The sequence below is a fragment of the Nonomuraea sp. NPDC050227 genome, assembly GCF_044459705.1.
Taxonomy (GTDB): domain Bacteria; phylum Actinomycetota; class Actinomycetes; order Streptosporangiales; family Streptosporangiaceae; genus Nonomuraea.
The window spans coordinates 151,502-539,682 of record NZ_JBITJF010000003.1 but is presented as its reverse complement, the minus strand read 5'-3'; the positions used below and the strand labels follow the sequence as shown (position 1 = coordinate 539,682).

At 73.3% G+C, this 388,181-nt stretch carries 332 protein-coding genes, 1 pseudogene and 2 riboswitches; of the genes and pseudogenes, 170 read left to right on the top strand and 163 right to left on the bottom strand.

The genetic code is table 11. The annotated features are described in order from the left end of the window. Positions 1–293 precede the first annotated feature (293 nt). From ACIBK9_RS14820 to ACIBK9_RS14790, 7 genes are all read left to right on the top strand, one after another. Entirely contained in the window at positions 294–1,508 is a 1,215-nt protein-coding gene (locus tag ACIBK9_RS14820; RefSeq protein ID WP_397158369.1) for a sensor histidine kinase, read from the top strand. Next, positions 1,505–2,623, top strand: a complete 1,119-nt coding sequence (locus tag ACIBK9_RS14815; RefSeq protein WP_397158367.1) for a hypothetical protein — start codon at positions 1,505–1,507, stop codon at positions 2,621–2,623. Before ACIBK9_RS14820 ends, ACIBK9_RS14815 begins: the two co-directional genes overlap by 4 nt. Beyond that, positions 2,593–3,285, top strand: coding sequence for a DNA-binding response regulator (locus tag ACIBK9_RS14810; RefSeq protein WP_397158366.1), 693 nt, complete (start codon positions 2,593–2,595; stop codon positions 3,283–3,285). Before ACIBK9_RS14815 ends, ACIBK9_RS14810 begins: the two co-directional genes overlap by 31 nt. 60 nt (positions 3,286–3,345) lie before the next feature. Next, a complete protein-coding gene (locus ACIBK9_RS14805) occupies positions 3,346–3,732 on the top strand; it encodes a pyridoxamine 5'-phosphate oxidase family protein (protein ID WP_397158364.1) in 387 nt (128 codons plus the stop codon). A 111-nt stretch (positions 3,733–3,843) separates the two neighbouring features. Further along, positions 3,844–5,154, top strand: coding sequence for a hemolysin family protein (locus ACIBK9_RS14800; protein ID WP_397158362.1), 1,311 nt, complete (start codon positions 3,844–3,846; stop codon positions 5,152–5,154). Continuing rightward, positions 5,151–6,152, top strand: coding sequence for a hemolysin family protein (locus ACIBK9_RS14795; protein ID WP_397158361.1), 1,002 nt, complete (start codon positions 5,151–5,153; stop codon positions 6,150–6,152). Before ACIBK9_RS14800 ends, ACIBK9_RS14795 begins: the two co-directional genes overlap by 4 nt. A gap of 81 nt (positions 6,153–6,233) precedes the next feature. After that, complete coding sequence (locus ACIBK9_RS14790; protein ID WP_397158359.1) at positions 6,234–7,205, top strand: glycosyltransferase family 2 protein; 972 nt, start codon at positions 6,234–6,236, stop codon at positions 7,203–7,205. 4 nt (positions 7,206–7,209) lie between these two features. Here the strand turns inward: ACIBK9_RS14790 and ACIBK9_RS14785 are convergent, their stop codons facing one another. From ACIBK9_RS14785 to ACIBK9_RS14750, 8 genes are all read right to left on the bottom strand, one after another. Beyond that, positions 7,210–8,448, bottom strand: coding sequence for a glycosyltransferase family 4 protein (locus ACIBK9_RS14785; protein WP_397158357.1), 1,239 nt, complete (start codon positions 8,446–8,448; stop codon positions 7,210–7,212). After that, positions 8,445–9,698 carry a lipopolysaccharide biosynthesis protein gene (locus ACIBK9_RS14780; protein ID WP_397158355.1) on the bottom strand — a complete coding sequence of 418 codons (1,254 nt, stop codon included), beginning with the start codon at positions 9,696–9,698 and terminating at the stop codon, positions 8,445–8,447. Before ACIBK9_RS14780 ends, ACIBK9_RS14785 begins: the two co-directional genes overlap by 4 nt. After that, entirely contained in the window at positions 9,686–10,432 is a 747-nt protein-coding gene (locus ACIBK9_RS14775) for an NTP transferase domain-containing protein (protein ID WP_397158353.1), read from the bottom strand. Before ACIBK9_RS14775 ends, ACIBK9_RS14780 begins: the two co-directional genes overlap by 13 nt. Positions 10,433–10,440: 8 nt before the next feature. After that, positions 10,441–11,064 carry an HAD family hydrolase gene (locus ACIBK9_RS14770; RefSeq protein ID WP_397158351.1) on the bottom strand — a complete coding sequence of 208 codons (624 nt, stop codon included), beginning with the start codon at positions 11,062–11,064 and terminating at the stop codon, positions 10,441–10,443. Positions 11,065–11,069: 5 nt separating this feature from the next. Further along, a complete protein-coding gene (locus ACIBK9_RS14765; protein WP_397158349.1) occupies positions 11,070–12,305 on the bottom strand; it encodes a 2-phospho-L-lactate transferase CofD family protein in 1,236 nt (411 codons plus the stop codon). Further along, a complete protein-coding gene (locus ACIBK9_RS14760; protein WP_397158347.1) occupies positions 12,302–13,090 on the bottom strand; it encodes a glycosyltransferase family 2 protein in 789 nt (262 codons plus the stop codon). Before ACIBK9_RS14760 ends, ACIBK9_RS14765 begins: the two co-directional genes overlap by 4 nt. A gap of 4 nt (positions 13,091–13,094) precedes the next feature. Next, on the bottom strand, positions 13,095–13,778 hold the full coding sequence (locus tag ACIBK9_RS14755) for a hypothetical protein (RefSeq protein WP_397158345.1): 684 nt from the start codon (positions 13,776–13,778) through the stop codon (positions 13,095–13,097). 399 nt (positions 13,779–14,177) lie between these two features. Continuing rightward, positions 14,178–15,383, bottom strand: a complete 1,206-nt coding sequence (locus ACIBK9_RS14750) for a CoA transferase (RefSeq protein WP_397158343.1) — start codon at positions 15,381–15,383, stop codon at positions 14,178–14,180. A 210-nt stretch (positions 15,384–15,593) separates the two neighbouring features. On the opposite strand from ACIBK9_RS14750, the gene ACIBK9_RS14745 reads away from it, so the two are divergent. From ACIBK9_RS14745 to ACIBK9_RS14735, 3 genes are all read left to right on the top strand, one after another. After that, a complete protein-coding gene (locus ACIBK9_RS14745) occupies positions 15,594–16,427 on the top strand; it encodes an SAM-dependent methyltransferase (RefSeq protein WP_397158341.1) in 834 nt (277 codons plus the stop codon). Between the two features lie 254 nt (positions 16,428–16,681). Continuing rightward, positions 16,682–16,858 (top strand): hypothetical protein, encoded by a 177-nt coding sequence (locus ACIBK9_RS14740; RefSeq protein ID WP_397158339.1) that lies wholly within the window; start codon positions 16,682–16,684, stop codon positions 16,856–16,858. A 7-nt stretch (positions 16,859–16,865) separates the two neighbouring features. Then, entirely contained in the window at positions 16,866–17,321 is a 456-nt protein-coding gene (locus ACIBK9_RS14735) for a MarR family winged helix-turn-helix transcriptional regulator (protein ID WP_397158337.1), read from the top strand. Positions 17,322–17,348: 27 nt separating this feature from the next. Here ACIBK9_RS14735 and ACIBK9_RS14730 read toward each other — a convergent pair whose 3' ends face one another. Next, positions 17,349–18,398, bottom strand: a complete 1,050-nt coding sequence (locus tag ACIBK9_RS14730) for a hypothetical protein (protein ID WP_397158335.1) — start codon at positions 18,396–18,398, stop codon at positions 17,349–17,351. Between the two features lie 306 nt (positions 18,399–18,704). Between ACIBK9_RS14730 and ACIBK9_RS14725 the strand changes: the two genes are divergently transcribed. The 3 genes from ACIBK9_RS14725 (at position 18,705) to ACIBK9_RS14715 (ending at position 20,816) form a co-directional block, all read left to right on the top strand. After that, a complete protein-coding gene (locus ACIBK9_RS14725) occupies positions 18,705–19,901 on the top strand; it encodes a methyltransferase (RefSeq protein ID WP_397158333.1) in 1,197 nt (398 codons plus the stop codon). A 142-nt stretch (positions 19,902–20,043) separates the two neighbouring features. After that, positions 20,044–20,247: a hypothetical protein gene (locus ACIBK9_RS14720; RefSeq protein ID WP_397158331.1), complete on the top strand. Its 204-nt coding sequence runs from the start codon at positions 20,044–20,046 to the stop codon at positions 20,245–20,247. Continuing rightward, positions 20,214–20,816: a methyltransferase domain-containing protein gene (locus tag ACIBK9_RS14715; protein WP_397158329.1), complete on the top strand. Its 603-nt coding sequence runs from the start codon at positions 20,214–20,216 to the stop codon at positions 20,814–20,816. The genes ACIBK9_RS14720 and ACIBK9_RS14715 overlap by 34 nt, the downstream gene beginning before the upstream one ends. Before the next feature lie 35 nt (positions 20,817–20,851). On the opposite strand, the gene ACIBK9_RS14710 is transcribed toward ACIBK9_RS14715, so the two are convergent. The 8 genes from ACIBK9_RS14710 to ACIBK9_RS14675 form a co-directional block, all read right to left on the bottom strand. Continuing rightward, positions 20,852–22,123 carry a cytochrome P450 gene (locus tag ACIBK9_RS14710; protein WP_397158327.1) on the bottom strand — a complete coding sequence of 424 codons (1,272 nt, stop codon included), beginning with the start codon at positions 22,121–22,123 and terminating at the stop codon, positions 20,852–20,854. Between the two features lies 1 nt (position 22,124). Then, positions 22,125–22,325, bottom strand: coding sequence for a ferredoxin (locus ACIBK9_RS14705; protein WP_387649181.1), 201 nt, complete (start codon positions 22,323–22,325; stop codon positions 22,125–22,127). After that, positions 22,322–22,930 carry a helix-turn-helix domain-containing protein gene (locus ACIBK9_RS14700; RefSeq protein ID WP_358302609.1) on the bottom strand — a complete coding sequence of 203 codons (609 nt, stop codon included), beginning with the start codon at positions 22,928–22,930 and terminating at the stop codon, positions 22,322–22,324. Before ACIBK9_RS14700 ends, ACIBK9_RS14705 begins: the two co-directional genes overlap by 4 nt. A gap of 45 nt (positions 22,931–22,975) precedes the next feature. Continuing rightward, positions 22,976–23,362 (bottom strand): FixH family protein, encoded by a 387-nt coding sequence (locus ACIBK9_RS14695; RefSeq protein WP_397158324.1) that lies wholly within the window; start codon positions 23,360–23,362, stop codon positions 22,976–22,978. Continuing rightward, positions 23,359–24,636, bottom strand: coding sequence for a hypothetical protein (locus ACIBK9_RS14690; RefSeq protein WP_397158322.1), 1,278 nt, complete (start codon positions 24,634–24,636; stop codon positions 23,359–23,361). Before ACIBK9_RS14690 ends, ACIBK9_RS14695 begins: the two co-directional genes overlap by 4 nt. Then, positions 24,633–25,715 (bottom strand): hypothetical protein, encoded by a 1,083-nt coding sequence (locus ACIBK9_RS14685; protein ID WP_358302617.1) that lies wholly within the window; start codon positions 25,713–25,715, stop codon positions 24,633–24,635. Before ACIBK9_RS14685 ends, ACIBK9_RS14690 begins: the two co-directional genes overlap by 4 nt. A 148-nt stretch (positions 25,716–25,863) precedes the next feature. Further along, the gene (locus ACIBK9_RS14680) at positions 25,864–26,904 is read right to left on the bottom strand and encodes a methyltransferase (RefSeq protein ID WP_397158320.1); all 1,041 of its coding nucleotides are present in this window, start codon (positions 26,902–26,904) and stop codon (positions 25,864–25,866) included. Next, the gene (locus ACIBK9_RS14675; RefSeq protein ID WP_397158318.1) at positions 26,901–27,914 is read right to left on the bottom strand and encodes an ABC transporter substrate-binding protein; all 1,014 of its coding nucleotides are present in this window, start codon (positions 27,912–27,914) and stop codon (positions 26,901–26,903) included. The genes ACIBK9_RS14680 and ACIBK9_RS14675 overlap by 4 nt, the downstream gene beginning before the upstream one ends. A gap of 371 nt (positions 27,915–28,285) precedes the next feature. Here ACIBK9_RS14675 and ACIBK9_RS14670 point away from each other — a divergent pair, with 371 nt between their 5' ends. After that, positions 28,286–28,828, top strand: coding sequence for a GtrA family protein (locus ACIBK9_RS14670; RefSeq protein ID WP_358302626.1), 543 nt, complete (start codon positions 28,286–28,288; stop codon positions 28,826–28,828). Between the two features lie 22 nt (positions 28,829–28,850). Here ACIBK9_RS14670 and ACIBK9_RS14665 read toward each other — a convergent pair whose 3' ends face one another. Continuing rightward, entirely contained in the window at positions 28,851–30,713 is a 1,863-nt protein-coding gene (locus ACIBK9_RS14665; protein ID WP_397158315.1) for an ABC transporter ATP-binding protein, read from the bottom strand. 205 nt (positions 30,714–30,918) lie between these two features. Between ACIBK9_RS14665 and ACIBK9_RS14660 the strand changes: the two genes are divergently transcribed. The 4 genes from ACIBK9_RS14660 (at position 30,919) to secD (ending at position 36,586) form a co-directional block, all read left to right on the top strand. Next, a complete protein-coding gene (locus tag ACIBK9_RS14660) occupies positions 30,919–32,046 on the top strand; it encodes an esterase-like activity of phytase family protein (RefSeq protein ID WP_397158313.1) in 1,128 nt (375 codons plus the stop codon). 184 nt (positions 32,047–32,230) lie between these two features. After that, on the top strand, positions 32,231–33,841 hold the full coding sequence (locus ACIBK9_RS14655; RefSeq protein WP_397158311.1) for an amidase: 1,611 nt from the start codon (positions 32,231–32,233) through the stop codon (positions 33,839–33,841). 55 nt (positions 33,842–33,896) lie between these two features. Beyond that, entirely contained in the window at positions 33,897–34,310 is a 414-nt protein-coding gene (locus ACIBK9_RS14650) for a hypothetical protein (protein ID WP_397158309.1), read from the top strand. Between the two features lie 38 nt (positions 34,311–34,348). Next, positions 34,349–36,586 carry a protein translocase subunit SecD gene (gene secD / locus ACIBK9_RS14645; RefSeq protein ID WP_397158307.1) on the top strand — a complete coding sequence of 746 codons (2,238 nt, stop codon included), beginning with the start codon at positions 34,349–34,351 and terminating at the stop codon, positions 36,584–36,586. A 48-nt stretch (positions 36,587–36,634) separates the two neighbouring features. Here secD and ACIBK9_RS14640 read toward each other — a convergent pair whose 3' ends face one another. From ACIBK9_RS14640 to ACIBK9_RS14605, 8 genes are all read right to left on the bottom strand, one after another. Beyond that, the gene (locus tag ACIBK9_RS14640) at positions 36,635–37,618 is read right to left on the bottom strand and encodes an alpha/beta fold hydrolase (RefSeq protein WP_397158305.1); all 984 of its coding nucleotides are present in this window, start codon (positions 37,616–37,618) and stop codon (positions 36,635–36,637) included. Positions 37,619–37,715: 97 nt separating this feature from the next. Further along, positions 37,716–39,323, bottom strand: coding sequence for a GMC oxidoreductase (locus ACIBK9_RS14635; protein WP_397158303.1), 1,608 nt, complete (start codon positions 39,321–39,323; stop codon positions 37,716–37,718). Position 39,324: 1 nt separating this feature from the next. After that, positions 39,325–39,861: a carboxymuconolactone decarboxylase family protein gene (locus ACIBK9_RS14630; protein ID WP_352325308.1), complete on the bottom strand. Its 537-nt coding sequence runs from the start codon at positions 39,859–39,861 to the stop codon at positions 39,325–39,327. Continuing rightward, positions 39,858–40,940, bottom strand: a complete 1,083-nt coding sequence (locus tag ACIBK9_RS14625) for a dihydrodipicolinate reductase (protein ID WP_364338591.1) — start codon at positions 40,938–40,940, stop codon at positions 39,858–39,860. The genes ACIBK9_RS14630 and ACIBK9_RS14625 overlap by 4 nt, the downstream gene beginning before the upstream one ends. A gap of 90 nt (positions 40,941–41,030) precedes the next feature. Next, positions 41,031–42,413 carry a hypothetical protein gene (locus ACIBK9_RS14620; RefSeq protein ID WP_397158301.1) on the bottom strand — a complete coding sequence of 461 codons (1,383 nt, stop codon included), beginning with the start codon at positions 42,411–42,413 and terminating at the stop codon, positions 41,031–41,033. A 185-nt stretch (positions 42,414–42,598) separates the two neighbouring features. Further along, positions 42,599–43,075, bottom strand: coding sequence for a TIGR03618 family F420-dependent PPOX class oxidoreductase (locus ACIBK9_RS14615; RefSeq protein ID WP_397158299.1), 477 nt, complete (start codon positions 43,073–43,075; stop codon positions 42,599–42,601). Positions 43,076–43,112: 37 nt separating this feature from the next. After that, entirely contained in the window at positions 43,113–44,552 is a 1,440-nt protein-coding gene (locus ACIBK9_RS14610; protein ID WP_397158297.1) for an MFS transporter, read from the bottom strand. A gap of 80 nt (positions 44,553–44,632) precedes the next feature. Further along, the gene (locus ACIBK9_RS14605; RefSeq protein WP_397158295.1) at positions 44,633–45,118 is read right to left on the bottom strand and encodes a MarR family winged helix-turn-helix transcriptional regulator; all 486 of its coding nucleotides are present in this window, start codon (positions 45,116–45,118) and stop codon (positions 44,633–44,635) included. Between the two features lie 125 nt (positions 45,119–45,243). Between ACIBK9_RS14605 and ACIBK9_RS14600 the strand changes: the two genes are divergently transcribed. The 3 genes from ACIBK9_RS14600 to ACIBK9_RS14590 all read left to right on the top strand — a co-directional run bounded on the left by ACIBK9_RS14600 (position 45,244) and on the right by ACIBK9_RS14590 (position 47,051). Next, positions 45,244–45,678, top strand: a complete 435-nt coding sequence (locus tag ACIBK9_RS14600) for a peptidase inhibitor family I36 protein (RefSeq protein ID WP_352325303.1) — start codon at positions 45,244–45,246, stop codon at positions 45,676–45,678. 105 nt (positions 45,679–45,783) lie between these two features. Further along, positions 45,784–46,053, top strand: a complete 270-nt coding sequence (locus ACIBK9_RS14595) for a hypothetical protein (RefSeq protein ID WP_397158292.1) — start codon at positions 45,784–45,786, stop codon at positions 46,051–46,053. Then, positions 46,050–47,051, top strand: coding sequence for a hypothetical protein (locus ACIBK9_RS14590; RefSeq protein ID WP_397158290.1), 1,002 nt, complete (start codon positions 46,050–46,052; stop codon positions 47,049–47,051). Before ACIBK9_RS14595 ends, ACIBK9_RS14590 begins: the two co-directional genes overlap by 4 nt. A 5-nt stretch (positions 47,052–47,056) precedes the next feature. Here the strand turns inward: ACIBK9_RS14590 and ACIBK9_RS14585 are convergent, their stop codons facing one another. Continuing rightward, positions 47,057–48,007: an SDR family NAD(P)-dependent oxidoreductase gene (locus tag ACIBK9_RS14585; RefSeq protein WP_397158288.1), complete on the bottom strand. Its 951-nt coding sequence runs from the start codon at positions 48,005–48,007 to the stop codon at positions 47,057–47,059. Positions 48,008–48,061: 54 nt separating this feature from the next. On the opposite strand from ACIBK9_RS14585, the gene ACIBK9_RS14580 reads away from it, so the two are divergent. Both ACIBK9_RS14580 and ACIBK9_RS14575 read left to right on the top strand, forming a co-directional pair. Then, on the top strand, positions 48,062–48,481 hold the full coding sequence (locus tag ACIBK9_RS14580; RefSeq protein WP_397158286.1) for a MerR family transcriptional regulator: 420 nt from the start codon (positions 48,062–48,064) through the stop codon (positions 48,479–48,481). 30 nt (positions 48,482–48,511) lie between these two features. Then, positions 48,512–49,072, top strand: coding sequence for a GNAT family N-acetyltransferase (locus ACIBK9_RS14575; RefSeq protein ID WP_397158284.1), 561 nt, complete (start codon positions 48,512–48,514; stop codon positions 49,070–49,072). Positions 49,073–49,074: 2 nt separating this feature from the next. Here the strand turns inward: ACIBK9_RS14575 and ACIBK9_RS14570 are convergent, their stop codons facing one another. The 5 genes from ACIBK9_RS14570 to ACIBK9_RS14550 all read right to left on the bottom strand — a co-directional run bounded on the left by ACIBK9_RS14570 (position 49,075) and on the right by ACIBK9_RS14550 (position 60,556). Then, positions 49,075–49,548: a MarR family winged helix-turn-helix transcriptional regulator gene (locus ACIBK9_RS14570; RefSeq protein ID WP_397158282.1), complete on the bottom strand. Its 474-nt coding sequence runs from the start codon at positions 49,546–49,548 to the stop codon at positions 49,075–49,077. Continuing rightward, the gene (locus ACIBK9_RS14565) at positions 49,545–51,020 is read right to left on the bottom strand and encodes an MFS transporter (protein ID WP_397158280.1); all 1,476 of its coding nucleotides are present in this window, start codon (positions 51,018–51,020) and stop codon (positions 49,545–49,547) included. Before ACIBK9_RS14565 ends, ACIBK9_RS14570 begins: the two co-directional genes overlap by 4 nt. A gap of 100 nt (positions 51,021–51,120) precedes the next feature. Next, entirely contained in the window at positions 51,121–51,279 is a 159-nt protein-coding gene (locus tag ACIBK9_RS14560) for a hypothetical protein (protein ID WP_397158278.1), read from the bottom strand. Beyond that, the gene (locus ACIBK9_RS14555) at positions 51,276–57,356 is read right to left on the bottom strand and encodes an RHS repeat-associated core domain-containing protein (RefSeq protein ID WP_397158276.1); all 6,081 of its coding nucleotides are present in this window, start codon (positions 57,354–57,356) and stop codon (positions 51,276–51,278) included. The genes ACIBK9_RS14560 and ACIBK9_RS14555 overlap by 4 nt, the downstream gene beginning before the upstream one ends. A 14-nt stretch (positions 57,357–57,370) precedes the next feature. Next, the gene (locus ACIBK9_RS14550) at positions 57,371–60,556 is read right to left on the bottom strand and encodes a DNRLRE domain-containing protein (protein ID WP_397158274.1); all 3,186 of its coding nucleotides are present in this window, start codon (positions 60,554–60,556) and stop codon (positions 57,371–57,373) included. A gap of 281 nt (positions 60,557–60,837) precedes the next feature. On the opposite strand from ACIBK9_RS14550, the gene ACIBK9_RS14545 reads away from it, so the two are divergent. Next, entirely contained in the window at positions 60,838–63,645 is a 2,808-nt protein-coding gene (locus ACIBK9_RS14545; protein ID WP_397158272.1) for a BTAD domain-containing putative transcriptional regulator, read from the top strand. 104 nt (positions 63,646–63,749) lie between these two features. Here the strand turns inward: ACIBK9_RS14545 and ACIBK9_RS14540 are convergent, their stop codons facing one another. Beyond that, complete coding sequence (locus ACIBK9_RS14540) at positions 63,750–64,118, bottom strand: hypothetical protein (RefSeq protein ID WP_397158270.1); 369 nt, start codon at positions 64,116–64,118, stop codon at positions 63,750–63,752. Positions 64,119–64,344: 226 nt separating this feature from the next. On the opposite strand from ACIBK9_RS14540, the gene ACIBK9_RS14535 reads away from it, so the two are divergent. From ACIBK9_RS14535 to ACIBK9_RS14525, 3 genes and pseudogenes are all read left to right on the top strand, one after another. Continuing rightward, entirely contained in the window at positions 64,345–65,136 is a 792-nt protein-coding gene (locus ACIBK9_RS14535; RefSeq protein WP_397158985.1) for a helix-turn-helix transcriptional regulator, read from the top strand. Between the two features lie 69 nt (positions 65,137–65,205). Beyond that, positions 65,206–65,586 (top strand): annotated as a pseudogene (locus ACIBK9_RS14530) (SDR family NAD(P)-dependent oxidoreductase); the annotation flags it as partial. Between the two features lie 98 nt (positions 65,587–65,684). Next, the gene (locus ACIBK9_RS14525; RefSeq protein WP_397158268.1) at positions 65,685–65,990 is read left to right on the top strand and encodes an SDR family NAD(P)-dependent oxidoreductase; all 306 of its coding nucleotides are present in this window, start codon (positions 65,685–65,687) and stop codon (positions 65,988–65,990) included. A 191-nt stretch (positions 65,991–66,181) separates the two neighbouring features. On the opposite strand, the gene ACIBK9_RS14520 is transcribed toward ACIBK9_RS14525, so the two are convergent. The 3 genes from ACIBK9_RS14520 to ACIBK9_RS14510 form a co-directional block, all read right to left on the bottom strand. Beyond that, complete coding sequence (locus ACIBK9_RS14520) at positions 66,182–66,877, bottom strand: class I SAM-dependent methyltransferase (protein WP_397158266.1); 696 nt, start codon at positions 66,875–66,877, stop codon at positions 66,182–66,184. Positions 66,878–67,358: 481 nt separating this feature from the next. Continuing rightward, entirely contained in the window at positions 67,359–67,928 is a 570-nt protein-coding gene (locus ACIBK9_RS14515; protein ID WP_397158264.1) for an ArsR/SmtB family transcription factor, read from the bottom strand. Between the two features lie 174 nt (positions 67,929–68,102). Next, entirely contained in the window at positions 68,103–69,347 is a 1,245-nt protein-coding gene (locus tag ACIBK9_RS14510; RefSeq protein WP_397158262.1) for an FAD-dependent monooxygenase, read from the bottom strand. A gap of 169 nt (positions 69,348–69,516) precedes the next feature. On the opposite strand from ACIBK9_RS14510, the gene ACIBK9_RS14505 reads away from it, so the two are divergent. Beyond that, positions 69,517–70,473, top strand: coding sequence for a TetR/AcrR family transcriptional regulator C-terminal domain-containing protein (locus ACIBK9_RS14505; RefSeq protein WP_397158260.1), 957 nt, complete (start codon positions 69,517–69,519; stop codon positions 70,471–70,473). Positions 70,474–70,791: 318 nt separating this feature from the next. Here ACIBK9_RS14505 and ACIBK9_RS14500 read toward each other — a convergent pair whose 3' ends face one another. Together ACIBK9_RS14500 and ACIBK9_RS14495 are read right to left on the bottom strand one after the other, a co-directional pair. Next, positions 70,792–71,097: a hypothetical protein gene (locus ACIBK9_RS14500; RefSeq protein WP_397158258.1), complete on the bottom strand. Its 306-nt coding sequence runs from the start codon at positions 71,095–71,097 to the stop codon at positions 70,792–70,794. Between the two features lie 38 nt (positions 71,098–71,135). After that, the gene (locus ACIBK9_RS14495; RefSeq protein ID WP_397158257.1) at positions 71,136–71,789 is read right to left on the bottom strand and encodes a hypothetical protein; all 654 of its coding nucleotides are present in this window, start codon (positions 71,787–71,789) and stop codon (positions 71,136–71,138) included. A gap of 432 nt (positions 71,790–72,221) precedes the next feature. Here ACIBK9_RS14495 and ACIBK9_RS14490 point away from each other — a divergent pair, with 432 nt between their 5' ends. Next, a complete protein-coding gene (locus tag ACIBK9_RS14490; RefSeq protein ID WP_397158256.1) occupies positions 72,222–73,493 on the top strand; it encodes a cytochrome P450 in 1,272 nt (423 codons plus the stop codon). A 79-nt stretch (positions 73,494–73,572) separates the two neighbouring features. After that, positions 73,573–74,382 (top strand): NAD(P)H-binding protein, encoded by an 810-nt coding sequence (locus tag ACIBK9_RS14485; protein ID WP_397158255.1) that lies wholly within the window; start codon positions 73,573–73,575, stop codon positions 74,380–74,382. Between the two features lie 29 nt (positions 74,383–74,411). Here the strand turns inward: ACIBK9_RS14485 and ACIBK9_RS14480 are convergent, their stop codons facing one another. Continuing rightward, on the bottom strand, positions 74,412–75,188 hold the full coding sequence (locus ACIBK9_RS14480) for a MerR family transcriptional regulator (protein WP_397158253.1): 777 nt from the start codon (positions 75,186–75,188) through the stop codon (positions 74,412–74,414). Between the two features lie 243 nt (positions 75,189–75,431). Here ACIBK9_RS14480 and ACIBK9_RS14475 point away from each other — a divergent pair, with 243 nt between their 5' ends. Further along, a complete protein-coding gene (locus ACIBK9_RS14475; protein WP_397158251.1) occupies positions 75,432–76,664 on the top strand; it encodes a serine hydrolase domain-containing protein in 1,233 nt (410 codons plus the stop codon). Between the two features lie 64 nt (positions 76,665–76,728). Further along, complete coding sequence (locus ACIBK9_RS14470) at positions 76,729–77,322, top strand: TetR/AcrR family transcriptional regulator (protein WP_397158249.1); 594 nt, start codon at positions 76,729–76,731, stop codon at positions 77,320–77,322. 30 nt (positions 77,323–77,352) lie between these two features. Here ACIBK9_RS14470 and ACIBK9_RS14465 read toward each other — a convergent pair whose 3' ends face one another. Next, entirely contained in the window at positions 77,353–78,129 is a 777-nt protein-coding gene (locus tag ACIBK9_RS14465; protein WP_397158247.1) for an alpha/beta hydrolase family protein, read from the bottom strand. A gap of 157 nt (positions 78,130–78,286) precedes the next feature. Here ACIBK9_RS14465 and ACIBK9_RS14460 point away from each other — a divergent pair, with 157 nt between their 5' ends. The 3 genes from ACIBK9_RS14460 (at position 78,287) to ACIBK9_RS14450 (ending at position 79,926) form a co-directional block, all read left to right on the top strand. Further along, the gene (locus tag ACIBK9_RS14460) at positions 78,287–79,243 is read left to right on the top strand and encodes a prephenate dehydrogenase/arogenate dehydrogenase family protein (protein ID WP_397158245.1); all 957 of its coding nucleotides are present in this window, start codon (positions 78,287–78,289) and stop codon (positions 79,241–79,243) included. Positions 79,244–79,366: 123 nt separating this feature from the next. Continuing rightward, the gene (locus tag ACIBK9_RS14455; RefSeq protein WP_397158243.1) at positions 79,367–79,609 is read left to right on the top strand and encodes a phosphopantetheine-binding protein; all 243 of its coding nucleotides are present in this window, start codon (positions 79,367–79,369) and stop codon (positions 79,607–79,609) included. A 53-nt stretch (positions 79,610–79,662) separates the two neighbouring features. Continuing rightward, positions 79,663–79,926 (top strand): phosphopantetheine-binding protein, encoded by a 264-nt coding sequence (locus ACIBK9_RS14450; protein ID WP_352354843.1) that lies wholly within the window; start codon positions 79,663–79,665, stop codon positions 79,924–79,926. A gap of 61 nt (positions 79,927–79,987) precedes the next feature. Here the strand turns inward: ACIBK9_RS14450 and ACIBK9_RS14445 are convergent, their stop codons facing one another. Then, on the bottom strand, positions 79,988–80,815 hold the full coding sequence (locus ACIBK9_RS14445) for an S-methyl-5'-thioadenosine phosphorylase (protein WP_397158240.1): 828 nt from the start codon (positions 80,813–80,815) through the stop codon (positions 79,988–79,990). A 405-nt stretch (positions 80,816–81,220) separates the two neighbouring features. Here ACIBK9_RS14445 and metK point away from each other — a divergent pair, with 405 nt between their 5' ends. The 4 genes from metK to ACIBK9_RS14425 all read left to right on the top strand — a co-directional run bounded on the left by metK (position 81,221) and on the right by ACIBK9_RS14425 (position 84,451). After that, positions 81,221–82,408, top strand: coding sequence for a methionine adenosyltransferase (gene metK / locus ACIBK9_RS14440; protein WP_387673818.1), 1,188 nt, complete (start codon positions 81,221–81,223; stop codon positions 82,406–82,408). Positions 82,409–82,560: 152 nt separating this feature from the next. Beyond that, positions 82,561–83,208 (top strand): isochorismatase family protein, encoded by a 648-nt coding sequence (locus ACIBK9_RS14435; RefSeq protein WP_397158238.1) that lies wholly within the window; start codon positions 82,561–82,563, stop codon positions 83,206–83,208. A gap of 146 nt (positions 83,209–83,354) precedes the next feature. Beyond that, entirely contained in the window at positions 83,355–83,912 is a 558-nt protein-coding gene (locus tag ACIBK9_RS14430; protein WP_397158236.1) for a hypothetical protein, read from the top strand. After that, positions 83,912–84,451 carry a hypothetical protein gene (locus ACIBK9_RS14425; RefSeq protein WP_397158234.1) on the top strand — a complete coding sequence of 180 codons (540 nt, stop codon included), beginning with the start codon at positions 83,912–83,914 and terminating at the stop codon, positions 84,449–84,451. The genes ACIBK9_RS14430 and ACIBK9_RS14425 overlap by 1 nt, the downstream gene beginning before the upstream one ends. Here ACIBK9_RS14425 and ACIBK9_RS14420 read toward each other — a convergent pair. The 3 genes from ACIBK9_RS14420 to ACIBK9_RS14410 are packed head-to-tail and all read right to left on the bottom strand — an operon-like array spanning position 84,395 to position 86,240. Continuing rightward, positions 84,395–85,120 carry an alpha/beta hydrolase gene (locus tag ACIBK9_RS14420; protein WP_358295100.1) on the bottom strand — a complete coding sequence of 242 codons (726 nt, stop codon included), beginning with the start codon at positions 85,118–85,120 and terminating at the stop codon, positions 84,395–84,397. The two genes, ACIBK9_RS14425 and ACIBK9_RS14420, sit on opposite strands and share 57 nt — an antisense overlap. Before the next feature lie 17 nt (positions 85,121–85,137). Then, positions 85,138–85,908, bottom strand: coding sequence for a 4'-phosphopantetheinyl transferase superfamily protein (locus ACIBK9_RS14415; RefSeq protein ID WP_352354829.1), 771 nt, complete (start codon positions 85,906–85,908; stop codon positions 85,138–85,140). Continuing rightward, complete coding sequence (locus ACIBK9_RS14410; protein WP_357982071.1) at positions 85,905–86,240, bottom strand: hypothetical protein; 336 nt, start codon at positions 86,238–86,240, stop codon at positions 85,905–85,907. The genes ACIBK9_RS14415 and ACIBK9_RS14410 overlap by 4 nt, the downstream gene beginning before the upstream one ends. Before the next feature lie 381 nt (positions 86,241–86,621). On the opposite strand from ACIBK9_RS14410, the gene ACIBK9_RS14405 reads away from it, so the two are divergent. Next, positions 86,622–88,064 (top strand): MFS transporter, encoded by a 1,443-nt coding sequence (locus tag ACIBK9_RS14405; RefSeq protein WP_397158231.1) that lies wholly within the window; start codon positions 86,622–86,624, stop codon positions 88,062–88,064. 9 nt (positions 88,065–88,073) lie between these two features. Here the strand turns inward: ACIBK9_RS14405 and ACIBK9_RS14400 are convergent, their stop codons facing one another. Further along, entirely contained in the window at positions 88,074–89,660 is a 1,587-nt protein-coding gene (locus ACIBK9_RS14400; protein ID WP_387673805.1) for an acyl-CoA carboxylase subunit beta, read from the bottom strand. 274 nt (positions 89,661–89,934) lie between these two features. Here ACIBK9_RS14400 and ACIBK9_RS14395 point away from each other — a divergent pair, with 274 nt between their 5' ends. Then, positions 89,935–90,105, top strand: a complete 171-nt coding sequence (locus ACIBK9_RS14395) for a hypothetical protein (protein ID WP_397158228.1) — start codon at positions 89,935–89,937, stop codon at positions 90,103–90,105. A 144-nt stretch (positions 90,106–90,249) separates the two neighbouring features. Here the strand turns inward: ACIBK9_RS14395 and ACIBK9_RS14390 are convergent, their stop codons facing one another. Both ACIBK9_RS14390 and ACIBK9_RS14385 read right to left on the bottom strand, forming a co-directional pair. Continuing rightward, on the bottom strand, positions 90,250–91,236 hold the full coding sequence (locus ACIBK9_RS14390) for a helix-turn-helix transcriptional regulator (protein ID WP_357982062.1): 987 nt from the start codon (positions 91,234–91,236) through the stop codon (positions 90,250–90,252). Between the two features lie 96 nt (positions 91,237–91,332). After that, a complete protein-coding gene (locus ACIBK9_RS14385; RefSeq protein WP_397158226.1) occupies positions 91,333–92,445 on the bottom strand; it encodes a hypothetical protein in 1,113 nt (370 codons plus the stop codon). A gap of 231 nt (positions 92,446–92,676) precedes the next feature. Here ACIBK9_RS14385 and ACIBK9_RS14380 point away from each other — a divergent pair, with 231 nt between their 5' ends. After that, the gene (locus ACIBK9_RS14380) at positions 92,677–94,179 is read left to right on the top strand and encodes a benzoate-CoA ligase family protein (protein WP_397158224.1); all 1,503 of its coding nucleotides are present in this window, start codon (positions 92,677–92,679) and stop codon (positions 94,177–94,179) included. A 134-nt stretch (positions 94,180–94,313) separates the two neighbouring features. On the opposite strand, the gene ACIBK9_RS14375 is transcribed toward ACIBK9_RS14380, so the two are convergent. Genes ACIBK9_RS14375 through ACIBK9_RS14355 form a run of 5 tightly spaced genes read right to left on the bottom strand, consistent with a single transcriptional unit; the run spans position 94,314 to position 98,957 of the window. After that, on the bottom strand, positions 94,314–95,117 hold the full coding sequence (locus ACIBK9_RS14375) for a TIGR03084 family metal-binding protein (RefSeq protein ID WP_397158222.1): 804 nt from the start codon (positions 95,115–95,117) through the stop codon (positions 94,314–94,316). Between the two features lie 13 nt (positions 95,118–95,130). Beyond that, on the bottom strand, positions 95,131–96,195 hold the full coding sequence (locus tag ACIBK9_RS14370; protein WP_397158220.1) for a carboxymuconolactone decarboxylase family protein: 1,065 nt from the start codon (positions 96,193–96,195) through the stop codon (positions 95,131–95,133). 10 nt (positions 96,196–96,205) lie between these two features. Beyond that, a complete protein-coding gene (locus ACIBK9_RS14365; RefSeq protein ID WP_397158218.1) occupies positions 96,206–97,858 on the bottom strand; it encodes a GMC family oxidoreductase N-terminal domain-containing protein in 1,653 nt (550 codons plus the stop codon). Further along, positions 97,855–98,415, bottom strand: a complete 561-nt coding sequence (locus tag ACIBK9_RS14360) for a DUF5987 family protein (protein ID WP_352330936.1) — start codon at positions 98,413–98,415, stop codon at positions 97,855–97,857. Before ACIBK9_RS14360 ends, ACIBK9_RS14365 begins: the two co-directional genes overlap by 4 nt. Positions 98,416–98,429: 14 nt before the next feature. Continuing rightward, positions 98,430–98,957 (bottom strand): sigma-70 family RNA polymerase sigma factor, encoded by a 528-nt coding sequence (locus ACIBK9_RS14355; RefSeq protein ID WP_357982041.1) that lies wholly within the window; start codon positions 98,955–98,957, stop codon positions 98,430–98,432. A 209-nt stretch (positions 98,958–99,166) separates the two neighbouring features. On the opposite strand from ACIBK9_RS14355, the gene ACIBK9_RS14350 reads away from it, so the two are divergent. After that, a complete protein-coding gene (locus ACIBK9_RS14350) occupies positions 99,167–100,018 on the top strand; it encodes a metallophosphoesterase family protein (RefSeq protein WP_397158215.1) in 852 nt (283 codons plus the stop codon). Between the two features lie 219 nt (positions 100,019–100,237). Continuing rightward, positions 100,238–100,993, top strand: a complete 756-nt coding sequence (locus ACIBK9_RS14345; protein WP_358295129.1) for an AraC family transcriptional regulator — start codon at positions 100,238–100,240, stop codon at positions 100,991–100,993. A gap of 68 nt (positions 100,994–101,061) precedes the next feature. Here ACIBK9_RS14345 and ACIBK9_RS14340 read toward each other — a convergent pair whose 3' ends face one another. The 12 genes from ACIBK9_RS14340 to ACIBK9_RS14285 form a co-directional block, all read right to left on the bottom strand. Further along, positions 101,062–102,432, bottom strand: coding sequence for a cytochrome P450 (locus ACIBK9_RS14340; protein WP_397158213.1), 1,371 nt, complete (start codon positions 102,430–102,432; stop codon positions 101,062–101,064). Then, the gene (locus tag ACIBK9_RS14335; protein ID WP_352329447.1) at positions 102,429–102,968 is read right to left on the bottom strand and encodes a flavin reductase family protein; all 540 of its coding nucleotides are present in this window, start codon (positions 102,966–102,968) and stop codon (positions 102,429–102,431) included. The genes ACIBK9_RS14340 and ACIBK9_RS14335 overlap by 4 nt, the downstream gene beginning before the upstream one ends. Positions 102,969–102,990: 22 nt before the next feature. Then, on the bottom strand, positions 102,991–103,419 hold the full coding sequence (locus tag ACIBK9_RS14330; protein ID WP_352329445.1) for an acyl-CoA thioesterase: 429 nt from the start codon (positions 103,417–103,419) through the stop codon (positions 102,991–102,993). A gap of 3 nt (positions 103,420–103,422) precedes the next feature. Further along, positions 103,423–109,125: a type I polyketide synthase gene (locus tag ACIBK9_RS14325; RefSeq protein ID WP_397158211.1), complete on the bottom strand. Its 5,703-nt coding sequence runs from the start codon at positions 109,123–109,125 to the stop codon at positions 103,423–103,425. Then, entirely contained in the window at positions 109,122–110,093 is a 972-nt protein-coding gene (locus tag ACIBK9_RS14320; RefSeq protein ID WP_357696685.1) for an enediyne biosynthesis protein, read from the bottom strand. Before ACIBK9_RS14320 ends, ACIBK9_RS14325 begins: the two co-directional genes overlap by 4 nt. A gap of 4 nt (positions 110,094–110,097) precedes the next feature. Beyond that, on the bottom strand, positions 110,098–112,044 hold the full coding sequence (locus tag ACIBK9_RS14315; RefSeq protein ID WP_397158209.1) for a CRTAC1 family protein: 1,947 nt from the start codon (positions 112,042–112,044) through the stop codon (positions 110,098–110,100). Continuing rightward, positions 112,041–113,006 (bottom strand): DUF1702 family protein, encoded by a 966-nt coding sequence (locus ACIBK9_RS14310; RefSeq protein WP_387674355.1) that lies wholly within the window; start codon positions 113,004–113,006, stop codon positions 112,041–112,043. The genes ACIBK9_RS14315 and ACIBK9_RS14310 overlap by 4 nt, the downstream gene beginning before the upstream one ends. 155 nt (positions 113,007–113,161) lie before the next feature. Further along, positions 113,162–114,154 (bottom strand): DUF1702 family protein, encoded by a 993-nt coding sequence (locus tag ACIBK9_RS14305; RefSeq protein WP_397158207.1) that lies wholly within the window; start codon positions 114,152–114,154, stop codon positions 113,162–113,164. 35 nt (positions 114,155–114,189) lie between these two features. Next, positions 114,190–114,378 (bottom strand): acyl-CoA carboxylase epsilon subunit, encoded by a 189-nt coding sequence (locus ACIBK9_RS14300; protein ID WP_352366329.1) that lies wholly within the window; start codon positions 114,376–114,378, stop codon positions 114,190–114,192. 144 nt (positions 114,379–114,522) lie between these two features. Beyond that, positions 114,523–117,294: an AAA family ATPase gene (locus ACIBK9_RS14295; protein ID WP_387673770.1), complete on the bottom strand. Its 2,772-nt coding sequence runs from the start codon at positions 117,292–117,294 to the stop codon at positions 114,523–114,525. Positions 117,295–117,351: 57 nt separating this feature from the next. Continuing rightward, positions 117,352–119,103, bottom strand: a complete 1,752-nt coding sequence (locus ACIBK9_RS14290) for a 2-isopropylmalate synthase (RefSeq protein WP_397158205.1) — start codon at positions 119,101–119,103, stop codon at positions 117,352–117,354. 18 nt (positions 119,104–119,121) lie between these two features. Beyond that, on the bottom strand, positions 119,122–119,448 hold the full coding sequence (locus ACIBK9_RS14285; protein ID WP_357982008.1) for a hydroxyisourate hydrolase: 327 nt from the start codon (positions 119,446–119,448) through the stop codon (positions 119,122–119,124). 367 nt (positions 119,449–119,815) lie between these two features. On the opposite strand from ACIBK9_RS14285, the gene ACIBK9_RS14280 reads away from it, so the two are divergent. The 4 genes from ACIBK9_RS14280 (at position 119,816) to ACIBK9_RS14265 (ending at position 125,995) form a co-directional block, all read left to right on the top strand. Further along, positions 119,816–120,010: a hypothetical protein gene (locus ACIBK9_RS14280; protein ID WP_397158202.1), complete on the top strand. Its 195-nt coding sequence runs from the start codon at positions 119,816–119,818 to the stop codon at positions 120,008–120,010. Positions 120,011–120,226: 216 nt separating this feature from the next. Next, positions 120,227–123,292, top strand: coding sequence for a BTAD domain-containing putative transcriptional regulator (locus ACIBK9_RS14275; protein ID WP_397158200.1), 3,066 nt, complete (start codon positions 120,227–120,229; stop codon positions 123,290–123,292). A 72-nt stretch (positions 123,293–123,364) separates the two neighbouring features. Further along, on the top strand, positions 123,365–124,423 hold the full coding sequence (locus tag ACIBK9_RS14270; RefSeq protein ID WP_397158198.1) for a glucose-1-phosphate thymidylyltransferase: 1,059 nt from the start codon (positions 123,365–123,367) through the stop codon (positions 124,421–124,423). A 96-nt stretch (positions 124,424–124,519) separates the two neighbouring features. Beyond that, on the top strand, positions 124,520–125,995 hold the full coding sequence (locus ACIBK9_RS14265; RefSeq protein ID WP_397158982.1) for an MFS transporter: 1,476 nt from the start codon (positions 124,520–124,522) through the stop codon (positions 125,993–125,995). Between the two features lie 87 nt (positions 125,996–126,082). Here the strand turns inward: ACIBK9_RS14265 and ACIBK9_RS14260 are convergent, their stop codons facing one another. Next, positions 126,083–127,291, bottom strand: coding sequence for an acyl-CoA dehydrogenase family protein (locus ACIBK9_RS14260; RefSeq protein ID WP_397158196.1), 1,209 nt, complete (start codon positions 127,289–127,291; stop codon positions 126,083–126,085). A 174-nt stretch (positions 127,292–127,465) separates the two neighbouring features. Here ACIBK9_RS14260 and ACIBK9_RS14255 point away from each other — a divergent pair, with 174 nt between their 5' ends. From ACIBK9_RS14255 to ACIBK9_RS14245, 3 genes are read left to right on the top strand one after another with little or no spacing between them, the layout of a single operon-like run. After that, positions 127,466–128,641: an acyl-CoA dehydrogenase family protein gene (locus ACIBK9_RS14255; RefSeq protein WP_358295171.1), complete on the top strand. Its 1,176-nt coding sequence runs from the start codon at positions 127,466–127,468 to the stop codon at positions 128,639–128,641. An 11-nt stretch (positions 128,642–128,652) separates the two neighbouring features. Then, positions 128,653–129,054: an SgcJ/EcaC family oxidoreductase gene (locus ACIBK9_RS14250; RefSeq protein ID WP_358295174.1), complete on the top strand. Its 402-nt coding sequence runs from the start codon at positions 128,653–128,655 to the stop codon at positions 129,052–129,054. A gap of 1 nt (position 129,055) precedes the next feature. After that, a complete protein-coding gene (locus tag ACIBK9_RS14245) occupies positions 129,056–130,435 on the top strand; it encodes an FAD-dependent oxidoreductase (protein WP_358295642.1) in 1,380 nt (459 codons plus the stop codon). 61 nt (positions 130,436–130,496) lie between these two features. On the opposite strand, the gene ACIBK9_RS14240 is transcribed toward ACIBK9_RS14245, so the two are convergent. Continuing rightward, on the bottom strand, positions 130,497–131,651 hold the full coding sequence (locus ACIBK9_RS14240; RefSeq protein ID WP_352359654.1) for an epoxide hydrolase family protein: 1,155 nt from the start codon (positions 131,649–131,651) through the stop codon (positions 130,497–130,499). A 42-nt stretch (positions 131,652–131,693) separates the two neighbouring features. After that, a complete protein-coding gene (locus tag ACIBK9_RS14235; protein WP_397158193.1) occupies positions 131,694–133,235 on the bottom strand; it encodes a 4-hydroxyphenylacetate 3-hydroxylase family protein in 1,542 nt (513 codons plus the stop codon). Positions 133,236–133,389: 154 nt separating this feature from the next. On the opposite strand from ACIBK9_RS14235, the gene ACIBK9_RS14230 reads away from it, so the two are divergent. Together ACIBK9_RS14230 and ACIBK9_RS14225 are read left to right on the top strand one after the other, a co-directional pair. Next, on the top strand, positions 133,390–134,382 hold the full coding sequence (locus ACIBK9_RS14230) for a methyltransferase (RefSeq protein ID WP_397158191.1): 993 nt from the start codon (positions 133,390–133,392) through the stop codon (positions 134,380–134,382). After that, positions 134,379–135,590, top strand: a complete 1,212-nt coding sequence (locus ACIBK9_RS14225; RefSeq protein WP_397158189.1) for a cytochrome P450 — start codon at positions 134,379–134,381, stop codon at positions 135,588–135,590. The genes ACIBK9_RS14230 and ACIBK9_RS14225 overlap by 4 nt, the downstream gene beginning before the upstream one ends. 8 nt (positions 135,591–135,598) lie before the next feature. Here the strand turns inward: ACIBK9_RS14225 and ACIBK9_RS14220 are convergent, their stop codons facing one another. Further along, positions 135,599–136,495, bottom strand: coding sequence for a hypothetical protein (locus ACIBK9_RS14220; protein WP_397158187.1), 897 nt, complete (start codon positions 136,493–136,495; stop codon positions 135,599–135,601). A 300-nt stretch (positions 136,496–136,795) separates the two neighbouring features. On the opposite strand from ACIBK9_RS14220, the gene ACIBK9_RS14215 reads away from it, so the two are divergent. After that, positions 136,796–139,873: a S8 family serine peptidase gene (locus tag ACIBK9_RS14215; protein ID WP_397158185.1), complete on the top strand. Its 3,078-nt coding sequence runs from the start codon at positions 136,796–136,798 to the stop codon at positions 139,871–139,873. 176 nt (positions 139,874–140,049) lie between these two features. Here ACIBK9_RS14215 and ACIBK9_RS14210 read toward each other — a convergent pair whose 3' ends face one another. Then, positions 140,050–143,961: a S8 family peptidase gene (locus tag ACIBK9_RS14210; RefSeq protein ID WP_397158183.1), complete on the bottom strand. Its 3,912-nt coding sequence runs from the start codon at positions 143,959–143,961 to the stop codon at positions 140,050–140,052. 119 nt (positions 143,962–144,080) lie between these two features. On the opposite strand from ACIBK9_RS14210, the gene ACIBK9_RS14205 reads away from it, so the two are divergent. Continuing rightward, complete coding sequence (locus tag ACIBK9_RS14205; protein WP_397158181.1) at positions 144,081–145,040, top strand: transcriptional regulator; 960 nt, start codon at positions 144,081–144,083, stop codon at positions 145,038–145,040. Beyond that, the gene (locus tag ACIBK9_RS14200; protein ID WP_397158179.1) at positions 145,037–146,008 is read left to right on the top strand and encodes a transcriptional regulator; all 972 of its coding nucleotides are present in this window, start codon (positions 145,037–145,039) and stop codon (positions 146,006–146,008) included. The genes ACIBK9_RS14205 and ACIBK9_RS14200 overlap by 4 nt, the downstream gene beginning before the upstream one ends. A 12-nt stretch (positions 146,009–146,020) precedes the next feature. Here ACIBK9_RS14200 and ACIBK9_RS14195 read toward each other — a convergent pair whose 3' ends face one another. The 5 genes from ACIBK9_RS14195 to ACIBK9_RS14175 form a co-directional block, all read right to left on the bottom strand. Next, positions 146,021–146,755, bottom strand: coding sequence for a nitrilase-related carbon-nitrogen hydrolase (locus tag ACIBK9_RS14195; RefSeq protein ID WP_397158980.1), 735 nt, complete (start codon positions 146,753–146,755; stop codon positions 146,021–146,023). Positions 146,756–146,963: 208 nt separating this feature from the next. Further along, positions 146,964–147,905, bottom strand: coding sequence for a hypothetical protein (locus tag ACIBK9_RS14190; protein ID WP_397158177.1), 942 nt, complete (start codon positions 147,903–147,905; stop codon positions 146,964–146,966). Further along, positions 147,902–148,225: a PadR family transcriptional regulator gene (locus tag ACIBK9_RS14185; RefSeq protein ID WP_397158978.1), complete on the bottom strand. Its 324-nt coding sequence runs from the start codon at positions 148,223–148,225 to the stop codon at positions 147,902–147,904. The genes ACIBK9_RS14190 and ACIBK9_RS14185 overlap by 4 nt, the downstream gene beginning before the upstream one ends. 134 nt (positions 148,226–148,359) lie before the next feature. Next, positions 148,360–149,139 carry a hypothetical protein gene (locus ACIBK9_RS14180; RefSeq protein ID WP_397158175.1) on the bottom strand — a complete coding sequence of 260 codons (780 nt, stop codon included), beginning with the start codon at positions 149,137–149,139 and terminating at the stop codon, positions 148,360–148,362. Positions 149,140–149,271: 132 nt separating this feature from the next. Beyond that, on the bottom strand, positions 149,272–152,568 hold the full coding sequence (locus ACIBK9_RS14175; RefSeq protein ID WP_397158173.1) for a WD40 repeat domain-containing serine/threonine protein kinase: 3,297 nt from the start codon (positions 152,566–152,568) through the stop codon (positions 149,272–149,274). A gap of 96 nt (positions 152,569–152,664) precedes the next feature. Between ACIBK9_RS14175 and ACIBK9_RS14170 the strand changes: the two genes are divergently transcribed. Beyond that, positions 152,665–153,237: a hypothetical protein gene (locus tag ACIBK9_RS14170; protein WP_397158171.1), complete on the top strand. Its 573-nt coding sequence runs from the start codon at positions 152,665–152,667 to the stop codon at positions 153,235–153,237. Between the two features lie 71 nt (positions 153,238–153,308). Further along, positions 153,309–153,893 carry a dihydrofolate reductase family protein gene (locus ACIBK9_RS14165; RefSeq protein WP_397158169.1) on the top strand — a complete coding sequence of 195 codons (585 nt, stop codon included), beginning with the start codon at positions 153,309–153,311 and terminating at the stop codon, positions 153,891–153,893. Positions 153,894–153,947: 54 nt separating this feature from the next. On the opposite strand, the gene ACIBK9_RS14160 is transcribed toward ACIBK9_RS14165, so the two are convergent. From ACIBK9_RS14160 to ACIBK9_RS14150, 3 genes are all read right to left on the bottom strand, one after another. Next, the gene (locus ACIBK9_RS14160) at positions 153,948–154,955 is read right to left on the bottom strand and encodes an RNA polymerase subunit sigma-70 (protein ID WP_397158167.1); all 1,008 of its coding nucleotides are present in this window, start codon (positions 154,953–154,955) and stop codon (positions 153,948–153,950) included. A gap of 91 nt (positions 154,956–155,046) precedes the next feature. Further along, complete coding sequence (locus ACIBK9_RS14155) at positions 155,047–155,751, bottom strand: hypothetical protein (RefSeq protein WP_397158165.1); 705 nt, start codon at positions 155,749–155,751, stop codon at positions 155,047–155,049. 90 nt (positions 155,752–155,841) lie between these two features. Further along, a complete protein-coding gene (locus ACIBK9_RS14150) occupies positions 155,842–156,162 on the bottom strand; it encodes a hypothetical protein (RefSeq protein ID WP_397158163.1) in 321 nt (106 codons plus the stop codon). On the opposite strand from ACIBK9_RS14150, the gene ACIBK9_RS14145 reads away from it, so the two are divergent. Beyond that, positions 156,149–157,918: a right-handed parallel beta-helix repeat-containing protein gene (locus ACIBK9_RS14145; protein ID WP_397158161.1), complete on the top strand. Its 1,770-nt coding sequence runs from the start codon at positions 156,149–156,151 to the stop codon at positions 157,916–157,918. The genes ACIBK9_RS14150 and ACIBK9_RS14145 overlap by 14 nt on opposite strands. A gap of 91 nt (positions 157,919–158,009) precedes the next feature. Next, complete coding sequence (gene murJ / locus ACIBK9_RS14140) at positions 158,010–159,608, top strand: murein biosynthesis integral membrane protein MurJ (RefSeq protein WP_397158159.1); 1,599 nt, start codon at positions 158,010–158,012, stop codon at positions 159,606–159,608. Here murJ and ACIBK9_RS14135 read toward each other — a convergent pair. From ACIBK9_RS14135 to ACIBK9_RS14120, 4 genes are all read right to left on the bottom strand, one after another. Further along, positions 159,598–160,443 (bottom strand): SAM-dependent methyltransferase, encoded by an 846-nt coding sequence (locus ACIBK9_RS14135; RefSeq protein ID WP_397158157.1) that lies wholly within the window; start codon positions 160,441–160,443, stop codon positions 159,598–159,600. The two genes, murJ and ACIBK9_RS14135, sit on opposite strands and share 11 nt — an antisense overlap. A gap of 70 nt (positions 160,444–160,513) precedes the next feature. Continuing rightward, positions 160,514–161,242 carry a GntR family transcriptional regulator gene (locus ACIBK9_RS14130; RefSeq protein ID WP_397158155.1) on the bottom strand — a complete coding sequence of 243 codons (729 nt, stop codon included), beginning with the start codon at positions 161,240–161,242 and terminating at the stop codon, positions 160,514–160,516. Positions 161,243–161,298: 56 nt separating this feature from the next. Further along, on the bottom strand, positions 161,299–162,294 hold the full coding sequence (locus ACIBK9_RS14125; RefSeq protein WP_397158153.1) for an acetylxylan esterase: 996 nt from the start codon (positions 162,292–162,294) through the stop codon (positions 161,299–161,301). A 25-nt stretch (positions 162,295–162,319) separates the two neighbouring features. Next, positions 162,320–163,177, bottom strand: a complete 858-nt coding sequence (locus ACIBK9_RS14120; protein WP_397158151.1) for an amidohydrolase family protein — start codon at positions 163,175–163,177, stop codon at positions 162,320–162,322. 147 nt (positions 163,178–163,324) lie between these two features. Between ACIBK9_RS14120 and ACIBK9_RS14115 the strand changes: the two genes are divergently transcribed. Continuing rightward, positions 163,325–165,226, top strand: coding sequence for a hypothetical protein (locus ACIBK9_RS14115; RefSeq protein ID WP_397158149.1), 1,902 nt, complete (start codon positions 163,325–163,327; stop codon positions 165,224–165,226). Continuing rightward, positions 165,223–166,131 carry an aldo/keto reductase gene (locus ACIBK9_RS14110; protein ID WP_397158147.1) on the top strand — a complete coding sequence of 303 codons (909 nt, stop codon included), beginning with the start codon at positions 165,223–165,225 and terminating at the stop codon, positions 166,129–166,131. Before ACIBK9_RS14115 ends, ACIBK9_RS14110 begins: the two co-directional genes overlap by 4 nt. 45 nt (positions 166,132–166,176) lie before the next feature. Here the strand turns inward: ACIBK9_RS14110 and ACIBK9_RS14105 are convergent, their stop codons facing one another. Next, positions 166,177–166,977: a hypothetical protein gene (locus tag ACIBK9_RS14105; RefSeq protein ID WP_397158145.1), complete on the bottom strand. Its 801-nt coding sequence runs from the start codon at positions 166,975–166,977 to the stop codon at positions 166,177–166,179. A gap of 95 nt (positions 166,978–167,072) precedes the next feature. Here ACIBK9_RS14105 and ACIBK9_RS14100 point away from each other — a divergent pair, with 95 nt between their 5' ends. The 6 genes from ACIBK9_RS14100 (at position 167,073) to ACIBK9_RS14075 (ending at position 175,447) form a co-directional block, all read left to right on the top strand. Continuing rightward, on the top strand, positions 167,073–168,335 hold the full coding sequence (locus ACIBK9_RS14100) for an alpha-L-fucosidase (protein ID WP_397158143.1): 1,263 nt from the start codon (positions 167,073–167,075) through the stop codon (positions 168,333–168,335). Continuing rightward, positions 168,325–170,157, top strand: a complete 1,833-nt coding sequence (locus ACIBK9_RS14095) for a heparinase II/III family protein (RefSeq protein WP_397158141.1) — start codon at positions 168,325–168,327, stop codon at positions 170,155–170,157. The genes ACIBK9_RS14100 and ACIBK9_RS14095 overlap by 11 nt, the downstream gene beginning before the upstream one ends. Before the next feature lie 226 nt (positions 170,158–170,383). Beyond that, positions 170,384–171,631, top strand: coding sequence for an extracellular solute-binding protein (locus ACIBK9_RS14090; RefSeq protein ID WP_364335368.1), 1,248 nt, complete (start codon positions 170,384–170,386; stop codon positions 171,629–171,631). Continuing rightward, complete coding sequence (locus ACIBK9_RS14085) at positions 171,613–172,563, top strand: carbohydrate ABC transporter permease (protein ID WP_387673660.1); 951 nt, start codon at positions 171,613–171,615, stop codon at positions 172,561–172,563. The genes ACIBK9_RS14090 and ACIBK9_RS14085 overlap by 19 nt, the downstream gene beginning before the upstream one ends. 9 nt (positions 172,564–172,572) lie before the next feature. After that, complete coding sequence (locus tag ACIBK9_RS14080; RefSeq protein WP_397158138.1) at positions 172,573–173,430, top strand: carbohydrate ABC transporter permease; 858 nt, start codon at positions 172,573–172,575, stop codon at positions 173,428–173,430. A 25-nt stretch (positions 173,431–173,455) separates the two neighbouring features. Beyond that, complete coding sequence (locus ACIBK9_RS14075; RefSeq protein WP_397158136.1) at positions 173,456–175,447, top strand: right-handed parallel beta-helix repeat-containing protein; 1,992 nt, start codon at positions 173,456–173,458, stop codon at positions 175,445–175,447. A gap of 75 nt (positions 175,448–175,522) precedes the next feature. Here the strand turns inward: ACIBK9_RS14075 and ACIBK9_RS14070 are convergent, their stop codons facing one another. Further along, on the bottom strand, positions 175,523–176,011 hold the full coding sequence (locus tag ACIBK9_RS14070) for a GNAT family N-acetyltransferase (protein WP_397158134.1): 489 nt from the start codon (positions 176,009–176,011) through the stop codon (positions 175,523–175,525). A 95-nt stretch (positions 176,012–176,106) separates the two neighbouring features. Between ACIBK9_RS14070 and ACIBK9_RS14065 the strand changes: the two genes are divergently transcribed. Further along, a complete protein-coding gene (locus ACIBK9_RS14065) occupies positions 176,107–176,301 on the top strand; it encodes a hypothetical protein (RefSeq protein ID WP_397158132.1) in 195 nt (64 codons plus the stop codon). Here ACIBK9_RS14065 and ACIBK9_RS14060 read toward each other — a convergent pair. Beyond that, entirely contained in the window at positions 176,288–177,106 is an 819-nt protein-coding gene (locus ACIBK9_RS14060) for an alpha/beta fold hydrolase (RefSeq protein WP_397158130.1), read from the bottom strand. The two genes, ACIBK9_RS14065 and ACIBK9_RS14060, sit on opposite strands and share 14 nt — an antisense overlap. A gap of 176 nt (positions 177,107–177,282) precedes the next feature. Between ACIBK9_RS14060 and ACIBK9_RS14055 the strand changes: the two genes are divergently transcribed. Next, entirely contained in the window at positions 177,283–178,536 is a 1,254-nt protein-coding gene (locus ACIBK9_RS14055; RefSeq protein ID WP_397158128.1) for a hypothetical protein, read from the top strand. Positions 178,537–178,584: 48 nt separating this feature from the next. On the opposite strand, the gene ACIBK9_RS14050 is transcribed toward ACIBK9_RS14055, so the two are convergent. Beyond that, a complete protein-coding gene (locus tag ACIBK9_RS14050) occupies positions 178,585–179,481 on the bottom strand; it encodes a LysR substrate-binding domain-containing protein (protein ID WP_397158126.1) in 897 nt (298 codons plus the stop codon). A 96-nt stretch (positions 179,482–179,577) separates the two neighbouring features. On the opposite strand from ACIBK9_RS14050, the gene ACIBK9_RS14045 reads away from it, so the two are divergent. From ACIBK9_RS14045 to mgtA, 12 genes are all read left to right on the top strand, one after another. Then, on the top strand, positions 179,578–180,633 hold the full coding sequence (locus ACIBK9_RS14045) for a nitrilase family protein (RefSeq protein WP_397158124.1): 1,056 nt from the start codon (positions 179,578–179,580) through the stop codon (positions 180,631–180,633). 169 nt (positions 180,634–180,802) lie between these two features. Next, positions 180,803–181,957 carry a right-handed parallel beta-helix repeat-containing protein gene (locus tag ACIBK9_RS14040; RefSeq protein WP_397158122.1) on the top strand — a complete coding sequence of 385 codons (1,155 nt, stop codon included), beginning with the start codon at positions 180,803–180,805 and terminating at the stop codon, positions 181,955–181,957. A gap of 187 nt (positions 181,958–182,144) precedes the next feature. Then, positions 182,145–185,660, top strand: a complete 3,516-nt coding sequence (locus tag ACIBK9_RS14035) for a WGR and DUF4132 domain-containing protein (RefSeq protein ID WP_397158120.1) — start codon at positions 182,145–182,147, stop codon at positions 185,658–185,660. Then, positions 185,657–186,733 (top strand): AAA family ATPase, encoded by a 1,077-nt coding sequence (locus tag ACIBK9_RS14030; protein ID WP_397158118.1) that lies wholly within the window; start codon positions 185,657–185,659, stop codon positions 186,731–186,733. The genes ACIBK9_RS14035 and ACIBK9_RS14030 overlap by 4 nt, the downstream gene beginning before the upstream one ends. Positions 186,734–186,757: 24 nt before the next feature. Beyond that, the gene (locus ACIBK9_RS14025) at positions 186,758–188,983 is read left to right on the top strand and encodes a DUF5682 family protein (RefSeq protein ID WP_397158116.1); all 2,226 of its coding nucleotides are present in this window, start codon (positions 186,758–186,760) and stop codon (positions 188,981–188,983) included. Continuing rightward, positions 188,980–190,101 (top strand): VWA domain-containing protein, encoded by a 1,122-nt coding sequence (locus ACIBK9_RS14020; RefSeq protein ID WP_397158114.1) that lies wholly within the window; start codon positions 188,980–188,982, stop codon positions 190,099–190,101. Before ACIBK9_RS14025 ends, ACIBK9_RS14020 begins: the two co-directional genes overlap by 4 nt. Beyond that, positions 190,098–192,071: a hypothetical protein gene (locus tag ACIBK9_RS14015; RefSeq protein WP_397158112.1), complete on the top strand. Its 1,974-nt coding sequence runs from the start codon at positions 190,098–190,100 to the stop codon at positions 192,069–192,071. Before ACIBK9_RS14020 ends, ACIBK9_RS14015 begins: the two co-directional genes overlap by 4 nt. 156 nt (positions 192,072–192,227) lie before the next feature. After that, positions 192,228–193,652: an FAD-dependent oxidoreductase gene (locus tag ACIBK9_RS14010; RefSeq protein WP_397158110.1), complete on the top strand. Its 1,425-nt coding sequence runs from the start codon at positions 192,228–192,230 to the stop codon at positions 193,650–193,652. Positions 193,653–193,756: 104 nt separating this feature from the next. Further along, a complete protein-coding gene (locus tag ACIBK9_RS14005; protein WP_397158108.1) occupies positions 193,757–194,143 on the top strand; it encodes an ArsR/SmtB family transcription factor in 387 nt (128 codons plus the stop codon). Between the two features lie 123 nt (positions 194,144–194,266). Further along, complete coding sequence (locus ACIBK9_RS14000; protein WP_364335331.1) at positions 194,267–194,497, top strand: twin-arginine translocase TatA/TatE family subunit; 231 nt, start codon at positions 194,267–194,269, stop codon at positions 194,495–194,497. A gap of 68 nt (positions 194,498–194,565) precedes the next feature. After that, positions 194,566–194,913: a metalloregulator ArsR/SmtB family transcription factor gene (locus ACIBK9_RS13995; protein ID WP_352359749.1), complete on the top strand. Its 348-nt coding sequence runs from the start codon at positions 194,566–194,568 to the stop codon at positions 194,911–194,913. Continuing rightward, on the top strand, positions 194,897–197,365 hold the full coding sequence (mgtA, locus tag ACIBK9_RS13990; RefSeq protein ID WP_397158106.1) for a magnesium-translocating P-type ATPase: 2,469 nt from the start codon (positions 194,897–194,899) through the stop codon (positions 197,363–197,365). The genes ACIBK9_RS13995 and mgtA overlap by 17 nt, the downstream gene beginning before the upstream one ends. 198 nt (positions 197,366–197,563) lie before the next feature. Here the strand turns inward: mgtA and ACIBK9_RS13985 are convergent, their stop codons facing one another. After that, complete coding sequence (locus ACIBK9_RS13985; protein ID WP_397158104.1) at positions 197,564–198,382, bottom strand: ion transporter; 819 nt, start codon at positions 198,380–198,382, stop codon at positions 197,564–197,566. 319 nt (positions 198,383–198,701) lie between these two features. On the opposite strand from ACIBK9_RS13985, the gene ACIBK9_RS13980 reads away from it, so the two are divergent. From ACIBK9_RS13980 to ACIBK9_RS13965, 4 genes are all read left to right on the top strand, one after another. Continuing rightward, positions 198,702–200,048, top strand: coding sequence for a hemolysin family protein (locus tag ACIBK9_RS13980; protein ID WP_397158102.1), 1,347 nt, complete (start codon positions 198,702–198,704; stop codon positions 200,046–200,048). After that, positions 200,045–201,058 carry a hemolysin family protein gene (locus ACIBK9_RS13975; protein WP_397158100.1) on the top strand — a complete coding sequence of 338 codons (1,014 nt, stop codon included), beginning with the start codon at positions 200,045–200,047 and terminating at the stop codon, positions 201,056–201,058. The genes ACIBK9_RS13980 and ACIBK9_RS13975 overlap by 4 nt, the downstream gene beginning before the upstream one ends. Positions 201,059–201,480: 422 nt before the next feature. Continuing rightward, entirely contained in the window at positions 201,481–202,071 is a 591-nt protein-coding gene (locus ACIBK9_RS13970) for a hypothetical protein (RefSeq protein ID WP_397158099.1), read from the top strand. Between the two features lie 322 nt (positions 202,072–202,393). Next, positions 202,394–203,632 carry a cytochrome P450 gene (locus ACIBK9_RS13965; RefSeq protein ID WP_397158097.1) on the top strand — a complete coding sequence of 413 codons (1,239 nt, stop codon included), beginning with the start codon at positions 202,394–202,396 and terminating at the stop codon, positions 203,630–203,632. 54 nt (positions 203,633–203,686) lie between these two features. Here the strand turns inward: ACIBK9_RS13965 and ACIBK9_RS13960 are convergent, their stop codons facing one another. Continuing rightward, positions 203,687–204,952, bottom strand: a complete 1,266-nt coding sequence (locus ACIBK9_RS13960) for an MFS transporter (protein ID WP_397158095.1) — start codon at positions 204,950–204,952, stop codon at positions 203,687–203,689. Positions 204,953–205,312: 360 nt separating this feature from the next. On the opposite strand from ACIBK9_RS13960, the gene ACIBK9_RS13955 reads away from it, so the two are divergent. Next, entirely contained in the window at positions 205,313–205,861 is a 549-nt protein-coding gene (locus tag ACIBK9_RS13955) for an NUDIX hydrolase (protein ID WP_397158093.1), read from the top strand. A 22-nt stretch (positions 205,862–205,883) separates the two neighbouring features. Here the strand turns inward: ACIBK9_RS13955 and ACIBK9_RS13950 are convergent, their stop codons facing one another. Beyond that, complete coding sequence (locus ACIBK9_RS13950) at positions 205,884–206,525, bottom strand: DsbA family protein (protein WP_364335309.1); 642 nt, start codon at positions 206,523–206,525, stop codon at positions 205,884–205,886. Positions 206,526–206,975: 450 nt separating this feature from the next. On the opposite strand from ACIBK9_RS13950, the gene ACIBK9_RS13945 reads away from it, so the two are divergent. From ACIBK9_RS13945 to ACIBK9_RS13935, 3 genes are read left to right on the top strand one after another with little or no spacing between them, the layout of a single operon-like run. After that, positions 206,976–208,190, top strand: a complete 1,215-nt coding sequence (locus ACIBK9_RS13945; RefSeq protein ID WP_397158091.1) for a cytochrome P450 — start codon at positions 206,976–206,978, stop codon at positions 208,188–208,190. Between the two features lie 21 nt (positions 208,191–208,211). Continuing rightward, entirely contained in the window at positions 208,212–208,409 is a 198-nt protein-coding gene (locus ACIBK9_RS13940) for a ferredoxin (RefSeq protein WP_358295363.1), read from the top strand. Beyond that, a complete protein-coding gene (locus ACIBK9_RS13935; RefSeq protein WP_397158089.1) occupies positions 208,406–209,590 on the top strand; it encodes an NAD(P)/FAD-dependent oxidoreductase in 1,185 nt (394 codons plus the stop codon). Before ACIBK9_RS13940 ends, ACIBK9_RS13935 begins: the two co-directional genes overlap by 4 nt. A gap of 71 nt (positions 209,591–209,661) precedes the next feature. On the opposite strand, the gene ACIBK9_RS13930 is transcribed toward ACIBK9_RS13935, so the two are convergent. From ACIBK9_RS13930 to ACIBK9_RS13915, 4 genes are all read right to left on the bottom strand, one after another. Next, positions 209,662–210,474 carry a class I SAM-dependent methyltransferase gene (locus ACIBK9_RS13930; RefSeq protein WP_397158087.1) on the bottom strand — a complete coding sequence of 271 codons (813 nt, stop codon included), beginning with the start codon at positions 210,472–210,474 and terminating at the stop codon, positions 209,662–209,664. 9 nt (positions 210,475–210,483) lie between these two features. Further along, positions 210,484–210,939, bottom strand: coding sequence for a GbsR/MarR family transcriptional regulator (locus tag ACIBK9_RS13925; protein ID WP_387673585.1), 456 nt, complete (start codon positions 210,937–210,939; stop codon positions 210,484–210,486). Between the two features lie 33 nt (positions 210,940–210,972). Beyond that, a complete protein-coding gene (locus ACIBK9_RS13920) occupies positions 210,973–211,902 on the bottom strand; it encodes an alpha/beta hydrolase (RefSeq protein ID WP_397158085.1) in 930 nt (309 codons plus the stop codon). 619 nt (positions 211,903–212,521) lie between these two features. Continuing rightward, positions 212,522–213,163, bottom strand: coding sequence for an FMN-dependent NADH-azoreductase (locus ACIBK9_RS13915; protein ID WP_397158083.1), 642 nt, complete (start codon positions 213,161–213,163; stop codon positions 212,522–212,524). A gap of 94 nt (positions 213,164–213,257) precedes the next feature. Here ACIBK9_RS13915 and ACIBK9_RS13910 point away from each other — a divergent pair, with 94 nt between their 5' ends. After that, positions 213,258–213,785, top strand: coding sequence for a MarR family winged helix-turn-helix transcriptional regulator (locus tag ACIBK9_RS13910; protein ID WP_397158081.1), 528 nt, complete (start codon positions 213,258–213,260; stop codon positions 213,783–213,785). A 307-nt stretch (positions 213,786–214,092) separates the two neighbouring features. Here ACIBK9_RS13910 and ACIBK9_RS13905 read toward each other — a convergent pair whose 3' ends face one another. The 4 genes from ACIBK9_RS13905 to ACIBK9_RS13890 form a co-directional block, all read right to left on the bottom strand. Next, on the bottom strand, positions 214,093–214,644 hold the full coding sequence (locus tag ACIBK9_RS13905; RefSeq protein WP_397158080.1) for an EF-hand domain-containing protein: 552 nt from the start codon (positions 214,642–214,644) through the stop codon (positions 214,093–214,095). Positions 214,645–214,701: 57 nt separating this feature from the next. Next, positions 214,702–217,014, bottom strand: a complete 2,313-nt coding sequence (locus ACIBK9_RS13900) for a molybdopterin-dependent oxidoreductase (RefSeq protein WP_397158078.1) — start codon at positions 217,012–217,014, stop codon at positions 214,702–214,704. A gap of 268 nt (positions 217,015–217,282) precedes the next feature. Beyond that, entirely contained in the window at positions 217,283–218,440 is a 1,158-nt protein-coding gene (locus ACIBK9_RS13895; protein WP_397158076.1) for a sensor histidine kinase, read from the bottom strand. Beyond that, positions 218,437–219,099 (bottom strand): response regulator transcription factor, encoded by a 663-nt coding sequence (locus tag ACIBK9_RS13890; protein WP_397158074.1) that lies wholly within the window; start codon positions 219,097–219,099, stop codon positions 218,437–218,439. Before ACIBK9_RS13890 ends, ACIBK9_RS13895 begins: the two co-directional genes overlap by 4 nt. Before the next feature lie 172 nt (positions 219,100–219,271). Here ACIBK9_RS13890 and ACIBK9_RS13885 point away from each other — a divergent pair, with 172 nt between their 5' ends. From ACIBK9_RS13885 to ACIBK9_RS13870, 4 genes are all read left to right on the top strand, one after another. Then, the gene (locus ACIBK9_RS13885; RefSeq protein WP_397158073.1) at positions 219,272–220,807 is read left to right on the top strand and encodes a hypothetical protein; all 1,536 of its coding nucleotides are present in this window, start codon (positions 219,272–219,274) and stop codon (positions 220,805–220,807) included. Positions 220,808–220,996: 189 nt separating this feature from the next. Further along, positions 220,997–221,548, top strand: coding sequence for an MFS transporter (locus ACIBK9_RS13880; protein ID WP_397158071.1), 552 nt, complete (start codon positions 220,997–220,999; stop codon positions 221,546–221,548). A gap of 206 nt (positions 221,549–221,754) precedes the next feature. Beyond that, positions 221,755–222,261 carry a copper chaperone PCu(A)C gene (locus ACIBK9_RS13875; RefSeq protein ID WP_397158069.1) on the top strand — a complete coding sequence of 169 codons (507 nt, stop codon included), beginning with the start codon at positions 221,755–221,757 and terminating at the stop codon, positions 222,259–222,261. Continuing rightward, positions 222,261–223,466 carry a Dyp-type peroxidase gene (locus ACIBK9_RS13870; protein WP_397158067.1) on the top strand — a complete coding sequence of 402 codons (1,206 nt, stop codon included), beginning with the start codon at positions 222,261–222,263 and terminating at the stop codon, positions 223,464–223,466. Before ACIBK9_RS13875 ends, ACIBK9_RS13870 begins: the two co-directional genes overlap by 1 nt. A gap of 44 nt (positions 223,467–223,510) precedes the next feature. On the opposite strand, the gene cobF is transcribed toward ACIBK9_RS13870, so the two are convergent. Next, positions 223,511–224,269, bottom strand: a complete 759-nt coding sequence (cobF, locus tag ACIBK9_RS13865) for a precorrin-6A synthase (deacetylating) (RefSeq protein WP_397158065.1) — start codon at positions 224,267–224,269, stop codon at positions 223,511–223,513. 150 nt (positions 224,270–224,419) lie between these two features. Between cobF and cbiE the strand changes: the two genes are divergently transcribed. From cbiE to ACIBK9_RS13850, 3 genes are read left to right on the top strand one after another with little or no spacing between them, the layout of a single operon-like run. Continuing rightward, positions 224,420–225,628 (top strand): precorrin-6y C5,15-methyltransferase (decarboxylating) subunit CbiE, encoded by a 1,209-nt coding sequence (gene cbiE / locus ACIBK9_RS13860; protein ID WP_397158063.1) that lies wholly within the window; start codon positions 224,420–224,422, stop codon positions 225,626–225,628. Continuing rightward, on the top strand, positions 225,625–226,380 hold the full coding sequence (gene cobM / locus ACIBK9_RS13855) for a precorrin-4 C(11)-methyltransferase (RefSeq protein ID WP_397158061.1): 756 nt from the start codon (positions 225,625–225,627) through the stop codon (positions 226,378–226,380). The genes cbiE and cobM overlap by 4 nt, the downstream gene beginning before the upstream one ends. Further along, a complete protein-coding gene (locus tag ACIBK9_RS13850; RefSeq protein ID WP_397158059.1) occupies positions 226,365–227,120 on the top strand; it encodes a cobalt-precorrin-6A reductase in 756 nt (251 codons plus the stop codon). Before cobM ends, ACIBK9_RS13850 begins: the two co-directional genes overlap by 16 nt. Here the strand turns inward: ACIBK9_RS13850 and ACIBK9_RS13845 are convergent. Genes ACIBK9_RS13845 through cobG form a run of 3 tightly spaced genes read right to left on the bottom strand, consistent with a single transcriptional unit; the run spans position 227,111 to position 230,477 of the window. Continuing rightward, positions 227,111–228,589 (bottom strand): precorrin-2 C(20)-methyltransferase, encoded by a 1,479-nt coding sequence (locus ACIBK9_RS13845; RefSeq protein WP_397158057.1) that lies wholly within the window; start codon positions 228,587–228,589, stop codon positions 227,111–227,113. The genes ACIBK9_RS13850 and ACIBK9_RS13845 overlap by 10 nt on opposite strands. 5 nt (positions 228,590–228,594) lie before the next feature. Beyond that, a complete protein-coding gene (locus tag ACIBK9_RS13840; protein WP_397158055.1) occupies positions 228,595–229,215 on the bottom strand; it encodes a precorrin-8X methylmutase in 621 nt (206 codons plus the stop codon). After that, positions 229,212–230,477 carry a precorrin-3B synthase gene (cobG, locus tag ACIBK9_RS13835; RefSeq protein ID WP_397158053.1) on the bottom strand — a complete coding sequence of 422 codons (1,266 nt, stop codon included), beginning with the start codon at positions 230,475–230,477 and terminating at the stop codon, positions 229,212–229,214. The genes ACIBK9_RS13840 and cobG overlap by 4 nt, the downstream gene beginning before the upstream one ends. Positions 230,478–230,487: 10 nt before the next feature. Next, positions 230,488–230,698, top strand: a riboswitch (cobalamin riboswitch). A gap of 30 nt (positions 230,699–230,728) precedes the next feature. Here cobG and cobN point away from each other — a divergent pair. Next, on the top strand, positions 230,729–234,355 hold the full coding sequence (cobN, locus tag ACIBK9_RS13830; RefSeq protein ID WP_397158051.1) for a cobaltochelatase subunit CobN: 3,627 nt from the start codon (positions 230,729–230,731) through the stop codon (positions 234,353–234,355). On the opposite strand, the gene ACIBK9_RS13825 is transcribed toward cobN, so the two are convergent. From ACIBK9_RS13825 to ACIBK9_RS13800, 6 genes are read right to left on the bottom strand one after another with little or no spacing between them, the layout of a single operon-like run. Further along, on the bottom strand, positions 234,310–235,683 hold the full coding sequence (locus tag ACIBK9_RS13825) for a cobyrinate a,c-diamide synthase (protein WP_397158976.1): 1,374 nt from the start codon (positions 235,681–235,683) through the stop codon (positions 234,310–234,312). The genes cobN and ACIBK9_RS13825 overlap by 46 nt on opposite strands. Before the next feature lie 8 nt (positions 235,684–235,691). Beyond that, positions 235,692–236,294 (bottom strand): cob(I)yrinic acid a,c-diamide adenosyltransferase, encoded by a 603-nt coding sequence (gene cobO / locus ACIBK9_RS13820; protein WP_397158049.1) that lies wholly within the window; start codon positions 236,292–236,294, stop codon positions 235,692–235,694. Positions 236,295–236,296: 2 nt separating this feature from the next. Continuing rightward, positions 236,297–238,426, bottom strand: coding sequence for a VWA domain-containing protein (locus tag ACIBK9_RS13815; protein WP_397158047.1), 2,130 nt, complete (start codon positions 238,424–238,426; stop codon positions 236,297–236,299). Next, positions 238,423–238,974 carry a histidine phosphatase family protein gene (locus ACIBK9_RS13810; RefSeq protein WP_397158045.1) on the bottom strand — a complete coding sequence of 184 codons (552 nt, stop codon included), beginning with the start codon at positions 238,972–238,974 and terminating at the stop codon, positions 238,423–238,425. The genes ACIBK9_RS13815 and ACIBK9_RS13810 overlap by 4 nt, the downstream gene beginning before the upstream one ends. A gap of 5 nt (positions 238,975–238,979) precedes the next feature. After that, entirely contained in the window at positions 238,980–239,765 is a 786-nt protein-coding gene (locus ACIBK9_RS13805; protein ID WP_397158043.1) for a CbtA family protein, read from the bottom strand. Between the two features lie 9 nt (positions 239,766–239,774). Beyond that, positions 239,775–239,966, bottom strand: coding sequence for a CbtB domain-containing protein (locus ACIBK9_RS13800; RefSeq protein WP_352320001.1), 192 nt, complete (start codon positions 239,964–239,966; stop codon positions 239,775–239,777). Positions 239,967–240,000: 34 nt separating this feature from the next. Beyond that, positions 240,001–240,130, bottom strand: a riboswitch (cobalamin riboswitch). Between the two features lie 176 nt (positions 240,131–240,306). Between ACIBK9_RS13800 and ACIBK9_RS13795 the strand changes: the two genes are divergently transcribed. Both ACIBK9_RS13795 and ACIBK9_RS13790 read left to right on the top strand, forming a co-directional pair. After that, complete coding sequence (locus tag ACIBK9_RS13795; protein WP_397158041.1) at positions 240,307–240,738, top strand: nuclear transport factor 2 family protein; 432 nt, start codon at positions 240,307–240,309, stop codon at positions 240,736–240,738. Positions 240,739–240,849: 111 nt separating this feature from the next. Further along, the gene (locus tag ACIBK9_RS13790) at positions 240,850–242,286 is read left to right on the top strand and encodes an MFS transporter (protein WP_397158039.1); all 1,437 of its coding nucleotides are present in this window, start codon (positions 240,850–240,852) and stop codon (positions 242,284–242,286) included. A gap of 15 nt (positions 242,287–242,301) precedes the next feature. On the opposite strand, the gene ACIBK9_RS13785 is transcribed toward ACIBK9_RS13790, so the two are convergent. From ACIBK9_RS13785 to ACIBK9_RS13775, 3 genes are all read right to left on the bottom strand, one after another. Beyond that, positions 242,302–243,147: a helix-turn-helix transcriptional regulator gene (locus ACIBK9_RS13785; protein WP_397158037.1), complete on the bottom strand. Its 846-nt coding sequence runs from the start codon at positions 243,145–243,147 to the stop codon at positions 242,302–242,304. 108 nt (positions 243,148–243,255) lie between these two features. After that, positions 243,256–243,687: an AAA family ATPase gene (locus ACIBK9_RS13780; protein ID WP_397158035.1), complete on the bottom strand. Its 432-nt coding sequence runs from the start codon at positions 243,685–243,687 to the stop codon at positions 243,256–243,258. A gap of 42 nt (positions 243,688–243,729) precedes the next feature. Continuing rightward, positions 243,730–244,920: an MFS transporter gene (locus tag ACIBK9_RS13775; RefSeq protein ID WP_397158033.1), complete on the bottom strand. Its 1,191-nt coding sequence runs from the start codon at positions 244,918–244,920 to the stop codon at positions 243,730–243,732. A 57-nt stretch (positions 244,921–244,977) separates the two neighbouring features. On the opposite strand from ACIBK9_RS13775, the gene ACIBK9_RS13770 reads away from it, so the two are divergent. From ACIBK9_RS13770 to ACIBK9_RS13750, 5 genes are all read left to right on the top strand, one after another. Beyond that, positions 244,978–245,367 (top strand): MerR family transcriptional regulator, encoded by a 390-nt coding sequence (locus tag ACIBK9_RS13770; protein WP_397158031.1) that lies wholly within the window; start codon positions 244,978–244,980, stop codon positions 245,365–245,367. A 161-nt stretch (positions 245,368–245,528) separates the two neighbouring features. Next, positions 245,529–246,095, top strand: coding sequence for an RNA polymerase sigma factor (locus tag ACIBK9_RS13765; RefSeq protein ID WP_397158029.1), 567 nt, complete (start codon positions 245,529–245,531; stop codon positions 246,093–246,095). After that, the gene (locus ACIBK9_RS13760) at positions 246,092–247,081 is read left to right on the top strand and encodes a CU044_5270 family protein (protein WP_397158027.1); all 990 of its coding nucleotides are present in this window, start codon (positions 246,092–246,094) and stop codon (positions 247,079–247,081) included. Before ACIBK9_RS13765 ends, ACIBK9_RS13760 begins: the two co-directional genes overlap by 4 nt. Then, the gene (locus ACIBK9_RS13755) at positions 247,078–247,485 is read left to right on the top strand and encodes a hypothetical protein (RefSeq protein WP_397158025.1); all 408 of its coding nucleotides are present in this window, start codon (positions 247,078–247,080) and stop codon (positions 247,483–247,485) included. Before ACIBK9_RS13760 ends, ACIBK9_RS13755 begins: the two co-directional genes overlap by 4 nt. A gap of 76 nt (positions 247,486–247,561) precedes the next feature. Beyond that, the gene (locus ACIBK9_RS13750) at positions 247,562–248,428 is read left to right on the top strand and encodes a methyltransferase domain-containing protein (protein ID WP_397158023.1); all 867 of its coding nucleotides are present in this window, start codon (positions 247,562–247,564) and stop codon (positions 248,426–248,428) included. Between the two features lie 31 nt (positions 248,429–248,459). Here ACIBK9_RS13750 and ACIBK9_RS13745 read toward each other — a convergent pair whose 3' ends face one another. After that, on the bottom strand, positions 248,460–249,767 hold the full coding sequence (locus ACIBK9_RS13745) for an FAD-binding oxidoreductase (RefSeq protein ID WP_397158021.1): 1,308 nt from the start codon (positions 249,765–249,767) through the stop codon (positions 248,460–248,462). A 93-nt stretch (positions 249,768–249,860) separates the two neighbouring features. Here ACIBK9_RS13745 and ACIBK9_RS13740 point away from each other — a divergent pair, with 93 nt between their 5' ends. Beyond that, entirely contained in the window at positions 249,861–253,046 is a 3,186-nt protein-coding gene (locus tag ACIBK9_RS13740) for a BTAD domain-containing putative transcriptional regulator (protein ID WP_397158019.1), read from the top strand. Between the two features lie 126 nt (positions 253,047–253,172). Here the strand turns inward: ACIBK9_RS13740 and ACIBK9_RS13735 are convergent, their stop codons facing one another. Continuing rightward, positions 253,173–255,866 carry a BTAD domain-containing putative transcriptional regulator gene (locus ACIBK9_RS13735; RefSeq protein ID WP_397158017.1) on the bottom strand — a complete coding sequence of 898 codons (2,694 nt, stop codon included), beginning with the start codon at positions 255,864–255,866 and terminating at the stop codon, positions 253,173–253,175. 125 nt (positions 255,867–255,991) lie between these two features. Between ACIBK9_RS13735 and ACIBK9_RS13730 the strand changes: the two genes are divergently transcribed. After that, the gene (locus ACIBK9_RS13730) at positions 255,992–256,477 is read left to right on the top strand and encodes a hypothetical protein (protein ID WP_397158015.1); all 486 of its coding nucleotides are present in this window, start codon (positions 255,992–255,994) and stop codon (positions 256,475–256,477) included. Between the two features lie 223 nt (positions 256,478–256,700). After that, positions 256,701–257,069 (top strand): hypothetical protein, encoded by a 369-nt coding sequence (locus ACIBK9_RS13725; protein ID WP_397158013.1) that lies wholly within the window; start codon positions 256,701–256,703, stop codon positions 257,067–257,069. A gap of 285 nt (positions 257,070–257,354) precedes the next feature. Here ACIBK9_RS13725 and ACIBK9_RS13720 read toward each other — a convergent pair whose 3' ends face one another. Further along, entirely contained in the window at positions 257,355–257,765 is a 411-nt protein-coding gene (locus ACIBK9_RS13720; protein WP_397158011.1) for a VOC family protein, read from the bottom strand. A 96-nt stretch (positions 257,766–257,861) separates the two neighbouring features. On the opposite strand from ACIBK9_RS13720, the gene ACIBK9_RS13715 reads away from it, so the two are divergent. Continuing rightward, positions 257,862–258,014: a hypothetical protein gene (locus tag ACIBK9_RS13715; protein ID WP_397158009.1), complete on the top strand. Its 153-nt coding sequence runs from the start codon at positions 257,862–257,864 to the stop codon at positions 258,012–258,014. Positions 258,015–258,061: 47 nt separating this feature from the next. On the opposite strand, the gene ACIBK9_RS13710 is transcribed toward ACIBK9_RS13715, so the two are convergent. The 3 genes from ACIBK9_RS13710 to ACIBK9_RS13700 form a co-directional block, all read right to left on the bottom strand. Next, positions 258,062–258,439, bottom strand: a complete 378-nt coding sequence (locus ACIBK9_RS13710) for a GntR family transcriptional regulator (protein ID WP_397158008.1) — start codon at positions 258,437–258,439, stop codon at positions 258,062–258,064. Further along, the gene (locus ACIBK9_RS13705; protein WP_397158006.1) at positions 258,436–259,257 is read right to left on the bottom strand and encodes a hypothetical protein; all 822 of its coding nucleotides are present in this window, start codon (positions 259,255–259,257) and stop codon (positions 258,436–258,438) included. Before ACIBK9_RS13705 ends, ACIBK9_RS13710 begins: the two co-directional genes overlap by 4 nt. A 139-nt stretch (positions 259,258–259,396) precedes the next feature. After that, entirely contained in the window at positions 259,397–259,789 is a 393-nt protein-coding gene (locus tag ACIBK9_RS13700; protein ID WP_397158004.1) for a hypothetical protein, read from the bottom strand. A gap of 655 nt (positions 259,790–260,444) precedes the next feature. Here ACIBK9_RS13700 and ACIBK9_RS13695 point away from each other — a divergent pair. Then, positions 260,445–261,884 carry a hypothetical protein gene (locus tag ACIBK9_RS13695; RefSeq protein ID WP_397158002.1) on the top strand — a complete coding sequence of 480 codons (1,440 nt, stop codon included), beginning with the start codon at positions 260,445–260,447 and terminating at the stop codon, positions 261,882–261,884. A gap of 239 nt (positions 261,885–262,123) precedes the next feature. Here the strand turns inward: ACIBK9_RS13695 and ACIBK9_RS13690 are convergent, their stop codons facing one another. Together ACIBK9_RS13690 and ACIBK9_RS13685 are read right to left on the bottom strand one after the other, a co-directional pair. Continuing rightward, positions 262,124–262,813, bottom strand: a complete 690-nt coding sequence (locus ACIBK9_RS13690; protein ID WP_397158000.1) for a DUF4097 family beta strand repeat-containing protein — start codon at positions 262,811–262,813, stop codon at positions 262,124–262,126. A gap of 375 nt (positions 262,814–263,188) precedes the next feature. Continuing rightward, on the bottom strand, positions 263,189–267,157 hold the full coding sequence (locus ACIBK9_RS13685; RefSeq protein ID WP_397157998.1) for a S8 family serine peptidase: 3,969 nt from the start codon (positions 267,155–267,157) through the stop codon (positions 263,189–263,191). A gap of 177 nt (positions 267,158–267,334) precedes the next feature. Here ACIBK9_RS13685 and ACIBK9_RS13680 point away from each other — a divergent pair, with 177 nt between their 5' ends. After that, entirely contained in the window at positions 267,335–268,327 is a 993-nt protein-coding gene (locus ACIBK9_RS13680; protein WP_397157996.1) for a helix-turn-helix domain-containing protein, read from the top strand. Here ACIBK9_RS13680 and ACIBK9_RS13675 read toward each other — a convergent pair. Continuing rightward, entirely contained in the window at positions 268,324–268,518 is a 195-nt protein-coding gene (locus ACIBK9_RS13675; RefSeq protein WP_397157994.1) for a hypothetical protein, read from the bottom strand. The two genes, ACIBK9_RS13680 and ACIBK9_RS13675, sit on opposite strands and share 4 nt — an antisense overlap. Before the next feature lie 33 nt (positions 268,519–268,551). Between ACIBK9_RS13675 and ACIBK9_RS13670 the strand changes: the two genes are divergently transcribed. Next, positions 268,552–268,977: a hypothetical protein gene (locus ACIBK9_RS13670; RefSeq protein ID WP_397157992.1), complete on the top strand. Its 426-nt coding sequence runs from the start codon at positions 268,552–268,554 to the stop codon at positions 268,975–268,977. A 47-nt stretch (positions 268,978–269,024) separates the two neighbouring features. On the opposite strand, the gene ACIBK9_RS13665 is transcribed toward ACIBK9_RS13670, so the two are convergent. The 4 genes from ACIBK9_RS13665 to ACIBK9_RS13650 form a co-directional block, all read right to left on the bottom strand. Continuing rightward, the gene (locus ACIBK9_RS13665; RefSeq protein ID WP_397157990.1) at positions 269,025–269,906 is read right to left on the bottom strand and encodes a PaaX family transcriptional regulator C-terminal domain-containing protein; all 882 of its coding nucleotides are present in this window, start codon (positions 269,904–269,906) and stop codon (positions 269,025–269,027) included. A 467-nt stretch (positions 269,907–270,373) separates the two neighbouring features. After that, complete coding sequence (locus tag ACIBK9_RS13660; protein ID WP_397157988.1) at positions 270,374–271,621, bottom strand: MFS transporter; 1,248 nt, start codon at positions 271,619–271,621, stop codon at positions 270,374–270,376. Then, on the bottom strand, positions 271,618–272,490 hold the full coding sequence (blaOXA, locus tag ACIBK9_RS13655) for a class D beta-lactamase (protein WP_397157986.1): 873 nt from the start codon (positions 272,488–272,490) through the stop codon (positions 271,618–271,620). The genes ACIBK9_RS13660 and blaOXA overlap by 4 nt, the downstream gene beginning before the upstream one ends. A 126-nt stretch (positions 272,491–272,616) precedes the next feature. Beyond that, the gene (locus ACIBK9_RS13650; RefSeq protein ID WP_397157984.1) at positions 272,617–272,766 is read right to left on the bottom strand and encodes a hypothetical protein; all 150 of its coding nucleotides are present in this window, start codon (positions 272,764–272,766) and stop codon (positions 272,617–272,619) included. Positions 272,767–272,846: 80 nt separating this feature from the next. On the opposite strand from ACIBK9_RS13650, the gene ACIBK9_RS13645 reads away from it, so the two are divergent. From ACIBK9_RS13645 to ACIBK9_RS13610, 8 genes are all read left to right on the top strand, one after another. Then, positions 272,847–273,413, top strand: a complete 567-nt coding sequence (locus ACIBK9_RS13645; RefSeq protein WP_397158974.1) for an alanine--tRNA ligase-related protein — start codon at positions 272,847–272,849, stop codon at positions 273,411–273,413. Between the two features lie 62 nt (positions 273,414–273,475). Continuing rightward, positions 273,476–273,988 (top strand): hypothetical protein, encoded by a 513-nt coding sequence (locus ACIBK9_RS13640; RefSeq protein ID WP_397157982.1) that lies wholly within the window; start codon positions 273,476–273,478, stop codon positions 273,986–273,988. Positions 273,989–274,333: 345 nt separating this feature from the next. Further along, positions 274,334–274,672: an LLM class flavin-dependent oxidoreductase gene (locus tag ACIBK9_RS13635; protein WP_397157980.1), complete on the top strand. Its 339-nt coding sequence runs from the start codon at positions 274,334–274,336 to the stop codon at positions 274,670–274,672. Then, positions 274,626–275,114 (top strand): GNAT family N-acetyltransferase, encoded by a 489-nt coding sequence (locus tag ACIBK9_RS13630; protein ID WP_397157978.1) that lies wholly within the window; start codon positions 274,626–274,628, stop codon positions 275,112–275,114. Before ACIBK9_RS13635 ends, ACIBK9_RS13630 begins: the two co-directional genes overlap by 47 nt. Positions 275,115–275,259: 145 nt before the next feature. Further along, a complete protein-coding gene (locus ACIBK9_RS13625; RefSeq protein WP_397157976.1) occupies positions 275,260–275,730 on the top strand; it encodes a hypothetical protein in 471 nt (156 codons plus the stop codon). Between the two features lie 505 nt (positions 275,731–276,235). After that, the gene (locus ACIBK9_RS13620; RefSeq protein WP_397157974.1) at positions 276,236–276,724 is read left to right on the top strand and encodes a DUF427 domain-containing protein; all 489 of its coding nucleotides are present in this window, start codon (positions 276,236–276,238) and stop codon (positions 276,722–276,724) included. After that, positions 276,721–278,304 (top strand): FAD-dependent oxidoreductase, encoded by a 1,584-nt coding sequence (locus ACIBK9_RS13615; RefSeq protein WP_397157972.1) that lies wholly within the window; start codon positions 276,721–276,723, stop codon positions 278,302–278,304. The genes ACIBK9_RS13620 and ACIBK9_RS13615 overlap by 4 nt, the downstream gene beginning before the upstream one ends. Then, positions 278,301–278,645: a ferredoxin family protein gene (locus ACIBK9_RS13610; RefSeq protein ID WP_358295486.1), complete on the top strand. Its 345-nt coding sequence runs from the start codon at positions 278,301–278,303 to the stop codon at positions 278,643–278,645. Before ACIBK9_RS13615 ends, ACIBK9_RS13610 begins: the two co-directional genes overlap by 4 nt. Before the next feature lie 235 nt (positions 278,646–278,880). Here ACIBK9_RS13610 and ACIBK9_RS13605 read toward each other — a convergent pair whose 3' ends face one another. Continuing rightward, the gene (locus ACIBK9_RS13605; RefSeq protein ID WP_397157970.1) at positions 278,881–279,447 is read right to left on the bottom strand and encodes a TetR/AcrR family transcriptional regulator; all 567 of its coding nucleotides are present in this window, start codon (positions 279,445–279,447) and stop codon (positions 278,881–278,883) included. A 95-nt stretch (positions 279,448–279,542) separates the two neighbouring features. Between ACIBK9_RS13605 and ACIBK9_RS13600 the strand changes: the two genes are divergently transcribed. Next, positions 279,543–280,466, top strand: coding sequence for an NmrA family NAD(P)-binding protein (locus ACIBK9_RS13600; RefSeq protein ID WP_397157968.1), 924 nt, complete (start codon positions 279,543–279,545; stop codon positions 280,464–280,466). A 299-nt stretch (positions 280,467–280,765) separates the two neighbouring features. Here ACIBK9_RS13600 and ACIBK9_RS13595 read toward each other — a convergent pair whose 3' ends face one another. From ACIBK9_RS13595 to ACIBK9_RS13570, 6 genes are all read right to left on the bottom strand, one after another. Next, a complete protein-coding gene (locus tag ACIBK9_RS13595) occupies positions 280,766–281,950 on the bottom strand; it encodes a saccharopine dehydrogenase family protein (protein WP_397157966.1) in 1,185 nt (394 codons plus the stop codon). Next, a complete protein-coding gene (locus ACIBK9_RS13590) occupies positions 281,943–283,394 on the bottom strand; it encodes a flavin-containing monooxygenase (RefSeq protein ID WP_397157964.1) in 1,452 nt (483 codons plus the stop codon). Before ACIBK9_RS13590 ends, ACIBK9_RS13595 begins: the two co-directional genes overlap by 8 nt. A 142-nt stretch (positions 283,395–283,536) precedes the next feature. Continuing rightward, on the bottom strand, positions 283,537–284,205 hold the full coding sequence (gene catA / locus ACIBK9_RS13585; protein WP_397157962.1) for a type A chloramphenicol O-acetyltransferase: 669 nt from the start codon (positions 284,203–284,205) through the stop codon (positions 283,537–283,539). A 78-nt stretch (positions 284,206–284,283) separates the two neighbouring features. Continuing rightward, entirely contained in the window at positions 284,284–286,329 is a 2,046-nt protein-coding gene (locus ACIBK9_RS13580; protein WP_397157960.1) for a M48 family metalloprotease, read from the bottom strand. Further along, entirely contained in the window at positions 286,326–286,769 is a 444-nt protein-coding gene (locus tag ACIBK9_RS13575) for a hypothetical protein (protein WP_358295504.1), read from the bottom strand. The genes ACIBK9_RS13580 and ACIBK9_RS13575 overlap by 4 nt, the downstream gene beginning before the upstream one ends. A 132-nt stretch (positions 286,770–286,901) precedes the next feature. Beyond that, on the bottom strand, positions 286,902–288,134 hold the full coding sequence (locus ACIBK9_RS13570) for a hypothetical protein (protein ID WP_397157958.1): 1,233 nt from the start codon (positions 288,132–288,134) through the stop codon (positions 286,902–286,904). Between the two features lie 132 nt (positions 288,135–288,266). On the opposite strand from ACIBK9_RS13570, the gene hemC reads away from it, so the two are divergent. Beyond that, complete coding sequence (gene hemC, locus ACIBK9_RS13565; protein WP_397157956.1) at positions 288,267–289,202, top strand: hydroxymethylbilane synthase; 936 nt, start codon at positions 288,267–288,269, stop codon at positions 289,200–289,202. A gap of 11 nt (positions 289,203–289,213) precedes the next feature. On the opposite strand, the gene ACIBK9_RS13560 is transcribed toward hemC, so the two are convergent. Beyond that, positions 289,214–290,089 (bottom strand): alpha/beta fold hydrolase, encoded by an 876-nt coding sequence (locus ACIBK9_RS13560; RefSeq protein WP_397157954.1) that lies wholly within the window; start codon positions 290,087–290,089, stop codon positions 289,214–289,216. Between the two features lie 204 nt (positions 290,090–290,293). On the opposite strand from ACIBK9_RS13560, the gene ACIBK9_RS13555 reads away from it, so the two are divergent. Together ACIBK9_RS13555 and ACIBK9_RS13550 are read left to right on the top strand one after the other, a co-directional pair. Further along, entirely contained in the window at positions 290,294–291,703 is a 1,410-nt protein-coding gene (locus ACIBK9_RS13555; RefSeq protein WP_397157952.1) for a serine hydrolase domain-containing protein, read from the top strand. A 14-nt stretch (positions 291,704–291,717) separates the two neighbouring features. Next, entirely contained in the window at positions 291,718–292,383 is a 666-nt protein-coding gene (locus tag ACIBK9_RS13550) for a nitroreductase (RefSeq protein ID WP_397157950.1), read from the top strand. Positions 292,384–292,393: 10 nt separating this feature from the next. On the opposite strand, the gene ACIBK9_RS13545 is transcribed toward ACIBK9_RS13550, so the two are convergent. Then, positions 292,394–293,443: a helix-turn-helix transcriptional regulator gene (locus ACIBK9_RS13545; protein ID WP_397157948.1), complete on the bottom strand. Its 1,050-nt coding sequence runs from the start codon at positions 293,441–293,443 to the stop codon at positions 292,394–292,396. A 95-nt stretch (positions 293,444–293,538) separates the two neighbouring features. Between ACIBK9_RS13545 and ACIBK9_RS13540 the strand changes: the two genes are divergently transcribed. Further along, a complete protein-coding gene (locus ACIBK9_RS13540) occupies positions 293,539–293,937 on the top strand; it encodes a VOC family protein (protein WP_397157946.1) in 399 nt (132 codons plus the stop codon). A 21-nt stretch (positions 293,938–293,958) separates the two neighbouring features. Here the strand turns inward: ACIBK9_RS13540 and ACIBK9_RS13535 are convergent, their stop codons facing one another. Next, complete coding sequence (locus ACIBK9_RS13535) at positions 293,959–294,828, bottom strand: arylamine N-acetyltransferase (RefSeq protein WP_364335167.1); 870 nt, start codon at positions 294,826–294,828, stop codon at positions 293,959–293,961. 250 nt (positions 294,829–295,078) lie between these two features. On the opposite strand from ACIBK9_RS13535, the gene ACIBK9_RS13530 reads away from it, so the two are divergent. The 3 genes from ACIBK9_RS13530 to ACIBK9_RS13520 are packed head-to-tail and all read left to right on the top strand — an operon-like array spanning position 295,079 to position 298,172. Beyond that, positions 295,079–295,756, top strand: a complete 678-nt coding sequence (locus ACIBK9_RS13530; RefSeq protein ID WP_364335165.1) for an FkbM family methyltransferase — start codon at positions 295,079–295,081, stop codon at positions 295,754–295,756. Beyond that, the gene (locus tag ACIBK9_RS13525; protein WP_397157944.1) at positions 295,756–296,520 is read left to right on the top strand and encodes an enoyl-CoA hydratase/isomerase family protein; all 765 of its coding nucleotides are present in this window, start codon (positions 295,756–295,758) and stop codon (positions 296,518–296,520) included. The genes ACIBK9_RS13530 and ACIBK9_RS13525 overlap by 1 nt, the downstream gene beginning before the upstream one ends. Then, positions 296,517–298,172: a CoA-transferase gene (locus tag ACIBK9_RS13520; RefSeq protein WP_397157942.1), complete on the top strand. Its 1,656-nt coding sequence runs from the start codon at positions 296,517–296,519 to the stop codon at positions 298,170–298,172. The genes ACIBK9_RS13525 and ACIBK9_RS13520 overlap by 4 nt, the downstream gene beginning before the upstream one ends. 65 nt (positions 298,173–298,237) lie before the next feature. Here the strand turns inward: ACIBK9_RS13520 and ACIBK9_RS13515 are convergent, their stop codons facing one another. Then, on the bottom strand, positions 298,238–299,473 hold the full coding sequence (locus ACIBK9_RS13515) for a kynureninase (RefSeq protein WP_397157940.1): 1,236 nt from the start codon (positions 299,471–299,473) through the stop codon (positions 298,238–298,240). Beyond that, positions 299,470–300,255 (bottom strand): tryptophan 2,3-dioxygenase family protein, encoded by a 786-nt coding sequence (locus ACIBK9_RS13510; protein WP_364335157.1) that lies wholly within the window; start codon positions 300,253–300,255, stop codon positions 299,470–299,472. Before ACIBK9_RS13510 ends, ACIBK9_RS13515 begins: the two co-directional genes overlap by 4 nt. Positions 300,256–300,494: 239 nt before the next feature. Between ACIBK9_RS13510 and ACIBK9_RS13505 the strand changes: the two genes are divergently transcribed. Next, the gene (locus ACIBK9_RS13505; RefSeq protein ID WP_397157938.1) at positions 300,495–301,778 is read left to right on the top strand and encodes an acyltransferase family protein; all 1,284 of its coding nucleotides are present in this window, start codon (positions 300,495–300,497) and stop codon (positions 301,776–301,778) included. A gap of 6 nt (positions 301,779–301,784) precedes the next feature. Here ACIBK9_RS13505 and ACIBK9_RS13500 read toward each other — a convergent pair whose 3' ends face one another. Next, complete coding sequence (locus ACIBK9_RS13500) at positions 301,785–302,156, bottom strand: DoxX family protein (protein ID WP_397157936.1); 372 nt, start codon at positions 302,154–302,156, stop codon at positions 301,785–301,787. Between the two features lie 99 nt (positions 302,157–302,255). Then, positions 302,256–303,194 carry an NADP-dependent oxidoreductase gene (locus ACIBK9_RS13495; protein ID WP_397157934.1) on the bottom strand — a complete coding sequence of 313 codons (939 nt, stop codon included), beginning with the start codon at positions 303,192–303,194 and terminating at the stop codon, positions 302,256–302,258. A 100-nt stretch (positions 303,195–303,294) separates the two neighbouring features. Here ACIBK9_RS13495 and ACIBK9_RS13490 point away from each other — a divergent pair, with 100 nt between their 5' ends. Beyond that, entirely contained in the window at positions 303,295–304,002 is a 708-nt protein-coding gene (locus ACIBK9_RS13490; RefSeq protein ID WP_397157932.1) for a TetR/AcrR family transcriptional regulator, read from the top strand. An 81-nt stretch (positions 304,003–304,083) separates the two neighbouring features. Here ACIBK9_RS13490 and ACIBK9_RS13485 read toward each other — a convergent pair whose 3' ends face one another. The 4 genes from ACIBK9_RS13485 to ACIBK9_RS13470 all read right to left on the bottom strand — a co-directional run bounded on the left by ACIBK9_RS13485 (position 304,084) and on the right by ACIBK9_RS13470 (position 307,945). Continuing rightward, the gene (locus ACIBK9_RS13485; protein WP_352359900.1) at positions 304,084–304,536 is read right to left on the bottom strand and encodes a DUF1579 family protein; all 453 of its coding nucleotides are present in this window, start codon (positions 304,534–304,536) and stop codon (positions 304,084–304,086) included. A 61-nt stretch (positions 304,537–304,597) separates the two neighbouring features. Then, positions 304,598–305,005: a DoxX family protein gene (locus ACIBK9_RS13480; protein WP_358295576.1), complete on the bottom strand. Its 408-nt coding sequence runs from the start codon at positions 305,003–305,005 to the stop codon at positions 304,598–304,600. Between the two features lie 18 nt (positions 305,006–305,023). After that, positions 305,024–306,490, bottom strand: coding sequence for a multicopper oxidase family protein (locus ACIBK9_RS13475; protein WP_397157929.1), 1,467 nt, complete (start codon positions 306,488–306,490; stop codon positions 305,024–305,026). 141 nt (positions 306,491–306,631) lie between these two features. Then, positions 306,632–307,945: an extracellular solute-binding protein gene (locus ACIBK9_RS13470; RefSeq protein ID WP_397157927.1), complete on the bottom strand. Its 1,314-nt coding sequence runs from the start codon at positions 307,943–307,945 to the stop codon at positions 306,632–306,634. A gap of 148 nt (positions 307,946–308,093) precedes the next feature. Between ACIBK9_RS13470 and ACIBK9_RS13465 the strand changes: the two genes are divergently transcribed. The 11 genes from ACIBK9_RS13465 (at position 308,094) to ACIBK9_RS13415 (ending at position 320,141) form a co-directional block, all read left to right on the top strand. Beyond that, positions 308,094–309,311 carry an NAD(P)/FAD-dependent oxidoreductase gene (locus tag ACIBK9_RS13465; RefSeq protein ID WP_397157925.1) on the top strand — a complete coding sequence of 406 codons (1,218 nt, stop codon included), beginning with the start codon at positions 308,094–308,096 and terminating at the stop codon, positions 309,309–309,311. 11 nt (positions 309,312–309,322) lie between these two features. Next, positions 309,323–311,077, top strand: coding sequence for an amino acid adenylation domain-containing protein (locus ACIBK9_RS13460; RefSeq protein ID WP_397157923.1), 1,755 nt, complete (start codon positions 309,323–309,325; stop codon positions 311,075–311,077). Positions 311,078–311,087: 10 nt separating this feature from the next. Further along, the gene (locus ACIBK9_RS13455) at positions 311,088–311,300 is read left to right on the top strand and encodes an MbtH family protein (protein ID WP_352359912.1); all 213 of its coding nucleotides are present in this window, start codon (positions 311,088–311,090) and stop codon (positions 311,298–311,300) included. A 3-nt stretch (positions 311,301–311,303) separates the two neighbouring features. Further along, positions 311,304–312,392, top strand: coding sequence for a 4-hydroxyphenylpyruvate dioxygenase (hppD, locus tag ACIBK9_RS13450; protein WP_397157921.1), 1,089 nt, complete (start codon positions 311,304–311,306; stop codon positions 312,390–312,392). After that, positions 312,389–313,741 carry a condensation domain-containing protein gene (locus tag ACIBK9_RS13445; protein ID WP_358295596.1) on the top strand — a complete coding sequence of 451 codons (1,353 nt, stop codon included), beginning with the start codon at positions 312,389–312,391 and terminating at the stop codon, positions 313,739–313,741. Before hppD ends, ACIBK9_RS13445 begins: the two co-directional genes overlap by 4 nt. A 5-nt stretch (positions 313,742–313,746) precedes the next feature. Continuing rightward, complete coding sequence (locus ACIBK9_RS13440) at positions 313,747–315,102, top strand: nucleotide disphospho-sugar-binding domain-containing protein (protein WP_387673392.1); 1,356 nt, start codon at positions 313,747–313,749, stop codon at positions 315,100–315,102. Positions 315,103–315,132: 30 nt separating this feature from the next. Beyond that, entirely contained in the window at positions 315,133–316,116 is a 984-nt protein-coding gene (gene rfbB / locus ACIBK9_RS13435; protein WP_352327799.1) for a dTDP-glucose 4,6-dehydratase, read from the top strand. Between the two features lie 18 nt (positions 316,117–316,134). Further along, a complete protein-coding gene (locus ACIBK9_RS13430; protein WP_358295601.1) occupies positions 316,135–317,406 on the top strand; it encodes a class I SAM-dependent methyltransferase in 1,272 nt (423 codons plus the stop codon). 11 nt (positions 317,407–317,417) lie between these two features. After that, complete coding sequence (locus tag ACIBK9_RS13425; RefSeq protein WP_397157918.1) at positions 317,418–318,170, top strand: class I SAM-dependent methyltransferase; 753 nt, start codon at positions 317,418–317,420, stop codon at positions 318,168–318,170. After that, complete coding sequence (locus ACIBK9_RS13420) at positions 318,157–319,311, top strand: aminotransferase class I/II-fold pyridoxal phosphate-dependent enzyme (RefSeq protein ID WP_397157916.1); 1,155 nt, start codon at positions 318,157–318,159, stop codon at positions 319,309–319,311. Before ACIBK9_RS13425 ends, ACIBK9_RS13420 begins: the two co-directional genes overlap by 14 nt. A 308-nt stretch (positions 319,312–319,619) precedes the next feature. Further along, positions 319,620–320,141, top strand: a complete 522-nt coding sequence (locus ACIBK9_RS13415; RefSeq protein WP_397157915.1) for a hypothetical protein — start codon at positions 319,620–319,622, stop codon at positions 320,139–320,141. 51 nt (positions 320,142–320,192) lie between these two features. Here the strand turns inward: ACIBK9_RS13415 and ACIBK9_RS13410 are convergent, their stop codons facing one another. Beyond that, positions 320,193–321,512, bottom strand: coding sequence for an MFS transporter (locus tag ACIBK9_RS13410; protein WP_397157914.1), 1,320 nt, complete (start codon positions 321,510–321,512; stop codon positions 320,193–320,195). A 47-nt stretch (positions 321,513–321,559) separates the two neighbouring features. Here ACIBK9_RS13410 and ACIBK9_RS13405 point away from each other — a divergent pair, with 47 nt between their 5' ends. Continuing rightward, positions 321,560–322,345, top strand: coding sequence for an SAM-dependent methyltransferase (locus ACIBK9_RS13405; protein WP_397157913.1), 786 nt, complete (start codon positions 321,560–321,562; stop codon positions 322,343–322,345). 196 nt (positions 322,346–322,541) lie between these two features. Continuing rightward, positions 322,542–323,579, top strand: a complete 1,038-nt coding sequence (locus tag ACIBK9_RS13400) for a trypsin-like serine peptidase (protein ID WP_397157911.1) — start codon at positions 322,542–322,544, stop codon at positions 323,577–323,579. 20 nt (positions 323,580–323,599) lie between these two features. On the opposite strand, the gene ACIBK9_RS13395 is transcribed toward ACIBK9_RS13400, so the two are convergent. Further along, on the bottom strand, positions 323,600–325,036 hold the full coding sequence (locus tag ACIBK9_RS13395) for a carboxylesterase/lipase family protein (protein WP_397158972.1): 1,437 nt from the start codon (positions 325,034–325,036) through the stop codon (positions 323,600–323,602). Positions 325,037–325,211: 175 nt separating this feature from the next. On the opposite strand from ACIBK9_RS13395, the gene ACIBK9_RS13390 reads away from it, so the two are divergent. Continuing rightward, positions 325,212–325,748 carry an RDD family protein gene (locus tag ACIBK9_RS13390; RefSeq protein WP_397157909.1) on the top strand — a complete coding sequence of 179 codons (537 nt, stop codon included), beginning with the start codon at positions 325,212–325,214 and terminating at the stop codon, positions 325,746–325,748. A gap of 16 nt (positions 325,749–325,764) precedes the next feature. Here ACIBK9_RS13390 and ACIBK9_RS13385 read toward each other — a convergent pair whose 3' ends face one another. The 8 genes from ACIBK9_RS13385 to ACIBK9_RS13350 all read right to left on the bottom strand — a co-directional run bounded on the left by ACIBK9_RS13385 (position 325,765) and on the right by ACIBK9_RS13350 (position 337,162). Continuing rightward, entirely contained in the window at positions 325,765–326,313 is a 549-nt protein-coding gene (locus ACIBK9_RS13385) for a GNAT family N-acetyltransferase (RefSeq protein WP_397157907.1), read from the bottom strand. A 40-nt stretch (positions 326,314–326,353) separates the two neighbouring features. Next, positions 326,354–327,667: a cation:proton antiporter gene (locus tag ACIBK9_RS13380; protein WP_387673364.1), complete on the bottom strand. Its 1,314-nt coding sequence runs from the start codon at positions 327,665–327,667 to the stop codon at positions 326,354–326,356. Positions 327,668–327,816: 149 nt separating this feature from the next. Next, a complete protein-coding gene (locus ACIBK9_RS13375) occupies positions 327,817–329,034 on the bottom strand; it encodes a cytochrome P450 (protein WP_397157904.1) in 1,218 nt (405 codons plus the stop codon). Positions 329,035–329,066: 32 nt separating this feature from the next. Then, entirely contained in the window at positions 329,067–330,203 is a 1,137-nt protein-coding gene (locus ACIBK9_RS13370) for a hypothetical protein (RefSeq protein WP_358295627.1), read from the bottom strand. A gap of 116 nt (positions 330,204–330,319) precedes the next feature. Next, positions 330,320–331,429, bottom strand: coding sequence for an NAD(P)/FAD-dependent oxidoreductase (locus tag ACIBK9_RS13365; protein ID WP_397157902.1), 1,110 nt, complete (start codon positions 331,427–331,429; stop codon positions 330,320–330,322). Beyond that, positions 331,426–332,436: a hypothetical protein gene (locus ACIBK9_RS13360; protein WP_364335108.1), complete on the bottom strand. Its 1,011-nt coding sequence runs from the start codon at positions 332,434–332,436 to the stop codon at positions 331,426–331,428. The genes ACIBK9_RS13365 and ACIBK9_RS13360 overlap by 4 nt, the downstream gene beginning before the upstream one ends. Before the next feature lie 264 nt (positions 332,437–332,700). Further along, a complete protein-coding gene (locus ACIBK9_RS13355) occupies positions 332,701–333,810 on the bottom strand; it encodes a S1 family peptidase (protein ID WP_397157899.1) in 1,110 nt (369 codons plus the stop codon). 187 nt (positions 333,811–333,997) lie between these two features. Further along, a complete protein-coding gene (locus tag ACIBK9_RS13350) occupies positions 333,998–337,162 on the bottom strand; it encodes a BTAD domain-containing putative transcriptional regulator (RefSeq protein WP_397157897.1) in 3,165 nt (1,054 codons plus the stop codon). 125 nt (positions 337,163–337,287) lie between these two features. Here ACIBK9_RS13350 and ACIBK9_RS13345 point away from each other — a divergent pair, with 125 nt between their 5' ends. From ACIBK9_RS13345 to ACIBK9_RS13305, 9 genes are all read left to right on the top strand, one after another. After that, positions 337,288–338,388: an alkene reductase gene (locus tag ACIBK9_RS13345; RefSeq protein WP_397157895.1), complete on the top strand. Its 1,101-nt coding sequence runs from the start codon at positions 337,288–337,290 to the stop codon at positions 338,386–338,388. A 218-nt stretch (positions 338,389–338,606) separates the two neighbouring features. Continuing rightward, on the top strand, positions 338,607–339,362 hold the full coding sequence (locus tag ACIBK9_RS13340) for a 2,3-dihydro-2,3-dihydroxybenzoate dehydrogenase (protein ID WP_397157894.1): 756 nt from the start codon (positions 338,607–338,609) through the stop codon (positions 339,360–339,362). 138 nt (positions 339,363–339,500) lie between these two features. Beyond that, positions 339,501–340,595 carry an isochorismate synthase gene (locus ACIBK9_RS13335; RefSeq protein ID WP_397157892.1) on the top strand — a complete coding sequence of 365 codons (1,095 nt, stop codon included), beginning with the start codon at positions 339,501–339,503 and terminating at the stop codon, positions 340,593–340,595. Continuing rightward, positions 340,582–342,108, top strand: a complete 1,527-nt coding sequence (locus ACIBK9_RS13330; RefSeq protein ID WP_397157890.1) for a (2,3-dihydroxybenzoyl)adenylate synthase — start codon at positions 340,582–340,584, stop codon at positions 342,106–342,108. The genes ACIBK9_RS13335 and ACIBK9_RS13330 overlap by 14 nt, the downstream gene beginning before the upstream one ends. A 1-nt stretch (position 342,109) precedes the next feature. Next, positions 342,110–342,757 (top strand): isochorismatase family protein, encoded by a 648-nt coding sequence (locus ACIBK9_RS13325; RefSeq protein WP_397157888.1) that lies wholly within the window; start codon positions 342,110–342,112, stop codon positions 342,755–342,757. Next, on the top strand, positions 342,750–342,968 hold the full coding sequence (locus ACIBK9_RS13320; protein WP_387673335.1) for a phosphopantetheine-binding protein: 219 nt from the start codon (positions 342,750–342,752) through the stop codon (positions 342,966–342,968). The genes ACIBK9_RS13325 and ACIBK9_RS13320 overlap by 8 nt, the downstream gene beginning before the upstream one ends. A gap of 43 nt (positions 342,969–343,011) precedes the next feature. Next, positions 343,012–350,100 carry an amino acid adenylation domain-containing protein gene (locus tag ACIBK9_RS13315; protein ID WP_397157886.1) on the top strand — a complete coding sequence of 2,363 codons (7,089 nt, stop codon included), beginning with the start codon at positions 343,012–343,014 and terminating at the stop codon, positions 350,098–350,100. After that, positions 350,097–350,291: an MbtH family protein gene (locus ACIBK9_RS13310; protein WP_358297748.1), complete on the top strand. Its 195-nt coding sequence runs from the start codon at positions 350,097–350,099 to the stop codon at positions 350,289–350,291. The genes ACIBK9_RS13315 and ACIBK9_RS13310 overlap by 4 nt, the downstream gene beginning before the upstream one ends. After that, complete coding sequence (locus ACIBK9_RS13305; RefSeq protein WP_397157884.1) at positions 350,288–351,634, top strand: MFS transporter; 1,347 nt, start codon at positions 350,288–350,290, stop codon at positions 351,632–351,634. Before ACIBK9_RS13310 ends, ACIBK9_RS13305 begins: the two co-directional genes overlap by 4 nt. A 70-nt stretch (positions 351,635–351,704) precedes the next feature. Here ACIBK9_RS13305 and ACIBK9_RS13300 read toward each other — a convergent pair whose 3' ends face one another. Genes ACIBK9_RS13300 through ACIBK9_RS13290 form a run of 3 tightly spaced genes read right to left on the bottom strand, consistent with a single transcriptional unit; the run spans position 351,705 to position 355,994 of the window. Continuing rightward, positions 351,705–352,820 (bottom strand): amidohydrolase, encoded by a 1,116-nt coding sequence (locus ACIBK9_RS13300; RefSeq protein ID WP_397157882.1) that lies wholly within the window; start codon positions 352,818–352,820, stop codon positions 351,705–351,707. Further along, positions 352,817–353,908, bottom strand: a complete 1,092-nt coding sequence (gene fes / locus ACIBK9_RS13295; RefSeq protein WP_397157880.1) for an enterochelin esterase — start codon at positions 353,906–353,908, stop codon at positions 352,817–352,819. Before fes ends, ACIBK9_RS13300 begins: the two co-directional genes overlap by 4 nt. 1 nt (position 353,909) lies before the next feature. Then, entirely contained in the window at positions 353,910–355,994 is a 2,085-nt protein-coding gene (locus tag ACIBK9_RS13290) for an iron chelate uptake ABC transporter family permease subunit (RefSeq protein ID WP_397157878.1), read from the bottom strand. Positions 355,995–356,053: 59 nt separating this feature from the next. Here ACIBK9_RS13290 and ACIBK9_RS13285 point away from each other — a divergent pair, with 59 nt between their 5' ends. Next, a complete protein-coding gene (locus tag ACIBK9_RS13285) occupies positions 356,054–357,019 on the top strand; it encodes an ABC transporter substrate-binding protein (RefSeq protein WP_397157876.1) in 966 nt (321 codons plus the stop codon). A gap of 77 nt (positions 357,020–357,096) precedes the next feature. Then, positions 357,097–357,552, top strand: a complete 456-nt coding sequence (locus tag ACIBK9_RS13280) for a VOC family protein (RefSeq protein ID WP_358297736.1) — start codon at positions 357,097–357,099, stop codon at positions 357,550–357,552. Positions 357,553–357,604: 52 nt separating this feature from the next. Here the strand turns inward: ACIBK9_RS13280 and ACIBK9_RS13275 are convergent, their stop codons facing one another. Then, entirely contained in the window at positions 357,605–358,195 is a 591-nt protein-coding gene (locus ACIBK9_RS13275; RefSeq protein WP_397157873.1) for a helix-turn-helix domain-containing protein, read from the bottom strand. A gap of 91 nt (positions 358,196–358,286) precedes the next feature. On the opposite strand from ACIBK9_RS13275, the gene ACIBK9_RS13270 reads away from it, so the two are divergent. Next, on the top strand, positions 358,287–359,855 hold the full coding sequence (locus ACIBK9_RS13270) for an FAD-dependent oxidoreductase (RefSeq protein WP_397157871.1): 1,569 nt from the start codon (positions 358,287–358,289) through the stop codon (positions 359,853–359,855). 9 nt (positions 359,856–359,864) lie between these two features. Here the strand turns inward: ACIBK9_RS13270 and ACIBK9_RS13265 are convergent, their stop codons facing one another. From ACIBK9_RS13265 to ACIBK9_RS13255, 3 genes are read right to left on the bottom strand one after another with little or no spacing between them, the layout of a single operon-like run. Next, positions 359,865–360,203, bottom strand: a complete 339-nt coding sequence (locus ACIBK9_RS13265) for a hypothetical protein (protein WP_397157869.1) — start codon at positions 360,201–360,203, stop codon at positions 359,865–359,867. Beyond that, entirely contained in the window at positions 360,200–360,934 is a 735-nt protein-coding gene (locus tag ACIBK9_RS13260; RefSeq protein ID WP_397157867.1) for an HAD family hydrolase, read from the bottom strand. The genes ACIBK9_RS13265 and ACIBK9_RS13260 overlap by 4 nt, the downstream gene beginning before the upstream one ends. A gap of 38 nt (positions 360,935–360,972) precedes the next feature. Continuing rightward, positions 360,973–361,890 carry a LysR family transcriptional regulator gene (locus tag ACIBK9_RS13255; RefSeq protein WP_352359953.1) on the bottom strand — a complete coding sequence of 306 codons (918 nt, stop codon included), beginning with the start codon at positions 361,888–361,890 and terminating at the stop codon, positions 360,973–360,975. Between the two features lie 121 nt (positions 361,891–362,011). Between ACIBK9_RS13255 and ACIBK9_RS13250 the strand changes: the two genes are divergently transcribed. Continuing rightward, on the top strand, positions 362,012–362,881 hold the full coding sequence (locus tag ACIBK9_RS13250; RefSeq protein WP_397157865.1) for an SDR family NAD(P)-dependent oxidoreductase: 870 nt from the start codon (positions 362,012–362,014) through the stop codon (positions 362,879–362,881). Here ACIBK9_RS13250 and ACIBK9_RS13245 read toward each other — a convergent pair. After that, complete coding sequence (locus ACIBK9_RS13245) at positions 362,874–365,828, bottom strand: S8 family serine peptidase (RefSeq protein WP_397157863.1); 2,955 nt, start codon at positions 365,826–365,828, stop codon at positions 362,874–362,876. The two genes, ACIBK9_RS13250 and ACIBK9_RS13245, sit on opposite strands and share 8 nt — an antisense overlap. Positions 365,829–365,980: 152 nt before the next feature. Here ACIBK9_RS13245 and ACIBK9_RS13240 point away from each other — a divergent pair, with 152 nt between their 5' ends. The 5 genes from ACIBK9_RS13240 to ACIBK9_RS13220 all read left to right on the top strand — a co-directional run bounded on the left by ACIBK9_RS13240 (position 365,981) and on the right by ACIBK9_RS13220 (position 371,583). Further along, positions 365,981–366,979 (top strand): hypothetical protein, encoded by a 999-nt coding sequence (locus tag ACIBK9_RS13240; protein ID WP_358297721.1) that lies wholly within the window; start codon positions 365,981–365,983, stop codon positions 366,977–366,979. A 149-nt stretch (positions 366,980–367,128) separates the two neighbouring features. Continuing rightward, positions 367,129–368,583: a serine/threonine-protein kinase gene (locus ACIBK9_RS13235; RefSeq protein ID WP_397157860.1), complete on the top strand. Its 1,455-nt coding sequence runs from the start codon at positions 367,129–367,131 to the stop codon at positions 368,581–368,583. Between the two features lie 149 nt (positions 368,584–368,732). Further along, positions 368,733–370,142 carry an aldehyde dehydrogenase family protein gene (locus ACIBK9_RS13230; RefSeq protein ID WP_397157858.1) on the top strand — a complete coding sequence of 470 codons (1,410 nt, stop codon included), beginning with the start codon at positions 368,733–368,735 and terminating at the stop codon, positions 370,140–370,142. 3 nt (positions 370,143–370,145) lie between these two features. Beyond that, positions 370,146–370,589: a hypothetical protein gene (locus ACIBK9_RS13225; RefSeq protein WP_397157856.1), complete on the top strand. Its 444-nt coding sequence runs from the start codon at positions 370,146–370,148 to the stop codon at positions 370,587–370,589. Position 370,590: 1 nt separating this feature from the next. Further along, positions 370,591–371,583 (top strand): nitrilase-related carbon-nitrogen hydrolase, encoded by a 993-nt coding sequence (locus tag ACIBK9_RS13220; RefSeq protein ID WP_397157854.1) that lies wholly within the window; start codon positions 370,591–370,593, stop codon positions 371,581–371,583. Between the two features lie 3 nt (positions 371,584–371,586). Here the strand turns inward: ACIBK9_RS13220 and ACIBK9_RS13215 are convergent, their stop codons facing one another. The 3 genes from ACIBK9_RS13215 to ACIBK9_RS13205 are packed head-to-tail and all read right to left on the bottom strand — an operon-like array spanning position 371,587 to position 374,140. Continuing rightward, positions 371,587–372,393 (bottom strand): ABC transporter permease, encoded by an 807-nt coding sequence (locus tag ACIBK9_RS13215; RefSeq protein ID WP_397157852.1) that lies wholly within the window; start codon positions 372,391–372,393, stop codon positions 371,587–371,589. Further along, positions 372,390–373,166, bottom strand: coding sequence for an ABC transporter permease (locus ACIBK9_RS13210; RefSeq protein ID WP_352359971.1), 777 nt, complete (start codon positions 373,164–373,166; stop codon positions 372,390–372,392). The genes ACIBK9_RS13215 and ACIBK9_RS13210 overlap by 4 nt, the downstream gene beginning before the upstream one ends. Next, positions 373,163–374,140 carry an ABC transporter substrate-binding protein gene (locus tag ACIBK9_RS13205; RefSeq protein ID WP_397157850.1) on the bottom strand — a complete coding sequence of 326 codons (978 nt, stop codon included), beginning with the start codon at positions 374,138–374,140 and terminating at the stop codon, positions 373,163–373,165. Before ACIBK9_RS13205 ends, ACIBK9_RS13210 begins: the two co-directional genes overlap by 4 nt. A gap of 346 nt (positions 374,141–374,486) precedes the next feature. Between ACIBK9_RS13205 and ACIBK9_RS13200 the strand changes: the two genes are divergently transcribed. Both ACIBK9_RS13200 and ACIBK9_RS13195 read left to right on the top strand, forming a co-directional pair. Next, entirely contained in the window at positions 374,487–375,899 is a 1,413-nt protein-coding gene (locus ACIBK9_RS13200; RefSeq protein ID WP_397157848.1) for a sensor histidine kinase, read from the top strand. A gap of 63 nt (positions 375,900–375,962) precedes the next feature. Next, complete coding sequence (locus ACIBK9_RS13195; protein ID WP_397157846.1) at positions 375,963–376,379, top strand: CBS domain-containing protein; 417 nt, start codon at positions 375,963–375,965, stop codon at positions 376,377–376,379. Between the two features lie 168 nt (positions 376,380–376,547). On the opposite strand, the gene ACIBK9_RS13190 is transcribed toward ACIBK9_RS13195, so the two are convergent. Next, positions 376,548–377,390 (bottom strand): glycerophosphodiester phosphodiesterase, encoded by an 843-nt coding sequence (locus ACIBK9_RS13190; protein WP_397157844.1) that lies wholly within the window; start codon positions 377,388–377,390, stop codon positions 376,548–376,550. A 347-nt stretch (positions 377,391–377,737) separates the two neighbouring features. On the opposite strand from ACIBK9_RS13190, the gene ACIBK9_RS13185 reads away from it, so the two are divergent. After that, positions 377,738–383,236, top strand: a complete 5,499-nt coding sequence (locus ACIBK9_RS13185; protein ID WP_397157842.1) for a carboxyl transferase domain-containing protein — start codon at positions 377,738–377,740, stop codon at positions 383,234–383,236. Between the two features lie 50 nt (positions 383,237–383,286). Here the strand turns inward: ACIBK9_RS13185 and ACIBK9_RS13180 are convergent, their stop codons facing one another. Continuing rightward, positions 383,287–383,679 carry a PASTA domain-containing protein gene (locus tag ACIBK9_RS13180; RefSeq protein ID WP_397157840.1) on the bottom strand — a complete coding sequence of 131 codons (393 nt, stop codon included), beginning with the start codon at positions 383,677–383,679 and terminating at the stop codon, positions 383,287–383,289. A gap of 116 nt (positions 383,680–383,795) precedes the next feature. Here ACIBK9_RS13180 and ACIBK9_RS13175 point away from each other — a divergent pair, with 116 nt between their 5' ends. The 4 genes from ACIBK9_RS13175 (at position 383,796) to ACIBK9_RS13160 (ending at position 388,047) form a co-directional block, all read left to right on the top strand. Further along, complete coding sequence (locus tag ACIBK9_RS13175; protein WP_397157838.1) at positions 383,796–384,254, top strand: hypothetical protein; 459 nt, start codon at positions 383,796–383,798, stop codon at positions 384,252–384,254. Positions 384,255–384,403: 149 nt separating this feature from the next. Beyond that, a complete protein-coding gene (locus ACIBK9_RS13170) occupies positions 384,404–384,796 on the top strand; it encodes a hypothetical protein (protein ID WP_397157836.1) in 393 nt (130 codons plus the stop codon). An 85-nt stretch (positions 384,797–384,881) separates the two neighbouring features. Continuing rightward, positions 384,882–385,487 (top strand): DUF305 domain-containing protein, encoded by a 606-nt coding sequence (locus ACIBK9_RS13165; protein ID WP_397157834.1) that lies wholly within the window; start codon positions 384,882–384,884, stop codon positions 385,485–385,487. Positions 385,488–386,082: 595 nt separating this feature from the next. Next, complete coding sequence (locus tag ACIBK9_RS13160) at positions 386,083–388,047, top strand: glycosyl hydrolase family 8 (RefSeq protein WP_397157832.1); 1,965 nt, start codon at positions 386,083–386,085, stop codon at positions 388,045–388,047. The last annotated feature ends 134 nt before the right edge of the window (positions 388,048–388,181 follow it).

The window sequence follows — 388,181 nt, the reverse complement described above, 5'->3', positions numbered from 1 at the left end:
GTATTTTTGGGTCCGCCCGGGGGGGCGCGCCGACCCCGCCCATGTACACCCCTTGGGGGGGGTTGGCCCGGGGGGCCCGATCTGCGGGGGGGGGGGCCGGCGGGCTGATCGGCCGTCATGCCGCCCCGGGCCCGCGCGACCCACAGTGAGGCAGGGCGGCGCACGCGCACCGGAGCGCCGCCGGCCCCCCGAGGAAGAGCCATGGAAACAGCCGACCGTCATGACAGGAACAAGCCTGTTCAAAGTCGATATTGTGAGACCCGTCCTGTGCTCTCTTCGCGGGCGGATCGCACATGGCTCACCCCGGCTCCACGCGTCTCGGCAAGAGGCTCGACCCCAGACACGACACGCGGCACGACACGCGGCACGACACGAGGTACGACTCGGCGACCCGGCAGCTCGACAAGGCCGTCGCGCGTACCGCCGCGGGCGCGCGCGGGGCCGTCGGCCTGGTGTCGGTGGTCGCGGCCGGCCTCGGCGCGGTCCCGCCGGTCTCGGCCGCGTGGCTGGCGCCCGCGCTGGCGGCCGGCCTGGTGTGGACCGGGCTGTACCTGCGCCGGCTGCGCGCCGAGGAGCCGCTGCCGCACCGGCTGGTGGCCGGTGACGCGGCGACCACCGTGGCGGCCTGCCTGGCCCAGCGCCACCTGGTGCCCGTCCGGGCGTTCGACGCCGGGTCGAGCTGGATCGCGGGGCTGGTCACCATGACGATCGTCGTCATCGGGGTGACCTGGCGGCCCCGGATCGCCGTGCCGGCCGGGCTGGCCGTGGCGGGGGCGTACCTGGCGGGGGTGCGGCTCGCCGCGCCGTCCCAGGACGTCGCCGGCACGCTGGGCATCCACCTCGTCCAGCTCCTGGCGATCGTGATGCTGATGACGCTGCTGCGCCGCTCGGCCGCCTCCGCCGACGCCTTCCTGCGCGAGAGCGCGCGGGCCGAGATCGCCCTCATGGTCGAACGCCTGCGCCGCGAGGACGAGCTGCGCCAGGTCGCCAGCATCCACGAGACCGCCCTGCACACCCTGACCATGGTCGGCCTCGGCACCTACGACGAGCCGTCGCCCACCCTGCGCTCCCAGGTGGGCACCGACCTGGCCGCGCTGGAGAAGCTGCGCGACCGGCCACGTCCCGAGACCGCCCTCATCGCCCTCGACGCCCTGCTCGACGAGGTGGCCGGCCGCGTGCCCGGCCTGGACGTGCGCCGCCGCCTGATCCCGCAGACCGTCCCCGGCGACGTCGCCGAGCATTTCGCCCGCGCCGTCACCGAGGCCCTGGCCAACGTCGCGCTGCACGCCGGCGTGGCCGAGGCCGTGCTGGTCTCCAGCGGGCACGACGGCGAGATCCGGGTGGAGGTCGCCGACGCGGGCCACGGCTTCGACCAGGACCGCCTGCCGCCCGACCGGTTCGGCGTGCGCGGCTCGATCCTCGACACGATGAACGCGCTGCGCGGCGGCGGCGCCCGGATCTCCTCCGGCGACACCGGCACGCGGGTGAGCATGTGGTGGCGGCCGTGACCGACGACATCGAGCAGGTCGCCCAGCGCTACGCCCGCTACACCGCGCTCGGCGCGGCCGTCATCACCGGGTTCTGGCACACCGGCTACGACCTCACCGTCACCGTCACCGGCTGGGGCTCCTTCCGCTGGCCGCTGCTCGCCGCGGCCGCCTGGGTCGTCTACACGGTGGTCGGCGTGATCGCGGGCCTGGCGCTCGCGCGCACCTCGCGCGGCCCGGACCGCGTCCTCGGCCTGGCGGTCGCGGCGCTGGCCGCCGACGTCGCGGTGATCGTGGCCTGCCGCCCGCAGGACCTGCTCGGCATCAGCGACTGGGGATGGGGGTCGGTCGGCTGGCTGGGCGTCATGCTGGCCTGGAACCGGCCGCGCTGGCGGGCGGAGCTGGGCGCGTTCCTGGCCGTCAACGCCGCCGTCATGCTGGCCGCGATGGCCGTGGCCGGGGCGTTCGACCGGGTGTCGGTCGCCAAGTACCTGGTGGTCATCGTCGGCGGCGTCACCATGCAGCTCGGCTACACGGCCGGCTGCGCCCTGCTGCGCGCCCGCGCCGAGGACGCCGTGCTGCTGGCCCGCCGGCTCGCCGCCGACGACGCCTGGCGGGAGTCGGCCAGGAGCATCCACGCCGACCGCATCCGCAGGTACGCCGCCATCAGGGACGTGGCCGAGTCGCTGCTCCAGCAGCTCGCCGACGGCGCCGACCCCGGCGACCCGCGCGTGCGCGAGGACTGCACGGCCGGCGCCATGCGGCTGCGCCGCCTGATCACCGAGCGCGAGGACGTCCCGGACGCGCTGGTGGCCGCGCTGCGCGAGCGCATCGACGCGGCCGAGCGGCGTCAGGTGCTGGTGACCGCGCCGCCGTTCGGCGAGAACCTGCCCGCGCTGCCCGAGGGCGTGCGGGAGGATCTGCTCAGGGCGCCCGTGCTGGCGCTGGACGGCGCCCGCTCGCGGGCCAGGGTCACCGTGTCGGCGATGTCGGCCATGGTGAGCGTGGCCGTCGTCGCCGACAACGACGACCTGCCGGTCAGCCCCACGCCGGTGCGCGAGCCCAGCGGGGTCGTGGTCACCTACCAGCGCCAGGGAGGGGAGGTATGGGTCAACAGCATCTGGCAGCGCCCGTGACGGTCGCCCTGGTCGAGGACCACCAGGTGGTGGTGGACGGCGTGCGCTCCTGGTTCGGGCCGGGCAGCGGCGTCGAGCTGGTCGCCCAGGGGCCCACGATCGAGTCGGTCCGCGGCGTGGCCGCCGACGTGCTGCTGCTCGACCTCAACCTCAACGGCACGATGGTCGCCGACCGGGTGGGCGGCCTGTGCGCGGACGGCCAGCGGGTGATCGTCTTCTCCGAGCACGAGGAGCCCGAGATCGTCCGGGCGGTGCTCGACGCGGGCGCTTCGGCGTTCATCGGCAAGGGACGCGCCACCCGGGAGTCCTGCCTGGAGACGATCATGGAGGTGGCCGCCGACCGGCCGTCCGTGACGCTGCCCATGGCCCAGGCCATCGCCACGGACGAGGGCCCCCACCGCCCCCAGCTGTCGGACAAGGAGCGGGCGGCGCTGCTGTTCTGGTTCCAGTCGATGTCGAAGGCGTCGGTCGCGGCCCGCATGGGCATCAAGGAACGCACCGTGCGCCAGTACATCGACCGGGCCAGGGTCAAGTACGCGGCGGCCGGCCGGCCCGCGCCGACCAAGGAGAAGCTGCTCATCTGCGCCATCCAGGACGGCCTGATCCGCCCCGACGAGGTCGGCATCTACACCTCGCACGCCCGCCAGGGCCCGCCCACCTGACACGCGGGCTCCCTGCCCGGGCGCTGTACGATGTCGCTCCCCGCAACCCTGAGGAGGATCGTGGACCTGGCCGAGCTGGGCGAGGAGTTCGCCGCGTTCTGGCGGGAGCGGCACCTGTGCACGCTCGCCACCGCCCGCGACGGCGGCCCGCCGCACGTCGTGCCCGTCGGCGCGACCCTCGACCTGGACACCGCGACCGCCCGCGTGATCACCTCGGGCTCCTCCCGCAAGGCCCAGCTGATCGGCGCGGACGGCGCGGCGGTGTCGCTGTGCCAGGTCGACGGCCGCCGCTGGTCCACCCTGGAGGGACGGGCCGTGGTGCGCACCGAGCCCGAGCAGGTCGCCGACGCCGAACGCCGGTACACCGCCCGCTACAAGCCGCCCCGGCCCAACCCGTCCAGGGTGGTGCTGGAGATCCAGGTGACGCGCGTGATGGGCAACGTCTGATCACTGGCGGTTCGTCATGACTTCCGCACGCCCGAGCCGGATGCTAGCTTTCGCCCGTGGAGTCTGAGCACGACCGGCCGCCCGCGGCGTTACCCGAGGGCCCGGGCTGACGTGCTCCTCGACGCCGTCCACCTGCTCGCGGCCCTGGCCCTGATCCTGGCCAACGGCATCTTCGTCGCGGCCGAGTTCTCCCTCGTCACCGTCGAACGCGGCCAGGTCCGCCAGCTCGCCGAGGACGGCGACCGGGGCGCCCAGGGCGTCGAGGCCGCGGTGCAACGGCTGTCGTTCCACCTGTCGGGCGCCCAGCTCGGCATCACCGTCACCTCGCTGCTGCTCGGCGTCGTGGCCGAGCCCGCCATCGCCGACCTGCTCGACCCGCTGCTGGGCGGCGTCCCGGTGCTGCCGGTCGTGCTGGCGATCGCGCTGTCCACCGTGGCGCAGATGGTGCTGGGTGAGCTGGTGCCCAAGAACGCCGCCCTGTCCAGGCCGCTCGCGGTGGCCCGGCTGGCGACGCCGCCGCAGCGGGCGTTCTCGGCGGCGTGCGGGCCGCTGATCCGGCTGTGCAACGCGGTGGCCGACGCGATCGTCCGACGGCTCGGCGCCGAGCCGCAGGAGGAGCTGGCCTCCGCCCGCTCGCCCGAGGAGCTGGGCCTCCTGGTACGCCTGTCGGCCGAGGCCGGGGTGCTCCAGCCCGGCACCGCCGCCATGCTCCAGCGGGCCCTGCGCTTCGGCGGCAAGACCGCGGCCGAGGCCATGACCCCGCGTACGGACTGCGTGACCGTCCCCGGCACGACCAGCGTCGCCGACTTCCTCAAGCTGGCCAGGAGCCGCCGCCACCTGCGCATCCCGGTCTGCGGCGCGGAACGCGACGACATCCTCGGCATCGCCAGCGTCCCCGGCGCCTGCGCGGTGCCGCCGTCCGAACGCGACACTACCCCGGTGGCCGCGATCGCCCGGCCCGCCCTCCAGGTGCCCGAGACGCTGCGGCTGGAGGTCGTGCAGGAGCGCCTGGCCTCCGCCCGCGCCGAGATGGCCGTCGTGATCGACGAGTACGGCGGCCTGGCCGGCGTCGTCACCGTCGAGGACCTGGTGGAGGAGCTGATCGGCGACATCGCCGACGAGTACGACCTGCCCGAGGAGCAGTCCGACGAGCTCTCGCCCGTGCTGCTCGCGCCGGGCGCCTCCGTGAGCCTGCCGGCCCTGCTGCGCGCCGACGAGGTCGAGGAGCGCACCGGCTTCCGCATGCCGCAGGGCCCCTACGAGACGCTCGCCGGGCTGGTGCTGGCCGCGCTCGGCCGCATCCCGGACCCGGGCGACGAGGTCGCGGTGCGCGAGTGGGTCCTGCGGGTGGAGACCATGCGGGGACGCCGGATCGAGCAGGTCACGCTGACCGCGCCGGGCCGGGCGGGGGAGCGCCGGTGAGCCTCGCCCAAGGGCTGGTCATCGTGCTGCTGCTGGCCGTCAACGGCTTCTTCGTGGGCGCGGAGTTCGCGCTCATCTCCGCCCGCCGCACCCTGATCGAGCCGCGGGCGCGCGAGGGGTCGCGGCGGGCGCAGGCCGTGCTCGCCGCCATGAACGCCGTCCCGACCATGCTGGCGGCGGCGCAGCTCGGCGTGACGCTGGCCTCGCTGGTGCTCGGCGCGGCCGGGGAGCCGGTGGTGGCCGGGGCGGTCGGGCCGCTGCTGGCCGCCGTGGGGCTGCCCGGGCGGCTGGTCCATCCGGTCGCCTTCGCGCTGGCCCTGCTGCTGGTGGTGGCCGCGCACGTCATCATCGGCGAGATGGTGCCGAAGAACCTGGCGCTGTCGGCGCCCGACGTGGCCGCGCTGTGGCTGGTGCCGCCGCTGTTCGTGCTGGCCAGGGCGACCCGGCCGGTGCTGACGCTGGTCAAGGCCATGGCGGGGGTGGTGCTGCGGCTGCTGCGCGTCCCGTCCGCCGAGGAGGTCCGTACGGTCTACACCTCCGGGGAGCTGCCGGTGCTCATCGAGGAGTCGCGCCGCCACCGCCTGCTCCGCCAGGACGAACGCGACCGCCTGATCGCCACCCTCGCCCTGCACGCCCGCCCGGTCGGCTCGGTGATGGTGCCGATGAGCGAGGTCGTCAGCGTGCCCGAGACCATCGACAGCGCCGGCCTGCAACGGTACGCCGGCCGCCACGGCCACTCCCGCTTCCCCGTGCACGGCGCCGACCCCGCCGAACTGCGCGGCTACCTGCACGTCCTGGACGCGCTGAACGGTCACGGCGCCGCCGAGCCGCTGCCCGTGCGCGCCCTGCCGCAGGTGCCCGCCACCGCCACCCTGGCCCAGGTGCTGGCCGTCATGCGCGCCCGCCGCGCCCAGCTCGCCGCGGTCGCCGACGAGTCCGGACGGGTGCTCGGCGTCGTCACCCTGGACGACGTGCTCGGCGGGATCCTGACTGGCTGAGGCGGGGGTCCGTGCGAGATCATGGAGCAGGGCCGCGGGCCGTGGTGACCGCGACCGGGAACTCGCCGGAGGGCAACGCTCGTGACGTCGGTTTCGCTGATCGTGCCGTGCTACAACGCGGCCAGGACCCTGCGCCTGTGCCTGGAGTCGGTGCTGGCCCAGACTCGCCTGCCGGACGAGATCGTGGTCGTCGACGACGCCGGCTCCGACGGCTCGGCGGCCATCGCCGAGGAGCTGGGCTGCCGGGTCGTGCGCCTGCCCGCCAACCGCGGCGTGTCGGCGGCCAGGAACGCCGGCGTCGAGCACACGACCGGCGAGCTGATCTTCTTCCTGGACAGCGACGTGGCGCTGCGGCCCGACGCGGTCGCCAATGCCGTCGCGATCCTGGAGGCCGATCCGGGCGTCGGCTGCGTGCACGGCGTCTACGACACCGAGCCGCTGATCGACGACGGCCCGGTCGAGTGGTACCGGCTGCTGCACCAGGTCCACTGGCGGCGCCGGCACCTGGGCGAGGTCAACAGCGTCGTGTTCGCCCTGGCCGCCATCCGCCGCGAGGCGCTGACCCGGGCCGGCCGGCTAGACGAGAGCCTGCGCGACTGCGAGGACGTCGAGTACAGCAGCCGCCTGGCCGTCCACACCCGGATCGTGCTGACCGACGCCGTGGCCGGCCGGCACGACGAGGGCCACCGGTTCCTGCCCGTGCTGTCGGAGCAGTGGCGGCGGGCGCTGCCGCTGATCCCGCTCGCGCTGGCCACGGCCAGGCGGGGCGCGGCCAAGCCGGAGAACGCCAACAGCCGGGCCGGGATCCTCGCCTGCGCGCTGGCGCTGGCCTGCCTGCCGCTCGGCCTGTTCGCGCCGGCGCTGTTCGCGGCGCCCGTCGTGCTGGTCGGGTGGTTCGTGGTGGCCGATCCGGAGCTGCTGCGGTTCGTCCACCGGGAGCGCGGCCCGGCCTTCACCGCCTACTTCATGGCCGTGCACCTGGCCGTGCACGTGGTGCTGGTCACCGGGCTGGCCGTCGGCTCCCTGCGCCTCCTGCGGAGCGGCCCGGCCTGACCCCTCAGGAGGCGGGCGGCTTGAGCGCCGCCCGGTAGACCGCGGTCGTCGCCGCCGCCGCGCGCTCCCAGCTCAGGCTTTCGCGGACGAACCGCTCGCCGCGCTCGCCCAGCGACCGCCGCAGCGCCTCGTCCGACATGACGTCGATGATCCCGCGCGCGATGTCGGCCGGCTCGGCGGCCCGGACGAACCGTGCCGCGGGCCGCGCCGGGTCGTCCCCGAGGAAGATCCGGGAGAAGCCGTCGCCGAGGACCGTCGCCCGTCCCAGTGCCATCGCCTCGGTCGCGACCAGCCCGAACGGCTCGAACAGCGAGGGGAACACGCAGGCGTCGGCCAGCTCGTAGTACTCCAGCAGCTCCCGGCCGGTGACGAACCGGCCCGAGGTGAGCACCCGCCCGCGCAGCCCGGTCGCGCCCACGATGCGCCGGACGCCCACCTCGTCCCCCTCGCCGACGATCAGCAGCCGCAGCCCCGGCACGGCGGCCGACGCCGTACGCATCGCCTCCAGCAGCTGGTAGACGCCCTTCTGGCGTTCGATCCTGCCGACGAACAGCAGCACCTTGTCCCGCTCCGACAACCCCAGCCGCCGCCGCAGCGCCGCCGCGCCCCCCCGCAGCGCGTCCCGGTCGAAGGCCGGATCGGCGACGACCCGCTCGTACGTGCCGCCGAGCGGCACCACGTCGATGGGCGTACGCCGCCACCCCGCGGCGAGAAGCTGCTCGCGCACCTCGGGCGTGGCCACCACCACCCGTCGCGAGATCCGGGCCAGGTGGCGTTCCAGCGCCGCGAACAGGTTCAGCGGGTCGCGGATGCTGCGCTGCGCCGCCACCCCGTACTCGGTGGTGTGCACGTGCAGGACCACCGGCAGCCGCAGCAGGTGGTGGCAGAGCAGGGCGGCCAGGAAGTTCGTCGAGTCGTGCACGGCGACCAGGTCCGGCCGCCCGCCGCGGCGCAGCCGCCGCACGTACCGCCAGTCGCTGACCACGACCTGCGCGGCCAGCAGCAGGAACTCGGCGCGGCGGGTGCGGTTGAGCCGCCGCCCGCGCGCGCCGGGCAGCCGGACGCGCGGCCGGTGCACGGTGACGCCGTCCACGCGCTCGTCCACGGGCAGGCCGCCGACGTTGAGCGTGTGGACGGTGAGCTCGTGGTCGCGGGCGAGCCAGGGGGTGATCAGCTCGACGTAGCGGCCGAGCCCCGCCGTGACGTTGGGCGGGAACTGGTTGACGACGCAGGCGATTCTCATGACGGGTCCTTGAGGTAGACGCGCGCGGCCGTCACGGCCACGACGGCCAGCAGGAGGAGGTTGACCAGCGCGAACCCGGCCAGGCCCCCGGCCACCCCGTGCCACCGGACGCACCAGGCCGGCACGGCCAGCGCGACCGGCGAGCTCGCCAGCAGGCAGCCGATCAGCACCCGGGCGCCGCGCACCCCGTCCATGGACAGCGCCACCGCGTACAGGTTGAACGCCGTGTGCGCCCCGATGCCCAGCGACGACAGCGTCATCAGCCCGGTCGCGTACGGGTACTCGCCGCCCATCAGCAGGAAGAACACCGTGCTCGCGGCGAAGGAGAAGACCGCCGTCACCCCCGCCACGGCCGGGACCAGCCGGGCGATCCGCCGCATCAGCACCGGTTTGTCGGCGGTCGCCATCCTGGGCAGCAGCACCAGCAGCACGCCGTCGGTGAACACCACGCCGAGCAGCCGCTTGGGGAAGCCGTTGTAGACCGCGTACACGCCGACGTCGGCCGGGGCCGCCCAGTGGTTGAGGTAGAGCACGTCCACGCCGAACAGCAGGCCGGTCAGCGCGGCGACGGCCGTCACGTACGCGCCGTGCCGGTAGAGCGAGCGGGCCAGCCGCGCCGAGAACGCCCGCGGCCGCACCCCGGCCGTCGCCGTCGCCGCCACCGCGAACGCCGCGTTCGTCGCGATCAGCGCGACCAGGTACGGCCCGGCGTCCCTGATCCCCAGCACCAGCAGGCAGAAGCAGGCGGCGCCCAGGTAGGCGACCGCGACCGCCAGCTTGAGCCGGGCCACCAGCGCGAACCGGCCGAGCCCGCGCAGGAACCCGTCCGCGAGCTGGTTGACCGTCATCGACACCGCCAGCGCCAGCCCGTAGGCCAGCGCCGGGACGTCCACGTTCAGCGCGGGCGTGAGCAGCGGGGCGGCCAGCAGGCCCAGCGCGGCCAGCCCGGCGCTCATCGCCAGCGTCGCCGCCAGCGCCGTCGTGACCAGCGCCGGACGCTCGCCCGGCGCGGCCCGCGGCAGCTCCTGGAGCACGACGTAGTGCAGGCTCGTCAGCATGACCACGGTGACGATCAGCGCGATCGACAACACCACCGTGAACCGGCCGAACGCGCTCGCCCCCGCGCCGCGCGCGACGACCAGCGTGGTGGCCGCCGCGATGCCGCTGGCCGCCGTGCTCACCAGCGTCGGGCCCGCCGCCCACCGGTGCCCCCGGACCAGGCCCGCCGCGCGGCCCCTCAGCCCGTGCACCGCGCGTACGCCCGCCGGGCGAACTCCAGGTCGTCGGCCGTGTTGACGCCGCGCGCCTCGGCCGGGTCGGTCACCGGCACGACCGTCACCGGCCATCCCTCGGTCCGCGACAGATGCGCCAGGAACGGCAGGAAGTTCACCTCGCCGGTGGCCGCGCCGCGCGCCGCGCCCGCCGCGTACCGCTCCCACGCCTCCCGCAGGCCCGCGGTGGCCAGGCAGAACACCCCGATGTCGCTGAGCCCGCCCGGCCGGCACGCCTCGCCCTCGCGCGACTGCCGCACCCGGACGAGCTCGCCCCCGGCCAGCTCGTACTCCACGTACGGGTCCTCCATCGGCACCAGCGGCAGCGTCAGCCCCTCGCCCGGATGGGCGGCGACGACCCGGCGCACGGTCCGCGCCGACAGGTTCGCCTGGTCGCCCCAGACCACCAGGATCGTCTCGTAGCCGGCCCAGTGCCCGGCCGCGCCGAAGATCGCCGCACCCATCCCGGTCGGCCGCTCCTGAACGCTCACCGACACCCCGGGCGTCCCCGCCACCAGCTCGCCGAACGGGCCCGCGCCCGCCGGGGACACCACGACGTGCACGTGCCCGGTGACCGGGCGCAGCCGCCGGTGCAGCACGTCCCACACGGTGACGCCGTCGGCGAGGCCGATCATGATCTTCGGGAGGTCGTGGCCGAGCCGCGTCCCGCGTCCGGCGGCCGGGATCACCGCGCACACCCGCCGTTCACCCATGTCGCCGATCACCTCTCCAGCAGGGACACGATGTGGTCCAGGTCGGGGGCCGCGACCGCGCCGGGCGCGGGCTCGGCGGTGTGCACGTGCAGCGTCGCCAGCCCGGCGCCGACGGCCGAGGCCACGCCGTGCGCGCAGTCCTCCAGCGCGACGGCCGCGGCCGGCCGCACGCCCCAGCGGCGGCAGGCCGCGGCGTAGAACCCCGGGTCGGGCTTGCTCACCGGCACGTCGTCGGCGGTCAGCACGTCGCGCACCGGCAGCGGGCACGCGGCCAGCACCCGCTCCACCGAGGCCCGGCTGCCGCCCGTGACCAGGTAGGCGGCCCGGCCCGCCGCGTTCAGCGCGGCCAGCAGGCGGCGCGCGCCGGGGAACGGCCGCACCAGGCCCGCCTCGACGTAGCCGCGGTAGAGCCGCTGCTTGTGCCGCGCCAGCCGGTCGGCCGCCGCCGGGTCGCCGGTCAGTCGGGCGGCCACCGCGGCGGTGCTCGCGCCCGCGTGGTCGGCGTAGCGGAAGGTCTCCAGCGCGCCGGGCGCGTGCTCGGCCAGGGCGTGGCGGAAGGCGGCCTCGTGCGCCGGGGCCGAGTCCACCAGCGTGCCGTCGAGGTCGCACAGCCAGACCGTCCAGGGCAGCATCCGGCTCACCCGGCCCGCGCCAGCGGCGCCTCGCCGAGCACCGCGAGCAGCGCCTCGGCCGTACGCGGGCCGCGGTGGGCGCCCGGTCTGGCCGGGTCCTCCAGGTCGGCGCTGATCCAGCGCGCCCCCGCCCACGAACCCCGGTCCAGCACGCGGGCCGGCACGGCGGGAGCGCCCGCGCCCCGGCCGCTGAGCACGTGCGTGATCGTGGCCCGCTCGTTGCCCGGGTCGCCCAGGTAGGCCAGCGTGCGGTCCACCAGGTCGGTGGCCGTCAGCCCCTGGACGTCGTGGTCGCCGCCGACGTTCACGACGAACACCCTGGCCGCGGCCCCGCTCCCGGCCCCGCTCCTGGCCCCGCTCCCGGCCCCGCTCCCGGACAGGGCCTCGGCCAGGCCCGGGGTCAGGTAGCTGGGCAGCAGCGAGGAGTGGGGGGTGCCGGGGCCGTACACGATCAGGTCGGCCTCGGCCAGGGCCCGCAGCGCCTCGGGGTTCGGCGTGACCGTGGCGGACCGGCGGGTCAGCAGCTCGCGCACCCGCTCGGCCGGGCGGCCCGCCAGCGCGGCGCGGTCGGCCGCCGACAGCGGCTCGCGCAGCAGGAACAGGCCGGTGATGGCCACGCCGTCCTGCGGCGCGACGATGTCGGCCTCGTCGGCCAGCACCCGGCCGTCCTGCTTGAGCGCGATGAGGAACGCGTTCTCGCCGCCGGTCACGTTCAGCAGCCGCACCGGCGAGCCGAACGTGCGCGCGCACGCCCGTACGGCCGCGTTGAAGTCCTCGCCCAGCCGCAGGTAGGCCCCGGCGAACACCAGGTTGCCCAGCGCGCAGTCGGCCAGGTCGAGCCCGCCGGGCCGGGCGGCCAGACGGTCCGCGACGACCCGCAGCTCCCGCGCCGCCGCCGCCGGGCCGGTCGCGGCGACGTCGCCGATCAGCGCGTCCAGGTCGGCCGGGGTGGCGCCGGGCGGGAGCCGGCGTTCCAGCAGCGTGTGGCGCGGATCGCCGGGGTCCAGGTGCAGCAGCAGGTTCTTGCGGAAGTCGGACGGGCCCAGCATGCCCGGCAGCCAGCGGCGCAGCGCGCCCGTGGACAGCCCGTTGTCGTACCCGTTGACCAGCAGCGACAGGCTCGTCCCCGGGGTGCGCAGCAGCGCGCGGGCGATGCCGGCGCCACCGCGCCCGCCGCCGAACAGGGCCACCGACACCGGGCTCGACACGGTGCTCGACACGGTGCTCGTCATGGTGCTCATCGCACCTCCTCCAGCGGGGAGCGGCCCAGCGGGAACGGCGCGAGCGGCGCCCGCAGCACGCCCCGGCGCAGCAACCAGCGGCGCAGCCCGAGGTAGCCGACGAACAGCGCCCGGTCGCGCGCCCCGCGCCAGAACCGCCAGCCCCGGCTGCCGCCGCCCCGCTCGCGGTGCTCGATCGGCAGCTCCTCCCACACGTGCCCCAGCTCGGCCACGCGGGCGGTGATCTCGGTGGAGCAGTTCATCCCCGCCGACTCCAGCGGCAGCGCCCTGAACAGCGGGCCGCGCACCACCTTGAAGATCGAGTTGAAGTCGCGGTAGCGGGTGCGGTGCAGCAGGTTGCTGACCGCGCCGCTGGCCGCCGACCCCCACCGGTACGGCAGGCTGTCGGCCTTCCTGACCCGCGCCCCCGAGAAGGCGGGCCCGCCGCCGTCCCGGATGCGCTCCAGGAACGCGTCGAGGTTGGCGATCGGGAACTGGCCGTCGGAGTCGAGCAGCACCACCCAGTCCAGCCGGGTGCGCGCGACGGCCGCGGCGATGGCGGCCCCCGCGCCCCGGTTGCGCGCGAAGGTGACGACGACGAGCTGCGGGCAGTCCTCCCGCAGCTCGCGCAGGATCCGCCCGGTCGCGTCGGAGCTGCCGTCGTCGCACACGACGATCTCCCACCTGGCCACCCCCGGGTGGCGCTCCAGGTAGTCCCGCCATTCCGTCACCGCCGCCGCGATGTTGTCCGCCTCGTTGTACGCGGGTGCCGCCACGGAGACGTCGACGGCCGGCCTGTTCGGCAAGGGGTCACCTCCTCCGGGTGGCGTCCGGGTCGGCGCCGGCCCCGGTCAGGCGCCCGATCCAGCGGTCCAGGGGCAGCAGGTTGATCCCGGCGAGGACCGGGACGTGCGCCAGCGTGAACACGACCGCCCCCCAGAACGGGATCGGCCCGCCGGTGAACAGGTTGATGTGCGGGGCGTCGATCCGGTCGGGGATCTCGACCGGGTTGACCACCTGCCACATCACGTCGAGAAAGCCCGAGAACACGATCAGCACCCCGCTCGCCATGATCTTCAGGCAGCGGCCCGGCGAGCCGCCCCCGATCCGGTACGCGGCCGCGACCGTCAGCACGATCCCCGGGTAGAGCAGCAGGTACAGGTGCGTGTAGAAGTCGTCGCCCTGGGCCCGCGCGCCGTCGCCGTAGTAGAACCAGCTGATCCTCGGGATGAGGTAGCCGGTCAGGAACACGAACGGCGCGTACAGCAGCCAGTGCAGGCGCGGCGACACCCAGGGGAAGAACGCGATCGCGCAGCACAGGCAGGCGAAGGCGAGCAACTTGGCGGCGAGCTGCCAGGCGGCGTCGATCTCGCGGGCGTGCGGGGTGGCCAGCCAGACGAAGGCGAAGCCGGTCGCGCCGACGGCCAGGGCGATCCACCAGATGTGGGCGGCCCAGGGGCGCGGGGCGTCGAGCAGGGGGTCGGGATGGTTCACTACCGGTCCTCGTGGGCGTCATCGAAGGGTCACGGGAGCGCTCCCAACGCAGTATGTCACCTGTCCCGGCGGCGGCCACCGCAATATCGGATAACGGACCCACCGGAACTTGCGGGCATGCTGACTAACAGTAGTGTCCGCCTGAAAGTCCAGCTCAGAGCTCATGGCGCGGCTGGTGGAACGATGCAGGAGAAGAGTGACCGCAAATGGCCTGCCTGCGATGTCAAGACCCGGCGTGGAGTCGGGAAGTAAGACGTTCCGTCTGTCGCTTTTCGTGTGAAAGTTTGACCATCTTCACATAAGGCCAGCTCGGCAGGCGTTTCGGTTTCTTGGGAGCGCTCCCGCGACTTCTCATCTTTCAGGCCCGTAAGCCCTGTTTCGGGCGGGCCCAAACCGCCGTCAGCCGACCACGCCCTCCGCGCGCAGGCCGGCCACCTGCGCCGGGGACATGGACAGAAGCTCGCCCAGCACCTCGTCGGTGTGCTCGCCCAGCTCCGGCGCGGGCGACGGCGGGGCCTGGCGGCCGTCCAGGAGCAGGGGGCCGCCCGGGGCCAGGTGCGGGCCGACGCCCGGCTGGTCGAGCGGGGCCATCAGCGGCTCGGCGCGCAGCGCCGCCGCCCCGCCGGCGGCCAGCTCCTCCAGCGTCCGGTACCGCGACCAGAGCACCGACGTGCCCCTCAGCCCCTCCTCGGCCTCGGCCGCCGTACGCGCGGCGAACCACGGCGCGAGCAGCCCGCCCAGCGCCTCCCGGTGGGCGTAGCGGTCGGACTCGGAGCGGAAGTCGGCGGGCAGCGCCTCCTCCAGCGCCGACACCACGCGCGACAGCCCGGTGGCGGCGACCAGGTCGCGCCAGTGGCGTTCGGTGAGCACCAGGACCATGAGCCGCCGCCCGTCGGCGGTGGCGAAGTCGCGGCCGAAGTCGCCGTAGAGGTCGTTGCCGATGCGCGGCCGGCCGGCGCCGCGGAGCTGGGCCTCGGCCAGGAAGCCCAGGTTGCCCATGGTCGCCAGGGCGACGTCGTGCAGGGCCACGTCGAGGCGGCGTCCCCGGCCGGTCGCGGCCCGGTGGCGGTCGGCCGCGAGCAGGCCCACGGCCAGGTACAGGCCGCAGGCGACGTCCCAGGCCGGCAGCACGTGGTTCACCGGGCCGTCGTGGCCTGCGGGGCCGGTCGCGTACGGCAGGCCGAGCCCGGCGTTGACCGTGTAGTCCACGGCGGGACGGCCGTCGCGGTGACCGAGCAGCCGCGCGTACACCAGATCGGGACGGCGCCCGGCCAGCTCCTCGTACGACAGCCCGGCCCGGGGCGGCGCGTTGGTGAGCACCGTGCCCGCCGCGACGGCCAGGTCGGCCACCAGCGCGCGCCCCCGGGCCGAACGCAGGTCGACGGTGACCGAGCGCTTGCCCTTGTTCAGCCCAGCCCAGTAGAGGCTGCGGCCGGAGGGCGCGAGCGGCCAGCGCCGCGCGTCGGGCCCGCCGCCGACCGGATCGACCCGGACGACCTCCGCCCCGAGCTGGGCCAGCGTCATCCCGCCGAGCGGCGCGGCGACGAAGCTGGACAGCTCCACGATCCGCATCCCGGCCAGCGGTGCGACAGGCTCCTCCGCCACGGCCACCTCCATGTCGATCCGCCGATCCTACGCGCGGACGGCGGCCTGATGATCTAGTCCGGAAGTTCTGGTAACAAACATTTCCCGAAATAACCGGTCTGCCCCATTGTCATTAACTGGAATTGTTGGAACATATGGTCTGAGTCACGAGTGAAGTCCAAAGATCGCCTACCGCAAGAGGGTGGCGGCGAGGGGAAAGGGGCAACGCTCATGCGCCAGCGTGCTGTCCGTAACTTGGCCAGGCTTGGCACGGCGCACGCCAGGATCACGCGGATACTTGACGCCGCCGCCGGTGGGAAGAACAACTTCCTCGCCGACAGAGACCTGGTGCGCCATTTCGATCAAGTAACTCCCGTCGCCACCACCGCGGCCCGTGCCGTTCTTGAATACCTGTCGCGGGTGATCCGTCATTTGGCCGCTGTCGAAGGCGTGGACCAATTCATGATCGTGGGGAGCGGGGTGCCGAACGGCCCTTCGGGCGGCAGCCGCCTGCACGAGGTGGCCCGCCTGACCTCACCCGGCCCGGACGTCCGCGTCGTGTACGTCGAGAGCGACCCGATGGCCCTGACGCTGGCCCAGGCCACCATCGAGCCCTTCTGCGACCTGGTGCGCGTGGTCGACGGCGACGTGCGGGAGATGGACGAGATGCTCGGCGACCCGGTGGTGCAGACGTTCCTCGACTGGGACCGGCCGATCGCCGTGCTGCTGCTGTCGGCCCACAGCCTTGACGACGAGTGCGCCCGTACCGTCGTCAAGCGGCTGCGGCACGCCGTCCCCGAGGGCAGCTTCCTCGGGCTGCTGCACATCACCTTCGACGGCGTGCCGGGGGAGCTGGCCCCGGCCGTGCGGGGCATGCTGGCCATGACGTTGCCCGGCCTGAACGTGCGCACCCGCGCCGAGGTCGCGGACCTGCTGGACGGTCTCGACCTGCTGGAACCGGGGCTGGTGTGGGTGCCCGAGTGGCGTCCCGCCGACGGCGACCTGGCCTGCGCGGACGCCCCCGCCTCGTCCGGCAACTACGGAGCCGTGGCCCGCATCCCCTGACCTTCCACCGCACGGCCCCGCGGCCTCCTGGCCACCCGCCGCGAACGATGACGCGGCCCTGCGGACGACGGCGCCGCGCTGTTCTACCGCCACCTCCGGCGGATCCACCTCAACGTCCCCGCGCCGGCTCGGCCCGCAGGCCGCCGACGACATCGTGGCGGAGACGTTCCCGGCCGCCTTCCGCCGCCGCGGCTCCTGCGATCCCGCCGCCCGCCTGCAGCTCGCATCCGCCCGGCGGCGCAAACACGCTGATCGTGGCGCTGGGCTTCCAGCGCACGCCGCTGAACCTGGCCGTGCTGCTGACCGCCGTGGTGCTCACGACCCTCGTCCTGCTCGCGCTGGGACGCCTGCGCGTCTCCCGCGTGGTAACTTCGCAGAAGAAGTTACTTCTTGGAGGATTTATCTTCCCCAAGAAGGAGGACAGGAAGTGAGGACCGCGTGCCGAACACCCCCGACCCGTCGGACGCCGGCCGGCGCTACCGCCGCTACCTGAGCGCGGTCATGCTGCACGGCCACGCCGGCGCCAAAGCCTGCGGCCTGGGCGCCACCGACCTGTACGCCCTGAACATCCTCGAACTGGCCGGCCCGATGACCCCCGGCGAGCTCGGCGTCCGCACCGGCCTGACCACCGGCCCGACCACCCGGCTGATCGACCGGCTGGAGCAGGCCGGATACGTCCGCCGCGTGCCAGCCCCCGACGACCGCCGCAAGGTGATCGTCGAGCCGGTCGGCAAGCCCGCCGAGCTCGACGCGGTCATGGCCCCCGTCCGGCAGAAGATCGGCGACATCCTCGCGGGCTACCCGGCCGACCACCTCGACGTGCTCTACGACTACTTCGACCGGGCCGCCCGCGCCTACCAGGAGGCCGCCGAGGACCTGCGCTCCGGCTCCTGACGCGGCGGTCAGCGGAAGACGCGGCGGTCAGCGGAAGTCGGAGATGCGCAGCACCGCCAGCATGTCCGTCGCCCGCGAACCGGTCGAGAACGACGCCTCCACTCCGACCCAGCCGCGGAAGGCCCCCGTGTCGTCGATGATCTGCATCAGCGGCTTGACGTGCGAGTTGCCCGTGTAGCAGAACTCGCCCCGCTCCATCGCCAGGCACGTGCACCAGTGCCACAGCGTGTCACGCCGGTCGGACTTGGAGATCGTCGTCAGGTAGTACTGGATGGAGCTGACGTTGGCCTTCGTGCCGCCGCCGTACTTGGGGCAGCCGCCCGACTTCTGGCACGCGCCCTGCGAGGACGGCTGCAGGTAGGTCAGGCACGAGGTGGTCGACTTGCAGGCGCGGAAGGAGGAGTGGCCGAACGGCTGGTTCGCCGAGTTGACCAGCGTGCCGCTCGCCCAGCTCGTCAGGTCCTGCCTGAGCGAGCCGGGGAAGGCCCGCACCGAGCTCATCGCGCGCCGGGTGCCGATCGCGGCGTTGCTGCCGTAGCCGTAGCCGTGCGTGGCCAGGCTGCTGCCCTTGAGGTCGAGGCGGGCCAGCTTGCCGTCGGGGGAGGTGCGCACGTACCACTGCTCGGTCCAGGTCTGGGCGATCTTCCACCGGATCGTGAGCACGTTGCCCGCCAGCGTGTACGTCCCCGTACGGGTCTCGCTCGGGCCGCCCGTGTAGCCGCCCGCGGTGAGCACCTCGCAGCCGCGCGGCCGCGACGAGACGCCGCCGGCCTTGGTGGTGCAGCTCGGGTCGGGCACGGTGCCGGTGCGCTGCCTGGCCTTGGGGAAGCGCTGCCACCACAGGTACAGGGCGGCGCTCACCGTGCCGTTCGCGGCGAAGCGGTACGTGCCCAGGCGCACCCAGTTCTGCCGGGAGGCGGCCTGGAGATGGCCCTGCGAGACGACGAAGGTGGACTTGCCGCCCGGCAGCGGCGAGGCGGTGGTGGTGGCGGTGGCCGTCACAGTGGCCGTCACCGGCTGGACGGGGAGAAGGGCGAGGGCGAGCACGAAGGAGAGGACTGCCGCTGCGGTACGCATGGAGGGACTCCGTAGGGCTTGCGGGCGTTGGCCGATGGTCAACGGCCCACCGTATTCCGGCTCGACCGGATCTGTCCTCGAAACGCGGTCAGGAGGAAGCTGACAGTGCTCGACGTCCGCCGGTGAAGCTAGGATGAGGGGGTTCCCAGCATCGCGAGGAGGTTGATCATGTCGTTCCCACCGCCCGGCATGGTTCTCGGCGACGCCCCGGCGCGCACTTCCTCGCGGGAGGCCGCCACAGGCTGACCCTCTCCGCGTCGAAGTGCTTCTCATGGCCATCACTGGTTCGATCATGAGGAGCCCTGAGTGCTCGAGATCCGCTGGACCGAAGACGGCGAGGCCCGGTCGGCCCGCTGGCGTTCCGAGAACGGCTCGCCGCCGCCCGCGCGCGTGGTGATCGCCGACGAGCGCCTGGCCGCGGCCACGGCGTACCGGCTGGCCTGCGAGGGCACGGCGCTGCTGTGGCGCGGCGACTTCCACGCCGCCCGCCGTCTGCTGCGCGCCCTGACCCGCCGCGCCGACCACCACGCACCTCCACCCCGCCCTTCCCGCTCCCCGTCCCCCTCGCCCCCGCCCGCCCCCGCCTCCTCGCCCGCCCTCGCGTCCGCTCACCTGGCCGTGCCTGCGTCTTCGCTCGTGCAGGCCTTCCATCAGCATCGGCAGGCTCGCTCCCAGCGGGCCGTCACGCTGGGCCGGTTGCTGGTGCCGCTCGATCCGGACCACAGCGTCCCCCTGCGGCGCGCCCCCGACGTGCGGAGCGCCTGCGCGCAGGTCTACGGGCCCGCGACGGAGGCTTCGGTGATCTCGCTGCGTGAGCTGCTGGGCATCGTCGGGGCCTACGAATGGCGCAGGCGAGGCGTCGAGGTGCCCGCCCTGAACGACCGCATCCACCCCCACTACGGCGTCTTCTCACCGGTGCGCGGCGAGTACGTCGACCTGGTGGCCGCGGCCCCGCTGGTCTCGCGCGCGGGGGCGTTCGACATCGGCACCGGGACGGGCGTGCTCGCCGCGGTCCTCGCCCGCAGAGGCGTCGAGCGCGTCGTGGCCACCGATCGCGATCCGCGCGCCGTGGCCTGCGCCCGCGACAACGTGCGACGGCTGGGGTTGTCCGGCCGGGTCGACGTCCTGGAGGCCGACCTCTTCCCGCCGGGACGCGCGCCGCTCGTCGTCTGCAACCCGCCCTGGCTCCCGGCCAAGCCCGCCTCGCCCCTCGACCACGCCGTCTACGACCCCGGGAGCCGGATGCTCCGCGGCTTCCTCGACGGGCTCGGCGAGCACCTGACTTCGGAGGGAGAAGGCTGGCTGATCCTGTCGGACCTGGCCGAACGGCTGGGGTTACGGACCCGTGCCGAACTGCTGTCCGCCTTCGCGAGCGCGGGCCTACGGGTCGTCGACCAGCTCCGCACCCGGCCACGCCACCCACGCGCCTCCGACCGGGCCGACCCCCTGCACGCCGCCCGCACCACCGAAACCACCTCCTTGTGGCGCCTCCGCCGCACTTGACCCCCCTCCACCCGCGCCCGGCCGGGCCCCTTCACCGATGCCCGGCCGGGCCCCTCCTTCCGCGCGCGGCCGGGGGCCCGGGTGCACGGAACCTTCACCTGGTGTCCCTGGGATCTGCGAACCCGTCTGGTTGGCTGGGTTCATGATCGACATTGATCCCGCCTCCCGTCCCGACCCCATCGCCTACCTCGACCACGTCGCCTCGACCGACGTCGGCAGGGGCTACAAGCGGCAGATCCTCGACCTGCTGGACCTGCGGCCCGGACAGACCGTGCTCGACCTCGGCTGTGGCCCGGGACCGACCTCGCCGCCATGGCCGACGCCGTCACTCCTGCCGGACGGGTGATCGGCCTCGACCGCGCCCCGGCGATGGTCGCCGAGGCGGCCGCCCGTCTGGCCGGACGTCCGCAGGTCGAGGTGCGTTCCGCAGACGTGCACGAGCTGCCGTTCGAGGACGGGAGCGTCGACCGGGCCCGTACCGACCGGGTGCTGCAGCACGTGGACGACCCGGCGCGGGTGCTGGCGGAGTTCCGCCGGGTGGCGCGCCCAGGGGCGCGGATCGTCATGGCCGAACCCGACTGGGAGGGCATGCTCGTCGACTCCCCGCGCCCGGACGTCGGCCGGACGCTGGCCCGGTTCATCTCCACCGAGATGATCCGGCACGGCACGCTCGGCCGCAGCCTGCCCCGGCTGTGCGAGGGCGCGGGCCTCACGGTGCGGTCGGTGGCGACGGTCGCGCCGGTCTTCCGCGACCTGGCCACCGCCGACCAGGTCCTCGGCCTGCGCCGCAACCTGGCCAGGGCCGTCGGCGCCGGATATCTCGAACCCGGCGCCGAGGAGTGGTTCGACGACCTGCGCTGCCGCCCCTTCCTGGCCTCGGCCCTGCTGTTCCTGGTGACGGCCGAAGCCGCGTGATCGGCGCCCTGGCGGGGGCCAGGGGCGGGCGAGGGTCAGGTGATGCGGAGCGGAAGGGTGCGGGGGCCGCGCACCTGGCCCGTCGCCCAGGTGACGGCGTCGGGGTCGGCGAGGGTGAAGGCGGGGATGCGCTGGAGCCAGACGTCGAGGGCGGTGCGGAGTTCCATGCGGGCCAGGTGGGAGCCGACGCAGCGGTGGATGCCGAGTCCGAAGGCGGCGTGGCGGTTGACTTCGCGGTCGATGCGGATGTCGGCGGGGTGGTCGAAGTGGGCGGGGTCGCGGTTGGCGGCGGGGAAGGAGAGCAGGACCCAGTCGTCGGCTTTCATGTCGACGCCGTTCCAGTGCATGTCGTCTTTGACGAGGCGGGCCATGGTGACGGGGGCGTAGGCGCGCAGGAACTCCTCCATGGCGGTGGGCAGGAGGGCGGGTTCGGCGACCAGGCGTTCGCGGTCCGCGGGGGTCTTGGCCAGGTGCCACAGGGACGCCCCGATCGCGCTCCAGGTGGTGTCGATACCCGCGATCAGCAGCAGGGCGATCGTGCCCGCTACGTGCCCGGCCTCCAGCTTGTGGCCGTACAGCTCGGCCTCGACGAGGTACGTCGTGAGATCGTCGCGCGGGTGCTGCACGTGGTCGCGGATCTGGTCCAGCAGGTAGTCGAAGAGCCGTCCCATGTTGGCGGTCCGCTGCTCGGGCGGCAGGTTGACGCCTTCCAGGGCGTTCTCGATGAACTCGCGGAAGCGCGGGCCGTCCTCGGGCGGGAAGCCCAGCATGTCGGCGATCACCCGCATCGGGATGTGCTGGGCGTAGTCGCGGGCGGCGTCCACGACGTCCTGGCCCTCCAGGCCGTCGATCAGCTCGTGGCACAGCGCCCGCGTCGACTCCTCCCGCCTGGCCACCGCCGTCTTGGTGAACGCGGGCAGCAGCAGCTTGCGCGCGTCGTGGTGGAAGGGCGGGTCGGACGAGATCGGCGGCGTGCCGCCCACCGGCGCGCTCTCCCGCGGCGGCCGGAAGTTGCTCATGATGATCGAGCGCGAGGAGAACCGCTCGGTGTCGTAGGCGACGGCCGCGACGTCCTCGTAGCGGGTGGGCAGCCAGCCGCCGCCGAACCGGTCGGTGTGCGCGATCGGGCAGCGCCGCCGCAGGTCGTCCTGGATCGGGTACGGGTCGGCGGCCCATTCCGGCTCCAGGTGGGAGAAGTCCGTGGCCCAGTCCGAGACCGGGCCGGTGACGATCTCGCTGCGGGTGCCGAGCTCCTCGCCGTCGCCCGGCTCGCCGAAGTTCTTGACGAAGCGCTCGTCCACGCTCATGTCACGCCTCCCCGAGCAGGTCGATCGCCCGCTCCGGGCAGTTGGAGACGGCCAGCCGCGCCGTGCGCTCCTGGCCGGGCGGCACCTGGCCGTCGCCGAGGACCGTTCCGTAACCTTCGTCGTCCTCGCCGAACAGGTCGGGGGCGAGGTCGTAGCAGCGGCCATGTCCCTGGCAGCGCTCGGGGTCGATCTGTACTCTCACGGCGTTCCTTCGTGCGGTGGGGCGGGGGAGAGGGCGGCGACGACGCGGATGAGCAGCCTGGCCCACTCCTCCTCGTCCACCTGGTGGGGGTCCGGGGCGATGAGCGCGCTGCCCATCGCGAGCAGGAGGCAGAAATGGGCGATCGCCTCCGGTGACAGGGCGTGGTCCAGCTCGCCGCCGTCCTGGCCGGCGCGGACCAGGCCGGCCAGCCGGTGGGCGCGCTCGCCGACGTAGTCCCGCATGGGCAGGGCCACGTCCTCGTCGCGGCGGGCGGCGGCCAGCGCCTCGACGACGAGGTCGCCGCCGGCGTCCAGGGGGCGGGGGAGCCGGCGGCCGGCGGCGACGAGCAGGTCGGCGACCGGCCGGTCGGGGTCGTCGGCGAACAGGCCGTCCATCAGCCGCCGCCCGTGCGCGCCCAGCGCGGCCACGAGCAGGCCGGCCTTGGAGCCGAAGTGGGCGTACAGGGCGCCGTTGCTCACCCCGGCGGCGGCGGCGATGTCGGCGACGCGGGTGCCGTCGTAGCCGCGCCTGGCGAAGACGTCCGCGGCGGCGCGCAGCAGGCGTTCCCGCGTCTCGGCGGCGGTGACGCCGGCGATACGTCCCATGGACGAATTAAAAGATCGTTCATTTCATACGTCAAGAGCGGCCCCCTATCCCGTGATCGGCGCCTTCACCACCAGCACCTCCTCTCCCGCCGCGCCGCTCAGCCGGATCGACAGCTCCCACACCCCGGCCATCGGGAACAACTCGCCCTCGGCCACGTAACGGCCCGGCTGCCGCGGATCGGCGACGATCTCCGGGGTGGCGTGGCCCATGCCGGGCATCACCGTGGACAGCGCCACCGTGTGCGGGTCGCCGGAGGTCACCCGCACCTCGGCCGTGACGCGGCCCGTCGTCGGCCTCGGGACCAGGACGGTGACGGCGTACCGTTCGCCGGTGCTGGTGAGGGTGAGCGGGCCGGGCGCCGAGCCGCGCACGTACAGGAACACCGCCAGGGCCGCGGCCAGCAGGGCGGCGACGGCCAGGATCCGCCTCATCGGAGAGCCTCCGCGACCTCGACGGTGAAGGGCACGGTCACGATCCGGTCGGCGGCCGCGTACTGGGCCCAGGCCAGGTAGCGGCCCGGTGCCGGGAAGCTGAACGTGAAGCGCAGCCGGGGCGCGGGGGCGCCCATCTCGTGCACGTGGCCGAGGAACGCGCCGTCCTGGCTGCGCACGATCAGGTGCCCCGACATGCCCAGCCACTGCCGCGGCGTGACCCCGAGCCCCACCTCGATCGCCGCCGGACGCCCCGCGACCGGCACGGACGGCCGCACCACCGGCGTGCCCCCCGTCCCGGGCGCTACCGGCGGCGGAGCGGCCACCGCGGGCCCGGCGACCCGGAACTCGCCGTCGAGCAGCTGGCCGCCGGAGTCCTCGCGTTCCAGCTCCGCGTAGGCCAGGAACCGGCCCGGCCGGTCGGCGCGCAGCCGGACCTCCAGCCGTCCGGGCGCGGTGCGCAGCGGGTGCAGATGCCGGAAGTAGGCGCCGTCCTCGCTGGTGACCACCAGGTGGGCGAGCGCCTCGTGGTGCAGGACGAGGTCGTCCACCGGATGCCCGGTCGAGCCGTCGGTGAGGTCCAGGCGCAGCGTGAACTCCTCGCCGGTCGCCGGACGCGCCGGGACGGTCGTCACCCGTCCCCGCGCGAAGGGCCGTCCGAGGGCCGTCGTGTTCACCGCCGGGGCGGCGCCGTCCGGCGGCGGGGGCGGCAGCGAGGGCTCGAACACGACGACCATCGCGGCCACCGTCACCGCGGCCGCCGCGCCGCCGGCCAGCAGCATCGCCGGGGCCCTGCGCGACAGCGCCCCGGTGAGCAGGCCGCCCACCAGCAGCAGCCCGGCCACCAGCAGGCCGCCGTAGATCAGGAACTCGCCGGCGGAGCCGCGGTCCACCAGGACGCGGAACGGCAGCACGGCGACCTCGCCCCCCGCCGTCAGCCTGAGCTCGTGCGGCCCGGTGCGCTCGACCGTGATCCTGACGTACCGAGGGCTGGCGGACGGCTGCGCGGTGGCCGTCGCCTTGTGGCCGTCCTCGACCGAGCGCACCTCCAGGCCGATCGGCGGCCCGGTCGCCGGCTCGTAGGCGATCACGCCGATCTGCAGCGGCCCGGGCACCCGCGACGTGCCCTTGATCACGACCGTGAGCTCGGCGCCGGCGATGGTCTGGGCGAATCGCAGGTCCGCCCCGGCCGTGACGTTGTGGGCCGCGGCCGGGGCGGCGCCCGCGAGCAGGAGTACGGCGACGAGACACAGGACCCGGAGCGGCCGGATCATGCCCGTCCGGCGTCGGCCGCGTCCGCGGGGAGCGCGTTCGGCAGGAACAGCGCCCCGAGCGCCAGGCCGATCAGCCCGGCCACCACCGGCGCGCCGGTCCACAGCTCGGGCACCGCGGGCAGTCCGCCCCCGGCCGCCGAGGCGATCCCGATGTAGAGCGACCAGGTGACGAAGGCCGACAGCCCGGCGAAGGCCCAGTAGGCCCCCCGCCGCGCGCCGGACGGGCGCAGCAGGCGGATCAGCACGTCGCTCGCCAGGCCCGCGGCGACGAACGTGAGCAGGGTCGGCGCGTTCTCGAACGCCGTCTGCGCGCCGGGCATCAGGACGGCGATCGTGTACATGACGGTCACCGCGCCGAACGGCAGGTTCCAGCGCCGGGCCACCAGCAGCACCGGGGCCAGCAGGACCACGTTGCTGATGACCATGGAGGTGGCCAGATGTTCGGCGCCCGGCCCGTCCACGCTGGAGAACGCCTCGACGACGCGCGCGGACCGGTACTGCAGGGCGTCGCCGTACGACAGGAACAGCGACACCAGCGTGGCCGCGAACGCGAGCCCGGCCAGCGCCGGGAACAGCCGCCCGAGCGAGGGCCGGACGCCGACGTCGGGGGCGTTCCAGGCCGAGCGCAGCGGCGTGGTGATGATGAGCAGCATGGTCACGATCAGCCCCAGGTGCGACGGGCTGAACAGGATGTCGACGCTCGTCTCGATGCCGAGCACGGTGTGCCAGGTCATGTCGGCCAGCCCGAACAGCGCGAACGCCGGGATGGCGACCAGCCCGGCCAGATAACCCTGGGGAACGGCCGCGACCCCCTGCCGGCCGAGCCGCACGTTGCGGAACACCTGCCAGATGATCCAGCCGGACACCGCCGCGAACCCGGAGTAGAACGCCGCGTGCCACGGCGTGAAGAACGTCTCCAGGTCGCTGCGATTGGTGTGCGCCCAGGCGTCGATCATCAGGCCGACGCCGAACCAGACCCCCAGCAGCGCCGTGACGAGATCCGCCCGGAGCGGCACCCATCCGCGCGGCTCCCCAGAGTCCGCAAGTAATCGCCGTACGCCCGCGTTGGCCTCTGCCACTTCGCGTCTCCCTTCTTCCATGATCGAATACTTTCAGAAGCCGCGAAGTGGCGGGAAGCCCAAGATCACCATCGCCGAGCGGCCCGGGCCGACGCCCGTGGCCGCCAGTCTCGCCGACGGCCGCCGCGGGTGCGCGGCGGCCGGGGCCTCACGCCGGAGCCGGGCGCTGCCTGGCCACCACCAGGTGCAGCCCGTGGGGCAGCGGCTCGGTGCGGGCGACGTGCAGCCCCGCGGCCCCCAGCAGGCTCTCGACCTGGGTCAGCGTGCGTTCCTGGCCGCCGCTGAACAGCGTGAGCATCTTCATGTCCAGCGCGACCGCCGACGTCGGCGAGCGGTGCGGGTCGTCGTCGAGGACGGCGTCCACGATCCACAGCTCGGCGCGGCCGTCCATCAGGGACGCGAGCCGCGCCAGCAGCTTGGCGGCCTGCTCGTCGGGGTAGTTGTGCAGGATGTTGCCCAGCAGGTACAGAGCCGCCCGGGGCAGCGGGTCGGTGAACATGTCGCCCTCGGCCACCGTGATGCCCGCCCGCCCGTCCAGGTGACGGCGGGCCTGGGCGGCCACCTCGGGCAGCTCGAACAACACGCCGCGCAGCCGCGGATGGGCCGCCAGGATCGTGGCCAGGACGATGCCGGTGCCGCCGCCGATGTCGGCGACCACGTCCACGCCGGTCACGTCCTGCTCGGCGAGCGCGCGGGCCACGGTGACGCTGCGGGTGGCCATGAACTCGTTGAACAGCGCGCCGGCCGCGGGCCGGGCCCCCAGCCAGGCGTAGGGGGAGTCCACCTGGTGCAGCTCCAGCGCGGCGGGCGCGCCCCTGGTGATCGTCCGGTGCAGCAGGTCGGCCGAGTCGCGCCACAGCTCCTCGCCCCACATCAGCGCGGCGGGGGCCAGCGAGTCGTCCCGGCCGCTGGTGAGCAGGTCGCCCTCGCCGGTGAGCAGGTAGCGGCCGCGGGCGTCCCGCTCGACCAGCCGCAGGTGCTCCAGCGCCCGCAGCAGGCGGCCGAGCAGCATCTCGTCGGGACGGCCGGCGCCGCCCGCGGAGATCTCGTCGGCCAGCTCGTGCACGGCGCACGGCCCGGCGGCCAGCAGGTCGAACACCGACAGCCGCAGCGCGGCCCGGACGGCGGCGTACAGGATGAAGTCGTCGATCAGGCGCAGCACCCGCGCCCGCTCCGGCGTCTCGCTCATGGGTTCCCCTTCCCCGACTCCCAGGCCGGCCGGACGATCATCTCTTCGGCCCGCAGCGGCGCGGGCAGGTAACCGAACCTCACCATGGTGTCCACCACCGACTGCAGCTCTGCGGGTTCCAGCGCGGCGGGGAACGTGCCGAGCGTGATGGTCGGCAGCACCTCGCGCGGGATCTTCGTGTACGTGCCCAGCACCCCGGTGACCAGGTTCCGGTCCCGGGCGTCGAGCTGGGCGTGGGCCATGGCCCGCTGGAACCCGGCGACCGCCCGGGGATGCGCGGCCGCGTACGAGGCGGTCGTGGCCCACCCCGCGATCGGCCACCCGGCGGGGACGTTCGCCATGGCGTCGCCCAGCGACCGGCCGCCCTGCCGGCGGTAGGCGGTGATGAACGGCTCGGTCATCCACGCCACGTCCACCGCGTGCGCGGCCAGCGCGGCCGGCATGTCGGGCAGGGGGATCTCCTTGAACGCGACGTCGTCGGCGGAGACCCCGGCCGCGGCGAGCACGGTCTCGGCGCTCAGCGTGCCGACCGAGCGCAGCGTCGCCACCGCGACGCTCTTCTTCGCGCCGCCGGTGCGCCGCAGGTCGCGCGGGCTTCTGATCGGGCTGCCGGGGGCCACGAAGAGCTGGAACGCGCCCGGCGCGGCGTGGTAGGCGTCGGCGACCAGCTTCAGCCGCCCCGGCTCGCGCCGCTGCTGCAGGAACGCCGTCACGTAGTTGACCAGCCCGAACTCCAGGGCGCCGCCCTTCATCCGGTCGATCGCCGGGCCGCCGCCCTGCACGGTCACCGGCTCGGCCGACAACCCCTCGGCCGCGAAGTAGCCGCGGTCGCGGGCGAGGTAGACCAGCGCGCTGTCGGGGATCGGGATGACGCCGATCCGGATCTTCTCCAGCGGCGCTCCGGAACCGGTCGGCCGCGGACCGCCGGGCGCGGCCCCGCCGCAGGCCGCGAGCAGGACGGCGAGCAGGGCGGCGAGCAGGAACAGCAGTAGGGGACGTGATCGTCGCACGGTTCTCCCTTCGAGGTCCGCCGCCGGCCCTCGCTCCCGCTGGCGGCCCGGACACAGGTCGGAACCAACGCCCTTGAGTGCACCATCGGGAGGCCCGCCTTGCAACGCCCGGTCAGAACGGGATGGCCGCCGTGTCAGATGCGCGCCCGGCTGTTGCCCTCCTGGTGCACGGCGCCATCCTCACCCCCCTTCGGGGGCAACGCGGGGGTACAAGGCGCTGGCCGAGGCCGTGCCGGCCGGGCTGCTGCGCCGGACGGGGGCCGCGACGGGGTGAGCGTCGTCCTTCGCGGTCCGGACGGATGAGAAGATCGAGAGTGCTCCGAATCGCAGAAGCAGTACTCGCGAGGTTACCGGCGCCGCTGCAGGCGCTCGTGCTGAGGCACCGTGAACTGCTGAAGTTCGCGGTGGTCGGCGGAGCGACGTTCGTGGTGGACAACGCGGTGTTCTACGGGCTGAAGCTGACCGTCCTGCAACCGAAGCCGGTGACCGCGAAGATCATCGCGGTGCTCGTGGCGACGATCGTGTCCTACGTGCTCAACCGCGAGTGGTCCTTCCGGCTCAGGGGCGGTCGCGAGCGCCGCCACGAGGCGGGGCTGTTCTTCCTGGTCAGCGGCATCGGCCTGGTGCTCAGCTCGGCGCCGCTGTGGGTCTCCCGTTACGTGTTCCGCCTGGAGGCCCCCGACGTGGGCCTGGCGGCCCAGGAGATCGCCGACTTCGTGAGCGCGCAGCTCGTCGGCACGGTGATCGCCATGGTCTTCCGCTTCTGGGCGCTGCGGAAGTGGGTCTTCCCCGACGAGAAGACCCACCCCGTCGGCGTGCGGCCGGCTGCCCTGCCCCGGTACCACGGACGGCGCACCCTGCCGGTGGCCAAGCGCAAGCCCCGCAGGTCCGGCGTCCGGCAGGGTCAGCGGTAGACAGGGGCAGCGGTAGCCAGGGTCAGCGGTAGGCGGCGGCCTGGAGGGTGTAGAGGTCGGCGTAGAGGCCGTTGAGCGCCATCAGCGTCTGATGGTCGCCCTGCTCGGTGACCTTGCCGTGGTCGAGGACGTAGATCCGGTCGGCGTAGCGCACGCTGGCCAGGCGGTGGGTGATGAGCAGCACCGTGCGGCCCTCGGAGTGGTCGCGGATGCGCTCGAACAGGGCGTGCTCGGCGCGGGCGTCGAGGGCCGCCGTGGGCTCGTCGCAGATGAGCAGGTCGGCGTCGCGGTAGAACCCCCGGGCCACCGCGATGCGCTGCCACTGGCCGCCGGACAGCTCGCAGCCGTCCTTGAAGCGGCGGTCGAGCAGCGTGCGGTAGCCGAGGGGCAGGCCCGCGACCACCTCGTCGGCCCCCGCGACCGAGGCCGCCGCGACCAGGGCGGGCTCGCCCTTGTCGGCGCCCATGGTGATGTTGTAGCGGGCGGTGAGCGGCCAGCGGGTGTGGTCCTGGGCGATGACGGCCGTGCGCAGGCGCAGGTCGTCGGGGGGCACGTCGGCCAGGTCGACGTCGTCCCAGGAGACGGTGCCGGTGTCGGGCTCGTACAGGCCGGAAAGGATCTTGGCCAGGGTGGTCTTGCCGGAGCCGTTCTCGCCCACGAACGCGATGACCTCGCCGCGCTTGATCTCGACCGTCACCCCGCGCAGCGCCGGCTGGTCGGCGCCCGGGTAGGTGAACGTCACGTCGTCGGCCACGATGCGCTCGAACCCCTCGGGCACGGCCGCCGAACGGGCCGTGGGCACGCGGCGCTCGGCGTCGGCGCAGAACTGGAGGAAGTCGGTGAAGTAGAGGCCGTCCTCGTAGAGGCGGTTGGTGGCGTACAGGAGGTTGGCCAGCGAGGACTGGCCGGTCCTGATGGCCAGCACCGCGGTGCCCGCGACCGCGAGCGGGATCGCCGCCACGGCCAGCAGCACGCCCAGCGCGACGTAGACCAGGGCGGTGCCGAGGCCGCCCAGGGCCTCGCCGACCAGGCCGGCCAGGGTCTGGCGTCTGGCCAGGGTGAGCAGCACGTCCTGCTCGGCCCTGGCGACGGCGTCGTACATGCGCAGCAGGAAGCCGCGCATGGTGAACGAACGCACCTCGGCGGCGGGCTCGCGGTCGGCCAGCAGCTCGGCGATGATCCACTTGCGGCGGCGGGCGGGGATGAGGGAGTACATCGTCGAGTAGCGCATACGGGCGCCGCGCACGGTGGCCCACGCGTCGGGCAGCACGGCCAGCAGCAGCAGCGGCAGCAGCACCGGATGGAGCACGCCCAGCACGCCGGCCGCCGCCGCGATGCCGACGGCCGCGGTGACGACGTTGATGGCCGAGCTGACCACCGCGCCGGCCACGCTGACGCCGCGCATGTTGGCGCGTTCGAGGCTGTCGTGGAACTCCGGGTCGTCGTAGGCGACCAGCTCCACCTGGCTGGTCAGGCCGTAGAGGCGTTCCTCGGTGTGGCGGGAGATCTGCGGGGTCAGGCGTGACTGCGCCCAGCCCGCGCCGGCCTGCACCACCGTGCGCAGCACGGCGGCCACGCCCACCAGGACGAGGCTGGGCAGGGCGGCCAGCACGCGGCCGGGGGTCGGGCCCTCGCTGAACAGGGCGCTCAGCACGCCGGTGGTGGCCAGCAGGCCGAAGGCGGTGAAGACGCCGCCGAGGAGGTTGAGCGCGATGGTGGCCACGGTGTCGCGGGGGCCGGCCCGCCAGGACATGCTCATCGCCTGCGTCACGAGCGAGGGCAGGCGCCTGGCGATGGTCAGGAAGCCGACCTCGGCCATCTTGTCGTTGTGGGCGTACCAGTCGGAGACGGTGATCTCACCGAGTTCCAGAGGCTCATCGGGCATGCGCTGAGTGTGCGGGCGGGCACCGACGGTTTCCGCCGCCTCGCGCTCCGGAGTGACAGGACGATGGCCCGTGCGCCACCGGCCTGTCCACGGCCCGCCAGGCAAAGACGCGCGGGCGGCGGCGTGTCCCGGTCGCCCCGCGGGCGCGGGCACGATTTCATGTCCCCCGGTCACTCCACGTAACCAGAACGACACAGGGGACGGAATGCGAAGAATCACGGGGTTCGCGGTCGCGTGCGCGGTCGCCATGAGCGTCACCCAGCCCGCCTGGGCGGCCCCGCGGGAGGAGGTCCGCATCACCCGGTATCTCGGGGAGCAGCGGCTGCCGTACCTGATGCAGTTCGACGGCACCACCGTCGGCGGGGTGTCGGGCATCGACCGCGACCCGCGCACCGGCGCCTGGTACCTGATCTCCGACGACCGCTGGCGCTACGGTCCGGCCCGCTTCTACACCGCCCGCCTGGACATCGACCGGGACTCGGGCGCGTTCACCGGCATCAGCCTGACCGGGGTCACCACGCTGACCAGGCAGGACGGCACCCCCTACCCCGGCTACGGCAAGCCCGGCTCGGCCGACCCCGAGTCCATCAGGTACGACCGCTGGTCCGGTCGCCTGCTGTGGGGCGACGAGGGCGACCGCCCCGACGCCGGCCACCCCGACCTGCCGCTGGCCGCCTCCGGCGTGCGCGCCGCCGACCTCCAGGGCCGGCACCAGGGGGACCTGCGCCTGCCGGGTAACCTGCGCCTGACCACCACCGAGCACGGCCCGCGGCGCAACGCCGGTTTCGAGGGCCTGGCGGTCACCGCCCGCCGGATCACGGCGATGACCGAGGGGCCGCGGTACGAGGACGGCGAGCCGTCCACGGTGCAGCACGGCGCGCCCGCCCGGCTCACCGTGTGGGACCGGCGGGGCGTCCCGCGCGGCCAGTTCGTCTACCCGCTCGACGCGCTCCCGGCCGCGCCGGTGCCGCCCACCGGGGAGTCCGACAGCGGGGTCTCGGAGATCCTGCCCATCGACGACCACCGCTACCTGGCCCTGGAACGCTCCTGGATCGAGGGCGTCGACTACAAGGTCAAGCTGTACGAGATCGACCTGACGGGCGCGACCAACGTGCTGAGCCAGGACGACCTGAGCGCGGGGTACCGGCCGGTGAGCAAGCGGCTGGTCTACGACCTGGGCGACTTCCGGCCGCCGGTGCAGAACCTGGAGGCCATGTCGTGGGGGCCGCGGCTGGCCAGCGGGGAGTGCACGCTGGTGATCGGCTCGGACGACAACTTCAGCAGGAACGAGGTCAGCCAGTTCACGGCCTTCGCCGCCACGGGCTGCCCCTGACGCCCCGCCACCGGCCCGGGACCGCGTGGGAAGGCCCGCCCGGCCGCCGGACCGACACCGCGTGGGCGGCCCCGCCTCGCCGCCGGCCCGCCCCCCGCGCGGGGGCCGGGCCGGACCGAGGGTGGCGGATATATACGAATTGGAATATTTTCCCGGGAAAGCATCATGGCTACGCTCGACAGCCATGACTCTCCTGAAGCCCGCACGCCGGGCGGCCGCCGCTCTGGCGCTCGCGCTCGCCGCCGGGTTAACCGCGGCCGTCCCCGCGCACGCGCGCGAGGCGGCCCCGCCGTCCGCCGGCACCGTCCTGCGCGGGCTGGACCTCGACCGCGCCACCGTGCTCGACCTGCAACGCGCCATGGACCACGGCCGCTTCGACGCGGTGACGCTGACCCGCTTCTACCTCGACCGCATCCGCGCGGTGGACCCGCTGCTGCACGCGGTCGTCCAGACCAACCCCGGCGCGCTGGGCGAGGCCGAGCGCAGCGACCGGCGTCGCCGCCGGGGCGCGCACGGGCCGCTGGAAGGCGTCCCGGTCCTGCTCAAGGACAACATCGACACCGCAGCGCCGCTGCGCACCACCGCCGGCTCGCAGGCGCTGCTCGGCGCCCGGCCGGCCGCGGAGGCGTTCCTCGTCCAGCGGCTGCGGGCGGCCGGCGCGGTGATCCTGGGCAAGGCCAACCTGTCGGAATGGGCGAACTTCCGCTCCAGCCCGTCCTCCAGCGGGTGGAGCGCGATCGGCGGGCAGACCAACAACCCCTACGTCCTCGACCGCAACCCCTGCGGGTCGAGCAGCGGCTCGGCGGTCGCCGCCGCCGCCACCCTGGCCGCCGTCACCATCGGCACCGAGACCGACGGCTCGATCGTCTGCCCGGCCGGGATCAACGGCGTGGTGGGCATCAAGCCCACGATCGGGCTGGTCAGCCGGGCCGGCGTGGTGCCGATCTCGGCCCGGCAGGACACCGCGGGGCCGATCACCAGGAACCTCACCGACGCCGCCGCCGTGCTCTCGGCCATCCAGGGGCCGGACCCGCGCGACCCCGCGACCGTCCCGGGCGGCGACCGCGACTACCTCAAGGCCCTGCGTCCCGGCGCGCTGAACGGCGCCCGCGTCGGCGTGTGGCGCTCGGTCGCGGGCGACAACCAGGAGGTGCGCGCCGCCCTGGACGCCACCGTCGCCACGCTCAAGGCCCGCGGCGCGACCGTGGTGGACGTCGAGCTGGAGGGCATGGACCAGGCCGGCGAGGCCGAGTTCCCGGCGCTGCTGACCGAGTTCAAGCACGACCTGAACGCCTACCTGGCCGCCACCTCCGGCCGGCACCCCGCCGACCTGGCCGGGCTGATCGACTTCAACCGGCGGCACGCCGGGACCGAGCTGCGGTACTTCGGCCAGGAGGTCTTCGAGCAGGCGCAGGCCACCACCGGCGACCTGGACGACCCCGCCTACCGCGCCCTCCGCGACCAGGCCACCACGCTGGCCCGCCGCGTGATCGACTCGGCGCTGGCCGCCGGCCGCCTGGACGCGCTGCTCGCCCCCACCAACCACGCGGCCTGGCTGACAGACCTGACCAAGGGCGACGACTTCACCGGCTTCGTCTCCTCCTCCGCGCCCTCGGCGATCTCCGGCTACCCGGCGGTCACCGTCCCGGCCGGGTACGCCAGGGACGTCCTGCCGCTCGGCGTCACGTTCTTCGGCGGGCGGTTCTCCGAGCCGTCCCTGATCGCTCTCGGATACGCCTTCGAGCAGGCGACTCAGGTCCGCAAACCGCCGACGTACCTGCGCACCCTGCCCTGAGCGGCCCGGCGGCGGGCTACGGTAGGGGCGACGGTCACGACGAGAAGGAGGCGAGATGCGCAGCAGACTGCCCGCCGCGCTGCTTCTCGTCCTGTCGTGGCTGCTCCCCGCGACGGGCCATGCCGAGGTCGCCGCCCAGGTCGCCGCCCAGGTCGCCGCCCAGGTCGCCGCCCAGGTCGCCGCCCCGGCCGTCACGCAGGCCGTCACGCAGGTCACGGCGATCCAGGCGGCGGCCGACCCGCCCGCCGTCGCCCAGCTCGGCTCGACCCCGCCGCCGCCTCCGCTCGCGCAGGTCAGGCAGGCGGGGCACGACCAGGCCGGGCCCGGCGGACAGGCGCTGCCCGCCGCGGCCCCGGCCCGGTCGCTGCACGTCTGGTCGGCCGTCGTCCGGCGGCCCGCCGTCCGTGCCGCCGCCGACCGGCCCGGGGGCGCGGCGGCGGCCCGCGCGCCTCCCTCCACGGTGCTCTGAAGATCCCTCTTCCGCACACCTGAGCCTGTGGAGGCCTCATGTCACGTGCGCCCATGTGGCGCGCGCTGGCGGCGTTCGCCGTCATCGCGACCTCGATCATCCTGTCCCTCACCGCCACGCCACGCCTCGGCCTCGACCTGCGCGGCGGCACCCAGCTCGTCTTCGAGGCCAGAGACTCCCCGACGGTCACGGCCGACTCCTCGGCCACCGACCGCGCCCTCGACGTGCTCCGCCGCCGGGCGGACGCGCTGGGGGTCGTCGATCCCACCCTGGCCCGCTCCGGCGAGAAGCGGATCATCGTCGAGCTGCCCGGCGTGCTCGACCCGAGCAAGGCGGCCGAGGTCATCGGCCGCACCGCCCAGCTCGCCTTCCACCCGGTCACCGGCCCCGGCAAGGCCGGGGACGCCACCGCGCTGCCCGACGAGAGCGGCAGCCCGCTCGCGCTCGGCCCGGCGGCGATCAGCGGCGACGGCGTCAGCGACGCCACCGAGCGCAGCGACCCGCAGCGCGGGCCCGGCTGGTCGGTCACGGTCGACTTCCGCGACGCCGACGCCTGGCAGCGGATGACCGGCGAGGCCGCCTGCCAGCCGGCGGGCGACCCGAAGCGGCGCGTCGCCATCGTGCTCGACAAGAAGATCATCTCGTCGCCGCAGCTTGACCCGTCCGTGCCGTGCGGCACCGGCATCCCGGGCGGCAACACCGAGATCACCGGATCCTTCACCCACGAGGAGGCCCGCGACCTGGCCGTGCTGATCAAGGGCGGCGCGCTGCCCGTGCCGCTCGACCTGGTCGAGCAGCGGACCGTCGGCCCCACGCTGGGCGCCGACGCCATCGAGGCCAGCGTGAAGGCCGCGATCGCCGGGCTGGTGCTGACCGCCCTGTTCATCATCGTGATCTACCGCCTGTCCGGCCTGCTCGCCGCCATCGCGCTCACCTGCTACGGCCTGATCTCCTACGCCGCGCTGGTCGCGATGGGCGCGACGTTCACGCTGCCCGGCCTGGCCGGGTTCGTGCTGGCCGTCGGCATGGCGGTCGACGCCAACGTGCTCGTCTTCGAACGCGCCAGGGAGGAGTACGGCCTGGCCCCGGCCCGCGGGCTCGCCCCGGCACTGAACCGGGGGTTCAAGAACGCCTGGAGCGCCATCGCCGACTCCAACGTCACCACGCTCATCGCCGCCGCGCTGCTGTTCGGGCTGGCCTCCGGGCCGGTCAAGGGGTTCGGCGTGACGCTGGCGATCGGCGTGCTGGCCTCGCTGGTGTCGGCCATGCTGATCACCCGCGTGCTCACCCATGCGGTCATCGGCCGGATCGGGCCGCGCCTGTCGGGCCTGGCCTCACCGGGCGCCGTCCGGACGTGGCTGGCCCGCCGGAACCCCCAGCTCATGAAGGCCAGGAAGCTGTGGCTCGCGGTCGCGGGCGGCCTGGTCGTCGCGGCGCTGGCCGGGCTGTTCACCCGCGGCCTGGACTTCGGGGTCGAGTTCACCGGCGGCCGGCTCGTGGAGTTCGGCACGTCCAGGCCGGTCGACGCCGACACGGCCCGGCGGCTCGTGAGCGAGGCCGGCTATCCGGGCGCGGTCGTGCAGGCCGCCGCCGACGGCGTGACCGTGCGCGCGGGGCAGCTCGACCCGGCCAAGGTCCAGGCCGCGCTGGAGGGGCGGGGCGGCGAGGTGAGCAAGGTGCGCGACGAGTTCATCGGCCCCACGCTGGGCGAGGAACTGCGCCGCAACGCCGTCATCGCGCTCGGCGTGGCCGTGGCGGCGCAGCTGCTCTACCTGGCGGTGCGCTTCCGCTGGACGTTCGGCACGGCGACCGTGCTGGCGCTGCTGGTGGACCTGGCCGTGGTGATCGGGCTGTTCGCCTGGCTCGGCAAGCCGGTGGACGGCGTGTTCCTCGCCGCGATGCTGACCGTGGTCGGCTACTCGGTCAACGACAAGGTGGTGGTGTTCGACCGGGTGCGCGAGCTGTGGGCCGCCCGCCGCACCGCGCCGCTGGCCGAGGCGGTGAACACGGCGATCCTGCAGACCGTGCCGCGGACCGTCAACACCGGGCTCGGCGCGCTGTTCGTGCTGGTCGCGCTGGCCGTCTTCGGCGGCGACTCGCTGCGTGACTTCGCGATCGCGCTGGTCACCGGCATCGTCGTGGGCACGCTGACGTCGTCGTTCGTGGCCGGCCCCGCGGCCATCGGCCTGGCCCGGTACGACCGCCGTCCGGCCCCCCAGCCGCCCGCGCCCAAGGCCGCCCGGCGGCCGCGCGAGGGCTCGGGAGCCGTGTTGTGACCGGCGCCGCGGGCCCGCCTCGCGCGGGCGGGCCCGCGGCGTCGCGGGTCAGAGCCGGGCGAGCCAGTCCAGGAGGATGGCGTTGACCTCGTCCGGGCGTTCCTGCTGGATCCAGTGGCCGCAGTCGTCCAGGAGCCGGGAGGAGACCAGGCCGGGCAGGGTGGTGGGGAAGGCGTCGATCGCGGCGGAGAGCCACCGGGTCGTGTCGTCCTCGGCGCCGCCGACGAACAGCGAGGGCTGGACGATCGGCGCGCCGTCGTGGGGCGCGAGGTCTTCCCAGTCGCGGTCCATGTTGCGGTAGCGGTTCAGCGCGCCGGTCAGGCCGGTGCGCTCGAACTCGGCGGCGTAGAAGTCGAGGTCGGCCTCGCTCAGCCAGCCGGGCAGCGTGCCGCCGGCCGGGAACCGGTCGCGCAGCCTGCCGCCCGGGGCCACGAACAGCGGGTGGGGCGCGTCCGGGCCCGGCATGGTCCCGGCGGACAGGGCCGCGTACACGCCCGCCAGCCAGCCCCGGACGTCCGGCTCGATCTCGGCCTCGGCCCGGCCGGGCGTCTGGAAGTAGCTGACGTAGAACTCGTCCGTCCCGCCCATGGCGGCGAACGCCTCGGTGGGACGCGGCCCGCCGCGCGGCGTGTACGGCACGCTGAGCATGGCGACCGCGCGGAAGACGTCCGGCCGCAGCAGGGCGCTGTGGGCGGCGATCGAGGAGCCCCAGTCGTGGCCGACGATCACCGCGGTCCGCTCGCCCAGCGCCCGCACCACCGCCACGGCGTCCTCGACCAGCTCGGTCATCCGGTACGCGGCCACGTCCGCCGGCTTGGACGAGCGGCCGTAGCCGCGCACGTCCACCGCCACCGCCCGGTACCCGGCGGCGGCCAGCGCCGGGAGCTGGTGCCGCCAGGAGTACCAGGACTCGGGGAATCCGTGCACCAGCAGCACCAGCGGCCCCTGCCCCGCCTCCACGAGATGGACCCGGCCGGCGGGGGAGGGCACCAGGCGGTGGACGCCCTCGGCGACCGGGGTGAGCTGCGACATCGTTCCTCCACGCATGTGAGTCCTGGCCTGTCACCAGGATCATGCGCGGCCCGTGCCGCGGCGCGCGAACTCCGTTGCCGTTTCGGCAAACCCTGCGCTAAAGGTCGGTGGCGATGATCTTCTCGATGTTCCGCTCGGCCAGCGCCGTTATGGTGACGAACGGGTTCACCGTGGTGTTGCCGGGGATCAGCGAGCCGTCGATGACGTACAGGCCGGGGTAGCCGGTCAGGCGGCCGTAGTTGTCGGTGGCCCGGTTCAGCACCGCGCCGCCGAGCGGGTGGTAGGTGAGGTGGTCGCCCCAGATCTTGTACACGCCGAACAGGTCGGTGCGGTAGATCGTCCCCTCCTTGGCGTTGATCTTGTCGAAGATCGTTTTCGCCATGTCGATGGACGTCTGCTTCCAGGCGGTCTGCCAGCTCAGGTCCACCTTGCCGGTCGCGGCGTTCCAGGAGAACTCCGCGCGGCGCGGGGTGTTGGTGATCGACAGGTAGAACGAGGCGTACGTCTCGATCCCGGTCGGCAGCGGCGCCACCTCGGCGAACGCGCCGCCGGCCGTCCAGTTGTCGATGCCCGCGCACGGGATGGCCGACTGCAGCTTGCCGGTCGGGTCCCACAGGTGGTTGGCCCGGCCGCACATGACGTTGCCGTTGTCTCCCCAGCCCTTGCCGACCTCGTCGTCCAGCCCGGGCAGCGCGCCGGTGGCCTTCAGCCTGACCAGCAGCTTGCTCGTGCCGACGCTGCCCGCGGCGAAGAACACCCGGGCGGCCGTGACGGTCTTGGCGGCGGTGACCGAGCCGTCGGTGGCGAGCTGGTCGATCCGGACGGTGTAGCCGCCGCCCGCCGCCGGGGCGACCGAGGTGACCTGGTGCAGCGGCGAGATCGTCACCCTGCCGGTGGCGCGGGCCCGCGCCAGATAGGTCTTCTGCAGGGACTTCTTGCCGTGGTTGTTGCCGTAGAGGATCTCGCCGGCCAGCGCCGACTGGGTGGCCGTGCCGGCCGCCTCCTGCTTCATGTAGTCCCAGTCGTACACGTCGGGGACGAACGTGAACGGGAAGCCGGAGCGCTGGGCGTGCTTGCGGCCCACGCGGGCGTACTGGTAGCACGCGGTGGTGTCGAACCAGGCCGGGTCCACCAGGCCGACGCCGAGGCCGGAGTTGGCGCGCGGGTAGTAGACGCCGTACATCTCGTCGGCGTCGACCGACGGGAGCACGGCGGCGAAGTTCTCCCGCTTGGGCGTGACGGCCATGCCGCCGTTGACCAGCGAGCCGCCGCCGACCCCGCGGCCCTGGTAGACCGTGATGCCGGCGAACTCCTCGGCGTCCAGGATGCCGGTGTAGCGGGGGATGTCCCGGTCGATGGGGAAGCCGAGGAAGTAGTTGAGCGGCGCCTTGGTCCTGGTGCGCAGCCAGTACGAGCGATAGTCGGGCTCGCGGGTGTTGCAGAAGATCTTGCCGTCCGAGCCGGGCGTGTCCCAGGCCATGCCCATCTCGATCATGTGCACCTCGACGCCCGCCTGGGCCAGGCGCAGGGCGGCCACCGAGCCGCCGTACCCGGTGCCGATCACCAGGACGGGCACGCGGGCGCCGTCGGCGATCGGCCCGTCGGCGGCAGCGGTGGCGACGGCGGCGGCGGCGCGGCCGGGCAGTGCGGCGGCGCCCAGAAGGGAGGCGGTTCCGGCGATGAAGGTGCGGCGGCTGGTGTTCATGTCACGTGCCCTCGCTCGGTCGGTCTGACGCGGACTCGGTCGGTCTGACGGAGGGTGCCGGGCCGCCGGTCAGCATGCAGGCCGTGTCCAGGCCCAGCACGTGGTTGAGCCGGCCGAAGGCCCACCAGGAACCGATGCTCATGCTCAGTTCCACGATCTCGTTCTGGCTGTAGTGCTCGGTCATCCGGGACCAGAACTCCTCGTCGAGCCCGTGGTGGTCCAGGGCGTAGCGCTCGGCGTACTCGGCGGCGAGCCGGGTGCGCGCGTCGAAGGCGTCCGTGGCGCGCCAGTCCGCGACCGCGTCGGCGAAGCCGTCCTCGACCTTGACGCCGTCGCGCTCGGTGCGCCAGTCGAGGCAGAAGACGCAGCCGTTGATCTGCGCGATCCGCAGCCGGGCCGCCTCGAACTCGCGCAGGCCCAGCGTGGTGTGGGCGTAGACGGCCATGGAGAACTTCGAGGCGGCGGTCCCGATGCCGGGGACCAGCTCGCCCCAGACGTACGCGATCGGGTCCTTGCCGCCGGGAACGTCGACGATCACGGGTTCTTCCTTCCGAGCCGGCCGGATGCGGGGCGCAGCGGGACGTCGAGCGCGTCGTACAGGCCGGGCGGGGCGGCGGCGAGCCAGTCGATGGCGTTCACCAGCCGGCCCGCCGCGGTGGCGTTCCCGCCCGCCGAACGGCTGCCGCCCTCGTCGGTGGCCTCGATCGTGACCTCGATGCGCGGGCGGCCCTCGACGATCACCCGGTGGGCGCCGTCGCCGCCGTCCGGTGGGAGCGGCCAGTCGGGGGCGCAGGCGGGGTGGATGCGGGTGACGTGCTCGATCACGATGCGCGGCTCGCCCTCGACGACGCCCTGGACCTCGAACCGCACCGCGCCCTGGGTGCCGGCCTCGAAGTCGCCCATGCCGGCGGTGGTGACCGTGCGGTCGAGCGCACGCCGCTCCACGACCTCGCGGATCTCCTCCAGCGTGACGCCGAGGGCCCGCGCCATCAGCCGTACCTGCCCGCCCCACACCATGGACGGGACCGTCGGCGCGATCATCGGCGGCTCGTAGTCCATGGGCTGGCCCATGCCGACCATGTACCGGACCGCGTCCGGACGGTCGTAGCCCGAGTAGTCGAAGATCTCCTGGCAGCGGATGGCGTCCACGACCGAGCCGAGGCCGCTGAGCAGCAGGGGCAGCAGGTCGTTGCCCCAGCCGGGATCGATGCCGGAGGCGAACAGCGAGCCGCCGCCCTCGGCGACGGCGGCCAGCACCTGGTCCCGCAGCTCGGGCGGCGCGCCGCGGTGGTCGTAGAGGGCGTACAGGGAGGGCGTGACGACGACGGCGCCGGCGCGGACGGCCCGCAGGACGTCGGCCAGGGCGTCGTCGGGACGCAGGTCGCCGGAGGCGGCGTACACGACGGCCCTCGGGCGGGCGGCCAGGACGGCGGCGGCGTCGTCCGTGGCGGTGACGCCGAGGTCGCGGCCGAGTCCGGCGAGCTCTCCGGCGTCGCGGCCGGCCTTGTCGGGGGAGTGCACGACGACGGCGGCGAGACTGAGGTCGGGATGGGCCTCCACGGCCCTGATGGCGGCGCGGCCGACGTTGCCGGTACCCCACACCACGGTGGACGTCATGGGCGGAGCGTAGCAAGCGCTTGGTTTGGTGTACAGGGCCCAACGACCGGCCCTCCTCAGCCCTCGACGGCCTCTGGCGACGGACGTCTCTCAGCCTTCGACGGCCTTGATGAAGAGGTCTCCGGTGGCGGTCTTGACGAGGTCGGCCTTTCCGGTGGCCGGGTCGACGAGGGCCACGTCGGCGGCCCCCTGCATCGTGACCACGATCCGGCCCCCGCCGAACGCGATCCCCCGGTGCGCCGTGTCGGCGAGGTAGTCGCCCGTGAGCCGGCGGTCCCGCGTCCCGTCCTTCGGGGACAGCAGCAGCAACGCCGGGTCGCCGTGGTCGCCGCCCAGGGCCGCCACCCGGCCGTCGGCGGAGGCGGCCAGCTCGGCGTCCCAGGGCGCCCGCAGGGCCGTCACGGTGCGGATGACCTTGAGGTCGAGGTCGTAGAAGCGCAGCCGGCCGCATGGCGGCGAGAACACGGCCGGCCCGGTGCCGGGGACGTACACCAGGCTGTCGCCGAAGCCGGCGCAGGGCCTGCCGTCGTCGTCGCGCGGCGGCCGCAGCCGTACCGCGCTCAGTCTGCGCGCCGTGACGTCGCGGACGACGGTGACCGCGCCGAGGGGCGAGTCGTCCCGGCCGCCGACGTCCTGGCGGCCGGGGCCGTCCGCGTACTCCTCGGGGGCGCCGATGGCGAGGCCCACGCCGCCGCCGGCGAGCGGGCCGAGGGCGAGCCGGTCGCCGAACCGGTCGGAGACCTCGGAGCTGCCGGGCACGCCGGGCGTCTCCTGGGTGATCCGCCGGACGAACGCGCCCTTCCTGAACAGGTAGACCGCGCCTCCCGGCCGCTCCCGCGGCGCGCCGATCGCGACGAGGTCGCCGTAGGCGGCGACGGACTCGCCGAAGGCCGCGTCCTCCTGCGGCCGCGGCGAGACGAGCCGGCGCGGCGGCGCGGCGGCCCCGCCGTGCAGGACGTAGACCCCGCCCGCCCCCTTCAGGCCGGCCACGGTCAGGGTGCGGGTGCCGACGACGAGGTCCGCGCAGCGGTCGTCGTTGACGTGGGCCATGGTCACCGACCAGCCGAAGCCCTTCATCCGGTTGCCCGGCGGGGTGGGGAGGTGGATGACCTTGCCCGCCGACAGGACGTGCACCCGGCCGGTGGCACCGAGATAGCCGAGGGCGACGTCGTCGCGGCCGTCGCCGTCGAAGTCGCGGGCGCTCGCCCCGTCGCAGCCGCTGCGCGCCGGCCGCACGACCGGCGGCCGGGTCGCGGCCTGCACGGTCGGGACGTGGGTCGGCACGGGCGGGGTGTGGGGCGGCACGGTCGGGGTGTGGGGCGGCAGAGGCGAGGCGTGGGTCGGCGAGGCCGTCGGGCCCGGGCTCGTGTCCGGCGCGGGGACGGGACCGGGAGCGGTGGCGGGCCCCGCCGCGGAACACGCGGCCAGCGCCCCCACCAGCAACACCACGAGCGGACGGCCCGGGACCCGCATACGACGACCTTCCCTTGACGATCGCGCCATCCTCGCCCGCACCTCCGGCTCCCGGCAACCGGGGCCCGGGCCGGTGCCCACCCGTCCGACACCCGACAACCGGGGTCCGGGGGCCGCCCGTCCGGCTCGCGGCAACCGGGGTCCGGCGCCCGCCCGTGCGGTCGCCGCCTGACCGGGGGCGCCGGTCAGGCGGCGTCGAGGGCGATGCCGTACAGGTGGTCCACCCGGATCCTGATGACCAGGCGGCGTCCCCTGGCCATCTCCGCCAGGAAGGCGGCCTCGTCCGCCGGGTCGGGGAAGCCGCCGGCCATCTCCAGCAGCTCGCGTCCGGTGGCGTCGCCCGGGGTGAGCGACGGCTCGGAGACCTCCGCCCGTCCTTCGGCGACGGCGTACGACAGGACGTCGTCGCCCTGCAGGTGCACCGTCGCCCGCGGGTCGGCGAGCAGGTGGCGCACCTTGATGCGGCCCTCGGCGGAGGAGATGCGCAGGACGCGTCCGGCGGCGTCCCAGCGCAGGGCCATCGAGGCCAGGTGCGGGCGGCCGTCGCGCTTGAGCGTCGCCAGCACGCCGAAGGGCTGGCGGGCGAGGATCCGCAGGAGTTCGTCCTCGGTGAGGGGGCGGGCGCCGGGGCCCTGTCCGGGGCCGTAAGAGGGCTCGGTCATGATGATCGGCTCCGTTTCGCGGTGAGAAGAAGGGGATTCAGAGGGCGGCGGGCTGGTCGATCCGCGACGCGTCGGCGGTCGCGGCGGCCCGGGGGCGGCGCAGGACGGCCAGGGCGACCACGACGGCCGCCGCCAGCAGCCCGGCCGAGGTGGCGAAGGCCAGGTGGTAGCCGCCGGTCAGCGCCGCCGCCTCGGCCGCCCCGCCGGCGCGCAGCTCCTGCGTACGGGAGGCCGCCAGCGTGGTCAGGACGGCCACGCCCAGCGCCATGCCGATCTGCTGGGTGGTGTTGAACACCCCCGAGGCGAGGCCGGCGTCGTCAGCGCGGGCGGCCGACATGCCGAGCGTGGTCAGCGCCGGCAGCGCCAGCCCGCCACCTGCGATCAGCACCATGACCGGCAGCAGGTCGGTGACGTAGTCGGCGTCCACCGGCACCCGCGTGAGCCAGGCCATCGCGGCCAGCAGCAGCACCAGCCCGGCCAGCAGCACGGCCGGCGCGCCGAAGCGGGCGCTCAGCCGCGCCGACACGAACAGCGACACGCCGCCGATCGCCACGGCCGCCGGGAGCATCGCCAGCCCGGTGGCGAGGGCGCCGTACCCCAGGACCTTCTGCATGTAGAGCGCGACGATGATCTGGAAGGCGAACATCGCCGACAGCGCCAGCATCTGCACGACGTTCGCCCCGGCCACGTTGCGGGAACGCAGCACCCGCAGCGGCATCAGCGGCGTGCGCGCGGTGGCCTGGCGCAGGAAGAAGCCGGCGAGCAGGGCCAGCGACACCGCGCCGAACGCCAGGGTGTGCACGGCGAGCCAGCCGTGCTCCTCGACCTTGACCACGGTGTAGATGCCCAGCATCAGGCCCGAGGTGACCAGCAGCGCGCCGGTCACGTCGGCGCCCCGCGCGAGGCCGAGGCCCCGGTCGGCGGGCAGCGCGGGCAGCGCCAGCACGATCGTCGCCAGCCCGATCGGCAGGTTGATGAAGAAGATCCAGTGCCAGCTCAGCGCGTCGGTGAGCACGCCGCCGAGCACCTGCCCGATCGACGCGCCGGCCGCGCCGGTGAAGCTGAAGACCGCGATCGCCCGCCCCCGCTCGCGCGGCTCGGTGAACAAGGTCACCAGGATGCCGAGCACGACGGCCGAGGCCATCGCGCTGCCGACGCCCTGCAGGAACCTGGCGGCGATGAGCAGGCCCTCGCTGTTGGCCAGGCCGGCCAGCAGGGACGCGCCGGTGAACACCGCGTTCCCGGCCAGGAACATCGTCCGGCGGCCCACGAGGTCGCCGAGCCGTCCGGCCAGCAGCAGCAGCCCGCCGAACGCGAGCAGGTACGCGTTGACCACCCAGCTCAGCCCGGCGGGGGAGAACCCCAGATCGCGCTGGACGGCGGGCATGGCCACGGTGACGATGCTGCCGTCGAGGATGGTCATCAAGGCGGACGTCGACAACACGGCCAGGGCGGTGCGCCGGGAGGTGAGGGACATGGTCGTCTCCTGTTTCAAGGGGTGCAACAGGAGAGACCGTAGCAGATAGTTCCGTTACAGACGATATGTCACGGAACTACTTAGCCGCGTTCCCTGGCCCGCCGGACCGGCTGGGGTGCCTCGGCCGGGGTCTCCAGGTGGCCGGTGGCCAGCCGGTTCAGGGCGCGTACCAGCACCTCCCGCTCGTCGTCCGGGATCGAGCCGAGGGCCGCGGCGTGCACGCCGTCCACGATCTCCTGGCTGCGCCGCGCCACCTGGGCGCCCTTCTCGGTCACGGCGATGATCCGGGCCCGCCGGTCGGTGCTCGACGGCCGCCGCTCGGCCAGTCCGGCCTTCTCCAGGGCGTCGACGGTGACCACCATCGTGGTCTTGTCCATGTCGCCGATCTCGGCGAGCTGGATCTGCGTGCGCTCCTCCTCCAGTGCGTGCACGAGCACGCAGTGCATGCGCGCGGTCAGCCCCAGCTCGGCCAGGGCCGCCGCCATCCGGGTGCGCAGCACGTGACTGGTGTGGTCGAGCAGGAACGACAGGTCGTGCTCGGTGCGGGAGGGCGCCATCGAAGTCATGTCATCGAGGCTACCAACTCATCCCGTAGCGGATTATCCGCTGAAGAACGTCCACCCTGACGGTCTAGCGCAAGTTGATCTCACTATGTATGTTCGGACCGAAGGAAAGTTTCGTCCATGGAGGCATGGTGGGCAAGAAGTTTCACGTTCTGGCGTTACCGATCGCCGTGGCCGCGCTGGCCGCAGTGGCGTCCCCCGCCCAGGCGGCGACGGGATACGACCGCTGCCAGGAGGGCAACTACTGCCTGTTCTCCGGTCTCGACGGCACCGGCGACATCGTCCAGCTCCAGGCGAGCACGGCCAACCTGGCGGCCCTGGGCATGGGCGACCGCGCCAAGTCCGACTGGAACCGCACCGACACGCTCATCCATCTCTACTCCGAGGCCGACTACGGCGGCTGCTCGGCCGTCACCGGCCCGCGCGGCAAGGGCAACTTCTACATCACCTTCCGCGACTTCTTCGACTCCGTCCGCTTCGGCGGCCCGAACGGCCCCTCCTGCTCCATCGGCGGCGACGAGCTGAGCATCAAGCGCGCCGCGACCACCGACTCCCACGGCTGACCTTCGAACCCTCCGGCCGGCCCCGCGCACCCCGCGGCGGCCGGCCGTCGCCGTTCCCGGCCCGCGAGGGTGTCGCGTTGATCGTTCCGCTCGTACGCTCCCTCCATGCCGGACGTCGTCTCCCTGATCTTCTTCCTGGTGCTGATAGGCGGGCTCGTGATGCCGGCCTGCGGCGCGACTATCGTCGCCGCCGAGACCGCCCCGCGCGGGCGGCACGGCCGGATGCACTCCGGCCATCTGGTCGCCGGCGCGTGGGTGGCGGCGGCCGGGCTCACCATGATGGCGGCGCCCGGCTTCCGGCGGCTCTGCGGCTCTCGGCCCGGCACCTGGCCGACCGGCGCGCGCGGACGGCCCCCGCGGTGGCCGCGACCATGATCGCCACGGCTTTCGCCGTCGCGGTGGCGATCATGGCGACGGCCGGGACCGCGCAGTCCAGGGCGCAGTACCTCCCGCAGGCGCGGCCGGAGGCGCTCATCGTGCGGCTCGATCCCGGACGACCGGCGCCCGGGATCGCCGCCGTCCGGCAGGAGCTGCCCGGAACGGACGTCGCCCAGGGCCTGACGCCGGTCCACCCGTTCGACCTCACCGTGTCGACGGCCGACTCCGCGACGTCCTCCTCCCGCGCCTACATCGGCGACCAGGCGCTGCTGCGCTACCTCACGGGGGACCCGTCGTTCCCGTACGACGAGGGCAGGGCCGTGGCGGTCACGTCCGAGCAGGGCCGGCACGACACCGTCACGATCGAGTACAGCGCCCCCGAGGACCCGCCGGGCGAACCGAGAATCTCCAGGACGATTCCCGCGACCGTCGTCGCCCCGCCCGCCCGCGGCGTCGAGGCGGTCTTCCTGCCCGCGAAGCTGCTGCTTGGCATGGGCGTCAAGCTGGAACTGGAGGCGCTGATCGTCGATCCCTCCCTGCACCCGGTCACGGCGGCCGACCGGGGCCGCGTCCAGGAGCGGCTGGGCGAGAGCGGGCAGGCGTACCTGGAGGAGGGCTTCCGGCCTTCGTACGGCTGGCTGCTCTTCCTGGGGGCGGCCGTGCCGGCCGCTCTCGCCGGGGCGCTCGCGGCCACGATCAGGTCGCGCCGTCCGGACCGCCTCCTGCTCCGGGCCGGCGGCTCTCCCGCCGCCGCGCGCGGCCTCACCGCCTGCCGGGCGGCCCTGGCGGCGGCCTGCGGCGCGGTTCCGGGCGCCGTCGCCGGATGTGTCGCCGGGCTGCTGCTGGCCTGGCCCTTCACGACCTCGGTGGACTGGGACCCGGTGCCGCGGGTGCCGTTCGAGACGCCGTGGAGCTCGATCGTCCTGGCGACCGTCGCGCTCCCCGTGCTCGCGGCGGCGGTCGCGCTGCTGCTCAGGCCCGGCCGCCGCCCGTAGGGCGGTCAGGAGAAGGCGGATTCACCGGTCAGGTCGGCGGAGAGTCTCCACAGGCGGGCGGCGGACTCCGGATCGAGGGCCCAGGGTTTGACGCCGCCGATCAGCATGTCGTCGCCCGTCGCCGGCTCGGCCAGGTCGCAGTCCTGGCAGTAGGCGCCGCCGTGCGCGTCCAGCAGGGGTGACGTGGCCGCCCACACCGCGGTCGCCGCGCCCTGTTCCGGGGTCTTGAAGCCGTCGGCCCGGCGTCCGTCGGCCGTGATCCAGCCCTGGGCGACCTGTTCCTCGTGCGGGATGCGGCGCTGCAGCGGGGTGAGGATGCTGCCCGGGTGCACGGCGAAGGCCCGCAGGCCGTCGGCCGCACCGAGGGCGTCGAGATGGACGGCGAACAGGGCGTTGGCCGTCTTGGACTGCCCGTAGGCCGCCCAGTGGTCGTGGCCGTGGCGGAAGTGCGGGTCGTCCCAGCGGATGTCGGACAGGAAGTGCCCAGAGGAGGAGACCGACACCACCCGGGCCCCGGCGAGCGCCGGGCGCAGCCGGTTGACCAGGGCGAAGTGGCCGAGGTGGTTGATGGCGAGATGCGCCTCCCAGCCGGGGCCGACCGGCCGGTTGGGATAGGCCATGACGCCCGCGTTGCCGATGACGATGTCAAGGGTGCGGCCGGTCGCCAGGAACAGGTCGCCGAAGGCGCGGACGCTGCCGAGGTCGGCCAGGTCCAGCTCGGCCACCTCCGTGCGGGGGAGGTCGCGCAGCGCGTCCCTCGCCACGCCGGGACGGCGGGCGGGCACGACGACGTGCGCCCCCGCCCGTACCAGCGCGCGGGTGGCCGCCAGGCCGAGGCCCGAGTAGCCGCCGGTGATCAGGACGTTCCGGCCGGACAGGTCGATGCCGGCCAGGACGTCGTCGGCCGTGCTGTGCGCGCCGAAACCCGAGCCGATCTTTTGTTGAGTACGTGCCATGCCCTCGACCGTAGAATCTAGAGTGCAATCTAGGTCAAACTATGGCGAGGTGCCATGAGCAGGGACGCGGACCGCCTGTCCATCGGGGACGTCGCGCGGGCCACCGGGCTCGGCGTCCACGCGCTGCGCTTCTTCGAGCGCGAGGAGCTGTTCCTGCGCCCGATCCCGCGTACGGCGGGCGGGCAGCGGGCCTACGACCGGGCCGACGTGGAGTGGCTGCTGCTGTGCAACCGGCTGCGGGAGTCCGGCATGCCGATCGCCACCCTGCGCAGGTTCGCCTGCCTCGTACGCTCGGGGCCGGGCAACGAGCCGGAGCGGCTCGCGCTGCTGGAGGAGCACGAGCGGGCCGTCCGCGACCGGATCGCCGACCTGACGGCGAGCCTGGACATCATCCACGGCAAGGTCGTCGCCTACCGCCGGCACGTCCGGGACGGGACCGCGGCCGGGGTCTGGTCGCCGACGCCTCCGCCTTGAGTGGCGGGGCTGCCCTAGGATCAAGGACCCATGAGCCCGTCGCCCACGCTGTCCGCCACGGAGATCCGCGCCGAACGCCTGCTGCTGCGCAAGGCCCACGACGGTGACCGGGACGGTCTCGTCGAGCTGATGACCGACCCCGAGGTGCGCGAGCACCTGGGCGGCCCGCGCCCGCGGGACGACGTAGAGCGTTTCCTCGACGCCGCCGGAACCGCCGCCGCCACGGCCGCGCCGGGCGGCTACGTCATCGCCGACCTCGTCACCGACCGGCTGCTCGGGACGCTCGCGCTCGACCGCCGCGCGGCCGACCGGCCCGGGCACGTCACCGGCGACGGCGAGGAGCTGGAGCTGTCCTACGTGCTGCGCCGCCCGGCGTGGGGCAGCGGGTTCGCCCACGAGGCGGCGACGGCCGCGCTGCGCGCCGCGGCGGCCGAGCTGCCCGACCAGCCGGTGGTGATCGTCACCCGCACGGCGCACGGACGATCGCTGAGACTGGCCGCCCGCCTGGGCTTCCGGCCGGTCGCCGCCTTCGAGGAGTTCGGCGCCGAGCAGACCCTCTGCGCCGCCCGGCTGTCCTGGTTCAAGGGCTGACCTCACCGCCCGCGGGCCGGCTCCTCCGGGGTGAGCAGGAGGGCCATGATGCGGTCGAGCGCGGCCAGGTCGCCCGGGTCCAGGGCCAGCAGGGAACGCGGCGGACGGGCCAGGATGCGCTCGGCCTCCTCGGCTGCAGCCGTCCCCGCCGGGGTGAGTGTGACGATCTTGCTGCGGCGGTCGTCGGGGGAGACGCTGCGGGTCACGTAACCGCGCCGCTCCAGGTCGTCGACCATCAGGGTGGTGTACGGCTTGTCGGTGGACAGCTCGGCGGTCAGCTCCCGCATGCTCATCGGCCCGGCCAGCAGGCGGCGCAGCGCCTTGACCCGGAAGAAGCTCATGCCGAGCGTCTCGGCCACCTCCTTGCGGCGGTCCTCCTGCCGCAGGACGAGGTCGTACATCGCCGCCCAGACGCGGGCCACGGCGTCGTGCCCGGAACTGCCGGAGCTGCCGGAGTTGCCGGAGGTGTCGGTCATGAGGCGTCCGCCGTTCTGTCGGGTGCGTGGGCGAGCCGTTCGGCGGTACGGGTGGCGCTGCGGCGGGCCCAGCCGGTCGTGGTCAGGATACCGAGCAGCAGGATGGCCAGCCCGCACCCGGCGACGATCCACCAGCCGATGTGGCTGGCCTGCGGGAACCCGGCGGCGAACGGGCCGGCCACCGCCGAGGTGACCAGCGAGCCGATGACCGCGACGCCGAGTGACTGGCCGATCTGGCGGCTGGTGGAGGCCACCGCCGCGGCCACGCCGGCCTGGGCGCGCGGCATGCCGGACACGGCGGTGTTGGTGATGGGCGCGTTCAGCATGCCGAACCCCACCCCGAACAGCACGTACGCGGCCATGAGCCGCCAGGTCGGCGTCTCCGCCGCCAGCCCGGTCATGATCAGGCCGCTGGCCGCCATGGTGACCCCGGCCACCACCAGCGGGACGCGCGGCCCGGCGGTCCCGACGATCCGGCCCGACAGCGGCGCGCAGACCACGGTGAGCCCGGCCATGGGCAGCGTGTAGAGGCCGGCGTGCAGGGCGGACAGCCCCAGCACGTCCTGGAGGTAGAGGGTGTTGACGAACAGGAACCCGGCCAGCGCGGAGAAGCCGCACACCGCGATGACCGTGGCCCCGCTGAACGGCGCGCTGCGGAAGAAGCGCAGGTCGATCAGCGGGTCGGTGCGGCGCAGCTCGTACGGCGCGAGGACGGCCAGCGCCAGCGCCGCGACCGCGAAGCAGCCCAGCGTGCGCGGGGACGCCCAGCCGGCCGCCGGCGCCTCGATGAAGCCGTACGTCAGGGTGGCCAGCAGCACGATGACCAGCGCCTGCCCGACCGGGTCCACCCGGCGCGGGCGCGGCGCGCGCGACTCGGGCACGAACAGCGCGCACAGGGCGAACGCGGCCAGGCCCACCGGGATGTTGATCCAGAAGATCGCCTGCCAGCCGACCGAGTCCACCAGCGTGCCGCCGACCAGCGGGCCGAGCGCCATGCTGATGCCGATCACGCCGCCCCACACGCCGATCGCGCGGGCCCGCTCGCGCGGCTCGGTGAAGGTGTTCGTGATGATCGACATGGCGACCGGGTTGAGCATGGACCCGCCGACGGCCTGCAGCGCCCGCGCCGCGATCAGCCAGCCGAGGCCGGGCGCGAGCGAGCACATGAGCGAGCCGAGCGTGAACAGCGCCAGCCCCGTCTGGAACGTGCGCCGGCGGCCGACCCGGTCGCCGGTCGAGCCGGCCAGCATGAGCAGGCTCGCCAGCACCACCGTGTAGGCGTCGATGATCCACTGGAGGCCGGACATGGAGGCGTCGAGGTCGCGGCGGATGGCCGGCAGCGCGATGTTCACGATCGTGTTGTCCAGCCCGACGATGAACAGGCTCATGCAGCAGATGGCCAGCACGAGCATCCGCCGGCGGGGGCTGAGCGCGGGGGCGGGGGAGAGGGGCGCGCTACTCGTTATAGGCATATAACGATTATATTCGCACAACTAAACACATGTCCGCCCCGCCCCCCTGAAACGCCGTAAGGCCCCCGGCAGCCGGACGGGCTACCAGGGGCCTTACGACTCAGTCGAGGAAGGCCGCGGCGGCCACCGTGAGCGCGGTCACCGCGTACACCGACACCTCCTCGGGCAGCAGGAGGACCGCCAGCACGTCCACCACGGCCAGCATTCCGACGACCGCCCACGTACGCGGTCTGCGCAGGATCTCCGTCAGCCGGCTCATGGCTTGTGGAACTTGAACCAGTTGGTGAACGACCAGGTCGCCTTGGGTTGTGTGGTCATGTTCTTCGCACCTCTCAGCACTTCGGTGCCCATCGGCAGTTTCACTCCCGCCTGGGCCTTGGCCAGTTCCTGGCCCGCCTTCAGATAGCGGCCGGCGCCGCCCAGCGCCGCCCCGGTGAGTCCGGCGAAGGCCAGGCCGGTCACGCTGAACCGGTCGGAGCCCGCGTTCTGCACCGAGTAGCTCGCCATGCCGACCGCGGCCCCCAGCGCCACGCCGCACACCACGGTCACGCCGCACGCGGCCACCGCGACCGCGCCGACGACGCCGACGGCCACCGCCGCCACTGTCCGGCCCCACCGGTCCCACCAGCCGCGCTTCTTCTTCTGCTTCTCCTTCTGCAGCGCCTCCTGCGCCTGCCTGAGCTTGGCCTGCTCCTCGGCCAGCGCGTCGCTGATGCGCTTGTTCTCGGCCATCAGCTCCGCGATGCGCTGGGCCGCGGCCGGATCGGTGTACCGCAACATGCACGACTGGCTCGTGCACGCCCCGGGGTTGCTGGTGCCGCCGCTGCTGCGCCCGGTGCCGCCGCCCCTGGAAGGAGCGGGGGACGGCGCGGCGCCGACGGAGGCCAGCTGCACCTGTGCCGGCGCGGGCGGGGGCGGCGGCTGGATGGGCCGGCCGTCGGGACGGATGCCGGCGTCCTTGCACTCCTGGCCGTCGCAGACCCGCAGGCCGGTCGGGTCGGACCAGGCGACCGGGTTGTTGCTCGCGTAGGCGTAGCCGTTGATCTGCTGCGGGTCCGTCAGGTCCATGACCGGGTCGGCCGAGACGAACCGGCCGGTGGCCACGTCGTACTCGCGCGCGCCCAGGTGGGTCAGGCCCGTCGAGTCGTCCACGGTGCCGCCGACGAACCCCTTCTGGCTCGGCCAGGACGCCGGCGCGCCGCCCCGGGACCCGCCGTAGGGGGTGGTGGACCTGCGGCCGTAGGCCAGCGTGGTGGCGTTGACCACCAGCTCCTCGGTGTCGTGCCGGTCGCCGAGCAGGTAGTTGACCTTCCCGTCGCCGGTGCGCACCACCGTGGCCTGCGGGCCCTCGTAGTAGCGGGTGCCGCTCACCTTGCCCCCGGCCAGCGTCAGCTCCTGGCCGTCGAGGTAGAGGGTGACCGAGCCGGGGTCGCGGCGGATGATCCGGTTGCCGTCGGCGTCGTGGACGAAGGTGCTCGTCCTGCCCGCGACGGTGGAGGCGCTCAGGTCGCCCTCGGCGTTCCAGGTCAGGGTCTGGTCGCCGAGCGCGGTGACGCGCCGCCTGGTGTTGCCGGTGGCGTCGTACTCGTAGGTGTCGGTACGCGCGCCGGGCCCGGTCGTCTCCACCTTCTGCAACGTGTGCGGCTGCGGCCGGCCGGCGGCGGGGTAGGTGTAGACCCGGGTGACGTCGCCCGCCCCGCCGTGCTGGACCTCCTTGGTCCGGTTGCCCACCACGTCGAAGGCGAACGACTGCCAGTAGGGGGCCGGCCCGCCGACCGTCGAGGCCGACGGTGCCGCCGCGCAGTCGTCCGTGGCGGTCCACGCCTCGGTCAGCCGGCGCCGGTGGTCGTAGGCGTAGCACTGGGTGTCGGTCGCGGACCTGTCGTCCCGGTCGTCCCGGACGCTGGTGACGTCGCCCGCCGGGTTGTAGCTGAACACCGCGTCGTCCATGGTCTGCGGCCCGCTCTTCTCCCGGTCGTCGACCGACCGGGCCAGGCGGCGGGTGGCGTCCTGGTACTCCAGGGTGCGCACGACCCGGGCGCCCACGTCGCCGAGCACCGTCTGCAGGACCTCGCCGTAGGGCGAGTACTGCGTGCCGCCGACGTACACGCGGGAGCCGTTGTCGAGGGAGGCGAGCGCGCCCAGACGGGTGTAGCCGGGCCGGACGGTCTCGGCGGGCAGCCCGCCGGCCGCCTGGTAGGACGTCGCGGCCGGCAGCCCGCTGACCGGCCGGTACGTCGTGCCGACGGTGTACGTCCCGGCCAGCAGCCCCTCCGACGGCGGGATCGTCACCGTCGTGCCGGTCTGGCGGCCCGCGGCGTCGTAGCCCTTGACCGCGGTGACGTACGCGCCGCCCTCGTCGTACCGGGTGGAGGAGGCGGGCAGGCCCTTGCCGCCGGGCAGGGTGTCGTAGGCCCACTCGGCGAGCCTGGCGGCCCCCTGCGCGACCGACGTCTTGCGGCCGAGCTCGTCGTAGGCGTACGTGAGCGTGACGCCGCGGGCGTCGGTGGTGCCGGTGCGGCGGCCGGCCGCGTCGTAGGTCCAGCGGGTCAGGCCGACGTCCGGGTCGGACAGCGACGTCCTGCGCCCGCGCAGGTCGTAGCTGTAGGCCCAGGTGTTGCCTGCCGGGTCGACCACCTTGGTCACCCGTCCCGCCTGGTCGTAGTCGTAGGTCGTGACGTCGGCCCGGGAGTCGGCGAAGTCGGCGACGCGGCCGGGGTACTGCCGCAGTTCGGTCGTCCGGCCCCGGACGTCGGTCACCGCCAGGGTGGCGGCGGCGCCCTCCGGCGGGACGGTCGCGGTGTAGTTGCCGCCGTAGGAGGTGCTGCCGCGCCACTTCTCCACGTTCAGCGACTTGAAGATCTCGGCCGTCTGGCGGCTCTGGCCGTCGTACTCGGTGACGGTCTGCGCGGGCACCACGTTGTCCGGGGCGCCGAACAGCGACGTGTCCGGCGCGGAGGCGTTCCAGTAGGTGGCGTTCGTCTTCCACGGCCGGCCGTGGGAGTCCAGGAACGTGTCGGTGACCAGGCGGCCGCCGCCGTGGGCGTCCTGCTGGGTCTGCCGCTCGCGCAGCAGGCCGTCGTACAGGGTGGTCGTCGCCTTGTAGGAGCCGTCGTCGAGCAGCTCCTTCTTCGTCACCGCCGTCGGCGCGGCGCCGGAGATGGCGTAGCCGTAGACGATGTCGGCGGCGGCGCTCCGGTCGTGGCCCGGCAGCCACACCCTGACCAGCCGGCCCAGCGCGTCGTGGTCGGTGAAGGTGGTGCGGCCGTTGGCGTCGGCCGAGGACAAGGTCAGCCCGCGCACGCCGTCCAGGGTCGTGGTGGTGGTGAAGCCCTTGGGGTCGGTGACGGTCGTCCCCGTCGGCAGGCCGGTGGCCGGGGTGTAGGCGGTGGTGGTCAGGCGGCCCAGCTCGTCGGTCGTGCCGGTGGTCCGGCCGTAGGCGTCGTAGGTCGCGGTGGTGGCCACGTGCACGGGGGTGGCGCCGTCGAGGTGGTCGAGCGTCTCGGTCCGGGTGGCGTGCGCCTGGCCCGGCTTCGGCGCGGCCCCGAGAGCCTGGCCGTCGTAGAAGGTGCGGGTCTCGGAGAGCACCGCGCCGGGCGCGGCGCAGGTGCCGCCCGTGGTCCTGACCACCGACGGGTACGACACCAGCCAGGCGGCGGTGTCCCGGGCGGTGTAGGCGGTGGTGACGCACTCCTCGTCACCGGTGACCGCCGTGTCGCCCTGGTCCGCGGACGACAGCACCTGGCCCAGGTCGTCATGGGTGTAGTCGGCGCGGGTGCGCCGCCAGGCGGTGCCCGTCGCCGTGCTGATCAACGTGCGGCTGCGCTTCACGGACGTCCCGGTCCGCCGCGCGGTGAGCGCCGCCCGGCCCTTCACCGCCCTGGACGCGGTGACCGGCGACGACCACGGCTCGGAGACGGCCGCCGAGGCGAGCGCGCCGCCCTCACCGGTGTAGGTGAGGGTCTCCAGCGTGGTCCCGGCCAGCGCCGGGTCGTCGCTCACCTGGTTGCCCTCGGAGTCGGTCACCGTCCCGCCCAGGCCGCGCAGGTAGACGGTGTCGCTCTGGCTGCGCGCGGACGCCCCGACCTTCGTGCGGACGGTCCGGTAGCCGCGGTACTGGTTGTACGTGCGGTGCTTGTCCAGGGTGAACTCGCTCTCGTCCCGCACCCAGGCCGCGCCGTCCAGGTAGTCGTAGGACGTGACCACGGACTCCGAGCCGGAGCCGGCGACCTTGTCGTCCTCGACCACCTGGGTCACCACGTACTTGTGGAACCAGTCCTGGACCGGCTCGGCGTAGCCCTCGGGCGTCCACCACGACGGGTAGCAGCGCCGGGTGTTGGCCGCCGGGTCCGGCGTGGCGCCGGCGGCGCAGTCCTTGGCCGAGTAGGCGACCAGGGTGTCGGCCCCGGTGTCGGTGCCGATCCGGGTGATCCGGTACTTGTACAGCGGCGGGCGTCCCTCGTCGGAGTCCACCCTGTTCTCCATGAGCGTCCCGGCGAACGTGGTCGCGGGCAGGGTGATCGGTTCCCCGCCGCCCGACCCGGTACGGACGATCTTCGCCAGCCACAACCCCGCCGCGGTGTTGTCGCCCGTGCCGGGGAAGTCCTGCGTCAGCGCCCAGGAGTCGACGACCCGGCCGCCCGCCTGCGTGCTGATGGACGTCAGCCGCTTGCGCGTCCAGAACGTCGGCCCGGCCGTCGCGCATTTGGCGCCGCGCGCGCAGTCCTGGTCGACCGGCGTGTCCGGCCAGTTGGCGGCGTGCGCGGCGTCGAAGGCGTCGCAGCCGGACAGGCAGCGCTCGGCCACGCCGAAGCTCACCTTCGCCGCGGGGGTCGCGTAGACGTCCGAGGCGCGCAGGCCGTACTCGATGCGGTTGAGGTGACCGGCGCGGACGTAGTCGGCGTTGGCGGTGGGGGAGCCGGCCCTGGCGTAGGAGTTGGTCTGCCGGTCGTAGTAGTAGGCCATGGCGTTGCCGTGCGGGTCCACCACGTAGTCGAGCTGCCAGCGCCAGCCCTGCGCGCAGGAGGAGTCGGCGAAGGCGGCCGCGTGGCAGGGCTCCCCGGCGTGGTTGCCGAAGACCGGCACGGTGTAGGCCGACCCGGTCTCCGGCTTTCCGGCGCTCCAGCCGGGCAGCCGGTTCCTGCCGAACCAGTACTGCGTGCCGTCGGGCCTGGTGATCCGCCAGTACTCGTTGTCGTCGTCGCCGTTGGCGGTGTCGGCGGCGGTGCCGTTGAGGTGCTCGACCCTGGAGCCGTCGTCGCGGGCCGGTCGCCAGACGCCCGAGGCGTCGTCGCGGACGAGCGCGGTGGTGGTGCCGTTCAGCGACAGGGTGGCGTTGCCGGACTTCCAGCACAGGTCGCCCGTCCTGGTGCTGTTGTTGGCGCCGTCGCCCTGGTCGTCGGCGCACCCCTGGTAGCCGCGCTCGATGAAGCCCGGCTCGTACTCCCAGCCCTCGCCCAGCCAGGACGGCTGGTTGTTGGTCGAGGCGACCCGGCCGTCCACGGCGGAGGAGGAGTAGGACAGCTCGACGGGCGGGACGAGCCCGCCGGGCACCTGCGGCACCTCGATGCCGTAGGTGTAGCCGAACCCGCCGGAGCTGCCGCCGTCCGACCACGTGCCGGACGGCGCGAGCGAGGTGGCGGCGTAGCTGCCGCTGGCGCCCTTCGGCGCGGCGACCGCCGCGAGCACCGCCCCGCCGGGGTCCGGGACGTCGGCGGTGAGCGTGCCCGCCCCGGTGTCGTTGACCGCCGCGACCGGCGTCCTGGTACGGCACTGCGGCAGGTCGGGCGTCGTCAGCGCGCACCCGGGCAGCGTGACCAGCGACAGGCGCGCGGCCCAGTCACCGCCGAAGGCGCCCCGGACGGCCGCGTACCCCACCTTGACCGACAGCGCGCCCGGCGTGTCGGGCCGGACGGCCAGCAGCAGGCCCGCCACCCCCGCCCTGGCCGCGTCCTCGCGGGAGGACAGCTCCACCTCGGCGGCGGCCGGCCCGTCGGCGGCGGAGGCGGCCACCGTCACCGGCAGGCCGCCGGCCCGGACGCCCTTCCAGCCCGGCGAGTCCGCGCCCGCCCGCGCGACCTGCCGCCCGGCGGCGCGCAAATCCACCCGCGCCCTGCCCGCCGCGGGCCAGGCCACGGCGGCAGGGGTCCGCCACGCGCGGGTCTGGGAGTCGGACGGCGGCGCCGGGACGTCCCCGCGCACCTTGCCGCCGGTGACGGAGTGCTCCCGCTGCACCGGACGGATCTTGAAGGCCGGCCGGGCGGCCGGCGCCGGCGACGGGTGTAACATCCCCGCCGCCAGCGCGGCCACGACGGCCAGGACTGTCGTTCGCATCATCGTCAGGCCCCGTTTCAGGAGATTCCGGTGATCCAGCCGGTCCAGCCAGGACCGCCGACGTTGACGGCCGGCTCCCGGCCCGCGGGCGAGCCGGCATAGAGGTACAGGCCGTCGGAGAGCGCCGCCGTCTGCGCGGCCACCCAGAAGTCGGGGCCCTCCTTGCCGGCGGCCGGCTGGAAGGTCCTGACCCCCTCGACGTCGACGACCTGGCCCTGGAGGTCGCCGGGCGCGGCGATCCACGGGTGGCTGCCGGCCGGCCAGGGCTCGGCGCCGTAGGGGCGCGGCGCGCCGAGCACGTACGTGCCGGCGTCGTCGAACGAGCCCGGGTAGAGGGTCACCGCGCCGCTGTCACGCCGGCGCAGCACCAGGTCGGCGGCGTTGCCCGGGTCGGGGACGCCGTCGCCGTCGGCGTCGGGGACCACGTCGCCGGGCACGAAGGCGTCGTAGCCGTCCAGGCCGAGCGGCGCCGACCCGGCCGCCCCGGACGGGACGTCGAGGACGCGCGGCGCGGCCAGCTCCCCGTTGCCCGCCAGGGCGAGCATCCCGGCCGCGGTGCCGGTGTAGAGGTCGAGCCGGCCGCCCTCGACCACGATCAGGTCGGCGCCCGGCCGCCCGTCGAGGTTGCCCGGCGCGATGATCCGGGTGGCCGCCGACCAGTCGCCGCCGCCGGGGTGCCGCAGCTCCCGCCTGCCCTCGAAGTTCGGCCAGCCGGTGCCCTCGTTGGGGTACAGCGACAACTTGCCCGAGGCCGAGCGGACGAAGATGTCCTCGTAGCCGTCCTTGCCCATGCCGTCCTCGGGGCCGACGAAGTCGCCGCGGTGGGCCAGCAGCGCGCCGCCGAAGCCGGAGGCGCCCACGTCGGTGCCGCCGTCGGTGGTGCCGTCGCCACGGCCGGCGTACAGGCGCAGCGTGCCGCTGTTGTTGGTGGCCAGGATGTCGGGCCGGCCGTCGCCGGTCAGGTCGCCGTCGCGGTCGCCGGACACCGTCCCGTCGGGCTCGGCCACGAACACCGGCGGCGCGGTGACGATCAGCGTCGTGTTGGTCGCCGCCTGCGAGGGCGACCCGTCGTACGGCGAGACGTTGCCGGCCACGTCGATGGCCGCCACGTGCAGCCGGTTGCCGGGCCAGCGGTGCGGATAGATCTCGACGGTCGCCGAGCCGTCGGCACCGGCCTTGACCCAGGTGCCGGCCGCGCACCTGCCCCCGCCGACCGACAGCGGGCGGTTGAGCCGGTAGCAGAAGCCGTCCAGGTTGGCGTCGCTGGAGGTCAGCCTGACCTTGCGGGTGTAGCGGGCGGGCACCTCGCCCACGTCGATGCGGCGGCCGTCGGCGGAGGTGACGACCGGCTTGGTAGGAGCCGTCTTGTCCACCTTGAACGGGCAGGAGTTGGTGGACCAGTCGCCGTCCACGCCGTCGGAGACGCTGGCGTGCCACCAGTAGTGGCCGCCGTCCTGGAGCTGGTCGGCGGGCACGGTCACGGTCGCGGTCGACCCGCTCGCCACCGTGCGGGTGTCCGACCGCACGGCCGGGCCGTCGTGGAACCACAGGCCGAAGCCCACGTCGAGGTTGCCGCCGTCGGGGTCGCTGCCCGTCGCGGTCAGCGTGACGTCGGTGTTGCCGACCACCTCCCAGGCGGGGTTCGTGGCGCTGCACGGGATCGGCCGGTCGGAGGAGTTGTTGTTCCACGGCCCCTGGAAGGCGGTCTTGGAGACCAGGCGCGGAGCGCGGTTGTAGGTGACCTGGAGCACCGGGTTGGTGCCGTCCACCTTGAACTTCTTCCACCCGTAGGTGTCGCTCTCGTCGGCGGCGCGCAGCCCGAAGGTGATGTTGCTCTGGCCGTTGCTGGCCGCCTCCTGCACCGCGCCGGCCACCGCCCCGTCGGCGAAGTCCTCGCCGGCCGACCCGCACGAGCCCCAGCCGTGGGCGAAGGACTTGGTCTGCAGGGTGCGGATCCAGCCGGGCTGGTTGTTCCAGGTCACCCAGTTGCCGATGCCGCCGGTCCAGCCCAGGTCCACCGGGCGGGCCGAGCAGCTCCAGGAGGAGACGTTGAAGACGTTGAGGGTGGCCCCGAGGATCCGGGCCCCCTGCAGGCCGTTGATGTTCATCTCGAAGTAGGCGCGGGCGGTCAGGCCGGTGTCGTTCTCGTGGCCGACCCGGGCCACCGGCGGGTTCTCGCTGCCCACCTTGTTGCCGCCGTCGTAGTAGACGGTGTTGGCGACGCCGGAGTTGCTCGCCTTCTTCACCGCGTTGGCCCAGTGGTTGCGGTAGCCGCCGCTGAAGATCGGGTCGATGACCACCGGGTAGACGGTGGCCGGGTCGTCCAGCAGCGCCTGGTCGGGCACGATCCGCAGCGTGCCGCCGCCCGCGCCGGGCTCCACGGTGGCCTTCATCGGCGCGTTGCGGACGGGGCCGTCCTCGTGCGGCTCGGCCGCGGCCAGGCCCTTGGCGGCGGCGGTGTGGGAGGAGTCCCACATGCGCGGCACCGGTGCGGTGAAGACCGGCCTGCCGCCGTCGGCGGCGGTGATCCCGCCCTCGGCGGTCGCGGTCACGTCCAGGCCCTCGCCGCGCACGCCCAGCTTCAACGTACGCACCCGGGGGTCGGCCGCGGCGGCCCGGTCCTTGACGATCAGGTGGTGCACGAAGTCGTCGGGCTCGGCGATCACCTTGAGGTCCACGCCGGGCAGCACGTCGGCGTACGTGGCGGTGTCGCCGTCCAGGACGGGGGCGGGCAGCCGGGACGGCCAGCTCAGCTCCAGCCTCCTGCCGTCCTTGACCAGGGTGGCCAGCGGGCCGGCGCCGCCGCCGGAGAACGTCATCGCGAAAGTCGTGGCCCGGGGGGAGACGGTGCCGTCGGGGTTGCGGCGCAGGGTGTCGTCCACCGGGCGCCAGGAGCCGCCGATCCTGGCACGCACCGGGCGCAGGTGTTCGCGCCGGGTCAGGGTGCCGTCCGGGTTCGCCAGCAGCTCGCCGGTCTCGGTGCGCGCGGCGTCCACCTCGACCGGTTCGCCGGACCTGTCGGCCTTGGCCAGCGCCGCCGCCTCGGGGGAAGGGGTGGGGGTGGGCGTGGTGTCGGCCAGCGCCGCGGGGGCCGGCGTCATGAGCGGCGCCAGCAGCAGCGCCGCAGCCAGGACGAGCCTCCCGGTCCGTCGCCCGGACGGGGGTCCGCCCGTCCGCGCGACGGCCCTCAGCTTGTCGATCACTTGTGGTTTCCTTTCACCGCGGGGACACGCGCCCTTCCAGGGCACGGCCGTACCGTCGCGGGGAGGTCGTCGGGAGTGGGGTCGTCACACGGCTCGGCCGCGCCGGACGGGTTCGGGTCCGGCGCGGCCGTCGTCAGTTGGCCGCAGGTTCACGGCGTGGTCACGCGCATCACGCTAGGACGGCCGATCCTTGATCCACCCTCGTCGCATCCTCGCCGCGTCCTCGCCGTCGGACGGCGGCGATCCGCAAGCCGGCGGGGCCGGGGACAAGGGGGAACGCGATGGCCACAGCCTGGTTCGGCATGCTCGGACCGATGGACGTCAGGGTGGCCGGACGCCCCCTCGCGCTGCACGGGCCACGGCAGGAGCGGACGCTCGCCGCGCTGCTGCTCGACGCCGACCGGGTCGTCACCGTCGACCAGCTCGTGGACGTCGTCTGGGAGGAGCCGCCCGCCTCCGCCCGGCGGCAGATCCAGGACCTCGTCACCCGGCTGCGGCGCACCCTGGCCGACGCCGGCGCCGCCCCCGGCCTGATCACCACCCAGCGCGCCGGCTACCTGTTACGCCCCGGCGAGAGCGGCCTGGACGCCCGTGCCTTCGAGAGCCTGACCGCGGCGGCGCGGCAGACCGCCCGCGCCGACCCGGCGGGGGCCGTCGCCGGGTACCGCGAGGCGCTGTCGTTGTGGCGCGGGCCCTTCCTGGCCGGCGTCCGCGGCCGGGCCTTCGAGGGCGCGGCCCGAATCTGGCAGGAACGCCGGCTCGCCGCCGTGGAGGAGTGCCTGGCGCTGGAGCTGTCGCTGGGCCGCCACCACGAGGTCACCGCCGAGGCGCTGGCGCTGGTGGAGCAGCACCCCTACCGGGAGTCCCTGGTCGAGCTGCTGATGCGGGCGCTGCACGGCGCGGGCAGGCTGGCCGACGCCCTCGACGCCTACCGGGCGCTGCGGCGGCGGCTGGCCGACGAACTGGGGCTCGACCCAGGCGCCGGGCTGCGGCGCCTGCACGACACGCTGCTGCGGTCCCAGACCGTCCCGGCCGCGCCCGCGTCCGGGCACGTCGCGGCGATGCTGCCGCCCGGCGTGTACGGCTTCGCCGGCCGCGCCGCCGAGCTCGCCCGCCTGGACGCCCTGCTCGCCGCGGCGGGTGAGCAGCCGGCCGCCGTGGTCGTCGCCGCCGTGACGGGCACCGCGGGCGTGGGCAAGACGGCGCTCGCCGTCCACTGGGCCCACCGCGTCCGCGACCGGTTCCCCGACGGTCAGCTCTACGTGAACCTGCGCGGGTTCGACCAGAGCGGGCGGCCGATGACGCCGGTCGAGGCGATGCGCGTCTTCGGCGACGCGCTGGGCGCGCCGGCCAACCGCGTGCCGGCCACCCCGGAGGCGTGGACCGGGCTCTACCGCAGCCTGCTGGCCGGGCGCAGGATGCTGATCGTGCTGGACAACGCGCGCGACGCCGAGCAGGTACGGCCGCTGCTGCCCGGCGCGCCCGGCTGCCTGGTGCTGGTGACCAGCCGCGACCAGCTCCCGGGCCTGGTGGCCGCCGAGGGCGCGCACCCGCTCCGGCTGGACCCGCTGTCCGTGCCCGAGGCGCGGGAGCTGCTGGCCCGGCGGCTGGGCGGCGAACGGGTGGCCGCCGAGCCCGACGCGACGGCCGAGATCATCGACCGGTGCGCGCGGCTGCCGCTGGCGCTGGCCGTCATCGCGGCCCGCGCGGCCACCCACCCGGGCTTCCCGCTGGCGGCCATCGCCGGGGAGCTGCCCGCCGTTCACCCCGGCCAGGGCGGGGACCTGGTCGCCAACCTGGACGCCTTCGACGCCGACGGCCCCGGCACGCAGGTCCGTCTCGTCTTCTCCTGGTCCCATCAGGGGCTCAGCGGCGGGGCCGGGCGCCTGTTCCGGCTGCTCGGGCTGCATCCGGGGCCCGACCTCAGCCTGCCGGCCGCGGCCGGGCTGGCGGGCCTGCCGGTGGCGCGGGCGCGGCCGTTGCTGGGCGAGCTGTGCCGCGCCCATCTGCTCAGCCAGCACGTCCCCGGCCGCTACAGCTTCCACGACCTGCTGCGGGTTCACGCCGTGGAGCTCGTCCAGGAGCTCACCCCCGAGGCCGAACGCCGTGCCGCGACGCGCCGTCTCCTCGACCACTACCTGCACACCGCCCGCACCGCCGCCACCCTCCTCAACCCCCACCGCGACCCGCCCCCCGCCACCCCGTACGAGGAGCCGCCCCCTGACGCCGGGACCGCCTTCGAGGAGTCAGCGGGCGGGGCGCTGGACTGGTTCACCGCCGAGTGCGCCGTGCTCGTCGCCGCGGTCGCGCGGGCCGCCGCCCTGGGCTTCGACACCCACGCCTGGCAGCTCGCCTGGACCCTGGCCGACTTCCTCGACCGGCGCGGCATGCGGCACGAGCACCTGGCCGTCCAGACCACCGCCCTGGCCGCCGCGCGGCGCGGCGGCGACCGGCTCGGGCAGGCGTGCGTCCACGGCAACCTCGGCTGGGCCAACACCGCGATCGACCGCTTCGACGACGCCCGCACCCACTTCCGGCTCGCCCTCGACCTGTACGGCGAGCTGCGCGACCCGACCGGCCAGGCCCGCGTCCACGGCAACCTGTCCACGATGTACAGCCGTCAGGGCCGCCACCAGGACGGCCTGGACCACGCCACCCAGGCCCTCACCCTGTACCGCGCGGCCGGCCACCTGACCGGCCAGGCCCGCGCGCTGAACGCGGCCGGCTGGTTCCACGCCCAGCTCGGCGACCAGGAACAGGCGCTCGACCATTGCCGCCAGGCGCTCGACCTGCACCGGCGGCTCGGCGACGTCCTCGGCCAGGCCAACGCCTGCGACAGCCTCGGCTACGCCTGCCACCGTCTGGCCCGCCACGAGGAGGCCGCCTCCTGGTACGGACGCGCGGTCGAGCTGTTCCGCGAGGCCGGCGACCGCTACCACCAGGCCGACACGCTGATGCGCCTCGGCGACACCCTGCACGCGGCCGCCCTCCCGGACGCCGCCGCCGACACCTGGCGCCAGGCCCTCACCCTCCTGGAAGACCTCGCCCACCCCTCCGCAGCCCAGGTCAGAACCCGCCTGGCCGGGTGAAGTGCGGAACCGAAGCTCAACTGGCCTTGCGCGTGGTCATGGAATCCTGTGGCGCCCGGATCGGCTGTTCCGGGCGTCGCCCCCTCGCCGCGGGCGGTCGCGTGTCAGCGCCTTCCCTGCCAGGAGTAGAAGGCGCCCTCCAGGTGTTCGAAACGATGATCGACGTGGTCCTCCGACCACTCCACGTCCGCAAGGATCGGAGCCGGATCGCCCTGCGGGCTCCAGGCGTAGCCATAGGGGCTCTGCAGGGCCTCGCCTTGCTGGAGGACGACCACGCCGTGCTCGCGGCGGACCTCCTCGAACTCCATCCCGCCGATGGTGCGGGGGCCGAGCCGGTCCCCCTCCCTCACCGTGCGTGCGAACGCCTCCACCTCAGCCGCCGAGCGGATGAGCCGCTGGTCGTCAGTGCCACGGAAGGCCACGACGGCCGCAATCACGACGACCGCAGCCGTGAGGACGCCGAAGAACGCCAAGACTCTCCAACGCGAACCGCCCACCGACACACGGCCTCCCTCTGATCGTCGCGAACAACAGCTACCGATGATCGCAAACCGACAGAACCCTGAACATGTGCGACGTTCGGCTCGCCCCTGTCCCGCCGACGGTCTGGGCGCCACTCGCGTCTGACGCCTCTCCTACGATGGGTGAGTGGATATTTCCTGACTTCCGGTAGAGGCTCGGCAACGGCGCAGTGCAGAGATCCGCGAGTTCCTGAGGTCGCGCAGGGCCAGGCTGACTCCGTACGACGTCGGCATGCCCGCCGGCTCCGGCCGTCGTGCCAAGGGGTTGCGGCGCGAGGAGGTGGCGGTGCTCGCGGGGGTGGGGGTGTCCTGGTACACCTGGCTGGAGCAGGGGCGGGAGATCCACGTCTCGGCCGGGGTCCTGGACGCTGTCGCGCGGGTGCTGCGTTTCGACACGGCGGAGCGCGAACATCTGTACCTGCTCGCCGGGCTCAACCCGCCCCAGGCCGAGCCGTCGGACCGGCCGGTCTCCGCGGAGTTGCGGCGGCTGATCGACGGCTGGCTCCCGTCCCCGGCCTACATCCTCGACCGGCACTGGAACCTGGTCGCGGTCAACCGCGCCGCGCACCTGGTGTTCGGCTACTCGGACCGCGACCACAACTGCCTGGTGAGCTTCTTCACCAACGCCCGCTTCCGCTCCTCGCTGCCCCACTGGGAGGACGCGGCCCGGGTGATCGTCGGCCAGTTCCGCGCCGACGCGGCCCGCTACCCGGAAGACCTGGAGTTCGGCAGGCTGGCCGCCGACATGTGCGCCGCGAGTCCTTCCTTCGCCGAGATCTGGGCCGAGCATCCGGTCGGCAACGCGACCGAGGGCGTCAAGGTCGTCCACACCTCCGAGACCGGTGAGCTGATCTTCGAGTACAGGTCGCTGCCGTTGCCCGACCGGCCAGGACACCGGCTGATGCTGCACACGCCGCAGCCGGGCACCGCCACCGGGGCGCGGCTGTCCGAGCTGATGGCGAGCGCCTGAAGGTGGTGGTGCCAGACCTAGGTTCGGCCGGAACTGCCGGAAACGGACGATCCGCTTGAGGATTGCCGCATGAACCGATTCCTGAACAAGACCGTTCTGATCACCGGCGGCGCCGGCGGCATGGGCTTCGCCACGGCGCAGAGGCTCCTGGGCGAAGGCGCGTACGTCGTCATCACCGGACGCGACCAGGTCCGTCTCGACACCGCGGCCGCCCGCCTGACGGGCGCCCTGCCGGAATCCGGCTCGGGCCGGGTGCTCGCGGTTCGCGCCGACGTCGCCTCCCCCGCGGACCTCGACCTGCTGATGCGGCGGATCGAAACCTGGCGCGGGAGCCTGGACGCGGTCTTCGCGAACGCCGGCGTGGGCGTGTTCAAGCCGAGCGCCGAGATCACCGAGGCGGAGTTCGACCACACCGTCGGCGTCAACTTCAAGGGCGTCTTCTTCACCGTCCAGAAGGCGCTGCCGCTGATGCGGGACGGCAGCGCGATCGTCATCAACGCGTCATCAACGCGTCCTGGACGCTGTATCGCGGGCTGTCCGTCGCCTCCGTGTACTCCGCCAGCAAGGCAGCCGTCCATAATCTCGCCCGGACGCTGGGCGCCGATCTCGCGCCGCGCGGCATCAGGGTCAACTCGGTCAGCCCGGGCTACATCGACACCGAGATGTACCGCGACGCCAACCCCGACCCGGAGAGCGAGGCGCGCAATTCGGCCGAGGTGCCGCTCGGCGCCCTCGGTCACGCTGACAACGTCGCGGCGGCGGTGGCGTTCCTGGCCTCTGACGAGGCCGCCTACATCACCGGGCAGGACCTGGTCGTGGACGGCGGGCTCGTCGCCAGCGTCCCCGCCGCCTGAGCCGGCGGACGCGGCCGGCGGACCGGCCTTTTCAGTGCCGACCCCGCCGGCCGCAGAGGGACCCGTACGGCCCGCAGCGCCCGCTCCGATCGCCGGCTCTCGCCGTACCGGCCCGGTGTCAGGACCAGCGACGGCGCCCGGCACGACGATGCGGTCACGATCAGTCAGCAGATCCGGGAAACAGAACCTGGCTAGCTGGCTTCGAGAACGAAGAACAAGAAGCACAGGAACCTCGTGCGAGTGGGCTCGAACTCGCGGAGCTCCTCGGCGAACAGTTCGCGGGCTTCCGGCGCGAACGGCGGTTCGCTGATGACGCTGATACGAAAGCCCGCCGCAGTGAAGGCTTCGGTCATCGCGTGCAGGGGCCGGTCCCAGAAACGCATCTGAACGGTCTGCCCGCCCATGGTCCATTCGTCGGTCCGGCTGCGGGTCTCGAAGTACTTGGGCTTCTCCCCGGCCATGTGCTGAAAGAGGGTGACGCTGAAAGGATGGTCGACCGAGACGAGGAGCCGGCCGCCATGCTTCAGCACGCGTCTCAGCTCGGCCAGTGTCGGGCCCCAGTCTTCCAGGTAGTGCAGCACCAGGGACGCGATGACGTCGTCGAACGCCTCGTCGGGGAAGGGCAGCGGGCCCGCAAGGTCGGCGACCCGCAGATCGGCGTCGGCGCCCAGCCGCCGTCGGGCCTGCTCCAGCATTCCGGCGCTCGCGTCGACGCCGGTCACGACGGCACCTCGATCGCGCAGCTCGGAGAACAAGGGACCCGCGCCGCAGCCGGCGTCGAGGATGCGCCTTCCGGCCACGTTCCCGGCAAGCTCCAGCATCGCGGGCCGCTCGTAGTACGCGTTGAGAAGACTGGCTTCGTTCTCGGCCGCGTACCCCTCAGCCATCCTGTCGTAGTCGTTGAGTGAGGAGGGGGGGCGCGGTCTCAACGTGATCTTCGGGCATGGCAGACATGCGGGCTATTGTGGCCCAGCAATCTCGGCGGCACAGACATACGGCAGATCTTGGTCAAGCACGCAAACGGCATGACATCCTGCCCACCGGTCAGATGCAGCAGCTCGACCCGGGCCGAAGGAGACTCTCCTCGCTGCTCGTGTGCGCGGATCGCGCCTCAAGCGCCCATCCACCAACTGAAGCGCTCAGTCAGCCCTGCCTGGCGGACACACGGGGCGGCGACCTCGGGACTCCAGGGCCGGTTCGAGGTGATCAGCGAGGCGGCGGAGAGTGACCGCGAACTGCCCGCGGAGGCGTAGAAGAACACGCCGGCGCGAGCGCGGCGGAATCATCCGCAGGTGTGCGGCCTCGGCTCGCCGCTCAGCCAAGTCCGCGCGGACGAGCTCTTCCTGCAAGTGATGCACGAAAGGCTCCTCAGGGTTCTTCGGGAAATGCGTGGTAGAAAATGAAGATCGGCCGGGTGTCCGGCGGAATGTCGCTCGATTCGACGCGCGCCCGGGTCAGTTCGCGCCACGGCTTCAACACGGCATTGAGCTGGTCGGCGAGTTGTGTGAGCTCATCCTTGGTGAGCCGTAGGTGGCGGCTGCTTCCGAAGGACGCGTGGCGCCAGTCCTCGGGAAGCGTCATATGAGTGCGTTCGAAGTCACGCAGCCGCTCGAACTGGTCGATCACCCACTGTGAAGTCCACGCCTGCAGCGCGGCTCTGGCCTCCGGGGCTTCGGAGTCCCGCACCAAGGCCCATCCGCTCAAAGCCGCCCTTACCCAGCGTTCCCGGCTGTCCCGGGCGAGCTCCGGCACGTCCTCGATCAACCCATGGGGCTGCATTTGCCGCAGGTGATAGCTCACCTGGCCAGGGTCGGCGTCCATCCGCCTGGCGAGCTCGCTCACGGTGACCGGGCCGATCCGGAACAGGAGGCTGAAGAGCTTCATCCGGAACCGGCTGGTCATGACCTTGAGCACGTCCATGTCGTCGATCTGGCGCATGGCCACGACGGTAAGACCAGCAGGTGACGATGCTCAAGACACCTACTGGATCTTGAAACTGCGTGTCGGTGGCGATGATCCCGGAATCGGCGAACAGTGCAGTGTAGGAGGTGGCCGCGGCTTCGGCTTGGCCGTCGAACCACAGGAAGGTGCTGACGCGCTTGGTGCTCTCCTTCAGTGCTTCAGGGACCGGTGGGGTGCCGGATCGGCGTAGTCGTCGAGCGCGACGGTGTCGGCCACCGACTCCAGACCTCGGCTGACCAGGCGTTTGGGCAAGTAGCGCACGAGTCGTACGGACTGGTTCCGCAGCCACATCTGTGCCCGCGTGTCCGGCATCAGGCCACCGTCGCCGGCGGTCCGGGCGAAGTGCTGGGCCCGGTCGACGAACTCGCGCATGCCCCTCTCGTACGCGGCATAGGCCACCCGCTGGTCGCCCCCGGCCTTGAACAGTTCACCGGCGAGCATGTAGGCGCCGACCAGGGCGAGGCTGGTGCCGATCCCGGACATGGGAGAGGCGCAGAAGGCGGAGTCCCCCACCAGCACGATCCGGCGGGTCGCCCAGGTGCCGACCTGCACCTGCTCGACCCGGTCGAAGTAGAAGTCGGACGCGTCCCAGATCTGCGGCAGGAAAGCGGGGACCTCCCATCCCACGTGCTCGAAGGTGCGCGCGACGACTTGCTTCTGCGCGGCGACGTCTCGCCGGTCGAACTCGAGCCCGGGGGCACGGAAGAAGAACCCCGCGAGGGCCCTGCCCGGCTCGGTCAGCGGACGCAGGCCCGCTGTTCTGCCGGCACGGCCGTCACCACCGGGCATGGTGTACATGAGTTGCCAGCCGTCCAGATCCACCTCGGACGTGACGGAGAAGAGCGCGATGAAGGAGCCGAGGTCGCGGATGTAACGGTCCTCGGGGCCGAACGTCAGCCGGCGTACGCTGGAATGGACGCCGTCCGCGCCGACGAGCAGATCGAACCGCCTGGAGACCCCCTTCTCGAATGCCACTGTGATGCCGTCCTCGTCCTGCAGCACGTCGGTGATCGCGTCGTCGAAGACGTACTCGACGTCGTCGCGGATCGCGTCGTGGAGGATCCGGGCCAGGTCGGTGCGCAGGAGCGCCCACTCGGCGACCGGCCCGCCGGACGGCCCGAACACGTCGGTGCCCAGGCTCGCCACCCGCTTGCCGCTTTCGTCGATGAAGGCCATGCCGCGGGCTCCGATGCGAGCGTGGCGGACCTGCGGAACGAGGCCCATGCGTTCGATCACCTGCCGCGCGGTGCCCCGGATGTCGACGGCGTGACCGCCCGTGCGAGGCGCCGGCGCACGCTCCACCACCGTCGGCCGGAATCCGTACCGGCGTAACCAGTACGCCAGAGCCGCCCCGGCGATGCCGCCCCCTGACACGAGGATGTCCCTGTTCTTCATTCGCCCTTCCCCCACATTCGTGACTACGGCGTATCTTCGCCTTGTGCGTACACCGTATGGGCACGGTTAGGGCGTGGAAGCACGTTTGCGAGCGAAAGTGAACTAGTGCAAGCGACAAAGTGAACTAGTACGCTATATCTGTCATGTCCCCGTCGGACCGGAGGATCACGTGCCATCGACGCAGCGCCCGGAGCCGCCCTACCGGGCGATCGTCGCGGAGATCCGCTCCTGGATCGACGGCGGCGATCTCCGCCCCGGCGACCGAGTGCCGTCCATCCGGGCCATCGCGCAGCGGTGGGGCGTCGCGATCGCGACCGCGACCAAGGTGACGGCCGCTCTGCGCGAGGAGGGCCTCGTCGAGACGAAGGGCGGTTCGGGCACAGTGGTCAGCCCTCAGGCCGGCCGTCGGCCCGCTCGCCCGCAGCACCGCGACACCACGGCCGCGCGACAGGCCGAATCGGCCGACCAGGAGATGCTCCGGACGCGCATCCTCCGCGCCGCCGTCGACCTCGCCGACACCGAGGGGCTGCACGCGCTGTCGATGCGCCGGCTCGCGGCCAAGCTGGAGCTCGGGCCGATGTCCCTGTACCGGCATGTCAGCGGGAAGGAGGAACTGCTGGTCCAGATGGCCGACATCGTGTTCGGCGACCTCGATCTGCCCGAGCGCGGACCGCAGGGGTGGCGCGCCAAGCTCGAACTGGTCGCCCGTCAGCAATGGCGGCTCTGCCGGCGGCACGTGTGGCTGCCCCATGTCGTCTCGTTCACCCGGCCCGTTCTGGCCCCCAACATGATGGCCCACACCGAGTGGACCCTGCGGGCGCTCGAGGAGCTCCATCTCCCCATGGACGTCCGGTTCCAGGAGGCGCTCACCCTGCACGCGCTCGTCGTCACCGTCGGACTGTCCAGGGCCGCCGAGGCCGAGGCCGAGCGGAACACGGGCATGACCTTGCAGCGCTGGTCGGAAGCCGAGCGCTCGCGCCGGCAGGAGCTCCTCGCCGACGGAAGATTCCCCCTCCTGGCGACGATCTCGGGCGATGCGGCGCCCGATCTGGACGTCTTGTTCGAGTACGGCCTGGCCCGCCATCTGGACGGATTCGCGGCCCTGGTCGGCGACCAGGGCTCCTAGGCACGAGCCCATTGGTGAACGTGTTCAGCCGCCGAGGCGATCGCGGCCGCCGTACGGCCTCCTCGGGTCTGGTTGCAGATGAGCACCGCCACCGTCTACGCCCACCGCTTCGACGCGCCCAACGGCGCGGCGACCAGCTCATAACCCCAGCCCGCCACCGTGCGGCAGGCCGCAACCCGCTCAGCGGTCAGCCGCACCTTCGCGTCGTTCAACCGGCCGGGGTTCTCACTTCGATGGGTCGAGGGTTGGCAGTACCTGGTCGAAGATCGCCTCGCCCTTGAGCGAAGGTCATGACTCCGAAGATCGTGGTGTTCTGGCTCAGGGTTGCCCGCGGAGGGTTTCAGGGAGTCGGACGCCGTGCGCTTGAAGCCAGATCAGCTCTCGGAGTTCGCGTTCTTGGGCAGCGGCTTCGTGATGCCCGCTGCGATCGGCGGCTGCGGCCCAGCGTTCGAGGACGTCGATCGTGAGAAGCCATTGCTTGATCGTGAGTTTGGGTTTCACGATCTCGCCCGGTGGCGGCCAGGGGCCTGACTCGGGAACGCCGGACGGCCAGTGGGCGATCTGATCCCAACCGGCCCCTTGGATCGTGCGCGCAAGGCGGACCCGCCGACGATCGGCGTCCATCGATTAGTCCCCACACGGCCCCGCTCAGCCTCGCGCGCCTATTCGTCCATGGCCGGATAGTTCGACTTGCGCGCCAGCCACCACCAGCCGTCACCCAGCCGGCTGCACCACCAGTAATCGTCTAACGTGGTCGCGGTGAGATCACAGGGACTTACCCGCGCGGCGTCAGGCCGGTCATAGATGTAGAGGAACATGTTCTCCGACACTTCCTCGTTCGACAGGCCCATCGTGAGAACACGTCCGGGGTAAAGCTCGATCGGCACATCCTGCGTACTGCGATGATCAAACTGCAGGACATCGAACTCATCAGGCAGATGCACCCAGCCACCCGAAGGTATGTCCACCGCCAGCTTCCTGTCCTTGGCCAGCTGGGCCAGCGCGGCGAACTTGCCGTGATGGACCGCGAACCACGTACGTCCGAAGATCCCGTTCCAGGGCAACGCCACAACGGCGGCGCACAGGACGACCGCCGCACCGGCCGCGACGAAACTGCGGATGTCACCACGCCGGCGTACGAGTCTCTGCGCCCACCACGACGTGGAAAGCACGGCCACGACGAACGCGATCCCAAGGATCAGCTGCTCGATGATCCGATCGTAGTACTCCAGCCACAGCAGATACCGTCCAGTCACGACCACGAGCCAGCTCGCCGCCATGGTCGCGGTCAACGCATGCGATCGTTTCTCGATCACGCCTCCAGACCCGGTCGGCGAGCACTGCTCCACGTGAGGACGGCCTCCCGCCAACCTGTGAATCCAACCCGCCTCATCAAACGGGACACCGCACGACCCGCGGCCCTCCGTGACGTAGCGGACCTCGAACGCGCTGTCGGTGAGGTGCAACGGACGTCAAGCCCCAGCAGTCACTCAACCTTCGGTGGGACACCGTAGTGGTCATCAACCTTCGATGACAATGCGCAGCTTCGCTGCGACAGGACACTCACTATCAGGTCAACTGCCAGGAACCGTGCCGAACTCTCAGGTTGACGGACGCCAGACAGCAGGGACTTCGGTCGTGGGGGTGTCTTGACGTATCAAATGAATGCTTTTTTAATTCGGGTGAGGGTGCGATTCACCTCAGATCGACTCCGACCGGTTCATCGACGTCAGGGATGGAGCTGCGAGATGACCGTGGACGACCGCTTCGGCCCGGAGCTGGAAGAGACGCGCAGGAACCGGCTGCGCGGCACCGTCAGCGAGATCGTCACCGATCCGGTCTCCGACTGGGCCACCGACTTCTCCCACGTCGACCCCCAGTGGGCCGCGGACCCGTACCCCATTCAGGACGACCTGCGGCAGCGTTGCCCGATCGCGCACACCGACCGGTTCGGCGGGGTGTGGCTGCCGACCCGGTACGAGGACGTCGCCGCCATCGCCTACGACACCGAGCGGTTCTCCTCCCGGGCCGTCGTCGTCGGCAACGTCAAGCCGCCCCGCGAGCTCGCGCCGGTGGGCGGGGTCCCGCCGATCTCGTCCGACCCGCCCTTCCACCACGACGCCCGCAAGTTACTGCTGCCGGCCTTCACCAAGACGGCGGTCGCCAAGCGGGAGGCGAGCACCAGGGCGTTGTGCCACGAGCTGATCGACGGCCTGGAAGGGCGAGAGGTCGTGGACGCGGCCCGCGAGTACGCCCAGGACATCCCGATGCGGGTGATCGCCGACATGCTGGGCTTCCCGCCCGAGGACGCCGACCGGTTCCGGCAGTTCGTGGAGAACGCCCTGGAAAGCGTGAACGAGCCCACCGAGAAACGGCTGGAGCGCTTCGCCGAGCTGTCGTCCTACCTGGTCGAGCAGATCCACGACCACCTGGCCCACCCGCGGGACGACCTCACGACGTACCTGCTCGGCGCCGAGCTCAACGGCGCGAAGCTGGACCCCGTCCACGTCGTCGGGACGATGACGCTGCTGCTGATCGCGGGTATCGACACGACGTGGAGTGCGATCGGGGCGTCCCTGTGGCACCTGGCCAAGACCCCCGCGGACCGCGAACGCCTGGTCGCCGAACCCGCCCTCCTGCCCACCGCCATGGAGGAGTTCCTGCGCGCCTACGCCCCCGTCACCATGGCCCGCCTCGTCAAAGACGACATGCACTGGAACGGCGTCGACATGAAAGCCGACGACTGGGTCCTGCTCTCCTTCCCCGCCGCCAACCGCGACCCCGCCCACTTCGACCACCCCGCCGACATCCGCATCGACCGCGAAGTCAACCGCCACGCCGCCTTCGGACTCGGCATCCACCGCTGCGTCGGCTCCCACCTGGCCCGCATGGAACTCCGCACCGCCCTCGACGTCTGGCTCCAGCGCATCCCCGTCTTCACCCTCGCCGACCCCGACGCCGTCACCTGGGCCGCCAGTCAGGTCCGTGGCCCCCGCACTCTCCCGCTCCGCATCGGCTGACCGTCCCCACTCTAAGTGGACGAACAGCTTCCGCTTGGTGTAGAACGGGAAGCCGGCATGCCGTTCTGGGGGTTGCGTGATGATCGTGGTGACGGGCGCGACAGGCACGATCGGGCGTGCGCTGATCGAGGAACTGGGCGGCGCGGTGCGGGCCGTGGTGCGGCGCGCGGAACAGGGTGAGGAACTGAGGGCGGAGCTGGGCTGCGACTACGTGGTCGGCGACCTGGAGCGGCCGGCGAGCATCCCGGTCGAGCCGGAGGACAGGCTCTTTCTCAACAGCGCGTTGTGGCCGGGCTTCGCGCGCGCCCACCAGGCGGTCATCGACCACGCGGCTGCCGTGGGGGTCGCCCAGGTGGTGACCGTGTCCGTACGCGGGGTCACGCCGGGCAGCCTGCTGGGGTTCGGCCTGCACGGGCAGGTGGACGAGCACCTCAAGGCTTCCGGAGTGCCGTGGTCGATCCTGGCGCCCGTCGGTTTCATGCAGAATCTCGCGGGCGACGTCGACGAGGAGGGGCGGATCGTCGGCTCGTACGGCAGGGGCAAGGTGGGGTACATCGACGCTCGTGACATCGGGGCGGTCGCTGCCGTGCTGCTGAGGCGTCCTGTCGGGGCCGACGCGGTCTACGAGCTGACCGGCCCGGTGGCGCCCACCCATGACGAGATCGCCGCCGAGCTGACCCGGGCGCTCGGCCGGGACGTGCGTTACGTGGACCTGCCCGTCGAGGAGGCCGCCGTGCACCTGGCGGAACGCGGCATGCCCGCTGCCGCGGCCCACGACCTGGCCACCCTCATGTCGCAGCTCGGGGACGGGCGCTGGGCGACCACGACCACGACGGTGACCGACCTCCTGGGCCGCCGGCCGCGCTCGCTGCGGGAGTTCCTGGGGTAGCGAAGAGACACCGGCCCCCTCCGGGGCCGTCACCGGCGGGGGAGGTCGATGCCGGACGCTCGCAGCCTCGCCTCGACCAGGGCGTTCAGCCGGGCGATGGACGGTTCCCGGTCCTCGCCGTGGTGGTTGACCACCCCGTAGCGGGCGGCGGTGTCGGACCGGTTCCAGAACCCGGCCGGCATCGCCCGCGGCCCCGGGCCGGCCAGCAGCTTGGCGGCCAGGGCGGCGGCCAGCTCCTCGATGCGCGGGTCGTCCGGGTCCCAGGCCCTCGCCTCCAGGGCGCGTTTGACCAGCTCGACGTGCTCGGGGTCGTCCAGTGAGTGTTCGAGCCGGGTCAGGAGGCTGTCGAAGATCGCCGGCATCAGCGCCCTGGTCAGGACCATGGCTTCCCGCTGGGTGGACACGTAGCCGGGGTCGAAGCCGAGGGCGGCCAGCCGGTCCAGGACGGCGCAGGCCCGGTCGGGCAGCAGGACCCGGTCGCCGTGGGCCAGGCGGTGCAGCGTGTCGCGGCGCGCGGTCAGGTCCTCGATCCGTTCGGTCAGCCGGCGGCGGACGTCGTCCAGGGCGGCGGCGAACGGCTCGGGATCGGCGTCGAGCAGGTCGCCGATCTCGGCCAGCGGCACGCCGGCCGCGGCGAGGGTCCGGACCTGGACCAGCCGGACCAGGTCGGCCGACCGGTAACGCCGGTAGCCGGAACCGTCGCGTTCGGGCTCGGCGACCAGGCCGAGCCGATGGTAGTGCCGCACGGTCTTGACGGTGACGCCGGTGAAGGCCGCCGTCTGACCGATCGTGAGCCCGTCCGTCATCGGCTCGGCGCGGCGGCGGACGGCAGGCGGACGCGCGCCGGTCGCCGGTCGGCGAGCGGCGCGCCCGGATACGGGTCGCGGGCATTCACAGGGCCGAGAGTAGCGCGCACGGCCGTGGCGGGGTTGACCTTGACCTTGGGTCAGGGTCCAGGCTCGTCGCACGGCCACCTCGAAGGCGCCGGTGGCCCGTCCATCACCGCCTTCGAGCCTTGGCGGACGACGACCACCACCGAAAGAGGGATCATGACGGTCGAGAACGACAACGGCTTCTCCGGAGCGGGGCTGCGCCGGCTGCGCGAGGTGCTGACCCGGCACGTGGAGTCCGAGCGGATCCCCGGGCTGGTCGCCCTGGTCAGCCGGGGCGAGGAGACGCACGTCGAGGCGATCGGGACGATGCGCCACGACGGCGGCGCGCCGATGAGCCGGGACACGATCTTCCGGATGGCGTCCACGTCCAAGCCGGTCACGATGGCGGCGGCGATGGTCCTGCTGGACGAGTGCCGGCTGCGGCTGGACGACCCGGTCGATCCGTGGCTGCCCGAACTGGCCGACCGGCGGGTGCTGCGGCGTCCCGAAGGCCCGCTGGAGGACACCGTGCCGGCATTCCGGCCGATCACCGTACGGGACCTGCTGACCTCCACGTTCGGCCTCGGCATGGACTTCACGCTGCTGGACTCCCCGATCAGGGCCGCCACCTTCGAGCGGACCGACTACAGCGTGGCGTCCGGGCCGGCGCCGGCCCCGGACGAATGGATGCGCCGCCTCGGCGAGCTGCCCCTGTCGTACCAGCCGGGGGAGCGGTGGCAGTACGACCTCAGCAACGAGGTGGTCGGCGTGCTCGTCGCCAGGGTCGCCGGCCGGTCCCTGGAGGCGTTCCTGCGCGAACGCGTCCTGGACCCGCTGGGGATGAAGGACACCGCCTTCCACGTGCCCGCCGCGAAGATCGACCGGCTGCCGCCCCTGTACGGGCCCGACCCGGCGACCGGGGAGTTCCTGGTGTGGGACGAGGCGGAGGGCGGCAGAACCGCCCGGCCCCCGGCGTTCCAGGGCGCCGGCGGCGGGCTGGTCTCCACCGTGGACGACTACCACGCCTACTTCCGGATGCTGCTGAACCACGGCGTGCACGACGGCGAACGCATCCTGTCCAGGCCCGCGGTCGAGCTGATGACCACCAACCGCCTCACCCCGGCGCAACAGGCCGCCCGGGACGCCATGTACGGGAACATCGTCCATGTGTCCGCCGGCCAGGGGCTCCAGGGCGGCTGGGGCTTCGGGATGGCGGTGCGCACCCGCCGCGGCGACTACGCCTCCGTCGGCCAGTTCGGCTGGGACGGCGGGACCGGCACCACCGCCTACGCCGACCCGGCCAGACGGGTCACCGGGATCCTGCTCACCCAGGTCGGGATGTCCACCCCGGACTCGATGCGGCTCATCAACGACTTCTGGACCACGCTTTACCAGGCCCTCGACGACTGACCGGCGCGGGCGGGGGATCCGGTCGATGGTCACGTCCCGGGTGGGCGGGCTGTTTAATGCTGCCATGGGCCGAATCGCCGGCGTCACCGCCGCCGAGACTCGTGAACGGTTGTTGCGCGCCGCCGCGGAGGCGTTCGCCGAACGCGGCTACGACGGCACCCGCGTCGCCGACATCGCCGCCGCCGCCGGGGTGAGCAACGGCGCGCTGTACGCGCACTTCGGCTCCAAGGCCGAGCTGCTGGTGGCTGCGCTGCGCGCGCACGGGCGGCGGGGGCTGGCCGACCTGTTCGCCGCCGACCCCGACCGGCCCGTCCCCGACCTGCTGCTGGAGATCGGACGCTGGCTGCCGCAGCGGCGCGACGCCCGCGGCTACCTCATCGTCGAGGCGCTCGTCGCGGCCCGCCGGGACGAGGACGTCGCCCGGCCCATGCGCGACTACGTGGGCGAGCGCGCCGGGGCGATGGCCGCGCTGGCCCGCCTCGCCCAGGACCGGGGCGAGCTGGACCCGGCGCTGTCGCCCGCCGCGCTGGCCCACTTCTGCCTGCTGCTGTCCATGGGCAGCGCCCTGGTCACGCCCGACCTGCACGCCGTCGGCGACGAGGAATGGGCCGCCCTGCTCGCCCGGGTGGTCGGCGCGCTCACGCCCGAACCGTCCTGACCGTGCTGCTCGCCCGGGTGGTCGGCGGGCTCACGCCCGAATCGCGGTGTGCCCCGCCGCGGCCTCTATGGCGGCGGTGATCAGAGGCCAGGTGCTCGACAGGGGGTCGATCAGGCTGAAGTGGCCGGCGTCCGACGGCTCGATCAGCACCGCCGACGGCTCGGCCGCCGCCGTCCGGCGGCTCATCGACACCGGCAGCACGCGGTCCCTGACCCCGTGCACGAGCACCAGCGGGCCCCGGTCGTAGGGCAGCAGACGCACCGGGTCCACCTGGTCCAGCAGGTCGGCGCGGTCGTGGAGCAGGGCGCGGGCCGCCCCGCCGCCGAGCCCCGCCGTGAACGCCTCGCCCAGGTCGCCGACGGCGGCCAGCCCCACCACGCCGCGGACCGCCGGTTCGGCGTGCCAGCGGGAGCCGGGCGGCAGCCGGTGCCGCAGCGCCGACCAGAGCGCGAGGTGACCGCCCGCCGAATGGCCCACCAGCAGCACCCCGGACGGGCAGTGCGCTCCTACGAGGTCGAGCGCGGCGGCCACGTCGTCGAACGTGCCCGGGTGGCCGCCGCCATCCTGGCCCACCCTGCGGTACTCGGGCAGCCAGACCGTATGGCCGAGCGCGGCCAGGGCGACTGCCATGGGGCGGGCGTGCCGCCGGTCGTACTCGGCCATCCAGTAGCCGCCGTGCAGCAGGACGAGGGGCGGGCGGCCGGCGCCGTCGTAGACGTCGATCACCTGGTCGGGGTGGCGGTCGCCGTAGCGGAGCACGCGGTCGGGCGGGCGCACCGGTCGGGACAGCAGGTCTTGGTAGGACATGTCGTGATCGTAGGAGCGCGTCCAGGGGGTTGACCTGGGGTTGCGCTGGCAGGAACGTGCCGCGGGGCGGCAGCAAGAAGACGGTCCGCGTACCGCCGCCGGGCGCCTCGCGCCGCGACCATGGGGGAGTGACGTCCGAGGGAAGTGAGGTTCGGCCATGTCCCCATTCCGCCGTGTCGTGGTGATCGGCTGTGGGTTGATCGGCACGTCCGTGGCGTGCGCGCTGCGGCGGGCGGGCGTCCGGGTCGAGCTGGCCGACCACGATCCGTGGGCGCTGGCGCAGGCCGCGCGGATGGGCGCGGGCACCGCGCTGCGGGCCGGGGCCGGTCCGGCCGACGTCGTCGTGATCGCCACGCCGCCCTCGTCGGTGGCCGCCGTCCTGCGGGAGGCGCAGGACCGCGGGCTGGGGAGGGTCTACACGGACGTGGCCAGCGCCAAGACGCGGATCCTCGCCGAGGTCGAGCGCGGCGGTTGCGACCTGTCCTGCTACGTGCCCGGGCATCCGATGGCCGGGCGCGAGGTGTCGGGGCCCGGGGCCGCGCGGGCGGGCCTGTTCGAGGGCAGGACGTGGGCGTTGTGCCCCCATCCGGCGCTGTCGCCGCGCGCGCTGCGCACGGTGGCGGCGCTGGCGACCGCGTGCGGGGCCGAGGTGCGGCTGCTCGCGCCGGACGTCCACGACCGGGCCGCCGCGGCCGTGTCGCACCTGCCGCTGGTCCTGTCGGCCGCGCTCGCCGCCCGGTTCGCGACCGGCGCCCAGGACGGGCCCGCCGAACCGCCCCCGGGCACGAAGACGGACTACGAGGTGGACGGGGAGACGGGCTGGGAGGTGGACCGGGATGCGGGCGGGTTGTCGCTGGCCGCCGGGGCGTTGCGGGACGTGACGCGGGTGGCCGGCAGCCCCGCCGGCATGTGGCGGGACATCCTGGCGCACAACGCGACCCCGGTGGCCGACCTGCTGGACGAGCTGACCCGCGACCTGAGCCGCGTCGCCGCCGCCCTGCGCGCCGCCGACGACGGCCCGGTGGCCGAGGTGCTGGCCAGGGGGAACGAGGGGCACGCGCGCATCGTCCGGGCGCTGTCGCGCACGCGGGAGGCGGAACGGGCGGCGTCCTGACCCCGCCGCGCGACCGACGGGCCCGCACGGACGAACGGCCCCGAGTGCGCACGTGAGGACAAACACCCGCCGCCCCCGCGGCTTATGGTCCCCCCAAGGGAGCCTCACGGGAGGACGCGCGACGTGGACCCGGCGGACGTCGACAGGCACGTCACCGACATCTGGAACACCGTGCTCGGCGTCGGCCCGGACGAGGCCGGCGCCACCTTCGGCGAGCTCGGCGGCACGGCGCTCGCCGCGCTGCGGATGGCCGCCCGGATCGAGGACCGGCTCGGGGTGGCCGTCGAACCGGCCGTCCTGCTGTGCGAGGGGACGCTCGACGCGCTGCTCGGCCAGGTCAGGGCCAGGGCATCCTCGGAGATGTAGCCGCCGCGGCGCCGTTGCGACAATCACCAGCAGACCTTGAGGAGGGACGGCCCATGACCGGCGGACTCAGCCTCGCCGAGCTTCGCGAGAAGGTCGGCGACATCTGGAACGAGGTGCTCGACGTGCCCGAGGGGCTGGAGGCGGCGACGTTCTCCGACCTGGAGGGGGAGTTCGCGGCCGCGGCGCGGCTGGTCGGGCGGATCAAGGAGGAGCTGGGCATCGCCATCGACGTCGGCGACGTCTTCGACGCGGACCCGAACCTGGAGGCGCTGGTCGAACGCGTCGCCCTGGACGCGCACGTGCCGATGGCGGTGTAGCCTCCGCGATCTCACCCGGGTTCCCTCGGGGGCCCGGGTTTCCGCGTGCTCCAAGAAGGGTTCAGGCGGGGAGCGGGCCGAGGTGGTCGGCGTCGGCGGGGAGGGCGGCGTCCTCCAGGGCGCGCGCGCAGCCGCACGTACGGGTGCGCGGCAGCCGGGACACGGTCGCCAGCACCAGCGCCCGCAGCCGGTCCAGCCCCTCGTGGAAGATCGTGAACAGCTCGTCGCGCCGCGCGCCGGAGCCCACGCCGAGCCCGGCGTCCAGGTCCGTCACCAGCGCGACCGGCACGTAGCACAGGGCCAGCTCGCGGGCGAGCGCCGCCTCCGGGCAGGCCGTCATGTCGAGCAGCGACCACCCCTGCGCGGCGTACCACTGCGCCTCGGCCCGGCTGGCCAGGCGCGGGCCCTCGACCACCACCGTCGTCCCGCCGTCCACGCAGTCCTGGCCGGTCGCCGCCGCGGCGTCGAGCACCGTCTCGCGGCCCACCGGGCAGTACGGGTCGGCGAACGGCACGTGCACCGCCGCGTCGTCGAAGTACGTCCGGACGCGTCCGCAGGTCCGGTCCACGAGCTGGTCGGGCACCACCATCACGCCCGGCCCCAGCTCGGGCCGGAGCGAGCCGACCGCGCACGGCGCGATGATCTGGCGCACGCCCACCGAGTGCAGCGCCCACAGGTTGGCCCGGTAGTTGATCCGGTGCGGCGGCCGGCGGTGGTCGCGCCCGTGCCGGGGCAGGAAGGCGACCGTGCGGCCGCGCACCCGGGCCAGCGAGAGCGGCGCCGACGGCTCGCCGTACGGGGTGGTGAGCGCGACCTCCCGGGCTCCGTCGGCGACCGAGGAGAACCCGCTCCCGCCGATGATCCCGATCTCCGCGCCGATTCCGTTCATGATCAGCCTTTCGTCGCCGGTGCGGCCGGGACCCGGCGTAGGTGATCCGCCCGGCGGGAAGAGCCGTCCGGGCATCAGGAGCATCGTGGCCTCCCGGCGCGTCCGGGGCATCTCCTGGATTGCCCGACCGGTCCCGACGCCGCACAGCGAAAGAACCCGCCACGCCCGGCCGTGGTTATTCTCGGAAGCGAACCTCCGTCGCGCAGGTCATCGGAGAAGAATGCTCGACGCGAAATCTTGGATGATCTGTGTCCGGGAAATTCGAGTTTTCCCGCCGCCGAGATGTGGAGCAATTCCATGCCCAAAGTGATTCGCGTGCCGAGGCCGAAGAAACCGCGTACCCCCGTGACCGCACTCGACCTGCGCACCCCCGCCGGGCGCCGCCTGCCCTACTAGGAGGCCCCGGTGTCACGTCGTTTGTTCACCTCAGAATCGGTCACCGAAGGCCACCCCGACAAGATCGCCGACCGGATCAGCGACGGCATCCTGGACGCCCTGCTGGCCAAGGACCCGGGCAGCCGGGTCGCGGTCGAGACGCTGATCACCACGGGCATGGTGCACGTCGCGGGCGAGGTCACCACGCAGACGTACGTGGACATCCCCGGCCTGGTCAGGGAGACGATCCTGCAGATCGGCTACGACGCCTCCCAGAAGGGCTTCGACGGCGCCTCCTGCGGCGTGTCGGTGTCGATCGGCACCCAGTCGCCCGACATCGCCCGCGGCGTGGACGACGCCTACGAGCACCGCGGCGCGGCCGCCGCCGACGAGCTGGACCGGCAGGGCGCCGGCGACCAGGGCCTGATGTTCGGCTACGCGTGCGAGGAGACGCCCGAGCTGATGCCGTTGCCGATCATGCTGGCCCACCGGCTGGCCCGGCGGCTGGCGGAGGTTCGCAGGTCCGGGACGGTGCCGTACCTGCGGCCGGACGGCAAGACGCAGGTCACCGTCGAGTACGAGGGCGACCGGCCGGTCCGCCTGGACACCGTCGTGCTGTCCACCCAGCACGCCGCGCACGTCGACCTGGCCGACATGCTGACCCCCGACGTCACGCGCGAGGTCGTCGAGCCGGTGCTGGCCGAGGCGGGGATCGACACCACGGGCCACCGGCTGCTGGTCAACCCGACGGGCCGGTTCGAGGTCGGCGGCCCGATGGGCGACGCGGGCCTGACCGGACGCAAGATCATCATCGACACGTACGGCGGCATGGCCCGGCACGGCGGCGGCGCGTTCTCCGGCAAGGACCCCTCCAAGGTGGACCGGTCGGGCGCCTACGCCATGCGCTGGGTGGCCAAGAACGTGGTGGCCGCGGGGCTGGCCGGGCGCTGCGAGGTGCAGGTGGCGTACGCGATCGGCAAAGCGCGGCCGGTGGGCCTGTTCGTGGAGTGCTTCGGCACCGAACGGGTGCCCAGGGAGCGCGTCCACGACGCCGTGCGCGAGGTGTTCGACCTGCGCCCGGCCGCGATCATCCGGGACCTGGACCTGCTGCGTCCCATCTACGCGGGCACCTCCGCCTACGGGCATTTCGGCCGCGACGAGTTCACCTGGGAGCGGGTGAACCGGACGGAGGAACTGCGGGCGGCGGCCGGACTCTGACCATGGGCCCGGTATACACTCCGGAAAAAAGAAAATGGCTGGAAACGGCGGCGGGAAGTCAGCTTCCTGCCGCCGTTCCGCATTTCGAGGGACGCCGTGGCGGCACATCATGGAAACAGCCTCAAAAAGCTGCGAGAAATTCGGAGGTCGCCGTGCCGGTCGTTTCAGAGATCGAGCCCTACCCGATGCCGGACGCCGCCGAGCTGCCGCCCGCCGCGGTCGCCTGGACGCCCGACCCGCGCCGGGCCGTCCTGCTGCTGGTCGACCTGCAGCACGCCTGCCTCGACCTCTTCCCGCCCGGCGAGGCGCCGCTCACCGACCTGGTGCGCAACGTGACGGCGCTGCGCGAGCTGTGCGCGCGCCTCGGCGTGCCCGTCGCCTACGCGGCCCAGCCGGGCCTGCTGACCGGCGAGCAGCAGGGGCTGGCCAAGGACTTCTGGCGGCGCAGCGACCGGCTGGAGCCCGCCCGGCGCGGCTTCCCCGAGCCGATGGCGCCGGGACCGGGCGACTGGGTCTTCACCCGGCGGCGCTACAGCGCCTTCCACGAGACCACCCTGCTGTGGTGGCTGCGCGAGTCGGGACGCGACCAGCTCCTCATCGCCGGCGTCTACGCCCACATCGGCGTCCTGACCACCGCGCTCGACGCCTTCACCCACGACATCCAGCCGTACGTGGTGGCCGACGCCGTCGCCGACCTCACCGCAGCCGACCACCGGCAGGCGCTCGGCTACGTCGCCGGCCGCTGCGGCGTCACCCTGACGACCAAGCAACTGCTCGCCGGACTGCCGCGCAATTTGTGAGTTGTCAGGCGCGGGATCGCAGCGGACACTGAACTCGCGATCTCCCGGAGCAGGCGCAACCGAAGGGGACCGAAGACCGTTCGCCGGCGACCTCGCCGTGCCGGGACGACGCGTGACCGACGATCCCGGAAGCCGAGGTTCCCCGCATGGCCACCCACACGGTGTCGACGTCCGGCGGCCTGTTGAGCGCGCTCAACACCCGCTACCACAAGCCCGCCCTCACCCTCTACCTCGTCGTCGTGCTCGCCCACTGGGCCGAGCACGTCGCCCAGGCCATCCAGGTCTACGTGCTGGGCTGGCCGCTGAAGGAGGCGCGCGGCGTCCTCGGCCTGCCCTTCCCCTGGCTGGTCAGCTCCGAGTGGATGCACTACGGCTACGCGCTGCTGATGCTCATCGGCCTGCTGATGCTGCGCTCCGGCTTCACCGGCAGGTCCCGTACGTGGTGGAACATCTCCCTGGGCATCCAGGTCTGGCACCACCTGGAGCACCTGCTGCTGCTCCTGCAGGCGCTCACCGGGAACAACCTGGCGGGCCGTCCGGTGCCGACGAGCATCATCCAGCTCCTCGTCCCGCGCATGGAGCTGCACCTGTTCTACAACGGGCTGGTCTTCGTGCCCATGGTGGTGGCCATGCTCCTGCACCGCAGCCCCCGTCCGGCCGAGCGGGCCGACATGCGCTGCGCCTGCGCGGTGTCGCCCGCGTGATGGCGCGCTCCGGGCGCCGCGGGGTCTCCCCGGCCTTCTCCTTCGCGCTCAGCCTGGTGGCGGGCTTCCTGCTGTTCCTGACCGTGCCGAACCTCGGCACGGTCGTCCGCGCCGCCCGCGCCGACGGCGTGCCCGGGGTTTTCGTGCCGCGAACGCTGGCGTGCATCACGCATCCGGGGCACGAGTCCTGCGTCTGGACGGGCGACTTCCGCTCCGACGACGGGACCACCGGCCGGACGGGCGTCGAGATGTACGGCAGCGACCGCTACACCCACCGGGCCGGGCAGCCGGTCCGCGCGGTGGACATCGGCTCCGGCGGCCGCGTCTACGGGCCGGGCGGGTCGAACGAGTGGGTCTTCAGCGCCCTGCTCCTGGCCGTGGCGCTGGGCCTGCTGTGGTTCCTGCACGCCGGTTCGCTGCGGCGGCTGCTTCCCGCGTCCACGCGGCCCGGGCCGGCACCGGGCCCGGAGGCCGCCGGCCGCTCAATGGCGGCCGGCGACGGCGTCGGACAGCAGAGCGCTGAGCGGGCCGGGCGCTGAGACCATCGGCCAGCAGCCGGTGTCCAGGGTGTGGAAGTCCCAGGACGGCGCCGCGCGCAGCGCGGACACGTCGGGCGACAGGCTGCCCTGGAAGTGGTCCAGGTCGCACACCACGTAGCTGGCCCGCTGCCGCTCCAGCGGCGTGCTGAGCACGGCGGCCTCGGCCACGGCCCGGCCGGGGTGGCCGACGAACCGGGCGGCCAGCCAGCGCGCCTGCGCCGCCGTGAGGCCCTGTCCCTCGGCCACCAGGGTGTGGTCGGGGGCGGGCCAGCGGCCCCCGCCCGACTCGATCAGGCGCAGCTCCTGCTCCCGCTGCCGGTCGGGGAAGGCGTGCAGCATCGAACGGCCGTCGTGCGGCAGGAACGCCTCGACGTAGACGGTGTGGGCGACGCGGCCCGGCGCCCGGTCGGCGACCTGACCGGCCACCAGCCCCGAGTAGCTGTGCCCGACGAGCACGACGTCGCGCAGCCCCTCGTTCTTCAGCAGGGTCAGCACCTCGTCCACGTGCGTCTGGAGGCCGACGCCGGCGACGTCGTCGCGCGGCCCGGACAGGCCGCGCAGGGTGACGGCGCGGGCGTCGTGCCCGAGCAGGCGCAGCCGCCGGACGACGGGCTCCCAGATCCACGCGCCCGACCAGGAGCCCGGCAGGAGGAGGAAGGTCCTTCGCATCTGGATCGTCCTCCTCCTCACGCGACGCCGGCCAGCGGCCCCGGCAGGGGGCCCCGTGCGAAGTCTGCCCGCGCGGCGGGCAGGTGGAACTCCACCGCCTCGACCGGGCGGCCGGTGATCACCGCGACCGCGGCGACGTAGCCGCGGCCCGGCGACAGGACGCGGAACCGCAGGCTCTCCGGCGGGATGTCCAGCGGCCAGCTCAGCAGGGCCGGGTCGTCGGCCGGCCCGCTGACCGCCACCTCCGTCGGAGGCACCCGCAGGCCGTGCCCGGTGGCCTTGAGCGCCGCCTCCTTGCGCACCCAGACCTTCGCGAACGCCTCGTACCTGTCCTCCTGGGGGAACGCCTCCAGGACGGCCAGCTCGGCCTCGGTGAGCGCGCAGCGGGCCAGGTCGTCCACCGGGTCGGCGGGCACGGCCTCCACGTCCACCCCGAGCGGCCCCTCGGTCGTCACGGCCACCGCGACCCGGTCCTCGGAGTGCGAGACCGACACGTGCAGCGGGAAGCCGGGCGCCCGGACCTGCGGCTTGCCGTGGTACCGGGTGCAGTCGGGGCACGACCGGTCCACCACGACGTCCTCGGGACGGACGCCGAGCTGCACGGCGCTCGCGGTGCGCAGCAGCCACGAGCCGGTCAGGAAGCGCCTGCGGTCGGGCTCGCGGCGGAACCGCGCGGCCCGTTCGAGCTCGGGCTCGCTGAGCACCGACAGCAGGGTCCCCTCCGGATGGTCGCGCGGGCCGGCCCACCAGACCTGGCACTCTCCTGGCGCCACCACAGATGCGATCACTGGTCTTCCTCCCTTGCGGCTGTGCTGCTGTGGGACAGGACGCGGCAGGCCACCAGCTCCCACCGGTCCACCTCGGGGTTGGCGAGGGTCTGCGTCACCTCGGCGCGCACCTGCGCGCTGGTCAGGGGCTCGTCCACGCGCATCCGGATGACGATGTCCCCGCCGGCCTGGGTGAGGTCCTTGTGCCAGTGGCCCGGCAGGAGCGCCATGATGCGGATCCCGTCGATCGGGGAGCCGAGGATCGGCATCCCGCGCACCTGGCGCATCGTCACCTGGATCAGCATGGCTTCCTCGTCGCCGTGCGGCGTGAAGGGGCGAACATGGGGTCTCATCTCCATCTCGTCTGCCGGAGGTCTGTCTCTCGTACCTCCACTGTGGGATCCGGGAAGGGCGCGATCCAGGGATGGGGACGTCAGGAAGCTGCAGGCCGCCGCCGCATGCTGTCACCGGGCCCGCCCGGCCCTGGTCCCTGGTCCTAGGCCCAAGGTCCCGGGCCACGCTGACCGGACGGCCGATCCCGCGGGCCGCGGCGGACGGCATAGTCGTCCCGGAGACGACGCGGAACACCTGGGGAGGGGCGATGACCGGACCGGACGGCCCGAGCCCGGGCGCCGCCCACCCCAGTGCCCTCAGGGGGTGTGCCAACAAATGTCCGCCGGTTCCGGTGCAGCCATGACAGGCCACCGGACCCCGTACGGACGAAAGGCACATCCATGTCCATCACCCGCTCCCCGGACCGCATCCGGCGGCCGGGATGGAGCCTCGCGCTGCTCGCGCTGGGGCATCTGATCATCAGTCTCGACTTCACCATCATCTACGTGGCCCTGCCGGACATCGCGTCCGACGTCGGCTTCACCGCGCACACCCTGCAATGGGTGGTCACCGCGTACGCCGTCCTGTACGGAGGCTTCCTGCTGTTCGGCGGACGCCTGTCCGACCTGGCCGGGCGCCGGCGGATGTTCGTGCTCGGCATGGCGCTGTACGGCGTGGCCTCCGTGCTGGGCGGCCTGGCCACGGCGCCGGGGGTGCTGCTCGCCGCGCGCGCCGTCCAGGGCCTGGCCGGCGCGGTGCTGTTCCCCGCGGTGCTGGCCCTGGTCAACACCGCCTTCGCCGAGGGCAGGGAGCGCAACCGCGCGCTGACCGTCTGGGCCATGGCGGGCGCCGGCGGGCTCACGGCGGGCGCGCTGGCCGGCGGGGTGCTCACCCAGGCCCTGGGCTGGCAGGCCGTGTTCTACGTCAACGTGCCGCTGACCGCCGTGGGCGTCGCCGCCGCCTTCGCCCTGCTGCCCCCCGACGGCCGCGCCACCCGGGGCAGCGTGGACGTGCCCGGGACGCTGACCGGCACCGCCGGCATCACGCTGCTGATCTTCGCGGTCGCGCACGGTTCGGAGGCGGGCTGGGCGCGGGCCGAGGTGGTCGCGGCGGCCGTGCTCGCGGTGGTGCTGGTGGCGGTGTTCCTGCGCCTCCAGGCCCGCGGCCGGACGCCGCTGATGCCGCTGCGGCTGTTCGGCAACCGCGCCCTCAGCGGCGCGGTCGTGGTCATCCTCCTCTTCGGCCTGACGATGCAGGCCGTGCCGTACTTCCTGACCCTGTACCTCCAGGACGTCCTCGGCTTCGACGCCCTGGAGACCGGCCTGGCGTTCCTCGCCCCGACCCTGTCGATCACGGCCGGCAACTTCCTCAGCGAGCGGCTGGTCCACCGGCTCGGCACCCGCGGCACGCTGATCGCCGGCATCCTGGTCAACGCCGCAGGCGCCGTGCTCCTGGCCCCCGGCTTGCAGGGGGACGGGGCCCTCCTCACCGTCCTGCCCGGGGTCGTCGTCATCGGCCTGGGCATGGGCATCACGTACGAGGCCATGTGGATCGCGGCCGGCACCGGCGTCCCGGCGGACGAACAGGGCCTGGCCTCCGGGGTGGCCTCCACCGCGCTGCAGGTGGGCACCGCGGCGGGCCTGGCGGTCCTGGTGGCGGTCGCCAACCAGGGCATCGAAGGGCTGGCCGGGCAGGCCCTGCGCGACGCCTCCGCCCAGGGGATGCGCGCGGCGGTCCTCGTCCTGGGCGCCGTCATGCTGACGGGCGTCCTGGCCGCGCTCAGGCTCCCCGGGCAGCGCGCCCGGACGGCCGCGGCCGTCCCCTGCGCCGAGCAGGGGAACTGACGGGAAGCCCTACAGGGGAAGGTTGCCGTGTTTGCGCGGCGCCACGTGCTTGCGCTTGTCGCGCAGCATGGCCAGCCCGCGCGCCACCGCCGACCTCGTCTCCACCGGGTCTATGACGGCGTCGACCAGGCCGCGCTCGGCCGTGTACGCCGGATGGACCAGCTCGCGGGTGTACTGCTCCAGCAGCTCCGCCCGCCGGGCGGCGGGGTCGGCCGCGGCGGCCAGCTCCTTGCGGTGGATGATGTTGACCGCCCCCTCGGCGCCCATCACCGCGATCTCGTTGGTCGGCCAGGCCAGTGACAGGTCGGTGCCGATCGACCGGGAGTCCATCACGATGTACGCCCCGCCATAGGCCTTCCTGACGATGACCTGGACGCGCGGCACGGTCGCCTCGCAGTAGGCGTACAGCAGCTTGGCGCCGTGCCGGATGACGCCCGCGTGCTCCTGCTCCTTGCCGGGCAGGAAGCCGGGCACGTCCACGAGCGTGACCAGGGGGATGGAGAAGGCGTCGCAGAACCTGACGAACCTGGCGGCCTTCTCCGCGGCCGACACGTCCAGCACGCCGGCCAGCACGGTCGGCTGGTTGCCCACCACGCCGACCACCTGGCCGTCGATCCGGGCCAGCGCGCAGATCACGTTGGGCGCCCAGCTCTGGTGCAGTTCGAGGAAGTCGCCGTCGTCCACCACCTCGGCGATGACCAGCCGCATGTCGTACGGCTTGTTCGGCTCCACCGGCACGATCTCGGCCAGCCGGGGCCGGGCGTCGCCGGCCGCGGCCCGCGCGGGCAGCGCCGGCGGGCGGCTCATGTTGTTGCTCGGCAACATCGAGACCAGGTCGCGCACGGCGGCCAGGCAGCTCTCCTCGTCGTCGTGCACGAACGTGGCCAGCCCGGACCGGCTGGCGTGCACCTGCGCGCCGCCCAGCTCGGCGTGCGTGATGCGCTCGCCGGTGACCGCCTCGACCACGTCCGGGCCGGTCAGGTAGAGCTGGGCGGTGTCGCGCACCATGAACGTGAAGTCGGCCAGCGCCGTCGAGTACGCCGCCCCGCCCGCGCACGGGCCGAGCACGACGGCGATCTGCGGGATCACCCCCGACGCCTGCACGTTGCGCTGGAAGATGCCGCCGTAGCCGTTGAGCGACAGCACGCCCTCCTGGATCCGGGCCCCGCCGCTGTCGTTGAGCCCGATGAACGGCGACCCGCTGGACAGCGCCAGGTCCATCACCTTGTGGATCTTCTGGGCGTGCGCCTCGCCGAGCGAGCCGCCGAAGACGGTGAAGTCCTGCGCGTAGACGAAGACGCGGCGGCCGTCGATGGTTCCCGATCCGGCCACGACCCCGTCGGTGTGCGGCCGCTGGGCCTCCATGCCGAGCCCCTGGGCCCGGTGCCGCCGGAACATCTCGATCTCCAGGAACGAGCCCTCGTCCAGCAGCAGGTCGAGCCGTTCGCGCGCGGTGCGCTTGCCCAGCGCGTGCTGCCGCTCCACGGCCTGCGGGCGGCCGCGCGCGATGTCCTCGCGCGCGCCGGCGAGCTCCTCGCGCAGGCGGTCCATGGCCGACGGCGGGGCTTCCTGGAGGACCTCGGGGGAGATGGTCATCGTTTCCTCCTCGGACTCTTCCGGTACGTCCAGTTAAGGAGCGATGGCCGTTTCCTGTCACCTCCTGCAGTGCTTGACCGCGCCGGACGTGGCAGGAAGCGGAAACGCCCTGCAGCTTGCTGCCTCGCCGAAGCCTGGTTCGCGCCCCCGCCGCGGCGCAAAGTTGGAAGTGCAAGGGAACAGCGACACGAACCGCCGAGAAAGAGGCAGTGAAATGACGAACAGCATTGTTGCCAAGAGGATTTCCCAGTGGATTATCGCGATTGTCTCCGGAATGCTCCTCTGGGCCGTCGGCGCCACCGCCGCGCAGGCCGCCGCCGCTGCCGCCGACACGGTGGTGCCGCAGGCGGACGGCAACACCTGGCCCGCGCCGGCCGGCACTGACGGCAACACCTGGCCGCTGCCCACCCCGCTGCCCTCCCCGCAGGGCAACACCTGGCCGTAAAAAGCCCCGACACCGGAAAGGAATTGACCGTGAATTTCCCCGAGGAGGTCTGCCCATAGACAAAGGCCGAACACGAGAGAACCCCCGCGACCGGGTCGCGGGGGTTCGTCATGCCGTCCGGCGAGAAACGACGGAAGAAACGCGTCAGATCCAGTTCTCCTCCTTGGCGCGCAGCGCGGCCTGGAAACGGTTGACCGCGCCGAGCCTGGCCATCAGGTCGGCGACGTAACGGCGGTAGGTGCGCACCGAGATGTCCAGCTCCCTGGCGGCGATCTCGTCCTTGTCGGCCGTGGCCATGACCGCCAGCACCCGCTGCTCCATCTTCGACAGCGTCGGCTCCTCGCCGGGCGGGTCGAGGTGGTCGGCCAGCGGCACGGCCGCCTTCCACAGGCCCTCGAAGTAGATGACGAGCTGCGAGATCAGGCCCGGCTCGCGGACCAGCAGCGCGCCCGTGGAGTGCGCCTTGGGATCGATCGGGACGACGGCCACGCTGCGGTCGTACATGAGCATGCGGTCCATCGGCTGGTCGGTGACGCGGATCTCGGCGCCCAGGTGCGCCAGCTCGCGCAGGTACGACACCATGCGCTGGTCCTCCAGCGCCTTGGGGTGGAAGATCTCGCGCAGGGCCAGGCCGCGCCGCAGCGAGCGCGTGTCGAGCGGCAGCGCCGACTCGATCATCACCTCGTTGAACGGCCCGCCCGGGTGCAGGCAGAGCGTCTCTTTGTAGGAGAAGAAGGCCAGGTCGTCCAGGCGCTGGCGGACCCGCGCGCCGCTCTCCACCCGCTCGATGTCCAGCACCGCGTTGGAGCGGTCGCCCTCCCGCTTGTCCTCCAGGAAGCTGGAGATGGCGTCGCGGGCGCCGAACACCCGGCGGATCTCCGCGTTCAGCTCCTCCAGGCGCTGCTCGACCAGACGCTCGATGGCGATCCGCGGCTCGGTCGCGGTGACCCGGTGGCGGTCGTTCAGGTCGAGCATGGCGAGCCGGTCGAGCGTCTCCACCGCCGACTCCACCGTCTCGGGATCGAGGTCCAGGGCCTCGGGCACCGAGCCGACGCTCTCGCCCCGATGGCGCAGGAAATAGCGGTAGACCGCCTCCGCTTCGGGGGTGACTCCAATGACGGACAGATCCACGCCCCACCTCCCGGGGGTTCGGCGGCCGGAGCTTGCACTTCCATTATCGGAATCCGGACGGCCGGCGCTCCTCGCAGGTTGCGGTGTCCGCGGAGGTCAGGGCACGGGACAGGGCAGCACGGTGGCCCCGGACGCGGCCCGGTAGCACGCGGCCCCCGGGCACAACACCTTGACGACCTCGCCGCCGGCCCGCACGGCGACCGGCTCGTGCCCGAACCGGCGCGCGGCGATCTCCGGCCAGCCGGACGGACGCAGCCCGCTCACCTCGTCCACCAGCCGCGGATCGGCGTCGACGGCCAGGCGCTCCAGATGGGCGGCGTAGTCGCCCTCCCGCTGCCACACCGCGAACCGGCGCAGGCAGTCGGGCAGCTCCAGCGTGCTCCACGGCTGCGCCCTGGCCGCCATCGCGCGCAGGAACGCCTCGCACACGGCCGACTTCACGGTACGGCCGGCCGCCGCGGCCAGCGTCGCGCCCTCGCCGCCGACGGTCACCAGGGCGACCCGGAGATCGGGCACCGACAACACGAACGCCGACATCCGCAGCCCCAGCCCCGAGGCCGCGGCCGTCACGCCGGGCGGCAGCAGACGGTCCAGCGAGCCGGAGACCCGCAGCAGCGGCTCGCGCGGCTCGGCCCACCAGCGCGCCACCACGTCGTGGGCGACCACCTCGGCGATCGCCTCCGGCACGCCGCTGTCCACCACGCCGCTCGTGGCCGGCTCGATCAGGCATTCGTGCCCGCCCGTCCACACCACCTCGACGGGCAGCCGGTAGCGCCGCCCGCTGAGCAGGCCGGTGCCGGGCACGTGCCGCCGCAGGCTCGCGGGCGGGTCGGCGACGAAGTCCGACAGGCGCAGCTCCGTACCCGTCCACGCGGGCCGGGGGCCGTCGCCGGGCAGGCGGCGCAGGCGGCGCAGGCGGCGCAGGGCGGCGAGCCGGGCCAGGGCCCGCGCCCGGCTCTGGGCCTCGTAGCCGGCGAACCCGGCGACGATGACGGCGAGCTCGTCCTGCGGGGATTCGGCGCAGGCCAGATGGACGGCGCCGCCGAGGCAGTCGGCCATCGGCGCGGCCATCGGCGCGGCCATCGGCGCGGCCGCCGTCTCACCGGCCGTCTCACCGGTCATGTCACCGGTCATGTCACCGGTCGTGTCACCGGGCGCCTCACCGGTCGTCTCCGTCACCGGCCACGAGCCCGCGGGCGTGGATGCCATCGCTTCTCCTCCGCAGCGCGACGGCCGTCGCGGCCGCCGCATCCCCAGTACACGCGCGGCCCGGCGGGCCCGTCAACGCCGCGGCGGCCATCCCGCAATCCGGGAGAAACCCGTCAGCAAGCTGCCACGACCGCCAGCTTGCTGACGCCTCCCGACCCCCTGCGGACGGCCCGCGCCCGGCACCGTGGAAGGCGGAACCAGCCCGCGAGCAGAGCAGCGAGAAGGCATGTCATGGACTCTTTCAACATCGCCGCCCGATTCCTCGACCGCGCCGACGGCGCCAGGACCGCGCTCGTCACCCGCCAGGGCCGCGTCGACTACGCGACGCTGCGTGCCCTGGCCGACCGCGCCGGCAATGCGCTGCGCGAGCTCGGCGTCCGCCGCGGCGACCGGGTGCTCATCGCCGCCGACGACAGCGTGGAGTCGGTCGCCACCTGGTACGGCGCCCAGAAGATCGGCGCGGTCACCGCCGAGGTCTACACGTTCCTGCGGCCCAAGGACTACCGCTACTTCGCCGGCTACGCCCGTCCGCGCCTGGTGGTGGCGGGGCCGTCGGCGCTGGAGAGCCTGCGCGCGGCGGGGCTGACCGGTCTGCTCGTCACCGGCGTGCCGCGCCACCTGCTGCGCCCCGGCGAGCACCACTTCGACACCCTGGTCGGCGCGCAGGAGGCGCGCCTGGACCCGGTGCCGGTCGCCGCCGGGGACGTGGCGCTGTGGAAGTTCACCACCGGCAGCACCGGCGCGCCGCGCGCCTGCGTGCTACCCGCCAGGAGCCCGCACGTCAGCTTCGACTCCTACGCCCGCGGCGTGCTGGACCTGCGCCCGGACGACGTGGTCCTGCCCGTGCCCAAACTGTTCTTCGGCTACGCCCGCGACCTGACCGCCCTGTTCCCCTTCGGCGTCGGCGCGGCCGGCGTGATCTTCCCCGAGCGCAGCCGGGTCGAGACGATCTTCGAGCTGATCGCCGAGCACCGGCCCACGGTCCTGGTGAACGTGCCCACGATGATGAGCGCCATGCTCGCCCACCCCGACGCCGGCCGGCAGGACCTGAGCTGCCTGCGGCTGTGCACGTCGGCGGGCGAGGCGCTGCCCCCGGAGCTGCACCGCCGCTGGAGCGACACCTTCGGCGTGGAGGTGGTGGACGGGCTCGGCTCCTCCGAGGCGTACCACATCTTCCTGTCCAACCGCCCGGGACGGGTCCGGCCCGGCACGCTCGGCCAGGTCGTCCCCGGCTACCGCGCCCGCGTCGTGGACCCCGAGGGGCAGGAGGTCCCCGACGGCGAGACCGGACGGCTGGAGATCACCGGCGACGCCGTCGCGCTGGAGTACTGGCAGGACCCGGAGCGGACCGCGAGCACGTTCGTGGGCGGGCGGACCGTGCGCTCGGGCGACCTGGTCACCAGGGACGCCGACGGCTACTTCCGCTACCGGGGACGGGCCGACGACCTGCTGAAGGTGGGCGGGTCCTGGGTCGCGCCGGCCGAGATCGAGAACTGCCTGCGCGAGCACCCGGCCGTGGTCGAGTGCGCGGTGGTCGGGTATCAGCTGCGCGGCCTCACCCGGCCGCACGCGTACGTGGTGACCTCGGCGGCGGTCGAGGCGGCCGAGCTGAAGGCGTTCGTCCGGGCCCGGCTGGCGGCCCAGAAGTTCCCCCGGCGGATCACGTTCGTGGAGCGCCTGCCGCAGACGGCCTCGGGCAAGGTGGACCGCCGCGCGCTGGAGGTCGGGACGTGAGAAGCGGGCGCGCCCGGGACTGGGGGAGTTCCGGACGGGCGCGCCCGCGGTTCGGGAAGGCTTCTCAGGCACCGCTTCTCAGAGGCGGCCTGTCAGACGCCGCTTCTCGGACGCCGCCTGTCGGACGCCGGTTCTCAGACGCCGGCGCGGGCGAACTGGCCGGGACGCCGGCCGGCGCCCGCCGGTCCGCGGTAGGCCTGCGCGATGTCCAGCCAGCGGTCGGCCTCGGCGCCGGTCGCCGTGACCGCCACGTCGGCGCGGTGCCGCCGCCTGGTCACCAGCAGACAGAAGTCCTCGGCCGGTCCGCTGATCCGCTGGGCGGCGTCCTCGGGGCCGTAGGCCCACACCTCGCCGGAGGGGCCGGTGATCTCGAAGCGGAACTCCTCGGCCGGCGGGGTCAGCCCGCGCGACAGGTAGCCGAAGTCCCGGGTGAGCACCGCGAAGACGACCAGGTGCCGCAGCCGGTCCGTGCGCTCCAGCCGCACGCCCAGCGCGTCGGCGACGTCCTGCCCGTGGGCGAAGGTCTCCATGATGCCCGCGCACGCCAGCACGATCGGCGGCAGCGGGTTGACCAGCCACGGCACGACCTCGCCCGCGGGCACGGCGGCCAGACCGGCGTGCACCTCCGACCGTCCGGCCCGCCACTTGGCCAGCAGCGTGTCCGGCGAGTCGTTCTCGAACGCCTTGAGCGCGGCGTTCACCGCGCCGTCGAAGTTCTTCTCCGCGCCGGCCGTCATGGCCGCGAACGCCTCCGCGTCGGTGGCGGCGGCGGTGGCCAGGCGGAAGATGAAGGCCAGGTGGGCGATCTGGTCGGCGATCGTCCAGCCCGGCGCGGGGGTGGGCAGCTTCCACTGCTGGGCGTCCAGGCCCGACACCAGCGCGTCGAGCTGGTCGCCGTCGGCCGCCAGGTCGTCGAGCACTACCTCTAGCTCGGTCACGTCCTCGTTCCTTTCAGTCGGCTGTCGATGCGGTCGGAAGCGGGGTGGCGGGCAGCCCGGACCAGACGCCGGTCCGGCGGGCGGCGGTCATGGCCGCCCAGGAGGCCGCCTCGACGAGCGCGGCGTCGGCGTCGGCGAGCGCGGCCGGGCCCGGCGTCGCGGCCCGGAACTCGCCGACCGTGCGCGCGTCCACCTGGTGGGAGGCCAGCGCGGTCAGCAGCGCCAGCCGGGCGGCCGGACGCTGCGCGGGCGGCAGCGCGGCGGCGGCCTGACCGGCCCAGCCGCTGCCGGGGCCGGGCGGGACGCCGTCCCAGCCGGACACCCGCTCGGCGACCAGCTCGCGGACCGGGACGGGCAGCCGCCGCGCGCCGCCCTCCTCGATCGCCGCCGCGGCCCTGGCGAACGCCTCCCCGAGCCGCGGGACGCCGCCCGCCCAGGCCAGGTCGTCCGGCAGCGGCGCGCCGGGCAGCAGGCCCAGCGAGCCGCCGGGGGCCGCGGGCCGCCGCGCGGCGGGCCGCATGAGCGCGCCGAACACCCGCAGCGCGGGCCCGCGCGCCGCGCCCGGCAGCTCCGGCGGCAGCGGCGAGTCGCCGAGGAACACGTTGACCATGCGGTTGAGGTACTGGAAGGTCACCGCGACCGCCACGAGCTCCACGGCCGCCGCCCCCGTCACCGGCGGCCCGCCGGCCCCGGGGGCGGCGCTCGCCCTGGCCCAGGCGGCCAGCGGCCGCAGCCCGGGATCGGCGGGGGTCAGCGCGCGCAGGGTCGCGCCGTGCACGTCCACGCAGTACGGGCAGGCGTTGCCGGCCGAGACCTCCCGCGCCACCAGCTCCCCGGCCACCCGCCCGGCCGCCCCTGCGGCCAGCAGCGACTCGCGCAGGACCAGCCAGCACGCGGCCAGGGCGCGCGGCGCGGGGGAGTGCAGGGCCACCGGCGGCGCGAGCATGCCGAAGTCCCGCTCGACCTGCTCGTACACCCGGGCCACCAGGCCGCGGGCGGCGCCCGGCCGCACCGGGCGGACGTGCCGCACCTGGGCGAGCGCGCCGGGCGCCGTCATCCGGCTGAGCAGCCGTCCCATCGCCGGCGCCCTAACCGCGCAGCGCGGCGGCGGCCAGCGACGCGGTGGCCCGGCGGCCGGCGGTGGAGCCGTCCGGGGCGGGCGCGCCGTAGGAGACCTGCACGCCCCGCTCCCGCGCGGCCCTGACGATGCCCGGCACGGCCCGCTCGGCCAGCGCGGAGATGGTCATCGCCGGGTTGACGGTCAGCGCGCCCGGCACGGCCGAGCCGTCCGTGACGAAGATCCCCGGGTGCCCGCGCAGCTCGTGCCCGTCGTCCAGCGCCGAGGTGTACGGGTCGTCGCCGATCCGGCACGAGGCCAGCGGATGCACCGTGTACGCGCCGACCAGGTCGTTCGTCCACGGCGTCACCGTGGCCAGCCCGTCGTGCTCCAGGATCTCCTTGCACTCGGCGTCGGCCATCGCCCAGGCGGCCGAGGTGTTCGCGGTCGGCTTGTACGACAGCCGGCCGACGCCCAGCATCTGCTGGGACACCCGGTCGGCGTTGCCGCGCACGGGCGGCGGCCCGAAGACGCCCTCGTTGTCGTCCTCGATCATCTGGAAGATGATCAGCCAGGACCGCCAGCGTTCCAGCATCTCCTTCTTGCGCAGCCCGAACCACGCCGGGTCGGGGCCGCCGGCCAGCGCGAGGATGGTGCCCAGGCCGGGCGGGAAGTAGAGCTGCTCCAGCGAGTAGCGGGTGTACTCGGGCAGCGAGCCGTCCAGCCGGTCCCAGTTGGCCACCGTCGGGCCCTTGCCGATCTGGTTGGCCGCGTACGCCAGGCCGTCGCCGCGCTCCAGGCCCAGCACCTCGCGCACGCGCTCCTCGTTCAGCACGGCGGTGTTGAGCCGCTCGCCGTTGCCGGAGAAGTAGCGGCCCACGGCGTGCGGCATCGCGCCGAGCGCGGCCTCGCTGCGCTGCAGGATGACCGGCGTGGCGGCGGCGCCGGCGGCGAGGACCACCACCTTGGCCTCGATTGTGCCCTCGCCCTCGGTCAGGCGGTAGTCCTCGCCATGGACGATCTTGTAGTGCACCCGGTAGGAGCCGTCGTGCGTGCGCTCGATGCTCTGCACCTCGTGCAGCGGCCGGATCCGGGCGCCGTGGGCGAGCGCCGCCGGCAGGTAGTTGACCAGCAGCGACTGCTTGGCGTCGAACCGGCAGCCGGCCATCATCCAGTTGCAGTTGACGCAGGATCCGGTGTCCACGGCCGCGGGCACGGGGTTGGCGGTGCGGCCCGCGTGCCGGCAGGCCGCCGCCCACAGGCCGCCGGAGTAGGAGACGTCCTCCCAGCCCTGCTGGGTGATGGAGATCGACTCGGCGACCCGGTCGTACCAGGGGTCGAGGGTGTCGCGGCTGATCGCGGCCGGCCACATGCGGCGCTTGATGCTGCCGCGGCGCTCGAAGACGAAGCGCGGCGCGCGCGGCATGGCCGCGAAGTAGACCACGCTGCCGCCGCCCACGCAGTTGCCGCCCAGCACGCTCATGCCGTCGCCGACGGTGAAGTCGAAGATGCGGGTGTAGGACGAGCCCAGCTTGAAGTCGTGCTCGTAGTCGGCCGACTCCAGCCACGGGCCGCGCTCCAGCATGACCACGTCGGCGCCGCCGGCGGCCAGGTGGTAGGCGGGGATCGCGCCGCCGAAGCCGCTGCCGATCACCAGCACGTCGGTGCGTTCGACGCCGTTCATGCGGGGCTCCCTGAAGCTGTCGTGTCCGGGTGGAGGTCGGCGAGGGGACGGCCGTAGGAGTAGGCGGGGAAGCGCCAGAGCCCGTCCGCGTCCGGCGGGGCGATGCCCATGGCGGTCAGGCCGGGATGCCCGGCCCTGATGGCGTCGGCGGTGTGCAGGTGGGCGGCGGAGTCGTAGGCCATGTAGCAGAACAGCACCAGCAGCACCCACAGCGCCTTCTCCGGGTGGCCGGGCGCGGTCAGCGTGCGCACCAGCGCGCCGCGCTCCTCGAACGGCAGGGCCACGAACGCCGGCACGCCCTCCTCCAGCACGATGCCGTGCTGGTCGGCGTGGGCGCGGGCGTGCTCGTTCAGCGAGCGGGCGTAGTCGTCCAGGCCCTCGGTGACGCCGGTGGCGTCCCATTCCAGCAGCTCGACGGCGCCGGCCGCGACCGCGCCGCCCGTCGGGCTCATGCCCGCCACCGCCCGGTCGTCCGGACCGCGCTTGGGGCCGGGCACGATGGTGTCCGCGAGCGCCTCCAGCGTCTCCACCCTCGTCTCGTAGAGCAGTGGACCCATGGGTACTCCCTCGTTCAGGTCGGCTTTCGGTCGGTACGGTCGGCGGGGTCGGTGCGCGCCAGCGCGGCCCGCAGGGTGCTCAGCGCCCTGACGGTCTGGCTGCGGACCGTGGAGGACTCGTTGCCCATGACCCGGGCGGTGTCCTCGGCGCTGCGCCCCTCCCAGAACCGGAAGAAGATCGTCGCCCGCTGCCGCGGCCCGAGCCTGGCCAGCGCGCCCATCAGCACGATGCGCTCGCCCACCAGGTCGTAGGGGTCCAGCGCCGCGGCCGCGTCGGGCGGCGCGCCGCTGAGCACCTCCCGCGACCAGCGCAGCGACCTGCGGTCGCTGATGAGCAGCCGCCGCATGATCTGCCGCGCGTACGCCTCGGCGCGGTCGCGCCGGTCGAGGCCGTCCCAGTGCCGGTGCAGCGCCAGCAGAGTGCGCTGGACGAGGTCGTCGGCCTCGTGCCAGTCGTCGGAGAGCCGGAAGGCCACCCGGCGCAGCATGGGCCTGGCCTCCCGCGCGAAATCAGCGAATTCCTGCCCCCGTACATCGGCCATCACCCTCACCCCCGGAACACGGCCGTGCAATTTCCGCTTTCTTCGGCATGCTCAGAATTGAATGCGCGGTGCGCCGCAACAACCCCTAACGGACGCCCCCGCGCCCTTATCCACAAAGGCTCCGCCGCCACCCCCTATTCGCCCCTACGGGACCCCTGTTTTTCTCGCCGTACGCTTCCCGGTCGTTCTCGCGCGCATACGCTCGCGGCGTGAGCGCCTCCGGTGCGGCATTACTGGCGATCAGCGACCTCCATGTCGGATTTCCCGAGAACTGGGCGGCCGTCGAGGAGCTGCGCCCGCGCACCGCGGACGACTGGCTGCTGGTGGCGGGGGACGTCGCCGAGCGGCTGGACGCCTTCGAGCGCACGCTCGGCCTGCTCGCCGAGCGCTTCGCCAAGGTGGTGTGGGCCCCGGGCAACCACGAGCTGTGGACCACGCCCGGCGACCCCGGCCTGCGCGGCGAGGAGCGCTACCGGCGCCTGGTGCAGATCTGCCGGCGTCTCGGCGTGCTCACGCCCGAGGACCCGTACGCGGTCTGGACGGGGGAGGGCGGCCCGGTGGCCGTCGTCCCGCTGTTCCTGCTGTACGACTACAGCTTCCGCCCGCCCGGCACCACCCGGGAGCAGGCGCTCGGCCTGGCCCGCGAACAGGGGGTGGTGTGCAGGGACGAGTTCCTGCTGCATCCCGAGCCCTATCCCAGCAGGCAGGCGTGGTGCCGGGCCCGGGTGCGCGAGAGCGAGCTGCGGCTGGACGCGCTCGACCCGGCCCTGCCCACGGTCCTGGTCAACCACTTCCCGCTGCTGCGCGCCCCCACCCGCGTGCTGCGGCACCAGGCGCTGGCGCAGTGGTGCGGCACCGAGCAGACGGCCGACTGGCACCTGCGCTTCCGCGCCGCCGCGGTCGTCTACGGCCACCTGCACATCCCGGGCACGAGCTGGCACGACGGGGTGCGCTTCGAGGAGGTCTCGCTCGGCTACCCGCACGAGCGGCGTCCGCACCACCGCGACGGCCGGGCGCTCAGGCAACTGCTGCCGGCCCCCCGCCGCGAATGGGCCCGATAAAAATCGCATTCTCAGAGAAATTGCCGAGATTTCCGAAGATTTCCCAAAAAAGGGCGATTTGTCATGCAGCGTACTGCGCGCCCGAGAGCGTGTACCAGGTGGCAACCGAAAGGCAATGCATCCGGAGCGCCGAGGAATCGTCGCGCCCCCCGGGAATTCTCCGGCCGGAGAATCGACGGGGGACGCGCGCCCGAGGGCTTCCGGGTTCCGGGAGACCATATGGACGACGTCATCGAACGAGCGGTCCTGCGGGTCATCGAGAGCATGCAGGAGAACCACGGCGAGCAGCTCACCATTGACGACATGGCGCGGACCGCGATGTTCAGCAAGTTCCACTTCTCGCGCGTCTTCCAGCGCGTGACCGGGCTGTCCCCTGGACGGTTCCTGTCCGCGGTGCGGCTGCGCGAGGCCAAACGCCTGCTCGTGTCCACCTCGCTCAGCATCACGCACATCAGCCACCAGGTCGGCTACTCCAGCGTGGGCACCTTCAGCTCGCGCTTCACCCACAGCGTGGGCCTGTCGCCGAGCAGGTACCGGCAGTTCCTGAGCGTCACGGCGGCGGACCTGGCCGGCGGCGAGCGCGCGTTCGGCGGCCCGGCGGCGACCCTGCACGGCGTCGTGACCTCGCCGCTGGCCGACCGGCCGGTGTTCGCCGGCGTGTTCCCCGGCCAGATCCTGGAGGGCAGACCGGCGAGCTTCACCCTGATCGACCGGCCCGGCCCGTACGTGCTGGAGAACGTGCCCAAGGGCAGCTGGTACCTGATCGCCCAGTCCGTGGCCGAGTTCCGCGAGGACGCCGTGCACCACCCGCCCCAGGGGGACGCCGCGACGTGCATCGCGCGGATCGGGCCGATCGAGGTGGGCGGCGGCGGCAGCGAGCGCGCCGACCTGCGGCTGCGTCCCATGAACGCGCTCGACCCGCCCGTCCTGCTCGCCCTGCGCGACCTGCTGGCCTGGACCGACACCCACACCTGACAGGAGGGGCGGCACGTGCGGAAGGGCCCGCGGACGACGTCCGCGGGCCCTTGCGTGACCTCCGGTCTCTAGGCCGGGCTCACCGTCATCGGCAGGCCGCCGCGCACCCGCAGCGACAACATGGCCTCCGGGACCGCCCGCCGGCCGGGCAGCCCGGTCAGCCGCAGCTCCCGGGTGACCATCGCCAGCACGAACGTGGCCTCCATCATCCCCAGGTGGTTGCCCACGCAGAAGCGCGGGCCCGCGCCGAAGGGGATGTAGGCGTACCGCGGCCGGTCGGCGGGCGCGCCCGGCTCGAACCGCTCGGGACGGAACGCGTCCGGCTCCCGCCAGTACGCCGGATGCCGGTGCAGCGTGTACGGGCTGATGAGCACGTCCGCGCCCGCCGGGACCCGGTACCCGCCCACCTCGTCGTCCTCCCGCGCCACCCGGGTCAGCGCCCACACCGGCGGGTACAGCCGCATGACCTCCTCCAGCACCGCCGCCGTGTAGGTCAGCCTGCGCAGGTCCTCGTACACCGGCGGCCGGTCGCCCAGCACCGAGACGGCCTCCGCCCGCACCCGCTCGCGCACCTCCGGATGCCGGTCCAGCAGGTGGAAGGCCCACGACAGGGTGCTGGCCGTGGTCTCGTGCCCGGCCAGCAGCACCGTGACCAGCTCCTCGCGCAGGCGCTGCCGGGCGGCCCGCGGGTCCTTCCGCAGCCCGGTGGACTCGATCAGCAGCGACAGCAGGTCGCCGCCGCCGGTCGGGTTCGCCAGCCGCTCGGCCACCAGCAGGTCCACGACCCGGTACAACTCCCGCCGGGACCGGCGGAACCGCAGGTGCAGTGGCAGCGGCAGCCACAACGGCACCATGGCCAGCGTCACCATCTCGAACATGGCCTGGTCCTGGACGCCCTCGAAGGCGTGCCCGATCGAGCCGTGCGCGCCGAGGTCGGCGTCGAGCAGGGTGCGGCCGAGCACCCCGAGCGCCAGGCCGGTCATCTCCCCGGCCACGTCCACGGGCCCGCCGCCCACCCGGGCCCGCAGCCGCTCGACCAGGCGGCCGGCCTCCTCGGCCAGCACGGTGTCCTGCTGGGCCAGCCGCTTGTTCTGGAACAGCGGCTGGATGGTCCTGCGCTGCTGCCGCCACCGCTCGCCGTCGCTGGTCAGCAGCCCGTCGCCGATCACCCGCCGGGCCTCGGCCAGGCCGATGCCCTTGCGGTAGTTGCCGCTGTTGTCGGCCAGGACGTGCTTGGCGTGGTCGGGATGGTTGAACAGGTAGATGCTCTTCGGGCCGATCGTCATGCGCACCGCGTCGCCGTACCGGGCGGTCGCCTTCGACAGCAGCGCGAGCCGGTCGCCGACCAGCCGCCGGTACAGGACGGGCGCCGCCCAGGGCGGCGGGCCGGGCGGCACGCGGCCGCCCAGCGCCACCGGGCGGGTGCCCAGTGTGGTCACGCCGACACCCCCTGCAGAGCGGGGGAGGTCTCGCCGAAACGGCCCCGGTAGACCAGCAGGCCGTCGCAGTCGTCCCGCCGGCTCAGGGACAGCACCTCGCCGACGAAGATCGTGTGATCGCCGCCGTCGTAGGCGCGCCAGACCCGGCACTCGAAGCGGGCCGCCGCGCCCGCGATGAGCGGCACCCCGGTGACCTCGCCCGGCGTCACCTCGACGTCGGCGAACTGGGCCAGGCCGAGCGGCCGGTAGCGGTCGGCGAAGTGCCGCGCCTCGGCCTCCTGGTGCCCGGCCAGCACCGACACCCCGAACGACGTGGCCGCGGTGATGCACTGGTGCATCACGGCGCCCTTGCCGACGCACACCAGCAGCAGCGGCGGGTCGAGCGAGACCGAGGTGAAGGAGTTGGCCGTCATGGCGTGCGGGACCTCGCCGCCGGTGGTGATCACGGTGACGCCGGTGGCGAACGCCCCGAACGCGTCGCGCAGCGCCTTGGCGTCCGCGACCTGCGGCGCCGGGGCCGATGAGTGGAGTTGCACGGTGACCTCCTGGGTCCGGGTTCTAGGCCAGGTACGGTTCGAGCGCCCTGACCAGGGGCTCGGGGACCCTCGCCGGCGCGGTCTTGGTGTTCGGCCCCCGCATGCAGGCCACTCGCTGCCTGCCGCGGGCGACGAGGACCTCGGGCGCGCCCGGGGTGACCCGGACGTAGTCGAAGCCGAACTCGATCTGCGTCTGCGCCAGCTCGATCAGGCGCATCCGGATGGACAGCTGGTCGAAGGCCGTGATCTCCGCGAAGAACTCGCAGTCGACCTTGAGGGTGAACAGCTTGAGGTCGTCCTGCAGGTCGGCGAGCACGTCGCGGGCCCGTTCCATGAGGAACATCTCCCGGCAGCGTCCCTGCCAGCGCAGGTAGTTGACGTAGTAGACGTTGCCGACGAGGTTGGTCTCCTCGAAGCCGACCGTGTGCAGGTACTCGTAGTAGGTGCCCATGGGCTAGGACCGCCCTTCGGTGCGGATCGCGACGACGACGGGGGCGGGCAGGCCGTGCACCCGGGTGGCGAGCGTGGCCACGGCCGCGCCGCCGCCGGTCAGGACCACCCATCCGTCGGCCGCGGGCCGGGTGACCGCGAGCGGCGCGTCCGTGCCCGCCGCCGTGCCCGCTGCCGTTCCGGCGGTGCGCAGGCAGGCGAGTGCGGCGCGGGCGCGGGCGCGGGCGGTGTCCGCGTCCTCCCCGGAGGCCGCGGCGATCTCGCCGGCGAGCGCGTGCCGCCCGTCGTCCCGGTCGCCCGGGTCGCCGGGCCCGGCGGGGGTGACGGGCTCGACGGCGCAGGACAGCGGCTCTGGGGCGGCCACGCACACCGTCAGTCCCGGCACGTGCGCCGACACCGTCCGCACGCCTTCTGCCGTGCCGAGCCGGGCCACGGCCAGGTCGCCGGTGCCCTCGCCCGGCTCCACGACGACCGCGACCCGCGCGCCCGTCAGGTCCTCCAGCGTGCGCTCCAGGTACGGGCCGAGCAGCGGCGCCGCCCACGGACCGGCCCCGCCCTTCTTCCGCACGGCCTGCAACCGCAGCCCCTCCCAGCGTTCGACGACCTCGCCGTCCTTCGTCCGGACCGCGACGTCGTAGACGTAGGCGTCGCCGTCCCTGGACCGCTCGGAGGCGCAGTAGCGCACCTCGTCCGCGCCGGACAGCGCGGCCCCGGCCGGGTGCACGCGTTCGATGCCAGTCGGCAGCAGGGTGGCGTCGGGCACGCACACCTGGTTGCCGTGCATCAGCGCGTCCCGCATGCCGGGGTCGCCCAGGAGCAGGTCCGGCGGGAGGAACCCGGCGAACCAGTCGCACTCCTGCGCCACCTGCAGGTCGGCGTCCACCTCGCGGGCCGCGGCCCGGTGGTAGCGGCGCAGCCGCTGGAAACGCCTGCCCTGGAAGAGCACCTCGCCGTAGAGCTGGGTGTCGGGGTCCAGCGCGACCGGCGGCAGCTCGTCGCCGGACTGCTCGGGCGGACCGGCGGGCGGGGCGCCGGCGTCCAGGCGCAGCACGGCCGTGAAGTGGTCGACGTCGAAGCCGGTCTCCTGGCTGCGGATGGCGACCGCGACCGTGTCGTGCCCGGTGACCGTCGCCGCCACCCGGAGCGTGGTGCTCCCGTCGGGCGGCACGATGATCGGCCGGACGAACTCCGCCTGCTCCACGACGGGCGCTCCGGGACGGCCGGTGGCCGCGTAAGCCACCTGAGCCATGGCCTCCAGCCCGAACACCGCCGGGAACAGCAGGTTGCCGTCCAGCAGGTGATCGGCCAGGTACAGGTCGGTCCCGGCGTTCACCTCGACCTCGCTGACCAGCTCCACGCCGTGGTAGCGGACCAGCGGCGCGCCGACGAAGCGCAGCAGCGGCAGCTCCGGCTCCTCCCGGCGCACGGTGTGGATGCCCTCGGTGCGCCCGCTGATCACCACGACGCCGGGCGCGTCGGGGTCGCTCACCAGGCGGCGCATGATCTCCACGCCCCGGTCCACCGGGATCGGCGTGATGCCCTGCTCGACCAGCCGGTCCACGACCGACAGCCGCTCGCCCATGCCGACCTCGGACCAGACCGACCACTCCATGCAGATCGCCCGGCAGCCGGGGTGCCGCTCGCCCGCCTCGCGGGTCAGGTCGGCCAGCCACTCGTTGGCGGTCGCGTAGTGGCCCTCGCCGTGCAGGCCCGCCCGGCCGATGATGCTGCCGAACGTCACCAGCAGCCGCAGCCGTCCGGGCTCGACCGCCTCCAGCACGTTGCGCAGGCCGTCCACCTTGGGGGCGAACGTGCGGCGGAAGGCGTCCATGTCCAGCCCGGCGATGCCCTCGGGCTCGTTGCGCCCGGCGCCGTGCAGGACGGCGGTCACCGGCCCGAGCGCCTGCTCGGCCGCGGCCACGGCCGCCCGCACCTGGGCGGCGTCGGTGACGTCGGCCCTGGCGTAGTGGACGGTGAGCCCGGTCGCGGCCATGCGCCGCAGGTTCGCGGCCAGCTCCTCGTCCTGGGCGGGGTCGGAGCGGCCGAGCACGGCCACCTTCGCCCCACCCGCCATGGCCATGGCGCACTCGGCCGTGATGCCCTTGCCGCCGCCGGTCACCAGGAGCACGTCGGAGCCGGTCAGCGGCTCCTCCGCCCGCTCCTGCCGGTACGGCAGCGCCCGCAGCGTCGGCACCCGCCGCCCGCCGGCGGCGTCGTAGTGCACCTCGCAGAAGGCCGTGGTGGCCGCCGCCTCCGCCGCTACCCAGGCGGCGGCCTGCGGCGCGTCCTGCGGCAGGTGCACGACCGTGGTGGGCAGGCCGCTCTCCAGGTGGAACGTCTTGGCCAGGCCCGCCGCGCCCCGGCCGTGCTGGACCAGGACGAGCCGGGTGCCCGGCCCGCCGGCCAGCGCCGCCTTGGCGCCGAGCAGCGCCTGCTCCAGGTCGTCGGCCGCGCACCGCGCGGGTAGGCACACCAGGACACCGGAACCGATCTTCTCCCCTTCGAGTGCCTCGCGCAGCGGCCCCGCCAGGGGCGCACCGGCGGGCGCGAACACCTGCCACGACCCCGCGCGCTCCTCGGCCGTCCGCCGGGGCCGCGGCTGCTCGTCCAGGTCCACGGCGAACGGGCGCACCCACGGCGCCGCGCCCGCCACGCCCCGGGCCGACTGCGCGCGCGGCTGCGCGGCCAGCCGGTCCAGGGCCTCGCCCAGCTCCTGGAGCGTCGCGGTGGCGACGTTGGCCGGCGCCATGCCCGCCGGCACGCCCAGATGCTGGGTGGCCTGGTCGATGATGTGCATGACGGTGACCGAGCTGAGGTGCAGCTCGTCCAGCGGTTTGCTGTCCTCGGTCACCATCTCCAGCGGCAGCTCGGCGCGTTCGGCGGCCAGCCGCCGCAGCAGCTCGACCGTGGACTCGCCGGGCTTCGCCGCCGTCCCGCCGCGCGCTCCGCCGTCCGGCTCGGCCGCCCGCTCCGCCGGCTGCGGGGCGGCGGCCTTGACGCGCACCTGCGGCGCCTGCTCGGCCGGGCTGGCGAAGAACGAGAACGCCGCGCCGATCTCCAGCGGCTTGACCAGCCGCCCGTGGAACAGCTCCTCGCAGGCGACGGGCACGCCCGCCACGTGCGCGGCGCCGGCCACGCCGAGCAGCCCGGCCAGCGACTCGCTGTCGGTGTCCAGCGCGACGGCCGGCACGTCGGTCAGCTCGGCCGCCAGCCTGCTGAGCACCCGGCCGGGGCCCACCTCGACCAGCAGGTCCGCGTCCGCGGCCACGGCGGCCAGCGCCTGGGCGAACCGCACGGGCGCGGTGATCTGCCGGTGCAGCAGCGCCGGGACGTCGGTCCCGGCGGCCAGGTCGTCCCCGGTGACGGTGGAGACGACCCGCCGGGCGACCGGCCCGAACCGCTCCTCCGCCAGGTAGCCGGCCAGCGCCTCGGCCGCCGGGGCGACCAGCGGCGAGTGGAAGGCGTGCGAGACGTTCAGCCTGGTCCAGGTGAGCCCGGCGCGCTCGGCCCGGCGGCCGGCCTCCTCCACCGCCGCCACCGGCCCGGCGACGACGGTCTGGAGCGGCCCGTTGTACCCGGCGATCACCACCGGCAGGTCGCCCACCAGCGCCGGCACGGTCTCCGGCGCGGCCCGCACGCCGGCCATCGTGCCCGGCTCGCTGCGCTCCCGCATCGCCCGGCCGCGCTTGGTCGCCACGCGCAGCAGCGCGTCCTCGTCCATCGCGCCCGCCCAGTGCAGGGCCGACAGCTCGCCCAGGCTGTGCCCGACGGCCGCGTCCGCCTCGATGCCGAGCAGCGACAGCGCGCGCAGGCCCGCCATCGAGCCGGTGACGATGCGCGGCTGGGCGACCTCGGTGGCCGCCATGTCGCCGTCGGTGGGCAGGGCCGCCGTGGTGTACACCTCGGCGACGTCGGCGAAGCGCCTGGCAAGCGCGCCGCCGTCGGTCCCGCGGCCCGAGCCCTGCCCGGGGAAGAGGAAGCCGATCCGCGGCCGTGCCGAGGCTCGGCCGAGGAACGCCTTGCCGTCGGGGGTGGACAGCGCGTTCTCGCCGGACTCCAGCGCCGTCAGCACGCGGGTGAGCTGCCGTACGGCGTCGTCGGGCGAGGAGACCACGACGGCCGCCCGGAACGGCAGGCCGCGTAGCCGCCCGCGCAGCGTGGCGGCCAGGTCGGCGAGCTGGCCGTAGGACACCTTGGGCACGAAGTCGAGCAGCTCCGACACCAGGCCGCGCAGCTCGTCCCAGGTGCCGCCGTCCAGCAGGAACAGCTCCGCGTCCTGGGACGCGGCGGCCAGCGCCTTGACCCGGCTGGACGCCCGCCGCCGCGGGCCGGTGTTCTCCAGCACCACGTGCGTGTTGATGCCGCCGAAGCCCATGGCGGTCACCGCCGCGCGCAGCGGCGCGCCCTGCGGCCACGGCTCGGCCGTGCGCAGCACCCGCAGCGTGGCGCCCTCGTCGGTGAGCACCTGGTGCGGGTCGACGCATCCGATGGTCGGCGGCAGCACCTGCTCGTGCACGGCCATGGCCGCCTTGATCAGGCCCGCCACGCCCGCCGCCGCCTTGGCGTGGCCGATCATGCCCTTGATCGAGCCGACCGCGGCCGGCCGCGCGGCCGTGGCCCTGGCCCGCGACAGGGCCGTGAGCTCGGTCGCGTCGCCGAGCGCCGTGCCCGTCCCGTGGCCCTCGAACAGCTCGACGGTCTCGGGGCCGAACCCGGCCTTGTCGTACGCGCGGCGCATCGCGAGCAGGTAGCCGCTCACCTCCGGACGGGTGATCCCGCCCTTGCCGTCGGAGGAGACGCCCCAGCCGGCGATCGTGGCGTAGATCCGCCGCCCGGCGGCCAGCGCGTCCTCCTCGCGCATCAGCACGACGATGCCGCAGCCCTCGCCGGGCCAGAAGCCGTTGGAGTGCCGGTCGTAGAGGCGGAAGTCGCTCTTGGCCAGCGCGCCGGTCTTGGCGAACCCGATCACCTCGAACGGGTCGATGGACAGGTCCACGCCGCCCGCGACGGCCACGTCCACGTCGTGGTCGGCCAGCGCCTTGCCGGCCGTCACCACCGACAGCAGGGACGAGGAGCAGGCGCCGTCCACGGTGTAGCCGCCGCCGTTGAGGTCGAAGTGGTTGCAGATGCGCCCGGCGATCGTGTTGGACAGCCCGCCGGCCAGCGTGTCCTCGTCCACCGGCGGGAAGGGGCTCTTGTAGGCCACCTCGTAGTCGGCCAGGAACGCGGCCAGGCGCTCGTCGTCCCAGCCCTGGTCCTTCAGGGCCGCGGCCAGGGTGCGCCGCACGTACGGCCAGCGCAGCCGCAGCACGTTCGCGCGGGTGAACTCGCCGGTGAGCGTGTTGCCCACGACGACCCCGGTGCGCTCGCGCGGCAGCCCCTCGCCGCCGGCGAACCCGGCGTCGGCCAGGGCCCGGCCGGCCATGTCCAGGGCCAGCCAGTGGGCCAGGTCGGTCGACCGGTACGTGCTGCCGGCGATCTTGTGTGCCACCCGGTCGAAGGCGTAGCCCTCGATGACCGCGGCGGTCTTGGCGTAGAAGCGGTCCGGCGCTGCGGGATCGGGGTCCCAGTAGTCCTCCAGCCGCATGCGCTCGTCCGGGAGCCGGCGGAAGGCCCGGCGGCCGGCCACCGCGTTCTCCCACAGCTCCCGGGGAGAGGCGGCGTCCGGGTACCGGCAGGCCATGCCGACGATCGCGATCCTCGTCATGCCTTCGCGACCTCTTCCCGCGCGTGCTGCAGCGCCTGGGCGGCCGCTGCGCTGACCCTGGCGGCGTCGAGCTCGCGCGCCTTGTTCACGATGTGCAGCGCCCACAGGAAGCCGCCGCGGATCAGGCAGACCGCCGCCGTGGCGAAGAAGATCCCGTACGGGATGTTCATCCCCATGAGCAGGCCGTACACCACGGCCACGCCGCCGCCGAAGGCGACCTGGGACAGCGGTCTGGACGGGCTCGTGCCCGGGTCGGTGATCATGTAGTTGGTGAACAGGATGAACGCCACCCCGGTCATCATCGACAGCCCGCCGAGGATGGAGATGTCGTCGATGATCAGCCCGCGCACCACGGCCTGGAGGGCGAAGACGCCCACCCATCCGCCGATCAGCCACATGCGGCCGGTCAGCTTACCGTTGATCATGGTCCCGCCGATGATGATGATCCCCGGGATGATCCAGTCGATCGGGTTGTCGACCTTCTCCGTGAAGTGGTACGGCGGCGCGATGCTGGCCCACGGCAGCAGCAGCAGGATGATCGCGATGCCGAAGTTGGACGGGTTCATGAAGTGCCGCATCCGCCCGCGCACCGGCGCCTTGAGCACCCACTTGGCGCCCACCGCGACGGTCACGCCGAACATCATGACCAGCACCTGGTCGTTGACGTAGATCAGCATGTTGAGCGCGATGGAGGTGATGTGCGCGGGATAGAGGAACTCCATCAGCCCGCGCGGCCCGTTGCCGAGGAAGCGCGGCGCGCGGCCCTCCTGGCGGGCGCCGATCACCTCAAGGATGATCTCCACGGTGTAGCCGGTGGCCAGCGCCACGAACGGCCACGACCACGGCTGCTCGAAGCCCAGCACGGTGTAGCCGAGGATGTTGAAGATGGTGATCGAGATCGCGAACCGGCGCAGCGCCGTGATCACTTTGGGATCGTGACGTGGCGGGGTGATCGTCTTGTCGGCCATGCCGTCACTTCTCCTTCGCTTGCGAGCCGAGCTGGAGGGTGTGCCAGCCGGGGGTGAGCGTGAGCTCCTGCTGGTGCCGCTGTCCGGCGCGGTCGCGCCAGCTCAGCTTGACCCGCACGGGGCCGGTGACGTTCGCGCCGAGGCCGATGTGCACCGCGTGCGCGCGCTTGCCGGAGTGGCCGCTGCCGCCGTCCACGCGGCCCATGAAGGAGCGGCCGTCGGGCGTGGTGGCGGTCACCGTCGCGCCGATCACCGGCGATCCGGCGGCGGGCAGCGGGCCGGCCGCGGAGGGGGTGTCGTGCAGCAGGCGCAGCCCGAGGAACGAGCCGGCCGACCGGCTGGTGTTGAGGTAGAAGGCGGGGGCCTCCCACTGGCGGGCCACCGCGAAGTCGATCAGGCCGTCGCCGTTGACGTCCCCGGTCGCGATGCCGCGCGTGGGCACGGGCACGGCCAGGCCGAGCTGCTCCGACAGGTTGGCGTAGCGGCCGTCGGGGCCCTTGGCGAAGAAGGCCAGCGTCTGCGCGCCGGCGATGTCGCCGCCCTCGGTGACGTTCGGCCACGACTTGGGGTTGCTGGTCACGCCGTCGTTGGCGGCGGCCAGCTCCTGCAGCGGCGGCCAGCGGTTGACGTCGCCCTTGACGAACCCGGTCGCCTGGACGATCTCGTTCTCGCCGTCGTTGTCGAAGTCCTCGATCTTCGGGTCCCAGCCCCAGCCGGACCAGGCGGTGCGCAGCTCGGCGCTGAGGTCCTTCCACGGCGCCTGGCCCTGCCGCAGCTTCTCGCGCAGCTCGGCCTGGGTCTTGACGGTGGACAGGAACGTGAAGTTGCTCTCCTGGATGCCGTACGGGGTGGTGATGTTGCTGACGAAGAAGTCCAGGACGCCGTCGTGGTTGAGGTCGCCGGCGTCCGAGCCCATGCCCTTGAAGGAGTCCTCGCCGAGCACCTTCGACTTCGGCACGCCGATCTCGTGCGTCCCGACGGTGGGGGAGAACTTGATCGTGCCGGGGGAGGAGGTGTTGTAGAGCAGGTGGTCGGGCCCGAAGTCGTTGTTCAGCAGCAGCTCGGGCAGGCCGTCGCCGTCCAGGTCGGCGCTGGTCGCGCCGAGCTCCCAGCCGGTGGAGACGTCCGGCGGCAGCACGCCGTCCAGGCGGGTGAAGCCGCCGTTGCCGGTGCCGCGGAAGAAGTAGTCCCGGCCGCCGTTGAGTGCCCTGGACAGCGAGTGGTTCATCTGCACGCCGCCGTCCACGCGGCTGTCGAGGACCGGGCTGCCGTCGGGGAAGTAGTTGCCGACGAAGATGTCCTGCCTGCCGTCACCGTCGAAGTCGGCGACGGTCGCGACGTTGCTGTTCCACACCTCGCCGGTGTACTTCGCGCCGCCCGCGTTGGGCACCAGCTCGGCCGCGTCGAAGGCGGCGGCCTCGAACCGGGCCGCGGTCGGCCGCTGCAGGTGCAGCGTGGGCGTGCGGCCCCACCAGTAGACCAGCAGGTCCGTGCGGCCGTCGTCGTTGTAGTCGGCGGGCACCGCGCCCATGGGCGCCATCGCGTCGGTGACCGGCAGCGAGCCGAGCGACAGCGCGAACGGCCGGTACCGCTCGCCGCCGCCCTCGACCGGCGCCGGGGTGACGACCACCTGGTCGGTACGCGGGTCCACGATCACCAGGTCGTCGTCCCTGCCGTTGCCGTCGAGGTCGTTGAGCGCGATCGCGGCCCCCACCGAGGAGATCCAGGCGTCGATGTGCTTGTAGGCCTGGTTCACCTTGCGGACGGTCTTGGCCGGGCCGCCGCCCGGCATCGCGATCGCCAGGGACTTGAAGCCGTACGCGCCGGCCATCTCGGCCTTGGTCGCGTCGGAGGCGAAGGTCGGGTGGCCGATCGCGAAGACGGCGATCATCAGCGCGAGTGCGGCGACTCCGGCCGCCTGCTTGCGCAACCACGCGGCTACCGAGCTCACGAGGGAACACCTCCATGGAAGACGAACGTCTCGGCGATACGCCGGCGCCACGCCTCATAGGCGGGCGGCGAGTCCTGTGCTGTCGCGGTGGGGCGGGTCACGCGGCTCACCTCGGCCGCCTGCTCCGCCGTGGTGCCGCAGAGAACGCCCACGGCCGACTCGGTGTGCGGGAAGAGCAGCCCGGCGCGGATCCTGGCCTCGGCGGCGAACACGCTGCCCTGGGCCAGCGGCCCCCGGTGCGCTCCGGCGCGCTCGCGCAGCCACCGCAGCTCGGCGTCGTCGGCGCCGCCCGCGTAGGTGGCGGCCAGGCCGAGGCCGGCGTAGAGATCGGCGTGGCGGGACTCGGGGAACCGTTCGAGCAGCGTGACCGCCCGCTCGGCGCTGGTGCCGGCGACGAACCACAGGGCGCGGCCGATGCCCTGGTCGAGGGCGTGGGCCGCGTAGTCCTCCTGGCCGGCCGGCCAGGAGAAGCGGGGTTCGCGCACCTGCTGGTGCACGTACCGGTCGGTGTGGAAGTAGGCCTGGTGGAAGCCGTACCCGTCGTGGACCAGCCACAGCAGCAGCGGGTCCAGCAGCCGGGGCTTGGGCCACAGGAAGCGGGGGAGCCGGGCCATGGCCCAGCCGATCCCCACGTAGATCATGTAGTTGTGGTGGTGCCCGCGTCCCTGGAGGCAGGCGTTGACCCGGCGCAGGTCGCCGAAGGTCATGCAGTCCAGGATGGCGAAGCCCATGCCCGCGCCCTCGTAGGCGAAGCCGCGGAAGCGGGCGGGCACCTCTTCGAGCCGGTCCTCGGCCTCGGCGACGGTGCGTGACTCCACGGCGTGGGCGTAACCGGCGAGAAAGTATTCGCCGACCGTCTCCAGTAATTCGGTGGACGCCGCGTTCTTCACCCAGAAGCCGCGCGTTTCGACTTTCGTCTCGCCGACGTCCGGCACCAGAATTCTGCGTCTCAGTGACCGCAATGCGCTTGCCAATTGAGCCTCCGCCGCTTATAGCCCGAACAATCCAATTTCATTGACACATGCCGCCCGGTGGCCGGGCAACTTCGGGTTTGCTCAGCTCGGAGGCTCATTTTTGGGCGTGCGAAAGCGAATGACGTGCTTATTCAGGGAAACGCTCAGCGGGCCGGGAGCTCGGCCTCGGCCGCGAAATGCGCGCGCACCCTGCCGCGCCACAGCTCGTAATCCGGGACGCGTTCCGAGGTGCCCGCGGCGACTTCGCCGTCGTCGGCCAGCGCGACCGCGCCGGCCACGTCGAGCCCGGTCAGCACCGCGCCGGTGGCCGCCGAATGCTCCGGGACGAACCCCGAGTAGTGCCGGGCCTTGGTCGCGAACACCGAGCCCTGGGCCAGCTCGCCCCGGTGCTCCCCGGCCTCCTCGCGCAGCACCGCGGCCGCGCCCGCCGCGCACCCGGCGAACGTGGCCGCCAGCCCGACCCCGCTCCACAGGTCCGCCTGCCGCCCCGCGGCGAACGCGCGCACCGCCGTGGCCACGTCGCCCGGCCTGCCGCCGTGGATGAACCACAACGCCCGGCCGACGCCCTGGTCCACGGCGCGCGGGAAGTAGGCCGCGTTGCCCTGCCAGGGGTAGGGGGCCGGCACCTGCTGCCCGTCCACGTACCGGCGGGTGTGGAAGTAGGCCAGGTCGAAGCCGTACCCGTCCACGGCCAGCCAGCTCATCACCGGGTGGTACGGGGTGCCGTCCAGGTCGGGCAGCACCTTCTTCCACAACACCCGCGGCAGCCGGGCCATGGCGAAGCCGATGCCGATGTAGGCCAGGAAGATGTGCGGCTGCCCTGGGCCCATGAGCAGGTCCCGGGTACGCCGCCCGCGCCCGCCGCCCATGGCGTCCAGCACGGTGAAGGCCATCGTCGCGCCCTCGTAGGCGAAGCCGCGCTGCTCGACGTCCACCAGGGACAGCCGGCGCTCGATCTCCCACTGGTCGCGGACGTCGATGCCCCACTCGAAGCCGCACACGACGGCCTGCGGGATCGCCTCCAGACGGCCGGTGAGGGCCGAGGGGACGACGGGGAAGCCGCGTGCGCCGAAGGTCACGTCGGCCAGGGATGGCGCCAGCACGAGCCGGCGCAGCGAACCGAGCAGAGACGACATGGTGTGCTCCTCCTCCAGTACCGTGAAGACCCGGGTCAGCTCGCCCAGGCCGCCAGCCGCCAGTCGCCGCCCCCGCCGGGCAGTGGGCTGCGCACCAACACGGACGGGTCCGACCACGCCGACGCCTCGCGCTCGGCCGCCTCGGCCAGGCGGCGGAAGACCGCCGCGACGACCGCTTCGAGTTCCTCGGGGGTCGCCTGCCCCCGCACCACGGTGAGTTCCATGCCTTCGACGCTCGCCCGCGGGCCCGCGCGGCCGCAACTTCCTGCATGCCCGGTGCCCACCGGGAGCACAGGTGAGCACGGGTGAACCCGGTCCGGCGGCGGAAGGCTCGCCGGACCGGGTCGGCCCGGGTCAGGATCGGGCGGTCAGGATTGGGCGGTGTCGTCGAACTCCACCACGAGCGGGAGGTCGGCCCGGCGGCGGATGTTCAGCTTGCGGTAGGTGCGGGTCAGGTGCTGCTCGACGGTGCTGATCGTGATGTAGAGCTTGGCCGCGATCTCACGGTTGCTGTAACCGGCCGCCGCCAGCGCGGCGACCCGGCGCTCGCCGACGCTCAGCACGCCGATCAGGTCGCCCGGCAGGGGGGATGGCGCGCCGTCCGCGTCCGCCGCCCGGCTGAGCGCGCCGATCATCGGCTCGGCCCCGCACTCCAGGGCCGCCGCCTGCGCGCGTCCGGCCACCGTCCGGGCCCGCCGGAACTCGCCCAGCGCCTCGTACGCCTCCACCAGGTCGAACAGGGCCCTGGCCAGCTCGTACCGGTCGCCGGCGAGCTGGAGGTACTCCACCGCCTGGCGCAGCAGCGCCGGACGGCGGGCCGGCTCGGAGACGGCCGCCTTGAGCCGCATCCCGATGCCGCGTCCCCGGTAGGCGCCGGGGCCGCAGCCGTCCAGGTGGGCCTTGATCAGTTCCCTGGCCTCCTCGGTCTGGCCCATCCGCAGGCACGCCTCGGCCGCGTCGGCCTGCCAGGGGATCAGCGCCGGGTTGTTCAGGCCCCAGGCCGTCACCAGCTCGCCGCAGCGCAGGAAGTCGTGCAGGGCGGCCACGAACGACTCGCCGGCCAGGTTGTAGCGGCCGCGGGCGTACAGGTAGTGCAGGCCGTAGCGGGTCTGGAACATGGCCTCGGCGACCGGCCGGTCCAGCGGGTCACGCACGGCCTCGTGCCGGCCCATCGCGGTCAGCGCGATGACCAGGCTGGCCAGCGGGCCGCCGATGGCCACGCCCCAGCTGCTCATCGGGATCGTGTCCAGCGCGATGCGGGCGTGCCGCTCGGCGGCGGGCATGTCGCCCTGGCGGATCGCGATCTCGGCCCGGATGGCCGCCAGCCGGGCCCGGCGGCTCGGCGCCTGCCTTGCCGCCGCCTCGTCGCCGAACAGGTCGCACAGCGGCGCCGCGCGCTCGCAGCGCCCGGCGTAGGTGAGGGCGAGCAGCGAGTTCTCCACGACGTCCAGGGACATCTCGTCCAGCCGCTCGCCCTCTAAAATTCGTTCGACGGCGTCGAGGTTGTGCTCGCGCGGGCCGTGGGTGAGCACCTCGGCCAGCGCGAGCGTGGACTCCAGCCGCCGGTTGACGGCGACCGACACCATCCCGGCCAGGATGTGCTCGCGCGGCGGGTTGGCCACGTACGCGGCCAGCGGCGGGCAGGTCACCCGCAGCCAGAGCTGCGCCACGACCAGCTCGGCCAGCGTCGCGTGGTCGGACGCCGACGCCTCCTGGTTGAGCTGCTCCAGCACGTCGCGGGCGTCCTCGAAGCGGCCGTGCCACAGCAGCGCGCGGGCCAGCACGACGGCGTCGCTGCCGTGCAGGCTGCCCTTCTGCAGCGCCTCGGTGAGCTGGTCCAGGTGCCCGGCGGGGGTGGCCGGGTTGATCCGCCACTCCGCGCGGACCAGCATGGTCATCAGCTTGGAGCGCTGGAGCTCGTCGGTGCACTCGCGCCAGGCCAGCTTCAGGTAGGCCACCGCCGACTCCACCTCGCCCTTGCGCAGCGCGGCCAGCGCGGCCTCCTCCAGCGTCGGCACCACCCACGGCGCCTCGACCCTGGCGGCCTGCAGCAGGCGGTCGGCGACCACGCCGGGCCGCACGCCGCGCGTGTAGGCCAGCTCGGCGGCGCGGCGGTACAGCTCCTTGCGCTCGGACAGGTCCATGCCGGCCAGCACCGCCGAGCGCACCGCCTCGTGCCGGTAGCCGCCGCCGCGCAGCAGGCCGGTCGCGCCGATCGTGAGCAGCTCCCTGCTGACGTCCACGGCGGGCAGTTCGAGCATCTCGGCCAGCCCGTCGGCCTCGCCGAGGATGGCCAGGCCCTGCGCCACCCGGACGGTACGCGGGTGGCTGCGCCGCAGGCACGTCTCGACCGCCCGGACGAACCGGTCGCCGACGACCAGCTCGCGCGGCGGCTCCTCCACGGCCCGCAGGTGCTGGCGGTAGTCGGCGGCCAGCTCGCCGGCCAGCAGCGGGTTGCCGCCGCTGATCGTGTGCCACTCGTCGGCGAACCGCTCGGTCGCGCTGAGCCCCACCTGGCCCGCCACCAGCGCGGCCACGCCCCTGCGGGAGAGCGGGGCGAGCTGCAGGCGCAGGCAGTGCGGCAGCCGCAGCAGGTCGGTCTCCAGCGGACCGTCCGTGCCCTGCCGGTCGTTGAGCGCGAACACCGCCACGATCCGCGCGTTGCGCACCCGCCGCGCCAGGTAGGCCAGGCAGAGCAGGGACGTGCGGTCGGCGTGGTGCACGTCGTCCACGACGACCACCAGCGGGCAGCGTTCGGACAGGTCGAGCAGCACCGTGACGAGGGCGTGCACGACCTGCGGGTCGAGCAGCCGCTCGGCGTCGGCGTGCGCCGCGGTCGCGGTCCGCACGCCCTCCGCCAGCAGTTTCTCCGAGCGCTCGCGCTCCTCCTCGACCAAGGGGGCGTCCTGGATGAGCTGGCGGAGCAGGCCCAGTTGCAGGTCCTGCTCCATGCGCGATCCTGTCGCCGTCACCGCGAGCGCGCCCAGCTCTATGGCCTGTTCGGACAACGCGCGCAGCAGCGCGCTCTTGCCCGTCCCGGCGGGCCCGCTGACCAGCGCGACCCGTCCACGGCCGAGGATGGCGTTGGCGACGAGCGACTCCAGGCAGGACATCTCCTCCTGCCGTTCGATGAGAGTCATGGCCGTCTCCCCACATGTCGTGTTGCGCTCACGCTAGGCCGGGGTGGTATTCGATCTCTATCGTCCCGCCATCAGCCGCCGGTTCCTGGCCGCGCGCCGGCGTCCGGGCTCGGGAAGGGCCAGGTCGGGGGCAGGGTCGGGGGCGGGTGCGGCGGTCGGCGGGTGCGCGCGGCGGGCGCGGGCCACGGCCGTGCCCACGGCGGCCAGGGCCGCGGCTACCGCGTCGGGCGCGGCGCCGGCGCCCCACGCCGTGCCGCCGTCCAGGCCGCACCGGGCGTAGACGGTCACCTCGCCGCCGGCGGCGCCGGCCGCGCCGTCGAGGTGGTGCACGGCCCGGACCCGGACGCCGGCGGCCTCCAGCGCCGCGCGCAGCGCCGCCGCCGTGTCGGATCGGGCCTGCCCGTACGCGCCGCCGTCGACGTGCAGCGTGGCCACCGTCCCGGCGAGATCGCCGGGCAGGCCGCCGGGGTCGCCGGGGGTCAGGTACTCCTGCTCGAACAGCCGCCTGATCCGCTCCGGCTCGACCTCGCCCTGCCCGGCCTCCGCCATCGCCTGGACGGCCCGGCCCAGCTCGATCTGCAGCCCGCGCGGCAGCGTGATCCCGTACCGGGCGTTCAGCAGGTACGCCGGTCCCGCCTTGCCCGACTGACTGGTGACCCGGACCACCGCCTCGTACGTGCGCCCCAGGTCCCGCGGGTCCACCGGCAGGTACGGCACCTCCCACGGCAGCTCCGCCGGGTCGTTCCCGGTACGGGCCGCCTCCCGGTCCATGGCGTCGAACGCCTTCTTGATCGCGTCCTGGTGCCCGCCGGAGAAGGCGGTGAACACCAGGTCGCCCCCGTACGGGTGGCGCGGCGGCACCGCGAGCCCGGTGCACTCCTCGACGACGCGCCGCACCCGGTCGAGCTCGGAGAAGTCGACGCCGGGGTCGACGCCCTGGGTGGCCAGGTTCAGGCCCAGCGTGACCAGGCAGACGTTGCCCGCCCGCTCGCCGTTGCCGAACAGGCAGCCCTCGACGCGCTGGGCGCCGGCCAGCATCGCCAGCTCGGCCGCCGCGACCCCGGTGCCGCGGTCGTTGTGCGTGTGCACCGACAGGCAGACGTGCTCGCGGTGCGGCAGGTTGCGGTGCAGCCACTCGATCTGGTCGGCGAACACGTTGGGCGTCGAGCGCTCGACCGTCGTCGGGAAGTTCAGGATGATCGGCCGGTCGGGGCCCGGCTGCCAGACGTCCATGACGGCCGCGCAGACCTCCAGCGCGAAGTCCGGCTCGGTGTCGTGGAAATGCTCAGGCGAGTACTGAAACCGAACATCACCCTCTTCGAGTAATTTATCGGCATATTTCATGACCAATCGGGTTCCCTGGACCGCCAGGTCCTTGCACTCGTCCCGGTTCATCCCGAACACCAGCCGCCGCGCCAGCGGCGAGGTCGCGTTGTAGAGGTGGATCGTCGCCCCGGGCGCCCCGCTCACGCTCTCCACCGTGCGCTCGATCAGCTCGTCGCGCGCCTGGGTCAGCACGGTCACGCACACGTCGTCCGGGATGCGGTCGCGCTCGACCAGGAGCCGGACGAAGTCGTAGTCGTCCTGGCTCGCCGCCGGGAAGCCGACCTCGATCTCCTTGTAGCCCATGCCCACCAGCAGGTCGAACAGCACCAGCTTGCGGCCGGGGTCCATGGGCCTGGGCAGCGCCTGGTTGCCGTCCCGCAGGTCGGTGGACAACCAGCGCGGCGGCGCGGTGAGCACGGCGTCCGGCCAGGCGCGGTCGCCGAGCGGCATCCGGGGGAAGGGTCGATAGCGGCTGATCTTCATGTCCGGCCTCACTGTCCCTCAGCTGAGCGATCCGAAATAGACGGTCGAGAAATGCGGCGAGATCAGCACGACGATGTGGTTCACGGCGGTCTCGTCCACCATGCGGAAGGTGACGACGATCTCCGGATACGCCGGCCGCAGCCCGAGCCCGACGAAGTACGGGTCGGTGGCGAACACGATGCGGTACAGGCCGCGGTCGAGCGGGCGGTCGGCCCACTCGCTGACCGATCCGTCCTGGTCCGTACGGGTCTCGGCTTCGAGCACCCATTGCCCGTCGGCGTCATGGTCCAGGCGTACGTGCAGGTCGGCCGCACCCCGGCCGTAGACCGCGTCCTGGGCTTGCACCGCTATTCCCATCGAACCTCTCCGAGTGGTCCGCGCGGGCCGTCCGCGCACATGGCCACCCGGACGACGACAGGTCGCGCCGCCCGGGCTCGCGCCCAAGGCTCGCGCCGCCGCCTATCCGCCGGACCTCCGGCCGCTATCGCCGCGCTATCGCCGTCCGATCGCCGCCGATCGCGAAAAGAGGCGGCCGCCTTATTTCGCGCTATCGCCGCTATCGCCGGCGGGTGCGGGGACGGGTGCGCACAGCGTCCAACGTGCGCTGATGCCCGGGGAAAAGAAGATGGATAAAGCGCGAATTGCGCACCGTGTGAGCGTCATTTCCGAAGCCGCGGCGAAGACCGCGGTAATCACCCGGAGGTAGATCGAAATGACCGCGACCACCACCCTCACCGCCCGCGTCCGCCTCACCCTCGCGCTGCTGCTCGCCGCGCTGGCCGGCTTCGCCGCCATCGCCGCCGCGCCGGCCCCCGCGCACGCCGTTCCGTCCGCCGGCCAGCACGACACCGTCACCGGCACGATGGACTGGCCGTGGGGCCTGATCGAGGGCGCCTTTCAGCGCTGACGGTGACAGGCAACACGGATCGCCCTGAAACGCTCCAAAACTGGCCACATACCCAAGGGCGTTGTACCATCCACCCAAACCATGGCAGAAACTTTTGAGGGGTAAGCACCAGTTACGCCGCTCATCATGGCAATCACGCCCGGATTCCGGTCGCTTCGGGAAAGATCTTTGACCGAGGGCGATGATTTGTTTGAGGGGATGCGGGTGGAGTTTCGCGTGTTGGGTGCGCTCGAGGTAACTGCGAGCGACAGACAGCTCGATCTTGGCGGGGCGCGGCAGCAGATCGTCCTCGCCGTCCTGATCCTGAACGCCAATCACTCGGTCACACTGGACCGCCTCGTCGAGGCGATCTACGACGAGGACCCCCCGGCCACGTCGCGCGCACAGGTGCAGATCTGCATCTCCGCGCTCAGGCGCCTGTTCAGCGCCCACGGCCACCCCGAGATGATCGTCACCACCCGGCAGGGCTACATGTTGCGCGCCCCCGCCGACGCGATCGACGCACGCCGTTTCGAGAGCCTTGTGAGCCGGGCCCGCAAGGCTCGCGACGGACGTTCCTTCCCCGAGGCCATCCAGCACTACCGCGAGGCGCTGGGGTTGTGGCGCGGCCCGGCTTTCGACGGCATCGACAGCAGGGCCGTGCAGGCGCTGGCCAGCGGGGTCGCCGAGCAGCGCGTCACCGCCAACGAGGACTGCGTGCAGCTCGAACTGGACCTCGGCCGCCACCACGAGCTCGTCGGCGAGCTGGCCGCGCTGGTCCAGGAACACCCGCTCAGGGAGGGACTGGCCGCCCAGCTCATGGTCGCCCTCTACCGCTCAGGACGGCAGGCCGAGGCGCTCCAGGTCTACCGCGACGCCCGGCGGGTCATCGTCGAGGAGCTGGGCATCGAGCCCAACGAACGGCTCCAGCAGCTCGAATCGGCCATCCTCACCTCCGACGAGAGCCTGGAGGCGCAGCCGCCGCCCGCGGCGGCCCCGGCCGAGCCGCCCGCCCGTCCGCCCGCGGTGCCCGGCATGCTCCCTTCCGACATCGCCGACTTCATCGGGCGGCAGGCCCAGCTCGACGTCATCAGGCAGCGGGTGACCGTCCCCCTGGCCGGGGACGGCCGCTTCGCCGTGCCCGTCATCGCGGTCGCCGGGCGGGCCGGGATCGGCAAGACCACGATCGCCGTGCACGCCGCGCACAGCGTCGCCGCGCACTTCCCCGACGGCCAGCTCTTCGCCGACCTGCACGGCGGCGTCTCCCGCCCGGTCCACCCGATGCAGGTGCTCGACCGGTTCCTGCGGGCCTGCGGCGTGCAGGGGACGGCGCTGCCCGACACCCTCGGCGAGCGGGCCGAGCTGTACCGCATGCTGCTGGCCGACCGCAGGATGCTGATCGTGCTCGACGACGCCGCCGCCGAGAGCCAGGTGCTGCCGCTGTTACCCGGCAGCCCGACCTCGGCCGTCATCACCACCAGCCGGACCCGGCTCGGCGGGCTGGCCGGCGCCACCCACGTGGACGTCGACCTCTTCGACGCCGCCCAGTCCGTCGAGCTGCTGTCCCGCATCGCCGGGGCCGAGCGCGTACGGGCCGAGCCGGAGTCGGCCGCCGCCCTGGCCGAGCTGTGCTGCTTCCTGCCCCTCGCGCTGCGCATCGCCGGCGCTCGCCTGGCCTCGCGCCCCCACTGGGCCGTGGAACAGCTCGTGGACCGGCTCGGCGACGAGGCCCGCCGGCTCGACGAGCTCAAGCACGGCGACATGGGCATCAGGGCCAGCCTGTCGCTCACCTACGACGCGCTCACCGAGCACGCCCGCCGCCTGTTCCGCCGGCTGGCGATCCTGCACTCGCACATCTTCTCCGCCTGGACCGGCGCCGCCCTGCTCGACCGGCCGCTGGCCGACGCCCAGGACCTCTTCGACGACCTGGTCGACGCCCAGCTCATCGAGGTCGCCGGGGTCGGCAGGAACGTCAACGTCCAGTACCGCTTCCACGACCTCATCCGCGTCTACGCCCACGAACGCCTGGCCGCCGAGGAGCCGCCCGCCGAGCGCAGCGCGGCGCTGGCCCGCGTGCTCGACGCGCTGCACCGCCTCACCGAGACCGCCAGGACCCGCGAGTACGGCCCGCCCGCAGGCCCCCACCTGCGGCCCGGCCCCGACTCGCCGCTCCCGGCCGAGCTGGTCGAGCGGCTGGTCGCCGACCCGATCGGCTGGTTCGAACGCGAGCGCCACGTGCTGCTGGCCGGCATCCGCCAGGCCGCCCAGGCCGGCTTCGTGGAGCTGTGCTGGCGCACCGCGATGAACGCCGAGCCCTTCTTCGAGCTGCACGTCTACCTCGACGACTGGCGCGAGATCCAGGAGATCGCCTTGGAGGCCGCCCGCCGGGCGGGGGACGAGCGCGGCCAGGCCGAGATGTTGTGCGTGCGCGGCACGCTGGCCCAGACCGAGCAGCACTTCGGCGAGGCCAGACGCGACTTCGAGGCGGCCCTGACGCTGTTCGAGAAGACCGGCAACGTCGTGCAGATCGCCCGGTCCCGGCGGAACCTGGCGTTCCTGGAGCGCATGAACGGCCAGCTGGACGCCGCCGCGACGCACCTGGAGCAGGCGCTGGCCATCTTCACCGACATCGGCGACCAGATCTCGGCCGCGCACACGCTGGACAACCTGGCCGCCATCCGGTCGGAGTGCGGCGACATCGACGACGCCAAGATCATGCTGGCCGAGGCGCTGGTCCGCGGGAAGAGCGGCGGCAGCCGGCGCATCATCTCCCAGATCCTGCACCGGATGGGCCGGGTGCACCTGCAGGCCGAGGAGTTCGCGCTGGCGGCCGGCGCGTTCGAGGAGGCGCTCACGCTGGTGGAGGAGATCGGCGACACCGTCGGCGAGTCCTTCGCCCTGCACGGCCTCGGCATCGCCCACCTGCGCAGGGGACGCCTGCGCGAGGCCGGCGACCTGCTGCGCCGGGCGCTGGCCGTGGCCGAGACCGCCCGCCACCGCCTGGCCGAGGCGCACGCCCTGGCCGGGCTGGGCGAGCTGGCCGTCACCGCGAACGAGCCCGGCGACGCGATCGGCCGCCTGCGCAAGGCGGTCACGCTGTTCCGCCAGATGCGCGCGCCGCTGTTCGAGGCGCAGACGCTCACGATGCTGAGCGAGGTGCTGGTCGCCCTCGGCGACGCCAGCGCGGCCGAACGGGCGCTGTCGCGGGTGCACGAACTGGCCGACACGGTCGACGAACGGGCCGGTCAGCGGCTGCGCGACAACCTGTCCTCGGCCGCCGGGCTGGTGGAGGGCATCGGCTGACAGCCCTTCTTCGCCGTCATCCCGCACTGTCAGAGATGCCCGCGGGGGCCCGTCGCTGGGATTCTGGCGAGCATGAAGGCTCTGGTGCTGTCCGGCGGGTCGGGCACCCGCATGCGTCCCTTGAGCCACTCCATGCCGAAGCAGCTCATCCCGATCGCCAACAAACCGGTCCTGGAGCACGTGCTGGAGAGCCTGCGCGCGCTCGGCGTGACCGAGATCGGCCTCGTGGTCGGCGACAGGGAGGCGCAGATCGCCGAGGTCGTCGGCGACGGCTCGCGGTTCGGGACGCGCGTCACCTACATCCGCCAGCTCCGCCCGCTGGGGCTGGCCCACTGCGTCAAACTGGCGCGACCCTTCCTCGGCGGCGACGACTTCGTCATGTACCTCGGCGACTGCGTCCTGGCCGACGGCATCGGCCCGATCGCCGAGGAGTTCCACGCGTTGCGCCCGGCCGCCCAGATCGTGGTGCACCGGGTGGCCGACCCGCGGCCGTTCGGCGTCGTCGAGACCGACGAGACCGGCGCGGTGCTGCGGGTGGTGGAGAAGCCGGAGCAGCCGCGCAGCGACCTGGTCATGACCGGCGTCTACTTCTTCACCCCGGCCGTCCACGAGGCGGTGGACCGCATCGTCCCCGGACGCCGGGGCGAGCTGGAGATCACCGACGCCGTCCAGTGGCTGCTGACGTCCGGCCAGGAGGTCAGGGCGAGCCTCTACCGCGGCTACTGGAGCGACGCCGGCCGCGTCGAGGACGTCCTGGAGTGCAACCGGCGGCTGCTGGCCCGGCTCTCCCGCGACATCGCCGGCCACGTGGACGCCACCAGCCTGGTACGCGGCGACGTCGTGCTCGGCCCCGGCGCGCGGGTGGTCGCCTCCGTCGTCGAGGGACCGGCGATCATCGGCCCGGACACCCTGATCGTGGACAGCCACATCGGGCCCGGCACCTCCATCGGACGCGACTGCGTGGTGCGCTCCACCCGCCTGTCCGACTCCATCGTGCTCGACGGCGCCTCCATCGTGGCCGCCAGCGGCCTGCGCGGCTCGCTCATCGGGCGCTACACCACCGTCGCTCCCGGCCGCAGCGACCACCGTCTCGTGGTCGGCGACCACACGCGGATCGAGCTGACCACATGAACCCAGGGAACAAGGAGTGAGGACGTGACCGACGACGGCGCCCCGCGCGCGGGGCGGAAAGAGTGGCTCGGGCTGGTGGCGCTGTTCCTGCCCACGATGCTCGTGGCCCTGGACATCAGCGTGCTGTTCCTGGCGTTGCCGCACCTCAGCGCCGACCTGGGCGCGGACGCCACCCAGCAACTGTGGATCACCGACATCTACGGCTTCATGACCGCCGGGTTCCTGGTCACCATGGGCTCGCTCGGCGACCGGATCGGCCGCCGGCGGCTGCTGCTGGCCGGGGGCGCGGCCTTCGGCCTGCTGTCGCTCCTGGCCGCCTTCTCCACCAGCCCCGAGATGCTGATCGCGGCCCGCGCGCTGCTCGGCGTCGCCGGGGCCACGCTGCTGCCCTCGACGCTGTCGCTGATCGGCGTCATGTTCCGCGACCCCCGCCAGTTCGGCCTGGCCATGGCCGCCTGGGGCACGGCCTTCATGCTGGGCATCGCGCTCGGCCCGGTGGTCGGCGGCGCGCTGCTGGAGCGCTTCTGGTGGGGGTCGGTCTTCCTGATGGGCGTGCCGGTCATGCTCCTGCTGCTGGCCGCGGCCCCGCTGCTGCCGGAGTTCCGCGATCCCGCCGGCGGCCGGATCGACCTGGTCAGCGTCGTGCTGTCGCTGGCGGCGATCCTGCCGCTGATCTACGGGCTCAAGGCGGTCGCCCGCGACGGCTGGGGCGCCGGTCCGGCCGTCGCGGTCGCCGCCGGGCTGCTCGTGGGGGCGGTGTTCGTGCACCGGCAGCGCGCGCTGGCCCACCCGCTGCTGGACGTGCGGCTGTTCCGCCACCGCGCGTTCACCGCCGCGGTGCTGATCGGGCTGCTGTGCGGGGCGCTGCAGACCGGGACCGGCATGGAGGTCGCGCTGTTCCTGCAGACGGTCGAGGGCATGTCGCCGCTGGAGGCGGGGCTGTGGCTGCTCGGCCCGGCCGTCGCGCTCATCGTCTCGATCAACCTCACCCCGCGGCTGGCCAGCCGGGTGCGGCCGGCGTACCTGCTGGGCGGCGGCATGGTGATCGCGGTCGTCGGGCAGCTCCTGCTCACCCAGGTCGTCGTGGGCGCGGTGACCGCGCTGATCGTCTTCCTGGGCGTGTGCTACTTCGGCGTCGGGCCGGTCGGCGGCATGATCAACCAGGTGGCGATGAGCACCAGCCCGCCGGAGCAGGCCGGTTCGGCCGCCTCGCTGGTGGCCACCGGCGGCGAGTTCGGCGTCGCGCTCGGCGTCGCGACCCTGGGCAGCCTCGGCACCGCCGTCTACCGGGGCACGTTCGCCCCGCCCGCCGGCACCCCGGCGCTCGCCCAGGACGGCATCACCGGCGCGGTCACCGTGGCCGGGCAGCTGCCCGCCGACCAGGGCGCGGCGCTGCTCGGCGCGGCCCGCGAGGCGTTCACCGCCGGGCTGCACGCGGTCGCCTGGGCGAGCGCGGCCCTGTGCGCCGTGCTGGCCGTGCTCGCGCTGGTCCGGCTGCGCGGCGTGGCGCCCTTCGCCGGGGTTCACGACGGCCACCACCAGCCGGACCAGGAGCCCGTCCTGGTGGACTGAGCCGAGCGCACGAGACCGAGCGCACGAGACCGAGCACACGAGAAAGGCGGGCCCGGTTCACCGGGCCCGCCTTCGCCGTCCGGAGGGTCAGTCCAGGCCGAACCGGGCGCGGGACAGCTCCCGGTTGGCCAGGGCCGCCAGGTAGATCGCGAATCCGGCGTGGCTGTGCGTGGTGGACATGTCCCGCCAGATCCGCTCCATGCGCTGGCCGTCCCTGACCGCGCTGGAACCGGCCGTCGGGAACAGGCAGCCCTCCACGGCCCGCCAGGCCAGCCGGGCGACCTCGCGGCTGACGGTGGCCAGGCGCACGTCCCGCTCCCTGGTGAACGCCTCCGGGCCCGCCGCGCAGGTCCGGCTCCACTGCTGGACGGCGTTGGTCATGGCCGCCTCGGCGGCGGCGAGCATGCCGGCGGCCTCGCCGTACCAGAACTGGTAGTCGGGGTCCTCGGCGCGGGTGGTGAACGGCGGGAAGATGGTCGTCCTGGTCCGCATCAGCTCCTCGTAGGCGTCCAGGGCGCCCTGGGCCATGCCGAGCACGACGGCCGCGCTGCCGAGCAGCATGACGCTGAGCGGGCCGCCGCCGTACTCGGGGTTGCCGTGCAGGTCCCGGCCCGGGGTGCCGCCGGTGACGACGGCCTGGCTGAGGTGGATCGGCAGCGTGAGGTGGCCGGGGACGCGGCCGCCCTCCATGGCGATGCTGTGCGAGCCGCTGCCCTTCAGGCCGAGCTGGCCGCCCCAGTCGTCCAGCCGGCGCCACTGGTCGCGCGGCGCGACGAACAACATCGGCTGCCCGTCCACGACGACGTGGCCCATGAAGTGGGTGGCGTACGGGGCTCCCGAGCAGTAGCTCCAGGTGCCGTCGAGGAGCCACCCGCCCTCGCCGTCCGGACGGGCCGAGCCGCCGGGCGCGACCGTGGCCGGGCAGACGAAGTCCCCGCAGGCGAACAGCTCGCTCTGGGCCCGCTCGCCGAACAGCGTGGCCACCGCCAGCGTGTGCGCCGAGCCGAAGGAGTACATCCAGCCGGTGGACGGGCAACCCCGCGCGAGCGTCATCGACACCCGCATGAAGGTCTCCACGCCGAACTCGTAGCCGCCGAAGCGGCGGGGGACCAGGATGCGGTAGAAGCCCGCCCTGGCGAACGCCTCGTGGGTGTCGGGGGCGTAGTAGGTGCGCCGCTCCGTCTCGGCCTGGCGCTCGACCAGGGCGGGCACCATGGCCTCGGCCCTGGCGACGATCTCGTCGGGGGTGAGCCCGGGCTCGGGCGGAGCCATGGGGGCGTGGGTGACGGCTGTCATGCTGCGCGAACCCTTCGTCTCGGGTTTTCCCTCAAGGCTCGCCCGGCGCCGGTGACCTTCGCATCTCCGTGCGTGCCCGGCAATCCCGCACGCCGGAAGATGCGCCCGTCAACCGGCGAATGGGACGTTCAGGGAGCAGTGTCTCGACTGACGTCCCGGGAGGACATGGTGTTGATGACAGGTGCTCCGGCGCGGGAAGACCTCGTCCGCCGCGCGACGGAGGCAGGCCCTGTCCTGCGCAGGAACGCGGCCTGGGCGGAGGAGAACCGCAGGCTGCACGAGGAGACGATCGAGGCGCTGGCCGAGGCCGGCGTCTTCAGGCTGCGGACGCCGCGCCGCTACGGCGGTTTCGAGGCGGACACGCGCACCCTGGTCGAGGTCGCCGCCGAGCTGGGCCGCGCCGACGGCGCCGCGGCGTGGACGGCCTCGGTCTACTGGATCCCGACCTGGATGGCCGCCCACTTCCCCGAGGCCGTCCAAGACGAGGTGTTCGCCACCCCCGACGTGCGCATCTGCGGCACGCTCAGCCCCACGGCGATGGCCGTGCGCGCCGAGGGCGGCATCGTGGTCAACGGCAAGTGGGGCTTCGTCAGCGGCGCCCACCACAGCCACTGGCAGGAGATCGTGGCCGTCGTCGTCGGCCCGGACAGCGAGCCCGAGCCGGTCATGGCGCTGGTGCCGATGAGCGACCTGACCGTCATCGACGACTGGCACACCTCCGGCCTGCGCGGCACCGGCAGCGTCAGCACCGTGGCCCAGGACCTGTTCGTCCCGGCCGCGCGGGTCATGCCGCTGGGCGCGATCCTCCAGGGACAGCACGCCGACGGCGCCAACGCCGGCTCCCCGATCTACCGCTCGCCGCTGCTGCCGGTGGCCGCCGCCTCCTCGGTCGGGACCGTGCTCGGCCTGGCCAAGGCCGCCCGCGAGGTCTTCTTCGAGCGGCTGCCCGACCGCAAGATCACCTACACCGGGTACGCCAGCCAGAGCGCCGCCCCGCTGACCCACCTCCAGGTCGCCGAGGCCACCTTCAAGATCGACCAGGCCGAGTTCCACGCCCACCGCCTGTCCGCCACCGTGGACGCCAAGGACGCCGACTCCGCCCAGTGGACGATCGAGGAGCGCGTCCGCGCCCGCGCCGACATGGGCGCCGTCTGCCGCCTGGCCAAGGAGGCCGTCGACATCCTGGCCACCGCCAGCGGCGGCTCCTCCATCTACAGCGACGTGCCCATCCAGCGCATCGCCCGCGACGTGCACGCCGTCAACCAGCACGCCCTCATGCACCCCAACACCAACGCCGAGCTGTACGGGCGGATTCTGTGCGGCCTCGAACCCGACACCCTCTACATCTGAAGGAGATCGCCATGACCACCGTGTCCGCCCCCGACCAGACCCTCGCCGTCGCCGCCCTGCCGCAGCAGATCATCGCCGCCTGGGCCGCCCACGACGCCGAGGCGTTCGCCGCCGTCTTCACCGAGGACGGCTCGATGATCCTGCCCGGCGTGTACCGCAAGGGCCAGGCCGAGATCCGCGCCTTCATGACCCACGCCTTCGCCGGGCCGTACCAGGGCACCCAGGTCACCGGGCAGCCCATCGACCTGCGTTTCCTGGCGGAGGACGTCTGCCTGCTGACCACCGAGGGCGGCGTGCTGGCGGCCGGGGAGAGCGAGGTCGCCCCCGAGCGCGCGGTCCGCGCCTCCTGGCTGGCCGTCCGCCGCGACGGGCAGTGGAAGCTGGCCGCCTACCAGAACAGCCCGCGTGACTGAGATGGCCGCTCACGTCGCACAGCGCGCGGTGGTGCTCGGCGGAGGCATGGCGGGGCTGCTGGCCGCGCGCGTGCTCGCCGAGCACTGCGCCGAGGTCCTGCTGGTGGACCGGGACACGCTGACCGGCGCGGCGGGCCCGCGCCGGGGCGTGCCGCACGGCTGCCACGCCCACGCCCTGCTGGCCCGCGGCCAGCAGATCCTGGACGAGCTGTTCCCTGGCCTCACCCAGCAGATGATCGACGACGGGGTGCCCGCCGGAGACCTGGCCACCAGCCTGCGCTGGTACTTCAACGGCCGCCGGCTGCGCCCGGCCCCCACCGGCCTGATCAGCGTCTCGGCCACCAGGCCCGTCCTGGAGGAGCAGGTCAGGAACCGCGTCTCGGCCCTGCCCAACGTGCGCTTCCTGGAGCGCACCGACATCCTCGGGCCGACCGCGACCCCGGCCCGCGACCGGGTCACCGGCGTCCGCGTCCGCGGGACGGACGGCGTCGAGGAGCACCTGGCCTGCGACCTGCTGGTGGACGCGACGGGCCGCGGCTCGCGCACCCCCGCCTGGCTCCAGGAGCTCGGCTTCCCCCGGCCGGACGAGGACCGCGTCAAGATCGGCCTGGCCTACACCACCCGCCACTTCCGCCTGCGCCGCGACCCGTACGGCGAGGACCTGTCGATCAACCCCGTCGCCTCGCCGGCGAACCCGCGCGGCGCGTTCTTCCCCAAGCTGCCCGGCGACATGAGCATGCTCTCCCTCACCGGCATCCTGGGCGACCACCCGCCGGCCGACCTGGAGGGCTTCCTCGCCTTCGCCAAGTCCCTGCCCGTGCCCGACGTCTACGACGCCGTCCGCGACGCCGAGCCGCTCGACGAGGGCGTCACCTTCACCTTCCCGGCCAGCGTGCGGCGCCGCTACGAGCGTCTGCCCGCCTTCCCCGACGGCCTGCTGGTGCTGGGCGACGGCGTGTGCAGCTTCAACCCCGTCTACGGGCAGGGCATGACCGTCGCCGCCATGGAGGCGATGATCCTGCGCGAGCACCTCCAGGCGGGCGCGGTGCCGCCCTGGCGGGCCTTCTTCCGGGACATCTCGCGGGTCATCGACGTCCCGTGGGACATCTCCGCCGGCGCCGACCTCGCCTTCCCCGGGGTGGAGGGGCGGCGTACCGCCAAGGTGCGCATCGGCAACGCCTACATGGCGCGCCTGCACGCAGCGGCGGCCCGCGACGGCGCGGTCACGGCCGCGTTCATGCGGGTGGCCGGGCTGGTGGACCCGCCGCAGACGCTCATGCGGCCCGCGCTCATGCTGCGGGTCCTGTGCCAGAGCGGCGGCGGCCCGGCGCCGGCCGCCGCCCCCGAGCAGCGCCCGCAGGTGCCGCTGCTCAAGTCCTGACCCCGTCCGAACGACGAAAGGACGCCGGCGGATCCCCGCCGGCGTCCTTTCGTCGGTACGGCTACCTCAGCGAGCGGGCGAACGCGCGCACGTCGCCCACCAGCAGCTCCGGCTGCTCCATGGCGGCGAAGTGGCCGCCCCGCTCGAACTCGGTCCAGTGGCTGATCGTCGGGATGTCCCGGTCGGCCAGCCGGCGCACCGGCACGAAGATGTCCCTGGGGAAGACCGCCACGCCCACGGGCACGGTGATGGGCGGCGGCCGGTGCCCCTCGGCGGCCATCTTCAGGCCCGCCGCGCCCTCGTAGTAGAAGCGCGCCGACGACCCGGCCGTCGCGGTCAGCCAGTAGATCGACACGTTGGCCAGCATCCGGTCCCGGTCCACGGCGTCCTCGGGCGACTTGTCGGAGTCCGTCCAGTCGTGGAACTTCTCCACGATCCAGGCCAGCTGCCCCACGGGCGAGTCGGTGAGCGCGTACGCCAGCGTCTGCGGACGGGTGGACTGCAGCTTCATGTAGCCCGACAGCTCCTCGTCGAACCGCGCCAGCCCGGCCAGCCGCCCCTGCTCGGCGGGCGTCAGGCCGGCCAGCTCGGCCGGATCGCCCGAGGGGAAGGCCATCAGCATGTTGACGTGCGCGCCGATCACGTGCTCGGGGGCCAGCCTGGCCAGCTCCAGCGAGATCACCGCGCCCGCGTCGCCGCCCTGCGCCAGGTAGCGGTCGTAGCCCAGCCGGCGCATCAGCTCGGCCCACGCCAGCGCCACCCGGTACGGATGCCAGCCCGCCTCCCTGGTGTGCCCCGAGAACCCGAACCCCGGGATCGACGGGATGACCAGGTGGAAGGCGTCGGCCGGGTCGCCGCCGTGCGCGCGCGGGTCGGTGAGTGGCCCGATCACGTCCAGGAACTCGGCGACCGAGCCCGGCCAGCCGTGCGTCAGCAGCAGCGGCACGGCCTGCGGCTCGGGCGAGCGCACGTGCAGGAAGTGCACGTCGGCGCCGTCGATCTCGGTCACGAACTGCGGGTGCCGGTTCAGCTCGGCCTCGGCCGCCCGCCAGTCGAAGCCGTGCCGCCAGTGGTCGGCCAGCTCCTTGAGGTAGCCCAGCGGCACGCCGCGCTCCCAGCCGGTGCCGGGCAGCTCGTCCGGCCAGCGGGTGGCGTCTATCCTGCGGTGCAGGTCGGCCAGGTCGGCCTCGGGGATGTCGATGCGGAATGGACGCATGGGTGGGTTCGCCCTTCTCTTGTCAGGGGTGGGTCGAGCGGGTCAGCCGGTGCCGGTGCGCCGCAGCTCCTCGAAGGAGGACAGGTCGGGCACCGTCCAGCCGTCGAGGTCGTACTCGCCGAGGCAGCGGTCGACGAAGGCCGCGTACTCGTCCAGCTGGCCGCCGGCCATCTGCGAGAACAGCAGCTCGACCCGGGTGTTCTCGTGGTTGCCGCCGTAGTTGCGCTCGTAGAGCTCGTGGCGGCCGCCGAACTCCGAGCCGATCGCGTCCCACAGCAGCTTCATCACCTTGACGCGGCCCTCGGCGTCGGTGCCGTCCGAGCCGCGCAGGTATTTGTCCAGGTACGGGCGGATGTCGGGGTTCTTGAAGTCGGCCGCGCCGGAGTTGACGTAGATGAGCCCGCTGGCCACGTCCTGAAGGACGATCTCCTTGATCCGCGGGTAGCCGATCTGCATGAACCAGCGGTAGGCCAGGCCGTACTGCGGGTTGGGCAGCAGCGCGCCGTTGCGCCACTCCACCGGGTTGCGGGCGGCGGCGTCCGACAGCGCCCAGAACAGGTTGCGCCAGGCCAGCACCTCGCCGATCCGGGTCTGCACGCCGCGGAAGTCCTTGGTGCCGGTGATCTCCAGCGCCCTGACCAGCAGCCCGGCGATGAACTCCAGCTTCACCGCCAGCCGGGTGCAGCCATGGAAGGTGAACCGCTCGGTGAAGCCCGACTGGCCGGTGAACAGCTGCGCCTTGCCGAGGTCGCCGTAGATGAACACGTTCTCCCAGGGGATGAGCACCTTGTCCAGGACGAGGATGCTGTCGTTCTCGTCCAGCCGGGAGGAGAGCGGGTAGTCGAACGGGCCGCCGGTCAGCGCCGCGTTCATGCCGTAGGACGGGCGGCAGATCAGCTTCAGGCCCTGCGCGTCCATCGGCACGGTGGCCACCAGCGCGAACTCGCGCTTCTTGACCGGCAGGCCGTAGTGCGCGATGAAGTTGTAGTGCGTCAGCGCCGAGCCGGTCGCCACCACCTTCGCGCCGCTCACCACGAGCCCCGCGTCGGTCTCCCGCTCGACGTGCACGTAGACGTCGTTGACCTCGTCCGGCGGCCGGTTGCGGTCGACCGGCGGGTGCACGATCGCGTGGTTCCAGAACAGCACCTTCTCCTGCGACTCGCGGTACCAGCGGCGGGCGTTGCCGTCGAAGGGCGCGTAGAAGCCGGCGTTGGCGCCCAGCGTGCCGAGGAAGGAGGCCTTGTAGTCGGGGCTGCGGCCCATCCAGCCGTAGCTCATCCTGGCCCACGTCGCGATGGCCCGCTGGTCGGCGACCAGGTCCTCGACCGTGCGCGGGGTGGTGAAGAAGCGGTGCGTGTACCCCTCGCCGCCGCTGTCGGTGGGGCAGGTCAGCAGCTCACGGGTGCCGTCGGCGTGGAGGGCGTCGTAGAGCCTGGCGGTCATCCGCACCGGGTTGTGGAACGCCGGATGCTCGGTGACGTCCTTGACGCGGTCACCGTAGAGGTAGATCTCACGATCGTCACGCAGGCTCTCGACGTACTCGCTGCCCGTGAGCGGGCGGGTCTTCGGCGCGGAATCGGGCATCGGACATCTCCCTGGGCAGGCAGCACGGGTGCATCCTCAGCGTGGCACCCGCGCCCGCGGCGGCCATCTCGCGATGTGCGCTGTTCCGCCGGCGCGGGCGCGGGCGGCATTCTGGAAGGTGCCCGTGCGCGCGCCCCGATGTGACGATGACCGCGTGACGGAGCATCGCCTGTGGGCGCTGGCCCACCTCGGAACCCCGATGGCGATCCGGGTGGCCGCGACGCTGAGGATCGCCGACCGGCTCGCCAAGGCGCCGGCCACCGGCGCCGAACTCGCCCCCGCCGTGGGCGCCGACCCCGGCGTGCTGGAGCGCCTCATGCGCTACCTGGCCGCCAGGGGCGTGCTCGGCCGCGACGACGACGGCAGGTACACGCTGACCGCCATCGGCGAGGAGCTGCGCGACGACCATCCGGCCGGGATGCGCGCCATGCTGGACATCGAGAGCTGGGAAGGCCGGGCCGAGCTGGCCTTCGCCCACCTGCTGCACAGCGTGCGCACCGGCGAGGCCGCCTTCCCCCGCCAGTTCGGCAGCTCGTTCTGGGCGGACCTGGCCGCCGACCCGGCCCGCGCCGCCGCGTTCGACGCGCGCATGGCCGCCGAGGTCCCCGGCCGGGCCCCCGCCATCGTGGCCGGCTACGACTGGGGGACTCTCGGCCGGATCGTCGACGTCGGCGGCGGCGACGGATCCCTGCTCATCGCGCTGCTCACCGCCTACCCCGGGCTGCGGGGCACGGTCGTCGACCAGCCCGCCACCGCGCGGGCCGCCGCCGCGGCGCTGGCGGCCGCCGGGTTGTCCGGCCGCGGCGAGGCCGTGGCGGGCAGCTTCTTCGACCCGCTGCCGCCGGGCGCCGACGGCTACCTGCTGTCGTGGATCCTGCACGACTGGAGCGACGACGACGCCGCCGTCATCCTGGGCCGCTGCGCCGAGGCGGCCGGGCCGGGCGGCTCGGTCTTCGTGGTGGAGGACTTCGGGCCCGACGGCGAGTCGCCGCGTACCGGGATGGACCTGCGCATGCTCGTCTACTACGGCGGCCGCGAGCGCGCCGTCGCCGACCTGCGGGCCCTGGCCGCGCGGTGCGGCCTGGAGGTCGCCTCGGTGCATCCGGCGGGCGCGCTGCGGATCGTCCGGCTGGTGGCACGCCCGTGACCCCCGCCGAGATCGTCGCCGCCCTGGTCGCCCCCGAGGGCCGCCGCGACCCCTACCCGCTGTACGAGCTGCTGCGCGCCCACGGCCCCGTCGTCCCGGTACGCCCCGGTCTCACCGTCGCCGTCGGGTACGCCGAGATCAACCGCGCGCTGCGCGACAACCGCCTCCGCGTCCAGGACGCCGCCGGGTACGACCACATCTATCCCGCCTGGCGCTCGCACTCCTCATTGCGCGGCTACACCGACTCCATGCTGTACCGCAACCCGCCCGGCCACACCCAGACCCGGCGCCTGGTCAGCAGCGGCTTCACGCCCGCCCGGGTGGCCGGGATGCAGGAGTCGGTCGAGCGGATGGTCCACCGGCTGCTGGACCGGCTGGCCGACCTGGGCGCCGGCGGCACGCCCGTCGACTACGTCGCCGAGTTCGCCTCCCGGCTGCCGATCGCCGTCATCAGCGCGCTCATCGGCGTGGCCGAGGAGGACCAGAAGTGGTTCCGCCAGGTCGCCTCGGACCTGACGATCGCCCTGGAGGGCATCACCAACGTCGCCAGGCTGTCCATCGCCGACAAGGCCATGGACGAGCTGGCCGGCTACTTCGGCGAGCTGATCGACGACCGCCGCCGCCACCCCGCCGACGACATGCTGACCGCGCTCGTCCGCGCCCACGACGACGGCACCCGGCTCAGCCACGACGAGCTGGTCGGCAACCTCATGCTGCTGCTGACCGCCGGGTTCGAGACGACGAGCTTCCTGCTCGGGCACGGGCTGCGGCTGGCGTTCGAGCATCCGGGCCAGGCCGCGCGGCTGCGGTCGGAGCCGGGGTTCGCCACCGCGTACGTGGAGGAGGTCCTGCGGTTCGAGGCGCCCGTCCAGGCGACCAGCCGGTGGGCCGAGACGGCGACCGACGTCTCCGGCGTCCCGGTGCCGGGCGGGACGAAGGTCGTCCTCATGCTCGCCGCCGGCAACCGGGACCCGCGCCGCTTCCCCGACCCGGCCCGCTTCGACCCGGACCGTCCGGACGTCCAGCCGCTCAGCTTCGGCGCCGGGCCGCACTTCTGCCTGGGGGCGCCGCTGTCGCGCATGGAGGCCCGCATCGCGCTGCCGCTGCTCCTGCGGCGTTTCCCGGCGCTGTCGGCGGCCGAGCCGCCGGACCATCGCGACCGCTGGGTGGGCCGCGGCCTCCACCGCTTCCTCGTCACCACCTCCTGACCTCCAGGTCACGCCCTGACGCGCATCCGCCGGGCCGCCGCCAAGGAGGTCACCACGAGAACGGTGAGCACGCTCCAGTACAGGAAACCGCTCACCCGGGTCACCAGCAGGTTCTCGGCCAGGTGGACCAGGCCGGGAACCAGGTAGACGGCGGCGGCCAGCGCCCAGCGGCCGTCCCGGGCGGCCAGCGTGGCGGCCAGCACCAGCAGCAGGGCCACCACCTCGACGCCGGCCCGTACGACACCCCAGACCGTCTCGTCCGCCGGCACCTGCGCGAGCTGCAACGCCCAGCAGACCGGCGGGACGACCAGCCACCACGGCGACCGGACCGGCATCGTCACGCCCCACCACCGGGCCTGCCCCGACGCGCGGCCCGCTCCGGTCCGCCGGACGGCGAGCGCCGCCGACGCGGCCGCGACCACCCAGTAGGGCGCGACCGGCCCGAGGTCGCCGTACAGCGGGCCGACGTCGACCACCGGGCCGTGCAACCATCCCAGAACGATGGGCCAGCTCGTCAGGAGCGCGGCGATCGCCGCGAGAGGAGCCGCGACCCGCGTCCATCCCCGCACCAGCGCCACCACCAGGACGACCCCGACCCCGGTCCACACCTTGAAGACGAGGTAGGGCAGGACGGGCAGCTGCGCGACGGTGACGACCGCCACGGCCAGCGCGCCGAGATGCAGACCGTCGGCCCACCCCGGCACGCCGGCCGCCCGGCTGGCCCGGACGCGCACGGTGAACCCGCCGGCCAGCAGAGACAGCGTCTCGCGCGGCGACGGCCGCAGGGCCCCGGGCCGGGCGGCCGCCAGCAGCGCGCCGATCAGCTCCTCGCCGTGCTCGGCGCGGTGGCCCTCGGGATAGGCGCGCAGAAGACGGCGGTACCGCTTTTCGAGAACGTGGCCCATACGCCCCTCACCCCGTCCGGCCGCAGGACGAATGCGGCGGCGCGCCGCAACCGGACCATCGCCGCCCCCGCGCTGCTCACTGAGAGCCTGCCGCAAATGTCGCACAGGGAGATCGATCCCTCAATGCCGGCCGGTTGGCGACGTGGCTCATAACGCTTCACGACGGTTCGTCCAAGTAGGGGTGTGGCATTCACAACTTTGCGAACAGGATTGGTGGCCGCCGTACTGGCCGGTTCCTTGGGGGCCGTCACGGCTCAGGAACCCTCCCTTGCCGCGGCCCCGGCAGGAACCGGCCCGGTCGTGACCGGGAGCGTGACGCTCCTGACCGGGGACAAGGTGACGGTCAGCGGCCGGGGCCACCGGGTGGAGAGCGCCCCCGGACGGCGGGTCCGCTTCTCGACGCAATTTCGCGACGGACACCTCTACGTGATCCCCTCGGATGCGTTCCCGCTGGTCAGCGAGGGCCTGCTCGACGATCGGCTCTTCGACGTGACCCGGCTTCTGGCGTGGAAGTACGGCGACGCCGACACGGACGAGATCCCGCTGATCAGCCAGACCCTGGGGGAGCAGTCGGCCCCGGCGCTGAGCGGCACCCGCCTGACCCGCAAGCTCGACGACCTCGGCGTGGCGGCGGTGCGGCTGCCGAAGAGCACCGCCGCGCGGACGTGGCGGGACCTGGTGAGCGGGGCTCGCACGCTGGCCGCGGGGAAGGGCAAGATCTGGCTCGACGGACGCCGGTCCTTCTCGCTGGACCGCAGCACCGCGCAGATCGGCGCGCCCGAGGCGTGGCAGCAGGGGTTCACCGGCCAGGGCGTCACGGTGGCCGTGCTCGACAGCGGCTACGACGCCGGTCATCCCGATCTCAAGGGCGTCGTCACCCAGGAGCGCAACTTCTCCGACGAGCCGGACATGACCGACCGCGTCGGCCACGGCACGCATGTCTCCTCGATCGTCGCCGGGGCCGGGACGAAGTACCGGGGCGTCGCGCCGGGGGCCCGCATCGCCGTGGGGAAGGTGGGCGGCGTGGACGGCATCGCCGACTCGGCGTTGCTGGCGGGCATGGAGTGGGCCGCCACCGAGGTCCGCGCCAAGGTCGTTAACATGAGCCTCGGCACGGTGGACGAGCCCGGCGACAATCCCGTCGAGCAGGCCGTGAACACCCTGTCGGAACGGACGGGCACGCTCTTCGTGGTGGCGGCCGGCAACGGCGGCGGCGAAGGGACCGTGTCCAGCCCGTCCACCGCGGACGCCGCGCTCTCCGTGGGCGCCGTCGACCGGTCGGATCAGGTGTCCAGGTTCTCCAACCAGGGCCCCAGAACGGGCGATCACGCGATCAAGCCCGAGATCACCGCCCCTGGCGTGGACATCGTCGCCGCCGCGGCCGAGGGCACCGCCGACGGGCCGTACGTGGCGCACAGCGGGACCTCCATGGCGGCGCCGCACGTGAGCGGCGCGGCGGCGATCCTCGCCCAGCGACACCCCGGCTGGACCGGGCAGCAGCTCAAGGCCGCGCTGGTCGACAGCGCCAAGCCCACCAGCGGGACCGGCCTCTACGAGCAGGGCGCCGGGCGGGTGGACGTGCCCCGCGCGCTGGCGCAGCAGGTGATCGCCTCTCCCGCCACCGTCTGGGCCGCATTTCCGTGGCAGCACACCGGCGGCGACCAGGCCACCCGGACGATCACCTACACCAACGACGGGGACGCCCCCGTCACCCTGAACCTCACGACCGACACCGACGTGCTGAAGCTGCCGCAGGACAAGCTGGAGGTCCCGGCGCGCGGGCAGGCGTCCCTCACCCTCACTCTCGACGTCACCGGCAAGCCCGCGGGCGACTACCCGGGCGTGCTCACCGCCACCTCCGGCGACACGATCCTGCGTACGCCGGCGGGCGCGTACGTGGAGCCGGAGTCCCACGACGTCACCGTCACCACTGTCGCCAGGTCGGGCGCTGCGCCCGGCGTGGCGTTCGGAATGGTCTACGACCAGGCGAGCGGCGCCCAGCGGATGCTCACCTTCCGCGACGGCGTGGCGAAGACGCGGCTCCCGAAGGGCGCCTGGAACCTCTACACCGAGATCTACGACTTCGACCCCGTCGCCCTGACGGTCGGTCACCGTCCGCTCGCGGTCGGTGCCGACGACCTGCGCGTCACGATCGACGCACGCGAGGGCAGGCAGGTCCGGTTCGCCGTGGACGACCCCACCGCCGCGGCCGACCGGCAGTTCGGCCTCTACCTCGCCAACGGTCCATGGCAGTACGGCTGGTACGCCTCCGGCCAGGACCCCCATGAGGGCTACTACGTCATTCCGGTCCGGCAACCCGGGCTCACCTACGAGTCCTGGACCGTCTGGCACAAGAAGGACGCCGCGCCCAGCCCCTACCGTTACGACCTCGTCGACCGCCGCACCGGCGGCCTCCCGGACGACCCCACCTATTCCGCGCGGACCAGGGACCTGGTCAAGGCGTCCGAGACGTTCCGCTCCACGGGCGCGGCCGGCACCGGCACCATGTGGACGGGACCGCTGGACCCGGCCGGCACCGGGGCACTCACCCTGCCCACCAAGGACATCCCGCTGCCCTCCGCCATGACGCACTACCGGAGTCCCGGGCTCGCCTGGTCCTCGGAGTTCCAGACAGGCGGTTCCCGGCAGATCGGCACGAGCCCGGTGCGCGAGCGCGCCTTCTCCGAGGTCTGGAACGCGGCGGTCGCGGGCCCGTCGTTCGCCACGCCCGGCGGCAGCCGTACCGGAGACACGCTCCAGTTCTTCGCGGGCCGGCTCCACACCGACGGCGTCGCGGGGCTGACCGGCATGGACGCCACCGCCACCGGCACCCTGACCCTCTCCCGCGACGGCAGGCCGCTCGCCACGAGCGACATCGCCGACTGCGCGCCGGGCGACAGCGACCAGTGCGCGCTGTCCGCGACGCTGCCGCAGGACGCCGGCACCTACACCCTCGCCGCGTCCTCGCGCCGGGACACGTCCGTGAACACCCTGTCCACGGGCGTCGACGCCGTCTGGACGTTCCGTTCGGCCCGTACCACGCAGGCCACGCCCCTGCCGCTGATGGCGGTCAGGTACGCGCCCAAGGGCCTCGACACCGCGAACCGGGCCAGACCCGGGTCGCGAACCCCGCTGTCCATCTGGATCGAGCGCAACCCCGGCGCCCGCGACGCCGCGGTGCGCACGGTCGAGCTGGAGTTCTCCACCGACGACGGCGCCACCTGGCAGCCCGTCAGGACCCGGGCGGCCGACTCCGGCTGGACGGCGACCGTCGCCAACCCGGGCTCCCCGGGGTTCGTCTCCCTGCGCGCGACGGCCAAGGACACCGCCGGTGACGGCGTCACCCAGACGGTGACCCGCGCCTACGCGGTCGGCTGACCGTGCCCGGGCCGCGGGACGGGCGACGTCCCGCGGCCCGGTCCTCGCCCGGGGACGTCCCGCCCCGGCGCGCTCTCAGCCGGTCACGGTGAGGACGAGCTTCAGAAGTGGCTGGCCCAGCGGCGGCCGGCGCACGCGCGGCTGCTGCTGAACGCACCGGATCCGACGACGGCTCGTCAGGGTTGCTTCAGTCCGTAGGCCTTGTGGATCGTCTGGTCCACGGTGTTGCCCTCCTGGTCGGTGGCCTGGGCGCGGAGGCCGACGGCGCCGTCGGTCCGGGACAGGGGCGGGTGGGTGATGGTGCCGGTGAAGGCGTGGTCGCCGGAGGCCGACATGGGGACGGGCACCCAGTGGGCTCCGCCGTCGAAGGTGGCCGAGAGCCGGAGCGTGGTCAGCTTGGCGTCGGGCTGCCAGAAGGAGCCGTTGTAGCCGGTGACGGTGATGCGGCGGGCGGCCCCGGCCGTGGCCTGGTTGTCCAGGTCGAGGTCCAGGTCGTAGCTGAGGTTGAGCCGGCGTACCGGCGCGCAGGGAGCCAGGATCTGGGTGACGAGCCAGCCCGCGCACAGGCCGTCGGTGAGGTCCTTCATCCCGGATTCGGGGCGCTTGGAGCGGAACGTCCAGGCCGTTTCGACGTCGGTCGCGAACCGCTGTCCCGGCTGCGGGGTGTGGAAGGTGTCGGTGAGCCGGTATTCGGCCTCATCGGGCGGAAGGGTGAAGGTCGGCAACTTGATCGCGACGGGACCGAGCGCGCCGATCTTCTCCTCCAGGGGCACCTCCCGGCCGTCGCGGTAGAGGTGCAGCTCGTCCTTGCCGCCGGCCCACGCCTGGAAATTGGCGCTCCAGGTGAAGGGCTCCTGGTGGTGGGGTTCGGGGCCCATGACGGGCACCGCCGACGTGAACAGGTCGCCGGTACGGCACGCGAAACAGGTGACCGTGCCCGAGTCGATCACGCGGTCGCCGTCGCGCGGGCCGCCGGGAACCCTGGGCTGCATGCCCCACCGCTCGGTCCGGCGTCCCGCCTTGGTGAAGACGTCGAGCGCGACCGTGTTGTAGCCGGTCCTGGACAGGTCGCCCTCGTCGTACCGCATCCTGACCTCGCGCTGCCAGGTCACGTCGGGCGAGACCGGCCCGACGTACTCGGTCACGGTGGTCCGCGCCTGCCAGGCCCCGCCGAGACCCCACGCGGCGAACGGTTCGGAGCCGTTGATCAGCACCGGGGTCCAGCTCATGCGCACGGTGCCGGGGCGGTCGGAGTGGAAGCGGTCGTCGATCTCCTGGAGGTTCTTCCCGGTCACCCGGTAGTCGAGGCGGGCGGGGATGCGGCCGCGCTCGGGGAAGAACAGCGAGTACATGTACGGCGTGGCCGGGCTGCCCTCGACCTTGACGTCCACCGGCTTGCGGGCCAGCGCCCTGCCCTGGTCGGCGGGCAGGCTCATGGTCGGGATCGGGTAGAAGGCCCAGCTTCCGGTCGGGTCGAGGAAAGCCCGTCCCGACGCGCCGTAGCCGAGCACGCCCACCGCGCCGGCGGCCGCCAGGGCCTGCACGCGGTCGAGCCCGTCGCCGGAGCAGGTCGTGTCCGGGCAGAGGTCGCCGAGGTCGAGCAGGGCGAGCTTGCCCCGTACGTCCAGGCCGGACAGGTCGGCGCCGTGGCCCACGTCCACCAGCGGGAGGGTCTGCTTGCCGGTCAGCTTGGGGAGGTCGGGGGTGACGCCCGCGTAGCGGGGGGCGAGCGTGCGTCCGCCGGCCTTCATCGTGACGAGCGGCGCGCCTTGCCAGAACTGGCCGGTGAGGTCGAGGGCGCCCTGCTTGACCGGTTCGGTGGGCAGCATCCAGTAATGGTGCAGCCCGTACGCCGGGTAGGAGGAGAGGAAGTCGGCCACGACGCCGTTCGCGGTGGTGCGCCGCAGGGCGTAGTGGGACAGGTAGGTCTCGGTCGTGCGGGGGGTGTCCAGGCGGACCTCGCGGGCCTTGCGCAGGTCGAGGGTGACCGTGGTGTCCCGGTCCACCTTGACCTCGGGGGCGGTCGGCAGCGACTGCTGCCACTCGCCGTCCTCACCCCGCCAGGCGGCGATGGTGTTGACGCTGAAGGTGCCCGGGTAGACGCTCGCCTCGCCCTCGGCCGTCTGGTAGAAGGAGTCCAGGTCGTCGCGGTCGTCGGTACGCAGGAACAGCCACGGGACGGAGACCGCGTCGGCCGCGCCGTCCGGCATGATCAGTTCTGTCCTGAGCTTGACCCTGCGCGGCTCGACGAACGCGCCCACGGCCGTGCGCACGACCACGTCGCCGCCGGTGGCCGCCACCGCACCCGCGTACCAGGTGGCCGGTCCTGACGGGTCGAAGGCGACGGCCACGTCCGCGGCGCCGTGGGCGGGGACGGTCACCGTGTCGCGGTCCAGCTTGAGCGTCTGCTCGGGGGCGGTGCCGCGGTGGGCCGCGATGCTCGCGCGCAGGGTCAGCGTCACCGGCTGGTCGCCGTCGTTGGTGTAGGTGATCTTCCTGGTGATCGGGCCGCTCTGCGGGGAGCTCAGGAAGCCGAAGTCGAGGTTGCCCGAGCCGCGTACCTGCTGGGTGACCGCCCTGGCCACGTCGATGCGCCCGGCGCCCTGCTGGTAGGCGGTCAGGCCGTCGTCCTTGGCGGTGCCGATGAGCGCCGCCTTGAGCTGCGGGCCCGTCCAGTCGGGGTGTTGCCCGGCGAGGATGGCCGCCGCGCCCGACACGTGCGGGGTCGCCATCGAGGTGCCGGAGGCGGCGGTGTGGAGCTCGTCCACGGGCGAGCCCATCGACGTCCCCCGCGCGCGGGCCGCGACGATGCCGACGCCGGGCGCGACCACGTCGGGCTTGAGCCCGTAGTCGAACGGGGCCGGGCCTCTGCTGGAGAAGGGGGCCAGTCTCTCCTCACGGTCGACCGCGCCGACCGTCAGCGCCGCCGCCGCGGATCCCGGCGCGTTGACGGTACGGCTGCCGCCGTCGTTGCCGGCGGCCACGACGAACAGCGCGCCCGTCTCGGCGCTGAGCGTGTTCACCGCCTGGTTGACGGGGCCGTTCTGGTCCTCGTACTCGCCGCCGATGCTGATCGAGACCACCTTGGCCTGCGCGGCGGCCCACTGCATGCCCGCGATGACCTGCGACGAGGTGCCCGTGCCCGACGAGCTGAGCACCTTGCCCACCAGGAGCGTCGCCTCGGGCGCCACGCCCGTGTACCGGCCGGAGCCGGCGATCGTGGAGGCGACGTGGGTGCCGTGGCCGTGGCCGTCGCGGGCGTCGGGATCGTCGGTGAAGTTGGCCGTCGCCCCGATCCGGCCGGCCAGGTCGGGGTGGTCGGGATCGACGCCGGTGTCGAGCACGGCGACCTTGACGCCCTTGCCCTTGTAGCCGGCGGCCCAGGCCAGCGGCGCGCCGATCTGCGGCACGCTCTTGTCGAGCACGGCCTTCATCTTGCGATCGAGCCAGATCGCCGTCGGCGCGGTCGCGCGCGCGGATGGGGACACGGCGGGGGACGGGGTGGGTGATGCAGTGGGGGACGCGGTGGGGGACACGGCGGCCGCGGCCCAGAACTCCCGCGCCGCCTTCTTGTCCACCTTGACGGCGGCGCCTCCGACGCTGGCCAGGGCGACGGGCGAGGCGGTGGCCGGGAGCGCGTCGGCCCGTGCCGACAGCGTCGCGGCGGCCTGCTCGGCGGCGCCGTACTGGACGATGACCGGCAGGGTCGGGCGTTCGGCGTCGGTGTAGCCGTTGGCGGCCAGGTACGCCACGTCGAACAGGCCCTTGTCCACCTGGCCCGAGGCCACCGGGGCCAGCGCGTCGGAGGGGAAGACGTAGAAGGAGTCGCCCTTGCGCAGGGTCATGAAGGACACCGGCGCTCCTCCGGCGCGCCTGGCCGGTTTCACGTCGGCGCGCGGGGTGCCGTCGGCGGCCTTGCCGTACGTCACCACGTCGCCGGTGATCAGGGTGAGCTGGGTGGCGGCGGGTAAGGCGCCCGGGGCGGGGGCCGGGGTGTCGGCGGACTCGGGTGAAGGGGAGGGCGTGGCCATCCCCATGGACAGGACCAACCCCAACGCGGTCAGCCCGGCGAGCGGGCGGCGAGCCATGGTTCTCCTCGGAGTAGTTCATGATCGAGCACACAAAAACCTCTCATTCCGCGCCATATCCGGAAAGATGACCTTTCGTCCTCTTCGCGCCGTTGGCGGGAAGAGGACACGATGGGCGCATGCTCGAATCCCTGGGCCTGTCGACGGCCGAAGAGGCGCTGTACCAGACACTGATCGAGGTCTCGCCGATCACCGCCGCCGACCTTGAGCGGCTGGCCGGCCCGCAGGCCGCGCTCTGCGCGAGGCTCCAGGAACTCGGCCTGGTCACCCGGCTGCCGGAGGACCCGCCCAGGTACGCCGCGGTCGCCCCGAGCATGGGCCTCGACGCGCTGATCAGCGCCAGGGCCAGGGCGCTGACCGCCGCCCGGGGCCGCATCGCCGGGCTCAGCGCCGCCTTCCACCGGGCGGGCACCGAGCGCGACGCCGCCGGGCTGGTCGAGGTGGTGATCGGCAGGCAGGCGGTGAACGACCGCTTCGAGCAGCTCCAGCGGGAGACGCGCCGCTCGATCCGGGTGTTCGACGCGCCGCCGTACGTGGGGGTGGTCGGGGCGAACGCGCGCGAGTTCGACCTGTTGGCAAGGGGCGTGAACTACCGCGTCCTGTACGACAGGAAGGCGATGGAGCTGCCCGGGGCGCTGACGGTGGTCACCGACTACATCACCGCCGGCGAGCAGGCCCGGGTCGGCGAGGTGCCGATGAAGCTCGTCCTGAACGACCGGCCGACGGCGATCGTGCCGCTGCGGCACGACCGGCACCTGGTCGAATCCGCGCTGGTGGTGCACGACCCGACGCTGCTGGAGGCGCTCGGCGCGCTGTTCGAGATGAACTGGCAGCGCGCCGTCCCGCTGGGCGTGCGGCAGGGGCAGGCCCGGCTGCCCGAGGAGCGCAGCCCCGCCGACGCGCACGAGGACCTGCTGCCGCTGCTCATCTCCGGGCTGACCGACGCGGCCATCGGGGCGCAGCTCGGCTGGAGCGTGCGCACGGTGCGCAGGCGGGTGCAGGCGATGATGGTCCAGCTCGACGCGCAGACCCGATTCCAGGCCGGCTACCAGGCCGTCCTGCGCGGCTGGCTGCGGTGACGCTCGAAGCGCTCGGGCTGGGCCCGGCCGAGGAGGAGCTCTACGAGCTGCTCGTCGAGTGCTCGCCGGCCACCCTCGACCGGCTCGCCGCGGGCTTCGCCGGCTCCGGCCTGCCCGCGCTGCTGGCCGGGCTGGAGAGCAAGGGCCTGGTCGACCGGCTGCCGGACGAACCGGCGCGGTACGTCGCCGTCGCCCCCGACGTCGCGCTCGACGCGTTGCTCACCGTCGCCGAAGAGGGGCTCGCGCGAGCCAGGGAGCGCGCCGCCGACCTGGACGACGCCTTCCAGCAGCGCGCCTCCGGGCAGCAGCCGCCGCTGGTCGTGGAGGTGATCACCGGCGCCGCCGCGGTGCGGCAACGCCTCCTCCAGCTCCAGCGCGCGGCCCGCCACCAGGTACGGACCTTCTCCCAGCCGCCGTACTTCGACCGGCACGCCAGCGTGGCCGCCCACCGCGAGCTGCTGGAACGCGGCATCACCAGCCGGGTCATCTACGAGCGCGACTTCATCGACCGGCCGGGCGCGCTGCGGCTGATCGAGGGGATGATCGGCGCGGGCCAGCTGGCGCGGGTGCTGCCCAGCCTGCCGATGAAGCTCTACCTGGTCGACGACCGGTTCGCGCTGCTGGTGCTGCGCTACGAGTCGCCCGACTCCGCGGCGCTCCTGGTGCACCCCTCGGGGCTGCTGGAGGCGCTGAGCAGGCTGTTCGAGGGGATCTGGGCGCGGGCGCTGCCGATGCGGCTGACCGGTTCGCGCGAGGCGCCGCAGGACGACGAACGGCTGATCGCCCTCCTGCTGACCGGCCTGACCGACGAGGCCATCGCCCGCCAGCTCGGCATCGGCTACCGCACCGCCCAGCGGCGCATCGCCGAGCTCATGGCCAGGCTCGGCGCCCACACCCGCTTCCAGGCCGGCGTGCAGGCCGCCCGCTCCCAGGCCCGGAGCACCCCGCAGGACCCGCCCGGCCCGTAGGGGCGGCCGGGCTCATGAGCCTTCCGGGCCGGTCGGCGGTGGGGTGACGGTCGGCCGCCTGGTGCGCATGGCCACGGCCCCGAGTACGGCCATCGCCGCGAGACAGAGCCAGGCGAACACGTCGCCGATACGCGCATATATCGTCGGATCACTGGCGACAGGCACATACGCCGCCATCGTCTGCTGCCTGGTGGTGAAGTAGTCGGCCGAGGTGAGCGTCCGGCCCTGCGGGTCGAAGACCGCGGCCAGGCCGTTGCCGGCCTGCCGGATCAGCGAGTAGCCGTTCTCCACCGCCCGGACGGCCGCCTTCTCGGTGTGCGTGGCGCCGAAGCCGTACCAGTCGTTGGACGGCACCAGCATCAGGTCCACGTCGGCGGCCTGCCTCATCAGGGCGGGGAAGTCGGCGTCGAAGCAGATGACGTTGGCCAGACGGCCGAACGGGGTGTCGGCGGTGGGCACCCTGCCGTCCCCGGGGGCGAACGGGTCCATGCCCGGCACCGGGCGGGCCTTCTCGTACGTCCACCGGGCCCGTCCGTTCGGATCGACGAGCACCGTCTCGTTGCGCATGTACGGCGGCGCGCCGGTGATCACGATCAATCCGGCGTCCACATAGCTGCCGGTCCGGACGGCGACCGCGGCGATCGCGTCGATCAGCCGCTGCCTGTCGGCCTCGCGTGCCGCGCCGCCCGCCTCCGGCCAGACCACGATCCTGGCTCCGGCGCTCGCCTCCCGTTCGGTGGCGGTCAGCAGGGAGTCGTTGACCGGGGCGAACGCCCGCCGAACCGTGTCGGGATCGGCCCCGGCGAGCTGTTCCGGCGAGGGGAAGCCGTTCAGGGCCTTGTCGGACGCCTCCAGAACCGAACGTGCGGGACTGACTCCCGGACGGCGGCTGCCACGCCTGCGCGACGCTCGTCCACCTCGACCGCAGGCGCGAGCCTGGGCGGCGGGTTCTTGCTCAAGAAGCCGGGGCTCGTCCCAGGCTTCTCCGCCGCAGGGTCAGGGCGGCCGCGGCGGTGAAGGCCAGGGCCGCGCACCCGAGCTGGGCAAGGGCCGTGAAGGTCGGCACCCACGGCAGGTCCCCGAGGTCGCCGAGGGCCGCCGCGGGCACGAACAGCAACAGCGCCGCCCGCCGCCCCACGGCCGACCGGCACGCGTACCCGGCCGCCAGCCCGACCACGACGAGCCACGGCACGGGTTTCCAGCTCACGATGTCCTGGTGGGTGATCACGTCCACCCAGCGCACGATGGCCTTGCTGGCGGTCAGCCCGACCACGGCGAGCGGCCCCCACAGCAGGAACGCGCGCCGCGGAACGGCCGTGATCGCGCGATGCGCCGCGGGCGCGAAGGCGATGGCGACGGACGCGAGCTGGGCCAGCAGGACCGGGCCGTGGTTGGGGAACAACAGTGTGTCCAGATCCAGGAGACCGGGAAATGGATCGCCTGCCTGATACAGCGCGAACGCGACCACGCCGAGCACGGCGATCCACCGCCGACCGAGCAGCACGGCCAGCACCGGCAGGGCCGCGATGACGATCGGCTCGGCCAGGTACAGGATCCAGGTCGGCCGCGCCACGGCGACCCCCGGGTTCCCCGCGGATTCGGCACCCCGGAGCAGTCCGGTCGCCAGCTCACCTGCCAGCATCAGGAACGGCCACAACGCCACGGCGAGCGCCAGCCCGGCGCGCCAGGCCGGCGAGGACACCGGGCCGAAGGCTCGCCGCCCGTGGACGCGCAGCGCGCCCCACAGTAAGTCCGCCGCGTCGGCCGGGTGAGGACGGGTCTGGCCGGGCCGCGCTCCGGCGAGGAGCACGCCGATCATCTCTTCCTCATGCCGCGCCCGGTGGTCTCGCGGGTAGGTGGCCAGGAGGCGGCGGTAGCGGGCTTCGAGCAGGCTCATGCCGTTCCTCCCGCACCGATCGCGCGCAGGCGTGCGGTGGCCGCCTTGGCGTGCCTGCGCATCCGTTCGGCCTCCGCCGCCAGTCTCGCGGCGCCGTCGCCGGTCAGCCGGTAGTAGCGGCGCACCCGGCCGTCGACGATCTCCTCCCGGTCCTCGGTGATCAGGCCCTCTTCCTGGAGTCGGTCGAAAGCGGCGTACAGGGTGCCGGCGCGCAGGCGGACCTGGCCGTCCGAGATGCGCTCCACGTCGGTGATGATGCCGTATCCGTGTTGTGGACCGGCAGCCAGCGCGGTCAGGATCAGGAAGGTCGGCTCTTGCATCTGTCTCACGCGATCAATATATACCGGCCATCTACCTATCGATGAGACGGCCGTCACAACCGATCGGAGGACGAGGTGCGCCGGCACGACCGGGTTCGGCGTGGTGGCGGTCGACGTCCCACCCCGGCCGGGCTCTAGCGGCGGCGGCCGGTGGATTTCCTGGTGCAGGTGGTGCAGCGGCGGTTCCATGACGGTGTCGAACCGCCGTCGTCGTCCGCGCAGGAGCCGCCGATCGTCATCGAGCAGGTTCCGCTGTAGGTACGCGTACGGGTGCCGTCGTCGGCGGTGACGTCCGGGGGCTCCTGCTCGACGATCACCTTGCTGCCCTTGCCGCCGCTCGGGCGCGCTCTGAACGATGCGGAGCTCTCGTTCGAGAAGAAGGAGCCCTTCGCGGCCTTCTTGCCGACCGCGGGGATCTGGCCGGACAGCAGGAGGTAGTACCAGCCGAAACCGGATTCGTCGTTCTCGCAGTGCTTGTCGGCGGCGCGGACCCGGGTCTCCTCGCGGACACAGATCTCGATGCGGTCATCCTCGTCCAGGAGCATGTTGGTCACGCCCTTGCCGCCCTTCCTGGGAGCTCGGTACGTCAGGCCGGTGTACTCGCCGGTCACTCCCTTGCCGACCTTCTTGCCGATGGCGGGGATCCTTGCGGTGCCGGTCAGGAGGCGGCGGGCGTAGCCCTTCACCTTGTCGTCGCAGAGCTGGTAGTCGACCCTGACCGACGTGGCCTTCCTGACGCAGACCTCGACGCGATCGTCATCCGCGTCCTCCGTGCTGCCTGCCGCGGAGTCGCCGCTCCAGGCCTGCGGGGGCTGGACGGCCTGCTCGGGGGCGGGGGGTGCGGCGGAGCAGCCCGCGGCGAGGAGGAGTGCCGCCAGAGAGAGGCAGGCGAGGCGTAAGACGGTCGGCGACAAGGGACCCACTTTCCGGATATGCCGGCATATCGCAGTCGTGACGATCAACGGCTCGCCTCGGAAGCGGGGTTCCCCCATTCAGGTAGGGCGGACTTCCCCTTCGAGCCGGCCGCGCCTGCTCCCGGCCGCCGGCTAGGGACACGCCTTTCTGTACGGCAGCGCGTGCACGATCACCCGCCACTGGGCCGCGCTCAGCCCGCCCGCCTTCGCGCACACCGCCGCCGCCATCGCTTCCCCGCCCACGGCGTGCCGCCTGACGAGGCCGTTGCCGTCCACGGTCAGCACCGCCGACCCGTCGGGAGTGAACGCCACGTCGAGCGGCTGCCCGATCTCCGGGTCCTGACCGCCGCCCTCGTCGAGCAGCGTGCCCAGGTCCGTGCCCGACATCACGTCGACGAGCCGCACCCTGCCGCCCACCTGGAGGCTGGCCAGCAGGTCCTCGCGCGGCGAGTAGGCGGCGGGGACGTCGAACCCGCGCGCGGTGGCCAGCCTGCGGCGCGTGGCCACGTCCCAGACCGTCATCCGTCGCCGCGCGTCGAGCACCACGACCGCCTTGCCGGAGCGGGTGAAATACGCGCGCACCCCCTCGGCGTTCCTGCCGCCGCCGCCGAACGCCGGCCCCACGGCCTTACCGCCGGCCGTCTCCAGCAGGTGCACCCGGTCGCCCGCCACCACCAGCGTCCGGCCGTCGGCGGAGAAGGCCGCGTACGTCGCCGCGCCCGCCTTGGCCGTCCACCCCCGCCGCCTGGTCCGCCGGTCCCACAGCTCGACCCCGCCCTGCTCGGTGACCACGGCCAGCCTGGCGCCGTCGGGGGAGAAGGCCGCCTGCGCGGCGGACGTGCGCAGCGTGCCCTGGACGGCGGCCGAGGCGGTGTCCACGATCCGCACCTCGGGCCCGTACGTGGCGACGAAACGGGCGTCCGGGCTGAACACCGCGTTCTCCGCCTCCGGCAACGCGCCGATCTTCCGCCCGCCGACGGCGGACAGCTCGCCGTCGCGGACCGCGAGCCGCCCGTCGCCGCTCAGCGCCGCCATGCCCACAAGGTGATCGTCGTTCTCGACGGCCAGGTCGGCCACGTCCACCGAGAAGACCTGGTCGCCGAGCAGGTAGCGGAAGGTGCTTCCGTCGAAGGCCCCCTGCACCGCCCCCTCGCCCCCACGTACCTGGACCGAGGTGAGCAGATGCGTGTCCGACCTGCGCCAGAACTGGATGGACCGCGGTCCCACCGTCGCGATGAGGCCAGGGCCGAACACGGCCGCGCCGCCGTTCCAGGTGCCCTGGGTGCCGGCGCCGTCCTTGTCGCCGATGACGTCCTTCGCCCCGGTCCTCAGGTTGGTCAGCTCCAGCAGGCGACCGCGCCGTGCGGCCTGCCAGACCCCGTCCCGGCTGAACGTGCCCGCGGGGGCGGGCCCGAGCGCCTTGGCGGCGCCGGTTCGCAGGTCCCAGCGGGTACGCCGGTCAGCCTCCAGGAGCAGGACGGAGTCGTCCCGCTCGAACGTCACGTCGACCCACTCGCTCGTGAAGTCCTTGGCGGTGGGGAAGGCGTAGTCGCTGATCGGCCTGCCACTGGCGAGGTCCACCGCGGTGGCGCGACTGGCCGTCACGGTCACCAGCACCTTGCCCGACGGGCTCAGCGTCACGCTGTCCAGCGGCTCGGCCGCCCGGGTGGCGAGCGTCCGCAGCAGGCGGCCGTTCCGCACGTCCCAGACGCGGGTCGTGGTGGAGTCGGCGCTGATCAGCGTGCGGCCGTCGGCGCCGAGCGTCCGTACCGTGTCGCCCGCGGTGGACGGGTCGCCGAACATCGCCGTCTCGCGTTGCGCCAGCGAGGCCACCAGGGCCGCTCGGGTGGCCGGCGTGTGGTCCAGCCGCCAGGCCGCGAGGCTCGCCAGCATCGCCTGGTGCGGGTCGCTCCGGCGGGTCGTGGTCGCCGCCGCCGCCAGCCTGGCCGCCTCCGACCTGGTCAGCTGCCCGGCGATCTGCTCGGCCCGGTCGTCGGCCACCGCGCTCTGCTGCACGGCCAGCCCGCCGGCCACCAGCGCGATCACCAGCAGCCCGCCCAGGCTCAGCGAGGTCAGCCGGGCCCGCCTGGCCCTGTGCCTGGCCAGGGTGGCCGCCGCGGCCAGGAAGTCGCGTTCGGTGGGCGACAGGGTGATGTCGCGGCGGGCGGTGGCCGCCCACTGCATCGCGTTCTCCAGGCTGCTGCCCTGGAACAGGTCGCCGTCCCGGCGTCCCGCCGCCTCCCAGCGCCGCGCCGCGGTGAGGATCTGCCGGTGTACGGCCAGGCCGTCGAGGTTGGACTCGATCCACCGGCGGTACCGCGGCCAGGCATGGGGCAGGGCCGGCCTGGCCAGCCGTACGCCGCCGTCCTGGTCGGCCAGGAGGTAGCCGAACACGGCCAGGATCCGCCGCACGGCGGCCGCCTCGCGCGGCGCCCGCCCCTCCACGAGCTCGGCCAGCTCGGCGTGCCGGGCCGACAGCTCGCCCGCCTCGTCCACCGTCACCAGCCGCAGGAACACCTCGGGCACCAGCTCGCGCTCGGCCGGGTCGAGCATCGTGTACGCCTGCTCGGCCAGCGTGCCGAGCGCGGGATCGTGCCCCTGCGCGCCGATCCCGGCGGCCCGCTGGCCGCCCTGGGCCAGCAGGCGGGCCGTGTCGAGGGCGCCGTCGCCGCTGACCAGCGCCAGCAGCAGCTCGCGGGCGGTCGGCCGCTGGGCCGGCTCCTTGGACAGCGCCGAGGCGACCAGCCGGCGCAGCGTCCTGGGCAGCGCGGACAGGTCGGGGGTGGCCGACAACACCTGGTGCATGATGCTTCCCAGATTCTCGGCGTGGAACGGATCACGGCCGGTGGCGGCGAAGACGATGACGCCTCCCCAGGCGAACACGTCCGCCGAGGCGTCCGCCCGCTGGCCGATGAACACCTCAGGCGCCATGTAGGTGGGCGTGCCGCTCACCACGCCGGTCGCGGTGAGCGACATCTCGGCGGTCCTGGCGATGCCGAAGTCGATCACGCGCGGACCGTCCGGGCCCAGCAGCACGTTGTCGGGCTTGAGGTCGCGGTGGATCACCCCGGCGTCGTGGATGGCGGTCAGCGCCGTCGCGATGGCGGTGGCCAGGCGGTGCAGGTCGTCGCCCGCGAAGATCCGGCCCGCCGTGCGCAGGCTCGGGCCCTCCACGTACTCGCTGACGATATAGGGGCGCGGGCCCTCCAGCCTGGCCTCGATGATCGGCGCGGTGCAGAACGAGGCCACCCGCTGGGCGGCCGCCGCCTCCCGGCCGAGCTGGGCCGCCTGATCGCCGTGCAGCACCTTGATCGCCACGCGGCGTCCGTCCTCGGCGTAGGCCTCGTACACCACGCCCTGGCCGCCGGCGCCGAGCCGCCCCGCCAGCCAGTAGCGGCCGAGCCGCTGAGGGTCTCCTTCGATCAACACGCTGGGTTTGATGCGCTCATCACGGATGAAGTTCCGCCCAAAATGCCGCGAAAAGAGTGCCGAACCCTTCTTGATCCGGACGCATCCAACCCTGACATGAACAAGATTCAGAACCTTGCCGCCCTGGCCGTGCTCCCCGTTGCCGCAGCTCTCGTGGCCCTCCCCGCGCAGGCGGCGGAGCGTCCCGGCTGTCCCGCCCCCTCCAAGGCGGACGTGCGGCGCTCGTCGGCCGCGAAGGTGGACAAGCCCGCGAGAGGCGCGGCGGCGATGAAGGGGGTCCGCGTCAACCACATCCCGAAGGGCTTCACCTACGGGCAGGTCCTCGTCAACAAGCACGACGGCATGGTCGAGTACAGCTACCAGTGGTCGGACGACCGCGACGACATGAGCCGCCGGCACCGGTCGCTGTGGGTCAGGGTGGTGTGCTGGCCGAAGGCGACCTCGGTGGCGCAGCTCAAGAACGCGCCGTTCCGCATCGGGACTTTCTCCGGTGACACGACCACCACGAAGATCGGCGATCGCGAGGTGCTTCGCCAGGGGGGTGACGGCGCGCTCGGGGCCGGTGTGTACTCGGGCTGGGTCGAGCGCCCCGGAGTCGTCGTCACCGTGATGGCGACCCCGCCTCTCGTGCCGGGGCTGACGAAGATCATCAAGGGCATCCAGCTCTGATCCTGCCGATTAGGTTTCCGCGCCGCGCCCGTCTGTACACACGTGACATCGACTCACGGAAGGCCGGCACGATGCGGAAACTGATCTTCGGCATGAACGTGACCCTGGACGGCTACATCGCCGCGCCCGGCGACGACATCGGCTGGAGTGCGGGGGAGGGGCCGGACTCGTCGCCGAGCGCCGAGCTGTTCCAGTGGTGGTACGACCAGATGCGGGCGAGCGAGCTGACGCTGTACGGCCGCAAGCTGTGGGAGGCGATGAGCCCCCACTGGCCGACCGCCGACCAGCGGCCCGGCGCCACTCCGGCGGAGATCGCGTTCGCGCGCCTCTGGCGGGACATGCCGAAGGTGGTGTTCTCGTCGACGATCGACAAGGTCGACTGGAACACCCGCCTGGTCACCGGCGACGCGGTCACCGAGATCACCAGGCTCAAGGCCGAGGACGGCGGCCCGATGGACATCGCCGGCGCGACGCTCGCCGCGGCGGCCATGCGGGCCGGGCTGATCGACGAGTACGCGATCGTCACCCATCCGGTCCTGGTGGGCGGCGGCACGCCGTTCTTCACCGCGCTGGACGGCTGGGTGAAGCTGAACCTGGTCGAGACGCGCACCTTTCCCGGCGGCGTGGTGCTGACCCGGTACGAGACGCGGCGATGAGCACAGGGCCGACGCGCCGAAGACGAGGACGACGGTGACGCCGGCCCTGTCCGATCACAGCGTCGCGGGCAGGCCCAGCCATGGTTTGTCGGCGGCGTCGAACCCGGTCAGCTCGGCGAGCCTCCCGTCGGCGATGCGCAGGACCGCGATGGTGAACAGGCGGTGTTCCGGGCCGTCGGCGGTGCGGAGGTACAGCGCGGCGGCGGGCATGAGGTTGACCGTCGTGGCGATGCAGCGCCAGTCGTCGTAGCCGCGCTGGAAGAGCCCATGGGAGACCCAGCCGTCCACCGCGTCCTTCGCCGTGACGACCAGGGTGCCGGGGTCGGGCAGCATCGTGAAGCGCAGGTCGTCGCGGAGCAGGGCCGTCAGCCCGTCGAGGTCGTTGCGTTCATGGGCGTCCATGTACGACTTCACCACGCCGCGCTCGTCACGCGACAGCTCGTGCGTGGCGGGGCTCCGCCAGTCGAGGCGGCGGCCGGGCAGCTGCTCGCGCACCGTCACGCGGGCCCGCTGCAGCGCGCTGGTCACCGATGCGACGGTCAGCTCCAGGGCGCCGGCGGCCTTCGACGCCGGCCAGCCGAGGACGTCGCGCAGGATGAACACCGCTCGCTGCCGCGGCGGCAGGTGCTGGACGGCGACGATGAACGCCAGCTCGATCGTCTCCCGCGCCACCACCGATTCCTGCGGATCCTCAGGGAGCATCCGGTCCGGGTAGGGCTGCAGGTGGCGCACTTCCGAGCCGGCGCCCGGCAGCTCGGCCGGCACGGGTGTGCGGTCGTTGCGCTTGTCCAGGAAGTCGAGGCAGGCGTTCGTCGCGATCCGGTACAGCCAGGTCCGCAGCGCGGCGTGGCCCTTGAACGACTCCCGCTTGTGCCACGCCCGCAGGAACGTCTCCTGCGTCATGTCCTGGGCGTCGTCGTAGTTCGCGAGCATCCGGTAGCAGTGCACCTGGAGCTCACGCCGGTAGGGCTCCGTGATGAGCGCGAACCGGGCCGCGTCGTGCGAGCGGGCCACCGCGATGAACGTGGCTTCGTCGTCGCCTGCCAGTCTGGCGTCGGTCATGGTCGTCAATCCTTCCGCGGGTGGCGAGGGGCTGCCAGTACTGACGACGTGGCGGAGGATTTCTGAGCGGTGCACCGCCAGGGCCTCGGTGTCAGTCCGGAAGGCGCCAATGGCAGTTGCCCTCGATGCACAGTTCGGTGGTCGTCTCGCGGGGGTCCGGCGCCGTGATCGATGCCTTGTCGCCCCACCGGCTGTAGCGGGTGTCGACGTGGAGGGTCCTGCCCACCAGTTCGTCGAGGCCGGCGGCGAACGTGAACGTGCTCTGCACCCTGCTGACCAGGCCCGCGGAGGTCAGCGTGACGGTGTAGGCGAGCCTCCCGTTCGGACTCCACCCTGCGTGGGTCGAGTGCCCCGCCCAGCGGGAAACCGGTGAAAGCTTCTTGAAGGTGATCGTGCCGGTGACGGTGTCCCCGCTCCGCCGTCCGTTCTTCAGCAGGGCGGCCAGGGTCGCGGGCTCGGCCGGGTTGACGAGTTGCTCGTCGTAGCCGAGCAACTCGGTGTGCCAGAGGTGCAGCCGGTGATTGTCCTTCCACCAGCTCTTGCCCTTCTTCAGCCACTTCCCTATGAAGCCGCCGGACTGATAGCTGGTGCCGCCGATGTCGTGGTTGAAGCCGATGACACGCCGTGCCCGGCCCCCAGAACGGCCTTCAGCGCCCGCACGGGATCCTTGCTCACTGCCTGCGCGGGAGCGGCGCCCGCCAGCAGGGCGGCACAGGCCGCCAAAGTCGTGATCATCCGCCTCATGATGGTGATCCTGCCGCGATCGGATCACGTCCGGAACACGGACCAGATGCAACCACGTGCATGAGAAGCGGGCGGGTGGGGGCTCGCTTGGGCAGTAATTTGTCCAATTTGTCCAAGCTTCGATCTTGTGAGCGGACGCGGGCTACAGTGACGACGGCCAGCAGTCAATGGCAGTAAAGGCTGGCCGAAACCCGAGGAGAAGATGAATGAGAAGAACGTGGCCAATGGCGTTGGTGGCGCTCGCCGCTGTCGTCATGGGCGGCGCGACGCCGGCGAGTGGCGACGCCGGCGATCCGGCGACCAAGGCGACGAGGGCGACGACGGCGACGACGGCAACCAGAACAGCCATCGCGACGGCGAAGGCCGCGGTCTGCGGAAGCGCGTCGCTGAACGGTCCGACCACACCGCCCGCCGGCGCGGAGGTGGTGCCCGCGGGCGACAACAGCGGCGTGAACTTACGCAAGGCGAACACCACGTACTACTTCGAGACCGGCACGCACACCCTGGAACAAGCCCAATACGCCCAGATCCTGCCCGGTGAGAACGCGACGTTCATCGGCGCGCCCGGCGCGGTGCTGGACGGGAAGGGCGTGAACCAGTACGCCTTCGGTGACACGGCGACCGGCGTCACCATCCGGTACCTGACCGTCACCGGGTTCGTCGCGCCGCAGGAGGAGGCCGTGGTCAACCACAGCGCCGCCGACGACTGGGTCGTGGAGCACAACACGTTCCGCGACAACTCCGGCGCGGCGCTGATGGCCGGGGCCAGGAACCAGATCCGCGGCAACTGCATCAAGGACAACGGCCAGCTCGGCCTGAACGCGTCCCAGCACGGCGACCACATCACCGGCCTGGTGGTGGCGGACAACGAGGTCACCGGCAACAACACCGACGACTGGGAGCACCAGGGCCAAGGGTGCGGCTGCACCGGCGGCCTGAAGTTCTGGGCGGTGAACGGCGCCGACGTGACCGGCAACTGGGTGCACCACAACCACGGCCCGGGGATCTGGGCGGACACCAACAACAACGACTTCCTCCTCGAGAACAACCTCATCGAGGACAACGAGTCGATCGGGATCTTCTACGAGATCAGCTACAACGCGGTGATCCGGAACAACACCCTCCGCCGTAACACCTGGAAGGCGGGTGCCGAGCGGGCGGCGAAGGGCGACGCGTTCCCCGATGGGGCGATCTACCTGTCCGAGGCGGACGGCGAGCCGCGCATCCCGGCGCGGACCGGCAAGATCGAGGTCACCGGCAACCTGCTGGAGAACAACTGGGGCGGCATCACCGCGTGGGCGAACGCCGACCGGTTCTGCGGCAGCGCCGCCTCGACCACCAGCGACTGCACGCTGATCGTCGGGCCGGCCAACACCTCGAAGTGCTCGCCGCCGGCCATCAAGGACGAGCCGCTCTACACCGACTGCCGCTGGTGGACGAAGAACCTCGACATCCACCACAACACCTTCTCCTTCGACCCCGGCGCCGTCGGCGGCGGCTGCTCGACGCAGTACTGCGGGCAGATGAGCCTGCTGTCCAACTGGGGCACGGCGCACCCGGAGTGGTCCCCGTACCTGGGAGAGAAGATCGAGAAGTCGATCGTCTTCCAGTCGAACAACTCCTGGCACGACAACACCTACACGGGACCGTGGCAGTTCAGGATCTACGACATGGGCAGACGCGTCACGGCCGCGGAGTGGGTCGGCCCCCAGTACGGCCAGGACGCCGGCAGCACGTTCGACGGCAAGGCGCCCGAGGTGCCGCCGATCACCGAGCAGACCTTCGAGGACGTCTCGACGGCGCCCTACTCCGCGTGGTACGGATCCAGCCTGGCGCACCGGACCGGCGACGCGCACGGCGGCACGGGCTCGCTCCAGCTGACCAGCACCGAGGGGTCGGGCAGCGCGGTGGCGCTCGACAAGTACCCCGGATACAGCGGGGTGATCGCCGGCAAGAGCTACCGCGTGTCGCTGTGGTACCGGGAGGCCGCGGCCACGATGCCCACCGTCACCTGGAACGTGCGCTGGCGCGACGAGGACGGCGCGGTGCTGCGTACCGACCCCGTCCCCCTGCCTCAGAAGACGGCCTGGACCGAGGCGGCCGGCACGTTCACCGCGCCGGCGGGCGCGACCCGCGTCGACTGGACCTTCGTCTGGAGCGCCCCCACCGGGTCAGCGTTCCGGATCGACGACGTGGCGATGCGGGCCGCGCAAACGTAGTAGGCATGAAGAACACCGAGGCCCCTCCGACGGGGGGCCTCGTCCCGACGCCGCCGTTCCGGCACCGAAACGCAGACGGAGGAGATCACCCATGCCTGATCAACCCAGGCTCATGCGGACGGGACGGGCGATGGCGATCGCCACCTTCGTCTCAAGGGCCACCGGCTTCGTCCGCACGCTGGCGCTGGTCGCCGCGCTCGGGCTGGGAACCAAGCTGCTGGACGCCTACACCGCGGCGAACGTCACCCCCAACACCGTCTACGAGCTCGTCTTCGGCGGCGCGCTGGCCGGCGTGCTCGTCCCGCTGCTGGTCCGCACGGCCGCCGACCGCGACATCGACGACGACCTGTTCGCCCAGCGGCTGCTGTCGCTGGTGGTCTACGGCCTCGGAGCCGTGGTGATCGTGACGATCGTCGCCGCGCCGTTCGTCGTCGACCTCTACGTTCCGGGGTTCAGCCCTGACCAGCGGCATCTGGCGGTCGTGTTCACCCGGTACTTCATGCCCCAGATCCTGTTCTACGGGGTGAGCGCGACCCTGGCCGCGATCCTCAACGCGCGCAGCCGCTTCGTCTCGCCGATGTGGGCGCCGGTGGCCAACAACCTCGTCGTCATCGCCACCGCCTCGGTCTTCCTGCTGATCGGCGGCACCGGGAAGCTGGAGTCGCTGACCGGCGTCCAGGTGCTTCTCCTGTCGATCGGCACCAGCGCGGGGGTCGCCGCCCAGATGACGGTCCTCGTCGTGGTCAGCCGGCGAACCGGGTTCCGGCTGCGACTGCGCGCCGATCCGCGGGGCATCGGCGTCCGGCGCATCGTCGCCCTGGCCGGATGGACCATCGCGTCCGTGGCCGCGGCCCAGGCCGTCTTCCTCGTGATCACCCGGATCGCCTCGCAGGCCGGGCCCGGCGCCGTCGCCGTCCACTCCAACGCCTACACCCTGTTCCAGCTGCCCTACGCGGTCATCGCGGTCACCGTCATCACCGCGGTCCTGCCCAGGATGAGCCGGGCGGCGGCCGATCGTGACCTCGCCCGGGTGACCGCCGACCTGTCCCGGAGTCTGCGGCTCACCGGCGTGGTCCTGGTTCCCGTCGCCGCGGCTCTGATCGTGCTCGGGCCGCAGCTGACCACCGTGCTGTTCGCCCACGGCAACGCCTCGCCCGCCGCCGCCCGCCTCACCGGCTCGGTGCTCGCCGTCCACGGCCTCGCCCTCGTCCCGTTCGCCGGCTACCAGATCATGGTGCGGGTCTTCTACGCGCTCGGCGACACCCGCACCCCGGCTCTGCTGAGCGCCGGGGTCTCCGCCGTCACCGTCGCCGCCGGCCTGACCGCCGCGCGACTCGCTCCCGGACCGAACGTGGTCATCGCCCTCGCCGCCTGCTCCGCCGTCGCCTACACCGCGGGGATGCTCCTCACGGCCCAGATGCTGCGCCGCCGGATCGGCAGAGTCGACGGACACCGCCTTCTCGGCACCCACACCCGGATGCTCGCCGCGGCGATCGTCGCGGGTCTGGCCGCGGCCGTCGTCAACCGCGTCCTCGGCGCCAGGCTCGGGACGGACTGGACCGGCTCGCTCGTCACCCTCTGCACCGCGGCCGCGATCGGCGCCGCCCTCTACGGCCTGGCCGCGCGGGCCTTGCGCATCACCGAGTTCAGAGCCCTCACCGCCGCCCTCCGGTGGCCGGTCAGGCCTTGACGGCGAGGCCGCCGTACATCGAGACCATGGAGTCCTCCACGAGCAGCGCCCGTTCGTCGGGCCGCCACCGGTGCACCGGCACCACACCCGGCTCGATGAGCTCGAACCCGGTGAAGAACTCCTCGATCTGCGCCCTGGTACGGGCCTTGGACATGATGCCGCGCCGGTTGTACTGGGCGACGGCCTCGCTCACCAGCCGGCTCGGCGCGCTGTCCAGCGTGATGGTGGACAGGGCCAGGAAGCTGCCCGGCGGCAGCGGCTTCATCAGGTGCTCGATGATCGAGCGCACGTCGGAGTCGTCGGGGATGAAGTGCACCACGGCGATCAGGCACAGCGCGACGGGACGGGTGAAGTCGAAGGTGTCGCGGACCTCGGCCGAGCCGATGATGGCGTCGGGGTCGTTCAGGTCGGCCTGGATGTAGCGGGTTCTGCCCTCCGGGCTGCTGGTGAGCAGGGCGCGGGCGTGGACGAGGACGAGCGGGTCGTTGTCCACGTAGACGACCCGGGCGGCGGGGTCGGCCTGCTGGGCCACCTCGTGCAGGTTGGGCGAGGTGGGCAGCCCGGTGCCGATGTCGATGAACTGGTCGACGCCGCGCTCGGCCGCCAGGTGGCGGGTCACCCTGACCATGAAGTCGCGGTTGGCGCGTACGGACGTCGGCATGTAGGGGGCGATCTTGATGACCTCCTCGGCCGCCGTGCGGTCGGCCGCGAAGTTGTCCTTGCCCCCCAGGAGGTAGTCGTAGACCCGCGCCGAGTGCGGCACGTTCGTCCTGAGATCGACCCCCGCCCGCCTGTCGCCGGCCACCCCCGCACCTCCGTGTTGATCAACTGCCATGTGCCCCACGTTAGCGGGATTCAGGGGGTGGAATCCGGCGAATCCCACCTGGAACAACAACATCCTGGACTCAGCCAGTAGAGGGCTTGCTCTTCCTGCGGGCGCGGCGGTCGGGGACGGGGGAGCGGCCCGCGGAATGGTCGGCGAACGCCTCGGCCGCCTTGGCGGGGTCGCCGTCGCGCAGCAGCGAGACCAGGCGGCCGTGCTCGTCGGCCATCGCGTGCCAGTCGCCGTCGAAGAGCGGGTCGGCGATGGCGCGCAGCGCGCGCAGGCTCGGTTCGAGGACCTCCCACATCCGGGTCAGGAACGGGTTCCCCGCGATCTGGCTGACCCTGGTGTGGAAGGCGATGTCGATGTCGCGGAACTTGCCGACGTCGTTCATCGCCACGGCCTGGTGCATCTGCTCGACCAGCTCCTCCAGCTCGCGGAGCTGGTCGTCGGTGACGTGCCCGGCGGCGAGCTGGGCGGCGAGGCGTTCGAGCGGCTCGCGCACCTGGCGGGCGTACTCGGCGTGCTCGGTGGAGATCTCGACGACGAAGTTGCCGCGGCGTGGCACGTGCACGAGCAGCCCCTCGCGGGCCAGCTGCTTGACGGCCTCGCGAACCGGCGCTTGACTCACGCCCAGACGGCGTGCGATCTCCGACTCCACCACGCGCTCGTTCGGCGCGAGGTCGCCCTCGACGATGGCCTGGCGGAGCAGCTCGTACACCCGATCGGAGATCAAGGTGGGACGGACCGAGTCTTTGCTCGTGGCCAGTCTGGAGGCGAAGTCACTGTTGGCTTGCCGTGTCGATGCCATGAAGTCCTCATCATGCGATCTCGCGCGTCCCCGATCCCCGCTGTCATGATACGCGATCATCGGTTAGCAGGTATCGATTGCAGCCGGTCCGCCAGCCAGGCGAGCTTGACGGCCTCGTGCGCCGGGCCGCCGCCCTCGTGGTCGTTGAACGGGTAGACGCTGATCCGCTTGCGCGCCTCGGGCAGGTCGTGGAGCGCGCCGTAGTGGTTGAAGGCCGCGTACACCGTCGAGGGCGGGCAGATGCGGTCCATGAGGCCGACGGAGAAGAGCGTCGGCGCGTTGGCCCGGCGGGCGAGCGTCGCGCCGTCGAAGTACGACAGGGTGCGCATCGCCGTCTCGGCGTGTTCCCGGTGCAGCTTCACGAACCGGGTGAACTCCACGTACGGCGGCTGGTCGGTGAAGGTCGTCGCCCGCCCGAAGTGGCACAGGAACGGCACGTCCGGCATGACGGCCACGAGATCGGGGACGAGCCCGGCCACGGCCAGGGCGATCCCGCCGCCCTGGCTGGTCCCGGTCACCGCGATCCTGGACGCGTCCACCTCCGGATGCGTGCGCACCGCCGCGACGGCCCGCACGGCGTCGGTGTACAGGCGGCGGTAGTAGTACCGCTCGGGGTCGAGCACGCCGCGGGTCAGGAAACCGGGGGCCGCGACGTCGCCGGTCGCGGGATCGGGGTCGGGCGTCTCGGCGCCCTGGCCGCGGGTGTCCATGACGAAGTGCGCGTAACCGGCGCACGCCCAGAGCCGCTTCTCGTGGGCCACGCCGCGGCCGCTGCCGTAACCGAGGTACTCCACGACGGCGGGCAGGGGGCCGGTCCTGGTCACCGGCAGGTGCAACCAGCCCTTGACGGGGTGGCCGCCGTAGCCCGCGAACGTGACGTCGAAGGTGTCGATCGTGGCCAGCCCGTTCGGCGTCGGCTCGGCCGTCATGGCGAGGTCGATGCCGGTGGTCCCGGCGAGCGTCTTCGCCCAGAACGCATCGAAGTCCGCCGGTTCCGGCAGGGTCGGCAGGTACCGTTCGAGCTGGTCCTGGGGCAGGTCGAAATGGGCCATCGATTAACCAATCATCGCTTATCGATCAACTGTCGCATCGAAGCAGGGGCTCCGGAGCGTTGTCAACCGGGGGTGCCAGGCGGTACGCGCGTTCGGCGGTGGTGCGCAGCACCCGTTCGCGCTCCGCGGCCGTCAGCCCGGCGAGCCCCAGCGTGGCGAGCCGCAACGACTCGGCACGGGACCCCCGGGGCAGGCAGATCGGCCAGTCGGACCCGACGACGCACCGGCCCGGACCGAACGCCTCGACCACGTGGGCGACCAGCGCGGCCACCCGTTCCGGCGGCACGCCGTGCTGCTGGGTGAGCAGGCCGGAGATCTTCATGATCACGTTCGGGGTGCGGGCCGCCCGGCGCACGCGCTCGCGCCACTCGCCCGGGTCGGCCGCCAGCAGGTTCGGAGGGTTGCCGAGGTGGTCGACGACCACGGTCAGCTCCGGGTGCCGCGCGGCGACCTCGGCCGCGACGCCGACGGCGGCGTCGTGCAGGTTGAGTTCGAGCGCCACCCCGACCTCGGCCAGCACGGGGACGAGCGCGCGGGCCGAGGCGGGCGTGGCCGCCCAGGAGGGGCCGCCGAGCCGCATCCCGTTGGGGCGGGCCTCGTCCATGAGGTCCCGGAACCGGGACGGCTCGATCCCGGCGTGCACGTTGAGGTTGCCGACGTGCCCGGCGATCAGGCCCGGGTGACGCAGGCGCAGGTCGCGCAGCCGCCCGGTCTCGCCGCGGTCGCCCCTGGACGCCTCGACCAGGATCGTCCCGGTCAGGCCGAGGCCGTCGCCCGCCGCGGCCAGGTCGCCGGCCGTGAACGACCGGTGGTGGGGTGACTCCGGCGTGATCCACGGATAGCCGCCGTCGAGGTCCCAGAGGTGGGCGTGGCAGTCGATCACCTGTGCTCCGTATGTTCGGCCAGTATTGACACGTTGATCCGCGCTCATGATGATTCTAATCATCGGCTATCGATCAGCGATTACAGGTGTTCTCATGCGCATGGCAGCAAGACGTCCCGGCGGCGCGGCGGAGCGGGGTGGCAGGCGGTGACGGCCTTCGACGCCTCGCGCGTGCCGGAGGTGCGGGCCTCCCGCGGACTGACGACCCCGCCGCGGTGGGCCGTGTTGGAGCGGGAGCTGTTCGCCGTCCAGGACAAGGCGTGGCGGATCTTCGCCGACCGCTACACCGAGGACGACGGCCGGCTGGTCTTCCGCGACAGGCTGGGTGAGGGGCTCGACGGCCGCGACGGGGTCGACGACTTCTACGAGGCGTTCTTCAACTGGCCGACGTTGTACCTGCTCGGCGGCAGCGCGGACGTCCTGGCGGCGGCGCGACGGCACTGGCGGGGCGTCACCGCCCAGCTGACCGGGATGGGCATGCTGGTCGACGAGTTCGAGCGCGGCTACGACTGGTTCCACCAGGGCGAGGGCATGCTGCTGTTCTACGGGCTCTGCCTCGCCGCGCCCGGCGACGGCGAGCTCAGGGAGCTGGCCGGGCGCTTCGCCGACCTCTACCTGCCCGGCGGCCCCAACTACGACCCCGAGCACCGGATCATCCGCGCGCCGCACAACGGCGCCGCCGGTCCGCGCTGGGGCTTCAGCGACCACGACGTCTACTTCCCGTGGAGCCTGGCCCTGCGCCCCTACGGGCTGCCCCTCGACTGGATCGACGAGGCCGCGCCCTTCGACGACCTGGCCGCCGATCCGGCGCGGGCCCGCGCGTACGGCCGCGTGATGTGGGAGCGCATGGGCCGCGGCGACACGATCGTCAACCTCTGCGCGACCAGCCTCGTCACCAACGCCTACCTGCTCGGCGGCGAGTCCCGCCACGCCGACTGGGTGGTGGAGTACGTCGACGCCTGGCGGCGGCGGCTGGACGGCCGCGACGTCGTCCCCGACAACGCGGGCCTGCACGGCGTGGTCGGCGAGCACCTGGACGGCCGCTGGTACGGCGGCCACTACGGCTGGTCCTGGCCCCACGGCCTGCCGCCCGTCGGGACGGCGGCGATCGTCGGCGCGTCCAACGCGACGTTGCTGACGGGCGACGCCTCCTACCTGGACCTGGCCAGGAACCCGCTGGACGTCGTGCTCGGCCGGGCCGAACGGCGCCGCCCCGCCGACGTCTCCACCATCACCAAGCGCTGGCGGCCCCACCTGCGCGGGCTGGAGCACGAGCCGACCCTCATGGCGCCCATGCGCCGCGACGACTCCGGGTGGTTCGACCACAACGTCATGCCGACCCAGCTGCCCGTGTCGTTGTGGCAGTTCAGCCGGGCCGCCGCCGACCGGGAGCGCGTCGACCGGCTCCGCGAGGAGGCGAGCTGGGACTGGACGGCGGTGCACACCCAGCGCACCAAGGAGGAGTCCGGGCACGAGGAGCCCTGGTACGAGTACCTCGCCGGCCGCAACCCCGGCTTCCCCGAGCGGATGCTGCGCAGCGCCATCGACACCTGCGCCCAGCGGCTGGAGTCCATCGCGGCCGACCCGGTGGACCCCGCCGTCGGCCCCGACGCGTTCGGCATCCACGACTGGCAGGACCGCAACCCGGTCGTCACGGAGGCGCTGCTGCAGCTGACCACCGGATCGCCGCAGGTGCTCTACAACGGCGCGCTGGCGCAGATGCACCTGCGGTACTTCGACGCCGAGGAGCGCCGTCCGGGCCTGCCCGCCGACGTCGCCGCGCTGGTCACGAGCATCGACGCCGAGCACACCGTGGTCGAGCTGGTCAACCTCGGCGGGGCGCCGCGCTCGCTCGTGGTGCAGGCGGGCACGTTCGCCGAGCACGTCATCCACGAGGTCCGCGCCGATGACGAGCCGCCCGCTCCCGTCGAGGGGCCGCATGTCCGCGTGCGGCTGCCGGGCTCGACGCACGTCCGGCTCACCCTGACGATGACGCTGCGCGGCGGGACACCCACCTACGAGGCCCCGCCGATGGAGGTGCGGCGATGAGGGCCGAGCTGCCGCGGCTGGGCCTCGGCACCGCCCCCATCGGCAACCTGTTCCAGGACGTCTCCGAGCAGGACGCGGCCGCCACGGTGGCCGCCGCCGTCCAGGAGGGCGTCACCTACTTCGACACCGCGCCCCGCTACGGCCACGGGGTCGCCGAGGACCGGCTCGGCCGCGCGCTCGCGACCGGTGGCGGGGCCGCCGAGCCGGTGATCTCCACCAAGGCGGGCTGGCTGCTGCGCCCCGGGCAGAAGGTGGTCACCGACTGGACGGAGCGCGGCATCCGCCAGTCGCTGGAGTCCAGCCTGGAACGGCTCCGGCGGCCCTCCGTCGACATCCTGTACCTGCACGACCCCGACGACTTCCCCGAGGACGTGCGCCGTACCGCCTACCCGGCCGTGCGCAGGCTGCGGGAGGAGGGGCTGGCCGGGGCCGTCGGCTTCGGCATGAACCACAGCGAACCGCTGGCCGCGTACGTGGCCGAGTTCGACGTGGACGTCGTCCTCATCGCCGGGCGTTTCTCGCTGCTCGACCACGACGCGCTGACGACCCTGCTGCCGCTGTGCCTGAAGACCGGCACGGCGGTGGTCGTGGGCGGCGTCTTCAACACCGGGCTGCTCGCCGATCCGCGTCCGGAGGCCATGTTCGACTACCGGCCGGTGCCGGGCGGCGTGCTGGCGCGGGCCGAGCGCTGCCGCGCCGTCTGCGCGGAGTTCGGGGTGCCGCTCGCCGCGGCGGCCGTCCAGTTCCCCTTCCTCCATCCCGCCGTGCGGTCGGTCGTGGTGGGCTGCCGGTCGGCGGCCGAGGTGAAGGACAACGCGGCCGCCTGGCGTACGGAGATCCCGCCGGAGTTGTGGCGCCGGCTCGCCGAGGAGGGCTTCGTCCCTCCCGAGCTGCTGGACGGATAGAGGAAGACCCCGGCGGGGCGGGTTCGCCGCCCCGCCCCCCGTTTCTCAGTCGTTCTCGCGAGCGGCCAGGTACTCGGCGAGGCCGGCTCCGGTCAGCGGGTAGTAGTCCGACAGCCGGCCGCCCTCGTCCAGGCGGCGGCGGGCGAACTGCTCGCGGTCCTGGTGCAGGAGGGCGTCCTCGGCCACCGCCAGGGCGCTCCGCTGCGGGACGACCACCGCTCCGTCCTCGTCGGCGACGATCAGGTCGCCGGGCGTCACCAGCGCGCCGCCCACCCCTACCGGGACGTTGAAGGCCGAGGGGAACAGCTCGGCCTGCGAGGCGTAGTGCGGCGTCACGCCCGTGCACCAGATCGGCACGCCGAGCGCGCGCACCCGCTCGGCGTCGCGCACCCGCCCGTCCACGACGATGCCGGCGCCGCCGCGCAGCTTGAAGTAGCGGACGAGCATGTCGCCGAGGCAGCCGGTGAAGTGGCTGGCCTGCGCGGAGACGACCAGCACGTCGCCGGGCCGGATGGATTCCAGCACCGCCCACAGCGCGGTCTTGCGCTCGGCGTCCTCCTGTCCGGTGCCGGAGAAGACGTCCTCGCGCTGGGGCAGGAACTGCAGGGTCACCGCGCCGCCGGTGATCCGTACGCCCGGCTCCCGGTGCAGGGGGACGGGGCCGTCGATGAAGGTGCGGGTGATGCCCATCTGGTGGAGCTTGGCGCACGCGGTGGCGGCGCTCACGTCCGCGAGGGCGTCCACCAGGCCCGCGCCGGGCCGGACGAAGGGCGAGGAGTGCGCCGGTCCCAGCATCGTCTCGTAGACGCCCGTCTCCGGTGCCCCGACATGCCCGTTCGTGCTCATTTCTGCCTCATCCCAACGCATCGACAATTATCGCCTATCGATGGTAGATGTAACTGCCGACCGACGAGGGCTGTCAACCGTGAGAGGAGACCGGGATGCCGGCGGGGCCGACGGAGTGGTTCGAGGAAGCGCGGTTCGGGATGTTCGTCCACTTCGGGCTCTACAGCCTCGCCGCCCGGCACGAGTGGGTGCGCAGCCGGGAGAAGATGTCCGACGAGGACTACGACCGCTACCTGGAACAGTTCGACCCCGACCTGTTCGACGCGGCAGAGCTCGCCAGGAGCGCCCGCGCCGCCGGGATGCGCTACGCGGTGCTGACCGCCAAGCACCACGACGGGTTCTGCCTGTTCGACTCCGAGCTCACCGGCTACACCAGCGCCCGCGCGACGGGCCGGGACCTGGTCGCCGAGTTCGCCGCGGCCATGCGGGCCGAGGGCCTGCGCGTGGGGCTCTACTACTCGCTGCTCGACTGGCGTCACCCCGACTTCACCATCGACCAGTACCACCCGCTGCGCGACAGCGCGCCGCCGGACGCGAACGCCACGCGCGACATGGCCCGCTACCGGGCGTACATGAACGGGCAGGTACGCGAGCTGCTGACCGGGTACGGCCCGATCGACCTGCTCTTCTTCGACTTCACCTACCCGGCGAAGGGGCCCGCCGACTGGGGCGCGGAGGAGCTGATGGCGACCGCGCGCGCCCTGAACCCGCAGATCGTGGTGAACGACCGCCTCGGCATCCCCGGCGACTACGTGACGCCCGAGCAGTACCAGCCCGACCGGCCGCTCACCCGTGACGGCGGCCAGGTCAGGTGGGAGGCGTGCCACACGCTCAACGGCTCCTGGGGCTACGACCGCGACAACCACGACTACAAGGACCCGGCGCTGCTGATCCGGATGCTCGTCCAGTCCGTCGCGTGCGCCGGCAACCTGCTGCTCAACGTCGGGCCCACCGGCCGGGGCGCGCTCGACCCGCGGGCCCGGCACACGCTGGGCGCGATCGGGGAGTGGATGTCCCTGCACGCCAGGGCCGTGCACGGCGCGGGGCCGAGCGCGTTCACCCCGCCGCCCAACGCCCTCTACACCCAGCGGGCCGGCCGCCTCTACCTGCACCTGCTGTCCTGGCCGCTCAAGCACGTCCACCTGCCCGGCCTCGCCGGACGCGTGCGCTACGCGCAGTTCCTCCACGACGGCTCCGAGGTGCGCTTCCACCAGGCGGACGGAGACCAGCACGAGCACAACAACCTCGCCCTGCCGGGCCAGCCGCCGGGCACGCTCACGCTGACCCTGCCCATCGCCGCGCCGGACGTGCCGCTGCCGGTCGTCGAGCTCGTGCTGCGCGACGACGATGGTTCCTGACGTCACCGCGCGGCCGGTGTGGGACGCGGTGCCCGCCGAGGCCCGCGACGCCGTCCTGGCCGCCGCGGCCGAAGAGCTGGCCCGGCCGGCCCCGCGCCTGTCCCCGGACGACTGGGCCCGGACGTTCCGCGACGGGGCGCGGGCCGTCCACGAGGACCAGGCGCGGCGGCTGCGCGAACGCGTGGACGTCCTCGCCCTGGCCGCCGTGCTCACCGGCGAGGTGGCCCCCGCGACCGCGCCCCCCGGAGCGTGCCCGCACCTGGACGCCGTCGTGGACGGGCTGATGGCGCTCGCCGAGACGAGCACGTGGTGCTGGGCGCCGCACGATCGCGGGGCCGCGGCCCGGGGCGAGGTCGTGCCCGATCCCGACGACCCCTTCCTCGACCTGGGCGCGGCCGAGATCGCGACGCTGTTCGCCTGGGCCGACCACGCGCTCGGCCCGCATCTGGACATCCGGGCCCCGGGGCTGCGCCGCAGGTTGCGCCGCGAGGCCGACCGGCGGGTGCTCACGCCGTTCGAGCGGGTGCGCGACTGGCACTGGATCGGCCGCGACGGCCGGGCGAACAACTGGAACCCCTGGATCCACGGGGCCGTCCTGGCGGCCGCGCTGCTGCTCTGCGACGACGTCCGGCGGCGCGAGCGCCTGGTACGCCTGGTCGCCGAGGGGCTGGACCACTACGTCACGGGGCTCCCCGACGACGGCGGGATCGACGAGGGCATCGCGTACTGGTGGCAGGGGGCGTGCCGGCTGCTGGAGGCGCTGGACCTGCTGGACGACCCCGGCCCGCCGGTGCTGCCCGCCCTGCTCGCCTACCCGCCGCGCATGCACCTCGGCGCGGACTGGTACGTCAACACCGGCGACGCTCCGGCCCGGCTCACCGGCGAGCGGCCGTGGCAGGTGCTCTTCCGCTGGGGCGAGCGCCTGGGGCGACCGGAGACCGTGGCGTACGCGGTGGCCGCCGCACGCGCGTCCGGCGGCGTCGTCCAGCCCAGGGCCGGGCTCGGGCGCGCCATGACCGCGCTGGCCGACCGGCGATGGCGCCGGGCGGTCGCGGCCGGCGGGACGCCGGACGGCTCGCCCTGGCTGGCCCGCGAGTGCTGGCTGCCGCGCATCCAGGTCATGGTCGCGCGCGAGCGGGCCGGGAGCGCGGACGGGCTGACCGTGGCGGCGAAGGCCGGCCACAACGGCGAGCACCACAACCACCTCGACGTCGGCTCCTACTGGGTGGCGCTCGACGGACGTCCGATGGTCGTTGACGTCGGCCAGCCGACCTACACCGCCGCGACGTTCGGCCCGCGCCGCTACGAGGAGTGGCCGTTCCAGAGCGCCTGGCACAACGTGCCCGAACCGGGGCACGGGCAGCTCCCGGGCCCGGAGCACGGCGCGCGGGACGTCGCCGTCCGGTTCGACGAGGGCCACGCCGTCCTGCGGGCGGACCTGAGCGCCGCCTATCCGGCGGGCCTGCTCACCCGCTGGGAGCGCGTCGTCCGGCTGGTGCGCGACGGCCCGGAGCCGTACGTCCGCGTGGAGGACGAATGGGCCGCGGGCCCCCGGACCGTGCTGTTCCGGCACGTTCTCGCCGGCGAGGTCGAGTGCGGGCCGGGCCGGGCGGTCGTCACGGCGGACGGGGGACCGCCGCTCGAACTGCGCTGGGACGCCGCCGTCGGCGCGGCGTCCGTCGAGCACCGGGACATCGACGACCCGCGCCTCGCGCGCAGCTGGGGCTCCCGGCTGACCCGGCTGACGCTGGCCGTCACCGGCCAGGGGAGCGGCGGCCGGTTCGCCGTGAGCTTTCGCCGGCACGCACGAAATGACTCTTGAACAAGTTAGGTATGCCACATAACATCACCTATCGATAGGCGATGGACGTTGATGGTGGTCGATGTCGCCGCGTCGATCGTGTCGAGCCGTCACGCCGTCCGCCACGCCGGCCCGCGCAGCCCGACCCCCTCACTCAGGTGGCCCCCGGGCGGGCGGCTCCCGAAGGCGGCCAGTCCACCCCGACCTTCCACCGGTCATGACTATGCAATTGGAGCGTGCAGCGGATATGGGAACACAGTTGCGCCGGGCGTGCGCGGTCGCGGTCGCCGCCACCACCGTGGTGGCCGCGGCCACCGCCTGCGGCGGCGAGGACCCGGCGCAGGCCGGCGCCACGACTCTGCGGATCATCGTCAACATCAGCCCGAACCTGACCGAGCAGTACTGGAAGGGACTGTTCGCGAAGTACGAGCAGAGCCACCCGGGGGTGAAGGTCAACCTGGAGCTCACCGGGACCGTCTCGGCGACCGCCAAGCTCACCCAGGACCTCGCCGCCGGCGACCCGCCGGACATCGCCCAGCAGATCACCCCGACCAAGGAGAACGCCGCCCTGTTCGCCGACCTCACCGGCGAGGCGTGGACCGGCCAGACCCCGCTGGCCGACCAGTACGCCGTGGACGGCAAGCGCTACCTGGTCGGCGTCGGCCAGCAGATCCAGTCGCTGGTCTTCTACAACAAGGCCGCCTTCGCCAAGGCCGGTCTCGACGCCACCGCCATCAAGACGCTCGACCAGTTCCAGGACGCCATGGCCAAGCTGAAGAGCGCCGGCTACACGCCGCTGCAGAGCGCCGGGCAGTGGGTGCCGGGAGCGCAGTTCTCCCTGATCGCCGACTCCGGCGTGCTCACCGCCGACCCCGACTGGACGGTCAAGCGCAAGCAGAACCAGGTCTCCTTCGCCACCGGCGACTACCTGAAGTACCTCCAGCGCTTCCGCAGCTGGATCGACCAGGGCTACCTCGACAAGAGCGCGCTCGGACTGACCTACGCCGACGGGCAGACGGCCTTCCTCGACGGCAAGTCCGCGATGTACGTCATGGGCTCCTTCTTCGTCCCGGCCGCCGACGCGGCGAAGAAGAGCGACGAGATCGGCGTCTTCTCCATGCCGACCGACGGCTCCCACCCCACCGGCCAGTACGGCAACATCGCCAGCCCGTACGTGGTCGTCAACGCCTCCAAGCACAAGGCTGCCGCGATCGACTTCGTGAAGTGGCTGGTCACCGACCCGGCCGCGATCGAGAGCCAGCTCGCCGCCGACGGCAACCTGCGCAAGGGCTTCACCTACAAGATGTCCAGCCTCGGCACGCAGGTCCAGAAGATCCTTGAGGAGGCGCCGTCCGTGCTGGTCAAGTCGGGCGAGCGCCAGCCGGTCGAGGGCTATCCGGCCGAGCTCAACACGCAGGTGCAGAAGCTGTACACGGGCGCCACGGCCGAGCAGGTCGCCGCCGGTTTGGACAAGTGGTGGAACTCGCAGAGCTGACCCGGCGGCCGGAGCGGCAGGCGTCCGAGCCGCGGCGCCCGCGCCGCGAGTGGCTGCCGGCCAGGTACCGGGCCAAGGCGGTGACCTTCGGGCTGGTCGCGCCGTCCGTGCTGGTCTACACGGTGATGACCGTCGTCCCGGTGGGCGTGGCGGTCTACCTCAGCCTGACGGACTGGAACGGCTTCTCCGACGCGGTGTTCGTCGGCTTCGAGAACTACCTGCACCTGTTCGACGACCCGAGCTCGACCAGCGCCTGGTACGTGACCGCCCTCGTCGCCGTCACCGGCACCCTGCTCATGATCGGCGGCGGCCTGGCGTACGCGCTGCTGCTCAAGGAGCGCTCGCGGACGAACTCGTTCTTCCGCACGCTCGCCTACTACCCGCACGTGATCAGCGCGCTGATCCTCGGCTTCCTCTGGGCCGCGATCCTCGGCACGAACGGCGCCGTCAACAGCACGCTGCAGCACTTCGGGATCGGGCCCGTCGGCTTCCTGTTCGAGGAGAACCTCGCCCTGGTCTCGCTCATCGCGGTGATCGTGTGGGCCGGCTTCGGGTTCAACGTCGTGCTGTTCGTCGCCGCGCTCCAGACGGTCCCCGCCGAGCTGCTGGAGGCCGCGGCGATCGACGGCGCGACCCGGCGCCAGGCCAACCTGCGCGTGGTGATCCCGATGATCTCCCCGGTGGTGACCGTGGCCACCGTGCTGAACCTCATCGGCCTGATCAAGACCTATGACCTGGTCGTGAGCCTCACCAACGGCGGGCCCGCGGGCGCCACGCAGACGTACTCGTTCCTCATCCTGGCCAGGTCCTTCGAGGGGACGAAGGTCGGTTACGCCAACGCGCAGGCCGTGTTCCTCATGGTCGTGTGCGCCGGCCTCGCCCTGCTGGTGACCGCCGCGCGCAACCGCCAAGACCGCGCCACGACGAGTTAGGGGACGGCGATGATCGAACAAACGCGAGCCGCCCACGGCAGGCGCCGCTCCTTCGTGCGCCCGGTCATGCTGGCGCTGCTCCTGGTGGCCATGACCGTGCCGGTCTACCTGCTCGTGGTCAACAGCTTCAAGTCCCAGGACGACATCCTCGGCAACCCCTTCTCCCTCCCGTTCGGCGACCTCACCTTCGACTACCTCGCCAACGCCGTCGACAGCCCCCAGTACAACGTGATCCGCAGCTACGGCTTCACGCTGTTCCTCGTCGTCGTCGTGGACGTCCTGTGCATCCTGCTGGCCGGGCCCGCGGCGTACGCGATCGCGCGCAGCCTCAGCCGCCGCTCCCAGCTGCTGCTGCTGTACTTCCTCGCGGGCACGTTCATCCCGGGCGCCGCGCTGGTGATCCCGGTGATCTACGTGCTGCGCTCGGTCGGCCTGGCCAACACCGTGGCCGGCCTCGTGGCCCACGACGTGGCCTCGACCCTTCCGGTGAGCATCTTCCTGTTCGTCGGCTTCATCCGTACCATCCCGGCCTCCATCGACCAGGCGGCGATGATCGACGGCGCGGGGCGGCTGCGCACGTTCTGGACGATCATCTTCCCGCTGATGCGGCCCGCGGTGGTCACCGTGCTGATCCTCAACTCGATCGGGATCTGGAACGACTTCGTCAGCCCGCAGATCCTGCTCAGCCCCGGTTCCGGCCGGTACACGGTGACGACCGCCATCTACGCGGGGATCAGCCAGTACTCGACCGACCTGACGCGGGTGTTCCCCAACCTGCTGCTGGCGGTGGCACCGGTCGTCATCTTCTTCGTCTACATGCAGCGCCACATCATCAGCGGCCTCACGGTCGGCGCGGTCAAGGGCTGAACGGCCCGTCACGGAAAGAGGGACCATGACCTTGTTACGCCTTCGGCGGCCGTTCGCGGCCATGGTGATCGCGACGGTGATCGCGACGGTGCTCGCGGTGGTGTCGGCGGCCGTCCCGGCGGCGGCCGAGCAGGGCCCGAGCGCGGGCGGCACCACCTACCACGTCGCGCCGTGGGGCAGGGACTCGGCCGACGGCCGGTCGGCCGCGACGGCCTACCGCCACATCCAGCGGTGCGCCGACGTCATGACGCCCGGCGACACCTGCCTGATCCAGTCGGGCACGTACGAGGAGACCGTCGTGCCCGCCCGGTCGGGCGCCGCCGGACTGCCCATCACCTACCGGGCGGCCCCCGGCGCGCGCGTGACGGTGAGCGGCGCCAAGCGGATCAGGGGCTGGTCCCCGGTCACCGGCCAGGACGTGGCCCGCATCGCGCAGTCGGACCCGTACGCGCCGGGCTCGCCCTTCGCCCAGGCCGTGCGCGACGGTCACGTCTACAGCGCCCGCGCCGACCTCGGACCCGACGTCACGACCGTGCAGACCTTCACCGACAAGCGGATGAACGTCGAGGCCCAGTGGCCCTACCCCGGCCTCGACCTGCTCGAACCCGCGGTGCGGTACGCCGGGCCGGGCAGCGCGGAGGCCACCGTCGCCGACGACGCGCTGACCCGCCCGGCCGGCTACTGGAACGGCGCCCGCGTGACGACGAACTACTGGTACATCACCGCGACCTCCACGATCAAGAGCTCCGACGTGGGCTCGGTCGTGCTCGACGTGGCGCCGCCGTGCGTCCACAAGGTGATCCCGAAGGACACCCGGTACGCGCTCACCGGCAAGATCGGCGAACTCGCCCACCCCGGCACCTGGTTCTACGACCCGGCCGGCAAACGGCTCTACCTGTACAGCGAGGACGACCCCGACCGGCACGTGATCGAGGCCAAGGCCCGCACGCTGGCCTTCGACCTGCGGAACGCGAGCCACACGACGATCGCCGGCGTCGGCCTGTTCGCCTCCACCGTCGAGACCGGGCCGGGCAGCAGCCACGTCGTGATCGACGGGATCACCGGCACGTACCTGTCGCACTACACCGACATCACCCGCGGCGCCACCGACTGCGGCTCCACCGTCACCCGGGGCGTCGCCGACACCGGCATCGTGCTCAACGGCACGGACAACAAGGTCGTCAACAGCGACCTGTCACTCAGCGCCGGCAACGGCATCGCGCTGCGCGGCATGCGGAACACCGCGACGAACAACGTCATCCACGACGTGGACTACCTGGGCACCTACGCGGCCGGCGTCGCCGTGCAGGGCAACAGCCAGACGGTCACGCACAACACCATCTACCGGGTCGGCCGCAGCGGCGTGAACCTGCAGTGGGACAACGCCGCCGGCGGCACGCCGGGGCCGGACCGCATCGCCTACAACGACATCTCCCAGTACGCCCGGCTGAGCCTGGACGTGGCCGCGGTCTACACCTGCTGCGGCTCCGACATGCTGGGGACCTCGATCGACCACAACGTGCTGCACGATCCGGCGCCGAGGTGGGGCGCCACCAAGTTCGGGGTCACCGGCGTCTACGCCGACAACGGGCAGAGCAACATCACCATCGCCGCCAACGTGGGCTGGGGCAACCCCGAGGGGACCGTCATGCTCAACGGCCTCGGCGGCGGCTCGCACAACAACGGCGTCTACAACAACACCGGCGGCATGACGATGTTCTACGTCAAGGAGCCCGGCAACTCGACCGGCACCAAGGTCTACAACAACATCGGCCCGATCCGCGGCCTCGACGGCGCCACGAACGGCGGGATGGTGCTGTCCAACAACCTGCCGGCCGACGTCGACCCGCTGTTCGTCGACCCGGCCGGGCGCGACTACCGGTTGTCGGAGGCGTCCCCGGCGCGCAACCAGGCGATCCCGCTGCCGGGCGTCAACGACGGCTCGACGGACCCGCTCCCGAGCCTCGGCGCCTACCAGTACGGCGCCCCCAAGTGGGTGGCCGGAGCGACCCGGTAGGACAGAAGCAGCCCGGCGTCCGTGGCCTCCACCACGGGCGCCGGTCCGGCGCGCGGTGCCCCTTCCAGGAGGTCGTCAGAGGGCGCGGTACATGATGTGCAGTCCGACGTAGCCCTTCGCCGGGCTCCGGAAGCCCTCCGGCACGGTGCAGAGCACCTCGAACCCGAGCATCCGGTACAACCGCACCGCCGTCTCGTTGGTCTCCACGACCGCGTTGAACTGCATCGAGCGGAAACCCGAGGTGCGGGCCCACTCGATCGTGTACTCGCACAGCGCGCGGCCCACACCGCGTCCGGAATGGGCTGGATCGACCATGTAGCTGGCGCTCGCGACGTGCGAGCCGTTGCCCATCTGGTTGTTGTTCATCTTCGCGGTGCCGAGGATCGTCCCGTCGTCGTCGACCGCGACGACCGTACGGTTCGGGGCGGGCAGCAACCACCAGCCGCGCCCCTCCTCCTGGCCGAGATCGAGCGGATAGGTGAAGGTCTCACCGGCGGCGACGATCTCGCGGAAGAACGGCCAGATGGCCGACCAGTCGTCCACGGTGGCTTCCCTGATCAGCATCCGCCCAATATACCGGCGACGCCGAGACGTCAGGAGAGCCTCCGGAGCGCTCTGATGCTGCCACCCTTGTGCATGGTTCGCCCATCACTGACCGCATGCTGCTCAGCCGTCTCGCTCACCGGCTGCGCGCGCGACCCGGCGACTGCATCGAACCCTTTCCCCAGACGTACCTGGTGACCGTCGTCCCCTGCCACGTGCCGCACTCGGCCGAGTGCGCCACCACGTACGTCCTCCCGCAGGGGCCGTACCCGGATGCGGTCATGACCGCGGCCGTCGTCAGGTGGACTTGATGAAGGTGTGCAGGTCGTCGTTGAACCGGTCGCGGTGGGTGACGAACAGGCCGTGCCCGCCGGTCGGGTACTCCAGGTAGGTCGCCCCGGGAACCAGCTTGGCGGTGCGCCGCCCGCTGACGGCCACCGGTATGGAGGCGTCGGCGGCCCCGTGCACGACCAGCGCGGGCACGGCGATCTCGGCCAGCGAGGCCCGGTGGTCGAAGGTCATGGCGGCCCGCTGGTACTGGCGGATCGCCCACGGCGAGACCTCAAGGCACTGCCGCAGCGTGAATTCCACCTGTGCGGGGGAGATCTCGTTGCCCAGGTGCGTGGCGAAGAACGCCTGCGCCCGCTGCGCCAGCCACTTGGGACGGTCGGCGTCCAGGGCCGCCATCGAGGCCTCCAGCGCGGCGCCCGGCACTCCCTCGGGGTTGTCGTCGGTCTGCAGCAGGAACGGCAGCATCGCCGAGACGAACGCCACCCGCGCGACGCGCTCGTCGCCGTGACGGGCCAGGTACCGGGCGACCTCGGCGCCGCCCATCGAGTGACCGACCAGGGTGATGTCACGCAGGTCGAGCAGCTCGATCAGCTCCGCCAGGTCGTCGGCGCCGGTGTCCAGGTCGTAGCCCGTCGAGGGACGGTCGGAGCGGCCGTGGGCCCGCCGGTCGAGGGCGACGCACCGGTAACCGCGCTCGACGAAGTACGGGATCTGGTACTCCCACATGTCCGCCGAGAGCATCACGCTGGCGACGAAGACGATGGGCTTGCCCTGGCCGTAGTCCTCGTAGGCGAGGCGGGTGCCGTCCGTGGTCTGGAAGAACATCTCATGACTCCTTATGTCGTGCGATGTCCTGAGTTTTTCAGCCAGAGGTAAGGGCGACAATTACGTCCCAGGTAAGCGTGCGCGGCCCACACATCAGCATGTTGACGCTGTTGGCGCCGCATGTTGTGATCCACACAGGCGTATTTCGTACTTAATTAGTATGAAATGAGGTGGTCATGAGGCTCCTCCAGAGTGCGGCTGCGGTTGTCATGCTCCTGGTGAGCGCGGCCGGCATCCAGACCGTGCGGAGCGGACCGGCGCAGGCGGCTCTGCCCACCGCCGCCGTCGCGCTCGGCGACAGCTTCATCAGCGGCGAGGGCGCGGGGAACTACCAGCCCGTCGTCGACGCCTCCGGCACGGCACAGTCCTTCCCCGGCTGGTCGGCGGCCAACAGCAACGCCTACTTCTGTCACCGGTCGGCGAACGCCTCGGTGTTCGCGGCGTCGCTCCCGGGCATCCAGCAACGTTTCAACCTCGCGTGCTCGGGCGCCCAGCCCGCCGACATCGCCGCGCCCTCCAGCGCCCGGGCCGAGGGCCGCACCGTCGCCTCGCAACTCGACCAGCTGCGCGCCGTCGCCCGGACGCACGACATCGACGTCGTCCTCGTCGGCCTCGGCTCCAACAACACCCAGTTCACCTTCGGCGACGTGGCCACGCTGTGCGCCAACCGCTTCATCGCCGACGCCTGGACGGGCTGGTGGGAGTTCTGGGCCTACCTGAAGGGCGAGGTGCCGCAGCGGCCCTGCACCGCCTCCGACCTGGCCACCGACGCCGAGGTCGCCGCCGCCACCGCCGAGACCACCGCGGCCCTGCGCCAGATCCTGGACACCCTCGACCAGATCGACGCCGACGGCGTCCACCAGGTGGTTCTGCAGACCTACACCAACCCGCTGCCGCCCGACGTCGCCCCGCAGTACTACGACGAGGACGGCCGCACCGACACCCGCGACAAGTTCCGCGCCCTCGGCGCCGAGCGCTACGCCGCCGGGTGCCCGATCCACCGTGCCAGCCTTGCCCCCGGGCACGTGTTCTCCCAGAACCTCGGCTCGCTGGTCAAGAACGCCTTCACCACGCTGGCAGCCGAACGCCCGGCGGCCGACCTGCGCGTGCTGGACGTCCAGAGAGCCTTCGACGGGGCCAGGCTCTGCGAGAACCCCGGCAGCCCGGCCGGTGCGCTCGCGACGCCGGTCCGGGTGCAGGACGGGCCGTCCGGCACGTTCATCACCAGCCTGTCCGGCTGGGACAAGATCGGTATCCAGCGGGCGGCGAACACCTGCGTCACCTACTTCCAGACCTGTCAGGAGTCGTGGCACCCCAACGCCGCGGGCCACACGGTCCTCGGCCAGTGCCTGACCGGCGCCCTGGCCGCGACGCCCCGCGCGATCGTCACGTGCGCCCGTAACCCGGACGGCACGCTCACCATCTCCTGACCTCGGGGCGGGTGACCAGCGGGGACGCGCCACGACCGAGGTGCCGGCTCAGGAGCCGCCGGCTTCGAGAAGACCGTGTTCTCGTACGAGGTCCAGGAAACCGGTCGTCAACGGGCCGGACCGCCCGTCCTTCCACACCACGGCGATCTGCCATTCGGCCGCCGGATGGCGGATCGGCGTGATCGTGACCGAGGACGGCGCGATCCGGCGGGCGCTGGCCGGCACGAAGGCGACCCCCGCGCCGGCCGCCACCAGCGCGAGCACGGTCTGCAGGTCCTGAGCCTCCTGGACGACGGCAGGGCGGACCGCGACGACGGTGCACAGGTGGTTGATCTGCCGTACCAGTCCGGGCCCTCTCTCCTGCGCCAGCTGGAGGAAGTCGTGGCGGGCCGCCCAACTCGCGAGATCTCCGACGTCGTGCGGAGGCCGGTCGTCATGGTCGGCCCAGGCGAGGGCGAGGCGGTCGCCGGCCAGCGGCAGTCGTCCCCATCCGCCGTCGAGCGGCAGCCGGACGAAACCGACGTCGAGGTCGCCCGCGTCGATCCGGTCAAGCTGGGCCTGTGACGACATGTCGTCCAAAGTGACGTGCGCGTCGGGGTGGCGCCGCCGGAAGGCGGCGACGATCCGAGGGGCCAGGTCGATGCTCGACAGCCCGAAGCCGACCGACAGCCTTCCGATCTCGCCGGTGGCCATTCTCGCCATCCGCCGGGTGAGCGCGTCCGCCCGCCGCAGGAGAGCCTGCGCGTCCGGGAGCAGGACGGCGCCCAGGCCGGTCAGCGCGGCGCCGTGCCGGCCGCGGTCGAACAGCCGGCCTCCCACCTGGGCCTCCAGCGACTGGATCTGTTTCGTGAGCGTCGGCTGGGTGACGTTCAGCGTTCGCGCGGCGCGGCCGTAGTGACCGTGCTCGGCGACCGTGAGGAAGGCGCGAAGCAGAACCAGATCCATTCCGCGACTCTATCGAACAGCGAAAAAGATTCATTGGACGAATGGGAAGCGCATGCGGTCTGCTGGTGAGCCACCCCGAGGATCCGGAGGTTCGCGATGGCAGAAAACGACGAGGCGGCCGAGACCCCCATGCCGGCGTTGCGGTGCGCGACCGTGCAGTTCGAGCATCGTCCCGATGACAAGACCTACAACCTGGCCCAGGTCGAGCACCACGTGCGCGTGGCGAGCGCGGACGGCGTGCAGGTCATCGCCTTCCCGGAGATGTGCCTGCTGGGGTACTGGCATCTCCGCCGCCAGACCCCCGAGCGGCTGCGGGAGCTCGCCGAGCCGGTGGACGGTCCGTCCGTCACCGCCGTGCGCGCGCTGGCGGCCGAGCACGGCGTCGCCGTGGGAGTCGGCTTCCTGGAGAGCGACACGGACGGGCGGCTGTTCAACAGCTATGCCCTCTGCGTCCCGGACGGATCCGTCCACCGTCATCGCAAGCTGCACGCCTTCGAGCATCCGGCGATCAGCAGCGGCGACGCCTACACCGTCTTCGACACCCCCTGGGGCGTCCGCATGGGCATCCTCATCTGCTGGGACAACAACCTGGTCGAGAACGTCCGCGCCACCGCGCTGATGGGCGCCTCGGTCCTGGTGGCGCCCCACCAGACCGGCGGCACCGCCTCGCGCAGCCCCCACGGGATGCGCCCGATCCCCGTGGAGCTCTGGCGGAACCGGCACAGCGCCCCGGCGGCGATCGAGGCCGAGCTGCGCGGCCCCAGCGGACGCGAGTGGCTGATGCGCTGGTTGCCCGCCCGGGCTCATGACAACGGGCTGTTCGTCCTGTTCAGCAACGGCATCGGCGAGGACGACGACGAGATCCGCACCGGCAACGCCATGATCATCGACCCCTACGGCCGCATCCTCGGCGAGACCTGGGCGGCCGGTGACGACATGGTGACCGCCGACCTCGACCTCACCCTGCTGCCGCTCTCGACCGGCCGCCGATGGCTCCAGGGACGACGCCCGGAACTCTACGGCATCCTCACCCACCGGTTCGGGGACGAACGCGAGCCTCGCGCCGCCCGCTTCGCCACCGACCCGGTGCCACTCCTCCGCACCCCCGGTAGCGCGGCCGGCGAGGATGTCCTCGATCTGCCGCGCCACTGAGCATCAAGGCGACCCCCAGGCCGGTGACCTGCCCGATCCGGCAGGGCTTGGACGGGTGCCGCCCGGCACCCGCCTCCAGACGTGTCCTGTTGCGGCCACAGCGGTAATGACCGCGCCGTTCCAGCGAAAGGAGAACGCAGGCATCTCGTCGATCGGCGATGGAGGGCACATGCGCGATGAACGGTTCGTCCGCACGGGTCACCGACCCAGGCGTTCCACGACGACGCGTCGGCTCGTTCGGGCCGGCTGCTCCGTCCTGCTGCTGACCGCGACCGTCGGGCTCGGCCGGACCGCCGCTGCCTCCGCAGGCGCCCCCGTCACCTGCGGGAGCGTCCTGACAGGGAGCGTCACCCTGACCGGGGATCTGACGTGTCCCGGTGACGCGCTGATCGTCGGCGCCGACGACGTGACCATCGACCTGGCCGGGCACACCCTCCAGGGCGCGGGCACCGGCACCGGCGTCCAGGTCAGCTCCCAGGGGACCGCCTGGACCGGAACCGTCATACGCGACGGCCGGATCGAAGGGTTCGCCACCAGCGTCGGCGACGACGCCCTCACCCCCCACATCACTGTCGCCCTTCGCGACATGACGATCACCGGCGGCCCCGTGAAGCTGCGCGGCGGCGCCTGGCCTGAGCTCTCGATCAGCGGTTCCCCGCGCCGATGCGACGTGGACGCCGTGGACGCCCGCCAGGTCCGCCTGACCATCGACGGCTGCACTCTGCACCGCGTCTCGGCCCGCAGCACCTACACGACGCTCACGTCGAGCAGAGTGATCTCGGGCAGCCTGTCCTTCAACGAGAACAACGCCGCACTCGTCACCGGCAACGTCTTCGACAACGCCCCGATCAGCGCGGACAACAACAGCTGGAACGTCGTGCTGCGCGACAACGTCTTCAAGAACGCCGACATCGCGGTACGGGCCGGCTGGGCGCCGGACACGCTCATTGAGGACAACACGTTCAAGAACAACTCCATCGGCGTATACGGCTACCTCATGGACGCCACCATCGCCCGCAACCGGTTCATCGGCAACCGCACCGCCGGCATCTACGTCAGGGACTCCACCACGTCGTCGTTCATCGACAACGTGTTCAAGGGAAACGGCCACGATCCCAGCGGGCTCACCGACGAGGCGGGCCTTCCCGTACGTGGCGCCATCCACATCGGCCGGAGAAGCTCCCCGATCACCCTGACGGGAAACGTGGGCAAGCACAACGACGGCTACTTCGTCTGGATCACGCCGCCCTCAGGAGCGATCGACGGCGGCGGCAACCGGGGCCGTCCCTGCGGTCCCCAGCCACTCCCGCTGACCTGCCACTGACCCCTCGCGGACACGCTCCCGCCCGCGCCGCGACAGGCGGGCCGTGCCGCGCGCTCGGCCGCTGCCCGCCGAAGACCGCCGCCGAGGACCGCCCCCGCCTACGGTCCGCGCAACTTTGTCGGTCGTGCCCGCCATACTCGCCGCTGTCGATCAAGAGGACGACGGGATGCGGCGTGGAGGTATCGGCATGAGCGTGGAGCGCACGCTGACGTTCGTCGGCGGAAGTTCGGCCAAGTTCTGGGAGGTGCGCCAGGACGGCGCGGAGCTGCACATCCGGTACGGACGGCTGGGCGCGGCCGGTCAGACGCAGGTCAAGTCGTTCGGCTCGGCCGCCGCCGCCACTGCCGCCGCCGACAAGCTGGTGGCGGAGAAGATGCGCAAGGGCTACGCGGAGGACGGAACGGCCGCCTCGCCGCGGGAGGCTTCGCCCGCGGCCGCCGGAGGCGTCAAAGACGAGGACGAGGACCGGCTGGCGTTGCCGCCCGCCTGGTTGCGCGCTCTCCACCCCCGGCGAGGCGGAGCGAAGGCCCCGGTGCGGCGGCCGGACCCGGGCGCGCCGCAGAAACTGGCCGCCGAGCTGGGCCGACGCGGGAAGGTGCTCGCCGACATGGTGGCGAAGTGCCCGGATCCGGAGCTCGCGGCCGCGGGCGCGGCGTATCTGGCGGGGGAGCCCGCCGGCACACCGCTGGGCGCGGCGGTGGTCGCCAAGGCGATGGCCGCGTCCGTGCCATGGGCCGAGCGCGAGCTGTTGTCCCTGTTCCCCGAGACCTGGCTGGCCGAACGCGGCCTGGTGTTCGCGGCGGTGGCCGTGACCGAGCTGGCCTCGCTGGACTACGTCCACGACGGCGGCACCTGGATGGTCCGCCGGCTGGCCGACGGCGAGGCCTCCGACCAGTGGTACGGCTGGGCCTCCGGCGAGCAGATCGACGCCCGGGTCCGCGCCGCGCTGGCCGCCGCGTCCGACGCCGAGTACGCCGAGGTCGTCGCGGCGCTGGCGGTGAGCCGCGCGGGCGGGCTCCACCAGCGCGTGGCCGCCTCCTACCTGGCGCCCACCCAGACCGGGTGGGTCGCGGCCGACTGCGCCGAGGTGAGCCGGGTCCTCCCGGCTCTCGCCGTCCGCCTGATCGCCGCCATCAGCACGCCGGAGCACGCCGAGCTGATCGCGGACCATGTGCGTGGCCCCTACATGGGGGACTCCTTCGCCCTGCCGGCCACGGTCGTCGACGGCATGGGCGAGGCGGCCGTGCCGCTGCTGGCCGTCTGGGTGGACCACGCCTACGGCGCGGACAGCCGCAAGCGGCTGCTGCACGTGCTCGCCGACCTGCCGTACGACACGGCGATGCGGGCGATCCTCGACCGCGTCGAGCAGAAGTACACCCAGCCGGCCTTCCTGCGCGCGGCCTCCCGCTTCCCCCGCCGCGCGATGCGGATGCTGGCCGAGTCCGGCGGCAAGATCGTCGACCTGCTGCTGCGCACCCATGTGGCGGCCCGTCCCGACCTGGTGGACGAGGTGCGCGCGAGCCTCGGCGACGGCGCCGCCGCCGAGCGTCTCGACAGGATCGCGACCGCCGGCGCCGTCGCCGCCGCTGTGCCGGAGGCGCTGCCCGAGGTGCTGGTCAGCCCGCCCTGGACCCGCCCGCGCAAGGCGCGCAAGGTGGTCGTGGTCGACGGCCTGGCGTGCACCGACGAACCGGCTCTCCTGTGGGCGCCGGGCGAGCAGGACAACTGGCGCTCCTCCCGGGCGGAGGTTTCCTGGGGTCGCTCCTGGCGCCGGAGCTGGAAGGACGTCGCCCGTGGGATCGCCGAGGGCCGGGGCGCCCACTGGTCCGACGAGGTCGCCCTGTTCGTCACCGGGCCCGAGGAACTGGCCGCGCCGCTGATCGGCAGGTGGCGCCCTGGCGACCTGTGGGGGGCGGGCGACTGGATGCCGATGGTGGTGGCCAGGTTCGGCACGGCGGCGCTGCCCATGGTGGTCGACAGCGCCCGGCGCGGCCCCAGCTCGGTCGCCGCGTCGCTGCTGCCGTTCGCGGCGCCGGAGGTCGCCGTGCTGATGGCCGACTGGCTGGCCCGGCTGAAGTCGGTCCGCGCCACCGCGCTGGCCTGGCTGAACCGTCACCCCGCGGCGGCCGCCAGGGCGCTGGTCCCGGCGGCTCTCGGCAAGCCCGGCGTGGCCCGGCTCCGGGCCGAGCAGGCGCTGGCGGCGCTGGTCGCGGGCGGCCACCGCGACACCGTGGCCGAGGCCGCCGCAGGGTACGGGCCCGCCGCCGAGGCCGCCATCGCCGACCTGCTCGTGGCCGACCCGCTCGACGTGCTGCCCGTCAGGATGCCGGTGCTGCCCGAGTGGACGGAGGTCGCGATCACGACCCCGATCCACCTGCGCGGCGACGCGGGCGCGCTGCCCCCCGAGGCGGCCCGCCACGTGATGACGATGCTGGCGATCTCCAAGCCGGGCGACCCGTACGCCGGTCTCGCCGTGGTCAAGCAGGCCTGCGACGGCCGCAGCCTCGCCGACTTCGCCTGGGCGCTGTTCCAGTGCTGGCAGGCGGCCGGCTACCCGTCCAAGGAGAGCTGGGTGATGGACGCGCAGGCGTTGCTCGGCGACGACGAGACCGTACGGCGGCTGACCCCGCTGATCAGGACCTGGCCGGGCGAGGGCGGGCACGCGCGCGCGGTCGCCGGCCTGGACCTGCTGGCCTCCATCGGCTCCGAGGTGGCGCTGATGCACCTGCACGGCATCGCCGAGAAGGTCAAGTTCGGCGGGCTGAAGAACCGGGCCAAGCAGAAGATGGACGAGGTCGCCGCCGAGCTCGGCCTGAGGCCGCAGGAGCTGGCCGACCGGCTGGTGCCCGACTTCGGCCTGTCCGACGACGGCAGCCTGACCCTCGATTACGGCCGCAGGCGGTTCGTGGTGGGCTTCGACGAGCAGCTCAGGCCGTACGTGGCCGACGCCTCGGGCAAACGGCTGAAGAACCTGCCCAAGCCGGGCGCCAACGACGATCAGGAGCTCGCGACCGCCGCCTACCGGCGCTTCGCCGGGCTGAAGAAGGACGTGCGCTCCGTGGCCGGGGACGCCATCCGCCGCCTGGAGCAGGCCATGGTGAACCGGCGTCGCTGGAGCGCCGGCGACTTCGGCCGGCTGTTCGTCGGCCACCCGCTGCTCCGGCACATCGTCCGGCGGCTGGTATGGGGCCTGTACGACCCGTCGGGGCGGCTCACGGGCACCCTGCGCGTGGCCGAGGACCGCAGCTTCGCCGACGTCGCGGACGACACGCTGACGTTGCCCGAAGACGCCCTCGTAGGCGTGGCGCACCCCCTGGAACTGGGGGAGGACCTGGCCGCCTGGTCCGAGGTGTTCGCCGACTACGAGATCCTGCAGCCGTTCCCGCAGCTGGGCAGGGAGACGTACGAGCTGGATCCGGCGCTGGTGGCCGAGATCGAGGCCGCCAGGATCCCCACCGGCGCGGTGATCGGCCTGGAGCGGCGCGGCTGGCGGCGCGGCACGCCTCAGGACGCCGGCTGGCAGGGCTGGATCGAGCGGGACGTGCCCGGCGGCAGGACCATCACGATCGGCCTCGATCCGGGCATCGCGATCGGCTACCCCGGCTTCGCCGACGAGCAGACCCTGGTCGAGCTGGGGCTCGACGGCCTCGATCCGATCACCACCTCCGAGATCCTCCGAGACCTCAGGGACATCACCCGATGAACGGACACGCCCAGCGGCCCCCGGCCGAGATCCGCTACGCCGGCGAGCTGGCCAGGCTGCGGGAGCACGACAACGACGACCGGCCGCCCGGCTGGGCGCTCAGCCTGCGGGCCGCCCGCCGTTTCGTCCTAGGGGACGAGAAGCTGGGCATCAGCCGCAAGTTCGTGGGCGATCCCTCGCTGATCGACCGGTCCCTGGTGACGCTCGCGACCAACCGCGGGCTGATGCTGGTCGGCGAGCCCGGCACGGCCAAGTCGCTGCTGTCCGAGCTGCTCGCCGCGGCCGTCAGCGGCACCTCGACGCTCACCATCCAGGGCGGCGCGGCCACCACCGAAGACCAGATCAAATACTCCTGGAACTACGCGCTGCTGGTCGCCGAGGGCCCCTCCAACCGGTCGCTGGTGCCCGCGCCGCTGCTGCGCGGCATGGCCGAGGGCAAGGTGGTGCGCTTCGAGGAGATCACCCGGTGCCCGCTGGAGGTGCAGGACTGCCTGCTGTCACCGCTGTCGGACCGGGTGCTCGCCGTACCGGAGCTGAGCGGTCCCGAGTCGATGGTGTTCGCCCAGGAGGGGTTCACCATCCTGGCCACGGCCAACACCCGCGACCGCGGCGTCAACGAGATGAGCGCCGCGCTCAGGCGCCGCTTCAACTTCGAGACCGTCTTCCCGATCGCCGACTTCGACACCGAGCTGGCGCTGGTGGAGGCGGAGGCGGTGGCGCTGCTCGAACGCTCGGGCGTCACCGCGCCGCCGCGCCGCGACGTGCTGGAGGTCCTGGTCACCACCTTCCGCGACCTGCGCCAGGGGCACACCGCGCGCGGCGACGCCACCGACCGGCTGTCGGGGGTGATGAGCACCGCGGAGGCCGTCTCGGTCGCCCATGCCGTCGGGGTGCGCGGCTGGTTCCTGCGCCGCGAGCCGGGCACCGCCGCCGACCTGGTCTCCTGCCTGGCCGGCACGGCCGCCAAGGACAACCCGGAGGACCTGGCCAAGCTCCGCAGGTACCTGGAGCGCAGGCGGCACGGCGACCAGTGGCAGGCCCTGTACGAGGCCCGCCACCTGCTGCCGGGCTGACCGATGGCGGTCATCTTCCTCGGCGTGCGGCACCACAGTCCCGCCTGCGCCCGGCTGGTCGCCGACACCATCCGTTCCGTACGTCCCGCGTACGTGCTGGTCGAAGGGCCGGCGGAGATGAACGACCGGATGGACGAGCTCCTGCTCGGCCACGAGCTGCCGATCGCCGTCCACACCGGCTACCGCGACCACGAGCGGCGCCACGGTTCATGGACGCCGCTGTGCGACTACTCCCCGGAGTGGGCGGCGCTGACCGCGGGCCGCGCGGCCGGCGCCGAGCTGCGCTTCATCGACCTGCCCGCCTGGCATCCCGCGCTGGCCGACGTCAGCAACCGGTACGCCGACGCCGAGGCCCGCTACGCCGAGGCGACCCGGCGGCTCTGCCGCGCCTTCGCCGTGGACAACATGGACGCGTTGTGGGACCACCTGTTCGAGATCGAACCGGCCGACGGGCTGGCCGAACGGCTGGCCACCTACTTCGACCTCGTCCGCGGCGACACCGGGGCCGATCCTGGCGACACGGCCCGCGAGGAGTACATGGCGCACTGGATCCGGGCGGCCGCCGATGACGCGGGCGAGCGGCCGGTGGTCGTGGTCACGGGCGGCTTCCACCGTCCCGCGCTGATCCGGCTGGCCGAGCAGGGCGACCGGAGCTGGCCGGAGGTGCCGCGGCCGCCCGAGGGTGCGGCGGTCGGCAGCTACCTGGTGCCGTACTCGTTCCGCCGGCTGGACGCCTTCGCCGGCTACCAGTCGGGCATGCCGTCGCCCGGCTACTACCAGGACCTGTGGGAGCACGGTCCCGACGGAGCCGCCCGCAGGCTCGTCGAGGCGGTGACGGCCCGGCTGCGCGCCCGGCGCCGGCAGGTCTCCACCGCCGAGCTGATCGCCGCGCGCGCCACCGCCGACGGGATCGCGCTGATGCGCGGCCACCCGCATCCGGCCCGCGTCGACGTGCTCGACGGCCTGGCCACCGCGCTGGTCGGCGAGGCGATCGAGATCCCGCTGCCCTGGGCATCCCGCGGGCCCCTCCAGGCGGGCCACCACCCGGTCGTCGTGGAGATGATCGCGGCGCTCAGCGGTGACCGGACAGGCCGCCTGCACCCCTCGACCCCGCTGCCGCCGCTGGTCCACGCGGTGCTCGCCGAGCTGGGCGGCCCCGGCGGCGAACGGCTCGACCTCGGCGGGCAAGCCGGCCGCGCGCGCAGCCGCTTCCTGCACAGGCTGCGCGTCCTGGGCATCCCGGGCGTCGTCCGCACCTCGGGACCCCGCCCCGCGGGCGGCGCCGAGCTGGTCGAACAGTGGATGTTGAGCGAGACCGACGACCGCCTGCCCGCCCTGATCGAGGCAGGCGGGTACGGCGTGGACCCGCAGGAGGCGGCGGCCTCCGTGCTCGCCGAGCGGATCAGGGGCGCCGACCTGGACCGGCTGGCCGACGTGCTGTTCGACGCCGCGCTGTGCGGCATCGGCGAGCTGGCGGGGCAGGTGCTCGACGACCTCGCGCGGGCGATCGCCGCGGCGGCCGACCTGGGCTCGCTGGGCCGCACGCTCACCGTCGCCCTGGCGATGTGGCGCCACGACGAGCTGTTCGCCACCAGCGGCAGCACCACCTTGGGGACCGTGGTCCGGGCCGCCACCCTGCGGGTGTTGTGGCTGGCCGAGGGCGTGCGCGGCGGGCCCGTACCCGCCGATCCGCAGCGCATCGGCGCCATGGCCGCCGTCCGCGACGCGCTCAGGCACGCCGGGCCGCCGCTGGGCCTGGACCTGGACGCGGCGCTGGGCGTCGCCGACCGCGTCGCCGCCTGCCAGGACGCGCCGCCCGACCTGCGCGGAGCGGCGCTCGGGCTGGGCTGGTCACTGCGCGGCGCCGCCGCCGCGGACCCCGCGCGGGCGGTACGCGGCGCGTTCGTCCCCGCGTCGGCCGGCGACTGGCTGGCCGGGCTGTTCGCGCTCGCCCGCGAGGAGGTCCTGCACACCGGCGGCATGCTGGAACTGCTCGACGAGCTGGTCGCGGCGATGAGCGACCACGACTTCCTGGTGGCCCTGCCGGCGCTGCGCCAGGCGTTCGGCTACTTCCCGCCCCGCGAGCGGCACCTCATCGCCAGCCGCCTGGTCGAACTGCGCTCCGGCGCGGGCGCGTCCGCGTGGGACCTGATGCGGCTGGAGGCGGCGCCGGAACTGGTGGCCGCAGGCATGGCCCTGGACGAACGAGTCGATGCGGCACTGCGCCGGGAGGGACTGATCACGCCATGACCGACCCCACCCTCGTACGATGGCGGCTGCTGCTCGGCGAGGCCGGCGGCGCCTGCCTCGGCGGCGGGCGGCTCGACGAGGCGGCCGCCGGCCGCGACGCCGCCATGGACTGGCTGTACGGCCGCGACGAGGAGCTGCGCAGGCGCGGCGTACGGCGGCAGGCCGGGAGCGGCCCGTCGAACCTGACCACCTTCGGCTGGCTCGACGACATCACCCGCCTGTTCCCCAAGGAGACCGTCGAACGCCTGCAACGCGACGCCGTCGAACGCTACGAGATCCACGACCTCGTCACCGACCCCGACGTGCTCGCCCGCATCGAGCCCAACCCCGCGCTGCTCAAGGCGGTCCTGCACACCAAACACCTGATGAACCCGCAGGTGTTGCGGCTGGCCAGGCGCATCGTGGAGCAGGTCGTCCGGCAGCTCATGGACAAGCTCGCCACCGAGGTGCGCAGCGCCTTCTCGGGCACGAGAGCGCGCCGGCCGGGCCGGCTGCGGCAGGCCCGCAACTTCGACATGGTCCGGACCCTGCGCGCCAACCTCGGCCGCTACCAGCCCGACACCGGCAAGGTCGTGATCGAGACCCCGCTGTTCTTCTCCCGCACCCGCCGCCACCTCGAACAGTGGCAGGTGATCCTGCTCGTCGACCAGTCCGGCTCGATGACGGACTCGGTGATCCACTCGGCGGTCACCGCGGCCTGCCTGTGGGGCCTGCCCGGCGTGCGCACCCACCTGGTCGCCTTCGACACCGACGTGGTGGACCTGACCTCCGACGTGGACGATCCCGTGGAACTGCTCATGAAGGTCCAGCTCGGCGGCGGGACCGACATCGCCCGCGCGGCCGCGTACGGCGCCGGGCTGGTGGACCAGCCGCGGCGGGCCGTCGTCGTGCTGATCTCCGACTTCTACGAGGGCGGCGATCGTCACCGGCTGGTACGCATCGTGCGTGACCTGGTCGAGCAGGGCAGCAAGGTCCTCGGCCTGGCCGCCCTCGACGAGCAGGCCAACCCCGACTACGACCGGGAGCTCGCGCAACGCCTGGCCGACGCCGGGGCGTACGTGGGCGCGATGACCCCCGGCGAGCTGGCGTCCTTCGTCGCGGAGCACGTGGGCCGATGAGAACGGATCTGCTCGGGCTCACCACCGACTCCCTCGCCGCGCTCACCAACCGCGGCCTGGTCAAGCGGGCGGGCAAGGAAGCCGCGCCGGACCTGCGTACCGACGCCGACGGGACCGTGCACGGCGACTTCGCGGGCGGGCCGACCGCGAGCCTGCCACCCGGCGGCCTCGACGCGGCCCGCTGCACGTGCGGCGCCACCGGGGTCTGCCGGCATGTCGTCGGGGTGGTGCTGGCGTACCAGCACCAGCACGCCGCGACCGTCGAGACCGTCGAGCATCCGCAGGGTGAGGGCCCCGATCCGGAACCCCCCGCCTGGTCGCCGGGGCAGGTGAGCGACGACGAGCTGACCGCCAGGATCGGCGCCCGCCTGATGGCCGCCGCCCGCCGTACCGAACGGGCCGGATACACCGCCCGCGTGCGCCGCGCCACCGCTGCCGACCCCGCGCCGCAGGTCGAGCTCGCCACCGCGACCGTGCGTTTCCTGATCCCCGGCGACCTCGGCTTCGTGCACACCGACGCCGTCGCGGGCAGCCGCGACGACGTCATCGCCCTCGCCGTGTGGGCGTTCCGGGTCGCCGACGAGCTGCATCCCGGGACGCCGGAGGCACGGGTCGACGTCGGCGGCGAAGCCGGGACCGGCGCCGGATCCGGGCTGGAGCGGGCCCTGGGGCTGGCCGGCACGGTCCTGCGCGACGGCGCGGCGCACCTCGGCCAGGGACTGGCGGCCACCATCGCCGACGTACAGCGCCATCTGGACGCCGCCGGATCGCGCTGGCCGCTGCTGGCCGTCGGCGACCTCGCCGAGCAGCTGGCCGCCTACCGCGACCGTGGCGCCCACTACCGTCCCGAGCTGCTCGCGAGCCACCTCGCCGAGCTGCACGCCCGGCACCGGGCCGTGACCCGCCCCGACGCCACCCTCCGCAGCAGCGTGCTGGGCACCGCCGAGGCCGCCGAGACCCCGCTGCGCCGGGCCCGCCTGGAGAGCCTGGGCTGCCGGATCCGCAGCCTCGGCGACCGGCGGATCGCCGAGATCTACCTGGCCCACGGCGACAGCGCGATGGTCCTGGTACTCCGCCGCGAATGGGACGGCGAACGGCACGGAGGCGACGGCGACGGCGCCGCCCTGGCACGGCGACGCGTCGCCGGCTCCACGCTGGCCGCCCTGGCCACCGGCAACCTCGTCACGGAATCCGCCGTCCGCAGCGCCAGCCGTACCGTGCGGCTGGCCACCGGGCGGATCGCCAGGACGACGGTCAGCCCGTCGCGGGGCGACTGGGGTGAGCTCTCGCCGTCCCTGGTGGTGACCGACCTCGCCGCGCTCGGCCGCGAACTCGACGCCCTCACGCTCCGGCCCGTCCGCCCGCGCGTCGAGGCGGAGCTGGTCCGCGTCGTCGCCGTCTCCGAGGTGGTGGCCATGACCTATGCCGCCGGCGACCAGCGCCTCGACGCCCTCATCGCCGACCAGGCGGGCAACCTCGCCACCGTCACCGCCACCCACACCGGCGCCGCCCCCGGCCGCCTCGACTCGCTGGCCGCCGTGCTCGCGGGGGAGGAAGGCGAGCTGCGTTTCGTCAGCGGAGTGGCCGGCCGTACCGCGGGCGGCGTCGTCATCGACCCCATCGGCCTGGCCGCCGGCGGCCGGGTCGTCGTGCCCGACCTGCGACCTGCCGGAGGCGGCGGCCGGCCGGCGGCCGCCGAGGACGTCCGGCACGACCCGCTGACCGCCGTGCTGATCGACACCCGCGGGCTGCTCGCGGAAGCGGCCCACCACGGCCTGTCCCACCTGCCGCCGACCTACGACGCCCGGCTCGGCACCGCCGCGCGGCGGCTGACCACGCTCGGGCTCCACCGCATCGCGCGGGCCGTCACGGCGTTCGCGGCGGCGCGGGCGCAGGACTCGGGCGATGCGGCCGAGCAGACCTGGGTCGACGCCTACCTGCGCCTGGAGGTGGCCCTGGAACTGACCTGACCCGATCCGCGGCATCGCCGCGCACGTGGTGCTGATTTGACTTCTGTCGAAACAGTGGCACATGATGACCCCTGCTTAGACAAACTTCTATTCAGGAGGTTGCGTGATGCGCGCTCTGTTCAGCCGCCGCCCGTCCGTCGAGCAGGCGGAACAGTCATGAGCGACAGTTGCTGCGGCCCCGCCGCGATCGCGATCGAGCAGCTCACGGCCCCTCGGCAGGCCACCTCAGGGTGGCGGGACGACCTGCCCGTGGTCGTGATCGGCGCGGGCCCCGTCGGCCTGGCCGCCGCCGCGCACCTGACCGAGCGCGGCATCGACTTCCTGGTCCTGGAGGCCGGCGATCGGGTCGCCGCGTCGATCGCGCAGTGGGGGCACGTACGGGTGTTCAGCCCCTGGAAGTACGACATCGACGCCGCCGCCCGCCGCCTGCTGGAGGCCGACGGCTGGACCGCGCCCGACCCCGAACGGCTGCCGACCGGCGCCGAGATCGTCGCGGGCTACCTCGCCCCGCTGGCCGAGCTGCTCGGCGACCGGGTACGCACGAACGCGCGAGTGACCGCCATCAGCCGCCTCGGCCACGACCGCGTACGCACGGCGGGCCGCGAGCAGGCCCCCTTCCTGATCCGCCTGGCCGACGGCGGCGAACTGCGGGCAGGCGCGATCATCGACGCCTCCGGAACCTGGACCACGCCGAACGTGCTGGGCGCCGCCGGCCTGCCCGCCCACGGCGAGCACGACGTGCCCGTCGACCACGCCCTGCCCGACGTCCTCGGCGCCGACCGCGACCGCTACGAGGGCCGGCGCGTCCTGGTCGTCGGCGCCGGCCACTCGGCCGCCACCACGCTGCTCGCCCTGGCCCAGCTGGACGACACCCCGATCACCTGGGCCATCCGCGCGGGCGACGCCGGCCGCGCCTACGGCGGCGGCGACGCCGACGCCCTCCCGGCCCGCGGCGCGCTCGGCACCCGCCTGCGCGCCCACGTCGCCTCCGGTCGCATCACGTTGCTGACCGGCTTCTTCACCCACCGGGTACGCGCCACCGGCGACGGCGTCGAAGTGACCAGCCGCGCCCCCTCCGGCGCCGAGCAGTCGATCACCGTGGACCGGATCGTCAGCGCGACCGGCTATCGCCCCGACCACTCCATCGCCACGGAACTGCGTCTCGACCTGGACCCGGTGCTCGGCTCGACCCGTGCCCTGGCCCCGCTCATCGACCCCAACCAGCACTCCTGCGGCACCGTCCCGCCGCACGGCGTGGACGAGCTGGCCCACCCCGAGCCCGGCTACTACGCCATCGGCGTCAAGAGCTACGGCCGCGCCCCCACCTTCCTGCTCGCCACCGGGTACGAGCAGGCCCGATCCGTCGTCGCCGCGCTGGCCGGCGACTGGCAGGCCGCCCGCGACGTGCGGCTCGACCTGCCCGAGACCGGGGTGTGCTCGTCCAGCCCGGCCGAGGACCAGGAGCGGCGGGCCGGCCTGGCCACGGGCATCAGCGGCGGCCTGCTGTCAGCCCCTCTCCCGCTCGCCACCGTCAGTGCCCCGGCCGGCGCCGGTGCCGAGTCCGGCGGCTGCTGCGGCTGAGAGGGACGCCGCGCCACGGCCGTGGCGTGTGCCGTCTCCGCGTTCGCACCGGTCGCCTGCCACCGCCTATGATTTAGACCGGCATCGAATTAAGGAGTCACGCCATGGCCGCCCCCGCCACCGCCCAGTGCTGTGCGCCGATCGCCCGCGAGCCGCTCGGCGAGGCCGACGCCGCCGAACTGGCCGCCCTGCTCAAGGCCGTCGCCGACCCGGTACGGCTGCGCCTGCTGTCGCTGATCGGCTCCCACCCCGGCGGCGAGGCGTGCGTGTGCGACCTGACCGGCGTCTTCGACCTGACCGCGCCCACCATCTCCCACCACCTGAAGGTGCTGCGCACCGCCGGGCTGATCGACGGCGAACGCCGCGGCACCTGGGTCTACTACCGGATCATCCCCGAGACGGTGAACAGGCTGGGCGCGCTGTTCACGCCGCTCGCCGCCCCCGCCAAGGCGCAGAGCGGCCCGGTGGACGTGGAACTCCTCACCGTATGACCGGCGCGGCCGCGATCAGTCGAGCGTCCGAAGCCCCTTACGGGACAATGTCTTACTTGCGCATCTGAGCAACTTTGATGCAGTCTGAAGCTGACAGAACGCCTGCTCAGTAAGGACGACACCATGGCCGACCTCGGTTGGGCGGAGATCCTGATCATCGCCCTCGTCTTCATGTTCCTGTTCGGCGCCAAGCGGCTGCCCGACACGGCCCGCGCGGTCGGCCGTTCGTTGCGGATCTTCAAGGCCGAGACCACCAGGACGGACGAGCCGGCCCCCTCGCTGGAGGAGCAGGCCCGGCGTCTGGAGGAGCAGGCGGCCAGGCTGCGGGCCGGCGCACGACAGGACGGCCGGTGACGACGCGACGCTCGGGAGCCGCCGCGCCGCGCGCCTAGACTTGGCACCTGTCCGAAAAAGGAGTGAAGGTGGCCGGCGCAAAGACCCCTGATCCGCCCGCCGAAGTGCTGGCCGAGGCTGCGGCCGCCTTCGCGCTGCTGGCCTCGCCGCCCAGGCTGCACATCGTGTGGGCGCTGGCGCAGGGCGAGTGCGACGTGTCCGGGCTGGCCGAGCGGGTGGGCGGCGCGCTGCCGGCGATCAGCCAGCACCTGGCCAAGCTGAAGCTGGCCGGCCTGGTCCGCTCCCGCCGGGAGGGCCGCAGGGTCGTCTACCTGATCGACGACGAGGACGTCGTGGCCACCGTGCGCGGGCTCGTCGGACGGCTCTCGCAACGGGCCGGCGCCTCCGGAGGACGCGTCCATGGTCTGGGCGCCTGACGCGCCGACCACGTCCGGCTCCGGTCCGGCCCCGCTGAGCCAGCTCCAGACCCTGCGCCTGCTGGACACCGGGCCACGCGGCCTGACGGAGGAGCAGGCCGAGGCCCGCCTGCTGGAACACGGCGAGAACACGATCCCCGGCCGGCGTCCGGTGTCCTGGCCGCGCCGCCTGGCCCGCAGCCTGCGTGACCCGTTCACCATGACGCTGCTCGCGCTGGGCCTCGTCGCCGCCGCGATCACCTCCTGGGGCACGGCGGGCGTCATCGTCCTGCTGGTCGTGGCGAGTTGCCTGCTGCGCTCCAACGGGGAGTTCCGGGCCGACCGCTCGACCGCGGCGCTGCGCGAGCTCGTGGCCACCACGGCCACCGTGCGACGGCGCGCGACCGAGGGAGGCGAGCCGCGGGAGCGGGAGATCCCCGTCGACCAGCTCGTCCCCGGTGACGTGATCAAGCTGGGGCCCGGCGACCTGGTCCCCGCCGACGTGCGGCTGCTGCGGGCCGCCGGCCTGACCGTCCATCAGGCGCCGCTGACCGGGGAGTCGGCGCCCGTGCCCAAGCGGGCGCGTGACCTGCCCGACGGCGACGACCACCTGTGCTGGCAGGGCAGCAGCGTGGCCTCCGGCAGCGCGCTCGCCGTGGTGACGGCCACCGGCGGCGGCACCCTGTTCGCCGGCGCCCACCATGCTCCGGCGCGCGGACGTTCGGCCTTCGACCAGTCGGTGAACGGCATCTCCTGGATCCTGGTCCGGCTCATGCTGGTCGTCCCGCCCGTGGCGCTGGTGGCCGGCGCCGTCCTGCGCGACAGGGGGCTGGAGGCGCTGCCGTTCGCGGTGGCGGTGGCCGTGGGGCTGACGCCCGAGATGCTGCCGGTCGTGGTGACCACCGCGCTCGCCCGGGGAGCGGCGCTGCTGGCCCGCCAGGGCGTGATCGTCAAGCGGCTGCCCGCGCTGCACGACGTGGGGGCGATCGACGTCCTGTGCATGGACAAGACCGGCACCCTGACCCGCGACCGGCCCGTGCTCAGCGGATCCGTCGGCCCTGACGGCAAGCCGGATCCCGAGGTGCTGCGCTGGGCGGCCGTCAACAGTTTCTGGACACTGCACCTGACCGATCCGCCGATCCCCGACCCGCTCGACGAGGCGATCCTGGAGTGCGCGCCCGACCTGGGCGACACCGAGGGGCTGGAGGCCACCCCCTTCGATCCCGCCCGGCGCCTGTCCCGCGCGGTGGTCCGCGACGGCGGCGCGGACGTCGTCGTGGTCAAGGGCGCCGTGGAGGCGGTGCTCGACCGGTGCGCGATGGGCCCGGGTGCGCGGCTGCGGGCCGGCGAGGTCGCCCGAGCCCTGGCAGAGGCGGGTGCGCGGGTGCTCGCGGTCGCCGTGGCCGACCGCTCCTCCGGCCGTCCCGGCGCGGAGGGCGGGCTGACGCTCGCCGGCTTCCTCACCCTCGTCGACGAGCCGAGGCCGGACGCCGCAGCCGCGCTGGCGCTGCTGGCCCGCCGGGGCATCACCCTGAAGGTGCTGACCGGCGACCACCCGGCCACCGCCGCCCGTACGTGCCGGGAGCTGGGCCTCGACGTGGGGGCGGTGATCGAGGCGGCCGACCTCACCGCCGCGTCCGCCGAACGGGCCACGGTGATCGCCCGCTGCACCCCGGACGACAAGGCCCGCGTCGTCCGCGCGCTGCGCGAGGCCGGGCACACGGTCGGCTTCCTCGGCGACGGCGTCAACGACTCGCCCGCCATGCGCGCCGCCGACGTCGGCATCTGCCCGCGCGCCGCCGTGGACGTCACCCGCGAGGCCGCCGACGTCGTGCTGGCCGGCAAGGACCTGTCGGCGATCGACCAGGCGATCGTCGCCGGACGGCGCAGCACCGGCAACATCGTCACCTATCTGCGCATCGCGCTGTCGTCCAATCTCGGGAACGTGATCGCGATGCTGGCGGCCGGGCTGGCGCTGCCGTTCCTGCCGATGTTGCCGGTCCAGGTGCTCCTGCAGAACGTCTGCTTCGACGTCGCCCAGCTCGCCTTCGCCTTCGACCGGGCCGCGCCGGCCGTCCTGCGGGGGCCGTTCGGGCTGCGCCCGCGTGGCATCCTCGGGTTCATCGCCCGTTTCGGGGCGCTCAACGCCGTCGCCGACCTGGCCACCTTCGCCGTCCTGACCCAGGTCGTCGGCGCGGGTGACGAGCGTTCCTTCCACACGGGCTGGTTCATCGAGAACCTGCTCACCCAGGCCGTCATCATGCTGCTCCTGCGGCCCGTCGCCCCGGTCTCCCCGCCGTTGTGGCTGGCCACGGGCTCGCTCGCGGCGATCGGGTTACTGCTGCCGCTCTCGCCGCTGGCCGGTCCGGTCGGCCTGACCGCCCTGCCCGTCACGAGCTGTCTGTGGCTGGTGCTCGTGGCCGCTCTGTACGGCGGGGCGCTGGCCGTCCTCAACCGTCGCAGAAGGTTGTAGAGTTGCGCAATGTAGCAACTGTCATGGCCGTCGAACCGCTGGGGCGAACACATGCGCGCAGGGGAGCGTCAACAAGTCGCCGCGCTCGTCATGTGGGCGCTGGTGTGCATGCTCGACCTCTGCCTGTGGGCCTGGGTCGACTGAGCCGTGTTCCGTCAGGCGGGCTCGTCGCCTCCTTCGATCGCCACAGATGCCTGGTCAGTTCGCGTCGGCGCGGCCGTCGGTCGTGACCGCCTCGCGCGACGGCAGCAGCTGGTCGAGTTTGGCGTTCACCGCCGCCAGCTGCTGCTTCACCTCCGCCAGCTCGGCCTGGGTCCGCGCTTCGGCCGGGGACGGCTCGGCGTCGTTCATGGCGTTGACCACCACCGCGATGAACAGGTTCAGCGCCACGAAGGTGGACATCAGGATGTAGGCGATGAAGAAGACCCACGCCCACGGCTTGTGCTCCATGACCGCCTGGGCGACGTTGCCCCAGTCGTCACCGGTCATGATCTGGAACAGGGTGAACAGCGAGCGGGGCAGTTCGTCGAACCGTTCGGGCATGATCTCGCCGAACAGCTTGGTCGCGATCACCCCGGCGATGTAGATCATCAGGACGAGCAGGCCGATGATGGAGGCCATCCCGGGCACCGCCGACAACAACGCGCTGACCACGCGGCGCATGCTGGGCACCGCCGAGACCAGGCGCAGCGCCCGCAGGATGCGCAGCGCCCGCAGCACCGAGGCCGGGCCGGAGGCCGGGACGAGCGCGATCGCCACGATGACCGTGTCGAACCAGTTCCACGGGTCGGCGAAGAACGCGCGGCGGTAGGCGAACAGCCGGGCGGCGATCTCCACGGTGAAGACGGCCAGCGCGATCCGGTCGACGGCGTGCAGGAGACCACCGGCCCGGTCCATCAGGTAGGCGCTGGTCTCGCAGCCGATCGTGGCCGCGTTGAGCGCGATGACGCCGATGACGGCCCGCTGGGTGAGCCGGTGTTCGAGCACGGCCCGCACGCGTTCTTGCCCGGACGACACTGGATCGCTCCTCAGAGTGAAGATCACAAATCGCTGATCATGGTAGAGGCGACGAGAGGCTCCCCATGCAACCGAACCCGGCCGAGACGCGGATCACATCCGGCACTTACGCTCGTCCATATGCGTTGACCTGGGAGAAGACGCCCCGGTCAGGACCGGCCTGTCCGGGGTCGGTAACGTCCGGACCAGGAAGCCGCAGCCGACGCGCTGCGGCGGAGAACACGAAACGGGAAGGATCGGTGGTGGTGTCCGTGTCAGCGGACCCGAGCAGTAGCCCCAGCCTCAGGTACGGCCTTCGTCTGCGGGGTGCACAGCCGCGATGAGTGTCGCCCTCGGCCTGGCGGCCATCCTCCTGCTCACCCTCGCCACCGGCTACTTCGTCGCCCAGGAGTTCGCCTACGTCAGCGCCGACCGGCTCGCCCTGTCCCAGCAGGCCGCCGCCGGTGACAAGAAGGCGGCCAAGGCGGTCAAGGTGATGGAACGGCTGTCGTTCATGTTGTCCGGCGCGCAGCTCGGCATCACCGTCACCGCTCTGATCGTGGGTTTCATCGCCAGGCCCGCGCTGGCCGAGCTGATCGCCCCCGCGCTGGAGGCGGCCGGGGTGCCGCAGGCGGCGATCGGCGGCATCGCGCTCGGCATCGGGTTCGCGCTGGCCACCGTGATCCAGATGGTGCTGGGCGAGCTCGCGCCCAAGAACCTGGCGCTGGCCCGTCCGGAGCCGCTGGCTCGCGCCCTGGCCGGCTCCACCCTGGTCTACCTGACCATCGCCGGACCGGTCGTCAAGCTGTTCGACACCGCCGCCAACAGACTGCTGCGCGCCGTCGGCATCGAGCCGGTCGAGGAACTGCACCACGGCGCCACCCTGGAGGAGCTGGGCCACATCATCGGCGAGTCCGAGGCCCACGGCCACCTGCCCGGCAGCCACGCCGACGTGCTCGAACGGGCCCTGGCCTTCTCCGACCACACCGCCGAGGAAGTGATGGTGCCACGCGTGGAGGTGGTCGCCGTGACCGGCGCGGCCACCGTGCCCGACCTGGACGAGATCGTCGCCGCCCACGGCCACACCCACTACCCGGTGCTCGGCGCCACCCTGGACGAGGTGATCGGCCTGGTCAGCCTGGGCGACCTGGCCGCCGTCCCGGTCGAGAAGGCCGCCACCACCCGCGTCGCCGACCTCGCCCGCGACGTGCTGATCGTGCCCTTCTCGACCAACCTGCCGGACCTGGTGGCCCAGATGCACACGCGCGGCGAGGAAGTGGCCTGCGTGGTGGACGAGCACGGCGGCCTGGCCGGACTGGTCACCTGGGAGGACGTCGCCGAGGAACTGGTCGGCGAGATCGCCGACGAGAACGACGCCGACACCCCCCGGGCAGTGCGCCAGGGCGACGACTGGGAACTGGACGCCGCCCTGCGCATCGACGAGATCGCTCTGGAGACGGACCTGAACCTGCCCGACGAGGACGAGTACGACACCCTGGCCGGGCTCATCCTGCACCGGCTGGGCCGCTTCGCCGTCCCCGGCGACGTCATCACCGCCGACCTGCCCGCCACCCTCGACCCCCATGCCCCCACGCACGCCCGCATCGAGGTGCTGACGCTGGACCGGCACGTGCCCGACCGCGTCCGCCTGACCCCCTATCGTGACGAATCGCAGGAGCAGGCATGAACCTGTCCGTCGGGCTGCTGCTCACCCTGCTGCTGCTGATCGGCAACGGCTTCTTCGTCGCCGCCGAGTTCGCCCTGGTCGCCGCCAAGCGGCACCGTCTGGAGAAGGCCGCCGCGCAGGGGAGCAAGGCCGCCTCCGCCGCCCTGTCGGGGATCAAGGAGCTGTCGCTCATGCTGGCCGGGGCGCAGCTCGGCATCACGCTGTGCTCGCTCGGGCTCGGCGTGGTGTCCGAACCGCTGATCGCCGGCACCCTCGTCCCGCTCTTCGACGCCGTCGGCCTGCCCGGGGCCGCCGCGCACGCGGTGGCGTTCGTCATCGCGCTGGCGGTCGTGACGTTCCTGCACATGGTGCTCGGCGAGATGGCGCCGAAGTCCTGGGCCATCGCCCACCCCGAGCGCTCGGCCACCCTGCTGGCGCTGCCGTTCCGCGGCTTCACCCTGCTGGTCCGTCCGCTGATCAGCGCGTTGAACGCCGTCACCAACGGGCTGCTGCGGCTGTTCGGCGTCCGTCCGGACGAGGCGGGCGCCAAGGCACGCACCCCCGACCAGCTCCGGCACCTGGTGGAGGAGTCACGCCGGCTCGGCCTGATCGAGCCGGACGACCACGTCGTGCTCAGCCAGGCCCTGCGGGCGCCGCAGTCCGGCATCACCGCGCTGATCACGCCGGCCGAGCAGATCGTCGGCGTCCCCGCCACCGCCGCCGCCCAGGACGTCATCGACGCCTGCAACCGGTCCGGGCTCACCCGGCTGATCGTGTGGTCCGACGCCGGGCCGAGCGGGGTCGTGCACCTGCGCGACGCCTACCTGGCCCGCCGGCGCGGCACCGCCACCACCGCCGCCCAGCTCGCCTACCGCGTGCCGGACCTGCCTCAGCAGACCTCGGTCGCCGACGCGGTCGCCCGGCTGCGCGCCGCGCACAGCCAGATCGCCCTGATCCGCGACGACGCCGGCGCGGTCATCGGCCTCGTCACCCTGGACGACCTGCTCACCACCCTCCTGGTGCCCGCCTGACCACCGTTCGGCGCAGTTCGTCCGGTGCGGTGACCCGGCGATCGTGATGACCGCGCATGCCATCCCGCCGCCTGCTCGGCGTCCAGTGGTTCGCGGGTCAGCGGCGGGCCGCGCTCGTGCTCCCAGCCGGCCGGGACGCCGATGTCGGCCGTCGACCGGCCCGTGCCACCGGACGGCTGTGTCTGCGGAGTAGGCGCTCATATTCGGCATATCGGGAAATTCCTCTTTGTTTATAAATATGCCCGCCTCCTCTCGTCGGCCTTTCTTTGTCATTGCCTTACCTGTCGGTGTGTGCTCAAATTATGATTCGATTTACCCATTCCGGCCGGGATGCTAGGCGGCAGAATTGCGACATGGATAGACATGTCGCTTTCGGCGGCTGCAGAATCGACATTTCGCACAATCGACGGAGGAAGATCGCCATGTTCAAGAAACTGCTGCGTTTCCTTCCCGCAGGCCTCGCGGCCGGCTCGCTGCTGGCCACCGTGGCCCTGCCCGCTCCGGCGTCGGCGTCAGCCTCCCGGGCCGCAACGCGGCAAAATGTCGTCACCGTACTCGGCTACAACAGCACCGACTGGAAATACCTCCAGGTGCCGTCCGGGGCCAACGCCCCGCGTTTCTACGAGCCGGACTTCGACGACAGCGACTGGGCGAGCGGGCAAGAAGGATTCGGCACCACCAACGGCACCTGCGCGTGGAACAATTCCACCAACGTCAAGACGTCCTGGGCGGTGAACACCGACATCCTGGTACGCCACTGGGTGCACATCCCACGCAACGCACGACTGGTCCGCATCCAGGGAACGATCGACAACGATGCGCGGGTCTACTTCAACGGCCGCCTCGTTCAGGCCGTCAGGAGCGGCCGCTGCGCCGCGGGCGCCATCAACGTCGTCCTACCCGCCAGGCACCTGGAGCGCTGCAACCTCCTGGCCATCCGTGGCCATGACTACGGCGCCGCCACCTATCTGAACGTCGAGGTCAGCTACGAGAGGCTGACCCCCTCCGCCTGAACGAGCACCGCCGCGAGCCCCCGGCCCCCTCGAACTGCGAGAGGGCCGGGGGCTCTCTCCATGCAAACTTCCCCGCCAGGACGGGCCGCAGGCCGGAGGGGAGGCCAGCCGGGGCCGGCCCAGGCGGCCGTGGGCATGGCCCTTGAAACGATCCTCGTCAAGGCGTGGAATTTTGAACTGAGAGGAGAGGGCGGGCACAACCGGCCCGGCCTGTCCGCAATTGCCGCGCAGCGCTCGGCGTGAGCTTCGCCGCACAACAAGGCGAACCCTTTCGCCGTGTCCCGTCAGCCCGCCGAAGCCCCCACCCGCACCGGAGGCACGCGTGACCCCCACGCCCGTGGTTCTCGACAGCAGCGGACGCCGCATCTATGAGCAGGCCGACTTCTTACGAGCCGCCGGACCGGCCGTGCCCGTCCAACTGCCCGGCGACCTCACCGCCTGGTCGGTGACCGACGGGGACGTCGTCAAGCACCTGCTGACGAATCCCCACGTCTCCAAGGACGCGCGCAAGTCCTGGCCCGGCTACCGCCCCTACGCGATCGGCTGGCTCACCGCCTGGGTGGACGTGAAGAGCATGTTCACCACCGACGACCCCGACCACCAGCGGTTGAAGAACCTGGTCGGCACAGCGTTCACGCCCCGCCGCGTGGAGGCGATGCAGCAGCCGATCACCGCCATCGTCACCACGTTGCTGGACGCCTTGGCCGCTGAAGCTCCGGGAGACGTGCTGGACCTGCGGGCACGCTACTCCTACAAAGTCCCCACCCAGGTCATCTGCGACCTGTTCGGTGTGCCGCTGGACCAGCGGCCCGCCATGCTGGCCACCATCGACGCCGTGCTGGACACCAGCCTGTCGGCCGGGCAGACGACCCGCGTACAGCAAGAGATGATCGCCTCGATGCACCGTCTCATCGAGGCCAAACGAGCCCAGCCCGGCGACGACATGACCAGCCGGCTGATCGCCGCCAGGGACAGCGGACTCGACCGGCTCAGCGACGACGAGCTCGTCAGCACGCTGCTCCTGATGATCGGCGCGGGCAGCGAGACCACCGTGTCTCTGCTCGACCATGCCGTCATCGCCATGCTCAGCCACCCCGAGCAGCTCGCTGTCGCCCGCCGCGACCCCGCACGCTGGGACGACGTCATCGAGGAGAGTCTGCGCCGGCACCCGCCCGTCATGCATCTGCCGATGCGCTACGCCACCGCGGACATCCCCTTGGACGGGCAGACCGTCATCCGAGCCGGAGACCTCATCCTCATCGGCTTCGGCGCTCACGGGCGTGACCCTGCCGTCAATGCCGATCCTGACCGCTTCGACATCGACCGGCACGACCGGGCGCACCTCGCCTTCGGCTACGGCATGCACTATTGCCTGGGCGCGCCGCTGGCCCGGCTGGAGGCGCGCGTCGCTCTGCCCGCGCTGTTCGACCGCTTTCCCGATCTGCGGCTGGCCACCGACCCGCAGGATCTCCAGCCGCTGCCCTCCTTCATCGGCACCGACGTGCTCCGACTGCCCGTGACGCTGACCTCCGGCCGCAGAAGTGGCGCCGACGAACGATGAGCGGCGAGCCGAGGTCGGGCTGGGACCGCACGCCGACCACGACAGCTCCCTGCGTCAGCAGTAGGGGTGAGACCGTCGACCGCTCGCGGGGCCCGCGGTGCTGCGGAGACGGCGTACGTCACGAACGCTGAACGCGGCCGCCGCACCGGCGACGACGACCGCCGCGCAGCCGGCGAGCACGACCCGCACCCCGACGGCGTCGGCGAGCGGACCGGCGAACGCGGAGAACAGCGGGACCAGGACGCCGCCGGCGACCGACGATGTGGCGAGGACCCGGCTGAGCTGCTCCTGCGGGATCTCGCGCTGTTGCAGGCTGGTGTACGAGATGAGCTGGAGCGTGCCGGCGACTCCGGTGAGCGCGCCCACGGCGGCGATCCACCACGTGGGTGCCGCCGCTGCCATGCCGGCCAGGAGCAGCGCCTCGGGAAGCGCCGTGGCGCACAGCAGCAGGCCCACGCGTACGGGTGCCAGCGTCAACGCGGTCACCGAGCCGATGGCCAGCCCGACGCCGAGGGCGGAGCCGACGATGCCCCAGCCGACCGCACCGCCCTCCAGGTGGCGTGCCGCGTACAGCGGCCCCAGGACCGTGAACCCGGCTCCCCAGCATGCCGACGTCAGCGCCTGGAGGCCGGTCAGCGTCCACAACCAGCGGCGACCGGCGAACGCGGACAGACCCTCGATCAGCTCCCTGGCGAACCCGCGCCGCTCGGGTCGGACGGCTGCGGCCGGCACGCGCACCATGCGGAACACCGCGCCGGACAGCAGGTAGGTGACCCCGTCCCAGCCCAGTACCCAGCCCGGCGAGACGGAGGCGATCACCAGCCCGGCGATCGTGGGCCCGGCGATCGCGACGAGGTTGCCGGCGATCTGCAGCAGGGCGTTGGCCGGGACGAGGGCGCCGGGTTCGACGATGCCGGCGATCAGCCCCTTCGCCGCGGGGGCGAAGAACGCGCCGGCCGCGGCGGTCAGCACCGCCAGGCCGCCCAGGGACCAGACAGTCGCCGAGCCGCTCAGGAACAGCGCGGCGGAGACGCACTGGCTGACGCCGCAGACGAGCTGGCACGTCACGATGATCCACACCCGGGGCAGCCGGTCGGCCAGTACCCCGGCGCCCGGGGTGACGGTCAGGAAGACCAGCATGCTGGCGGTCGCCACCACGCCGATGGCGGTGCCTCCGCCGTCCTGGTCGATGAGTGCGAAGGCCAGCCCGGCGGGGGCCGTGGTGGTGCCGAGGACCGAAGCGGTACGCCCCACGGCGTAGCGGCGGAAGTTCCGGTTCCGGCGCAGCAGCTCCACGGCGGCGCCAAGGCGCTCCCGCATCACCGCTTCGGGCCCCGTTCAGCCGGCACGTGCCGCTGGAGGGCGACCGTGGCGCTCGGGACGGAGATCCCCGGCGACGCCGACGCGATCAGCTCGTCCGACCGAGGAGGACCAGTCCGTGATCCAGCAGCTTCGTGCATGGCTCCTTCTCCGAACCTCTCACGCGCTTGCTCGGTCCAGCGTCTCACCTGGCCGACGTCCCATCTGGTCGGCGTGGCAGGCGCGCGCCGAGCGGTCGCACCGGTACGGTGCGAAGCCTCCTCTCGGTCAAGGAGCAGACTGTGTCATCGCTCATCGCTCATCTCGTCTCAGCCGTCGGTCACCAGGAGCTGCGCCGTCGGGCAGGTGCGGGAGCGACCTGTGGCGATCACTGACGCGGACATATCGAGCGCCGTCCGGGACCACCTCTCGCGTTTCCCGGACGAGGCCGCGCTGCTGTCCGAGCCGCTCCGCCTGCTGGCCGAGGGCCGCGATTTCGCCTCGCGGCGGAACTTCCCGATGCACGTGACCGCCGGCGCGCTGCTGGTCCGCGACGGCACCGAAGTCCTGCTCGTCGAGCACCGCGCCTACGGGATCCTGTTGCAGCCTGGCGGCCATCTGGAGCCGGCCGACACCTCACTGATCGACGCAGCGGTGCGCGAGCTGGCGGAGGAGACCGGAATCGACCCCGCGCAGGTCATGCCGGCGTCGCAGACCCCCGTCTACATCGAGTACGCCCGCGTTCCGGCCCGACCGCAGAAGGGCGAGCCGGCGCACCATCACCTCGACATCGGGTACGCGTTCGTGACGCACGCGGACCTGGGGCCGATCCAGGAGTCAGAGGTGACGGACGCGGCCTGGTACCCGCTCGGCGAGGCCGAGCGGCTCGTCGGCCCGCGCATCGCGCGAGCCGTGCCGGCCCGCGATTAGCCCCCGTCGGCCGCGGCGTCCCTCAGTCGAAGGACGGTCTGACGCCCTGCTGCCGGCTCCGCTTGAGCTCGAAGAAGTCCTCGGTCCCGGCGACCAGGACCAGGCCGTCCCAGAGCCGGCCGGCCGCTTCGCCGCGCGGCGCTTGCCTGATCACCGGGCCGAACAGGGCCATGCCGCCGACGCGGAGAACGGGAGTTCCGACGTCGAGCCCCACCTCGTTGAAGGCCTCATCGTGGGAGTCCCTGATGAGCTGATCCAGCTCGTCGCTGTCGGCGGCTGCCGCCAACGCGGCGGGCAGGCCCACCTCTGCGAGGGCTTCGGTGATGACTGTGGGGTCATCGCGACGCTTCTGGTTGTGGAAGCGGGTGCCGATCGCGGTGTACAGCGGGCCGAGAACGCCGCGGCCGGCGTGCTCGGCGGCGGCCGCGCAGACTCGCACCGGCCCCCAGGCCTTCTCCATCTGGTTCCGGTAGTCCTCGCTCATCCCCTCGCCCTTGCGCTGGACGAGGTTCAGGTGGGCCAGCGACATGACCCGCCAGTCGGCGTGCACCGGCCGTACCTTCTCGACCTCCAGCAGCCAGCGCGAGGTGACCCACGCCCAGGGGCACAGCGGGTCGAACCAGAACGGGACCTCGACGAGCTCCGGCTCTTCCGTGGTCGTCATGATGCCTTCCTTCCTCTCGGACCGATCTCGCAGAGGGGCGGCGTGCGCCGGCAACGTGTCGGGTTCGTGGCTGGGCAGGCTGAGGATGAGGTGCTTGACCATCGGGATGGTGCCCAGAAGGTCGAATAGCGGGCCAGCGTTCGCCCTGGTTGTATATCACGCCGGCTTCGGTCACGGCGTGCTGAGCCGCCGGCGAGTACTGCCGGCGGCTGTTCCCGACCTCCGCCGATGGACGTCGCGCTGGACAAGATCCCGATCTGAGTGACCGTGCGCCCAGCTTCCACCGCCGGTTGAGGCTTTCCGGTCCCCCGTTCCGGCGCTCCCGGGCCGAAGTCTCCGGGGCTGGTTCAACGACAGCCTTGACGTATGAGCGCTGCGGACCACGACGGTTCCCGCCGGCGGCCGTCCTCGGCCCTGCGCGGACCGCACGACCCGAGGTGAGGAGAGATCATGACCGATGCCCTGCCGGATCCGGTGACGTTCCCGATGCCCCGCGCGACCGGCCGCCCGTTCGACCCGGCGCCCGAGCTGACCCGCCGCGGCGCGGAAGCTCCCGTCTCACGCGTCTGTCTGTGGGACGGCACCACCCCCTGGCTGGTCACCCGCTACGACGACGTCCGCGCGGTGCTCGCCGATCCGCGCGTCGGCGTCGACGTGGCCGAGCCCGGCTTCCCGCACACCAACGCGGTGAGCAAGGCACGCGATGCGCGGATGAAGACGCTGATGCAGATGGATGCGCCGGAGCACACCAGGCAGCGACGGCTCATGACCGCAGACTTCACGATCAGGAAAATGGAGGCGCTGCGGCCCAGGATCCAGCAGATCGTCGATGACCTCATCGACGACCTGCTCGCCGGTCCCAACCCGGCCGACCTGGTGCGGGCGGTCGCGCTGCCCGTCCCGTCCCTGGTGATCTGCGAACTGCTCGGCGTGCCCTACGCGGACCGGGCCTTCTTCCAGCGGGCGGCGGCCGAGCTCGTCATGGACGAAGGCGACCCCGCGCGGGCCCTGGCCGCCGCCGAGGAGCTGAACGGCTACCTGGAGGCGCTGGTGGCGGCCAAGAGCGACGACCCGGGCGACGACGTCCTCAGCAGGCTGGCCGTGGAGCAGTACCGGACGGGCGCGATGACCCTGACCGAGATCTCCACGATGGGCCAGCTCCTGCTGGTGGCCGGGCACGACACCACCGCCAACATGATCGCGCTCGGCACGGCCGCCCTGCTGGCGCACCCCGACCAGCTCGCGGCGGTGCGCGACGGCGACCCGGCGCTGGTGGCCAACGCCGTCGAGGAGCTCCTGCGCTACCTGTCCATCACCCACACCGAGGCCCGCCGCGTCGCCCGCGAGGACCTTCAGGTCGGTGGCACGACGATCCGCGCGGGCGAGGGCATCGTCGTGGTGAAGAGCACCGCCAACCGGGACCCGGCGGCCTTCCCGGACCCCGGCGTCCTCGACGTGCGCCGGGCGGTCCGCCATCACGTCGCCTTCGGGTTCGGCGCCCACCAGTGCCTGGGGCAGTCGCTGTCCCGGGTGGAGCTGCAGGTCGTCTACGGCACGCTCTACCGGCGCGTCCCCACGCTGGCGGCGGCCGTGCCGCTGGAGGAGCTGGCGTTCAAACAGCAGGCCGTCTTCTACGGCGTCCGCGAACTGCCCGTCACCTGGTGATCGAGCGAAGGAGTCAAGCACATGAAGGTCACCGTGGATCAGGACGCCTGCACCGGCTCGGGGCAGTGTGTCCTCGTCTGTCCTGACGTGTTCGACCAGCGTGACGAGGACGGCATCGTCGTCCTGCTGCGGGACAGCCCGGAACCGGGGCTGCGCGAGGGCGTCGGCGAGGCCGCCCGGATCTGCCCGGCCCGGGCGATCACGCTGGGCGCGTCGTGAGCCGCCCTTCCCGGATCGTGGTCGTGGGCGCCTCGGCGGCGGGTCTGTCCGCCGCCGAGGCCCTGCGCCGCGACGGATTCACCGGCTCGCTGACCCTGGTCGGCGCGGAGCGGCGGGAGCCCTACGACCGGCCGCCGCTGTCCAAGCAGATCCTGCTCGGCAGGTGGGCGCCTGACCGCGTGACGCTGCGCCGCCACGAGCCCGGCGCCGCGCTGGGGGCCGACTGGCGGCTCGGCGTCGCCGCCACCGCCCTCGACACCGGCGCACGCGAACTCGCGCTGTCCGACGGCGGCGTCCTGCCCTACGACGGGCTGGTGATCGCCACCGGCGTCGTCCCGCGCCGGCTGCCGTCGGGGCACGAACTCGGCGGCGTGCACGTGCTGCGCACCCTCGACGACGCCCTCGCCCTGCGGGAGGGGCTGCTCGCCGCCCGGTCGGTGGTCGTCGTCGGCGCGGGCTTCCTCGGTACGGAGGTCGCCGCCGCCGCCCGGCAGCTCGGCCTGGACGTCACCCTGGTCGATCCGCTCCGCGCGCCGCTGATCGACCGGCTCGGCGACCGGGTGGCGCGGCTGCTGGCCGGATTGCACGCCAGGTACGGCGTCCGCCTGCGTCCCGGCACCCTGGTCACCGGCCTGACCGGCCACGACGGCCGGGTGAACGGGGTCGATCTGGACGACGGCACGCACGTCCCGGCCGACCTGGTGCTCGTCGCCGTCGGCTCGGCCCCGGCGACCGGCTGGCTGACCGGCAGCGGCCTGGACGTGGAAGACGGCGTCAAGTGCGACCATCGGTGCCGGGCCGCACCCGGCGTGGTCGCCGCCGGCGACGTCGCCTCCTGGCGGCACCCCGGCTTCGGCCGCCTGCGCGTCGAACACCGGCTGAACGCCACCGAACAGGGCACGGCCGCAGCCCGGACGCTCCTCGGCGGCCAGGCCCCCTTCGCACCCGTGCCCTACTGCTGGACCGACCAGTACGACGTGAAGATCCAGGTCCACGGCGTCACAGGCGGCGACGCCCGGTTCCAGGTCGTCGCCGGGGACCCCGCCACCGGCCGGTTCGCCGGCCTGTACGGCAGGGACGGCCACGTCATCGGCGCCATGACCTGGAACCTGCCCCGGCAGGCCCGCGACCTCCGCCGACACGTCGCCGAGCGGACCCCGTGGCGCCAGGCCACCGAGTGAAGACCTGCGGCGTCCGAGACGAGGACGACGAGTCGCCGGCCCTTGCCCGACGAACGGGGCCCGGCCCAGGCTCAGAACCGGTAGCGGAGAACGCGTGCCCCTTGCCGGGACAAGGTCGTGCTGCGGGCGGTGAGACGGGTCAGCGCCCGCAGGGGTTGCGGGAACCGGGCCACTTCCGGAGCGCGGGTGAGGACCTGCTCCTCGATCAGCTCGAGGCCGGCGCCCCAGGACTCGGGTTCGTGCGCGTCGTCGAAGCCCTGGGCGGCCTTGATGCCGAGTGCCTTGATGGTCGGGTGGTACTTCATGGCCCAGGCGGCGAAGCGGGTGTAGCCGTTGAGTGCGAGCTCACCCGCGGGGAAGTGGCCGGTCAGCGCGCGGGTCATCGCCTGGAAGGAGTCGCCGGGCATGAAGGGGAGCAGCCCTTCGGCGACGATCATCGCCGGCCGGTCACCGGGGACGGCCGAGAGCCAGCCGGAGCCGGTGAGGTCGGCTCCGACCAGGTGGGCACGGCCGGGCAGGCGTTCGGCTCGCAGGTTCACCACTTCGGGGAAGTCGACGTCGTACCAGTCGACGCCCGGCGGCGGAGCACAACGGGACATCCTGGTGTCCAGGCCACAGCCCAGGTCGAGCACCACGCATCCGGGGTGAGCGGCGACGTAGGCGCGGACCACGTCGTCGAGCTTCCTGGCGCGCAGTGCCGTGGTGAGGACGAGGCTGGGCTTGACCTTCAGCCTGCCGAAGTCGTAGTCGATGGTGGCGGCCAGGTCGGCGGAGAGCGTGTCGCCGAGGATCGGATGGGGGAGCCCGGCGTCCAGGGCTCTTGCCTGGAGGGTGAGCAGCAGCGTTTCCTGGATCAGCCCGAGCTCGGGTTTCCAGCGGTGCATGGAGATTCCTTAACGGCGTAGCGGATGGTGGGCCGCGAGGTTCTGCAGCCATGTCAGGGAGTCGTGGGCGGCCTTGATGCGCTCGGTGCGCCGCCCCTCGCCGCCCGCGAGGTCGAGCCCTTCGTCGGCGATCTCGCCGAACGCGCTCAGGCTGTCGAGCTTGCGCTGGATGACCTTCTGCCAGGCGTCGTCCTCGATGCGGTAGTAGGAGGTGCGATCCCCGGGCCTTCGCACCTTCTCGACCAGGTCGATGGCCGTGAGAAAGCGCATGTTCGAGGTGAGCGAGGCCCGGCTGGCCTGGATGGCCTCGGCGATCTGGCCGGCGGACTGCTCGGCCGGGTCACAGATCATGAGCCAGCCGAGGATGCGTCCGGTGATGGGCGGCAGCCCCCACTCCTCGACGCAGAATGCGGACACCCGCTCCACCCATCGAAGCAGCCGGTCCTGCTGTTCCTCAGCGCTCATCGTCGCGTCCTCCCTTGGTGATCGTGTGCCGGTTCACTGTGCCATGGCGGCCACCGACTCGTAGGTGGGTGCTGGGGTGAGGCCGGCGAGCGCGGTCCTGCGCAGGTAGAGGTCGAACCAGTCGATGGCGAGCGCCATCGCCTCCTGCAGGCCGGGCCCGGTGTAGAGGCCGAGCACGTCGTACGGCAGCACCGCGAGCCGCTTGGGCTCGCCCGCCTTGGCGAAGGCGCTCTGCGCCTCTTCGAGCATGTGGTACGGGTCCCAGCCGCCGTTGGCGATCATCAGCAGCGGCGTCGGCGCGAGCCGGTGGATGAGGTTCTCCGGGGCGAAGGTGAGCAGGTGCTCGGCTGAGTCGAGGGTCTTCTCGTTGCGGTAGGCGGGAAACAGGCGGGTCGAGATGTCCGGAGCGTCCTTCACATTGTCGCCCTCCAGCGTCAGGTGCGGCACGCGAGCGCTCGGCTCGCCTTCGTAGCGCCGCTGCCAGTCCTGCTCCAGCCGGTCGCGCAGCGCGTGAACGCCGGCGCGGCCCAGGAGGCGTTCGGTGTACCGCCATCCGTCCCACACGCTGGGGCTCTGCACCACCACGCACTTGATGCGCCGATCGAGCACGGCGGCCTGGGCCGCCACCGAGCCGCCGATGCTCACCCCCCACACCCCGATCCGCTCCGGCTGCACTTCGGGACGGGTCCGCAGGTAGGACACGGCGCTGCGGAAGTCCTCCACCTGCCGCTCCGGGTGATCCAGGCCGCGCGGCTCGCCGTCGCTGGAACCGACCGTGCGATAGTCGATGGCCAGCACCGCGAAGCCGGCCTTGACGAAGTGCGGCGCGACGAACGCCAGCGCCTCCTTGACCATCACCCCGCTGTGCCCGAGCACCAGCCCGGGGACCGGATCGCTCGTCTCCGGCAGGTAGAGATCGCCCGCGCAGCGGGTGCCGAGGCTGTTGAAGGTCACGTGTTCCATGGCGCGCTCCCCAGTAGAGGCTAGTCATTTCAATCATGACTGAAATAACTAGCAACTTCAACAGAGCCGACGCCCCGGCGCCATCAGGGCAAGCTGCCGGGTCTCGGGCGAAAGGCGGTCCCGGGCGTGCAGCCGATGGGCGAGGAAGGCGTGCCGCTCGATGCCGGACGTGCACACCCTGGACCGGGCCGATGAGGTGGCCCGCCATTCTGGACAAGGCCGCGATCCGACAAAGGGCCGGGGACGGCCGGCGGTCGAACCGCCGGCCACGTCCCGAAGAGCGACAGCGGGGCGAAGCTTCGAGGGCGAACCGGGAGTGTCGGTGCCCTCTGCCCCGGCTCGTTGCGGTGCTCGATCGCGGCGTCCCACCAGCCGCGCCGGCGCGCGAGGTCGGTGTGGCCACAAGCCTGGACGAACACTTCAGCGGCCAAGGCCAGGTGGGCCACGTCGAAGGCCGCCGGGCGCCGCCGCAGGCAGTTCGGCGGGCACGGAGCCGGGCCGTGCGGGAATCGGGATCGGGCTCACAGGCTTCTGACCACGAGCTCGGTCCCTTCCAGGTGGGATCTCGGGGGCGGTCGCCGCGGGCAGGGATGATCAGTCCCCTCGCTGCCGCGGTAGGTCAGGCGGCGTACCGGGCGGCGAGTGCTCGGCCGGCCTCCCCCGCCGCCTCCTCGGCGGTCTTGTGCATGATCGCCGCCATCTCGGTGAACTCGTCCAGGGCAGGGTTCACGCCGACGAGCGTGAACTCGCGCTCGACCACCGTGAGGTCGGCGCCCCAGATGTCGACGAGGATCCGGCGCAGGTAGTCGATGTTGTGGTCCCAGCCCGCGCGCGGGGTGCCAGGGCCGTAGGCGCCGCCCCGAGTGGTGACCAGGACGGTCGGCGTACCCTCCAGCAGGCGGATGCCCTGAGGCGTCCCGGCGATCGCGAGGTCGATCCAGGTCTTCGCGTGCTGCGAGACGCCGAAGTTGTAGAGCGGCATCGCGAGCACGGCGCTCGTCGCCCGCTGCAGCTCGGCGGCGAGCCGCTCCGCGGTGGCGAGTGCCTCGCGCTGCGCGGCGGTGCGGCCCTCCTCCGGAATGTGACGGCTGGAGATCGCGGCCTCCCAGATGTGCGCCGGCAGCGGCTCCTGACCGAGGTGACGCCGTACCACCGGCACCCCGGGGCGGGCGGCCCGGAGCTCGTCGAGGACGAGGTCGGCGAGCGCGCTGCTGGCGGAGCGGTCGCCTTGGATGGTGGCGTCGACACGGAGCACGGACATGGGGATCTCCCTGACGGGTGAGTACTAGTTGAATGTTCAAGTTGACACTATGTCGCACCACTTGAATATTCAAATCGCCTGGTAGAGTCGATCTGTGAGCACCGACCCCGCCCGCGGAACCCCCTCCGAGCACAACGTGCCATGGCTGTCGCCCGACCAGCAGCGCGACTGGCGAGCGGTGATCGCGCTGATCATGACCCTGCCGCCCGCGCTGGACGCGCAGCTCAAGCGCGACGCCGGCGTGAACAGTTTCGAGTACCACGTGCTCGCGGCTCTCTCCGAGGCGCCCAACCGCACGCTGGTGCTCAGCAACCTGGCCGCGTTGGCGCAGGGGTCGCTCTCGCGCATCTCGCACGCGGTCACCCGGCTGGAGCGGTCCGGCTGGGTCGAGCGGCACAGCTTGCCCAACCGCGGTGGCCGCCACACGGAGGCGCGGCTCACCGACGCCGGCCTCGCCAAGCTCAAGGAGATCGCCCCCGGTCACGTCCGAGAGGCGCGTCGTCTGGTGGTCGACGCGTTGACGCCCGAGCAGCTTGCCGCACTCGGCGACGCCGCCCGGGCGATCACCGCCGTCACCATGGCGGAGGCGCCCGAGACATGCCGGGAGAGCGGCGACTGCTGACCCGGCAGCCGCAGGCGCCGTCGCGCGGCATCGGGATCTCACCGAGTAGCGCGCCGACGTGCGGATCGGGCCTCGGGGGCGCGGGCGAGGCCGGCCCGGCTGGGGCAGACCATGCGACCATGCCCGCCGACCCCGGCGGGCGATGATCGTCGGCGCCAGAAGCGGCATGGCGAGCACGGTGAGCTCCGACCCCAGCTGGGACCCCGCGTTACCGACCCACAGCAGTTGACGGCCTGAGGTCTGCACGCCGCGCGCCCACGCCGGCAGTGGTGTGGGCGTCGCGGGTCCAGGGCGGCATCGTGGGCCGTCAGCCGGTAACCCTGCCGAACAGGTGGTTGGCGGGAGCGTCCGGGTCGTCGCCGTAGAAGAACTCCGTGACCGCCTGGTGGAACTCGGCGCGGTCCAGCACGCCGGAGCCGTCTCGGTCCAGGGCGGCGAAGACCTCGGCGCAGTCCTCGCCGGGGACGCCGCCGACCGAGTCGAACATCTGCTGGAACTCCGCCTGGTCGATCCGGCCGTCTCCGTTGAGGTCGGCGAGGTCGAAGAAGCAGTTGGTCACCGGCTCGATCTGTGCCGGGTACAGGGCGCGGTCGGTCAGGGCCTGCCTGAACCCTTCGGTCATCTCCCGCAGATCGACCTTCCCGTCACCGTCGTGATCCATCGGGGCGATCACGTGCGTCCAGAATGCGTCCATCCTCTCGGTGAGCAGGCGGGCGGTCTCGGAGTCAGGCGCGGCGCCGCGGACGGCGATGTAACGCTCGCTCATCATCCGGACGTCCCGCTGGGTGATGAACCCGTCGCCGTCGACATCGGCGCCCCGGAACCACTGGCCGTACTTGAGGTTTCGCAGTCGAGTCACGACTACGCAAAGTATTCGATCGATTACGGTAAAGCAAGCTGCCTGAGTGCTTCGGCGTCAACCCTCGAGGCGTGGCGGGGTGAAGGCGAGCACGTCGGGATGAGGGCCGTCGTAGGGCTCGACGTCGACCAGCGCACTGAGAGCACTCGGCCCTTGGGACAGCTGCGAGCACGGCCGATCCGCCGTGAGGACGTTGGGATTGCCGTGGCGGTCCAGTGTTCCGCTCACGCCTGGCTCGACCGGATCCCACCACGCGCCGGTGGACAGCTGGACGACGCCTGGCATGACGTCGTCCGACAGGACCGCGCCCGCCAGGCAGCTGCCCCGGTCGTTGTGGATGCGTACGATCATGCCGTTCTCGATGCCGCGCGACGCGGCATCCAGCGGATTCATCGTCACGGGCTCGCGGCCACGGATCTTCGAATCGAGGCTGTGGCCACCGTTGTCGTACTGGCTGTGCAGGCGTGAGGCGGGCTGATTCGAGATCAGATGCAGCGGGAACCGGCTCGACAGGTCGGCGCCGAGCCACTCCGCTGGTTCGAACCACCTCGGATGCCCGGCACAGTCGTCGTAGCCGAACGAGTCGATCTCCTCGGAGAAGATCTCGATCCGGCCCGACGGCGTCGGCAGGGGGAAACGCCGCGGATCTGCGCGGAGCGCCTCGAAGCTGCCGGGAAACGGTCCGGTCAACGCCGGCAGCTCGGCGGTGGAGCTGTGCCAGAAGTCGTCGAAGCCCGGCAACGCGGCATCGTCGCCGAGTTCGGCCCGCGTCTGCTCGTACAGGTGCCGGACCCAGTCGAGCTCGGAGCGCGACTGCGTGAACTCCTGCTCGTACCCGAGCCGGGAGGCCAATGCGGTGAAAATGTGATGGTCGGTGCGTGACTCTCCCGCCGGCTCGCGGACCTTGGGCATCGCGACGAGGTGGGGATCGGAGAATCCGGCGGCGAAGTCGTCGCGCTCCAAGCTGGTGGCGACGGGCAGGACGATGTCCGCGAACTTGGCCGTGGTGTTCCACCAGGCTTCGTGCACCACCACCGTGTCAGGGGTCTGCCAGGCTCGGGCCAGCCGGTGGAGATCCTGATGGTGGTGGAACGGGTTCCCGCCGCACCAGTAGATCAGGCGAAGCTCCGGCAACGTGAGGCGTCGTCCGTCGTAGCCGATGGTCCTGCCCGGATGCAGCAGGGTGTCGGCGATCCTCGCGACCGGGATGAAGTCCGGGACGGGGTTGGCGACCCCGGGCACCGCCGCCACGGAGGGGCGGCCTCTGGCCACGCCTGTCGCGTCCATCGTGGCGTAACCTGCTCCCCAGCCGCAGCCGGGCCGGCCCATCGAGCCCGCCATGGCGGCCAGCACGACGGACATCCAGATCGGCTGTTCGCCGTGGTCCGCCCGCTGCACCGCGTAGTTGACCATGATGAGAGAACGCCGCTCGGTCAGGCGGCGAGCGAGGTCGACGATCGCCTCGCGACCGAGACCCGTGATCCTCGCCGCCCAGGCGGCGTCCTTGGGGACGCCGTCGAGCTCGCCGGTCACGTACGAGGCGAAGCGGTCGAACCCGACGCAGCACCGGCGCAGGAAGTCCTCATCGTGCCACCCGTTGACCAGCATCGTGTGGGCGATGCCCAGCATCGCGGCGGTGTCGGTGTTGGGGATGACGGGCAGCCACTCGGCGTCGAGGAAGCCGGCGACGTCGCTGCGGATGGGGCTGACGTTCACGAACCGCACCCCGGCCGCACGGCACTGTCGCTGCAGGTTCTGCGTCTGGTGTCTGGCCAGCCCGCCGGGGTTGATCTGGCTGTTCTTGAGAGCCAGCCCGCCGAACGCCACCACGAGCTCACAGTTGTCGGCTATCTCGTCCCACATCGGCATCCGCGACTGGTAGCTCCAGGGATGCCCGCCGATCACATGGGGAAGGATGACCTCCAACGCGGCGGTGCTGTAGGTGTTGCGCGAGTCGGTGAAGCCCCCGCCCAGCGCCAGGAACCGGTGGAGTTGACTCTGCGCGTTGTGGAACACGCCCGCGCTCGCCCAGCCGTACGACCCGCCGAACACCGCGCTGTCGCCGTGCTGCGAACGCACTCGACGGAGTTCGTCGCTCACCAGCGTGATCGCGTCGTCCCAGCTCACTTCCACGAAGGCGTCCGCGCCTCTGGCGGCGTCGTGGACGCGCGGCCGGCCGTTGAGCCAGCCCTTGCGCACCGCGGGGCGCAGCACGCGAGCGCCGTCGTCGGCGGCTGTCACCATGCCGGGGCCGATGGGTGACGGCACGGGGTCGTCGTCCCTCGGCTCAATTCGTACTAATCGCCCGGAATCGACCACTGCGATGAGACTGCCCCAGTGCGTCGCGACCGACATGCGTCGTTCCACCATGCATCCACCCCATCCCTGAAGTTCCCCCCGCTTTCGACCAGCGGTTGCTGGCGTGGCAGGGGCCTCCACTCCAGTCGACGGCCCGCAGGACGGAGACTTTCCCCCATGCCCGGCTGCTCAACCACGTCAGGGTGCACCGGCTGCATCATGACCGTCCCGCACCCGGTCCGGCAGCACCGGTTCGGTGATCATCGGCCGGTGCCCGGCGCCCTACGAGGTCGGGCTGGTGTCGCCGGGGCGAGGTGGCCGTGCATGGCGGTGCCTGATGTCAGGGTTGCGATATCTGCGCGAACCGTACGGTGACCGACAAGCCGCCTTCGGGGCGGGCGTCGGCGGTGAGGGTGGCGCGGTGAGCTCGCGTGACGGCGTCGACGATGGCGAGGCCGAGGCCGTGGCCGTGGCCGTCACCGTGGCCGTCACCGTGGCCGTCACCGTGGCCGTCACCGTGGCCGTCACCGTGGCCGTCGCCGCGGCCGTGACGGTCGGGCGCCAGTCTCTGGAAGGGCCGGCAGAGGCGCTGGAGATCGTCGGCGGGGACGACCGGCCCGCTGTTGGTGACCGTGAGGGCCACCTGCGTGCCGGACGTCCGGGTGGTGACCTCTACGTGCCCGTCCGGGTGGTTGTGGCGGATGGCGTTGTCGACGAGGTTGGCGACGAGGCTCTCGATCAGTCTCGGGTCCCCGGCCGTCACCGCGGGCGTCAGATGTTCGGCGAGGCCGATGCCGCGTTCCGCGGCCTGTCGGCGGCGGGAGGCGAGCACTGTCCCGGCGACGTGGGCGAGGTCGAGGGTGTCCCAGCGGGTGACGCCGCGCTCGCTGGTGGCCAGGGTGAGCAGGGCCTGGACGAGCCGCTCCTGGTCTCCGCTCAGAGCCAGGGCCTCCTGGCAGGCCGCGCGCAGGCTGCCGGTGTCGGCGTCGGGGTCGGCGACGGCGACTTCGAGCAGGGTGCGCAGGCCGGCCAGCGGGGTGCGCAGCTCGTGGGAGGCGTTGGCGACGAAGTGGCGTTGGCTGTCGAAGGAGGCCTGCAGGCGGGCGAACAGGTTGTCGAGGGTGCGGCCGAGCTCGGTCAGCTCGTCCATGGGCTCGCCAAGGTCGAGGCGCCGGTGGAGGCTTCCGGTGGACATGGTTCTGGCGGTGGCGGTGATGGCGCGCAGCGGGCGCAGAAACCGGTCGGAGACGAGCCGGCCGAGGGCCAGGGCGACGGGAATCAGCAGGACGAGGGCGACGGCGGATCCCGTGAGGAGTTGGGGGAGGCCGATCCCGGACTGGGTGGTCACCTTCGCCGCGGGCCGGCCCACGGGGGTGGCCGCGTCGACGCCGGCGAGCGGGACGGCGACGAGGACGAGCACGAGCACCCCGGCCGCGTAGAAGCCCGCCGCGTAGGCGAGCGCGAGCCGCGTCTGCAGGGATCTTCCGGCGAGCGTCATGACGGTCCGATGCGGTAGCCGCCTTCGCGGACGGTCTCGATCACGGGCGGGTCGCCGAGTTTGGCCCGTAACCGGTGCATGGTGTGCTTGACGGCGCTGCTGAAGGGGTCGGCGGCCTCGTCCCAGACGCGCTCCAGCAGTTCCTCGGCGGAGATGACCAGGCCGGGCACGGCGAGCAGGCATTCGAGCAGGGCGAACTCCCTGGGGCTCAGCTCAAGGCGCCGCCCGGCCCGGAACGCGGTACGGCGGGCCGGATCGAGGGTGATGTCCCCGCACGCCAGGGTCGGCGGGAGCGGCGGGGTGGCGCGCCGGCCCAGGGCGCGGACGCGGGCGACCAGTTCGGCGAACGCGAACGGCTTGGGCAGGTAGTCGTCGGCGCCGAGGCTCAGCCCGTCGACGCGGTCCTCGATCGTGCCGGAGGCGGTGAGCATCAGGACGCGGGTCGCGCAGCGGCTGCCGGCGAGCCGCCGGCAGATCTCGTCGCCGTGGACGCCGGGCAGGTCGCGGTCGAGGATCACCACGTCGTACCGGGTGGCGGCCAGGCGGTCGAGGGCGGCGGTGCCGTCGAGGACGACATCGACGGCCATGCCCTCGCGGCGCAGCCCGGTTCCGACGGAGCGGGCGAGGACCTCGAAGTCCTCGACGACGAGCACCCTCACCGCCCGGCACCGCCGCTCGCCGTGCGAGGAGGGCGGACGTGGCGGCCGAACCGGCCGCCGGGACGAGAAGCCATGGGCCAACGATGCCAGATCCCCGGTCGCAGCCAGGTCGCGGCGGCCGCGACCCGGCTGGAACCGGGTGCCGCGTACAACCGTCGCCATGAATTCATCCATGCCTCACCGAGCCGGCCGGTCGTCCGGGCGGGACGGCTTCCTCCGGATGCTGCGCGCGGAGTGGGCCGGGTTCCGTTCCGCGCGGGGCCGGATGCTCGCCGTGGCGGCCTCCGTGCTGGTGACCGTGTCGATCGGACTGCTGGTCGCCGGAGGCGTCCGCACCACCTGCGTGACGGGGAAGGGCGAGGGGCCCTGTCCCGCGCCGCTGGTGGGCCCCGACGGCACGGCGGTGAAGGACAAGTACTACTTCGTGCACCAGCCGCTCAAGGGGAACGGCAGCATCACCGCCCGCGTGTCGGACATGACCGGGCAGATCCGGCTGCCGGACGCCGTACCGGGCGTGCGCAACGTCAAGGAGGGGGTGGTGCCGTGGGCGAAGGCCGGCCTCCTGGTCAGGCCGAGCCTCAAGCAGGGCACGCCGTACGCCGCCGTCATGCTCACCGGAGATCATGGGGTGCGGATGCAGTACAACTACGTCCACGACGTGGCGGGCGGTCCGCACAACGGCCCGCAGTGGCTACGGCTGACCCGGTCCGGCGACACCGTCACCGGCCAGGAGTCGGACGACGGCAAGGCATGGACCGACGTGGGCACGGTCAGGTTGGCGGGGTTGCCGGAGACGGTCGAGATCGGGCTGTTCGCCACCTCGCCAGGCGCCGTGTGGGACATGGCGAGAGCCTTCGCCAACGCCACCGCCACCTTCGACCAGATCAAGCTGCAGGGGGCGGACGGTCCGTGGCGCCGCGACGACGTCGGCGTCTCCATGGAGTCGGACGGGAAGACGCCGCACCATCCGGGCGGGGTCGTCGAGTCCGGCGGGAAGCTCATCGTGACCGGGGGAGGCGACATCGGGCCCGCCACGGTGGAGGGGGGCCTGCGCGCCGACCTCATGCTGATCGGCGGAGCCCTGGGACTGATCCCCATGTTCGTGGCGGCGGCCACGTTCCGCACCGCCGGCCACCGGCGCGAACCGGCCGGGACCGGCCTGACCGCCGATTCGCGTCCGGCGTGGCTGCTGGCGGCCAAGGCCGGGGTGGTCGGCGTGGTCGGGCTCGCGGCGGGGCTGGTGGCCTCGGGGGTCGTGATCCCTGCCGGGCTGGCGATGCTGCGCGCCCATGGGAACCCGATCCAGCCGATCACCCTGGGCACCGGACTGCGGATGATCGTCGGCCACGCGGCGCTGACCGCGGCCGCCGCCGTGCTGGCTCTGGGCCTGGCCGCGCTGGTCAGGCGGGCCGTCGTCGCCGTCGGGCTGGCGATCGTGCTGGTCGTCGTGCCGTACCTGCTGGCGACCGCGGGGCTGGCGCCATGGCTGCTGATGATCACCCCTGCCGCCGGGTTCGCGATCACGCAGAGCATCCCGGCGTTCGCGCATGTGGACGTGGACCCGTCACTGCTGGGGGGCTACTACCCGCTCCCACCATGGGCGGGTCTGACCGTGACCTGTGGATATGCCGTCGTCGCCTTGGGGGTGGCGATCGCCGTACACCACAGAGAAGTGCCATTTGACGGCAAGCTCCCGCTCGCCCGCTGAGCCCGTGCCCGCCGTCGGTGCCGCTCCCGCAGGCCGGGGCGCGCCACCTGGGCGGCCGACCGGCGATCGCTCCGACGGGCGAAGGCGGTGTCGGGTGCGTGAGCAGGCGGCGTGCCGGAGGTGAGGCACGATGGCGGATGCCAGGGCGAGGGGGTGCGATGGGATGATGGGCCCGTTATGACCGCCTCCTTGCCGTTCCGTCTCGCCCGTGCCGCGGTGTTCGCCGTGGTCTGCGTGGCGCTGGGCGTGCTGGCGCACCTGTTCGGCGGGGGATCGGTCACGGGGCCGGTGGTGGCCGGTGGGCTGCTGCTGGCGTTCGGGGGCGGGGTCGTGGCCTCGGCGCGTGAGCGCACGCTGGCGGTGATCCTGCCGTTGCTGGCCGGCATGCAGGTGGTACTGCATGTGCTGTTCTCCCTCAGCCATGCCGCGGACGCCTACGCCGCGCTCGTCCACGGCCATTCGGGACTGGTGCCCGGCGTCGGCATGCTCGTCACGCACGCCGGCGCCACCGGGCTGATCGCCCTGTGGCTGGCCCGCGGCGAGGCCGCTCTGTGGGGGCTGCTGCACCGCCTGGCCGCGCGGCTGTGCCGGGTCCTCCTGGCGCTCTTCCCGCGTCCGCCGCACGAGCCGGTCGTCGTGGTGACGGCGCCCGAGCCGGGCCGGCTGCGCTCGGCGGTGCTGGCACACGCCGCGCCCACGCGCGGTCCGCCGTTCACGCAGGTGATCGCTTTCTCCGGCTGACCCTCATGGCGAGGCTGGAGTACGTCGTCATGCCCGGCTCCGTCCGGGTTCGCGTGGCCGCCGACGTCGCGGCCGCGTCAAGCGCCCCTGCCTGATCCGCCTCCGGCGCGGTGGAAACGCCACCGCGCGCCGAGGCCTGCCTGGAAAGGCCCACCATGCACTCTCTCCGTTCGCGTTCTCCGCTTCTTCCCGCTGCGGCGCTGGCCGTGGCCGTGCTCGTGTCCGGCTGCGGCGGCCAGAGCACGACCGCGTCCACCGCGTCGACCGCGTCGGCGTCACCGGCGGCCGCCACCGCCGCCGCCACCCCTTCGCCCGCGCTGACCATCACCGACCCCTGGATCAAGACCGGCGGCAAGGGGATGACGGCCGCCTTCGGCACCCTGGTCAACAACACCGACGCCGAGCTGACGGTCGTCTCCGGCGCCTCGCCGCTGTCTCCGACGGTCGAGCTGCACGAAGTGGTGGACTCCGGGGGCAAGATGGTGATGCGCCCAAAGAAGGGCGGGTTCGTGGTACCTGCCCGCGGTTCTCACCAGCTGGCGCCCGGCGGCGATCACATCATGCTGATGGGGGTCACCGGGAAGGTGGAGCCCGGAGCCGAGGTGCCCTTCACCCTGACTCTCGCCGACGGTTCCACCCTCCAGTTCACCGCGATCGGCAAGGACTTCGCCGGCGGCAAGGAGAACTACCAGCCGGGCGAGGGCAAGCACTGATGGACGCCCACACCGGCAGCAGGTCCCGCCTGACCCGGCGGGGCCTGCTGGCCTCGACCGCGGCCGCCGCGGCCGGCGCGCTCGCGGCACAGGCCGCTGCGGCGGGCCCGGCCCAGGCTGCTTCGCCGGGCTCGGCGGTGGAGCCCTTCCACGGCCCGCACCAGGCGGGGATCGCCACCGTCCCGCAGGCCCACGCCGTCTTCGTCGGACTGGACCTGCGCGCGGGCGTCGGCCGGGAGGCGGTGGCCCGGATGATGCGGCTGCTGACCGACGACGCCCGCCGCCTGAGCGCGGGCGGTCCCGCCCTGGCCGACACCGAACCGGAGCTGGCGGTCCTGCCCGCCCGGCTGACCGTCACCTTCGGGTTCGGGCCCGGTCTGTTCGACGCGGTGGGCCTGGCGGACGCGCGCCCGTCCTCGCTGAAGGCGCTGCCCCGCTTCTCCATCGACAAGCTGCAGAACCAGTGGAACGGCGGCGACGTGCTGGTGCAGATCTGCGCCGACGACCCGCTGACCGTGGCCCACGCCCTCCGCATGATCATCAAGGACGCCCGCGCGTTCACCCGCGTCCGATGGGTCCAGCGCGGGTTCCGGCGGGCCGCCGGGGTGCAGGCGTCCGGGCTGACCCAGCACAACATCATGGGGCAGCTCGACGGGACCGCCAACGCCGTCCCCGGGAGCCCTGTCTTCGACCGGGTGGTGTGGGCCGGCGCGGACGCGCCCGCCTGGCTGCGCGGCGGTACCACGCTGGTGCTGCGGCGGATCCGCGTCGAACTGGAGACCTGGGACGCCGCCGACCGGGTCGCCAAGGAGTTCACGATCGGACGCCGCCTGGACACCGGCGCCCCGCTGACCGGGACCGCCGAGCACGACCCGCCCGACTTCGCCGAGCTCACGCCCGTGGGGTTCCCGGTCATCTCCGAGTACGCCCACATCAGGCGCGCGCACAGCGCCGACCCGGCCAAGGGGATCTTCCGTCGCCCCTACAACTACGACGAAGGGCTCACCGCGGCCGGACACTCCGACAGCGGCCTGCTCTTCGCCTCCTACCAGGCCGACGTCGGCGCGCAGTTCCTGCCGATGCAGCGCCGGCTGGCCGAGGCCGACCTGCTCAACGAGTGGACCACGCCGATCGGATCTGCGGTGTTCGCCATCCCGCCGGGCTGCCCGCCCGGCGGCTGGATCGGGCAGGGGCTGCTGGCATGACGCGAGGGGGCCCGCCGACCTGGCGGCGCGACCTCGGCGTCAGGTCAGCGGTCCCCCGGTGACAGGCGGCGCAGCAGGTACGTGTCCATGATCCAGCCCTTGCGCTCGCGGGCCTCGGCACGCAGCCGCCGGATGCGGTCACCGACCTCCGGCACCGGCCCCGACACCAGGATCTCGTCCGGCGTCCCGAGGTAGGCGCCCCAGTAGATGTGGAAGTCGTCGAGACCGGTGAAGGAGCAGTGGGCGTCGAGCATGACCACCACGTCGTCGGCGGTGGGGCCCTGCTCCGCCAGGCGGCGGCCGGTGGTCAGGTGCGTGGGCCGGCCGACCTGGGTCAGGCCGATGCGGTGGCGGGCGGTGAGGGCGGCCACGCTGCTGATGCCGGGGACGACCTCGACGTCGAACGTGACGTTCCCGCGTCGCCGGATCTCATCGAGGATGGCGAGCGTGCTGTCGTAGACGGCCGGGTCGCCCCACACCAGGAACGCGCCGGTCTCGCCGGCGCCCAGCTCGTCGTGGATGAGCGCTTCGCAGGCGAGCGAGCGGCGCGAGCGCCAGTCCTCGACGGCGGCGGTGTAGGCGGGGGCGGTGCGGTCCCGTTCCGGGTCGCGGGCCTCGGCGATCCGGTACGGCTTGCGACCGTGCTCGGCGATCAGGTCGAGGCGGAGCTGGATCAACTCGTGCTTGGTCTCGCCCTTGTCGACGATGAAGAACACGTCCGTGGCGGCGATGGCCTTGACCGCCTGCAGCGTGAGGTGGTCCGGATCGCCGGCGCCGATCCCGATGACGAGAAGCCGTTTCACCCGCCAAAGTCTGCCAGATAGGCAGATATACGATATCCCTCGCACTTTGCCATCGAGGAGGATCGTGAACCTGGCCGAGCAGGGCGACGCCTTCGCCGCTTCCCGTCAGAGGCGGCTTGCCGAGGAGATCCAGCTGACACGGCGCGACGCGTGATCACGGTCGTCGGGATCGGCGCGGACGGCTGGGACGGGCTGACCCCGGGCTCGCGCCGCGCGGTCGAGGCCGCCGACGTGCTCATGGGCAGCGCGCGGCAGCTCGACCTCGTGCCCGCGACGGCCGCAGAACGCGTGGCATGGCCGTCGCCGCTGCTGCCCGCCCTGCCGGCCCTCATGGACCGGTACGCCGGCCGCGAGGTCTGCGTGCTGGCCAGCGGCGATCCGATGTTCTACGGCATCGGCTCGACGCTGGTCCGGCTGCTGGGCGCGCAGCGCGTAACGGTGCTGCCGCACGTGTCGTCGTTGACGCTGGCCTGCGCCCGGCTGGGCTGGCCGGCCGAGCAGGTGGACGTCGTCAGCCTGGTGGGCCGGCCGCCCGCGGCGCTGGCCGCCGCGCTCCAGCCGGGCCGCCGGGTCGTCGTGCTCGGCGCGGGGCCTGACTCGCCGCCGGTGGTCGCCGGGCTGCTCGCCCGGCACGGGTACGGACCCAGCCCGATGACGGTGCTGTCGGAGCTGGGCGGCCCAGGGGAGTCCGAACGGCGGGGCACGGCCGAGAGCTGGGCGGAGGGCCAGGAGTCCGCGCTGCACGTGATCGCCGTCGAGTGCGTCCTCGCCCGGGACGCCGAGCCCCTGGCCACGGTGCCGGGGCTGCCCGACGGCGCGTACGAGCACGACGGGCAGCTCACCAAGCGGGAGGTCCGCGCCGTCAGCCTGTCCCGCCTGGCCCCGCTGCCAGGCGAGCTGCTGTGGGACGTGGGCGCGGGGGCGGGCAGCATCGCCGTCGAGTGGATGCGCAGCCACCCGTCGTGCGCCGCCGTGGCGATCGAGAGCCGGGCCGACCGGGCCGCCGCCGTCCGGCGCAACGCCGAGCGGCTCGGCGTGCCGTCGATGCGCGTGGTCGAGGGCAAGGCCCCCGGGGCGCTGGACGGGCTGCCCGAGCCGGACGCGGTGTTCGTCGGCGGCGGCGCGACCGCCCCCGGCCTGCTGGAACGCTGCTGGACGGCGCTGCGCCCCGGCGGCCGGCTGGTGGTGAACGCCGTGACCCTGGAGTCCGAGGCCGTCCTCGCCCACTGGTACGGCAGGCTCGGGGGCGACCTGGTGCGCCTGGGCGTCCAGCGGGCCTCGCCGGTCGGCGGGTTCACCGGCTGGCGGGCGGCGATGCCGGTGACCGTCTGGTCGATCACAAGGAAGGACCAACCGTGACCGTGTACTTCGTCGGAGCCGGTCCCGGCGCCGCCGACCTGATCACCTTGCGCGGCCTGCGCCGGCTGGAGGCGTCGCCGGTCTGCCTGTACGCCGGGTCGCTGGTGCCGCGCGAGCTGCTCGACGCCTGCCCGCCCGGGGCCAGGCTGGTGAACACGGCGGACCTGACGCTCGACGAGATCGTCGCCGAGCTGGCCGCCGCGCACCGCGACGGTCTCGACGTGACGCGGCTGCACTCGGGCGACCCGTCGGTGTTCAGCGCCGTGGCCGAGCAGATGCGCAGGCTGGACGCCCTCGGCGTGCCGTACGAGGTGGTGCCCGGGGTTCCGGCGTTCGCGGCGGCCGCGGCCGCGCTGGGCCGGGAGCTGACCGTGCCCGGCGTCGGCCAGACGGTCATCCTGACGCGCATCTCCGCCCGCGCCACCCCCATGCCGGACGGCGAGGACCTCGGCACGCTCGGCGCGAGCCGGGCCACGATGGTGCTGCACCTGGCCGTGCAGCGGATCGACGCGGTGGTGGCCGAGCTGCTGCCCTCCTACGGACCGGACTGCCCGGTGGCCGTGGTCGCGCGGGCGAGCCGGGCCGACGAGGTGATCCTGCGCGGGACGCTGGCCGACATCGCCGGACAGGTCCACGACGCCGGGATCCGGCGGACGGCCGTGATCGTCGTGGGCCGGGTGTTGTCGGCGACGCAGTTCCCCGACAGCCACCTCTACAGCGACGCCAGGGAGCGGGCGTGCGACGGGTCCTGATCCTCGGCGGCACCGCGGAGGCGCGGGCCCTGGCCGCCGAGCTGGCCGCCGATCCCGGGCTGCACGTGGTGTCCTCGCTGGCGGGACGGGTGAACAACCCGCGGCTCCCCGTGGGCGAGGTGCGGGAAGGCGGGTTCGGCGGGCCGTCGGGCCTGGCCGCGTGGCTGCTGGAGGAGCGCATCGACGTGCTGGTCGACGCCACGCATCCGTTCGCGGAGCGGATGACCGCCTCGGGGGTCGCGGCCTCGTCGGCGACCGGGGTGCCGCTGCTGGTGCTGCGGCGTCCGGGATGGCGGGAGGGGCCGGGCGACGCGTGGCTGCGGGTCGGCTCCCTCCAGGAGGCGGCCGGGCTGCTGACCACGGCCCGGTGGGGCGCGGCCGGCCGGGACACCCGGGTCTTCCTCACGACCGGACGCCGGAGCCTGCCGGTGTTCGCGCCGCTGCCCGGCGTGTGGCTGCTGGCCAGGTCGGTGGACCCGCCGGAGGGGCCGGTGCCGGCGAACGTGCACGTCCTGCTCGACCGCGGGCCGTACACCGTCGAGGGCGAGCGCGCCCTGATCCGGGAGCACCGCCTGGACGTGCTGGTGACCAAGGACAGCGGCGGCGGCATGACCACGGCCAAGCTCGGCGCGGCGCGTGAGCTCGGCCTGCCGGTGATCATGGTGGACCGGCCGCCGCTGCCCGCGGGCGTCCGGGCCACGGACAGCGTGGCGGCGGCGGCGGCCTGGGTTCAGGGGTAGCGGCGCGGGGTGTAGACGACGCCGCCTTCGGTGGCCCGGGTCGTGGACGAGCCGATGATCAGCAGGCAGCGCATGTCCACCTGGCCGGGGTCCAGCTCGCCGAGCGTGGTGACCGTGACGCTCTCCTGCGGGCCGCCGACGTCGCGGCCGATCACCACGGGGGTGTCCGGCGCGCGGTGCTCCAGCAGCAGGTCCCGGGCGGCGGCGACCTGCCACGTACGGCTGCGCGAGGCCGGGTTGTAGATCGCCAGCACCAGGTCCGCCCGCGCGGCCGCGGACAGCCGGTCGGCCACCACCTCCCACGGCTTGAGCAGGTCGGACAGCGACAGCACGCAGTAGTCGTGGCCGAGCGGCGCGCCCGCCCTGGCCGCCACCGCCTGGGCGGCGGTCAGTCCCGGCACGACCCGCACCGGCACGTCCGGGAAGTCGGCGGCGGCTTCGAGCACGGCGCTGGCCATGGCGAACACGCCCGGGTCGCCGGACGACACGACCGCCACGCGGGCCCCGTCCCGGGCCAGCTCAAGGGCGTGCCTGGCGCGTTCGGCCTCCACCCGGTTGTCGGTGCGGTGGCGGCGCTGGCGCGGGTTCGGAGCCACCCGGTCCACGTACGGGCCATAGCCGACGAGGTCGGTGGCCGCGGCCAGCGCCTCCTGCGCCTCCGGCGTCAGCCACGGCCGCCCGGCCGGGCCCAGGCCGACCACGGCCACCTCGCCCCGCCCCTCGTCCGCCGGGCGCTCGGGGACGAAGGTGCGCTCGGCCGGGCTGGCGAGCAGGGCCAGCGAGAAGTACGGGACGCCGTCCGGGTCCACGTCCTTGAGCGGGGCGACCCGCTGGGCGCCCATGGTGGCGCGCTCGACGTACCAGGCGTCGTCGAGGCGGCCCGCCTCGGCCAGCGCGTCGCGCACCTTCCCGAACGTGCGGCCCAGCTTGAGCACGGCGGCCGAGTCGGTGTCGCGCAGCCGCTCGGCCAGCACCTGCGCGGGCAGCGTGCCGGGCAGCACGGTCAGCACCTCGTCCCGCTCGACCAGCGGCCGTCCCAGCACGGCGGCGGCGGCGCTGACCGAGGTCACGCCGGGCACCACCTCGGTCGGGTAGCGGTGGGCGAGCCGCTTGTGCATGTGCATGTAGGAGCCGTAGAACAGCGGGTCGCCCTCGGCCAGCACGACCACGGTGCGGCCCGCGTCCAGGTGGGCGGCCAGGCGTTCGGCGCAGTCGGCGTAGAAGTCGTCGAGCGCTCCCTGGTAGCCGCCGGGGTGGTCGGTGGTCTCCGTGGTCAGCGGGTAGAGCAGCAGCTCCTCGATCTGGCCTTCGCGCATGTACGGCAGCGCGATCGAACGGGCGATGCTGCGGCCGTGCCGGGCGGCGTGGTAGGCGATCACGTCGGCCTCGCCGATCAGCCGGGCCGTCCTGACCGTGACCAGCTCGGGGTCGCCGGGGCCCAGGCCGACTCCGTACAGGCGTCCTGACATGGTCGTCACTCCGTCTCGTTCGCGATGGCGTTGATCGCGGCGGCCGTCATCGCACTGCCGCCGCGACGGCCGTGCACCACCAGGTACTCCAGGTCGCTGTCGGCCAGCGCCTGCTTGGACTCGGCCGCGCCGATGAAGCCGACCGGGATGCCGAGCACGGCCGCGGGGCGTCCGGCGCCCTCGGCCACCAGCTCCAGCAGCCGGAACAGGGCGGTCGGCGCGTTCCCGATCGCCACCACCGCGCCCTCCAGGCGGTCGCGCCACAGCTCCAGGGCCGCGGCGCTGCGGGTGGTGCCGAGGCGTTCGGCCAGCTCGGGCACGCGCGGATTGCCCAGCGTGCACAGCACCTCGTTGCCCGCGGGCAGCCTGCGCCGGGTCACGCCGGAGGCGACCATCATGGCGTCGCACAACACCGGCGCGCCGCCGCGCAGCGCCTCCCTGGCCCGCGCGACCACCTGCGGCGACCAGGCCAGGTCGGTGACGAGGTCGGTCATGCCGCACGCGTGGATCATGCGCACCGCCACCTGGGCGACCTCGGGCGGCAGGCCCGTGAGGTCGGTCTCGGCGCGGATGGTCGCGAACGAGCGCCGGTAGATCTCGGCGCCGTCGCGGATGTAGTCGCTCACTCCTGGCGTTCCTCGTATCCGTTGATGGTTGCGATCAGCTGGCGGACCGGGCCGCGTGGCAGGCCGCAGCGCCGCTCGCAACCGGCCCAGTGGACGGGCGTGGCGGGTGCGCGGCCGAGGCTCCGCACCCATTGCCGGGCATCGGCCCGCACGTCGGCGAGCGCCTTCGCGCAGCCAGGACGGCCGGTGCAGGCGGTCACCCCGGCCCAGGGGGAGTCCGGGTCGGTGGCGAGCCCGGCGGCGGCCAGCGCCCGCTCGGTCCGGTCCGCCTCGCCGGGGGAGAGGTCCGGCAGGACGACGGTCCGCCAGGGGGTCAGGCGCACCGGCCGTCCGAGGTCCGCGAGGGCTCCGGCCTGGCCGGACGTCAGGCGGCCGAGCGGCACGAGCGCCTCGATCGCGACCCGGCCGTCCCGCTGGGCGATCCTGCCCGCGGACGGGCGGCGCGCGGAGACGGGGGCGGGCGGGGCGTCCGCGGCTGCCGCGATGTTCGCGGCGGCCGGGGTTTCCGGCGCTTCCGGCGCTTCCGGCGCTTCCGGGGCGTCCGGCGCTTCCGGGGCGTCCGGGGCGTTCGCGGCGTCGATCAGGCTTGGTTCGCCGGCGCGCAGGCGGGTGGCGATTCTGGCGGGGCCGTCCGGGAGGTCGCGGATGCGCCAGGCGCGCGGGCCGTCGGGGGACAGCTCGTCCAGGAACGCCTCGGCGGCGTCGATCATGAGCGGGACGGCCGCGTCCGGGGCGACGGTCAGCCCCGTGTCGGCGCCGGCGAGCAGCAGCCGTCCGGTCGCCACGTAGGTGACGTCCGCGCCGAGCCCGGCGACGTCCCGCGTGCCGTCGTCCAGGGCGAACAGGAACCGTCCCGGCAGCGCGGCCAGCCGGGGCCGCGCGCACAGCGCCCGGTCCAGGGCGTCCGCCATCGCCAGCACGTCCAGCAGCCCGTCGGGACCGCGCCCGCCCAGCGGCGAGGCCAGGATGTTGCGCACCCGCTCGTGCGCGGGCGACGGCAGCAGCCCGGCCGCCGCGATCCGCCCGGCGAAGACCTCCGGTGCGCGCAGCCCCCGCACCTGGACGTTCGCCCGCGACGTCAGCTCGATCACGCCCGTTCCCAGCTCGGCCGCGCACCCGGCGAGCACGCGGAGCTGCGCGGCCGACACCGCGCCGCCGGGCAGGCGCACGCGGGCGAGCGGGCCGTCGGCGGCCTCGTGCACCTGGAGCGCCCCCGGACAGGCATCGGGACGCGTACGTCCGGAAGATTCACCTACGGGCACGAAGGGATCGTAACGCCACTTCTGGGACGGGTCGCTCCTGTCGTAAGCTTCGGCGTAGACGATGGCAATGGGAGGAAGCCGGTGTGAATCCGGCGCGGTCCCGCCACTGTGACCGGGGAGCGAACCCCACCACGAGGCCACTGTCCGGCGACGGGCGGGAAGGCCGGGGTGAGCGTCGATCCGGGAGCCAGGAGACTCCTGCCGTCGTGTCACCCGCGACCGGGGCGAGGACCCCGAGGGAGGAATGCGCCGTGCCTGGCGACAGCCGTACCGTTCTGCTGCTCTCCACCTCCGACACCGACCTGCTGAGCGCTCGCGCCTGCGGGGCGGGCTACCGCCTGGGCAATCCCGCCCGGCTGACCGCCGAGGACGTCCCCGGCCTGACGGAGGGGACCGACCTCGTCGTGGTGCGCCTGCTGGGCGGGCGGCGGGCCTGGCCGGAAGGGCTCGACGCGTTGCTGGCCGGGCCGCGCCCGGTGGTGGTGCTGGGCGGGGAGCAGGCTCCCGACGCCGAGCTGATGGAGCTGTCCACGGTCAGCGGCGGGGTGTGCGCCGAGGCGCACGCCTACCTGGCCCATGGCGGTCCGGCGAACCTGGCCGAGCTGCACGCGTTCCTGTCCGACACCGTCCTGCTGACCGGGCACGGGTTCGAGCCGCCCGTCCCCGCTCCCACCTGGGGACGGCTGGACCGCCCTGCCAGGACCACCGGCGGTCCCGTGGTGGGCGTGCTCTACTACCGGGCCCACCACATGGCCGGCAACACCGCGTTCGTCGAGGCGTTGTGCGACGCCGTCGAGGACGCGGGCGGGCAGGCGCTGCCGGTCTTCTGCTCGTCCCTGCGCGCGGCCGAGCCGGAGCTGCTGGACACGCTGCGCGCGGCGGACGCCCTGGTCGTCACGGTGCTGGCGGCGGGCGGCTCCCGTCCGGCCACCGCGGGGGCGGGCGGCGACGACGAGGCCTGGGACGTCGGCGCGCTGGCCGGACTGGACGTGCCGATCCTGCAAGGACTCTGCCTGACCACCACCCGGCAGGCATGGGAGGAGAACGACGACGGGCTGTCGCCGCTGGACGCCGCCTCCCAGGTCGCGATCCCGGAGTTCGACGGGCGGATCATCACGGTGCCGTTCTCGTTCAAGGAGATCGACCCCGACGGGCTGACCGTCTACGTCGCCGACCCCGAGCGGGCCGCCCGGGTGGCGGGCATCGCGGTGCGCCACGGCCTGCTGCGGCACACCCCTCCCGCCGAACGGCGGCTGGTGGTGATGTTGTCGGCGTACCCGACCAAGCACTCCCGCGTCGGCAACGCGGTCGGGCTGGACACCCCCGCGAGCACCGTCCGGCTGCTGGCCCGTCTCGCCGAGGCGGGTTACGACCTGGGCGACGGCTTCCCCGGCGTGGCCGACCAGGACGGCGACGCGCTGGTGCACGCGCTGATCGCCGCCGGCGGCCAGGACCAGGACTGGCTGACCGAGGAGCACCTGGCGGGCAACCCGGTGCGCATCTCCGCCGCCTCCTACGAGCAGTGGTACCGGACGCTGCCCGCGGCCCTGCGCGAGGGAATCGAGCGCCACTGGGGGCCGCCGCCCGGAGAGCTGTTCGTGCACGAGGGCGACAGCGGGACCGACATCGTGCTGGCCGCGCTGCGGGCCGGGAACCTGGTGGTGATGGTGCAGCCGCCGCGCGGCTTCGGGGAGAACCCGATCGCCATCTACCACGACCCCGACCTGCCGCCCAGCCACCACTACCTGGCCGCCTACCGCTGGCTGTCGGCCGAGTTCGGCGCGCACGCGATGGTGCACGTCGGCAAGCACGGCAACCTGGAGTGGCTGCCCGGCAAGTCGGCGGGGATGTCGGCCGCGTGCGGCACCGACGCCGCCATCGGCGACCTGCCGCTGGTCTACCCCTTCCTCGTCAACGACCCGGGGGAGGGCACGCAGGCCAAGCGGCGCGCGCACGCCGTGCTGGTGGACCACCTGGTGCCGCCGATGGCCCGCGCCGACACCTACGGCGACATCGCCCGGCTGGAGCAGCTCCTGGACGAGCACGCCACGATCGCCGCCATGGACCCCGCCAAGCTGCCCGCGATCCGGGCGCAGATCTGGACGCTGATCCAGGCCGCCCGGCTCGACCACGACCTCGGGCTGGCCGACCGGCCGCACGACAGCGAGTTCGACGACCTCATCCTGCACGTGGACGGCTGGCTGTGCGAGGTGAAGGACGCCCAGATCCGCGACGGGCTGCACGTCCTCGGCCAGGCGCCCACCGGCCAGGTGCGGGTGGACCTGGTGCTGGCGATGTTGCGCGCCCGGCAGATGTGGGCCGGCAGGGAGACGCTGCCCGGCCTGCGCGAGGCGCTCGGCCTGGCCGAGGACGGCACGGCGGCGCTGGGCGACGTGGACCGCGCCGAGACGACCGCCCGCGCCCTGGTCGAGGCCATGGAGCAGCACGCCTGGGCCCCGGACGCAGCCCCCGCCGTCACCCGCGCGGTATTGGGTGGCGTGGCCGAGGAAGGCGTGGCCGAGGGGCGGGTGGAGCTCGTGGCGCGGGTGCTGGCGTTCGCCGCCACCGAGATGGTGCCGCGCCTGGCCCGCACCACCGACGAGCTCGACCACGTCCTGCACGCCCTGGACGGCGGCTACGTGCCCGCCGGCCCCAGCGGCTCCCCCCTGCGCGGCCTGGTCAACGTGCTGCCGACCGGCCGCAACTTCTACTCCGTGGACCCCCGGGCGGTGCCCAGCCGCCTGGCCTGGGAGACCGGCCAGGCGATGGCGGAGTCGCTGCTGGAGCGCTACCGCGCCGACACCGGCGAGTGGCCGCGCTCGGTCGGGCTGTCGGTGTGGGGGACCAGCGCCATGCGCACGGCGGGCGACGACGTCGCCGAGGTGCTGGCCCTGCTCGGCGTCCGCCCCGAATGGGACGAGGCGTCGCGTCGCGTCATCCGCCTGGAGCCGATCCCGCTCGCCGAGCTGGGCCGCCCGCGCATCGACGTGACGGTCCGCATCAGCGGCTTCTTCCGCGACGCCTTCCCGCACGTGGTCGGCATGCTCGACGACGCCGTACGGCTGGTCGCGTCGCTGGCGGAGCCGGCCGAGGACAACTACGTCCGCGCCCACGTGGCCGCGACGGGCGGCGACGAGCGGCTGGCCACGATGCGCGTCTTCGGCTCCGCGCCCGGCGCGTACGGGGCCGGGCTGCTGCCGCTCATCGACAGCCGCAACTGGCGCGACGACGCCGACCTGGCCGAGGTGTACGCCGTGTGGGGCGGCTACGCCTACGGCCGCGACCTCGACGGCGTCGCCGCCCGCCCCCAGATGGAGGACGCCTACCGCCGCATCGCCGTCGCCGCCAAGAACGTCGACACCCGCGAGCACGACATCGCCGACTCCGACGACTACTTCCAGTACCACGGCGGCATGATCGCCACCGTGCGCGCGCTCACCGGCAAGGCCCCGGCCGCCTACGTCGGCGACAGCACCCGCCCCGACGCCGTGCGCACCCGCACCCTGTCGGAGGAGACCTCACGGATCTTCCGCGCCAGGGTGGTCAACCCGCGCTGGCTGGCCGCCATGCGCCGGCACGGCTACAAGGGCGCCTTCGAGCTGGCCGCCACCGTCGACTACCTGTTCGGCTACGACGCCACCACCGGCGTGGTGGCCGACTGGATGTACGACAAGCTCACGGAGACGTACGTGCTCGACCCCGAGAACCAGGCGTTCATGGCCCGCTCGAACCCCTGGGCGCTGCACGGCATCGCCGAACGCCTCCTGGAGGCCGCCGAGCGCGGCATGTGGCAGCACCCGGACCCGGAGGTCCTGCGCGGCCTGCAGGAGGTCTACCTCAAGACCGAGGGCGACCTGGAGGACGACACCAGCCGCTGAGCCAGGCGCGGCGCGCCCGCCCAGTGCAGATGCAGGTAGGACGCGGTCACGCCGGGGTCGCCGTACCCGTCGTGGCCGCCGTCCCAGCGGAACAGCGGCTCGCCCGCGTACGTGACGGCCGTCCGGTGGAACTCGTGCCCGCGCAGCCGCTCGCCCGTCCTGGTGAGCGGCGAGCGGCGCAGCGCGACGGCGTCCCGGTAGCCGAGCGTCAGCCGGGACGTCATCCGCGCCCGCCCGGGGACGCGCCCGCACATGCGCTGACCGTCCAGCTCGTCGCACAGGTACAGCAGGCCCGCGCACTCGGCGGCGATCGGGCCGGGGAAGGCGGCCACCTGCTGCCGCAGGGGCTCGTTGGCGGCCAGCTCGGCGGCGTACACCTCCGGGAAGCCGCCGCCGATCACGATCGCGCCGGTCCCGTCCGGCAGCCGCGTGTCGCGCAGCGGGTCAAAGACGGCCACCTCGGCCCCCGCCGCCCGCAGCAGCTCGACCTGCTCGGCGTAGCCGAACGTGAACGCCGCCCCACCGGCCACGGCCACCACCGGCCGGTCGCCTCTGACGGGCTCCTGGCCGCGCGCGGCAGCCGCCACCGCCTCCTCTGGCCGGCCGCCCGTCGCGGCGGGCGTCGGCGGCGTCCAGGAGGGGCCGCCCAGCGGGGGAGCGGAGCGCGCCAGCCGCAGCAACGCGTCCAGGTCGCACGAACGCGCCACCAGGGCGGCCAGCCGGTCCACGGCGGCGACCGCCTCGGTCCGGCGCTCGGCGGCCGGCACCAGCCCCAGGTGCCGGGAGGGCGTGGCCACGGCGTCGTCGCGGCGGATCGCCCCCAGCACCGGCACGCCCGCCGCCGCCAGCGCCGACCGGCACAGCTCCTCGTGCCGGTCGGAGCCCACCCGGTTGAGCACCACCCCGCCCACCCGCACGTCCGGGTCGAAGGTGGCGAACCCGTGCACCACCGCCGCCACCGACCTGCTCTGCCGGGCCGCGTCCACGACCAGCACCACCGGCGCGTCCAGCAGCGTCGCGACGTGCGCGGTCGAGGCGAAGCCGGTGTCCCCCCTGCCGTCGAACAGGCCCATCACGCCCTCGACCACCGCCACGTCGCACCCGGCGGCGCCGTGCAGGAACAGCGGGGCGACGAGCTCCTCCCCGACGAGCCACGGATCCAGATTGCGGCCGGGACGGCCGGCGGCCAGCGCGTGATAGCCCGGGTCGATGTAGTCGGGCCCCACCTTGTGCGGCGAGACCCGCAGCCCGCGCGCCCGCAACGCCGCCATGAGCCCGGTGGCCACCGTCGTCTTGCCGCTGCCCGACGACGGCGCGGCGATCACCAGCCGGGGAACTACCACTCGATGCCCTTCTGCCCCTTCTGCCCGGCGTCCATGGGGTGGCGTACCTTGCCCATCTCCGTCACCAGGTCGGCGACCTCGATCAGCCGTGCGGGCGCGTCCCTGCCGGTGATCACGACGTGCTGGCTGCCCGGCCGGTCCGTCAACGCCTTCAGCACGTCGTCCAGGTCCAGCCACCCCCACTTCAGCGGGTACGTGAACTCGTCCAGCACGTAGAACCGGTACGTCTGCGCCGCCAGGTCGCGCTTGATCTGCTCCCAGCCCTCACGGGCGTCGGCCGCGTGGTCGTCCTCGCTGCCGGGCCGCTGGATCCACGACCAGCCCTCGCCCATCTTGTGCCAGGCCACCGGGCCGCCCTCGCCCGTCTCGCCGAGCACCTTGAGCGCCCGTTCCTCGCCGATGCGCCACTTGGCCGACTTCACGAACTGGAACACCCCGACCGGCCAGCCCTGGTTCCAGGCCCGCAACGCCATCCCGAAGGCGGCCGTGGACTTGCCCTTGCCCGGTCCGGTGTGCACCATCAGCAGCGGACGGGTCCGCCGCTGGCGCGTGGTCAGGCCGTCGTCGGGCACGACAGCCGGTTTTCCCTGAGGCATGTTCAGACCGCCTTCCTGTGGTCACGGACGACCGAACCGAGATCGGCCAGAGAGTCGAGAGGCACGAGCCGCGCGCGCAGCCGCGAGGCCAGCCGGACGGCCAGGCCGAGCCTGACCGGCCCGCTCTCGCAGTCCACGACCACCGACGCGGTGCCGGCCAGCAGCGCGGCGGCCCGGTCCACGTCGCCGCCGGCCGTGGCCCGTCCGTCGGTGACCAGCACCAGCAGCGGACGCCTGGCGGGGTCGCGCAGCCGTTCCACGCGCAGCACCTCCGCCGCGCGCACCAGCCCCGCCGCCAGCGGCGTGCGCCCTCCGGTGGGCAGGGAGCGCAGCCGGGCCGCGCCCGCCTCCACCGACGAGGTGGGCGGCAGCGCCACCTCCGCGCCGGCGCCCCGGAAGGTGATCAGTCCTATCTTGTCCCGCCGCTGGTAGGCGTCGAGCAGCAGGCTGAGCACGGCCGTCTTGACCGCGGTCATCCGCTTGCGCGCCGCCATCGAGCCGCTCGCGTCCACCACGAAGAGCACGAGGTTGCCCTCCCTGCCCTCGCGCACCACCTCGCGCAGGTCGTCGCCGCGCAGCGCCAGCCCAGGGCCCTGGTGGCCGCGTTCCCGCTGGTGAGGCGCCGCTGCCAGCAGCGTCGCCGGCACATGGAGGTCGCGTACGGGGCCGAGCGGGCGGCGCGCGCCGGCGCTCCGGCCGCGCCGGGTCCGGGACCGCGACCGCCGGCCCACCGCTCCCTCGCCGACCCCCGGCACCTCCAGCAGCGGCACCCGGTACGGCGCGGCCACGCCCGCCACCTGCGCGGCTGTCTGGGAGGCCGTCTGGGGCGCCGCCGCTCGGGAGGCCGCGGCCCCCGTGGCGGTCGCCGCGTCCGGAGCGGGCTCTCCGGCCATCGGCGGCGCGTCCGCACCGGCGGCCGCGGACGGCGGCGGGTCAGCGGCGGCCGTCCGGCCGTCCGCCGAGGGCTCGGCGCCGGTCGGGTGGTTCCGCGTTTCGGGCCCGGTGCCGTCGCCCGGTGGCGGCGTGCCGCCAGGTCCGCCGGGCCCGGAGCCGTCGGGACCGCCGTCGCGGCCGCCGCCGGGCCCGGAGCCGTCGGGGCCGCCGTCCGGGGCGTCGTCGCCCGACGTGCGTTCCAGCAGCTCGTCGAGCAGCGCCTCGTCCAGGCCCGGAGCGTCGAACGGATCGCGCCGCCTGCGATGCGGCAGCGACAGCCGGGCCGCGGCCCGCACGTCCTCGGTCGTCACCGTGTCGCGGCCCTGCCAGGCGGCGTGGGCGATGGCCGCGTTCGCCGTCACCAGGTCGGCACGCAGGCCGTCGACCTCGAAGGCGGCGCACACCGTCGCGATCTGCCGCAGCCGGGCGTCCGGCAACCGCACGCCGGGAACCCGGGACCGCGCGGCGGCGATGCGGGCCGACAACGCCGATTCCTCCGCCGTCCAATGATCGGCGAACGCCGCCGCGTCCGCCTCGAAGGCCAGCCGCCGCCGCACCACCTCGGCGCGCTCCTCCGGGTCGCGGGACGCCCTGACCTCGACCGTCAGCCCGAACCGGTCCAGAAGCTGCGGACGCAGCTCGCCCTCCTCCGGGTTCATGGTGCCCACCAGCAGGAAGCGGGCGGCATGGCGCACCGACACCGACTCCCGCTCGACGTAGCACGTGCCCAGCGCGGCCGCGTCGAGCAGCAGGTCCACGAGGTGGTCGTGCAGGAGGTTCACCTCGTCCACGTACAGGACGCCGCGGTGGGCGGCGGCCAGCAGCCCCGGCTCGAACGCCTTCACCCCCTCCGTCAGCGCCCGCTCGACGTCGAGCGAGCCGGCCAGCCGGTCCTCCGACGCGCCGACCGGCAGCTCCACCAGGGCGGCCGGCCGTTCCACCCGCCCGGCGCCGGGCTCGTGCGGCCCGTCCGGGCACTCAGGGTCGGGTACGGCGGGGTCGCAGGCGAACCGGCAGCCGGGCACCACGGACACCGTCGGCAACTGGGCCGCCAGCGCCCGCACGATCGTGGATTTCGCCGTTCCCTTCTCGCCGCGGACGAGCACCCCGCCCACCCGGGGCGACACCGCGTTCAGCACCAGCGCCAGCTTCAGGTCGCCGAGCCCGACGACGGCGCTGAACGGATAGGTGACGATCAAGACTCAGCCTTCCGGTTGACGTGGACCACCCGCCAGCCGTCCCGCGCGACGGTCAGCTCGGTGGTGGACAGAGGGGCCAGGTCGAAACGGGCCGCGCGCAGCGGATCCAGCCCCAGGACATGGCCGAGCGCCGCTCTGATGACGCCGGCGTCGCAGACCACGACGGCCGGCGGCCCGTCCCGTGCCGAGTCGAGCCAGCCCGCCACCCTGGCGGCGAGCGCGCTCAGTGACTCACCGCCGTGCGGGGCGGCGTGCGGGTCGGCCAGCCAGCTCGCCAGCGCGTCCGGCTCCGCCAGCGCGACCCGTCCGTACGGCAGGCCGCGCCACCGGCCGCAGTCCGCCTCCGCCAGGGCGGGAGTCTCGCGGGCCGCCAGCCCCATGGCGGCGGCCGTCTGCCGCGCGGCCCTGCAGGGAGCGGCCCATGCCGCCGCCGCCTCGACGGGCCCCGACGCGGCGGCCCTGGTCAGGCTCGCCGCGTCGGCGTCCTCGTCGGCGGGAAAGCACCCGGCCCGCATCCCCGGTGTCGTGGCATGCCGGACGAACAGCACCTTGCTCAGCTCGGCGCCGCGACCAGCGGGTGAGCCGCGGTACGCCGCTCCGCCCGGTCGCTCGCCCAGCCGAACAGCACGCCGAACGCCGCCCAGAAGACGAGCTGCGTGCCGAGCGAGGCGAGCCGGAACTCCCACAGCAGCGTGGCGGGGAACCCCTCGGGCACCTCATCGACCGGCGGCAGCAACCACCACGCGGCGACGACGGGCACCAGGAACGCGACCGCCGCCGCCGTCCAGCGAGCCCACGGGCCGCCGTCGACGCGGCGGGCCGTCGCCACCGCGATCGCCGTCGCCGCCAGCCCGACGAGGATCATCACCACGTAGAGCAGCGTGCGGCTGTCGATGGTGTCCGGATCGCCCACCGCAGGCGGGTTGGCCGGATACTTCACGAAGGGCACGAGGATGATCGCGGCGAACGCCGTACCGGCCGCGGCCATCGCCAGCCGCCCGTCGGAACGCGGGCCGACCCGCCCGCGCAGTCCGGCGAACACCAGGGCGAACACCCCGCCCACGGCCAGCCCGTAGAGCCCGGTGGCCAGGAACAGCCCCGCCTTCTGCACGGGCCTGCCGACCACGGCGTCCTCGCCGTGGCTGTGCTCGGCCGCTTCGGCGTGGCCGTGCCCGGCCGTCCCGGCGTCCGGATCGGGCGCCTCGGCCTGGGCGGCGGCCTCCTCCAGGGCGATCGCGTGGTCCACGCGAGGTTCACCGAAGGCGAAGGCGAAGGCGCCCGCGATCAGTCCGGCCAGGAGTCCGACGAGCAGACCTCTGGCCAGGAAGGTGCGTACCATGACGGGCCCTCAGTGGCAGGGCACGCCGAGCAGGTGACGCCCGTCGTGCATCAGCTCGTGCAGGAAGGTGCCGGTCTGGGAGATGGCGCCGTTGTCCATCAGAACCAGGTAGGCGACCAGCAGCAGCACGGGCACGGCCAGCAGCAGCCAAGGGCGCAGGCGGGGAAAGGGAATCGTCGACGGGGTGGACAACCCGGTCATGTCAAGCCTCCTCAGGGGTCACGCGTCCCATATCACGAGGTCACGGCTGCCAAGCGACCTGGCTCCCGGGATCTACGTCCCGGATACAGTGGCGCGTCCGCACCGGCATCTCACCGGATTTCCCTTGGACAACCGTGAAATCTACCGGAACGTATCCTTTCCTCACGTTCGCGTCAACATGCGACCGGTGCCCTTGGGCCACCTGCCGCTCCCCGGCGCGCCTTTGCGAAAGGCCCAGAATTTCACCTCGTCGAGTCTGCGGATCTAGCCTGCGTTGGCCATTCGACCGCATATCGACAGCCACGCTGGGCATCGAGCGAATATAGGAGGATCCGGTGCCATGAATGTTGCCCGCGAGGTGCGCGACCGCTATACGGACGCGTTCAACGCCCACGACATGACGGCACTGCTCGGCACTTTCAGCCCGGCCGGGGTGTCCATCAGCCCCGAAGGCGTATCTCAGGGACACAGCGAGCTGGCCTCCTATCTGGAGGAGTTCTGGACGGCGTTCCCCGACGTCCGGGCCGTGATCACGGAGTCCTCCGAGGCCGAGGCCACAACCGTCGACGAGCTTCTCATGGTCGGAACTCACCGGGGGCCGTACACCATGCCCGACGGTCAGGTGCTGCACGCGACGGGCCGCCCTGTCCGTTTGCGATGCTGTTATGTCTGCACAGTGGAAGACGGACTCATCACGAGTTTGCGCCTCTATTTCGATCAACTGGAGTTGCTCACCCAGCTCTCCGACTCGGTGATTCTGCAGCGTCCTTAGCGGGTTGCCGGACGCGACGGATCGCCCCCCGCGTCCGCCCGTCCTGCACCTGACAGATGTACCCTCAGCAGGGCTCTGGTTGATCTTCGCGGCCGGTCGCACTCTGGCCGCATGACGACGGACACACACGACCTGACCGCCGCTGACACGACCCCGCGATGGGGGCTGCGCGGCTGGCTCGTCCTCATCACGTTGTGCGGCGCGACGTTGATGACCGGGCTGGACTACTCGATCATCACGGTGGCGCTGCCGGAGATCGGCAGGGACCTCGGCTTCTCCTCCGCCTCGGCGCTGCAGTGGGTGGCCACCGCCTGCCTGCTGCCGACGGCCGCGTTGATGCCCTTGTTCGGACGCGCGTCCGACATGGTGGGCAGGCGCCGGTTGTTCGTCATCGGCGTGGCGGCGTTCTCGGTGTTCTCGTTGCTGGCCGGGCTGGCGCCGACCCCGGGGCTGCTGGTGGCGGCCCGCGCGGGACAGGGCGTGGCCGCGGCCATGATCGGCCCGACCGCGCTGGCGCTGATGACCGGCACGTTCCCCGAAGGGCCGCAGCGCACCAGGGCGCTGGGCGTCAACGGCGCCCTGCTGTCGCTGGGCTTCGTCGTCGGGACGATCGGCGGCGGGCTCATCACCAGCGGCCTGAACTGGCGCTGGACGATGCTCATCCTGTTCGCCATCGGCGTCCTGGTCATGACGGGCGCGGTGACGGTCGTGCGGGAGACGGCCGTACGCGGCCGGGCCAGGCTCGACGTGCCCGGCGCGCTGCTGGCGAGCGGCGGCCTGTTCGCCCTGGTCTACGGCATCTCGACCGGCGGGGCCGCGGGCTGGGGCAGTCTGCCGACGCTGGCGACCTTGACGGCGGCGGCCCTGCTGCTGGGCGCGTTCCTGGCCGTCGAGGCGCGGCACGCGGCCCCGCTCGTCCCGCTGCGGCTGCTGCGCCGCAGGACGGTCAAGTGGGGCATGACGGTCGGGCTGGTCACCTTCGGGATGTGCGGCGGCGCGACCCTGCTGCTCAGCATCCACATGCAGGACGTCCTGGGCTACACGCCGCTGCAGACCGGGCTCGGCTTCCTCGGGGAGGGCGTCGCGGCCCTGGTCGCGGGCAGCTTCGCAGCCAGGATGATCAGCACGCGAGGGACGGCGGCGACCATCGTCACCGGCCTGACCGTGCAGGCCGCCGGCACCGCAGCCATGGTGTTCCTGCCGGCCCAGGGCGGCCTGGTCCTGCTGCTGGCGACGTCGGCCACGATGGGGTTCGGGCACGTCCTGACGGTGGTGGCCGCCGTCACGACCATCACGTCCGGGCTGGGTGAGGCCGACCAGGGCGTGGCGGGCAGCCTCGCCCAGATGCCCACCTTCGTCGGCGCCGTCGGCGTGGCGGGGCTCACCGCGATCGCCGCCGTCCGTACGGACGCGCTCGCCTCCGCCGGCACCGAGGCGTCGGCCACCCTCGGCGGCCTGCACGCCGCCTTCCTGGTGGCCGGCGCGGTGGCGCTGGCCGGCGCCCTCGTCGGCGGCGCCCTCCTGCGCCGCCCGGCCCTGGCCGCGTGACCCGCCCCTGAGGCCCTACGGTGAGACGGCGGCGGCCAGCTCGGCCAGCCGCCGCAGCCGTTCCTCCGACGGCGAACCCGCCTCGGCCTGGAAGACCGTCACGCCCTGCCCCTCGTCGTCGGGCGTGCGCAGGAGCTCGGCGGTGAGGGTCATGACGCCCACTTCTGGATGGCGATAGTCGCGCGAGATGGAGGCGCAGTTGCTCACCGGGTGCTCGGTCCACATCGCACGGAACTCAGGGCTGAGCGCCAGCAGCTCGTCGACCAGCGCCTTCAGCCCTTCGTCGGTGGGGAAGCGGCTCAGGGAGCCCTCCAGGTAGGCGATGTCGTCGCGGGCCTTCTGCGCCCAGTCGGCGTACAGCCCGCGGGAGAAGTCCAGCTCCAGGAAGTCGAGGCGGACGAAGTTCGGCTTCTCCGCCCCCCCGAAGGGCCAGTGGGGGGCGAGCAGCGCGTGCGCCGGACGGTTCCAGGCCAGGATGTCGCCCCGCCGGCCGACCGCGATCGCGGGCCGGTCGGTGAAGGCGTCCACCATCAGCCTGATGCCGGGACGCAGCTGCTCGGGCTTGGCCCTCGCCCCGGCCCGGGCGGCCCTGGCCAGCCGGTGCAGGTGGGCCAGCTCGTCGTCGTCCAGCCGCAGGACGCGGGCGACTGCGTCCAGGACGTCGTCCGAGACGTTGGGGCTCTGCCCCTGCTCCAGGCGGGTGTAGTAGCCGACGCTGACTCCGGCCAGCGGCGCCAGCTCCTCCCTGCGCAGCCCCGCCACGCGCCGATGCCTGACTCCCGAGCTCAGGCCCACGTCCTCGGGACGCAGCCGGGCCCGTCGGGACCGCAGGAACTCGCCAAGTGCAGAAGCGGGATACATAGCACCAAGACTGCCAAACTCCCCACCCGCAGAAGGCCGTCCGGCGCCCTCAGCGGCTGATGGAGATCGCGCCCTGTCGGGAGGGACCGTCGACGGTGGTCCAACTGCTCACAGGCGTGTCGCTTCGCCTGTCACGAGGCCCGCGTTCTGGAGAATCAGCCCGACGGTCCGGGCCAGGGTGCTGCTCTCGTCGATGATCGTCTCCGTCGCGCCGGGCAGGACGTCCTGTTCGAGGTACCACCGCCGCATGTCGTCGAAGCTGAACTGGGTGCGCTGGCACATCACGTCGAGCAGCCCGATGTTCACGCCGTCCGCCTTGTCGCGCTCGCGGAGGATCTCCCGGCGTACGACGTCCTGACCGATGAGGGCCATGCCGCGCTGGTCATACGTTTCCCGCACGGTGCGGGCCACGGTGGACTTGCCGGATCCGGAGTTGCCTCGAATGACGATCAGGACGGTGTTCGGTGAGCCGATGAGCACCGTCCGACAGTACCGGGGGTGCCGCCCGTCCTGCGGCGAGCTTTGCAGGAACGCTCTCACCTGGTCCTCTGGACGGCCGTCGGCGCGGCGGGTGGGCGGGAGTCAGGCGGCGGTCGGGGCCTGGTGTTCGGCGGTCTTCGGTGACGTCCGTGGCCGGGGCAGGACGAGGTAGGTGAGGGCCAGTCCGATCAGGCTCAGTGCCGCGCCCGCCAGGCCGGTCCACCGCAGCGCGCCGGCGGCGACGATCGCGCCGCCGATGACCGAGCCGGCCGCGGCCCCGAGGTTGAAGGCGCCGACGTTGGCGGAGACCGCCAGGTTCGGGGCGGCGCCCGCGTGGTGCAGGATCAGTCCCTGGAGCGGGGCGATGGTCGCGGTGGCCAGCAGGCCGAGCACCAGGACCGCGGCCACGGCGGCAGGCTGCCACACCACGGCGAACGGGACCAGCAGGAGCGTCCCCGCCAGCCCGCCGAAGACCCCCCGTACGGTGGCGCTCATCGACTTGTCGGTCAGCCGTCCGGCAGTGAGGTTGCCGATGAAACTGCCCGCGCCGTAGGCGAGCAGCAGACCGGAGACCGCCGCGGTGGAGAAGCCGGAGACGCGGATCAGCAGCGGGGCGATGTAGGTGAACACCGTGGCGACCCCGGAGAAGCCCACCGCGGTGGTGGCGATGGCGAGCAGGACCGGCCGGCGCGTCACCACGCGTACCTCGTCACGCAGTCGCGTGGACGGCGCCTCCTGCCGGGGCAGGACGGCGGCCAGAAGCATGGCGCCCACCAGTGACAGCACGGTCAGCACGGCGAAGGGAGCCCGCCAACCGGCGCTCTCCCCGAGCAGTGCCCCCAGGGGCACCCCGAGGAGCGTGGCCACGGTGAAGCCGGAGGCCACGGTGGCGATGGCCGAGCCCGTCCGCTCGGCCGGGACCACCCGGGTCGCCGTCACCAGTGCCAGAGCCAGGAAGGCGGCGTGGCTGAGCGAGGACACCACGCGGCCTGCCAGGAGCAGGCCGAACGACGGCGCCGCCGCGCTGATCGCGCTGCCCGCCGCGAACAGCAGCATCAGCCCGACGGCGAGCCCCTTGCGCGGCAGACGCGAGGTCAGCAGGGCCATGAGCGGCCCTCCGGCCACCACTCCGAGCGCATAGGCGGTCACCGCCTGTCCGGCGGTTCCCACGGAGACGTCGAGATCAGCTCCGACCTGGGGCAGCAACCCGGCGATCAGGTACTCCGAGGTGCCCACGACGAAGACGCTTGAGCACAATGCCGCGAGCGTCGCGAAACCCTTGTCCATCTTCATGCCGTAGACGCTAAAGTCTCACATTGATATGAGAGTCAAGGCGAGCGGGGTGTCGTCGTGCGCATCGGTGAGCTGTCCCGGCGGACCGGCGTGGCCGTGCATCTGCTCCGCTACTACGGGGAACAAGGTCTGCTCCACCCGCAGCGGCGCCCCAGCGGCTACCGGGAATACGTCGAGGAGGACGTCGCCGTCGTCCGCCGCATCCGCAGCCTGCTGGCCGCCGGCCTGAACACCTCGACGATCATGACGGTCCTGCCGTGCCTGCGGGACGCCGGCGACCGCCTCGTCCCCACCTGCTCTGACCTGGTCGCCGACCTCCACCGGGAGCGCGCCCGCATCGCCCAGGCCATCAGCGACCTCCAGACCTCCATGGACGCGCTCGACGACGTCATCGCCGCGGCCCCGGCCGACGTCACCCGCCGGGCCCGGGCCGCGCTCGACGCCTGAACGGCACCCACCACACCGGCCGCGGCGTGGCCCTCAGGGGTGGCTCGGCCCCCGCCGATGAGTTCCGGCTCCCTGCGGGCCGTGGTGAGTGGACGTCGTGAACACTTGTCTCGTGATCGGTGAAGAACCGGTGTGAACCCAGGGATCGAGAGGTGACCTCGATGTCACGCGCGCTGCCGGCCCAAGCAGCGGACGCCGTGATCATCGAACAGTCCAGGCGGGAGCCGGAGCGCTTCGCCGCCATATTCGACCGCTACTACCCCGAGATCCACGGCTATGCCGCGCGCAGGTTAGGCGCGGGCCTGGCCGACGACGTCTCCGCGGAGACGTTTCTCATCGCCTTCGACAAACGGGCAGGCTACGACGTCTCCCGTGCCGACGCGCGGCCCTGGTTGTACGGCATCGCCTCCAACCTCATCGCCCGCCATCATCGCGCCGAAGTACGCCAGTACCGGGCCATGGCCAAGGCGGGCGCCGACAGCCCCGTGGAGGACCACGCCGATCAGGTCGCCGGGGCCGTCGACGCGGGAGCCCGCACGTCCCGGCTGGCCGAGGCGCTCGCCGAGATCGCCGATCGCGATCGGGACGTGCTGCTCCTGGTCGCCTGGGCGGAGCTGACCTCGGAGGAAGCGGGCAGCGCGCTCGGCATCCCGGCCGGAACGGCCCGCTCACGACTGCACCGGGCCCGCAGCAGAATCCAAGCCGCACTGGAAAGGGACGGATCATGAACGACCTCGAAAGGCTGCGCGAGGACTGGGCGCGCCCGGCGCCGCCGGCCCCCGACGCCCAAGCCGCGGCGCGGGCGGCTCTCCTGGCCCGCGCCGGCCGTCCACGCCCCAGGCGCGGATGGGCGATCCGGGCGCTGGCGGTGGCCGCCGGCGCCGTGATCATCACGGCCGGGGTGAGCGTGTTCCAGGGAGAGCGCACGCTGCCCGCCGCCAACGCCCAGGTGGTGCTGACCAGGATCGCGGCAGCCGTACAGGAGAAGGAGTTCACGCCGCCCCGCGGCGACCAGTGGATCTACACCGAGAACCGTGACGTGGGCTGGGACAAGGGTATCGACCAGGGCGAACGGCTCACCCCGCGGACACCGCTGCCCGAGACGCTCGAACCGCTCTGGACCCGGGCCGACGGCAAGCGGGTGGGCTATCTGGTGAACGGCAAGCTGCAGACCTCCGATCCCGGTGAGAGGGAGCCGGAGAACACCTACGCGTTGCTGGCCTCGCTGCCGACCGACCCTGACGCGCTCCTGGCCGAATACCGTGAGCTCTACCAGGGGCAGGTCCCTGCCGATGACGAGTGGATCTTCCTGCGCTTCGCCGTGACCCTCAGCCAGAACCTCGTCTCACCGGAGCACGAGGCCGCGATCTTCAAGGCGATAGCCAAGCTGCCCGGAGTGACGGTGGACGAGACGGCGGCCGACACCGAGGGACGCCCGGCGCTGTCGGTCTCTCAAGTCGCCGAAGGCTGGCGCAAGGTCGAAATCCTCCTGGACCCCACGACCTACGCCTACCGGGCGCGGCGGGAGACGGCGATCACCGACCATGAGGAGCGTTACCCCAAGCCGAACGGCGTCCTGATGTACACCTTCAAGGACGGCAAGCAGGTCCCCGTTCCTCCTCATCTGGAGTGGAGCATCGAGAAGGGAACGACCTGGTCGATCTCCGCCCGCGTCGCGATCGGCGTCGTGGACCAGGCCGGGGAGCGGCCATGACCCCCCTGGGCCTGGACATCTCCGACACCACCACCACCACGGAGGCCGTCGCCGCGATCAACCGCACCACCGCGGGCGCACACGGGAGACGCGCGTCAGGCCGTCTCCCGTCTGGTCCATGCGCGCACGTGCGAGACGTCGAGGAGTTCGGCTCCGTCTCCGAGCGGCAGCGCCTCGGAGGCCCTGCCCTCGACGTACCGGCCGAGGAACGCCGGCGTCGGCGCGCCCACGAGCCGGGTGACGCGCTGCCCGTCCACGAGGCCGAGGTGACCGAGGTGGCCCAGGCGGTGCTTGTCGGGCAGCAGCGCCAGGTCCGTGAAGTCCCGGCGCCCGGCGCCGGCGCTCCGCCGCTCGCGGCGTGCCGCATCGTGCGCTCGACCCCGTGCCCCCGCTCGCCGAGATGACGAACCCAGGGCGTCGTGCCTGATTTCAGCCGATGTCGTGCTGACACGGCACGCGGAAGATCGTGAAGATGTACGCATGAGTTCATCGCAGCCCTTCGCCGGCCCCGGGTCCGCCCCGGATCACCGCTACCTGCTCGACAACGCCCGGGTGGAGGCGGGCGAGCGGTTCACCTGGCTGGCCGAGCTGTTCGACGGCGTCACACGGGGGCACTTCGACCGGCTCGGCGTGCAGGCGGGCTGGCGTTGCTGGGAAGTCGGCGCGGGAGGCCCCGGCATCCCCGAGGCGCTCGCCACGGCCGTCGGGCCGACCGGTCACGTGCTGGCCACCGACATCAACCCCACCTGGCTGGACCCGCACGCCGGGTACGAGGTGCTCCGGCACGACGTCGTCGCGGACCCGCCGCCGCAGCCGGGCACGTTCGACCTGGTGCACGCCCGGCTCGTGCTGGTCCACGTGCCCGACCGTGCCCGGGCGCTGGCGACGATGGTGGCGGCGCTGCGCCCCGGTGGCCGGCTGTTGATCGAGGACGCCGACACCGAGCTGCAGCCGCTGGCCTGCCTCGACGAGGCCGGCCCGGCACAGCGGCGCGCCAACCGGCTGCGGCGCGCCGTCCGGGAGTTGCTGACCCGCCGTGGCGCCGACCTGCGCTTCGGCCGGACGCTGCCGCGGGCGTTGCGCGCGGCCGGCCTGGTCGACGTCGCGGCGGCCGGCTGCTTCCCGGTCGGCGGGGTGGCCTGCGACCGGCTGGAGGCCGCGACGGTGCGCATGGTCCGCGCCGAGTTGCTCGCCGCCGGGCTGGCCGACGACGCCGAGATCGACGCGCACCTGGCCGCCGTCGAGGCCGGCGAGCTCGACCTCACCCTCGCGCCGCTGATCTCGGCATGGGGACGCCGCCCGGAACAGCCCGAGCCGCGGCTCACCGAGGCGTCCGAGCCGCGGTGAACCGCGGTGAGACGCGGCCCCCCGGTGGTCGTCAGGCGAGGACGGGGAAGTTGCCGCGGAAGGTGCCGCGGGGATCGCGGGACCGCTTGACGTCCCGGAGGCGGGCCAGGTCGTCCGGGGCGAAGGCGGCGGCGGCGCGCTCGCCCGGCGCGAGGAAGGTGAACGGCTTGCGTCCCGACGTGCAGGGCACCAGCGCCCCCGTCAGCCGGTCCATGCGCTCGCGCACGGCGGCGCCCCCGTCCTGCCCGGGGATGCCGAACAGGTACAGCGCGTACGGCTCCGCCAGGTGCCCGGCCGGGATGCCGGAGGGCCGGGCCAGCGCGCCGCCCAGGTGCCGGACCTGGACGCTGAGCAGCGGGTCGATGGGCTGCTCCAGCAGCACGGCGGCCACGTCGTCGGTCAGCCCGGTCAGCAGTTCGGCGCGGGACATGCCGGGGCCGGGGTCGGTGGGTTCGGCGGTGATGGCGCCCAGTCCGGCGACCGGCAGCACGGCACGGGAGTCGGACAGGCGTCCCGCGATCTTCTCCAGTGGCCGCATCACCGTCTCGGCGTCGCCGCCCGCGCCCAGGTGGGTGGCGTCCACGGCCACCAGCGGGGCGGCGCCGGGGAACTGCAGGAGGTCGTACCAGAGGGTCAGTTCGTCGGGTGCGGTGGCGGTGATCTCGCGGTAGGCCTCCAGGACGGCGGGGGCCGTCGCGGCGGGCCACAACATGCGGCCGCCGTAGAGGTCGGGGGCCGGGTGCAGGTCGAATTCGAGCGCGGTGACGATGGCGAAGTCGCCGCCGCCGCCGCGCAGGGCCCAGAACAGCTCGGGGTCGTCGTCGGCGGTGATCCGGGCGCGCGTGCCCGTGGCGTCCACGATGTCGAAGGCGCGGACGCTGCCGGCCGCCCAGCCGTGCCGGCGGCCGAACCAGCTCAGGCCGCCGCCCAGGGTGTAGCCGGTGACGGTCACCGCCGGGCTGCTGCCGGCCAGTCCGGTCAGCCCGTGCGGGCTCGCGGCCTCCTGGACGCGGCCCCACTTCACGCCGGCCCCCGCGCGGGCGACGCGTTCGGCGGGGTCCACGTGCAGGTGGTCGAGGCGGGCGGTGCGCAGCAGGATCGCCTCGCCGGTGTCGCCCGTGGCTCCGTGGCCGCTCGGCTGGGTGGTGATGGTCAGTCCTGCCAGGTGGGCGTGCCGGACGAGCGCGGCCACGTCCTCGGCGTCGGCGGCCTCGACCACGGCCCGCACGGGCTGGTCGATCGCCAGGTTCCAGGGCCGCCGGGCCTGCTCGAACCCTTCGTCGCCGGCCGCGAGCACCGTGCCCCGGACCACTCCGCGCAGTTCGTCCCCGATGTTCATGTTCACGCCTCTCTCGTCGATGGGTCCACTTTGTCGGGTGAGGGCTGGGGTCGAGCTGGGATCGAGTTGAGGTGCCGTAGGGTGGGGACGGACATGGCAGGGTTGGAGTTCCGGCTGTTCGGGCCGCTTGAGGTCGCCGGCGGGCAGGGTGTGCTGGATCTCGGTACGCGTAAGCAGCGTGCCCTGGTCACGATGCTGGCCCTGGAGCCCGGCCGGGTGGTGTCGCTCGACCGGCTCATCGACGAGCTGTGGGCGGGGGAGCCGCCCGCCGGGGCGACCCGCACTCTGCAGGCGTACATCGCCCATCTGCGCCGGGTGCTGGAGCCCGACCGGCCGCCGCGTACCCCGCCGCGTTTCCTGCTCACCCGTGAGCCGGGCTATCTGCTGGCCGTCGCGCCCGGTCAGGTGGACCTGTGGCGGTTCGCCTCCTGGGCCGGTGAGGGTCGCGCGGCGCTGGCGGGTGGCGCGCCCGGCCGGGCCGTCGAGCTGCTCGACCGGGCGCTCGGGCTGTGGCGGGGGGAACCGCTGGGGGAGTTCGCCGGTCAGGAGTTCGCCCAGTCGGTCGCCGCGCGGCTCGCCGAGATCCGCCTCACCGCTCTGGAGGACCGTTTCGACGCGCGCCTTGCTCTGGGGGAGGACGCGCCTCTGATCCCCGGTCTGGAGGCGCTGGTCGAGGCCGAGCCGTACCGGGAGCGGGCCTGGTCGCTGCTCGTGCGCGCGCTCTACCGGGCCGGACGGCAGGCCGACGCGCTGGCCGCGCTGCGCCGGGTGCGTGAGCGGCTGTCGGCCGATCTCGGGCTGAGTCCCGGCCCCGACCTGCGGGAGCTGGAACGCGCGGTCTTCGACCAGGCGCCCGAGCTGCGTCCGCCGGCGGCCGAGCCGGTGGCGGCGTTCGTCCCGGCCGCTCCCGAACCGGAGGGCGAGGCCCTCATCGCCCGCTCGGCCGAACTGGAGCTGGTGGCGCGGCGGCTGGGCGCCGCGCGGCGCGGCGACGGTGGGGCCGTGCTGGTCATGGGGGAGGCGGGCATCGGCAAGACCCGGTTCGTCCGGGCCGCCGCCGACCTGGCCGCCGCGCGCGGGTTCCGGGTGGCGTGGGGACGTTGCGCCGATCGCGCCGCCTCGGCCTTCTGGCCCTGGACGCAGATCCTGCGCGAGGCGGGCGATGCCACCGGGTTGCTGTCCGGCCGCGCCCGCGACCCCGAGCAGGATCTGTTCGGCCTGTACGAGCAGGTCCTGGACGTCCTGACCCGGCCGCAGGCGCCTTTGGCCGTCGTCTTCGAAGACCTCCACTGGGCCGACGTGTCCTCGCTGCGGCTGCTGGAGTTCGTCGCCGAGTCCGCGCTGCGGCGTCCGCTGCTCGTCCTGGTCACCTGCCGTCCCGAGCCCGGCGACCACCCCGGCGAGCTGCGCGGGACGCTGGCGGCGCTGACGCGGTCGGGTGAGCGCCTGGAGCTGCCGCCGTTCACCTCCGGCGACGTGGCCGCCTTCCTGCGGGCCAAGCACGTCGCCGACGAGCCCGGCCTGGTCGGCGACCTGCTCGACAGGACCGGCGGCAACCCCTTCTACCTCGGCGAGGTGCTGCGCCTGCCGCGCGGCGAGCGCACGGTTCCCAGCGGCGCCCGTGACGTGATCGAGCGTCGCGTCGCGCGCCTGCCCGACGAGACCCGGGTCCTGCTCGCCGCCGCCGCCGTGGCCGGCCGTGACGTGGACGCCGGCCTGCTGGAAGCCGTCACCGGCAGCACCGCCGAGCAGGTGATGGCCGCTCTGGAGCCGGCCGTCGCCACCGGTCTGCTGACCGAGCCGCCCGCCGGGCCCGACTACCGCTTCTCGCACGCTCTCGTCCAGGAGGCCCTGTACGCCGGGCTCGGCAGGCTCGACCGTTCGCGCCTGCACCTGCGTACGGGCGAGGCGCTGGAAGGCGTCCTGCCCGAGTCGCGGTCGGCCACGCTCGCCCACCACTTCTCCCAGGCGGGCCGCCTCGACGTCGCGGGGAGAACGCTCAGGTACGCCTCCCGCGCCGCCCGGCACGCCGGCGCGCAGCTCGCCCACACCGAGGCGGCCGGTTTCTGGACGCTCGCCCTGTCGGCGCTCGAACCCGGCCGCGACGCCGAACGCGCCCGCCTGCTCACCGAGCTCGGCCACGCCCACCGCGCCGCCGGTCGGCCCCAGGACGCGCACCGCGACTGGGAGGAGGCGATCGGCCTGGCCAGGGCCGCCGGCGACCGGGAGGCGCTCATCTCCGCGGTCACCGCCATCGGCGGCCCGGCCCTGTGGAACTGGCGCCCGTACGGCGTCGTCGACCCCGACCTGGTCGCCGTCATCGAAGAGCTGCTCGACGGCCCGCTGCCGGACGCCGACCGCGCCACCCTCCTGGGCACCCTCGCCCTCGAACTGCACTACGGTCCCCGCGGCGCCGAGGGCGAACGCCACGCCGCCGAGGCGGTCGCCCTGGCCAGACGGACCGGTGACACGCCGCTCCTGGCCCGCACGATGAACAACTACCTGCTCGCCGCGTTCCGTCCCGGCGGCAACGCCGCGCGGCGCGCGACGGCCGAGGAACTGGCGGCCCTGCCCGGCCTGCCGGTGAGCGGCGAGGTGCTGGCGCGGGTCTCCCTCATGTCCTGCCTGCTGCGCGACGGCGACCTGCCCGGCTGGGACCGGGAACTGGCCCGCTGCGAGGCGCTGCTGGCCGGATCGCCGCGCCCGGAGCTGGAGTCGATGGTGCGCATCGCCCAGACCCCCCGTGCCACCCTCGACGGCCGGTGGGAGGAGGCCGAGGACCTGCTCGCCCGGTACGGCGACATGCGGTTCGCCCCGACCATGTGGGGCCGCCGGTTCCACCGGCTGGTGACCACGTTCACCTGCCGGCGCGGCCAGGGGCGGGTGGCCGAGATCCTGGAGGAGCTGACGGCCGCCGCGGAGGAGCCGCGGCTCGTGCCGCTGCGGCCCGTCGCCGTGCTCGCCGCCGTCGAGTCCGGCCGCGTCGAGCTGGCGCACGAGCTGCTGACGCGCTGGGGGACCGACGTCCCCGACGACTGGGTGGCCGACTTCCTCGTGCCCGTCTGGGGCCTGGTCGCCGCCCGCCTGGGCGTGCCCGATCCGCGCGCGCTCTACGACCGGCTGCTTCCGTACGCCGACCTGCTGGTGGTGGCCGGCATGGGCACCGCCTGCTGGGGGTCCACCCATCTCGTGCTGGCCGAGCTGGCCCGCCGCCTCGGCGACGAGGACGCCGCCCGCGCCCACGCCGCCGCCGCGCGGCCGGCACCGGCGGGCGGCTAGCGGATCTCGCGCAGGACCACGCCGAGCAGCCGGGCGACGCCCAGGGTAGCCCGCCCGGCGCGAGTCGTGGGAGCGCGCCGCGGCGCCGCCCGCACGACGGCGTGCGCCGCCCGTCTCAGCGAAGTCTCAGTGCTTCCTCAACGCTCTGGCCTGCTCCCTGACCTGCTCCGCGCGGGCGTCGCCGAGCTGGTCGAACCACTCCGCCGCGCGCTTCCACGCGTCGAGCGCCGCCTCGGCCTCACCGGCCAGCGCGTGCGTCTCGCCCAGCCTGACCAGCGTCTCCGCCGCGGGATACAGGTCGTCGCAGCTCCGCAGCAACTCCGCGGCGCGTTCGTAGCAGGCCACCGCCTCGGCGTGCCGGCCCATGGCGTCCAGGACGTAGGCGACGCTGTCCCAGGCGTGCCCCTCGCCCTGCGGGTATCCGAAGGCGGCCAGCAGGCGCTGCGCCCGGCGGCAGTCGGCCAGCGCCTGCTCGTACTCGCCGCGCTGGGCGCGCCACCAGCCCGCGTTGTTCAGCGCCCGCGCCTCGCCGACGACGTCGCCGCCCTGCCTGAACAGCTCCATCGCCCGTACGGCGTGCCCCAGCTCCCGCCCCGGCCTGATCCGGCTCAGCGGGACGGTCAGCCCCAGGTGGACGTGCGCCTCAAGGACCGGCTCGGCGAACCGGCGGTGCAGCTCCAGCGCCCGCTCGTAGTGCGCCACCGCCTCCCGGTCGTGTCCCAGCTTGACGTGGGCGCGGGCCATGGCGTTGTGGCAGCGCGCCGCGGCCAGCCCCTCGTCGAGACGCTCGGCCGCCGACAGCGCCACCGCCTGGACGCCGAGGATCTCGGCCCACGGGCCGCGCCGCTGCATGAACTCCGTGAACGCCCAGGCGAGCTGCCAGGCGTGCCGGTCCAGCCCGGCGCCGGTGGCCTCGGCGAGCAGCGCGGGCAGCGGCAGCGACTCCGCGCCGAACCAGCGCAGCGCCTGCGCCGCGCCGGCGAAGCGCTGCACCACGACGCCCGCGACCGGCGGTGGCGGGTGCAGCCGCTCCCGGTGGGGATAGCAGACCTCGCTCGCGGCCAGGCCGGTGTGCACGTAGTGGTCGAGGAGGCGGTGCGTCGCCGCCCGGCGCACCTCTTCGTCGTCGGTCGCGCGGCCCTGCTCGGCCGCGTAGACCCGGAGCAGGTCGTGCAGGCGTACGCGGCCTTCCGCGCGCAGCTCCACCAGGTTGGCGTGGTCGAGCCGGTCGACCGTCTCCCGCGCGCGGTCGACCGGCAGCCCCGCCAGGCTCGCCACCGCCGCGAGCGGCAGGTGCACGCCCGATTCGCGGCCGAGCAGCCGGAAGAGGCGGGCGGCCGGTTCCGGCAGGTCGTGGTAGGAACGTCCGAGCACCTGACGCAGGTCGATGGCCGGATCGGCGTGGACGAACGGCTCCAGCCCCGGACGCGCCAGATCGGCGGCGGCATCGGCCAGCGACAGCTCCGTCCTTCGGGACAGGCGCGCCGCGACGATCGCCAGCGCCAGCGGCAGGTGGCCGCATCGGCGCACGATCCGCGCGGCGGCCTCGGGCTCGGCCGACAGGCGTGCCGCGCCCAGCCGCGCCGACAGCAGCCCGCGGGCGTCGCCGTCCGGCAGGACGTCCAGGCGCAGCAGCGACGCGCCCGCGGTCACCGAGAGGCCGGACAGGTCGGAGCGGGTGGTGATCAGCGTCAGGCAGCCCGGCGCGCCGGCCAGCAGGGGACGCACCTGGGCCGCGTCGCGGGCGTCGTCCAGGACGACCAGCACCCGGCGGCCGGACAGCAGGCTGCGGAACAGCCCGATCTGCGCGTCGAGGCTCGCGGGCACCCGTCCCTCCGGCACGCCGAGCGAGCCGAGGAAGCGGGGGAGCACCGCGGCGGCGTCACTCGCGTCGAGGTCCGCGTGCAGCTGGCCGTCGGGGTAGCGCTCCCGGCGGAGGTGTGCCCAGCGCAGGGCCAGCGACGACTTGCCCACCCCCGGAGGGCCGTGGATCACGCGGACGGGGGCCCGCTCGCCGTCCAGCCGCTCCAGCTCGGCGGCCCGCCCGACGAAGCAGCCGAGGTCGAGCGGGAGCTGGGCGGGCGCCACGGGCTCGGCGGCGCGGGCGCCCCGATCGGGATGCAGCATCCGCTGGTGGACGCGGTGCAGTTCGGGCCCCGGATCGACGCCCAGTTCCTCGGCCAGGAGGGCGCGCACGTCCGCGAAGCGGGTCAGCGCCTCGGCGGTCCTGCCCCACTCGTGCAGCGCCTCGATCAGCGCCGCCGCCACCGGCTCGTCCAGCGGGTACTCCTCGGCCAGCGGCGACAGCGCCGCCACCGCCGCTCCCGGATCGGCGCGGGTCACGGCGCGCGCCCAGCGCAGGCGGACCTCCTTGTGCTCGTCACGAAGGGCGCGGCGCGCCCGCTCCGCCCACTCGCCCGGCAGCCCCATGAGCGGCTCGCCGCGCCACAGCCCGAGCGCCTCGCCCAGCAGCGCCTCCGGCTCCGGGACGGCCGCCGCCCGCTCGGCCAGGCCGCGGAACCGGACGAGGTCCACCGCCGTCTCCTCCACGTCGAGCAGGTAGCCGCCGAGCCGGCGCAGCACGTCGCCGTCGTCGCCCAGCACGTCGTGGCGGAGCTGCGTGATGATCGTGTAGAGGGTTCTCCTGGCGCCGTCGGGCACCTGCTCGCCCCAGATCCTCTCCTGCAGCGCCTCGACCGGGACGACCCGGCCCACCTCCCACGCCAGGGCGGCCAGTGCGAGCGCGACCTGCGGAGGCCGTACCTGGCGGATCCGTGCCTCGCGTTCCAGTTCCACCGGCCCAAGCAACCGAATCAGCATGATCTTCGAGGGTAGTCATGGAGACGGCATTGAGAAATCGTCGAACCGGCGGACGCGCAATCGAAAGCCTCCCTGTTCCGGTAGCCTCATCGGCGCCTGGCCAAGGTGATCAAGAAAAGGGACTGGTGGAGTACGTGATGTGCGAGCCGAAGCATGGCGAGGTCGAAGAGGTCGACGCGGCGGAGACGGACGAACCCGCAGGCGGAGGGACGATTTCGATTCTGTCCCGCATCGATTACCGCATCGAGGATTTTGACCGGCTTCTCGAAGAAGGGCGCAAGTCCTACCGGCGGATACAGCCTGACGCGAGCCCGGAAGAAGTGAACGACGCCGTACCGGACCTGCAGAGTGCCATTTACGAGATCATGCACGCGAACGAGGATCGTATCCCCTTCCCCTTCCCGTCCGGGGTGCCGATCGCGGGCATCACGTGGTTTCTGGAAGTGGACGAGGCGCTGGGGAAAGACGTGGAGAGATCGCCCGAGCAGCCCTTCAAGATAGCCTGCACCATGGAAGACGGCGATCTCATTCATCAACATCGCGACATCTATTACCTGACGGCAGAGGCGCTGGAGTCACCGAGAGGGCCCGACCTCCACTCCGGAGAATAAGTCCAGACGCGCCGCCTGCCGGTCGGCCTCTGGCAGCAAGTGGCCCCGGACGCCCCCCGAAGGGGGACGGCGGCTACCGCCGAAGTTGCAGGCGGACGAACTGCCGTACGGCGGTTGATAGACGAAAAATCTCTACTTTTCGCCGTATTTCACGAGCTCAGGGCCATTGATAGCGTCAGCCGCGCAACACGGAGTGATCCTCAGCCAGGAGGCCGGTGCGGTCGTGCGATGGTTGGCAGCGCTCATCCTGGTCTTGTCCGGGATCCTCGTGGTGACGGGGGCGCCCCCGGCCGCCGCCGCGTCGGTTCAGCCGGGACCGGGCCAGTTCTACGGGCTCCGGGCCCGGGCGCTGAGCAACGCGTCGATCGCGGCGGGGGCCACCACCACGGTCAAGGTGGCGGGCGTGGGCGCGGTGTCCCCGAGCGGGGTCGCGAGCGCGGTCGCGAGCGCCGCGGTGAACTTCGCGGCCAAGGGCGCGAGCGCGGCGGGGGTGGGCGGCGTGCCGGCCTTCGGGGTGGTGTACGTGGCGCTGATGCCCCGGCCACGTCGGCGGGCACCGCATCGCCCGTGCCGACGGCGGCACCGTGCCTGAGCGGTGGCTGATCAGGCAGTGGCCCGACGACGAGAGCGAGCCGGTCAGTTCGAAGGCCGATCACGGACCGGCTCGCGCCGCCATGCCACTCTCGTCGCCGCCGCACATCTGTTTCATCACCACGCTGCGGCTCGACCCAGAAGCGGTTGCGCCGGTCTGGCCCTCTACAAGGTCATCCGCGAGTCACAACTGCTGCTCGCGACCTGGACCGGCGCAGCCCCACCTGCCGTCAGAGGCTCGAACCGTCACGCCGCAACAGCCACCGACAGACCGGACGAAGCACCATCAGGCGCGCTCGGGCCAGACAGGGCCCTCGTCGGTCCACACGACACCCTTGTTGCGGCAGAGACAGAAGGGGTGGCCGACGGGGTCGGTGTAGACACGCCACCCGTAGCCGTTGGGGCCGATGAAGTCCTGCCGCAGGGACGCGCCGAGGGCCAGGACGCGGCTCTGTTCGGCCTCGATGTCGTCGACTTCGAAGTCGAGATGGAACTGCTTGGGGTGCTCGCCGTCGGGCCACTGCGGGGCGCGGTAGTCCTCCACCGGGTAGAAGGCCAGCTCGATCTCGCCGAACCGGATACCGGCCCAGTTCTCGTGGCTGCCCTTCCTGATCGGGCGACCAGTCACCGCGGAGTAGAAGGCCGCCAGTTTCATCGCATCCGGGCAGTCGATGATGAAGTCGGTGAGTCGCAGCATCCCGCGATCCTGCCACAAGATCTGGTCCGCCGGGACTTCGAGACAGGCCCGCGGGCAGATCTGTCGGCGTTGGCGGCGGGCATCCCGTTCTTGCCGATGACGCTGCTCAGCGCCATTCTGGCCCAGTTCTCCGCGCAGATCGCGTTGTCGGCAGTCCACACCCCGGCCGCCGTCGCCGTGCCGGAGCGGCCGACGGCCAACTTCGAGATCATCGACCCCAGGTGTCGGTCATGCGGGCCGGTTCGATGAGCGGCCGGACGTGTCGGCGCTCGCCGCCGTCCAGGATCACGGGGTGGTCATGGCGAGGCAGGTGCTACCGCGCCGGGCGTCAGGGCCGCCTGCACGATGCGGAGCGCTTCGGCCGCGTCGAGGCCGACGCTGGCGATCACGGCGGCGTAGTCGGCGGCGGCCCGGCGGGCCCGTTCCCGGCCTTCCTCGCCGGCGGCCGACACGAACGAGCCCGCCCGCCCGCGCGTCTCGATCAGCCCCGCCTCCTCCAGCTCCCGGTACGCCCGGCCGACCGTGTTGACGGCCAGCCCGAGGTCGGCCGCCAGGTGGCGGATGGTCGGCAGCCGGGCGCCCACGGCCAGCGTACGGTCCTGGATCTGCCGGGCGAGCTGGGCCCGCAACTGCTCGAACGGCGGGACCGGCGAGCCCGCATCGATGACGATCATCGCAGGCCCACCGCACGCCGCGCCGTGGCCGCGTACGACGGCGTCCTGACATGGACGGCGACCAGGGCGAGCACCCCCAGCACCAGGAAACCCACCGAGGCGGCGCTCCACCACCCGGGCGCGAACCCGGACAACAGCACCACCGGCAGCGTCCACAACACAGGCGGCGCGGAGCTCTCGCGCGCGTCCTCGATCCGCATGACGACGTCGGCCGTCAGCGAGACCTCGTCCTCGGCCACGACGGGCCGGGCCAGCATCTCGCGCAGCTGCAGGACGGCGCCGAGGGCGACTCCGGTCACGGCGACCAGCAGCACGACGGCGGCATGCCGTGCGGTGCCCTCGGTGACGGCCAGCGCGCTCACCCCCAGCGCGAAGGCGCAGGCGAAGGTGGCGCCCGCCATGACGGCGTAGGGCCGTCCGAGCAGGGCGGCCCAGCCGAGCTGCACCGGATGGGTCACCCGTCGCGGCAGTGCGGCCCCGGCACGCCGGTCGACGCGCCGCACCCAGGCGTCCAGCAGGGCCTGGGTCAGCAGCAGCGCGACGATCGACCCGCTCAACGCCAGCATCGGCACCAGCCGATTCGATCCGGACCCGCCGGAGGCTCCTGGCAGGGCGGCGACCTGCGCCAGGGAGGCCGCGATGATCAGCACGGCCAGAAGGACGCTGCCCAGCAGCCGCACCCGCCGCCGCACCGCCAGGCGCGTGGCCAGTAATGGCGTCGGCGGGCCGTCGCCCAGGCCGTGCCTCCGCAGCCAGGCCTCGGCGGAGCGGACGTCGGCCGACGGCGGTCCGGCCTCGGACATGGAAGCGTTCGTCATGCCTCCTCCTTTTGTCGCAAGCTTTGTAGCAACATCGTGCGTCATACCTTGCGACAAAGTCAACGCCCGGGACGCTCGTCCTCCCGAGGACGCAAGCCCCGGCTCCGGCAAGCGGAACTGTCAGGCGCCCTCTGGCGGATCAGCGCAAGTAGGGCGCATGGACTGCCTGATGCTTGCGTGCGAACTGGTCGAGGTCCAGGCGGACACCTGTCATCGCCTCGACGGTCGCCAGTGCGGTCTCCCAGTCGCGGTAATTCTCGGCAGGCCGTGTCACGCCCGCCTCGTCATCGGCCTTCATCCGTGCGCACAGCTCCCGCAAGGCTCCGAGATCTGCGTCGAGGGCCGCAGGGTCCTGGTCGGAACACTCCGGGCCATGGGGCGATGAGAGCTGGCCCACCGAGGTGACGAGAATGCCGTCGGCCGCATGGAACAACTCATGAGCGTTGTTGGCCAGCCACCAGAAACCCCATGCCTGTGGTTCCCGGATCCCGCTGAGGGCGGCGCCAAGCGCAGTGTTTCTGCGGCCGTTCATCACGATCTCGCGACGGCAGAGTCTGCGGTTCGGTGGCCATCACATGGGCCACGTGCGCACCCAGGCCCCCGGTGGAGGAAGCGTGGGCCTTGCGCGTGGCCGGACGTGTCGACGGCGGACAGTTCACGGCAACCCGCCGAGGTAATCGTCGGCCGCTGTCAATGACATTCGTCAGGTCAGTGGATTAATCGCGACCCGGTTCGGCCGTTCTCGCAGTTGGAAAGAGAGGTTACCGATCCATGAACACCTGTTCTGCTGCCCATGATTCACCGGTGACGACGAACCGTTCAGGACGGAATTTCGGAGACTTTATCGCATCGCGTTGCTCGCTGTCAGCCCGATGATGAAGGTGCCCCGAAGGGCGCCTCTCACCTGCGGCAATTCGGTCCGGCAATCTGTCTGTCGGGCAGAGTTCCGCGGTCGCGCGACCACCGGCATCCATCCTCGCGTCGAGTCGAGGCGAACTCTCGCCGGTCGATTTCCGTTCCTTGTGTCAAGTGATCATCATGGCTTATGGTGTTCGGCGTCCGGCGGACGAGCCGATAAGGGAAACGGTGAGGCGAGGGCCGGGAAGAGGCTTCGTCCTGCGCGTGCCACAGGCTCGGCCGGCCGGAGAGACTCTATTCATCGCCGAATACCACGGGGACCCCCTCATATGTCACCTCAGCATTTATTCCGGCCGCGCCGCTTCCTGGTCAACCGCCTGATCAGATGGGGCGGCGTTTCGGCGGCCGTGGCGCTCGTCGCCTCGGTCATGGTGGCCGGCGCGGACGCGCGGAACGTCCGGGCCTCCGCCGTTCAGGACGCCAGCTTGATGGCCGTGACCAGCGGGAACACCAGCTTCGCCACGCCGACCGCGTCGGCCAGGCCGACCCGCAAGCGCAGGCCCACCCACAGGCCCACCGCCACCCCCACCGCGAAACCGACGAAGACTCCCGCCCCGTCGTCCACCCCCACGAAGACCGCGACACCGCCCCCCACGAAGACCGCGACACCGACCCCGACCAAGACCGCGACGCCGACCCCGACCAAGAGCCCGACGTCCACGCCCATCAAGACGCCGACCGCGTCGGCGTCGCCCGCGACCGGCTCGGCCATCGCGGCGCGGCCCAACGACGGCTCGGGGTACTGGCCGGACTTCTCCAACACCGGCTACTCGCGCACCCCCGCGAACGCCGGCGGCCTCGGGCTGGGCGCCTATCCCGGCAAGCTCGCCGACTACGCGTCCGGCATGAGCCCCGACAAGCCGTTGCGCGTCGAGTATCCCGACAACAGCGTCATCTCCTTCAAGCGCTTCACCGCCTCGAAGGTGTACATCTACGGTGACAATCTCACGTTCGTGGGCTGCCTGTTCGAGGGCACGAACCCCAACGACAACCTGGTGCAGATCTACTCCGACACCAACATCAAGTTCCTCTACTCGACGTTCAAGCCCAGCTCCTACACCATGCCCCCCGGCAACGACGGCAAGGTGTCGTCCGCGCACGCCAAGCCGGGCACGCCGTTCGACAAGTCGTGGCAGCTCATGACGACGATGAAGGAAGCCGTCGCGGTCATGGACCACAACGACATCTGGGGCAACGCCGGACTGATCATGGTGACCGGATTCCCCGGCCGACCTTCGACATGGACGAACAACTACATCCACGACATGGCCGACACCGCACGCGACGTCTATCACCATGACGGCATCGGCCCGCAGAGCGAGGGCGACGGCGGCCACATGATCGTCAACCACAACACCCTGGCGTCCCTGGGCAACACCAACGGCCTGGCGCTGCAGGGCAAGGGCGTCTACCAGGACGTCTCCGTCACGAACAACTACATCTCCGGATGGGGTTACGCCCTCAGCATCGGCACGGCCGACAACGCCAAGAACATCACAGTGTCGGGGAACGTCTTCTCGGCCGAGCTCGACCAGCTGCACGGCTTCCTGTACGGCGGCATCTGGGGCGGCACGGCTCGCGGTTCCACATGGCGCGACAACCGCATCCAGGCGCGCACCGGCGACGGCAACCGCGGCTACACGCCGGCCGACAACGCCAAATACCTGTGGCCGGTCGGCACCGCCCACGCCACCGACTACACCGGCTGACTCACTGCGCCCGGCCCCCGCCCCCTCGGCAGCGGCCGGCGGCGGACGGCGCCGGGCGCGTCTCATCCTGCGGGCCGCAACCTGGCAACCGTCCGCGCGGCCGCGGCCGGGACGTTCGCGGGGGTGCCGGATACCCGGCGCGAGACAGTGGCGTTCGCGGGGGAGCCGGTTACCCGGCGGGGACAGCGACGTGCACGAGGGTGCCGGTTACCCGGCAGTGGCGTGCGCGGGGGAACTGGTTACCCGGTGGAGACAGTGATGTCTCCGGAGCCCGTGGTCAGTGACATCTTGCGCGGGGAGGAGCCGTCCTTCTTGACCGAGACGCTGGCGTCCCCGGAGGCCGTGCCGGCCTTCACGTCGAAGGTCTCGTCGGGGACGGTGAGCACGACGTCGCCCGACCCGGCCGACAGCTCGACGCTCTCCGGCGCGACCGCGTACCTCAGGGTGACGTTGCCGGATCCCTCCTTGACCAGGAGCTTCTTGCCGCCCAGGCCGTCACCCTTGATGTCGCCGGAGCCGGCCTCCAGGTCCAGAGGGCCGGTGAGCGACCTCAGCGTCAGATCACCCGAGCCGGCGTCCAGGTCGACCGGCACCCCCTTGGGGACCTCCACCTGGTACTCGACCCCGCAGGTTCCCCACGACTTCTCGCAGTCGTAGGAGACGGACAGCGTGCCGCCCTCCACCTTGTGTGCGGCCCGCGGCTTGTCGTTGCTCCAGTAGAGCCTCTCGGTCACGCTGACATAGGCGGCATCCGACTCGGTGACGGTCACGTTCCCGCTGCCGCTTCTGAGGTGAAGCCGCTGCACCTTCTCCTTGACCTGGTACGTACTGGTCTCCTCGTTCTTCGGTTTGCCGATGGCGTCCAGGCCGCACCCGGTCAGGAGCACCGCGGAGGCCAGCAGGCCGCCCGCGATCGCAGTGATCTTCATGCCGTCAATCCTGTCGGGCTTCCCCGCGGCCTGCATCAGGGATGCCCCCGACAGGTCCCCGGGAGAACCCTCACCTCCGACGCCCCCCGAATGCGCCCTGTCCGTCCGCCGGGCGGGGGCGTCACCACGGTCAGCGTCAGCGGAGGTCGCGGAGGAGGGCGCCGAACAGCGTCGCCGCCGCCCACACCTCGTCGATCGTGGCCGCCTGGCACGGTCCCGGCGCGCCCGGCCGGTCGGCGAGCGCGCGGAGCACGAGATCGCCTGGGAGCCCAGGTCGGATGGTGACGCCCGTCGCGCTGCGGGGCGACGGGCGTCGGCTCGGTGAGCGGGAACGCAGGTAGCGGGGGCAGAACGGGCCTGCCCCCGCTACGGCGGTCACTTCACGGAGTAGGCGTCGGTGAGGACCTGCTGGACGGCGTTGCCGTCCCTGTCCTTCGCCTCGACCTTGATCGAGATGCCGCCCGGACCCTCCGGGTTGTGCACGAGCACCTTGTCGCCGGTCACTGCCGTGGCAGGCGTCCAGTGCGCGCCCTTGTCGCCGGAGATCCAGACTCCGCGCAGCGACGGCGACCTGCCGCCCACGGGCCTGACGGTGAAGGCGAACGACCTGCCCGCCTGGACGGTGTCGTCCTCCGGCAGCCCGAGCCCGTACGTGAGGTGGATCAGCGGCGCCTGGGCGCAGGGCTGCTCGTCACCCCACAGCACCGTGTCCAGGCAGGGCTGCGGGGCGCTGCCGCCGGTCGGGCGGGCGGACCGGAACGTCCAGGTGGTCTCGACGCCGGTGCCGGAGTGCTTGCCGGCGAAGCCGTCCCGCCACGAGGCCGTGAGCCGGTACGCGCCCGGCCCGGCGGGGACGGTGTAGTAGGACAGGCCCAGGTCGTCGTACTGTGGCTTGACCTCGGCGGCGCCGCTGAACAGGTGGAGCTCCTCGGTCCCCGGCGCGCCCTGGTACAGGTGGCTCGGGTCGGAGGCGTCGGAGTAGTAGCCGAAGCCGAGCGAGCTGAGCGCGCGCAGCCGCAGCCGGTCGCCCTGGCGGCAGCCGTCGCAGTAGATGGCCGGGGTGACCCAGTCCGGCAGGTTCGGGCCGGGGGCGAACTGGGCGGGGACGATGGACTCGTTCCAGTCCTCCCGCTCCTTGGCGGCGCCGGCGAAGCCGCGCAGTGAGGTGGCGAAGCGGGCGCCGCCCGAGGCGGGGTCGATGAAGGCGTACTCACGCCCCCACAGCACGTCCGGGCCGGGCGCGTTGTAGTACTCGGTCCTGGTCGCCGGCCCGGCGAAACTGTGCGAGCCGCGGATGCTGAAGCGCTGCTCGGGCGAGTAGGTGTGGTCGACCTCGATGAAGTTCGCGTCCGGCCCCCACGTGCCCGCCGGCGGCGGGAACTGCGCGTGGTAGGTGGTCTCGACCTCGGTGAGGTCGCGGGCCTTCGGGGCGACGTTCAGGCGGCCCGCCGTGGTGCCCTTCAGGTAATAGGCCAGTTTGTACTCGAACGGGGTGGTGGGCGTGACGTGCAGACCGGCGCTCGGGTACGGCTTGCGGGCCAGGGCCCTGCCGAGCCGGTCCGCCTCGCCGCTGTCGATCCACAACACCGGGATCTTGTTCTGCGCCGCGTACGCGGGGTCGTGCAGCAGCCAGGCGAACCGGTCGCTGGTGACCACGCCCGCGGCCCCCGCCTTGATGGCCAGGTCCAGGTCGGCCAGGAGGAGTTCGAGCGAGTCCCTGGCGGGGAGGAAGACGAGTTCGCCGCGCGCGTCCGCGCCGCCGCGCAGGTCGTCGCCCGTGGTCAGGTTCAGCCGCCGGTCGGCGGTGAACTTCGGCACCAGCGCGTCGTGCTCGCTGATGTAGCGGGGGTTGAGCCGGAGCCCCGGCACGGCCAGCTCGACCTCCGGAGCGCGGCGGATCTGGTCGAAGAGCACCGTGGAGGTGCCCACCGCGGGCGCCTTCCGCACCCGCGTGACCCAGTACTGGCCCCGGTTGACCGGCTCGTAGCTCAGCAGCGACGCGCTCGCGTACATCTGGCCCGAGGCGGTCGTGCGGACGGTCATCACGTTCGTGAACACCGGTTCCGACGGGCGCGGCGTGCTCACCCGGATCGGCTCTGCGTCGGTCGCGTCGAGGGTCACCGTGGTGTCGCCGTCGAGCTTGACCTCGGGGGCGAGCAGCGCGGCGTACTGCATCTGCCGGTCAGGCTTGGTGAACCACGAGGGGGTGGCGGTGAGGGAGTAGACGCAGCCGTGCGCGAGCTTGAGCTCGGTCTCCAGCGTGCCCGGCGTGCCGGTGGTCCGCCAGGCCATGGTGTCCGTGGCCATCGGCTCCCCTTCGAGGAGCGGGTCGGTGTCGCTGACCCGGACGGCGGTCAGCACGTTCTGCAGCACCGTCCAGTCCGGCCTGCCGACGAACCTGACGCGCACGGTGTCCGTCCTGGCGCCCTTGCGGAACGCGATCGGCGCCGTCAGGCGGGTCGTGCCCGCCGTGGCCATCAGGCGGCCCTCGTACCAGCCCGGGTCGCCGAGCGTGGGCTCCACGGTGAGGTCCGCGCTCGCCGACCCGCCCGCGGGGACGGTCAGCGACGACGGGCTGAGCGTGGCCATCCCGGCGGGCGCCTGGGCGTCGCCGCGCTGCAGCGTCGTGGACAGGTTCAGCGTGACCGGTTCCCTGCCGGTGTTGCGGAAGGTCACCTTCCTGGTCAGCGTCTGGCCGGTGTACGGGTCGCTGAAGCCGGCGTGAACCGTCGCCAGGTCGTCGAAGACCTGCTGGGTGACGGCCTGCCCGATGTCCAGCCGTCCGGAGCCCTGGTCGTAGACGGGGTCCTCGCCCGGCTTCGCGGTGCCCGTCAGAGCGGTCTTGAGCTGCTCGGACGTCCAGTCGGGGTGTTGCGCGGCCAGGATGCCGGCGGCGGCCGCGACGTGCGGGGCGGCCATCGAGGTGCCGGACGCCGCGGTGTAGTCGTCGTCGATCGGGCCGCCGCCCGGGATGCTGCTGCCCGAGCCCAGCGAGGTGCCCGCCGCGCGCGCCGCGACGATGTTCACGCCGGGCGCGGTGATCTCCGGCTTGATCGCGAAGTCGCCGCTCAGGCGCGGGCCGCGGCTGGAGAAGGAGGCGACCTTGTCGGCCGGGTCCACCGCGCCGACGGTGAGCGCCGAGGTCGCCGCGCCGGGCGCGCCGACGGTGAACCGGCCGGGGCCCGAGTTGCCCGCCGCGACCACGAACAGCGTGCCGTACCGGGCGGTCAGCTCGTCGGCCGCCTGGCTCAGCGGGTCGGTGCCGTCGGTGGGTGTCGAGCTGCCCAGGCTCATGTTGACCACCCGGACGCGCTCGGCGGCCGCCTGCCACTGCATCGCCGCGATGATCTCGGAGTCGCTGCCGCTGCCGTTGTCGCCCAGCGCCTTGGCGATGACCAGCCGGGCGCCGGGGGCGACGCCCTTGTACCTGCCGTTCGAGGCGGCGCCGCTGCCCGCGACGATGGAGGCCACGTGGGTGCCGTGGCCGACCCGGTCGGTGACCTCGTCCGGGTCGCCGCCGCCCGGGCTGCCCTCGGGGACGAAGTTGCGGGCCGCGGCGATCCTGCCCTGCAGGTCGGGATGCGCGGTGTCGATCCCGGTGTCGATGACGCCCACCTTCACGCCCGTGCCGTCGTAGCCGGCCGCCCAGGCGGTGGGGGCGCCTATCTGCGTGTTGCTGACGTCGTCGAGCGCCTTGACCTTGCCGTCGAGCCACACCTTGCGCAGGCCGCCCGCCGAGGACCTGTCGGCGCCGAGGCCCTGTTCGCGTCCGAGGGACTGCCAGAACGCGGCGGCCTGCTTCTTGTCCACCTTGATCGCGGCGCCGTCGATGCTGTCCAGCACCATCGGCCGCGCGCCGCCCTTCAGCGCTCTCGCCTTGTCCGCCAGCTCGCCGGCCTTGGTCTCGGGCGGGTACTGGACGATGAGAGGGATCTGTGCGGACTTGGCGTCTCCGTACCCGTTGGCGGCCAGGTAGTCGACGTTGAACAGTTCCTTGTCAAGGATGCCCTGGGTGACGTAAGGCCCTGCGTCAGCGGGGATCACGTAGTAGCCGTGGTCGTCCTGCCGGGCCTGGAACGTCCGCACGTCGCGGCCGTCGCCGGGGTCCAGTGTGGCCGACGCGTGACCCTTGCCGTCGTTGGCGTAGGTGACGGTGTCCCCGGTGATCAGCGTGATCCTGACCGGTGGGGTGCCGGTCACCCGGGCGTCCGCCTTGGCGGGCGCGGGTGACGTGGTCGTCGCGGCGGCCGATCGCGGCACCGCGACGAGTGGCCCGGCGAGTGGCACGGTGAGTGCGGCTGCGAGTAAGGCCACGAGTCTGCGGCGCCGAAGGGTGGACAGCATGCGCACAACTCTCTCCAGACTGAAAGATCGGCCACCGTCGCCCGTGCGCGATGGAGATCGTTTCCTCGCTGACCTAATCTGGGATTCAGTCAGGACACAAGGGTGCCGAACGGGCCAGAACCCGCCAGGTGGCGGTAAACCGCCGCCCTTGTCGCCGGGAGAACGGGGGAGCCGTCGATGCTCGAAGCGATCGGCCTCTCACCGGCCGAGAGCCGCCTGTACGCGACGCTCGTCGAGAACCCGCGATCGTCGGCCGACGAGCTCGCGGCGCTGTGCGGAGTCTCGCCGCTGATCGCGGGCCGCACGCTGGCGGCCTTCGCGCGGCGCGGCCTGGCCAGCAGGCTGCCGGGCCGCCGCGCCCGTTACGTCGCCGTCGCCCCCGACATCGCCATCAGGCCGCTGCTCGCCCGGCACGAGGAGGAGCTGCACCAGGTACGTACGGCCATCCACGAGCTGACCAGCTCGTTCAACCTGGCCTCCCGCTACGCGACGCATCCGGCCGAGCAGGTGGAGGTCATCACCGGGACCGACAACATCATCAACCGGGCGTACGCGCTGCAGGACAGCGCCCAGGTCATGTTCCGCAACATCGACAAGCCCCCGTACGCCATGCGCGGGCACGGCGACAACGTCGCGCGCGAGCGGCACATGCTCAGATCGGGCATCGACTACCGCACCGTGTACGACCGGGAGGCCCTGGCGGTCCCCGGCAAGTTACGCCTCATTCAGGACTCCATCGCCCACGGGGAGAAGGCCCGCGTGGTGGCCGGGGCGGCGGCCAAGATCTGGATCGCCGACGACGCGCTCGCGCTGATCCCCATCCGCAACGGGTCCAACTCCATCGACGCGGCGTTCATCCTGCACCAGTCGGCCCTGCTGGACGCGCTGATCGCGCTGTTCGAACTGGAGTGGCACCGGGCGTTGCCCCTGCGCGCGGCCCCCCGGCCCGCCACGCGCACCGCCGAGCCCGCCGAGCCCGCCGAGCTCGACGAGGTGACCAGGGAGCTGCTCGGGCTGCTCGCCGGTGGCCTGACGGACGAGGCCATCGCGCGGGCCCTGGGGCTCGGGCTGCGCACCGTGCAGCGCCGCATCCACGCCGTCATGCGCGACCTGAACGCCGTGACCCGCTTCCAGGCGGGTCTGGAGGCCCGGGAACGCGGCTGGATCTAGCTCCGCGCGCGACCCCGCGGCCAGGCGTCCGGGCGTCCGGGGCGTCCGGGGCGTCCGAGCAGCATGACGAGCAACCGGACGGCCGAGACCGCGCCCGTGGCGGCGCTGAACAGGGTGAACCAGAACCAGAAGGAGCGCCAGGCGGCCGGGATCGGCAGGAGCGCCGCGACCACGATCGGCAGGCCGAGCACCAGCAGGCGCAGCCGGCGCTCGTCCTTGAGCCGGTGGCCGGACGCCGCCGCCGGGCGCAGGCCGCCGACGTTGCCAGACGCCAGGCGCGCAGCGCGGTCACATGGAGCGCGACGACCATCGCGAGCCCCGCCAGCTGCGCCCATTCGAACGCGTCGGCGCCGGTCGGCGAGCCGTACAGCACGGCGGTCGAGCTGAACGGCACCGTGCTCGCCACAGGGGCGGCGGACGGGCGGCCGGCGACCGTCCTGGCCCATCTGGCGGGTACGTCGCCGCTGCTCCAAGGCATGGCCGAGGCCACGGGCGGGCCGGCCGCGCTGGGCCTCGCGCGGCTGATCGACGATCCCGGGGCGCGGCCCGGCGTCCATCCGCCGGAGGCGGCGATCGACCACGAGCGGTTCTTCGCCGACCTGGCCCGGTGGACCGGCGGCTCGGCGCGGGTCGCCGTGGAGACGGCGTGACGGCGTGACGGCGTGACAGCGTGACGGCGTGACGGCGTGACGGCCCGTCAGGCGCCCGCGGCCAGACGGCTCAGGCCGCCGTAGAGGCCGAACAGGCGGACGGCGCCGGCGTCCTTGCCCGTCTGCTCCTCCAGCAGCGACCAGCAGCGCGCGGCCAGCGCCCGGGCCCGGGCGCCGGGCCAGGGCCGGGGCAGCAGCTCGGGGGGAAGCAGCGGGTCGGCCTCCATCGCACGGGTGAACTCCGCGGCCAGCTCCACCGCGATGGTCAGCCGCCGCGGCTCGGACGATCCGGACTTGCCTGACGGCTCGGCGTGCTCCTGGAGGAACCGGAGCCGGGGCTCGGCCACCGCGGCGAGCCGCTCGTAACGCCCGGCGATCTCGCCCAGCGGCCACATGGCCCGGGCGAGCGCGACGGGATCGCTCTCCTCGCCCCGGCGCAGGTCCCGGGTGGTCAGGAAGGTGACGTGGCCGAGGACGTCCAGGCGGCGGGCGTGCTCCTCGACGTAGGGCTCCCACGGATTGGCGCTGACGTACAGGCCGCCGTGGACGGGGGCGCCGCCCAGCAGGGTGAGCGCGGCACGCAGCGCGTCGCGCGCGGGCCGGGCGCTCTCCGGGACGGTGAAGGCGACGAGATGCCAGGCGCCGTCCCAGGGGGCGAGCCCGGCGTCCTGGCGGTAGGCGTGGGTGACGAACTCGACGTCGAGGCCCATCGCGCGTCCGGTGCTGCCGGTGGCGCGCAGGATCGCCTTGCGCCCCCGCCCTTCCTGGACGAACCGCCCCTCGGCGACCAGCCGTTTGATGCACAGGCGGACCTGCTGGTCGTTCATGTCCAGCAGGTTGGCGGTGGCGTAGAGCTCGCCGGCGTCGACCGTGAGATCGGTGCGGACGAGCGCCTCGACGAGCATCCGGGTGGGGACATGGACGTCCATGCCGACTATCGTATCGAGTCCGATCGTTATGCCGATGACCCCGGCCACCGCGTCCAGCAGGGTGCATCACGCCTCCAGACCCGGTCGGCGATCACTGCTCCACGTGCGGACGGCCTTCCGCCAACTGGTGAATCCAACCCGCGTACTGCAACCCGCCTCGTCTATCGGGACACCGCACGACCCGCGGTCCCCGGCGGGGTGGCAGACCTCGAACGTCGCTGTCGGTGAGATGCGACAGATGTCCAGCCCCAGCAACCACTCGACCTTCGGTGAGACACCGTAGTGGTCATCAACCTTCGATGACAATGCTCAGTTTTCGCTGCGACCACGCCGACTCCGGGACCAGGCGACGAGCTGAGGAAGCTGCGCAACCAAGAACAGCTTCAGCTCTCTGCCTCAAGATCCTTCTCAGCGCCGACGGCTGTCCACCGGTTCCTCAACCCCGGCGATGGCGACGGTCCCGCCGATCATGACCTCGTCGCGTCGCGGACACCGTCCCTGAGCCCTGCGGCGCGGCTGGGGGAGCGGCTGGGGGAATCGTCGGTCCTGGCATCGTCGATCGCCTGCTCAGGCAGCGGACGGACGCAGGCCGCAGCGGCGCAGGCGGTCAACGTCAGGATGACCAGTGCCGCCGTCGCGCCGCCTGGTCCCCGGTCGAACAACCCGCCCACCGCTATGCCGCCGGCGAACGCGACCAGGCCCGACAGGAACGTCTGTACGCCCAGGTACGCCCCGAAACGCGTCGGCGGGGCGAGCCGGGCGATCGTCTGGAACACCGCCGGCTGCAGCAGCCCGTCGGCGAGCCCGTGCAGCACGGCCACCAGCACCAGGCCTGGCAGCCCGGTGCCCGCGCCGGTCGCCAGCAGCAGATGGCCGCCCGCGGCGAGCAGCAGTCCCGCGCGCAGCACGTGCGGTCGGTCGGCGCGGCCGGGTACCGCGCACCACGGCTGGACCGCGGCCGACACCATGGCGAGCACGCAGGAGAACAAGGTGACCGCTGTCGAGTCCGCGCCGCCGAGCGGTACGACCACCGACGACTGGTCGGTCAGCAGCATGGCGGGTGCCGACACGGCCGCGAACCCGACGAAGACCCGGTCCCGCAGTACCGTTCGCACCCCGGAGACGACTCCGTGCGGCACCCGTACGCGCGGGACGTGCCGCAGGAGTGAGAACAGGAACGCCGCCACGCCCCACAGCGCTGCCGCCGTCAATGCCACCAGCCAGTAGCCGACGTTCAGCAGCGCCAGCCCGAGCACCGGGCCGGCCACCGCCGCGACCTGCAACGTCATCGCGTACGCCGCGTATCCGCGCGCCCTTCGCCGTTCGGCGAGCCCGGCCAGCAGCGACTGCGCCGCCGGGTGGAACAGCGCCCCGCCCGTGCCCAGCAGCACCACGGCGACGATCAGCCAGGGCAGGCTGGACACAGTGCCCAGCAGGGCGAACCCGGCCGCGCGCAGCAGGCACGCCAGAATGCCCATCCGTACCGGGCCGAGTACGTCCACCAGCACGCCGACCGGCAGGGAGAGCGTGTGCTGCACGAGATTGCGCAGCGCCAGCACCAGGCCGATCCCTCCGGCGGCCAGTCCGAGGTCGGCTCGCAGGTGCAGGACGACGTGCGCCATGGCCGCGAAGTAGCCCAGCGAGATGGCCGCCTGAACGGTGACGACCACGGTGACCGTGCGACGGTCACCGTGGTCCGAGGTGGAGACGATCACGCCGCGGGCAGGACGTTCAGCCGGTACAGCAGTTGACGGGCGAGCGTGGCGCGCTTGGCGGCGTCGGCGTCCTTGGCGATGTCCATGTTCAGCGCGAAGGTGTACAGGCGGCCGCCGCGCTCGACCCAGCCCGTCCACCAGCCGGTGCCGGGGTTGGGGGCGTTCTGCCAGCCTGACTTGGCGTACAGGGCGTACCCGTTCTTCTTCTCGATCAGGATCAGGTCCTGGACGGCACGCTGGTTCGCGCGGGAGGCGGGCAGGCGCAGGGCGGCCAGCCGTTCCATGAACCGGGTCTGCTCCACCGCCGAGATCTTCAGCGGGCCGTCCAGCCAGAACCGGTCGACCACGGTCCCGGTCTGCTGGTTGCCGTAGCCAAGCCGGTGCAGCCACTGACGTTCGCGCGTGAGGCCGATGCGGCGGGCGATCACCTGGAACGCCGCCGCGTTGGAGATGTGCACGGCCTCCCGCATGGTCATGTCCTTCTCCCACTCGGGATACGGCTGCGGCGTGCCGTCCCAGGGGATGACCTCGTCGGGGCTCTTGACCGCGCCCGTCTCCAACGCGACGAGCGCGTGCGGGACCTTGAAACTGGACGCGGGCACCATCGGCGTCTCCGCGCGCCGCCGGTCCACCACGGTCGTCGTCTTGGACGACACGTCCAGCAGCGCGAACGTGCCCCGTACCCCGGCCGTGTCGAACACCGTGCGCAGGTCGTCGCGCACGGTCGTTCCCGGCCGCACCTCGGCAGCCGCAGTGGCGGCGCCGGCTGCGGCGGTGGCCGCGTAGGAGGGAGTACCGAGGAGGGTGAGTGAGGTGACCACGATGACGCCCAGCCCCGAACGGAGGGCCTGGGGGATTGCCTTCTTCATGCGCAGAGGAGATCACGGGACATCTGAACTGTCCAATATCGATATCAATGGACGACCGATATTCGAATCCGTATACCCGCTGGCAGAGAAGCCGCCGACGGCGGCGAGCGGCAGACGCGGCCTCGCCTACGGCATCCGCTCCGGCCCGGCCGCCGCCCCGAGCCAGCCGGACGACGTACGCCTGCGCGCGGTCGCCGACCACGTCCGCACCGCGCTCATGCTGATCGCCGCCGAACACGGCCTGGAGGTGGACGACGACGGCTTCAGACAGCTCATGACCGAGCAGCGCGAACGCGCCAAGCGCGACGCTCAGGCCAAGAAGAGCGGCCACGCCGACATCCGCCCTCCACCGCGACCTGCTCGACGTCCACGGCCCCACCGACTGGCTGGCCTACCAGAGGCTCACCGCCGGAGCCGGCGTGCTCGGTCTCTTCCACGACGGCCGCCCGATCCCGGTGGCGGCCGAATGTCAGATCGTGCACGTTGTGCTGGACCGCACCCCCTGCTACGCCGAGTCCGGCGGCCAGGACAGCGACACCGGCACCCTGACGGGCTCCGGCGTCACCGCCGAGGTCCTCGATGTGCAGCGGCCGATCAGGGGGCTGGTCGTCCATCAGGTGCGGGTCACCGCCGGCGAACTGCCCGTCGGCGCCCGGATTCAGGCGGCGGTGGACGCCGAATGGCGGCTCGGCGCCCGCCAGGCCCACTCCGGCACGCACGTCGTGCACGCCGCGCTGCGCGAGGTGCTCGGCCCGGCGGCCCTGCAGTCGGGCTCCTACGATCGGCCGGGCTACCTGCGCCTGGACTTCTCCTGGCGGGGCGGCCTGTCGGCGGCCGTCCGCAGCGAGGTGGAGGAGGTTGCCAACCTGGCGATCCGCCCATCGCCGATGGGCCTTGATCAGCGTCGGCGCCGAGGGCGATGATGCCTCATGAGCGACACCGTGAAGCTCCGCATCTGGTCCGAGACGCGACGCGGAGGTCAGCGATGAACGTCACGCCGATCGACCTCACCGAGGGGCAACGCAAGCTCTTGATTCGCATCCGGGACCACACAGTGATCACTGGCGACGTGAACACCTTGTGGGGCGACTGGACAAGGCGCGCTGTCTTCAAGCGGTTGGCCGAACAGGGGCTGATCCGCGACGAGCGGGACGATCTTGCGAATGGTTACCGCTGGCACGTCACCGACGCGGGCCGGGCAGTGCTCGACCAGATCGCGGAAGTCAAGCGTGCGAGAGCGATCGGGCGTCGGCTCACCCCGCGCCGGCTGGAGTTCATGAGCAAGCTGGCCGAGCACGGCAGCCTGGTCCTGTACGACTCGTACGAAGACATCCCGGAGTACGGGCTGAACCAGCCCGACGTGGACGCCCTGGTCGCCCTCGGCTTCATCGACGTCGGGGAGCCGAGCGGTCATCACGGCACGGCGCGCAAGACGGTGCTCACCGACGCGGGCCGCGCCGAACTGGAACGGCGCGGGACCGGGGAACACCGACGATGAGTGCCGGGGAGCCGATCCGCATGTCCGCCGGGCTGCTGTGGCGCCTCACGCACCTGGCCTGCCCCGCTCTGGTGGACGACCTGGACGAAGCTGACCCAGCAACCTACGACCGGCCTGATGTCCAGGCTGATCTGAGGCTGGTAGCGGCGCTCTTCCGGCAGGCACCTCGCACTGTGGCCGCCATGCCGGTGGGGCGGCCACGTGGCCGGCCGGCAGCGCGTCAGGGTCTTCGGGCAGGCTCAGCGCGGTCGGCACATCGTCCTTGACCGCCTCCCACATCGCGCCCTCCAGCAGCCGGGCCTGTGGGGTGCGGTAACGGGTGGAGGTCTCGGCGTAGATCTCGCGGTGCTTGAGATGACGGCAACGCGGATCCGGCTGGGCGCCGGCGTGCTGGTGCTGCCACTGGAGGACCCGCTCAAGATCGCTGAGGACGCGGCGACGCTCGACGAGCTCAGCGGCGGCCGGCTCGAGATGGGGGTGGGGTCGGGTCCCTTCCCGGGGGGATGGGAGGCGTTCGGGAAGGGCCTGTCCGACCGGCACAAGCACTTCGACGCCTTGGTGGAGCGGCTCCACGACCAGCAGGGTGCCGAGCCCCGTGAACCGGTCACCGGTGAGCAACACGTACGGGAGGGCACGCATGACCATGGACAACGCCACGTTCACCGTCCGATCCCTGCCCTATGACCATCCGGCGGCCGAGGCGCTGCGCGCGGCCATGCGGGAGGAGATGGGCCGGCGCTACGCCGACAGACTGGCGGCCGACCCCGGCCACCTTCCCGCCGGGATGGCTGTGCGGGCGGAATCCGTGTTGTTCACCGGCATCGCCTTCGACGCTGAGCGGCCCGTCGGGCACGTGCTGCTGCGCCGCCTCGGCGACGAGGTCGAGCTCAAGCGGATGTACGTGGCCCCGTCACATCGGGGGAGCGGGGTGGCGCGGTCCCTGCTCGCCGCGGCCGAGGAGGCCGCGGGCGCGCTGGGCGCGCGACGCGTCATCCTGCAAACCGGCGACCGCCAGCCTGACGCGGTCCGCCTGTACGAGCGGGAGGGCTACACCCGCATCCCGATCTTCCCGCCCTACACCTCGATGACCTACTCCACCTGCTTCGAGAAGCGGATCGTCGGCTGAGCCCCCGCAGGATGAACCCGCCGATGTCACGGAGCACGACCCCCGCCCACAGACCTCCGGCTCCGGAGCCGTTCCGGTGACCACGGGCTTCGCCGCCGCTGGGCGCCGAGTCCTGGTCGCCTGCGCCGCCGGCGGATTCACCACCTTGCTCGACAATTCCCTGCTGAACGGCGACATCCGGGGCGGGAAGCCGTGTTCCTGCAGAAGGGGCCTCGGGCTGTCGGCGTTCGCGGCGGCGGCCGTCACGCTGCCCGCGGCCGCGGCGATGGCGGCGAGCTCCGCGCTGACCTGGCGGGTGGCGGGGGCCTTCGGCCGCCACACGGTCTCGGCAGGGCTCGCGCTGTCGGCGTGCGCCATGCTCGCGAGCGGTCTCGCCGGGCTGTTCGCTCTCCGGGCCGGCCTGCCCGTGCTGCCGGCGGTGTGCGCCACGTGCCAGGTCGCCGCCGCAGGGCTGGTCGTCTCGCCTCTCCAGGCGTCGGTGCTCCAGCACGCGCCGGCGGAGGTTCTTCGCGCGCGCTCCCCGGCCTCCTCCGGAGGGTCGCCGAGGCGTCGGGAAGGGTGCGCAAGTCCGGCGACCGGCCGTGACGGGCCGTCCTCGCGGGCTGGACGGCGTTGACGTCTCCAAGGGTTGACATCCGAGTATTCCTACCTGAATAGTGGGTTGAAGCTCGTCGTGAAGGAGCACCCATGAGGGAATACCCCCGTCCCTTCAACCGGCCCGCCCTTCCGGGGGCCACCGATCTCACCAGGCGGGTCCTGCTCGCCGGGACAGGAGGGGGAGCCCTCTCGCTCTTGCCGGCCGCCTGTGGTGCAGGTGGCGGTGCTCCGCTGACCGGCGCGGACGGCGGGGCCCTGCAGTCCGGTGCGGACGCCGACGCCGCGGTGTCCGCGCCACCCCGACGCGGCGGGACCCTGCGCGCGGGCTCCCCTCCACCGCCGTTCTCCGGTCACATGCTCACCAAGCGGACGAACGGCCGCCGGTCCGCGGGTACGCGCCGGGTGGTCGCGGGACCAGGCCAAGCGGCAGGTCGAGGAGTATCTGGAGGTGTTCGGCCGGCCGGACCAGGTCGCGGCGTGGCGCGAGGGCCGCCCGTATGTGGCCGAGCCGGCGGAGGCCTGACATGCCCGGGTACGCCTTCCCCGCTCGTGACGTGCGTACCGACCTGCTGCGCGACGCCGGGGAGCCCCCGGGCGTCCGCTACGGCCTCGCGGTCGGGGACGCGATCGTGCGCGACGCCGTCTGGCGGTGTCCGGAGCTTCCCGACCACATGGCGTTCGCGTGGTTCCGGCATCCGGAGGTGGTGCTCGACCACTGGTGCGAGGAGGAAGAAGAGACCTTCGTGCACCCGCGTGACCCGTACGAGCGGGTGGACCCGATCCCCAGCTCCCGGCATGTCGTCGTCGAGATCGGCTGGCAGGTGGTCGCGGACACCCGTCACGCGGTGCTGCTGTTCGAGACAGGCCTGCCGACCCGCGACCACATCCCGCCGGATGACGTGCGGTTCGACCTGCTGGAGCCGACCGAGACGCACACCCGCTGCCCGTACGAGGGGGTGGCCTCCCACTGGGCGTTCGCGCCCTGCGGATCTCCCATGAGGAGGGAGTCATGACCGATCTGGATCTCATCGCAGACGTCCTGGTGGCCGGCGGCGGGCCGGCCGGCGCCTGGGCCGCCGTCAAGGCAGCCGAGTCGGGCGCCGACGTCGTCCTGGTCGACAAGGGCTACCTGGGCACGAGCGGCGCCACTGCTGCCGCCGGCACCGGAGTCTGGTACGTCGATCCCGACCCGGCCTCCCGCGAGGCGGCGATGGCCTCCCGGGAGGCCCTGGGCGGGTACCTCTCCGATCGCGCCTGGATGGCCCGGGTCCTGGACCAGACGTACGCGAACATGAACGAGCTGGCCGAGGTGAGCCGCTACCCCTTCCCGGTGGGTGAGGACGGCGGGCAGATCCGGCGCGGCCTGCAGGGCCCGGAGTACATGCGCCGCATGCGCATCCGCGCGCGCCGCTCGGGGGTGCGCGTGCTCGACCACAGCCCTGTCACCGAACTGCTGGTGGACGCGGACGGCGCGGTCGCGGGCGCGGCCGGCCACCGCAGGCAGCACGATCGCTCCTACCGGGTGCGCGCGGGCGCGGTGGTGCTGGCCACCGGCGGCTGCGCCTTCCTCAGCAAGGCGCTCGGCTGTGACGTCAACACCGGCGACGGCGCCCTGTTCGCGGCGGAGACCGGGGCCGAGCTGTCCGGCATGGAGTTCTCCAACGCCTACGCGATCGCTCCGGAGTTCACCTCCGTGACCAAGACCGCCTTCTACTCCTACGCCACCTTCTACCATGCCGACGGAAGTGTCCTGGAGGGGGCGGGCAGCACGCACGGCCGGTCGGTGATCGCGCGGGCGCTGCTGTCCGAGCGCGTCTTCTGCCGCCTCGACCAGGCGGGGGAGGGGATCAGGCAGGCGATGCGGCTGGCTCAGCCCAACTTCTTCCTGCCCTTCGACCGGCAGGGGATCGACCCGTTCACCGAGCTTTTCCCCGTCACGCTCCTGGCGGAGGGGACCGTACGCGGAACCGGCGGGATCCGCCTGACCGGCTACGACTGCGCCACCTCCGTCGCGGGCCTGTACGCCGCCGGCGACGCGGCCACCAGGGAACCGATCTGCGGGGGCTTCACCGGCGGCGGCAGCCACAACGCGGCCTGGGCGATGTCCTCCGGCACCTGGGCGGGGCAGGCCGCGGCCCGTCACGCCCGTGCTCTGGGCGCTCAGGCGGCCACGCGGACCGTGCGCGGGGCGGGCGGCGCCGGATTGCGGCCGACCGGCGGCGACCCGGCCGGGCATCGCGAGATCATCGAGGCGGTCCAGGCCGAGGTGCTGCCGTACGAGAAGAACTACCTGCGCCACGGCGACCGGCTCGCGCCCGCGCTGGCAGCGCTCGACGAGACCTGGAAGCGGGCCAGGCGGGGCCTGTACGCCGACGGCCCCGACGTCGTGCGCGCCCGCTCGGCCGCCGCGATGGCGGCCCACGCCCGATGGATGTACGCCAGCGCGCTGGCCAGGACCGAGAGCCGCGGCATGCACAAGCGTGCCGACCACCCCGGCTCCGACCCCGCCCAGCACCACCGGCTGATCTCCGGTGGGCTCGACGAGGTCTGGGTGCTGCCGGAGACCGGGTGGCCGCTGGCGGTGGCGTCGTGATCGAGATCGTGCTGCGCGACCGGTGTATCGCCTGCGACAAGTGCGTCGAGGCCTGTCCGACGGACGTGTTCGTACGCGGGGACGACGGGGTGCCGCTGATCGCGCGGCAGGGCGATTGCCAGACGTGCTTCATGTGCGAGGCGTACTGCCCGGTGGACGCCCTCTACGTGGCCCCGGCCGCGCACCCGCTCCCGGAGCCGCCCGATGTGACGGAACTGGCCGAGCGTGGGCTGCTGGGCGGATACCGCCGGCAGATCGGCTGGGGACACGGGCGCACCCCGGGCGCCCGGCGGGCGATCGGGCCGGCGCTGCCCTCGACGTCGCAGGCGATCATCTCGTGATGGGGAAACGCCGGTTGTGCTCGTCACGGGAGCCGCCTCCCGGGTTCGGGCCGCCGTGCCCGCCCTGCGCGTCCGGGGGCGACCCCTCGTAGGCTCCCTGAAGACGAACGGCACCCATTTCCGTTGGCGTTCGGTCCCAGGGAGGGGCGACGCGGTCCCCGGCGGTCCTGTTGTCCTCGCGGGCCTGCGCCCTGACGGCGCCGGTCACGCAGCCCTTGTCACCGATGAAGGCCTCTCAGCCCCGCGGGCTCACCCCCGCCACGGCCAGCTGGAACAGCCGGTCCGCGCGGGCCGCCGGGTCAGGGTGGTGCTCCGTCGCCAGGACGACACCGACGATCAGCGCGATCAGGTCGGCGACGGTGACGCCTTCCGCCACCGCCCCGTCCTGCATGGCGCGCTGCAGCAGGGGGTTCCCCGCCTCCGCCATCATCGCCGCACAGGTGTTCTCGTGTACGGGGTCGGTCTCGGCCCCGTCGTAGGCCAGTGCCGCCGCCAGCCCTCGGGCCGCGACACAGTAGGCGACGACGTCACTGAGCCATTGCAGGAGCGCGTCACGGCTGTCGCCCTTGCCTGTCAGCTCGCGGGCACGGGCGGCCAGGGCCTCGATGCGTCGATGGGAGACCGCCTCCAGCAGCGCCCGGCGGGTCGGGAAGTGGCGGCGCACGGTGGCCGAGCCGACCCCCGCGATGCGCGCGATCTGTTCCAGGGAGGCGCCTGCCCCGTACGCGGCGACCTCCTCCTCGGCCACGGCGAGGATGCGCGCATAGTTGCGCCGGGCGTCTGCGCGCTGGCGGTCGGGCATGGGCGTCATCTCCGGGGTTGCTAAATGGCGGGGCCCGCCATATCTTATCGCACAGAAAGCGGCGGCCCCCGCCGTTTATAGCTCTGAGGAGCCCGATGACCGCACATCCCGCACCCGTCCTGGTCACCGGCGCCACCGGCAGGCAGGGCGGCGCCACCGCCCGAGCCCTGCTCGCCGCAGGCGTACCCGTACGCGCTCTGGTGCGTCACCCCGACACCGAACGAGCCAAGGCCGTCGAGGCGCTGGGCGCCGATCTGGTCACCGGTGATCTCCACGATCGCGATTCGGTGGTGCGGGCCGCCACGGGTGTCCGCGCCGTCTTCTCCGTTCAGATGCCCGCCCTGGCCGCCGAAGGTTTCGACTTCGACGGAGAGGTGGCCCAAGCCGTCAACCTCATCGAGGGCGCGCAGGCTGCGGGAGTGCCGCAGTTCGTGCACACCTCCACCAGTGGCGCCGGTCAGCACACCCAGGCTCCCGGCTGGATCGCAGGCCGCTGGGGCTCCTTGGACGCCAGCCTGGGAGCCAAGAGCACGATCCAGGACCGGGTCCGTGCGGCCGGCTTCTCCCGCTGGACGATCCTCAAACCGGGTTTCTTCATGGAGAACTTCCTGCCGTCCATGGCTTTCCTGTTCCCGCGGGGTGTGGAAGGCGGTTTGGTGAGCGTCGTGAAGCCGGACACCCGGCTGTCCCTCGCCGCGGTGGACGACATCGGCAGGGCAGCCGCCGCAGCCATCGCCGAGCCGGAGCGGTTCCACGGGGTCGAGCTGGAGCTGGCGAGTGACCATCTGTCCATGACGGAGGTCGCCGAGGTTCTCTCCCGCGCGCTGGGCACGCACCTGCCCGCGCCGGACATGACCGAGGAACAGGCACTCGCCGCCGGAATGCCGGCGATGGGCGCCTCGCACGAGTGGATGAACATTGCCGGCCAGCCGGCCCGCCCGCAGTACGCCAGGGACCTCGGCCTTCCGCTCACCAGCTTCGAGGAATGGGCTCGGCAGCACCTGCGGCCCGCGGCTTGACCCAGAGGGGACGGCCGACTGCTCGGCGTCACCCCGGACCTGGTCCTCATCCCTGCCCCGACCGTCGTCTTGCTGATCTCAGCCGTCAAGATGGCCCGCTCAACGTAGAGCGGCCAAGACGCCACGCCACGTCAAGAGCGGAGCTGGTCAGCCGTCATGCAGCACAAGGGGCTCACCGCACACGCCAGACACCTGCCCACGAGTCTTGAGGTGCCGCATCGCGGCGAACGCGCGGCGGACCGGCTCCCAGCCGGGCCCGACGTCGCCGCGGACCCCGGGAAGCGGGCGATCGGCGCCGGTCACGGGGTCCGGTCCACGGTGACCACCTCGTCGCGGCCGGCGCACGGCGGGTCGCAGTGGACGGCCAGCTGCGCGAAGTACCTCTCCGGGTCGAGCACGGCGTCCGGGGGATGGACGCCGGCGGCGCGCACCGAGCCGTCGAGGATCTGCGCCGCCGCCAGCGACAGCGGGACCCCGGTCGCCCTGGCCATCCCGCGCGGCGAGCCGATCAGCCGCGCGCCGATCCGGCACGGCCGGCCGTCCCGGACGCCGGCGGCCAGCGCGAAGAAGGGCGGCAGCGAGCCGGGGCCGCGCAGCGAGAGCCGGCGCACGGCGGAGCGGGCGAAGCGGCCCGCGGTCGGGCGCTCGATCGCGGCCGCGGCCTGCTCCAGGGAGAGCCCGCCCCGATCGATCTCCTCGCGCAGGGTCATCAGGTACGCGGCCGTCTCCGGCCTGACCACCATGACGCAGGCGGAGTCGCCCGTGATCGAGCAGGTAGCCGGGAGCGTCAGCGGTTCGGGATGGCCGACGGTGTAGGCGGTGCCGGGGCCCAGCCCCGGGTAGTCGAGCCTGACGGGTTTGAGCGGCGGCCGTTCGGCGGGCGCGCCGCCGGCCCAGACGCGGATCGTGCCGGACAACTGCTGCATCCAGTGGACGACGGCGGCCGACTCCCCGCCCGCCGAGGCGTCGGCGGGGTCGTCGCCGACGAACGGGACGTCCACCGGCCAGGCGGTGTGGACGCTCTCGACGGTGTCCAGCTCACGGGTCGCCAGCGCGGCCAGCATGTTGCTGGTGCCCGGGCTCGCGCCGGCCCCGATCACGGCCGTCACGCCCGCGTCCCGCGCCTGGGCGTCCATGGCGAGCATGTCCAGGGTCGGTTCCCAGTCGTCGCAGATGTCGGCGTAGTGGGTACGGCTCTCGATCGCCGCCCGCAGGATCGGCACGCCGAGCCGGAAGAACGGGCCGGTGGTGTTGACGACCAGGTCGGCGTCGCGGAACAGCTCGCGCAGCCGGACCGGGTCGGCGGCGTCCACGGTCGCGGCCGAGGCGTTCGCGTACTTGACGGACAGCCGCGCGGCGGCGGCCGTGTCGCGGTCGGCGATCACCAGGTCGGCGATGTCCGGCCGCCCGGCCAGCGCCTCGACGACGGGCCTGCCCATCGCGCCGGCGCCGCCCAGGGCCACCACCCGGTACTGCTCACCCATCGAAGATCATCCCCTTGCGGACGTCGAGGAACGCCGACCGCAGCCGGTCGGTCAGGTAGTTCTGGCCGGCCGTCCACGGCGCGCGGTCGCCCTGCTGCGGGAACAGGTGCGCCGCGCGCTGGACGTAGGCGGAGGTCAGGCCGAGCAGCGGACGGCGGGCGACGTCGCGCGGCAGCGCGGGCATCGCGGTGGTCAGGCCGTGCCGCCGCATGTGGTCGAGCAGCCGGACGACGTAACGGGAGGACAGCTCCGCCCGCAGCGTCCACGACGCGTTGGTGTAACCGACGCAGAAGGCCAGGTTGGGCACGCCGCTCAGCATCAGCCCGCGGTAGGCGGTGGTCTCGGCCAGGTCGACCGGGCGGCCCTGCACCGACACGGCGATCCCGCCGAGGGGGATCAGCGACAGGCCCGTCGCGGAGACGATCACGTCCGCCTCCAGCGTGCGCCCGGACTCCAGCTCGATCCCGTGCTCGGTGAGACGGGCGATCCGGTCGGTGACCATCGACACGCGCCCGGCGGCCACCTCGCGGAACAGGTCGCCGTCGGGGACGACGCACAGCCGCTGGTCCCACGGCTGGTACCGGGGGGTGAAGTGCCGGTCGAGGAGGGCCGGGTCGGGCAGGTAGCGCTGGATGCCCTTGCGCAGGTGCCGCTTGGTCTGCTCCGGGTAGCGCCGGCTCAGCCAGTACGTGAGCCGGCTGCTCAGGACGTTCTTGGCGCGGAGCAGCCGGTGGGCCGTACGCGCGGGAAGCAGGCGGCGCAGCGGGCCCGCCGCCGGGTCCACGTCGGGCAGGGAGGTCAGGTAGGTCGGGGAGCGCTGCACCATCGTGACGTGCCCCGCCCGCTTCGCCAGCGCCGGCACCAGGGTGACCGCGGTGGCCCCGCTGCCGATCACCACGGTGCTCCTGCCGGTCACGTCGAGGTCGTCCGGCCAGAACTGCGGGTGCACGAACCGGCCGCCGAAGTCCTCGGCGCCCTTGAACTCCGGCTGGTGGCCGTGGTCGTAGTCGTAGTAACCGGCGCAGACGTACAGGAACGAGCACGTCCAGGTCCCGCGGGTGGTGCGCACCGTCCACCGGCGCCGCTCCCAGGACCAGTCGGCGGACAGGGCCTTGGTCCGGTGCCGGACGTGCCGGTCGATGCCGTGGTCGCGGGCGGTGTCCTCGATGTAGCGGCGGATGGCGTCGCCGTCGGCCAGGGACTTGCGGCCACGCCAGGGCTGGAAGGCGTAGCTGAGGGTGAAGATGTCGGAGTCCGAGCGGACGCCCGGATAGCGGAACAGGTCCCACGTGCCGCCGAGACGGTCTCGGGCCTCCAGCACCGCGTAGGTCCTGCCGGGTCGCCGCTGGAGATGCCATGCGGCGCCGATGCCGGACAGGCCGGCACCGATGATCAGTACGTCGACGTGTCGCCCGGCATCGGCCGGGTCGGCTTCGCTCGTCATGGACGCCACCTCTCTTTCGCATGCAAAACTATCGCATGAAAAACGAACGTAGCAATTTAGAACGATAGATTCGGGGCATGGCGAAGCGCGCCCCCGGCCCGTGGCCGCAAGGGCCGGGGCGGGGGCGGAGGTCAGCGCTGGTTCAGGAGGCCGGGCTCCGGTCGACCCAGGACGGGTCCGCGACCAGGGTCCGCAGCTCGTTCACGAGCCGGGCGGAGTGGAACCCGTCGGCGGCGGCGTGGTGCACCTGGAGTGCGAGGGGGAGCAGGACCCGGCCGTCGCGCTCGGTGTACCGGCCGAGGGTGAAGATGGGGGCGAGGTGGTCCCAGTTGTCGCCGATGTTGAGGTTGAACCCGGTGAAGGACGTCCACGGCAGGCTCGACACGTCGAACGTGTTGGGCGGCGGCGGCCCCTGCGGGAAGAACTCGGTGGCGCGGGCGTGCTCGGCGAGCAGGGGAGCGGCGACGTCGTGGAAGGCGGCGAAGTCGGGGTCGTAGGGCGCCCACACGCACGCGAACGTCTCACGTTCGGGGTTGAAGACCGTGAACGCCGGATGCACGACGGGCCAGACGGCCGGGTCGCCGGAGGCGGTCAGGCACATCCTGAACTCGTCGTGCCGGTTGACGACCGTGGCGATCGCCCAGACCTGCGCGAGGTAGGACTTGCGCCGCGACCGGCCTAGCGCCGCCGCGAACGCGGTGACGTCGATCTCCACCGTGATCGAATACGTGCACGGGACGGCCCGGCGGTAGTGCTCGAAGTGCTGCCGGCGCGGCCAGGCATCGGTGTCGACGGGGATGGGGGCGTCCATGCGCTCATCATCCCAACCGCCGGGCCGCACGGAATGCCGGCCCCGGCGGATACGGTCGCCAGCCATGAACAGCCGGTCTCACCCCGGCGCGGGCACGCCGGCGACCGGGGCCGGCTCTCCGCGGGCGGGCAGCAGGCGGGCCAGCAGGGCCGTGGCCAGCGCGGCGATCAGCGCGGCCTCCAGCATGCGCTCCAGGATGATCATGTGGATCAGCCACGGCAGCGCCGCCCGCAAGGGCAGCCACACCAGCTCCAGCGCGAGGGCGTAGAGCACCGCCGCGGCCAGCCCCGTCAGCATGCCCTTCGCGACCGGCGACGTCCCGGACAACCCGGCCACGCAGGCCGCAAGGGCGGCGCCGGCGGCGGCTCCGGTCGCGATGACGCCCGACAACGCGGTGCCGGAGCTCTGGAAGACGTAGCCGTTGACCGTGCCCGACACCATCGCCGTGACCAGCGCCGCGGCGGCCGCGCAGCCCACCGCCAGGGCGAGGCGGCCGGTGCGCCGGGGCGCGGGCGGGCGGCGTTCGCCGAGGGTGACGAAACGTACCGCCATCGGGATCAGCATGAGCAGGACGACGGCGAGCAGCAGGAGGACGCCCGCCGACAGGCGGGAGTCCAGCATGATCTGCGCGCTGATCAGGACCTGCGCCAGTGGGTCGGAAACAGCGGGATATCTCTGGACGTGGGCGATGATGATGTCGGCCTGGACGTCGTAGAACCCCCGCGCGCCCAGCGTCACGACCACCGCGATCAGCAGCAGCGGCCCGAGCGCCGACCGCGGCCCGTGCACCCGCGGCGCCCACACCCGCGCCACCCACCGCACCCACACCCCCAGCAGCAGGCCCGCCACCGCCAGCACCACCAGCCCGGCGAGCTGCACCGACACGGGGAACGGCGCCAGCGCATGGTCGGTCATCCTGCTCGGGGCCAGCACCCAGCCGCCCGCCAGCCCCACGGCCAGGCCCAGCGGCACGTGCACGGCGTCGCCGCGCGCCCCCACGGCCCGCAACGCCCGCAACCCCAGCGCGACGGCCAGCAGCAGGGCGAACACCTCCGCCGGCCACGGCAGCGTGTTGGTGCGTCCCTGCGCGGTCAGCGACGTGGCCGGATCCATGGTCAGGGAGAAACAGCCGCCCAGCGCCAGCGGGAAGACGAAACCCTGGCGCACCAGCGGCTCCTCGTCCTCCAGCGCGGCCCGCCGGACGGCGAGATGCGGATGGGTGCGCACCCGCAGCGACACCGGCCACCGGCGCGGCGCCGGCGCCTGCTCGAACACGCGGCGCAGCGGCGTCGCGTCCCGCTCCCACGACAACACGCGGGCGTCGGCCATCAGCTCACGCGACTGCAGCACCACCGAGCGGGTCAGCCACGACAACACCGCCAGCCCGGCGATCTGGGCGGCGAACAACCACGACAGCGCCGCGCGCGCCCCGAACGGCATCAGCTCCGACCGCAGGAACGGCGCCTGCCCCGACACCACCCCGTTCACGGCGGCGAGCAGGCCCGGCACGAGGATCACCCCGGCGTAGGACCGCCACATCGCCAGCGTGACCGCCGTGATGGTCAGGTCCCTGTTGCGCACGTGCGCCAGCTCGTGCAGCACCACCGCCCGGAACAGCGGCCGGTCGCGCTCGAACGACATCCAGGTGCCCCGGCTGATCACCACGTACCGGCTCCCGGCCCGCCCGAAGGCCAGCCCGGCCACCGCGGGATCGAGCACGTCGAGCAGGAAGACGACCCGGCGGCCGCCGAGCACCTCCGCCGCCATCCGCCGCAACTCCTCGCCGACCTCGCCGCCGACCGGACGCAGCCGCCGGCGGCGGATCCGCCAGGCCGGGCCGAACCAGTACTGCAGCGCGGTGAGCAGGACGAGCGTCGCGAAACAGAGCAACACGCCGAGCCGGAGATCCTGGTGAGCCCCGCGGCTCATCACGTCGCACGCGGGATCGTCCAGGCCCTTCAGCGCCGCGAGCTGGCACGCCTCCCTGACCTTCGCCGGGACCTCCGCCCCCTGCACCGACAGCAGGTCGAAGATCCCCGGCCGGTAGATCGCGGTCGTCGCGAACGCCAGGCTGATCAGCAGGACGAACGCGGACGTGGTGGCCGACGGGAGACGGCCTCTCATGACGGGTTACGGGCCAGCTCGCTCACCACCGCGTCGGCCAGCGCGTCGGCCTGCGCCTGCGACATGCCCATCCGGCGCGCCTTGTGGTAGGCGACCTTGCGGATCTCCGTCAGCCGGGCCGGCGGCAACGGCGCCGGGCCCGCCGGCTGCGCCTCGGGCAGCTCCCGCGGACGGCGGCGCAACCGGCCGATCAGCCGGCCGGTCCACGAGCCGACGTCCTTGCCCACGTCCGCGAGCACCGTGGTCACGACGCCGGAGACGATCGCCGTCACCAGCAGCTCGTCCACCCCCGGCAACCCGAAACCGAGCGGATCCCGATGCGACCTCGGCCTGGTCCTGCCGCCGAGCGCGTCCCAGGTCTGGTCGAACAGCGGCAGTTCGGCGGGAGCGATCCTGGTCACGACCCGGCGGCTGAGATCCTTGGCGAACACATCGGACACCTAGCCCTCCAACAGGAGAATTCCGTTGCCTGAAATATAGGCAGCTGCGAGGCCGGATGTCCTCGGATACCGACGGCCCGGCCCGGCTTCCGCCGCATGTCCTCCGCATGTCCTCCGTGGCCCGTCCGATGACTAGTCGCCGTGGAGCCCGTCGGGGTCGCAGTAGTCGATCTCGTTCGTCGGCTTGAAGTCGGCCACGATGATCTCGCGCCGGAACGGGCCGCCGCTCTCCATCTCCTCGGCGGACGCCTCGAAGGTGAAGCGCTGCATGGGCCGCAGCAGCCTGCCCGCGATGACCACCGGCCTGCGCACCGAGTAGATGGCGGGGAACGGGCAGCAGTAGTAGCTGCCGAGCGGCTTGCCCGCCGCGTCGACGGCGTAGGCGATGGCGCCGTCCCGGAAGGCGGCGTCGATCTGCGCCTGGATGTGCAGCGTGGCGGCCGGGTCGGGGTCGTACTCCCACATCTCCTTGACGGCCTGCCGGGCCTTGGGGTCGGCCTGCCAGTAGTCCCGCCGCTGCGGGTCGGTCAGGCACCAGGGGTCGAGGTCGCGCAGGTTCGCCTCAAGGGACCGGTACGTCGCCGCGGGCCTGGTGGCCGTGCTCTGGTAGGTGGCGATGTGCCTGGGCATGGCGATGAGCTGGCCCACGTGGTAGTAGAGCTCCAGGGACCGCTGCAGCCGTTGCTCGATCGCCTCGTGCAGGCTCGGCTGCGGATCGGCCTTGAGCAGCCCCTCGGCGTAGTCGGCGGCGGTGGCGGCCTCGGCCACGAGCTGGCGCAGCCGCTGCAGGTCGGCCTGGTGGTCGTGGTCGTCGGCGACGGTCTGCTCGAACATGCCGAAGGCCACCTCCGCGTGCCGGCGGATCGCGCGGGTGGCGGCCAGCATGCCGTGCAGATGGGGCAGCGGGCACGGGTCCGCCTCGGCCCATTCGGGCAGGTCGGCGGGCAGCTGGAGCTCTGTCTCGACCAGATAGCGGGTGTTGCCGGCCGCCTGCCGGGCGCGCGACACCCAGCCTTCCACCTGCGCGAAGCAGGCGGCCACCTGCCGGCTGGTGACCGGCGGCACGTAGCCCGCGGTGCGCGGGTCGGCGCTGTAGTCGGAGTCGAGCAGCTGCTCGCCGATGGTCTGCAGCACGAACGCGTTCCAGGTGCACAGCAGCTGCCCGGAGGCGGACTGCGGGCCGTGCCAGAGGTTGACGCCGTCCTGGACCAGGCGTAACCGCAGCTCCTCGGCACGCTCCAGCTCGGTGTAGACCAGGCCCCCGGCCCGCCGGTACGCCTCCAGCTCGTCCGCGCGCACCTCGCCCTTGTACGCCGCGACCATCCGCGTCATCAGCGTGGGCCGCCCCGGATCATTGGCCATCATGTACGTCCCCGTCCTCTTCCCCCGTGACAATTGGTGATCCGTACCCTAAGCCGCCATCCCCGCGACGGGCCATCCATGGCGAGCTCCGGGATCAGCCCGCGCGGCACGGAGGTGACGCCCTACGATCGGGGGATGGCCGTCCCCGAGCTGATCCGCATCGTGACGCGTTCGTCTCCCATGGCGCTGGCCCAGGTCGAGCGCGTCCGGCGGGAGCTGGCCGACCGGCATCCCGGCATCCGCACCGAGGTCGTCCCGGTCACCACGTCCGGCGACCGGTGGCAGGGGGCGCTGTCGGCGCTGGGCGGCAAGGGCGCCTTCACCAAAGAGGTCGACGAGGCGCTCCTGGCCGGCCAGGCCGACCTGGCGGTCCACTGCATGAAGGACGTGCCCGCCGACCGCCCGCTGCCGGCCGGCACGGTGTTCGCGGCCTTCCTCAAGCGTGACGACCTGCGCGACGCGCTCGTGCACCCCGGCGGCCTGAAGCTGGACGCGCTGCCCGAGGGCACCCGGATCGGCACGTCGTCGGTGCGGCGCGTGGCCCAGCTCGCCGCGTCCCACCCGCGGCTGCGCTGCGTGCCGATGCGCGGCAACGCCAACCGGCGCCTGGAGAAGCTCGACGCGGGGGAGGCCGACGCGCTGCTGCTGGCGGTGGCCGGGCTGGAGCGCATCGGCCGGCCGGAACGCATCACCGAGGCGCTGTCCCTGGAGACGATGTGCCCGCCGATCGGCGCGGGCGTGCTGGCCCTGCAGTGCCGGGAGGACGACCCGGCGACCGTCGACGCGGTCGCCGGGCTGGGACATGCCGACACGTGGCGGGAGATCACGGCCGAGCGCATGCTGCTGCACGTGCTCCAGGGCCACTGCAACTCGCCCATCGCCGGGTACGCCCGCGCCGAGCGTGACGGCCGGCTGTCGTTGCGCGCCCGGGTCTTCTCCCCCGACGGCAAGCGCGTGCTCGACGCGCACGAGTGGGCCGGTCCGCTCGACCCGGCGACGCTCGGCACCTCCGTCGCGGTCGCGCTGCTCCGCCAGGGCGCCCGGGAGCTGATCGACGCCATCCCCCACTGACGGCGGGCCGCCTATGTCGTGGCGGCCGCCACCTCGTCCTGGTCGCGGAGGGGTTCGTCGCCGTGCAGCAGCCACTCCAGCGTGGCGGGGGTGGCGTCGAAGTGCCCCGCGTGCCCGGCGTCGGGCTGGACGGTGAGGGTGGCGCTGGGGATGCGGGCGGCGAGCCAGCGGGCGTGCGCGACCGGCACGACCCCGTCCAGCTCGCCGTGCCACAGCCGGACCGGAACGGTGATGGCGGCGGGGTCAACCCCCCAGGGCCTGCCGAACAGGGCGATGACGTCGTCGGCCCAGCCGCCGAGGCCGGGACGGACCGCCTCGGCGTAGGCGGCCGACAACATGGCGCTGACCTCGGGCCGCGTCAGGACGGCGGCCTCGAACGGCGGCAACTGCGGCGGCCCGGACGAGTCCGCCCCCAGGTGGGCGATCATCGCGTCGCGATCCTGGAGGGCGACGGCGGCGCTGCGCCGGTTGCCCTCCATCATCCCGGCCGTCCAGTCCAGCCCCTCGGCGTCGCGCGGGGCCAGCGCCGCCAGCGAGGCGACCCGGACGGCCCGCCCGGGGTGGCGGGCGGCGAACGCCAGCGCGTGCGGCCCGCCGCCGGAGACCCCGTAGACGGCGAACTCGTCGAGGCCGAGCGCGTCGGCCACGGCGGCGACGTCGTCCGCGCCGTCCACGACGCGCCGCCCGGGCAGCGGCGTCGAGCCGCCGAGGCCGGGGCGGTCGAAGGTGATCAGCCGGATGCCGAGCCTGGTGTACAAGGAGTCGTCGGGGTGGCGGGCCAGGCGTCCCACGGGGGTGCCGTGCAGGTAGAAGACGGGTGTCCCGTCGGGGACGCCCCACTGCTCCACGGCAAGGGCGCGGCCGTCTCGCGTGATCACTGTGTGCACTCCGCCACGGTAGCCATCAGGGACACCTGCGCACCGCAGGTTTCATTTCCGGCGAAACAGACGAATCGCTCCCGGGTTGGCGTGGTGCAGGCGCGTTCCAGGCGGGCCCGCCCGGCTTCCAGAAGGGAATGGCGGTTTTCCGTAGGAAAAGCGGAGGGACTTCGCCATGGTGGCGGAACGAGGGTGATCCATAGCGTTGGGCGGGTGCTCAGAGACATCGTCGCCGTGTTCTGCCTCGCCCTGCCGCTCGCGTCCGGCCCGGCCCCGCCCCAGGACCTCGCGCCCTCGTCGGTGGACGCCTTCGTCACGAGGTACCGCGAGGCGACCGGGCTCCCCGGGGTCGCGGTCGCGATCACCAAGGGCAGGCAGGTCGTCCACGCCGCCGGGTACGGCCGGACCGCCTCCGGCGAGCCGGTGACGACGGACACGCCCATGGCCGTGGCGTCGGTCAGCAAGTCCTTCACCTCGCTCGCCGTCCTGCAACTGGTGGAGAAAGGCCAGGTCGAGCTGGACGGGCCGGTGCGCGGTCACCTGCCCGAGTTCACCATGGCCGATCCCAGGGCCGCCCGGATCACCGTGCGGCAGTTGCTCAACCAGACCTCCGGCATGGCCGACTCGGCCTTCCGCGAGAAGAGCCTGCCCCAGCCCCGCACGCTCGAAGGCGCCGTGGCCCGGCTGAGGACGGCCCGGCTCGCCGCGGAGCCGGGCACCGCCTTCAGCTACCACAACACCAACTACCAGGTCGCCGCGCGGCTGGTCGAGGTGGTGAGCGGGCAGCCGTTCGCGGCGTACCTGCACGAGAACGTCTTCACACCCCTCGGCATGCGCCACAGCAGGACGGTCGACACCGACCGCGACCTGCCCGGCAGCGCCCGCGGCCATCTGGTCGTGCTCGGCCGGGCCGTCGCCGTGCCGGAGCCGCCCGGGTTCGGTAACGGCTCGGGCGGGATCCTCAGCACCGCCGGCGACATGGCCCGATGGCTGATCGCGCAGAACGACGGCATCCTCTCCCCGCGAAGCGTCAAGGAGATGCGCACGCCGTCCGAGCAGGACGGGGAGTACGCCCTCGGCTGGGAGATCGGCGAGACCGCGCGCGGCACCCCCGTCGTCCGGCACGACGGCGACCTGTTCACCTCCACGGCCGCCCAGCTGCTGATGCCGGAGCGGGGGTACGGCGTCGCGGTCATGGCGAACACCGGGACGGCCTTCGGCGACGCCGGCGCCCTCATGGACGGCCTGGTCGCCCTGATCGAGGGAGGCACACCCGAGATCCCCTCCTCGCCGCCCTACCTCGTCACCGACATCCTGTTCGTCCTGCTGACCCTCGCGACCGTCGGGCTGGCCGTACGGGGCGTGGCCCGCTCCCGGCGCTGGGCCGTCGTGTACGGGGGGTGGCGGCGGTTGCGGCTGCTGCCACAGCTGGCCCCGCTCGCGTTGTGCGTCATGATCGTCCCGATCATGCGGGTGCTCCTGCGGGGTGGCGACATCATGTGGATCCAGGTGGTCTGTCTGTATCCGACGTTCATGATCTGGTTGGTGACGGCCGCGGTCGCGGGCGCGGCGGTGACGGCCGCACGGCTGCTCGCCGCGGCCCGCACGGGCAGGGTGACGTGAGAGGGCGAGAAGGCATGGACGTGTACGAAGCCGTGGACAGCCGCCGGGCGGTGCGGGCGTTCAGCGACGAGCCGGTCCCCAAGGAGGTGCTCGAACGCGTGCTGACCGCCGCGACGCGGGCCCCGTCGAGCGGGAACCTTCAGCCGTGGCGGCTGTACGTCGTGGCCGGTGAGCCGCTGGCCGAGCTGAAACGGCGGGCGACGGCCAGGGCCCTGGCGGGAGATCCGGGTGACGAGCGGGAGTACCCGATGTACCCGGCCGAGCTGACCTCGCCGTACCTGGACCGGTTCGCCGCCGCGGCCGACCAGCGGTACAAGGCGCTGGGGATCGAGCGCGACGCCCCTGACCGGCCGCGGCGGATCGCCGCCTTGAACTCGGCGGCGTTCGGGGCGCCGGTCGTCCTGTTCTGCTACCTCGACCGGGCGATGGGCCCCGGGCAGTGGGCGGACGCGGGGATGTACCTGCAGACGGTCATGTTGCTGCTGAGGGCGGAAGGGATGCACAGCTGCCCCCAGGTGATGTGGACGATGTACCGCGAGACCGTCAGCCAGACCGTCGGCGCCCATGACGGACTTGTCCTGCTCTGTGGGGTCGCGGTGGGCTTCGAGAGGGAGGACGTGCCGCCGCTGCGTACCGGGCGGGCCGACCTGGCCGAGACGGTGAGCTTCGTCGGAGTGTGACGCCGGGCGGTCAGGATCGGCGGGCGCGGGCGGCGAGGCGGGAGGCGACGTCGAGGACGAGGTCGCGCAGCTCAGCGGGACGCTCGATGACGAACGGGCGGTCGAGCGCGGCGAGCACGCCGGGCAGCCAGTCGAGCCGTTCGGCCCGCAGCTCGACCCGCCACCAGCGCTCGCCCGCCGGCCCGGCCTCCCCGGCGGGCTCCTCAGCGGCCTCCCCAGCGGGGTCGTCAGCGGGGTCGAGGGCGGGCTCGTCGGTGATCTCCTCCATGGTGGCGACGGCGGCGGGCAGGCGGGTGCGGATCCGCTCGGCCGTCCCGTGGATCCGCAGGGTCACCTCGTGCCGGTAGGACGCGGTGGCGAATCCCGACAGGACGCGCTGTGCCGGATCCGGCGCAGCGCGTCCGGCCGGCGCCTCGAACGAGCCGGGCAGGGCGCGGGCGTCCGCGACGCGGTCGAGGCGGAAGGTCCGGTCCTCGCCGAGGCCCGGGTCCTCGCCGGTGACGTACCAGCGGCCCCCGTGGCTGACGATCCCGTACGGGTGCAGCGTGCGGTCACTGCGCCGGCCGGTGCGGTCGGCGTACCGGATGGAGACGGGCCGGCGGTGGCGTACGGCGTCGGCGATCGTGAGCAGGACGGCGGCGTCCGGGCCGGCGGGCCTGCCGGACGGGCCGGTGAAGGCGAGGGATTCCATGAGCGCGTCGAGTCTGCGGACGAGCCGTTCTGGCAGCACCCGGCGGATCTTCGCGGCCGCCGTCTCGCTCGCGGTGTCGCCTGCGTCGCCGGCCGTACGCCGGTTGGCGATCAGGCCGAGCAGCACGGCCAGCGCCTCGTCGTCGTCGAGCATGAGCGGCGGCAGGCGGTAACCGCGGGCGAGACGATAGCCGCCGTAACGGCCGCGCACCGACTCGACCGGCAGTCCGAGGTCGACGAGCTGACCGACGTACCGCCGCACGGTACGGCCGTCGACGCCGAGCCGGTCGGCCAGTTCGGCCATCGTCCGGACGCCGCCCGACTGCAACAACTCCAGGAGCGTGAGCACACGACCGGTGGGTGGCGACATGAATACGAGCCTATGGCGAATAGTGGACCGAATCCGTCCAGTATCAGTCGTACCGTGCGGGGTGCCAAGAGCTGCACGAACACTGAAGGAACGTCATGAACTTCGTATCGATCCGCATCATCACCGATGACGTCGCCCGCCTGGCCGGGTTCTACGAGCAGGCCACCGGGACCCCGGCGACCTGGTCCACCGAGGACTTCGCCGAGATCAGGACCGGCACCGCCACGCTGGCGATCGCGAGCATTCGCACCGTCCCGCTGTTCGCCCCGGGCTCCTCCCGCCCGGCCGACAACCACAGCGTGATCGTCGAGTTCCTGGTGGACGACGTGGACCGCGTGTACGAGAACCTGACCGGCCTCGTCACCGACTTCGTCAACGAGCCCACCACGATGCCCTGGGGCAACCGGTCGCTGCTGTTCCGCGACCCCGACGGCAATCTCGTCAACTTCTTCACCCCGGTCACCCCGGCCGCCGTGGCGAGAACCGCCCGCTGATCAGAAAACCAGCGGGCGGGGTCAGGCGGCGGGGGTGCGGCGGCGGGACTGCCAGGACAGGTGGGCGTCGCGGACCTTGGTCCACAGGGCCTCGCGTTCGGCGCCGTTGACGTCGTCGAGACGCAGCCCGAACACCTCCTCCAGGGCCCCGAACCACTCCCGCCGGGTGGACAGCTCCCGCTCGGTCCTGCCGTCCGCGCCGATCCGGCGCAACATGCAGCCCACCAGGCAGTCGGCGCCCGTCGCGTCGCGCCGCAGCACGACGGCGGCCCGCACCAGCCGGGACTCGGGCGACGTGCACAGGTACGGATGCCACTCCACGAAGTCCCCGGGCTCGGCGGGGGCCCGCTCGACGTCCAGCCCGGCGATCGACCCGCGCGGGTCGTGGTCGAACCGCCAGCCGCCGGGCTCCACGTCCGAGGCGGACAGCCGGAACTCGAACGGCCCCTGCCGGTACGTCCCCGCCCGCAGCGGCAGCGGCTCGTGCAGCCCGTCGCCGAGCCCGATGTCCACCAGCCAGTCCTGCCCGTCGAGGGCGACGGTGAGCGCGAGGTGCGGCGCGAACGACGCCGGCGAGGCGGGCGCCCGGACGGCGGCCTGCACCCCGGCCCGATGCCAGGTGACGTCGTAGCCGAGCGCGGTCAGCAGCGTGGCGAACGCCCCGTTGAGCTGCACGCAGTAGCCGCCGCGCCCGCGCAGCACCCGCTCGACCGACTCGCGCGGGTCCACGGTGATCCGCCGGCCGAGCTGAACCTCCAAGGTCTCGTACGGCACCCGCTCCACGTGCGCGCGGTGCAGGGCGCGCAGCGCCGGGAGCGACGGCTCGCCGGGGTCGCCGACGTCCAGCCGGTCGAGGTAGGCGTTCAGGTCACGGTCACGAGTTCGCCGCATGGGCCCTCCCTTCGGTCGCCGCGTCCATCCTGGTCCGCCGCGCGGCCGTCCCGCACCTCGCGGATTGCTCGCCCGGCGGCGATGCACGGCGGCGATGCCCGGGGGCGATGCGGGACGGCGATGCGGGACGGCGATGCGGGACGGCGGGCGGACGTACCGCGCAATCCACGAGATGCGGCGGCGCGCGGCCGCGACCGACGATGACCACGATGACGCTGCCCTGAGCGGTTCACCGGGAGGAGACGACCAGATGCGCAACCAGACTGTCGCACCGGAGCGGGTGAGCACCCGATGGGAGGATCACCTGCCCGACCTGCTGGACAAGCTGGGATTGCCGGCCGAAGGGGCGATCCAGGTGGGCGCGCACCGGGGCCAGGAGGTGGAGGCGCTCACCAGGTGCGGGTTCCGCCGCCTGGTCATGATGGAGCCCAACGGCGACCACCTGCCCGCGCTGCGCGAGCAGCTCCGGCTGCACCACCTGGCCGCCGGGCTGCCCGAGCCCGAGCACGGCCACCCGGCCCGCGAGGTCGTGGCGGCGTGCGCCGGCCGGGAACGCGGCCAGGCCACGCTCAACGTCACCCCCTACGACAAGCAGTCCAGCATGCTGCCGCCGCTGCTGCCCATGGCCGTCGTCCGGCAGGACGTCGTCCCGGTGATCCCCGTCAGCGAGGTGCAGCACGGCTGCAACGTGCTGGTGGTGGACGCCCAGGGCGCCGAACTGGAGGTGCTCGCCGGGACCGACCTGAGCCGGCTGCGGCTCGCCGTCATCGAGGGCAGCGTGACGGCCCGCTACAGCGGCGGCTCGACCCTCGACAGCATCGCCGAGCACATGACGGCGCACGGCTGGCGCGAGGTGGCCGCCTGGCCGCACCAGCGTCCCGGCGTCGTGGACGTCGCCTGGCTGGCCCCCTGGCCCACCCCGTTCTGATGGACCGGCCGTCGGACGGGGGCCTGGCGTGCGAGCGCCGCGGGGCGGTGGCCGTCCTGCGGCTCGACCGGCCCCGCGTGCGCAACGCGCTCGGGTCCGGGCTGGTCGCGGCGCTCGGCTCCGCGCTGGCCGAACTGGACGACGACCCCGGGGTGCGCGCCGCCGTGCTGACGGGCGCGCCGCCGGGGTTCTGCGCGGGTTCGGACCTGAAGGAGCTGTCCGGGATGACGCGCGAGGGCATGGTGCGGCACGAGGCCGACACCGGGCGCGTGGCCAGGGCCGTCCAGCATCTCGGCATCCCCGTGGTGGCCGCCGTCGAGGGCTTCGCGCTCGGCGGCGGCTTCCTGCTGGCCACCGGCTGCGACGTGGTGGTCACCGCCGAGGACGCCCGCTGGCACCTGCCTGAGGTGCGGCTCGGCTGGGTGCCGCCCTGGGGCATCCAGAGCCTGGCCGCCCGGGTCGGGCCGGTCGCCGCGCGGCGGCTGGTCTGGGGCGACCGCCCGCTGACCGGCCGCGAGCTGCACGGGATCGGCGGCGCCGACGAGCTGGCCGCGCCGGGGGAGGCGCTGGCGTGCGCGCTGGAGGTGGCGGCGGGGCTGGCCGCGCTGCCCCCGCACGCGGTCGCCTCCGCCAAGCGGGCGCTGACCGACGCGGTGAGCGGGCCCGCCGAGACGCTCGACGCGCGCACGGCCTGGATGTTCGGCGCCGACTGCGCCTCCGCCACGGCCCGCGAGAGCCTGGCCCGCTTCGGAGCCCGCCCATGACCGCCCCGGACCAGGGCCCGGACCAGGGCCCGGACCAGGCCCCGGACCAGGCCCCGGATCAGGGCCCTGAGCTGGTCGCGGGCGGCCGGACGGGCAAGGTGTGCGGGGCGGCCGAGGCCGTCGCGCTCATCGAGGACCACCAGGCGGTCGCCAGCACCGGCGTCATCGGCTGGCTCACCCCCGACGCCCTGCTGGCCGCGCTCGGCGAGCGCTTCGCCGCCACCGGCGCCCCGCGCGAGCTGACCTTCTACTTCCCCTGCGCTACCGGGGACGCCGTCGGCATCGGCGGCATGGACCACGTGGCCAGGAAGGGCCTGATGCGCCGCATCGTGTCCGCCTCGTTCATCAACCCCCGCCACCCGGTGACCGGCGCCCGCCCCGCCCTGACCGAGCTGATCCAGAACGACCTCGTCGAGGCGTACAGCTGGCCGATGGGCGCCGCCATGCACTGGCTGCGCGAGGTGGCCCGGCGCGGCCCCGGCTACCTGACCCGGGTCGGCCTCGGCACGTACGCCGACCCCCGGCACGGCGGCGGCAGGTTCACCCGCCTGGCCCAGGAGGACCTGGTGGAGCTGGTCGAGCTGGGCGGCGAGGAGTACCTGTTCTACCCGTCCTGGCCGCTGCACGCCGGACTGGTCCGGGCGAGCGCCGCCGACCCCGACGGCAACCTGTCCTTCGAGGACCAACCGCTGTTCTCCAGCGCGCTGGCGATCGCCCTCGCGGTGAAGGCGTGCGGCGGCACCGTGATCGCGCAGGTGTCGCGGATCGTGCCCGCCGGCTCGTCGCCCGCGCGCGAGATGCGCGTGCCCGGGGCGCTCGTCGACCGGGTCGTCGTGGTTCCGGACGCGCCCATGACCACCGGCGTGCGGCACGACCCCGGCTACCTCCGGCACGTGCCCGACGCCGTCGCGCGGGTGCCGCGGCTGCCGTCCGGCCCGGACAAGGTGATCGCCCGCCGGGTCGCCAGGGAGGTCAGGCCGGGGGAGACCTCGATCTTCGGGTTCGGCGCCTCCTCCGACGCCGTCCTGGCCATGGCCGAGGACGGCCTGCTGGACGGCGGCCGCCTGGACGAGCACCTGTTCACCACCGAGCACGGCTCCTTCGGCGGCATCGTGATGAGCGGCTGGCAGTTCTCGGCGAACTACTCCCCGCGGGCGCTGCTCGACGGGCCCTCGCAGTTCGACTTCATCGACGGCGGCGGCTGCCCGTTCGCCGCGCTCGCCTTCGCCCAGATCGACGCCGAGGGCAACGTGAACGTCAGCCGGTTCGGCGCGGCCAACCCCGGCGCCGGCGGGTTCGTGGACATCGCGCACAACGCCACGCGGCTGGTCTTCGCCGGCACGCTGACCACCGACGGTCTCCGGGTGAGCTGCGCCGACGGCGGGCTGCGGATCCTGGCCGAAGGGCGGGTGCGCAAGCTGGTGCCGCGGGCCGGTCACGTCACGTACCGGCTGGGCGAGGGGGTGCGGCGCGGGCAGTGGGCCCGCGTCGTCACCGAGCGGGCCGTCTTCGACGTCACCGCCGGCGGCCTGGAGCTGGTGGAGCTCGCGCCCGGCGTGGACCTGCGCCGCGACGTGCTCGACCAGATCGGCTTCCCGGTCCGCGTCTCGCCGTCGCTCGTCCCCATGGACCCGGCCCTCTTCCGCCCCTGACCGTCGGCGGGTGCAAGGCCGGGCCGGGGGCGGGTGCCCGGCTGTGGTCCGCCGCCCCCTCTGGTTCACGCCGCTCGCCTCGCCCCGGCCGTCGCCCCGGCCGTCGCGCCGGCCGTCGCGCCGGACGGCAGTGAGCGGATCTCCGCGGCGAGCCGGTCCATGGCCGCGTGCAGCAGCGCGTCCGACAGGTACGGCGCCGGCCCGAGCCGCAGGTACTCGCCCCGGCTGTCGGCCTGCACCCCCCGCGCCGCCAGCCCCGCCCGCAGCCGCCCCGCGTACGGCGAGCGCAGCGCCAGGAACCCGCCGAACTCCTCGGGCGCGGCGTCCAGGTCCCGGCTGACCACGTGCGCGGGCGCGCCGATCTCGTCGAAGCGCGCCGCCAGCAGCCCGCGCTGCCGCAGCGACACCGCCCGCAGCACCTGCGGCGTCAGCCCCTGCGCGGCGAAGAAGTCGAACACCCGGGCCGCCCGGTAGTGGCTCACCGGGTCGTAGGTCGCCCCCGCGAACCGGGCCGCCCCCGCCGGGTAGCCGACCCGGCCGCCCGCCCGCGGGTCCTCGGCCAGCTCGGCGAACTCCGAGTACCACCCGGTCACCACCGGCCGCAGCCGGTCGGCGTGCGCCGGCAGCCGCAGCACGCAGTTGCCCTCCCCGAGCTGCAGGTACTTGTACCCGCCCGCCACCACCCAGGCCGAGTCCAGGCCCGCCGTCGAGAACGGCACCACGCCCAGCGCGTGGTAGGCGTCCACCAGCAGCTCGGCCCCCCGCAGGCGGCAGGCGGCGGCGAGCGCGTCCAGCTCCGGCACGATCCTGGCCGTCTCGAACAGCACCGCCGAGACCAGGACGGCGGCCGTGCGCCCGTCGGCCGCGTCCGCCAGCCGCGCGGCCAGCGTGCCCACCGGCTCCGGCGGGACGACGACCACCTCCACCCCCTCCTCGGCCAGCCGGGCGAGCTGGCGCCGCAACGTGTGGAACTCGCCGCCGGAGGTGACCAGCCGGGGCCGGCCGCGCAGGTCCAGCGCCGACAGGAAGCGCAGCACCAGCTCGTGCGTGCTGGACCCGAGGGCCAGCTCGGCGTACGGGTCGCCGAGGAAGAGCCGGAACCCCTCCCTGACCCGGTCGGCCTTCTTGAACGCGGCGGCCCACTTGTCGTCCACGTCCCTGGCGGCGTCGTCGAACGCCTCGATCTGCCCGGCCAGCGCCACGTCCGGCCAGGCCTGGTGGGAGTGGCCGGTGAGCAGCAGCCGGTCCGCCGCGCGGAAGGCCGAGTAGTGCGGCGCCAGACGTCCCGAGATGTCGTTCATGCCATGCTCCTGACCGCCCACAGGTCCGGGAACGACGGCGTCAGCGAGGCCCGCAGGTACGCCCCGCCGCTGGAGCCGCCGGTGCCCGGCCGGGCGCCGATGGTGCGCTCGACCATCTTCAGGTGCCGGTACCGCCACTCCTGGAGGCATTCGTCCAGGTCCACCAGGCGCTCGCAGAGCTGGGCCGCGCCGGTGTCGTCCCGGTAGACCCGCAGCAGCAGGTCCTGCACCGATTCCGACGGCTCCAGCGGCAGCCGTACGTCGCGGTGCAACCGGTCCTGCGGCACCTCGTAGCCGCGCAGGTACAGGTACGTCAGCAGCGAGTCGTACAGCGTGGGCCTGGCCATCGCCGCCTCGATCCGGGCGCGCGCCGGGGTGCCCTCGGCCTGGCCGAGCAGCATGCGCTCGTCGCGCCGGCCCAGCACCGCCTCGATCTCGCGGAACTGCGCCGACTGGAAGCCGCTGCTGGTGCCCAGCTTGCCGCGGAAGGCGGCGAACTGGAACGGCGTCATCGTCTCCATGACGTCCATCTGGGAGACCGCGAGCCGCATCAGCTTCAAGGACCGGTGCAAAGTCCGCATGGCGTGCGCGGTGAATCCGCCGGCGAGTTCGAGTTGCAGCTCGGCGAATTCGTGCAGCAATTGTTTGAACCACAGCTCGTACACCTGGTGGACGATGATGAACAGGGTCTCGTCATGGCTCTCGGAAACCGGTCGCTGCGCCGTGAGGATCTCCTCCAGCGCCAGGTAGGACGAGTACGTCAGAACGGTGTCTTCTCTCATGGACCCAACGATGCGCGCCCCGGGGAACGGGCGACAGGCCATTTCAGGGCAGCTACCTGCCTCGCCGGGACCGCTTCCTGCAATTCACCGGAAACGCATTTCGGAAGATGTGGAAAAGGCCGTCCGGCGGCACGGGGAATTCAGCACGACACGAGATGCGGCCGCCCGCGGCCCCGCGTGACGATGGCGCCGAGGGGGCGCCGAGCCCCATCAGCGAGCGAACTGCGAGGAAACATGCCATGACCTCACCGGAGATCATCAAGAGGGGCGGCCCCGGCAAACGTGCCCCTCGGCTCGACGGGCTGCGCGGATATCTGGCACTGGGCGTGATCGTGGTGCACGTCGCCTTCGCCGCCGGCGTCATCGGCTTCTACGACAAACCGTCCGTCGGCATCTGGCCCGTGCTGATCCAGGGCCTCAACGTGCTGCTGCCGCCCTTCTTCGTGATGTCCGGCCTGCTGTTGTACCGGCCGTTCGCCAGGGCGACGATCGTCGGCACGCCGCGTCCTGAGCTCAAGGGCTACCTGATCAAGCGCATGCTGCGGATCCTGCCCGCGTACTGGCTGGTGGCCGTGGCGGCGCTGCTGCTGCTCAACCTCAAGAGCGTCGACGGCCTCTGGTACGTGCTCAGCCCCCTGCTGCTCATGCACTACTACGTGCCGGGCCCCGAGGCGGGCTACGCCGGGCTGGAGCCCACCTGGACCGTGCCCGCCGAGGTCACCTTCTACCTGGCGCTGCCCATCCTGGCCTGGATCTTCGACCGGTACGCCAGGAAGGCCGCCGACCCCGGCGCCAAGGCCCGCCGCCTGCTGGTCCCGCTGGGCGTCTTCGTGCTCGTCGGCCTGGCCTGGACCGCGTACACGCACCTGGAGTCGATGGGCCCCTTCCCGTACGAGTACTTCTGGGTGATCGGCTTCACCGGCTTCCTGGCCATCGGCATGGGCCTGGCCATCCTGTCGGCGTACGCGGAGGCCAAGGACACCACGCCCGCCTTCTACCGCCTGGTGGCCCGCCGGCCGCTGCTGTTCTGGCTGGGCGCGGCCGTCGTCTACGTGATCAACTGCATCCGGCCGTTCGGCAAGCCCGGCATGGCCGACTACGCCACCGTGCCCGAGGCGATGGCCGAGATGGTGCTGTTCCTGATCTTCGCGCTGCTGGTCATCGCCCCGGTGGTGGTGCCCGGCGTGCACTCGAAGGTCATCGACGCGGTGCTCACCAACCGTCCGATGCGCTTCTTCGGCCGCATCTCCTACGGCGTCTACCTGTGGCACTTCATCCTGCAGTACCTCTGGCTGCAGAACGGCAGCGTCTTCGGCGCGCCGCCGGTGCCGATGCCGATGGTGATGGGCAAGTCCGGCTTCTGGGAGCTGCTGGCGGTGGTGCTCGTGGGCACGGTCGCCGTCGCGACGGTCAGCTACTACCTGGTCGAGCTGCCCGCGATGCGGCTGCGCGAGCGCCTGGTGGCCCGCCGCGCCGAGACCGAGCCGCGCCGCCCGGCCGAGAGCCCGCGCGTCCCGGTCTAGGGCTGCTCAGAAGGGGTGAGGTCCGAAGCGCCCCCAGGCGACGAACGCGGCCAGCAGGAACAGGATCGCGTTGACGGCGATCGCGCCGGGCTCCTTGCGGCGGACGTGCACGAGCGCGGCCGGCACCATCACCACGGCCAGGCCGGCCGCGGCCAGCGGGGTCAGGGCGGGCGCGACGCCGGTGACCGTGGGCAGGATCAGCCCGAGCGCGCCGGCCAGCTCGGTGAGGCCGATGAGACGGACGGCGCCGGCGGAGAAATCCTCGGCCCAGGGCAGCCTGGGCTCCAGCTTCTCCTTGGGCTGGGTGGACTTGACCAGTCCGGCGAGCCCGAACAGGAGGGCCAGCACGGCCTGCACGATCCACAGGGCGATGTTCATCACGGGTTCCTTCGCGGAAGGGGGGGGTGGCCGGGGCGAGGGGCCCCGGCGTGGCCGGTCGAGGGGTGAGGACGGTCCCGGGCCTTCAGGCCGGGGACGTCAGGAGCACGCGATGGCGATCTTGCCGAGGGTGCCCGCGCGGAAGGCGGCGAACGCCTCGGGGGCCTGCTCCAGCGGGTAGGTGGCGGTGACCGGCACGCGCAGCGCACCGGCCGCGACCCGGGCGGCCAGCTCGCTCAGGGTCCGCGGGTTCGGGTCGGCCATGACAGTGTGCACGGTGACCGCGCCCCCCTGGACGGCGTCCTGGGTCAGGCCGAGGGTCGAGGCGAGCCGGCCGCCGCCGCGCAGCAGTCCCGCCAGCTCGGCGCCGTCACCCGCCAGGTGCAGCACGGCGTCCACGCCCGCCGGGGCCAGCGCGCGGACCTGGGCGGGCAGGTCGCCGCCGTGGTCGACGAGCTCGACCTCGGCGGCGGTGAGCCCGGTGACGAAGTCGGCCTCGGCGCCGGGACGGGCGGTGGCGATCACCCGGGCGCCGCGGGCGGCGGCCAGCTGCACGGCCAGCGCGCCCACGCCGCCGGTGGCGCCGGAGATCAGCACCGTCTCGCCCTCGGTCAGGGCCACGGCGTCGAGGCTGTCCAGCGCCGCGGTGCCGGCCAGGCCCAGCGCGCCCGCCTCCGCGGCGGCCAGACCCTGGGGGAGCGGGGCGATGCCGTAACCGGCGGACACGGTCACGTACTCGGCCATCGAGCCGGGGCCGAGGAACGGCTTCATCACCACGCCGAAGACCGGCTGCCCGACGGCGAAGCCCTCGGCGCCTTCGCCGAGCGCCTCGACGGTGCCGACGAAGTCCTTGCCCACCACCAGCGGGAACCGGTGCTCCATCATCTGCTGCAGATAGCCGGCGGCCACGGCCAGATCGAAGCCGTTGACCGCAGCGCCGGTGACCTTCACCAGCACCTCGCCGGCCTCCGGCCGGGGGACGGGCAGGTCGGCCAGGGCCGGGTCGGCGGGGACGGAGTTCAGCATGACAGCACGCATGAGCTGCACCTCTCAGAAAAGTGGAACGGGCTACCCGTTTCGTGCTGCCCAGCGTAACAAGAAAAATGGGTAGGTCGTTCCACTTGGGTAGGATGGAGGCATGGATCATCCCGCCGACGCCTCCGCACCCTCCGGCGAGCAGCCCGGGCCGGGCCTGCGCGCCGACGCCGAACGCAACCGCGAACGCATCGTGGCCACCGCCCGCCGCCTGTACGCCAGCCACGGCCTCGGCGTCTCCATGGCCTGCATCGCCCGTGCCGCCGGGGTCGGCAAGGCCACCCTGTCGCGCCGCTTCGCCACCCGCGAGGAGCTCATCAACGCCGTCTTCGCCGACCGCATGGACGCCTACGCCGCCGCCGTCGCCGAGGCGCTGGCCGACCCCGACCCCTGGCACGGCTTCGTCGGCTACGTCCAGGCCGTGTGCGCCATGCAGGCCGCCGACCGCGGCTTCGCCGACGTGCTGGCCATGACGTTCCCCGCGGCCAAGGCGCTGGAGAAGCGCCGGGCCGCGGCCTACCAGGGCTTCCTCGACCTCATCGAGCGCGCCAAGGCCACCGGCCGGCTGCGGGCGGACTTCACCGACCAGGACATGGTCATCCTGCTGATGGCCAACGCCGGTGTCATCGCCGCCACCGGGGACGCCGCCCCGGACACCTGGCGCCGCCTCGTCGGCCAGATGCTGCGCGCCTACGCCGCCCCCGGCGCCGACCTGCCCCCGCTGGAGCCGACCCCCGCGCCCACCGCCCTGTACCGCGCCATGGTCCGCCTCACCCGCCCCGCCCCCGGCCCCGGCGACGACCTGGGATGAGCAGGCGACCGGCGTCAGCCGGGACGGGGGGCGGTGGCCGGGCCGCGGGGGCCCGTCCCGGTCGTCACGAGGTCTGTCCGGCTAGCCCGCCCGGGTCATGGTGGCCTCGTAGCCGCCGCCCGGCCACTCCCACCGGCCGCTGATGGTCCGGCCGTCCTCGCTGAAGGCGCCGCTGAACCCGGCCGGCGAGCCCTCCGCGCCGAACCAGATGTTGAGGTCGCGCCCGTCCAGCTTCCACACGTAGACGAAGTTGTTGCCGGTGCTGTCGAAGTAGTGCGAGCGCAGCGCGCCGCTCTCCGGGTCGTGGCCGATGTACTCCACGCCGGTCATCGTGCCGCCGCCGTGGCTCATCTCGACGCGCTGGACGAGGAAGAAGCCGCCGTCCATCCACTCGAAGACGAGCCGGCCGCCGGTCGCCTCGCCGGTGCCGAAGTCCTTGCCCGTCATCTCCCACGTGCCGACCAGCGGCTGCAGGGTCTGCAGCGAGGGGTCGGGGGTGGGCAGCTGGTTCTGCGGGTTGGCGGTCTCGGTCATGTTCCCTCCACGGGACAGGTCGATGCCCGGTACGCCGATCGCGTACCGGGCGGGGGTGAGCTCACTTGGCGCCGAAGAACGCCTTGACGCGGGACCAGCGGCCCCAGACGACCAGTGCCAGGACGACCAGCAGGACGGCCTCGATCACGGGGACGCCGCCCAGCACGATCGCGTTGGTGCCGGCCGCGCCGATCATCAGGCCGATCAGCGCCAGCGCGGCCACGCCGCTCAGACGCGGGATCAGCAGCCCGATCGCGCCGGCGATCTCCAGCACGCCGACCACGTAGCGGAACCACTGGCCGGCGCCGATGTCGTCGAACATGGCGACCATGGTCGGGTCGCCGGCGAGCTTGAGCACGCCGCCCAGGCCGACCTGGAACGCCAGAAGGACCTGGGCGACCCAGAGGGCGATGTTGACGCCGCGGCCGGTGGACCGGCCGACGGCGGTCGTGCTGTTCGTGGTGCTCATGCAGTCCTCCTTGAGGAACTAGTTGATGATCTCCATCTGGCCCATCATCCCGATGGCCGAGTGCTCCAACATGTGACAGTGGTAGACGTATCGCCCCAGGTAGTCGCCGAAGCTGGCCTGGAAGCGCACGGTCTCGCCCGGCTGGATGAGCACCGTGTCCTTCCATCCCGCCTCGCCCGGCTGCGGCGGCGTGCCGTCGCGGTCCAGGATCCGGAACTGGGCGAGGTGGGTGTGGAAGTTGTGCGGGACGCCGAAGCCCGAGCCCCCGACGTTGGTGTCGGAGTTGGTGACCTCCCAGACCTCGCTGGTTCCCCGCTTGACCTGCATGTCCACCCGGTTGGCGTCGAACGCCTGATTGTTGATCAGGGCCTGGATGTTGACCGGGTCCAGGCTGAGGGTGAGCTGCCGGGTCTGCGTGGCCGCGGCCAGCGGGACCATCGCGCGCAACTGGCTGGGCACGCGGCTGCGGTCGACGGCCGGCCGTACGACGTCGAAGCGGAGCACGGACCCGCTGACGTCCTCCAGGGTGATCTGCGTGCCCAGCGGGAACGCGCCGAAGTCGATCACGACCTCGGCCCGCTCGCCCGAGGAGAGCACCAGCTTGGACGTCGGCACCGGCGCCGCCAGCAGGCCGCAGTCGGTGGCGATCTGCGTCATCTGGGCGCCGTTGCTCAGCGACAGCTCGAAGATCCGGTGCGTGGAGCCGTTGAGCAGGCGCAGCCGGTACTTGCGGGCCGCGACCTTGAAGTACGGCTGGGCCTTGCCGTTGGCGATCAGCGTCGGCCGGTTGTAGGGGTCGGCCGGGTCGAAGACGAGCCCGCCCTGGTCGTCGAAGAGCGCGTCGCGCAGCAGGATGGGCACGTCGTAGGCCCCGGACGGCAGGCCGAGCTGCTGCTCGTCGGCGCCCTCGACCAGGTAGAAGCCGTGCATGCCGCGGTAGACGTGCTCGGCCTCCATGTGGTGGGTGTGGTCGTGATACCACAGCGTGGCGCCGGCCTGGGCGTTCGGGTAGTCGTAGGTCTTCGACTTGCCGTCGGCGATCAGGTCCATCGGGTACCCGTCGCTGGCCGCCGGCACGCGGCCGCCGTGCAGGTGCACGTTCGCCTCGTGGCCGAGCCTGTTGTCGAAGGTGACCAGCGCCCTGCGGCCCTGCCGGGCGCGGATGGTGGGGGCGGTGAACTGGCCGCCGTACGTCAGCACGGGCGTGCTCACGCCCGGCAGGATCTCGGTGGTCGCCTGCTGGATGGACAGCCGGTAGAAGTCGATGCCCGGCAGGCTGGCCACGGGTGCCAGCACCGGGGGCACCGGCATCGCGACGCTGAAGGGCGTCGCGGTGGCGCCGGTGCGGACCGCGGGGACCCGGCCCCCGTGGTCGTGCATGCGCATCATGTGCTGTTGCTGCGCCTGCTGTTCCGGCTCGCCGAACAGCCCGCGGGACACCGGGGTGAGCGCGGCGCCTCCTGCCAGGCCACCGAGAACGATCAAGCGCCGTCGGCTTAACATACGGGAACTCCCATCGCCATGTCCGAGCGTGGCATCGCCCGCCGGCACGGTCTTCTTCTGAAGTGCTCACTTCACGGGCGGATGCCGTGGGAGCGGTGCCGCCGCCCGGAAGGCGGCGGTGGTTCAGCCCACCGACAGGCGGCGCGGGGTGCGCCCGTCCAGGCAGTCGGCGTTGTAGGCGTCGAGCAGGCTCTGAGCCCGCTGGGACGCGTCGGCGAAGCAGTCGTCGGGGTCGGCGCCGTCCAGCACCCGGGCCATGGCCTGCGTCATCAGGTCCTGGATCCCGGCGAAGTCCCCGAGCACCGCGCCCAGCGCGGCGGGGGAGCCGTCGGCCGCGCGCAGCTGGGCGGTCGCGGCCCGGTGCACCGGGTGCCGGTCGAACCAGCCCTCCTGCTCCAGCAGGCCGGCCGCGGCCCCGGTGACCGGCAGGAAACCGGCCTCCCGGTGCCACCGCGCCGCGTTGCCCGCGCTGAGCAGGTGCTGGACGAACGCCAGCGCGCCGTCCCGCCGCTCCGGCGGCAGCCCGTCGGTCAGCCAGAGCGCCTGGCCGGAGACCAGGTGCCCGGCGCGCGGCAGGCTCTCGTTGTGCGGCAGCGGGCTCGCCGTCACCTCGAACCCGGACTCCCGTCCGCGCTCGGCGATCATGCCGGCCACCACCGAGGACGCGATCGTGAACGCCACCCGCTGCCCCAGGAACGCCCCCAGCGCCGGACCCCAGTCACCGGGCTCGCCCGCGCGCAGGTAGTGGCCCTCGGCGTGCAGGCGCCGCCACCAGGCGGCGTAGGCCAGCAGCTCCTTGGAGGCCAGGTCCACCCGTCCGGCGCGGCCGGCGCGGCCGTTGTCGTGGTCGGCCAGCAGGCCGCCCTGCCCGGCGACGGCCTGCTGGAACAGCCAGCCGTGGTTGGCCCAGGAGACGCCGTGCGGCGGGCCGCCGGGCAGCGCCCGCACGGCGGCGCAGGCGCGCTCCAGCTCCTCCCAGGTGCGCGGCGGCGCGTCGATCCCGGCCGCGCGGAGCAGGGTGGCGTTGGTGAGCAGCACCGCCGTGGTCGCCGTCGCGGGCGCGGCGACGAGCTCGCCGCGGTAGGTGTAGTGGCCGCGGACGGCCGGTTCGAGGTCGGCGAGCACGACCGGCTCGCCGAGGATCTCCGAGCGTCCCCCGACGGCGCGCTCGATCGGCGTGAACAGCGGCGCGCCGGAACGCGCCCGGGTGTCCAGCGCGAGCCGGGTGGCCGTGGCGTAGTACTCCGCCAGGTCCGGCGGCTCGCCCCGGCCGGCCGCGCGGGCCACCTCGGCGGGCAGCTCGCGGAAGCCGTGCCCGGTGATCTCGATCCGGAGGTCCGGGTGCGCGGCCTCGAAGTCGGCGGCCATCCTCCTGATCGGGCCCAGGTAGTCCGGCAGGGGATGCTCGGCGATCCAGACGCTGATGACCGTTCTCATTCGCCTCATGATGAACGCGGCCACCCTGCCGCACATCTTGTGAAATGCGGTGTTTCGGGAGCTCAGACAGCAATTCAAAGGATGTGGGCCCCGCGACGTGAATGTGACCCTGACTGCGAGTCGCAGAGCGGCGAAACGGAGGAGCACGGTGATCAACACTCATGACGAGTTCGACGTTGTCGTGATCGGCGGAGGCCCTGGCGGCTCGGGTACGGCGGGTTTGCTGGCCCAGCGCGGGCACCGGGTTCTGGTGCTGGAGCGGGAGAAGTTCCCGCGCTACCACATCGGCGAGTCGCTGATCACGGGGTCCATGCCCACGCTGGAGGAGCTGGGACTGAAGGAGCGGCTCGACCAGATGGGGTTCGTCAAGAAGTACGGCGGCACCCTGTTGTGGGGCAGGAACCAGGGCACCTGGGACTTCCGCTTCGCCGAGGCGTCCAACTACGAGTACGCCTACCAGGTGCGCCGCGCCGACTTCGACTCCCTCCTACTGGCCAGGGCCAGGGAGCTGGGCGCGACGGTGTTCGAGGAGGCCACGGTCAAGGACCTGGTGTTCGACGGCGACCGCGTCACCGGCGTCACGTACACGGTGAAGGGCGACGCCGAGCAGCGCACCGCCCGCTGCCGCCTGCTGATCGACGCCACCGGGCAGCAGCACCTGCTGGCCCGCCGCTTCGACCTCATCGAGTACCACGACGACCTGCGCAACATCGCGGTCTGGTCGTACTGGCAGGGCTGCAAGCGCTACGGCGGCACGCGCTTCGGCGACACCGTCACCGAGAACCGCCCCGCGGGCTGGTTCTGGTTCATCCCCCTGCACGACGGCACGGTGAGCGTCGGCTACGTCACCCCCATCGAGGAGTACAAGAAGTCCGGCAAGAGCCTGGAGGACCTGTACGCCTCGGAGCTGGCCGCCGCCGAGGAGGTGCGGGCCCTGACCGAGGGCGCCACCCGGGTCAGCGGCTTCCGCAGCATCCGCGACTGGTCCTACACCTGCACCCGCTTCCACGGGCCCGGCTGGGCCCTGGTGGGCGACGCGGCGGCCTTCATCGACCCGCTGCTGTCCACCGGCGTCGGCCTGGCGCTGCGCGGCGCCCACGGGCTGGCCGGCGCGGTGGACGAGATCCTCGCCGACCCGGCCTCGGAGGAGGCCGTGCTGGCGCGCTACGAGAAGGACTACCGCGAGTTCCTGAACTCCCTGCTGGACTTCGTGCGCTTCTTCTACGACCGCACCAAGCACAAGGAGGAGTACTGGGACAGGGCGCAGAAGACCCTCGACCCCAGCAAGCTCCGCCCCCGCAAGATCGACTTCGCCACGATGCTCTCGGGCGTCTCCGGCATCCACGCCATCTTCCACGACGACTGAGGAACCCGTTGATGTCGCCTACAACTGTGCACGGACACGTCGCCGAGCAGGCCAGGCGCACGCCCGACGCGGTCGCGGTGTCGGCGGGCCCGGTGCGGCTGACCTACCGGGAGCTCGACGAGCGGGCCAACCGCCTCGCCCACCGCCTGCGCGGGCTCGGCGCCGGCCCCGAGACGCCGGTCGCGGTGCTGATGGAGCGCTCGGCCGAGCTGGTCGTCACGCTCCTCGCGATCCTCAAGACGGGCGGCTGCTACCTGCCCGTCCACAGCGCCTACCCGGCCGACCGCCGGCAGTGGATCGTCGACTCCTCCGGGACGCCCGTCCTGGTCGCCGACCGCGCCAAGGCCGCCGCGGGCCTGCCGTCGGCCCCCGCGACGCTGCTGGCCGACGACGACCCCGCCACCGCGGCGCAACCGGCCACGGCGCCGGACGTCGCCGCCGGCCCGGACGACCTGGCCTACGTCATCTACACCTCGGGCTCGACCGGGCACCCCAAGGGCGTCGCGGTCACCCACTGGGACGTGCTGGGCCTGGCCCTCGACCCCTGCTGGGACACCGGCGCCCACGAGCGCGTCCTGATGGTCGCGCCGTACGCCTTCAACGTCTCGACGTACGAGCTGTGGGTGCCGCTGCTGCACGGCGGCACGATCGTCGTGGCGCCGCCCGGCGAGCCGGACCTCGACACCCTGCGCCGGCTGATCCGCGAGGAGCGGATCACCGGGCTGCACCTGACCGCCGGACTGTTCCGCGTCGTGGCCGAGGAGGGGGCGGACTGCCTGGCCGGCGTCCGCGAGGTGCTCACCGGCGGCGACGTGATCGTGCCCGCCGCCGTCCGCCAGGTGCTGGCCGCCTGCCCGGGGACGACTGTGCGGGCCATGTACGGCGCGACCGAGGTGACCCTGTTCTCCACCCACGCGCCCCTGACCGCCGGCACCGAGCTGGGCACCACCGTGCCGGTCGGCGGCCCGATGCGGGACGTGCGGCTCTACGTGCTCGACGACCGCCTCAGCCCGGTCCCCGGCGACCTGGAGGGCGAGCTGTACATCGCGGGCAGGGGAGTGGCCCGGGGCTACTACGGCCGTCCCGACCTGACCGCCGAGCGCTTCGTCGCCGACCCGTTCGGCGGGCCCGGCGAGCGCATGTACCGCACCGGCGACCTGGTCCGGCGCAACGACGACGGGCAGATCGAGTTCATCGGGCGGGCCGGCGACCAGGTCAAGATCCTCGGCTTCCGGGTGGAGCTGGCCGAGGTGGAGGCCGTGCTGGCCGGCTATCCCGGGCTGGCGCACGTCGCCGTCGTGGCCGGGCAGTCGCGGCAGGGCGACAAACGCCTGGTCGCCTACGTCGTGCCGGCCGCCGAGGCCCCCGACCCCGCCGCGCTGCGCGCCCACGTGCGCACGTCGCTGCCGGACTACATGGTGCCCACCGCGTTCGTCGTGCTGGACGCGCTGCCCCTGACCGCCAACGGCAAAGTGGACCGCGCGGCCCTGCCCGACCCCGACACCGAGCCCGGCTCGGCCTACCGCGCGCCGCAGAACCCCCGCCAGGAGGTCCTGTGCACGGTGTTCGCCGAGGTGTTCGGCGTCGAGCGGGTCGGCGTGGACGACAGCATCTTCGACCTGGACGTCCAGTCGCTGCTGGCGATGCGGCTGGTCAGCCGGATCCGCGCGGCGCTCGGCGTGAACCTGTCCATCGGCGACCTGTTCGACGCGGCGACCGTGGCCGGCCTGGACGAATGGCTAGAGGCCGGCGCGCGCACCCAGTGAGAGGGACGAGATGAGCAACCCATTCGACGACCGGGACGCGGCCTTCCGCGTGCTGGTGAACCACGAGGGCCGGCACTGCCTGTGGCCCGCCTTCGCCGACGTGCCCGCGGGATGGGAGGTCGCCTTCGGCCCCGCCGTCCGCGACGCCTGCACCGAGTACGTCACCGCCCACTGGACGGACCTGCGCCCGCGCGGTCTCGCCGCCCGGACGGACGCCGGATAGCCCATGACCACCACGACGATCTTCGACGACCTGCGCCTGGACCACATCGGCTTCTACGTCGGCGACCTGGACGGCGAGACCGCCCGGCTGACCGGCTCCCTGGGCCTGGCGGCCTACGCCACGGCCCAGGACGGCCGGGCCCGCGCGGCGGCCCTGGGCGCGAACCGGATCAGGTTCGTGCTCACCCAGCCGCTGACCGCCGACCACCCCGGCGCCGGCTACCTCGACCGGCACGGCGACGGCGTGTCCGACATCGCGCTGGGCGTGCCCGACGCCGCGGCCGCCTACCACGAGGCGGTGCGGCGCGGCGCCCGTCCGGTCTCGGCCCCCGCCGGGCGCGACGGCTTCGTCACGGCCGCCGTCCACGGCTTCGGCGACGTGCTGCACACGTTCGTGCAGCGCCCGGCCGGGGCGCGGGAGCGCGCGCTGCCCGGCTTCCGCGACACCGCGCCGCGGCCGGCCGATTCGGCCCTCGGGCTGCGGGAGGTGGACCACCTGGCCGTGTGCGTCCCGGCCGGGGAGCTCGACGCCACCGTCGAGTGGTACCGGCGGGTCCTCGGCTTCGACCTCACCTTCGCCGAGCGCATCGCCGTCGGCTCGCAGGCCATGACCACCAAGGTCGTGCGCAGCCGCGGCCGCGGCGAGGTGACGTTCACCCTGATCGAGCCGGACGTGACCAGGACGCCCGGCCACATCGACGAGTTCCTGCGCGACCACGGCGGCGCGGGCGTGCAGCACCTGGCGCTGGCCGCCGCCGACATCGTGACCGCGGTGGAGGGCACCGCGGCCCGCGGGGTGGAGTTCCTGACCGCCCCCGACGTCTACTACAGCCTGCTCGCCGAACGGGTCCGGCCGGTGAAGTACCCGCTGGAGGACCTGGCCCGGCTCGACATCCTCGTCGACGAGGACCACGACGGGCAGCTCTACCAGATCTTCGCCCGCTCCACCCACCCCCGCGACACCTTCTTCTTCGAACTCATCGAGCGACTGGGCGCCCGCAGCTTCGGCAGCGGCAACATCAGCGCCCTCTACCGGGCCGTGGAGCTCCAGCGCAGCGGCCGACGCGATGCCCGCACGGAGGCGGCAGCATGACCATTTCCCCGCCGGCGATCCGGTACCCCCTGTCCTACACCCAGCACTTCCTGCGCCTGTTCGACCAGGGCGACGCCCAGGGGCCCTTCAGCGCCCGCTACAACATCGTCGTCGGCTGGCGCCTGCGCGGCCGCATCGACGTCGACACCCTCCAGCTCGCCATGGACGACGTCGCCGACCGGCACGACGCGCTCAACATGACGATCACCCGTGGGGAGGGGGAGGCGTACCAGGTGCGGCAGCCGTCCGCGCCGGCCCGGCTGCTCGTGGTCGACCTGCCGGCCGCCGCCCCCGAGGAGCGCGCGCTGCGGGCCGAGGAGCTGCTGACCGAGGTCGAGGCCGGCTCCTACAGCCTCCAGGAGCTGCCGCACCTGCGCGCCATCCTCGGCCGGTTCGACGACGAGGACGCGGTGCTGGCGCTGATCGTGCACCACACCGCGGGCGACGGCTGGTCCATGCAACTGCTCATCCGCGACATCGTCACCCGCTACGCCGAGCGCCGCGGCCACGCCGTGCCGCCGCTGCCCGAGCCCCGGCCCTACCACGAGTACGCCGGACGGCAGCAGGAGCAGGCCGGCAGCGCCGAGACCCAGGCCGCCCGCGACTTCTGGGCCGAGCGGCTGCGCGGGGCGCGCATGCTGGCCGTCCCCACCGACCACGCCAGGTCGGCCGGGCTGGCCAAGCTCTGCCCGGTCCACCGGTTCTCGCTGCCCAAGGACGTCTCCGCCCGGGTGATCAGCTACGCCAGGACGATGCGCAGCTCGCCGTTCATGGTGCTGCTGGCCGCCTACAACGTGCTGCTCAGCCGGATCACCGGGGCCACCGACCTGGTCGTCCCGGTGATCAGCTCCGGACGCGGGCAGCCGGAGTTCCAGGAGACCGTGGGGCCGTTCTTCAACTTCCTGCCGCTGCGCACCGGCCTCGACGGCTGCGCCACCTTCCGGCAGGTCGTCGAGCGCTCCCGCCGCACCTGCATGGACTCCTACGCCAACGAGATCCCGTTCCTGCAGATCGTGGCCGAGGCGCCCGAGCTGATGGCCGACGCCGCGCTGGAGAGCAAGGCGCTGTGCGCGCTGCAGGTCTGGCAGTTCGCCACCGGCCTGGACGGCGAGCGCGTCGGCGACCTGGAGATCGCCGAGGTCCGCGAACGCCTGCTGGACCAGCCCAACGGCACCGACATCCCCGACGGCGCGCTGCTCACCTTCGACATCGCCCCCTCCGGCGAGATCTTCGGCAACTTCGCCTACAACAGCAACCTGTTCACCGAGAGCACGATCGTGACGATGGTGGCCGACTTCGGCGAGATCCTGCGCGCCGGCCTGGCCGCCCCCGACTCGCCTCTGGAGTGATCGCCATGCGCGTGATGTTCACCGTCTTCCCCGCGACGGCGCACTTCCTGCCGATCGTGCCCTACGCCTGGGCGTTGCAGGCGGCCGGGCACCAGGTGGTGGTGGCGGCCCCGCCGGGCGTCGACACCGGGGTCTCGGTGCCCGACTTCCACCGGTCGGTGAACGCGGCCGGGCTGACCGCGGTCTCCTGCGGCGCGCCCGAGCCGCTGTCGGTGCACGACCGCGGCTACCCCGGGTTCGCCGGCCTGATCCCGACGATCGAGGAGTCGGAGCGCCTGGTCGCCGCGCTCGGCATCACCGAGGCGGAACGCCCGCCCTGGGATGTCTTCTACCACTTCGCGCTGCTGACCATGCGCAACTACCATCCGCCGGAGCCCCGCCAGGACGTGCGGGCCGTCGTCGAGTTCGCCCGCGAGTGGCGGCCCGACCTCGTCCTGTGGGATCCGTGGTTCCCGTGCGGCGCGGTGGCGGCCCGGGTCTGCGGCGCCGCCCACGCCCGTACGCTGCTGGCCCCCGACTACACCGCCTGGGCCGCGGACAAGTTCGCCGGCAGCGGCGAGCGGAACCCCATGACCGGGGTGATCGGCCCGCTGGCCGACAGGTACGGCGTGACCGTCGACGACAACCTGCTGCTCGGCGACTGGACGGTGGACCCGTTCCCGCCCGGGATGAGCCTGCCCACCCCCGGCGTGCGCCGCCTGCCCGTCCGGTACGTCCCCTACACCGGGGCGAGCGTCGTGCCCGAGTGGCTGCGCCGACCGCCGGAGCGGCCGCGGGTGGCGATCTCGCTGGGCGTGTCGATGCGCACGTTCTTCAAGGGCGACTGGGGGCGCACCGCCAAGCTGATGGAGGCCGTGGACGGCCTGGACGCCGAGGTCGTCGCCACCCTGGACGCCAACCAGCTGCTCGACCTGGACCGCCCGCTGCCCGCCAACGTGCGCGTGTTCGACTACGTGCCGCTCGACCAGCTCCTGCCGACCTGCTCGGCGATCATCCACCACGGCTCGATCGGCACCTTCGCGGCCGCCTCGGCCATGAACGTCCCGCAGGTCGTCTGCGACACCGACGAGCACAACCGGCTCGTCGGCACCCCCGTCGAGGGCGGCATCGACTGGCAGCTCCAGTGCCAGAAACAGCTCACCTCGACCCGAACCTCCCGGTACGTCACCACGCGCGGCGCCGGCGTGCGGATCAACCACCAGACGCAGTCCGCGGCCGAGATCCGCGACGAGCTGCTGCGCGTGCTGAAGGACCCCTCGTTCACCAAGGGCGCGGCCGCCATCCACGAGGACTGGCTGGCCACGCCGAGCCCGACCGACATCGTCGCGGAGCTGGAGCGGCTGACCGCCGCCGCCCGGTAGCCGTCGACCCCTCAGACAGGAGGCGGACAGTTGCGGATCCTGGTCACCGGCGGCGCCGGTTTCATCGGCTCGGAGTTCGTCAGAGCCACGTTGCGCGACTCGCCGGGCACGCGGGTCACCGTCCTGGACAAGCTCACCTATTCCGGCAACCTGGAGAACCTCGACCCGGTGGCCGGCCACCCGGGGCTGCGCTTCGTGCAGGGCGACACCGCCGACCCGCTCGTGGCCGACGAGGTGGTGGCCGGGCAGGACGCGATCGTGCACTTCGCCGCCGAGACGCACGTCGACCGGTCGATCGTCAGCGCGACCGGCTTCGTGCGCTCCAACGTGCTGGGCACCCAGACCCTGCTGGAGGCGGCCCTGCGGCACGGCGTCGGCCGCTTCGTGCACGTCTCCACCGACGAGGTGTACGGCTCCATCGCCGAGGGCTCGTGGACCGAGGAGACGCCGCTCGCGCCGAACGTGCCGTACGCGGCCTCCAAGGCCGGCTCGGACCTGCTCGCGCTGGCCTTCCACCGCACGCTCGGCCTGGACGTCGTGATCACCCGCTGCACCAACAACTACGGCCACTACCAGTTCCCCGAGAAGGTCATCCCGCTGTTCGTCACCAACCTGCTCGAAGGCCGCCGGGTGCCCCTGTACGGCGACGGCGGCAACCGGCGCGACTGGCTGCACGTCTCCGACCACTGCCGGGCCATCCGGATGGTCCTCGACCGCGGCCGGGCCGGCGAGGTCTACCACATCGGCGGCGGCAGCGAGCTGAGCAACCTGGAGCTGACCGCCCGCCTGCTGGAGGCGTGCGGCGCGGGCTGGGACATGGTCGAGCACGTTCCCGACCGGCCGGGGCACGACCTGCGCTACTCCCTCGACATCTCCAAGATCGAGCGGGAGCTGGGCTACGCGCCGTCGGTCGACTTCGAGACCGGGCTGGCCGCGACCGTCGCCTGGTACCGGGACAACCGGTCCTGGTGGGAACCGCTCAAGCACCGCGAGCTCGCCGTGGCCGCCCACTGAAGATCATGAGGAGAAGCCATGCAGGACATTGTCCGACGTCTTGACACGTGCCGGGTCTGCGGGCGCGACGACTGGCTGGAGGTCACCTCCTTCGGGTCCGTGCCGCTGGCCAACGGCTTCCTCGACCCCGCCGACCTCCCGGCCGAGGAGCCCGCCTACCCCGTGGACGTCATCGTGTGCCGCAACTGCCGGCTGATGGCCATCCGGCACGTGATCAGGCCCGACGTGCTGTTCCGGCACTATGTGTACGTCACCTCCGAGTCCGACCAGATGACCGGCCACATGCGGCGCATCGTCGGCTGGTGCACCCGCCGGGCCGGGCTCGCGCCCGGCGAGCTGGTCGTCGAGCTGGGCAGCAACGTCGGCCTGCAGCTCGCGCTCTTCCAGGAGCAGGGGCAGCGGGTCGTCGGCGTGGACCCGGCCGAGAACCTGGCCGAGATCGCCAACGCCCGCGGCGTGCGCACGCTGCCCGAGTTCTTCGGCGCCGACCAGGGCCGCCGCATCCACGCCGAGCAGGGCGAGGCCAAACTGGTGCTCGGCCGCCAGTGCTTCGCCCACATCGACGACGTGCACAACGTGCTGGACGGCGCCACCGCCGTGCTGGCCCCCGACGGGCTGGTCGCGATCGAGGTCCCGTACCTGCTGGACCTGCTGGAGGAGAACCAGTTCGACACGATCTACCACGAGCACCTGTCGTACTACTCGGTCACCACGCTGAGCCACCTGTTCGCGCGGCACGGCCTGCGCATCGTGGACGTCGAGCGGGCGGCCGTGCACGGCGGCTCGATCGTCGTCTTCGCCGCCAGGGAGGGCTCGGCCCACCCTGCCCGCCCCTCCGTGAACCGGCTGCTGTCGCTGGAGCGGCAGAGCGGCCTCGACTCCGACGAGGCCTACCTGGCCTTCGCCGAGCGCGCCCACCAGGTGATCAAGCAGATCGGCGACCTCGTGCGCGACCTGGCCGGGCGCGGCCTGACCGTCGCCGGGTACGGCGCGCCGTCCAAGGGCACCACCCTGCTGCAGTTCTGCGAGCTCGGCCCGGCCGAGGTGCGCTTCTGCAGCGACACCACCAGTCTCAAGCACGGCCGGCTGCTGCCCGGCACCCGCATCCCCTGCCGCTCGCCCGAGCAGGCCCGCGACCAGCAGCCCGACTACTACCTGCTGCTCGCCTGGAACTACGCCGACGAGATCATCTCCAAGGAGCAGGACTTCCTGCGCCGCGGCGGCAAGTTCATCATCCCCATCCCGCAGCCGAGGGTCGTGACGGCCGAGCCCGTCCCGGCGGTGGCCTGAAGGAGATCTGCATGGAATACGGATCCGACCACGCCGAGTACTACGACCGCGTCTTCCGCAGCCGCGGCAAGAGCTTCGAGGGCGAGGCCCGGGAGCTCGACCGGATCATCAGGGAGCGGTCGCCGCACGCGGCCTCGCTGCTCGACGTCGCCTGCGGCACCGGCGCGCACCTGGAGACCTTCGCCAAGCTCTTCGACCACGTCGAGGGGGTCGAGCTGTCGCCCGACATGCGGGAGGTCGCCGGACGGCGGCTGCCCGGCGTGCCGCTGCACGCCGGCGACATGCGCACCTTCGACCTCGGACGCACCTTCGACGCCGTGACCTGCATGGGCAACGCCGTCGGCGAGCTGGGCTCCTACGACGAGCTGGTGGAGGCCGTCGGCCGGATGGCGGCCCACCTGGCGCCCGGCGGCGTCCTCGTCGTCGAGCCCTGGTACTTCCCGGAGAACTTCCTCGACGGGCACGTCGGCGGCCACACGCTGGTGGAGGAGGGGCTGGTCATCTCCCGCATGACGCACTCGCGCAGGGAGGGCGGCAAGAGCCGGCTGGAGGTGCGGTTCAGGGTCGCCGACGCCTCGGGTTTCAAGGAGTTCTCCGAGGTCCTGTACTCCAGCCTGTTCACCTGCGACCAGTACCTGGAGGCGTTCGCCAAGGCGGGCTGCCGGGCCGAGTTCCGGCCCGCGTTCAAGCTGGCCGACGGCCGGCCCAACAGCCCCGGGCTGTTCGTCGGCGTGCGCGAGGAGGCCGGCGATGGCCTCCGGTGAACCCCTCGTCGTCGGGCGGCCGAACGCGGGGGAGCGGGCGCGCCTGCTGGAACGGCTCGGCGGCGTGCTCGACCGGCTCTGGCTGACCAACAACGGCCCGCTGGTGCGCGAGTTCGAGGCGCGGCTGGCCGACCTGACCGGCGCCCGGCACGCCGTGGCGACCTGCAACGCCACCACCGGCATCCAGATCGCGGCCAGGGCCGCCGGGCTGCGGCCGGGCGACGAGGTGATCGTCCCCTCCTTCACGTGGGTGGCCACCGCCCACGCGCTGGAGTGGATCGGCATCGTCCCGGTCTTCTGCGACTCCGACGAGATCACCGGCAACGCCGACCCCGACCACGTCGAGCGCCTGATCGGCCCGCGCACCCGGGGCATCCTCGGCGTGCACGTCTTCGGCTACCCGTGCGACGTGGACGCCCTGGAGCGCCTGGCCCGCGCGCACGGGCTCGTCCTGCTGTTCGACGCGGCGCACGCGCTCGGCTGCACCTACCGGGGCAGGCCGATCGGCACGTCCGGGGACGCCGAGATCTTCAGCTTCCACGCCACCAAGTTCGTCAACAGCGTCGAGGGCGGCGCGATCGTCACCGACGACGACGACCTGGCCGCGCGGGTCAGGGAGCTGCGCAACCAGGGCATCGACGCGGCCGGGCAGATCTCCGGGGCCGGCACGGTGGCCCGGATGAGCGAGTTCCACGCGGCCATGGGGCTGACCTCGCTGGAGGCCATCGACACGATCGTCGAGGCCAACCGGCGCAACCAGCGGGTCTACGAGGAACTGCTCGCCGGGCTGCCGGGCGTCGTGGTGCGCGGCCAGGCGCCCGGCGAACGGGCCAACTTCCAGTACCTCGTCATCGAGGTGGACGAGGCCGTCGCCGGCGTGTCGCGGGACGCGGTGCTGGAGGCGCTGCTCGTGGAGAACGTGCACGCGCGCCGCTACTTCTCCCCGATCTGCCACCAGGTCGAGCCGTACCGGTCGGACCCGGGCAGGCACTTCCCGCTGCCCCTGCCCCGCGCCGAGGGCCTGGCCGCCCGCGTCCTGTCCCTGCCGACCGGTCCCACGGTGGACGCCGGGCACATCGCCGGCATCTGCCGCGTCGTCCGGGAGACGGTCCGGGCGGCCGACCGCCGGCTGGTCGCCTGACCCCATGAGAGGCGGGGTGCCTCCGGGTACGGAGGCGCCCCGTCGTGTGCCGACGTCGCGCTGGAGAGTGATCTGCGTCACCCTGCGTCCGGTCGTGGGCCTTGATCAGCGCTGATGGCGTTGGAGCCGTCCCCGTGGAACGGGCAGCCGCGATTTCCCGATTGATCACCTTCCATGAACGCATCGGCTCGGTCTAAATGGGCGTTGGTCATCATTTCGCCTCCAGGGCCCGTTCAGGCAAGGGGATAGCCGTGTACGTCACGGTCTCGGACGGCGCGTTCGCGTCCTGGCTCAAGCCGGTGGACTGAATGCGGCGTCGACATGTGATCCTCGGGCTGGTCGTGCTGGGGTTCGCCGTCATGGCGGCCGTCCTCCACGGGCGGTGGCAACTCGCCGACCGCCCGCCGCAGCGCTACGCCGAGTGCGAGTCGAACGTCGCGGGCGCGGACTGCGCCCGCGCGTCCGAGGTGTTCGAGGACTGCCGGAAGGGCCGCGTCGACCAGATCGGGCGCTTCAACTGCGGGCGCGTGATCGATCTGCACTCGGCGTGCGGCCGGCGCAAGGGCGCGTCGGACGACCTCACCTGCGGGCTGGTCGCGCACGACTACCTCAGGTGCGCCGTCAGCGGTCACGGGGCGTCCGCCTGCTTTGCGATCGAGCAAGCATTTCTGGGGTGCCTGGACGACGGCCGTCAGGATGTGCCTGCGTGCAAGGCGGATCGTGGTGAGCGCATGGACTGTCTGTACGCCCGCAACCTGAACAAGGAGCGCTGCCGGCTGCTGAACGACGTCATGCTGAGCACACCCCTGCCGAGCCGGCCCCCTGGGTGAGCGACCCCCGCCCGCCGCCAGGCCGGGGCGGGCGGGGTCGCCGTCCTCCGGTCAGGCCGTACGGCTGGGTTCCGCCTCGGGGACGGGGGTCACCCGGCCGCGCACGGCCAGGCCGAACAGGGCGACCAGCAGGCCGCACGCGCCCGCCAGCGCGAAGGGGGCCGCGGGCCGCCACAGGTCGTAGAGCCAGCCGCCGACGCCGGAGATGACGAAGATGCCGATCGCGCCGCAGAGCGTCTGGACGCCGAAGCTGGAGCCCCGGTAGCGGGCCGGCACCTGCTGGGCCAGCAGCGGGCCCGCCGTGGTGATGACGCCGATCTCGCCCAGCCCGACGGCCGCCGCCACCAGCATCATCCCCGGCCCGAGCGGGTCGCTGACCAGCAGCGTCGACAGGTACGCGGCCCCGGCCAGCGCCTGGGCCAGGATCACCACGTCCTGCCGCCGCATCCGGTCGCCGAGCCAGCCGAACAGCGGCGCGCCCACCACGATCACCATGTACGCGATGCCCACGATCGCGCCGCTCTTGGCCAGGGCCTCGGTGGCGGACATGCCGCGCACGGCCTTGGCGTAGTCCACGATCCACAACGACAGGAAGCTCGCCACCAGCGCCAGGTCGGCCCTGGCCACGAAGGACGCCGCGTACGACAGCGCCACGCCGGGGTCGCGGGCCAGCCGCACGCCCTCGACGACCAGCCGGCCCAGCCCGGCCTGCTGCCCGGCCGAGTGCCCGGCGGGCGGCTCGACGGACGTGGCCAGGCCGGGGGCCAGCGTGCCGCGCAGGGCCAGCGCGCCCAGCAGCACCAGCCCGGCGACCACCAGGAAGCCCACCTTGGCCGCCGTGGCCGGGGCCATGCCGCCGCCCTCCAGCATGTTCGGCAGGCGTACCAGCACCAGCACCGCGATCACCGCGCCGATGCCGCTGAACAGGCCGAGCCAGCCGTAGGCCTTGCCGCGCGCGCGGTCGCGCACGTAGTCGGCGGTGATCGCGGACATGGTGACGTTCAGGGCGGCGATCCCGAGGGCGAACACGACCCGCAGGGCGACCAGGACGGCGACGTTGCCCGCGAACGGGTAGAGCGCCGCGCCCAGGGCGCACAGCAGCAGCCCCGCCACGGCGACCGGCCGCCGGCCGATCCGGTCGGCGAGCGCGCCGTACCAGGCCAGGCTCAGGATGAGCGCCACCTCCGCGGCGACCTGGAGGTAGCCGGTCGTGCGGCCCAGGTCGTCGCCGGACAGCCCCAGCGCGTCGGTGAGCAGGTACGGCTGGGCGGCCGGCAGGAACGTGATGACCGCCGTGCCGAGGAGCCCGAGCCCCATGCATGCCCAGAGGTTGGTCCTGCTGATCCCCGTCGCGGGGTCGAGACCTAACATGGCAGAGATCATCCCAACGTCAGCCCTAGATCGTCTAGGTTTGGCACATGATGAGTGACCGAGTCCCGCCGGGCGTCAGCGCCGCGGTGCCCAACGTGGCGCGGATGTACGACTACTACCTCGGCGGGAAGGACAACTTCGCGTCCGACCGGGCCGCCGCGGAGAAGGTGCTGTCGATCATCCCCGAGATCAGGGGCGACGCCCGCAACAGCCGGGCCTTCCTCCAGCGCGCCGTGCGCCACCTGCGGCAGGCGGGCGTCGACCAGTTCCTCGACATCGGGTCGGGGCTGCCGACCGCGGGCCACGTGCACGAGGTGATCGAGGGCGCGAAGATCGTCTACGTGGACAACGACTCGGTCGTGCTCACCCACTCCCGCGCCCTGCTCGGCCACTCGCCCGACGTCACCGTCCAGGAGGGCGACCTGCGGCGGCCGGAGGCCGTCATGGAGCGGGCGGCGGAGGTGCTGGACTTCTCCCGGCCGATCGCGCTGCTGGTGGTCTCGCTGCTGCACTTCGTCACCGACGCCGAGGACCCGGTGGGCGTCGTCCACCGTTACCGCGACCTGCTGCCCGCGGGCAGCCACATCGTGCTGACGCACGTCGCCCCCGACACCATGCCCAGCAAGGCCGACGACGTCAGCGCCGTCTACCGCAACGCGACCTCGCCGTTCACGGCCCGCCGGCGGTCGGTGTTCGCCTCCATGCTGGACGGCTTCGACCTCCTGGAGCCGGGCATCGTCAACACCCGCGAGTGGCGTCCCGACCCCGACACCGACCCGTCCCCGATCGACGGCGACTACCACCTGTGCGCGGTGGGCCGCAAGCGGTCCTGACCCGCGCGGCTTCCCTCCGGCGTGGCCCATCACCTCCGGGTGGTGGGCCACGCGTGTTTCCGCTCGCCCCACCGTTTCGAACATGTGATCCAAAACGTGTGGGCTTCCGTCGCCGGCCGTGCTTACGATCTTGGTGTTCGCCGGCCGGGCCGTCCGGCCGGCCCCACCGGACGGAGAGATGTCCTTGAGGCGTGCAATGATCGCGTCAGCCGCCGCGCTGAGCCTGCTGACCCCCGTCGTCGTGGCCGGGGCCGCGCGGGCGGCCACCGTCGCGACGGTCCCGCTGGCCACCGTCGTGGACAAGGCCAGGGAGGTGGCCGGGTTCTGGCTCGCCGACGCCGCCGCCAACCTGCGGGCCGCCACGCCGTACACCGTGCTGGCCGCGGCGACGGGGGGCGAGCGCCTGTCCACCGGCGTCGTCCCGGACGGGCCCGCGGTCAGCACCCCGCCGATCGGGGCCGAGAGCCCGCCGCCCGGCGACGAGGTCGTGACGTCCGGCAAGGTGTTCTTCATCGGCGGCGACGGGCTGCCTCACTGGTGCACCGGCACCTCGGTGCAGTCGGCCTACCGCAACCTGGTGGCCACCGCGGGCCACTGCGTGTTCGACGTCGAGGCCCCGATGGGCGCGCTCGGCAAGTGGGTCTTCGTCCCCGCCTACTCCGACGGCGCCACCCCCTACGGCCTGTACGTCGGCAAGCAGGGCATCACCCACTACGACTTCGAGGACCTGCACGACTTCGACCGCGACTACGCCTTCGCCACCGTCTACAGCGGCGTCGTCCTGTCCGCCCCGGACACGCTGACCACCGTCGGCCGCCTCGGCGACAACGTCGGCGGCCTCGGGATCGCGGCCAACCAGCCGCTCCCGCCCGCGGCCGACGTCTTCGGCCACCCCTCCGGGCCGCACCCCGACGGCTCCGGCCCGTACACGGGCCGGAGCCTCGAACGCTCGACCGGGCCGACGTTCGCGGTCGAGCCCTCCGGCCTGCGCGCGGACCGGCCCGTCGGCGTGGACTCGCCGTTCACGGCCTCGCCCGGGGCGGCGTGGGTGACCGGGTACGACGCCGGGACCCGCGCCGGCTACCTGACCGGCCTGACGATCAGCGTCGCCGACACCGACGCCGACGGGCGGTACGACACCGGCATCTCCCCGTACTTCGACACCGGCCTGTTCCAGGTCTACCGGGACGCGGCCAACCGCTGGACCGGCTCCATCACGTACGTCTCCGGCTGACCCGGCCCGCGCGGCGTCGTTCAGTCGATGACGGCGATGCCGGCGGCGGACCAGAGCGCCCTGGACGACGCCTCGGGGTCGGCCACGTCCGAGGAGCGCACGTCGAAGACGTGGGTGACGGCCTTCTCCGGTTCGTGGCCGGGCCAGCCGGGGTCGCCCGTGGCCGCGAACCGGGTCCAGGCGGTGCGGAACTGCCGCGAGAGCGCCTCGGCCTCCGGGACGCCGCCGGTCAGCATCGCGGCCAGCGGCGTGTCCAGGGTGCCGAAGGTCAGCGGCACGTCCAGGCCGTGGCAGGCGCCGAGCGGGGTGGGCGACCAGGCCAGCTCGTAGGCGAAGGTCCGCCCGCGGTGCGCGTCGGCCAGCAGCGCGCTCGGCATCCTGAACAGCCAGTCGGACATGAGCGTGCCGTACAACCGCCGCGCGGACGCCCCGGGGAGGGCGGCGCGGTAGGCCGCGTCCGCGCCGGGCGGGGCGAGCGCCGCGAGGGCCGCGTCGAGCCGGGCGGGCAGATCGGCCTCCGGCCGCGGGTCCATCGACAGGAAGAGGTCGAACTCGTCCCTGGTGAAGCCCACGATCAGGTTGACGTCCCGGGCGGCGCCCCCGGCCAGGGCCGGCCACGGCGGCGAGGGCAGGATCTCGCCGTCCACGACCGGCATGAACGGCACCGACGCGAACGCCAGCCGTCCCCATCGTCCGGGGAAGGCCGTGAAGTCCTCGGCGGCCACCGCGCTCCCCGCCGCGAGCAGCTCCTCCGGCGCGCTCTCGGACGGCGCCGCGCCGCCCAGCCGCTCGACGACGGCCGCGGTGACGCGGGCGGCCCGCTCGGGGGTGAGGAACAGGCCGGGCACGCTCTGCGCGATCGCGCGCCGGAACAGGCCGGCCGCCGAGGGCATCGTCAGCAGGCAGGCGACCGAGCCCGCGCCGGCCGACTCGCCGAAGATCGTGACGTTTCCCGGGTCGCCGCCGAACGCGGCGATGTTCTCCTGGACCCAGCGCAACGCCGCGACCTGGTCGAGCAGCCCCCGGTTCGGCGGCGCGCCGTCGATCTGGCCGAAGCCCTCCATGCCGATCCGGTAGTTGAACGAGACCACGACCACGCCCTCGCCCGCCAGCGTCCGCCCGTCGAACTCCGGCAGGTCGGACGAGCCGGTGACGTACGCGCCGCCGTAGATCCACACCATCACCGGCAGGCCAGACCCGCCGGGGTCGGGCGACCACACGTTGACGGTGAGGCAGTCGAGCCCGCCGGTGGAGCTCCACGCCGGCATCCCGGGCACCACCGCCTGCTGCGGCGGCCGGGGGCCGAAACCGGTGGCGTCACGGGTGCCGTCCCAGGGGTCGGCGGGCGCCGGCGCGGCCATCCTGAGCGATCCGAAGGGGCTCTTCGCGAACGGAATGCCCCTGAAGACGGCGATGCCGTGCTCGTCGGTCCCGCGTACCCTGCCTGCGGTCGTCATCGTCACCACTGACCATCTCCTTCCCGCGGGCCTGTGCCCGTCGGCAGTGTCGATGTTGAACGATAGAGCCTGTGTTGGTCGGCATAGGTTTGAGGGGTGCCCCCTCGTCCTTCGCCTGGTCGCCGCCGTGCGAAGATCAGGCTCCCTTGTGTGTGCGGGTCATGGAGGCGACGCGTTGCTGAACGAGCGGGAGCGGACGCGCGGCGGCCGGGCGGCGTTACGTCCAAGGCTGGTGGCGGCCGGCTGGGACTATCTCGTGATCGCCGCCTGGCTGACGGCGCTGGCCGCGGTGTTCGTCCCGCTGAGCCGCGCGGGAGCGGGGTTCGGCGGGCTCGGCGTCCTGGGCACCGACCTGCTGATCACCGCGCTGAGCGTGCTGCCCGTCGGGGCGTACCTGGTCATGGGGGAGGCGGGGCGGCGGCAGGCCACCTGGGGCAAGCGGCGGGCGGGCCTCGTCGTGGCCCTGGCCGGTGGGGGGCGGCCCGGCGTGGCGCGGATCGTGGCGCGCGCGCTGGTGAAGCTGCTTCCGTGGCAGTGCGCCCACATGGCGGTCTCCCGGCTGGTCCGCGAGCCGGAGTCGGCCGTCGCCATGCCCCTTCTGGTCGCGGCGTACGCCCTGGCCGGGGCCTCGGTCGTGCTGGTGCTGACCCGCCGCGACCGGGCCGCCCTGCACGACCTCGTGACGGCCACGCGGGTGGTGCCGTCGCCCTGACGCCTCCTTGAGACGATCAGACCTCCGGCAGGGAGGGATCGGGCTGCCAGGGGCTCGGCGCGGTGACGGACCAGCGTTCGTGGTCGCGCCAGGCGCCGTCGATGTAGAGGTAGTCGGGCGAAAGCCCCTCGTAACGGAAGCCCAGCCGCCGGGCCAGGGCCAGGGACGCCTTGTTCGCCGGCTGGATGTTGGCCTCCAGGCGGTGGAGCCGCAGGTCGCCGAACGCGTGCCGCAGGGCGAGGGTGAGCCCGTCGGTCATGTAGCCGCGCCCGGCGGACGGGGCGAAGGCCGCATAGCCGAGGGACGCCCCCTGGTAGCGGCCCCGGATGATCGAGTTGATGTTGACCGTGCCCGCCGCGGCGCCGCTCTCCCGGACGCGGATCAGGAAGCCCAGGTTGAGGCCGTCGTCGAAGCGGCGCATCCAGGTCCGGAACTCCTCGGCGGTCGAGGGCAGTTGCATCCACGGCCGGTGCAGTTCGGCGCTGGCCCGGACGAGCGAGCAGAACTCGTCCTGGTCGGAGAGGGTGAGCGGGTGCAGCTCCACCCGTGACGGCGTTTCGGACATGGGGCAACTTTAGGGCGTGCCGTGCGAGGCGTCGTCCCCGTCAGCTCGCCGTGGTGGTCCAGGCGCGGTGGGCCGTCTCGCGGATCTCCTCGTCGGCGGTCTGCTCGACCCGGGCCATCGCCGCGCGCAGGATGGGCGGCGTCATCAGCGAGGTGACGATCGCGACCAGCACCACCAGCGTGTACGCCTCGACGCTGAGGATGCCCAGCCGCAGGCCGACCATGGCCACCACGACCTCGATCACGCCGCGCGCGTTGAGCCCGGCGCCCAGGGCCAGCGCCTCCCAGCGGTTGAGCCGGCTCAGCCGGGCGCCGGCGTACGCGCCGACGAACTTGCCGACGATCGCGACGGCCAGCACCGCCAGCCCGGCCAGCAGCACCGGCGGGCGGGTCAGCGCGGTCAGGTCCATCCGCAGCCCGGCGGTGGCGAAGAAGACGGGGGCGAAGCCGTACAGCGTCACCGTGCGCAGCGGCGCCAGCCGGGCCGGGTCCACCCGTCCCGCGCCGCCGATGAGCATGCCCATCACGAACGCGCCGAAGACCGACTCCAGGCCGAGCGCGTGCGTCCCGGCCGAGGCCAGCACGATCAGCATGATCGCCATGCCGACCGTCGGGCCCGCCTCGGGCGACCGGGCCGCCAGCCGCATCGCGCCGCGCACCAGCGGACGCCCGACGGTCAGGGCCACCACGACGATGGCCACCAGGTAGGCCAGCGAGGTGAGCACGGTGCCGGTGCTGACCGCGTTGACGGCCATGGCGCTGACGATCGAGAGCATGAACCAGCCGAACGCGTCGTCGATCATTCCGGCGGTGAGCGTGAGCTGGCCGATGTTGCGGTGCAGCAGCCGCATGTCCATCAGCGTCTTGGCCAGCACGGGGATCGCGCTCACGCACATCGCCACACCCATGAACAGCGCGAACACCGTCGCGTCGGTGCCGTCGGGGACGATCATCCGGGGCAGCAGGAACCCGGTGGCGATGCCGAGCCCGAGCGGGATGACCAGGCCGCCCACGCTGATCCCGGCCGCGGTGGCCGCCCGCCGGCGCACCAGGTTCAGGTCCATGTGGATGCCGGTCAGCCCGACCAGCAGCAGCACCCCGACCTGCCCGACGGCGTCCAGCAGGTGGAACTGGCCGGGGTCGGCGGGGAAGAGCCAGCGCTGGAGGTCCGGCGCGACGTGCGCCAGGATCGACGGCCCGAGCACGACCCCGGCGAACAGCTCGCCCACCACGGCGGGCAGCCGGAACCGGGCCGCCAGCGCCCCGAGCCCCAGGGCCAGGCCGAGCAGCACTCCGATCTGCAACAGGAACACGAGCATGCCGTGCGCGCCGATGGGGGCGATGGGCGTCTGCATGAATACCCCTGGAGGTCGATCCTGGTTTCCGAACCCGGATATTCAGCAAAGAACGCCTGGCGCGGACGCCGCAACGGACCCGTTCACATGCGGCAATCTCCGAGAAGGCAGCCCATGAAGATCCGCAATCACGGAGAAACCGGCGGAGCTCAGCCGGTGGCGCGCGGGCCGAGCAGCACCGGCAGGGCGCGCACGCCGTTGTCCAGCAGCGAGGTGAGCCGGGGCAGGTCGTCCAGCGGCCCGGCGGCCCGGATGCCGGGGAACGTCGCGAACAGGGCCGGCAGCGCCACCTCGGCCTGCAGCCGGGCCAGCGGCGCGCCCAGGCAGAAGTGCGGCCCGTGCCCGAACGCCAGATGCGGCACGGCCGGCCTGGTCACGTCGAAGTCGGCGGCGTTCTCGCCGAACCGCTCGGGGTCGCGCCCGGCGGCGGAGAAGCAGGCCAGCACCGCCTCGCCGGCCCGCAGCCGGACGCCCTCGATCTCCAGGTCCTCCATGGCGTAGCGCATCGGGAAGTAGGCGTTGGGCGACTCCCAGCGCAGCGCCTCCTCCACCGCCGCGCTCCACGGCACGGCCCCCGAGCGCAGCAGTTCGAGCTGCTCCGGACGGCCCAGCAGGGCGCGCACGGCGTGCGCGATGAGGTTGATCGTCGTGACGTGGCCGGCGATCAGCAGCACCTGCACGGTGTCCCGCAGCTCGGCGTCGTCCAGCCGGCCCTGGGCGTGCAGCGCGATCAGCTCGCTCGTCAGGTCCTCGCCGGGCGTGCCGCGCCGCACCTCGATGATCTCCCCGACCAGCTCGAACAGCGCCCTGCGACCCTCCGGGCTGTCCGGCGGGCTCTGGTCGAGCTGCACCACCTCGTCGGTGAGCTCGCGCAGGCGCTCGCGGTGGGAGTCGGGCACGCCCAGCATCTCGACGATGACGCGCAACGGCAGCGGGTAGGCGTACTCGGCGCGCAGGTCCACCGGCTCGCCCGGCGGCCTGGCCGCCAGGTCCTCCAGCAGGTCGCCGACGATGGAGGTGATCCACGGCTCCATCCGCTGCACCTGGCGCGCGCTGAACAGCTTGACCAGCGGGCCGCGCAGCCGCCGGTGCTCCTCGCCGTCGGCGTTGAGCATGGACGCGTCGGTGACGAGCCGCATCAGCGACGTGCCCTGAGGAGCCGCGGCGCGGGCCTTCGGGTCCCAGTACCGGATGTCGCGCGTCATCGCCGGGTGCGACAGCACCGCCTCCAGCGTCGCGTGGCTGGTGGCGGCCCAGGCCAGCACCCCCTCCACCCGTACCGGGACGAGCGGGCCGGCCCGGCGCAGCCGCTCGTCGCTGTCGTGCAGGTCGAGGGTGGCCGGGTCGAGGACGAACTCGGGTTCCATGGTCATCCTGTCTGTCTGGTGCGGTCGGGCGGTCATCGGCTCGACGTCGCCCCGCTGTAGCGGCGGGGGAGGACCATGACCGGGTTGTCGTCGAGGATCACGTCCGGCGGCCCGAAGCGTTCGGCCACCCGGCGGATCTCGGGGTCGTCGAGCAGCAGCAGCCGGCCGTCGAGGACGAGCGGCTCGTCGTCGGCGTACAGGGTGGGCCGGTCGACCTGGCAGTCGCAGTGGGCGAAGCCGGGCGCGGTGGTGACGGCCACGCCGTCGGTGAGCGCGTCGAGCCCGCAGTAGAACGCGCCGGCGTGCTTCTCCCGCTCGAACTGGCTGCCGCCGGCCACCCGCACCTTCGGGTTCAGCCCGATCAGGGCGTGCCGCAGGTAGAAGCCGCCGGGGGAGAAGCGGCGCAGCCGGTCGGCGGCCGTCCCGCCCTCGATCTTCTGCACGACGTTGCCGGCCAGGTGGACGCTCAGCGGCTCCTCGGGCACGCCGGTCACCGTGCAGTCCTCGACGACGAGCACGCCCTCGGTGTCGGCGGGCCAGAAGTTGACGCCGCCGTACGGGAAGGGCCGCCACTGGCCGGGGCCCGGCGGCTCGGCGTCCGGCATGAGGGTCAGCCCGGACAGCGTCAGGTCCGTGCCGGCCGTGGAGGTGACCCGGATCCTGGTGGTCGCGGCCAGCTTCTCCAGCGTGCGGTGCGCCAGGGCGTAGAAGACCTCGTTGGGCAGGCGGGCGCCGGTGAGCAGCGCGCCCGCCGTGGCGCTCATGTGCAGGGACGCGAACCTGACCGGCAGCGCCGCGATCTCGTCGAAGAACAGCGGCGCGGTGTGCACCTCGCCCCACCAGGTGCAGGCGATGACGACGTCGGACGCCCCGACCGCCGCCCGCTCGACGTGGTGCCCGGCCCCGCTGTCCCAGCCGCCCGGGCTGAACGGCGCCACCGACAGGATGTGCACGTCGGCGTCCCGGTAGGCCGCCGCGGCCGCGATGGCCTGGACGACCACCGGGTCGACGGTGTGCTCGGCCAGCACCAGCACCCGCTCGCCCGGCGCCACCCGCAGGTAGTGCACCAGGTTGCGGGCACCGGGCATGAGCTCGACGATCGAGTACGGCGCGGCCGTCGGCTCGGCCGCGTAGCCGACGGGCGCCGTGGCGTACGGATTCGTGGTCATCGTTGTCTCCCCCGGTGCCGGTCGTACCCGCTGCCGTGCCAACCCGCGGCAACGCCACGCCTCGATCACGGAAAGGATGCGGCGTCGGCGCGGGCGGCACGAGTCCGGGTGCGGTGTCAGCGCGAGCGTCGCCGCGATCCGGCCGACAGCTCGATCGGGTCGAAGCCGAACGCGTCCGCCGGGTCGTGGCCCAGGTACAGGTCACGGACCAGCTCCCCGGCCGCCGGGGCGTTGCACAGCCCGTGGCCGGAGAACCCGGTGGCGTACAGGAACGCCGGAGATCCGGGCAGCCGGCCGATGAAGGCCGACCGGTCGGGGCTGGCGTCCCTGGGGCCGCGCACCGCCGTCTCCAGCCCGGACAGGTCCAGGTCCGGGTACGTGGTGGCGAGCTGGGCCCTGGCCTTGACGAACCAGGCGTCCCGGTCGGTGCCGGGGTTGCCCATGCCGATCAGGATCCGGTCGCCGCGCCGGCGGATCAGCAGCCCGCTGGCGGCGTGCAGGGTGACCGGCATGTCCGGCACGTCGGGCAGCGGGCCGGTGGTGAGCAGTTCCTGCACCGCCGGCCCGGTCAGCGGCAGGTCCACGCCCGCCGCCGAGGCGATCCAGCCCGACCAGGCGCCGGCCGCGCACACGATCGCCTGCGCGGTGAGCGTGCCGTCCGCGGTCTCGACCCGTCCGGTGGCCGGATCGACGGCGGTGACCGGGCAGCCGGTGCGCAGCGAGGCCCCCGCCCGCGCCGCGCCCTCCGCGTACGCCTCCACGATGGCGGCCGTGTCGCTCACGAACGCCTGCGGCGACCACGCGGCCGCCAGCAGCGACGGCTCCTCGACCAGCGGGTTGAGCCGCCGGGCCTCCTCGGCGCCGATCAGCGACACGTCCACGCCCGCGGCCCGCTGCGCCGGCAGCTCGGCCTCGAACCTGTTCACCTGCTCCCGTTCGGTGAACAGCACGAGGTAGCCCACCTGCCGCATCGGCAGCTCGGCGCCGGGCCAGCGCGGGAACGACTGGTAGGCCGACAGGCTGCGCACCGCCATGGCGGAGCTGACCGGGTCGCCGGAGAAGTAGGCGCGCAGCACGTCCGCGGTGGCCCGCGAGGCGCCGGAGGCCAGGTCGTCGCGTTCCAGGACGACGGTCTCGACCCCCGCCTCGGCCAGGTGGGCCGCGATCGACAGGCCGATCACGCCGCCGCCGATGACCACCACCTCGGCCCGGTCGGCCTGGCTCATGCCGGGGCCACCGTCCCGCTCTGGAAGGGAGCCAGCATGGAGCGGGAGATCGGGGCCACCGAGCCGTCCGCGCGCAGGTGCTCGTCGACCTGCCACGGGAAGAGCTGGAGGTTCCAGGCGCCCAGGCAGTTGACGTACAGGGCCATGTGGCTCATGAGCGCGACGAAGTCCTCGCGGTCCTGGAGCTGGTCGGCGACCTCCAGCGCGCGCTCGGTGAACTGGTGCAGTTTGTTCAGCCCGCAGTAGCCGAGGAACTCGGCCGGGGTGGCGGCCATGATGCGCGCCATCTGCTGCAGGAACTCCAGCGGGAGCTGCTGCTGCTGGGCGGCCCTGACCAGGCCGGAGTAGCAGCAGTAGCCCAGCGGGCGGGTCTCGCCGTTGACGAACAGCATCGTGGTCAGCGTGGTGCCGAAGCTGCCCGCGCCCGAGGCGATGCGGCCCTCGTGCAGGTCGACCAGCTCCTGGGGCGGGTCGAGCCAGATGCGCTCGATCTCGTCGTGCAGCTCGGCGAGGAGCTGCTCGGCCTCGGTGTGCCGGGCCGTCGGGCGGCGCAGCTGGTGGCCGCCGCCGTCGCCGGCCCTGCGCACCTCGACGATCACGGGCTCGCCGCCGGAGTACACCGACTGCCAGACCGCCTTCCCGGCCTCGGCGAGCGCGTCGAGGTCCTCCTCGCGGACGGTGCCGATGGGCGTGGCGGGCATGGGCTCGCTCAGCGGGCCGTACTTGATGCCGAGGTGCTGGAGACGGGAGCAGAACACCGATCCGTCGGGCGCGATCCGCCGGTCGATCTTGTGGACGCCCGGGACGTGCAGCAACTCGGGCATCGGGGCCAGATGGTAGAGGTGGTGGCCCGCCACGAGGGCGTGGCCTTGCAGGCTGCGGTAGGGCAGGGTCCGCCACAACGCGTCGGCGAGGTCGCGGTTGCGTCCGTCAAGGTCTGCTGTGACCGATACGCCGATGGTGGGCCAGAGAATTTCGATCTGCCGCTCGGTGGCCGATTTGTTCATAACGCGGACAGTAACACAGCCGTTACGACCCGTAATGGAGGGGGTCGGACGGCGGCCGGAGGGGGAATTGTCCGGGAAGAGGGCGCCGTGGGCGGTCGTCGCGCGCGCCGGCGGAGGAAGTTTGGCGCCCCAGTCGTTGCCGACTGGGGCGATGCCCACATTAGGGCGTTTTGTCTGTTTTGTATAGGTTCTTTTACGCGAACGTGCGGGCCGCGCCTGCACGCGACCCGCACGGAGATCGGCTCACCCGCTGTCAGCGGCCGATCAGAAGACGTTCACCCCGTAGGCGCTCAGCGCCTCGGTGACCGGCTGGAAGAACGTCGTCCCGCCGCTGGAGCAGTTGCCGCTGCCGCCGGAGGTCAGGCCGAGCGCGACGCCGCCGGAGAACAGCGCGCCGCCGCTGTCGCCGCCCTCGGCGCAGACGTTGGTCTTGATCATCTGGCGTACGGTGCCCTCGGCGTAGTTCACGGTGGCGTTGAGCGCCGTCACCGAGCCGCTGTGCACGTGCGTCGTGCTGCCGCTGCGCTGCACGGACTGGCCGACGTAGGCGTTGCCCGCGCTGGTGATGTCACGCGAGCCGCTGTAGAGGTCCACGCCGCCCGGGTGGGCGATGCTGGTGTTGGTGTACTTGACGATGGCGTAGTCGTTGCCCGGGAAGCTGGATCCCGTCGTGTTGCCCAGGGTCGTGGTCTTCGCGGAGTTGGCGTACCACGTGGAGGCGATGTTGCCGCAGTGGCCGGCGGTCAGGAAGTAGTAGGTCGAACCGCTGACCACGTTGAAGCCCAGCGAGCAGCGGTACTGGCCGCCGTAGATCGCGTCGCCGCCCTGGATGAAGAGGCTGAACCTGCCGGGCTCGTTCTCGACGCGCACCGCGGGCGTGGCCGCCTCGGCGCTCTGGCCCTGCGCGGCGGCCGCCTGCGCGTTGGCCTGCTGGACCGCGATCTGGACCTTGGTGCGTGCGCTGCTCGCGACGGTGCTGTCCACCCAGACGACGACCTGGTTGGAGGCCGGGTCGACGGCCCACGCGGTGCCGGGGACGGCGGCCGTGCGGTCGAGGAGGGACATGATGGCCTCAAGTGCGGGGCCGCTGCGGGACACGACACGCGGCACGGCGCCCGAGGCGGTGATGGCCTCGGCGTCGGCCGGATCGGTGGTGGTGACCACCATCTTGCCCTGTGCCTGGTCGAAGTAGGAGCCGGCGGTGCGGGCGCCGAGCTGCCCCTCCAGCCTGGCCGCGGCGGCGGCCGGGTCGGCGGCGGGCTGGGCCGGCGCGGGCGATGCCTGGGCGGGTACGCCCGTGACCGCGCCGGTGAGGAGTCCGGCGGTGGCGACGATCAGTGCGGCGCGCCGGATCCGTAAGCCATGGATGCTCACTGGAGCCTCCTGAGGGTGGGGTGACTTGCCCGCAAATATGAACAAAATCCCCAAGGAGGGCAAGGGGCTGTCATACTGATTTTTTGACCGGGAGTAATAGATCAAGGAAGGGGCGCGGCCACCTCAGGCGCGCTGCTGACCTGGCGTTATGTTCCGGCACATGAGATCGCATCGGCCCGAGCAGGACTCATGAAAAGTTCGACCCGGCATTTTCGGCGATGTCAAGAAAGTTGTTTGTGCCGTGCAGGAACGTCGCGGCGAAGACGTCCCGGCCCAGCACGGCGACGGCGGACGCGGTGATCCGCTCCACGTCGCCGCGTTCGGCGGCCGGCAGCGGGGCGCCCACGCTGCCGCGCAACCCGTCGGCCGCGCCGAGCAGCAGCGCGGCCCGTTCCGCCGCTCCGGCCAGCGCCGCCGCTCCGGCCAGCCCCTCCAGGGAGAGCGCCAGGGTCCGGGGCTCTCCGGTCGAGCGGGCGATCTCCAGGCCGCGCCGGTGGCTCGCGGCGGCCGACTCGTGATCGCCGCGCAGCTCGGCCACGAACCCCAGCTCGGCATGGACCAGGTGCGCGCCCGCGGGTGAGGAGGGATAGACGTCGCGCAGGCGGGCCAGGAAGGACTCGGCGGCGTCGAGATCCCCGGACCGCCGGGCGCCGAGAGCCAGGCCCATCACCGCGTGCACCTCGCCGTAGAGGTGGCCCTGCCGCGCGGCCAGGTCTCGCGCGCGCTCGTGCAGGTCGCGGGCGCGGTCCCAGTCGCCGGCCAGCAGCGCCAGGCGGCCGAGCCCGGAGTGGCGGACCGACAGCTCGCCCGCCAGGCCCAGCTCCTCGGCGATGCGCAGACCCTCCTCCTGGAGCCGGGCCGCCTCGGCGTGGTCGCCCTTGATCTCGGCGACGGCCGACAGCGGCGGCACGGTCTGCAACTCGCCCCAGCGGTCGCCGAGCTCGCGGAACAGCTCCGCGCCGCGGCGGGCGTCCCGGTCGGCTCCGGCCAGGTCGTCGCGGAGCATCGCGTGCATGGCGCGCAGGGCCAGCGTGGCGGCGGTGGTCCATCGGTCGCCGGACGCGGCGGCCACGTCGAGCGCGCCCGTGCCGAGGTCGCCGGCGTTGAACAGGGCGTAGGCGTACAGCCAGGCCAGCCGTCCGGGCACGGCCGCGCCGTCCGGGGCGGGAACGTCGCAGGACGCCGGGCCGGGGCGCTCCCCGGTCAGCAGCCGGAACGCCGCGTGGGCCACCTGCGCGCCGGCCGACTCGGTGGCCAGGGCGCACACCCGCGCCAGGCTGCGGCGGCCCTCGTGCAGCCGGCCGCGCAGCAGCCACCACCACGACAGGGCGGCGGCCAGGCGCCCGGCCAGGACGGCGTCGCCGGTCCCGACCGCCTCCTCCAGCGCCGCGCGCAGGTTGGCGGCCTCGGCGTCGAGCCGGGCCAGCCACTCCCGCTGGCCGGGGCCGCGCAGCTCGGGCTCGGCGCGCTCGGCCAGGTCCGTGTAGTAGCGCAGGTGCCGGCCGCGCGCCTCGCCGAGGTCGTCGGCCTCGCCCAGACGTTCGGCGGCGTACGCGGCGACCGACTCCAGCAACCCGTACCGGGGGCCCGCGGGGCCGTCGGTCATCACGGCGAGCGAGCGGTCGACCAGCCTGGTGACCAGGTCGAGGACCTCCTCGGCGACCACGCCGTCACCCGGGCACACCGCCTCGGCGGCCTCCAGCGTGCAGCCGTCGCGGTGGACGGCCAGGCGGCGCAGCACGACGCGTTCGGGCGTGCTGAGCAGCTCCCAGCTCCAGTCGATCACCGCGCGCAGCGTCCGCTGCCGCTCCGGCGCGCCGCGGCGTCCGCGGGTGAGCAGCGCGAACCTGTCCTCCAGCCGCACCGCCAGCTCCCGTACGCCGAGCCCGCGGACCCGGGTCGCGGCCAGTTCGAGCGCGAGCGGCAGGCCGTCGAGGCGGCGGCAGAGCTCGGCCACCAGCTCGCGGGTCTCCTCGTCGGGGGAGAAGCCGGGCGCGGACGCGGCGGCGCGCTCGACGAACAGCCTGACCGCGTCAGGCGGCCGCAGCGGCTCGACCAGGAACACCCGCTCACCGGCCAGATCGAGCGGCTCACGGCCGGTGGCCAGGATCCGCAGCCCGGGCGCGGCGGCCAGCAGCCCGGCGGCCAGGCCGGCGGCGGCCTCGACGACGTGCTCGCAGTTGTCCAGCACCAGCAGGATCTCGCGCTCGCGCAGGGCGGCGGCCAGCCGCGCCCCGGGCGTCCCGGCCGCCGGGCCCGCACCGAACGCCGGGGCGTCGTCGCGGACGTCGAGGACGGCGGCGACGTGCTGCGCCAGATCGGCGGCATCGCCGCGCCACCCGGCCAGCTCCACCAGCCACACGCCGTCGCCGAACCCCTGGGGCCCATGGGCGGCCCGGCGGGCGGCCTCCAGCGCCAGACGCGTCTTGCCGACCCCGCCGGGACCGGTCAGCGTCACCAGCCGGACGTCCCCGAGCAGCCGGCCCACCTCGGCGACCGCCGCGTCCCGCCCGACGAGGTCGCCGAGCGGCGCGGGCAGGTTCGTCCGCGCCTCCCGGCCGGGCTCCGCGACGCCGCCCGCGACCGGGCGAACGGGCCCCCCGGCGCTCGCGGTGGGCAGGAGGGCGGGATCCTGGCGGAGGATGGCCTCGAACAGTGCGGTCAGGGCGGGGGACGGGTCGACGCCCAGCTCGTCGGCGAGCCGGTCGCGCAGGTCGCCGTAGGAGGCCATCGCCTCGCTCTGGCGCCCCGCCACGTACAGGGCGCGCAGCTGGACGGCGCGCAGCCGCTCCCGCAGCGGATGGCGGGCCACCAGCCCCGCCAGCTCGCCGGCCAGCAGCAGGTGGTCGCCCGCCGCCAGCCGCGCCTCCGCCTGCTCCTCCAGCACGGACAGGCGCTCCTCCGCCAGCCGCCGCGCCGCGACCCGCGCGAACTCCTCGTCGGCGACGTCCGCGAACGCGGGCCCGCGCCACAGCCCGAGCGCCTCGGTCAGCAGCGCGGCGCGCTCGCGCGGGTCGCCGGCCGGGCGGGCCAGGTTGACCAGGGACCGGAAGCGCCCCGCGTCCACCTCGTCGGACGCCTCCAGCCGCAGCCGGTACCCGGCCGCCTGGTACGGCACCCGGTCGCGCCCCAGAGCCGCGCGCAGCCGCGACACCTTGGCCTGCAACGCGTTGCCGGCCCGCCCCGGCGGCTCGTCGCCCCACAGGTCGTCGATGAGCCGGTCGGCCGACACCGGCCGCCCCTCGTGGACGAGCAGGTCGGCGAGCAGGGCCCGGACCTTGCTCTCGACGATCTTGACGGGCCGCCCCTCGTCGTCCCACACGGCGAGCGGGCCGAGTACTCCGAACCGCATGGGAGAACCGTACACACGCGCCGGAGGTGGACCGTCAGCAGATCGTCAGGATCCCCGCAGCGCCCGGGTGCAGAGTTCGGTCACGGATCACGGCGATCCGCCTCGCACAGATCGGAAGCACTGACATGTCCGGCACGTCACCCCTGTTCCAGCCCACGACGCTCGGCTCGCTGAGCCTGCCCAACCGCCTGGTGATGGCGCCGATGACGCGCAACCGCGCCGCCGCCGACGGCACGCCCACCGACCTCATGGCCGAGTACTACGCCCAGCGGTCGGCCGCCGGACTGATCATCGCCGAGGCCACCACGCCCAACGCCGTCGGCCAGACCTATCCGAACATCCCCGCCCTGCACCTGCCCAGGCACGTGGCCGGCTGGCGGCGGGTCACCGAGGCGGTCGCCGAGGCCGGCGGCCGGATGTTCGTGCAGCTGCAGCACGGCGGCCGGATCGGCCACCCGGCCAACAGCGGCCTGCGGCCCGTCGCGCCGTCCCCGGTGACCTTCCCCGAGCCGGTCGCCACCCCGGACGGGAACCGCCCGGCCGTCGTGCCGAGGACGATGAGCCTGGACGAGATCGAGTCCACCGTGGCCGACTTCGCCGCCGCCGCCCGCCGGGCCGTGGACGCCGGCTTCGCCGGGGTGGAGGTGCACGGCGCCAACGGCTACCTCATCCACCAGTTCCTGGCCGACGGCACCAACCACCGCACCGACGCCTACGGCGGCTCGACGGCCCGGCGCATGCGCTTCGCCGTCGAGGTGGTGCGCGCGGTCGCCGCCGCCGTCGGGCCGGAACGGGTCGGCCTGCGGCTGTCGCCCGGGTTCCCCGGGCAGGGGATGAGCGAGAGCGACACCGACGTGCTCTACCCGGCGCTCGTCGAGGAGCTGTCCGGCCTCGGGCTGGCCTACCTGCACCTGGTGTGGGCCAAGCCGGACCAGCCGCTCTACCGGCGGCTGCGCGCCGCCTGGCCGGGCGCGCTGATCGCCAACCCGGCCCAGCCCTGGCCGGGCCCGCTGCCCGCCGACGGCGGCCGGCGCGAGGCGGAACGGCTGCTCGACGCGGGCGCCGACCTGGTGTCGCTCGGCCGGGCCTTCCTGGCCAACCCCGACCTGCCCGAGAGGCTGGCCGCCGGGGCCCCGCTCAACCCCGTCCGCATCGAGCACTGGTACGGCGGCGACCACACCGGCTACACCGACTACCCGACCCTGCGCCAGCCTGCGCTGGCCTGAGACCACCTGCTCGCACCGGCGGCGTGGCTGCGGCTCCCAGCCGCGGCCGCGCCGCCTTTTCGCGTCTCCGACCTGCGGTGACATCCCCGATCTCGCTCCTCGCGCGGCTTTCCCGACGGCCCTCGCCGGGTCCGGACGGCGGTCTTGACAGACCGTCTCTTTGCCTTCAAATTAGGCAAGGCTTACCTAACTAAAGCATTCGGGGAGGACGTGCCGCAATGGACGGGATCGACGGCGAAATCGCCTTGGTGACCGGCGCGGCCCGCGGCATCGGGGCGGCCGTCTGCGCCGCCCTGGCCGGGGCCGGGGCCGTGGTCGGCGCGGCCGACCTGCGATCGGTGACCGGCGGCGACGGGCGGCCGTACCGCATGGACGTGCGCGACCCGCACGACGTCGAGCGCGTCGTCGCGGCGGTCGAGCGGGACCTCGGCCCGATCGCGATCCTCGTCAACACCGCCGGCGTGCTGCTGCCCGGCGAGGTGGACGGCACCGGCGACGACCACTGGAGGCAGAGCTTCGCCGTCAACGCCGACGGCGTCTTCCACGTCTCCCGCGCCGTCGCCCGCCGCATGACGCCGCGGCGGCGGGGCGTGATCGTCACCGTCGGCTCCAACGCGGCCGGCGTGCCGCGCGTCGGCATGGCCGCCTACGCCGCCTCCAAGGCGGCGGCCCGGATGTTCACCCGCTGCCTCGGCCTGGAGGTCGCCAGGCACGGCATCAGGTGCAACGTCGTCTCACCCGGCTCCACCGACACCGCCATGCTGCGCGCCCTGTGGGACGACGCCGACCCCGGCGAGGCGCTGTCGGCCACCCTGCACGGCGACCCGGCCGCCTTCCGCGTCGGCATCCCGCTCGGCCGGGTGGCCGACCCGGCCGACGTGGCCGACGCGGTGCTGTTCCTCTGCTCGGCACGCGCCAGGCACATCACCATGCACGACCTCCTCGTGGACGGCGGCGCCACCCTCCACACCTGACCCGCACCGGCCCTCCTGCGCCACCCCGACCCCGCCCGCCTGAGCCCCCGAACCCGGGGCCTCCGCGCCCGGACCGCCCGGCGGCGGGCCGAACCAGATGGACCGACCGAGATTGGACCGATCGAGATTGGACCTCCCTTGCATCTGCTGACAACCGCGGCGGATCCGCTCGCGGGCTACGACCGCGCGGAGTCGGTGCTGTTCGCCTCCGCCCGCGGCACGCTGCTCACCCGCGGGGTGCGCGGCGTCGCCGCCGGCGACCTGGCCACGCTGGCCGGCAGGGTGGACGGCCCGGCAGCCGGGGCCATCGGCTTCGACGGCACGGCCCACCTGATCCTGCCCGAGTCCGAGACCTGGTCGCCGCCGCTGCCGCCGGGCGCCGCCCCCCTGGTCAGCGGCGGCTGGTGGAGCAGGCGGGTGCCCGAGCCGGCCGCGTACGCCGCCGCGGTGCGCAGGGCGCTGGCCGAGCTGGAGCGCGGCGGCCTGGCCAAGGTGGTGCTCGCCAGGACCGTGGAGCTGCGCTCGGACGAGCCGATCGACCTGCCGGGGCTGCTGCGCCCGCTGCTCGGGCACGGCTACTCCTTCGCCGCGCCGCTGCCCGGCGGCCGCACGCTCACCGGCGCCAGCCCCGAGCTGCTGGTCTCCCGCCACGGGCGCGCGGTGGTCAGCAACCCGCTGGCCGGCTCGGCGGCCCGCTGCGACGACCCCGCCGAGGACCGGCGCAGGGCCGCCGCGCTGGCCGCCTCCGCCAAGGACCTGCGCGAGCACCGGCTGGTCGTGGAGGCCGTCGCCGACGCGCTCGCGCCGTACTGCGCGGGCCTCCAGGTGCCCGTCACCCCGGAGCTGACCTCCACCGAGACCATGTGGCACCTGTCCACCCGCGTCACCGGCACGCTGCGCGACCCCGACACCCGCGTGCTCGCGCTGGCCGCCGCCCTGCATCCGACGCCCGCCGTCTGCGGCACGCCCGAGGCCGGGGCGCGGCGGATGATCGAGGAGCTGGAGCCGTTCGACCGCGGCTTCTACGCCGGGCTGGCCGGCTGGACCGACGCCGCCGGCGACGGCGAATGGGCCGTGGCGATCCGCTGCGCCGAGGTGGCCGAGCACACCCTGCGCCTTTACGCCGGCGCCGGCATCGTCACCGGCTCCGACCCCGAGGCCGAGCTGGCCGAGACCGCCGCCAAGTTCCGCACCATGCTGCGCGCCCTGGGGGTCTCCGATGCACTGGCCTGAGGAGGAGGCCGCGCGCTACCGGGCGGCCGGCTACTGGCGCGGCGAGACGTTCGGCGGCCTGCTGCGCGACCTGGCCGCCGCGTACGGCCCCCGCCCCGCCCTGATCTCGCCCACCGCCCGCTGGACCTTCCGCGACCTGGACGAGCGCGCCGACCGCCTGGCCGCCGGGCTGCGCGCGAGCGGCATCGGCCGCGGCGACCGCGTCGTGGTCCAGCTCCCCAACGTGCCCGAGTTCCACCAGGTGTGCTTCGCGCTGTTCCGGATCGGCGCCTGGCCGGTGTTCGCGCTGCCCGCCCACCGCTCGGCCGAGATCTCCCACTTCTGCTCCTTCACCGAGGCCGCCGCCTACATCTGCCCCGACGACGAGCACCGGGCCTACGCCCCCGGCACGCCCGCGCACGTCCTCGGCGAGCTCCCCGAGACCGACCCGGACGAAGGCGACCCGAGCGAGAGCGGCCCGCACCGCCCCGCGCCCGGCGACGTCGCCTTCTTGCAGCTGTCCGGCGGCAGCACCGGCCTGCCCAAGCTCATCCCGCGCACCCACGACGACTACATCTACAGCTTCCGCGCCAGCGCCGAGATCTGCGCGCTGCGGCCGGACAGCGTCTACCTGTGCGCGCTGCCCGCCGCGCACAACTTCCCGATGAGCTCGCCCGGCGTGTTCGGGGCGCTGAGCGCCGGGGCCGCGTCCGTGCTGGCCCCCGACCCCAGCCCCGGCACCTGCTTCCCGCTCGTCGAGCGCGAGCGCGTCACGATCGCGGCGCTCGTCCCGCCGCTCGCCCTGGTCTGGCTGGACGCCGCCGCCACCACCGGCCACGACCTGTCCAGCCTGGAGGTGCTCCAGGTCGGCGGCGCCAAGTTCGGCCGGGAGGCGGCCAAGCGGGTGCGGCCCGAGCTCGGCTGCACGCTCCAGCAGGTGTTCGGCATGGCCGAGGGCCTGGTCAACTACACCCGCCTGGACGACGACGAGGAGACCATCGTCGCCACCCAGGGACGTCCCATCTCGCCCGACGACGAGATCCGCGTCCTGGACGACGACGGCCGCGACAGCGACCACGGCCACCTGCTGACCCGCGGCCCCTACACCATCCGCGGCTACTGGCGGGCCGAGGAGCACAACAGGACCGCCTTCACCGACGACGGCTTCTACCGCACCGGCGACATCGTCCGTCGCACCCCCACCGGCCACCTGGTCGTTGAGGGACGCGCCAAGGACCAGATCAACCGGGGCGGCGAGAAGATCGCGGGCGAGGAGGTCGAGAACCACCTGCTGGCCCACCCGGCGGTCCACGACGCCAGCGTGGTCGCCGTGCCCGACCCCTACCTGGGGGAGCGGGCCTGCGCCTACGTCATCTGCCGCGGCGACCCGCCCAGCGGGGCCGAGCTGCGCGCGTTCCTGCGCGGGCGCGGCATCGCCGTCTTCAAGATCCCTGACCGGTTCGAGTTCGTCGACGCCTTCCCGCAGACCGCGGTCGGCAAGGTCAGCAAGCGCCACCTCCGCGAAAGGACATGACATGACGATCCCCAGGATCGAACCGTACGCCATGCCGTCCGAGCTCCCGGCCAACCGGGTGGACTGGCGGCCCGACCCGCGCCGGGCCGTGCTGCTCGTGCACGACATGCAGAACTACTTCCTGCGCGCCTTCACCCCCGGCCGCTCGCCGATGGTCGAGCTGATGGCCAACGTGCTGGCGCTGCGCGAGCGGTGCGCCGAGCTGGGCGTGCCCGTCGTCTACTCCGCCCAGCCCGGCGCCCAGAGCGCCGAGCAGCGCGGCCTGCTGCTGGACTTCTGGGGCACCGGCATCGGCGCCGACCCGCGCGAGGCCGCGATCGCCGACGAGCTGACGCCCGGCGACGGCGACGTGCTGCTCACCAAGTGGCGCTACAGCGCCTACCAGCGCACCGGGCTCGCCGAGCTGATGGCCGGGCAGGGCCGCGACCAGCTCGTCATCTGCGGCGTGTACGCCCACATCGGCGTGCTGATGACCGCCTGCGAGGCGTTCATGCGGGACGTGCAGGCGTTCGTGGTCGCCGACGCCGTCGCCGACTTCTCCCGGCAGCACCACGAGATGGCCCTCACCTACGCCGCCGAGCGGTGCGCCGTCACCACCACGACCACCCGCGTCAGCCGCGCCCTGTCGGGGGCGGTGGCCGGTGTCTGAGGCCGAGGAGCGCCTGCGCGCCCAGATCGCCGGCCTGCTGTACGTCGAGCCCGCCGAGCTCGGCCCGCACGACGACCTGCTGGACGCCGGCCTGGACTCCATCAGGGTGATGACGCTCATCGAGGCGTGGAAGCGGGAGGGCCGCGACATCGGCTTCCCCGACCTCGTGGACCGGCCCACCATCGCGGCCTGGGCGGAGCTGCTCACGTGACCGCCGTCCCGACCCGTCCCCGCGTTCCCGAGGAGCGGCCCGCGTGACCCTGCAGACCATGCCGCTCACGGGCGCCCAGGCCGGGATCTGGCTCGCCCAGCGCCTGGACCCCGCCAACCCCGTCTACAACGCCGCGGACCGCATCGACCTGCGCGGCCCGCTCGACCCGGCCCTCTTCGCGCGGGCGCTGGAACGCTGCCTGGCCGAGGCCGAGCCGCTGCGCCTGCGCTTCACCGCCGAACCGGCCCAGTACCTGCCCGACTACGACTCGCTGCGCGGCTGCCTGACCGTGCTGGACCTGCGCGGCGAGCCCGACCCGGAGGCCGCGGCCGACGCCTGGATGCGGGCCGACCTGGCCGCGCCCGTGGACGTCGTCACCGGCCCCCTGTCGCGGCACGCGCTGCTGCGCCTGGCCGGCGACCACCACGTCTGGTACCTGCGGGCCCACCACATCCTCATCGACGCCTACGCCCTGTCGATGCTGGTCGGCCGGACCGCCGACATCTACACGGCGCTGGCCGACGGGCTGGCGCCGGGGGCGGGGCCGTTCGGGTCGATGGCGGCGCTGCTGGCCGAGGAGGAGGCGTACCTGGCCTCGGAACGGCGGGCCCGCGACCGGGCGTACTGGCTGGAGCGGCTGGCCGGCGCCCCCGAGCCCGCCGGGCTCGCCGGGACGCCCGCCTTGTCGGCCCGCGAGGTCGTACGGCGGCGCGCCGCCCTGCCGCCCCTGCCCCGGTGGGACGACCTGGCCCGCGCCGCCCGCGCCACCTGGGCCGACGTCGCCGCCGCCGGCCTGGCCTGCTACGTGGGACGGCTCACCGGCGGCACCGACGTGCTGGTCGGGCTGCCGCTGATGAACCGCACCGGGGCCGCCGTCCGCGTGCCGTGCCTGACGGTCAACGTGCTGCCCGTCCGGCTCGACGTACGGCCCGGCCGCACGGTCGGCGACCTGGTCGGGCAGGCCGCCCGCCGGATCGCCGAGGCCCGCCGCCACGGCCGCTACCGCATCGAGGACCTGCGCCGCGACCTGGGCCTCGGCGGGACGTCGCGGGCCCTGTTCGGCCCGCTGCTCAACATCAAGCCGTTCCCGGCCGAGACGAAGTTCGGCAGCGCGACCGGCACCGTCACCAACCTGGCCGCCGGGCCGGTGGACGACCTGGCCGTGGCCCTGCTGCCCGACGGCGACCGCCTCACCCTGGAACTCGACGGCAACGCCGCCCGCTACGACCAGGCCGCCCTGGCCGCCCACACCCGACGCCTGGCCGGCTTCCTCACCACCCTGACCGGCGCCTCCCCGGACACCCCGCTCGGCCGCCTCCCCCTCCTCACCGCCGACGACCGCGCGGCCCTTCCCCCCGAGACCGCACCGCGAACCGGCCGCGCCACCGGCCACGCCACCAGGCGGGCCGACGGCCGGACGGACGGCCAGACGGACGGCCGGACCGCCGGGCGGACCGTGGTGGACGCCTTCCTGGAACGGGTCCGGCTGACGCCCGCCGAGACGGCCCTGGTGTGCGACGGCGACAGGCTCACCTACGAGGAGCTGGGCGCGCGGGTGGACCGGCTGGCCCGGCGGTTGGCCGCCGGCGGCGCGGGCCCGGAGCGGGTCGTGGCCGTCGTCCTGCCGCGCTCGGCCGAGTTTGTGGTGGCGCTGCTGGCGGTGCTGCGCAGCGGCGCGGCCTTCCTGCCGGTGGACCCCTCCTACCCGGCGGAGCGGCGCGCCCTCATGCTGGCCGACGCCGCCCCGTCCGTCGTGCTCACCCCCGGCTGGGCCGGGGACGCCCCCGGCTGGGCGGGGGACGCGCCCGGCTGGGCGGGGGACGCGCCCGGCTGGGCGGGGGACGCGCCCGGTACGCCGGATCCGCTGCCTCTCCCCGGGCCGGGCGACGCCGCGTACGTCATCTACACCTCCGGCTCCACCGGCCGGCCCAAGGGCGTCGTGGGCACCCACGGCGGGCTCGCCGCCCTCCTGGACTCCCACCGCGAGCGCCTGTTCCCGGACGGCGGGCGGCTGCGCGTCGCGCACACCGCGTCGTTCTCGTTCGACGCCTCGCTGGACCCGCTGCTGTGGATGATCGGCGGCCACGAGCTGCACCTGCTCGGCGACGACCGCTACCGCGACCCCGAGGCCCTGACCGCCTACGTCCGCGAGCACGGCGTCGACTACCTGGACCTGACCCCCTCCCACCTGAAGGAGCTGCCCGGCCTGCTGGCCGAGCCGCCGCGCGTCGTCGTGGTCGGCGGCGAGGCCGTGCCCGGCCCGCTGTGGCGGACGCTGCGCGAGCGCACGTTCGCCGTCAACCACTACGGCCCCACCGAGGCCACCGTGGACGCCTACACCTGGCTCGGGGACGGCTCGGAGTGGCCCACCGCGGGCTCGTCGGCGCACGTGCTCGACGACGCGCTGCAACCGGCGCCGCCGGGCGCCGTCGGCGAGCTGTACCTGGCGGGGGAGGGGCTGGCCCGCGGCTACCTCGGGCGTCCCGACCTGACGGCCGAGCGGTTCGTCGCCGGTCCCGGCGGGTCGCGGCTGTACCGGACGGGCGACCGCGCCCGCTGGGCCGCCCCCGGACGGCTGGAGCTGCTGGGCCGGGCCGACGACCAGGTCAAGGTGCGCGGCGTGCGGATCGAGCCGGCCGAGGTCGAGGCGGTGCTGGAGGAGCACCCGTCGGTGGCCGCGGCCGCGGTCGCCGCCCACTCCGGCCGCCTGGTCGCCTACGTCATCCCCACCCCACCCGGCGCGGACCGCCCGACCGGCGCGGAGCTGCTGCGGTTCGCGGCCGCGCGGTTGCCCGCCGGGATGACGCCCGTCCAGGTCGTCACTCTGGAGGCGCTGCCCCGCACGCCCAACGGCAAGCTCGACCGGGCCGCCCTCCCCGCCCCCGAGGCCAGCGCCGCCACCGGCCGCGGGCCCGCGAACGCCGCCGAGGAGACCATGTGCGCCCTGTTCGCCGAGGTGCTGGACCTCCCGGCGGCGGGCCCCGAGGACGGCTTCTTCGACCTGGGCGGCCACTCGCTGCTGGCCGCCCGCCTTACCGTGCGGATCAGGGAGACCTTCGGCGCCGCCGTGCCGATCAGGGCCGTGTTCGACGCCCCCACCCCGGCCGGGCTCGCGGCCCTGCTCGGCGTCACCGCCGCCCCTCGGCCGCCCCTGCTCCCGTCCCCGCGGACCGGGCCGGCGGCGATGCGGCCCGACCCGGTGCCGCTGTCGTCCGCGCAGGCCAGGCTCTGGTTCCTGTATCGGATGGAGGGGCCCAACCCGACGTACAACATCCCGCTGGCGCTGCGGCTCGGCGGCGACGTGGACCGCGCCGCGCTGCGGGCCGCGCTCGACGACGTCGTGGCCCGGCACGAGATCCTGCGCACGGTCTTCCCCGAACGCGACGGCGTCCCCTGCCAGCGGGTCCTGGAGCGGCACAGCGTCCCGATGCCCGTCTGGCAGCCGGCCGAGCCCGCCGCGGCCATGCGCCGGATCGCCCGCCGCGGCTTCGACCTGGCCGCCGAGCCGCCCTTCCGCGCCCACCTGCTGCGGCTCGGCCGCGACGAGCACGTCCTGATGCTCGTCCTGCACCACATCGCGGGCGACGGCTGGTCGGCGGGGCCGCTGGTCGGGGACCTGAGGGCGGCCTACGAGGCCCGCCGGAGCGGACAGGCGCCGGCGTTCGGGCCGCCGCCCGTCCAGTACGCCGACTACACGCTGTGGCAGCGCGACCTGCCCCTGACCGGGCTGGAACACTGGCGGGCCACACTGGCCGGCCTGCCGGACCGGCTCGACCTGCCGTACGACCGGCCACGGCCCGCCGTGCTGGGCGGCGCGGGCGGCACGGTCCCCGTGACGTTCCGGCCCGCCCTCATGGCCGAGGTCGAGGCGCTGGCCCGCCGCGCCCGAGCCAGCGTCTTCATGGTGCTGCACGCCGCCCTGGCCGCCCTGCTCACCCGGCTCGGCGCGGGCACCGACATCCCGATCGGCACGCCCGTCGCCGGCCGCGGCCACAGCGCCCTGGACGGCAGCGTCGGCTTCTACGTCAACACCCTCGTGCTGCGCGCCGACACCTCGGGCGACCCGTCGTTCGCCGAGCTGCTGGACCGGGTCAAGGCCGCCGACCTGACCGCGTTCGACCACGCCGAGCTGCCCTTCGACCGGCTCGTCGAGGCGCTCAACCCGCCCAGGTCGCGCGACCGGCACCCGCTGTTCCAGGTCATGCTCGTCCACCAGGACGCCGCCGAACCGCCCGGCGTCGAGGTCGTCCACACCGGGACGGCGAAGTTCGACCTCACCCTGAACGTCGGCCCGTCCGGCGCCGGGTTCCTGGAGTACAACCGCGACCTGTTCGACCGGGCCACCGCCCGCGCCCTCGCCGGCCGGCTGACCCGCCTGCTGGAACAGGCCGTGGCCGACCCGGACCGGCCGCTCGGCGGGTACGACCTGCTCGACGCCGCCGAACGCCGCACCCTGGTCGAGGAGTGGAACGGCGACCTGGTCAGCGAGCCCGGCGGCACCCTGCCCGGCCTGTTCGAGGCCCAGGCCCGCCGCACCCCGGACGCCGTCGCCGTGGACACCTGGACGTACGCCGAGCTGAACGCGCGCGCCAACCGGCTGGCGCACAAGCTCATCGCCCACGGCGCCCGGCCCGGCGCCGTCGTCGCGCTGTCGCTGCCCCGCTCGCCCGACCTGGTGGCGGCGCTGCTCGCGGTGGTCAAGACGGGCGCGGCCTACCTGCCGCTCGACCCGTCCCACCCGGCCGCCAGAACCGACCACATGATCGCCGACGCCGGGCCGGTGTGCGTCGTGGACGCGTCCTGGCTGGGCGACCTCGGCGACTGGCTGGACCACGACCCGGAGCGCGACCTGCGTCCGGGGGACGCCGCGTACGTCATCTACACCAGCGGCTCCACCGGGCGGCCCAAGGGCGTGGTCATCACCCACCACAACGTCGTCCGGCTGCTGTCGGCCACCGACGCGTGGTTCGGGTTCGGCCCCGGCGACGTCTGGACGCTGTTCCACTCCTACGCCTTCGACTTCTCGGTGTGGGAGCTGTGGGGCGCCCTGCTGTACGGCGGCCGCCTGGTCGTGGTGCCGTACGAGACCAGCCGGTCCCCGGGCGACCTGCTCGCCCTGCTGGAACGCGAGCGCGTCACCGTGCTCAACCAGACGCCGTCGGCGTTCTACCAGCTCATCGCCGCCGACGACGGCCGCGACCTGGCCCTGCGGTACGTGATCTTCGGCGGCGAGGCGCTGGAGCCCGCCCGCCTCGCCCCCTGGCGGGCCCGCCGTCCGGACCTGCCGCGCCTGGTCAACATGTACGGCATCACCGAGACGACCGTGCACGTCACCCACCACGTGCTGCCGCCCGGCGAGCAGCACGGCAGCCCCATCGGGCGCGGCATCCCGGACCTGCGGGTCTACGTCCTGGACGACCGCCTGCGGCCGGTGCCTCCCGGCGTGGTCGGCGAGCTGTACGTCGCCGGGGACGGCCTCGCCCGCGGCTACCTCGGCCGGCCCGGCCTGACCGCCGAACGGTTCGTCGCCGACCCCTTCGGACGGCCCGGCACCCGCATGTACCGCTCCGGCGACCTGGCCAGATGGCGCGCCGACGGCACGCTCGACTATGCGGGCCGCGCCGACCAGCAGGTCAAGGTGCGCGGCTTCCGCATCGAGCCGGGCGAGGTCGAGGCGGCCCTGCTGCGGCACCCGTCGGTCGCCCAGGCCGCCGTGATCGTCCGCGAGGACCGGCCCGGCGACCAGCGCCTCACCGCCTACGTGGTCCCACCCGCCGGAACCGCCCCCGAGCCCGCCTCCGAGGGGCCCGCCTCCGCCGGGGCCGCCTCCGCCGGGGCCGCCTCCGCCGGGGCCGCCTCCGCCGGGGCCGCCTCCGCCGGGGCCGCCTTCGCCAGGGACGCCGACGTGGGGGAGGTGCGGGCGTTCGTGGCGCGGGTGCTGCCCGGCTACATGGTGCCGGCCGCCGTCGTCCGGGTGCCCGCGCTGCCGCTCACCGTGAACGGCAAGCTCGACCGCGCCGCCCTGCCCGCCCCCGAGGCCCCCACCACCGGCGGCCGGCTGCCGGACGGGCCGCGCGAGGAGGCGATGTGCGCGCTGTTCGCCGAGGTGCTCGGCCTGCCCCGGGTCGCCGTGGACGACGGCTTCTTCGATCTCGGCGGCCACTCGCTGCTCGCGGTCCGGCTGGTGGCCAGGGTCAAGGAGGTGTTCGGCGCCGAGGTGTCCGTCGGCGCGCTGTTCGAGGCGCCGACCGCCGCCGCGCTCACCGCCCTGGCACAGGGCGGCGCGCGCACCGACCCGCTGCGGACGCTGCTGCCGCTGCGCGAGTCCGGCTCCCGGCCGCCGCTGTTCTGCGTGCACCCGGCGGGCGGGCTGAGCTGGTGCTACGGCGGCCTGCTCCGGCACGTCCAGGACCGCCCGATCTACGGGCTGCAGGCCCGCCGCGACCACCTGCCCACCTCGCTGCGCCGCCTGGCCGCCGACTACGTGGCCCAGCTCAGGCTGGTGCGCCCGCGCGGCCCCTACCACCTGCTGGGCTGGTCCACCGGCGGGATCATCGCCCAGGAGATGGCCGTGCAGCTCCGGCTGGCCGGGCAGGAGGTCGCGCTGCTGGCCGTCCTGGACGCCTACCCCGCCGAGGGCATGCGCGACCTGCCGCCGTCCGACGAGGCCGAGGCGCTGGAGGCGCTGCTCACGATGGCCGGCTTCGCCCCCGACGCCGCCCTCACGCTGGACCGGGTGGCGGAGATCCTGCGCCGCGAGTCCAGCCCCCTGGCCGGGCTGCCGGCCGGGACGCTGGCCGAGCTGAAGGACCTCTACCTCAACACCAACCGCCTCGTCCGCGCCCTCGACACCCGCCGCTTCGACGGCGACGTGCTGTTCTTCCGCGCCACCGTCGACACGGTGGACGACACCCTGACCGCGGACGCCTGGCGCCCGCACGTCGGCGGCACGATCGAGACGCACGACGTGGCCTGCAGCCACAAGGACATGACACAGCCGGGCCCGATCGCCGAGATCGCCGCGATCGTCGCCGCCCGCCTCGACCGCCTCGACCGCCTCGACCACCTCGACCGACCAGGCGGCCCCGGCCCCCGTGGCGCCGCCCCCGCGACCCAGGAGCACACCCCGTGAACCCCTTCGACGACCCGGACGGGCAGTTCCTCGTCCTGGCCAACGACGAGGACCAGCACTCCCTGTGGCCCTCCTTCGCCGCCGTCCCCGACGGCTGGTCGGTGCGGTTCGGGCCGGACGGCCGGGCCGCCTGCCTGGCCTACGTCCAGGCGTCCTGGACCGACCTGCGCCCTCGCAGCCTGCGCCGGTGAGGGGCCGCGTACTGGCCGCCTACGTCACGGCGATGTGCGTGAGCGGCCTGGACGCGACGATCGTCAACCCCGCGCTGTTCGCCGTCGCGGCCGACCTCGGCGTGCCGCCCGCCGCGGCGAACGCCGTGGAGTCGGCGTTCCTGGCCAGCCTCGCGATCGCCATGCCGGTCGCCGGCTGGCTGTGCGACCGGTACGGCGCGTCGCGCGTCTTCCTGGCCGCGCTCGCCGCGTTCACGGCGGCCTCCGGGCTGTGCGCGCTGTCGTGGGACCTGGGGTCGCTGGTGTGCTTCCGGGTGCTGCAGGGCGCGGCGGGCGGCGTGCTGACGCCCGCCGGGATGGCCATGTTGTTCGCCGCCTACGCCCCCGAGGAGCGCATGCGGCTGTCCCGGCACATCGTGGTGCCGACCGCGCTCGCGCCCGCGCTCGGCCCGGTGCTCGGCGGCCTGCTGGCCGACACGCTCTCGTGGCGCTGGGCGTTCCTGGTCAACCTGCCGCTCGGCGCGGCGGCCCTGCTCGCCGGCGCCGCCGCGCCGCCGCCCGCCCCCGTCACGGGCGGGGGCACGGGGGGCGGGTGGCTGGACGTGCGCGGCCTGCTGCTGGCCGGCGCCGGGTCCGGCCTGCTGATGTACGGGCTGAACGAGGCCGCCGCCGGCCTGTCGCCGCTCGCCTGGGCGGCGCTGCCCGCCGGAGCCGCCCTGGTGTGGGCGCTGGCCAGGTCGGCGCGCAGCACCGAGCTGCCGCTGCTGGACCTGGGTCTGCTGGCCGACCGCGGTTTCCTGCGCGGCGCGGCCACCGCCACGCTGTCGGCCGCCGGGCTGCTCGGCATGCTGTTCGCCTTCCCCCTGATGTACCAGGACGCGCTGGCGGCCACGGCCACCGACGCCGGTCTCGTCGTCTTCCCCGAGGCGCTGGGGCTCATGGCCGCCGGGTTCCTGGTGGACCGCGCCTGCGCCCGCTGGGGCGAGCGGCGGGTGGTGGCGGCCGGGCTGCTCGGCAGCGCGGCGCTGTTCGCGTTCCTCGCGCTGGCCGAGCCGGGCCCCTGGACGCTGCGGGCCGTCATGTTCGCCGTGGGGCTGGTGCTCGGGCAGGCCGTGACGGCGGTGCAGGTGTCGGCGTTCACGATGGTCGGGCCGCAGGTGATGGGCCGGGCCATGACCCTGTTCCAGTCGCTGCGCATGCTCGGCGGCGGGCTCGGCGTCGGCGTGTGCGCGGCGGCCGCGGCCGTGGCCGGGTACCGCGCCGCACTGCTGGCCGCCGCGGCGTTCCTGCTGGCCGCCTGCGGCACCGCGGCGCTGCTCCGGCCCGCCGCGGTCACCGCGCGTAAGGCCGAACCCACCGGCTGAGCCCCGAGCCGGCGGCCGGCCGGGGCTACGGGGTGAGCGCCAGGTCGGCGGTCGTGCGGGACGCCCGGGGCTACTGGGTGAGCGCCAGGTCGGCGGTGGTCAGTGCGAGCAGGACGGCCGCCTCCACCAGCGCGCGGTCGGCCGCCGGGGCCGCCGCCGCGGCCGCGAACCCCGGCTCGTGCGGCGCGGCCCCGCCCGCCCCGATGTCCAGCATGGGATGGACGGCCGGCACGACGTGCGACACGTTCCCCATGTCCGTCACCGCGAACGGCTCACGCTCCACCGGCGCCGGACGGCCCAGCGCGGCGGCGTTGGCCGCGTACAGACGGGCCAGGGCGGCGTCGTCGCGGAAGTCCAGGTAGTCGGGCTCCGGCCGGGTCAGCCGCAGCTCGCAGCCGGTCGCCGTCGCCGCGCCGCGGAAGCAGGACTCCACCCGCGCCCGCAGCCCAACCAGGTCCCGCGCGGCGGCGGCCCTGATCTCGTAGGAGGCCGTGGACCTGGCCGGGATGACGTTGGGGGCCTCGCCCGCCGAGGTGACCACGCCGTGCACGCGCAGGTCGCGCGGGAGCTGCTGGCGCAGCAGGCCGATCGCCACCTGCGCCAGCGTCACCGCGTCGGCCGCGTTGCGGCCCTCGTGCGGGGCGAGGGTCGCGTGCGCGGCCCGTCCGGTGTACTCGGCGTCCAGGGTGCCGAGCGCGAACGAGCGGAACCGGACGGTCTCGAACGGCCCGGGATGCACCATCATGGCGGCGTCCACGCCGTCGAACACCCCCGCCTCCAGCAGCAGCGCCTTGCCGCCGCCGCGTTCCTCGGCCGGGGTGCCGACGACCTTCACGGTCAGCCCCAGCTCGTCGGCGAACGGGGCCAGCGCCAGGCCCGCGCCGGCCGAGGCGGCGGCGATCACGTTGTGGCCGCAGGCGTGGCCGAGGCCGGGCAGCGCGTCGTACTCGGCGCAGAAGGCCACGGTCAGCGGGCCGCTGCCGAGAGAGGCGGAGAAGGCCGTCGGCAGGCCGCCCGCGCCCGCCGTCACCGCGAACCCGCCCGCTTCGAGCAGGCCCGCGGTCCAGGCGGCCGCCCGGTGCTCTTCGAACGCGGTCTCGGGGTGGGCGTGGATCCGGTGGCTGAGCGCGACCAGCTCGGGGGCGTGGGCCTCGGCGCGGCGGCGGATCGCGTCCCTGACGTTCACAGCCAGCCTGCCGCGAGGTCGGTGAGGCCGTCGGCCAGGCCGCCGAGCCAGCAGGCCGGGTCGTGGCCGCCGTTGTACTCGGTGTAGCTCACCTCGTACCCCTGGGCGGCGAGGGCGCCGGCGAAGCGGCGGTTCTCCTCCAGCAGCATCCACTCCAGCCGGCCGGCCTCGACGTGGAAGCGCACCGGCAGCCTCGGGACGGCGGCGTACCGGCGGGTCAGCCGTTCCGGATCCTCGTCGGGCCACCAGTACGACCCCGACTGCGACAGGACGTTGCCGAACCGTCCGGGCGCGAGGAGCGCGGCGTAGGAGGCGGTCAGCCCGCCGAGGCTCTGCCCCGCGATCACGGTCAGCCCCGGATCGCTCGTCGCCCGCCACGTGCGCTCCGCCCACGGCAGCAGGTCGTCGGCCAGGTAGCGGACGAACGGCTCGTGGCAGGCCAGCTCCCGCAGCCGGGCCGGCCGGTCCACCGAGTCGGGCATCAGCACGACGAGCGGCGGGAGGCGGCCCTCGTTCACCAGGTTGTCCAGGGTGGGCGCGACGCGCCCGGCCCACACCTCGCCGTCCAGCAGCACCACGACGGGAAGGGGACCGGCGGCCGGGCCGGGCGGCGTGTAGACCCACACCCGCCGCCCGCCCGACCGCGCCTGGCCGACCCGGCCGCGCGGCACGCCCGGCCGCCGCTCCCGGTACGGCTGCGGCGGCGCCTGCGGCAGCTCCAGCAACGACGAGGGACGCCGGTCCGGCGGGCCGGGCACGGTGAGCGGGTTGCCCGGATCCGGCACGGCCGTGCGCATGACCTGGAGCCAGGAGTCCCGGTCGGTGCCCGGCAGCCGGTCGCAGGGCAGGATCTGGTAGCCGGCCCGCAGGTCGGCGTCGAGCTCGTAGGTCAGGTGGAGCAGGTCGCTGCCCGGACGGCGGGTCATGACATGTCGGCTGATGTCGCCCGCGTGCCGGTCGCGGTCGGTCATCGTGTTGATCAGCACGACCGCCTGCTCGCCGCGCGACCTGGGCCGCCAGAGGAACGTCACCTTGCATCGGCCGGGCGTGCCGGCGGGCTCGACGATCGGGGTGGAAACGGGTGTCATGTCACGGCCTCCGGTCCGACAGCAGGGTCCACAGCAGGAAGGGGCCGCCCAGGATGCTGGTCACGACGCCCACGGGGATCTCGGCGCCGTCGGCGGCCACGCGTCCGGCCGTGTCGGCGATCACGACCAGCGCCGCGCCGGTGAGCGGCGCGCCGACCAGGGGCAGCCGGGCCGGGCCTGCCAGCCGGGCGGCGACGACGGGCGCGGCCAGGGCCACGAACGCGACGGGCCCGGCCACGCCCGCCGCCAGCCCGGCCAGCACGACGGCGAGCGCCAGCAGGGCGATCCTGGTCCGGCCTGGATCGACGCCGAGCCCGGCGCTGACGTCCTCGTCGAAGCGCAGCACCGCCACCCGGCGGGCCAGCGCGAGCGCGGCCGGGACCAGCACCGCCAGCCCGGCGGCCACGGGCAGGGCGACGGAGTAGCCGCGCCCGGCCAGGCTGCCCACGCTCCAGGAGTGCACGGCCGTGGCCGAGCCGAGCCCCTGCCAGGCCAGCAGCGACTGGGTGAGCGCGCCGGCCAGCGTGGTCAGCGCCAGCCCCGTCACGATGAACCGGTAACCCTGCCGGCCGACGCCGCCCGAGACGGCGAACACCGCCACGGTGGCGGCCAGCGCGCCCACGGGACCGATCCACCAGTGGGCGAACAGCGTGCCCGAGGCGGACACCATCCCGGCGACCATGATGGCGATGACCGCGCCCTGGTTGATGCCGAGCATGTCGGGGGTGGCCAGCCGGTTGCGGGCCAGTGCCTGGGTCAGGCAGCCGGACAGCCCGAGCGCCGCCCCGGCCACCAGCCCCGCCACCACCCGCGGCAGCCTGATCTCCTGGACGAGCAGCACGTGCCCGCCCTCGCCCGCGCCCGCCAGGGCACTCAGCGCCTGCCCGGCCGTCATGCCCGACTGCCCGGCCGCCACCGCCGCCACGACGGCCACCGCGGTGACCGCCAGCAACGCCGCCGCCGCCACGGACGACCGTACGGGCACCAGCACCGACCAGCCCCGCCCCCGCACGACGCGCGCGTCGGAAGGCGAAGGCCCACCCGCCCGCGCGGCCCCGTGGGCGGGCCGCCGCCGCGGGGCGCGGGACGGGACCAGGTCACCGGGCCCGGCGGCCACCGCCCGCGACCGGGCCACCACGACCAGCACCGGCGCCCCCAGCACGGCGACCAGCAGCGCCACGGGCGCCTCGTACGGCCGCATGACCACCCGGGCCAGCACGTCGGCCCCCAGCAGCGCCACCGCCCCGGCCAGCCCGGACAGCACGATCCGCGGCCCCACCCGCCCCCCGCCCAGGGACCTGGACAGGAAACCGGCCAGCAGGCCGAGGAAGCCGATCGGACCGGCCACCGCGACCGCCGCGGCGCTGAGCAGCGTCACCGCCACCGTCACCCACAGCCGCGTGCGCCCCGGCCGGTGCCCGAGCGCGACGGCCAGGTCGTCGCCGAGCGCCAGCGCCGCCAGCGGCCGGGCCGCGACGGCCGCCATGACCAGCCCCGCCGCGACCGCCGGTGCGATCGTCAGCACCCGGTCCATGGGGATCCCGGCCAGCGAGCCGAGGACCCAGAACCGGTACTGGTCGAACGTGACCGGGTCGGCCACCAGCACGGCCGTGGTGATCCCGGTGAGCGTGGCCGACAGGGCGGCCCCGGCCAGCACCAGCTTCAGCGGCGAGAGCCGGGCCCCGATCGCGAGCACGACCCCGGTGGCCGGCAGCGCGCCGCCGAGCGCCCATCCCAGGTACGCGCCCCCGGTCTGCGCCCCGGCGGTGACGATCCCGGTCACCACGCCGAGGGCGGCGCCCGCGTTCACGCCGAGCAGCCCGGTCTCGGCCAGCGGGTTGCGGGTGACCGACTGCAGCAGCATGCCCGAGACCCCGAGCGCGGCGCCGACGACGAGGGCGGCCAGCGTCCGGGGCAGCCGCAGCGTGTCCACCACCATGCGCAGGTGGTCGTCCCCGCCGCCGCCGAGCAGGTGGTCGAGGACCTGCCCGGGGGTGACCCGGCCCGCGCCGGTGAGCATGGACGCCGCGCACAGGGCCAGCAGCGCGGCGGCGCCGAGTCCGAAGGCCCGGGCTTGCGTAAACATAAGGTAAGGCTAACCTAAAAAAGGTAAGGCTTACCTCATTTCTTAGCTCGGGAGCTCGTATGGCCCCTCTCCGCAGGGTCGGCGGACTGCTCGTCGCCGCCGCCGCCGTCCTGACCGCCGTGGCGTGCGGCGCGTCCTCCGCACCCGCCGCACCCGCCGCGCCGGGCGCGTCCGCCGCCGCCGCGCCGGCCGTCCGGGAGGTCAAGGACGCCACCGGCACCCTGATCAAGGTCCCGGCCGAGCCCAAGCGCGTGGTCACCCTCACCCAGGAGGACCTGGACGCCGTCCTGGCCCTCGGCGTGACCCCGGTGGGCATCACCAACGGCCAGGGCATCGACACGCCGCCGGCCTACCTGGCCGACAAGGTGAAGGGCATCCCGGTCGTGGGCAACCTGCTGCAGCCGGTCATCGACAAGGTCGTCGAGGCCCGTCCGGACCTCATCCTCGCCGGCGACCTCCAGGACCAGCAGGTGCTCGACCAGCTCCGCAAGGTCACCCCGGCCACCGTGGTCACGATGGCCCCCGCCGACGACTGGAAGCTGTCGTTCATGGGCGTCGGCAACGCGCTCAACAAGCTGGACGCGGCCAGGAAGGTCATGGCCGACTACGACGCCCGCGTCGCCGCGGCCAAGACCAGGATCAAGCCGGCCGAGGTGAGCATCGTGCGCTGGAACCCGCAGGGCCCGAGCTGGATGGAGAAGCGGCAGTTCGCCGGTTTCGTCGCCACCGACCTGGGCCTGACCCGTCCCGCCGCCCAGGACAAGGACGGCACCGCCCACTCCATGCCGCTCAGCCTGGAGGCGCTGTCGGACATCGACGGCGAATGGCTGTTCGTCTCCACGCTGACCGCCGACGGCGAGAAGACGCTCGACGAGGTGCGGCGGACGCCCGCCTTCAAGGAGCTGAGAGCGGTCAGGGCGGGGCACGTCGTGCCGGTGAACGGCTCGGTCTGGAGCACCCGCGGCGCCCCGCTGGCCGCCGGCGTCGTCCTCGACGACCTGGTCAAGGCCCTGACCGCGGCCTGAACGAGCCCGGAAAGGGAATTTACCGGTCGCGGCGCGGGTTGGCGGGGGTGATCGTCCGCATCCGATGAGGAGAACCCATGAACGACCACCCCGACGCCCCGGCCGTCCGACAGCTCCGGCTGGTCGTCGAGGCGGAGGACTACGAGGCGGCGCTGACCTTCTACCGCGACGTGCTCGGCCTGCCCGAGGAGGCCGCCTACTCCTCCGGCGACGGCGCCCGCGTGGCCATCCTCGACGCGGGCCGGGCCACCCTGGAGATCGCGAACCCGGCCCAGAAGAAGATGATCGACGACGTCGAGGTGGGCCGGCAGGTGGCGCCCAAGCTGCGGGTCGCCTTCGAGGTGGACGACTCCCGTGCGACCACCGCCCGCCTGGTGTCGGCCGGCGCGGACGAGGTGGCCCCGCCCACGCTCACCCCCTGGCAGTCGCTCAACGCCCGCCTCGACGCGCCCGGCGGCCTGCACATCACCGTCTTCCAGGAGCTCGCCACCCCGGAGGAGCGCGAGCAGCTGGACGGCTTCGGCACCTCCTGACCGGCACGTCCTGAGCGGCGGCTCATCGGGCAGCGGCTCATCCGGCGGCGGCTCATCGGGCGGTGGGGCGGGCGCGCACGTGCATGCGCTCGCCCTGCCGCCCGAACAGGGCGAGCACCTCCGTGGGCTCGGGGCCGGGATTGGCGAACGCGTGCGGCACGCGGGTGTCGAACTCGGCCACCTCGCCCGCCGTCAGCAGCACGTCGTGCTCGCCGAGCAGCAGGCGCAGCCGCCCGGACAGGACGTAGAGCCACTCGTAGCCCTCGTGGGCCCGCTGCTCGTACTCGCCGTGCGGCCAGCCCGGCGGGTAGATGTGCTTGTACGCCTGGATCCCGCCCGGACGCCGGCTCAGCGGGATGTACGTCATGCCGTGCCGCGACACCGGCCGCAGGTGCACCCGCGGATCGCCGGTCGGCGGCACGTCGATGAGCTCGTCCAGCGGCACCTGGTGGGCGCGCGCCAGCGACAGCAGCAGCTCCAGCGTGGGCCGGCGGCCGCCCGACTCCAGCCGCGACAGCGTGCTGACCGAGATGCCCGTGGCCTCGGCGAGCTGGGCCAGCGTCACGCCCCGCCGCTGCCGCAACGCCCGCAGCCGCGGCCCCACCGCCCGCAGGACCTCGTCGAGATCCGGTGTCTCGTCCATGCGGCCCAGCTTGCCATTTCGGCAACGACATTTGTCAACCGCGTCGCGCGGGACGCACAGTGTGCCATCGGCACATCTCTGGAGGAACGCGATGGACGACAAGTACGACGTGGTGGTCGTCGGCGGCGGGGCCGCCGGGCTCAGCGGCGCCCTGACCCTGAGCCGGGCCCGCCGCCGGGTGCTGGTGATCGACGAGGGCCGGCCGCGCAACGCCCCGGCCGGCGGCGTGCACACCTACCTGGGCCGGGAGGGCACGCCGCCGCTCGACCTGCTGGCCGCCGGCCGCGCCGAGGTGGCCGGGTACGGCGGCGAGCTCGTCACCGGCTCCGCCGTGGCGGCCGAACGCCTGGACGCCGGCGGTTTCCGCGTGCGCCTGGCCGACGGGTCCGCGGTCGTGGCGGACCGGCTGCTGGTCACCACGGGCCTGGTGGACGAGCTGCCGGACCTGCCCGGCGTGGCCGAGCGATGGGGGCGGGAGGTGCTGCACTGCCCGTACTGCCACGGGTGGGAGGTGCGTGACCAGCCGATCGGCGTGCTGGCCGCCGGCTCGATCGCCGCCCACCAGGCGCTGCTGTGGCGGCAGTGGAGCGACGACGTGACGCTCTTCACGCACACCGCCCCGCCGCTCGGCGAGGAGGACCGGGCCAGGCTGGCCGCGCGCGGCGTCACCGTCGTCGAAGGGCGGGTCGCCGGCCTGTCGCCGGACTCCGGCCCGCTCACCGGCGTCACCCTGGAGAACGGCGACGTCGTCCAGTGCCGGGCCTTCGTGGTCGCCCCGCGTTTCACCGCCCGCTCGGCCCTGCTGGCCGGGCTCGGCGTCGAGACGGCCGAGCAGCTCATGAACGGGCACGTCATGGGCGTCCACGTGCCCGCCGACCCGGCCGGCGCGACCGGCGTCCCCGGCGTGTTCGTGGCCGGGAACGTGGCCAACCTGGGCGAGAACGTCATCGGCGCCGCCGCCGCGGGGGTCAGGGCGGCGGCGGCGATCAACGCCGACCTGATCGAGGAGGAGACCCGCCGCGCGGTGGCGGCCGCCGCCGGCGCGCCGGTCTCCGGCGAGCAGTTCTGGGACGACCGCTACGGGCAGTCCGAACGGATCTGGAGCGGCAACCCCAACGCGCGCCTGGTCGAGGAGGTCGCGGACCTGGCACCCGGCACCGCGCTGGAACTGGGCTGCGGCGAGGGCGCCGACGCCGTGTGGCTGGCCCGCCGCGGCTGGCGGGTCACCGCCGCCGACATCTCCGGCGTGGCCCTGGCCCGCGCCGCCGTCCACGCCGCGGAGGCGGGCGTGGCCGAGCGCGTCGACTGGCAGCGCCACGACCTGGCCGAGTCCTTCCCCGAGGGCGAGTACGACCTGGTCACCGCGAGCTACCTGCACTCGCCCGCCGAGCTGTCGCGCGAGAAGGTCCTGCGCGCCGCCGCCGCGGCCGTCGCGCCCGGCGGTCAGCTCCTGGTGCTCGGGCACGCCGGCCCCCCGCCGTGGGAGCCCGAAGCCCGCGTCGAGCTGCCCACCCCGCAGCAGGTGCTGGACGCTCTGGAGCTGGCCGAGGGGGAGTGGGAGGTGCTGCGGGCCGAGGAGTTCGAACGCGCCCAGACCGCCCCGGGGGGCACGCCGGCCGTCCGCGTCGACAACGTGCTGAGGATCCGGCGGCGCGGCTGACCCGCGCGCTCAGCGGCGGCGCTCGCGCAGGGCGACGGCCACGTTGATCACGGTGAGGGCGACCAGCATGACGATCGCGGCGATCAGCCCGTCCGGCCGGCCCACCAGCGCGATCGTCCCGCCCACACCGAAGATCACCGAGAAGTAGGCCAGGCCCGCGGACATCCCCCGGTGGCCGCTGTCCTGAGGGGCGCGCTGGGCGAGCCGCTCCTCGACCTTCCGGTCGATCTCGTGGCCGACCCGCTCCAGGAACGAGTCCACCAGGGCCTGCTCGTAGTCGGGACCCAGCTCCCGGCGCGCGGCGACGGCGGCGCGCAGCTCGTCGTTCGGCAGTTCCGAGGCGCTCATACCCTCGGCTCTACGCCACCCCGGCCCCCTTGTCCAGACACCGGGACGCGCTGGTCGAGGGCCGTCGTCAGCGGGCCACGGGCGGTCTCCTCCAGCAGGGCGACGGTGGCGGTCAGGTCGGGGAAGGCGTCGATGAAGGCGTCGACCGGGTGCGGGGCGAAGTCGGCGGGCCGGCGCAGCCCGCTCTGCATGCAGGCGACGAACCGCAGGCCCGCACCGATGGCCGCCGCGGCGTCGGTGGGGGAGTCGCCCACGTAGAGGCACTCGTCGGGGGCCAGGCCGGTGGCGGCCAGCAGCTCGTCGAAGGCGCGCGGGTCGGGCTTGCCGAAGCGGGTGTTGCCGGCGTGGTAGACGGCCGCGATCCGGCCGTCGAGCGCGTGGCCCGGCGCCATCAGGTGCTCCATCTCGGCCTCGTCGCGCGAGGTCAGCAGCATGACCGCGCGCCCGGCCGCGTTGAGCTCGTCGATCGCGCGCAGGTTCTCCCCCGGGACGACGTCGACCAGCCCGGCCGCCACGTACTCGCGCAGCACGGCGTGATGCAGGGGCAGGTAGGCGGCCAGGTCGAGGCCGGGCGAGCGCAGCGGCATGGCCTCGTGCAGCGACCGGCCCCAGGTCGCCACGTGCACCGCCCTGGACATGGGCCCGTGGCCGAGCCGCCCCAGGACCTCGTTCTCCAGCTCGAAGCACGCGGCCTCGGTGAGGCACAGGGTGTCGTCGACATCAACCACCACGGCACGGATCACAGGCCACACCATAACCGGTGGCCGCCTCAGGAGCCGACGGCGGCGGCGCGCAGCGCGCCCGCCAGGTCCGCGACCGGCCCGGGGACGGGGCCGGGGAGGCGGGCCAGCAGCAGCCGCCGCTGCTCGCGCGGCCCGCCCCGCACCGGCAGCACCCGTACGCCCTCCGGCACGGCCGGGCCCATCGACGCCGGCACCGTGGTCAGCCCGCAGCCGGCCGCCACGAGGGCGAGCTTGGCCAGCCAGTCGCGGACGACGAACACCGTCTCCGGCCGCTCGTCCAGGCCCGGCCACACGCCCAGGGTGGGACTCTCGCCCGCCGGGGCGGCCGGGCTGGCGATCCAGGGACGGCCGTGCAGGTCGGCGACGTCCACGTACTCGCCCCGGGCCAGCGGGTGCCCGGCGGGGACGGCCACCCGCAGGCCGCGCTCGGTGAGGATCTCGATCTCCAGCGGCGGCGTCTCGGCGTCCGGGGCGCGAAACGGCGGGGCCGAGCTGAGCAGGGCCAGGTCCAGCGTGCCGGCCCGCAACGCGCGGACCAGGGCCGAGCTGCCGTCCTCCCGCCCGGTGACCGCGATGGACGGACGCGTGCGGCGCAACTCGGCCAGCGCGCGGGGCACCAGCGCGGCCCCCGCCGCCGCGAACCAGCCGAACCGGACGGTCGCCGGCTCGCCGGGCAGCCCGGCCAGTTCCCTGGCCGCGGCGTCGACCTCGTCCACGACGGCCGCGGCGCGGCGGAGGACGAGTCGTCCGGCGGCGGTCAGGCGCACGCCGTCGTGCCGCCGCTCCAGCAGGCGGGCCCCGGCGGCGCGTTCGAGCGCGGCGATCTGCCGGGACACGGCGGACTGCGTGTAGCCGAGGGCGGTGGCCGCCGCGGTGAGCGTGCCCCGCTCGGCGACCTCCCGGAAGACCCGCAGGGCGGTGAGCGACGCGTCGGTGAAGGCCATGACGATCACGCATACCGGACTTGAGTAACTTTCGCTACCCGAATGCCTCCACTCGCTCCTAACCTGGCGGGTGCCGGGAGCGCGCACCGGCCCGCACAAGCACTTTTTCGAAGGAGCGACAATGAGCACCACCCCGAAGGTCGCCCTGGTGACCGGCGCGACGCAGGGGCTCGGACTGGCCCTCGTCGAAGGGCTGGCCCGCCGGATGACGCCGGACGACACCGTCTACCTCACAGGGCGCGACGCCGCCCGCGTGGCCGAGGCCGCGGCGGCGATGCCGGCGACCGGCGCCCGGGTCCGCGGCGAGCTGCTCGACGTGGCCGACCCGCGGGCCGCCGCCGAGCTCGCCGGCCTGCTGCGCGAGCGGCACGGCGGCGTGGACGTCGTCGCCGGCAACGCCGTCATGCGCGTCGGCCCGGACGACGACATGCGCGCCCTCATCGACGCCTACACCGAGGTGAACAACTTCGGCACCACCCGGCTGCTGCGCGCCTTCGCCCCGCTGGTCCGGGACGGCGGCAGGTTCCTGGTGGTCGGCAGCTCGCTCGGCACGCTGCACCACCTGGCCCCCGTCCTGCACGACCGCTTCGACGGGCTGACCAGCCTGGAGGAGGTGGACGCGCAGGTGGCCGCCTGGCGCGACGCGGTCAGGGACGGCAGCGCCCGCGCCCAGTCCTGGCCGGGCTTCGTCAACATCCCGTCCAAGGTCTGGCAGGTCGCCGCGGTGCGGGCGCTGGCCGGACAACGGCGGGAGGAGGACGCCCGCCGCGGGATCCTGCTGGCCGCCGTCTGCCCGGGGATGATCAACACGCCGACGTCCGGCCTGTGGTGGGACGTCAGCGGCGCGCCTTCGCCGGAGCAGGCCGCCGTCCCGCTGCTCGACCTGGCCCTCGGCCCGGTGGACCCCGGCCACTACGGGGAACTCGTCCGGTTCGGACGGGTTCTCCCGTGGCGGCCGGAGCAGCGGCCGGAGCGGCGGGCGGCTAGTTGATCGTGACGATCGTCCCGGCGCCGTTGGGGTACTCGACGTAGCCGGTGTTGACGCGCTGCGTCGCGCCCGTCCAGGACGCGGTCAGCGTGAACGGCGTGCCGGCGGTCACCTTCGGACGGGCCGGCGTCACGGTGAGCGCGCCGCGCGCGTGGCCCGCCTCCACGATGTCGGCCTGGGTGGTGAACGCCGTGGACGTCGTCCCCGGCAGGTCACCGAGGCTGAGCACGATCAGGGTGTGCCTGCCGGGCCGCGGGCGGGACAGCGCGGCGCGGTGGTCGCCGTCCGGGCTGGACAGCCATGTCTCGAACTCGCGGCCGCCGGGGCCCTCGTAGACGAGCAGGCCGCCCACCTGGGCCTCCGGGTTCACCGCCTTGATGCGGAACGCGGCGGCCCTGGCGCCCTCGGGCACCGTGATCGGGATCTCGCGGCCCCACACCTCGTCCTGGCCGACCGTGCCGGGCGTCTCGGCACCCGAGACCGGCCCGTACGGGGTGACCTGGAACTTCTTAAGCCCCGGCGTCACCTCGAAGGACAGGGAGCCGGCCGCGCCCGCGCCGCGCACCTCGGCGGGCGCCCTGGCGCTCAGCGGCGTGGCCACGATCGCGCTGCGCACGCTGATGCCCGCCCCGGTCCAGGTGAGCCGGCCGGTGGCGGTCCCGCCGGCGGCCTCGGGCAGCGTCTCCAGCGTGACGGTGAACTCCCTGGCCTGGCCGGCCTCCTTGAACACCAGCGTGGACGGCTTGACCTTCGCCCTGAACCCGGGCACCTCGATCGAGGCGTGGTAGACGCCCGGCGTGAGCGCCGTCACCCGGCGGGTGACCGTGCGCGAGCCGAACAGCTCGGCCACCGCGATCGTCGGGTAGTTCAGGTCGGAGGCGGCCAGCGGCGCGACGCCGGTGCCGGTGGCCACGCCGAGGCCCTCCAGGAACCCGTACCAGTCCTTCGGCCCGGCGTCGTAGACCAGGCCGGGGGTGAACATGCGGGACGGGTCCACGTGCCCGGCGCCCTGGGCGAAGACGTCCGGGGTCCTGGTGTCGTAGGCGGTGGTCATCATGGCCGACTTGATCGCCATCGGCGACAGCTGGGGATGCCGGCCGAGGTAGAGGGCGGCCAGGCCGGCGATGTGCGGGGTGGCCATCGAGGTGCCGGAGTAGAAGTCGAAGTCCTTGCCGTCGTTGCCCGGCGGCGCCACGGCGGCCAGGATCGCCGCGCCGGGGGCGGTGACGTCCGGCTTCAGCAGGTCGCCCTTGGCGGACAGGGCGGGGCCGCGCGAGGAGAAGCTGGTCACCTCGGGGTAGGCCACGCCGTCGGAGGGGGCGGGGAGCAGGGTGGCCGTCGCGCCCGGCGTGGCCGCGTACGCCGCGATCCTCCCGGCGTCGGGCGCGTCCACGTGCACGGTCGGCACGGCGTGCAGGTCGGCGTCGGTGGACTGGGGGGTCGGGTTGCCCAGCACCATGCCCACGCCGCCGGCCCGCCTGACCTCGGCCGACTTCTCCACGCGGGCCGTCGTCCCGCGCGCGCAGTAGACGATCTTCCCGGCGGCCTTGGCCGGGTCGAGCGCGCCGGCCGCGCACACCTCGGCGTCGGCGTCGGCCGCCTGGCCCGCCTTCACCGACACGGCGGTCACCAGCGGCACGGGGCCGAGCGGCGCGACGACCGAGGTGCTGATGCCCCGGTAGGCGGCGCCGTCGCCGAGCCGGACCTCGCCCCGGCGGGGCGCGATCGTGCCGGCGGCGACGGTCGTCGTCCAGGGCGCGGTGTTGTCCAGCGTGGAGGCGTCGGGGCCGGAGTTGCCGCCGGCGGTGGCGACGAAGACGCCGGCCTGGGCGGCGGCCAGGAAGGCGAGCTGGATCGGGTCGTCGGCGGGCGATTCCGACATCGCGCTGCCGATCGAGTAGTTGATCACGTCCACGCCGTCGGCCACCGCCTGGTCGATGGCCGCGATCAGGTCGGAGCTGAAGCCGCCCGTCGTGCCGCCGTCCTTGCCCTGCCACAGCGCCTTGTAGACGGCGATCGCCGCGCCCGGCGCGACGCCGGAGACCGTGCCGAAGTCGATGCCGTTCGCGGCGGCCGGGACGCCGTGGTCGCCCGCCGCGGTCCCGGCGGTGTGCGAGCCGTGGCCCTGGGCGTCGCGCGGCGAGGCGAAGTCGTCGCGCTGCTGCGGCGGGGTCTGCCGCAGCCACTGCTCGCCGAAGTAGCGGGCGCTGATCAGCTTGCCGTTGCACAGGTCGGCGGTGAAGCGCTCGCCGGGCTGGCAGAGACCGGTGAACGTGGAGCCGTCGGCCTTCCGCATGACCGTGGCCCCGTCCTTGAGATAGGGGCGGTACGGGTCGGCGCCGGCGGGCGGCTCCGTGCCGAGGGCGGGGCCGGCGAAGGACGGGTTCTCCGGCCAGATGCCGGTGTCGACGACGCCGACGACCACGCCCTTGCCCGCCTTGCCCGTGCCGCCTAGGGCGGCCCACAGGCCGCGGTCGCCGGACAGGCGCAGGAAGTCGGTGGAGTTCCGGTCGTCCAGGGCCTTGTGCAGGACGTCCGGGGTGACCGAGAGCACGCCCCGGGTGGCGTGCAGGCGCAGGGCCTGGGCGGGGGTGAGGTCGGCGGTGAAGCTGTTGGAGGCGACCACGTGGTGGGCGGTGGCGGACGCGCCGACGCTGCGGGCCACCTCGTCCTGCCGGGTGGTCAGGCGGTCGCGGTAGCGCCTGGCGTGGGGGCTGGTGGTGTCCACCTTCCTGCCCTTGCCGCCCTTGGTGGGCGCGATGCCGGTGACGCCGCCGTCGTAGGTGGCCAAAGGCGACTCGGTCAGGGTGATGACGTAAGGGGAGGGGGAGGGGGCGGGGGCGGCGTGCGGCGTGGCGGCCGCCGCGGGCCCGGCCACGGCCGGGACAGCGGTGACCGCCAGCGCGGCGGCCAGTGCCAGTGCGCGGTGAACGCGGGTGTTGCGGGACATTGCTCCTCAAGGGGGACGAGCCTGGTCACCCGTCCGGGGAGGATCACCGGAGGGCCGCCTTGGAGTCAAGCGTCCAGTGGAGATCAGTGTCGAGATATAGTGCTGACATTTTCGGCCACGTGACCAAAAACGACATTTTCGGAAGGTGTTTTGTGGCGGACGGCTCTGTGCTCGGCGCGGTGGGCCTGTCGGACTTCGACGAGCGGCTCTACCGGCTGCTGCTGCGCGGACCCGGCCTGCGCACGGCCGAGGCCGCGGCCGCGCTGGAGACCGGTCCCGCCCGGGTGCGCGCCGGGCTGGCCCGCCTGGCAGACGCCGGGCTGCTGCGCCGCACCGGACCCGGCCGGTACGAGGCCGTGCCGCCGGAGGCGGCGATCGAGTGGCTGGTGGACCGCCGGCGCCTGGAGACCGAGGCGCGGCTCGCGGCGGTCCGGACGGTCGTGTCGGACTTCGCCCAGCTCTACCACTCCGGCCGGATGGGCTCCGGGCCGGCCGGGGTCGTGGAGGTGCTGGCCGGCGAGGAGGCCGTCAAGCGGGTGATCACCGAGTTGCAGCGGACGGTCGGCGTGGAACTGCTCGGCTTCGACCGTCCGCCGTACGTGGGCCGCCCCGACGACTCCCACGACACCAATGAGTCGGAGCTGGAGGGCACCCGGCAACTGCTGGCGCGCGGCGTGGACATCCGGGTGGTCTACTGCGCCGAGTCCCTGGACCGGCCCGGCCGCCTGGAGACGTTGATCCGGCTGGCCGAGGAGGGCGAGCGCTCCCGGTTCGTCGCGCACCTGCCGTTCAAGCTGCGCATCGCCGACCGCAGGATCGGCCTGTTCCCGCTGGTGGACGGCGTCTACGACAACATCGCCCTGCTGCACCCCTCGCGGCTGCTGGACGCCCTGGTCGAGCTGTTCGACGTCTACTGGGAGCGCGGCCGGCCGCTGGCCGGGCTGCCGCAGGCGGCGCAGGAACGCCCGGCGGAGGCGGACCTGCTCGTGCTGCGCCTGCTCAACGCCGGGCTCAAGGACGAGGCCATCGGCCGCCACCTCGGCGTCAGCCCCAGGACGGCCACCCGCAAGATCGCCGCCGTGGTGGAGAGCCTCGGCGTGACCAGCCGCTTCCAGGCGGGCGCGGAGGCGGCCGCCCGCGGCTGGCTCTGATTCCCTACCGCCTTCCATATCGCCGCACTTCGGTCGATCTTCGCTTACTGTGCATCTCGGGGGGTGCGCTGCGGGAGAATGTTCCTCGCCGCGCGCCGGTGCACGGCCAGCGGGGGAACAACGGGGGAACACGGAGGATGACGTCGAGGATGAGTGCTCAGACGCAGGAGCATCTCGGCCCTTACCGGGTGATCAGGAAGATCGGCGAGGGCGGCATGGGGGTCGCCCACCTCGGTCTCGACGGCGCGGGTCGCCAGGTCGCGATCAAGGTGCTGCATCCGCACGTCGCCGCCGACCTCAAGGCGCGCGACCGCCTGGTGCGCGAGGTGGAGACCATGCGCCGGGTGCGCAGCCGGTACGTCGCCGAGGTCGTCGACGCCGAGTTCGACGCCCACCGGCCCTACGTCGTGACGCGCTTCGCCGACGGGCGCACGCTGGAGCAGGCCGTCCTGACCGACGGCCCCCTGGAGGCCCACGCGGTCGTCAGGCTCGCGCGGGGGCTGTGCCAGGCGCTGGTCGACATCCACGCGGCCGGCGTGATCCACCGCGACCTCAAACCGGCCAACGTCATGCTGGTCGGAGGCGAGCCGCTGGTCATCGACTTCGGCATCGCCCACCTGGTCGACGCGGCCCGGCTGACGCAGTCGGGCATGTTCGTCGGCACGCCCGGCTACCTGGCGCCGGAGATCATCCGGGCCTCGCAGGTCACCCCGGCGGCCGACGTGCACGCGCTGGCCTCGACGGTGTTCTTCGCCGCCACGGGGCTGCCGCCGTTCGGCACCGGGTCGTTCGAGGCCGTCTGCTTCAACACCATGGAGGGACGGGCGCGGCTCGACGAGGCGCCCGCGTGGCTGCGCGGCTGGCTGGCCGGCGCGCTGCGCGTCGATCCGGCGGCCCGGCCCGTCGCCCGGGAGCTGCTGCGGCAGGCCGGGGCGCTCGACCCCGGCGGCCGTCCGCTCCCGCCCGAACGGCCCGGCGCCAGCACGCTCACCATGGACGCCGTCTCCGCCCTGCTGCCGCCGGTGGAGTACGCGCCGCGCGGCCACCACGAGCAGCCGGCGCCGCCCGCCCCCACCGTCCACGCGGACCGGCAGTGGGAACGCCCGCGGCCCGCCCCGGCGCCCGCCGCCCCCGCCGAGCCGTTCGACCTGCGGCGGTTCGTGACCAGCAGCGCGTTCGTCGGCGTGCTGGCGCTGGTGACGCTGTCGGCCACGACCGTCGTCACGCCGGTCGTCGGCGGCCTGCTGGCGGTGGCGCTCTCGCTGGCGCTGCGCGTCGCCGACCACTTCCTGTCCGAGGAGCGGCCGACGCCGGCCCGCGCCGCGCTCGTGGCCATGGGCAACCTGCTCCTGTCGCTGGCCTGCGGCCTGGGCGTGGCCGGCCTGCTGGAGGCGGCCGGATCGAGCACCAGCCACGCCGAGGCCCTGGCCGCCGGCGCGTTCACGCTGGGGCTGTTCGTGCTGCCCGGCGCGGGGCCCGCGCGGCGCAGGGCCGCGCGCGTGCTGGCCCGCCTCCTGCCCGGCCGCAGCGCGACCGTGGTGACGGTGGCCGTCATGGGGCCGATCGCGCTGCTGGCCACGATCGCGGCGCTGCTCCAGGGCTGACCGGCCCGAAGAGCGCGCCGCCCCGGCCGGCGGCGATCCACACCTCGCAGCCGGCCGCGCGCACCCGCGGCGGCTCCCCGGCATCGAAGATCATTCGGGGTGGCGTACGGCTGGACACCGCGACGGTCAACGTGTTCAGAATGGGCCTCGTGACGCCTTCGACCGGGCACGTCGTCAGGAACCCGCTCACCGGGCGCGCCGAGCGGCCGCTCGCGCCCGTCGGCCCCGATCGGCTGGCGGAGATCGCGGCTGGGCTGCGCGCGATGGCCCCCGCCTGGCGGGCCCCCGACCGGGCCGCCGACCGGGGCGAGGTGCTGGCCGTGTTCGGCCGGGCGCTGGCGGCCGACGACGAGCTGCTGGCCGCGCTGGTGGCCGACACGGGCCGGGAGGCCGAGTCCAGGCTGGAACGGCAGCTCACCGCCGGACTCGCCGAACGCTGGGCGCGCCAGGCCCCCGCCCTGCTCGCGCCCCCGCCCGAGCGGCCGGCCGCGCTGCCGGGGATCGCCGTGGGCGGCGACGCGGTGCCGTACGAGCTGGCCGGGGTGATCAGCCCCTGGAACTTCCCGCTGCTGCTCGCCCTGATCGACGCGGTGCCCGCGCTGGCGGCCGGCTGCGCGGTGCTGGTCAAGCCGAGCGAGGTGACGCCGCGCTTCATCGAGCCGCTGATGCGGCTGGTCCCCGCCGAGCTGCCGCTGCGGCTGGTCGAGGGGGCCGCCGAGACCGGCGAACGGCTCGTCGGCCTGGTGGACACCGTCGTGTTCACCGGCAGCGTGCCGACCGGCCGCCGGGTGGCCGAGGCCGCGGCGCGCGCGTTCGTCCCCGCCCACCTGGAGCTGGGTGGCAAGGATCCGGCGATCGTGCTGGCGGGCGCCGACCTGGAACGGGCGGCCGAGGCCGTCCTGTGGGGCGGCACGGCCAACGCCGGGCAGTCCTGCCAGTCCGTCGAACGCGTCTACGTCGAGCGCGGCGCGCACGACACGTTCCTCGGCCTGCTCGCCGACCGGGCCGCGCGCACCCGGCTGACCTGCGAGGGCGGCCCCATCGGGCCGATCATCGACCCCGCGCAGGCCGGCGTCATCGCGGCCCACCTGGCCGACGCCGCCGCCAAGGGCGCGCTGACCCACACGGGCGGCGCGATCGAGCGGCACGGCGGCGGGTTGTGGTGCCGTCCCACCGTGCTGTCGCGGGTGCGGCACGACATGCTGGTCATGACGGAGGAGACGTTCGGGCCGGTGCTGCCGGTCATGGCCGTGTCCGGGGCGGAGGAGGCGGTGGAGCTGGCCAACGACAGCGCGTACGGGCTGTCGGCCGCCGTGTTCGCCGCCACCGAGAAGGAGGCGCTGGCCGTCGCGGCCCGGCTGAACGCCGGCGCGGTCAGCGTCAACGACGCCGCGCTGACCGCGCTCGTCCACGAGGGCGAGAAGAACTCCTTCGGCCTGTCGGGGCTCGGCGGCTCGCGCATGGGCGCCGCCTCGATCGGCCGGTTCCTGCGCCGCAGGGCGTACCTGATCAACCGGTCCGGGGCCGCCGACCCGTGGTGGCACCCCAGGGAGGGATAGAGCATGGGACTGCGTGCCGAGATGCCGCTGCTGGCCCGCCACGAGGGCGAGTGGGCCGGCGAGTACGTGCACGTCGACAAGGACGGCGCCGTGATCGACCGCCACCACGTCGAGATGACCTGCGCGATCGTCGACGACACCGGCTACCACCAGACCAACCGCTACCGCTGGGACGACGGCCGCACCGAGGTGCACGAGTTCCCCGGCACGTACCTGGGCGGCGGCCGGTGCGCGTTCGACACCGACCGGCTGACCGGCCAGTTCTGGGAGCTCGACGACAGCACCATCTACCTGACCTGGCGCTTCAAGGCCGAAGGCGACGACCTGCGGCTGTTCGAGCTGATCGTGCTGAGCCCGGACGGCGACTCCCGCAGCCGCACCTGGCAGTGGATCAGGAACGGCGCGTGCGTCCGGCGCACGCTGATCGACGAGCACCGGACCGCCTGACATGACCGCCTACACCGCCCTGGCGCTCCAGGTAGCGGCGAGGGCCGTCACCGACCGCGCCGACCTGGCCGCCGCCGTCGGGCGCGTGGCGGAGCGCGTCGGCGGCAGCAAGGCGTGGCTCGGCCCCGCCCTGCGGCTGGTGGTGCTGCCGGAGTACGTCCTGACCGGCTTCCCCGCCGGGCAGGGCCCGGCCGAGTGGCGCGAGAAGGCCGCCCTCGACGTGGACGGGCCCGAGTACCGGGCGCTGGCCGCGATCGCCGCCGACGAGGACGTGTTCCTGTGCGTCAACGCCTACGAGCGCGACGAGCACTTCCCCGGCCTGTACTTCCAGGCGTGCGTGATCCTCTCCCCGGCGGGGGAGGCGGTGCTGCGCTACCGGCGGCTGCACTCGCTGTTCACGCCCACGCCGTACGACGTGTGGGAACGCTACCTCGACCGGTACGGCCTCGACGGCGTGCTGCCGGTCGCGCGCACCGAGATCGGCAACCTGGCCGCGCTCGCCTCGGAGGAGATCCTGGTGCCCGAGCTGGCCAGGGCGCTGGCGCTGCGCGGCGCGGAGGTGTTCTGCAACCCGACCTCCGAGGCGTACTCGCCCGCCCTGACGCCCAAGGCCGTCGCCCGCCGCGCCCGCGCTCTGGAGAACCTGGCCTTCGTCGTCTCGGCCAACACCGCCGGGCTGTCCGGCATCGCGATCCCGGGCGACTCCGTCAACGGCGGCTCGGAGGTGATCGACCACGAGGGCCGCGCGCTGGCCCAGGCCGGGCCGGGGGAGACGCTGGTCGCCGCCGCCGAGCTGGACCTGGCCGCGCTGCGCCGCGCCCGCCGCCGGCCCGGCATGGCGAACCTGCCCAGCCGGGTCAAGACCGGGCTGTGGGCGCGCGAGTACGCCGCGCACGACGTCGAACGGCCCGCCGACCTGGAGGCCGCCCCGGACCGCGGCTTCCACGTCGCCCGGCAGCGCGAGATCATCGAACGCCTGCACGGCGGGGGCTGAGCGTCAGGCGCGGGCGTAGCGGCGCAGCAGCCCCCGCTCGGCCGCCAGGAAGATCGAGTTGAGCCCCACGCCGAGCACGCCCAGCAGCACGATCCCGGCCCACATGGCCGGGATGTCGAACTGGCTCTGCGCCTCCAGCAGACGGTGGCCGATGCCCTCGCTGCTGCCGTACAGCTCGGAGATCACCATCATGATCAGCGCCAGCGACACGCTGAGCCGCAGCCCGGCCAGGATCTTCGGCGCGGCCGCGGGCAGGACGACGTGGAACAGGCGGGTGGCCGCCGACAGGCGGAAGACCCGGCCGGTGTCGAGGTAGCCGCGGTCGACGTGGCGGCCGCCGTCCATGGAGTTGATCAGCACGGGCCACACGACCCCGTACACGATCGAGGCGAGCTGCATCGGGGTGCCGATCTTGAACAGCAGCAGGAACACCGGCAGCAGCGCCGCGGGCGGCACCGAGCGGCCGAGGTGCAGCAGCGGCTCGGCCAGCGCCGCCAGCCACTCCAGGCGGCCCAGAGCCAGGCCCAGCGCCACCCCCGCCAGCGCGGCCAGCGCCCAGCCCGCCACCAGCCGCCCGAGGCTGGGCAGCAGGTCGGCGACCGCCTCGTCGGTCAGGAACAGCCGGCCCGGCGAGCCGGAGAACCACATCTCGCGCAGCCGCGCCAGGATCGTGCTGGGCGGCGGGAAGTAGACGGCCGCCGCCCGCCGGGCGACCAGCTCCCACAACGCCGCCACCACGGGCAGCAGCCAGTGGCGGCGCGCCCACCGCCAGACGGTCGTCGCGGCCCCGCCCGGCCCCGGCCGGGTCACGCCGCGACCTGCGCGCGGGCGTGGTGCCAGCGGAACAGCCGCCGCTCGGCCGTGGTGACCAGCAGGTTGGCCGCCAGCCCGAGCAGGCCCGCCCACAGCGTGCCGGCCAGCACCCGGTCGACGTGGTTGGCGCTGCCGGCCTGGAGCAGGAACGTGCCGATGCCGTCGCCGCCCGCGATGAGCTCCACGCTGACGGCGACGATGAGGGTGACCCCGACGGAGATGCGCACGCCGGTGGCGACGAACGGCGCGGCGCTCGGCAGCGAGACCCGCAGCACGACCGCCAGCGGGCCGAAGCCGAAGCTGCGCAGCGTCTCCTTGGCCTGCGGGTCGACGTCGGACAGGCCGTACATGGTGTTGACGAGCAGCGGCCAGCAGCAGGTGTAGACGATCAGCGAGGTCTTGGCATCGGCGCTGTCGGGGAACAGGAACATGGCCAGCGGGATCAGCGACACCGACGGGATCGGCCGCAGGAACTCCACCAGCGGCCGCGCCGAGCGTTCCACCACCGGCACCGTGCCGAGCAGCAGCCCGGCCGGCACCGCCACCGCGATCGCGATCAGCAGGCCGGCCGCGCAGGCGCCGAGCGTGGCCAGCACCTGCGCGTGGAAGGCGCCGTCGGCCGCCAGCCCGGCCGCGGCGGCCAGGACGTCGGAGGCGTACGGCAGCACCCCGGGGTCGATCAGCCCGGCCCGGCCCGCGGCCTCGGTCAGGACCAGCGCCCCGGCGACCCCCGCCGCCCCGAGGACCAGCCGCCCGCCCCGAGTGATCATTCCAGGCCGGTCGCGATCTGCGTGCCGACGTCGGGCCTGCTCTTCAGGTAGCCGTAGCCGACGAGCAGGTCGGCCAGCTTCTGGAAGCCCTGCCGGGGCGGCTCCATCGAGAAGACGCCGAGCTTCATGGCCGCCGCGCTCGCCGCGTCGATCTGCGTGTACGTCGGGATGACCTCGTCGATCGCCTTGCGGTCGGCGGCGGCGACGGCCTGGGCCTTGGCCAGGGCGCGGTGGAAGGCGGCGGCGGTGCGGGGGTTGGCGGCCAGCCAGGACTCGGACACGCCCCAGCCGTCGATCGGGATGCCCGCGGTCGGGCCCGACATGGTGTCGATCACCTCGGTGCCGCCCGCCTTCTTGGCGGCGGTCAGGAACGGCTCGACCAGCCAGGCGGCGTCGACCTTGCCCGAGGCCAGCGCGCCGAGCTGCTCGTTGAACGGCATCGCCACGTACTTGACGGCGTCGGGGGCGAGCCCGGCCTGCTGGAGGTGGGCGTTGGTGACCGTCTGGCCGAGCGCCTTCAGCACGTTGACCGCGACCGTCCTGCCCTTGAGGTCGGTGGCGGACTTGACCGGCGACCCCTTGGGCACGACGACGCCCGCGATTCCGGGGGCCGACTCCTGGCTGTGCTGGAACAGTTTGAGCTTGGCCGCGCCGGAATCGTTGATGGACAGCAGCGAGACGTAGGAGGTCAGGAACGCGTCCATGCTGCCGTTGAGTATTTTCGGCATGACCGCCTGAGGGGCCTGGATGATCTCGGTCTTGACCGTCAGGCCCTCGGCCTTGAAGAAACCGCGTTTCTCGGCGATGAACAGCGGCGCCGCCGACGGCACCGGCACCACGCCGACGAGGAGCTGCGTCTTCTCCAGCCCGCCGGAACTGCCGGAGCCGCTGGTGGGGGTGGGGGCCGCGCCGCCGCCGCAGGCCGCGAGGCCGGCGACGAGGGCCAGCGCGGCGGCGGCGTGTGCGATCTTCACGATGCTTTCTCCAGACTGGCCGGCGCGATTCCTGGCCGGGCAAGGGGAGAATCGCGGCGCGCGCACGGCCGGACGCGGGCCCGAATCGCCCGAACCCCCGACCCATTCGGCGCCACCGGAAAGCCCCGCTGCCACGAATGGCGATCGTACAGCAGGAGTCGCGGCCACCGCCATGAAACAAACCGGGCATTTGTATTGACGGCCCTGACGGTCGGTATAAGTCGCGGTAAATCGGTTATTCGCGTATATCCCTGGCCATTGTGGGAGCAATTGCTGAACTGCGTATCGCCGCCGACGAGGCCATTGCCGCTCCTTGGGCGTGCCATGAGAGCCGGGTTGAGAGCATGTGGGCGGCAGGAGTCCCGGCGAGACCGGTGAGGGGGTGGGGGCCCTGCGGCCGCTTCGGCTCTCGGTCCAGGCGCGTCTCATCCTGGCGACCGCCGTGTTGTCGCTCATCGTCTGCGCGGCGATCGGCGTCGCCCTCGACCTGCTGATCCGCGACAGGATGCGGCAGGACGTCTTCGCCGACACCCAGCGGGCCACCACCGAGTGGATCGGCTCGATGGGCACCACCTTCCCGCCCCCGATCACCACCTCGTACGTCGACCTCATCCAGCTCGTGGACGCCCGCGGGCAGGTGGTCGCGGCCAACCGCGCCGCCCGGGGCAGGCCGCCCGTCAGCACGCTCTGGCCGCCCTCCGACGAGCGCATCCGGCACGGCGTGGCCTGCCGGGGGGACGAGTGCCTGATGTTCACCGCCACCCGGCCCTCGCCGCAGGAGGAGCGGCTGCTGTGGCACGGCGCGTCCCACGTCGTCTACGCCGCCCGGGTGGAGCCGCCGCTGCTGTCCACCCACCGCCTGGAGCTGATCATCGTCGCCAGTGGCCTGGCCGTCAGCGCGTTGCTGACCTGGATCGCCGCGTTCCTCATCGGGCGCACGCTGCGGCCGGTCGAGGCGATGCGGGCCAGGATGGCCGAGATCACCGTCACCGACCTGAGCAAGCGGGTGCCCGAGCCGCCCGGTGGCGACGCGGTCGCCGAGCTCGCGCGCACCGCCAACAGGACGCTGGCCCGCCTGGAGGAGGCGGTCGAGCAGCAGCGCAACTTCTCCTCCATGGTCTCCCACGAGCTGCGCACGCCGCTGACCGGCCTGCGCGCCCGGCTGGAGGAGGCGCTGACCTACCCCGACGTTGACCCCCGCGCCGCCCTGAGCGACGCCCTGTCCACCGCCGACCGGTTCCAGGCGATCATCGAGGAGATGTTGCTGCTGGCCCGCGTCCGCACGGCCTCCCCGCACGACCGGGAGCCGGTGCGGCTCGGCGACCTGGTCCGCGAGGAGGTCGCGAGCCGGAGGGCGGGCCTGCTGATCCGCGTGCACGTCGAGGAGGACCTCCAGGTGCTCGGCAACCGCGTCCAGCTCGGCGAGGTGCTGACGAACCTGCTGGTCAACGCCCAGCGGCACACCCGCACGGTGGTCGAGGTCCGGGTGGAGCGCAGAGACGGCCAGGCGGTGGTCACGGTCCGCGACGACGGCGCGGGCGTCGCGCCCGACGACCGCGAGCGAGTGTTCGAGCCCTTCGTCCGCCTGTCGGAGGGACGCCGGCGCGACCCCGGGGGCAGCGGGCTCGGCCTGGCCATCTCCCGCGCCATCGCCCGCGCCCACCAGGGCGACCTGGAGATCGAGGACACCCCGGACGGCCCATGCTTCGCCCTGCGCCTCCCGCTCCCCGCCCCCGGCCCGGACGCCCAGCCGCGCTAGCGACCGGTTTCGGCCGCCGGGCGGCGGGCAGTCGGGCGGGACCCCGAGACGAGGAGGAACATCGTGCCGACCGCACGAGAGATCATGACCCCGCACGCGGAGTGCGTGAGCGCCGAGGAGTCCGTGCTGGTGGCCGCCGAGAAGATGGCCCGCATGGACGTCGGGTCGCTGCCCGTCTGCGGCTCCGACGACCGGCTGAAGGGCATGCTCACCGACCGCGACATCGTGGTGAAGGTGCTGGCCGCAGGCAAGGACCCGGCTCAGTGCCGGGCGGGCGAGCTGGCCCAGGGCGAGGCCGTCACCATCGGCGCCGACGACGACGCCCGCGAGATCCTGCGCACCATGGCCGGCCACCGCGTGCGGCGCCTGCCGGTCATCGACGGGCACCGGCTCGTCGGGATCGTCGCGCTCGCCGAAGTCGCCAAGTCGGTGCCCGACGCCAAGGTGGGCGACCTGCTCGACGCCCTCACCACGGACTGACCGGCAGCACGGCCTGACCCGGCACCACGACCTGGCCAGCGCCACGGACTGACCGGCTGCACGGCCTGACCGGCGCCATGGAGCGCCCAGGGCGGCGTGGGCGGCGGACGCGTCCCTCGGGGGCGCCCCGCCGCCCGGCCGAACCTCGCCCGCGTCCTCAGGACGCGGTCACTGGCACTTGCCCTTCAGCCACGCGCTGAACTCCGGCGTGTAGTCGGTGGCCACCCGCTTGGCTCCGCTCGCCAGCGCCGACTTCCACGCGTTCTCGTTCAGGGTCCAGGAGGGCGGCGGCTCCTCCCACTTGGTCACCTCCGGCCAGATCGGGCCGCCGGTCAGCACCTGGCTCAGGCCCGCGGCGGTCACGCGGCTCCTGAGCTCGGCGGCGATCGCGCTGTCGTGGGAGTACAGGATGATCTCCTGCGCCTGGTGGTTCTCCTTGACCGGCCCGAGCACCTCGTTCCACGCCTGCGCCTTGACGGTGGCGTTCGAGCTGAGCAGCGACTGGCGGGCCTCGGGCTTGATCTCGACCAGCCCGATCATGCCGGCCGACCTCATCGCGGCCAGCCACTCGCGGAAGGTGTGGACGGTCTCGCCCTTGAACAGGCCGCGCACGATGGTCCGGCCCTTGAGCGCGGTGTCGCCCGCCGCCCACCAGATCTCGGTGATGTTCTTCTTCGTGCCCGACAGGCCCCAGGTCGAGGTGTTGTGCCACATGACGGCCTTGGTGCCGTCCTTGGTGAGCTGGAGGTCGGCCTCGACGCCGGAGGCGCCCCAGCCCTTGTAACGCTGCACGGCGGTGGGGTTGTTGGGCTGGCGCACCTGGTCCCGTTCCCAGGCGTTGGGGCCGGTCGGGTAGCCGCCGTGCCCGAAGATCTGGGGGCAGACGGGCAGTGCGGCAGCCTGGGCGGCGGGCTGGGCGGCGGGCTGGGCGGCGGGCTGGGCGGCGGACGGCGAGGTGAGCGAGGAGGCCAGCGTCAGGGCGGCGAGAGAGGCGGCGAGGGGGACGGCCAAGGCACGCACCTTTCGATCTTGTAGTTGCCCGCACTCTGCCACATTCATGGACGTTCCGTCCTGGGCAAGCGGTTCGGCGGGCGAGGGCTGCGCAGGCGTGACCCGGGTCGCCGGTACAGTCGTCGGTACCGTGACGGCTTGTGGCAGGCTGCCACGGGAACCGGCGCCCGAACCCTGTGGCGGGGCCTGTTTTTGTGGGATCTGCACAAAGCAGGAGCCCCGGCGTGCACTATGCGGACATTGGTGCACGCGGCGGTGATCGAGCACGGTAGAGACAGTGACAGGCGAGGCTCCGGGACCACCCCGGACTTCGCCTACTTGTACGGGGTACGTGGGAGGCTCAACCGGTGTTCAATCGTGTCGCCATCGTCAACCGCGGAGAGGCCGCGATGCGGCTCATCCACGCCGTCCGGGATCTTTCGGCGGAGACCGGCAAGCGGATCGAGACGATCGCGCTCTACACCGACGCCGACCGCGACGCGACCTTCGTCCGCGAGGCGGACGTCGCCTACCCGCTGGGGCCCGCCTCCGCGCGCCCGTACCTCGACCACGCCGTGCTGGAGCGGGCGCTGATCGAGACCGGGGCCGACGCCGCGTGGGTCGGCTGGGGCTTCGTAGCCGAGGACCCGGCCTTCGCCGAGCTGTGCGAGAAGATCGGCGTCACCTTCGTCGGGCCGAGCGCGGAGGCGATGCGCCGGCTCGGCGACAAGATCGGCGCCAAGCTCATCGCCGAGGAGGTCGGCGTCCCCGTCGCGCCGTGGAGCCGCGGCGAGGTGGCCACGCTCGCCGACGCCCTGCGCGCCGGCGACGAGATCGGCTACCCCCTGATGCTCAAGGCGACCGCGGGCGGCGGCGGGCGCGGCATCCGCATGGTCGCCTCGGCCGACGAGCTGGCCGACGCCTACGAGCGCACCAGCCAGGAGGCCGAGCGCGCGTTCGGCTCGGGCGTGGTCTTCCTGGAGCGCCTGGTCACCGGCGCCCGCCACGTCGAGGTGCAGGTCATCGCCGACGGCCAGGGCACCGCGTGGGCACTGGGCGTGCGCGACTGCTCGGTGCAGCGGCGCAACCAGAAGATCATCGAGGAGTCCGCCTCCCCGGTCCTGACCGGCGACCAGGCCGACGACCTGAAGGCGTCGGCCGCGCGGCTCGCCGTGGCCGTCGGCTACCGCGGCGCCTGCACCGTCGAGTTCCTCTACCACCCGGGCGACAAGATGTTCGCCTTCCTGGAGGTCAACACCCGGCTCCAGGTCGAGCACCCGATCACCGAGCTGACCACCGGCACCGACCTGGTCCGGCTGCAGCTGCACGTCGCCGCCGGCGGTCGCCTGGACGGCCCCCGGCCGGCCGAGAGCGGCCACGCCGTGGAGGCCCGGCTCAACGCCGAGGACCCCGACCGCGACTTCGCCCCCGCGCCGGGCCGCATCGCCCGCCTGGTGCTGCCCGCCGGGCCCGGCATCCGCGTCGACACCGGCGTCAGCGAGGGCGACACCATCCCCGCCGACTTCGACTCGATGATCGCCAAGATCATCGCCTACGGCCGCGACCGCGAGCAGGCCCTGGCCCGCCTGCGCCGCGCGATGGCCGCCACCACCGTGATCATCGAGGGCGGCGCCACCAACAAGAGCTTCGTGCTCGACCTGCTCGACCAGCCCGAGGTGATCGACGCCGTCGCCGACACCGGCTGGATCGACCGCGTACGCGCCGAGGGCCGCCTGGTCAGCCACCGCCACTCCGCGGTCGCCCTGGCCGCCGCCGCGATCGAGGCGTACCAGGACGAGGAGGAGGTCAGCCGCAACCGGCTGCTGGCCACCGCCCACGGCGGGCGCCCGCAGGTGCAGCACGAGACCGGCCGCCCGCTGACCCTCAAGCTCCGCGGCGCCGGCTACCGGCTCACGGTGGCCAGGGCCGGGCAGCGGCGCTTCCGCGTCGGCATCTCCGACGGCGACCGCTCCCACCCGCTCGACGTCGAGATCGACCGCTTCGACGAGCACGCCGGCCGCATCACCGTCAACGGCCGCCGCTTCCGCCTGATGTCGGCCACCCACGGCCCGATCCACCTGGTCGAGGTCGACGGCGTCACCCACCGCATCAGCCGCGACGAGGGCGGCGTCGTCCGCTCGCCCGCGCCCGCGCTGGTGGTGGCGACGCCCCTGTCGGCCGGCGACGAGGTCGAGGCGGGCGCGCCGATCCTGGTGCTGGAGAGCATGAAGATGGAGACGGTGCTGCGCGCGCCGTTCCGCGCCCGCGTCCGCGAGTGCGGCGTCTCGGTCGGCAGCCAGGTCGAGGCCGGCGCGCCGCTGATGCGCCTGGAACCCCTCGCCGGCGCCGAGGCCGAGCAGGCCGCCGCCACGACGGGCGCCGCCGAGATCGACCTGCCCGCCGCCCCGCCGCGGGCCTCCGCCGCCGAACAGGCCGAGCGCGGCGTCCAGGACCTGCGCGAGCTGCTGCTCGGCTTCGACGCCGACCGCCACGAGCGCACCCGCATGTTGTCGGGCTACCTGGCCGCGCGGGCCGAGCTCGACGACCGCGTGATCGAGGGCGAGCTCGACCTGCTCACCGTCTTCGCCGACCTGTCCGAGCTGAGCCGCAACAAGCCGGGTGGCGAGCTCGACGTCGAGCCGGGCAGCCCGGTGCACAGCCCGCGCGAGTACTTCCACAGCTACCTGCAGAGCCTCGACGTCGAGCGCGCCGGCCTGCCGGAGGCGTTCCAGGCCAAGCTGCGGCGCATGCTCAGGCACTACGGCGTCGAGGAGCTCGACCGCACCCCGGAGCTGGAGGCCGCGGTCTTCCGGATCTTCCTGGCCCAGCAGCGGATGACCGCCGGCGTCGCCGTCGTGTCGGAGCTGCTGCGCACCTGGCTGGCCGGCGCGCCGCCGCGCGAGTCGCTCGGCGAGCGGGCCGGGCTCGCCCTGGAGCACCTGGTCGAGGCCACGCAGGTGCGCTTCCCCGTGGTCGCCGACCTGGCCCGCGGCGTCGTGTTCCGCTGGTTCGCCCAGCCGCTGCTGCGCCGCAACCGCGCCAAGGTCTACGCCGCCGTCCGCGACGAGCTGCGCCACCTCGACCGCGACCCCGACGCGCCCGACCGCGCCGAGCGCATCCAGGCCATGGTGGCCAGCTCCGAGCCGCTCGTCCGGCTGCTCGGCCAGCGCATCGGCCGGCCAGAACGCGACCTCGCGCCCCTGCTGGAGGTCCTGACCCGCCGCTACTACGGCAACCGTGGGCTGGCGCAGGTCACCACCCGCGACAGCGCGGGCTGCCGGTTCGTCACCGCCGAGCACACCGGCCCGCGCGGCGTGACCCGCCTGGTCACCACCGCCGTCGACATCGCCGCCCTGCCCGCCGCCATCGACGCCGTCGGCGCGCTGGCCGAGGGGGTGGGCGGGCGCGGGCTCGTCGCCGACCTCTACCTCACCTGGGACGACCAGCCCGACGCCGAGGAGATGGCCGTACGGCTCGGGCAGGTCCTGGCCGAGCGCCCGCAGATCGCGGGCGTACGGCGGATCACCACCACCGTCGTGGGCACCAGCGGCGCGGTCATGCACCACCACTTCACCTTCCGCCCCGACGGCGCGGGCTTCGCCGAGGACCGCCTGATCCGCGGCCTGCACCCGCAGATCGCCCAGCGCCTGCAACTGCACCGGCTCCAGGAGTTCGACCTCACCCGGCTGCCCTCGGTCGACGAGGAGCTCTACCTGTTCAAGGCCGTCGCCAAGAGCAACCCGGCCGACGAGCGGCTCATCGCCATGGGCCAGGTCCGCGACCTGACGCCGCTGCGCGAGGCAGACGGCCGCCTGGTCGCGCTGCCCGCCGTCGAGGACGCACTCAACGCCGGCCTCGACGCGATCCGCAACATCCAGGCCCAGCGCCCCCAGAACAAGCGCTTCGACACCAACCGCATCATGATGTACGTCTGGCCCTCGACCGAGCTGACCACCGACGAGCTCAACATGCTGGTCCAGCGCATCCTGCCGACCACGGCGGGCGCCGGGCTGGAGGAGGTCCAGTTCGTGGCCCGCCAGCGCACCCCCTCGGGCGAGCTGAGCGAGGTCGCCGTGCGCATCACCCTCGGCCCCGGCCACGGCGCCAGCCTGCACGTCGGCAAGCCGTCCGACGAGCCGGTCCAGCCGCTCGACGACTACCGCCAGAAGGTGCTGCGCGCCGCCCGGCGCGGCAACGCCTACCCCTACGAGCTGACCGGCCTGCTCGCCGGCCCGCAGGGCCGCTTCGTCGAGCACGACCTCGACGCCGACGGCGTGCTCGTCCCGGTCGACCGGCCCAAGGGCAACAACTCCGCGGCGATCGTGGCCGGCGTGGTCACCACGCCGACCGCCCGCCACCCCGAAGGCGTCACCCGGGTGGTGCTGCTCGGCGACCCGACCAAGGCGCTGGGCGCGCTGTCGGAGCCGGAGTGCTCGCGGGTGATCGCCGCGCTCGACCTGGCCGAGCGCATGCGCGTGCCCCTGGAGTGGTTCGCGCTGTCGGCCGGCGCCCGGATCTCGATGACCTCGGGCACCGAGAACATGGACTGGGTGGCGGCGGCGCTCAAGCGCATCGTCACCTTCACCCAGGCCGGCGGCGAGATCAACATCGTGGTCGCGGGGATCACCGTGGGGGCGCAGCCGTACTGGAACGCCGAGGCGACGATGCTCATGCACACCAAGGGCATCCTGGTGATGACCCCCGACTCGGCGATGGTGCTCACCGGCAAGCAGTCCCTCGACTTCTCCGGCGGCGTGTCGGCCGAGGACAACTTCGGCATCGGCGGCTACGACCGCGTCATGGGGCCCAACGGCCAGGCCCAGTACTGGGCGCCCAACCTGCCGGCCGCCCGCGACGTGCTGATGGCCCACTACGACCACACCTACGTCGTGCCCGGCGAGAACGGCCCCCGGCGGGCCCCGACCGCCGACCCGGCCGACCGGGACGTCCGCGACTACCCGCACGCCGTGGCGGGCAGCGACTTCACCACCGTCGGCCAGATCTTCTCCGCCGAGCACAACCCCGACCGCAAGAAGCCGTTCGACATCCGCACCGTGATGCGCGCCCTGTCCGACCAGGACCACCCGGTGCTGGAACGCTGGGCGGGCATGGCCGACGCCGACACCTCGGCCGTCCAGGACGTGCACATCGGCGGCCGGCCGGTCTGCCTGATCGGCATCGAGTCACGGCCGGTGCCGCGGCGCGGCTTCCCGCCCGCGGACGGGCCCGACTCGTACACGGCCGGCACGTTGTTCCCGCGCTCGTCGAAGAAGACCGCGCGGGCGATCAACGCGGCCTCCGGCAACCGGCCGCTGGTCGTGCTGGCGAACCTGTCCGGCTTCGACGGCTCGCCCGAGTCGATGCGCAAGCTCCAGCTGGAGTACGGCGCGGAGATCGGCCGGGCGATCGTCAACTTCGACGGGCCGATCGTGTTCTGCGTCATCTCCCGCTACCACGGCGGCGCGTTCGTGGTGTTCTCCAAGGCGCTCAACCCGAACATGACCGTGCTGGCGCTGGAGGGCTCGTTCGCCTCGGTGCTCGGCGGCGCTCCGGCCGCGGCGGTGGTCTTCTCCGGCGAGGTCAACAACCGCACCGCGACCGACCCGCGCGTGAGCGAGCTGCAGCGGCAGGTCGCGGCGGCCAGCGGCGCCGAGCGGGCCGCGCTCAACGCCCGCCTGGCCGAGGTCCAGCCCGCCGTACGGGCGGAGAAGCTGGGCGAGGTGGCCGCGGAGTTCGACCGGGTGCACAACATCCAGCGCGCGGTCGAGGTGGGCTCTGTCGACGCGATCATCAGCGCCGCCGAGCTGCGTCCGCGGATCATCGAGGCCATCGAACGCGGCATCGCCCGCCTGCACCAGGGCTCCTGACCGCGCCCCGCCCCCCGGGCCGTCGGTTCGGGGGGCGCGGGCGCCGGGCCTCACCCGCGCGGCTCGACGATCAGGAACACGGGCATGGTGATCGTGAGCAGTGCGCCGGGGAACGGGGCCTGGGCGATCACCACCCATTCGCCCGTCTCGGGAGCGCCGTCGGGGTTGACCCACTGTACCCGCGCGGTGACCCCCAGCGCGACGAGCCGCCCGTTCGCCGCGTCCAGCTCCATGCCCGACAGCGCGGGCATGGAGCCGAGGTAGGTGGGGGAGGGCCCGGCCGTCGCCGTCGCCGTCGCCGTCGCCGTCGCCGGGAGCGGCGGCGTCGAGGGAGGGGCGGCGCGGTCTCCGGCCCCCTCCAGCAGCAGGGCGGTGAACGTCCCGCTCAACGCGAGCCCCATCACGACGAACGTGGCGATCAGGCGTGCCTCCGGCCGGTTCACGCCTCCTTTGTACGCCATCGGGATCACGTCGTCGGCCTGCGCGGCGTGGCGTCCTTCCTCGCTGGGGCGAAGTGGCCAGAATGGGAAGCATCTGGTCACTCAGTGTGAGGGGAACGATGCGGTCGATCACTTGGGCGGCAGCGGTCGCCGTCGCGGTCGTCGCCGCGGGACCCGCCGCCAGCGCCGCGGCGGCCACCGGGCCGGACGGGGACACGTCCTGGCAGAAGCTCACGTCCTTCCGCGTCTCGCCGGCGGCGCCGCACCAGAACGACGCCATCCGGCTGCTCATCCACTGCCCCAGCCAGGCCAACCACGCCGTCGTCGGGTCCACGGCGTTCCCTGTCAAGGGGTCGTGGCGGATGTTCCGCGAGGTGGGGATCGGGCTGGGCGGGATGGGGTTCGGCAAGAAGGGCGTCGTCATCTCCCGGTACGCGCCGCCGGGGGAGCACGAGGTGCGCCTGAAATGCGTCAAGGTGACGGCCGACTGGCTGACCGGCTTCAGGAAGGTCAAGGTCATCAGCCGGTCCGAGGTCCCGCTCGTGGTACGTCCGTTCCGCCTCGGCCAGTTCTTCTGACACGCTGAAGCTCCCGGCCGCCGGCACTCGGGGAACGGCGGTCCCGGTCCGCCCAGGTCTCCGGTACCCGTACCGGGTTCAGGTTGCTGGAGGTGGGCGGCTCCCGTATCCTGCACGTTCGTAAGAGCCGGAGCGACGGGGGAGGGCCGGTGGGGATCCTGCGGCGGGGTGCGCGTGCACTCCTGCTCGTCGTCCTCGCCCTCGGCGTGTGCGGGATGCACACGCTCGGCCATGTGAACGCCCGGCACGACATGGCGAACGCCCGGCACGGCCTGGCGGTCGCTCACGAGCTCCCCGTCGCCCCCGTCGCCGCACTGGCGGGGCTCGCGCCCGGCCATGAGATGCCGGGTCTCGATCCGGCCGGGGTGTGCCTGGCCGTCCTGACCTCGCTGCTCGTCGTGGTGCTGCTGGCCCTGTGGGTCGGGGTGCGGCGGCGGGCCGTCGGCGGCGCCGGTCCTGGCCCGGCCTTCCGGCCCGTCGCACGGCCGCCGCCGCGACCGACGTCCCTGCGGCTGGCTCGTCTCTCGATCCTGCGCATATAGGCCGGCCCTTCGCCCGGACGCCCTCGACGGCGATCCACGCGCATCGGCCTACCCGCAGTTCCAGCGAACGAGAGAGCACATCAGCATGTCCGTCAACCGTAAGATCGGCCTCGCCGCCGCCGCAGGCGCGCTCGTCCTGCTCGCCGCGTGCGGCGCGAACGACACCGCCTCCACTGCCGCGCCCGAGGCCACGACCGCGAGCGCCACCGAGAGCGCCGGTGCGCAGCCGTCGCAGCAGTCGTTCAACGACGCGGACGTCATGTTCGCCCAGATGATGATCCCGCACCACCAGCAGGCGGTCGAGATGGCCGAGCTCGCCCCGCAGCGGGCGAAGGACCCCGAGATCAAGAAGCTCGCGGCCGACATCAAGGCTGCCCAGGATCCGGAGATCCAGACCATGAAGGGCTGGCTGACCGAGTGGGGCAAGCCCGTCCCGTCCGGGGGCATGGGGCATGACATGCCCGGGATCATGTCCGCCGAGGACATGAAGAAGCTCGACGGGGCCAAGGGGGCCGCCTTCGACCGGCTCTTCGCCGAGCAGATGATCGCCCATCACGAGGGAGCGATCGAGATGGCCCGTACCGAGCAGGCGAGCGGGGTGAACCCGCAGGCCAAGGAGCTGGCCAAGGCCATCGAGAGCACGCAGCAGGCCGAGGTGGCCCAGCTCCGCAAGCTCCTCGAACGTCTCTGACGCCACCCGCCGCCCGGACGCATGCGCCGTCCGGGCGGCGCCGGCCGCGTCCCGCCGGCCACGGCCGCCGCGCGAACGGTACCGGCCCGCCCGCCGCCCCTTGTCCGGCCGGGTCCGGAGCCGTACCGGCCCGCCCGCCGCCCCTTGTCCGGCCGGGTCGGGAGCCGTAGCGGCCCGCTTGCCGTCTCTTGTGCGGCTGGGGCGGCGGACGTTCGGGTGTGGCCGACGCAGGCGTGCATCGGAGCCGCGGGGGGCGATGTCTGGAGGCGGGCTTACCCGGCAGAGCCTCGCCGAGAGGCCGGTGGGAAGGCTCGGCCACTCCGAGATCGCCGCCCGTCCCTGGGGCCCATCTCCACCGTCATCCGGGGCTCCTGGAGGCAGGGTCCGTCCACGCGTGGGGTTTGTCTGGGTTTTTGGTGGTGTGTTCGTGTCGGGGAGGTGAACGGCGGGGTTGGTTTGAGGGGAAGGGTTGCGGATGAGGGTGTTCTTGTTTACCGTCCGCTATGAGCGTTAGGAAAGTTTCCTAACGCCCGTTCACCGATCACGGTCCACCTGCGGATGGCCCCATGGCACCCCCTATCCGAAGGATCAACGCATGATCAGACGTACTGAGCGGCGACCCCGGCGGTCGTCGCTGCTCGTCACGGCCCTGGTCGCGGCCCTGATGGCGGCCGCGCCCCTGGCGCCGCCGGCCAACGCCGCGGCCGGTTCCAGCGCCGACACGCTGCTGTCAGGCGGCAAACCGGTCACCGCCTCCTCGGTCGAGGGCAGCGGCTTCGAGGCGGCCAAGGCGGTGGACGGCAACGCCTCCACCCGCTGGGCCAGCGTCGAGGGCCACGACCCCGAATGGATCAGGGTCGACCTCGGCGACACGTACAACGTCTCCAGGGTGAAGCTGAGCTGGGAGGCGGCCTACGGCAAGTCGTACAAGATCCAGACCTCGCCGGACGGCGCCACCTGGACCGACGTCTACTCCACCACCTCCGGCAACGGCGCGACCGACGACCTGGCGGTCAGCGGCAGCGGCCGGTACGTGCGCATGTACGGCACCGCCCGCGGCACGACGTACGGCTACTCGCTCTACGAGCTGGAGGTCTACGGCAGCGGCGGCGGCGGCGGGACCGACACCACCCCGCCCTCGGTCCCGGGCAACCTGCGCGCGACCGGCACCACCTCCACCAGCGTCTCCCTGGCCTGGGACGCCGCCACCGACGACGTGGGCGTCACCGGCTACCTGGTCTACCGGGGCTCGACCCTGGTGACCACCGTGGCGGGCACCACGTACACCGACACCGGCCTGACCCCCGCCACCGCCTACAGCTACACGGTCAAGGCGCGCGACGCGGCGGGCAACCAGTCGGCGGCCACCGGCGCCGTCACCGCGACCACCCAGCCCGGCAGCGGGGGCGGCCCCGCGGTGCCCTTCGGCAGCCACACCATCCCGTACGCGGCGGGCATGCTGCGTCCCTCCGGCGACCAGGCCACGCTGGACGCGCGGGTGGTCGACTACTACAAGCGGTGGAAGGCCGCCTTCGTCCGGCAGAACTGCGGTAACGGCTGGTACGAGGTCATCTCCCCGGACGCCGACCACCCGTACGTGGCCGAGGCCCAGGGTTACGGCATGGTGATCGTCGCGACCATGGCCGGGGCCGACCCCGACGCCAAGAAGATCTTCGACGGCATGGTCAAGTGGATGCTCGCCCACCCGTCGTCCATCAACCCCGACCTGCTGGCCGCCGAGCAGGACACCGCCTGCAAGAGCGTCGACGGCAGCGACGGCGCCACCGACGGCGACATGGACGTCGCCTACGGCCTGCTCCTGGCCCACCGGCAGTGGGGCAGCGCGGGCACGTACAACTACCTCGACCTGGCGATCAAGCACATCAACGCCATCAAGAAGGACGAGATCAACCCGTCCACGAACCTGCTCAAGCTGGGCGACTGGAGCAGCTCGGGCGACCAGTACTACTACATCACCCGCACCTCCGACTGGATGGTCGACCACTTCAGGGCCTTCAGGAAGGCGACCGGCAACAGCGCCTGGGACACGATCAGGACCGCCCACCAGAACCTGATCACCACTCTCCAGAACAACTACGCCTCGGCCACCGGCCTGCTGCCGGACTTCGTGGTCAACACCAACACCACCGCCAAGCCGGCCCCCGGCCAGGTGCTGGAGGACCCGAACGACGGCCAGTACTGGTGGAACGCCTGCCGCACCCCGTGGCGCATCGCCGACGACGCCGTGACCAGCGGCGACGCCAAGTCGCTCGCCTCGGCCAGGAAGCTCAACTCCTGGATCAAGAGCAAGACCGGCGGCGACCCCGGCAAGATCGCCATCGGCTACAAGCTCAACGGCACGCAGATCTCCAGCGGCAGCGAGGCCGCCTTCTTCGCCCCGTTCGCGGTGGCGGCGATGACGGACTCCGGCAGCCAGTCCTGGCTCGACGCGCTCTGGAACAAGATGCTCGGCACCCCGATCGACGCGAGCAGCTACTACTCGGCCAGCATCCAGCTCCAGGTCATGATCACGGTGACCGGCAACCACTGGGTGCCCTGACCGGCGGCGGAACCCGGGCCGTGGGCGCCGCCCCCCGCCCCCGGGCCGGCCCCCCCCCCGGGGGGCCCCCCCCAGGCGGGCCCCCGGGGGCCGGCGGCGGGGCCCCCCGGGGGGGGCCCCCCCCCCCCCGCGGG

Bases quoted from the DNA above. Each gene is read 5' to 3' on its own strand.
- ACIBK9_RS14295 (WP_387673770.1), bottom strand. From the start codon at position 117,294: ATGACTCTCATCGAACGGCAGGAGGAGATGTCCTGCCTGGAGTCGCTC.
- ACIBK9_RS13375 (WP_397157904.1), bottom strand. From the start codon at position 329,034: ATGGAACCCGAGTTCGTCCTCGACCCGGCCACCCTCGACCTGCACGAC.
- ACIBK9_RS13640 (WP_397157982.1), top strand. From the start codon at position 273,476: ATGAACGTCACGCCGATCGACCTCACCGAGGGGCAACGCAAGCTCTTG.
- ACIBK9_RS13470 (WP_397157927.1), bottom strand. From the start codon at position 307,945: ATGAGAACGGTCATCAGCGTCTGGATCGCCGAGCATCCCCTGCCGGAC.
- ACIBK9_RS14185 (WP_397158978.1), bottom strand. From the start codon at position 148,225: ATGCAAGAGCCGACCTTCCTGATCCTGACCGCGCTGGCTGCCGGTCCA.
- ACIBK9_RS14555 (WP_397158276.1), bottom strand. From the start codon at position 57,356: ATGATGCGAACGACAGTCCTGGCCGTCGTGGCCGCGCTGGCGGCGGGG.
- ACIBK9_RS14605 (WP_397158295.1), bottom strand. From the start codon at position 45,118: ATGACTTCGATGGCGCCCTCCCGCACCGAGCACGACCTGTCGTTCCTG.
- ACIBK9_RS13330 (WP_397157890.1), top strand. From the start codon at position 340,582: ATGCACTGGCCTGAGGAGGAGGCCGCGCGCTACCGGGCGGCCGGCTAC.
- ACIBK9_RS14745 (WP_397158341.1), top strand. From the start codon at position 15,594: ATGCGCCAGCGTGCTGTCCGTAACTTGGCCAGGCTTGGCACGGCGCAC.
- hppD (WP_397157921.1), top strand. From the start codon at position 311,304: ATGACCACCACGACGATCTTCGACGACCTGCGCCTGGACCACATCGGC.
- ACIBK9_RS14560 (WP_397158278.1), bottom strand. From the start codon at position 51,279: ATGAGCCGGCTGACGGAGATCCTGCGCAGACCGCGTACGTGGGCGGTC.
- ACIBK9_RS14615 (WP_397158299.1), bottom strand. From the start codon at position 43,075: ATGACCGAGCCCTCTTACGGCCCCGGACAGGGCCCCGGCGCCCGCCCC.
- ACIBK9_RS14470 (WP_397158249.1), top strand. From the start codon at position 76,729: ATGGGCCGAATCGCCGGCGTCACCGCCGCCGAGACTCGTGAACGGTTG.
- ACIBK9_RS14710 (WP_397158327.1), bottom strand. From the start codon at position 22,123: ATGAGCGTGGACGAGCGCTTCGTCAAGAACTTCGGCGAGCCGGGCGAC.
- ACIBK9_RS13745 (WP_397158021.1), bottom strand. From the start codon at position 249,767: ATGAACATCGGGGACGAACTGCGCGGAGTGGTCCGGGGCACGGTGCTC.
- ACIBK9_RS14095 (WP_397158141.1), top strand. From the start codon at position 168,325: ATGGTTCCTGACGTCACCGCGCGGCCGGTGTGGGACGCGGTGCCCGCC.
- ACIBK9_RS13350 (WP_397157897.1), bottom strand. From the start codon at position 337,162: ATGCGGTTCGGAGTACTCGGCCCGCTCGCCGTGTGGGACGACGAGGGG.
- ACIBK9_RS13870 (WP_397158067.1), top strand. From the start codon at position 222,261: ATGGACGCCCACACCGGCAGCAGGTCCCGCCTGACCCGGCGGGGCCTG.
- ACIBK9_RS13545 (WP_397157948.1), bottom strand. From the start codon at position 293,443: ATGTCGCCACCCACCGGTCGTGTGCTCACGCTCCTGGAGTTGTTGCAG.
- ACIBK9_RS14580 (WP_397158286.1), top strand. From the start codon at position 48,062: ATGAGCAGGGACGCGGACCGCCTGTCCATCGGGGACGTCGCGCGGGCC.
- ACIBK9_RS14485 (WP_397158255.1), top strand. From the start codon at position 73,573: ATGATCGTGGTGACGGGCGCGACAGGCACGATCGGGCGTGCGCTGATC.
- ACIBK9_RS14205 (WP_397158181.1), top strand. From the start codon at position 144,081: ATGCTCGAATCCCTGGGCCTGTCGACGGCCGAAGAGGCGCTGTACCAG.
- ACIBK9_RS13550 (WP_397157950.1), top strand. From the start codon at position 291,718: ATGGACGTGTACGAAGCCGTGGACAGCCGCCGGGCGGTGCGGGCGTTC.
- ACIBK9_RS13325 (WP_397157888.1), top strand. From the start codon at position 342,110: ATGACGATCCCCAGGATCGAACCGTACGCCATGCCGTCCGAGCTCCCG.
- ACIBK9_RS13735 (WP_397158017.1), bottom strand. From the start codon at position 255,866: ATGCTGATTCGGTTGCTTGGGCCGGTGGAACTGGAACGCGAGGCACGG.
- ACIBK9_RS13615 (WP_397157972.1), top strand. From the start codon at position 276,721: ATGACCGATCTGGATCTCATCGCAGACGTCCTGGTGGCCGGCGGCGGG.
- ACIBK9_RS13915 (WP_397158083.1), bottom strand. From the start codon at position 213,163: ATGTCCGTGCTCCGTGTCGACGCCACCATCCAAGGCGACCGCTCCGCC.
- ACIBK9_RS13710 (WP_397158008.1), bottom strand. From the start codon at position 258,439: ATGATCGTCATCGATGCGGGCTCGCCGGTCCCGCCGTTCGAGCAGTTG.
- ACIBK9_RS13415 (WP_397157915.1), top strand. From the start codon at position 319,620: ATGCGGCGTCGACATGTGATCCTCGGGCTGGTCGTGCTGGGGTTCGCC.
- ACIBK9_RS14005 (WP_397158108.1), top strand. From the start codon at position 193,757: ATGGCCGCCCCCGCCACCGCCCAGTGCTGTGCGCCGATCGCCCGCGAG.
- ACIBK9_RS13740 (WP_397158019.1), top strand. From the start codon at position 249,861: ATGGCAGGGTTGGAGTTCCGGCTGTTCGGGCCGCTTGAGGTCGCCGGC.
- ACIBK9_RS14125 (WP_397158153.1), bottom strand. From the start codon at position 162,294: ATGGCCCATTTCGACCTGCCCCAGGACCAGCTCGAACGGTACCTGCCG.
- ACIBK9_RS14220 (WP_397158187.1), bottom strand. From the start codon at position 136,495: ATGGGCCACGTTCTCGAAAAGCGGTACCGCCGTCTTCTGCGCGCCTAT.
- ACIBK9_RS14690 (WP_397158322.1), bottom strand. From the start codon at position 24,636: ATGATCCGGCCGCTCCGGGTCCTGTGTCTCGTCGCCGTACTCCTGCTC.
- ACIBK9_RS13490 (WP_397157932.1), top strand. From the start codon at position 303,295: ATGGATCATCCCGCCGACGCCTCCGCACCCTCCGGCGAGCAGCCCGGG.
- ACIBK9_RS14680 (WP_397158320.1), bottom strand. From the start codon at position 26,904: ATGAGCGAGACGCCGGAGCGGGCGCGGGTGCTGCGCCTGATCGACGAC.
- ACIBK9_RS14620 (WP_397158301.1), bottom strand. From the start codon at position 42,413: ATGCGGGTCCCGGGCCGTCCGCTCGTGGTGTTGCTGGTGGGGGCGCTG.
- ACIBK9_RS13495 (WP_397157934.1), bottom strand. From the start codon at position 303,194: ATGCGTGCTGTCATGCTGAACTCCGTCCCCGCCGACCCGGCCCTGGCC.
- ACIBK9_RS14050 (WP_397158126.1), bottom strand. From the start codon at position 179,481: ATGGATCTGGTTCTGCTTCGCGCCTTCCTCACGGTCGCCGAGCACGGT.
- ACIBK9_RS14165 (WP_397158169.1), top strand. From the start codon at position 153,309: ATGCGGAAACTGATCTTCGGCATGAACGTGACCCTGGACGGCTACATC.
- ACIBK9_RS14325 (WP_397158211.1), bottom strand. From the start codon at position 109,125: ATGACGAGGATCGCGATCGTCGGCATGGCCTGCCGGTACCCGGACGCC.
- ACIBK9_RS13885 (WP_397158073.1), top strand. From the start codon at position 219,272: ATGCCTCACCGAGCCGGCCGGTCGTCCGGGCGGGACGGCTTCCTCCGG.
- ACIBK9_RS14300 (WP_352366329.1), bottom strand. From the start codon at position 114,378: ATGGAACTCACCGTGGTGCGGGGGCAGGCGACCCCCGAGGAACTCGAA.
- ACIBK9_RS13975 (WP_397158100.1), top strand. From the start codon at position 200,045: ATGAACCTGTCCGTCGGGCTGCTGCTCACCCTGCTGCTGCTGATCGGC.
- ACIBK9_RS14515 (WP_397158264.1), bottom strand. From the start codon at position 67,928: ATGCGCCAGATCGACGACATGGACGTGCTCAAGGTCATGACCAGCCGG.
- ACIBK9_RS14465 (WP_397158247.1), bottom strand. From the start codon at position 78,129: ATGTCCTACCAAGACCTGCTGTCCCGACCGGTGCGCCCGCCCGACCGC.
- ACIBK9_RS13650 (WP_397157984.1), bottom strand. From the start codon at position 272,766: ATGAGCTGTCTGAAGCCGTCGTCGTCCACCTCCAGGCCGTGTTCGGCG.
- ACIBK9_RS14105 (WP_397158145.1), bottom strand. From the start codon at position 166,977: ATGAGCACGAACGGGCATGTCGGGGCACCGGAGACGGGCGTCTACGAG.
- hemC (WP_397157956.1), top strand. From the start codon at position 288,267: ATGGCCGTCCCCGAGCTGATCCGCATCGTGACGCGTTCGTCTCCCATG.
- ACIBK9_RS14700 (WP_358302609.1), bottom strand. From the start codon at position 22,930: ATGGGACGTATCGCCGGCGTCACCGCCGCCGAGACGCGGGAACGCCTG.
- ACIBK9_RS14035 (WP_397158120.1), top strand. From the start codon at position 182,145: ATGAGCGTGGAGCGCACGCTGACGTTCGTCGGCGGAAGTTCGGCCAAG.
- ACIBK9_RS14055 (WP_397158128.1), top strand. From the start codon at position 177,283: ATGAGGCTCCTCCAGAGTGCGGCTGCGGTTGTCATGCTCCTGGTGAGC.
- ACIBK9_RS14080 (WP_397158138.1), top strand. From the start codon at position 172,573: ATGATCGAACAAACGCGAGCCGCCCACGGCAGGCGCCGCTCCTTCGTG.
- ACIBK9_RS13785 (WP_397158037.1), bottom strand. From the start codon at position 243,147: ATGTATCCCGCTTCTGCACTTGGCGAGTTCCTGCGGTCCCGACGGGCC.
- ACIBK9_RS13270 (WP_397157871.1), top strand. From the start codon at position 358,287: ATGGACGACAAGTACGACGTGGTGGTCGTCGGCGGCGGGGCCGCCGGG.
- ACIBK9_RS13425 (WP_397157918.1), top strand. From the start codon at position 317,418: ATGGAATACGGATCCGACCACGCCGAGTACTACGACCGCGTCTTCCGC.
- ACIBK9_RS14445 (WP_397158240.1), bottom strand. From the start codon at position 80,815: ATGAACGGAATCGGCGCGGAGATCGGGATCATCGGCGGGAGCGGGTTC.
- ACIBK9_RS13790 (WP_397158039.1), top strand. From the start codon at position 240,850: ATGACGACGGACACACACGACCTGACCGCCGCTGACACGACCCCGCGA.
- ACIBK9_RS14360 (WP_352330936.1), bottom strand. From the start codon at position 98,415: ATGGGTCCACTGCTCTACGAGACGAGGGTGGAGACGCTGGAGGCGCTC.
- ACIBK9_RS14730 (WP_397158335.1), bottom strand. From the start codon at position 18,398: ATGCGTACCGCAGCGGCAGTCCTCTCCTTCGTGCTCGCCCTCGCCCTT.
- ACIBK9_RS13510 (WP_364335157.1), bottom strand. From the start codon at position 300,255: ATGAGAGAAGACACCGTTCTGACGTACTCGTCCTACCTGGCGCTGGAG.
- ACIBK9_RS13595 (WP_397157966.1), bottom strand. From the start codon at position 281,950: ATGGGTGAGCAGTACCGGGTGGTGGCCCTGGGCGGCGCCGGCGCGATG.
- ACIBK9_RS13480 (WP_358295576.1), bottom strand. From the start codon at position 305,005: ATGAGCACCACGAACAGCACGACCGCCGTCGGCCGGTCCACCGGCCGC.
- ACIBK9_RS13620 (WP_397157974.1), top strand. From the start codon at position 276,236: ATGCCCGGGTACGCCTTCCCCGCTCGTGACGTGCGTACCGACCTGCTG.
- ACIBK9_RS13210 (WP_352359971.1), bottom strand. From the start codon at position 373,166: ATGATCACTCGGGGCGGGCGGCTGGTCCTCGGGGCGGCGGGGGTCGCC.
- ACIBK9_RS13970 (WP_397158099.1), top strand. From the start codon at position 201,481: ATGTTCAAGAAACTGCTGCGTTTCCTTCCCGCAGGCCTCGCGGCCGGC.
- ACIBK9_RS13220 (WP_397157854.1), top strand. From the start codon at position 370,591: ATGACCGCCTACACCGCCCTGGCGCTCCAGGTAGCGGCGAGGGCCGTC.
- ACIBK9_RS14370 (WP_397158220.1), bottom strand. From the start codon at position 96,195: ATGGGACGGCTGCTCAGCCGGATGACGGCGCCCGGCGCGCTCGCCCAG.
- ACIBK9_RS14060 (WP_397158130.1), bottom strand. From the start codon at position 177,106: ATGTTCTTCCAGACCACGGACGGCACCCGCCTCGCCTACGAGGACTAC.
- ACIBK9_RS14430 (WP_397158236.1), top strand. From the start codon at position 83,355: ATGGCCACCCACACGGTGTCGACGTCCGGCGGCCTGTTGAGCGCGCTC.
- ACIBK9_RS13590 (WP_397157964.1), bottom strand. From the start codon at position 283,394: ATGACGAGCGAAGCCGACCCGGCCGATGCCGGGCGACACGTCGACGTA.
- ACIBK9_RS14655 (WP_397158311.1), top strand. From the start codon at position 32,231: ATGACTCTCCTGAAGCCCGCACGCCGGGCGGCCGCCGCTCTGGCGCTC.
- secD (WP_397158307.1), top strand. From the start codon at position 34,349: ATGTCACGTGCGCCCATGTGGCGCGCGCTGGCGGCGTTCGCCGTCATC.
- ACIBK9_RS13525 (WP_397157944.1), top strand. From the start codon at position 295,756: ATGGACCGGCCGTCGGACGGGGGCCTGGCGTGCGAGCGCCGCGGGGCG.
- ACIBK9_RS14770 (WP_397158351.1), bottom strand. From the start codon at position 11,064: ATGCTGCCCTGGACGGTCTGGCTGTGCGACCTCGACGGCACGCTGGTG.
- ACIBK9_RS14355 (WP_357982041.1), bottom strand. From the start codon at position 98,957: ATGGCCGATGTACGGGGGCAGGAATTCGCTGATTTCGCGCGGGAGGCC.
- ACIBK9_RS13365 (WP_397157902.1), bottom strand. From the start codon at position 331,429: ATGAGCCAGGCCGACCGGGCCGAGGTGGTGGTCATCGGCGGCGGCGTG.
- ACIBK9_RS13800 (WP_352320001.1), bottom strand. From the start codon at position 239,966: ATGACCGGGTTGTCCACCCCGTCGACGATTCCCTTTCCCCGCCTGCGC.
- ACIBK9_RS14715 (WP_397158329.1), top strand. From the start codon at position 20,214: ATGGCCGACGCCGTCACTCCTGCCGGACGGGTGATCGGCCTCGACCGC.
- ACIBK9_RS13370 (WP_358295627.1), bottom strand. From the start codon at position 330,203: ATGACCACGAATCCGTACGCCACGGCGCCCGTCGGCTACGCGGCCGAG.
- ACIBK9_RS14070 (WP_397158134.1), bottom strand. From the start codon at position 176,011: ATGCTGATCAGGGAAGCCACCGTGGACGACTGGTCGGCCATCTGGCCG.
- ACIBK9_RS14665 (WP_397158315.1), bottom strand. From the start codon at position 30,713: ATGCCCGATGAGCCTCTGGAACTCGGTGAGATCACCGTCTCCGACTGG.
- ACIBK9_RS13795 (WP_397158041.1), top strand. From the start codon at position 240,307: ATGAATGTTGCCCGCGAGGTGCGCGACCGCTATACGGACGCGTTCAAC.
- ACIBK9_RS13235 (WP_397157860.1), top strand. From the start codon at position 367,129: ATGAGTGCTCAGACGCAGGAGCATCTCGGCCCTTACCGGGTGATCAGG.
- ACIBK9_RS14450 (WP_352354843.1), top strand. From the start codon at position 79,663: ATGACCGGCGGACTCAGCCTCGCCGAGCTTCGCGAGAAGGTCGGCGAC.
- ACIBK9_RS13695 (WP_397158002.1), top strand. From the start codon at position 260,445: ATGTCACCTCAGCATTTATTCCGGCCGCGCCGCTTCCTGGTCAACCGC.
- ACIBK9_RS13175 (WP_397157838.1), top strand. From the start codon at position 383,796: ATGCGGTCGATCACTTGGGCGGCAGCGGTCGCCGTCGCGGTCGTCGCC.
- ACIBK9_RS14320 (WP_357696685.1), bottom strand. From the start codon at position 110,093: ATGGCCGACAAGACGATCACCCCGCCACGTCACGATCCCAAAGTGATC.
- ACIBK9_RS14510 (WP_397158262.1), bottom strand. From the start codon at position 69,347: ATGAAGAACAGGGACATCCTCGTGTCAGGGGGCGGCATCGCCGGGGCG.
- ACIBK9_RS14425 (WP_397158234.1), top strand. From the start codon at position 83,912: ATGGCGCGCTCCGGGCGCCGCGGGGTCTCCCCGGCCTTCTCCTTCGCG.
- ACIBK9_RS14600 (WP_352325303.1), top strand. From the start codon at position 45,244: ATGGTGGGCAAGAAGTTTCACGTTCTGGCGTTACCGATCGCCGTGGCC.
- ACIBK9_RS13515 (WP_397157940.1), bottom strand. From the start codon at position 299,473: ATGAACGACATCTCGGGACGTCTGGCGCCGCACTACTCGGCCTTCCGC.
- ACIBK9_RS13750 (WP_397158023.1), top strand. From the start codon at position 247,562: ATGAGTTCATCGCAGCCCTTCGCCGGCCCCGGGTCCGCCCCGGATCAC.
- ACIBK9_RS14640 (WP_397158305.1), bottom strand. From the start codon at position 37,618: ATGTCGCAGCTCACCCCGGTCGCCGAGGGCGTCCACCGCCTGGTGCCC.
- ACIBK9_RS14585 (WP_397158288.1), bottom strand. From the start codon at position 48,007: ATGGCACGTACTCAACAAAAGATCGGCTCGGGTTTCGGCGCGCACAGC.
- ACIBK9_RS13410 (WP_397157914.1), bottom strand. From the start codon at position 321,512: ATGTTAGGTCTCGACCCCGCGACGGGGATCAGCAGGACCAACCTCTGG.
- ACIBK9_RS14695 (WP_397158324.1), bottom strand. From the start codon at position 23,362: ATGAGGCGGATCCTGGCCGTCGCCGCCCTGCTGGCCGCGGCCCTGGCG.
- ACIBK9_RS13755 (WP_397158025.1), top strand. From the start codon at position 247,078: ATGACCCCCCTGGGCCTGGACATCTCCGACACCACCACCACCACGGAG.
- blaOXA (WP_397157986.1), bottom strand. From the start codon at position 272,490: ATGAAGAAGGCAATCCCCCAGGCCCTCCGTTCGGGGCTGGGCGTCATC.
- ACIBK9_RS13430 (WP_358295601.1), top strand. From the start codon at position 316,135: ATGCAGGACATTGTCCGACGTCTTGACACGTGCCGGGTCTGCGGGCGC.
- ACIBK9_RS13440 (WP_387673392.1), top strand. From the start codon at position 313,747: ATGCGCGTGATGTTCACCGTCTTCCCCGCGACGGCGCACTTCCTGCCG.
- ACIBK9_RS13580 (WP_397157960.1), bottom strand. From the start codon at position 286,329: ATGAGAGGCCGTCTCCCGTCGGCCACCACGTCCGCGTTCGTCCTGCTG.
- ACIBK9_RS13340 (WP_397157894.1), top strand. From the start codon at position 338,607: ATGGACGGGATCGACGGCGAAATCGCCTTGGTGACCGGCGCGGCCCGC.
- ACIBK9_RS13535 (WP_364335167.1), bottom strand. From the start codon at position 294,828: ATGCGGCGAACTCGTGACCGTGACCTGAACGCCTACCTCGACCGGCTG.
- ACIBK9_RS13400 (WP_397157911.1), top strand. From the start codon at position 322,542: ATGATCGCGTCAGCCGCCGCGCTGAGCCTGCTGACCCCCGTCGTCGTG.
- ACIBK9_RS14475 (WP_397158251.1), top strand. From the start codon at position 75,432: ATGACGGTCGAGAACGACAACGGCTTCTCCGGAGCGGGGCTGCGCCGG.
- ACIBK9_RS13720 (WP_397158011.1), bottom strand. From the start codon at position 257,765: ATGCTGCGACTCACCGACTTCATCATCGACTGCCCGGATGCGATGAAA.
- ACIBK9_RS14110 (WP_397158147.1), top strand. From the start codon at position 165,223: ATGAGGGCCGAGCTGCCGCGGCTGGGCCTCGGCACCGCCCCCATCGGC.
- ACIBK9_RS13665 (WP_397157990.1), bottom strand. From the start codon at position 269,906: ATGGACGTCCATGTCCCCACCCGGATGCTCGTCGAGGCGCTCGTCCGC.
- ACIBK9_RS14170 (WP_397158171.1), top strand. From the start codon at position 152,665: ATGAACAAGATTCAGAACCTTGCCGCCCTGGCCGTGCTCCCCGTTGCC.
- ACIBK9_RS14090 (WP_364335368.1), top strand. From the start codon at position 170,384: ATGGGAACACAGTTGCGCCGGGCGTGCGCGGTCGCGGTCGCCGCCACC.
- ACIBK9_RS14395 (WP_397158228.1), top strand. From the start codon at position 89,935: ATGCTCCTCTGGGCCGTCGGCGCCACCGCCGCGCAGGCCGCCGCCGCT.
- ACIBK9_RS13775 (WP_397158033.1), bottom strand. From the start codon at position 244,920: ATGAAGATGGACAAGGGTTTCGCGACGCTCGCGGCATTGTGCTCAAGC.
- ACIBK9_RS13845 (WP_397158057.1), bottom strand. From the start codon at position 228,589: ATGTCAGGACGCCTGTACGGAGTCGGCCTGGGCCCCGGCGACCCCGAG.
- ACIBK9_RS13265 (WP_397157869.1), bottom strand. From the start codon at position 360,203: ATGAGCGCCTCGGAACTGCCGAACGACGAGCTGCGCGCCGCCGTCGCC.
- ACIBK9_RS13460 (WP_397157923.1), top strand. From the start codon at position 309,323: ATGTCGCCTACAACTGTGCACGGACACGTCGCCGAGCAGGCCAGGCGC.
- ACIBK9_RS13605 (WP_397157970.1), bottom strand. From the start codon at position 279,447: ATGCCCGACCGCCAGCGCGCAGACGCCCGGCGCAACTATGCGCGCATC.
- ACIBK9_RS14380 (WP_397158224.1), top strand. From the start codon at position 92,677: ATGGACTCTTTCAACATCGCCGCCCGATTCCTCGACCGCGCCGACGGC.
- ACIBK9_RS14820 (WP_397158369.1), top strand. From the start codon at position 294: ATGGCTCACCCCGGCTCCACGCGTCTCGGCAAGAGGCTCGACCCCAGA.
- ACIBK9_RS13930 (WP_397158087.1), bottom strand. From the start codon at position 210,474: ATGCACCGCTGGAAACCCGAGCTCGGGCTGATCCAGGAAACGCTGCTG.
- ACIBK9_RS13900 (WP_397158078.1), bottom strand. From the start codon at position 217,014: ATGGTGGAACGACGCATGTCGGTCGCGACGCACTGGGGCAGTCTCATC.
- ACIBK9_RS14030 (WP_397158118.1), top strand. From the start codon at position 185,657: ATGAACGGACACGCCCAGCGGCCCCCGGCCGAGATCCGCTACGCCGGC.
- ACIBK9_RS14065 (WP_397158132.1), top strand. From the start codon at position 176,107: ATGCTGCTCAGCCGTCTCGCTCACCGGCTGCGCGCGCGACCCGGCGAC.
- ACIBK9_RS14265 (WP_397158982.1), top strand. From the start codon at position 124,520: ATGCTCGTGGCCCTGGACATCAGCGTGCTGTTCCTGGCGTTGCCGCAC.
- ACIBK9_RS14330 (WP_352329445.1), bottom strand. From the start codon at position 103,419: ATGGGCACCTACTACGAGTACCTGCACACGGTCGGCTTCGAGGAGACC.
- fes (WP_397157880.1), bottom strand. From the start codon at position 353,908: ATGACACCCGTTTCCACCCCGATCGTCGAGCCCGCCGGCACGCCCGGC.
- ACIBK9_RS14385 (WP_397158226.1), bottom strand. From the start codon at position 92,445: ATGGCATCCACGCCCGCGGGCTCGTGGCCGGTGACGGAGACGACCGGT.
- ACIBK9_RS14720 (WP_397158331.1), top strand. From the start codon at position 20,044: ATGATCGACATTGATCCCGCCTCCCGTCCCGACCCCATCGCCTACCTC.
- ACIBK9_RS14245 (WP_358295642.1), top strand. From the start codon at position 129,056: ATGGCCGCTCACGTCGCACAGCGCGCGGTGGTGCTCGGCGGAGGCATG.
- ACIBK9_RS13760 (WP_397158027.1), top strand. From the start codon at position 246,092: ATGAACGACCTCGAAAGGCTGCGCGAGGACTGGGCGCGCCCGGCGCCG.
- ACIBK9_RS13380 (WP_387673364.1), bottom strand. From the start codon at position 327,667: ATGCAGACGCCCATCGCCCCCATCGGCGCGCACGGCATGCTCGTGTTC.
- ACIBK9_RS13360 (WP_364335108.1), bottom strand. From the start codon at position 332,436: ATGAACAAATCGGCCACCGAGCGGCAGATCGAAATTCTCTGGCCCACC.
- ACIBK9_RS13805 (WP_397158043.1), bottom strand. From the start codon at position 239,765: ATGGTACGCACCTTCCTGGCCAGAGGTCTGCTCGTCGGACTCCTGGCC.
- ACIBK9_RS13980 (WP_397158102.1), top strand. From the start codon at position 198,702: ATGAGTGTCGCCCTCGGCCTGGCGGCCATCCTCCTGCTCACCCTCGCC.
- ACIBK9_RS14010 (WP_397158110.1), top strand. From the start codon at position 192,228: ATGAGCGACAGTTGCTGCGGCCCCGCCGCGATCGCGATCGAGCAGCTC.
- ACIBK9_RS14575 (WP_397158284.1), top strand. From the start codon at position 48,512: ATGAGCCCGTCGCCCACGCTGTCCGCCACGGAGATCCGCGCCGAACGC.
- ACIBK9_RS14135 (WP_397158157.1), bottom strand. From the start codon at position 160,443: ATGGCAGTTGATCAACACGGAGGTGCGGGGGTGGCCGGCGACAGGCGG.
- ACIBK9_RS14420 (WP_358295100.1), bottom strand. From the start codon at position 85,120: ATGCGAAGGACCTTCCTCCTCCTGCCGGGCTCCTGGTCGGGCGCGTGG.
- ACIBK9_RS13685 (WP_397157998.1), bottom strand. From the start codon at position 267,157: ATGCTGTCCACCCTTCGGCGCCGCAGACTCGTGGCCTTACTCGCAGCC.
- ACIBK9_RS14590 (WP_397158290.1), top strand. From the start codon at position 46,050: ATGATCGCCACGGCTTTCGCCGTCGCGGTGGCGATCATGGCGACGGCC.
- ACIBK9_RS14635 (WP_397158303.1), bottom strand. From the start codon at position 39,323: ATGAACACCAGCCGCCGCACCTTCATCGCCGGAACCGCCTCCCTTCTG.
- ACIBK9_RS13405 (WP_397157913.1), top strand. From the start codon at position 321,560: ATGATGAGTGACCGAGTCCCGCCGGGCGTCAGCGCCGCGGTGCCCAAC.
- ACIBK9_RS13420 (WP_397157916.1), top strand. From the start codon at position 318,157: ATGGCCTCCGGTGAACCCCTCGTCGTCGGGCGGCCGAACGCGGGGGAG.
- cobO (WP_397158049.1), bottom strand. From the start codon at position 236,294: ATGCCTCAGGGAAAACCGGCTGTCGTGCCCGACGACGGCCTGACCACG.
- ACIBK9_RS14345 (WP_358295129.1), top strand. From the start codon at position 100,238: ATGGACGACGTCATCGAACGAGCGGTCCTGCGGGTCATCGAGAGCATG.
- ACIBK9_RS13505 (WP_397157938.1), top strand. From the start codon at position 300,495: ATGACCTCACCGGAGATCATCAAGAGGGGCGGCCCCGGCAAACGTGCC.
- ACIBK9_RS14785 (WP_397158357.1), bottom strand. From the start codon at position 8,448: ATGAGAATCGCCTGCGTCGTCAACCAGTTCCCGCCCAACGTCACGGCG.
- ACIBK9_RS14410 (WP_357982071.1), bottom strand. From the start codon at position 86,240: ATGAGACCCCATGTTCGCCCCTTCACGCCGCACGGCGACGAGGAAGCC.
- ACIBK9_RS13530 (WP_364335165.1), top strand. From the start codon at position 295,079: ATGCGCAACCAGACTGTCGCACCGGAGCGGGTGAGCACCCGATGGGAG.
- ACIBK9_RS13395 (WP_397158972.1), bottom strand. From the start codon at position 325,036: ATGACGACCGCAGGCAGGGTACGCGGGACCGACGAGCACGGCATCGCC.
- ACIBK9_RS13765 (WP_397158029.1), top strand. From the start codon at position 245,529: ATGTCACGCGCGCTGCCGGCCCAAGCAGCGGACGCCGTGATCATCGAA.
- ACIBK9_RS14610 (WP_397158297.1), bottom strand. From the start codon at position 44,552: ATGTCCCTCACCTCCCGGCGCACCGCCCTGGCCGTGTTGTCGACGTCC.
- ACIBK9_RS13280 (WP_358297736.1), top strand. From the start codon at position 357,097: ATGAACGACCACCCCGACGCCCCGGCCGTCCGACAGCTCCGGCTGGTC.
- ACIBK9_RS13945 (WP_397158091.1), top strand. From the start codon at position 206,976: ATGACCGATGCCCTGCCGGATCCGGTGACGTTCCCGATGCCCCGCGCG.
- ACIBK9_RS14595 (WP_397158292.1), top strand. From the start codon at position 45,784: ATGCCGGACGTCGTCTCCCTGATCTTCTTCCTGGTGCTGATAGGCGGG.
- ACIBK9_RS14210 (WP_397158183.1), bottom strand. From the start codon at position 143,961: ATGGCTCGCCGCCCGCTCGCCGGGCTGACCGCGTTGGGGTTGGTCCTG.
- ACIBK9_RS14400 (WP_387673805.1), bottom strand. From the start codon at position 89,660: ATGACCATCTCCCCCGAGGTCCTCCAGGAAGCCCCGCCGTCGGCCATG.
- ACIBK9_RS13680 (WP_397157996.1), top strand. From the start codon at position 267,335: ATGCTCGAAGCGATCGGCCTCTCACCGGCCGAGAGCCGCCTGTACGCG.
- ACIBK9_RS14190 (WP_397158177.1), bottom strand. From the start codon at position 147,905: ATGAGCCTGCTCGAAGCCCGCTACCGCCGCCTCCTGGCCACCTACCCG.
- ACIBK9_RS14650 (WP_397158309.1), top strand. From the start codon at position 33,897: ATGCGCAGCAGACTGCCCGCCGCGCTGCTTCTCGTCCTGTCGTGGCTG.
- ACIBK9_RS14240 (WP_352359654.1), bottom strand. From the start codon at position 131,651: ATGCGTCCATTCCGCATCGACATCCCCGAGGCCGACCTGGCCGACCTG.
- ACIBK9_RS14000 (WP_364335331.1), top strand. From the start codon at position 194,267: ATGGCCGACCTCGGTTGGGCGGAGATCCTGATCATCGCCCTCGTCTTC.
- ACIBK9_RS13285 (WP_397157876.1), top strand. From the start codon at position 356,054: ATGGCCCCTCTCCGCAGGGTCGGCGGACTGCTCGTCGCCGCCGCCGCC.
- mgtA (WP_397158106.1), top strand. From the start codon at position 194,897: ATGGTCTGGGCGCCTGACGCGCCGACCACGTCCGGCTCCGGTCCGGCC.
- ACIBK9_RS13385 (WP_397157907.1), bottom strand. From the start codon at position 326,313: ATGTCCGAAACGCCGTCACGGGTGGAGCTGCACCCGCTCACCCTCTCC.
- ACIBK9_RS13445 (WP_358295596.1), top strand. From the start codon at position 312,389: ATGACCATTTCCCCGCCGGCGATCCGGTACCCCCTGTCCTACACCCAG.
- ACIBK9_RS13455 (WP_352359912.1), top strand. From the start codon at position 311,088: ATGAGCAACCCATTCGACGACCGGGACGCGGCCTTCCGCGTGCTGGTG.
- ACIBK9_RS14765 (WP_397158349.1), bottom strand. From the start codon at position 12,305: ATGAGCACCATGACGAGCACCGTGTCGAGCACCGTGTCGAGCCCGGTG.
- ACIBK9_RS13275 (WP_397157873.1), bottom strand. From the start codon at position 358,195: ATGGACGAGACACCGGATCTCGACGAGGTCCTGCGGGCGGTGGGGCCG.
- ACIBK9_RS14545 (WP_397158272.1), top strand. From the start codon at position 60,838: ATGGCCACAGCCTGGTTCGGCATGCTCGGACCGATGGACGTCAGGGTG.
- ACIBK9_RS13715 (WP_397158009.1), top strand. From the start codon at position 257,862: ATGACGCTGCTCAGCGCCATTCTGGCCCAGTTCTCCGCGCAGATCGCG.
- ACIBK9_RS14405 (WP_397158231.1), top strand. From the start codon at position 86,622: ATGTCCATCACCCGCTCCCCGGACCGCATCCGGCGGCCGGGATGGAGC.
- ACIBK9_RS13690 (WP_397158000.1), bottom strand. From the start codon at position 262,813: ATGAAGATCACTGCGATCGCGGGCGGCCTGCTGGCCTCCGCGGTGCTC.
- catA (WP_397157962.1), bottom strand. From the start codon at position 284,205: ATGGACGCCCCCATCCCCGTCGACACCGATGCCTGGCCGCGCCGGCAG.
- ACIBK9_RS14270 (WP_397158198.1), top strand. From the start codon at position 123,365: ATGAAGGCTCTGGTGCTGTCCGGCGGGTCGGGCACCCGCATGCGTCCC.
- ACIBK9_RS14460 (WP_397158245.1), top strand. From the start codon at position 78,287: ATGTCCCCATTCCGCCGTGTCGTGGTGATCGGCTGTGGGTTGATCGGC.
- ACIBK9_RS14520 (WP_397158266.1), bottom strand. From the start codon at position 66,877: ATGGCTGAGGGGTACGCGGCCGAGAACGAAGCCAGTCTTCTCAACGCG.
- ACIBK9_RS13485 (WP_352359900.1), bottom strand. From the start codon at position 304,536: ATGACCGAGACCGCCAACCCGCAGAACCAGCTGCCCACCCCCGACCCC.
- ACIBK9_RS13250 (WP_397157865.1), top strand. From the start codon at position 362,012: ATGAGCACCACCCCGAAGGTCGCCCTGGTGACCGGCGCGACGCAGGGG.
- ACIBK9_RS13165 (WP_397157834.1), top strand. From the start codon at position 384,882: ATGTCCGTCAACCGTAAGATCGGCCTCGCCGCCGCCGCAGGCGCGCTC.
- ACIBK9_RS13290 (WP_397157878.1), bottom strand. From the start codon at position 355,994: ATGTTTACGCAAGCCCGGGCCTTCGGACTCGGCGCCGCCGCGCTGCTG.
- ACIBK9_RS13345 (WP_397157895.1), top strand. From the start codon at position 337,288: ATGTCCGGCACGTCACCCCTGTTCCAGCCCACGACGCTCGGCTCGCTG.
- ACIBK9_RS13500 (WP_397157936.1), bottom strand. From the start codon at position 302,156: ATGAACATCGCCCTGTGGATCGTGCAGGCCGTGCTGGCCCTCCTGTTC.
- ACIBK9_RS13940 (WP_358295363.1), top strand. From the start codon at position 208,212: ATGAAGGTCACCGTGGATCAGGACGCCTGCACCGGCTCGGGGCAGTGT.
- ACIBK9_RS14045 (WP_397158124.1), top strand. From the start codon at position 179,578: ATGGCAGAAAACGACGAGGCGGCCGAGACCCCCATGCCGGCGTTGCGG.
- ACIBK9_RS14260 (WP_397158196.1), bottom strand. From the start codon at position 127,291: ATGACAGCCGTCACCCACGCCCCCATGGCTCCGCCCGAGCCCGGGCTC.
- ACIBK9_RS14565 (WP_397158280.1), bottom strand. From the start codon at position 51,020: ATGCCTATAACGAGTAGCGCGCCCCTCTCCCCCGCCCCCGCGCTCAGC.
- ACIBK9_RS13520 (WP_397157942.1), top strand. From the start codon at position 296,517: ATGACCGCCCCGGACCAGGGCCCGGACCAGGGCCCGGACCAGGCCCCG.
- ACIBK9_RS13960 (WP_397158095.1), bottom strand. From the start codon at position 204,952: ATGCGGGAGCGCCTTGGCGCCGCCGTGGAGCTGCTGCGCCGGAACCGG.
- ACIBK9_RS13920 (WP_397158085.1), bottom strand. From the start codon at position 211,902: ATGGAACACGTGACCTTCAACAGCCTCGGCACCCGCTGCGCGGGCGAT.
- ACIBK9_RS14480 (WP_397158253.1), bottom strand. From the start codon at position 75,188: ATGACGGACGGGCTCACGATCGGTCAGACGGCGGCCTTCACCGGCGTC.
- ACIBK9_RS13895 (WP_397158076.1), bottom strand. From the start codon at position 218,440: ATGACGCTCGCCGGAAGATCCCTGCAGACGCGGCTCGCGCTCGCCTAC.
- ACIBK9_RS14570 (WP_397158282.1), bottom strand. From the start codon at position 49,548: ATGACCGACACCTCCGGCAACTCCGGCAGCTCCGGCAGTTCCGGGCAC.
- ACIBK9_RS14290 (WP_397158205.1), bottom strand. From the start codon at position 119,103: ATGAAGATCAGCCGCTATCGACCCTTCCCCCGGATGCCGCTCGGCGAC.
- ACIBK9_RS14250 (WP_358295174.1), top strand. From the start codon at position 128,653: ATGACCACCGTGTCCGCCCCCGACCAGACCCTCGCCGTCGCCGCCCTG.
- ACIBK9_RS14100 (WP_397158143.1), top strand. From the start codon at position 167,073: ATGCCGGCGGGGCCGACGGAGTGGTTCGAGGAAGCGCGGTTCGGGATG.
- ACIBK9_RS13630 (WP_397157978.1), top strand. From the start codon at position 274,626: ATGACCATGGACAACGCCACGTTCACCGTCCGATCCCTGCCCTATGAC.
- murJ (WP_397158159.1), top strand. From the start codon at position 158,010: ATGCCTGATCAACCCAGGCTCATGCGGACGGGACGGGCGATGGCGATC.
- ACIBK9_RS14020 (WP_397158114.1), top strand. From the start codon at position 188,980: ATGACCGACCCCACCCTCGTACGATGGCGGCTGCTGCTCGGCGAGGCC.
- ACIBK9_RS14160 (WP_397158167.1), bottom strand. From the start codon at position 154,955: ATGACCGACGCCAGACTGGCAGGCGACGACGAAGCCACGTTCATCGCG.
- ACIBK9_RS13225 (WP_397157856.1), top strand. From the start codon at position 370,146: ATGGGACTGCGTGCCGAGATGCCGCTGCTGGCCCGCCACGAGGGCGAG.
- ACIBK9_RS13950 (WP_364335309.1), bottom strand. From the start codon at position 206,525: ATGACGACCACGGAAGAGCCGGAGCTCGTCGAGGTCCCGTTCTGGTTC.
- ACIBK9_RS14130 (WP_397158155.1), bottom strand. From the start codon at position 161,242: ATGGCATCGACACGGCAAGCCAACAGTGACTTCGCCTCCAGACTGGCC.
- ACIBK9_RS13540 (WP_397157946.1), top strand. From the start codon at position 293,539: ATGAACTTCGTATCGATCCGCATCATCACCGATGACGTCGCCCGCCTG.
- ACIBK9_RS14040 (WP_397158122.1), top strand. From the start codon at position 180,803: ATGCGCGATGAACGGTTCGTCCGCACGGGTCACCGACCCAGGCGTTCC.
- ACIBK9_RS13600 (WP_397157968.1), top strand. From the start codon at position 279,543: ATGACCGCACATCCCGCACCCGTCCTGGTCACCGGCGCCACCGGCAGG.
- ACIBK9_RS14280 (WP_397158202.1), top strand. From the start codon at position 119,816: ATGACCGCGACCACCACCCTCACCGCCCGCGTCCGCCTCACCCTCGCG.
- ACIBK9_RS13925 (WP_387673585.1), bottom strand. From the start codon at position 210,939: ATGAGCGCTGAGGAACAGCAGGACCGGCTGCTTCGATGGGTGGAGCGG.
- ACIBK9_RS14625 (WP_364338591.1), bottom strand. From the start codon at position 40,940: ATGACGTCCACCGTGGTGTGGGGTACCGGCAACGTCGGCCGCGCCGCC.
- ACIBK9_RS14490 (WP_397158256.1), top strand. From the start codon at position 72,222: ATGACCGTGGACGACCGCTTCGGCCCGGAGCTGGAAGAGACGCGCAGG.
- ACIBK9_RS14365 (WP_397158218.1), bottom strand. From the start codon at position 97,858: ATGAACGGCGTCGAACGCACCGACGTGCTGGTGATCGGCAGCGGCTTC.
- ACIBK9_RS14775 (WP_397158353.1), bottom strand. From the start codon at position 10,432: ATGGGTGAACGGCGGGTGTGCGCGGTGATCCCGGCCGCCGGACGCGGG.
- ACIBK9_RS14075 (WP_397158136.1), top strand. From the start codon at position 173,456: ATGACCTTGTTACGCCTTCGGCGGCCGTTCGCGGCCATGGTGATCGCG.
- ACIBK9_RS14500 (WP_397158258.1), bottom strand. From the start codon at position 71,097: ATGGACGCCGATCGTCGGCGGGTCCGCCTTGCGCGCACGATCCAAGGG.
- ACIBK9_RS14235 (WP_397158193.1), bottom strand. From the start codon at position 133,235: ATGCCCGATTCCGCGCCGAAGACCCGCCCGCTCACGGGCAGCGAGTAC.
- ACIBK9_RS13255 (WP_352359953.1), bottom strand. From the start codon at position 361,890: ATGGCCTTCACCGACGCGTCGCTCACCGCCCTGCGGGTCTTCCGGGAG.
- ACIBK9_RS14660 (WP_397158313.1), top strand. From the start codon at position 30,919: ATGCGAAGAATCACGGGGTTCGCGGTCGCGTGCGCGGTCGCCATGAGC.
- ACIBK9_RS14255 (WP_358295171.1), top strand. From the start codon at position 127,466: ATGACAGGTGCTCCGGCGCGGGAAGACCTCGTCCGCCGCGCGACGGAG.
- ACIBK9_RS14015 (WP_397158112.1), top strand. From the start codon at position 190,098: ATGAGAACGGATCTGCTCGGGCTCACCACCGACTCCCTCGCCGCGCTC.
- ACIBK9_RS13705 (WP_397158006.1), bottom strand. From the start codon at position 259,257: ATGACGAACGCTTCCATGTCCGAGGCCGGACCGCCGTCGGCCGACGTC.
- ACIBK9_RS13570 (WP_397157958.1), bottom strand. From the start codon at position 288,134: ATGATGGCCAATGATCCGGGGCGGCCCACGCTGATGACGCGGATGGTC.
- ACIBK9_RS14810 (WP_397158366.1), top strand. From the start codon at position 2,593: ATGGGTCAACAGCATCTGGCAGCGCCCGTGACGGTCGCCCTGGTCGAG.
- ACIBK9_RS13160 (WP_397157832.1), top strand. From the start codon at position 386,083: ATGATCAGACGTACTGAGCGGCGACCCCGGCGGTCGTCGCTGCTCGTC.
- ACIBK9_RS14305 (WP_397158207.1), bottom strand. From the start codon at position 114,154: ATGTCGTCTCTGCTCGGTTCGCTGCGCCGGCTCGTGCTGGCGCCATCC.
- ACIBK9_RS13245 (WP_397157863.1), bottom strand. From the start codon at position 365,828: ATGTCCCGCAACACCCGCGTTCACCGCGCACTGGCACTGGCCGCCGCG.
- ACIBK9_RS13700 (WP_397158004.1), bottom strand. From the start codon at position 259,789: ATGAACGGCCGCAGAAACACTGCGCTTGGCGCCGCCCTCAGCGGGATC.